Origin of the sequence: Stenotrophomonas rhizophila (genome assembly GCF_007667275.1) — a bacterium.
In the GTDB taxonomy this organism is placed as follows: domain Bacteria; phylum Pseudomonadota; class Gammaproteobacteria; order Xanthomonadales; family Xanthomonadaceae; genus Stenotrophomonas; species Stenotrophomonas maltophilia_AE.
Window position 1 is genome coordinate 571,434 of record NZ_VDQT01000001.1, and the last position, 450,389, is coordinate 1,021,822.

403 protein-coding genes, 16 tRNA genes, 1 other RNA gene and 1 pseudogene (1 of these 421 only partly in view) are annotated in these 450,389 nt (G+C 67.7%); 167 read left to right on the plus strand and 254 right to left on the minus strand.

Annotated elements, in window-relative coordinates; all coding sequences use genetic code 11:
* The 11 genes from FSZ13_RS02325 to hisS form a co-directional block, all read right to left on the minus strand.
* Positions 1-1,593 carry the 5' portion of a calcineurin-like phosphoesterase C-terminal domain-containing protein gene (locus FSZ13_RS02325; protein WP_145477816.1) on the minus strand. Its footprint begins 6 nt before the window's first position, so only the first 1,593 of its 1,599 coding nucleotides appear in the window; its start codon is at positions 1,591-1,593; its stop codon lies beyond the left edge, outside the window.
* Positions 1,594-1,682: 89 nt separating this feature from the next.
* A complete protein-coding gene (gene hisIE / locus FSZ13_RS02330; protein WP_145477817.1) occupies positions 1,683-2,306 on the minus strand; it encodes a bifunctional phosphoribosyl-AMP cyclohydrolase/phosphoribosyl-ATP diphosphatase HisIE in 624 nt (207 codons plus the stop codon).
* On the minus strand, positions 2,296-3,072 hold the full coding sequence (hisF, locus tag FSZ13_RS02335; RefSeq protein ID WP_145477818.1) for an imidazole glycerol phosphate synthase subunit HisF: 777 nt from the start codon (positions 3,070-3,072) through the stop codon (positions 2,296-2,298). Before hisF ends, hisIE begins: the two co-directional genes overlap by 11 nt.
* Positions 3,066-3,800 carry a 1-(5-phosphoribosyl)-5-[(5-phosphoribosylamino)methylideneamino]imidazole-4-carboxamide isomerase gene (hisA, locus tag FSZ13_RS02340; RefSeq protein ID WP_145477819.1) on the minus strand — a complete coding sequence of 245 codons (735 nt, stop codon included), beginning with the start codon at positions 3,798-3,800 and terminating at the stop codon, positions 3,066-3,068. Before hisA ends, hisF begins: the two co-directional genes overlap by 7 nt.
* Complete coding sequence (hisH, locus tag FSZ13_RS02345; RefSeq protein WP_145477820.1) at positions 3,797-4,399, minus strand: imidazole glycerol phosphate synthase subunit HisH; 603 nt, start codon at positions 4,397-4,399, stop codon at positions 3,797-3,799. Before hisH ends, hisA begins: the two co-directional genes overlap by 4 nt.
* Complete coding sequence (gene hisB, locus FSZ13_RS02350) at positions 4,396-5,469, minus strand: bifunctional histidinol-phosphatase/imidazoleglycerol-phosphate dehydratase HisB (RefSeq protein ID WP_145477821.1); 1,074 nt, start codon at positions 5,467-5,469, stop codon at positions 4,396-4,398. Before hisB ends, hisH begins: the two co-directional genes overlap by 4 nt.
* Positions 5,466-6,554 carry a histidinol-phosphate transaminase gene (gene hisC, locus FSZ13_RS02355; RefSeq protein WP_145477822.1) on the minus strand — a complete coding sequence of 363 codons (1,089 nt, stop codon included), beginning with the start codon at positions 6,552-6,554 and terminating at the stop codon, positions 5,466-5,468. The genes hisB and hisC overlap by 4 nt, the downstream gene beginning before the upstream one ends.
* The gene (hisD, locus tag FSZ13_RS02360; RefSeq protein WP_145477823.1) at positions 6,551-7,846 is read right to left on the minus strand and encodes a histidinol dehydrogenase; all 1,296 of its coding nucleotides are present in this window, start codon (positions 7,844-7,846) and stop codon (positions 6,551-6,553) included. The genes hisC and hisD overlap by 4 nt, the downstream gene beginning before the upstream one ends.
* Entirely contained in the window at positions 7,843-8,754 is a 912-nt protein-coding gene (gene hisG / locus FSZ13_RS02365; protein ID WP_145477824.1) for an ATP phosphoribosyltransferase, read from the minus strand. The genes hisD and hisG overlap by 4 nt, the downstream gene beginning before the upstream one ends.
* 11 nt (positions 8,755-8,765) lie before the next feature.
* Positions 8,766-9,092 (minus strand): YerC/YecD family TrpR-related protein, encoded by a 327-nt coding sequence (locus tag FSZ13_RS02370; RefSeq protein ID WP_145477825.1) that lies wholly within the window; start codon positions 9,090-9,092, stop codon positions 8,766-8,768.
* Positions 9,093-9,607: 515 nt separating this feature from the next.
* Positions 9,608-11,005 carry a histidine--tRNA ligase gene (gene hisS / locus FSZ13_RS02375; protein ID WP_145477826.1) on the minus strand — a complete coding sequence of 466 codons (1,398 nt, stop codon included), beginning with the start codon at positions 11,003-11,005 and terminating at the stop codon, positions 9,608-9,610.
* A 112-nt stretch (positions 11,006-11,117) separates the two neighbouring features.
* Here hisS and FSZ13_RS02380 point away from each other — a divergent pair, with 112 nt between their 5' ends.
* The gene (locus FSZ13_RS02380; RefSeq protein WP_145477827.1) at positions 11,118-11,867 is read left to right on the plus strand and encodes a Crp/Fnr family transcriptional regulator; all 750 of its coding nucleotides are present in this window, start codon (positions 11,118-11,120) and stop codon (positions 11,865-11,867) included.
* A 66-nt stretch (positions 11,868-11,933) separates the two neighbouring features.
* Here the strand turns inward: FSZ13_RS02380 and thrC are convergent, their stop codons facing one another.
* The 5 genes from thrC to FSZ13_RS02405 form a co-directional block, all read right to left on the minus strand.
* On the minus strand, positions 11,934-13,223 hold the full coding sequence (gene thrC, locus FSZ13_RS02385) for a threonine synthase (RefSeq protein ID WP_145477828.1): 1,290 nt from the start codon (positions 13,221-13,223) through the stop codon (positions 11,934-11,936).
* Between the two features lie 36 nt (positions 13,224-13,259).
* Positions 13,260-14,174, minus strand: coding sequence for a homoserine kinase (locus FSZ13_RS02390; protein ID WP_145478519.1), 915 nt, complete (start codon positions 14,172-14,174; stop codon positions 13,260-13,262).
* A gap of 17 nt (positions 14,175-14,191) precedes the next feature.
* Positions 14,192-16,729: a bifunctional aspartate kinase/homoserine dehydrogenase I gene (thrA, locus tag FSZ13_RS02395; RefSeq protein WP_145477829.1), complete on the minus strand. Its 2,538-nt coding sequence runs from the start codon at positions 16,727-16,729 to the stop codon at positions 14,192-14,194.
* 351 nt (positions 16,730-17,080) lie between these two features.
* Complete coding sequence (locus FSZ13_RS02400) at positions 17,081-18,028, minus strand: DMT family transporter (RefSeq protein ID WP_145477830.1); 948 nt, start codon at positions 18,026-18,028, stop codon at positions 17,081-17,083.
* Between the two features lie 72 nt (positions 18,029-18,100).
* Positions 18,101-18,829 carry a helix-turn-helix transcriptional regulator gene (locus FSZ13_RS02405; RefSeq protein ID WP_145477831.1) on the minus strand — a complete coding sequence of 243 codons (729 nt, stop codon included), beginning with the start codon at positions 18,827-18,829 and terminating at the stop codon, positions 18,101-18,103.
* 121 nt (positions 18,830-18,950) lie between these two features.
* On the opposite strand from FSZ13_RS02405, the gene FSZ13_RS02410 reads away from it, so the two are divergent.
* Positions 18,951-19,427, plus strand: coding sequence for a GNAT family N-acetyltransferase (locus FSZ13_RS02410; RefSeq protein WP_145477832.1), 477 nt, complete (start codon positions 18,951-18,953; stop codon positions 19,425-19,427).
* A 29-nt stretch (positions 19,428-19,456) separates the two neighbouring features.
* On the opposite strand, the gene FSZ13_RS02415 is transcribed toward FSZ13_RS02410, so the two are convergent.
* From FSZ13_RS02415 to kdsA, 8 genes are all read right to left on the minus strand, one after another.
* On the minus strand, positions 19,457-19,744 hold the full coding sequence (locus FSZ13_RS02415; protein WP_145477833.1) for a hypothetical protein: 288 nt from the start codon (positions 19,742-19,744) through the stop codon (positions 19,457-19,459).
* Between the two features lie 151 nt (positions 19,745-19,895).
* The gene (locus FSZ13_RS02420; RefSeq protein WP_145477834.1) at positions 19,896-20,345 is read right to left on the minus strand and encodes a PA2169 family four-helix-bundle protein; all 450 of its coding nucleotides are present in this window, start codon (positions 20,343-20,345) and stop codon (positions 19,896-19,898) included.
* 821 nt (positions 20,346-21,166) lie between these two features.
* Positions 21,167-21,634 carry a hypothetical protein gene (locus FSZ13_RS02425; RefSeq protein WP_145477835.1) on the minus strand — a complete coding sequence of 156 codons (468 nt, stop codon included), beginning with the start codon at positions 21,632-21,634 and terminating at the stop codon, positions 21,167-21,169.
* Positions 21,635-22,028: 394 nt separating this feature from the next.
* Entirely contained in the window at positions 22,029-23,261 is a 1,233-nt protein-coding gene (locus tag FSZ13_RS02430; RefSeq protein ID WP_145477836.1) for a hypothetical protein, read from the minus strand.
* Positions 23,254-23,532: a hypothetical protein gene (locus tag FSZ13_RS02435; RefSeq protein ID WP_145477837.1), complete on the minus strand. Its 279-nt coding sequence runs from the start codon at positions 23,530-23,532 to the stop codon at positions 23,254-23,256. The genes FSZ13_RS02430 and FSZ13_RS02435 overlap by 8 nt, the downstream gene beginning before the upstream one ends.
* Positions 23,533-23,605: 73 nt before the next feature.
* Positions 23,606-24,880, minus strand: coding sequence for a RelA/SpoT domain-containing protein (locus tag FSZ13_RS02440; RefSeq protein WP_145477838.1), 1,275 nt, complete (start codon positions 24,878-24,880; stop codon positions 23,606-23,608).
* 301 nt (positions 24,881-25,181) lie between these two features.
* A tRNA-Arg gene (locus tag FSZ13_RS02445) sits at positions 25,182-25,258 on the minus strand.
* Positions 25,259-25,381: 123 nt separating this feature from the next.
* Positions 25,382-26,227, minus strand: coding sequence for a 3-deoxy-8-phosphooctulonate synthase (gene kdsA / locus FSZ13_RS02450; RefSeq protein WP_145477839.1), 846 nt, complete (start codon positions 26,225-26,227; stop codon positions 25,382-25,384).
* A gap of 226 nt (positions 26,228-26,453) precedes the next feature.
* Between kdsA and amaB the strand changes: the two genes are divergently transcribed.
* From amaB to FSZ13_RS02485, 7 genes are read left to right on the plus strand one after another with little or no spacing between them, the layout of a single operon-like run.
* Entirely contained in the window at positions 26,454-27,986 is a 1,533-nt protein-coding gene (amaB, locus tag FSZ13_RS02455; protein ID WP_145477840.1) for an L-piperidine-6-carboxylate dehydrogenase, read from the plus strand.
* Between the two features lie 17 nt (positions 27,987-28,003).
* The gene (locus FSZ13_RS02460) at positions 28,004-28,804 is read left to right on the plus strand and encodes an SDR family NAD(P)-dependent oxidoreductase (RefSeq protein ID WP_260844100.1); all 801 of its coding nucleotides are present in this window, start codon (positions 28,004-28,006) and stop codon (positions 28,802-28,804) included.
* A 52-nt stretch (positions 28,805-28,856) separates the two neighbouring features.
* Complete coding sequence (locus FSZ13_RS02465; RefSeq protein WP_145477842.1) at positions 28,857-29,141, plus strand: DUF4190 domain-containing protein; 285 nt, start codon at positions 28,857-28,859, stop codon at positions 29,139-29,141.
* A 7-nt stretch (positions 29,142-29,148) separates the two neighbouring features.
* Positions 29,149-29,919 (plus strand): class I SAM-dependent methyltransferase, encoded by a 771-nt coding sequence (locus tag FSZ13_RS02470; protein ID WP_145477843.1) that lies wholly within the window; start codon positions 29,149-29,151, stop codon positions 29,917-29,919.
* A 9-nt stretch (positions 29,920-29,928) separates the two neighbouring features.
* Positions 29,929-30,984: a quinone-dependent dihydroorotate dehydrogenase gene (locus tag FSZ13_RS02475; protein WP_145477844.1), complete on the plus strand. Its 1,056-nt coding sequence runs from the start codon at positions 29,929-29,931 to the stop codon at positions 30,982-30,984.
* A complete protein-coding gene (gene murB, locus FSZ13_RS02480; RefSeq protein WP_145477845.1) occupies positions 30,981-32,030 on the plus strand; it encodes a UDP-N-acetylmuramate dehydrogenase in 1,050 nt (349 codons plus the stop codon). The genes FSZ13_RS02475 and murB overlap by 4 nt, the downstream gene beginning before the upstream one ends.
* Before the next feature lie 32 nt (positions 32,031-32,062).
* Positions 32,063-32,950 carry a DMT family transporter gene (locus FSZ13_RS02485; protein ID WP_145478520.1) on the plus strand — a complete coding sequence of 296 codons (888 nt, stop codon included), beginning with the start codon at positions 32,063-32,065 and terminating at the stop codon, positions 32,948-32,950.
* A 15-nt stretch (positions 32,951-32,965) separates the two neighbouring features.
* On the opposite strand, the gene FSZ13_RS02490 is transcribed toward FSZ13_RS02485, so the two are convergent.
* The 4 genes from FSZ13_RS02490 to FSZ13_RS18350 form a co-directional block, all read right to left on the minus strand.
* Positions 32,966-34,003 (minus strand): phosphotransferase enzyme family protein, encoded by a 1,038-nt coding sequence (locus FSZ13_RS02490; RefSeq protein ID WP_145477846.1) that lies wholly within the window; start codon positions 34,001-34,003, stop codon positions 32,966-32,968.
* Between the two features lie 69 nt (positions 34,004-34,072).
* Positions 34,073-36,277, minus strand: coding sequence for an ATP-binding protein (locus tag FSZ13_RS02495; protein ID WP_145477847.1), 2,205 nt, complete (start codon positions 36,275-36,277; stop codon positions 34,073-34,075).
* Positions 36,274-37,503 carry a helix-turn-helix domain-containing protein gene (locus tag FSZ13_RS02500; RefSeq protein WP_145477848.1) on the minus strand — a complete coding sequence of 410 codons (1,230 nt, stop codon included), beginning with the start codon at positions 37,501-37,503 and terminating at the stop codon, positions 36,274-36,276. Before FSZ13_RS02500 ends, FSZ13_RS02495 begins: the two co-directional genes overlap by 4 nt.
* A gap of 92 nt (positions 37,504-37,595) precedes the next feature.
* Positions 37,596-38,120, minus strand: coding sequence for a DUF3592 domain-containing protein (locus FSZ13_RS18350; protein WP_186308825.1), 525 nt, complete (start codon positions 38,118-38,120; stop codon positions 37,596-37,598).
* Between the two features lie 285 nt (positions 38,121-38,405).
* Between FSZ13_RS18350 and FSZ13_RS02510 the strand changes: the two genes are divergently transcribed.
* Positions 38,406-41,516 carry a discoidin domain-containing protein gene (locus FSZ13_RS02510; protein ID WP_145477850.1) on the plus strand — a complete coding sequence of 1,037 codons (3,111 nt, stop codon included), beginning with the start codon at positions 38,406-38,408 and terminating at the stop codon, positions 41,514-41,516.
* 108 nt (positions 41,517-41,624) lie between these two features.
* Here FSZ13_RS02510 and guaA read toward each other — a convergent pair whose 3' ends face one another.
* The 12 genes from guaA to ndk form a co-directional block, all read right to left on the minus strand.
* A complete protein-coding gene (gene guaA, locus FSZ13_RS02515; RefSeq protein WP_145477851.1) occupies positions 41,625-43,190 on the minus strand; it encodes a glutamine-hydrolyzing GMP synthase in 1,566 nt (521 codons plus the stop codon).
* Between the two features lie 113 nt (positions 43,191-43,303).
* Positions 43,304-44,758, minus strand: coding sequence for an IMP dehydrogenase (guaB, locus tag FSZ13_RS02520; RefSeq protein WP_145477852.1), 1,455 nt, complete (start codon positions 44,756-44,758; stop codon positions 43,304-43,306).
* A 215-nt stretch (positions 44,759-44,973) separates the two neighbouring features.
* On the minus strand, positions 44,974-45,849 hold the full coding sequence (gene folD / locus FSZ13_RS02525) for a bifunctional methylenetetrahydrofolate dehydrogenase/methenyltetrahydrofolate cyclohydrolase FolD (RefSeq protein ID WP_145477853.1): 876 nt from the start codon (positions 45,847-45,849) through the stop codon (positions 44,974-44,976).
* 38 nt (positions 45,850-45,887) lie between these two features.
* Complete coding sequence (locus FSZ13_RS02530; protein ID WP_145477854.1) at positions 45,888-47,717, minus strand: monovalent cation:proton antiporter-2 (CPA2) family protein; 1,830 nt, start codon at positions 47,715-47,717, stop codon at positions 45,888-45,890.
* A gap of 142 nt (positions 47,718-47,859) precedes the next feature.
* Positions 47,860-48,999, minus strand: a complete 1,140-nt coding sequence (moeB, locus tag FSZ13_RS02535; RefSeq protein WP_145477855.1) for a molybdopterin-synthase adenylyltransferase MoeB — start codon at positions 48,997-48,999, stop codon at positions 47,860-47,862.
* Between the two features lie 92 nt (positions 49,000-49,091).
* The gene (der, locus tag FSZ13_RS02540) at positions 49,092-50,489 is read right to left on the minus strand and encodes a ribosome biogenesis GTPase Der (RefSeq protein WP_145477856.1); all 1,398 of its coding nucleotides are present in this window, start codon (positions 50,487-50,489) and stop codon (positions 49,092-49,094) included.
* A 12-nt stretch (positions 50,490-50,501) separates the two neighbouring features.
* Entirely contained in the window at positions 50,502-51,710 is a 1,209-nt protein-coding gene (gene bamB, locus FSZ13_RS02545) for an outer membrane protein assembly factor BamB (protein WP_145477857.1), read from the minus strand.
* Entirely contained in the window at positions 51,710-52,348 is a 639-nt protein-coding gene (locus FSZ13_RS02550; RefSeq protein WP_145477858.1) for a YfgM family protein, read from the minus strand. The genes bamB and FSZ13_RS02550 overlap by 1 nt, the downstream gene beginning before the upstream one ends.
* A 69-nt stretch (positions 52,349-52,417) precedes the next feature.
* The gene (locus FSZ13_RS02555; protein ID WP_145477859.1) at positions 52,418-53,284 is read right to left on the minus strand and encodes a helix-turn-helix domain-containing protein; all 867 of its coding nucleotides are present in this window, start codon (positions 53,282-53,284) and stop codon (positions 52,418-52,420) included.
* A 6-nt stretch (positions 53,285-53,290) separates the two neighbouring features.
* Complete coding sequence (gene pilW, locus FSZ13_RS02560; protein ID WP_145477860.1) at positions 53,291-54,088, minus strand: type IV pilus biogenesis/stability protein PilW; 798 nt, start codon at positions 54,086-54,088, stop codon at positions 53,291-53,293.
* Positions 54,075-55,280, minus strand: coding sequence for a 23S rRNA (adenine(2503)-C(2))-methyltransferase RlmN (gene rlmN / locus FSZ13_RS02565; protein WP_145477861.1), 1,206 nt, complete (start codon positions 55,278-55,280; stop codon positions 54,075-54,077). Before rlmN ends, pilW begins: the two co-directional genes overlap by 14 nt.
* 10 nt (positions 55,281-55,290) lie before the next feature.
* Positions 55,291-55,716, minus strand: a complete 426-nt coding sequence (ndk, locus tag FSZ13_RS02570; RefSeq protein WP_145477862.1) for a nucleoside-diphosphate kinase — start codon at positions 55,714-55,716, stop codon at positions 55,291-55,293.
* Positions 55,717-56,015: 299 nt separating this feature from the next.
* Between ndk and FSZ13_RS02575 the strand changes: the two genes are divergently transcribed.
* The 3 genes from FSZ13_RS02575 to FSZ13_RS02585 all read left to right on the plus strand — a co-directional run bounded on the left by FSZ13_RS02575 (position 56,016) and on the right by FSZ13_RS02585 (position 60,405).
* On the plus strand, positions 56,016-56,693 hold the full coding sequence (locus FSZ13_RS02575) for a TetR/AcrR family transcriptional regulator (protein WP_145477863.1): 678 nt from the start codon (positions 56,016-56,018) through the stop codon (positions 56,691-56,693).
* Between the two features lie 49 nt (positions 56,694-56,742).
* Positions 56,743-59,130 (plus strand): 3-hydroxyacyl-CoA dehydrogenase/enoyl-CoA hydratase family protein, encoded by a 2,388-nt coding sequence (locus tag FSZ13_RS02580; protein ID WP_145477864.1) that lies wholly within the window; start codon positions 56,743-56,745, stop codon positions 59,128-59,130.
* Between the two features lie 66 nt (positions 59,131-59,196).
* Positions 59,197-60,405 (plus strand): acetyl-CoA C-acyltransferase, encoded by a 1,209-nt coding sequence (locus tag FSZ13_RS02585; RefSeq protein ID WP_145477865.1) that lies wholly within the window; start codon positions 59,197-59,199, stop codon positions 60,403-60,405.
* Positions 60,406-60,618: 213 nt separating this feature from the next.
* Here the strand turns inward: FSZ13_RS02585 and galU are convergent, their stop codons facing one another.
* The 7 genes from galU to cmk form a co-directional block, all read right to left on the minus strand.
* A complete protein-coding gene (gene galU, locus FSZ13_RS02590; protein ID WP_145477866.1) occupies positions 60,619-61,503 on the minus strand; it encodes a UTP--glucose-1-phosphate uridylyltransferase GalU in 885 nt (294 codons plus the stop codon).
* Positions 61,500-63,407 (minus strand): polysaccharide biosynthesis protein, encoded by a 1,908-nt coding sequence (locus FSZ13_RS02595; RefSeq protein WP_186308826.1) that lies wholly within the window; start codon positions 63,405-63,407, stop codon positions 61,500-61,502. Before FSZ13_RS02595 ends, galU begins: the two co-directional genes overlap by 4 nt.
* A 16-nt stretch (positions 63,408-63,423) precedes the next feature.
* A complete protein-coding gene (locus FSZ13_RS02600; protein WP_145477867.1) occupies positions 63,424-64,398 on the minus strand; it encodes an MraY family glycosyltransferase in 975 nt (324 codons plus the stop codon).
* A gap of 3 nt (positions 64,399-64,401) precedes the next feature.
* Positions 64,402-65,580: a lipopolysaccharide assembly protein LapB gene (lapB, locus tag FSZ13_RS02605; RefSeq protein ID WP_145477868.1), complete on the minus strand. Its 1,179-nt coding sequence runs from the start codon at positions 65,578-65,580 to the stop codon at positions 64,402-64,404.
* 101 nt (positions 65,581-65,681) lie between these two features.
* Positions 65,682-65,987: an integration host factor subunit beta gene (locus FSZ13_RS02610; RefSeq protein WP_017355596.1), complete on the minus strand. Its 306-nt coding sequence runs from the start codon at positions 65,985-65,987 to the stop codon at positions 65,682-65,684.
* An 89-nt stretch (positions 65,988-66,076) separates the two neighbouring features.
* Positions 66,077-67,762, minus strand: coding sequence for a 30S ribosomal protein S1 (gene rpsA, locus FSZ13_RS02615; protein WP_070209366.1), 1,686 nt, complete (start codon positions 67,760-67,762; stop codon positions 66,077-66,079).
* Between the two features lie 194 nt (positions 67,763-67,956).
* Complete coding sequence (gene cmk / locus FSZ13_RS02620; protein WP_145477869.1) at positions 67,957-68,637, minus strand: (d)CMP kinase; 681 nt, start codon at positions 68,635-68,637, stop codon at positions 67,957-67,959.
* Positions 68,638-68,830: 193 nt separating this feature from the next.
* On the opposite strand from cmk, the gene ykgO reads away from it, so the two are divergent.
* From ykgO to FSZ13_RS02650, 6 genes are all read left to right on the plus strand, one after another.
* Positions 68,831-68,956 (plus strand): type B 50S ribosomal protein L36, encoded by a 126-nt coding sequence (ykgO, locus tag FSZ13_RS02625; RefSeq protein WP_017355593.1) that lies wholly within the window; start codon positions 68,831-68,833, stop codon positions 68,954-68,956.
* 224 nt (positions 68,957-69,180) lie between these two features.
* Entirely contained in the window at positions 69,181-69,507 is a 327-nt protein-coding gene (locus FSZ13_RS02630) for a hypothetical protein (protein ID WP_145477870.1), read from the plus strand.
* Between the two features lie 44 nt (positions 69,508-69,551).
* Positions 69,552-70,589, plus strand: a complete 1,038-nt coding sequence (locus FSZ13_RS02635; RefSeq protein WP_145477871.1) for an agmatine deiminase family protein — start codon at positions 69,552-69,554, stop codon at positions 70,587-70,589.
* 640 nt (positions 70,590-71,229) lie between these two features.
* On the plus strand, positions 71,230-72,117 hold the full coding sequence (locus tag FSZ13_RS02640) for a carbon-nitrogen hydrolase (RefSeq protein WP_145477872.1): 888 nt from the start codon (positions 71,230-71,232) through the stop codon (positions 72,115-72,117).
* Positions 72,118-72,139: 22 nt separating this feature from the next.
* Positions 72,140-72,670 (plus strand): GNAT family N-acetyltransferase, encoded by a 531-nt coding sequence (locus tag FSZ13_RS02645; RefSeq protein WP_145477873.1) that lies wholly within the window; start codon positions 72,140-72,142, stop codon positions 72,668-72,670.
* On the plus strand, positions 72,663-73,898 hold the full coding sequence (locus FSZ13_RS02650) for a TraB/GumN family protein (protein ID WP_145477874.1): 1,236 nt from the start codon (positions 72,663-72,665) through the stop codon (positions 73,896-73,898). Before FSZ13_RS02645 ends, FSZ13_RS02650 begins: the two co-directional genes overlap by 8 nt.
* A gap of 135 nt (positions 73,899-74,033) precedes the next feature.
* Here the strand turns inward: FSZ13_RS02650 and FSZ13_RS02655 are convergent, their stop codons facing one another.
* From FSZ13_RS02655 to FSZ13_RS02665, 3 genes are read right to left on the minus strand one after another with little or no spacing between them, the layout of a single operon-like run.
* Entirely contained in the window at positions 74,034-77,126 is a 3,093-nt protein-coding gene (locus FSZ13_RS02655) for an efflux RND transporter permease subunit (RefSeq protein WP_145477875.1), read from the minus strand.
* Positions 77,123-80,638 (minus strand): efflux RND transporter permease subunit, encoded by a 3,516-nt coding sequence (locus FSZ13_RS02660; protein ID WP_145477876.1) that lies wholly within the window; start codon positions 80,636-80,638, stop codon positions 77,123-77,125. The genes FSZ13_RS02655 and FSZ13_RS02660 overlap by 4 nt, the downstream gene beginning before the upstream one ends.
* Positions 80,635-81,783: an efflux RND transporter periplasmic adaptor subunit gene (locus FSZ13_RS02665; RefSeq protein ID WP_145477877.1), complete on the minus strand. Its 1,149-nt coding sequence runs from the start codon at positions 81,781-81,783 to the stop codon at positions 80,635-80,637. The genes FSZ13_RS02660 and FSZ13_RS02665 overlap by 4 nt, the downstream gene beginning before the upstream one ends.
* A gap of 206 nt (positions 81,784-81,989) precedes the next feature.
* Here FSZ13_RS02665 and FSZ13_RS02670 point away from each other — a divergent pair, with 206 nt between their 5' ends.
* A complete protein-coding gene (locus FSZ13_RS02670) occupies positions 81,990-82,385 on the plus strand; it encodes a c-type cytochrome (RefSeq protein WP_145477878.1) in 396 nt (131 codons plus the stop codon).
* Positions 82,386-82,393: 8 nt separating this feature from the next.
* Positions 82,394-82,855, plus strand: a complete 462-nt coding sequence (locus tag FSZ13_RS02675) for a c-type cytochrome (RefSeq protein ID WP_145477879.1) — start codon at positions 82,394-82,396, stop codon at positions 82,853-82,855.
* 206 nt (positions 82,856-83,061) lie between these two features.
* Here the strand turns inward: FSZ13_RS02675 and FSZ13_RS02680 are convergent, their stop codons facing one another.
* Positions 83,062-84,945, minus strand: coding sequence for an ATP-binding cassette domain-containing protein (locus FSZ13_RS02680; protein WP_145477880.1), 1,884 nt, complete (start codon positions 84,943-84,945; stop codon positions 83,062-83,064).
* A 66-nt stretch (positions 84,946-85,011) separates the two neighbouring features.
* On the opposite strand from FSZ13_RS02680, the gene dbpA reads away from it, so the two are divergent.
* Entirely contained in the window at positions 85,012-86,388 is a 1,377-nt protein-coding gene (dbpA, locus tag FSZ13_RS02685; protein ID WP_145477881.1) for an ATP-dependent RNA helicase DbpA, read from the plus strand.
* 50 nt (positions 86,389-86,438) lie between these two features.
* Here the strand turns inward: dbpA and FSZ13_RS02690 are convergent, their stop codons facing one another.
* From FSZ13_RS02690 to FSZ13_RS02710, 5 genes are all read right to left on the minus strand, one after another.
* Positions 86,439-86,978 (minus strand): adenine phosphoribosyltransferase, encoded by a 540-nt coding sequence (locus FSZ13_RS02690; RefSeq protein ID WP_145477882.1) that lies wholly within the window; start codon positions 86,976-86,978, stop codon positions 86,439-86,441.
* 94 nt (positions 86,979-87,072) lie between these two features.
* Positions 87,073-88,641 carry a protein adenylyltransferase SelO gene (locus FSZ13_RS02695; RefSeq protein ID WP_145477883.1) on the minus strand — a complete coding sequence of 523 codons (1,569 nt, stop codon included), beginning with the start codon at positions 88,639-88,641 and terminating at the stop codon, positions 87,073-87,075.
* A 37-nt stretch (positions 88,642-88,678) separates the two neighbouring features.
* The gene (locus FSZ13_RS02700) at positions 88,679-89,371 is read right to left on the minus strand and encodes a glutathione S-transferase family protein (RefSeq protein ID WP_145477884.1); all 693 of its coding nucleotides are present in this window, start codon (positions 89,369-89,371) and stop codon (positions 88,679-88,681) included.
* A gap of 119 nt (positions 89,372-89,490) precedes the next feature.
* A complete protein-coding gene (locus FSZ13_RS02705) occupies positions 89,491-89,700 on the minus strand; it encodes a cold-shock protein (RefSeq protein ID WP_145477885.1) in 210 nt (69 codons plus the stop codon).
* Between the two features lie 421 nt (positions 89,701-90,121).
* Positions 90,122-91,018, minus strand: coding sequence for a pseudouridine synthase (locus tag FSZ13_RS02710; protein WP_145477886.1), 897 nt, complete (start codon positions 91,016-91,018; stop codon positions 90,122-90,124).
* A 42-nt stretch (positions 91,019-91,060) separates the two neighbouring features.
* On the opposite strand from FSZ13_RS02710, the gene FSZ13_RS02715 reads away from it, so the two are divergent.
* The 3 genes from FSZ13_RS02715 to FSZ13_RS02725 all read left to right on the plus strand — a co-directional run bounded on the left by FSZ13_RS02715 (position 91,061) and on the right by FSZ13_RS02725 (position 94,969).
* The gene (locus FSZ13_RS02715; protein ID WP_145477887.1) at positions 91,061-91,615 is read left to right on the plus strand and encodes a YaeQ family protein; all 555 of its coding nucleotides are present in this window, start codon (positions 91,061-91,063) and stop codon (positions 91,613-91,615) included.
* A gap of 9 nt (positions 91,616-91,624) precedes the next feature.
* A complete protein-coding gene (locus FSZ13_RS02720) occupies positions 91,625-92,809 on the plus strand; it encodes an NAD(P)/FAD-dependent oxidoreductase (RefSeq protein WP_145477888.1) in 1,185 nt (394 codons plus the stop codon).
* A gap of 90 nt (positions 92,810-92,899) precedes the next feature.
* Positions 92,900-94,969, plus strand: a complete 2,070-nt coding sequence (locus FSZ13_RS02725; protein ID WP_145477889.1) for a GGDEF/EAL domain-containing response regulator — start codon at positions 92,900-92,902, stop codon at positions 94,967-94,969.
* A 438-nt stretch (positions 94,970-95,407) separates the two neighbouring features.
* Here FSZ13_RS02725 and fabV read toward each other — a convergent pair whose 3' ends face one another.
* From fabV to queA, 6 genes are all read right to left on the minus strand, one after another.
* Positions 95,408-96,664: an enoyl-ACP reductase FabV gene (gene fabV / locus FSZ13_RS02730; RefSeq protein WP_145477890.1), complete on the minus strand. Its 1,257-nt coding sequence runs from the start codon at positions 96,662-96,664 to the stop codon at positions 95,408-95,410.
* A 167-nt stretch (positions 96,665-96,831) separates the two neighbouring features.
* Entirely contained in the window at positions 96,832-97,812 is a 981-nt protein-coding gene (gene secF / locus FSZ13_RS02735) for a protein translocase subunit SecF (protein WP_145477891.1), read from the minus strand.
* 16 nt (positions 97,813-97,828) lie between these two features.
* Positions 97,829-99,685: a protein translocase subunit SecD gene (gene secD / locus FSZ13_RS02740; RefSeq protein WP_145477892.1), complete on the minus strand. Its 1,857-nt coding sequence runs from the start codon at positions 99,683-99,685 to the stop codon at positions 97,829-97,831.
* Positions 99,686-99,746: 61 nt separating this feature from the next.
* Positions 99,747-100,091: a preprotein translocase subunit YajC gene (gene yajC, locus FSZ13_RS02745; RefSeq protein ID WP_070206534.1), complete on the minus strand. Its 345-nt coding sequence runs from the start codon at positions 100,089-100,091 to the stop codon at positions 99,747-99,749.
* Between the two features lie 154 nt (positions 100,092-100,245).
* Complete coding sequence (gene tgt, locus FSZ13_RS02750; protein WP_145477893.1) at positions 100,246-101,376, minus strand: tRNA guanosine(34) transglycosylase Tgt; 1,131 nt, start codon at positions 101,374-101,376, stop codon at positions 100,246-100,248.
* A gap of 88 nt (positions 101,377-101,464) precedes the next feature.
* Positions 101,465-102,493 carry a tRNA preQ1(34) S-adenosylmethionine ribosyltransferase-isomerase QueA gene (gene queA / locus FSZ13_RS02755; RefSeq protein WP_145478522.1) on the minus strand — a complete coding sequence of 343 codons (1,029 nt, stop codon included), beginning with the start codon at positions 102,491-102,493 and terminating at the stop codon, positions 101,465-101,467.
* A gap of 248 nt (positions 102,494-102,741) precedes the next feature.
* On the opposite strand from queA, the gene FSZ13_RS02760 reads away from it, so the two are divergent.
* Both FSZ13_RS02760 and FSZ13_RS02765 read left to right on the plus strand, forming a co-directional pair.
* Positions 102,742-104,238: an aminotransferase class III-fold pyridoxal phosphate-dependent enzyme gene (locus FSZ13_RS02760; protein WP_145477894.1), complete on the plus strand. Its 1,497-nt coding sequence runs from the start codon at positions 102,742-102,744 to the stop codon at positions 104,236-104,238.
* 82 nt (positions 104,239-104,320) lie between these two features.
* On the plus strand, positions 104,321-104,914 hold the full coding sequence (locus FSZ13_RS02765; RefSeq protein ID WP_145477895.1) for a TIGR00730 family Rossman fold protein: 594 nt from the start codon (positions 104,321-104,323) through the stop codon (positions 104,912-104,914).
* A 68-nt stretch (positions 104,915-104,982) separates the two neighbouring features.
* On the opposite strand, the gene FSZ13_RS02770 is transcribed toward FSZ13_RS02765, so the two are convergent.
* Positions 104,983-107,871: a bifunctional diguanylate cyclase/phosphodiesterase gene (locus tag FSZ13_RS02770; protein ID WP_145477896.1), complete on the minus strand. Its 2,889-nt coding sequence runs from the start codon at positions 107,869-107,871 to the stop codon at positions 104,983-104,985.
* 205 nt (positions 107,872-108,076) lie between these two features.
* Between FSZ13_RS02770 and FSZ13_RS02775 the strand changes: the two genes are divergently transcribed.
* From FSZ13_RS02775 to FSZ13_RS02795, 5 genes are all read left to right on the plus strand, one after another.
* Positions 108,077-108,631, plus strand: a complete 555-nt coding sequence (locus FSZ13_RS02775; protein WP_260844101.1) for an RNA polymerase sigma factor — start codon at positions 108,077-108,079, stop codon at positions 108,629-108,631.
* Positions 108,628-109,575, plus strand: coding sequence for a hypothetical protein (locus tag FSZ13_RS02780; RefSeq protein WP_145477898.1), 948 nt, complete (start codon positions 108,628-108,630; stop codon positions 109,573-109,575). The genes FSZ13_RS02775 and FSZ13_RS02780 overlap by 4 nt, the downstream gene beginning before the upstream one ends.
* A gap of 48 nt (positions 109,576-109,623) precedes the next feature.
* A complete protein-coding gene (locus FSZ13_RS02785) occupies positions 109,624-110,232 on the plus strand; it encodes an IMPACT family protein (protein WP_145478523.1) in 609 nt (202 codons plus the stop codon).
* Positions 110,225-112,003 (plus strand): ABC transporter transmembrane domain-containing protein, encoded by a 1,779-nt coding sequence (locus FSZ13_RS02790; protein ID WP_145477899.1) that lies wholly within the window; start codon positions 110,225-110,227, stop codon positions 112,001-112,003. The genes FSZ13_RS02785 and FSZ13_RS02790 overlap by 8 nt, the downstream gene beginning before the upstream one ends.
* A 65-nt stretch (positions 112,004-112,068) precedes the next feature.
* A complete protein-coding gene (locus FSZ13_RS02795; protein ID WP_145477900.1) occupies positions 112,069-112,266 on the plus strand; it encodes a hypothetical protein in 198 nt (65 codons plus the stop codon).
* A gap of 265 nt (positions 112,267-112,531) precedes the next feature.
* On the opposite strand, the gene FSZ13_RS02800 is transcribed toward FSZ13_RS02795, so the two are convergent.
* The 6 genes from FSZ13_RS02800 to hrcA form a co-directional block, all read right to left on the minus strand.
* Complete coding sequence (locus tag FSZ13_RS02800; RefSeq protein ID WP_145477901.1) at positions 112,532-113,644, minus strand: prephenate dehydrogenase; 1,113 nt, start codon at positions 113,642-113,644, stop codon at positions 112,532-112,534.
* Positions 113,641-114,549, minus strand: a complete 909-nt coding sequence (gene pdxY / locus FSZ13_RS02805; RefSeq protein ID WP_145477902.1) for a pyridoxal kinase — start codon at positions 114,547-114,549, stop codon at positions 113,641-113,643. Before pdxY ends, FSZ13_RS02800 begins: the two co-directional genes overlap by 4 nt.
* Positions 114,550-114,703: 154 nt before the next feature.
* Positions 114,704-115,831 (minus strand): molecular chaperone DnaJ, encoded by a 1,128-nt coding sequence (gene dnaJ / locus FSZ13_RS02810; RefSeq protein ID WP_145477903.1) that lies wholly within the window; start codon positions 115,829-115,831, stop codon positions 114,704-114,706.
* 84 nt (positions 115,832-115,915) lie between these two features.
* Positions 115,916-117,850: a molecular chaperone DnaK gene (gene dnaK / locus FSZ13_RS02815; protein WP_145477904.1), complete on the minus strand. Its 1,935-nt coding sequence runs from the start codon at positions 117,848-117,850 to the stop codon at positions 115,916-115,918.
* A 129-nt stretch (positions 117,851-117,979) separates the two neighbouring features.
* A complete protein-coding gene (gene grpE, locus FSZ13_RS02820; RefSeq protein ID WP_145477905.1) occupies positions 117,980-118,495 on the minus strand; it encodes a nucleotide exchange factor GrpE in 516 nt (171 codons plus the stop codon).
* Between the two features lie 82 nt (positions 118,496-118,577).
* Positions 118,578-119,645, minus strand: coding sequence for a heat-inducible transcriptional repressor HrcA (gene hrcA / locus FSZ13_RS02825; protein WP_145477906.1), 1,068 nt, complete (start codon positions 119,643-119,645; stop codon positions 118,578-118,580).
* Between the two features lie 124 nt (positions 119,646-119,769).
* Between hrcA and recN the strand changes: the two genes are divergently transcribed.
* Complete coding sequence (gene recN, locus FSZ13_RS02830; RefSeq protein ID WP_145477907.1) at positions 119,770-121,434, plus strand: DNA repair protein RecN; 1,665 nt, start codon at positions 119,770-119,772, stop codon at positions 121,432-121,434.
* A gap of 53 nt (positions 121,435-121,487) precedes the next feature.
* On the opposite strand, the gene FSZ13_RS02835 is transcribed toward recN, so the two are convergent.
* A complete protein-coding gene (locus FSZ13_RS02835) occupies positions 121,488-122,405 on the minus strand; it encodes a LysR family transcriptional regulator (RefSeq protein WP_145477908.1) in 918 nt (305 codons plus the stop codon).
* Positions 122,406-122,502: 97 nt separating this feature from the next.
* Here FSZ13_RS02835 and FSZ13_RS02840 point away from each other — a divergent pair, with 97 nt between their 5' ends.
* A complete protein-coding gene (locus FSZ13_RS02840; RefSeq protein WP_145477909.1) occupies positions 122,503-123,771 on the plus strand; it encodes an SGNH/GDSL hydrolase family protein in 1,269 nt (422 codons plus the stop codon).
* An 83-nt stretch (positions 123,772-123,854) separates the two neighbouring features.
* Here the strand turns inward: FSZ13_RS02840 and fur are convergent, their stop codons facing one another.
* Positions 123,855-124,271, minus strand: a complete 417-nt coding sequence (gene fur, locus FSZ13_RS02845; RefSeq protein WP_145477910.1) for a ferric iron uptake transcriptional regulator — start codon at positions 124,269-124,271, stop codon at positions 123,855-123,857.
* 103 nt (positions 124,272-124,374) lie between these two features.
* On the opposite strand from fur, the gene FSZ13_RS02850 reads away from it, so the two are divergent.
* On the plus strand, positions 124,375-124,767 hold the full coding sequence (locus tag FSZ13_RS02850) for an outer membrane protein assembly factor BamE (protein WP_145477911.1): 393 nt from the start codon (positions 124,375-124,377) through the stop codon (positions 124,765-124,767).
* A gap of 49 nt (positions 124,768-124,816) precedes the next feature.
* Here FSZ13_RS02850 and FSZ13_RS02855 read toward each other — a convergent pair whose 3' ends face one another.
* Positions 124,817-125,074 (minus strand): RnfH family protein, encoded by a 258-nt coding sequence (locus FSZ13_RS02855; protein ID WP_145477912.1) that lies wholly within the window; start codon positions 125,072-125,074, stop codon positions 124,817-124,819.
* A 3-nt stretch (positions 125,075-125,077) separates the two neighbouring features.
* The gene (locus tag FSZ13_RS02860) at positions 125,078-125,506 is read right to left on the minus strand and encodes a type II toxin-antitoxin system RatA family toxin (RefSeq protein ID WP_145477913.1); all 429 of its coding nucleotides are present in this window, start codon (positions 125,504-125,506) and stop codon (positions 125,078-125,080) included.
* A 57-nt stretch (positions 125,507-125,563) separates the two neighbouring features.
* On the opposite strand from FSZ13_RS02860, the gene smpB reads away from it, so the two are divergent.
* The 5 genes from smpB (at position 125,564) to FSZ13_RS02890 (ending at position 128,730) form a co-directional block, all read left to right on the plus strand.
* The gene (gene smpB / locus FSZ13_RS02865; RefSeq protein ID WP_145477914.1) at positions 125,564-126,067 is read left to right on the plus strand and encodes an SsrA-binding protein SmpB; all 504 of its coding nucleotides are present in this window, start codon (positions 125,564-125,566) and stop codon (positions 126,065-126,067) included.
* A 68-nt stretch (positions 126,068-126,135) separates the two neighbouring features.
* On the plus strand, positions 126,136-126,492 hold the full coding sequence (locus tag FSZ13_RS02870; RefSeq protein WP_145477915.1) for a hypothetical protein: 357 nt from the start codon (positions 126,136-126,138) through the stop codon (positions 126,490-126,492).
* 111 nt (positions 126,493-126,603) lie between these two features.
* Positions 126,604-126,996: a transfer-messenger RNA gene (ssrA, locus tag FSZ13_RS02875) on the plus strand.
* A gap of 782 nt (positions 126,997-127,778) precedes the next feature.
* Positions 127,779-128,075 carry a hypothetical protein gene (locus FSZ13_RS02885; protein WP_145477917.1) on the plus strand — a complete coding sequence of 99 codons (297 nt, stop codon included), beginning with the start codon at positions 127,779-127,781 and terminating at the stop codon, positions 128,073-128,075.
* A 433-nt stretch (positions 128,076-128,508) separates the two neighbouring features.
* Complete coding sequence (locus FSZ13_RS02890; protein ID WP_145477918.1) at positions 128,509-128,730, plus strand: hypothetical protein; 222 nt, start codon at positions 128,509-128,511, stop codon at positions 128,728-128,730.
* Between the two features lie 55 nt (positions 128,731-128,785).
* On the opposite strand, the gene FSZ13_RS02895 is transcribed toward FSZ13_RS02890, so the two are convergent.
* From FSZ13_RS02895 to FSZ13_RS02905, 3 genes are all read right to left on the minus strand, one after another.
* A complete protein-coding gene (locus tag FSZ13_RS02895; protein WP_145477919.1) occupies positions 128,786-129,523 on the minus strand; it encodes a hypothetical protein in 738 nt (245 codons plus the stop codon).
* A gap of 69 nt (positions 129,524-129,592) precedes the next feature.
* Entirely contained in the window at positions 129,593-131,263 is a 1,671-nt protein-coding gene (locus FSZ13_RS02900; RefSeq protein WP_145477920.1) for an ABC transporter ATP-binding protein/permease, read from the minus strand.
* Positions 131,264-131,282: 19 nt separating this feature from the next.
* Entirely contained in the window at positions 131,283-133,475 is a 2,193-nt protein-coding gene (locus FSZ13_RS02905) for a TonB-dependent siderophore receptor (RefSeq protein ID WP_145477921.1), read from the minus strand.
* Between the two features lie 225 nt (positions 133,476-133,700).
* Here FSZ13_RS02905 and FSZ13_RS02910 point away from each other — a divergent pair, with 225 nt between their 5' ends.
* Together FSZ13_RS02910 and FSZ13_RS02915 are read left to right on the plus strand one after the other, a co-directional pair.
* The gene (locus FSZ13_RS02910; protein ID WP_145477922.1) at positions 133,701-134,045 is read left to right on the plus strand and encodes an SMR family transporter; all 345 of its coding nucleotides are present in this window, start codon (positions 133,701-133,703) and stop codon (positions 134,043-134,045) included.
* Positions 134,042-134,602, plus strand: a complete 561-nt coding sequence (locus tag FSZ13_RS02915; RefSeq protein WP_186308827.1) for a TetR/AcrR family transcriptional regulator — start codon at positions 134,042-134,044, stop codon at positions 134,600-134,602. Before FSZ13_RS02910 ends, FSZ13_RS02915 begins: the two co-directional genes overlap by 4 nt.
* A gap of 15 nt (positions 134,603-134,617) precedes the next feature.
* Here the strand turns inward: FSZ13_RS02915 and FSZ13_RS02920 are convergent, their stop codons facing one another.
* Positions 134,618-134,929, minus strand: a complete 312-nt coding sequence (locus FSZ13_RS02920; protein WP_145477923.1) for a hypothetical protein — start codon at positions 134,927-134,929, stop codon at positions 134,618-134,620.
* A gap of 382 nt (positions 134,930-135,311) precedes the next feature.
* Between FSZ13_RS02920 and FSZ13_RS02925 the strand changes: the two genes are divergently transcribed.
* The 3 genes from FSZ13_RS02925 (at position 135,312) to FSZ13_RS02935 (ending at position 144,621) form a co-directional block, all read left to right on the plus strand.
* Complete coding sequence (locus FSZ13_RS02925) at positions 135,312-142,895, plus strand: deaminase domain-containing protein (protein ID WP_145477924.1); 7,584 nt, start codon at positions 135,312-135,314, stop codon at positions 142,893-142,895.
* Between the two features lie 95 nt (positions 142,896-142,990).
* Positions 142,991-143,659 carry a hypothetical protein gene (locus tag FSZ13_RS02930; RefSeq protein ID WP_145477925.1) on the plus strand — a complete coding sequence of 223 codons (669 nt, stop codon included), beginning with the start codon at positions 142,991-142,993 and terminating at the stop codon, positions 143,657-143,659.
* Positions 143,660-143,754: 95 nt separating this feature from the next.
* Positions 143,755-144,621: an endonuclease/exonuclease/phosphatase family protein gene (locus tag FSZ13_RS02935; RefSeq protein WP_145477926.1), complete on the plus strand. Its 867-nt coding sequence runs from the start codon at positions 143,755-143,757 to the stop codon at positions 144,619-144,621.
* 33 nt (positions 144,622-144,654) lie between these two features.
* Here FSZ13_RS02935 and FSZ13_RS02940 read toward each other — a convergent pair whose 3' ends face one another.
* The 7 genes from FSZ13_RS02940 to FSZ13_RS02970 all read right to left on the minus strand — a co-directional run bounded on the left by FSZ13_RS02940 (position 144,655) and on the right by FSZ13_RS02970 (position 152,853).
* Positions 144,655-144,927: a hypothetical protein gene (locus tag FSZ13_RS02940; protein WP_145477927.1), complete on the minus strand. Its 273-nt coding sequence runs from the start codon at positions 144,925-144,927 to the stop codon at positions 144,655-144,657.
* A gap of 149 nt (positions 144,928-145,076) precedes the next feature.
* A complete protein-coding gene (locus FSZ13_RS02945) occupies positions 145,077-146,507 on the minus strand; it encodes an efflux transporter outer membrane subunit (RefSeq protein WP_145477928.1) in 1,431 nt (476 codons plus the stop codon).
* Positions 146,501-147,238, minus strand: coding sequence for an SDR family oxidoreductase (locus FSZ13_RS02950; RefSeq protein ID WP_145477929.1), 738 nt, complete (start codon positions 147,236-147,238; stop codon positions 146,501-146,503). The genes FSZ13_RS02945 and FSZ13_RS02950 overlap by 7 nt, the downstream gene beginning before the upstream one ends.
* Positions 147,239-147,263: 25 nt before the next feature.
* On the minus strand, positions 147,264-150,434 hold the full coding sequence (locus FSZ13_RS02955) for an efflux RND transporter permease subunit (RefSeq protein WP_145477930.1): 3,171 nt from the start codon (positions 150,432-150,434) through the stop codon (positions 147,264-147,266).
* A 124-nt stretch (positions 150,435-150,558) separates the two neighbouring features.
* Positions 150,559-151,764 carry an efflux RND transporter periplasmic adaptor subunit gene (locus FSZ13_RS02960; protein ID WP_145477931.1) on the minus strand — a complete coding sequence of 402 codons (1,206 nt, stop codon included), beginning with the start codon at positions 151,762-151,764 and terminating at the stop codon, positions 150,559-150,561.
* Positions 151,765-151,855: 91 nt separating this feature from the next.
* Positions 151,856-152,629 carry an SDR family NAD(P)-dependent oxidoreductase gene (locus FSZ13_RS02965; RefSeq protein WP_145477932.1) on the minus strand — a complete coding sequence of 258 codons (774 nt, stop codon included), beginning with the start codon at positions 152,627-152,629 and terminating at the stop codon, positions 151,856-151,858.
* On the minus strand, positions 152,626-152,853 hold the full coding sequence (locus FSZ13_RS02970) for a hypothetical protein (protein ID WP_145477933.1): 228 nt from the start codon (positions 152,851-152,853) through the stop codon (positions 152,626-152,628). Before FSZ13_RS02970 ends, FSZ13_RS02965 begins: the two co-directional genes overlap by 4 nt.
* A 140-nt stretch (positions 152,854-152,993) precedes the next feature.
* Here FSZ13_RS02970 and FSZ13_RS02975 point away from each other — a divergent pair, with 140 nt between their 5' ends.
* Positions 152,994-154,013: a LysR family transcriptional regulator gene (locus FSZ13_RS02975; protein ID WP_145477934.1), complete on the plus strand. Its 1,020-nt coding sequence runs from the start codon at positions 152,994-152,996 to the stop codon at positions 154,011-154,013.
* A gap of 193 nt (positions 154,014-154,206) precedes the next feature.
* On the opposite strand, the gene FSZ13_RS02980 is transcribed toward FSZ13_RS02975, so the two are convergent.
* Together FSZ13_RS02980 and FSZ13_RS02985 are read right to left on the minus strand one after the other, a co-directional pair.
* On the minus strand, positions 154,207-154,902 hold the full coding sequence (locus FSZ13_RS02980; protein WP_145477935.1) for an OmpA family protein: 696 nt from the start codon (positions 154,900-154,902) through the stop codon (positions 154,207-154,209).
* Positions 154,903-155,022: 120 nt separating this feature from the next.
* Complete coding sequence (locus FSZ13_RS02985; RefSeq protein WP_145477936.1) at positions 155,023-156,432, minus strand: cryptochrome/photolyase family protein; 1,410 nt, start codon at positions 156,430-156,432, stop codon at positions 155,023-155,025.
* A gap of 201 nt (positions 156,433-156,633) precedes the next feature.
* On the opposite strand from FSZ13_RS02985, the gene FSZ13_RS02990 reads away from it, so the two are divergent.
* The gene (locus FSZ13_RS02990) at positions 156,634-157,722 is read left to right on the plus strand and encodes a catalase family protein (protein ID WP_145477937.1); all 1,089 of its coding nucleotides are present in this window, start codon (positions 156,634-156,636) and stop codon (positions 157,720-157,722) included.
* 44 nt (positions 157,723-157,766) lie between these two features.
* Here FSZ13_RS02990 and FSZ13_RS02995 read toward each other — a convergent pair whose 3' ends face one another.
* The 3 genes from FSZ13_RS02995 to FSZ13_RS03005 form a co-directional block, all read right to left on the minus strand.
* Complete coding sequence (locus FSZ13_RS02995; RefSeq protein WP_145477938.1) at positions 157,767-158,774, minus strand: NAD-dependent epimerase/dehydratase family protein; 1,008 nt, start codon at positions 158,772-158,774, stop codon at positions 157,767-157,769.
* Positions 158,775-158,864: 90 nt separating this feature from the next.
* Complete coding sequence (locus FSZ13_RS03000; protein ID WP_145477939.1) at positions 158,865-159,422, minus strand: TetR/AcrR family transcriptional regulator; 558 nt, start codon at positions 159,420-159,422, stop codon at positions 158,865-158,867.
* A 54-nt stretch (positions 159,423-159,476) separates the two neighbouring features.
* Positions 159,477-160,301 (minus strand): AraC family transcriptional regulator, encoded by an 825-nt coding sequence (locus FSZ13_RS03005; protein WP_145477940.1) that lies wholly within the window; start codon positions 160,299-160,301, stop codon positions 159,477-159,479.
* Between the two features lie 179 nt (positions 160,302-160,480).
* Here FSZ13_RS03005 and FSZ13_RS03010 point away from each other — a divergent pair, with 179 nt between their 5' ends.
* Positions 160,481-161,260, plus strand: a complete 780-nt coding sequence (locus FSZ13_RS03010) for an SDR family NAD(P)-dependent oxidoreductase (protein WP_145477941.1) — start codon at positions 160,481-160,483, stop codon at positions 161,258-161,260.
* Positions 161,261-161,302: 42 nt separating this feature from the next.
* Here FSZ13_RS03010 and FSZ13_RS03015 read toward each other — a convergent pair whose 3' ends face one another.
* The 4 genes from FSZ13_RS03015 to FSZ13_RS03030 are packed head-to-tail and all read right to left on the minus strand — an operon-like array spanning position 161,303 to position 166,989.
* Positions 161,303-161,932 (minus strand): inorganic diphosphatase, encoded by a 630-nt coding sequence (locus tag FSZ13_RS03015; protein ID WP_145477942.1) that lies wholly within the window; start codon positions 161,930-161,932, stop codon positions 161,303-161,305.
* A 10-nt stretch (positions 161,933-161,942) separates the two neighbouring features.
* Positions 161,943-163,313, minus strand: a complete 1,371-nt coding sequence (locus tag FSZ13_RS03020) for a metallophosphoesterase (protein ID WP_428999973.1) — start codon at positions 163,311-163,313, stop codon at positions 161,943-161,945.
* Between the two features lie 5 nt (positions 163,314-163,318).
* A complete protein-coding gene (locus tag FSZ13_RS03025; protein ID WP_145477943.1) occupies positions 163,319-164,440 on the minus strand; it encodes a phytase in 1,122 nt (373 codons plus the stop codon).
* Positions 164,440-166,989, minus strand: a complete 2,550-nt coding sequence (locus FSZ13_RS03030; RefSeq protein ID WP_145477944.1) for a TonB-dependent receptor — start codon at positions 166,987-166,989, stop codon at positions 164,440-164,442. Before FSZ13_RS03030 ends, FSZ13_RS03025 begins: the two co-directional genes overlap by 1 nt.
* 157 nt (positions 166,990-167,146) lie before the next feature.
* Here FSZ13_RS03030 and upp point away from each other — a divergent pair, with 157 nt between their 5' ends.
* Positions 167,147-167,782: a uracil phosphoribosyltransferase gene (upp, locus tag FSZ13_RS03035; RefSeq protein ID WP_145477945.1), complete on the plus strand. Its 636-nt coding sequence runs from the start codon at positions 167,147-167,149 to the stop codon at positions 167,780-167,782.
* A 96-nt stretch (positions 167,783-167,878) separates the two neighbouring features.
* Here upp and FSZ13_RS03040 read toward each other — a convergent pair whose 3' ends face one another.
* The 6 genes from FSZ13_RS03040 to rsmD all read right to left on the minus strand — a co-directional run bounded on the left by FSZ13_RS03040 (position 167,879) and on the right by rsmD (position 172,832).
* On the minus strand, positions 167,879-168,766 hold the full coding sequence (locus tag FSZ13_RS03040; RefSeq protein WP_145477946.1) for an MBL fold metallo-hydrolase: 888 nt from the start codon (positions 168,764-168,766) through the stop codon (positions 167,879-167,881).
* A 270-nt stretch (positions 168,767-169,036) separates the two neighbouring features.
* Entirely contained in the window at positions 169,037-170,767 is a 1,731-nt protein-coding gene (gene ggt, locus FSZ13_RS03045) for a gamma-glutamyltransferase (RefSeq protein ID WP_145477947.1), read from the minus strand.
* On the minus strand, positions 170,764-171,045 hold the full coding sequence (locus tag FSZ13_RS03050) for a YfhL family 4Fe-4S dicluster ferredoxin (RefSeq protein WP_145477948.1): 282 nt from the start codon (positions 171,043-171,045) through the stop codon (positions 170,764-170,766). The genes ggt and FSZ13_RS03050 overlap by 4 nt, the downstream gene beginning before the upstream one ends.
* 127 nt (positions 171,046-171,172) lie before the next feature.
* Positions 171,173-171,664 (minus strand): hypothetical protein, encoded by a 492-nt coding sequence (locus FSZ13_RS03055; protein WP_145477949.1) that lies wholly within the window; start codon positions 171,662-171,664, stop codon positions 171,173-171,175.
* A 45-nt stretch (positions 171,665-171,709) separates the two neighbouring features.
* Complete coding sequence (gene coaD, locus FSZ13_RS03060; protein ID WP_070209086.1) at positions 171,710-172,219, minus strand: pantetheine-phosphate adenylyltransferase; 510 nt, start codon at positions 172,217-172,219, stop codon at positions 171,710-171,712.
* Between the two features lie 7 nt (positions 172,220-172,226).
* A complete protein-coding gene (gene rsmD / locus FSZ13_RS03065) occupies positions 172,227-172,832 on the minus strand; it encodes a 16S rRNA (guanine(966)-N(2))-methyltransferase RsmD (protein WP_145477950.1) in 606 nt (201 codons plus the stop codon).
* A 164-nt stretch (positions 172,833-172,996) separates the two neighbouring features.
* Between rsmD and htpG the strand changes: the two genes are divergently transcribed.
* From htpG to FSZ13_RS03085, 4 genes are all read left to right on the plus strand, one after another.
* Positions 172,997-174,895 (plus strand): molecular chaperone HtpG, encoded by a 1,899-nt coding sequence (htpG, locus tag FSZ13_RS03070; protein WP_145477951.1) that lies wholly within the window; start codon positions 172,997-172,999, stop codon positions 174,893-174,895.
* A 241-nt stretch (positions 174,896-175,136) separates the two neighbouring features.
* Positions 175,137-176,453 carry a signal recognition particle-docking protein FtsY gene (gene ftsY / locus FSZ13_RS03075; RefSeq protein ID WP_145477952.1) on the plus strand — a complete coding sequence of 439 codons (1,317 nt, stop codon included), beginning with the start codon at positions 175,137-175,139 and terminating at the stop codon, positions 176,451-176,453.
* A complete protein-coding gene (gene mutY / locus FSZ13_RS03080; protein WP_145477953.1) occupies positions 176,453-177,571 on the plus strand; it encodes an A/G-specific adenine glycosylase in 1,119 nt (372 codons plus the stop codon). Before ftsY ends, mutY begins: the two co-directional genes overlap by 1 nt.
* A gap of 3 nt (positions 177,572-177,574) precedes the next feature.
* Positions 177,575-177,844, plus strand: a complete 270-nt coding sequence (locus tag FSZ13_RS03085) for an oxidative damage protection protein (protein ID WP_145477954.1) — start codon at positions 177,575-177,577, stop codon at positions 177,842-177,844.
* Positions 177,845-177,967: 123 nt separating this feature from the next.
* On the opposite strand, the gene FSZ13_RS03090 is transcribed toward FSZ13_RS03085, so the two are convergent.
* The 10 genes from FSZ13_RS03090 to FSZ13_RS03135 form a co-directional block, all read right to left on the minus strand.
* Positions 177,968-178,414 carry a DUF6491 family protein gene (locus FSZ13_RS03090; RefSeq protein ID WP_145477955.1) on the minus strand — a complete coding sequence of 149 codons (447 nt, stop codon included), beginning with the start codon at positions 178,412-178,414 and terminating at the stop codon, positions 177,968-177,970.
* A gap of 82 nt (positions 178,415-178,496) precedes the next feature.
* Positions 178,497-179,210, minus strand: coding sequence for a lipoprotein-releasing ABC transporter ATP-binding protein LolD (lolD, locus tag FSZ13_RS03095; protein ID WP_145477956.1), 714 nt, complete (start codon positions 179,208-179,210; stop codon positions 178,497-178,499).
* Complete coding sequence (locus FSZ13_RS03100) at positions 179,203-180,444, minus strand: lipoprotein-releasing ABC transporter permease subunit (RefSeq protein ID WP_145477957.1); 1,242 nt, start codon at positions 180,442-180,444, stop codon at positions 179,203-179,205. Before FSZ13_RS03100 ends, lolD begins: the two co-directional genes overlap by 8 nt.
* 34 nt (positions 180,445-180,478) lie before the next feature.
* A complete protein-coding gene (locus FSZ13_RS03105; protein WP_145477958.1) occupies positions 180,479-180,916 on the minus strand; it encodes a hypothetical protein in 438 nt (145 codons plus the stop codon).
* Positions 180,867-181,115, minus strand: a complete 249-nt coding sequence (locus tag FSZ13_RS03110) for a succinate dehydrogenase assembly factor 2 (RefSeq protein ID WP_145477959.1) — start codon at positions 181,113-181,115, stop codon at positions 180,867-180,869. The genes FSZ13_RS03105 and FSZ13_RS03110 overlap by 50 nt, the downstream gene beginning before the upstream one ends.
* 137 nt (positions 181,116-181,252) lie before the next feature.
* The gene (locus FSZ13_RS03115; RefSeq protein ID WP_145477960.1) at positions 181,253-182,038 is read right to left on the minus strand and encodes a succinate dehydrogenase iron-sulfur subunit; all 786 of its coding nucleotides are present in this window, start codon (positions 182,036-182,038) and stop codon (positions 181,253-181,255) included.
* A gap of 69 nt (positions 182,039-182,107) precedes the next feature.
* Positions 182,108-183,898 carry a succinate dehydrogenase flavoprotein subunit gene (gene sdhA, locus FSZ13_RS03120; RefSeq protein WP_145477961.1) on the minus strand — a complete coding sequence of 597 codons (1,791 nt, stop codon included), beginning with the start codon at positions 183,896-183,898 and terminating at the stop codon, positions 182,108-182,110.
* A gap of 31 nt (positions 183,899-183,929) precedes the next feature.
* Positions 183,930-184,316 carry a succinate dehydrogenase, hydrophobic membrane anchor protein gene (sdhD, locus tag FSZ13_RS03125; RefSeq protein ID WP_145477962.1) on the minus strand — a complete coding sequence of 129 codons (387 nt, stop codon included), beginning with the start codon at positions 184,314-184,316 and terminating at the stop codon, positions 183,930-183,932.
* Positions 184,313-184,705, minus strand: coding sequence for a succinate dehydrogenase, cytochrome b556 subunit (gene sdhC, locus FSZ13_RS03130; protein WP_145477963.1), 393 nt, complete (start codon positions 184,703-184,705; stop codon positions 184,313-184,315). Before sdhC ends, sdhD begins: the two co-directional genes overlap by 4 nt.
* 56 nt (positions 184,706-184,761) lie before the next feature.
* Positions 184,762-184,935 carry a DUF1674 domain-containing protein gene (locus tag FSZ13_RS03135; protein WP_145477964.1) on the minus strand — a complete coding sequence of 58 codons (174 nt, stop codon included), beginning with the start codon at positions 184,933-184,935 and terminating at the stop codon, positions 184,762-184,764.
* Positions 184,936-184,974: 39 nt separating this feature from the next.
* Here FSZ13_RS03135 and FSZ13_RS03140 point away from each other — a divergent pair, with 39 nt between their 5' ends.
* Entirely contained in the window at positions 184,975-185,838 is an 864-nt protein-coding gene (locus FSZ13_RS03140; RefSeq protein WP_145477965.1) for a YgfZ/GcvT domain-containing protein, read from the plus strand.
* 192 nt (positions 185,839-186,030) lie between these two features.
* On the opposite strand, the gene FSZ13_RS03145 is transcribed toward FSZ13_RS03140, so the two are convergent.
* Positions 186,031-187,125 carry an ABC transporter ATP-binding protein gene (locus FSZ13_RS03145; protein WP_145477966.1) on the minus strand — a complete coding sequence of 365 codons (1,095 nt, stop codon included), beginning with the start codon at positions 187,123-187,125 and terminating at the stop codon, positions 186,031-186,033.
* A gap of 352 nt (positions 187,126-187,477) precedes the next feature.
* On the opposite strand from FSZ13_RS03145, the gene zwf reads away from it, so the two are divergent.
* The 5 genes from zwf to FSZ13_RS03170 all read left to right on the plus strand — a co-directional run bounded on the left by zwf (position 187,478) and on the right by FSZ13_RS03170 (position 193,555).
* Positions 187,478-188,917: a glucose-6-phosphate dehydrogenase gene (gene zwf, locus FSZ13_RS03150; RefSeq protein WP_145477967.1), complete on the plus strand. Its 1,440-nt coding sequence runs from the start codon at positions 187,478-187,480 to the stop codon at positions 188,915-188,917.
* On the plus strand, positions 188,914-189,921 hold the full coding sequence (gene glk / locus FSZ13_RS03155; RefSeq protein ID WP_145477968.1) for a glucokinase: 1,008 nt from the start codon (positions 188,914-188,916) through the stop codon (positions 189,919-189,921). The genes zwf and glk overlap by 4 nt, the downstream gene beginning before the upstream one ends.
* A complete protein-coding gene (gene pgl, locus FSZ13_RS03160; protein ID WP_145477969.1) occupies positions 189,918-190,640 on the plus strand; it encodes a 6-phosphogluconolactonase in 723 nt (240 codons plus the stop codon). The genes glk and pgl overlap by 4 nt, the downstream gene beginning before the upstream one ends.
* 45 nt (positions 190,641-190,685) lie before the next feature.
* On the plus strand, positions 190,686-192,602 hold the full coding sequence (edd, locus tag FSZ13_RS03165; protein ID WP_145477970.1) for a phosphogluconate dehydratase: 1,917 nt from the start codon (positions 190,686-190,688) through the stop codon (positions 192,600-192,602).
* 293 nt (positions 192,603-192,895) lie between these two features.
* The gene (locus tag FSZ13_RS03170) at positions 192,896-193,555 is read left to right on the plus strand and encodes a bifunctional 4-hydroxy-2-oxoglutarate aldolase/2-dehydro-3-deoxy-phosphogluconate aldolase (RefSeq protein WP_145477971.1); all 660 of its coding nucleotides are present in this window, start codon (positions 192,896-192,898) and stop codon (positions 193,553-193,555) included.
* 50 nt (positions 193,556-193,605) lie between these two features.
* Here the strand turns inward: FSZ13_RS03170 and FSZ13_RS03175 are convergent, their stop codons facing one another.
* The 3 genes from FSZ13_RS03175 to ispG form a co-directional block, all read right to left on the minus strand.
* Complete coding sequence (locus FSZ13_RS03175; RefSeq protein ID WP_145477972.1) at positions 193,606-194,253, minus strand: response regulator; 648 nt, start codon at positions 194,251-194,253, stop codon at positions 193,606-193,608.
* Positions 194,254-194,421: 168 nt separating this feature from the next.
* On the minus strand, positions 194,422-195,177 hold the full coding sequence (locus tag FSZ13_RS03180; protein ID WP_145477973.1) for a phosphatase PAP2 family protein: 756 nt from the start codon (positions 195,175-195,177) through the stop codon (positions 194,422-194,424).
* Positions 195,158-196,423 carry a flavodoxin-dependent (E)-4-hydroxy-3-methylbut-2-enyl-diphosphate synthase gene (gene ispG, locus FSZ13_RS03185; protein ID WP_145477974.1) on the minus strand — a complete coding sequence of 422 codons (1,266 nt, stop codon included), beginning with the start codon at positions 196,421-196,423 and terminating at the stop codon, positions 195,158-195,160. Before ispG ends, FSZ13_RS03180 begins: the two co-directional genes overlap by 20 nt.
* A gap of 84 nt (positions 196,424-196,507) precedes the next feature.
* Between ispG and FSZ13_RS03190 the strand changes: the two genes are divergently transcribed.
* Positions 196,508-197,734 carry an ATP-binding protein gene (locus FSZ13_RS03190; protein ID WP_145477975.1) on the plus strand — a complete coding sequence of 409 codons (1,227 nt, stop codon included), beginning with the start codon at positions 196,508-196,510 and terminating at the stop codon, positions 197,732-197,734.
* Positions 197,731-198,309 (plus strand): response regulator transcription factor, encoded by a 579-nt coding sequence (locus tag FSZ13_RS03195; RefSeq protein ID WP_145477976.1) that lies wholly within the window; start codon positions 197,731-197,733, stop codon positions 198,307-198,309. Before FSZ13_RS03190 ends, FSZ13_RS03195 begins: the two co-directional genes overlap by 4 nt.
* Positions 198,310-198,437: 128 nt before the next feature.
* Here FSZ13_RS03195 and pgi read toward each other — a convergent pair whose 3' ends face one another.
* The 6 genes from pgi to pcnB all read right to left on the minus strand — a co-directional run bounded on the left by pgi (position 198,438) and on the right by pcnB (position 204,661).
* Positions 198,438-199,949, minus strand: a complete 1,512-nt coding sequence (gene pgi, locus FSZ13_RS03200; protein WP_145477977.1) for a glucose-6-phosphate isomerase — start codon at positions 199,947-199,949, stop codon at positions 198,438-198,440.
* Positions 199,946-200,326, minus strand: a complete 381-nt coding sequence (panD, locus tag FSZ13_RS03205) for an aspartate 1-decarboxylase (RefSeq protein WP_068850963.1) — start codon at positions 200,324-200,326, stop codon at positions 199,946-199,948. Before panD ends, pgi begins: the two co-directional genes overlap by 4 nt.
* Before the next feature lie 786 nt (positions 200,327-201,112).
* Entirely contained in the window at positions 201,113-201,955 is an 843-nt protein-coding gene (gene panC, locus FSZ13_RS03210) for a pantoate--beta-alanine ligase (RefSeq protein WP_145477978.1), read from the minus strand.
* A complete protein-coding gene (gene panB, locus FSZ13_RS03215) occupies positions 201,952-202,767 on the minus strand; it encodes a 3-methyl-2-oxobutanoate hydroxymethyltransferase (RefSeq protein ID WP_145477979.1) in 816 nt (271 codons plus the stop codon). Before panB ends, panC begins: the two co-directional genes overlap by 4 nt.
* Before the next feature lie 31 nt (positions 202,768-202,798).
* Entirely contained in the window at positions 202,799-203,287 is a 489-nt protein-coding gene (gene folK, locus FSZ13_RS03220; RefSeq protein ID WP_145477980.1) for a 2-amino-4-hydroxy-6-hydroxymethyldihydropteridine diphosphokinase, read from the minus strand.
* Between the two features lie 3 nt (positions 203,288-203,290).
* Positions 203,291-204,661: a polynucleotide adenylyltransferase PcnB gene (pcnB, locus tag FSZ13_RS03225; protein ID WP_145478526.1), complete on the minus strand. Its 1,371-nt coding sequence runs from the start codon at positions 204,659-204,661 to the stop codon at positions 203,291-203,293.
* Positions 204,662-204,711: 50 nt separating this feature from the next.
* Here pcnB and FSZ13_RS03230 point away from each other — a divergent pair.
* Positions 204,712-204,786, plus strand: a tRNA-Glu gene (locus FSZ13_RS03230).
* A 60-nt stretch (positions 204,787-204,846) separates the two neighbouring features.
* Here the strand turns inward: FSZ13_RS03230 and FSZ13_RS03235 are convergent.
* A complete protein-coding gene (locus tag FSZ13_RS03235) occupies positions 204,847-206,268 on the minus strand; it encodes a sugar porter family MFS transporter (protein WP_145477981.1) in 1,422 nt (473 codons plus the stop codon).
* Between the two features lie 248 nt (positions 206,269-206,516).
* On the opposite strand from FSZ13_RS03235, the gene fdxA reads away from it, so the two are divergent.
* Positions 206,517-206,840 carry a ferredoxin FdxA gene (fdxA, locus tag FSZ13_RS03240; protein ID WP_145477982.1) on the plus strand — a complete coding sequence of 108 codons (324 nt, stop codon included), beginning with the start codon at positions 206,517-206,519 and terminating at the stop codon, positions 206,838-206,840.
* A gap of 677 nt (positions 206,841-207,517) precedes the next feature.
* Here the strand turns inward: fdxA and FSZ13_RS03245 are convergent.
* Entirely contained in the window at positions 207,518-208,042 is a 525-nt protein-coding gene (locus FSZ13_RS03245) for a hypothetical protein (protein WP_145477983.1), read from the minus strand.
* Positions 208,043-208,070: 28 nt separating this feature from the next.
* A complete protein-coding gene (gene dapA, locus FSZ13_RS03250) occupies positions 208,071-208,964 on the minus strand; it encodes a 4-hydroxy-tetrahydrodipicolinate synthase (protein WP_145477984.1) in 894 nt (297 codons plus the stop codon).
* Between the two features lie 163 nt (positions 208,965-209,127).
* Between dapA and FSZ13_RS03255 the strand changes: the two genes are divergently transcribed.
* The 9 genes from FSZ13_RS03255 to FSZ13_RS03295 all read left to right on the plus strand — a co-directional run bounded on the left by FSZ13_RS03255 (position 209,128) and on the right by FSZ13_RS03295 (position 214,340).
* Positions 209,128-209,688 carry a glycine cleavage system protein R gene (locus FSZ13_RS03255; RefSeq protein ID WP_070208878.1) on the plus strand — a complete coding sequence of 187 codons (561 nt, stop codon included), beginning with the start codon at positions 209,128-209,130 and terminating at the stop codon, positions 209,686-209,688.
* A gap of 81 nt (positions 209,689-209,769) precedes the next feature.
* Positions 209,770-210,249, plus strand: a complete 480-nt coding sequence (locus FSZ13_RS03260; RefSeq protein ID WP_145477985.1) for a peroxiredoxin — start codon at positions 209,770-209,772, stop codon at positions 210,247-210,249.
* Positions 210,250-210,330: 81 nt separating this feature from the next.
* The gene (locus tag FSZ13_RS03265; RefSeq protein WP_145477986.1) at positions 210,331-211,731 is read left to right on the plus strand and encodes a PhoH family protein; all 1,401 of its coding nucleotides are present in this window, start codon (positions 210,331-210,333) and stop codon (positions 211,729-211,731) included.
* Entirely contained in the window at positions 211,728-212,231 is a 504-nt protein-coding gene (locus FSZ13_RS03270; RefSeq protein ID WP_145477987.1) for a hypothetical protein, read from the plus strand. Before FSZ13_RS03265 ends, FSZ13_RS03270 begins: the two co-directional genes overlap by 4 nt.
* A gap of 90 nt (positions 212,232-212,321) precedes the next feature.
* Positions 212,322-213,131 carry a bifunctional hydroxymethylpyrimidine kinase/phosphomethylpyrimidine kinase gene (thiD, locus tag FSZ13_RS03275; RefSeq protein WP_145477988.1) on the plus strand — a complete coding sequence of 270 codons (810 nt, stop codon included), beginning with the start codon at positions 212,322-212,324 and terminating at the stop codon, positions 213,129-213,131.
* A complete protein-coding gene (locus tag FSZ13_RS03280) occupies positions 213,128-213,967 on the plus strand; it encodes an alpha/beta hydrolase family protein (protein ID WP_186308828.1) in 840 nt (279 codons plus the stop codon). The genes thiD and FSZ13_RS03280 overlap by 4 nt, the downstream gene beginning before the upstream one ends.
* Before the next feature lie 61 nt (positions 213,968-214,028).
* Positions 214,029-214,105: transfer RNA gene (locus tag FSZ13_RS03285), tRNA-Arg, on the plus strand.
* Positions 214,106-214,162: 57 nt separating this feature from the next.
* Positions 214,163-214,239: transfer RNA gene (locus FSZ13_RS03290), tRNA-Arg, on the plus strand.
* A 24-nt stretch (positions 214,240-214,263) separates the two neighbouring features.
* A tRNA-Arg gene (locus FSZ13_RS03295) sits at positions 214,264-214,340 on the plus strand.
* Between the two features lie 78 nt (positions 214,341-214,418).
* Here FSZ13_RS03295 and FSZ13_RS03300 read toward each other — a convergent pair.
* Both FSZ13_RS03300 and FSZ13_RS03305 read right to left on the minus strand, forming a co-directional pair.
* Positions 214,419-215,561, minus strand: coding sequence for an alpha/beta hydrolase family protein (locus tag FSZ13_RS03300; RefSeq protein WP_145477989.1), 1,143 nt, complete (start codon positions 215,559-215,561; stop codon positions 214,419-214,421).
* 136 nt (positions 215,562-215,697) lie between these two features.
* Positions 215,698-216,621 (minus strand): LysR family transcriptional regulator, encoded by a 924-nt coding sequence (locus FSZ13_RS03305; protein WP_145477990.1) that lies wholly within the window; start codon positions 216,619-216,621, stop codon positions 215,698-215,700.
* Positions 216,622-216,762: 141 nt separating this feature from the next.
* Here FSZ13_RS03305 and FSZ13_RS03310 point away from each other — a divergent pair, with 141 nt between their 5' ends.
* Entirely contained in the window at positions 216,763-217,464 is a 702-nt protein-coding gene (locus tag FSZ13_RS03310) for a pirin family protein (RefSeq protein ID WP_145477991.1), read from the plus strand.
* A gap of 46 nt (positions 217,465-217,510) precedes the next feature.
* Here the strand turns inward: FSZ13_RS03310 and FSZ13_RS03315 are convergent, their stop codons facing one another.
* From FSZ13_RS03315 to rlmE, 17 genes are all read right to left on the minus strand, one after another.
* Positions 217,511-218,659 carry an aldo/keto reductase gene (locus tag FSZ13_RS03315; RefSeq protein WP_186308829.1) on the minus strand — a complete coding sequence of 383 codons (1,149 nt, stop codon included), beginning with the start codon at positions 218,657-218,659 and terminating at the stop codon, positions 217,511-217,513.
* A gap of 147 nt (positions 218,660-218,806) precedes the next feature.
* Positions 218,807-218,899 (minus strand) — tRNA-Ser (locus FSZ13_RS03320).
* A gap of 80 nt (positions 218,900-218,979) precedes the next feature.
* Positions 218,980-219,210: a carbon storage regulator CsrA gene (csrA, locus tag FSZ13_RS03325; protein WP_145477992.1), complete on the minus strand. Its 231-nt coding sequence runs from the start codon at positions 219,208-219,210 to the stop codon at positions 218,980-218,982.
* 141 nt (positions 219,211-219,351) lie between these two features.
* The gene (gene alaS / locus FSZ13_RS03330) at positions 219,352-222,000 is read right to left on the minus strand and encodes an alanine--tRNA ligase (RefSeq protein WP_145477993.1); all 2,649 of its coding nucleotides are present in this window, start codon (positions 221,998-222,000) and stop codon (positions 219,352-219,354) included.
* A gap of 134 nt (positions 222,001-222,134) precedes the next feature.
* Positions 222,135-222,626, minus strand: a complete 492-nt coding sequence (gene recX / locus FSZ13_RS03335) for a recombination regulator RecX (RefSeq protein WP_145477994.1) — start codon at positions 222,624-222,626, stop codon at positions 222,135-222,137.
* 109 nt (positions 222,627-222,735) lie between these two features.
* Positions 222,736-223,779: a recombinase RecA gene (gene recA, locus FSZ13_RS03340; RefSeq protein WP_145478528.1), complete on the minus strand. Its 1,044-nt coding sequence runs from the start codon at positions 223,777-223,779 to the stop codon at positions 222,736-222,738.
* 202 nt (positions 223,780-223,981) lie between these two features.
* Positions 223,982-224,632: a transcriptional repressor LexA gene (lexA, locus tag FSZ13_RS03345; protein ID WP_145477995.1), complete on the minus strand. Its 651-nt coding sequence runs from the start codon at positions 224,630-224,632 to the stop codon at positions 223,982-223,984.
* A gap of 288 nt (positions 224,633-224,920) precedes the next feature.
* The gene (ubiB, locus tag FSZ13_RS03350; RefSeq protein WP_145477996.1) at positions 224,921-226,594 is read right to left on the minus strand and encodes a 2-polyprenylphenol 6-hydroxylase; all 1,674 of its coding nucleotides are present in this window, start codon (positions 226,592-226,594) and stop codon (positions 224,921-224,923) included.
* 35 nt (positions 226,595-226,629) lie between these two features.
* On the minus strand, positions 226,630-227,130 hold the full coding sequence (locus FSZ13_RS03355) for a CinA family protein (RefSeq protein ID WP_145477997.1): 501 nt from the start codon (positions 227,128-227,130) through the stop codon (positions 226,630-226,632).
* On the minus strand, positions 227,124-228,434 hold the full coding sequence (gene hflX, locus FSZ13_RS03360; protein WP_145477998.1) for a ribosome rescue GTPase HflX: 1,311 nt from the start codon (positions 228,432-228,434) through the stop codon (positions 227,124-227,126). The genes FSZ13_RS03355 and hflX overlap by 7 nt, the downstream gene beginning before the upstream one ends.
* A gap of 23 nt (positions 228,435-228,457) precedes the next feature.
* On the minus strand, positions 228,458-228,742 hold the full coding sequence (gene hfq, locus FSZ13_RS03365; RefSeq protein WP_145477999.1) for an RNA chaperone Hfq: 285 nt from the start codon (positions 228,740-228,742) through the stop codon (positions 228,458-228,460).
* Positions 228,743-228,844: 102 nt separating this feature from the next.
* Entirely contained in the window at positions 228,845-229,798 is a 954-nt protein-coding gene (miaA, locus tag FSZ13_RS03370; protein WP_145478000.1) for a tRNA (adenosine(37)-N6)-dimethylallyltransferase MiaA, read from the minus strand.
* Complete coding sequence (gene folP, locus FSZ13_RS03375; protein WP_145478001.1) at positions 229,798-230,697, minus strand: dihydropteroate synthase; 900 nt, start codon at positions 230,695-230,697, stop codon at positions 229,798-229,800. The genes miaA and folP overlap by 1 nt, the downstream gene beginning before the upstream one ends.
* 56 nt (positions 230,698-230,753) lie before the next feature.
* Positions 230,754-231,254: a hypothetical protein gene (locus FSZ13_RS03380; RefSeq protein ID WP_145478002.1), complete on the minus strand. Its 501-nt coding sequence runs from the start codon at positions 231,252-231,254 to the stop codon at positions 230,754-230,756.
* Positions 231,255-231,340: 86 nt separating this feature from the next.
* A complete protein-coding gene (locus FSZ13_RS03385; RefSeq protein ID WP_260844069.1) occupies positions 231,341-231,517 on the minus strand; it encodes a hypothetical protein in 177 nt (58 codons plus the stop codon).
* A gap of 2 nt (positions 231,518-231,519) precedes the next feature.
* Positions 231,520-233,463 carry an ATP-dependent zinc metalloprotease FtsH gene (gene ftsH / locus FSZ13_RS03390; RefSeq protein WP_186308830.1) on the minus strand — a complete coding sequence of 648 codons (1,944 nt, stop codon included), beginning with the start codon at positions 233,461-233,463 and terminating at the stop codon, positions 231,520-231,522.
* 53 nt (positions 233,464-233,516) lie between these two features.
* Positions 233,517-234,149 (minus strand): 23S rRNA (uridine(2552)-2'-O)-methyltransferase RlmE, encoded by a 633-nt coding sequence (gene rlmE, locus FSZ13_RS03395; protein ID WP_145478004.1) that lies wholly within the window; start codon positions 234,147-234,149, stop codon positions 233,517-233,519.
* Between the two features lie 65 nt (positions 234,150-234,214).
* Here rlmE and yhbY point away from each other — a divergent pair, with 65 nt between their 5' ends.
* Together yhbY and FSZ13_RS03405 are read left to right on the plus strand one after the other, a co-directional pair.
* The gene (yhbY, locus tag FSZ13_RS03400; RefSeq protein ID WP_145478005.1) at positions 234,215-234,520 is read left to right on the plus strand and encodes a ribosome assembly RNA-binding protein YhbY; all 306 of its coding nucleotides are present in this window, start codon (positions 234,215-234,217) and stop codon (positions 234,518-234,520) included.
* Positions 234,521-234,527: 7 nt separating this feature from the next.
* Positions 234,528-234,923, plus strand: coding sequence for an Mth938-like domain-containing protein (locus FSZ13_RS03405; RefSeq protein ID WP_145478006.1), 396 nt, complete (start codon positions 234,528-234,530; stop codon positions 234,921-234,923).
* 157 nt (positions 234,924-235,080) lie between these two features.
* Here FSZ13_RS03405 and FSZ13_RS03410 read toward each other — a convergent pair whose 3' ends face one another.
* From FSZ13_RS03410 to surE, 4 genes are read right to left on the minus strand one after another with little or no spacing between them, the layout of a single operon-like run.
* On the minus strand, positions 235,081-235,854 hold the full coding sequence (locus FSZ13_RS03410; protein ID WP_145478007.1) for a peptidoglycan DD-metalloendopeptidase family protein: 774 nt from the start codon (positions 235,852-235,854) through the stop codon (positions 235,081-235,083).
* On the minus strand, positions 235,851-236,465 hold the full coding sequence (locus FSZ13_RS03415) for a YqaA family protein (RefSeq protein WP_145478008.1): 615 nt from the start codon (positions 236,463-236,465) through the stop codon (positions 235,851-235,853). Before FSZ13_RS03415 ends, FSZ13_RS03410 begins: the two co-directional genes overlap by 4 nt.
* A 19-nt stretch (positions 236,466-236,484) precedes the next feature.
* The gene (locus FSZ13_RS03420) at positions 236,485-237,162 is read right to left on the minus strand and encodes a protein-L-isoaspartate(D-aspartate) O-methyltransferase (protein WP_145478009.1); all 678 of its coding nucleotides are present in this window, start codon (positions 237,160-237,162) and stop codon (positions 236,485-236,487) included.
* Positions 237,159-237,938, minus strand: a complete 780-nt coding sequence (gene surE, locus FSZ13_RS03425) for a 5'/3'-nucleotidase SurE (protein WP_145478010.1) — start codon at positions 237,936-237,938, stop codon at positions 237,159-237,161. The genes FSZ13_RS03420 and surE overlap by 4 nt, the downstream gene beginning before the upstream one ends.
* Positions 237,939-238,125: 187 nt before the next feature.
* Between surE and FSZ13_RS03430 the strand changes: the two genes are divergently transcribed.
* Complete coding sequence (locus FSZ13_RS03430) at positions 238,126-238,665, plus strand: Smr/MutS family protein (RefSeq protein ID WP_145478011.1); 540 nt, start codon at positions 238,126-238,128, stop codon at positions 238,663-238,665.
* A 162-nt stretch (positions 238,666-238,827) separates the two neighbouring features.
* On the opposite strand, the gene truD is transcribed toward FSZ13_RS03430, so the two are convergent.
* The 7 genes from truD to FSZ13_RS03465 form a co-directional block, all read right to left on the minus strand.
* Entirely contained in the window at positions 238,828-239,871 is a 1,044-nt protein-coding gene (gene truD, locus FSZ13_RS03435) for a tRNA pseudouridine(13) synthase TruD (RefSeq protein ID WP_145478012.1), read from the minus strand.
* Positions 239,868-240,365, minus strand: a complete 498-nt coding sequence (gene ispF / locus FSZ13_RS03440) for a 2-C-methyl-D-erythritol 2,4-cyclodiphosphate synthase (RefSeq protein WP_145478013.1) — start codon at positions 240,363-240,365, stop codon at positions 239,868-239,870. The genes truD and ispF overlap by 4 nt, the downstream gene beginning before the upstream one ends.
* A 64-nt stretch (positions 240,366-240,429) precedes the next feature.
* Positions 240,430-241,125: a 2-C-methyl-D-erythritol 4-phosphate cytidylyltransferase gene (ispD, locus tag FSZ13_RS03445; protein ID WP_428999963.1), complete on the minus strand. Its 696-nt coding sequence runs from the start codon at positions 241,123-241,125 to the stop codon at positions 240,430-240,432.
* Entirely contained in the window at positions 241,125-241,475 is a 351-nt protein-coding gene (gene ftsB / locus FSZ13_RS03450) for a cell division protein FtsB (protein WP_145478014.1), read from the minus strand. The genes ispD and ftsB overlap by 1 nt, the downstream gene beginning before the upstream one ends.
* A gap of 5 nt (positions 241,476-241,480) precedes the next feature.
* Entirely contained in the window at positions 241,481-242,767 is a 1,287-nt protein-coding gene (gene eno / locus FSZ13_RS03455) for a phosphopyruvate hydratase (RefSeq protein ID WP_145478015.1), read from the minus strand.
* A 69-nt stretch (positions 242,768-242,836) separates the two neighbouring features.
* Positions 242,837-244,486: a CTP synthase gene (locus FSZ13_RS03460; protein ID WP_145478016.1), complete on the minus strand. Its 1,650-nt coding sequence runs from the start codon at positions 244,484-244,486 to the stop codon at positions 242,837-242,839.
* A gap of 335 nt (positions 244,487-244,821) precedes the next feature.
* On the minus strand, positions 244,822-245,064 hold the full coding sequence (locus FSZ13_RS03465; RefSeq protein ID WP_145478017.1) for a hypothetical protein: 243 nt from the start codon (positions 245,062-245,064) through the stop codon (positions 244,822-244,824).
* A gap of 163 nt (positions 245,065-245,227) precedes the next feature.
* Here FSZ13_RS03465 and parE point away from each other — a divergent pair, with 163 nt between their 5' ends.
* Together parE and FSZ13_RS03475 are read left to right on the plus strand one after the other, a co-directional pair.
* Positions 245,228-247,117, plus strand: a complete 1,890-nt coding sequence (gene parE, locus FSZ13_RS03470; RefSeq protein WP_145478018.1) for a DNA topoisomerase IV subunit B — start codon at positions 245,228-245,230, stop codon at positions 247,115-247,117.
* 136 nt (positions 247,118-247,253) lie between these two features.
* Positions 247,254-247,805: a GNAT family N-acetyltransferase gene (locus FSZ13_RS03475; protein WP_145478019.1), complete on the plus strand. Its 552-nt coding sequence runs from the start codon at positions 247,254-247,256 to the stop codon at positions 247,803-247,805.
* A 61-nt stretch (positions 247,806-247,866) separates the two neighbouring features.
* On the opposite strand, the gene FSZ13_RS03480 is transcribed toward FSZ13_RS03475, so the two are convergent.
* Positions 247,867-248,988, minus strand: coding sequence for an inorganic phosphate transporter (locus tag FSZ13_RS03480; RefSeq protein WP_145478020.1), 1,122 nt, complete (start codon positions 248,986-248,988; stop codon positions 247,867-247,869).
* A 13-nt stretch (positions 248,989-249,001) separates the two neighbouring features.
* Positions 249,002-249,628, minus strand: a complete 627-nt coding sequence (locus tag FSZ13_RS03485; RefSeq protein ID WP_070207259.1) for a DUF47 domain-containing protein — start codon at positions 249,626-249,628, stop codon at positions 249,002-249,004.
* 272 nt (positions 249,629-249,900) lie between these two features.
* Between FSZ13_RS03485 and FSZ13_RS03490 the strand changes: the two genes are divergently transcribed.
* Positions 249,901-251,223: a hemolysin family protein gene (locus FSZ13_RS03490; protein WP_145478021.1), complete on the plus strand. Its 1,323-nt coding sequence runs from the start codon at positions 249,901-249,903 to the stop codon at positions 251,221-251,223.
* The gene (locus FSZ13_RS03495) at positions 251,207-251,866 is read left to right on the plus strand and encodes an exopolysaccharide biosynthesis protein (RefSeq protein ID WP_145478022.1); all 660 of its coding nucleotides are present in this window, start codon (positions 251,207-251,209) and stop codon (positions 251,864-251,866) included. The genes FSZ13_RS03490 and FSZ13_RS03495 overlap by 17 nt, the downstream gene beginning before the upstream one ends.
* Before the next feature lie 172 nt (positions 251,867-252,038).
* Here the strand turns inward: FSZ13_RS03495 and FSZ13_RS03500 are convergent, their stop codons facing one another.
* From FSZ13_RS03500 to FSZ13_RS03515, 4 genes are all read right to left on the minus strand, one after another.
* Positions 252,039-252,539, minus strand: coding sequence for a pyridoxamine 5'-phosphate oxidase family protein (locus tag FSZ13_RS03500; RefSeq protein ID WP_145478023.1), 501 nt, complete (start codon positions 252,537-252,539; stop codon positions 252,039-252,041).
* 127 nt (positions 252,540-252,666) lie between these two features.
* The gene (locus FSZ13_RS03505) at positions 252,667-253,656 is read right to left on the minus strand and encodes an LLM class flavin-dependent oxidoreductase (protein ID WP_145478024.1); all 990 of its coding nucleotides are present in this window, start codon (positions 253,654-253,656) and stop codon (positions 252,667-252,669) included.
* Positions 253,657-253,772: 116 nt separating this feature from the next.
* Positions 253,773-254,519, minus strand: coding sequence for a sulfurtransferase (locus tag FSZ13_RS03510; RefSeq protein ID WP_145478025.1), 747 nt, complete (start codon positions 254,517-254,519; stop codon positions 253,773-253,775).
* 45 nt (positions 254,520-254,564) lie between these two features.
* Positions 254,565-254,930: a DUF6164 family protein gene (locus tag FSZ13_RS03515; protein WP_145478026.1), complete on the minus strand. Its 366-nt coding sequence runs from the start codon at positions 254,928-254,930 to the stop codon at positions 254,565-254,567.
* 63 nt (positions 254,931-254,993) lie between these two features.
* Between FSZ13_RS03515 and FSZ13_RS03520 the strand changes: the two genes are divergently transcribed.
* The gene (locus FSZ13_RS03520; RefSeq protein ID WP_145478027.1) at positions 254,994-255,434 is read left to right on the plus strand and encodes an FKBP-type peptidyl-prolyl cis-trans isomerase; all 441 of its coding nucleotides are present in this window, start codon (positions 254,994-254,996) and stop codon (positions 255,432-255,434) included.
* A 5-nt stretch (positions 255,435-255,439) separates the two neighbouring features.
* A complete protein-coding gene (locus tag FSZ13_RS03525) occupies positions 255,440-256,684 on the plus strand; it encodes a TIGR03862 family flavoprotein (RefSeq protein ID WP_145478028.1) in 1,245 nt (414 codons plus the stop codon).
* A 102-nt stretch (positions 256,685-256,786) separates the two neighbouring features.
* Here FSZ13_RS03525 and FSZ13_RS03530 read toward each other — a convergent pair whose 3' ends face one another.
* The 5 genes from FSZ13_RS03530 to FSZ13_RS03550 form a co-directional block, all read right to left on the minus strand.
* On the minus strand, positions 256,787-258,409 hold the full coding sequence (locus FSZ13_RS03530; RefSeq protein ID WP_145478029.1) for an FMN-binding glutamate synthase family protein: 1,623 nt from the start codon (positions 258,407-258,409) through the stop codon (positions 256,787-256,789).
* Between the two features lie 47 nt (positions 258,410-258,456).
* Positions 258,457-259,764 (minus strand): nucleotide sugar dehydrogenase, encoded by a 1,308-nt coding sequence (locus FSZ13_RS03535; protein WP_145478030.1) that lies wholly within the window; start codon positions 259,762-259,764, stop codon positions 258,457-258,459.
* Between the two features lie 227 nt (positions 259,765-259,991).
* Entirely contained in the window at positions 259,992-260,447 is a 456-nt protein-coding gene (locus tag FSZ13_RS03540; protein ID WP_145478031.1) for a BLUF domain-containing protein, read from the minus strand.
* A gap of 83 nt (positions 260,448-260,530) precedes the next feature.
* Positions 260,531-261,535, minus strand: coding sequence for a TraB/GumN family protein (locus FSZ13_RS03545; RefSeq protein ID WP_145478032.1), 1,005 nt, complete (start codon positions 261,533-261,535; stop codon positions 260,531-260,533).
* A 94-nt stretch (positions 261,536-261,629) separates the two neighbouring features.
* Complete coding sequence (locus FSZ13_RS03550; protein WP_222116588.1) at positions 261,630-262,355, minus strand: glutathione S-transferase family protein; 726 nt, start codon at positions 262,353-262,355, stop codon at positions 261,630-261,632.
* A gap of 51 nt (positions 262,356-262,406) precedes the next feature.
* On the opposite strand from FSZ13_RS03550, the gene FSZ13_RS03555 reads away from it, so the two are divergent.
* Positions 262,407-262,493 (plus strand) — tRNA-Leu (locus tag FSZ13_RS03555).
* A 28-nt stretch (positions 262,494-262,521) separates the two neighbouring features.
* Here FSZ13_RS03555 and FSZ13_RS03560 read toward each other — a convergent pair.
* The 5 genes from FSZ13_RS03560 to FSZ13_RS03575 form a co-directional block, all read right to left on the minus strand.
* Positions 262,522-262,812, minus strand: a complete 291-nt coding sequence (locus tag FSZ13_RS03560; protein ID WP_260844070.1) for a DNA-binding protein — start codon at positions 262,810-262,812, stop codon at positions 262,522-262,524.
* A gap of 23 nt (positions 262,813-262,835) precedes the next feature.
* Positions 262,836-262,988: a type II toxin-antitoxin system RelE/ParE family toxin gene (locus FSZ13_RS18695; RefSeq protein WP_260844071.1), complete on the minus strand. Its 153-nt coding sequence runs from the start codon at positions 262,986-262,988 to the stop codon at positions 262,836-262,838.
* 9 nt (positions 262,989-262,997) lie between these two features.
* Positions 262,998-263,165 (minus strand): hypothetical protein, encoded by a 168-nt coding sequence (locus FSZ13_RS18700; RefSeq protein WP_260844072.1) that lies wholly within the window; start codon positions 263,163-263,165, stop codon positions 262,998-263,000.
* A 191-nt stretch (positions 263,166-263,356) separates the two neighbouring features.
* Positions 263,357-264,766, minus strand: a complete 1,410-nt coding sequence (gene hemN, locus FSZ13_RS03570) for an oxygen-independent coproporphyrinogen III oxidase (protein WP_145478034.1) — start codon at positions 264,764-264,766, stop codon at positions 263,357-263,359.
* A 44-nt stretch (positions 264,767-264,810) separates the two neighbouring features.
* A complete protein-coding gene (locus tag FSZ13_RS03575) occupies positions 264,811-265,248 on the minus strand; it encodes a group III truncated hemoglobin (protein ID WP_145478035.1) in 438 nt (145 codons plus the stop codon).
* Between the two features lie 104 nt (positions 265,249-265,352).
* Here FSZ13_RS03575 and FSZ13_RS03580 point away from each other — a divergent pair, with 104 nt between their 5' ends.
* Together FSZ13_RS03580 and FSZ13_RS03585 are read left to right on the plus strand one after the other, a co-directional pair.
* Positions 265,353-265,646: a hypothetical protein gene (locus tag FSZ13_RS03580; protein ID WP_145478036.1), complete on the plus strand. Its 294-nt coding sequence runs from the start codon at positions 265,353-265,355 to the stop codon at positions 265,644-265,646.
* Positions 265,643-266,695 carry a 4Fe-4S dicluster domain-containing protein gene (locus FSZ13_RS03585; protein WP_145478037.1) on the plus strand — a complete coding sequence of 351 codons (1,053 nt, stop codon included), beginning with the start codon at positions 265,643-265,645 and terminating at the stop codon, positions 266,693-266,695. The genes FSZ13_RS03580 and FSZ13_RS03585 overlap by 4 nt, the downstream gene beginning before the upstream one ends.
* A gap of 55 nt (positions 266,696-266,750) precedes the next feature.
* Here the strand turns inward: FSZ13_RS03585 and FSZ13_RS03590 are convergent, their stop codons facing one another.
* From FSZ13_RS03590 to uvrB, 17 genes are all read right to left on the minus strand, one after another.
* Positions 266,751-266,987 (minus strand): hypothetical protein, encoded by a 237-nt coding sequence (locus tag FSZ13_RS03590; RefSeq protein ID WP_145478038.1) that lies wholly within the window; start codon positions 266,985-266,987, stop codon positions 266,751-266,753.
* A 245-nt stretch (positions 266,988-267,232) separates the two neighbouring features.
* Entirely contained in the window at positions 267,233-267,442 is a 210-nt protein-coding gene (locus FSZ13_RS03595; protein ID WP_145478039.1) for a hypothetical protein, read from the minus strand.
* Between the two features lie 130 nt (positions 267,443-267,572).
* A tRNA-Cys gene (locus FSZ13_RS03600) sits at positions 267,573-267,646 on the minus strand.
* A 47-nt stretch (positions 267,647-267,693) separates the two neighbouring features.
* Positions 267,694-267,769: transfer RNA gene (locus tag FSZ13_RS03605), tRNA-Gly, on the minus strand.
* Between the two features lie 60 nt (positions 267,770-267,829).
* Positions 267,830-267,905, minus strand: a tRNA-Gly gene (locus tag FSZ13_RS03610).
* A 144-nt stretch (positions 267,906-268,049) separates the two neighbouring features.
* Positions 268,050-268,125: transfer RNA gene (locus FSZ13_RS03615), tRNA-Gly, on the minus strand.
* Between the two features lie 46 nt (positions 268,126-268,171).
* On the minus strand, positions 268,172-268,795 hold the full coding sequence (gene pgsA / locus FSZ13_RS03620) for a CDP-diacylglycerol--glycerol-3-phosphate 3-phosphatidyltransferase (RefSeq protein WP_145478040.1): 624 nt from the start codon (positions 268,793-268,795) through the stop codon (positions 268,172-268,174).
* A 9-nt stretch (positions 268,796-268,804) separates the two neighbouring features.
* Positions 268,805-270,652 carry an excinuclease ABC subunit UvrC gene (gene uvrC / locus FSZ13_RS03625; protein WP_145478041.1) on the minus strand — a complete coding sequence of 616 codons (1,848 nt, stop codon included), beginning with the start codon at positions 270,650-270,652 and terminating at the stop codon, positions 268,805-268,807.
* Positions 270,649-272,064, minus strand: coding sequence for a hypothetical protein (locus tag FSZ13_RS03630; protein WP_145478042.1), 1,416 nt, complete (start codon positions 272,062-272,064; stop codon positions 270,649-270,651). Before FSZ13_RS03630 ends, uvrC begins: the two co-directional genes overlap by 4 nt.
* 24 nt (positions 272,065-272,088) lie before the next feature.
* On the minus strand, positions 272,089-272,886 hold the full coding sequence (gene kdsB, locus FSZ13_RS03635; protein WP_145478043.1) for a 3-deoxy-manno-octulosonate cytidylyltransferase: 798 nt from the start codon (positions 272,884-272,886) through the stop codon (positions 272,089-272,091).
* Between the two features lie 41 nt (positions 272,887-272,927).
* The gene (lpxK, locus tag FSZ13_RS03640) at positions 272,928-273,950 is read right to left on the minus strand and encodes a tetraacyldisaccharide 4'-kinase (RefSeq protein ID WP_145478044.1); all 1,023 of its coding nucleotides are present in this window, start codon (positions 273,948-273,950) and stop codon (positions 272,928-272,930) included.
* On the minus strand, positions 273,950-275,698 hold the full coding sequence (msbA, locus tag FSZ13_RS03645) for a lipid A export permease/ATP-binding protein MsbA (protein WP_145478045.1): 1,749 nt from the start codon (positions 275,696-275,698) through the stop codon (positions 273,950-273,952). Before msbA ends, lpxK begins: the two co-directional genes overlap by 1 nt.
* On the minus strand, positions 275,695-276,117 hold the full coding sequence (locus FSZ13_RS03650; protein ID WP_145478046.1) for an ExbD/TolR family protein: 423 nt from the start codon (positions 276,115-276,117) through the stop codon (positions 275,695-275,697). Before FSZ13_RS03650 ends, msbA begins: the two co-directional genes overlap by 4 nt.
* 3 nt (positions 276,118-276,120) lie before the next feature.
* On the minus strand, positions 276,121-276,795 hold the full coding sequence (locus FSZ13_RS03655; RefSeq protein WP_145478047.1) for a MotA/TolQ/ExbB proton channel family protein: 675 nt from the start codon (positions 276,793-276,795) through the stop codon (positions 276,121-276,123).
* A gap of 3 nt (positions 276,796-276,798) precedes the next feature.
* Complete coding sequence (locus FSZ13_RS03660) at positions 276,799-279,105, minus strand: DNA internalization-related competence protein ComEC/Rec2 (RefSeq protein WP_186308852.1); 2,307 nt, start codon at positions 279,103-279,105, stop codon at positions 276,799-276,801.
* A gap of 229 nt (positions 279,106-279,334) precedes the next feature.
* Positions 279,335-279,409: transfer RNA gene (locus FSZ13_RS03665), tRNA-Val, on the minus strand.
* Between the two features lie 107 nt (positions 279,410-279,516).
* Positions 279,517-281,541, minus strand: a complete 2,025-nt coding sequence (gene uvrB, locus FSZ13_RS03670; protein WP_145478049.1) for an excinuclease ABC subunit UvrB — start codon at positions 281,539-281,541, stop codon at positions 279,517-279,519.
* Between the two features lie 148 nt (positions 281,542-281,689).
* Between uvrB and FSZ13_RS03675 the strand changes: the two genes are divergently transcribed.
* Positions 281,690-282,229 (plus strand): GspH/FimT family pseudopilin, encoded by a 540-nt coding sequence (locus tag FSZ13_RS03675; protein WP_145478532.1) that lies wholly within the window; start codon positions 281,690-281,692, stop codon positions 282,227-282,229.
* Positions 282,230-282,276: 47 nt separating this feature from the next.
* Here FSZ13_RS03675 and FSZ13_RS03680 read toward each other — a convergent pair.
* The 11 genes from FSZ13_RS03680 to grxD form a co-directional block, all read right to left on the minus strand.
* Positions 282,277-282,353 (minus strand) — tRNA-Asn (locus FSZ13_RS03680).
* Positions 282,354-282,405: 52 nt separating this feature from the next.
* Positions 282,406-282,834: a type IV pilin protein gene (locus FSZ13_RS03685; RefSeq protein ID WP_313955400.1), complete on the minus strand. Its 429-nt coding sequence runs from the start codon at positions 282,832-282,834 to the stop codon at positions 282,406-282,408.
* A complete protein-coding gene (locus FSZ13_RS03690) occupies positions 282,834-286,565 on the minus strand; it encodes a pilus assembly protein (RefSeq protein WP_145478050.1) in 3,732 nt (1,243 codons plus the stop codon). The genes FSZ13_RS03685 and FSZ13_RS03690 overlap by 1 nt, the downstream gene beginning before the upstream one ends.
* A gap of 11 nt (positions 286,566-286,576) precedes the next feature.
* Positions 286,577-287,062 carry a pilus assembly PilX family protein gene (locus FSZ13_RS03695; RefSeq protein ID WP_260844073.1) on the minus strand — a complete coding sequence of 162 codons (486 nt, stop codon included), beginning with the start codon at positions 287,060-287,062 and terminating at the stop codon, positions 286,577-286,579.
* Between the two features lie 37 nt (positions 287,063-287,099).
* A complete protein-coding gene (locus tag FSZ13_RS03700; protein WP_260844074.1) occupies positions 287,100-288,266 on the minus strand; it encodes a PilW family protein in 1,167 nt (388 codons plus the stop codon).
* Positions 288,263-288,739, minus strand: a complete 477-nt coding sequence (gene pilV / locus FSZ13_RS03705) for a type IV pilus modification protein PilV (protein WP_145478052.1) — start codon at positions 288,737-288,739, stop codon at positions 288,263-288,265. The genes FSZ13_RS03700 and pilV overlap by 4 nt, the downstream gene beginning before the upstream one ends.
* Positions 288,730-289,242, minus strand: a complete 513-nt coding sequence (locus tag FSZ13_RS03710) for a GspH/FimT family pseudopilin (protein ID WP_145478053.1) — start codon at positions 289,240-289,242, stop codon at positions 288,730-288,732. The genes pilV and FSZ13_RS03710 overlap by 10 nt, the downstream gene beginning before the upstream one ends.
* Before the next feature lie 160 nt (positions 289,243-289,402).
* On the minus strand, positions 289,403-290,791 hold the full coding sequence (ppnN, locus tag FSZ13_RS03715; RefSeq protein ID WP_145478054.1) for a nucleotide 5'-monophosphate nucleosidase PpnN: 1,389 nt from the start codon (positions 290,789-290,791) through the stop codon (positions 289,403-289,405).
* A gap of 269 nt (positions 290,792-291,060) precedes the next feature.
* Entirely contained in the window at positions 291,061-294,249 is a 3,189-nt protein-coding gene (locus FSZ13_RS03720) for a TonB-dependent receptor (protein ID WP_145478055.1), read from the minus strand.
* A 347-nt stretch (positions 294,250-294,596) separates the two neighbouring features.
* Positions 294,597-295,340, minus strand: coding sequence for an SDR family NAD(P)-dependent oxidoreductase (locus tag FSZ13_RS03725; protein ID WP_145478056.1), 744 nt, complete (start codon positions 295,338-295,340; stop codon positions 294,597-294,599).
* Positions 295,337-295,657, minus strand: coding sequence for a Grx4 family monothiol glutaredoxin (gene grxD, locus FSZ13_RS03730; RefSeq protein ID WP_070206960.1), 321 nt, complete (start codon positions 295,655-295,657; stop codon positions 295,337-295,339). Before grxD ends, FSZ13_RS03725 begins: the two co-directional genes overlap by 4 nt.
* Before the next feature lie 92 nt (positions 295,658-295,749).
* Here grxD and FSZ13_RS03735 point away from each other — a divergent pair, with 92 nt between their 5' ends.
* A complete protein-coding gene (locus FSZ13_RS03735) occupies positions 295,750-296,328 on the plus strand; it encodes a superoxide dismutase (protein ID WP_145478057.1) in 579 nt (192 codons plus the stop codon).
* Between the two features lie 146 nt (positions 296,329-296,474).
* On the opposite strand, the gene FSZ13_RS03740 is transcribed toward FSZ13_RS03735, so the two are convergent.
* A complete protein-coding gene (locus tag FSZ13_RS03740; protein ID WP_145478058.1) occupies positions 296,475-297,626 on the minus strand; it encodes a 5-(carboxyamino)imidazole ribonucleotide synthase in 1,152 nt (383 codons plus the stop codon).
* Entirely contained in the window at positions 297,623-298,126 is a 504-nt protein-coding gene (purE, locus tag FSZ13_RS03745; RefSeq protein ID WP_145478059.1) for a 5-(carboxyamino)imidazole ribonucleotide mutase, read from the minus strand. Before purE ends, FSZ13_RS03740 begins: the two co-directional genes overlap by 4 nt.
* Before the next feature lie 60 nt (positions 298,127-298,186).
* Here purE and FSZ13_RS03750 point away from each other — a divergent pair, with 60 nt between their 5' ends.
* The 4 genes from FSZ13_RS03750 to FSZ13_RS03765 all read left to right on the plus strand — a co-directional run bounded on the left by FSZ13_RS03750 (position 298,187) and on the right by FSZ13_RS03765 (position 301,017).
* Complete coding sequence (locus FSZ13_RS03750; protein ID WP_145478060.1) at positions 298,187-298,456, plus strand: Trm112 family protein; 270 nt, start codon at positions 298,187-298,189, stop codon at positions 298,454-298,456.
* The gene (gene nadC / locus FSZ13_RS03755; protein ID WP_145478061.1) at positions 298,453-299,307 is read left to right on the plus strand and encodes a carboxylating nicotinate-nucleotide diphosphorylase; all 855 of its coding nucleotides are present in this window, start codon (positions 298,453-298,455) and stop codon (positions 299,305-299,307) included. The genes FSZ13_RS03750 and nadC overlap by 4 nt, the downstream gene beginning before the upstream one ends.
* A 194-nt stretch (positions 299,308-299,501) precedes the next feature.
* Positions 299,502-300,599 (plus strand): DUF2272 domain-containing protein, encoded by a 1,098-nt coding sequence (locus tag FSZ13_RS03760; protein ID WP_145478062.1) that lies wholly within the window; start codon positions 299,502-299,504, stop codon positions 300,597-300,599.
* Positions 300,600-300,660: 61 nt separating this feature from the next.
* Complete coding sequence (locus FSZ13_RS03765) at positions 300,661-301,017, plus strand: DUF3301 domain-containing protein (RefSeq protein WP_145478063.1); 357 nt, start codon at positions 300,661-300,663, stop codon at positions 301,015-301,017.
* 44 nt (positions 301,018-301,061) lie between these two features.
* Here FSZ13_RS03765 and FSZ13_RS03770 read toward each other — a convergent pair whose 3' ends face one another.
* From FSZ13_RS03770 to FSZ13_RS03795, 6 genes are all read right to left on the minus strand, one after another.
* Entirely contained in the window at positions 301,062-301,502 is a 441-nt protein-coding gene (locus FSZ13_RS03770; protein ID WP_145478064.1) for a ClpXP protease specificity-enhancing factor, read from the minus strand.
* A 124-nt stretch (positions 301,503-301,626) separates the two neighbouring features.
* A complete protein-coding gene (locus tag FSZ13_RS03775) occupies positions 301,627-302,262 on the minus strand; it encodes a glutathione S-transferase N-terminal domain-containing protein (protein WP_145478065.1) in 636 nt (211 codons plus the stop codon).
* A gap of 156 nt (positions 302,263-302,418) precedes the next feature.
* A complete protein-coding gene (locus FSZ13_RS03780) occupies positions 302,419-303,165 on the minus strand; it encodes a cytochrome c1 (protein ID WP_145478066.1) in 747 nt (248 codons plus the stop codon).
* Complete coding sequence (locus tag FSZ13_RS03785; protein ID WP_145478067.1) at positions 303,158-304,417, minus strand: cytochrome b; 1,260 nt, start codon at positions 304,415-304,417, stop codon at positions 303,158-303,160. The genes FSZ13_RS03780 and FSZ13_RS03785 overlap by 8 nt, the downstream gene beginning before the upstream one ends.
* A 2-nt stretch (positions 304,418-304,419) precedes the next feature.
* The gene (gene petA / locus FSZ13_RS03790; RefSeq protein ID WP_145478068.1) at positions 304,420-305,040 is read right to left on the minus strand and encodes a ubiquinol-cytochrome c reductase iron-sulfur subunit; all 621 of its coding nucleotides are present in this window, start codon (positions 305,038-305,040) and stop codon (positions 304,420-304,422) included.
* A 253-nt stretch (positions 305,041-305,293) separates the two neighbouring features.
* The gene (locus tag FSZ13_RS03795) at positions 305,294-306,241 is read right to left on the minus strand and encodes a lytic transglycosylase domain-containing protein (protein WP_145478069.1); all 948 of its coding nucleotides are present in this window, start codon (positions 306,239-306,241) and stop codon (positions 305,294-305,296) included.
* 215 nt (positions 306,242-306,456) lie between these two features.
* Here FSZ13_RS03795 and miaB point away from each other — a divergent pair, with 215 nt between their 5' ends.
* The 7 genes from miaB to FSZ13_RS03830 all read left to right on the plus strand — a co-directional run bounded on the left by miaB (position 306,457) and on the right by FSZ13_RS03830 (position 313,741).
* Entirely contained in the window at positions 306,457-307,914 is a 1,458-nt protein-coding gene (gene miaB / locus FSZ13_RS03800) for a tRNA (N6-isopentenyl adenosine(37)-C2)-methylthiotransferase MiaB (protein ID WP_145478070.1), read from the plus strand.
* 389 nt (positions 307,915-308,303) lie between these two features.
* Positions 308,304-309,284: a PhoH family protein gene (locus tag FSZ13_RS03805; RefSeq protein WP_145478071.1), complete on the plus strand. Its 981-nt coding sequence runs from the start codon at positions 308,304-308,306 to the stop codon at positions 309,282-309,284.
* A 93-nt stretch (positions 309,285-309,377) separates the two neighbouring features.
* Complete coding sequence (gene ybeY / locus FSZ13_RS03810) at positions 309,378-309,863, plus strand: rRNA maturation RNase YbeY (RefSeq protein WP_145478072.1); 486 nt, start codon at positions 309,378-309,380, stop codon at positions 309,861-309,863.
* Between the two features lie 29 nt (positions 309,864-309,892).
* On the plus strand, positions 309,893-310,525 hold the full coding sequence (locus FSZ13_RS03815; RefSeq protein ID WP_260844075.1) for a hypothetical protein: 633 nt from the start codon (positions 309,893-309,895) through the stop codon (positions 310,523-310,525).
* 64 nt (positions 310,526-310,589) lie between these two features.
* Positions 310,590-311,471: an HlyC/CorC family transporter gene (locus FSZ13_RS03820; protein ID WP_145478073.1), complete on the plus strand. Its 882-nt coding sequence runs from the start codon at positions 310,590-310,592 to the stop codon at positions 311,469-311,471.
* Between the two features lie 8 nt (positions 311,472-311,479).
* On the plus strand, positions 311,480-312,730 hold the full coding sequence (locus tag FSZ13_RS03825) for a DUF4105 domain-containing protein (RefSeq protein WP_145478074.1): 1,251 nt from the start codon (positions 311,480-311,482) through the stop codon (positions 312,728-312,730).
* A 15-nt stretch (positions 312,731-312,745) separates the two neighbouring features.
* On the plus strand, positions 312,746-313,741 hold the full coding sequence (locus FSZ13_RS03830) for a magnesium and cobalt transport protein CorA (protein ID WP_145478075.1): 996 nt from the start codon (positions 312,746-312,748) through the stop codon (positions 313,739-313,741).
* Positions 313,742-313,810: 69 nt separating this feature from the next.
* Here the strand turns inward: FSZ13_RS03830 and FSZ13_RS03835 are convergent, their stop codons facing one another.
* The 6 genes from FSZ13_RS03835 to FSZ13_RS03860 form a co-directional block, all read right to left on the minus strand.
* Positions 313,811-315,175 (minus strand): NAD-dependent succinate-semialdehyde dehydrogenase, encoded by a 1,365-nt coding sequence (locus FSZ13_RS03835; protein ID WP_145478076.1) that lies wholly within the window; start codon positions 315,173-315,175, stop codon positions 313,811-313,813.
* Between the two features lie 151 nt (positions 315,176-315,326).
* Positions 315,327-316,172: an ABC transporter permease subunit gene (locus FSZ13_RS03840; protein ID WP_145478077.1), complete on the minus strand. Its 846-nt coding sequence runs from the start codon at positions 316,170-316,172 to the stop codon at positions 315,327-315,329.
* A complete protein-coding gene (locus FSZ13_RS03845) occupies positions 316,169-317,080 on the minus strand; it encodes an ABC transporter permease subunit (RefSeq protein ID WP_145478078.1) in 912 nt (303 codons plus the stop codon). The genes FSZ13_RS03840 and FSZ13_RS03845 overlap by 4 nt, the downstream gene beginning before the upstream one ends.
* Entirely contained in the window at positions 317,077-318,210 is a 1,134-nt protein-coding gene (locus tag FSZ13_RS03850) for an ABC transporter ATP-binding protein (RefSeq protein WP_145478079.1), read from the minus strand. The genes FSZ13_RS03845 and FSZ13_RS03850 overlap by 4 nt, the downstream gene beginning before the upstream one ends.
* Before the next feature lie 22 nt (positions 318,211-318,232).
* Positions 318,233-319,336, minus strand: coding sequence for a polyamine ABC transporter substrate-binding protein (locus tag FSZ13_RS03855; protein WP_145478080.1), 1,104 nt, complete (start codon positions 319,334-319,336; stop codon positions 318,233-318,235).
* Positions 319,337-319,470: 134 nt separating this feature from the next.
* Complete coding sequence (locus tag FSZ13_RS03860) at positions 319,471-320,919, minus strand: glutamine synthetase family protein (RefSeq protein WP_260844076.1); 1,449 nt, start codon at positions 320,917-320,919, stop codon at positions 319,471-319,473.
* 95 nt (positions 320,920-321,014) lie between these two features.
* Here FSZ13_RS03860 and FSZ13_RS03865 point away from each other — a divergent pair, with 95 nt between their 5' ends.
* A complete protein-coding gene (locus FSZ13_RS03865) occupies positions 321,015-322,316 on the plus strand; it encodes an NAD(P)/FAD-dependent oxidoreductase (RefSeq protein ID WP_145478081.1) in 1,302 nt (433 codons plus the stop codon).
* A 148-nt stretch (positions 322,317-322,464) separates the two neighbouring features.
* Here the strand turns inward: FSZ13_RS03865 and FSZ13_RS03870 are convergent, their stop codons facing one another.
* Positions 322,465-323,082, minus strand: a complete 618-nt coding sequence (locus FSZ13_RS03870; RefSeq protein WP_145478082.1) for a DUF6338 family protein — start codon at positions 323,080-323,082, stop codon at positions 322,465-322,467.
* Between the two features lie 249 nt (positions 323,083-323,331).
* On the opposite strand from FSZ13_RS03870, the gene FSZ13_RS03875 reads away from it, so the two are divergent.
* Entirely contained in the window at positions 323,332-324,672 is a 1,341-nt protein-coding gene (locus FSZ13_RS03875; RefSeq protein WP_145478083.1) for a GGDEF domain-containing response regulator, read from the plus strand.
* A 69-nt stretch (positions 324,673-324,741) separates the two neighbouring features.
* A complete protein-coding gene (locus tag FSZ13_RS03880; protein ID WP_145478084.1) occupies positions 324,742-325,203 on the plus strand; it encodes a bacteriohemerythrin in 462 nt (153 codons plus the stop codon).
* On the opposite strand, the gene FSZ13_RS03885 is transcribed toward FSZ13_RS03880, so the two are convergent.
* A complete protein-coding gene (locus tag FSZ13_RS03885) occupies positions 325,184-326,479 on the minus strand; it encodes an MFS transporter (RefSeq protein WP_145478085.1) in 1,296 nt (431 codons plus the stop codon). The two genes, FSZ13_RS03880 and FSZ13_RS03885, sit on opposite strands and share 20 nt — an antisense overlap.
* Positions 326,480-326,614: 135 nt before the next feature.
* Between FSZ13_RS03885 and FSZ13_RS03890 the strand changes: the two genes are divergently transcribed.
* The 3 genes from FSZ13_RS03890 to FSZ13_RS03900 all read left to right on the plus strand — a co-directional run bounded on the left by FSZ13_RS03890 (position 326,615) and on the right by FSZ13_RS03900 (position 329,522).
* Positions 326,615-327,493 carry a plasmid replication/partition related protein gene (locus FSZ13_RS03890; RefSeq protein ID WP_145478086.1) on the plus strand — a complete coding sequence of 293 codons (879 nt, stop codon included), beginning with the start codon at positions 326,615-326,617 and terminating at the stop codon, positions 327,491-327,493.
* 182 nt (positions 327,494-327,675) lie between these two features.
* A complete protein-coding gene (locus FSZ13_RS03895; RefSeq protein WP_145478087.1) occupies positions 327,676-328,968 on the plus strand; it encodes a DUF445 domain-containing protein in 1,293 nt (430 codons plus the stop codon).
* 155 nt (positions 328,969-329,123) lie between these two features.
* Positions 329,124-329,522 carry a hypothetical protein gene (locus tag FSZ13_RS03900; protein WP_145478088.1) on the plus strand — a complete coding sequence of 133 codons (399 nt, stop codon included), beginning with the start codon at positions 329,124-329,126 and terminating at the stop codon, positions 329,520-329,522.
* Positions 329,523-329,529: 7 nt separating this feature from the next.
* On the opposite strand, the gene FSZ13_RS03905 is transcribed toward FSZ13_RS03900, so the two are convergent.
* A complete protein-coding gene (locus FSZ13_RS03905; protein ID WP_145478089.1) occupies positions 329,530-330,765 on the minus strand; it encodes an aminotransferase class V-fold PLP-dependent enzyme in 1,236 nt (411 codons plus the stop codon).
* A 271-nt stretch (positions 330,766-331,036) separates the two neighbouring features.
* On the opposite strand from FSZ13_RS03905, the gene FSZ13_RS03910 reads away from it, so the two are divergent.
* The 3 genes from FSZ13_RS03910 to FSZ13_RS03920 are packed head-to-tail and all read left to right on the plus strand — an operon-like array spanning position 331,037 to position 333,317.
* The gene (locus FSZ13_RS03910) at positions 331,037-331,360 is read left to right on the plus strand and encodes a DUF3649 domain-containing protein (protein ID WP_428999964.1); all 324 of its coding nucleotides are present in this window, start codon (positions 331,037-331,039) and stop codon (positions 331,358-331,360) included.
* The gene (locus tag FSZ13_RS03915; protein ID WP_145478090.1) at positions 331,357-332,991 is read left to right on the plus strand and encodes a PepSY-associated TM helix domain-containing protein; all 1,635 of its coding nucleotides are present in this window, start codon (positions 331,357-331,359) and stop codon (positions 332,989-332,991) included. Before FSZ13_RS03910 ends, FSZ13_RS03915 begins: the two co-directional genes overlap by 4 nt.
* Positions 332,988-333,317, plus strand: a complete 330-nt coding sequence (locus FSZ13_RS03920; RefSeq protein WP_145478091.1) for a DUF3325 domain-containing protein — start codon at positions 332,988-332,990, stop codon at positions 333,315-333,317. Before FSZ13_RS03915 ends, FSZ13_RS03920 begins: the two co-directional genes overlap by 4 nt.
* Positions 333,318-333,466: 149 nt before the next feature.
* Here the strand turns inward: FSZ13_RS03920 and rlmKL are convergent, their stop codons facing one another.
* Both rlmKL and FSZ13_RS03930 read right to left on the minus strand, forming a co-directional pair.
* Complete coding sequence (gene rlmKL / locus FSZ13_RS03925; RefSeq protein WP_145478092.1) at positions 333,467-335,611, minus strand: bifunctional 23S rRNA (guanine(2069)-N(7))-methyltransferase RlmK/23S rRNA (guanine(2445)-N(2))-methyltransferase RlmL; 2,145 nt, start codon at positions 335,609-335,611, stop codon at positions 333,467-333,469.
* Positions 335,612-335,817: 206 nt separating this feature from the next.
* Complete coding sequence (locus tag FSZ13_RS03930; RefSeq protein WP_145478093.1) at positions 335,818-336,348, minus strand: hypothetical protein; 531 nt, start codon at positions 336,346-336,348, stop codon at positions 335,818-335,820.
* Between the two features lie 57 nt (positions 336,349-336,405).
* On the opposite strand from FSZ13_RS03930, the gene FSZ13_RS03935 reads away from it, so the two are divergent.
* Entirely contained in the window at positions 336,406-336,975 is a 570-nt protein-coding gene (locus FSZ13_RS03935) for an N-acetylmuramoyl-L-alanine amidase (RefSeq protein ID WP_145478094.1), read from the plus strand.
* A 113-nt stretch (positions 336,976-337,088) separates the two neighbouring features.
* Here FSZ13_RS03935 and FSZ13_RS03940 read toward each other — a convergent pair whose 3' ends face one another.
* From FSZ13_RS03940 to FSZ13_RS03950, 3 genes are all read right to left on the minus strand, one after another.
* Positions 337,089-337,997 carry a sulfurtransferase gene (locus tag FSZ13_RS03940; RefSeq protein WP_145478095.1) on the minus strand — a complete coding sequence of 303 codons (909 nt, stop codon included), beginning with the start codon at positions 337,995-337,997 and terminating at the stop codon, positions 337,089-337,091.
* Entirely contained in the window at positions 337,994-338,776 is a 783-nt protein-coding gene (locus tag FSZ13_RS03945) for a CoA pyrophosphatase (RefSeq protein ID WP_145478096.1), read from the minus strand. Before FSZ13_RS03945 ends, FSZ13_RS03940 begins: the two co-directional genes overlap by 4 nt.
* Before the next feature lie 159 nt (positions 338,777-338,935).
* Positions 338,936-339,637 (minus strand): FKBP-type peptidyl-prolyl cis-trans isomerase N-terminal domain-containing protein, encoded by a 702-nt coding sequence (locus FSZ13_RS03950; protein WP_145478097.1) that lies wholly within the window; start codon positions 339,635-339,637, stop codon positions 338,936-338,938.
* Positions 339,638-339,873: 236 nt separating this feature from the next.
* Between FSZ13_RS03950 and FSZ13_RS03955 the strand changes: the two genes are divergently transcribed.
* The 16 genes from FSZ13_RS03955 (at position 339,874) to rnt (ending at position 353,738) form a co-directional block, all read left to right on the plus strand.
* On the plus strand, positions 339,874-340,245 hold the full coding sequence (locus FSZ13_RS03955) for a hypothetical protein (protein ID WP_145478537.1): 372 nt from the start codon (positions 339,874-339,876) through the stop codon (positions 340,243-340,245).
* Positions 340,245-340,919, plus strand: a complete 675-nt coding sequence (gene nth, locus FSZ13_RS03960; protein ID WP_145478098.1) for an endonuclease III — start codon at positions 340,245-340,247, stop codon at positions 340,917-340,919. Before FSZ13_RS03955 ends, nth begins: the two co-directional genes overlap by 1 nt.
* A gap of 181 nt (positions 340,920-341,100) precedes the next feature.
* Complete coding sequence (locus FSZ13_RS03965) at positions 341,101-342,312, plus strand: OprO/OprP family phosphate-selective porin (protein WP_186308831.1); 1,212 nt, start codon at positions 341,101-341,103, stop codon at positions 342,310-342,312.
* Between the two features lie 397 nt (positions 342,313-342,709).
* Positions 342,710-343,729 (plus strand): phosphate ABC transporter substrate-binding protein PstS, encoded by a 1,020-nt coding sequence (gene pstS / locus FSZ13_RS03970; RefSeq protein ID WP_145478099.1) that lies wholly within the window; start codon positions 342,710-342,712, stop codon positions 343,727-343,729.
* A 694-nt stretch (positions 343,730-344,423) separates the two neighbouring features.
* Positions 344,424-345,515 (plus strand): phosphate ABC transporter substrate-binding protein PstS, encoded by a 1,092-nt coding sequence (gene pstS / locus FSZ13_RS03975; RefSeq protein ID WP_145478100.1) that lies wholly within the window; start codon positions 344,424-344,426, stop codon positions 345,513-345,515.
* Between the two features lie 68 nt (positions 345,516-345,583).
* Complete coding sequence (gene pstC / locus FSZ13_RS03980) at positions 345,584-346,552, plus strand: phosphate ABC transporter permease subunit PstC (protein WP_145478101.1); 969 nt, start codon at positions 345,584-345,586, stop codon at positions 346,550-346,552.
* Positions 346,552-347,427: a phosphate ABC transporter permease PstA gene (gene pstA / locus FSZ13_RS03985; RefSeq protein WP_145478102.1), complete on the plus strand. Its 876-nt coding sequence runs from the start codon at positions 346,552-346,554 to the stop codon at positions 347,425-347,427. Before pstC ends, pstA begins: the two co-directional genes overlap by 1 nt.
* 19 nt (positions 347,428-347,446) lie before the next feature.
* Positions 347,447-348,277, plus strand: a complete 831-nt coding sequence (pstB, locus tag FSZ13_RS03990) for a phosphate ABC transporter ATP-binding protein PstB (protein ID WP_145478539.1) — start codon at positions 347,447-347,449, stop codon at positions 348,275-348,277.
* 96 nt (positions 348,278-348,373) lie between these two features.
* Positions 348,374-349,078: a phosphate signaling complex protein PhoU gene (gene phoU, locus FSZ13_RS03995; RefSeq protein WP_145478103.1), complete on the plus strand. Its 705-nt coding sequence runs from the start codon at positions 348,374-348,376 to the stop codon at positions 349,076-349,078.
* A 130-nt stretch (positions 349,079-349,208) separates the two neighbouring features.
* On the plus strand, positions 349,209-349,550 hold the full coding sequence (locus FSZ13_RS04000; protein WP_145478104.1) for an RcnB family protein: 342 nt from the start codon (positions 349,209-349,211) through the stop codon (positions 349,548-349,550).
* 223 nt (positions 349,551-349,773) lie between these two features.
* Positions 349,774-350,283 carry an RNA polymerase sigma factor gene (locus FSZ13_RS04005; protein ID WP_145478105.1) on the plus strand — a complete coding sequence of 170 codons (510 nt, stop codon included), beginning with the start codon at positions 349,774-349,776 and terminating at the stop codon, positions 350,281-350,283.
* Positions 350,284-350,361: 78 nt separating this feature from the next.
* Entirely contained in the window at positions 350,362-350,706 is a 345-nt protein-coding gene (locus FSZ13_RS18705) for an HvfA family oxazolone/thioamide-modified RiPP metallophore (protein WP_260844077.1), read from the plus strand.
* Entirely contained in the window at positions 350,693-351,574 is an 882-nt protein-coding gene (locus FSZ13_RS04010; protein WP_260844078.1) for an HvfB family MNIO-type RiPP peptide maturase, read from the plus strand. Before FSZ13_RS18705 ends, FSZ13_RS04010 begins: the two co-directional genes overlap by 14 nt.
* The gene (locus tag FSZ13_RS04015; protein ID WP_145478107.1) at positions 351,571-352,326 is read left to right on the plus strand and encodes an HvfC family RiPP maturation protein; all 756 of its coding nucleotides are present in this window, start codon (positions 351,571-351,573) and stop codon (positions 352,324-352,326) included. The genes FSZ13_RS04010 and FSZ13_RS04015 overlap by 4 nt, the downstream gene beginning before the upstream one ends.
* 77 nt (positions 352,327-352,403) lie before the next feature.
* The gene (locus FSZ13_RS04020; RefSeq protein ID WP_145478108.1) at positions 352,404-353,069 is read left to right on the plus strand and encodes an HvfX family Cu-binding RiPP maturation protein; all 666 of its coding nucleotides are present in this window, start codon (positions 352,404-352,406) and stop codon (positions 353,067-353,069) included.
* An 81-nt stretch (positions 353,070-353,150) separates the two neighbouring features.
* A complete protein-coding gene (rnt, locus tag FSZ13_RS04025; protein ID WP_145478109.1) occupies positions 353,151-353,738 on the plus strand; it encodes a ribonuclease T in 588 nt (195 codons plus the stop codon).
* On the opposite strand, the gene FSZ13_RS04030 is transcribed toward rnt, so the two are convergent.
* The 3 genes from FSZ13_RS04030 to FSZ13_RS04040 form a co-directional block, all read right to left on the minus strand.
* Positions 353,739-356,765 carry a ligand-binding sensor domain-containing diguanylate cyclase gene (locus FSZ13_RS04030; protein WP_145478110.1) on the minus strand — a complete coding sequence of 1,009 codons (3,027 nt, stop codon included), beginning with the start codon at positions 356,763-356,765 and terminating at the stop codon, positions 353,739-353,741.
* Between the two features lie 119 nt (positions 356,766-356,884).
* A complete protein-coding gene (locus FSZ13_RS04035; protein WP_145478111.1) occupies positions 356,885-358,297 on the minus strand; it encodes an ATP-binding protein in 1,413 nt (470 codons plus the stop codon).
* Positions 358,294-359,019 carry a response regulator gene (locus FSZ13_RS04040; RefSeq protein WP_145478112.1) on the minus strand — a complete coding sequence of 242 codons (726 nt, stop codon included), beginning with the start codon at positions 359,017-359,019 and terminating at the stop codon, positions 358,294-358,296. The genes FSZ13_RS04035 and FSZ13_RS04040 overlap by 4 nt, the downstream gene beginning before the upstream one ends.
* Positions 359,020-359,219: 200 nt before the next feature.
* On the opposite strand from FSZ13_RS04040, the gene FSZ13_RS04045 reads away from it, so the two are divergent.
* The 3 genes from FSZ13_RS04045 to FSZ13_RS04055 are packed head-to-tail and all read left to right on the plus strand — an operon-like array spanning position 359,220 to position 363,828.
* Entirely contained in the window at positions 359,220-360,458 is a 1,239-nt protein-coding gene (locus tag FSZ13_RS04045; RefSeq protein WP_260844079.1) for an efflux RND transporter periplasmic adaptor subunit, read from the plus strand.
* The gene (locus tag FSZ13_RS04050; RefSeq protein WP_145478114.1) at positions 360,455-362,425 is read left to right on the plus strand and encodes a MacB family efflux pump subunit; all 1,971 of its coding nucleotides are present in this window, start codon (positions 360,455-360,457) and stop codon (positions 362,423-362,425) included. The genes FSZ13_RS04045 and FSZ13_RS04050 overlap by 4 nt, the downstream gene beginning before the upstream one ends.
* Positions 362,422-363,828 carry a TolC family protein gene (locus tag FSZ13_RS04055; RefSeq protein WP_145478115.1) on the plus strand — a complete coding sequence of 469 codons (1,407 nt, stop codon included), beginning with the start codon at positions 362,422-362,424 and terminating at the stop codon, positions 363,826-363,828. The genes FSZ13_RS04050 and FSZ13_RS04055 overlap by 4 nt, the downstream gene beginning before the upstream one ends.
* A gap of 93 nt (positions 363,829-363,921) precedes the next feature.
* Here FSZ13_RS04055 and rlmB read toward each other — a convergent pair whose 3' ends face one another.
* The 3 genes from rlmB to rnr form a co-directional block, all read right to left on the minus strand.
* Positions 363,922-364,665: a 23S rRNA (guanosine(2251)-2'-O)-methyltransferase RlmB gene (rlmB, locus tag FSZ13_RS04060; protein ID WP_145478116.1), complete on the minus strand. Its 744-nt coding sequence runs from the start codon at positions 364,663-364,665 to the stop codon at positions 363,922-363,924.
* A gap of 97 nt (positions 364,666-364,762) precedes the next feature.
* A complete protein-coding gene (locus FSZ13_RS04065; RefSeq protein WP_145478117.1) occupies positions 364,763-365,233 on the minus strand; it encodes a GFA family protein in 471 nt (156 codons plus the stop codon).
* 128 nt (positions 365,234-365,361) lie between these two features.
* Positions 365,362-367,833: a ribonuclease R gene (rnr, locus tag FSZ13_RS04070; protein ID WP_145478118.1), complete on the minus strand. Its 2,472-nt coding sequence runs from the start codon at positions 367,831-367,833 to the stop codon at positions 365,362-365,364.
* Positions 367,834-367,961: 128 nt separating this feature from the next.
* Here rnr and FSZ13_RS04075 point away from each other — a divergent pair.
* A tRNA-Leu gene (locus FSZ13_RS04075) sits at positions 367,962-368,048 on the plus strand.
* Between the two features lie 44 nt (positions 368,049-368,092).
* Here the strand turns inward: FSZ13_RS04075 and FSZ13_RS04080 are convergent.
* Positions 368,093-368,779 (minus strand): glutathione S-transferase family protein, encoded by a 687-nt coding sequence (locus FSZ13_RS04080; protein ID WP_145478119.1) that lies wholly within the window; start codon positions 368,777-368,779, stop codon positions 368,093-368,095.
* A 100-nt stretch (positions 368,780-368,879) separates the two neighbouring features.
* Between FSZ13_RS04080 and FSZ13_RS04085 the strand changes: the two genes are divergently transcribed.
* Together FSZ13_RS04085 and FSZ13_RS04090 are read left to right on the plus strand one after the other, a co-directional pair.
* A tRNA-Leu gene (locus FSZ13_RS04085) sits at positions 368,880-368,966 on the plus strand.
* 152 nt (positions 368,967-369,118) lie between these two features.
* Positions 369,119-369,205: transfer RNA gene (locus FSZ13_RS04090), tRNA-Leu, on the plus strand.
* A gap of 750 nt (positions 369,206-369,955) precedes the next feature.
* Here the strand turns inward: FSZ13_RS04090 and FSZ13_RS04095 are convergent.
* The 4 genes from FSZ13_RS04095 to FSZ13_RS04110 are packed head-to-tail and all read right to left on the minus strand — an operon-like array spanning position 369,956 to position 374,678.
* Positions 369,956-371,542, minus strand: coding sequence for a DHA2 family efflux MFS transporter permease subunit (locus FSZ13_RS04095; RefSeq protein WP_145478120.1), 1,587 nt, complete (start codon positions 371,540-371,542; stop codon positions 369,956-369,958).
* A 7-nt stretch (positions 371,543-371,549) separates the two neighbouring features.
* A complete protein-coding gene (gene emrA / locus FSZ13_RS04100; RefSeq protein ID WP_145478121.1) occupies positions 371,550-372,731 on the minus strand; it encodes a multidrug efflux MFS transporter periplasmic adaptor subunit EmrA in 1,182 nt (393 codons plus the stop codon).
* A gap of 10 nt (positions 372,732-372,741) precedes the next feature.
* Complete coding sequence (locus tag FSZ13_RS04105) at positions 372,742-374,208, minus strand: efflux transporter outer membrane subunit (protein WP_428999974.1); 1,467 nt, start codon at positions 374,206-374,208, stop codon at positions 372,742-372,744.
* Positions 374,209-374,231: 23 nt separating this feature from the next.
* Entirely contained in the window at positions 374,232-374,678 is a 447-nt protein-coding gene (locus FSZ13_RS04110) for a MarR family winged helix-turn-helix transcriptional regulator (RefSeq protein ID WP_145478123.1), read from the minus strand.
* A 202-nt stretch (positions 374,679-374,880) separates the two neighbouring features.
* Between FSZ13_RS04110 and parC the strand changes: the two genes are divergently transcribed.
* Positions 374,881-377,124, plus strand: coding sequence for a DNA topoisomerase IV subunit A (parC, locus tag FSZ13_RS04115; RefSeq protein ID WP_145478124.1), 2,244 nt, complete (start codon positions 374,881-374,883; stop codon positions 377,122-377,124).
* Between the two features lie 172 nt (positions 377,125-377,296).
* Here the strand turns inward: parC and bfr are convergent, their stop codons facing one another.
* Entirely contained in the window at positions 377,297-377,785 is a 489-nt protein-coding gene (bfr, locus tag FSZ13_RS04120; protein WP_145478125.1) for a bacterioferritin, read from the minus strand.
* A 167-nt stretch (positions 377,786-377,952) separates the two neighbouring features.
* Here bfr and FSZ13_RS04125 point away from each other — a divergent pair, with 167 nt between their 5' ends.
* Entirely contained in the window at positions 377,953-380,286 is a 2,334-nt protein-coding gene (locus tag FSZ13_RS04125) for a penicillin acylase family protein (RefSeq protein WP_145478126.1), read from the plus strand.
* 49 nt (positions 380,287-380,335) lie between these two features.
* Here the strand turns inward: FSZ13_RS04125 and FSZ13_RS04130 are convergent, their stop codons facing one another.
* Both FSZ13_RS04130 and asnB read right to left on the minus strand, forming a co-directional pair.
* The gene (locus FSZ13_RS04130) at positions 380,336-381,730 is read right to left on the minus strand and encodes a cation:proton antiporter (protein ID WP_145478127.1); all 1,395 of its coding nucleotides are present in this window, start codon (positions 381,728-381,730) and stop codon (positions 380,336-380,338) included.
* A 99-nt stretch (positions 381,731-381,829) separates the two neighbouring features.
* Complete coding sequence (gene asnB / locus FSZ13_RS04135; protein ID WP_145478128.1) at positions 381,830-383,524, minus strand: asparagine synthase B; 1,695 nt, start codon at positions 383,522-383,524, stop codon at positions 381,830-381,832.
* 355 nt (positions 383,525-383,879) lie between these two features.
* On the opposite strand from asnB, the gene FSZ13_RS04140 reads away from it, so the two are divergent.
* Complete coding sequence (locus FSZ13_RS04140) at positions 383,880-384,752, plus strand: tetratricopeptide repeat protein (RefSeq protein WP_145478129.1); 873 nt, start codon at positions 383,880-383,882, stop codon at positions 384,750-384,752.
* A 72-nt stretch (positions 384,753-384,824) separates the two neighbouring features.
* Positions 384,825-385,508, plus strand: coding sequence for a pentapeptide repeat-containing protein (locus FSZ13_RS04145; RefSeq protein WP_145478130.1), 684 nt, complete (start codon positions 384,825-384,827; stop codon positions 385,506-385,508).
* Between the two features lie 87 nt (positions 385,509-385,595).
* On the opposite strand, the gene dapE is transcribed toward FSZ13_RS04145, so the two are convergent.
* From dapE to map, 6 genes are all read right to left on the minus strand, one after another.
* Complete coding sequence (gene dapE / locus FSZ13_RS04150) at positions 385,596-386,723, minus strand: succinyl-diaminopimelate desuccinylase (RefSeq protein ID WP_145478131.1); 1,128 nt, start codon at positions 386,721-386,723, stop codon at positions 385,596-385,598.
* Positions 386,720-387,082, minus strand: a complete 363-nt coding sequence (locus FSZ13_RS04155; protein ID WP_145478132.1) for an arsenate reductase — start codon at positions 387,080-387,082, stop codon at positions 386,720-386,722. Before FSZ13_RS04155 ends, dapE begins: the two co-directional genes overlap by 4 nt.
* A 66-nt stretch (positions 387,083-387,148) precedes the next feature.
* Positions 387,149-388,786, minus strand: coding sequence for a hypothetical protein (locus tag FSZ13_RS04160; RefSeq protein WP_145478133.1), 1,638 nt, complete (start codon positions 388,784-388,786; stop codon positions 387,149-387,151).
* A gap of 158 nt (positions 388,787-388,944) precedes the next feature.
* On the minus strand, positions 388,945-389,997 hold the full coding sequence (dapD, locus tag FSZ13_RS04165) for a 2,3,4,5-tetrahydropyridine-2,6-dicarboxylate N-succinyltransferase (RefSeq protein ID WP_145478134.1): 1,053 nt from the start codon (positions 389,995-389,997) through the stop codon (positions 388,945-388,947).
* Positions 389,997-392,636: a [protein-PII] uridylyltransferase gene (locus FSZ13_RS04170; protein ID WP_145478135.1), complete on the minus strand. Its 2,640-nt coding sequence runs from the start codon at positions 392,634-392,636 to the stop codon at positions 389,997-389,999. Before FSZ13_RS04170 ends, dapD begins: the two co-directional genes overlap by 1 nt.
* A 2-nt stretch (positions 392,637-392,638) precedes the next feature.
* Positions 392,639-393,412, minus strand: coding sequence for a type I methionyl aminopeptidase (gene map / locus FSZ13_RS04175; protein ID WP_222116589.1), 774 nt, complete (start codon positions 393,410-393,412; stop codon positions 392,639-392,641).
* A gap of 263 nt (positions 393,413-393,675) precedes the next feature.
* Here map and FSZ13_RS04180 point away from each other — a divergent pair, with 263 nt between their 5' ends.
* The 8 genes from FSZ13_RS04180 to tsf all read left to right on the plus strand — a co-directional run bounded on the left by FSZ13_RS04180 (position 393,676) and on the right by tsf (position 401,471).
* Positions 393,676-394,209 carry a Csu type fimbrial protein gene (locus tag FSZ13_RS04180; protein ID WP_145478137.1) on the plus strand — a complete coding sequence of 178 codons (534 nt, stop codon included), beginning with the start codon at positions 393,676-393,678 and terminating at the stop codon, positions 394,207-394,209.
* A 7-nt stretch (positions 394,210-394,216) separates the two neighbouring features.
* Positions 394,217-394,972, plus strand: coding sequence for a fimbrial biogenesis chaperone (locus FSZ13_RS04185; RefSeq protein WP_260844080.1), 756 nt, complete (start codon positions 394,217-394,219; stop codon positions 394,970-394,972).
* 7 nt (positions 394,973-394,979) lie between these two features.
* On the plus strand, positions 394,980-397,361 hold the full coding sequence (locus tag FSZ13_RS04190) for a fimbria/pilus outer membrane usher protein (protein WP_428999965.1): 2,382 nt from the start codon (positions 394,980-394,982) through the stop codon (positions 397,359-397,361).
* On the plus strand, positions 397,358-398,398 hold the full coding sequence (locus tag FSZ13_RS04195) for a Csu type fimbrial protein (protein WP_145478138.1): 1,041 nt from the start codon (positions 397,358-397,360) through the stop codon (positions 398,396-398,398). The genes FSZ13_RS04190 and FSZ13_RS04195 overlap by 4 nt, the downstream gene beginning before the upstream one ends.
* Positions 398,399-398,437: 39 nt before the next feature.
* A complete protein-coding gene (locus FSZ13_RS04200; protein WP_145478139.1) occupies positions 398,438-398,734 on the plus strand; it encodes a hypothetical protein in 297 nt (98 codons plus the stop codon).
* Entirely contained in the window at positions 398,713-399,444 is a 732-nt protein-coding gene (locus tag FSZ13_RS04205) for a fimbrial biogenesis chaperone (protein WP_145478140.1), read from the plus strand. Before FSZ13_RS04200 ends, FSZ13_RS04205 begins: the two co-directional genes overlap by 22 nt.
* A gap of 212 nt (positions 399,445-399,656) precedes the next feature.
* On the plus strand, positions 399,657-400,463 hold the full coding sequence (gene rpsB, locus FSZ13_RS04210; RefSeq protein WP_145478141.1) for a 30S ribosomal protein S2: 807 nt from the start codon (positions 399,657-399,659) through the stop codon (positions 400,461-400,463).
* Between the two features lie 126 nt (positions 400,464-400,589).
* Complete coding sequence (gene tsf / locus FSZ13_RS04215) at positions 400,590-401,471, plus strand: translation elongation factor Ts (RefSeq protein ID WP_145478142.1); 882 nt, start codon at positions 400,590-400,592, stop codon at positions 401,469-401,471.
* 70 nt (positions 401,472-401,541) lie between these two features.
* On the opposite strand, the gene FSZ13_RS04220 is transcribed toward tsf, so the two are convergent.
* A complete protein-coding gene (locus tag FSZ13_RS04220; RefSeq protein ID WP_145478143.1) occupies positions 401,542-402,237 on the minus strand; it encodes an AIM24 family protein in 696 nt (231 codons plus the stop codon).
* A gap of 209 nt (positions 402,238-402,446) precedes the next feature.
* On the opposite strand from FSZ13_RS04220, the gene FSZ13_RS04225 reads away from it, so the two are divergent.
* From FSZ13_RS04225 to FSZ13_RS04295, 15 genes and pseudogenes are all read left to right on the plus strand, one after another.
* Positions 402,447-403,946, plus strand: coding sequence for a GGDEF domain-containing protein (locus tag FSZ13_RS04225; RefSeq protein WP_145478144.1), 1,500 nt, complete (start codon positions 402,447-402,449; stop codon positions 403,944-403,946).
* Between the two features lie 124 nt (positions 403,947-404,070).
* A complete protein-coding gene (gene pyrH, locus FSZ13_RS04230) occupies positions 404,071-404,799 on the plus strand; it encodes a UMP kinase (RefSeq protein WP_145478145.1) in 729 nt (242 codons plus the stop codon).
* Between the two features lie 92 nt (positions 404,800-404,891).
* Positions 404,892-405,446, plus strand: coding sequence for a ribosome recycling factor (gene frr / locus FSZ13_RS04235; protein WP_145478146.1), 555 nt, complete (start codon positions 404,892-404,894; stop codon positions 405,444-405,446).
* 5 nt (positions 405,447-405,451) lie between these two features.
* A complete protein-coding gene (gene uppS, locus FSZ13_RS04240) occupies positions 405,452-406,222 on the plus strand; it encodes a polyprenyl diphosphate synthase (RefSeq protein WP_145478147.1) in 771 nt (256 codons plus the stop codon).
* Complete coding sequence (locus tag FSZ13_RS04245) at positions 406,219-407,043, plus strand: phosphatidate cytidylyltransferase (protein ID WP_145478148.1); 825 nt, start codon at positions 406,219-406,221, stop codon at positions 407,041-407,043. The genes uppS and FSZ13_RS04245 overlap by 4 nt, the downstream gene beginning before the upstream one ends.
* A gap of 2 nt (positions 407,044-407,045) precedes the next feature.
* Positions 407,046-408,236 (plus strand): 1-deoxy-D-xylulose-5-phosphate reductoisomerase, encoded by a 1,191-nt coding sequence (gene dxr / locus FSZ13_RS04250; protein WP_145478149.1) that lies wholly within the window; start codon positions 407,046-407,048, stop codon positions 408,234-408,236.
* Between the two features lie 34 nt (positions 408,237-408,270).
* Entirely contained in the window at positions 408,271-409,629 is a 1,359-nt protein-coding gene (gene rseP, locus FSZ13_RS04255) for an RIP metalloprotease RseP (protein ID WP_145478150.1), read from the plus strand.
* 73 nt (positions 409,630-409,702) lie between these two features.
* A complete protein-coding gene (gene bamA, locus FSZ13_RS04260; protein WP_145478151.1) occupies positions 409,703-412,069 on the plus strand; it encodes an outer membrane protein assembly factor BamA in 2,367 nt (788 codons plus the stop codon).
* Positions 412,070-412,583: 514 nt separating this feature from the next.
* On the plus strand, positions 412,584-413,606 hold the full coding sequence (lpxD, locus tag FSZ13_RS04265) for a UDP-3-O-(3-hydroxymyristoyl)glucosamine N-acyltransferase (RefSeq protein WP_145478152.1): 1,023 nt from the start codon (positions 412,584-412,586) through the stop codon (positions 413,604-413,606).
* A complete protein-coding gene (gene fabZ / locus FSZ13_RS04270) occupies positions 413,603-414,058 on the plus strand; it encodes a 3-hydroxyacyl-ACP dehydratase FabZ (protein WP_145478153.1) in 456 nt (151 codons plus the stop codon). Before lpxD ends, fabZ begins: the two co-directional genes overlap by 4 nt.
* Complete coding sequence (lpxA, locus tag FSZ13_RS04275) at positions 414,055-414,840, plus strand: acyl-ACP--UDP-N-acetylglucosamine O-acyltransferase (RefSeq protein ID WP_145478154.1); 786 nt, start codon at positions 414,055-414,057, stop codon at positions 414,838-414,840. The genes fabZ and lpxA overlap by 4 nt, the downstream gene beginning before the upstream one ends.
* Positions 414,841-414,842: 2 nt before the next feature.
* Positions 414,843-416,009, plus strand: a pseudogene (lpxB, locus tag FSZ13_RS04280) (lipid-A-disaccharide synthase); the annotation flags it as partial.
* Positions 416,006-416,668 carry a ribonuclease HII gene (locus tag FSZ13_RS04285; RefSeq protein WP_145478156.1) on the plus strand — a complete coding sequence of 221 codons (663 nt, stop codon included), beginning with the start codon at positions 416,006-416,008 and terminating at the stop codon, positions 416,666-416,668. The pseudogene lpxB and the gene FSZ13_RS04285, both read left to right, overlap by 4 nt.
* Before the next feature lie 631 nt (positions 416,669-417,299).
* Complete coding sequence (gene dnaE / locus FSZ13_RS04290) at positions 417,300-420,881, plus strand: DNA polymerase III subunit alpha (protein WP_145478157.1); 3,582 nt, start codon at positions 417,300-417,302, stop codon at positions 420,879-420,881.
* A gap of 112 nt (positions 420,882-420,993) precedes the next feature.
* Positions 420,994-421,953, plus strand: a complete 960-nt coding sequence (locus FSZ13_RS04295; protein ID WP_145478158.1) for an acetyl-CoA carboxylase carboxyltransferase subunit alpha — start codon at positions 420,994-420,996, stop codon at positions 421,951-421,953.
* A gap of 153 nt (positions 421,954-422,106) precedes the next feature.
* Here FSZ13_RS04295 and FSZ13_RS04300 read toward each other — a convergent pair whose 3' ends face one another.
* A complete protein-coding gene (locus tag FSZ13_RS04300) occupies positions 422,107-422,562 on the minus strand; it encodes a CopD family protein (protein WP_145478159.1) in 456 nt (151 codons plus the stop codon).
* Between the two features lie 127 nt (positions 422,563-422,689).
* On the opposite strand from FSZ13_RS04300, the gene FSZ13_RS04305 reads away from it, so the two are divergent.
* Positions 422,690-423,283 carry a class I SAM-dependent DNA methyltransferase gene (locus tag FSZ13_RS04305; RefSeq protein WP_145478160.1) on the plus strand — a complete coding sequence of 198 codons (594 nt, stop codon included), beginning with the start codon at positions 422,690-422,692 and terminating at the stop codon, positions 423,281-423,283.
* 160 nt (positions 423,284-423,443) lie between these two features.
* Positions 423,444-424,757, plus strand: a complete 1,314-nt coding sequence (locus tag FSZ13_RS04310) for a polyhydroxyalkanoate depolymerase (RefSeq protein WP_145478161.1) — start codon at positions 423,444-423,446, stop codon at positions 424,755-424,757.
* Between the two features lie 67 nt (positions 424,758-424,824).
* Here FSZ13_RS04310 and FSZ13_RS04315 read toward each other — a convergent pair whose 3' ends face one another.
* Together FSZ13_RS04315 and FSZ13_RS04320 are read right to left on the minus strand one after the other, a co-directional pair.
* Positions 424,825-425,838, minus strand: coding sequence for a sensor domain-containing protein (locus FSZ13_RS04315; protein WP_145478162.1), 1,014 nt, complete (start codon positions 425,836-425,838; stop codon positions 424,825-424,827).
* Entirely contained in the window at positions 425,835-426,200 is a 366-nt protein-coding gene (locus FSZ13_RS04320; RefSeq protein WP_145478163.1) for a PadR family transcriptional regulator, read from the minus strand. Before FSZ13_RS04320 ends, FSZ13_RS04315 begins: the two co-directional genes overlap by 4 nt.
* A 145-nt stretch (positions 426,201-426,345) precedes the next feature.
* Here FSZ13_RS04320 and FSZ13_RS04325 point away from each other — a divergent pair, with 145 nt between their 5' ends.
* Positions 426,346-427,245, plus strand: a complete 900-nt coding sequence (locus FSZ13_RS04325) for a peptidylprolyl isomerase (RefSeq protein WP_145478164.1) — start codon at positions 426,346-426,348, stop codon at positions 427,243-427,245.
* A 16-nt stretch (positions 427,246-427,261) separates the two neighbouring features.
* Here FSZ13_RS04325 and FSZ13_RS04330 read toward each other — a convergent pair whose 3' ends face one another.
* Positions 427,262-428,140 (minus strand): DMT family transporter, encoded by an 879-nt coding sequence (locus tag FSZ13_RS04330; RefSeq protein ID WP_186308833.1) that lies wholly within the window; start codon positions 428,138-428,140, stop codon positions 427,262-427,264.
* Positions 428,141-428,300: 160 nt separating this feature from the next.
* On the opposite strand from FSZ13_RS04330, the gene FSZ13_RS04335 reads away from it, so the two are divergent.
* A complete protein-coding gene (locus FSZ13_RS04335; RefSeq protein ID WP_145478165.1) occupies positions 428,301-429,236 on the plus strand; it encodes a LysR substrate-binding domain-containing protein in 936 nt (311 codons plus the stop codon).
* A gap of 129 nt (positions 429,237-429,365) precedes the next feature.
* Entirely contained in the window at positions 429,366-429,659 is a 294-nt protein-coding gene (locus FSZ13_RS04340; protein ID WP_145478166.1) for a hypothetical protein, read from the plus strand.
* Positions 429,660-429,744: 85 nt separating this feature from the next.
* Here FSZ13_RS04340 and FSZ13_RS04345 read toward each other — a convergent pair whose 3' ends face one another.
* The gene (locus FSZ13_RS04345; RefSeq protein ID WP_145478167.1) at positions 429,745-430,548 is read right to left on the minus strand and encodes a DUF4349 domain-containing protein; all 804 of its coding nucleotides are present in this window, start codon (positions 430,546-430,548) and stop codon (positions 429,745-429,747) included.
* Positions 430,548-430,904 carry a GFA family protein gene (locus FSZ13_RS04350; protein WP_145478168.1) on the minus strand — a complete coding sequence of 119 codons (357 nt, stop codon included), beginning with the start codon at positions 430,902-430,904 and terminating at the stop codon, positions 430,548-430,550. Before FSZ13_RS04350 ends, FSZ13_RS04345 begins: the two co-directional genes overlap by 1 nt.
* 105 nt (positions 430,905-431,009) lie before the next feature.
* Between FSZ13_RS04350 and FSZ13_RS04355 the strand changes: the two genes are divergently transcribed.
* A complete protein-coding gene (locus tag FSZ13_RS04355) occupies positions 431,010-432,818 on the plus strand; it encodes a DUF885 domain-containing protein (RefSeq protein WP_145478169.1) in 1,809 nt (602 codons plus the stop codon).
* A 398-nt stretch (positions 432,819-433,216) separates the two neighbouring features.
* Here FSZ13_RS04355 and smrA read toward each other — a convergent pair whose 3' ends face one another.
* Both smrA and FSZ13_RS04365 read right to left on the minus strand, forming a co-directional pair.
* On the minus strand, positions 433,217-435,052 hold the full coding sequence (gene smrA, locus FSZ13_RS04360) for a multidrug efflux ABC transporter SmrA (RefSeq protein ID WP_145478170.1): 1,836 nt from the start codon (positions 435,050-435,052) through the stop codon (positions 433,217-433,219).
* Between the two features lie 87 nt (positions 435,053-435,139).
* A complete protein-coding gene (locus FSZ13_RS04365) occupies positions 435,140-436,690 on the minus strand; it encodes a serine hydrolase (protein ID WP_186308834.1) in 1,551 nt (516 codons plus the stop codon).
* 157 nt (positions 436,691-436,847) lie between these two features.
* Between FSZ13_RS04365 and FSZ13_RS04370 the strand changes: the two genes are divergently transcribed.
* The 3 genes from FSZ13_RS04370 (at position 436,848) to FSZ13_RS04380 (ending at position 439,120) form a co-directional block, all read left to right on the plus strand.
* Positions 436,848-437,282: a VOC family protein gene (locus FSZ13_RS04370; RefSeq protein WP_145478172.1), complete on the plus strand. Its 435-nt coding sequence runs from the start codon at positions 436,848-436,850 to the stop codon at positions 437,280-437,282.
* Entirely contained in the window at positions 437,279-438,100 is an 822-nt protein-coding gene (locus tag FSZ13_RS04375; RefSeq protein WP_145478173.1) for a DUF72 domain-containing protein, read from the plus strand. Before FSZ13_RS04370 ends, FSZ13_RS04375 begins: the two co-directional genes overlap by 4 nt.
* A 72-nt stretch (positions 438,101-438,172) precedes the next feature.
* Positions 438,173-439,120, plus strand: coding sequence for a DMT family transporter (locus tag FSZ13_RS04380; RefSeq protein WP_145478174.1), 948 nt, complete (start codon positions 438,173-438,175; stop codon positions 439,118-439,120).
* Between the two features lie 34 nt (positions 439,121-439,154).
* Here FSZ13_RS04380 and FSZ13_RS04385 read toward each other — a convergent pair whose 3' ends face one another.
* The 6 genes from FSZ13_RS04385 to FSZ13_RS04410 form a co-directional block, all read right to left on the minus strand.
* A complete protein-coding gene (locus tag FSZ13_RS04385) occupies positions 439,155-440,315 on the minus strand; it encodes an AAA family ATPase (RefSeq protein ID WP_145478175.1) in 1,161 nt (386 codons plus the stop codon).
* Between the two features lie 79 nt (positions 440,316-440,394).
* On the minus strand, positions 440,395-441,465 hold the full coding sequence (locus FSZ13_RS04390; protein WP_145478176.1) for a sensor domain-containing diguanylate cyclase: 1,071 nt from the start codon (positions 441,463-441,465) through the stop codon (positions 440,395-440,397).
* A gap of 72 nt (positions 441,466-441,537) precedes the next feature.
* Positions 441,538-442,260, minus strand: a complete 723-nt coding sequence (locus FSZ13_RS04395; RefSeq protein WP_145478177.1) for a pseudouridine synthase — start codon at positions 442,258-442,260, stop codon at positions 441,538-441,540.
* A gap of 37 nt (positions 442,261-442,297) precedes the next feature.
* A complete protein-coding gene (locus tag FSZ13_RS04400; protein WP_428999966.1) occupies positions 442,298-443,980 on the minus strand; it encodes a diguanylate cyclase in 1,683 nt (560 codons plus the stop codon).
* Between the two features lie 90 nt (positions 443,981-444,070).
* Positions 444,071-446,488 (minus strand): putative bifunctional diguanylate cyclase/phosphodiesterase, encoded by a 2,418-nt coding sequence (locus tag FSZ13_RS04405; RefSeq protein WP_145478179.1) that lies wholly within the window; start codon positions 446,486-446,488, stop codon positions 444,071-444,073.
* 160 nt (positions 446,489-446,648) lie between these two features.
* Positions 446,649-448,604 (minus strand): DEAD/DEAH box helicase, encoded by a 1,956-nt coding sequence (locus FSZ13_RS04410; protein ID WP_145478180.1) that lies wholly within the window; start codon positions 448,602-448,604, stop codon positions 446,649-446,651.
* 264 nt (positions 448,605-448,868) lie between these two features.
* On the opposite strand from FSZ13_RS04410, the gene FSZ13_RS04415 reads away from it, so the two are divergent.
* Positions 448,869-449,099: an RNA-binding S4 domain-containing protein gene (locus FSZ13_RS04415; RefSeq protein WP_145478181.1), complete on the plus strand. Its 231-nt coding sequence runs from the start codon at positions 448,869-448,871 to the stop codon at positions 449,097-449,099.
* A 13-nt stretch (positions 449,100-449,112) separates the two neighbouring features.
* On the opposite strand, the gene ubiM is transcribed toward FSZ13_RS04415, so the two are convergent.
* On the minus strand, positions 449,113-450,330 hold the full coding sequence (gene ubiM, locus FSZ13_RS04420; RefSeq protein ID WP_145478182.1) for a 5-demethoxyubiquinol-8 5-hydroxylase UbiM: 1,218 nt from the start codon (positions 450,328-450,330) through the stop codon (positions 449,113-449,115).
* Positions 450,331-450,389 lie beyond the last annotated feature (59 nt).

The following is a 450,389-nucleotide window of genomic DNA, read 5'->3' on the forward strand; positions in this document are numbered from 1 at the left end:
TTTTGCGGTCTGCAGGCGGTAGGTGGTGCTGGCGGTTGCGGTGGGGCCGTCTGCGTGTGCGGCACGCACCTCCACCTTGTGCGCACCGGCCGCCAGGTCGGTCGGCAGTGCGCCGCGCCACAGGTGCGGTGACGGGGTGGCCTCGGGCGAGCGGTCAAAACCGCGCAGGCGCTCGGCGCTGTCGTCGGCGACGTTTTCGGCCAGCAGTCGCGGGTCGGGCTGCTCCACCCGCTTCATCTCCTGCCAGGCGCCGTCGTCGACCCGGTACTCCACGCGCGTGTCTTCCTGTCCCATGAACACGTTGGCATACACCCCCCATGCCGGGTAGGCCCCCTTGCGCAGTACCTTGGGCGCGTGCAGGGCGATCTGGTAGTCGTCGGGCGCGCGCGCCACGTAGTAGCGCAGCCCGTACTCACCGCCCGGCTTCACCGACAGCACCGCATAGCCGTTCGGGGTGCCGTCGCTCATGGTCGCATCGGGAATCCCGCTTTCGTCCTTCACGCCAGACCAGAACGCACCGCACGCGGCACCTACGTTGTACTCATGCAGCGGACTGCGGCCCTGCCAGCCTTCCGCAGCGCCATGGTAGTAGTGCTGCTGGGTGTGGCTGTGCCCGCTCAGCACCAGCACGTTCGGGAAATCCTTGAGAAGCGCGAACAGGCGCGCGCGGTCGGCGTGGCGGAAGGTCTCGCGGCCCGGCGCGGCGTCGAACAGCGGAATGTGCATGCCCAGCACCAGCAGGCGGTCGCGCGGGACGCTCTTCAGGTAATTGGCCAGGAAGGTGAACTGGTCCGGGCGCAGGCCGCCGACGTACTTCGGCTTCGCGGCAGGGTCGTAGACCACGTCGTCGAGGAACACGAAGCTCGCCCCGCCCTCTTCCACCGCATAGGTGTCCGGGCCATAGACAGCGCGCCAGCTGTCCAGCGAATGCCGGTCATCGCCGGCATCCATGTCCAGGTCGTGGTTGCCGGGCACGTGGAACCAGGGCACCTGCAGCTGCGCGGTGGCCTTGTTGATCTGCGGGTACAGCGACAGGTCGTCATTGACGATGTCGCCCAGCGTGGTCCCCAGCCGCGCCGGATGCTTGCCGATGATCGGTTCGACGATGGCGCGCTGGTAGTAGCCCACGTCCTGGCGGCTGGCGGTCTGCGAATCGGTGAAGACCAGCATCTCGAACCCGTCGCGGGCCGCATCGGCATCCTTCGACGGCTCCAGCGCGAAGTCCCAGTTGCGCAGGTTGCCGCCGGTGGCGGCGATGCCGTTGTACTTCAGCCGCGGCGAGCCCTGCGGCGCGTAGTGGCGCCAGTAGCCGGGCATGCCGTTGGCCGCAACCGGGAACTGGAATTCGTCGGGCTTGATCACGAACACGGTCTGGCCGTCGCGCACCGGCAGGCTGTAGCTGCCGTCGGCCGCGGTGCGCACGATCACCTCGCCGTTGGAGACCTGCACGCCCGCGAGTGCCGGGTCGGTGGGGCCGCGGCCGGGCCTGCCGTCGCGCTCCTGGTAGACCTTGCCGGTCACGGTGGCCTCGCTGGCCCAGGCAGGTGCGGACATCAACAGCAGGCAGGCCAGCCAGGCAGAAGTGCGGGTCATCGAGGCGTTCCGTAGGAGGTGGGCGATTGTAAAGCCGCACATCATCGCGGGTAGCCCGTTTCAGCAACGTTAAACGGCAGCGGCCACGCTCACTTCGCGTGGCGGGCCACCAGCACGTCGACCGCATCCTGCAGCGACAGGCCGCGCGCGCGCAGCAGCACGGTCAGGTGGAACAGCAAATCGGCCGATTCCCCCAACAGCGCGTCATCGTCCTGTACAACGCCGGCCAGCGCGGTCTCCACCCCTTCCTCCCCCACCTTCTGGGCGATGCGGCGCAGGCCCTGCTCGAACAGCGACGTGGTGTAGCTGTTGGGCGGGCGCTGTGCTTCGCGTTCGCGCACCAGTGCGTCCAGGCGACCGAGGAAGTTGCCGGGTGCCTGCGCGAAACAGCTCTCGCTGCCGGTGTGGCAGGTCGGCCCGGCCGGGCGGGCGCTGACCAGCAGGGTGTCACGGTCGCAATCCACGCGCACCGCGACCACCGCCAGCACGTTGCCGGACGACTCGCCCTTGGTCCACAGCCGCTTCTTGCTACGGCTGTAGAAGGTCATGTGGCCCGTCTCCACGGTCAACGCCAGCGACTCGGCGTTGGCATACCCCAGCATCAGCACCGCCAGGCTGTCGGCATCCTGCACCACGACCGGCAACAGGCCGTCGCCCTTGGCCCAGTCCAACGTCTGCAGGGCCTCGCGGGAGGGCAACACCTCAATAGACATCTCGAACCTCGATCTGTTGCGTGCGCAGGAACTGCTTCAGCGCGGGAATGGCAATGGCGCCACTGTGGAAGACACTCGCCGCCAGCGCGCCGTCGACGTCGGCCTGGTCGAACACATCGGCGAAATGCTGCATGTCGCCGGCACCGCCGGAGGCGATCAGCGGGACCTGGCAGGCGGCCCGCGCCTGGCGCAGCTGGGCCACGTCGTAACCCCGGCGGACCCCGTCGCTGTCCATGCAGTTGAGCACGATCTCGCCGGCGCCCCGGCGCTGCGCCTCGACCAGCCAGTCGAGGGTGCGCACGGGCACGGCCTGGGTCTTGTCCGGATCGCCGCTGAAGCGGCGCACGCGCCACTCGCCGTCGGGCTCGCGCACCGAATCGATGCCGACCACCACGCACTGCACGCCGAACTCGTCGGCCAGCTCGGTGATCAGTTCCGGGCGCCCCAGCGCGGGCGAGTTGATCGAGATCTTGTCGGCCCCGGCGAACAGCACCCGGCGCGCGGTCTCGACGCTGTCGATGCCACCGGCCACGCAGAACGGGATGTCGATCAGGCGCGCGATGCGCTCTATCCAGGCCACGTCCACCGAGCGCGCCTCCGGGCTGGCGCCGATGTCATAGAACACCAGCTCGTCCGCCCCCTGGTCGCGATAGCGCTGGGACAGCTCGGCGATGTCGCCCATGTCGACGTGGTCGCGGAAGCGCACACCCTTGACCACGCGGCCATCGCGCACGTCCAGGCACGGAATGATGCGTCGGCTCAACATGCCAGTGCCTCGGCCAGGTCCATGCGCTGCTCCAGCAGCGCCTTGCCCAGCACCGCGCCGGCGCAGCCCGCGGCACGCGCGGCGGCCACGTCGGCGACGTCGCGCACGCCGCCGGAGGCCTGCACCGCCACGCCCGGCAGGCGCGCGGTGAGATGTCGGTACAGCGCAAGGTTGGGGCCGGCCAGCATGCCGTCCCGGGCGATATCGGTGCACAGCAGGTGGCGCAGGCCAGCCTGCGCGTAGCGCTCGGCCAACGCGTCCAGGGTGACCCCGGCATTCTCGGTCCAGCCATGCACCGGCAACTGCCATTGGCCCTCGGCATCCTGGCGCGCATCCAGTGCGATGGTGATGCGTTCGGCGCCGAATTCCTCCAGCCAGCCGATCACCTGCGTCGGTTCACGCACCGCCAGCGAGCCGACCACCACGCGGCTTGCGCCGGCATCGAGGATGCGCGCCACGTCGTCGCGCCCGCGCACCCCGCCGCCGGTCTGCACCTGCAGCCCGGTGCCGGCGCGGATCGCCGACAGCAGCGGTGCCAGGGTGTAGCCGCCGGCGCGCGCCGCGTCCAGGTCGACCAGGTGCATCCAGCTCGCGCCCTGCGCTTCGAAGGCCTGCGCGCGCGGCAGCGGGTCGTCGCCGTAATGGGTTTCCTGCGCATAGTCGCCCTGGCGCAGCCGCACCACGCGGCCACCACGGATATCCAGCGCGGGGTAGACGATGAAACTCATACAGCGGTGTCCTCGAGGAAGTTGCGCAGCATCAGCGCGCCGGTGTCGCCGGAACGCTCGGGGTGGAACTGGGCGCCGAAGTAGCGGCCCTGCTCCACCATCGCGGTGAACAGCCCGCCATGGTCACAGGCCGCCACGGTGTGGGCATTGAGCGGAGCGGCGTAGCTGTGCACGAAGTAGGCGCTGGCGCGCTCGGGAATATCCCGCAGGAGCACCGACGGCTTCAGCGGCAGCAGCCGGTTCCAGCCCATGTGGGGGACGCGGATGCCGGTGGCCGGCACCAGCTTGCGTACCGTACCGGGGATCAGCCCCAACGTTTCCACATCCGCCTCTTCGGAATGGTCGAACAGCAGCTGCATGCCGAGGCAGATGCCCATCAGCGGCACCTGCAGGCGCCGCAGCGGTTCCACCAGGCCCTGCGCATGCAGGCGCTGCATCGCGGGCCGGGCCGCGCCGACCCCGGGCAGGATCACCCGACGCACCCCCTGCAGGCCGTCCGCGTCGCGCACCAGCTGCACGCGCGCCCCCAGGCGTTCCAGTGCGTACCGCACCGAGCCCAGGTTGGCACCGCCGGCATCGATCAGCGCAACGTCGGTCACAGCGCCCCCTTGGTGCTGGGCAGCGCCGTACCCTGGCGTGGCAGGGCCTGGCGCAGCGCGCGGGCCAGCGCCTTGAAGCAGGCCTCGACCTTGTGGTGGTCATTGTCGCCGCGCACGCTCAGGTGCAGGTTCAGCCCGGCGGCATCGCACAGCGAGCGGAAGAAGTGTGGCACCAGCTCGGTGGGCATGTCGCCCACGCGTTCGCGCTTGAAGTCGCCTTCGAACACGAAGTAGGGACGGCCGCTGAAATCGAGTGCGGCACTGGCCAGGGTTTCGTCCATCGGCAGGGTGAAGCCATAGCGGCCGATCCCACGCTTGTCGCCGAGCGCCTCGCGCAGGGCCTGGCCCAGGGCCAGCCCGGTATCTTCGATGGTGTGGTGTTCGTCGATGTGCAGGTCGCCTTCGGCCTGCACGCTCAGCGCGAAGCCACCGTGCTTGCCGATCTGCTCCAGCATGTGGTCGAAGAACGGCAGGCCGGTGTGGGTCTGCGGCTCGGCCGTGCGGTCCAGGTCGACCTCGACGCGGATGCGGGTTTCCTTCGTATTGCGCTGCACGCTGGCGCGGCGCGGCGCATCGGCCAGCTCATGGGCGATACCGGTCCAGTCCCACTCACCGCCGAACTGCTCGGTGCGCAGCTGGAACCCCCGGATGTTCATGTTCTGCGCGAACTGGATGTCGGTCGGGCGGTCGCCGACCATCGCCGAACGTGCCCAGTCGATGCCGCGGTCCTGCAGGTAGGGCAGCATCATGCCGATGCCCGGTTTGCGGGTCGGCGCGTTGTCGTGCGGCCAGGTGCCGTCGATCAGCACGTCACGGAACACGATGCCCTGGCTGGCGAAGATCTGCAGCATCAGGTCGTTGGGGCCGTCGAAGGCGGCCTGCGGGTAGCCTTCGCTGCCCAGCCCGTCCTGGTTGCTGACGATCACGAACTGGTAGCCCGCGTCACGCAGCTTGAGCATCGCCGGGATCACGTCGCGGACGAAGCGGATCTTCTCGTAGGCGTCGATCTGGAAATCGGCAGGCTCTTCGATAAGGGTGCCGTCGCGGTCGACGAACAGGATGGGGGTCATGCGGCGGCCCTCCGGGCGGCAAGTACCTGGAGCACGCGGTCGTTCTCTTCCGGGCTGCCGATGGTGATGCGCAGTGCATCGTGAAGTTGCGGTGCGGCGCGCTGGTCGCGCACCACGATGCCGGCCGCCAGCAGCGCGTCGAACGCGGCCTGGGCGTCGTTGAAGCGTGCCAGCAGGTAGTTGCCCTGCGACGGATACACGCGCAGCACGCCGGGCGCCTGCTGCAGCGCCTGGAACAGGCGCTCGCGCTCCGCCTTCACCTGGGCCACACGCGCTTCGGTCACCGCCAGCGCATCGACCTCCAGCGCCGCCAGGGCCAAGGCCGCGCACGGCGCCGGCACCGGGTACGGGGCCTGGCATCGGCGCAGCACCTGGATCAACGCCGGCGCGGCGATCAGGCTGCCGATCCGTGCTGCCGCCAGCGCATGCGCCTTGGACAAGGTGCGCAGCACCGCCACGTTCTCGTAGCGCGGCAGCAGGATCGCCGCCGAGGCCTGTTCGGCGTACTCACCGTAAGCTTCGTCGACCACCACCAGCGCCCTGCCCTGCAGCGCCTGGGCGACCCGTTCGATCGCGCCCAGCGCAATGCTGCTGCCGGCAGGGTTGGACGGACTGCACAGGAACACCAGCTTGGCGTTGCCGGCCAGCGCGGCGGCGATGATCGCGTCGATGTCGGCGTCCAGCGCATCGCCGGCGTCGCGCAACGGCACTTCCAGCAGCGGCGCGTTCTGCAGCCGCGCGCACACGGCGTACATGCCGAACACCGGCGGGGTGACCAGCACCGCGTCGCGGCCCGGTTCGCACAGGGCACGCACCAGCAGGTCGATGGCCTCGTCGCTGCCACGGCCGATCAGCAGCTGCGCAGGCTCGCAGCCGTACAACGCGGCCAGCCGGGCACGCAGCGCATCCGGCTGGGGTTCGGGATAGCGGCGCGCCTGGCCCAGCGGGTCGGCTGGATTCGCCCAGGCCGACTCATTGGCGTTGAGCCACACGTCGCCCACCAGCGCACTGCTGCGCGCCGAGGAATAGCCACTGAACGCGCGCAGGTCGCTGCGCACCAGGTCGAGCACACCGGCGGCGCTCATGCAGCGGCCCCCATGCGCAGCGCGACCGCATTTTCGTGCGCGTCCAGCCCTTCGGCACGGGCCAGTACGCGCGCGCAGTTGCCGATCCCGGCAATGCCCTGCGCGGTGGCGGCCTGCACGCTGATCATGTTCTGGAAGCTGGCCACGCTCACGCCGCTGTAGGCGCGTGCCGCACCGGCGGTGGGCAGCACGTGGTTGGTGCCACTGCAGTAGTCGCCCAATGCTTCGGGGGTGTAGTCGCCCAGGAACACCGAGCCGGCGGCCTCGACCTGGGCCAGCCAGTCGCGCGGCTCGCGCAGGGCCAGGATCAGGTGCTCGGGCGCATAGCGGTTGCTGATCTGGAAGGCCTGCACCAGCGAGTCGACCAGCACCAGCCGCGACGACTGCAATGCCTGGGCGGCGATGTCGGCGCGCGACAGCTGCTTCAGCTGCGCCTGCACCTGCGCTTCCACCCGCTCCAGCATGTCGGCATCGTCGGTGAGCAGCAGTACCTGCGAATCCGGGCCGTGTTCGGCCTGGGACAGCAGGTCGGCGGCAACGAAGGCGGGATTGGCGCCGGCGTCGGCGATCACCAGCACCTCGGAAGGACCGGCCGGCATGTCGATGGCGGCCGCGCCGTCCTGGGCCACCTGCTGCTTGGCTTCGGTGACATAGCTGTTGCCGGGCCCGAACAGTTTGTCGCACGCCGGCACGCTGTCGGTGCCATACGCCATCGCGGCGATGGCCTGGGCGCCGCCGAGCTTGAACACGCGGTGCACGCCGGTGAGCCGAGCAGCCACCAGCACCGCCGGATCGGCGCTGCCATCGCGACGCGGCGGGGTGCACAACACGATTTCGCGGCAACCGGCGAGCTGCGCCGGAACGCCAAGCATCAGCGCGGTAGAAGGCAGCGGCGCACTGCCGGCGGGAACATACAAGCCCACCCGGCCGATCGGCCGCACCATGCGTTCGCAGCGCACGCCGGGGGCGGTTTCCACCGCATAGCCCTGGCTCATGCCGGCCTTGTGGAACTGCCGGATGCGCGCGGCGGCGTCGATCATCGCCTGGCGCAGTTCAGCGGGTACGGCGCGTTCGGCCGCGGCGAATTCGCTGTCGTCCACTTCGAACGACGCCGGTGCCACGCCATCGAAGCGCAGGCTGATTTCGCGCAGCGCGGCGTCGCCGTCTTCGCGGACCGCCGCGATCAATGCCGCGACCGATTCACGGGTACGCGCGGCGACCGCCTGTACCGGCCGCTGCAGGGCCTGGGCCTGGGCGGCGGCGTCGAGTTGGGACCATTGCAGACGGTTCATGCCAGCGACCGCTCCACGCTCAGGACCATCAATCCCTGGGCGCCCGCGCGCTCCAGTTCCTCCAGCCGCTGCCAGGTCAGTGCGCCATGGCACATGGTCTGCAGGCGGAGCTGGCCGCCGTCGTCGGGCAGCTGCACCAGCGGGTCGGCGTCCGGCAACAGGCGGGCCAGGTCGGACACGCGGTCCAGTTCGGCACGGAACATCAGCAGCTTGCTGTCCTGCACCTTCACCACCCCGTCGAGGCGGCGCAGCAGCATGGCCATCAGGCCGGCGCGGGCGTCGTCGGGGGTTTTCACCGGTCCGGCCAGCACGGCTTCGCTTTCAAGCAGGGTTTCCACCGGCTTGAGCTGGTTGGCAGCAAGCGTCGCGCCACTGGAGACCAGGTCGCAGATCAGGTCGGCGGTGCCCAGGCGCGGCGCGATCTCCACCGAGCCGGACAGTTCCACCACCTGGGCATCCACCCCGCGCTCGGCCAGCCAGTCGGCCAGGATCGCCGGGTAGCTGGTAGCGATGCGCTTGCCGGCCAATTGCTCTACACCCTGCCAATCCCACTCCTCGGGCACGGCAAGCATCAGCCGGCACTGCCCGAAGTTCAGCCCGCGCAGGGCCTGGTACGCGTCCGGAAGTCCGATGCGGCGGCGTGCCGCACCCTGCTCGTCCAGCTCGTTGCGACCGACGATGCCGAAGTCGCAGACCCCGTCGGCGATCAGGCCGGGAATGTCGTCATCGCGGACCAGCAGCAGGTCCACCGGCAGCGATTCCCCATAGCAGAACAGCTTGTCGCGGCTCTGCCGCCAGCTCAGCCCACAGGCCGTGAGCAGGCTGCGCGCGGGCTCGGCCAGCCGCCCGCTTTTCTGGATGGCGATACGCAGCCGGTCGCGTGCCGGGGCGGTCTGGGTTGCACTCATGGGGCAGGTCTCTACTCGGATTCGGGGGGCGCGGGTGTGGCGGTCGCGGCAATGGCAGCGGCATAACCGCCGTGGCCATGGTCCAGCGAGCGCGCCACGCGCCCGGTGGTGGTCACGCTGACACCGGTCAATTCATGGATTTCGCGATACGGCACGCCCTGCTTCAGCAGCGGCACCACCTTCCACCGGTCGGACAGCGCTTCCAGCTCGGCCGGCGTACACAGGTCGCGCAGGAATGCAGTCACCTGCTCGGCGCTGGTCAGGCCGGCAAAGGCACGCGCCAGGCAGGCCAGGTCGGCCTGGGGGTCTTTCTCAAGGGGGGAAGGACGGAGTTTCATCGTATCAACGTAATAGCGTGCTATTACATTAGCGCAAAGAAGAGAAAATGCCAAATCCAGCAGTCCCTCCATTCATCTGCCAATTAGCCCCCGTAGAGCCGGGCTCTGCCCGGCTGCTCTCCCCGCCGCACACGACACCGTCTGGGGGCGGACGGCGGGCAGCCCCCGTAGGGACTGTCAAAAACATGGATGTTTTTGACAAGCCCCCATGGACGGGTTCATGGCGTGTCCCGGAGGGGGCTGCCCGCCGGCCGCCCCTGCACGTAGCAATGAGACGCCGGCTGTACGCCGTAGACGTTGACGTTGACGTGGCCGTTGGCGCGGAACGTCCACGAACGCCCACGGGTTCCCAGGGCCGACCAACGGTCGGCGCTACCGGGAACGCGGAACCGAATGTTTGCGGGTTCGAGAACGGACTATCACGTTCCCCAAGGCCGGCCAGCGGCCAGCCCGACCGTAGAAACAACAATGGCACCCGAAGGTGCCATTGTTGGAAGCATGAACCCGAGGGCTCGTCACGCCATGGCGCGGGTCTGCTCCAGTTCCACCTGCAGCGCGCTGGCCAGCTCGTCGCGGGCGACCTCGAACTGCTGCTCGCGCAGCAGGTCCTTCACCGCCACCACGCCGCGCGCCAGCTCGTCCTCACCCGCCAGCACCACGAAACGGATGCCTGCCTTCGCCGCATACTGGAACTGCTTGCCGATCTTCTTCGGCTCCATCTGCACCTCCGCATTGATGCCACCGACGCGCAGGCGGCGCGCAATGTCCAGCGAATCGGCCAGACCGTTGTCGTCCATCAACGCCACCAGCGCATGCACACTGCTGTCCTCGATGCCCGCGATCAGCCCGGCCTCGCGCAGCTGCCAGAACAGCCGGGTCAGCCCGATCGAAATGCCCACGCCCGGCAGCTTCGACTTGCTGTAGTGGCTGGCAAGATCCTCATAACGGCCGCCCGAACAGATCGAACCAATCTGCGGATGGTCGGTCAGCGTCGTCTCGTACACCGTGCCCGTGTAGTAATCCAGCCCGCGCGCAATCGAGAAATTCAGGCAGTACGCCGACTCCGGCACCCCCAGCGCCTTCACCAGCTGCAGCACCTCGCGCAGCTCCGCCACCCCCAGCTTCAGCGTCTCGCTGGCAGCACCGTCCGCCACCAGCGCATCCAACTGCGCCAGCGCATCGGCATGGCTGCTCGAGCGCACCGCCACGAACGCCAGGATCTGGTCGACCTGCTCGGCCGGGATCGCAAAGCCCTCGCCGGTCAGCGTCTCGCGCACGTAATCCGGACCGCGCTTGTCCAGCTTGTCGACCTCACGCAGCACCGCCATCTGGCGCTCGCCGTCCGCAACGCCCAAGTTCTCGAAGAACCCGCGCATCAGCTTGCGGTTGTTCAACTGCACCGAGAAATCACCGATGCGCAGCTCCGCGAACACCGCGTGGATCACCGCCAGCACCTCCGCGTCATACCGCGTGCTCAGGCTGTCCTTGCCGATCACATCGATGTCGCACTGGTAGAACTCGCGGAAACGACCGCGCTGCGCGCGCTCGCCACGGTACACCCGCTGCATCTGGTAACGGCGGAACGGGAACGTCAGGTCATGCTCGTGCTCGGCCACGTAACGTGCCAGCGGCACCGTCAGGTCGAAACGCAGCGCCAGCTCCGGCAGGCTCTTGTCACCCGCTTCGGCCGCATTGGCCAGCGCGCCCGTCGACTGCACGAAATACACCTGGCGCTCGGTCTCGCCACCGGACTTGGTCAACAGCACATCCGACAGCTCGAACACCGGCGTTTCCACCGGCAGGAACCCGAACCGCTCGTAATTGCGGCGGATGACGTCCAGCATGCGCTGGAACGCGATCTGCTCGCGCGGCAGCAATTCCATGATGCCGGGCGGCGTACGGGGCTTGATCACTTGCGGGACTCCTGCGGGGGAACTTGGGGGAAGAGCGAGCTGCATATTCTAGCCGCAGCCGGGCCAACCGCCGCATGACGTATCATGGGCAGGCCCCGCTTCCTGGTTCGACATGACCCGGCCCCACCCCGGAACCGCCGTTGCCGCCGCAGACGAACCCGCCCCGGGCTGCTCCACCCTGCGCGACTGCCTGCATTGCTCCGTGCGCCACCTGGCCGTCTGCTCGGCCCTGTCGCCCGATGAAGTGCAGGCGCTGGAGCGGGTGACCGTCTCCCAGCCGCTGCCGCTGGGCGCCACCCTGGCCCGTGCCGGCGAACCCCGCCAACATGTCTATACCTTGACCGCCGGCGCCCTGCGCCTGGTCCGTACCCTCGCCGACGGACGCCGCCAGATCAGCTGTTTCGTCCTGCCCGGCGACTACCTGGGCCTGACCGGCAGCGACCACCACCGACATGACATCGAAGCCATTGCCGACAGCCGGGTCTGCCGCGTCGCCCTGCCGCAGATGAAAGACCTGCGCGCGCGGTACCCGCACCTGGAGCGCAAGCTGCTGCAGCGCGCCTGCCAGGCCCTGGACGACGCCGCCGACGCCGCCCTCGCGCTGGGCCGGCTGCAACCCGCCGAAAAGCTCGCCGACTTCCTGTTGCGCCTGGCCGCACGTGAAGCCCGGCTCGGCGACCCCAGCATGCGCGTGACCCTGCCGATGGGCCGCAGCGACATCGCCGACCACCTCGGCCTGACCATGGAAACGGTCAGCCGCACCTTCACCAAGCTGCGCCAGCAGGGCCTGATCGCCCTGCCCCACCTGAACACCGTCGAGATCCTCGACGAATCCGCGCTGCGGGAGCTTTGCGGGGTTTGAGGAGTGGCGTGGTTGCCGGGCAGAGCCCGGCATTACGCTTGCCGGTCAGAGCCCGGCACTACGGTTCTATGCCAGCAGGAATTCGCGCAGCGCGGCGTAATGCGGCGGGCACGGTTCGGCGTGCGCGGGACGTTGCAGCAGCGCCGCCAGCGCCGGGGGCACCTCGATCGCGCGGCCGATCAGCGGCTCCACCACCGATTCGAACTTCGCCGGGTGCGCCGTCGCCGCCACCGCCCAGTCGCCCTGCACGCCCTCGCCGCGCAGCTGTTCGAGCAGCTTCACCGCCGTCGCCGTGTGCGGGCAGAACAGCTCGCCTGCGGCCGCATGGCGGCGCGTGATCAGTTCGCGGATCGCCGCATCGTCGACCGCCGCCGTGCGGAAACCGGCGCGCAGCGCATCATCGTCGTCCGCATGCAACCAGCGCAGCCGTTCGAAGTTGCTGGGCGCCCCCACGTCCATGGCATTGGCCAGCGTCGGCACGCTGTGTCGGGGCCGGTACGCCTCGCCCTGGAAGAAACGCGGCAGCACGTCGTTGGCATTGGTCGCCAGCGCGATCTGCCCGATCGGCAGGCCCATCGCCCGCGCCAGCACGGCCGCCATCGCATTGCCCAGGTTGCCGGTCGGGATCACCAGGTTCAAGTGCCGCCCATGGGCAGCGTGGTGGGTCAGCGCCGCATGCGCGTAGTAACTCATCTGCGGCAGCCACCTGCCCAGGCTGATGCTGTTGGCCGAACTCAGCGGCACCCGTGCCTGCAGCTCACGGTCGCCGAGCGCCTGCTTGACCATCGCCTGGCAGTCGTCGAACGACCCGGCCACCCGCAGCGCGGTGATGTTGTCGCCGAAGCAGCCCAGCTGGTGCGCCTGGCGCGGCGACACCCGGCCATCCGGGTACAGCACCACCACCCGGATGCCGGGCTGCCGATGGAAGGCCGCCGCGACCGCCGCACCGGTGTCGCCCGAAGTGGCCACCACGATGGTCAACGGGCGATCGCGTCCGCCCTGCAACCGGGCCAGGCTCGCCGCCAGGAAGCGCGCACCGAAGTCCTTGAACGCCGCGGTGGGTCCATGGAAGAGCTCCAGCACATGGTCGCCCGGAGTGGACAACGCCCGCAGCGGCGCAGGGAAGTCGAACGCCTGTTCGCACAGGGCCGGTAGGTGCGACGCGAGCGCATCCCCGGCAAAGAACGGTGCCAGCACTGCCGCGGCGTCGCCGAAGAGGCTGCCCTGCTCCTGCCACTGCCGTGCCTGCGGGCGATGCTCGGGAACGTACAGCCCGCCGTCGGGCGCGAGCCCCGCGGCTATCGCAGCGCTGAGCGTGGCGGGCGGTGCCGCGTGTCGGGTCGAAACGAAATGCATGTCGGGTCCTGAAGGGAAAAGGGAGGGCATCGGCGCTTACAGCAGCTGCGCGCCGGGTGCATTCAAGGGCGATACCCAGGCCTGGCTGTCGAAGCCCGCTTCGGCGAAGGCGTGCTGCACCGCCGGCTGCGCGGCCCGCGCGGCCGCTTCACTGTCGAACCAGGCAAACACGCTCGGCCCGGCACCGGAGATGCTGGCACCGAGTGCGCCCGCCTGCAGGGCCGCCTCGCGCACCGCGGAAAAGCCCACGATCAGCCCGGCCCGGCGGGGTTCGACCAGTACATCGCGCAGGCCGTCGCGGACCAGTCCCGCATCGCCCCGGAAGCAGCCACTGAGCACCAGCGCCAGGTTCGCGCTCTGTTGGACGAACTCCGACAACGCGTAGCTGCCCTGCAGCGCGGCACGCGCGCGGCGCGTTTCCAGCACCGCGTCGGGATGCACCAGCAGGCTGTGCCAGTGCGCCGGCACCGGAATCGACACCAGCTGCTCCGCCGTGCTCAGCACCAGCCCACCCAGCAGCATCGGCCCCAGGTTGTCGCCATGCCGGCCGCCGCTGGCCACCGCCTCGCCCGCCAGCGCAAACGGATACAGCGCTTCGCGCGGCAGCGGCGTATCCAGCAGCGCATTCGCCGCCACCAGCGCGGCCACGCACGACGCCGCCGAACCGCCCATGCCCGAGCCGAGCGCGATGCCCTTGTCGATCTCCAGTTCGAATCCGAACGGCAGCGCCAATGCGTCTGACATCGCCAGCAGCGCCGCGCCTGCGGTGTTGTCCGACGCTGCCCGTGGCAGGTCCACCGTGGTGCCGCGGATGGCCAGGATACGGACCCCTGGCGCCGCAGTGCGCCGCACCGTGACCGTATCGCCGACCCCGGCGATGACGTGACCAAGAATGTCGAACCCCACCGCGACATTGCCCACCGACGCCGGTGAAAACGCACGTGCCTGCATCGGTGATGCTGCCTCGCTCACAGGCGCGCTCCTTCGCCGGCGGCCACCCGCAACACATCGGCGAACACACCCGCCGCGGTGACTTCCGGGCCCGCGCCGGGGCCCTGCACCACCAGCGGGTTGTCGCAGTAACGGCGCGTGGTGAACTGCACCACGTTGTCGGTCAGCCGCAGGTTGGCGAAGGCGTGGTCGGCCGGCAGTTCGACCAGGCCGACCTGGGCCGCATCGGCCGACAGACGCGCCACGTAGCGCAGCACGGCACCGCGCGCACGCGCCTGCGCCAGGCGCTCGGCGAACGCCGCGTCCACCGTATCCAGCCCGGCCATGAACCCCTCCACGCTGCTGTCGCGCAGCGCTTCGGGCACCAGGCTTTCCACCATGACCTGGTCCAGGCTCAGCTCGCGTCCGGCTTCGCGGGCCAGGATGACCAGCTTGCGGGCCACGTCCACCCCGGACAGGTCGTCACGCGGGTCCGGCTCGGTGTAGCCCATGCCGCGGGCCTGTGCGACAAGTTCGGAGAACGGCACCTGGCCGTCGTATTTGTTGAACAGCCAGGCCAGCGTGCCGGAGAAGATGCCGTCGATGGCCAGGATTTCGTCGCCGGTGTCGACCAGGTCGCGCAGCGTGGTGATCACCGGCAGGCCGGCGCCCACCGTGGCCTCGTAGCGGAAGCGCGCACCGCTGCCTGCAGCGGCCTCGCGGATGGCGTGGTAGCGCGGCAACGGGCCGGCCCCTGCCTGCTTGTTCGGCGTGACCACGTGGATCCCGGCCTGCAGCCACGCGGCATAGCGGTCGGCGACCTCGGCGCTGCCGCTGCAGTCGATGATCAGCGCGTGCGGCAGGTGTGCCGACAGCAGGTGGTCGGTGAACGCATCCAGGTCGGTTACCTGCGCGCCGCCGGCCAGCGCAGCGCGCCAGTCGCCCGCCACCCCGCGCGCGTCCAGGTGCATGCGGCTGCGCGACGCCACCGCGCGCAGCCGCAGGTCGACATTGGCGCGGGTCAGCAAGGTCGGCTGCGCGGCCAGCAACTGGTCCAGCAGCGCGGCGCCGACGTTGCCCGGGCCGATCACGCCGACCGAGAAGGTCTGCGGCGACAGCCAGAAGCCTGCATGCGCGGCACGCAGCGCCTTGGTCGCATGGCGGCTGTCCACCGCCACCGAGATGTTGCGCTCGGACGAGCCCTGTGCGATCGCCAGGATGTTCACCTGCGCGCGCCCCAGCGATTCGAACAGGCGCGCGGCCACCCCGGGCTGCCCGGCCATGCCGTCGCCCACTGCGGCCAGCACGCTGACGTTGTCGGTGAGCTGGACCCGCTGCACCTGGCCCAGCCCGAGTTCGTGCGCGAAGGCCTGCAGCAGGGCATCGCGCGCACGCCCGGCTTCGGCCTGGCGCACCACGCAGCAGATCGAGTGTTCGGACGAGCCCTGCGAAATCATCACCACCGACACATGTGCGTTGCGCAGCGCCGCGAACACGCGCTCGGCCGTGCCCGGCACGCCGATCAGGCCGGTGCCTTCCAGATTGAGCAGGGCCAGTTCGGCGCTGAGCGTAAGCCCCTTGATCGGACCCGACGCGGTGCGCTCGGCGGTGATGCGGGTGCCGGGATGATCGGGATGGAAAGTATTGCGGATGATGATCGGCAGGCCACGTTCGATGGCCGGCGACATCGTCTGCGGATGCACCACCTTGGCGCCGAAATAGGCCAGTTCGCAGGCCTCGTCATAGCTCAGTGCCTCCAGCTGCACCGCTTCGGGCACCACCCGCGGATCGGCCGAAAGCACCCCGTCCACATCGGTCCAGATGTGCAGTTCGTCGGCGTCGAACAGCGCGGCGAAGATCGCCCCGGAGTAGTCGCTGCCGTTGCGCCCGAGCGTGGTCACGCGACCGCGCCGGTCGCGCGCGACGAATCCGGTTGCAACCACCCGCGCGGCGGCATTCGCCTCGCGCCAGCTGGCGAGGCGCTGCGCGCTCTGCACCCAGTCCACGTCCACCCCGAGTTCGCCGCGATCGACCACCAGCACATCGCGCGCATCCAGCACCGCGCACGCTTCGCCCCGGCTGCGCAGGTAGTGGCCGAGCAGGTGCGCCGAATACACTTCGCCCAAACCCTGCACGCGGTCCAGCACTTCGGCCGGCAGTTCGCCGATCACCGCCAGCGCCGCCAGCACTTCGGCCAGCTGGTCGAAACGTGCGTCCAGCCATTCCACCGTGTCGCCGGCATGCTCGCCAAGCAACGACACCGCCGCACCGCGATGGCGCGCACGCAGTGCATGCCAGTCCTCGCGCCACTGCGGCGCGTTGTCCGCGGCCGCGCCGGCCAGGGCGATCAACGCATCGGTCACCCCCTTCATCGCCGACACCACGGTGACCTGCACCGCCTCGTCGCGGGCCAGCAGCAGCTGCGCTACATGGCGGTAGCGGTCGGCATCGGCGACCGAGGTACCCCCGAACTTGTGCACCACGGTCGCCGTAGCGGCACGCAGGGCGGAGGACGCGCCTGCCGCTGAGGCGGCGTCGGAGGGAGCGGCGTCGGGTGAAGCGGCAACGTGGGACATGCTGACCTCGATTCGAGGCCCCGCGACATCCAGGCTGAAGGAGATTCCCCGCAACCTGGTCTGGTGCGGGGCCGTTGTTTTCGGAAATTACGCGAAGACGACGGGCCGCACCAAGCGAGTGGTGGCGGTGGTAATGGTGGTGGTACCGAGGGCCAGGCGCGCACGGGCACTGCCGCCGTTGACGGCGGTGGTGCGAAGCGGGACGGTGGCGTCGGCAAGGACCATGGGCCAAGAAAACTACGCCAGCCATACGCTTGTCAAGTGCTGCACCGCAAAACGGCATTCACCGCGAACGGCCCGCATCGTCGGCAAAAAAGGTTGCGGATGTGACCAACGTGCCGGAGCCGACAGTCAGCCGACGTGCTGGGCCACCGCGCGCGGAGGACGGTGGGCGTGGGCGCACAGCAGCACCCCCGACACCAGGCAGACGATGGCCACGATTTCCATATGGGTGGGCCAGCGCTGCTGCCAGGCGAAGCCGTACAACAGCGCGAACAGGGTTTCGAACACGATCATCTGCCCGGTCATGGTCAACGGCAGGCTGCGGCTGGCGCGGTTCCAGCAGGCGTTGCCGACCACCGACGCCACTACCGCCACGCCGGCGCTGACGACCCAGAACCACATCCACGCCCCGGCGGCGTGCACCGTGCTGGACAGCACGAACGCACTGGGCACCAGCAGCAGTGCCAGTGCACCGGTGGTGACCCCGGTCAACAGCGACCAGTCGTGCCCGGACAGGTCCGGCCGTCGCGCCAGCCAGCGGCTGTTGCCGATCGAGTACAGCGCCCAGGAGAACAGCGCGCCGACTGCGCACAGCAGGCCCAGCAGGCGTTGCTGGGTCGACCCCTGCGCATGCTCGGACTGCAGCGCCTCATAGCCGACCAGCGCCACCCCGAGCAGGCACAGGCCCAGCGCGGGCGCCAGCTGGCGCAACGGCACCGCGCCCTGTTCGCGCGCGCCGACCACGGTCACCACCACTGGGATCAGCCCCACGATCAGCGAGGCGGCCGCCCCACCGGCCCACTGCACGGCCTTGGCCAGCAGCACGAAATACACCAGGTTGCCGGCCAGGCTCAGCCACAGCAGTCCGCGCCATTCCGGCGCGCCGATGCGCTGGTGCAGTTCGCGCCAGCGCGGCGCCAGCAACACCACGGCAATCAGGCCATAGACCAGGTAGCGCCCGGCCGACAGCTGCACCGGGCTGAACTGGCTCAACACGGCCGGCGCCAGGAACACCACGCCCCACAGCGCGCCGGCGGCAATGCCGTTGGCGATGCCCACGCCCATCGAACGATTCATCTACGCCCTGCACCCGGCAAAGGAAAGTCCGCGCCAGTGTAGGTGGGAAGCCACCGTCGATCTTGACCCAGGCTACTGCGCGGACCGGTGGCGGCGTCGGTAGTCGGCCGGTGTCATGCCCCATTCGCGTCGCAGCGCACGGGTCAGCGCGCTCTGTTCGGAGGAGCCGGCGTGCTGGGCGATGGACGCGATGGGCGCGTCGCTATCGACCAATCGCCCCCGCGCCCAGCGCAGACGGCTGCCGCTCAGCCAGCCCTGCGGACTGAGCCCGAAGGCCCGCTGGAACAACGCATGCACGCGACTGGTACTGACCCCTACCTCGTTGGCAATGCGCTCAACCGGCCACGCCTGCCCGGGGGCCGCCTCGATGCGCGCACACACTGCCTGCAGGCGGGTGGCGCTGCCGGCCAGAGAAAACGCCTCCAGCAGCGCAGGCAGCTCCAGCGCCACCACGTCGGCCTCGACACATTCGTCCGGTACCGTGCCCACCCGCTGCGCCATCCGCCGCACCTGGGCTGGAAGCGCCAATACGGGCTGCCGTTGAAGGCGCTCAAGGGTGTCGTCATCGAACATGTCGGCCGGACAGTCGACGATCAGGAAACGGTCGTTATCGTCGGCGGCCTGGGCGTGCCCCGCCAGTGGCGCGACGAAGGCCCCCTGCAGCAGATCCAGCCGCGCGCCCCGCCCTTCCAGCTCGAATGCCAGTTCGCCGCGCACCGGCAGCACCCACTGCGCGAACGCGTGGCGATCGACGCTGGAATCGCGCCCATACCGGCGAACGTTGAAAGCAGGTGAAGACATGCGCGCAAGTCTGCGCGCGGTTGCAGAAACCTGCAACGCGTCACGGCAAGGGGCCGAGGGGTGGGTGGTATAAGAAGGGTGTCGCGCCGGACGTACCGACGTTCTGTACAGGGAGTACTCGATGCCATACCTCACGCTGAGCCAGGCTCCGCACCTGCTGCCGACCGTTGCCCGCTGGTATTTCGATACCTGGGGTGCGCGTGTTCCCGGGCACACCTACGATGACGAGCAGCAGCGCCTCGAGGTGTTCCTGCACGACAACGAGCTGCCAATGCTGCTGATGGCCATGCAGAACGACGTCCCCATCGCCGCCGCGCAGCTGAAATTCCACGAGCGGACCGAGCATCCGGAACGGCTGCATTGGCTGGGCGGTGTGTTCGTCACCCCGCAACACCGGGGCCGCGACCTGGCCAGCGCGATGATCGAAACCCTCATGCAGAAAGCGCGCGGCTATGGCGTGCGCGAAGTGTTCCTGCAGACCGAGCACGACGATGGGGGGCTGTATGCACGGCTGGGGTGGGAGCCACTGGAGCGGCAGACCCATCGCACCGGCGTGCCGGTACGCATCATGCGGCGCGTGTTGCCGATTGCCCGGTAAACGCTGTGCCTACGCGTGGTCGATCCAGCTCAGCGGAAACGAACCGGCTGAGGTGCCGGGCGGTCGGCCAGGGAGCCCATGGTGAAGGTATAGCCGGCTTCTTCCAGCAGCTTGCGCATGCGCAGCTCTGCCCGCTTGGGATACGCCAATGAGGTAGGTGCATGCAGCGCATAGGCGGTGGAACGCCCACCCTGCATGTCACGGGTGACCGAGGACTGGTTCGTCTCGCATGCGTTCGACCACAGGTTCAACAACACCTGGGGTCCAATGGACTGGTTGTTGCCAAGGCGAAGCGTGAGCCAACGCATGTGTTCCATGAGCAATCCCAGCGGTACGTGTGTTCGAGTATGCACCATATCCGGGGTGGCCGTACGGCGGGGTCTGGACCCACCTATCCCGCAAATGCAGACGCCCCGGCTGAACCGGGGCGCCTGCAGTATGGCAGGGCGGCTGGCGCCGCCGGAGCCATTACGACTTCATGGCGAGCTTGCGGTTGCGCATCACGTTATGGGTCTCTTCCACCTGCGGCAGCAGGCGGGTGACTTCAGCGCGGGCGGCCGGCGGCGTATCGTTGTCGGTCAGGGCGTCGCGGAATGCCTTCAGCAGGCGATCCTCGGATTCCTCCAGCTCGGCAACATAGCCGTACTGCGTGTCGCCCAAGGTGGCGCGGACCTTGCCGTAGAACTGCTGCATCGAGCCGACCATGGTGCCGTGCTCGGCCGGCTTCGCACCGGTAGCGGCCACAGTGCTGCTCAGCGCGGAAACGATATCGGCCTTGACGGCGGCAATGCGGGTGAACAACTGCGACAGCTCGGCATCCTTCACCTTAGTGGCAGCTTCGGTGTAGAAGTCCTTGCCATCACGGGCGATCTCGATGAGGTCGTTGAGGGTGTGCGCGGTCTTGGATTCGGTGCTCACTGATTTCTACTCCTGGGAAAAATTCTGTGGTGACCCGTGTCGGGGTGAATCCACTTTTCCGCAGTTGCAATGAAGTCGGCGTGACCTTCCAACGACAGCGTTAAGCGATGTGTTGACCGTGGAAACACGATGTTTTCGCGACGTGTTTTAGGCGCAGACAACGTCGTCACATCTCGCGAGGCGAAGGGAACGAACAAAGAAAAGCCGCACTGTGTGCGGCATTGCTTCAGTCATGTCAGCGCGGGCTCGGTGGCACCGGTGCCTCAATCGGCGGACGCTCCGGCTGCGGATCACGCTCCGGCGGAACCTCACCGGGCGGCTCCGTCACCGGCGGCTCGGACGGTGGTGGTGCCTCTACCGGCGGCTCCGGCGCGGCAGGCTCAGGCTCCGGTGCTGGCACCTGCGCCGTGGGCTGCCACGGGAATTCAAGGGAGGTGGCGACAAGTGCCATGGAGTGGTTCCTGCAACGGTGGTGTTGCAGCAAAGGTGGCAGCTTGGCCGTCAAACTGTGGCGAGGAAGGTGTGCACGGCGTGTTTCCGATGCCGGGCCCATCGACGCCGACCCCGCCCCGATTCGAACGGGCGATCTTCGGCTTGGGAGGGCGACAAACCGCCTATACAGCGCAGGGGTTTCGCCTCACGACGCTTGGCCTCGCGTGTGACGGACGCCGTCGCAAATCAGGCGTCCGAAGAACTTTGAGGCAACAACCAAGAGTAGAGCAGTGGCCAACCACGGTTTGGCCGATTCGATCGCCGCTATCGAAAATTGCCCAGTCAGTCGCTCAAGATTTCGCGCCAACAACCTCGCGATCAAGGACCCTTCACCAGCGATCGACATCGTCGTTGAATGCGACCTCGAGCTTCCTTCCAGACATTGCGTGCATGCCATGCACAGCAACCTCCGCCAGGAAGTATCCCCAATGATCCAAGATGGTAGAGAGTTGCGCGCGGGAAAACTGCGCAGGTTCTCCGCCTACATCGAGATCGGGGTAGATTTCATTAGTAAAGCAAGCAAACCCTGGCTTGGCTACTGGCGGATCGAGCCAGATCGCGACGACGTTGTGGCCCCAGTTCGCCTGCCCGGTGTCCGACGCCTGGCGCCCCTGATCATCCATCGTGCCGAGCAACCGGGCCACTTCCTCCAACAGTTCTTGGTCAAGTTCTGAAATGAGCAGGAGAACCGTCAGGTTCATTGCACGACAGTAATTTTCATCCGGCCCCGCACAAGAGTAGTAGCTCCGGAAAAGCCCCGGTGCAGGCTCAAAAACTGAAGCGGTCAAGGTAAACATCGATTGCACCCGCGATAGCCACGCAATTCAACAACGCGGCTGCCATTCGGCTGGAAGCACCGAAAGCTCACGCCGCCACCTCACCATTGTGCGCCATCCCATGTGCGCACCGAGCACGACCTTTTGCCTCACTACCGTGCTAGCGGCTGGTTGCACGTACTCGCCATCGTGATTAGCGATCGACAAGCCGCAGCCGAACACGCAGCTGCCGCGTTATTGACAATCCGGCGGAACAACGCAAGGCGTTCCTCTCCGCCGCGTTCAATTGCTCGCTGGTCACGCGGATTACGCGACAACGGAAAAGTACTATGCTCATTTGACGCCTCAAGGTGCTTGGGACGCAGTGGCGAAGTTGAGGTTCTAGCAACAAGGCCTAGCATCGACGATACCCATCTCAGACCGACCAGATCGCCCGTTTTTTGCCAATTCCCACCATTGTGTCCTGGGAAATAGTCGCATCCTTCCAGCCTAGCAACAGATCGATATCCTCGACAGCCAGAATTTTGTACTTGAAGTCCGCTAGCAGAACCTCGGACAGATGGTCCGCGAGTCCTCGTGAGGCCATCAGCTCTACGCGTAGATCGAATCGGTCCCGTGCATGTCTCATCGCCTCGATGCACTTCTCGCCATCATGCCCTAGACTCATACTGATGGATGCAAGTGAGCTGAAAATGAAGTGCTCGCGCAGCTGTGCCTCGCCGAGGCCCGAGAATCCACCCCAGAAAGCGGAGAGAATTTTCCCAGACAGTTCGCCGGGAGAGATATTTTTAGGAATATCTATGTCCAGCAGAAAGCTTGATAATCCCTCAAGGTGCCCTAACAGCCGCAGATACTTAAAGGCAAGCAGCACGCCGACACATGCGTCCTCTGCTGGCACCGCCATGATTTTGGTTGCAAATGATATCGAGAGCAAGGCGGCAACCTCGTCGCTGCCGGCTTCCTCCACAAGGTGGCTGCTTAGTCCCTCCAAAACTTGTTCCCAGTGCTGAACCATGGCGTCGTGATCTTCGGCGACGGAAGATGCCACGGCATCACCGTATCGCTCTGCGACGCCCTTATGGCATCGAGGCGATTCGATCTTTGCTCGGAGATGATCACGAAGTGCATCTTCGACCGCCTTACAACGCCCCTCATCTGACTGCATCGCCACATGCCCGAGCTCATGGGCGATTACCGTAATCTCTTGGCACAGGGTGTAGGCAAGTCTAGCGCGCTCTTCGGTTAGGTCCGAAGTGTAGGGATCTCCAGAGGACTTTACATCAGTGTTGATTCTGGCGTACACCATCGCCATCAAGGTCGCCAACTTCAGGCTTCCCTTCGTCACTGACAGGTGCGCGAGCCGCTTGTAAGCAAAAGCAAGAACAAGAGGGCCTTGGTTGGACGTCGCAAAGTAAATTCTATTCAGCTGATTAAAAACCTGACCTAAGTGCTGGTCGTAGACGACGTACTGGGATCCTCCTACGCGCACCAGCTCCGCGGCGCATGCAGTTGAGTAAACCGTAACGAACTGGGGCTTCCTTTCACCGAAACCCGCGGCCAGCGAAGCGAACAAATTCTGGTACACCAGGCTGAGCTCAGCACCCGCAGACTTCCGCCTGCGTGTAGCATCCAGATACGCTTCAATCATCAGCTAACTCTCTCAGGATCTTCACTGCCTCATCGGCGCTCACTCCACGAATCTCCCGGCCCTTATGTCTTATCACAACATGCTTCTTCGCCCTAATTGCGGTCACCACCACAGTGGTGATCCAGGGAAGACTCGCGACGCTGATGGTGGCCAAAACCTGCAAAACCTCACCGCCATCGAATGACTTTTTGTCTACAACGTGGGCATCTATTGCATCGGCGGGAAGCAACCCTGACAGTGCGGAGTCAAGCTCCAAAACAATCGCACTCACGCGCATCTCCTCGATTAAAAATGTGTCAGTAAAAATCTCATTAGGCTTTAGTCGCCCCTAGATAGAAAAAAGACTAGAGGCTCGCCTCAATCTCCGCCTTCTTTCTCACGTTTAGTGAGAGCCCACCATTTAGCGTCGACTTCATGACATAATTTCGATCAAGCAGCCCCTGAAGCGAAGAATCAAAGGCGAGGACATTCTTACAAAGGTGATTTGCCAGAGTCTCTACTGTCACCGTGCTTCGACCCCAGAACTTACGACGCCGGAGAACCGCTAGAATTTGTCGGGCTCCGACATCGATTTCGATCTTCCTCGTAAAACCGACGACCGCTACGTCCAACCCCTCCAAGATTGAGGCATAGGAATCAATCCCGAAGTAGTGACTATGGGTCTGACGCACAGTCGCAACCTCCGAAGAGCCGACAAGCACCACCTCATAGCCTTCAGCTGCGGGAAAATTGCGTTCGTACTCAATGTATGAGCGAACCGCCGCATGAGGGCTTCTGCTCACTATATCCCAGCTAACAAAAGCACCGGCATTCCAGTCAAACACCAAAATCCAGTTATTGAGACCGCTCCCGCTTTTCCGCTCCTTCTCAGTAAGAGTCCGGATGATATCTTCATTGACGAAGCTATCGAATACTTTATGCCGGTCTGACTTTTTGATGAGCTCTTCGCAGATAGACCTCAGCTCGTCAATTCGAATCCTTAAATCTAGAGGCGGCTCACGTCCAGCCTCATGCTCGTAAAATGCGTCTGACAAACAGCGAAAGTATTCAAGAACCTGCGGACTACCATCCCCTTCCTTGAGGTAATGACCGTAGATGACAGATGTTCGCTCGATGCTCTCAGCCCAATAATGTTGAACACGGCTACGGATCTGAAGCTCGAGGTTCGAACCTTTTCGTTCAAGAAGCACGTGGAGAGCGCGATAGCCTGTGACGTCCCGCCCCTTCTCGCGGTAGTCAGTGAACTTCTTTATCGCGAAAACGCTTTGATTACTGACCTGCTCTTCAAGAAAGCGCTTGAGTGCGTCAACATCAGCATTTGTCTGAACGATTATGCGGCAACCGCCAATGTCCTGGAGCTGAGATAGCCTCACGGTAAGACGTCGCAGCTTCCTAGCAATCTGCGGCTTTCTCTTAAGTCGCTGAGCAATGTAGTAACTGGCACCATAGTTTGACAGCATGTGCTGAAGCTCAGACGTCGTCTCGGATAACGGCTGAAGGTGCGCGCCACGGTACGCATCGAAGACATCTTCCATTTGAACAAGTTCAGCCTCGTCGGCATACGAATCCGCCGCCAGCGCCCGACCAGCCTTATCTATTTGCGCCTTTGAAAGTTCCATTTAACTATCAACATCCCGGTTTAGCTGAACAGACGTTAGCATGCGCCGCCTGGGGTGCCCAGTACTCTTCAAGGTCGGTGGTTCGGGCGCAGGATTAGCGATACCAGACCCAGCCAACTTGGACTTATCAAGCGTCAACAATCCGACGCCCCCCCGTTCAGGGCACCTTTGTCAAGACGTCAGCCGCGCTCTTCACCAACAGGGTCTCCTTTCCTGCTGTGCCATGTGTGCCATTTCGCATCGGAAATGGAGCGGAATACAGCGCCATCGCCCCGACGACCCCGACGTAACCTGTTGATTTTGGTGACCCCGGCCCGATTCGAACGGGCGACCTTCCCCTTAGGAGGGGGACGCTCTATCCAGCTGAGCTACGGGGCCGATGTGCGGTGCATGCATGCTGCCTTTGCCGCTGGCCGCCCGCACATTGCATGCGGGCAGCTGTGAAGGATACCCACATTCAGCGACGGGACCAAGGCCGATCCCGCCGCAAGGTGGGCAGACTCAGCGGATATCCAGCTCCGCAAAGCCCTTGACCAGCTCGTCCACGGCCTTGATCTGGGCCAGGAACGGTTCCAGCGCGCTCAGCGGCAAGGCGCTCGGGCCATCGCAGCGGGCGTGGTCGGGGTCGCGGTGCGCTTCCAGGAACAGGCCGGCCAGGCCCAGCGCCATGCCTGAGCGGGCCAGTTCGGCCACCTGGCGGCGGCGGCCGCCGGAGGCTTCGCTGCCGGCGTCGCGGCGCTGCAGGCTGTGGGTGACGTCGAAGATCGCCGGCAGGCCGCCGGTGGATTCAATCATCTCGCGGAAGCCCAGCATGTCCACGACCAGGTTGTCGTAGCCGAACTGCGAACCGCGCTCGCACAGGATGATGTTCTCGTTGCCGGCTTCGCGGATCTTCGACACGATGTGCTTGATCTGCGTGGGGCTCAGGAACTGCGGCTTCTTGATGTTGACCGCACGGCCGGTTTCGGCGATGGCCACCACCAGGTCGGTCTGGCGGGCCAGGAACGCCGGAATCTGCAGCACGTCGACCACTTCAGCGACCGGTGCGGCCTGGGCGACTTCATGCACGTCGGTGATGACCGGGATGCCGAAGCGGCGCTTGACCTCTTCGAAGATGCGCAGCCCTTCGTCCAGGCCGACGCCACGGAATGATTTGATCGAGGAGCGGTTGGCCTTGTCGAACGAGGCCTTGAACACGTACGGAATGCCCAGCTTGCGGGTCACCGTGGTGAAGTGCTCGGCCGCATGCAGGGTCGAATCGAGGTCTTCGAGCACATTCAGGCCGCCGAACAGCACGAACGGGAGACGGTTCCCAACGACGACGCCTTCTGCAACGGTAACGTTCATTCAGATTCCTGGGGGCGAACAATGGCGGCCATTCTACCGGGTTGGGCCGCCCGACCAACGGTCGGGCGCTACCGGGAAGGCCATCCGGCAGATGAGGCGCAACCGCGACGGGTGCCGGGCGTGGGTCGGTACCGGCGGACGGCGACGGGTTAGAATCGTCGTTCTGCATGCCGCCCCCCGCCCTGCCAGCGGCTGCGCCCTTTTTTGATTCGCAACAGGAGTTTGCATGTCCTCTGACCTGCTCAAGGCGCTTGGCCTCGACGCGACCAACGCTGGCACCTATCTCGGCAACGGGGAGTGGTCCAAGGCCACCGACGCCGGCGTGATCACCCCGGTCAACCCGACCACCGGTGAAGCCATCGCCCAGGTGTACGCCACCACCGACGCCGACTACGAGACCATCGTCGCCCGCGCCCAGGAAGCCTTCAAGGTGTGGCGCACCACCCCGGCCCCGCGCCGCGGCGAAGCCGTGCGCCTGTGCGGCGAAGCACTGCGCGCGCACAAGGATGCGCTGGGTTCGCTGGTCGCGCTGGAAATGGGCAAGAGCAAGCCGGAAGGCGACGGCGAAGTGCAGGAAATGATCGACATCGCCGACTTCGCCGTGGGCCAGAGCCGCATGCTGTACGGCTACACCATGCATTCGGAACGCCCCGGCCACCGCATGTACGAGCAGTACCAGCCGCTGGGCCTGGTCGGCATCATCAGTGCGTTCAACTTCCCCGTCGCGGTGTGGGCATGGAATTCGTTCCTGGCCGCGATCTGCGGTGACGTGTGCCTGTGGAAGCCGTCCAACAAGACGCCGCTGACCGCGATCGCCTCGATGAAGATCTGCAACGAGGCGCTGCGCGGCGCCGGCTTCCCGGACATCTTCTTCCTGATCAACGATGCCGGCACCGCGCTGTCGGAAAAGATGGTGGCCGACAAGCGTGTGCCGCTGATCAGCTTCACCGGTTCGACCCAGGTCGGCCGCACGGTCGCGGAAAAGGTGGCACACCGCCTCGGCCGCTGCCTGCTGGAACTGGGCGGCAACAACGCGATCATCCTCGACGAGACCGCCGACCTGAAGCTGGCCATCCCCGGCATCGTGTTCGGTGCGGTCGGTACCGCCGGCCAGCGCTGCACCACCACGCGCCGCCTGATCGTGCACGAATCGATCCATGACGACGTGCTGGCCACGCTGATCAAGGCCTACAAGCAGGTCGAAGGCAAGATCGGCGACCCGACCGACCCGGCCAACCTGATGGGCCCGCTCAACAGCGACGGCGCCGTGCAGCAGTTCCTGGCCTCCATCGAAAAGGCCAAGGCCAGCGGCGGCACCGTCGAAACCGGCGGCACGCGCATCGAGCGCGCCGGCAACTTCGTGCTGCCGGCGATCGTGACCGGGTTGAAGAACAGCGATGAGGTGGTGCAGCACGAAACCTTCGCGCCGATCCTGTACGTGATGAAGTACAGCACCCTGGACGAAGCCATCGACATGCAGAACGGCGTGCCGCAGGGCCTGTCCTCGTCGATCTTCACCCAGAACCTGAAGGCGGCCGAGCGCTTCCTGTCGGCGGCCGGTTCGGACTGCGGCATCGCCAATGTCAATATCGGCACCTCCGGCGCGGAGATCGGTGGCGCGTTCGGCGGTGAGAAGGATACCGGCGGCGGCCGCGAGTCCGGTTCGGATGCATGGAAGGTCTACATGCGCCGCCAGACCAACACCATCAACTACTCCGACTCGCTGCCGCTGGCCCAGGGCATCAAGTTCGACCTGTGACGGGCGCGAGCCAGAGCGTGCCGACCAACGGTCGGCACCTACCGGAGACGGCCGATGGCCGCCGCGTCCTGGACTTTTCGGGTCGCCGGGTGCTGGTCGCCGGCGGCAGCAAGGGCATCGGCCGCGCCATGGCGCTGGCCTTTGCCGGCGCTGGCGCTGCGGTCTCGGTGTGCGCCCGCGGCGAAACCGGGCTGACGGCATTGCGTGATGACGCTGCCGCGCTCGGACTCTCCGTGCATACCGAGGTCGCCGACCTCGCGCGGGTGGACGACATCGGCCGCTGGCTGGCCGGTGCCGCCGAGGCGCTGGGCGGCATCGACGTCCTGGTCAACAATGCCACCGGCTATGGCATGTCCGACGACGAGGCCGGCTGGGAGGCCAGCCTCGGCGTGGACCTGATGGCGGCGGTGCGGGCCTCGCGGCTGGCCCTGCCCTGGCTGCAGCAGTCCGCCGATGCCTGCATCCTCAACCTGGCCTCCATCGCCGCGCAGCAGCCGCGCCCGGGCGCGGCCCCCTACGGTGCGGCCAAGGCCGCGCTGATGCACTACACCACCTCGCAGGCGCTGGCCTTGGCCCCGCACCGGATCCGGGTCAACGCCATTGCCCCGGGCTCGATCGAATTCGAGGACGGCCTGTGGGCACGCCGCCGCAGCGACGATCCCGCGCTCTACCACGGCACCCTGGCCAAGATCCCGTTCGGGCGCTTCGGGCAGCCGCAGGAGGTCGCCGACGCGGCCCTGTTCCTGTGCTCGCCGCTGGCACGCTGGATCACCGGCCACACCTTGAATGTCGACGGCGGCCAGGTCTTGATGGGATAAACCCGGCACTGGCCCTATCATTCACCTGTCCTCCCCCGTCCCCAGGAGCCACATGAGCCTTCCGCCCCGTCAAACCAGCCCGATGGCGCTGATCAGCCTGATCGCCGGGATCCTGGGCTGGACCGCCCTGCCGTTCCTGGGCAGCGTCGTGGCCATCATTACCGGGCACATGGCCCGCGCCGAGATCCGCCGTCGCCCGCTGGAACTGGAAGGCGATGGACTGGCACTGGCCGGCCTGATCATGGGCTGGGTGGTGGTGATCGGCAGCCTGCTGGCGCTGCTGGCCATCGTGATGTTCTTCGGTGGCCTGGCCTGGTTCGTTTCCCTGCAGTCGTGAGGTGCCCATGAGCGGTTCGGACCCCACCGGACGTTTCAGCAACCGCGTAGCCGATTACGTCCGCTACCGGCCCGATTACCCCCCGGCGCTGCTGGACTGGCTGCATCGCGAGATCGGCGTGTCCACCGGAACGCTGGTGGCCGACATCGGCGCCGGCACCGGTATTTCCACCCGGCTGTTCCTGGCCAGTGGGCACCCGGTGATCGCGGTGGAACCCAATGCGCCGATGCGTGAGGCCGCCGAAGCGCTGCTGGGCCAGGAGTACCTGCGCCTGAAGCTGGTGGACGGCACCGCCGAGGCGACCACGCTGGCCGACGACAGCGTCGGCCTGGTCAGTGCGGCGCAGGCCTTCCACTGGTTCGACACCACCGCAGTGCGCCGCGAATGGGCGCGGATCCTGCAGCCGGGCGGCCTGGCGCTGGTGTTCTGGAACTCGCGCCTGCTCGATGCCTCGCCGTTCCTGGTCGGCTACGAGCAGTTGCTGCTGGAGTTCGGTACCGACTACACCGAGGTCGCCGAGCGCTACCAGGACGATGACACCATGCGCGCGTGGTTCGGCAGCGGGCTGCGCGGTGTCGCGCAGTTCCCCAACACGCAGTACATGGACGCCGAGGGCCTGCGCGGCCGCCTGCTGTCGTCGTCGTATGCGCCGCCACCGGGCCATCCCCGCCATGCGCCGATGCTGGAGGCGCTGCAGCAGCTGTTCGACGCGCATGCGGTGGACGGCAGGATCGCTTTCGAATATCACACCCGTGCCTTCGTCGGCACGCTGGACTGACTGGACGCCATGTACTCGCTTGCCCGACCCTTCCTGTTTTCCCTGGACGCCGAACGCGCCCACGGCCTGGGCCTGAGTGCGCTGGAACTCGCCTACCGTTCCGGCACCACGCCGCTGCTGGCGCGCCGCCCTGCCCCGTTGCCGACCACCGCCCTGGGGCTGCGTTTCCCGAACCCGGTCGGCCTGGCCGCCGGCCTGGACAAGAACGGCGAGCACATCGATGCGCTGTTCGCGCTGGGCTTCGGTTTCGTGGAAATCGGCACCATCACCCCGCGCGCGCAGGAAGGCAATCCGAAGCCGCGCCTGTTCCGCCTGCCGGCCCACCAGGCCATCATCAACCGCATGGGCTTCAACAACCTGGGCGTGGATGCGCTGGTGCGCAATGTCGAGCGCGCGCAGCGCCGCAATGGCCTGCTCGGCATCAACATCGGCAAGAACAAGGACACCCCCAACGAGCAGGCGTTCGACGATTACCAGCATTGCCTGCAGAAGGTATATCCGCTGGCCGATTACATCACCGTCAACATCTCCTCGCCCAATACCGCTGGCCTGCGCGAGCTGCAGGAAGAAACCGCGTTGCGCCAGCTAGTCTCGCAGCTCCGCGACAGCCAGGAAGCGTTGGCGGCGCAGCATGGAAAGCGCGTGCCGATGCTGGTCAAGGTCGCGCCGGACCTGAGCGACCGCGACATCGACGCCGCCGCGCGCGTGCTGGGCGAACTGCAGGTCGACGGCGTGATCGCCACCAACACCACCATCGACCGCAGCGCGGTCGCGGGCGACCCACGGGCCAGCGAAGCCGGCGGCCTGTCCGGTGCGCCGCTGCTCGGCCAATCCACCCTGGTACTGCGCCGCCTGCGCGCGCGCCTGCCCGAATCCATGCCGCTGATCGGCGTTGGTGGCATCCAGTCCGGTGCCGATGCGGTGGCCAAGATGGCCGCCGGCGCCGCCTTGGTGCAGTGCTACAGCGGCCTGATCTTCCAGGGCCCGGCGCTGGTGCATGACTGCGTCGAGGCCATCCGCCGTCGTCGCGAAGCCCCCAGCCGCGGCGCCGTGGCCCCCCTATGAGTACTGCAATGCCTGCCTGGTCGCTGACCGAAAACGCCTCGCTGAAGGCGCTCAATACTTTCCACGTCGACGCCAGCGCCGAACAGCTGCTGGAACTGCACGAGCCCTCCCTGCTGCCCGAGGTGCTCGCCCTGCCCCAGGTCGCCGGCACACCGCTGCTGGTCCTGGGCAGTGGCAGCAACGTGCTACTGGCCGACAACGTGCCCGGCACGGTGCTGGTGTTCGCCAACCGCACCATCGAGGAACTGGAACATCGCGCAGACCACACGGTGGTGCGCGCCGGCGCCGGTGTGAACTGGCATGGGCTGGTGATGTGGTCGTTGCAGAACGGTCTGTCGGGGCTGGAAAACCTGGCGCTCATTCCCGGCACCGTCGGGGCCTCGCCGATCCAGAACATCGGTGCCTATGGCGTGCAGGTCGATGAGTTCATCCAGGCCGTGGATGCGTGGGACCGTGCCACCAACCAGTGGGTCCGCCTGGACAACGAAGCCTGCGCGTTCGGTTACCGCGACAGCGTGTTCAAGCGCGAGCCGGATCGCTACCTGATCACCTCGGTCGAACTGCGCCTGCCATTGCTGCATGACCTGCGCCTGGGCTACGCCGGCATCGCCGAGGAAATGCAGGCCATGGGCGTGGAACTGCCGGTGGCCGCCGACGTTGCCAATGCAGTCATCGCGATCCGCCGGCGCAAGCTGCCGGATCCGGATGTGCTGGGCAATGCCGGCAGCTTCTTCAAGAATCCGGTGCTGCCGCTGGAACAGGTGGAGGTACTGCTGCAGCAGTTCCCCGATCTGCCGGTGTATCCGGCCGACCGCGACGACCGGCGCAAGCTGTCGGCCGGGTGGATGATCGAGGCCTGCGGTTGGAAGGGGTTCCGTGAAGGCGATGCGGGCGTCTCCGCGCAGCATGCGCTGGTGCTGGTCAACCACGGTTCGGCCAGTGGCGCCGAGCTGCTGGCGCTGGCGCGGCGCATCTCCGCGTCGGTGCTGGAAAAGTTCGGCGTGCCGATCGAGCCGGAGCCGCGCCTGATCGGCGCGCAGTGGTGACCCCACCGCTCGCCCTGCCCGCGCCGACGCCGATGCGTGCGGCGCTGCTGATGCTTGGCAGCACGATGGCCTTCGGGCTGATGGCGATCGCGATCCGCTACGCGTCCGGCCACGTGCCCACCCAGGAAGTAGCGTTCTTCCGCAACGCGTTCGGCCTGCTCGCACTGCTGCCGTTCCTGCTGCGCCCGGGCAGCTCTCCCTTCCGCACCAGGCAGCTGCCGCGCTACTTCGTGCGCAGCCTGATCGGGCTGGCCTCGATGCTGTGCGCGTTCTGGGCCATCGGCCACCTGCCGATCTCGCAGGCGATCTCGCTGTCGTACTCCACGCCGCTGTTCGTCACCATCGCCGCCGTGCTGTTCCTGGGCGAAACCGTGCGCATGCGCCGCTGGGCCGCGGTGATCTTCGGCTTCATCGGCGTCCTGATCATCGTGCGCCCGGGCGCCGCGTCGTTCAGTCCCGGCCTGCTGGTGGCGGTGCTGGCGGCGGTCCTGAGTTCGCTGGTCGCGATCCAGATCAAGCAGCTCACGCGCGTGGACGGCGCCGACACCGTGGTGTTCTACACGTATGTGTTCTGGGTGCCGATGTCACTGGTACCGGCGCTGTTCGGCTGGGTCTGGCCGAGCGCCACGGGATGGGCCTGGCTGGCCGCGACCGGCCTGCTGGGCACCCTGGGCCAGCTGCTGTGGACGCGTGCGCTGCGGCTGGGTGAAGTGTCCGCGCTGACCCCGATCAGCTTCATGCAGCTGCCGCTGGTCAGCCTGCTGGGCTGGCTGCTGTTCAATGAGACCCTGGACCGCTGGACGGTGATCGGGGCCGGCATCATCCTGGCCGCCAATGCCTACATCGCGCACCGTGAAGCGGTACTGGTGCGACGCGCGGCCTCCGAGGCTGCCACCGCTGCGGCCAAGCCGGGCGAGTAGCCGAGCGCCGGCGGCTCAGGACGCAACCGCTGCCGCCGCCGACCAGCTGCGTGCGGCGGCATCGACCACATTGCCGGGCGCGAACTGATCGTCCATGTAACGCAGCGCCTGCCGGCGCTGGCTGGGCGGCCGCGTCGCGGCGCCCGGTTCCAGCATCAGGTCGTGGAATTCCTGCAGGTCGTGCAGCACGCGCCAGTGGCGGTAGTACGCCAACCGCACCGGGTCCAGCGCCACGGCGCCGTATCCCTGCTGGAAACCCGGTGGATCGTCGCGGCCCCAGCGCCCGCCGACCCCGGCCCCGACGAACATCAGGTCGCGCTCGCGCGGCGCCAGCACCATGTCGTCCCAATCGATCAGCGCCAGCGCGCCATCGCTGCGCAGCAACAGGTTGCCCGCGTGCAGGTCGCCATGGCAGAGCACGCGCGACCTGCATTGGCCGGCCAGCCGCTCGCGCAGCGCGACGCAGCGGCGCCAGACCCCATCTATCTGCTCGCGGTGCTGCCGCCACGCACGCCGGTAGTCCTCGGCCAGCGCATCGGGCATCGGCCACAGCGCGTCGCCGCGCTGCAGCCATGCGCCGACCCGCTCCACCGCCGTATCGTCATCGAACCCAGGCTGTGCCAGCCCGGCGGCCAGCGCGGCCGGCAAGCGGGTGTCGTGCACGCGACGCAGCGCCTGCCCCAGCCGCTGCCACTGCGCCTGCGACAGCGCTTCTTCGAATCCGGACTGGCCGTCGACATACGCGAACAGGGTCCACTGCAGGCCCTCGGCCAGCACCGCGGGCGCACCGTCAAGCGCCGGTTGCGGGGCGATCACCTCGTCGAGCCCGCGCGCGGCGCGCAGATGCCGCAGCACGTTCCAGACCCCATCGGCCACCGCATAGCGGCGGCACTTCAACCACCAGCGCGCACCGTCCACAGCGGTCAGCTGGTACACCGTCGCGCCGGCGTCGGCGCCGGCGGGCCGTTGCATGACATGGCTCACCTGCACGCCATACGCCTGTGCAAGCACGGCGCCGATCTGCGACGAAGACAACTCCTGGGGATGCAGCATCACTCTGCCATGGCACGAAAATGTCGCATCACTATTGCAGAACAGTGCGCGCACTCCCAGCGAAGCGCGTCACACAGACGCATCGTCGGCGCACATCGCCTGCAGTTCACGCTGCAACAAGGCCACCACTTCCTCGCGCTGGAACTGGGTGGCGAACACCGGCACCGCGAACACGAACGGCAGCCCGTCGGCCTCGCGCCGGATCACATAGGCCAGCTGCAGTCGCGCCAGTGACTGCCGCACCTGTTCCGGATCGACGCGCGCGCCAGCGGCGTCGAAGGTCGCCAGAAGGTCGACCAGGGCGATGCCGCGTTCGCCGCTGCCGGTGAGCTGCGCTGCAGCCACCTGGTAGACCACGATGCGGTCGATCCGGCACGCGACCGGGTCGGGGCTGAGCCGCGCCCAGCCCGCCAGCGCGTCGATCACCGGTTCGCTGACCAGCGCGGCATGCACCTGCGCGGCGTCGAGCACGCGCTGGCCACGATCCAGCTGGTTGAGCAGCTGCTGGCAGGTGATGGCGACCAGGTTGGCGCGGCGCCCGCACGCGGCCACCAGCCGCTGCGGCAGGTCGGGGCTGGCGAAATGCACGCCCAGCCGCGCCATCGGTTCCGTGGCCAGCGCCCGGCACGCATCCTCTTCCAGGCTGCCGACGTGGATGACCTCGCCGAAATTGCGCAGTGGCGAAGCGAAGTCCAGGGTGACCGCTTCGTACAGGTCCCAGAACCCGGCCAGCATGAAATGGCAGCGCCCTTCTTCGCTCAACGCACGCAGTGCGCCCATTTGCGGATAGCCCTGGTCAGCCTCGGCGCGCAGGAACAGGTCGGTTTCGTCGATCAGCAGCAGGAGCCCGCGTCCGGCCGCGCGCGCCGACAGCGCGGCCACCAGCGCGTCGATGCCGGTGTCTTCGGCCATGCCCAGCTCCATCGCCAGGCGCATGGTCAGGCGGTGATCGCGCAGCGACAGGTACACGCAGTGCACGCGGGGATGGCCGGCAAAACGGCGCTCGATCGCCTTCATCAGGCTGGTCTTGCCGAGCTGGCGGCCGCCCACCAGCAGGTAGTTGCCCGGCTCGCGGTTGAGCACCCGCGCCAGCAGCGACTCGCGCCCGAAGAACGCCCCCGGGCGAGTGATGCCACCGTGGGTCTGGTACGGCGAAATGCGGGTGACCCGCAGCTGCCGCGCGAGCAGGTCGACCAGTGCGTCCTGCGCACCCGGCTGCAGCAGCCAGCGGGTCTGCGCGGCCTGCTCCAGGCACACGCAGAGGTTGCCCGGGTCGTTTGCATACGCAATCAGTTCGGCTTCCACCGCCAGCGACGGGCTGACCGCAAGCACCACGTCCTGGCCGTTGGGCATGCCACGCAGCGCCTGCACGATCGCGTCCGCGCCCAGGGCGGGGTCCGGCTGGTACAGCCACAGCCGCTCCAGCGCGAGCGGAAGCGTGTCCGGCAACGTCCACTCACGCACCAGCCCCGCCAGCGCCCAACCGGGGGCCGGCGCATCGCCCGCGCCGATCCGCGTCGCCAGCTGCTGCGCGCGCGTTGCGGGACCCGCCTGCACCTGGCGCAGCGCGTCCCGCCAGCGCACGCTCGCAATACCGGCGCCCGCCAGCACGCGCCCGCGCAGGCGCAGCCATCCCAGCTGCCGGTCGATGGCGGGCAGCGCCTGCAACGGCTGCGAGAACAGCAGGCCCGGCTCGGCCACGATCCCGGCCACCGCCGGCCGCACCCAATACCAGAGCAGGCCCAATGCGGCGACGCCGAACACCGCCCCGCCGAGCAGCAGCGACAACCACTGCACCAGCGTCCAGGGCGCCTCCTCGCGGCAGTTCGGCGGTATCCAGCGCGCGGGAGGTGCCGGCGCACCCGGGCGGCATCGCCAATGCCGGGTATCCGGTTCCAGGGTCTGTTCGATCACCGTGCCGCGCAGTCCGCTGCTGGCCGGGAAGCGGTCGGTAAAGCGCAGCCGCAGCACCCACGGCTGCGGAAGCTCGGCTTCGACCAGGGTCTCGGCCGGATCGTGCACCCCGGGAACATCGACCTGCTGCGGCCACGTTTCATGCTGCAGCCAGTACGACAGCGCTTCCTCGCGCAGGAACATCATGTCGATGTTGGCGCTCTGCATGAGCATCATGCTTTCGCCGTCGCGCTGCATGCGCCACAGCTGCAGCGGATTCAGCCATGGGACGAACAGGTAGCTGCCCACGAACCAGGTCAGCCCGACCACCAGCAGCAGCGGCAGGCCAAGCCCAAGCCGACCCCGTGGCAGCGCGATCATGCCGGCTGCGCCTGCAGGCTTTCGATCACCTGCCTCACGGCACGCCGGATCGCGTCGCAGCGCCATTCCAGGCACGCGCCCTGCGGTTGCGGCCGGGCCGCCAGCAGGTTGGCCCAGTACAGCTGGCGCAGCAGCGGGTCGGCCAGGTACGGACGCGCCGGACCCAGTGTCGGGCGCAGCAGCCAGGCTTCCACTGCCGTGCGGGCCGCCACATCGCGCAGCACCGGCACCAGCGCCTCCCACAGCCGCGGATGCGTGGAAAGTGTTTCGGTCACTGCTTCGTCATCCAGGCTGGCGTCGGCCAGCAGCACCAGCGCGGCCTGCGCCAGCAGCGGATGACCACCGGAAAGGTGCAGCGCACGCGCCAGCGTGGCATCCGGCAGCGCACCGGCGCCGGCACCGGCACCGCGTCGCAGGTCATCCACGTCCAGCTCCGGCCAGCTCTCGGTGGCAGCGATGTTGAGCAGCGACAGGTCGCCGCCCTGGTACTTCAGGTCCGCCAGCGCCGCGCCGCCGCAGATCAGCAGGTGCAGCTTGCCGCTGTACATTTCGCTGAGGCTGCGCAGGATCCCGGCCAGCACGCCGCGAGGTTCCGGCGCGCCCTGTTCGAAGCGGCTGACCAGGCAGAACAACGGGCCCGGCTGCTGCAGCAGGCGCGCCAGCGCCATTTCGAAACCCGCGTCCGACGACACCCCTTCCAGCCCGCATTGCGCCGCCAGCAGCGCGAAATAATCCTGATCGCCCGCGCCGGCACGGAACGGAGGCTGCAGGTGCAGCACGCGGCCACTGCCATAACGCGCATCGGCCTCGGCGAGGATCGCTGCGCGCTCCGGCGGCTGGCCCCAGTGCGCCTGGGTCAGCAGCAGGCTGACAGGATAAGGGCGCGACGCCTGCAGGCGGTCGAACAGGCGGGTGACCGTGGGCGGCACGAGGGTCGGGGGCGCCGCCTGCCCGGCAAGCGTGTTACCCGCTGGCGCCTCGACGGGAAACTCCGGCTCGAACCCGGCCGACTGCAGCAACGCGTTGCATTCGACCTCGGTCAAGCGCAGGTAATTGGCGCAGGCCAGGACGCGGTCGCGGTGGCGACGGCTGGGGCGAGACGTGCCGGCGCGCCAGTTGTTGACCGCCTCGCGGCTGATGCCGATCTCCGCGGCCACTCCCCCTGCGCTGGCCCGTATCCGCCGCATGTGCCGGGACAGCAGGTCCGCGAAGTCCAGCGCAGGCATGGGGAACGACCAGAAAGGGAGGGAGCCGCACACCCTACCGTGACCGCTTGGACTGTCAACCAGGTACGCATCGGTCACGGCGGGCACCCGGCTCAGCCCGCGGGAACCGCAGGCGTCTGCCGCACGAACAGCTTGCGGGTCAGCAACAGGTGCACCACGAAGGCAAGGATGGCCAGCATGCCCAGCGCCACCAGCACCCGGCCGAGCACGGCCCCCAGGCTCTTCTGGCCTTCCAACCGCTCCAGCCGCTCAAACCGGGCGGGATCGGCCCGCGAATAGGCCACCGTCACCTGCGGTTCTTCTTCCAGGTAGGGCGCGGCATTGTCCTCGGAGGTGGAGAAGTGCCCGGTGTGGGTAACGCCGTTGGCCTCGAAGTCGTAACGGAAGTGGTACTGGTAGGACACCCGCCCCTTGCGGCGCTTTTCCTCGATGTGGTCGACCTGCACCGGCGCCTGCACCGTCACCGCGTCATTGAGGATCGCTTCGGCTTCACGGTGCCCGCTCAGCGCGGACCACGCGAAGAACACGGCAAGCACGGCGTAGCCGATGCTGCACAACCAGCGCGAGGCGCGGGACAGTCGGTCATGCGACGAATCTGATACAGGAATGCTGATCATCTGGTTTCCCCGGTAATGGTTCGAAGGTGTCGCCGGCCAGGTGGCCGCGACGTCGGGAACCAGTGTGGGGAAAGGACTGCGGCGCTTGAACGGGCATCCTGTCAACCCGGGCCAGGCATTGCTTGACGATTCGTCAAGCCGAGCCGGACCACGCGACAGCAATGTTGCGGACTGGCCGTCGGTCACTGGGAGCTGAGTACTGCGATGCGTCATGTAAACGATTTCAGTCCCTGCTAGCGTTGGATTTGCCTCGCTTGGGAGGTTGCTGACCGTGAGACTGCGCTGATGCGTTTGAATGCTGACCGCCCATTGCACCCGCGCCCCCTGACCCTCGCGAAGTTCGTTCTTCTCGTTGGGATGGTTTCGTCTGCTACCGGGTCCTTCGCCCAGAGCCTGCCGCCCCGCAGTGAATGGAAGGCCAGCAGCTCATCGCAGCAGGTTCCCGCGATGGCCGTTGCCCACCTGATCGATGGCGATCCGAAGACCGTCACCGGTGGGGCCTTCAGCCCCGGGCATTGGTTCCAGGTCGATCTGGGCAAACCGTCCACGTTGTCCGGAGCACGTATCACCTGGGACGTTTCCAATCCCGAGGGCTACAGCCTGCAGACCTCGCTGGACGGGAAACGGTGGGACAGCGCCTACACCATGCGCGATTCTTTGGGCGGCATCGAAACGGTGCCCTTCGCCCCGCGCCAGGCGCGCTATCTGCGTTTGGCAAGCCCGGACCGCACCTCGGACTGGGGCGTATCGATCTTCGAGCTGGAACCACTGGATGCCCGCACAAGTGCGCGCATTCCCGGGTTGAATCCGACACAGGCCGCAGCGCTGTGGCAAGGCGGTAGTGGGGTCGCGGTTCCGGCCGACAAGGCGGGGCGTCATACCCTCGACATCGCGCTGCCAGGCGGCGCCTCCACCACGGGCTTGTCGGTTGAATGGGCCGGGGCACACGGGGCCGCCCGCCTGCAGGTGCAGGACGCACAGGGCCGCTGGAGCGATCTGGCCAACGACCCGCAAGCGGGCAGTCGCCAGCAGAGCTGGCTGGCCGGCACTCAGGCGGTGAACGCGCGTGCGTTGCGCCTGCAGGTGGACGGCGACGCGCCGCAGATCGCGCGGCTGCGCCTGTTGGGGCCGGCCGCGGTGATAACGCCGATGAAGCGCTACCAGATCGCCGCCAGCGGGGCGCATAGCGCGCTGTTCCCCGCCTCGCTGCACCTGCAGCAGACCTACTGGACTGCGGTGGGCGTGCACGGCGGCCTGCAGAAATCGATCTTCGACGAGCACGGCAACATCGAGGCCTTCAAGGGCGCGCCGCTGGTCCAGCCGATCTGGCGCGGTGCCGACGGCGCGGCTTCGGGTGCGGCAGACCAGCGCGTGCAGCATGCACTGCGCGATGGCTGGAAGCCGATGCCGTCCGCCACGTGGCAGCCGCAACCCGGGCTGGAACTGAAAAGCGAAGCGTTCGCGGTGGAGATGGACGGGCAACCGGTGACCTTCGTGCGCCATCGCCTGCGCAATACCAGCAATGCTCCGATAGCCGGCAGCCTCGCGCTGTTGGTGCGTCCCATGCAGATGAATCCGCCCTGGCAGAACGGTGGCCTTTCGCCGATCCGCAGCATCGCGGTGGACGCCGGCACGGTGCGCGTCAACGGCCGCACGCTGATGCAATCGCTTACGCCGGTCGGCGGCGCGGGCGCGGCCCCGTTCGGTCCCGATGGCAGCACTGAAATCACTGCGGCCGTCGCACAGGGCGCGTTGCCACCCGTGCAGCACGCGGAGGATCCGGACGGATTGGCTGCCGCTGCGCTGGACTACCCGATCCAGCTCGCACCGGGCGCCACGCAGTCGGTCGTGGTGGCCTTCCCGCTGGGCAATGCCGCCGCCGACACGCACGGCGTCCTGCCCGAGCCGCCCGCGCTTGAGCTCGCAGGCCGCGACGCCGACGCCACCTTCGAGCGCCTGGCCACGGTCGCCGCGAACGACTGGCAGGCCCGCCTCGGCCAGGTCGGTCTGCGCCTGCCCGATCCCTCATTGGTGGACATGTTGCGCGCGCAGGCCGCCTATATGCTGATCAACCAGACCGGCCCGGCGATGCAGCCCGGCCCGCGCAACTACAACCGCTCCTTCATCCGCGATGGCATGGCCACCTCCGCCGTGCTGCTGCGCATGGGCGAAGCGAAGATCGCGCGCGACTACCTGGCCTGGTACACCGAACACGGCGTGCACGCCAACGGGCTGGTCTCGCCGATCCTCAACAACGACGGCAGCGTCAACACCGGCTTCGGTTCGGACATCGAGTACGACAGCCAGGGCCAGTACGTCGCCCTGGTAGCCGATGTCGCACGGTTGGACGGCGGCCCGGAATCGGTGCGCGCCTACCTGCCCAAGGTGAAGGATGCACTTCGCTTCCTGCAGGAACTGCGCGAACGCACCCTGGTGCCCGGCTACATGGCCAGCCAGCCGGCGCCGGAGCGCTTCGCGGGCATCCTGGCGCCGTCGATCAGCCATGAGGGCTACCCCTCACCCACGCACAGCTACTGGGACGACTATTGGGGCCTGAAAGGCTGGCATGACGGTGCGTGGCTCGCTGAGTCGCTGGGCGATCACGAAACTGCGGCGTGGGCGCGGGAACAGTACCGCGCCCTGCATGACGCACTGGCGGCCTCGATCCGCGCCACCATGGCATGGAAGGGTATCGACTTCATCCCCTCATCAGCCGACCTCGGCGATGGCGACCCGACCGGCGTGTCGATCGCGCTGGACCCCACTGGCGCGCAGGACGTGCTACCCGAACTGGCCCTGCGCACCACCTTCGCGCGCTACCTGGAAGACGTGCGCAAGCGCAGCCAGCCCGGCGCGCTGTATGCCTACACGCCGTACGAAATCCGCAACGTACTCAGCTACGTGCACCTGGACCAACCCGAAGCGGCCGACGAACTGCTGCAGGGCCTGCTGCGCGACCGACGACCGCTCGAGTGGCAGGTATTGGCAGAAGTCGTGCACTCACGGCTGCGCTTCCCGCGCTACCTCGGCGACATGCCGCACACCTGGATTGGGGCCGAGTACGGGCGCACGTTGTTCGGCATGTTGATGCGCGAGGACGATGATGCGTTGTCGCTGCTGCCGGGTACGCCGACGGCATGGCTGGCCGGCGATGGACTGGCCGTGGAGCGGCTGCCGACCGCGTTCGGGACCCTGCAGATGCAGGCAGTGCAGCGCGGGACCACGCTGCAGCTGACGCTGGGCAAGGGGCTGCGCAGGGATACTGCCCTACGCGTCTGGTGGCCGTCGCGTACCCGGCCGACCCGGGTGATAGTGGATGGACATCCCGTGCAGGACTTCGATGCACGGGGCGTAAGGCTGGCCAAGCCATTCAGAACGCTGGAAGCCACCTGGTAGAGCCACGCCCTGCGTGGCTGCGCGGACCGGATCCGGATACGACAAAGGCGCCTTGCGGCGCCTTTGTAAATCAACGGCAGCGGGGCAGAGCCCCGCTCTACCGAAGGGTCATTCCCACTCGATCGTCGCCGGCGGCTTGCCGGAGATGTCGTAGACCACGCGTGAGACGCCACGCAGCTCATTGATGATGCGGTTGCTCACCGTGCCGAGGAAGTCGTACGGCAGGTGCGCCCAGTGCGCGGTCATGAAGTCGATGGTTTCCACCGCGCGCAGCGCGATCACCCACTCATAGGCCCGGGCGTCGCCGACCACGCCGACCGACTTCACCGGCAGGAACACCGCGAAGGCCTGGCTGGTCTTGTCGTACAGGTCGGCCTTGCGCAGTTCGTCGATGAAGATCGCATCGGCCTTGGCCAGCAGTTCGGCGTATTCGCGCTTCACTTCGCCGAGGATGCGCACGCCCAGGCCCGGGCCCGGGAACGGATGGCGGTAAACCATGCTGCGCGGCAGGCCGAGTTCGACGCCGAGGCGGCGCACTTCGTCCTTGAACAGCTCGCGCAGCGGCTCGACCAGGCCCAGCTTCATGTGCTCGGGCAGGCCGCCGACGTTGTGGTGGCTCTTGATCACGTGGGCCTTGCCGGTCTTGCTGCCGGCCGACTCGATCACGTCGGGATAGATGGTGCCCTGCGCCAGCCACTTGGCGTTGCTGAGCTTGTTGGACTCTTCGTCGAAGATGTCCACGAACAGGTTGCCGATGATCTTGCGCTTGGCTTCCGGGTCGCTCACGCCTTCGAGCTTGGCGAAGTAGCGGTCGGCCGCGTTGACGCGGATCACCTTGACGCCCATGTGCTCGGCGAACATCGCCATCACCTGGTCGCCTTCCTGCCAGCGCAGCAGGCCGGTGTCGACGAACACGCAGGTCAGCTTGTCGCCGATCGCCTTGTGCAGCAGCGCGGCCACCACCGACGAATCGACGCCGCCGGACAGGCCCAGGATCACTTCGTCATCGCCGACCTGTTCGCGCACGCGGGCGATCTGGTCGTCGATGATGTTGGCCGCGGTCCACAGGGTCTGGCAGCCGCACACGTCCACCACGAAGCGGCGCAGCAGCGCCTGGCCCTGCAGGGTGTGGGTCACTTCCGGGTGGAACTGCACGCCGTACCAGCGCTTTTCCTCGTTGGCCATCGCGGCCACCGGAATGCGATCGGTGGTGGCGGTGATGGTGAAGCCCGGAGGCGCCACCGAGACGTGGTCGCCGTGGCTCATCCACACGTTCAACTTCGGCTCGCCGCCGTGGTCGCTCAGGCCCTTGAATAGCGCGTCCGGGTGCACGACGTTGACTTCGGCATGGCCGAACTCGCGCTGGTCGGCTGCTTCGGTGGCGCCACCGAGCTGGGCGGCCAGGGTCTGCATGCCGTAGCAGATGCCGAAGATCGGCAGCCCGCTGTCGAACACTTCCTGCGGCGCGGCGGGCGCACCCGGCAGCGTGGTCGATTCCGGGCCACCGGACAGGATGATGCCCTTGGCACCGAACGCGGCGATCTCGGCCGGGTTGTGGTCCCACGCCCAGATTTCACAGTACACGCCGAGCTCGCGGATGCGGCGCGCGATCAGCTGGGTGTACTGCGCGCCGAAATCGAGGATGAGGATCTTGTCGTTATGGATATTGGTCATGGCGCCCGGCAATGCTGGATGGAAAACGGAGGAACGAAAATCAGGTAACCAACGGCAGATAGAGAAAGAGGAACGGGAATCAGCTTCCTCGTTCCTCTTTCGCTCATGCCGCGTCAGGCGCGGTAGTTCGGCGGCTCTTTGGTGATCTGCACGTCGTGGACGTGGCTCTCACGCTGGCCGGCGCCGCTGATCTTGACGAACTTCGGCTTGCTGCGCATGTCTTCGATGTTGCCGCAGCCCACGTAGCCCATGGTGGCGCGCAGGCCGCCCATCAGCTGGTGGATGATGCCGCCGACCGGGCCGCGATACGGCACGCGGCCTTCGATGCCTTCGGGCACCAGCTTGTCGGCGCTGGAGGCGTCCTGGAAGTAGCGGTCCTTGGACCCCTTCTCCATCGCCGCCAGCGAACCCATGCCGCGGTAGCTCTTGTACGAACGGCCCTGGAACAGCTCGGTTTCACCGGGCGATTCCTCGGTGCCGGCGAGCAGGCCACCGATCATGATGGTGGAGGCACCCGCAGCCAGCGCCTTGCCGATGTCGCCCGAGTAACGGATGCCACCGTCGGCGATCAGCGGGATGCGGTCCTGCAGCGCTTCGGCGACCAGGTCGATCGCGGTGATCTGCGGCACGCCGACACCGGCGACCACGCGGGTGGTGCAGATCGAGCCCGGGCCGATGCCGACCTTGACCGCGTCCGCACCGCTGTCCAGCAGCGCCAGCGCGGCTTCGCCGGTGCAGATGTTGCCCCCCACGACCTGCACCTGCGGGAAGCGCTTCTTGACCCAGCTGACGCGGTCCAGCACGCCCTGCGAATGGCCGTGCGCGGTGTCCACCACCAGCACGTCCACGCCGGCGGCGACCAGCGCTTCGACGCGGCGATCGGTATCGCCACCCACGCCCACGGCGGCACCGACCAGCAGGCGGGTCGCGACGTCCTTGGCGGCGTTGGGGTAATCGGTGTTCTTCTGGATGTCCTTGACGGTGATCAGGCCACGCAGGGCGAAATCATCGTTGACCACCAGGATCTTTTCGATGCGGTTGCGGTGCAGCAGCTGCAGCACTTCCTCGGACGCGGCGCCTTCCTTGACCGTGATCAGGCGATCCTTCTTGGTCATGATGTGGCGGACCGGATCGTCCAGCTCGGTCTCGAAGCGCATGTCGCGATGGGTCACGATGCCGACCAGCTGGCCGCCATCCACCACCGGCACGCCGGAGATGTTGCGCGCCTGGGTCAACGCCAGCACGTCGCGGATGGTGGTTTCCGGACCAACCGTGATCGGGTCGCGGATGACGCCGGCCTCGAACTTCTTGACCGTGGCCACTTCCGCGGCCTGCTGCTCCACGCTCAGGTTCTTGTGGATGATACCCATGCCGCCGAGCTGGGCCATGGCGATCGCCAGGCGGGCTTCGGTGACCGTATCCATGGCTGCCGAGAGGATCGGCAACTTCAACCGCAGGTCACGCGTAAGGCGCGTTTCCAGGGTCACATCCTTGGGCAGGATGATGGAATGGGCGGGGACGAGCGAGACGTCGTCGTAAGTCAGTGCTTCAGCCTGGATGCGCAGCATCGGCATACCCGAGATGTGGGGAAGCGCGACATTTTACCCTGATTTCGCCCCGATGGGCAGGGGCCGGATGCGACGCTGTGTCGCGCCGCGGTCGGCCGTTCATGCGGCGATCGACCGTGCCGGGCCGCACGACCAACGGTCGTGCGCTACCGGGACGGACGATGGGCGGAGCGCCCCGGTAGGTGACGACCGTTGGTCGTCACGGCCTCCCGGCGTCAGGACGCCTCTGCGGCCTCGATCGTGTTCTGCATCAACGTCGCCACCGTCATCGGCCCTACCCCGCCCGGCACCGGGGTGATCCAGCTGGCGCGCCCGGCGGCGGCCTCGAAGCCCACGTCGCCGACCAGGCGGCCGTCGTCCAGCCGGTTGATGCCCACGTCGATCACCACCGCACCCGGCTTGACCCACTCGCCCGGCACGATGCCCGGGCGGCCCACCGCGACCACCAGGATGTCGGCGTTGCGCACCGACTGCTCGAGCACGTCCTTGGGGGTGAACTTGTGGCAGCTGGTGACGGTGCAGCCGGCGATCAGCAGCTCCAGGCCCATCGGCCGGCCGACGTGGTTGCTGACGCCGACGATGGTGGCGTTGCGGCCCCGCACCGGCTGGTCGGTATGGCCCAGCAGCGTGGTGATGCCCCGCGGCGTGCACGGGCGCAGGCCGAATTCACGCAGGGCCAGGTGGCCGACGTTTTCCGGGTGGAAGCCGTCGACGTCCTTGCGCGGGTCGATCCGATGGATCAGGCGGCTGGCATCGGGAATGCCCGGCAGCGGCAGCTGGACCAGGATGCCGTGGATCTTCGGATCGGCATTGAGCTGGTCGATCAGGGTCAGCAGCTGGGCCTCGCTGGTACCGGCCGGCAGGTCGTAATCGAAGGCTTCGATGCCGACCTTCTCCGCGGCGCGGCGCTTGTTGCGCACATACACGGTCGAGGCCGGGTCGCCCCCCACCAGCACCACGGCCAGCCCCGGGCGGCTGCCACCTGCGGCCAGGCGGGCGTCGACACGCACCTTCAGGCTGTCCAGCAGGTCTTCGGCGATGCGGCGACCGTCCAGGATGCGGGCGGTATGACGGGGGGCTGGATCGTTCATCGAATGCGGGCGTGGGGCGGTGGGGAACGTATTGTCCCCTATTCCTCTTCTTCCGGCACTTCGTCGGCGTTGAGGGTGCGCGCCTTGCGCTTGGGTGCGGTGAACGGGGTCGGGGTGGGTACGCCGGGCAGCGCGCTGCCGAACACCATGTGCGCGCCGGCGCGCAGGTCGCCGCCGGCCATCTCCAGTTCGAAGCGCTCAGCGTCGCGCTCGCGGATCTGCTCGGCGATATCGCGGGCGTCGTCCTCGTCCGCGCCCAGCTCGACCAGCGCGGCCTGACCGAACATCAGTGCGGACTCGAAGGTTTCGCGGATCTGGAAATCCACCCCGGCATGGATCAGGCGCAGCGAATGCTCGCGGTCGAACGAGCGCACCAGCAGCTTGGCCTGCGGGAATTCATGCGCGACCAGTTCGACGATGCGGTCGGCGTCCTGCGCGTTGTTCACGCACACCGCGATCGCACGCGCGGTGGCTGCGCCGGAGGCATGCAACACATCCAGGCGGGTGCCGTCGCCGTAGTAGATCTTGAAGCCGAAGCGCTCGGCGTTGTGGATCATGTCCACGTCGTTGTCGATGATGGTCACATCCACGTCGCGCGCCAGCAGCGACTGGCTGGCCACCTGGCCGAAACGACCGAAGCCGATCATCAGCACGCTGCCGGACATGCCCTCGGCGGTATCCACCCCTTCCAGCGAGACTTCGCGCGCCGGCATCAGCTTGTCGTGCAGCAGCACGAACAGCGGGGTCAACGCCATCGACAGCACCACGATCGCGGTCAGGTTGGCGTTGACTTCCACGCCGATCACGCCGGCGGCAGCCGCAGCGGAGAACAGCACGAAGGCGAACTCGCCGCCCTGCGCCATCACCACGCCACGATCCAGCGCCTGCCGGTGATCGCTGCCCAGGATGCGGGCGACGGTGTAGATGCACACCGCCTTGGCCAGCATCAGCGCCAGCACGCCGGACACGATCAGCGGCCAGTTGTTGGCGACCACGGTCAGGTCCAGCGCCATGCCCACGCTGAGGAAGAACAGGCCCAACAGGATGCCGCGGAACGGCTCGATATCGGCTTCGATCTGGTGGCGGAAGGTGGATTCGCTGAGCAGCACGCCGGCCAGGAACGCGCCCATCGCCATCGACAGCCCGCCCAGCTGCATCAGCAGCGCCGCCCCCAGCACCACCAGCAGTGCGGCCGCGGTCATCACCTCGCGCGCCTTGGCGGCGGCCAGGATGCGGAACAACGGGTTGAGCAGGAAGCGACCGACCAGCACCAGGCCGATGATCGCGCCGGCGGCGATTGCCACGCTGATCCAGCGCGAGCTCGCCCCGGCATCGGCCTGCACCGGCGCCATGAACGCCACCACCGCCAGCAGCGGCACGATCAGCAGGTCTTCGAACAGCAGGATGGAGACGATCTTCTGCCCCGACGGCAGCGCGATGTCGCCGCGCTCTGCCAGCAGCTGCATGACCACGGCGGTGGAGGTCAGCACGAAACCCGCGGCGCCGATGAAGGCCACCGGCAGCGGGAATCCGAACAGCATGCACACGCCGGTGAGCACCGCGCCGCAGACCACGATCTGCAGCGTGCCCAGCCCGAAGATTTCCCTGCGCAGGCTCCACAGGTGCGACGGGCGCATTTCCAGCCCGATCACGAACAGGAACATCACCACGCCCAACTCGGCAGTGTGCAGGATGGCCTGCGGATCCGAGAACCAGCCGAAGCCGAACGGTCCAATCGCCAGCCCGGCGGCGAAGTAGCCCAGCACCGAGCCCAGCCCCAGGCGCCGGAACAACGGCACCATCACCACCGCGGCACCCAGCAGGGCGACGACTTTCACCAGTTCACTGGCACCTGCTTCCACCGCCATGCGGTTGTTTCCTTGCAACACCGATCAGCCGTCACGATAGGACAAATTGATGCAGGTACCTAGCACGCAGGTGCGCATGATCGTGCCATCAATGGAACGATTGGCGATAAATTGCGCAGATCGTCTCGCTATCGCAGCGTACTCAGCCAGAGCGGCAGAACGCCGCGTAATCGATGTAGCCCGGGAACGCACGATCCGGCGCGCACAGGGGACACCCGGGGTCCGGTGCCAGGCGGATCTCGCGGAAGCGCATCGCGAGCGCATCGAAGGTCAGCAGGCGCCCCACCAGCGGCTCGCCGATCTGCAGCAGCAGTTTCAGCACTTCGGTGGCCTGCAGCAGGCCGACCATGCCCGGCAGCACGCCCAGTACGCCGGCCTCGGCGCAGTTCGGTGCGAACTCCGGCGGCGGCGGTTCCGGGAACAGGCAGCGGTAGCACGGTGCCTGGCCGCGCCGGCGACCCGCATCGAACACCGACACCTGCCCGGTGAAGCGTTCCACCGCGCCATACACCAGCGGAATGCGGTGCTGGATGCACGCATCGTTGAGCAGGTAGCGCAGCGGGAAGTTGTCCGAACCGTCCAGCACCACGTCCACGCCGTCGAGCAGGGCGTCGACGTTGTCCGAGGTGACCCGCGCCTGCACCGCGTCGACGTCCAGGCGCGGATTCAGCGCCAGCAGGCGTTCGCGTGCCGACTGCACCTTGGGCTGGCCGACGCTGGCGTCGGTGTGCAGGATCTGCCGGTGCAGGTTGCTGCGGTCCACGAGGTCATCGTCGGCGATGCGTAGGTGCCCTACCCCGGCCGCGGCCAGGTAGAACGCGGCGGGCGAGCCGAGGCCGCCGGCACCGAGCAGCAGCACGCGGGCGCCAAGCAGCGCCTGCTGGCCGGCCACGCCGACCTGCGGCAACAGCAGGTGCCGGGAGTAGCGTTCGTTGAAATCGCGCTCGTCGTCGCTCTGGATCGGCTGCACGAGCGGCAGGCCGGCGGCGCGCCAGGCGGTGGTACCGCCGTGGACGGAACTGACGTGGGGGTAGCCGAGACCGAGCAGGGCCTGGGCGGCGTCCAGGGAGCGCCTGCCGCTCTGGCAGATCAGGATGAGCTCGCGGTCCGCGGACGGAAGGTGGGCGGAGGCATTCGCCTCGAGCTCCCCTTTCGCGATGCCGAGCGCGCCTTCGGCCATGCCGGCGGCACGCTCGTGCGGTTCACGCACGTCGATCAGCAGCGCGCCGTGGAGGGTGCGTTGGTGGGCGTGCTCGGGGCTGAGTTCGGGTACGGCGGTCATGGCCCATTATGGGCGGGTTGGGACCGCCTGGGACACGCGTGGCGTGTCGCTACCGTGGGATGGCGTCCCGGTGTCCCGGGACGCCACGGGCCTCATCGGCCCTTTACGTGCCGGATCAGGCGCTTCTTCTTCGCGATCTGGCGATCGGTCAGCTGGTTCTTCTTGCCTTCATAGGGGTTGGCGCCCTCGCGGAAGATGAACTGCACCGGGGTGCCGATCAGCTTGAAGCGCTTGCGGAAGAAGTTTTCCAGGTAGCGCTTGTAGGACTCGGGCAGTTCCTTGAGGCGCGTACCGTGCACGATGAAGGTCGGCGGATTGGAACCACCCGGATGCACGTAGCGCAGCTTGGAGACGTGGCCGCGGATCGCCGGCGGCGGGTTGGTCTCGTAGGCGATTTCCAGCGCCTTGTTGACTTCGCTGGTGCTGAACTCGTGCGTGGCCGAGGCGTGCGCCTGGTGGATCGCACGGAACAGCTCGCGCAGCCCCGAACCATGCTTGGCCGAGATGCGCACGGTTTCCGCCCACGGCACGAAGCCCAGCTTGCGCGACACCAGCGCTTCGGCCTGCTCGCGCTGGTAGTCGGTCAAGCCGTCCCACTTGTTGATCGCCACCACCAGGGCACGCCCGGCGTCGAGCACCGCACCCAGCACGGTCGCGTCCTGGTCGGTCACGCCTTCGCTGGCGTCCAGCATCAGCACCGCCACCTGGCACTGCTCGATCGCCTGCAGGGTCTTGATGACGCTGAACTTCTCGACCACTTCTTCGACCCGGCCCCGGCGACGCAGGCCGGCGGTGTCGATCAGGCGGTATTCGCGGCCATCGCGCTCCAGGTCCACCGCGATCGAATCGCGGGTGGTGCCCGGCACTTCCGAAGCGATCATCCGCTCCTCGCCGAGGATGCGGTTGACCAGCGTCGACTTGCCCACGTTGGGGCGGCCGACGAAGGCAATGCGCATCCGGTTCGGATCGTTGTCCATCTCCTCGCCGCTGCCCTCTTCGGGCAGGCGCTGGACCACTTCTTCAAGCAGGTCGTCCAGTCCCTGGCGATGCGCCGCCGACACGGTCAGCATCTCACTGAACCCGTAGCGGGCGAACTCCGCGCGGACGGTGTCTTCGTTGGTGCCGTCGATCTTGTTGATCAGCAGCAGGGTCGGCCGCGACAGCTTGCGCAGCCAGGACAGGATCTCGTCATCCAGCGCGGAGGTGCCATCACGGGCATCCACCACGAACAGGATCAGATCGGCTTCACCCGCGGCAGCGCGGGCCTGGTCGGCGGTAGCGCCGGCCAGACCTTCGTCATCCTCCGAGATACCGCCCGTGTCGACGACGAGGAAATGGTTGTCCTCGTCCAGACGGCAGACACCATAGTTGCGGTCCCGGGTGACGCCGGGCTGGTCATGGACCAGGGCGTCACGGGTACGGGTCAGCGCATTGAAAATGGTGGACTTGCCGACGTTCGGCCGTCCAACCAGGGCGACCAAGGGCAGCATCGCGGTAACTCCTTATTGTGCCAACCGGAATGCGGTCAGCTTTCCATCAACGTTCTGCACCAGCAGAATCCCATCGGCGACCACTGGCTGCGCCAGCAGGGCATCGCCGCCACTCTTGGCGCGCCCGGCGAACTCGCCGTTGTCCGTGCGCAGCCAGTGCAGGTAGCCCTTGTAGTCACCGACTACAACGTAATCGCCCTGCACCACCGGCCCGGTCAGCGAGCGGCGGGCCAGCCCGGTCTGCGACCACATGGCAGTGCCACTGGCCTTGTCCAGCCCGAACACGCCACCCTTGTTGTCGGTGACGAACACATTGCCCGAGGTCAGGGCGACGCCACCGGCGCCACCGTGATCGCGCGCCCACAGCGGACGGCCGGTCGGGCCTTCGATCGCCATGGTCTGGTTCTTGAAGCTGCTCACGAACAGGGTGTTGCCTTCCAGCACCGGGGCGCCGTCCACGTCGGACATGCGCTCCAGCTCGGTGCGGCCTTCGCCGTTGGCGACCATCTGGTCCCACACGGTGCGGCCGTCCTGCATCCCCAGCGCCGAGACGCTGCCATCGTCATTGCCGATGAACAGCACGCCGGGGCCCGCCACCACCGGCGCGTTGCCGCGCACGGTCAGCGCGGGCAGCTCACGCGGGTTGAACCACTTCTGCGTGCCGTTGCCGGCATCGAAGGCGGTCACCCGGCCGTCGTTGCTGCGCACGAACACGATGCCCTGGCCCACGGCCGGGGCGGAAATCACTTCGCCGGGGACCTTGGCGCGCCACTTTTCGGTGCCATCGTTGGCATCCAGTGCGATCACCTGGCCGTCCAGCGTGCCGATCACCACCAGCCCGTCGCCCACGCCCGGTCCACCGGACAGACGCAGCTTCGGCTGCTTCTTGACCTTGGCCGGTTCATAGGTCCACACGGTCTTGCCGGTCTGCAGGTCCAGCGCATGCACGCCACCGGTGATTGCCGCCGCGTATACGCGGCCGTCGGCCACGACCGGACCCTGGCGCACGCCGATGCGCTTCTCGCCCTTGCCCAGGTTGGTGCTCCAGACCCGGTCGACCTTGACGGTCGGCTCGAACTTGACCAGCTCCGCCGGTTCCAGTGCCTTCTTGGCCTCTGCGTCCTTGCCCGCGAACCAGCCCTTGACGGTGCTGCAGCCGGACAGCGCCACGCCCATCAGGACCAGGGTGGCAACGCGCTTGATCATGACCATCTGTTTCATTACACCGACTCCGCGGGGTCGGCGACGGTGCCACCGGCATCCATCACCTTGGTTTCCAGGACACGCCGCTGCGGCGCTGCCACGTCCAGCGTCTTGAGCGCCTTCTCATACAGCCCACGGGCCTCGTCACGCTTGCCCGATGCGATCAGCGCGTCGCCATGGATCTCCAGGCTGGCGCTGTCGGTCGCATCGCCGAGCAGCTTGATGGCTTCATCGTGCTTGCCGGTGGCGATCAGCAGGCGCGCGATGCGCTGGTTGATCGCAGGCTTGAACGCGGGGTCGGCGTCGATCGCGCGCAGGGTCGCCAGCGCCTCTTCATCCTTGCCGGCCTCGACCTGCGCCTTGGCCAGCTGCAGTGCCGCCAGGTCGGCGTAGATCTTGGCCTTGGTGCCATCCAGATCCTTCACGCCCTTGGCCGCTTCATCCAGCTTGTTGTCCTCGAGCTGCTTGAGCACCGCCTGGTACTGCGCGTTGGCGCCGGTCAGGTGACTGCCCTGCTCCTTCTGCCACCACTGCCAGCCGGCAATGCCGCCGATGGCGATGGCCACGCCGGCAATGATGCTCACACCGTTGTTCCGCAGCCAGCTGCGGACGCGTTCACTTTGTTCGTGCTCGTCGAGCAGGTCGTCGATCGCCATGCGTACTCTCGCCCCTGCCGGTCAGGAGGGACTGTTTGAATTGGACTGTCGAAACAGTAGAAACGCGGCTCAGTGTGAAACCGGAGCCACGGAGCCGTCAGAGGATACCGTAAAGCGTGCCACGTTGGCTCGCTGGTACGGTGAAAGGTCGACGATAGTGCCGGCCTGCTGAACCTCGACCGCCGACGCGTTGCCCAGCACCATGCGGGCCACCTGGCCGGGGCTGAACGTGCGGGTTTCGCCCGATTTGACCAGGGCCTTTTCCACGGTACTGCCATCCGGCGCGGCAATGTCCACCCAGCTGTCGCCCTTGAACTGCAGGCTCAGCGCACCCGCCGGCGCCGGCGCGGGGGCATTCGGCCGCGGCACCGGGGTCAGCGAGGCCAGGTACGGGGCCGACGGGGTGGCCGGCGCAGCGGCGGGCGCTGCGGTATTCGCTGGCTGCGTGGCCGGCGCATCCGAACCCGCAACCGGAACCGCCGCCGGAATCACGTCCAGCGACGCGGTGTTGGGCGTCGGCGCGGTACCGTCGAAATGGCCGCGGGTGGCGAACCAGACCGGCACCGCCAGTACTGCGGTGATACCCACGTACAGGGCGCGACGCCCCAGGCTTTCGGCAATACGCCGTGCCCGCGGGGTGTGCGTGTGGCTGACAAGTTGCGGCGGCACCACCGGTCCGATCCGGGACTGGTCCAGCACTTCACCCAGGTCGACCTTGAGCAGGCGCGCATAGCTCTTCAGCTGGCCGCGGACAAACACCGGCGCGCCAAGGCGGTCCCACTGCTCGGCCTCCAGCGACTTCACCACCTGCACCGGCATGCGCAGGGTCTGCCCTACTTCCTCGAGCGTCAGCCCTGCCGCTTCACGCGCCTGGCGGAGGCGGGCCCCACAGCCGGCCGCGGTATCAAGTGCGCTCACAGTCTGGTCATCAATCACAATGCTTCAACCCCGGGATTTAGGAGCCGCATCCTGCGGAAATTCTTCGCGAATTCGCTGCAGATAGCGACCGGATGCCACTGTGTCACCAAGCTGCGCCTCGATCTGAGAGGCAAGTTGTAACACGGAACGCGTGGCCGGTGCAGCCGACAGACGCCGTTGCACGAAGGCCCGGGCCTCGAAATAGCGGGCCTGGGCGTACTCGCTGCGGGCCATCGATTCGAGCGCATATGGGTTGGCCGGATCCAGCGCCAGCGCCCGGCGCAGGTCGCGCGCCGCGCGCTCCGGCTGCCCGGCATCCAGTGCACAGCCACCCGCGTTGGCGAGCGCGGCGCCCGGGGTGCGATAGCCCGGCGCGGCCACGGCGCGATCGAAGAAGGTCAACGCCTCTGCGTAGCGGGCCTGGCCGCACAGCCAGGCACCATAGTTGTTGAGCACATTGCCGTCGTTCGGGGCCAGCTCGGCCGCCTTCTGGAACAGCGGGCCGGCCTCGGCGGTCGCGCCGCGCTGGGTCGCCAGCGCCGCCAGCAGCACGTAGGCATCCGGCCGTCCCGGCTCCAGCTTGAGCGCGTTCTTCGCGCGCTTCTCGGCCATCTCGGACTGCCCGCTGCGCAGCGCTTCCGCCGCCAGCGTGAGCTGGTCCTGGTAGTTGACCCGGCGCCGGGTGTCGGCGCTGTCGCGGGCCACGTACTCCGGTGCGACCCCGAGGGGTGCGCTCATGGGTTTGACACCCTTGCTGCCACAGCCGGCAATTGCCAGCGCGACGAAAACAACGGCTGGCAATCGAAGGTCAGGCAGCGGCATCCCGGTTTTTCCCGTCCTGGAGCGTCTTGTTGAACTCGGCCTGGCGACGCGTGCGGTCCATGACCTGGCCCTTGAGCTGGCCACAGGCGGCGTCGATGTCGTCGCCGCGGGTACGCCGCACCATGGTCAGGACCTGCGAATCGAGCAGGATCTTCTGGAACGCGCGGATCTCGGCATCCCCGGAACGCTCGTAGCGCGTGCCCGGGAACGGATTGAACGGAATCAGGTTGACCTTGCCCGAGTGCGCGGCCTGCACCGCGTTGTCGAACTGCCGCATCAGCCGGGCCAGCTGGCGGGCGTGCTCGGGCTGGTCGTTGATGCCCTTCATCAGGGTGTATTCGAACGTCACCGATTCGCGGCGCTTGTTGGCACGCAGGTAGCGCGCGCACGACGCCATCAGTTCGACGATGGGGTACTTCTTGTTGAGCGGCACCAGGGTCTCGCGCAGCGCATCGTTCGGCGCATGCAGCGACACCGCCAGCGACACATCGCTTTCGGCCGACAGGCGGTCGATCTGCGGCACCAGGCCGGAGGTCGACAGGGTCACGCGCTTGTTGGCCAGGCCGTAGCCCAGGTCGTCGCGCATCACGTTCATGGCGCGCACGACGTTGTCGAAATTCATCAACGGCTCGCCCATGCCCATCATCACCACGTTGGTGAGGCGACGCTGCTTGTGCGGGATGTTGCCCAGGTGGCGCGCAGCCACCCACACCTGGCCGATGATCTCGGCGGTGGACAGGTTGCGGTTGAAGCCCTGGGTGGCCGTCGAACAGAAGGTGCAGTTCAGCGCACAGCCGACCTGCGAGGACACGCACAGCGTGCCGCGGTTCTTGTCCGGGATGTACACCGCTTCGATCGCGTTCTTGCCGTCGGTACCCATGGCCAGCAGCCACTTGTGGGTGCCGTCGGCCGAGGGCTTGTCGAACACGATGTTCGGAACGCGGACCTCGGCATGCTGCTTCAGCTTGCTGCGCAGCGCCTTGCCCAGGTCGGTCATTTCATCGAAGTCGGTGACGTAGTGGTGGTGGATCCACTTCATTACCTGGTGGGCACGGTAGCGCGCTTCGCCGAGGGTCTCGGCGAAGAAGCGCTCCAGGCCCTCGCGATCGAGGTCGAGCAGGTTCTGCTTGGCCACCGGCGCGCCTTCGGCGAGCACGATGGGGATGGCGGTGGGCTGTACGACCTCGTTCACGGCATTACTCTCAGCGCGAGACCACTTCGGTCGCGGCGAAGAAGTACGCGATTTCAATCGCGGCATTCTCGACCGAGTCCGAGCCGTGGGCGGCATTGGCATCGATGGAATCGGCGAAGTCGGCGCGGATGGTACCCGGCGCAGCGTCCTTCGGATTGGTGGCGCCCAGCAGGTCGCGGTGGGCCAGCACGGCGTTCTCGCCTTCCAGCGCCTGGATCATCACCGGGCCGGAGATCATGAACTCGACCAGCGCGTTGAAGAACGGACGCTCGCGATGCACGGCGTAGAAGCCTTCGGCTTCGCGGCGCGACAGCTGCTTGTACTTGGCGGCCACGACCTTCAGGCCAGCCTTTTCGAAGCGGGCGTAGATTTCGCCGATGACGTTCTTGGCGACGGCGTCCGGCTTGATGATGGAAAGGGTGCGCTCCAGCGCCATGGGAAGTTCTCCGTTGGGCGGGCCACTGATCGGCCCGAGAGTAACATGAAAAAAACCCGCGTCAAAACGCGGGCTTAGCCTATATACGTGGTGGGGATTCTACAGGGTCGCGGGGCGTGATGCCATGGTGTCCGTGGGCGCGGGTGGCCGGCGGGGTGTGCGCTGCGTTCAGGATCCGGACCGCCACGCAGGGCGTGGCGCTACGTGAACGGTTGCCTTCGCGTGCTGCGGCGCAGCATGCCTCTGCCGGCGACCGGGTCTAATATCAAACAATCGTTTGATTGAACCCTGCCCCGCCCATGGCCAAGCCCGCCCACTTTTCCACCAAGGACCGCATTCTCGGCGCCGCCGAGGAGCTGTTCGCCCTGCACGGGTTCGCCGGGACCTCGCTGCGTCAGGTGACGAGCCAGGCGGACGTGAACATCGCCGCGGTCAACTACCACTTCGGGTCCAAGGAAAACCTGGTCAACGAGGTATTCCGTCGCCGCATGGACGAGATGACCGCCGCCCGGCTGTCCCAGCTGGAGCTCGCCCGGCGTGGGCATCCTGGTGAACTGCGGCCGGTCCTGGCCGCCTTCGTCGAACCGGCCCTGGCCATGGCCCAGGACCGCCAGACCGGCGGTGCGTTCGTGCGGGTCATCGCCCGCGCCTACGCGGAAAAGAACGACAACCTGCGCAAGTTCCTGTCCGACCACTACGGCCACGTGCTGCGTGAGTTCGGCAAGGCGATCGCGGCCTGCGTGCCCGGCCTGAGCAAGGAAGAGCTGTACTGGCGACTGGATTTCCTTGCCGGCGCGCTCACCTATGCAATGGCCGACTTCGGCCTGATCAAGCGTCCCGCCGGTGTCACCGAAGCGGCGCATCGTGCGCATGCGGCCCAGGAGCTGATCCATTTCGCCGAGGCCGGGTTCCGCGCCAGCGCGGCCACCGGCCCTGCACCGTCCTTCCCAGCTGTTGAATCTCCTTCCACCCCGTAGAGCCCGGCCCTGCCTGGCTGCTTGCAACGACCAACAAAGGCTTATCGACATGTCCAATTCCCTGCCAGTCCGCCGTGCCGCCGTGCTGGGTGCCGGCGTCATGGGTGCCCAGATTGCCGCCCACCTGACCAATGCCGGCGTCGACACCGTGCTGTTCGACCTGCCCGCCAAGGAAGGTCCTGCCGACGGCATCGTCCTCAAGGCCATCGCCAACCTCGGCAAGCTCAGCCCTGCCCCGCTGGCCAGCAAGTCGTACGCCGAAGCGATCACCGCGGCCAACTATGGCACGCCGGATGACAGCAGCGGCCTGGAACAGCTGCGCGACTGCGACCTGATCATCGAAGCCATCGCAGAGCGGATGGACTGGAAGCAGGACCTGTACAAGAAGATCGCGCCGTTCGTGGCCGACCATGCCGTACTGGCCTCGAATACCTCCGGCCTGGGCATCAACAAGCTCGCCGACGTGCTGCCCGAACAGCTGCGCCACCGCTTCTGCGGCGTGCACTTCTTCAACCCGCCGCGCTACATGCACCTGGCCGAGCTGATCCCGGCCACCACCACCGACGCCGCCGTGCTGGAAGGCCTGGAAAGCTTCCTGGTCACCACCCTCGGCAAGGGCGTGGTGTACGCCAAGGACACCCCGAACTTCATCGGCAACCGCATCGGCGTGTTCTCGATCCTGTCCACCATCTTCCACACCCAGCAGTTCGGCCTGGGCTTCGATGAAGTCGATGGCCTGACCGGCCCGCTGGTCGGCCGCCCGAAATCGGCGACTTACCGCACCTCGGACGTGGTCGGCCTGGACACCATGGCCCACGTCATCAAGACCATGGGCGACACCCTGCCCAACGACCCGTGGCACCGGTACTTCGCCTCGCCGAAGTGGCTGGACGCGCTGATCGCCAAGGGCGCACTGGGCCAGAAGACCGGCGCCGGCATCTTCCGCAAGGTCGGCAAGGACATCGTGGTGCTGGACCTGGAAAAGCAGGACTACCGCCCTGCCGACCGCACCGCGGCCCCGGAAGTGGTCGAGATCCTGAAGATCAAAAACCCGGCCGAAAAGTTCGCCAAGCTGCGCGAAAGCCAGCACCCGCAGGCGCAGTTCCTGTGGGCGACCTTCCGCGACCTGTTCCACTACAGCGCCTACCACCTGGCCGACATCGCCGAAACCGCGCGCGACGTCGACCTGGCCATCCGCTGGGGCTACGGCTGGTCGCTGGGCCCGTTCGAAACCTGGCAGGCTGCCGGCTGGAAGCAGGTCGCGCAGTGGATCGCCGATGACATCGTCGCCGGCAAGAGCATGAGCAACGCCCCGCTGCCGGACTGGGTGTTCGACGGCCGCGACGGCGTGCACGCCGCCGAAGGCAGCTACAGCCCGACCCGCAACGCCAAGCTGCCGCGTTCGGCGCTGCCGGTGTACCAGCGCCAGCGCTTCCCGGATCCGCTGCTGGGCGAGACCTTCAGCCCGGGCGAAACCGTGTTCGAGAACGACGGCGTGCGCATGTGGCACGACGGCGACGGCATTGCCGTGGTCAGCTTCAAGACCAAGATGAACACCGTGTCCGACCACGTGCTCAACGGCCTGCAGGAAGCGATCAAGCGCGCTGAGCAGGGCTTCAAGGGCCTCGTGATCTGGCAGCAGAAGGAACCCTTCTCCGCCGGTGCCGACCTGGCCGGCGCGCTCGGCTTGCTGCAGGCCGGCAAGGTCGACCAGTTCGAAGAAATGGTGCACAACTTCCAGCGCACCAGCCAGGCCATCAAGTACGCGCTGGTGCCGGTGGTGACCGCGGTGCGCGGCCTGGCCCTCGGTGGCGGCTGCGAATTCCAGATGCACAGCGCCAAGAGCGTCGCCGCACTGGAAAGCTACATCGGCCTGGTCGAAGCCGGCGTCGGCCTGCTGCCGGCCGGTGGTGGCCTGAAGGAACTGGCAGTGCGCGCCTCGCAGGCGGCCGGCCCGGGCGGTGATGTGTTCGCCGAACTGAAGAAGACCTTCGAAACCGTGGCCATGGCCAAGGTCTCCAACTCGGCGGTCAACGCCAAGGAACTGGGCCTGATGCGCGCCACCGACAAGGTGGTGTTCAACAGCTTCGAAGCGCTGCACATCGCCAAGGCCGAAGTGCAGGCGCTGGCCGAAGGCGGCTACCGTCCGCCGATGCCGGCCCGCCGCATCCAGGTGGCCGGTGACGTGGGCATCGCCACCTTCAAGATGATGCTGGTCAACATGCTGGAAGGCCGCTTCATCAGCCCGTACGACTACGAGATCGCCGTGCGCATCGCCACCGTGCTGTGCGGTGGCGAAGTGGATCGCGGCACCCTGGTCGACGAAGAGTGGCTGCTGACCCTGGAGCGCAAGCACTTCGTCGAACTGGCCCAGCAGGAAAAGACCCAGGCCCGCATCGCGCACATGCTCAAGACCGGCAAGCCGCTGCGCAATTGATTGCGCGCCCGGTAGGTGCCGACGGTTGGTCGGCACGCCTGTCCCCTAATTGAAGAGATCATTGCAATGACCAAGCAAATCCAGGACGCCTACATCGTCGCCGCCACCCGCACCCCGGTTGGCAAGGCGCCCAAGGGCGTGTTCCGCAATACCCGTCCCGACGACATGCTGGCCCACGTGCTCAGGTCCGTGGTCGCGCAGGCACCGGGGATCGACGTCAACCGCATCGACGACGCCATCATCGGCTGCGCCATGCCCGAAGCCGAGCAGGGCATGAACGTGGCGCGCATCGGCGTGCTGCTGGCCGGCCTGCCCGATACCATCGCCGCGCAGACGGTGAACCGTTTCTGCTCCTCCGGCCTGCAGGCCGTGGCGATGGCGGCCGACCAGATCCGCCTGGGCAATGCCGACCTGATGCTGGCCGGCGGCACCGAGTCGATGTCGATGGTGCCGATGATGGGCAACAAGATCGCCATGGCCCCGAGCGTGTTCGACAACGACCACGTGGCCATCGCCTACGGCATGGGCATCACCGCCGAGAAGGTCGCCGAGGAATGGAAGGTCTCGCGCGAAGAACAGGACGCCTTCGCGCTGGCGTCGCACCAGAAGGCCATCGCCGCGATCCAGAACGGCGAGTTCAAGGATGAGATCAGTCCCTACGACGTGCGCACCCGCCAGCCCGACCTGGCCGACGGCCGCCGCATCATCACCCGCGACCGCATCGTCGACACCGACGAAGGCCCGCGTCCGGATTCGTCGGCCGAAGGCCTGGCCAAGCTGCGCCCGGTGTTCCGCAACGGCCAGTTCGGCGGCACCGTGACCGCCGGCAACTCCTCGCAGATGAGCGACGGCGCCGGCGCGGTGCTGCTGGCGTCGGAGCAGGCGGTGAAGGACTACGGCCTGAAGCCGCTGGCCCGCTTCGTCAGTTTCTCGGTTGCCGGCGTGCGCCCGGAAGTGATGGGCATCGGCCCGATCGCCGCGATTCCCAAGGCGCTGAAGCAGGCCGGCCTGAGCCAGGACCAGCTGGACTGGATCGAGCTCAACGAAGCCTTCGCCGCGCAGTCGCTGGCGGTGATCCGCGATTGCGGCCTGGACCCGTCCAAGGTCAACCCGCTGGGCGGCGCCATCGCCCTGGGCCACCCGCTGGGCGCGACCGGCGCGATCCGCACCGCCACCCTGCTGCACGGCCTGCGCCGTCGCCAGCAGAAGTACGGCATGGTCACCATGTGCATCGGCACCGGCATGGGCGCAGCGGGCATCTTCGAATCGCTGTGATGCGGCGCCGGTTGCGGCGTCTATCGGCGTGCCGACCAACGGTCGGCACCTACCACCGGTAGCCACCGACCGTTGGTCGGTGGACGTGTCCGCAACCGGTAGCGCCGACCGTTGGTCGGCCCAGGCGGTAATGAGGGCCGGCCAACGGCCGGCGCTACGAAAAAGGGCGGCCATCAGGCCGCCCTTTTTTTCACCGATTGACCGCCTTCGCGATCAATCCTCGGCCAGCATCTGCGTCAGCTTCTCGCGGGCGGGTTTGGCCAGCTTCTTGTTCTCGAGCGCGAAGCGGATCGTCGCCTCGACCAGTCCCAGGTGGGTACCGCAGTCGAAACGGGTACCTTCGAAGCGGTACGCATTGACTTCGTCGGACTTCAGCAGCTCGGCAATCGCGTCGGTCAGCTGGATCTCACCGCCAGCGCCGCGGCCGGTGGCTTCAAGCAGGCCGAAGATCTTCGGGTCGAGCACGTAACGGCCCACCACGGCCAGGTCGCTCGGCGCGTCCTCCGGCTTCGGCTTCTCCACGATCTGCGAGATGCGGCCCTTGCGGCCGTCGAACGCTTCGGTCGCCACGATGCCGTAGCTTGCGGTGTTCTCATGCGGCACGTCTTCGACCGCGATCACGCTGGCACCGGTGGCGGCATTGAGATCGGCCATCTGCTTGAGCGCGCCGTCGCCGCGGTTCCAGATCAGGTCGTCCGGGAGCAGCACCGCGAACGGCTCGTCACCGACGACCGATTTCGCGCACAGCACCGCGTGGCCCAGGCCCAGCGCTTCGGTCTGGGTGACGAAGACCGCGCGCACGCCTTCCGGCAGCACGTTGCGTACCAGCTCCAGCAGCTCGGTCTTGCCTGCCCGCTCCAGCTTCTGCTCGAGTTCGTAGGCCTTGTCGAAGTAGTCCGCCACCGCATGCTTGTAGCGGTTGGTGACGAAGATCAGGGTGTCGCACCCCGCTTCGATCGCTTCATCGACGGCGTACTGGATCAGCGGCCGATCGATGATCGGCAGCATTTCCTTGGGAACCGTCTTGGTCGCGGGAAGGAACCGGGTGCCCAGTCCCGCTACCGGGAATACCGCCTTGCGAATGCGCTTGTTCGTCACAGCCTGTTGGCCTCTCGTGCCGGAAAGGGCACCACGTTAGCCGACTCGACGTGAGATTCCTGTTGCAATGGCGCAAATTCCGGCATGGTCGCGAACAGGATGCTGTTGATGGCGTCGGTATCGTAATTGGCGATCGCTTCGCGCAGTCGCGGTACGTTGCCCAGCACCTGGTCGCGCGCAAAGGTGCGCACGCCGGCTTCCAGGATCTTTGGATGCGCGGTCGGGCGATAGTCCTCGTCCGAATAGAACAGGGTTTCGTGCAGTTTCTCGCCGGGGCGGAGGCCGGTGTAGACGATGGCGATGTCCTTGTACGGCTGTTTGCCGGCCAGGCGGATCATCTGTTCGGCCAGCACCCGGATCGGCACCGGCTCGCCCATGTCCAGGGTATAGATCGCACCGTGCGATGCCGATGCCGCGGCCTGCAGGATCAACTGGCAGGCCTCGGGAATGGTCATGAAGTACCGGGTCACCTCCGGGTCGGTGACCGTGACCGGACCGCCCTTGAGGATCTGCTCGCGGAACACCGGGACCACGCTGCCGGCCGAGGCCAGCACGTTGCCGAAGCGCACGGTCACGAAACGGGTATGGCTGGTCTTCTGGTCCAGGCTCTGGCAGATCATCTCCGCATAGCGCTTGCTGGCGCCGAGCGCGTTGACCGGGTCGACGGCCTTGTCGGTGGAGATGAACACGAAGTGCTCGATACGCGCTTCCACGCAGGCGCGCGCCACCGTCTCGGTGGACAGGATGTTGTTGCGCACCGCTTCGCGCAGCTGGCGCTCCAGCACCGGCACCTGCTTGTAGGCGGCGGCGTGGAAGACCGCGTCGACGCTGGACAGCGACAGCGCATGGCGGATCACGGCGGGGTCGCCGCAGTCGCCCAGCACCGCTTCCACCATCAGGTCCGGGAAGCTGCGCTTGAGTTCGGCTTCGATGGTCAGCAGCAGCAGCTCGCTCATTTCAAGCAGCACCACCCGCCCTGCCCCGTGCCGCGCGCACTGGCGGCACAGCTCGGACCCGATCGAACCACCGGCGCCGGTCACCAGAACAGTGCGCCCGCCCAGCCAGCCACGGATCAGGGACCAGTCCGGCAGGATCGGTTTGCGCCCGAGCAGGTCCTCGATGGCCACTTCCTTCAGCTCGCCAGGCAGCGAATGCCCCAGCAGCACGTCATTGAGCTTGGGCACCATCCGGAACGGCACGCCGGTGCTTTCGCACAGCGCCACCACGCGCTGCATGCCGGCTGCGTCGAGCGAGGGAATGGCGATGACCAGCAGCTTGGCCGCGGTCTCGCGGGCCACGGCGGCCGCGTCGTCGAGCGTGCCGAGGATGGGCAGGCCCTGCAGCTTGGCGCCCTGAAGGTGCTGGGCGTCGTCCAGCAGGCCTACCGGCTCGAAATCGCCCGAACGGCGCAGGTCGCGGACCAGGGCTTCAGCCGCCTGGCCGGCGCCCAGGATCAGCACCCGGCGCGCGGTGGCGTCGGACTGCAGCGCCTGGTAGTCCTTCCATGCCCGGTACAGCAGGCGCGGCGCGCCCAGCAGCGCCGACAGCGCGAACGGATAGATGACCAGAACCGACATCGGGACGCCGGCGAAGCGCTTGTACGCCAGCACCACGACGATGGCCAGCAGGCCGATGAAACTCGATTTGAAGATGTGCAGCAGGTCGGCCACGCTGGCGAACCGCCACAGGCCGCGGTACAGGCCCACGCGCCAGAACACCACCGCCTGGATGGCCAGCACCAGCGTGGTATCGATGTTCCACAGGGGCAGCGAGGGGGCGTCCGCCAACATCGAATAGCGGCCCGCATGCAGCAGCTGCCAGCAGGCCCAGACCATGAACAGATCGTGGGCCACGATGGCGGCACGCGGAAGCAGGCTCGTAAAGCGGTCCAGCCAAGACGTCATAAACCAGGCAATCCTTCTAGTGGCGCATTCCCTTGCGCAGGAGCAGCCAAAGACCAGTCGCGCAGAACATCCACGCTATGGCAACGGCAGCCTCCCACCTCGGCTGCAAGTACGTGCAAGCATTAAACACTGTAATACTGAACAGACCAAAAACAAAGTACGTCCCTGTAACCGAAGTGTGCGTGGCACCACTTTTAACGGCCCGCTGGTAAAGATGCTGGGTGTGGGGCTCCATCCATCTCTGACCCGAGAGCATGCGCGAGAGCAGTGTGAAGCCTGCGTCCACGAGGAACGCGGTCAGCGGCACCAGCAGCAGCAACCAGGACAGCGAAGTGGCCACGCTGGCCAGGCAGACCAGCGCCGCGACCGCGTAGCCCAGTGCCCCGCTGCCGACATCGCCCATGAAAATCCGCGCGCGCGGGAAGTTGAACGGCAGAAAACCCAGGCAGGCCAGGGCCAGCACGATACCCACCAGGGCCAGGGGGCCGGGCAGCACCAGGGCGAAGGCCAAACCGGCCAGAATGGCCTGGCTGGTCGCGATCCCGTTGATCCCATCCATGAAGTTCCAGATGTTGATCAGCGATGTCGTGAACAGCAGGGCCAGCGCGGCCTGCCAGACGTTGCCGGTGGCATTCCAGACCAGGCCCGCGATCAGGGCGGCGGCGATCAGATGCACCAGCAGCCGACGCACTGCCGGCAGCGGGCGATGGTCATCCCACCAGCCGATACCGGCCACCAGCACCAGGCCCAGCGCGGACACCAGCAGCGGCATGCGTGCCGTGGGCCAGGCGATGGCGGCCACCAGTGCCGCCAGCAGCAGGGTCACGACGATGGCGATGCCGCCGCCGCGCGGAGTGGCCACGCCGTGGCTGCGGCGTTCGCCGGGCTGGTCCATCAGGTTGCGCCGCAGCGCATAGTGGCGGGCACACGCGGTAAGCGCCGCCGCGACGGCCAGCACGGCCGCCGCTCCGATCCACCACGCAGGGGCCATGGGTCAGAGCACCGCGTAGTTCAGCAGCGGCTTGACCGTTCCCCACTCCTTGCAGCTCGGGCATTGCCAGTGGTGGGTGCGCGCGCCGAAGCCGCAGCGGGTGCAACGGTACGCCGGGTTGCGGACCAGCAGCTGGTCGGTGATGTGCTTGAGGTCGTGCAAGGTCGCGGTGGAGTCGGCGCCTTCGGCCAGGGTCAGGTCGATCAGGGCCGACTCGCCGCGAACCGACGGACGATCCTTCAGCTGGCGCCCCAGGTAGGCGCGCGCCGGGGCGACACCTTCCTGTTCTTCCATCAGCTGGGTCAGGGCCAGCACCGGCGCGATACCGCGGTAGTGCTCGGTCATTTCCGACAGGAATGCGCGGGCGCCGCCGAGGTCGCCGACCTTGCGGTAGTTCTGCATCAACGGCTGCAGCACCTCGGGCAGGTATTCGGGGTCGTTGCGGGCGGCACGTTCGAACGCGCGCACGGCCGCTTCGGCGTTGCCCGAGTCGGTCTCCAGCCGCCCTTCGATGATGCCGGCACGTACCGACATGGCGTCGGCCTGGTAGGCCCGCGCGATCGCCGCACGCGCCTCCTCGATCTTGCCGGCACCGCGGAAGCGTTCAGCCAGTTCGCATTCGAACTGACCGACCAGCTTGCCCATGGGCTCGCCGGTGACCTCTTCGTAACGGGTGGCGTTGTCGATCGCCTTTTCCCAGTCGCGCTCGGCCTGGTAGATGCCGATCAGGTGCTTGAGCGCCTGCGGGGCGCGCTGGTCGATCTGGGCCAGCTCGGTAAAGACGGTCTCGGCGCGATCCAGCAGGCCGGACTTCATGTAGTCCTCGCCCAGGGCCAGCAGCGCCTGGACGCGCTGGGCGTCGCTCAGGTCGGTGCGGTTGACCAGCCCCTGGTGCAGCCGGATGGCACGATCGACCTCGCCACGGCGGCGGAACAGGTGCCCCAGCGCGACCTGGGTCTCGAAGGTTTCCTTGTCCAGCTCGGCGATGTGCAGGAACAGTTCGATGGCCTTGTCAGGCTGCTCGTTGAGCAGGTAGTTCAGGCCACGGAAATAAGTGCTGGACAGACGGCTGACCTGGTTGTCGCCATGGCGCTGGCCACCACGCCGGCCGATCACCCAGCCGGACACCGCTGCCAGCGGCAGGAACAGGAAAAACCAGAACCACTCGGAGACAAATTCCATCGGCGCTCAACGTCCGTAGAAAGTAGAAGAAGGCATGCGTTGGGGTTCAAGAGTAGCCGAACCCATGCAAGGGGTGCATCCGCATTGGCGGATGACGTGGCTCAGGCAGGATCGCTTTCCAGCGGTACCACGGCGCTGACGCGCTCACGCAGTTCCTTGCCCGGCTTGAAATGCGGGACATGCTTGCCCGGCAATGCGACCGATTCCCCGGTCTTGGGGTTGCGCCCCAGCCTCGGCGGCCGGTAGTGCAACGAAAAACTGCCGAACCCGCGGATCTCGATGCGATCCCCGCCGGCCAGCGCCCCGCCCATCATTTCCAGCAACGACTTCACCGCCAGATCGACATCGTCCGACTTCAGATGCGCCTGCCGGCGCGCCAGGATTTCGATCAACTCGGATTTGGTCATTGCGGACTCGCGTCGAGGGTCTCAAACCCTGAAACGGCCCGGACAAGTGTCCGGGCCGCCCAGGAAACTACAGCTACGGCGGGGCCCGATTACTCGGACTTGTTGCCGTTCAGCTGGGCGCGCAGCAGCGCGCCGAGCTGGGTGGTGCCGCTGGAAGCGGAAGAGGACTGGTATTCCTCCAGCACTTCGCGCATTTCCGCGTCGTCCTTGGCCTTGATCGACAGCTGCAGGGTACGACCCTTGCGATCCATGCCCACGAACTTCGCTTCAACCTTGTCGCCGACCTTCAGGAACTGGGTCGCGTCGTCGACGCGCTCGTTGGCAACGTCACGAGCCGAGACGTAACCTTCGATGCCGTCAGCCAGTTCGATGGTAGCGCCCTTGGCGTCCACTTCCTTGACCACGCCTTCGACCTTCGAACCCTTCGGGTTGGCAGCCATGTACTGACCGAACGGATCCTGCTCCAGCTGCTTGACGCCCAGGCTGATGCGCTCGCGCTCCGGATCGACGGCCAGGACGACGGCGTCCAGGTTGTCGCCCTTCTTGAAGTTGCGGACCACGTCTTCGCCGGTGGTGTTCCAGCTGATGTCGGACAGGTGCACCAGGCCGTCGATACCGCCGTCCAGGCCGATGAAGATGCCGAAGTCGGTGATCGACTTGATCTGGCCCGACACCTTGTCGCCCTTCTTGTGGATGGCAGCGAAGGTTTCCCACGGATTGGCGGCAACCTGCTTCATGCCCAGCGAGATGCGGCGACGCTCCTCGTCGACGTCCAGGACCATGACTTCGACTTCGTCACCGACCTGCACGACCTTGGACGGGTTGACGTTCTTGTTGGTCCAATCCATCTCGGAAACGTGCACCAGGCCTTCGACGCCCGGCTCGATCTCGACGAACGCGCCGTAATCGGTGACGTTGGAGACCTTGCCGAACACGCGGCTGTTGGCCGGGTAACGGCGGGCGATGTTGTCCCACGGATCCTCGCCCAGCTGCTTCAGGCCGAGCGAAACGCGGTTGCGCTCGCGGTCGAACTTCAGCACGCGGACGTCCAGCTCGTCGCCGACGTTGACGACTTCGGACGGATGGCGCACGCGCTTCCAGGCCATGTCGGTGATGTGCAGCAGGCCGTCGATGCCACCCAGGTCCACGAACGCGCCGTAATCGGTCAGGTTCTTGACGACACCCTTCAGGATCGCGCCTTCCTGCAGCTTGTCCATCAGCTGCTCGCGCTCTTCCGAGTGTTCGCTTTCGACGACAGCGCGGCGCGAGACCACGACGTTGTTACGCTTGCGGTCCAGCTTGATGAGCTTGAATTCCAGCTCCTTGCCTTCCAGGTAGGCCGGGTCGCGCACCGGGCGCACATCCACCAGCGAACCGGGCAGGAACGCGCGGACATCCTTGATGTCCACGGTGAAACCACCCTTGACCTTGCCGCTGATGCGGCCGGTGATGGTTTCGTTCTTTTCCAGGGCTTCTTCCAGCTCGTCCCACACCATGGCGCGCTTGGCTTTCTCGCGCGACAGGACGGTTTCACCGAAGCCGTTCTCGATCGAGTCGAGGGCGACCTTGACGACATCGCCTTCGGCGACGTCGATTTCGCCGGCGTCGTTACGGAACTGTTCGATCGGCACGATGCCTTCGGACTTCAGGCCGGCGTTGATCACCACGACGTCGCCGCGGACTTCAACGACAACACCGCTGACGATGGCGCCCGGCTTCAGCTTGGCCAGATTGGCCTGGCTGGCTTCAAACAGTTCGGCAAATGATTCGGTCATTAGATTTACTCTGTTGGACACATGGGCATGGGTTCCGGAACGGTTCCCTTTTACTGCCCGCCTGTTGGTCGACCCCGGTAACGCGAGTCGTGTGTTAAGTAGGAAAACCGCCACGCATCATTGCGGGACGGAGCTTGTGTTGCCTTGCATTGGTGCGACTGCCGCCGATGGATTGACGGCCTCCTTGCCACGGATCAGGCACCCGAAACCGGAAGCAGATCCAGTACCTTGGCAACGACGGTGTCGATGCCGATACCACTGGTGTCGATGACGACGGCATCATCTGCCGGCTTCAGGGGCGCCACTGTGCGCTGTGCATCACGGGCGTCGCGGGCCATGATCTCGCGCAGGAGGTCATCAAAGTTAACAGAAACCCCCTTGTCTTTCAACTGGTTATGCCGGCGCCCGGCCCGCTCCTCGGCACTGGCGGTCAGGAAGACCTTGAATGGGGCATCCGGGAAGATCACGGTGCCCATGTCGCGGCCGTCTGCAACCAGGCCCGGCAGAACCCTGAATGCGCGCTGGCGCTCTTTCAGCGCAGCGCGGACCTCGGGGATGGCGGCAATGGCCGAGGCCAGGGCGCCGGTGGTTTCCAGGCGCAACTCGTCGGTGGCGTCGGTCTCATTGACGATGACACGCAGCCCCCCGTCGGCCGCCTCGACGAAGCGCACATGGGTGTCGAAGGTGCACCGGACCAGCGCGGAGGCGTCCGAGGTGTCGATATCGGCCCAGCTCGCGGCCACCCCCACGGCCCGGTACAGGGCGCCCGAATCCAGGTAGTGCCAGCCCAGCCGGGATGCGACAATGCGGCTTACGGTCCCCTTGCCGGCCCCGGACGGGCCGTCGATGGTGAGCACGGGAGGTAGCTGATTCATGGGTTTCCCTGTGGATTTGACCCCCCATTCTAGCCCCTGCCCTACCGCTGCCGAGACCTTTTTGGTGCAACCACTTGAAAGGATGGAAAAAAGCCCGGTAGAATGGCGGGCTTGAACGAGCGTCACCTGCCGATTGTCGTCTGCATATCGCGGCCGCGCTCCAACCGAATCCACGTTTACGCCGAGGTATGCAATGAAAGTCCTGTCTTCCCTGAAGTCGGCCAAGTCCCGTCACCGCGACTGCAAGGTCGTCCGTCGTCGCGGCAAGATCTTCGTGATCTGCAAGTCGAACCCGCGCTTCAAGGCTCGCCAGCGCTGAGCCGAGGGCGTCACGGCCATCGGTCGCGACCTGCCTGAATAAAAAGCCGCCTCCGGGCGGTTTTTTATTGCCGATTTTGTTGTAATCGCCGGGTGTGCCACGACCACCGGTCATGGCTGCCTTGCCGGATCCGCCGGTAGATCATGACCGGTTGGTCCTGATGCCGTTGTTGGCCACGACCGCCGGTCGTGGCTCCTTTCTTGATGACTGGGGAGTAGATCGAGATGAAGCGTTACCTGACCACCCTGCCGCTGCTGGCCCTGCTGGCCTGTGCCGGCGCCCACGCCGATACCCTGCTGATCGACCGCACCAAGGAGCAGGCCGCGCCGGTGGTACCGGTGCGCGGCCAGACCGCCAGCCAGGTGCTGAGCGCGTTTGGTGAACCCACCGAGAAGCTGGAGCCGCGTGGCGGCCAGAAGCGCCAGTGGCCGACCATCAACCGCTGGGTCTACCCGATGTTCACCGTGTACTTCGAGAAGTCAAAGGTGATCGACGTGGTGGCCAACAAGGCCGACGCCAACGAAGTCGGCCCGAAGCCGCCGATCCGCTGATCCACAACCACGCCCGCCGCCCGGCGGGCCATCGCATCGAGACCATGAACGACACGCTCCGCTTTCCGGCCGAATGGGAATCCCAGTCCGCCATCCTGATCGCCTGGCCCCACGCCGACACCGACTGGGCCGACCGCCTGGGTGACGTCGAGGACACCTACATCGCGCTGGTCGCGGCCATCACCCGCTTCCAGCCGGTGGTGATCATCGTGGCCGACGACGACCTGGAGGCGTACGCCGATGCGCGCCTGCGCTCGAACCGGATCGATACCGGGCGGGTGCGGTTCGTTACTGCGCAGTACGACGACACCTGGCTGCGCGATTCGGGCCCGATCACGCTGCGCCGCGCCGACGGCGGCTTCCGCCTGCTGGACTTCCGCTTCACCGGTTGGGGCGGCAAGTTCGAGGCAAGCCTGGACGACCAGCTGGTGGGCGTGCTGCACCTGGCGGGGCTGTTCGCCGACGCGGAGCTGCAGAGCATCCCGTTCGCGCTGGAAGGCGGGGCGATCGAAACCGATGGTGCCGGTACCCTGCTGACCACCTGGCAGTGCCTGCACGAGCGCCATCCGGACCGCGACCGTGCCTCGCTCAGCGCGGACATGGCCAGCTGGCTGGCGCAGGACCGCGTGTTGTGGCTCGACCACGGCTACCTGGAAGGCGACGACACGGACGCGCACATCGACACCCTGGCGCGCTTCGCGTCGGTGGACAGCATCGTCTACCAGGCCTGCGACGACAGCACGGACTCGCATTTCGCCGAGTTGCAGGCGATGGGCGACGAACTGGCGGCGCTGCGCACGGCCGACGGCCAGCCGTACCGGCTGTTCCCGCTGCCATGGGCACGCCCGGTGATGGACGAGGGCCGCCGCCTGGCGGCGTCCTACGCGAATTACCTGATCCTCAACGGCGCGGTGCTGATGCCGGCCTACGGCGACGTGGCCGACGACGCGGCGCGCGACGTCCTGGCCCAGGCCTATCCGAACCACGAGATCGTGCAGGTTCCCTGCCGCTCGCTGATCTGGCAGAACGGCAGCCTGCACTGCATCACCATGCAGCTTCCGGCGGGAGTTCTGAACGCCTGACACGCTTGAAACGGCGCTCCGCGCGCGTTCCGTGGTTGCATGTATCTGCTTGGAGCCGGGCTTGCCCGGCTTCATGCATTCGGGCGAACAACGTGCAGCTGATGCATGCCCCGACCCACCTCTCGACAGTGTGTCGTTGCCACGGGAAAAGCGGGAGACGGCCGTTGGCCGTCAGACGATCTCGATCAAATTCATGCGCAACCGAACGCCGACACGTTCACGGCGGTTGTTTGGGAACCAACCCTACCAACGTCGCGCGCCGCGCCTCTGTATGTGGCTGCCACATCAGGCGCCGACCATACGTCGGCGCACCCGCGTTTCCCTTGGCCACCGGCCAACTGTCGGAGAGTCGGCGGGGGTGGGTATGCGGGGGTGTGAGCGGCATGGATGCCGCGACCAAGCCCCCATGGATGGGTTTACGGCGCCCCCCGCATACCCACCCCCGCCGGCCCAGCTCAGACCGTGCCTCCGCCTGCGGCTGTTCGCTCAAATGTCTGAAGCCGCGCAGCGCCCGGCCCCGGGCGATCGCATGCAACCAAGCACTCCGCACCACCAGCCGTTGCCCTGCGTTTAGCGCCCGGCACGCGGTGCACACGCTTCCGCGATAAACTGGGTTTTTCCCCCAGCAGGACCGCCCCGGATGAGCTCTCGCCACACCCTTTCCGTCGCCCTGATCCAGGAGCGCAACCACGGTGACGCGGCCGCCAACCTGGCCGTGATCGAAACGCGCGTGGCTGAAGCGGCTGCCCGAGGTGCCAAGCTCATCCTGCTGCAGGAACTGCACAACGGCGCGTACTTCTGCCAGCACGAGTCGGTGGATGAGTTCGACCTGGCCGAACCGATTCCCGGCCCGAGCACCGAACGCCTCGGCGCGCTCGCCAAAAAGCACGGCGTGGTCATCGTCGGCTCGCTGTTCGAGCGCCGCGCCGCCGGCCTGTACCACAACACCGCCGTGGTGTTCGAAAAGGACGGCACCCTGCTGGGCAAGTACCGCAAGATGCACATCCCGGACGACCCCGGCTTCTACGAGAAGTTCTACTTCACCCCCGGCGACATCGGCTTCAAGCCGATCGATACCTCGGTGGGTCGCCTTGGCGTGCTCGTCTGCTGGGACCAGTGGTATCCGGAAGCCGCCCGACTGATGGCGCTGGCCGGTGCCGAACTGCTGCTCTACCCCACCGCCATCGGCTGGGACCCGGACGACCAGAAGGACGAACAGGGCCGCCAGCGCGATGCCTGGGTGCTCAGCCACCGCGGCCATGCCGTGGCCAACGGCGTGCCCGTGCTGAGCTGCAACCGCGTCGGCCATGAGCCATCGCCGCTGGGCGCCTCCGGCATCCAGTTCTGGGGCAACAGCCACGTGCTGGGCCCGCAGGGCGAGTTCATTGCCGAAGCCGGTGCCGAGCCGACCGTGCTGGTCTGCGACGTCGACCTGCAGCGCAGCGAACACGTCCGCCGGATCTGGCCGTTCCTGCGCGACCGCCGCATCGACGCCTACGGCGACCTGCTCAAGCGCTACATCGACTGATCCCCCACAGGAACCCCGCCCCGTGACCGTGCTGCTGCGCGACGCCACCGATGCCGATATTCCGGCCATCACCGCCATCTATGCCGTGGAAGTAACCGACTTCGTCAATACCTACGAGTACGACGTTCCGGATGCGGCCGAGATGCAGCGGCGCATGCACGACATTGTCGCGCGCGGGTTCCCCTACCTCGTGGCCGAGGTCGATGGCCAGGTCGCCGGCTACGCCTATGCCAACACCTACCGTGGCCGCATCGCCTACCAGTGGACGGTGGAAAACTCCGTCTATGTCGACGCCGCCTTCCAGGGCAAGGGCGTCGGCACCGCGCTGATGCAGGGCCTGATCGATACCTGCGTCGCGCGCGGCTACCGCCAGATGGTCGCCGTGATCGGCGAACCGTCCAACACCGCCTCGATCAAGCTGCACGAACGCTTCGGCTTCCACCTGGTCGGCATCTTCCGTGGCCTGGGCCGCAAGCATGGGCGCTGGCTGGACACGGTGCAGATGCAGCGCGCGCTCGGCGATGGTGTCGACAGCGCCCCTTCGAATGAATGATGAAATGACCGACAACCTGATGGACGACAACGGCGACACCCTGTTCGCCGGCCAACCCGTGCGCGTGGTCGAGCGCGATGGCGTGCGCTATACCCTGCTGGGCACCGCTCACGTTTCGCAGGCCAGCGTGGAGGTGGTGGAACGCGCCATCAACAGCGGCCGCTTCGATGCCGTCGCGGTGGAGCTGGATCCGCAGCGCCTGCAGGCGCTGACCAATCCCGATGCGCTGGCCAAGCTCGACCTGGTCGAGGTGATCCGCAAGGGCCGCGTGGCGCTGTTCGCCGCCAACCTCGCCCTGGCCGCCTACCAGCGCCGCCTGGCCGAACAACTGGGCATCGAGCCCGGTGCCGAGCTCAAGCGCGCCGTCGGCCTGGCCAACGAACGCAACCTGCCCGTGCACCTGATCGACCGCGAAGTAGGGCTGACCTTCAAGCGCGCCTCGCAGCGGCTGGGCTTCTTCGGCAAGATCAAGCTGGTCATGGGCCTGGGCACCGGCCTGTTCGCCTCCGAAGAGGTCGGCGAAGACGAGATCGAGAAGCTCAAGCAGGGTGACATGCTGGAAGCGAGCTTCGGCGAGTTCGCCAGCGAGAGCCCGGCGCTGTATGAAACCATCATCGGCGAGCGCGACCGCTACATGGCCACCCGCCTGCGCGAAGTGCACGACCCGGCCCAGCGCGAGGTCTTCACAGTGGTCGGCGCCGGCCACCTCGCCGGGCTGGCCCGGTACCTGGAAACCGATACCGAGGCACCGGGCCCGCTGCGCGAATCGCTTGAAGCGGTGCCGAAGAAACGCAACATCCCCTGGATCACCCTGGCCATCCTGACAATCGTGCTGGCCGGGATCGCGGTGGGCTTCTACCGCGGTGGACTGGGCGTGGGCACCGAACTGCTGGCGGTGTGGGCGATGTACACCGGCGGCCTGGCCGGCCTGGGTTGCCTGCTCGCCGGCAGCCACCCCCTCAGCATCCTCACCGCCATCGTAGTCGCCCCGTTCAAGCCGTTCCGGCTGAGCATCCCCACCGGCGCGTTCGCCGCGCTGGTCGAGGCCCGCCTGCGCAAACCGGCCTACGAGGACTTCCTCAAACTGCGCGACGACGCGCAGAGCGTGCGCGGCTGGTACCGCAACCGGGTCACCCGCGTGGTCCTGACCTTCATGCTGACCAACCTGGGCAGCATGCTCGGCCTGTGGCTGACCGGGTTCCAGGTCTGGCACAAGGTCGGTGGCTGACGGCGCCGTACCGACCAACGGTCGGTACCTACCCACGGGGACCGGGACCATGGATTCCCCGCGTGGATCGGAAAGGTAGGTATCGACCGTTGGTCGATACGAAAAGGGCCACGCATGTTGCGTGGCCCTTTTCATTCACGCCGGCTCGATCACCGCGTCGCTGCCCTTAGGCGGCAGGCCCCTTGCCCGCCGCACGATGCGGCCGGTGGCGATCGCCATGTCGTCCAGCATGGCGTAGATGGTCGGCAGGAACAGCAGGCTGACCACGGTCGAGAACGCCAGGCCGCCGGCGATGGCACGCGCCATCGGGTAGTACGGCGGGCCGTCGCCCAGCAGCTGGGTGTCGGTCAACGAAATCGGGATCATCGCCAGGATCGCCGTGCCCATGGTCATCATGATCGGGCGCAGGCGCTCGCGCGAGCCTTCCACCAGCGCCTGGGTGCGGGCCATGCCGCGGCGGCGCAGGTTGTTGATGTGCTCGATCATCACGATGCCGTTGTTCACCACCACGCCCATCAATACCAGGATGCCGATGAAGGACATGATCCCGAACGACGTCCCGGTCAGCCAGAACAGCCAGAACACGCCGAAGATCGAGAACAGCACCCCGCTCATGATGGCAGCCGGGAACAGCAGCGATTCGAACACCGCCGCCATCACCACGTAGATCATCACCAGCGCGATCACCAGGTTGAACATCATCTGCTGCATGGCTTCGTTGTCGTCGCCGAAATCCCCGCCGTCGAAGGTGAAGGTGTAGCCGGCCGGGAAGCTCATCGGCTTCAGCGTGTCCTCCATCGCCTTGCGGCCCTCCGGCGCGGTCACCTTCTCGGCCAGGTTGGCCTTGATGGTCAGCGTGGTCTGGCGATTGGTACGCCCCACCCGCGTCGCCGACGGCTTGATGCTGACGTCGACCAGGCTCAGCAGCGGCACCGAACGCCCGTCGCCGGTGCGCACGGTGAAACTGGCCAGGTCTTCCGGGCTGCTCTGTTCGGCCCCGGCGAAACGCACCCACACCGGCACCTCGCTGTCGCCACGGCGGAACTCGCGCATCGGCGCACCGCGCAGGGCCAGGCCGACGAAACTGGCGACCTGTTCGGCATTGAACCCGAACGCGGCGGCGCGTTCGCGGTCGACATGGATCGACAGCTCGCTGCCCTTCTCGCCATTGTCGATGCGTACGTCGCGCAGCTCCTTGCGCTGGGCCAGCAGCGGCACCACGTCCTCGCCGATCTGCTGCAGCATCTGGGTCGAATCACCCACCAGCTGCACCTCCACGCCCTTGCTGCCACCGCCGCCACCGTCGCCGCCCTGGTTGCCAACGATGTAGTCGGCACGTGCCGAGCGCGGCAGACCCTTGCGCAGCGACTCCTGCACCGCCGCCATGTTGCCGGCGTGCTTCTCGTCCAGGGTTACGATGGTGCTGCTGCCTTCCTGCTCGCTGTACCAGGAATAGACCTGGGTGATGTGCAGCTTCTCGCGGTTCTGGTCCAGGTACTTTTCCACCCGCGCGACCTCGTCGGACATCTGCTCGCGGGTGAACGCGCCCTTCCAGTTGTAGCCGATGAACACATCGGTGCCGCCTTCACCGCCGAACATGTCGACCTTGGTCAGCTTCATCGGTACCAGGCTGACCAGCACGACCAGCAGGATACCGAGTACGCTCCAGCCGCGGTGCTCCAGCGTCCACTGCAGCATCGTCGCATAGCGGCGCTGCAGCCGCGCGATCACGCCGCGCTGCGAATGCACCAGCTTGGGCGTCTGCATGCGCGCCGAGAGCATGGGGATCAGGCTCACTGCCACCAGCCACGACGCCATCAGCGAGACCGAAATGGTGATCGCGATCTGCGCCATGAAGATGCTGATGTTGTTGGTCTCGCCGAACAGGTTCGGCACGAACACGATGCAGTGGCACAGGGTGCCGGCGCTCAGCGCGATGGCCACGTTGCGGGTGCCGATGATCGACGCCTGCACCGGCTGGTCGGGCATGCGCTCGCGTTCCTGGTAGATGCTCTCCACCACCACCACCGCGTTGTCGACCAGCATGCCCACCGCCAGCAGCAGGCCCATCATGGTCAGGATGTTGAGCGTGACCCCGACGAAGTACATGAAGCCGAGGGTGATCACGAAACAGATCGGGATCGCCAGCGTCACCATCAGCGTGGACGGCCAGTGGCGCAGGAAGAAGAACAGGACCGTCACCGACAGCAGCAGGCCTACCGCACCGGCCTCGGCCAGTTCCAGCAGCGACGAGGTCACCGTCTTGCCCTGGTTGTCGATCACCCGGATGTTGACGTCGCGCATCGACGGCTGCTTGCGGATCGATTCGACTTCGGCCAGCGCCGCGCGCGACACCTCCACCAGGTTGGCGCTGCGCTCCTTGTAGATGTCCAGGCCCACCGCCGGATTGCCGTCCAGGCGACGGCCGTAGGCCATCCGCGTGGGCTTGAGCCGGATCTCGGCGATGTCGCCCAGGCGCAGGCCCTTGGTGTCGATCACCAGCTCACGCAGCTCCTGCAGGTCGGTGATTTCGCCGACCGGCTGGATCCGCACGCGCTGGCCGTTGTCGTCGATCTGCCCGGCCGAGATCGAGAAGTTCAGCGTGCGCAGGCGCTCGCTCAGTTCGTTGATGCTCAGGTTGTGCGCGGTCAGCCGATCGGGACTGATCGCGATTTCAACCTCGTTCGGCGGCGCGCCCGAGATCTCCACCCGCGCCACCCCGGGAATGCGTTCGATGCGCCGCTTGAACTCGCGGTCCAGCATGTCGTACGCGCCAGTGAGATCGGTGGCACTGGCCAGGCGCACCTTCAGCACCGGCTCGTCGCTGCTGGACCACTTGAACACGTTGTAGCGCTGCAGGTCGTCGGGCAGGTCGGAGCGGATCGCATCGATGCGCTCGCGCGCGTCGGAGGCGGCGATGGCGATGTCGCGATCCCAGTCGCTGAATTCGATGAAGATGCTGGCACCTTCGGAGGTGGCCTGGGAGCGCATGCGCTTGATCCCGGTCATTGTCGCCAGCGCTTCTTCGGTCGGTCGGATGATGGTGCGCTCGACTTCTTCCGGGGTAGAACCCGTGTAAGGCACCTGCACGAACAGGAACGGCGCCGAGATGTCCGGCAGCGCCTCCAGTGGCAGCCGGAACGCGGCGATCAGCCCCACCACCACCAGCGAGACGAAGCACATGATGGTGGTGATGGGACGGCGGATGGAAAACTCGGCGATGCTCATGCCGGCTCCTGTGCCGCGTCGCCGGCCGGTCCGACCGCCGCGCCCCGGTGCGCATGCTGGCGGCCCCGCTCGCGGTAGTAGGCATCGCCGCGGCGATCCAGCAGGTCGTACACCACCGGGATCACCAGCAGGGTCAACAGGGTGGACACCAGCAGGCCACCGATGACGGTGATCGCCATCGGCGCGCGCACTTCCGCGCCCTCGCCCATCGCCACCGCCAGCGGCAGGAACCCGAACAGCGTGCACAGCGTGGTCATGATGATCGGCCGCAGGCGCGAGCGCGCGCCTTCCACCAGCGCTTCGTGCTTGGCCACCCCGGCCTCGCGCAGCTGGTTGACCTTGTCGATCAGGATGATCGCGTTCTTGGTCACCAGGCCGACCAGCAGGATCAGGCCGATGAACACCACCACCGAGATCGGCTTGCCGGTGAGCATCAGCGCCAGGATCGCGCCGACCAGCGCCAGCGGGATGGTGAACAGGATCACGAACGGATGCAGCAGCGATTCGAACTGCGAGGCCATCACCAGGTACACCAGGAAGATCGCCAGGCCGAAGGCGAAGATCAGCGAGCGCGCCGATTCGGCCAGCTCCTCGCCCTGCCCGCCGATATGCATGCCAACGCCGGCACCCAGCGGATCCTTGGCCACCATGTCCTGCACTTCGCGCACGGCGCCGCCCAGGTCGATGTCGCGCAGGTTGGCCGAGACCACCGCGACGCGGGTCTGGTCGGCGCGATGGATCTCGCTCGGACCGTTGGTGGCGACCACTTCGGCCACCGCGTCCAGCGTCACCGGGCGCGTGCTGCCCGGGTTGACGATCAGGCGGCGGATGCTTTCCACGCTGGCACGGTCGCCTTCCTGCGCACGGACCAGGACGTCGATCTTGCGGTCGCGGAAGCTGTAACGGGTGGCCACGTCACCGCGCACCTTCTTGACCACCACATCGGCGATCTGCCGCGTGGTCAGGCCGAGTGCGCCGGCACGTTCCTGGTCGAAGCGGATCTGGATTTCGGGGAAGCCCTCTTCCACGGTCGACTTCACGTCGGCGTAGTGCGGATTGCTGCGCAGGCGCGCAGCCAAGGCCTGACCGGCGCGTTCCAGCGTGGCCATGTCCTGGCCGCGCAGTTCCACTTCCAGCGGCGTGGAGAAGCTGAACAACGCCGGCCGCGCGAAGTCGACCTGCACGCCCGGGTGGCCGCGCATCGAGTCGCGAAGGCGCTCGGTGATCGCCGCCTCGGTGCGCGCACTGCCGCCGTCGGCCATGACCACGGTCAGCTTGCCGATGTTTTCGCCGCTCTCGGTCGGGCTGGCATCCAGCCGCGTACCGCTGCCGCTGACGCCATACAACGAGGTGATGCTGTCGTCCTTGGCATGCGCCAGCTGCAGCTCGCGCACCAGCGCATCGGTCTGCTTCAGCGGCGTGCCGGCCGGCAGCTTGGCGGTCATCTCGAACCGATCCTGGGCCAGCTGCGGGATCAGGTCCGCGCCCAGCATCGGCACCACGGCCAGGGTGGCGACGAAGGCCAGCCCGGCCAGACCCAGCACCTTGCCGGGATGGGCCAGCGCGCTCGGCAACAGCCGCAGGTAGCCACGTTCGGCGCCCGAGTACGGCTTCATCGCCAGGTCGCTGGCCTTGCGCATCACCGGACCGATCACCGCGGTGAGTCCGCGCCACAGCTTCACCACCATCCAGGCGATGCCGAACACGGTCCAGCGCAGCAGTGCGCCCAGCCCGCGGCGGCTTCCGGCCACCGGCTTCAGCCAGCGCTGTTGCGGCTGCCAGGCGGCCTGCGCCTGCTCTTCCGGGAACGCCAGCGGCGGCCGACCCTTCAGCGAGCTCAGCATCGGGATCAGGGTCATCGCCACCAGCAGCGAGATCGCGATGGCGATGGCCACGGTCAAGGCCTGGTCGCGGAACAGCTGCCCGGCGATGCCATCGACGAACACCAGCGGCAGGAACACCGCAATGGTGGTCAGGGTCGAGGCGACCACGGCCATGCTGACCTCGCGGGTGCCGACGATGGCGGCCTGCAGCACCCCGAGGCCACGCTCGCGCGCCTTGGCGATGCTTTCCAGCACCACGATCGAATCGTCCACCACCAGGCCGGTGGCCAGTGCCAGCCCGCCCAGCGACATCACGTTCAGGCTCAGCCCCAGCTGGCCCATGAAGAAGAACGTGGTGATGATCGAGACCGGCAGCGACAGGCTGATCACGAAGGTGCTCCAGCCATCGCGCAGGAACAGGAAGATGATCAGGATCGCCAGCAGGCCGCCGATCACCGCATCCTTCTTGACGTCGCTGATCGCGTGTTCGATGAAGCGCGACTGGTCTTCGATGGTGGTCAGCTCGGCGTCGCCGGGGATCTGCGCCTTGATCTGCTCGAGTTTCGCGCGCAGCGCTTCGGCGGTGGCGACGGTGTTGGCATCGCCCTCCTTGTAGATCGCCAGCTCCACCGCTTCGCGGCCGCCCAGACGGATGATCGCTTCGCGTTCCTTGTAGCCCTGGCGCACCGTGGCCACGTCCTTCAGGCGCACCGGCACGCCGTTGGCGATGTTGGTCGAGCTGCTGCTGGATGCACTCTGCGCTGCCGAGGCGGCAGCGACGGCGGCATCCGAACCGGTCGACGCGGCAATGGCGAACATCTGCTGCATGGCCGCGTCCGCAGCGCTGCCGGTGCTGCTCTGGGTGGTCACCAGCAGGTTGCGGATGTCTTCCAGGTCGGCGAACTGGTTGACGGTGCGCACCAGGAAGCGCTGCGAGCCTTCCTCCAGGCGCCCGCCGGAAATGTTGATGTTCTCTTCCTTCAGCCGCTTGATGACGTTGTCGATCGGCAGGTTGAGCTGGGCCAGCTTCTGCTGGTCGATGTCGACCTGGATCTCGTCTTCAAGGCCGCCGCCCACCTTCACCGCGGCCACGCCGGCCACCGGTTCGAGTTTCTTCTTCAGGTCCTCGTCGGCATAGCGGCGCAGCGCGGTGAGCTGGCGCACGGCGTCGGCATCGCTGGCAGGATCGCCCTTGGCCGCGATCACCAGCCGCATGATCGGCGCGGTGGACGGATTGAAGCGCAGCAGCACCGGGGCCTTGGCCTCCAGTGGCAGGTTCAGCGCTTCCATCTTGTCGCGCACCTCCAGGCTGGCCTGGTCCATGTTGGTGCCCCAGGCGAACTCCAGCACCACGTCGCTCTGCCCGGTGCGCGAAATCGACTTGAGCTTGCGCAGGTTCTTGACCACGCCCACCGCTTCCTCAACCGGCTCGGTGATCAGGGTTTCGATTTCGCTGGGCGCCGCACCGGTGTATTCGGTGCGCACGGTCAGGGTCGGATAGCTCAGGTCGGGCAGCAGGTTGACCTTGAGGTTGCCGAGTGCGATCAGCCCGAACAGCACGAGCGTGATCATGAACATGAAAATGGTGACGCGGCGGCGGGTGGCGAACTCCACCAGTCCGCCGCCGGTTGCGCCCGGGTGGTCGCCCGGGTGCGGTTCGCTGCCGTGATCGTGGCCGGCGGAACTCATTGACGGGTCTCCGCCTTGGCCGGTGCGGCCTTGCTGGCCACGGCCGGTGCCGGCTTGTCGCCGATCACCTGCACCGCCGTGCCGTCGCGCAGGGCGACCTTGCCGGCGGTGACCACCCTGTCGCCGACCGCCAGCCCGTCGCGGATTTCCACCCACGGGCCTTCGGCGTAGCCGAGCTTGATCGGCACCCGCGCCACCTTGCCGTCGCGCACGCGGAACACCGCCGGATCGCCATCATCGAGCAGGGCCAGGCGCGGGACCACCAGGGCATCGGCGCGCTGGTCGTAGTCGATGCGGATGCGCCCGAACATGCCTGGCTGCAGGCCGGCGGCGTCTTCGCCGAAGCCGCTGACCACGCGGAAGGTGCCGCTGCCGGCGTCGACCACGGGGGAAATGCGATCGACCGTGCCCGGGAAGGACTTGCCGGGCAGCGCGTCGGCCACCAGCGTCACCGGCTGGCCGGGCCGCAGCGTGGCCAGCTCGCGCTCGGGCACGTTGAGGGTGGCTTCCAGCCGCGAGTTGTCGACGATGCGGAAGATCGGCGTGTTGATCTGCACGAAGTTGCCGGTCTTGATCGACCGCGAAGCGATCACGCCGGAGATCGGCGCCACCACCGTGGTGTAGGACAGCTCCAGCGTCGCCAGGCGGTACTGCGCGCGCGCATTTTCCAGGTCGTAGCGCAGCTGGTCGACGTCGGCGGCGCTGACCATCTGCTGGTCGACCAGCCGGTTGGCGCGCTGATAGCTGTTTTCCAGCTTGCGCATCTGCGCTTCGCTCTGCGCCACCGCCAGGCGTGCGCGGTCCGGGTCCAGCCGCACCAGCGGCTGGCCGGCGCGGACCTGTTGTCCTTCCTCGACCAGCACCGCGAGCGCCACGCCGGAGGTCTTGGCCACCACCTGCGATTCGGCGCGCGCTTCCAGCGCGGCGGTGCCGGTGTAGCTGGCCGCGACCGCGCGGCGGCTCGCCGCCACCGCTTCGACCGGCACCGCTTCGGGCGCTTTTTCGGCCTTGGCGTCCTTTTCAGCCGCGGACGCCTCGCCGGCCGGGCCGCCGGCCCCGCAGCCGCCGAGCAGCAGCGTCGTGGTGATGAGCAGCGCGGCGGCGCAGGTTCCGGTGCGGCCGGGCAGAAGAGAGATTCGCAACATCGTCGTGTCCCTGAAGGATGCGTGGGCAGGTGTGGTAGCAAAGTAATGCACCACGTCACGACAACACCATATCCCAAAGGTCATGGTGACCTGCAGCCGCTTGTCGGCAATGCCCGGTTTCAGCTAGATGAAAACGCAGGCTATACTCGGGTCAGTTCCGTACCCCACGCCGGAACGACCAGAACCCGTATACCGGAAACGACATCATGCGCCCGCAGCCGCTCGCCGCTTGTCTTGCTCTGGCCGTCCTCCTGCCCTTCGGGGTTGCCGTCCAGGCCGCACCTGCCGTACCCGCAGTTCCCGCCCCACCCGCCGCTGCCCCGGCAGCCGCGCCCGCCGCCCCGGCCCTCACCGGGCAGTTCGACAACGGCCGGGTGCTGGCCTACACCTGCCAGGGGTGCCACGGCATCACCGGCTACAAGAACGCCTACCCCAGTTACCGGGTACCGAAGATCGGTGGGCAGACCCAGCAGTACCTCAGCCAGGCGCTGAGCGAGTACCGCCAGGGCAAGCGCCGGCATCCGACGATGCAGGCGCAGTCGATGAGTTTCAGCGAACAGGAGATCGCCGATCTCGCTGTTTACCTGTCCACCGTCAAATAAGCGCGCTCATGACGAAAGCCACGCCGTTCAAGCGTTACGCCATCGCCCTGTCCGTTACTCTGCTGCTGGCTGCGTGCTCGCAGTCGCAGGTGGAAAACAGCGCAGATTCCGCCGCCGACCCGGGCCACGCCAGTGGCGAGCATGGGTCGGGCTCATCCGCCGGCCTGCCCACCGGCCGCATTGCCCAGGGCCAGGGCCGCGCCCAGGTCCGCAGCAAGGCCACCAACCAGAGCTGCATCGACTGCCACGGCGTCGACGGCAACAACCCGATCGACCCGACCTACCCCAAACTGGGCGGGCAGTACGGCGACTATCTGGCGCATGCCCTGCAGGCCTACCGTTCGGGGGATCGCCAGCATGCGCTGATGACCCCGCAGGCGGCGGACCTGAGCGACCAGGACATTGCCGACCTGGCCGCGTATTTTGGATCGCGACCGAGCCAGCTGCGGGACCTGCACGGGGTCAAATGATCTGCGCGCCATGCGTGTGATCCCACGGATTCCGTGGGACACGCATGGCGTGTCGCTACGATCCAACGCCATCGGCCTGTGCGCGTAGCGGTTCGTAGGGACGCGCCATGCGTGTCCACCGCGCGCAGCGCGGCCAGGGCATCCGAAGGCATTCCAACGCCGCTCCCGACACCGGGACCGACGTGTGGACCCGCCGAAGCCGCAGATCAGGAATCCAGCTCTTCCCACCGCTTGTACGCCGCATCCAGTTCAGCCTGCACCGCCCCCAGCTTCTGGGTATGCGCCGCCATGTCCGGCGCGCTGCGCTGGTAGAACGCGGGATCGTTCATCGCGGCGGTCAGGCCTTCGACATCCTTTTCCAGCGTTTCGATCTTCAACGGCAGCTGCTCCAGCTCACGCTGGTCCTTGAAGCTGAGCTTGCGCCTGGGTGTCGCCGGTGCCACCGAGGCTGCCGGCGCGGCAGCCGGCCTGGCCGCAGGCACCGGCGCCGCGGCCGTTGCCGCTTCCACCCGCGCCACGTGCCGCTGCCAGTCGCTGTAGCCACCGACGTACTCGCCGACCACGCCATCGCCTTCCATCACCATGGTGGAGGTGACCACGTTGTCCAGGAAGTCACGGTCATGGCTGACCAGCAGCAAGGTGCCGGTGTAGTCGCCGAGCAGCTCTTCAAGCAGCTCCAGCGTTTCCACGTCGAGGTCGTTGGTCGGTTCGTCCATCACCAGCAGGTTGGACGGCTGCGCGAACAGCTTGGCCAGCAGCAGGCGGTTGCGCTCGCCACCGGACAGGCGGGTGATTGGCGCACGCGCGCGCTCGGGGGTGAACAGGAAATCCTGCAGGTAGGCGTGCACGTGCTTGCGCTTGCCGTTGACCTCGAGGAAGTCGCGGCCTTCGGCCACGTTCTCGATCGCGGTCCAGTCCTCGCGAAGCACCGAACGGTACTGGTCGAAGTAGGCGATCTGCAGGTTGGTGCCGGCGCGCACTTCGCCGCTGTCCGGCGCCAGGTCGCCCAGCAGCAGCTTGAGCAGCGTGGTCTTGCCGCTGCCGTTGGGTCCGATCAGGCCGATGCGGTCGCCGCGCAGGATGGTGGTGCTGAAGTCCTTGACCATCACCCGCTCACCGAACGCGAACGAGATGTCCTTGACGTCGATGACCTTCTTGCCGGAGTTCTCCGCCTGCGACGCTTCCATGCGCACGTTGCCGCCAAGCTCGCGGCGCTGCGAGCGCTCGTTGCGCATCGCCTTGAGGCGGCGCACGCGTCCTTCGTCACGGGTACGCCGGGCCTTGATGCCCTGGCGGATCCAGACTTCCTCCTGCGCCAGCAGCTTGTCGAAGCGCGCGTTTTCCTGCGCCTGCGCGTTCAGTCGCTCCTCGCGGCGGCGCTCGTAGTTGGCCCAGTCGCCCGGCCAGCTGGTGACCTGGCCGCGGTCGATCTCGACGATGCGGGTCGCCAATGCGCGCAGGAAGCGACGGTCATGGGTGACGAACACGACGCTGCCGTTCCAGTTCTTCAGGAACATTTCCAGCCAGTCGATCGCTTCGATGTCCAGGTGGTTGGTCGGTTCGTCCAGCAGCAGCAGGTCCGGCGCCGAAACCAGGGCGCGGCCCAGCAGCACCCGGCGCTTCATGCCGCCGGACAGGCGGGCGAACTCGGCATCGCCGTCCAGGTCGAGCTTGGTCAGGGTTTCGCTGACCCGCTGGTCCAGGCCCCAGCCGTTGGCGGCATCGATCTTGGCCTGCACCGCCGACAGCGCATCACCGTCGAACTCGTCGGCCACGCTGAGGTGGTGGAACTCGGCCAGCCACTGGCCGAGCTCGCCGAGGCCGTCGGCGACCACGTCGAACACGCTGCCGGCGGCGCCGTGCGGCACTTCCTGTTCCAGGCGGGTGATGCGCACCCCCTGCTGCACGCGCACTTCTCCATCGTCGGGCTTGTGGTCGCCGGAGAGCAGCTTGAGCAGGGTCGATTTGCCAGCGCCGTTGCGGCCGATCAGGGCGATGCGCTCGCCCGGTTCGATCGACAGTTCGGCTTTTTCCAGCAACAGCGGGCCGCCGACGCTGAAGTCGACGTTTTGCAGAGTAATCAGAGGCATCCCGCCATTGTACGGGCTGGCGGTGCGCGGCGTCGCCCGCGGCAGCCCGAACGGGTAGAATGTGGCATGAACGAATTCTCCGAACTGCCCCTGTCGGCCTCGCTGGCGGCGGGCATCGACGCGCTGGGCTATACCCAGATGACCCCCGTGCAGGCGCAGGCGCTGCCGGCGATCCTGGCGCGCCGCGACCTGATCGCCCAGGCCCCGACCGGCAGCGGCAAGACCGCCGCCTTCGGCCTGGGGCTGCTGCAGGCGCTGGACCCGGCGGTCATCCGCGCCCAGGCGCTGGTGCTGTGCCCGACCCGCGAACTGGCCGACCAGGTCGGCAAGCAGATCCGCAAGCTCGCCACCGGCATCCCCAACCTGAAGCTGGTGGTGCTGACCGGCGGCATGCCGCTGGGCCCGCAGCTGGCCTCGCTGGAAGCGCATGACCCGCATGTCGTGGTCGGAACCCCCGGCCGCATCCAGGAACTGGGCCGCAAGCGCGCGCTGAAACTGGGCGGGGTGACCACGCTGGTGCTGGACGAAGCCGACCGCATGCTCGACATGGGCTTCGAAGAGCCCATCCGCGAGATCGCTGGACGCACCAGCAAGGACCGGCAGACCCTGCTGTTCTCTGCCACCTACCCCGATGAAATCCGCGAGATCGCGCGGGTGCTGCTGCGCGATCCGGTGGAAGTGACCGTGGAAGGCGCCGACCATGCGCCCGCGATCCGCCACCTGTTCTGCGAGGTGGACCTGGCCAGCAAGCAGAAGGCGCTGGCCGGGCTGCTGCTGAAGTACAACCCCGAATCGACCGTGGTGTTCTGCAACACCCGCCGCGATGTCGACGACGTAGCGGTGTCGCTGCAGGAGTTCGGTTTCTCCGCGCTGCCGCTGCACGGCGAGATGGAACAGCGCGACCGCGACGAAGTGCTGGTGCGCTTCGCCAACCGCAGCTGCAACGTGCTGGTGGCCAGCGACGTGGCCGCGCGCGGGCTGGACGTGCAGGACCTGGCGGCGGTGATCAACTACGAGCTGCCCACTGATATCGAAACCTACGAGCACCGGGTGGGCCGGACCGGCCGTGCCGGCGCGACCGGGCTGGCCATCAGCCTGGTGACCGGCCGCGAACGCAACCGCGCCGACGCGCTGGAAGCGGCGCAGGGCAAGCCGCTGGACTGGCAGAAAACCCCGCTGGCCACCGCCCGCCCGGCGGTGCTGCCGCAGGCGGCGATGGAAACGCTGCGCATCGATGGCGGCAAGACCGACAAACTGCGCCCGGGCGACATCCTCGGCGCGCTCACCGGCGAGGCCGGGTTGTCGGCGAAGGCGATCGGCAAGATCGACATCTATGCCACGCGTTCGTACGTGGCGATTGCCCGCGAGCATGCCGGCAAGGCGATCGCGCGCCTGGAAGCCGGCAAGATCAAGGGCCGGCGGTTCCGCGTACGCAAGATGTAAGCGAACGCGCCAAGCACGCGTAGGGACACGCCATGCGTGTCCTCGGGATATCAATACACCAGGTTGGCCAGCAGCGGCACGTCGCGGGTCCAGCGCTCACGGCCGCCCAGGCCGGCCAGCTCGACCAGCACGGCGGCGCCGACCACGTCGACCTGCAGCTGCCGCGCCAGCGACAGCGCCGCCAGCAGCGTGCCGCCGGTGGCCAGCACGTCGTCCACCACCAGCACGCGTGCACCGGCCGGCAACGCGTCGGCATGCACTTCGATGCTGTCGGTGCGGTATTCCAGCGTGTACTCCTGCTTCAAGGTGCGCCCCGGCAGCTTGCCCGGCTTGCGCACCGGCACGAACCCCACGCCCAGCACCCGTGCCATCGCCGCGCCGAGGATGAAGCCGCGCGACTCGATGCCCATCACCGCATCCAGGCGCGCATCGCGCCACGGCGCCACCATCGCGTCGATCGCCGCCGCGAAATCCGCGCCGTCGGCCAGCAGCGGCATGATGTCCTTGAACAGGATGCCGGGCTTGGGGAAATCGGAGACGTCGCGCAGGCGGCCGGCCCAGGTCGGGACGGGAGTCGAAGAATCGGTCATGGTCATGCAGCAACAAAGGGTGGCATAGGGTAACCCGACCGGCCCGGATCACCGTGCAGGCGGCTTTGCCGGGTCGGGCCGAAGCCCTCCGGACTCAGGAACTGCAGGACAGCATCGAGCAGCCGGCCTTGTCGCGCGCCCACTCCGGCCGCTTGCCGGCGTAGTGATCGCGCCCGGGCTGGACCTCGTAGGGACGGCGCAATACGTCCTGCAACGCATGCACGCCGCTGAGGTCGCCCTGCTCGGCCAGCTCGATCGCCTCCTGCGCCAACCAGTTGCGCAGCACGTACACCGGATTGGCCGCGCCCATGCGCTGCCGGCGCTGCGCGGGATCCAGGCGGTCGGACTGCAGGCGCTGCGCATACCCCTGCAGCCAGCCCTGCAGCGCCGGCAACACGCCGGCGCGGCGGTCGGCGCTGTAGAACGCCTCCTCCAGCACCGCCACGTCCGGCGCCTGCGGATCGAAATCGATCAGGCCGCGGAACGCCAGGGTCATGTCCATCTCGCCGTCGTGCAGGATCTGCAGCCAGTCGGCCATCAAGGCCAGGTCGTCGGCGTCGCGGCACGCGTCCAGGCCCAGCTTGGCCGCGGTATCGTCGCGCTCGCATCGCGCATGCACGGCCTGGAACCGTGCCAGCCCGGCATGCAGCGGCGCCACGTCATCGAACAGCGGCGACAGCGCCTGGGCCAGCCGGGTCAGGTTCCAGTACGCCACCTGGGGCTGCGTGCCGAACCGGTAACGCCGGCCCTGCGCATCAGTGGTGTTCGGAGTCCAGTCCGGATCGTAGTCATCCACCCAGCCATACGGGCCGTAGTCGATGGTGAGCCCGAGGATGGACAGGTTGTCGGTGTTCATCACGCCATGCACGAAACCCACCCGCATCCAGTGCGCGACCAGCACGGCGGTGCGCTCGCAGACCTGCGCGAACCATTGCGCATGGCGTTCGGCACCGGCGTCGGCCAGTTCGGGGAAATCGCGCGCGATGCAGAAGTCGACCAGCTGTCGAAGCAGCGCGCTGTCGCCGCGCGATGCGGGCAGTTCGAAGCTGCCAAAGCGCAGGAACGAGGGCGCCACCCGGCACACCACGGCGCCCGGTTCCGCAGCAGGATGACCGTCGTAGAACATGTCGCGCACGACGCTCTCGCCGGTCCCCACCAGGGAAAGCGCGCGCGTGGTCGGCACGCCCAGGTGATGCATGGCTTCGCTGCAGAGGAATTCACGGATCGACGAGCGCAGCACGGCGCGGCCGTCTGCCCCGCGCGAGTACGGCGTCCGCCCTGCCCCCTTCAGCTGCAGCTCCCAGCGCAGGCCATCCGGCGCCAGCAGTTCGCCGAGCGAAATGGCGCGGCCGTCGCCGAGCTGCCCCGCCCAGTGGCCGAACTGGTGGCCACCGTAGTTGGCGGCCCAGGGCTGCATGCCTTCATAGAGGGCGTTGCCCCCGAACACACGCGCAAAATCCGCACTCTCCAGCAGGTCCGGCCCCCATCCCAGCTGCGCCGCCAGCTCGGGCGAATACGCCAGCAGCGTAGGCGCGGCGACCGGCGTGGGCACCACCGCCGACCAGACAGCCCCGCGCACGTCACGCACGCGGGGGCCGGTCTCCTCGTCGCCGGGAAGATCCTGGATGAAACGGTTGTCGAAGCGCAGCGGTTCGGTGTTCATCCCCCAAAGGTGGGGGCAGCGGGCCGCGCCCGCAAGCTCACGCCGCGCCTGCCCCCAGGTCCAGCGGGCCGCCGCGTTCGACCGCGCGCTGGTAGGCCGGGCGCTGCTCGATGCGGGCCAGGAACGCCTGCAGCTTCGGGTAGCGTTCCATGCTGCCGGCACGGGATGCGGCGGCCTGGATCGGGAAGCTCATCTGGATGTCGGCGGCGGTGAAGCGCTCGCCCGCGAACCACGGGGCCGCGCCCAGTTCGCGCTCCATCCAGTCAAGGTGCAGCTTCAACTGCGGGCCAACGAAGGTCTTCATCACCTTGTCGGCAATACCGCGGGCGATCGGTTTGGCGAAAAACGGCATCGGCGCCTTGCGCACCCGCGCGAACACCAGGCTCATCAGCAGCGGCGGCATCGCCGAGCCTTCGGCGTAGTGCATCCAGTAACGGTAGCGCACGCGCTCGGCGGCCTGGGCAGGCATGGGTTCGGGGGACAGCACGCGCCCGCTGTCGTAGCGGTCGGCCAGGTATTCCAGGATCGCGCCGGACTCGGCCAGGACCAGGGCATCGTCCTGCAGCACAGGCGACTTGCCCAGCGGATGGATGTCGCGCAGCGCCTGTGGGGCCAGCCAGGTGGTGGCGTCGCGCTGGTAGTTGACCAGCTGGTACGGCAGGTTGAGCTCTTCAAGCATCCACAGCACGCGTTGCGAACGCGAGTGGTCCAGATGGTGCACCTTGATCATCGAACGGTCCGCTCAGGCAAAGCGCCATGCTACCCGGCGTGGCGTATGCAGCGCGCAATAAAAAACGCCGGAAGCTTTCGCTTCCGGCGTTTTCGGCAACCTTACGGTTGCAGGGGCAATTAAGCCGCCTGCACCTGGTCAGCCTGCATGCCCTTCTGGCCCTGCACGGCGACGAAGGTGACCTTCTGGCCTTCCTGCAGCGACTTGAAGCCGGTGCCCTGGATGGCGCGGAAGTGCACGAACAGGTCCGGGCCGCTTTCCGGGGTGATGAAGCCGAAGCCCTTGGCGTCGTTGAACCACTTGACAGTGCCGGTCTGACGATCAGACATATACAAACTCCTGGAACATAAGTTGAAAATAATCGCGGCCGCCGGAGATCGGGGCCGAGACTGAGTTGCAGGCGTTGGTAAAGCGGATCGATGAGCGGATCGTGAGATCAACTGCACCAGGCCACGATTCACGGTGACCCTAGCAAACACAGTGTGGGGGACGATACTCGCCTTTTACCGAAAAAGCGATAGCCACGTGATTCAGCCATCTCCCCCGTCCCGCCTGACAGGACAAGGGATTGGGGAATCGTACACGAATTGGATGCCCCTATTCATGTATTTCCAGACTTAATTTCAGCAAAACGGGGAGCGAGAGGACCCTAAAGAATGCTGGACGCGGGCGTGTTCCGGCCGTAGAGCCACGCCTTGCGTGGCTGCCCTTGGGGCCAGGTTCCCCCGCGCAGCCACGCAGGGCGTGGCTCTACGCTGCCTGGTCGAGGGTCTGTTGGCTGGTGAATCGCCGGGGGTGGCCGGTCAGGGGGTCTTTGAACGCCAGCGCCTGCGCCAGCAGCTGCAGGGGCTGTTCCGGCGCTCCTGCCGCCGGCGGCCGCAACTGCGGGTACAGGTCATCGCCGCGGATCGGGGCGCCCAGCGCGGCCATGTGCAACCGCAGCTGGTGTTTGCGGCCGGTTTCCGGGTGCAACCGGTAACGCCACTCCGGCCCGTTGGCGTCGATCACCTCGATCCGGGTCCGGGCGTTGGGGGCGCCCGGTGCCTCCGCCATCCGGAAGAACGGCTCCCCGGGCACCAGCTGGCTGTGCCGCTCCAGCGGAAAGGCCAACCCGGGCAAGGCCGGGGCCAGCGCTTCATAGGTCTTGTCGATGCGCCGCTCACGAAACAGCCGCTGGTAGGCGTCGCGTGTCTCCGCACGCGTCGAGAACAGCACCAGGCCTGCCGTCAGGCGGTCCAGCCGGTGCAGCGGCACCAGTGCCGGGTTGCCGGTGCGGGCCACCAGGCGCGCCAACAGGGTCTGCCTTACGTATCCCCCGGCCGGCGTCACCGGCAGGAAATGCGGCTTGTCGGCCACCAGCAGGTGGTCGTCGAGGTGCAGGATCGCCTCGCGGGCGGGAATATCCGCTTCGTCGGCCACCTCACGGAAGTACTGGATCTCGCTGCCCACCCGCCACGGCGCGTCGGCCGCCAGCGCCCTGCCCTGCCCGTCCAGCACACGCCCGCGCGCGAAGCGGTCCTGCCACTGGGCGCGGTCGACCTGCGGAAACCGCGCGCACAGCCCGTCCAGCAGGCACGTCCACGGACCGGGAGCGAGCTGCAGGCGACTGGCGGCAACGTGGCCGTGGATTGGATCGGACGGGTGCATGGCCCACGCATTATCATGGCGCTCTTTGTTTACGGTACCCCCATGGCCCTCACCGCCACCATCCGCAAGGCCGAGCTGCAGATCAGCGACATGGACCGCGGTTACTACGCCAGCCACAGCCTGACCCTGGCCCAGCACCCTTCCGAGACCGACGAACGCCTGATGGTGCGGCTGCTGGCGTTCGCGCTGAACGCGGACGACCGGCTCGAATTCGGCCGGGGCCTGAGCGTGGATGACGAGCCGGACCTCTGGCGCCGGGACTACACCGGCGACATCGAGCTGTGGATCGAGCTGGGCCAACCCGATGAGTCGCGCCTGCGCAAGGCCAGCGGGCGCGCCCGCGCGGTGCAGCTGGTGATGTATGGCAGCAGCCACCTCACCGACACCTGGTGGAAGCGCAATGGTGCCGCTTTGAACAAGCTGTCGCTGCTCGAGGTCATGGACCTGCCGGGCGAGTTCGTCACCGAATGGGGCTCGAAGATCGAGCGCACGATGAACTGGAGCGTGCTTATCCAGGATGGCGAGGTCCAGCTGATGTCCGACACGGCGCACCTGACCGTCACTCCGACCTGGCGCAAGCGCAAGCCGCAGGCCTGAGCCCGGGCGATGACGACGATCCGCTGCGATGTCCTGGTGATCGGCGCCGGCGCTGCCGGACTGATGTGCGCGCTGACCGCGGGCCGGCGCGGGCGCATGGTGCAGGTCATCGACCACGCCAACAAGGTCGGCAAGAAGATCCTGATGTCCGGCGGTGGCCGCTGCAACTTCACCAACACCGGCACCACGCCCGCCAACTTCCTGTCGGCCAATCCGCATTTCTGCAAGTCGGCGCTGGCCCGCTACACGCCTTGGAACTTCATCGAGATGGTGGAGCGGCATGGCATCGCCTACCACGAGAAGGAACTGGGCCAGCTGTTCTGCGACATCTCCTCCAAGCAGATCGTGCGCATGCTGGTGGACGAGTGCACCGCCGCCGGTGCCCAGATCCGTACCGACTGCAGCGTGGAGAAGGTGGAGCGCGGCGCCGATGGCTTCCATGTCCACACCACGCAGGGGCATTTCCACGCCGCCTCGCTGGTCGTGGCCACCGGCGGCCTGTCGATTCCCAGCCTGGGCGCAACCGGCTTCGGCTACGAGCTGGCCCGCCAGTTCGGCCATGAGGTGCTGCCGACCCGTGCCGGGCTGGTTCCGCTGACCCTGAGCGGCAGGCACCAGGAGCGCTTCCACGACCTGAGCGGGGTCGCCCTGCCGGTGGCGGCGCGCTGCAACGACGTGGAATTCCGCAACTCGATGCTGATCACCCATCGCGGCATCAGCGGCCCGGCGATCCTGCAGATTTCCTCGTTCTGGCAGCCTGGCGACGACCTGCGCCTGGACCTGCTGCCGGGCCAGGATGCCGAAGAGTGGCTGCGCACGATGAAACGCGAGCGCGGCGCGGCCGAGCTGCGCACGGTATTGTCCGAGGTCCTGCCGCGACGGCTGGCGCTGCGCCTGTGCGAGCACTGGCTGCCGGACCGGCCGGTGCGGCAGATCGACGAGCGCGAGCTGCGCCAGGCTGCGGCCCTGCTGCAGGACTTCCCGCTGGTGGCCAGCGGCACCGAAGGCTACCGTACCGCCGAGGTCACGCTGGGGGGCGTGGACACCCGCAGGGTATCGTCGAGCACGTTCGAGTCGCAGCTGGTGGCGGGCCTGCATTTCGTCGGCGAGGTCCTGGACGTGACCGGCTGGCTCGGCGGCTACAACTTCCAGTGGGCCTGGGCCAGCGGCCACGCGGCCGGCCAGGTGGTCTAGCCGTCCTTACATTCCGTGACCGGCGGCCGCCGCCGGCATGGACGAAGTCACACGCATCGTGTATCAAGTTCGCAGTACGGGGAGTAGTGAATGCAGAACGCGAATGACATCACCGTCCGCCTGCTGATCGTGGATGACAGCGGCGAGAACGCCGAAACCATCGTCAGCATGCTGCGCAACAGCGGCATCGCGGTGCGCCCGGCGCGCCCGAACAACGCCGGGGAGCTGGCCCAGATCATCGGCAGCCAGCCGATCGACCTGGTCCTGGCCGCCCCCGCGCAGAGTATTCCGCTGCTGCAGGTGACCCAGCAGATCGCGGCCAGCGGCAAGGACATCCCGATGATCCTGCTGGCCGAGTCGATCAACGAATCGGAATGGGTGGAAGCCAGCGCCAACGGCGTCCGCGCGGTGGCCCTGCGCAATCGCCCCGAGCACCTGCTGGCGGTGGTCCGCAACGAGTGGACCGACCTGCACGCGCGCCGCGGCCTGCGCCGCATCGAAGCGCAGATGCGCGAAACCGAGCGCCGCTGCGACGCGCTGATCGCCTCGTCGCGCGACCCGATCGCCTACGTCCATGAAGGCATGCACATCCGCGCCAACGAGGCCTACCTGGAGATGTTCGGGTACGAGGCGTTCGACGACGTGGAAGGCATTTCGCTGCTGGACATGGTGGCGCCGCAGCACGTGGACGGTTTCAAGCAGCTGCTCAAGTCGCTCAGCAAGGGCGAAGCGCCGCCGCCGCAGTACCAGGTGGACGCGCGCAACCAGGACGGGGCGGTGTTTGCCGCCACCATGGAGTTCACGCCGGCGACCTACGAGGGTGAAAGCTGCCTGCAGGTGGTGTTCCGCCGCCGCATGGAGCTCGACCCGGAGCTGGCCCGCGAGGTCGAGGACCTGCGCCAGCGCGACCAGGTCACCGGGCTGCTCAATCGCCAGACCTTCATGCTGCACGTGGAAAACGCGGTGGCCCAGGCCGGTCGCAGCGAAGGCCGCTTCGGCCTGCTGCTGGTGGAGCCGGACCACTACGCACGCCTGCTGCCCGACATCGGGCTGGATTCGGCCGATGCGCTGATCGCGGCGCTGGCCAAGGTCCTGGCCGACACGGTCGGCGACCGCGCCCAGGTGGCCCGGTACGGCGAGCACAGCCTGGCGGTATTGACCGAAGGCGCGTACGCGGACACCGAAGCACTGGCCGACCAGATCCGCGAAGCCTTCGCCTCGCAGGTGTTCAGCATCGGCGAGCGTTCCGCCACGGTGACGGTCAGCATCGGCGGCGTGCAGGTGGGCGAGAAGATCGCCAGCGTCGGCCAGGTGCTGGCGCGTGCCACCGAATGCCAGCAGGCGGCATCGGAACTGGGCAACACCAGCCGGATCTTCGACCCTGCGGCGGTGGACCGGGTGGAAGAAGAACGCATCCAGCGCTGGGTGGCGCGGATCAACGAGGCGTTGGCCGGCGACGGCTTCCAGCTGCACTACCAGCCGGTGCTGAACCTGGGTGGTGAACCGCTGGAGCTGTACGAGGCCTACCTGCGCCTGGACAACAACGGCGAACTGCTGAGCCCGACCGCCTTCCTGGGGATTGCCGAGGAGCACGGCCTGCTGGGCGACATCAACCGCTGGGTGGTGGCGCACGCGATCGGCGTTCTCGGCCAGCGCGCGCGTGCCGGCCATGCCACGCACATGATGGTGAAGATCACTCCGGAGTCGTTCAACGACCCGCAGATGGTGGCGACGATCCGCCGCGAGCTGGAAGCCCAGGGCGTTCCCGGCGAGCGGCTGTGGCTGCACGCACCCGAAGCCAAGGTGTTCACTCACCTGCGCAATGCCCAGCAGTTCCTGGCGGACGTGGCGCCGCTGGGCTGCCGTCTGGGCCTGGAGCAGTTCGGTTCGGGCCTGGACTCGTTCCAGCTGCTGGCACATTTCCAGCCGCAGTTCCTCAAGCTGGACCGCGACTTCACCAGCGATTTCGCCCGCACCCGCGAGAACGCGGACAAGATCAGCGAGATCACCACGCGCGCGCAGGAGGCCAACATCCGCACCATCGCCGAGTTCGTCGCCGACGCCAACTCGATGAGCCTGCTGTTCAGTGCCGGGGTCGATTACGTACAGGGCGAGTTCGTGGGGCCTGCCGCGCCTGCGATGAACTTTGATTTTGGTTGATTGCTGACAGCAAAAGCAGGGGCCTGCGGTTTCACTGTTTTGGGCCGGCGGGTGTGGGTTTGCGGGACACGCCGTTAACCCATCCATGGGGGCTTGTAGAAAACATCCATGTTTTCTACAGTCCCGCAAACCCACCCCCGCCGACCCTTTGACGGTTGGTTGGTGGCCTTGGGGGAGCAGTATCCAAAGCGAAGCCTTCTGCGTTTTGGGTCATGCGTTACCGTGCGGATCAGCCTGATCGGCAGTCGTTCGGGAACCGACCCTACCCCGTAGAGCGACGCCCTGCGTCGCTGCTGTTGATCTTGATCTTCCATCCGCGGGGTCGGTTGGCGGGCAGCCTCGTAGGGATGGAGGCGCTGCCCTACTCGCCAACCCCGAAACGAAAATGCCGCCCAGACCGGGCGGCATTTTGCTTTTCAGCCTTTCAGCAGACCAGACTCAGGTCATATCGACCAGGTCCGGAATGGCCACATCGGTAGTGACGTCCGCTTCGTAATCCACGCCTTCCACGCCGAAGCCGAACAGGCGCAGGAAGTCGGCCTTGTAGCCGGCCAGGTCGCTGATCTCGTACAGGTTCTCATTGGTCACCTGCGGCCACAGCGCGACCACTTCGCTCTGCACGTCCGGCGCCATTTCCTTGTAGTCCGCACGCAGGCGGCCGGCTTCGTCCACCAGCTCCACCGTGCGGCCATCGGCCAGCAGCTGGTGGCGCAGGCGATCGGCCGCCGCGCCGCTTTCCTTGCCGCCGTAGAGGATGTCGTACAGCGTATCAAGCTGCTCGATGCAGCCCTCGTGCGTACCACGTTCCTTCATCACCTTGAACAGCAGCGACAGGTACAACGGCATGGTCGGGATGGCCGAACTGGCCTGGGTGACCACCGCCTTCAGCACCGACACGCGCGCGTCGCCGCCAATCGGGGCGAGCTTGGCACGGATGCCCTTCACCTTCTCGTCCAGGTCCTTCTTCGCCGCCCCGATCGAACCGTTCCAGTAGATTGCCTGGGTGATCTCCTCACCCACGTACGTGAACGCCGTGGTGGTGGCGCCTTCTGCCAGCACCCCGGCCGCCAGCAGCGCGTCGATCCACATCTGCCAGTCTTCGCCGCCCATCACCGCCACCGTGCCGGCGATTTCTTCCGGCGTGGCCGGCTCGATCGTCGTCTCGGTGATCACTTCCTTGTCCGTATCCAGCCCGCGCAGCGTGATCGGCGCACCGATCGGCTTCAGCGTCGAGCTGATCACCTCACCGGTCTTCGGATGCTTGCGGCGCGGCGCGGCCAGGCTGTACACCACCTGGTCGACCTGGCCCAGGTCCTGCCGGATCAGCTCGATGACCTTGTCCTTGACCTCATCGGAGAACGCATCGCCGTTCACGCTCTTGGCGTACAGCCCGGCCTGGCCAGCGTACTTGTGGAACGCCGCCGAGTTGTACCAGCCTGCCGTGCCCGGCTTGGTTTCCGTACCCGGGCGTTCGAAGAACACTCCGAGCGTGGCCGCCCCGCTGCCGAACGCCGCCGTGATGCGCGCGGCCAGGCCATAGCCGGTGGACGCGCCCAGCACCAGCACGCGCTTGGGACCATTCTGGATCTTCGGCTGCGCCTGGATGTACTCGATCTGCTGCTTGACGGCCGCGTCGCAGCCGACCGGATGGGTAGTGACGCAGATGAAGCCGCGCACACGCGGTTTGATGACCATGAAGACCTCGATAGGAACGGCGCGGCCACGGGAACGGCCGCACGCAACCCGGAAATCGTAGTGCGCGCGGGCAGGCAGCACAACCGACGCCCCGGTACGGAAACGAAAACGCCGGGCAATGCCCGGCGTTTCGTCATCCTGGGTGCCGGACTCGGCCCGGCAACACCTTACGGACGGCGCTCCAGCGCCTCGATGTCCTTCGCCTTCGGCAGCAGGTCCTGCTTGCTCACGCGCAGGAAGCCGATGGTCAGCATCGGTACGGCCACCAGGATCGAGGACAGCACCACGATCACCGCGCCCACCATGTGGGTTTCGGCCAGGCCTTCCAGCGAGGCGCCGCCGTACATGTACAGGGCGAGTGCCGACAGGAAGAACATCACCGCGGTGATCACCGTACGCGACAGCGTCTGGTTGATCGAGCGGTTCAGCACTTCCAGCGGCTCGGCACGCAGGCTGCGGAAGTTTTCGCGGACGCGGTCGAACACCACGATGATGTCGTTGATGGCAAAGCCCATCACCGACAGCAGGCCGGCCAGCAGGTTCAGGTCGAACTCGCGGCCCATCAGCGACATGTAGGCCAGCGTCACCAGCAGGTCGAACAGCGCCACGATGCTCGCGGTGACCGCGAACTTCCATTCGAAGCGGAAGCCGATGTAGATCAGGAAGCCGGCCAGCATGAAGATCGTGGCGTACAGGCCGTTCAACGCCAGGTCCTTGCCGATCTGCGGGCCCACGAACTCGTTGCGCAGGATCGTGGCCGGGTTCTCGCTGGTGGTGATCGCCTTGAGTACCGCGTCGCCGGTGGCCTTGTCCTCGGCGCTGGCCGCACCGGTACCCGGTGCATGTTCGCCGTGCGGGGCCAGGCGGATCAGCACGTCGGTGTTGCCACCGAAGCTCTGCACCTGGGTGCCCTCGAAGCCATTGGCTTCCAGCCGCGAGCGGACCTCTTCGACGTCCATCTGCCGATCGAAGCGCGCTTCGATCAGGGTGCCGCCGGTGAAGTCCAGTGCGAAGGTGAAGCCCTTGATGCCGATGATGGCAACCGAGGCCAGGAACACCGCGATCGTGACCGCCATGGCGACATGGCGCCAGCGCATGAAATCGATCTTGGTGTCGTTCGGGAGGATGTGCAGCGGAAACAGTTTCATTGTGCGAGTCGTCCCGTCAGATGGCCACGTTCTGGAGCTTCTTGCGACGACCGTAGATCAGCGTCGCCAGGGCGCGCGACACGGTGATCGCAGTGAACATCGAGGCGAAAATACCGATGATCATGGTCAGCGCGAAGCCCTTCAGCGGGCCCGTACCGAACGCGAACAGGGCCACGCCCACGATCAGGCCGGTCAGGTTGGCGTCCAGGATGGTGCCGCTGGCGCGCTCATAACCGGTCACGATCGCGGTCTTGCCCGGTACGCCCGCACGCAGTTCCTCGCGGATGCGTTCGTTGATCAGCACGTTGGCGTCGACCGACAGGCCCACCGACAACGCCAGGCCGGCGAAGCCCGGCAGGGTCATGGTGGCACCGAACAGCGACATCACCGCGACCACGATCAGCAGGTTGAACAGCATCGCGGCCGAAGTGATCAGGCCGAACATGCGGTAGTACACGGTGAAGAACACCAGGGTGAACAGGAAGGCGTAGATCACCGCGGTAATGCCGCGCTCCACGTTCTCCGCACCCAGGCTCGGACCGACCACGCGTTCTTCCACGAAGTCCATCGGCGCGGCCAGCGAGCCGGACTTCAGCAGCTTGGCCAGGTCTTCGGCTTCCTTCTTCTCCAGGCCGGTGGTCTGGAAGTTCTTGCCGAACACGCCGTTGATGTTGGCGACCGAGATCACTTCCTCGTTGACCCGGAAGCTGCGCACTTCCTGGCCATCGACCAGGGTCACGGTCGGCACGCGCTCGGTGTACACCACCGCCATCGGCTTGCCGACATTGGCACTGGTGAAATCGAACATGCGCTGGCCGCCGACGCTGTTCAGCGTCACGCTGACCGACGGCGTGCCGGTGGTGGCATCGTTGACCGCCTGCGCGGCCACCATCTGGTCGCCGGTGACGATCACGCGCTTGTTCAGCAGGATCGGGCCACCGCTGTCACGGCGCTGGTAGACCTTGGCCTCCGGCGGGATACGACCGGAATCGATCGCGTCCTGCGCGTTGCCATCGACCACCGCACGGTATTCCAGGGTGGCAGTGGCACCGATCATGCGCTTGGCTTCGGCGGTGTCCTGCACGCCGGGCAGCTGCACGACCACGCGGTCGGCGCCCTGGCGCTGGATGATCGGCTCGGCCACGCCCAGCTGGTTGACGCGGTTGCGCAGCGTGTTGATGTTCTGCTCGATGGCACCGTTGGTGATCTGGCTGAGCTCGGTCTCCGGAATGGTCACGGTGATGCGCTTGCCGGACACGTCGTAGCCCAGGGTCGGCTGCGCCTTGGCCAGGGCCAGGCGGGCACGCTCCACGGCGGCGTCGTCGGTGGACGGGCTCAGCGTGGCCACGATGGCATTGTCGGGACGACGCTCGACCGACTGGAACGGTACCCGCGACTCGCGCAGCGTGCCGCGCACGTCTTCGGCGTAGGCGTCCATGCGCTTGTCGACGGCCGCCTTCTGGTCCACCTGCAGCACGAAGTGCACGCCACCCTGCAGGTCCAGGCCGAGCACCATCGGGCGACCGCCCAGGCGCTGCAGCCAGTCCGGCACGGTCGAGGCCAGGTTCAGGGCCACCGTGTAGTTCTCGCCCACGCTGTCGCGCAGCTTGGCGCTCGCCGCAGCCTGCGTCTGCAGGTCCGGCAGGCGCACGATCAGGCTCTCGCCTTCCCTGTCCACACCGATCGGGGCGATGCCGGCGACCTTCAGGTCGGCCAGGACGCGCTCGCGAAGGGCGTCATCGACCTGCCCGCCACGGTTGGCGGTGATCTGGACGGCGGGGTCCTTCTGGTAGATGTTGGGCAGAGCGTACAGCGCGCTGAGCGCGAGTACGATCAGGATGACGACGTATTTCCAGCGTGGAAATTCAAGCATTGCCAGGTTCCTGCGCGGCGCCATTCCCGGCGCCGCGGTTGTGCTTCGGAAAGGGAGTGGCTCAGTTGGCCGACTTCAGGGTGCCGGTCGGCAGCACGTTGCCCACGGCGCCCTTCTGCACGCGGATGTTCACGTTGTCGGCCACTTCGATGGTGACGAAGTTGTCGCCAATGCCCTTGACGGTGCCGGCGATGCCGCCGTTGGTGAGCACTTCATCGCCGATCTTGATCTTTTCCAGCATCGCCTTGTGTTCCTTCTGGCGCTTCATCTGCGGGCGGATCATCAGGAAGTACATGATCGCGATCAGGATGATCGGGAACAGCAGCGTGGTCAGGCCCATGCCCTGCGGCTGGCCACCGGCGGCTTGGGCGTGGGCGGCGGGAATCAGGAAGGCGATCAGGTTCATGGTGTGTCCTTAGGGTTGGGAGGCGCCCTTCCCCACATGGGGTCGGGTGTCGCCGCGAAAAAGGGGTCAGCCGCGAAGTATGCCACGCCCCCGGGACTTCGTCCTTGGGCCGTTTGGCAGGGTCCGCGCGCCGGATCCGGGCCTGGCCGGCCGCTTACAGCGACGGCGTGGCCATGCCCCGGGCCGCATAGAAGGACTCGCGGAAGGCCTCGAAGGTTCCCGCCGCGATGGCCGCGCGCATGTCGGCCATCAGCTTCTCGTAGTAGTACAGGTTGTGGATGGTGCCGAGCATGGGCGCCAGCATTTCGTTGCAGCGGTCCAGGTGGCGCAGGTACGAACGGGTGTAGCCACTGGTGCAGGCGTGGCAGCCGCAGCCCGGTTCGATGGTGTCCATGTCGCGCTCATAGCGGGCGTTGCGGATGCGCACCGTGCCGAACGAGGTGAAATAGTGGCCGTTGCGGGCATTGCGGGTCGGCATCACGCAGTCGAACATGTCCACGCCGCGGGCGACGCCTTCGACCAGGTCTTCCGGGCGGCCCACGCCCATCAGGTAGCGCGGGCGGTCGGCCGGCAGGATCGGGTGCATGTGGTCGAGCATCGCGTTGCGCTCGTGCTCGGGCTCGCCCACCGCCAGGCCGCCGATCGCATAGCCGTCGAAGCCGATCTGCTGCAGTCCCTCGGCCGAGCGGCTGCGCAGGTCGTGGTGGACCCCGCCCTGCACGATGCCGAACAGCGCCGCATCATTGCCCAGTTCGTCGTGCGCGTTGCGGCTGCGCTGGGCCCAGCGCAGGCTCAGCTCCATCGAGGTCCGCGCGACCGGCTCGGTGGCCGGGTACGGGGTGCATTCGTCGAAGATCATCACGATGTCCGAGTCGAGCACCTTCTGGATCTTCATGCTCTCCTCCGGGCCCAGGAACACCCGGGCGCCGTCGGTCGGCGAGGCGAAGGTGACGCCCTGCTCGGTGATCTTGCGACGGTGGGCCAGCGAGAACACCTGGAAGCCGCCGGAATCGGTCAGGATCGGCCCATTCCAGCGCGCGAAGCCGTGCAGGCCGCCGTGGTCGGCGATCACGTCCAGGCCCGGGCGCAGGTACAGGTGGAAGGTGTTGCCCAGGATGATCTCGGCGCCCAGCGCGCGGATCTGCTCCGGCAGGATGCCCTTGACCGACCCATAGGTGCCGACCGGCATGAACGCCGGGGTTTCCACCGTCCCGCGCGGGAAGGTCAGGCGGCCGCGGCGGGCGCGCCCGTCGGTGGTCTGGAGCTGGAACTGGAGTCGGGACATCGGGGCGGAATCGGGGGCAAATAATCCTCGATTATCGCCTAAAACCGACCCGGGCGCGGCTGGACGTGCCGGGGCAGCCCATCCGGCGTCATGCCTGCGGGAACAGCAACATGGCATCGCCATAGCTGAAGAACCGGTACTTCTCCTCGATCGCCGCCCGGTAGGCCTCGAACACCCTCGCCTGCCCGGCAAACGCCGAGATCATCATCAGCAGCGTGCTTTCCGGCAGGTGGAAGTTGGTCACCATCGCGTCCACGCTGCGGATCCGGTAGCCCGGGGTGATGAAGATCTGGGTTTCGCCGGCATAGGGCAGCAGTTCGCCCTCGCGCATCGCGCTTTCCAGGGCGCGCACCACCGTGGTGCCCACCCCGATCACGCGCCCGCCGGCGGCGCGGGTGCGACGCACCTGCTGGACCAGCTCGGCGCCCACGTTCAGCCATTCGCGGTGCATGACGTGGTCCTTCAGGTCATCGGCGCGCACCGGCTGGAAGGTGCCGGCGCCCACGTGCAGGGTGACGTGGCCGAAACCAACGCCCTTGTCCTGCAGTGCCGCCAGCAGCGCTTCGTCGAAGTGCAGGCCGGCGGTCGGCGCGGCCACGGCCCCCACTTCGCGGGCAAACACGGTCTGGTAGCGTTCGCGGTCGTCCAGGCCGGGCTCGCGCTGGATGTACGGCGGCAATGGCAGGCGCCCGGCGTGCAGCAGCCACTGCTCCAGCGGCTCGGGCACGTGGAACTGCAGCACATAGAATTCGCCGTCGCGCCCCAGCACCTCGACCTCGCCACCGGCATCCAGCGCGATGCGGCTGCCGGGCTTGGGCGACTTGCTCGCCCCCACCTGCGCCCGCGCCTGCTGCCCGCCGAGCAGGCGCTCGATCAGGATCTCCACCCGCCCGCCGCTGGCCTTCTGCCCGAACAGGCGGGCCGGAATCACCCGGGTATCGTTGAACACCAGCAGGTCGCCGGGGTTGAGCAGGGACGGCAGGTCGCGCACCTGGCGGTGTTCGAAGGCGCCGGGGGCCTGCGGCACCACCATCAGGCGGCTGGCGGAGCGCTCGGCGAGTGGGGCCTGGGCGATCAGTTCAGCGGGGAGGTCGTAATGGAAGTCGGACTTCTTCAAGGGAGCGCACGGCAACGTGTAGGCAATGTCGCGCATTGTACGACTGGCTCCCGGTGGCAACGCGAGAAGCATTGAACGTCGCGCAAAATGTTGCTTTGCAACAGTTTTTTGCGGGGTTATCGCGCGAAAAACCGCGTGATAGCATCGAACCGGAAGTCTGATGCACGAGCCGCATTGCCCCAGGCGCGCGCCCCCGGTCGCGCGTTTTGCATTTGCGCCGTGCCGCCAATCGTTTCAGGAGATCTGCAATGCGCTTCATCGAACGCCTCGCCCCCCTTCGCGCCCAGCCCGGCACCCGCCTCACCGCCGGCCTGGATGACGCCACCCTGGAACGCCTGGCCGCAGGCCACCCGCAGCTGCTGGCCGCCGTGGAGGCGGGCGCCGCCGAATTCGAGCGCGTCCGCGCCGATCTCGCCGACGTACTGCCGCTGGACGAGCGCGCGCAGGTCGACGCGATGCAGGACGGCTTCGTCAATTTCTATGCCGATGACGCGGTCACCCCGTATGTCGCCCTCGCGGCCCGCGGCCCGTGGGTGGTGACGCTCAAAGGCGCGGTGCTGTATGACGCCGGCGGCTACGGCATGCTCGGCTTCGGCCACACCCCGGAGGCGGTGCTGGAGGCGATGGCCGCCCCGCAGGTGATGGCCAACGTGATGACGCCGAACCTGTCCCAGCACCGTTTCATCCAGGCCCTGCGCCGCGAGATCGGCCACCGCCGTGGCGGCTGCCCGTATGCCAGGTTCATGTGCCTGAACTCGGGGTCCGAAGCGGTCGGCCTGGCCGCGCGCATCGCCGACGTCAATGCCAAGCTGCAGACCGACCCGGGCGCCCGCCATGCCGGTTCGAAGATCAAGCGGGTGGTGGTCAAGGGCAGCTTCCACGGCCGTACCGACCGCCCGGGCCTGTACTCCGATTCCAGCCGCAAGGCTTACATGCAGCACCTGGCCAGCTACCGCGGCGAGGACACCGTGATCGCCATCGCCCCCTACGACGAGGATGCGTTGAAGCGGGTGTTCGCCGACGCCCAGCAGAACCACTGGTTCATCGAAGCGGTGTTCCTGGAGCCGGTGATGGGCGAAGGCGACCCCGGTCGCGCCGTACCGCCGTCGTTCTACGCACTGGCGCGCGAGCCGACCCGCCAGCACGGCAGCCTGCTGCTGCTGGATTCGATCCAGGCCGGCCTGCGCGCGCACGGCGTGCTGTCGATCGTGGATTACCCCGGCTTCGAAGGGCTGGACGCGCCTGACATGGAGACCTATTCCAAGGCCTTGAATGCCGCGCAGTACCCGCTGTCGGTGCTGGCGGTGACCGAACATGCCGCGCAGCTGTACCGCAAGGGCATCTACGGCAACACCATGACCAGCAACCCGCGCGCGCTCGATGTCGCCTGCGCGACGCTGTCGCTGCTCACCCCGGAAGTGCGCGCGAACATCCGCGCGCGGGGCGAGGAAGCCGTGCGCAAGCTGGAACAGCTCAAGGCCGAGCTGGGCGGGCTGATCACCAAGGTGCAGGGCACCGGGCTGCTGTTCTCGTGCGAGCTGGCCCCGCAGTTCAAGTGCTACGGCACGGGCTCCACCGAGGAATGGCTGCGCCACCACGGCATCAACGTGATCCATGGCGGCGAGAACTCGCTGCGCTTCACCCCGCACTTCGGCATCGACAGCGAAGAGCTGGACCTGCTGGTCGGCCTGGTAGGCCGCGCGCTGAAGGAAGGCCCGCACCGCGAGCAGACCCAGGCGGCCTGACGGGACCGGGCCGTCCAACCTCCGCGCGCAACGCGCGCGGGGGGCCATGCGATAATGGGTGGTTTCCAGCAGGGACCCCCACATGAAATCCATCTGCGTCTACTGCGGCTCCAACGCCGGCAGCAAGCCCATCTACACCGAACGTGCCATCGCGCTGGGCGACCGCATTGCCCGCGACGGCCTGCGCCTGGTCTATGGCGGCGGCAACGTCGGCCTGATGGGCACCGTGGCCAATGCCGTGCTGGCCGGCGGTGGCGAAGTCACCGGGGTCATCCCGCAGCAGCTGGCGGACTGGGAAGTGGCCCATCGCGGCTTGACCGAACTGGAGATCGTCGGCTCGATGCACGAGCGCAAGTCGCGCATGTTCGACCTCTCCGATGCGTTCGTCGCCCTGCCCGGCGGCTTCGGCACCATGGAAGAGATCTTCGAGATGCTCACCTGGCGCCAGCTCGGGATCGGCAACAAGCCGTGTGCGTTCCTGGACGTGGACGGTTTCTACGCGCCCCTGATCGGGATGATCGACCGCATGGTCGAAGAGCGTTTCCTGCATCCGGAACAGCGCGCGGACCTGTGGTACGGCTCGGACATCGACGCGATGCTGGACTGGATGCGCGCCTATGAGCCGGCGCAGGCGTCCAAGTGGATCGATGAGAAGCGCCGCACGGCGTTGCGCTGAAACGCAGCCGGGCAGAGCCCGGCTCTACGGTAGGCCAGCCGGGCAGAGCCCGGCTCTACGGGGGCCACTCACCCGGTAATGAATGTGTCCATCGGCGCCGGGCGGCCGAGCAGGTAGCCCTGGCCGTAATCGCAGCCCAGCTGCAGCAGCGTTTCGCGCTGGGCCATGTTCTCGATGCCCTCGCCCACCGTTTCGATGCCCAGCGTGCGCGCCAGCGACAGCACGCCCTGCACCAGCGCGTACGTGCTCTGCAGGTCCTGGCCATGCAGGCCGGCGATGAAACTCTGATCGATCTTGAGCGTGGAGATCGGGAAGCGGTGCAGGTAGGACAGCGCCGAAAAGCCGGTGCCGAAATCATCCAGCTGCACCAGCACGCCGCGTTCGCGCAGCGCCTGCAGGATCCGCAGCGTGCGCGGACCGTCGTCGAGCAGCGCCACTTCGGTGATCTCCAGCCGCAGCCGGCGCGGGTCGGCACCGGCCGCTTCGATCAGGCCGAACAACCGCGGACTGAAATCGGCCGAACGGAAATGCCGCGGCGACACGTTGACCGAAAGATAGCCCTCGCCGCCGCGCGCCAGCTGCCCGATCACCTCTTCATACAGCAGCCAGTCGACCTGCTCGATCAGGCCGCTCTCCTCGCCGAGGTCCAGAAACGCGCTGGGCAGCAACAGCCCGCGCCGCTCGTGACGCCAGCGCAGCAGCGCTTCGTACCCCACCACCTGGCCGTCGGCGAGGCGCACGATCGGCTGGTAGTACGGCAGGAAGTCGCGGTTGTTGATCGCGCGGCGCAGGTCCGCTTCCAGGTCCAGGCTGCGCAGCGCCTCTTCGCGCATCGCTTCGTCGAACACCGCCCAGCGATCCTTGCCCTGCGCCTTGGCGCGGTACATGGCGGCGTCGGCATCGCGCACCATCTCCTCGCCATTGCGGTAGCGCGGGCTCCACATCGCGATGCCCAGGCTGCCCGACGGGAAAAGCTCGCGGCCCTGCACCCACATCGATTCCTCCAGCGCCACCAGCATGCGCTGCGAGAACTCGCGCGCGGTCTCCAGCCCGTGCTCGCATTCGAGCAGCAGCGCGAACTCGTCACCGCCCAGGCGGGCCACCACGTCATCGACCCCCACCATCGACACGATGCGCTTGGCCACTTCGACCAGCATCTGGTCGCCCGCAGCGTGGCCGATGCTGTCATTGACCAGCTTGAACCGGTCCAGGTCCAGGAACAGCACCGCGAAACGCAGCCCGTCGCGCGAGCGTGCGCGGGCGATCGCGTCTTCCAGGCGGTCGAGCAGGTGCGCGCGGTTGGGCAGTCCGGTCAGCGCGTCGTGCAGGGCCTGGTGGGTCAGGCGCTGCTCGGCGCGCAGGCGTTCGCCGATCTGGCCGAGCAGCTTGTCGTTCACTTCGGCCAGCTCGCGGGTGCGCTCGTCGACGCGTTTCTCCAGCTCTGCATGCGCGTTGCGCAGCCGCTCCTGGTCGCGTTGCCTGGCCAGGCCGTTGCCGATGTTCTGTGCCACGAAGGTCAGCAGGCGCTGGTCATGCGCGGTGAAACTGATCTCCGGCGAATAGCTCTGCACCACGATCACGCCGACCACGTCGTCATCGCTCAGCAGCGGCACGCCCAGCCAGCAGTGCGAGCGCGCGCCGAATTCGTTCACGCTGCCGGACGCACGCAGCGCGTCGATGTGCTCGCGGGAGGCCAGCAGCGGCTGGCGGTTGCGCACGATGTACTCGGTCAGGCCCATGCTGAAGCGTCGAGGCGCGCGGGACGGGTTGTATTCGTCCACCGAGTAGACGAACTCCAGCCCGGTGCCGGATTCGTCGACCAGCGCGATGTAGAAATTGCGCGCATCCAGCAGCGTGCCGACCACGCCGTGGACCTGCACGTAGAACTGGGCGAGGCTTCCGGCGCTCATCGCCATCTCGGCGATGTTGAACAATGCCAGCTGCAGCTTTTCGGCGCGCCGACGTTCGACCACCTCGTCCTGCAGGCTGTGGTTGGCGCGCTGCAGCTCCAGCGTCCGCCGCTCCACCTGCCGCTCCAGCTGCACCTGCGCCTGGCGCCGGTCCATCGCGGTGAGGATGTGCTGGGCCACGTAGCCCAGCAACGTGCGGTCCGCTTCGTTGTAGCGCACCCGTCGTTCGTAGCTCTGCACCACGATGGCGCCGCAGACCCGGCCGTCGCGCAGCATCGGCACGCCAAGCCAGTCCAGGCTCTCGGGGCCGCGGCTGGGGTCGTATTCGTCGTTCATCGCCGCCAGCAGCTCGCTGGACGGTCCGCTCAGCGGCTGGCCATGGCGCAGCAGCGCGAAGGTCAGGCTGCGTGGCATTTCGTGTTCTTCGTAGCTGCGGTCGGGGTCGGCCACGAAGTCATCGCACTGGTCGGCGAAGTACAGGAAGCGGATCCGCCGGCGCACGTCGTCGTACTCGACGATGTAGCAGTTCTGCGCGTACATCAGCGAATTGAGCACGCGGTGGAAATGCCGCAGCATTTCGGTCATTTCAAGGTCGGCGCCGGCCAGGTCGGCGATTTCGTACAACGCCTGCTGCAGGCGCTTGGAGTTTTCCAGCGAACGGATCTGCTCGCGTTGCCGGGCCAGCGCCAGCGCATCCTGCAGGCCGCCGCGGGCCACGCCCCACCAGGCGTCGGGCGGGCTTGCGCCGCCCTCCAGCAGCACATGGATGACCAGCTCCCCGCCCTGGTGCTGCCATCGGTACATCGCGCCGCCCTCGGGATCCGACGGCGGCGAGCGCAGCAGCGCCTCCAGCAGATCCCGTTCCGGGCCGGCGCCGGGCGGATGGCGCACGCAGCCGTCGCCCAGCGCGGCGTCGATCCAGCCCAGGGTGAGCCGGGCGCCGGCGGGCAGCAACGCGCACAGCGTCCGCGCGAGCGTCGCCGATACCGCTGCGCCACGATCCTTCTGGCCTGAGGTCGTCACTGCCTGGCTGGACAACATGTTCATCTCTTCTGGCGCCGGATGCCCGTCGCCTCCCCTGTGCGCCGAGCATACCGCGCAACCCGGGGGGGAATGAAAGGCCTCGACCCCGTTGCCGGCCTTCGGACGTTCATTGCTGCATGTCCCGCGCCTGGTCGTTACCGTGATGATCGCTGCTGCTCCCACCCTGCCCGGCTATGCGCAGGCGCATCCAGCGCTTACTCTGTCCGCCGTGGATGCCGCCGCCCTGCCAACCGACGAGTCGCTGATGCTGGCCTGGGCCGCCGGCGACCTGCGTGCCTTCGAGAGCCTGTATGCGCGGCACCGCAACCGGCTGTACAGCTTCCTGCTGCGCCAGCTGCGCGACGCGGCGCTGGCCGACGAGATGTTCCAGGACGTCTGGCAGCGGGTGATCGCCGCCCGCGCCGGCTGGCAGCCCGAAGCGGCCTTCACCACCTGGCTGTTCCGGATCGCCCACAATCGACTCAACGACCACTGGCGGTCGCTGCGCCATCGCCCCGCGACGCCAGGCGACGCCGACGAGCGCGTGGCCCGCATGAGCGATCCGCGCACGCCCGAGACCCAGCTGTCCGAGTTCGAACAACGCCGTCGCCTGCAATTGGCGATGGAGCAGCTGCCCGACGACCAGCGCACCGTGCTGCAGCTGCGACTGGAGCAGGAACTGAGCCTGGAAGAGATCGCGCAGATCACCGGGGTGGGTCGCGAAACCGTGAAATCGCGGCTGCGCTATGCGATGGATAAACTGCGCGCGGAGTTGAGCCCATGAACCGCCACGACCCGCTGAGCCCGGAAGAACGCGAGCTGGCGCGCCTGCTCGGCCGGCCTGCATCCAGCGCACCGCCGCCGGCGGTGGACGAGGCGGTACTGGCCGCCGCGCGTGCAGCCGTGCAGACGGTGGCCGCGGCGCCGGACGCCCAGGCAGCCGCTGTGGCAGCCGCTGCAACCGCCCCTGGGGATACCCGCCACGTGCCACGCCGGCGATCGCGCCTCCCTGCGGCCTTTGGCCTGGCCGCCTCGCTGGTGTTTGCCGTGGGCATCGCCTGGCAGCTCAAGCCGGAGGCGCCGCCGCCGGCCGCGCCGGCTCCCATGGCCAGCGAGGCTGCGCCTGCTTCGGCGGCGCCGGAAGATGCCGCCGTCGCCGAGGACACCGCCCCGGCACCGCGGGCCGCCGACGCGGCAGCCGCTGCCGCGCCCGAGCGCATACCCGCCACGCCGAAGCCGATACCGGCGCCGCCCCCGGCACCCCCGCCGCCGCGTCCCGCCGCAACGCCGGCCGCCGCGCCAGCGCCTCCCGCACCGATGGTTGCGCCCGCCGCGCCCGCCCCGCAGCCCGAAAGGGCCGAGGCCGCACCGGCCCCGGCGCTGGACCGCATGGAGGTCGCCGAAAGCCGGGCCAGCGATGCACGCGAGCGCGCCAAGCTCGCCGCACCTGCCGCACCCAGCGCGCAGGGCGCCCCAGGCGTCATGCGCCGCGCTGCGCCGCCTGCGCCTGCAGCCGCTGCAACGCAGGGCGCGATGGCGTCGCCGGACGCGCTCACCCAGGCGGTCGATGCCGACGCAACGTTGCCGCGTCGGCAGTGGATCAAGCGCATCCGCGAGCGTCGCGATGCCGGTGACCTGGAGACCGCGCGCGCCAGCCTGGAACGCTATCTGCAGCATTACCCGGAAGCACGCATACCGGGCGACCTGCGCGCCCTGCTCGATCCCTGAGCCGGGCCGTACCCGGCGCAGAGGGTGGCCGGCGCTACAATGACGCCGATGCCCGATACGCTCGCCACCACCGTCAGCCACAGCCTGGACATCAAACACAGTCGCTTCATCGCGCACGCGTCACCGATCGACGCGCCCGGCGACGCGCTGGCGTTCCTGCAGCAGGTGGCGGTGGCCGACGCCACGCACAACTGCTGGGCCTACCGGCATGGCAACGAGTACCGTTCCAGCGACGATGGCGAACCGGCGGGCACCGCTGGTCGCCCGATCCTGGCGGCGATCGATGGCCAGGGCTTCGACCGGGTGATGGTGGTGGTGATCCGCTGGTACGGCGGCATCAAGCTGGGCGCTGGGGGGTTGGTGCGGGCCTATGGCGGGACCGCCGCCGAATGCCTGCGCACCGCGCCCCGGCTGCCGCTGGTGGCACTGGCCGAGCTGACCCTGCAGGCCGGCTTCGAGGACCTGGGCGCGCTGCATGCGGCGCTGGCGCTGCACCTGGCCGACAAGCTGGATGAAACCTTCACCGCGTCCGGGGTGGAACTGCAGGTGCGGCTGCCGGCCGACCAGGTCGACCCGTTGAAAATCCGCCTTCGTGACGCCACCCGTGATCGTATCCGGGTGCATGCACGCACCGAACCAGGCTTTGCCCATGACTGATCCACAGACCCCGCCCGTGCCTTCGCCGGCCCCCGCCCTGCGCCGCCTCGGCAGCCTGGGCACGCTGTGGCCGTTCGTGCGCCGCCACGGCGGGTTGTTCGCCGCCTGGCTGGTGGCGCTGGCAGTGTCTTCGGCAGCCACGCTGAGCCTGCCGCCGGCGGTCAAGCAGATGATCGACCATGGCTTCAACAGCGACGGGCAGATCAACCGTGCCTTCGCGCTGCTGTTCCTGGTCGCGGTAGTGCTGGCGCTGGCCACCGCCGCGCGCTTCTTCTTCGTGTCGCTGCTCGGCGAAAAGGTGGTGGCCGACCTGCGCAGCCGCCTGTACGCGCACCTGATCGCACTGGGCGCCGGATTCCATGACCGCAGCCGCAGCGGCGAGCTGGTGTCGCGCCTGACCGCCGACAGCGAACTGCTGCGCAGCGTGATCGGCTCCACCATGTCCGTGGCCCTGCGCAGCAGCGTCACGGTGGTGGGCAGCCTGGTGATGCTGTTCGTGACCAGTCCGCGCCTCGCCGCCTGGTCGCTGGTGGGCATTCCACTGGCCGTGCTGCCGATCATCATCGGCGCGCGCCGCCTGCGCGGCATTTCGCGCGCGAGCCAGGACCGCATCGCCGACGCCAACAGCCTCGCTGCGGAAACCCTGGGCGCGGTGCGCACGGTGCAGGCGCATGCGCGCGAGCCGTACGAGCGCGGCCGCTTCAACGCCGCACTGGGCGAATCGATCCGCGCCGCGCGGCGCCGCATCGCCGCGCAGTCGCTGGTCACCGCCACCGCGATCGTGCTGGTGTTCGGCGCGATCGTGGGCGTGCTGTGGCTGGGCGCGCATGATGTGATCGACGGCCGCATGAGCGCCGGCACGCTGGGCCAGTTCGTGCTGTACGCGCTGATCGGCGGCGGCTCGGTCGGGGCGCTGGCCGAAGTCTGGAACGAACTGCAGCGCGCCTCCGGTGGCATGGGCCGGATCGCCGAGCTGCTGCAGGAAGAGGTCGAAATCACCCGTCCCGCCGACCCGCTGCCGCTGCCGCAGCCGCTGCGCGGCGAGATCCGCTTCCAGGACGTGGTCTTCCACTACCCGCAGCGCCCGGATACCGCCGCGCTGGAACATTTCGACCTGCATGTCCGTCCCGGCGAAACCGTGGCGCTGGTGGGGCCTTCAGGCGCCGGCAAGAGCACCGTGCTGTCGATGCTGCTGCGGTTCCACGATCCGGCGGCCGGCAGCGTGCAGGTGGACGGCGTGGACGTGCGCCGGGTCGATCCGGCGGAGCTGCGCGCGCAGATGGCGCTGGTACCGCAGCAGCCCACCCTTTTCGCCAGCAGCGCGCTGGACAACATCCGTTACGGCCGGCTGGAAGCCAGCAACGACGAGGTGCAGCGCGCGGCAGCCGCGGCCGAGGCCGACGACTTCCTGCAGGCGCTGCCGGAGGGTTACCTGAGCGAACTGGGCGAACGCGGAGCGCGCCTGTCCGGTGGCCAGCAGCAACGCATCGCGATCGCACGCGCCCTGCTGAAGGACGCACCCATCCTGCTGCTGGACGAAGCCACCAGTGCGCTGGACGCGCAGAGTGAACGCGCGGTGCAGCAGGCGCTGGAACGGCTGATGGCCGGTCGCACCACGCTGGTGATCGCGCACCGCCTGGCCACCGTGCTCAAGGCCGACCGGATCGTGGTGATGGACCACGGCCGCATCGTGGCGCAGGGCACGCACGCGGAACTGCTGGCCGAAGGCGGGCTGTACGCTGAACTGGCGAAGCTGCAGTTCATCGATTGATGACACACCGCTAACGCGGGGGGTCGCATCGTGGCCACGGTCCATGGTTCCGCAGGAGGTGTTGCATGTCGTTTCGACAGTTCCCCGCCATCGACGCCGATGGCAAGGATTACGTGATCATCGAATTCAAGAGCGAGCCGTCGAGTGCACAGGCTGACGCGGCCGAACCGCAGGTGCGCTATGAGCTGGACGATGGGCAGCGCCTGGTGCGTGATGGACGCGTGTTCCGTCTCGAAGGTGGCGGGTTGACGCTGACGATTTGAGGCGTACCGACCAACGGTCGGTACCTACCGGGCGGGTTTTGAGGCGTACCGACCAACGGTCGGTACCTACCGGGCGGGGATGGCGGCGGGCGCGTGGTGCAGGCACGATGCCGTGCCGCCGGTAGCGCACGACCGTTGGTCGTGCGGCGCTGGTCAATTAATCGCCAGCCATCTTGACAGCCTTGTGCCACCGGCCCTGCGCACGGTTATCCACACGCTTGTCCGCATGTCATCCACACCCCCTGTGGATGAATGCGGCACTGCGTCAGCGTGGCAGCACCCGCCCGATGCCGGTGGCGTCGATCTCCACCGCGGCGCGCTGCAGGGCCTGCAGGCTGCTGCCGGCCACGAATCCCATCCGGAAGTGCACTTCGCCGCCGGGGGTGCGCGATGAATGGATCGAGGCCAGGCTGACGCCGTGCCGTTCGAATACATGCAGCAGCTCTCGCAGGGAGCCCGGACGGTCTTCCGGCAGGTGCACGCTGATCGCATTGCGCTCGGTCAGGTCCGCCAGCAGGTAGCCGACCCGTTCAAAGGTGTAGTTGCCGTCGGCCAGCAGTGCGTCACCCTGATGCGCGCGGTTGTCCGCGAGCAGCTGCTGGCGGAACGCGGCGCGCGCCGCATCATCGCCCTGTGCGACCTGGTCGCGAAGGCGCTGCAGCTGCTCCAGCAGGCGGTCCAGCATCGGCGCCACGTGCGGGTTGCCGAACTGGATGTCCTCGTAGATCGCCGGGTTCATCGACAGGATCCGCGCGATGATCGCGGTATCCAGTTCGAACGAGGCCGACCGGTACGGCATCAGGTCCTGCAGCGGGCCCAGATGCGCGGCGTAGCCGCGCAACACTCCGGCCTGCGCAAGGTGCGTGGCGTGCACCATCGCCTGCACCAGTGCCATCACCTGGTCGTGGTGCTCGGGGCTGGCCTGCACGCATTCGGCCTCCAGCGCTGCACACAGCCCGGTCACCCACGGCTGCCACCGCGACAGGCGCGCTTCGCATACCACCATCACCCTGCCCTTCAGGGTGGGCGCCTTCGGCGGTGCGGTCATCGGATGCAGGCCCACCACCTCGGCCTGCGAGCGCAGCATGGCCGCCACCGGTTCGCTCTTGACCGAGGTCACGTCCAGCCACAGCCGACCGGCTTCGCGACCGGCCGAACGGGCAACGTACTCTGCGATCAGCGCCGGCGTGTGCCGGATGGGAGCTGAGAACACCAGCACCTCGGCGCGCGCCAGCAGGGTTTCCGGATCATGCGACTGCGGATCGGCCGGGTCATGCCCGATCACTTCCAGCCCCATCCGTTGCTCCAGGAAGGTACGCAGCCACCGCCCGTAGGCGCCTGCACTGCCGACGATGCCGACGACCGGGCGCAGGCTCACGCCAGCCGCTCGGCGCGGAACCGATGCGGTTGCGCCAGCGCTGCCGGCGCAGCGGCAAGCACGTCGAACTCTTCATGCTCGTTGGCCAGGGTGGCTTCCAGCGCGGCATGCACGCCGGAGATGGAACGCGACAGCGCCTGCTCGAAGCGCTCACCGCGCAGCAGGAACGCCACCAGCAGCGACATGAGCACATCGCCGGTACCGGCCACGTCCACCGGCAGGTGCGGCGAGGTCCAGCGCCAGATCGCGTCGCGACTGACCGCCAGCGTCACCAGCTCACCCGGGTCACCTCCGACGCTGTGGGCAAGCACCCATTCGGGACCCCGGGCAAGCAGCGCCTTCGACGCGGCGATGGCATCGGCTTCGGCCAGGCTCGGCATGCCGGTCAGGCGACCCAGCTCGAACGCGTTCGGCGTTACCAGCCAGGCGTGCGGCAGCAGGCGCTCGGCGAAGATGCTTTCCAACCCCGGCTCCACGTAGGGACCGGTGTGGGTGTCGCCGATCACCGGGTCCAGGCAATACCGCAGCTGCGGCGATGCCGGCAGCACGCGCTCGAGCCAGTCGGCGAAGGCGGCGCCGTTGCCAACGCTGCCGAAGTAGCCGGACACCAGCAGCTTCGCGCGCGCCGGCAGGCCCCGTTCTTCAGCGCCGAGCAGCAGGTCGGCGAACCAGTCGGCGGGCAGCACCCGCCCGCGCGTGGTCGGGTAGAAGGGCGCATTGCTCAGCAGCGTGGTCGGCACTTCGGCCACGCGCACGCCGAGCGCGCGCAGCGGGGGCACCGCCGCGCTGTTGCCGGCATGGCCGTAGACCAGCTGCGACTGCACCGAGATGACGTCGACCGGCGACGGACCGTCCGGGCGCTGGCGGCGCCCATGGACCAGATGGCTTTCCAGGGAATCGTTCATGGCCCATTTTAGAGCGTACCGACCAACGGTCGGTACCTACCGCGTGAATCAGGCCACACCGTTCCGCCGCCACACCGTTCCACCGGTTGCGTCGCGCACAAAAAAACGCCGGGACGTGCCCGGCGTTTTTCGTTACCGATGGAACCATCCCCGCTTACGAGGTCATGCGGTCCCAGAAACCCTTCACGCCATCGATGAACGTGGCCGACTTCGGCGAATGCTTGCGCGCCTCCTCGCCGGTGAAGGTGGTTTCGAACTGCTCCAGCAGCTTGCGCTGTTCGCTGGTCAGGTTGACCGGGGTTTCCACCACCACGCGGCAATACAGGTCGCCTTCGCTGCGGCTGCGTACCGACCGCACGCCCTTGCCGCGCAGGCGGAACAGCTTGCCGGTCTGGGTTTCGGCCGGAATGCGGATTTCCGCATAGCCGCCGAGGGTGGCCACGCGCACGGTGTCGCCCAGCGCGGCCTGCGAGATCCGGATCGGCACTTCGCAATGCAGGTCGTCGCCATCGCGCTGGAAGATCGCGTGCTCGCGCACCCGCACTTCCACGTACAGGTCGCCCGGCGGCGTGCCGGCCGGACCGGCCTCGCCTTCGCCAGCCAGGCGGATGCGGTCGCCGGTATCGACGCCGGCAGGCACCTTCACCGACAACACCTTGTCTTCCTCCACGCGACCGTTGCCGTGGCAGGTCTTGCAGGGGGTCTGGATGATCTGGCCACGGCCGTTGCAGTTGTGGCAGGCCTGCTGCATGGCGAAGATGCCACGCTGGATGCGCACCTGGCCCTGGCCACGGCAGACGCTGCAGGTTTCGACCTTGCCGTCTTCCGAGCCACTGCCGTTGCAGTCGTCGCACTCGGCCAGGGTCGGGATTTCGATACGGCGCTCGATGCCGCGCACCGCTTCTTCCAGGTCCAGTTCCATCACGTAGCCGACATCGGCACCGCGACGGGCCTGGCGCGGACCACCACCGGCGCCACCGAAGATGTTGCCGAAGATGTCGCCGAAGATGTCGCCCATGTCCGGGCCGCCCGGGCCGCCGCCACCGCCCATGCCGTGCTCGAAAGCGGCATGGCCGTGCGCGTCGTACATACGGCGCTTGTTGGCATCGGACAGGGTTTCGTAGGCTTCCTTGCACTCCTTGAAGGAGGCTTCGGCGGCACTGTCGCCCGGGTTGCGGTCCGGGTGGTACTTCATCGCACAGCGGCGATAGGACTTCTTCAGTTCTTCTTCGGTCGCGGTGCGGGAAACGCCCAGCACCTCGTAGTAATCGCGCTTGCTCATGGCTTGGATCGGGTTCCGGCAGTCAGGCGTTCAGGGATGCGACAACGGGACGTTGCCTGCGCAACGTCCCGTCGGCTGTCCGGATCAGGACTTCTTGTCGTCCTTGACTTCGGTGAACTCGGCGTCGACCACGTCGTCGTGCGCGCCACCGTTGCCTGCGGCACCGGCGTCGGCACCCGGAGCGCCACCACCCTGCTCGCCCGCGGCAGCGGCCGCGAACAGCGCCTGGCCGGCTTCTTCCAGCGTCTTCGACTTGGCTTCGATCTGTGCCTTGTCGTCGCCCTTCATCGCGGTTTCCAGGTCGGCCAGGGCCGCCTCGACCTTGCCGATGACGTCGCCACCGACCTTGCTGCCGTGTTCGGTGATCGCGGTACGGGTACCGTGGATCAGCGCGTCGGCCTGGTTGCGGGCCTGGACCAGCTCATGGAACTTCTTGTCTTCTTCGCGGTTGGCTTCGGCGTCGGCGACCATGCGCGCGATCTCGTCCTCGGACAGGCCCGAACCGGCCTTGATCTCGACCTTCTGTTCCTTGTTGGTCTTCTTGTCCTTGGCCGACACGTGCAGGATGCCGTTGGCGTCGATGTCGAAGGACACTTCCACCTGCGGCAGGCCGCGCGGGGCCGGCTCGATGCCGGACAGGTCGAACTTGGCCAGCGACTTGTTGTAGCGGGCCTGTTCGCGCTCACCCTGCAGCACGTGCACGGTCACCGCCGACTGGTTGTCCTCGGCGGTGGAGAACACCTGCGAGGCCTTGGTCGGGATGGTGGTGTTCTTTTCGATGATCTTGGTGAACACGCCACCCATGGTTTCGATGCCCAGCGACAGCGGGGTCACGTCCAGCAGCAGCACGTCCTTGACGTCGCCGCCGAGCACGCCACCCTGGATCGCCGCACCCAGCGCCACGGCTTCGTCCGGGTTGACGTCCTTGCGCGGTTCCTTGCCGAAGAACTCGGTCACGGCCTGCTGCACCTTCGGCATGCGGGTCTGGCCGCCGACCAGGATCACTTCGCTGATGTCGCTCGAGCGCAGGCCGGCATCGTTCAGCGCGATGCGGCACGGTTCGATCGACTTCTTGATCAGGTCTTCGACCAGCGCTTCCAGCTTGGCGCGGGTCAGCTTGATGTTCAGGTGCTTCGGACCGGAGGCATCGGCGGTGACGTACGGCAGGTTCACTTCGGTCTGCTGGCTGGTCGACAGCTCGATCTTGGCGCGCTCGGCGGCGTCCTTCAGGCGCTGCAGGGCCAGCGGATCCTTGCGCAGGTCGATGCCCTGGTCCTTGTTGAACTCGTCCACCAGATATTCGATGACGCGGTTGTCGAAGTCTTCGCCGCCCAGGAAGGTGTCGCCGTTGGTGGCCAGCACTTCGAACTGCTTCTCACCGTCGACGTTGGCGATTTCAATGATCGACACGTCGAAGGTGCCGCCGCCCAGGTCGTACACGACGATCTTGCGGTCCTTGCCGTCGCCCTTGTCCAGGCCATAGGCCAGGGCCGCGGCGGTCGGCTCGTTGATGATGCGCTTGACTTCCAGGCCCGCGATGCGGCCGGCGTCCTTGGTCGCCTGGCGCTGGCTGTCGTTGAAGTAGGCCGGCACGGTGATCACGGCCTCGGTGACGGTCTCACCCAGGAACGCTTCGGCGGTCTTCTTCATCTTCTCCAGCACGCGGGCGGAGATTTCCTGCGGCGCCATCTTCTTGCCGTCGCTGGTCTGCACCCAGGCGTCGCCATTGTCGTGGGCCAGGATGCCGTAAGGCACGTGCGCGATGTCCTTCTGGACTTCAGCGTCGGTGAACTTGCGGCCGATCAGGCGCTTGACGGCGTAGAAGGTGTTCTTCGGGTTGGTCACGGCCTGGCGCTTGGCCGAGGCGCCGACCAGTACTTCGCCGTCCTTGGTGTAGGCGACGATGGAAGGCGTGGTGCGGTCGCCCTCCGCATTTTCGATGACGCGGGCCTTGCCGCCGTCCATGATCGCCACGCACGAGTTGGTGGTGCCGAGGTCGATACCAATGATCTTGCCCATGGGGGAGACTCCTGAAATGTGGGAAACATCCGGCTGCTGCCGGGTTATGAATGGGATGTGTGGGACGCTGCTGTCACTTTCAAGCCACCTGTCGAACACAGTGTCCGATCGTGGCGAAACGCGTTCAGGTCAGTCCCGCGCGACCACGACCAGGGCCGGGCGCAGCAGGCGGTCGTTGAGCAGGTAGCCCTTCTGGAACACCTGCACCACGCTGCCGGGGGCGGCGCCGGGGGCGTCGACCTGGCTGATCGCCTGGTGGTGCTCCGGGTTGAAGGTCTGGCCGGTCGGGTCGAGCAGGGTCAGGCCGTTGTCGGCCGCGACCTTGAGCAGCTGCTTGTAGGTCAGCTCCAGGCCTTCGCGCAGCGGGCTCGGCTCGGCGCCGGCGGCATTCAGGCCGGCGTCCAGGCTGTCGAACACCGGCAGCAGTTCGCCCAGCAGCTTTTCATTGGCGAAGCGGCGCGCCTGTTCGACGTCGCGGGCCACGCGCTTGCGCTGGTTGTCCAGGTCGGCGCGCTCACGCAGCGACTCGGACCGGAGCAGCGCCACTTCGTTGTGCAGGGCGTCGAGCTGCTGCTGCAGGGTGTCACCCGCGGCGGCGTCGCCGGCCGGGGTCTGGGATGCGATATCAGGCTGATCTTGGTTCATTTCCGGATCCTTGGCGGTGACTCTCCGCCTCCACCCACCCCTATGTGGGCGGCCGGACCCGATTCAAGAGCCAGGGCGCGCGTTATGTGCGATCCCGGGACAATCCGCCCCCGGCCGGCACATCCAGGGCCGCGCCCAGCACCTGCGCGGTAGCCTCCACCAGCGGGATCATGCGGTCATAGGCCATCCGCTTCGGCCCGATTACCCCCAGCACGCCCAGCACCTGGCCGCCGGCCGAGTACGGCGCGGTGACCAGCGAGATGTTCTCCAGCGGCATCACCCCGGTCTCCTCGCCGATGAAGATGCGCACGCCCGGGGCCTGGATGGTGCGCTCCAGCAGCTGCAGGATCTCGCGCTTGCTGGCGAACAGGTCGAACAGCTCGCGCAGCCGGTCCAGGTCGGACAGGTCCTGCACCCCCATCAGCCGGGTCTGCCCGGCCAGCACCATGTCGTCGGCGGGCGGGGCCATGGCCTGCTCGGCCAGTTCCACGCTGTGCGCCAGCAGCTGTTCCATTTCCGAACGCGCCTCGCGCAGCTCGACCAGCAGCCGCGAGCGGATCTCGGCCAGCGGGCGGCCGGCACAGTGCGCGTTGAGATAGTTGGCAACCTGCTCCAGCTCCGCCGGCTCCCAGCTGCGCCGCGGTTCGATCACCCGGTTCTGCACCTCGTTGTCGGCGAACACCAGGATGGCCAATACCCGGCGCGCATCCAGCGCCACGAAATCGATGTGCCGGAAGGCGAACTGTTCACGCCGCGGCGCGCCGACCACGCCGACGAAATGACTCATCGCCGACAGCAGTTCCGACGCGCTGCCGAGCAGGGCCTGGGTGCCCGCCCCGGTGGACAGCTCGCTGCGCAGGCGGGTCAGCTCGCCCTCGCCCGGGGGCTGCATCTTGACCAGGCTGTCCACGAACACCCGGTAGCCGTGCGCGGTGGGCACGCGCCCGGCCGAGACGTGCGCCGAGCTCAGCAGGCCCAGGTCTTCCAGGTCGCCGAGGATGTTGCGGATGGTGGCCGGGCTCACGTCCAGCCCGGCCAGCCGGGCCAGGGTCTGCGACCCCACCGGTTCGCCGTCCTGGATATGGCGCGCGATCAGCGTCCGCAGCAGGTGGCGGGCGCGCGGGGCGAGATGGGGCGCGGAGGGGTGCATGGAATCAACCTGTGAGACGCGACATTGGATAATGGCAGGCCACCGCCCGGCAAGGGATCGGGAATTGCCGATTGGAGCTGCCCCCCGCCCATGCTAGCGTTGCGCGGCTCGAGAACCCAACACCATGCTCAGACATCTATCGATCAAGGATTTTGCCGTGGTCCGCGCCACCGAACTGGAGTTCGGCGCGGGCATGACCGTGGTTTCCGGCGAGACCGGCGCAGGCAAGTCGCTGATGGTCGACGCGCTGGGCTTCCTGTCCGGGCTGCGCGCCGACAGCGGCGTGGTCCGCCACGGTGCGGCACGCGCCGAACTGTCGGCCGAGTTCGCGCCCGCCGACGACGCCCCGGCGCGGCGCTGGCTGCGCGAGAACGAACTGGACGATGACGAACAGTGCCAGCTGCGCCGGATCATCCGCGCCGACGGCGGTTCGCGGGCCTGGATCAACGGGCGCCCGGTCACCCTGTCGCAGCTGACCGAACTGGCCGGCATGCTGGTCGAGATCCACGGCCAGCACGAGCAGCAGGCGCTGCTGGCGCGGCCGTCGCAGCTGGCCCTGCTGGACGCCTTCGCGCGCAACGACGCCGAGCGCGCCCAGGTGCGCCAGGCCGCCACGCGCTGGCAGGCGCTGGTGGACGAAGCCGAGGCGCTGTCGCGCCAAGGCGATGTCAGCGACCGCATCGGCTTCCTGGAACACCAGCTGGGCGAGCTGCAGCGCGAAGACCTCGAGCCGGCCTCGATCATCGCGCTGGGCAGCAGCCACCGCCGCCAGGCCCACGCCGGCGCGCTGGTCAGTGCCTGCGACGTGGCCGCCGCCCGGCTCAATGGCGACGACGAGGTGTCGGTGCTGCAGCTGCTGCAGCAGACCCGCCACGACCTGTCGCGCGTGGCCGAGCACGACGCCCGCCTCGGCGAGGTGGACGCGCTGCTGGACAGCGCGGTCATCCAGCTGCACGAGGCCCTGGCCCTTCTTGACCGCGTGCACGACGACCTGGACGCCGACCCGGAGCAGTTCGAGGACATCGAACGCCGGCTGGGCCGCCTGCATGACCTGGCGCGCAAGCATCGGGTGCCGATGGAAGCGCTGGCCGAGCAGCGCGACGCGATGGAAGCCGAAGTGGAGCAGCTGCGAGGCGCCGACGTGCGCCTGCAGGCGCTGGCCGGCGAGATCGACCGCGCCGCCGCCCAGTGGCAGGCGGTGGCGGCAACGCTGAGCGCCAGCCGTACCCAGGCGGCCAAGGCCCTGTCCGACACCACCACCGCGCTGATCGGCGAGCTGGGCATGGGTGGCGGCCAGTTCCTGATCGAACTGGAACCGCACGCGGCCGGCCGGCCGGACCCGAACGGCGCCGAGCGGGTCGAATTCCTGGTCGCCGCCAATGCCGGGCAACCGCCGCGCGCCCTGCGCAAGGTCGCCTCCGGTGGCGAGCTGTCGCGCATTTCGCTGGCCATCGAGGTCGCGGCGCTGGGACTGGACGCGGTACCGACCATGGTGTTCGACGAAGTCGACTCCGGCATCGGCGGCGCGGTGGCCGACATCGTCGGCCAGAAGCTGCGTGCGCTTGGCGAAAAGCGCCAGGTGCTGTGCGTCACCCACCTGCCCCAGGTCGCTTCAAAGGGCCACGCGCATTACCGGGTCAGCAAGGCACCGGTGGACGGCATGACCCAGAGCGCGGTGGAAAAGCTGGACACGCGTGCCCGCGAGGAAGAACTGGCGCGCATGCTCGGCGGCGTGGAAGTCAGCAAGGAAGCCCGCGCAGCCGCACGCAAACTGCTGCAGGAAACGTAGAGCCACGCCCTGCGTGGCTGGGGGCGCAGGCACCTGCCGATGACATGTACCGGTCAGGCCAATGGCCTGCCCAGGTCCACGTTTTCCACCAGGAAATCCAGCAACGCCCGCACCCGCAGCGGCAGGTAACCGCCCTGCCCCACGAACACCGCGTGCACGTCCTCCAGGTCGCCCGGATTGGCGTGTTCCAGCACCGGCAGCAGCCGCCCGGCGGCGAGGTCGGCCTGCACCTGGAACGCGGCCAACCGCGCCAGCCCCAACCCGGCCACCGCCAGGCGCCGCACCGCTTCGCCATCGCTGGCGCGCGCATTGCCACCCGGCGGCACCACCTCGACCTGCCCCTCCCGCAGCACCGGCCAGCCCGACTGCGCACGGGCGTGCCCGATATCCAGCCGGTTGTGCCCCAGCAGCGTCGTGGCGTCGTCCGGCAGGCCGTGGCGTGCCGCATAGGCCGGCGCGGCCACGATCATCATCCGCGTCGCGCCCAGGCGCCGCGCCACCAGGCTGGAGCTTTTCAACGGCCCGGCGCGCACCGCTACGTCGGTGCGCTGCTCCAGCAGGTCGATCACTTCGTCGGTCAACACCAGGTCCACCGCCACCTGCGGGTGCCGGGCCAGGAAGGCGGGCAACAGCGGCAACAGGAAGTGGTGCCCGAACGGCACATTCGCATTCACCCGCAGCCGCCCGCGCGGCTCGGCATGGGCGCTGGCACAGCGTTCGGCTTCATCCAGGTCGGCCAGCACCCGCAGGCCGCGCTCGTAGAACGCACACCCCTCCGGGGTCAGCTGCAGTTGCCGGGTCGAACGCTGGAGCAGGCGCGTGCCCAGCCGCTGTTCGAGCCGCGCGACCAGCTTGCTGACGGCCGACGGGCTCATGTCGAGCGCGCGGGCGGCGGCCGAGAAACTGCCGGCCTCGATCACCCGCACGAAGATTTCCAGCTGTCCTGATCGATTGATGTCGGGCGCGGCCATGGGGTGAATCCAATTCACAGATGATTTTCCAGCGGCAGTCTAGTTCACAGATGGAGGCCCGCGCACCATGGCCGTCACCTTCCCTGGATGCGCTGCGATGAACCCCCTGACCCGCTTCGCCACCGGCGCCCTGCTCGCACTGGGCGCCACCTCCGCCACAGCTGGAACCGCCCCGCCACCGCCTTCCGCAGCCACGCAGTGGGTGGCCAGCTGGCAAGCGAGCCCGCAACCGGTATGGGACGCTGCCTTCCTGTTTCCGACCGGCATCCCCACCGCCCTGGACCAGCAGACGTTCCGGCAGACCGCGCGGATCAGTCTGGGCGGCGCGCGCCTGCGTGTGCGGCTCAGCAACGCCTACGGCAGCACCCCGCTGAGGATCGGCGCCGTGAGCGTCGGCACGGTTCCCGGTGCCACGCCGGTCGCACTGTCCTTCGCCGGGCAGGCCGGCACCGTGATCGCGCCCGGGAAGGACGTCCTGAGCGATCCGCTCGCCGTGCCCACCACTGACGGGCAATCGGTCCAGATAAGTGTCTACGTACCCGGGCATACCCCACTTCAGACCTTCCATTGGGACGGGCGCCAGACCAGCACGCTGGCGCCCGGCAACCAGACCGCCCGCGCCACCCTGCACGATGGCAGCAGCACCACCGCACGCCTGTTCCTGACCGGCATCGAGGTCGACGCGCCGACGCCGGCGCGGAGCGTGGTGGTGATCGGCGACTCGATCACCGACGGCGCCAGCGCCAGCCTGGACCGCGACCAGCGCTGGACCGACCACCTCGCCATGCGGCTGGCAGTGCAGCGCGTGGCGGTGGTCAATGCGGGCATTTCCGGCGGTCGGCTGCTGCGCGACGGCATGGGCCAATCGGCGCTGGCGCGCCTGCAGCGCGACGTGTTCGACCAAGCGGGGGTGGCCAGCGTGATAGTGCTGATCGGCATCAACGACATCAGCTGGCCGGGCACCGCGTTTGCCCGCGACCAGCCCCCGCCGACCCTGGCCGAGCTGCAGGAGGGCTACCGCCGCCTGGCGCAGCGCGCGCATGCACGGGGACTCCGGGTGCTGGGAGCGACCCTGACGCCGTTTGCCGGCGCCCTGCCCGGCACCCCGCTGGACGACTATTACCAGCCGCCCAAGGACGCGCTGCGCGCCAAGCTCAACGCCTGGCTGCGCAGCGATGCCAGCCCGTTCGACCAAGTGATCGACCTGGACGCAGCGCTGCGCGATCCGGCCGACCCTTCACGGCTGGCCGCTGCTTACGACTCCGGCGACCATCTGCACCCCGGCGATGCCGGCAACCGCGCCATGGCCGAGGCGGTGGACCTTGCGGCCCTGCTGCCGCCGATGCAGGCGGATGCGGTTCGGTGAAATGAAAAACCCCGGGGGTGACCCGGGGTTTTTTGAAGGTCTACCGACCAACGGTCGGTAGCTACCGGGCGGGTAACCTTCGGTTACCGGCGCTTTTTGCGCACGTAGAGCACCAGCGAGTGCTCTTCCAGCTCGTAGCCGTGGTCGGCGGCGATCTTGCGCTGGAGTTCCTCGATCTCGTGGCTTTCGAATTCGATGATCTTGCCCGAGTCGACATCGACCATATGGTCGTGGTGGCCACCGCGGTCCAGTTCGTAAACGGCCTGGCCGCCCTCGAAGTTGTGCTTCAGTACCAGGCCGGCGGCCTCGAACTGGGTCAGCACCCGGTACACCGTGGCCAGGCCGATCTCGTCGCCGTGCTCCAGGAGCTGGCGGTAGATGTCTTCGGCGGTCATGTGGTGCTGGTGCTTCTGGGCGTCGCGCTGCTCGAGCAGGGCAAGGATCCGCATACGCGGATGGGTCACCTTCAGGCCAACTTTGCGCAGGTCGTGGGTTTCCATAGGTCTCCGTTCATTGGCGATTTAGCGCCAGCTGCCTCGGATCGGGTCGCGGCGACACGTTCGGAGTGTATCATCGACTCGATTTCCCCAACCGCCATTCCCGATGCGCAATCTCCTGCTGGTCGCCGCCGTTGCCCTGTCCACCACGGGCTGCGGCATCATCTACAAGCAACCCATCTACCAGGGCAACCTGATCCGGGAGCAGTCCGTCGGTCAGCTGCAGGTCGGTCAGAGCAAGCAGCAGGTCAACGCCCTGCTGGGCACCCCGTCCATCGACGATCCGTTCCATGCCCAGCGCTGGGATTACACCGCCAGCCAGCGGGTAGATCGCCTGGGCCGTACCGAAGTGAAGAACTTCACCGTGTTCTTCGAGAACGACCAGGTCACCCGCTGGGAAGGCGACTTCTTCCCGAACGATGACGCCCAGCTGGCCCGGGACCAGGTGCGCCAGTTCGGCCGCAACCTGGCCAAGGACAAGAAGAAGCGCGGCCGCTGATCCCGCGCGCGGGTGGCCGCCGGGCAGCGCCGTGCGCTGCGCAGCGGCGCTACCTCGCCTTTGCGCGCCGCCGCCGGTTGTCCTTCGGGTCGGCCAGCAGCGGGCGCAGCAGCTCCACCCGGTCCCCGTCGTGCAGGCGCTGGTCGCCCCTGGCGACCACCCCATGCAGGGCCACCGCCGGACAGGCGTCACTGCCCTCGATCGCCGCCGCCGCGATCGCATCGGCCACAGTGGCGCCCTCGGCCAGCTCCAGCAGGCGTGACGCCGCCCGCTCCGGCCAGGCCAGCACCACTTCGACCCGGATCATGGCTCAGTCCTGCTCGTCGGCGACGCGCACGAAATCGTTGACCATGCGGTCGGCCAGCCCCTGGAAGCCCAGTGCCAGTGCCGGCCCGAGCAGGCGCGAGTTGGGTTCGAACTCCAGGGTCAGGGTCACCTTGCAGGCGTCTTCGGCCAGCGCATGGAATTCCCAGCGGCCGTGCAGGCGCTTGAACGGGCCATCGCGCAGCTGCATATCGATGTGATGGGGGCGCTGCAGGGTGTTTTCGGTCATGAACCAGGTCGAAAACGACCCCAGGCCCAGGTCGAGCCGCGCCACCACCCGGTCGGGACCAGTTTCCAGGATCTGCGCAGCCGAGCACCAGCGGAAGCGGTGCGGGTAGGCATCAATATCATTGACCAGGTCGAACATGCGGGCAGCCGAATGTTCCACCAGGGCACTACGTCGAATAGTTGGCATGCGAAGGCTTGGCTGGCGAATCGACCACGGGGGGCCCGAATCGGAGACAATAGGTGAATGAGCAAGAACAGCGCCAAGGATAAAGCAAAGAACGCGACGGCCAACAAAACCATCGCGCTCAACAAGCGTGCCCGCCACGAGTACAGCCTGGAAGACCGTTTCGAGGCCGGCCTGGCCCTGCAGGGTTGGGAGGTGAAGTCGATCCGCGCCGGCCGCGGCAACATCGTCGACGCCTACGCCTACATCAAGGACGGCGAGATCTTCCTGATCGGGGCCCAGATCACCCCCCTGATCCAGGCCTCCACCCACGTGGTCGCCAACGACCGCCGCGAGCGCAAGCTGCTGCTCCACCGCAGCGAGATCGACAAGCTGGTCGGCAAGGTCGAACGCGACGGCTACACCATCGTGCCCACCGCGATGTACTGGAGCAAGAACAAGATCAAGCTGGAAGTGGCGCTGGCCAAGGGCAAGCAGACCCACGACAAGCGCGACGCCGAAAAGGACCGCGACTGGGCCCGCGAAAAGCAGCGCACCATGCGCCGCCACAACCGCGACGCCTGACCGCCCTGTATTCACGCAGCGCCGGGCCCTGCCCGGCCGCGTTTCACCCCACACCCCCGGAGCCCTCCGTGACCGAAGAAGAATCCCAGGAAACCGCCCCCAGCGCGGATCCTGCTGCCCTGCTCCAGGCGGACATCGCCGCCTACGAAACCATCTTCGCCGAGCTCACCCGGGCCATGGACCCGGCCGCCCTGCTCAAGGTGCTGACCTACCTGCAGCGCAACGCCAAGCGCGACGCCTCCGAGACCCAGACCTACGATTCGCTGGAGCACCGCCGCCTGGTGGCCCGGATCGAGGCCCTGATGGCCCGCGCCGAACCCGAAGCCCGCAAGCAGGCCATGACCCAGCGCAACGCGCAAAACCACGAGCGCAAGGTGCGGGCCAAGCACCAGGCCGACAGCAAGCGCCAGCGTGAAGGAAGGTAAGACCGACAGGGCCGTGACGTTTTCAGGTGACTGTTCAGCTGAATCGGAGTAGGATCGGCCCTATCAAGTAACGTCTGGGTCGCCAGACGCCTTGCAGTTCTTGAAGAAACCGGGGGTGCATTGGTTTCGACGGGGGTTGTGAAGTCACTTGGTGCATGCCGAGGGGGCAGCTTTCCTCGTAAATCCAGCCGCAAAACTCTAGTTGCCAACGACGACAACTACGCTCCGGTCGCTCTCGCAGCCTAAAAGCTGTTTGAGTTACCTTCTGCCGACTTAGGCGGAGCCCCGAACCCACTTGTGTCCATGCTCGTCGGTGTAGGGTCATTATCATGGAATCGGTCGTGATGGCTGCCTGTCAGTCGCGACCTAACCTAAAGCAGGCTGATCCTGGGGTGCGTTTCGCACACCGTACTGCCACAGGACGACACCAAACGGTGAGCTAAGCATGTAGAACTGGGGATGGAGTGCCTTCGGACGGCGGTTCAATTCCGCCCACCTCCACCAACGAAGGGTCTGAGAAGACCCAGAGAAGCCGAGAGATCCTTATGAAACGGGGCTCTCGGCTTTCTTTTTGTCCCACGTAGTCTGGGGCATCCGTTGCAGCCCATGCGACTGTGGGGATATATCTTGGGTCCTGACGTGACCCTGGCCATGGCCCGTGCTGCCCGCGACGATGCTCGTCGGCTGCTGGCCAGCGGGGTGGATCGAGGGGTGCAGCGATACCTTGGCCTCGTTGGATACAAGTCAGGCCACGGCATAGACCCACGCGGGGAGACCCAGCCCAAGTGCGGCCAGGGCGACTGCTCCGAGCCACAGCATCCATGACCGCTGCCGGTGAGATGCGCGCCCCCAAAGGCGATTTGCCAAGTATCCCGCGATGCAGGCTGGCAGAAGGCTCAAGGCGCCCCCGGTCCACCAGAAGAATCCGTGGCCCACCAACATGTAGATAACGTAGCCGCCGAATGCGAAGGTGAGCCATAGCCCAATAACGGCACCCAGCAGCACATAGACCGCGACGCAGAGTTTTCTCATGGTTTCGCTCAGGCCGGCGTGGGCCGACTACCTCGGGGCATTGGTAGCCCAGCGTAAGCGAAGGCTGCTGCTCTGGAAGTAGGAATATCCCTAGCTGGCCTAGATTAGGCGCGGGCGGTGCGTCCCTACTTGGCCGAGCCATGATTGATCGCTTCCTATACCACCCGGTAGCGGTCTACGGCTTCGTCTCGCTTCGACTGGGCGAGCTCGACGGCTCCTAGAACTCTTGCCGCACTTGCCCGGCGTAGTCGGTCTTGTTCCGCAGCTTCTGCGGAAGTGGCGGCACCGTCGGCCAGTCGCTGCGTTTCGCAGCCTGCCCAGAGGTGGAGCAGCCGGCCAAGGTCAGAATCCCGGCCAGCAACAGCAGCCGACCGGCGATTTTCGCAATCTGCATTGATCTGTTTTTCTCTGGCGTCGGCGGTGTCACCGGCACCCTGTGCTGCCACGATCTGCTGGCGGTCAACCTGCCGCAGCTCATGGGCTTGGGCGGCTTGGACGTTTGCGACGGCTACCTGGCTGTTGGCATCCGCCAGCTCGGCACGGTCGCCTAGCCAGCTTCGAGCCGCACCCTACCGCGCCGCCCCTTGCTGCGTAAGGACGGCAGCGGGATATGCAGTAGAGCCCACCTGGCCCGTCGCCTTATCCCTTCTGCCCGTTTATAGGTATCGCGCCGCGAGACGTCGGAAGCCCGTCGACCCAGCAACTTCAATAAGTTGCGTAGTTCAGGTGGGGAAGGTGGAGGTCCCCCGCCTCCACCATAAGAAGGGTCTGAGAGGACCCAGAGAAGCCGAGAGATCCTTATGAAATGGGACTCTCGGCTTTCTTTTTGTCCCCCGTCCCCTTACCGGCATCGCTCCCGAATACTTCAGGAGTATTCCTACGATCGCCTCGGACTTTTCTTATTGCCAAAATCGCTGTCGCCTGACAGTTTTTGAATGCTCAGCGTCGCTGAGCATCCATTTGCCATTACCAATAGGAGTGATCATGAAGATCCACAGTATCCTGTTTGGTTGTATCGCTGCCGCTGCAGGCCTTGGCGCGACGATGGGCGTAGTTCCCCAGGCGCAGGCTGCGTCATACAGCACGAGCTGCTACCCGACTGGTGGTGGCTGGTACACCTGCACGCAGAAGTTCTGCCATGAGGGCCAATGTGTGGTCACCGATTCCTGGAGCGAGTTCAGGAAAGACGCAGTCGTCTTCGAATGAGTTTCTGGCGCAGGGGCTCAGGTCCCTGCGCCTCCTGCACAGTCCTACGCGAAGATCAGTTGCTTGCGGTTTGCGCAATACAGCCATCCGACGTGCAGTTGATCATGCGGATCACCGCGTGCGCTGAACCCGCCATCTTCACGGCCTTTCCCAGTCGACGCAGCTGATCAGCCATGCGATCCAGGTCGTCGCCGCCGTAGTCCGTCCACACGCCCACGGCCTGTTGAACGTCAGCGGGTATCAGTTGACCGGCCACCGTACGGGCGCTGCCACTCTCATACCGGCCATTGGCATGATCCCTATCGACACGGATGACCACGCTTGATCCGTCCTTGAACACGACCTTGAACGGCGGACGCGCCTGCTCCTGGAGCCCAAGATGACCCGTGCCGACTGACGTTGGGTCTGCCATCTCCGACACGACATCGGTGCCCGTGGCAGACGAAATCACGTTCGTGGAACCCGCAGCTGATTCCACCATCGCCCGCATGTTGTAGTCGAGAACGAAGTCGTATGCCGTCTTGTCGACAACGCTGGGGTTCAGTCCCAGCTGGGCAACGGGCACGACGATGAGCGGTGGCTCCACGCCGGAAACGACAGGCACGTACCACTGCTGAAGAACGTTGTCGTGGAGGTTGTAGACCAGGTGTGTACCTGCGCCGGCGAGTTCTGCTTCCCGTCTGAAATCGACGTCGGCCGTACAGACATCGCAACGAACCACCTTGGCGGCTGCTGGATCAGCGACTACCAGACCACCCGCAACAAAACAAAGCCAGATCAATCCTTTTGACATGTTTTCATCCTGATAAGCCGAGACCCGCACACCAAGGGTACACCTACGGCATTGGGTCCGGGGCCGACATCAACCTCCAGCGTCCCCCCAGCGCAAGCTGCGCCCATGCCATTGAGCCAGGCTCTCCCGGTGGCCCACGCTGACGACGATGCACTGCGGAAGGCGTTGCATCACCAATGCGTAGACCAGTGCCTCCGCATCGGCATCCAGCGCCGACGTGGACTCGTCCAGGAACACGACGGCCGGATGCTGTAACAGCACACGCGCGAATGCCAGCCGCTGTTGCTCCCCGGGAGACAGCCGTCGCATCCAGTCCTGCTCCACGTCCAGTTCCGTTACCAGCCGGTGCAGGCCAACATCGACAAGCGCGGCACGAAGCGCGGCCTCGTCCAGTTCATGAGCCCGAGAGGGATACGCCACGCACGCACGCAGGGAACCTTGGGGAAGGTAGTTGCGCTGCGGGACGAACAGCACCTTCCCCGCCGGCACCGTCACCCCGCCCTCGGCCACGGCCCACAGTCCGGCCAGGGCGGTCAGCAGCAGCGATTTGCCAGCACCCGATGCGCCCTGGATCAAGAGGCGCTCTCCCGGCTCGAGCCGCAGATGGTCAATCCCGCCGAGCGCGCGGCCATCCGGACGTGCGATACGCACCCCACTGAGCACAAGGTCACTGCCCTGCCGATTGAAGCGGATGCCATTCCCAGCGGGGCGCTGCAGTGCTGCTTCAAACTCGTGCAGGCGATGGAACACCGAGCGCAGCAGGGCGAGATCCTTGTAGCGGTAAACGAACCACGACAGCGCTCCACGCACCCTGTTGAACAGGCTGTTGAGCTGCATCACCGTGCCTACGGTGATGGCGCCGGAGAAGTAACGCGGACCGGTAAACAGGAACGGCAACAGCATCGAACCCTGGACATACAGTGCATTCATTGCCGTGATCCGCTTGGTGTAACGCATGACCTCGCGCCAGTTGTCACGAATCGCGTCGAACGCACCGGCCAGACCGACCCGCTCGGCCGTTTCCCCGCGCCATAGCGCGATCCCCGTGGCGTTTTCTCGCAGGCGCACCAGCAGGAAGCGGAAATCGGCTTCGCGCCGTTGCTGCTGGTAGTCGACCGCGACCAATCCCCGCCCTATCCATTCGATCAGCAACGAGCCTGCCAGCGCATACGCGACCGCCGCCCACAGCATGTACCCCGGCACCTCCCGCGTTGCCCCGCCGAACACAAAGGAAACCGCACCGGAAAGCCCCCAAAGCATGGTGGCGAAGGTGAAGAAATCGACCAGGTAGTTCAACGCGCCGACCGACAGCCGGAGCGTATCGGTCGCCATCAAGCGCAGGTCGTCTGCAATCCGCTGGTCGGGGTTGTCCACCGTGCCGGACTCGGCAACGCGCCAATAGGCACCGTCGCGCAGCCATCGGTCGAGATGGCGTCCGGTCAGCCAGGTGCGCCAGCGCATGGCGAGCGCCTGCTCGAACCACACCCTCGCCGTGCCGGCCACCACGATACCGGTGATGATCAAGCCCAGTTCCCACATCTGTCGCCAGAATGCGGCGAGGTCCCGCTCCACCAGCGCATCGAAGAAATGCTTCTGCCAATGGGTCTGGCGCACGCCGACGTAGGTGAGGAAAACGTCCAGCGCGACGATGGTCGCAAGGAGGCCGAAGGCGCGCCACCGGTCTTCAGATACCCAGTACGGCCGGACCAGGTGCCATGCATCCTTGGCGGAAAGTTTCATGGCACCGGATCGGGCAGGGTCAGAACTGCGAACGAACGGTGAGCATCACATTGCGCGGTTCGCCCGGCGTGTTGTAACTGTTGAGGCCGCCGACGCGCTCGTAGTAGTGGCGATCGAACAGGTTGTTGACCGCCACGCTCATCCGCAGCCCCTCTGTAAAGCGGTAGCCAAGATGTGCGCTGGCGACGGCGTAGCCGGCCTGCTCGCGGATGCCGGCCACGCCCGTGCCAAGCAGTCCGCTCGAAACATGCAACCCACCACCGAGGGAGAACCCGCGCAACACGCCGCTTTCCAGCCGGTAGGTGGCGAACAGCTTCACGGTGTGATCGGGCTCGAACAGGGTGAACGGCGACCCGGTCGGCAGCGTCTGGTGGCTGACATAGCGGGTCAGCAGCCGGGTGTATCCGGCGGTCAGGTCGAGGTTGGGCAGCGGACTGCCAGTTGCCTCCAGCTCCCAGCCTTTGACCTCCACTTCGCCGGCCTGCAGGAAGAATCCCGGGTTGTCCAGGTCGGGGTAGGAACGATTGACGTCGCGCGTGCGGAACGCCGACGCTGCGAGGTTGAGTGCCCCGCCGCGCAGGCTGGCCTTTGCACCGACTTCCAGCTGCCTGCCCACGCGTGGGTCGATGGTCTCACCCGACACCATGCGCTGCGTCTGCGGAATGAAGGTATCGGCGTAACTGGCATACGCGGTCATCTCGTCGGTGATGTGGACCACCATGCCGGCATAGGGGGTGAACTCCCCGTTCGCCTGGGCACCGTCCTTCCACGCGCTGAGCGGCTGCGGCGATACGGTGCGGGACTGCACGTCGAACCGGCTCCAGCGACCGCCGGCGACACCGGTCAGGCGGTCGGTCAGCGCCAGCCGCAGCTGACCGTACAGGCCGCTCTGTCGGGTCACCGCGTGGTAGCCCGAGGTGTAGGCGATGGGCACATCCGGCACGACGCCAGGTTCCATGACCGGCACGCCCGGGACGACGGGACCTTGGCCGAAGCGGGTGAGGCTCTCGTATTCCTCGATGTTGGCACCGATGGTGGCGTGATGCTGCCGCCCCCACAGCGCGAACGCGCCCGCGGCAAACACATCGACGCCTTCGCGGATCTCGTCGCTGTCGCTGCGGCGACGCGCGTAGCTGGCCACCGTCCCGGTCGCCCGGTTCACGCCACCGGTGGGATAACTGTCTTTGTAGTACCAGTCCAGCCGCTGACGGCTGGCCCTCGCCTTCACGAGCCAGCCGTTGTCCAGGGCATGCTCCAGATCCAGCGTCACTGCTTCCTTGTCCCAACGCTGGATCACCCAGTCCGGATACGGATACAGGGATCGCGGTGCGTCGAGGAAGCGCTGGTCCGTATACGCAGGCTGGCCCGGGTACGGCATGACGTCGTCCGACTGCCGCGTGGCCAACAGCGAAAGGGTCGTCGACGGCGCCACATCCCAGTCCAGCACGCCGTGAACCAGACGGTGGCTGGAATCGGCCACGTCATAGAAGAATTCACGGTCCTGCGCGGTGGCCACTACGCGGCTTCGCAGCGTGGCGGCGGCATTGAGCGGGCCGCCCATATCGAGCTCCGCGCGGTGGTTCGACCATGACCCTGCCGACAGCGCCACCGCGCCCCCGAATACGTCCCTGCCGCGTTTGCGGACGAAATTGGCGACGCCGCCAGGTTGGCTCGAGCCCTGGAAGATGCCACCGGGTCCACGCAGTACTTCGACGCGGTCATAGATGGCCAGGTCGAACTGCTGGAAAGCCGACAGCGCCCCATAGGCGGGAATGCCATCGTAGGAAGACTCGAGGGTGTAACCGCGCGAACGGATCTGGCTGGTCGCCCCGTCCCACGGCGAAACCGTGACGCCGGTGACTTCCTTCAGCGCGCTTTCGACGGTCACCAGGTTCTGATCCTCGATGCGCTGGCGGGTGATCACGCTGACCGAGCTCGGAACCTCCAGCAGCCTTACCGGGGCCTTGCCGCCCCAGGTCACGACCGGCGAGGTGTACGACCCGGTGCCTTCCGTGGTCCCGAGTCGTTGCGCCTGGACCCGGATGGTGTCGAGCTCGGCGACGGTCTGCGCCGTCGACGCAGGACTGCGTTCCGCAGCCGAGGCGTGGGTCGCGACCAGCAGCGCACTGGCGAGCAGGGTGCGGGCGGGCAGCGAGTGGAAACGACAGGCACGCGGCAGGGCCCGGGCCGTCATAAGGGTCGGTTTGATCATGGTGCGGTCACTTGGCAGAGCGTGCAGCGTGCTGTCGGCGGGCGCTGCACGTGCCCTCCCCCGTAAGCCGGAACCGTCGGGATTAAGTGTAACGTTATTTCATAACATTACAATTGCGGTCGGTGTGCTGTCGCTACGGCATGGTGCAATGATGAATTTCAGCGCCTGTTCACCGCGGAGGCCTGTAACATACCGTCCGGTCGGTATCTAACTTGAACTTGATCCATGTCCCCATTGTTGACTGCCTATCTGTTCCTTGCCGGTGCCATCGTCTCCGAAGTAACCGCCACGATGCTGCTGCAGAAGACCGAGCAGTTCACCCGACTCGCCCCCACCGTCAGCATGGCGCTGCTGTACGGACTCTCGTTCTATCTGCTCAGCCACGCGCTGAAAACACTGCCGCTGGGCATTGCCTACGCGATCTGGGGCGGCCTGGGCATCGTGCTGACGCTCGTCATCAGCGTTACGGTGTTCAAGCAGTCCCTGGACTGGCAGGCGGTCACGGGCGTGGCGATGATCGTCGGCGGCGTGGTCATGATCAACGCGTTCTCCAAGGCGGCCGCGCATTGAACGCCGACCCCAAGCGACGCCGGCAGCCGGCCGTGGTGCGCGTCGCCTTGCTGGACGCGGTGGTCCAGGAAGCACTCGCCGGTGGCCTGGCCGGCGTGACCGTGCTGGGCGTGGCGGCACGCGCCGGGGTAAGCAAGGGCGCACTGTTCCATCATTTCCCCACGCGGCAGGCGCTGCTGGAAGCGGCCTACGCGGAATGCCTGCTGCATTTCGACCGCGATCTGGACGCCTGCATCGCGCGCGACGATGTCGAAGCAGGACGATTCACGCGCGCCTATGTCACCGCCACCTTCAAGTCGATGAAGGCAGACGAGCGCCAGTGGGCAAAGTTTTCGCTGACCGCGCTTGTCGAGCCGGCATTCGCTCATCTCTGGCGCACCTGGCTCGCGCAGCGGCTGCAGCAGGTACCTTCAGAACGCGACGACCCCAGGCTTCGGGCCGCCCGACTTGCCGCGGATGGCTTCTGGCTGCAGATGCTCACAGATCCCGAGGCGCAGCGCGCGCCGCAGCAGACCGATGCGCTGATGGCCTGCATCCTGGGATTGACCGCTGCGTAGAAGGCGCGCGCCGGTTCAGGGCAACGTGAACTTGCGCGCCATCCGCGTCGGCCATAGCGAGGTGAACTGCGCCCCGCCGACCAGCCGATAGGCGGCCGATACGCTGTGCAGCACGCCCAGCCGTTCCAGCACGTCCTTGGCCTTGCGGAACGTGGGGCGCGGGTCGGCGGTGTCCATGAACAGGTTGATCTCCTTGGCACTGACGTCATAGCCGTCCAGCCGGGCAGCGGTGCCCAGCGCCGCGGCGAGCTCGGCCTCCAGCGTCGGCAGGAAAGCCTCGTCGTCGAGCGACTTCCGCCAGAATTTGATGACAAGCTGGTAATCCATGAGGGGCCTGCGCTGCGCGTGGAATCGACCAGAGTACCCGGTTCGCGGCCTGCCAGCCCGGCCTCACGGGGTTGGCGCGGGAATACAACACTTCCGATACCGACAGCCCGCGGTGCGCGGCGACGCCTGGCGATGGCCTGTCCGAAGCGCCCATGCCGCAACGACTTTGATGTGCAAAGTCACTGTTTCAGTCAGGTTCCATTGGCGTAGTCGATTGCAGCAGCGGAGCCCATCCGTAGGATCGGCGCCCTTCCGCGCCCCCTGCGCCTGCTGTGATGCCTTGCCTGTGCCGATGATGTTCCGCTGCCACGCCCTGCCCACCGCCACGACCTCCCCGCTGCCTGTGCCCGGCGCCGCCCCGTTGACCGCACCCGCGGGATCGATGCCAGACCAGGTCCACAACCGCGCGCAGGCGCTCCCAACGCTGCACGTGCCGCTGATCGGCGTGCCGCGCGCACGGCTGAGGGAACTGGCCGATGCCCTTATGAACGGGCCGATCGACACCGCGCTGATGCAGGCGCTGCTGGACGGCGGGTGGACCGGAACGGGATTGAGCGACGCACTGTCGGAGTGGCTTGCCGCGCAGTGTGCCCTGCCCGCCTGCAGCGACGACGAGGCCACGGCGTGGCGGAGCGTGCTGCACTACGCGTTGCGACTGCCGCAGGCACAGTGGGAAGTGGAGTGCCTTGCCGAACGCCCACGCCTGCGCGCGGCGACCGCCGAACGCGATCCGCTGCTGCGCGGCCTGCGCGAGGCGCTTTACCGTCCGGTCGATGTCCCTCCTGCTGCGTGGAAGCAGCGCCTGGAGATGGAGCGCGCGCAGCGGGTCGGGGTGGATGCGCGGCAACTGGCGCGCCGGCATCAGGACGCGCGCGTCGCCGGCCAGGACATGCAGGCGCGCCATGCGTCGGTCGCCTCGCAGCTGGCGCAGTTGGCGCCCGGTGCGTCCGCGCAGACCCTGCAACGCGCGCAGCGATGCATCCGCCAGCACGAGCAACGCGATGCCGGCCTGCTGGATGTGCGCGCCGGGCTGCCGGTCGTGTTTTCCGGGGCGCAGGATGCGGGCTCGATACGCGCTGCCTACCAGCAGCTCGCCGCACGGCAGCGTGGCGTGGCCGAGCCGCAGCTCGACGTATCGGCATGCGCGCCTCACCGCATCACAGCACCTTCCCCGCTGGCCACCGCGCTGCTGGAGGTGGCCCACCAGGCCAGCGTGGACACCTCGACGACGGTGCAGCCATTGGGCCGTTACGACAGCGCCGCGCGCGTCCTGGTGACGCTGCTCAGCGTTCCGTGGCAGGTGCCGCAGTTGGTGAAGGCCGGTTTTGATATCGGATTCGCCGCTGCAAACGGCGCCGCGCTGCTGGGCAGCAAGGCCCTGCCGCGCCCCGAAGCGGTGGCCAATGCCGCGCATCCCCATGCCATGGGCGATGCGTGGATGGGTGCTATCGTGGCACTTGCCTGTACGCCGGTCGTCGGCGAGCCCCCGCTGGAGGCAAGCAACGATGTCCTGCTTGGCCGCCAGCGTCCGGGCAACGCGGTGGCCGTGCCGGGTCAGTGCTGGGAGGAGCGGCGCGTGGTGCCCGGCATGCTGCGCGAACGTGCGGCGGCGATGGGCACATTCCTGGCGAGCCAGGTTCCCGGGCCGGACGGCGCCACCACGGATAATGCCCTGCGCACGTTCATGCCCGACAACACCCCGCCGCTGCCCGCAGGCGCAACGTGGACGCACCCTCCGGCGCTGCCACGCGCGGACGCCGGCGCGCTTACCGACTTCGGCATGCGCGACCGCAGTGACTCCACCCCGCCTGCGCTGTTCACCGGTGCCGCCGCGCAGGACATGATCCCAGGGCAGGGTCGGCTGCCATTGGCAGTACTGGCACCGCTTGTGGATCGCCTGGCACCCGGCGATTGGTGGGACACGCTGGACTGGCAGGTGCCGCGCACCCTCACCGGTCTGTACTCGGCGATCACCGACGCCTTCGCGCAGGCTGGACTCGACCTGCAACACCGCGCGCCGGATCCCGACGCGTTGGCGGCCTTCTTCGAGTCCGCACCGCTGCAGGCGTGGTACGCCACGCTGCAGCGCCTGCCGATGTTGCCCGAAGGTGCGCGGCGCAGCCTGGCCGACGGTGGCGATACGGCACGCGCTTATGCGTTCGCGCGCATGCTGGAGTTGTTGACCCATGTCCCGCATGCCACGGGCGAGCGCCGCGCGATGCATGGCCTGGCCCGCATCGGCCGCGCGGCAACGGCGTATGTGCAGGCGCAGGACGCCACCACCGCTGCCGCGGCGCATGCGCATTTCGATGCGTTGGCGTGGGACACCGATACGGTCAGCGGCCGCTTGGCAACGCCAATGACCCACGCGCAGCTGGATGCCCACCGTGCGCGCATGCATCGGACCTACGGCAGGCCGCTGCCGCATGGCGCCAGCGTCGGCGAGATGCGCGCCTGGCTGGTGGAAGCGCAACCCGCGCTGCTGGATGCCAGTGGATTCGACCGGCTCGACAGCGCCGACACGCTGCTGGCCGACCTGTTGGTTTCGCTGCGCCGGGACCTGGATCCGCTGCGTTTCGGCGCAGGTTGGGACTGGCGCGGGAAGGCACCGACCGCAACCGACTGGCGCGATCACCTGGAACGAAAGGCCGCCGTGGCAGGCACGCACTGGGTCACGGAACTGGGCGCGCTGTTCCATCGCATCGCCGCATCGTTGGCCCGCTATGAAGACCTGGAGCCACCGCCACAGTCGCTGATCGATCCCCGCCGCAACGACCTGCGCGTACTGACCGGCGCACTGATCGCACCGGTGCTGCATCTGTATGCGGGCGTTGACGTGCCGATGGCACAGGCCGATCCGTGGTATCGACGGGCCTACCCGGCGTTCTCCGGGTTCTTCGCCTGGACCGGTGGCGCCCGCGCGTCCAGCGCCCTCGCGCGCCTGGAGGCGCTGGACCTGGCGCACACACCCGAACGACTCCGCCCCCTGCTGCTACCGATGACCGTGACCCTGCCCTTGCCGGCTGCCGTGCTGCAGCACCTGCTCGGTCGCGACCGGATCGCGGACGACCCGCAGCAGCAGGCGCGCGACCTGCTGCGCCTGCAACGCGGGCGCGAGAGCCTTCAGCTGGTGGCGCAGGCCGTGGAGATCGCGGTGGACAATGTCACCCCCGAGCTGGTCCACGGCTTCTTCCGGCAGCTGGCAGCGGCGCCAGGGGCGGACGCGCTGGGCGCCTGGCGCGACCGCTTCCAGCGCGGATCGATCTGGCAGCTGACGCCGGACGAATGGCTCACCCTGCTGCCGGACAGCGCGCTGGCGGCGCTGTGGCGCGCGCCGGGCATGCGCAGCAATCGCGAGGGCGTGGTCCACGCGGTAAAGCATGCCATCGACATCACCGCGGACGCGCGGCCCTCCGTGCCGATGCCCACGCTGTGGACCCGGATCATGGACGCGCCACAGGCGCTGGACCTGTGGTGCGCCAGTGACGATGCGCAGCAGCTCGTCTGGCAGCGCCTGCTCGGCTCGGTGGCCGGGCGCAGCGCGGGATCACGCTTGGACCGCGAGGCGCCATTGTCGCCCAGCACCTGCGCCGCCCTGCTCGACGCGTCGGCCGAAGCGCAGCTGGCGGTTCCCGGCGCAGGCTGGGACGTGCCGAGCGATCCGGCGGTCGACGGTGCACCCGCGTTGTCGCTGGCGATCGAGCTGCGCGCGCGCCATCCCGCGCTGACCGTCGATGAAGCCCTGGCGTTCGGTGCAGCGTTGCTGCCGCCTGCGTTACGCGCCGCGCCGGCGTGGCGTGCACCGCTTACGTTCCCCGTGCTGCCCCAGCGCATCGCATCAGATGCAGGGGCGCACAACCCTGAGGATGCGGCTCTGCCCGAAGTCGCGCTGCGAGCGGTTCCGGATCGCCCGCAGGCCGCCGGGTCGCATGCCGTAGAACTGCCGCCACTGGATGACCTGCTCGAGCAGTTTGGTCTCTCCCTGCTGCACCCCGATGAGCACGAAGGCAGCGATGCCGGGCCGCTGGCTGCCCCCGATGCCTGGGCGCTGATGTCACGCACGCGCCAGTTCGCGGAGGTGTGCCGGCCGCTTCTGGCCGAGGCGGGCTGGCTGGGCGGCGCCGGTGAACCGGAGGTCTCGATGCGCGGCGCGCAAGCGCTGCTCGCGCAGCGGATGCTGGAGCGCTACGTCGGCATTGAGCGGATCGACGCACTGCGCGAACGCTTCGCCGCGCCCGGGGTGGTGGACGTGCCGATCATCCAACTGGCGCACGAACTGCGCGCCAGCATCCTCGACACCACTGGCGACGCTTCGCCTGCGGCACTCGAGGTGATGTACTGGCTGCTGACCAGCGAGCTGGACCAGCCGGCATTGCAGGTGGAGGGCGTGCCCGACTGGCTCACGTATGGCCGCTCATTGCAGAGCGTCGCGCTGCGACACGGCGCGATCCTGCTGGACGCCATGCAGCCCGGTGCCTGCAGCCGCGTGGGATTCGATGCGGTCTGTGCGCTGCCCGCGCAGTTGGCGCAGCCCGCACCCACGCCCGGCGGCAACGACGACCTGCATGCGGCGTGGGCGCGTGCGCTGGTGCCGGCAGCGCTGGCGTATGCCACCGCGCAGGGTGGCGTGGGCAACCTGACCCGGTTCGATGCGGCGAGCGGACAGCAGCTGGCCGATGCGCTGGACCTGCTGAAGGCCGACCAGGATGCGCACGCGCAGCACGTGCGGCAACTGGCCAGCCCGTCGCCGCGGCGCATGGACATCGCCGGTCAGACCCTGCGCGAGGCCGGCGTGGACGTGGCGCTGTGGTCGCAGCGACCGGCCGACATCGGCGAGCCCTGTCTGGCGCGCCACGGCATCGTGCCTTCGCGCCTGATCGCCTTCGAGCAGCACCTGTATGCCCTGGCCAAACCAGATGCGGTCGGCGCTGGCGAGGCCGACGACCCGCGCCAGCGCGCCTTGATCACCAACGACGATACCCTGCAGGCGCTGGTGGTAGCCGACGCCTGGGTGTCGACCCGTGGGCCCACCACCGCGCGTCGTTTCGACAGCGCCTACGAGGTCTGGAAGCAGACGGTGGAAGACGGACTGGCGGGTCTGATCGGCACGGCACTCGATGGCCTGCCGGCTGTCGACCGGCGGCTGATCGAAACCGCCGGCTGCACCTCCCTGCGCGTGCGGTGCGATGACCGCTCCGCCGTTCAGGGCTTCCTGCTGCGCTGCACGCCAACAGCCGCCGGCGCCCAGGACGTGTACTTCGAGATCGTTCCGCAGGCCGGGGTGGCGCGGCGGGTGTGGAAGGACCGCGCCCTGGGCGATCTTGTCGACTTCGAAGGCCTGGTCAGCGGTGCGGTACAGCGACACCGCGATGGCAATCAGCTCGCGCCACTGTCCGGGCTCATCGTGACGCCGTGCAGCGGGACGGTGTCCGGTCATGGCGACCAGACGGTCGTGCGGCTTGCCAAGGCTGCGGCGGCGGATCTATGGCAGGCACGCTTCGAGCAGGCGCGTGCTGACGAGCTGGCCCACCTGACCGGGCTGGAAGAGCTGCACCAGCGCGAACTGCATCAGCTCAATACCGTCGCCGAATTCCTGGTCCCCCTGTACGAATGCATCGAGGACCTTGAGGCGGGTGAACGGTCGGTGGGCACCTTCCTCCGCTGCGGGATGGATGCCGCGTCCATCGGCGCGCCATCCATCGGCTTCCTGGCCAGCACCGTGGATGTCGTAACCACTGCCGGCGAACGCAGCATCCAGTCGATTGCCGCCGAAGCCGGGAGCGCGTTGCAGGCACTCGGCACATCGCTGGTGATGGCCGGCGGTGCGGGCACCCTGCGCGACATGGCCAAGGGCGGTCTGTGGGCCGGCAGCCATGCCTGGAACACCGCGCTGCAGGGCGCAGGGTGGTTGAAACAGGTGCTGCGCAGCCGTCCGGCGGTGGAACGCTCGGCGTTGGCGCTGGAGCACGCGATGGCCAGCGGCGGTGTGCCGGCGACGGCCTTGCAGGAACGACGCGTGCTGACGCCCTCGTTGGCCGAGGCACGGCTGTCCGATGGAAGCACGGTGCTGGCGATGGCCCGTGGCAGCGCGTGGCACCGCTACGACGTTTACAGCGGACAGCCCTACGGGCCCGCGCTGGAGGCGTTCACGCTGGAACGCGACCTGCCGCCAACGCTTCCCGTCACCCGCAGGGACGACGGGCTGCAGATCGCCATCGGCGATACCCCCGCGCAGTTCCTCGACCACGGCCACGATGACTGGGAAGTGGTGATCCGCGACCAGCACTACCGGCTCAACCACGCCGGCGATGCATTCGAACAGGTGGCCACGGCGAAAGGCCGCGGGCCCGCCGGACAATGGCGCGAGGTGCCGGCGCGCTGCCGGCCACGCCGATCGCTGGAGGCGGTGCCCTGCGTGCTGCAGTCGCGGCTGCGGTTCACGCCGGACGCGGCGAAGGAACTGGCTGTCGACACCCTGCCGGACCCACGCGCCGACGCCATTGCAGCAGCCACCCGTGAATTCACCCTGGATCTGGCGCGGATTGATCCGGGCAGCGGTAATCCGCTTCGCCTCGCGGTGCACCAGGGCCGGATCTGTTCATGGACACCGGGCGCCATCGGCGCGCCGCCCAAGCTCGTTCCGGTGGACGCGGCGCAGTTGGAGGCGCTGCGCCTGCCAGCCCGGGTGACGTATCCGGATACGCTCACCGCAACGGTGGCGAACGAGCCCCGCTTCGGCCTGAGCGGGTTGCCAACCGACGAACACATGACGCGGCTTCAACACATGCTGCCGGTGGTTGACGTGGGCGCGCTGCTTCCAGAGGTGGCCGACGCCCGCCGCCTGCGCGCGATCCGGGTGGAATCGCCGTTCCTGCGTGGGCTGTGCATCGAACCCGATGACGGGGTGATCTACCGGGCTGCGCTTCCCGAAGACGATGGCCGCGATGCCGCGCTGCAGTTCACCCGCATTCATCCCGAGCGCGATGCTGCGGCCCTCAATGCCTACCTGCGTGTGGCCGAAGGCTATCGCATGAATCTGCTGCGCCCGTACCTGGAGCAGGACCGCGAGAACATCGCGCGCCTGGCCTACAGTTACCTGCGGCCGGGCCTGGACGCAGAGCAGCTGGCGCGCTTCCCCAGCTACGAGGCCTATGTGGCGTACTTTGCCGCACGCGGCCGCCCGGACGTGCTCAAGCGATACGCGGACAGCGTGCTCACCGGTGCACGCGAACAGCGCGGTTTCGTGCAGCTCGCACGCCGTCGCATTCCCGACTGGCAGGCGCTTGCCAGCAGCTCCGACGCAGAACGAACCGAAAGCGCCACCATCCTCAATGCCCTGCTCCCGGCGACCGGCGGCAAGGGCAGCTGGAAGGACCTGGATGCCGCGATGCTGGCCCGTCCCGATGCCGGCAATCAGATCCTGGAGCACCTCAAGGGCGGCAACTTTGCGTATGTCGAGATCGTGGACCGCGACGGCACGCGCACGATCTACCACGCGATCTCCGGCGGAAAACGCACCCGGGGTGTAAAAGCGAGAGCGAACGCCATGCTTCCCGACGGCACCCGCATCGTCGACGCGCGCGAGGCGATGCAGGGAGTCGAGCCGCTGCCGACCATCACCAGCCTGCCCGTGCTGCGCCACGCGGGCGACCTGCGCGAACTGCAGTTCAACCGCGCACTGGATTCGGAGCGGTTGATCCTGAGCCGACTGGGTTCGCACCCGGATGCCGTCCTGTTCCGGCTGGTATCCGTGCTCGACATGTGCGCCTCGTGCGGCGGGGTCGTCCTGCAGATGGCGCGCAACCAGTTCCCCGGGGCCACCTTCTCGGTGCGGTACCTGCTGGACTACGGCACGACGGCCGCGTCCATGGCGATGGCGGAACCCGCTGCCGTGGCAGCGCTGGTGCCAGATCCCGACCTGGTGACCTACTTCCAGCAATGGCGGCGCGAGCGCGGCATGCCCTGAACACGCCCTGCGGTTGTACGCGACGCCGCTGCTGGGCCATGCTGGGCCCGGTAGCGGCATCCGCCGCGCCATCACGTCCCGCGCCCGAGGTCTGAATGGATTTCCTCAAGCTGCTGCGTTCGCTCGAAGAGTTCCTCTACGAGCTCTGCACCTGGTTCCTGTTCTTCCCGCGCACGCTGTACCGGGTGATCGTCCACCCCCGGCGCATGGCGCAGTACGTGAACACGGAGCTGACCCAGAAGCTGGAGCGCCAGTTCGACGATGCGATCAGCCCGCCCATGTTCCTGATGCTGGCGGTGCTGGTGGCGCATGGGGTGGAGCTGCTGATGCACCAGACCGTGGTCGGCACCAACGAGCTGTCGCGCACGGTCATGGGCAACGAGGAGAGCCTGCTGCTGTACCGCTCGATCACCTTCGCGATCTGGCCGCTGGTGGCCACGGTGCACCTGCTGCGCCGCAAGCGGGTGCCGATGACCCGCGAATCGCTGCGGCGCCCGTTCTTCATGCAGTGCTACCTCACCGCCCCGTTCGCGGTGGCGCTGTCCACCAGCATGGTGTTCGTGCGCCTGCCCGGCGAGCTTTCCACCACGCTGGGGATCGCGACCGGCCTGCTGTCGGCCGCGTGGTACCTGGTGGTGCAGACCGGCTGGCTGAAGGTCGCGCTGCAGCGCTCCTGGCTGAACTCGGCGCTGTCGGCGCTGTGGGTGTTCGCGCTCGGGACCGCGATCAACCTGACGGTCGGGATCGTGCTGCTGGGCAGCTGAGCCGCCCGGCGCCACTGCCGCCAACCTCCGCATAGTCGGGCCCGGGCATTCCATGGCACCCTCTGCAAACGTTTTCATGGAATGGAGGGATTCCCATGCTGTCTGCTTTCCGTCGTCCGGCCCTGCTGGCCCTGCTAGCGCTGGCGCTGCCGCTCGGCCCGGCCCTGGCCAAGGCGCCCGAGCCGTTGCGGGTGATGTCGTTCAACGTCCGCACCCCGGTGGACACCGAACCCAACAAGCGCTGGGAGGACCGTCGCGATGCGATGGTGGCGCTGCTGCGTGAGCAGCACCCGGTGGTGTTCGGCACCCAGGAACTCAAGACCAACCAGGCCGACTATCTGGTGGAGCACCTGCCAGGCTACCGCTGGTTCGGTGAGCCGCGTGGCCCCGGCGACAATGAGGAGCACATGGGCGTGTTCTACGACAGCGCCGCGTTGAAGGTGGTCGAATCCGGAAACTTCTGGCTGTCCGACACCCCCGAGGTCGCCGGCAGCATTACCTGGGGCAACCTGATGCCGCGCATGGTCACCTGGGCGCTGTTCCAGCGCCAGGCCGATGGCAGGCAGTTCTACCTGTACAACACCCACCTGCCCTACCGCGACGAAGACGAGCCGCGCCGCGTCCTCGGCGCCAAGCTGATCGCCAAGCGGCTGGCCGCGCTGCCCAGGGACATCCCGGTGGTGGTCACCGGTGATTTCAACAGCGAACCGGGCAGCGGCACCTATGCCGCCTTCACCCAGGCGCTGGGCGATGCACGCAAGCTGGCGAAGAAGGTCGACGGCCCGCGCCTGACCTTCCAGAACTTCAGCGATACGCCCACCGCCGAGATCGACTGGATCCTGGTGCGCGGCTTCGGCGTGAACCGGTTCCAGACCCTGGACCAGAAGCCCGGCGGCGTGGTGCCGTCGGACCACTACCCGGTACAGGCTGAACTGACCTTCCCGGAACGCTCGGCCCGGTAACGGGCCTCGCCTGCCTGCGCAGGCCCGCCGCATTCAACCGCGCGGCGACCGGCGCAGGCCATCCAGCGCCTGGCACTGGGCCTGGTGCTGTTCGCGCGCCTGGCAGATCCGGGCGCTGATGGCCAGGAACACGCCCACCGCGACCACACCGATGCCGAGCAACCCGTCGGGCAGCCGGGCGAAGCCCAGGCTGACCGTCAACGCGGCCACCACCAGCAACACGATCACGCTGGCCGACAGGCCCGCGTTCGTCGCGACACGCTCTTCCCTGGCCGCACGCGGCGGCTTCCAGCACTTCCGTTGCATTGCTCATCTCCCGGACAGGCGGTGTTTTTAGCACCGCCCCGGTCCGACCCGGCAGAGGCAAAGCCGTCAGCGCGGGGTTTCCCGGCACGCCATCACGGCCTACCGCTACAAAGCGTGCAGGGGGCGACCCGTGCCGCCCCCTGCCGGGGTTACCGCATCGTGCCGGCCAGGGCCGGCGGCGTCGCGTCCTGCTGCTGCCCCCACCCGCCCAGCGCCTTGTACACACCGACCACGCTGACGTTGACCGTGGACTCGGCCGCGGCCAATGCATCGTCGGCCGCCAGCTGGGTGCGCTGCGCATCGAGCAGGGTCAGGAAGTCTTCCGACCCCTCCCGATAGCGGATCTGCGCCAGCTGCTCGGCGCGCCGCGCGGCCTGCGCCTGCTCGGCGACGATGGCCAGCCGCGCCTGCTGCTTGGCGTAGCGGGTCAACGCGTTCTCGGTGTCTTCCAGCGCCAGCAGCACCGCCTTTTCATACTCGGCGGCGGCGCCATCGGCCTGCGCCTTGCTGGCACGCAGCCTTGCCTTGACCGTACCGAAGTCGAACGCGGCCCAGCTGATCGACGGTGTCACCGACCACGCCTTGTTGTTGCCGTTGACCAACCCGCTGGCATCGCCGGACAGGAACCCGACGAAACCGCTCAGGCTGATGCGTGGGAACAGGTCGGCCGTGGCCACGCCCACCCGCGCCGTGGCGGCAGCCAGGCGACGCTCGGCCACGCGCACGTCGGCACGCTGGCGCAGCAGGTCGGTGGTGTCGCCCAACGGCAACGCCTTGGCGTACGGCGGCACCTCGCGCGGTGCCAGCAGCGCGTCCAGCGCATCCGGGCGCTGCCCCAGCAGCACCGCCAGGCGATGCCGCGACTGCACTTCGGCCACTTCCAGCAGCGGAATGTCCGCTTCGATCGCCTTCAGCCGTGCGCGGCTGCTCTGCACGTCCAGCTCGCTGCCCGCGCCCAGGTTCCAGCGCGCTTCGGTGAGCTTCTGGGTGTCGCGCAGGTTGACCAGGGTGCGCTCGGCCACGACGATCCGCTTCTGCGTACCGCGCAGCTCGAAGTAGTTGCGCGCCACTTCGGCGGCCACCGTGACCTGCGCATCGGCGAGGTTGTCCTGCTCGGCACCGAGGTCGGCACGCGCCGCTTCGGCGGCGCGGCGCTGGCGTCCGAACAGGTCCAGTTCCCAGCCCGCATCGAAGCCGAGCTGGTAGGTTTCGCTGAAGACGCGCTCGCCGCCGGCGGTCAGGTCCGGCTGCTTGCTGCGGTCGTAGGCGCCCCCGGCGGTGACGTGCGGCAGCTGGTCCAGGCGCTGTTCGACGAACACCGCGCGGGCCTCGCGTACCCGCGCCATGGCGATGCGCAGGTCCAGGTTCTCGCCCAGCGCGTCGTGCACCAGTTGTTCCAGCACCGGATCATCGAACTGCGCCCACCAGCTGGCCACCGGCGAGGTGGTGCTGAACACCGGCGCGGCCGCGCCCTGCAGGACCACCGGCTGCGCCGGCGGTGCCTGGTAGTTGGGGCCGACGCTGACGCAGCCGGCCAGCAGCGCGCTGGCAACGGCGGCGGTCAACACACGGATCACCATGGCAGCACCTCGCCCAGGTAGGTGAAGCTGCCGTTGGGGCCATCGGCCCCGATCAGCGCCATGCCGACGCTGGAGCGGGCGCCATCGGCGATTTCGATCTCGCCTTCGCCACGGTTCATGTCGGTCTTCACGTAGCCCGGGTGCACGGTGTTGACCTTGGTGGTGCTGTCGCGCAGCTCGTAAGCCAGCTGCACGGTCCAGGCATTCACCGCGCTCTTGGACGCGTTGTAAGCCGGCACCGCGAAGCCGTAGATCGGCGAACCCGGCTGGCTGTGCAGGGTCAGCGAGCCGAGGATGCTGGACACGTTGACGATGCGCCCGGCCGGCGATGCCTTGATCAGCGGCAGGAAGGCCTGGGTCACTGCGATCACCGCGAACACGTTGGTATCGAAGGTGTCGCGCCAGGTCTGCAGGGTCTGTGCCGACGGCAGCAGCGCGGGGTCGTCGAGCAGGATGCCGGCGTTGTTGACCAGGATGTCGAGCCGGCCATGGCGGTCGGTGATTTCCTGCACGGCGGCGGCGATGCTGGCGGCATCACCGACGTCCAGCTGGATCGCCTCCACCGGCAGGCCTTCGGCCTGCAGCTTGAGCGCTTCGGCCACGGCAACGTCGCGCTTGCGCCCGGCCAGCAGCGTGTGCACGCCGGCCTGGGCCAGCTGGCGGACGGTTTCCAGGCCGATGCCACGGGTGGCACCGGTGACCAGGGCGATCTTGGAAGTAGCGGTATTCATGGGTGATTCCTCGTAGGGGTCGGGATCAGTGATGCAGGGTGGATTCGCCGTGGGCGACCAGCTTGCCGCCGCCGTTGCGGCTGACGAACGTGCGCAGCGCCACGTAGAACACCGGGGTCAGGAACAGGCCGAACAGGGTCACGCCGAGCATGCCGGCAAACACGGTGATGCCGGTTACCGAGCGCACTTCCGCACCCGCGCCGTGCGACAGCACCAGCGGGATGGTGCCGGCGATGAACGCGATGGAGGTCATCACGATCGGACGCAGGCGCAGGCGGCAGGCTTCCAGCGCGGCCTCCACGATCCCCTTGCCGCCCATTTCCAGCTCGCGGGCGAACTCGACGATCAGGATCGCGTTCTTGCACGCCAGGCCCATCAGCACCACCAGGCCGACCTGCACGAACACGTTGTTGTCACCGCCGGTCAACCATACGCCGAACAGGGCCGACAGCAGCGTCATCGGCACGATCAGGATCACCGCCAGCGGCAGCGACCAGCTCTCGTACAGCGCGGCCAGCACCAGGAACGCCAGCAGGATCGCCACCGGGAACACGATGAAGGCGGCCTTGCCCTGGGTGGCCTGCTGGTAGCTCAGGTCGGTCCATTCGGTGGTCATGCCCACCGGCAGCACCTTGGCGGCGATCTGGGTCAGGTTGTCCATGGCCTGCGCCGAGGACAGCATGCGCGGGTCGGCTTCACCAGCCAGGTCGGCGGCCGGGTAACCGTTGAAGCGCAGCACCGGGTCCGGGCCGTAGGTTTCCTTCACCGTCACCATCGAACCGATCGGCACCATCTCGCCACGGTCGTTGCGGGTCCGCAGCTTGCCGATGTCCTCGACGCTGTTGCGGAACTGGCCGTCGGCCTGGGCGATCACCTGCCAGGTACGCCCGAACTCGTTGAAGTCGTTGACGTAGGAGGAACCCAGGTAGGTCTGCAGGGTGTCGAACAGCTCGGTCAGCTGCACGCCCTGGGCCTTGGCCTTGACCCGGTCCACTTCGGCGTCCAGCTGCGGCACGTTGGCCTGGTAGCTGGTGATCGGGAAGGCCATGCCCGGGGTCTGCGCCACCGCGCCCTGCATCTGGCTGACCGCCGTCTGCAATGCGCCATAGCCCAGGTTGCCACGGTCTTCGATGAACATCTGGTAGCCGTTGCCGTTGCCCAGGCCCAGGATCGGTGGCGGCATCAATGCGAAGGCGAAGCCTTCCTGCAGCCCGGCGATCTTCTGGTTGATCTCGGCGTTGATCTCCGCGGCGGTGCGGCCATTGCGCTCGTTGAACGGCTTGAGCGGAATGAAGGCCACGCCGGTATTGGGCGTATTGGTGAACTGCAGCGCGTTCAGGCCCGGGAACGAAATGGTGTGCGCCACGCCGTCGGTTTCCTGGGCGATCTTCGCCACCTTGCGCAGCATTTCATCGGTCCGTGCGATCGACGAGCCTTCCGGCAGCTTCACGCCCGCGATCAGGTACAGCTTGTCCTGGGTCGGGATGAAGCCCGGCGGCACCAGCTTGAAGATGAAGCCGGTACCCACCAGCAGCACCGCATACACGACGAACACCGCGCCGCGGCGACCGAGGATCTTCGACACGCCACGCTCGTACTTCTCCGAGCTGGACTTGAAGAAGCGGTTGAACGGACGGAAGATCCAGCCGAACAGGCGGTCGATGATCCGGGTCGGCGCGTCCTTGGCCGCGTCATGCGGCTTCAGCAGGCGCGCGGCCAGGGCCGGCGACAGGGTCAGCGAATTGATCGCCGAGATCACCGTCGAGATCGCGATGGTGACCGCGAACTGCTTGTAGAACTGGCCGGTCACGCCGGACAGGAAGGCCATCGGCACGAACACCGCGCACAGCACCAGCGCGATCGCGACGATCGGGCCGGACACTTCCTTCATGGCCTGGTGCGCCGCCGCGGTTGGCGACAGCCCTTCTTCGATGTTGCGCTCGACGTTCTCCACCACCACGATCGCGTCGTCGACCACGATGCCGATCGCCAGCACCAGCCCGAACAGGCTCAGCGTGTTGATCGAGAAGCCCAGCACGTACAGTGCGGCGAAGGTACCGACGATGGAGACCGGCACGGCGATCAGCGGAATGATCGAGGCGCGCCAGGTCTGCAGGAACAGGATCACCACCAGCACCACCAGCGCGATCGCTTCGAGCAGGGTGGACACCACGGCCTTGATCGAGTCGCGCACGAAGATGGTGGTGTCGTACACCGCTTCGTACTTGACGTCGGCCGGGAAGCCCTTCTGCATCTCGTCCATGGTGCCGATCACCGCATCACGGATCTCCAGCGCGTTGGCGCCGGGGGCCTGGAAGATGCCGATGCCCACTGCGTTCTTGCCGTCCAGCTGCGAACGCAGGGTGTAGTCGCCCGCACCCAGTTCAACCCGGGCCACGTCGGACAGCCGCACCACTTCGCCGTCGGTACCGGCCTTGAGCACGATGTCGCCGAATTCCTGCTCGCTGCGCAGGCGGCCCTGGGCATTGATCAGGGTCAGGAACTGGCTGTCGGGCATGGGTTCGGCGCCGAGCTGGCCAGCCGAGACCTGCACGTTCTGTTCGCGCATGGCGCGGACCACGTCGCTGGCGGTCAGGCCGCGCGCGGCGACCTTGTCCGGGTCCAGCCAGGCACGCATGGCGTAGTCGCCACCGCCGAAGATCTGCGCGTCGCCCACGCCGGGAATGCGGGCCAGCGCGTCCTTGACGTGCAGGCGGGCGTAGTTGCGCAGGTACAGGGTGTCGTACTTGCCGTTGGGCGAGGTCAGGTGCACAACCATCAGGAAGGTGGGCGACTGCTTCTGCGTGGTCACGCCCTGGCGGCGTACGTCTTCGGGCAGGCGCGCCTGCGCCTGGGCCACGCGGTTCTGCACCTTCACCGCCGCGTCGTCCGGGTCGGTGCCCGGGCGGAAGGTGACGGTCATCTGCAGCACGCCGTCCGAGCCGGCCACCGACTTGAGGTACATCATGCCCTCGACGCCGTTGATCGCCTCTTCCAGCGGGGTGGCCACGGTTTCAGCGATCACCTTCGGGTTCGCACCCGGATACACGGTGCGCACCACCACCGACGGCGGCACCACTTCGGGGTACTCGCCGATCGGCAGGATGGGGATGGAGATCAGGCCGGCGGCGAAGATCACGATCGACAGCACCGCCGCGAAAATCGGCCTGTCGATGAAGAAACGGGAAAAGTCCATGGGTGGATTCCTGGTGTTTTCAGCAACGCCGGCGTGCAGCACCCCGGCCGCTGTCGGAGCCGACAGCGGATGGGATGCGCACGAGGCATTTCCATGTAGAGCCGACCGTCGGTCGGCTGCTTTTTTACTTCAATGCAACCTGGGAAGCCGCCGCGGCAGGCTGCATCGCCACCGCCTTGGCCTGCACCGGCATGCCGGGCATGAAGACCTTCTGCACACCGTCGATGATCACGCGGTCGCCGGCGTTCAGGCCCTTCTGCACGATACGCAGGCCTTCGGCGGTACGCCCCAGCGTGATGTCACGGCGCTGTGCCTTGCCGTCCTTGTCGACCACGTACACGTACTTGCGGTCCTGGTCGGTGAGCACGGCCTTGTCGTCGATCAGCAGGGCCTGGAACTGGCCGCTGCCGAGCAGCTGCACGCGCGCGAACAGGCCCGGGGTGAAGGCGCGGTCGGCATTGTCCAGCAGCGCGCGCACGCGGATGGTGCCGGTGCTGCGGGTCACCTGGTTGTCCAGGAAATCGACCTTGCCTTGGTGCGGGAAGCCCTCTTCGCCCGACAGCCCGACCTTGACCGGCAGGTCGCTGTCGCGCTCGCTCGGGCGTTCGCCCTTGCGTGCCATCTGCGCGTAACGCAGGAAGGTGCCCTCGTCGGCGTCGAAGTAAACGAACACGGTGTCCAGCGATACCAGCGTGGTCAGCACGCTGGCGCTGTCGCCGGCGGTGACCAGGTTGCCGGCGGTGACCAGCGCGCGACCGGCACGGCCGCTGATCGGTGCGCGCACCTTGGTGAACTCCAGGTTCAGTGCCGCCGCATCAAGCGCGGCCTGCGCCGCCTGCACGTTTGCACCGGCCTGGTCGGCGGCAGCACGCCGCTGTTCCCAGGTCTCGGTGGAGATGGCCTGCTGGTCGGACAGCTTCTTCGCGCGCTCGGACTCGCTGCGTGCCAGCGTCGCCTGGGTGCGTGCACGTGCCAGTTCGGCACGGGCGCGGTCGTACTCTGCCTGGTAGCTGCGGGCGTCGATGGTGAACAGCACGTCGCCCTTGCTCACTTCCTCGCCTTCGACGTAGTTGACCTTGTCGATGTAGCCGGAGACGCGCGGGCGCAGTTCGACGTTCTGCACCGCTTCGACGCGGCCGCTGAAGTCATCCCACTGGCTGACCGGCTTGACCAGCACCGGCGCGGCACTGACCTGCGGCGGCGGCGGTGCCCCGGCTTCTTCGGCGTGGCCGCCACTGCAGGCGGCCAGCACGGCAGCGGCGAGGAGGGACACGCCGGCCATGGCCAGCCGTCGGGTGATGCGGGTGGAGGGAGAGGTGTGGGTGGTCATGGCATGCATCCGTACAGAAGGGGGGGAAGACGAAATCGGGGGCAGCGGGTCGAAGCGGTGGCGTAGCGTGGGACCTCAACCTTGGTAGAGGTCAAGCGGTGCCGGCCGTGTTCCGCGAAAACGGCGGCGGCCATTCCTGGTTCAACAGGCCGCGCGGCAGTTCGGCATCGCGGGTGTCGCAGCGGACGATGGCGCGGTTGTCGGTGCAGGTGTCGAGCAGCGAGACCAGGCGGCGGCCGACCAGCAGCGCACTCGGCCATTCGATGCAGGCATTGGCGGCATTGCTGGGGGTGCACACCGGGTTGCTGACTTCGAGCATCTGGGCGCGCACGCCCAGCGCCTGTGCTTCCTGGTGCAGGACCTGCGCATACATGCGCGTGGCCGACATGGTGATGGACGTTTCACCGTGCCCGGCCCACGCCTTGAAGCCGGCCGGCCCGCCGACCACGACATAGCGGCGCGCCTGGGCGCCACCGCGCAGCAGCGGCAGCAGGTGGCGTCCGGCATGCACGTGCGGCATCACGTCGGCCTGCAGTGCCTGCAGCAGGGCGTCGCCGCTGCGGTCGAGGACACGGCCGCGGTTGTAGGGGCCGCCCATCGCATCGACCACCGCCCGCAGCGGGCGGCGACGGCGTGCGACGCGTTCGGCCACGGTGCGCGCGGAACCGTCGTCGGCCAACGAGCCGAGCAGCGTTTCCAGCCCCGGCTCATCGGCGAACTGCTCCTGCAGCGCGGAGAGCCGGCCCGGGTCGCGGCCGACCACCAGGACCGGGCTGCCGGCCTCCAGCAGCGCGGCGACGATGCCCTGCCCGACGTTGCCGGTGCCACCGAGCACCAGAACCTCGGGGGCCAGCATCCCACTCATGGGACTTTAACTCCCGTCGCCGGGATAATCCCAATTCGACCCAGTCGCCCGCCGTTGCGGGGTGCCAGACGCAGGCTGCCGCCGCGCTGCAGGTTGGCGGGCGGGGTGAACTCGCGGAATGCCTTGCCGGAGAAGGCCGAGGGGCGCTTCTCTACGGTCAGGGCCAGGTCCAGCGAGGGTGTGCGGCCGGTCAGTACGCGGCCTAGAATGTTCTGCAACCACATGGTTGGCGTCCTCCAAATCGGGAATGGCGCCAGATTAGTCCTCGAACTCCCCCTTGATTAGTCCGGATTAAGGGGAATAATCGTCCCGTACCCGGCACAATCTTTCGGGCACCCTACCCTCCCCGATTCGGATCCCCCTCATGGCCCACGATCTCAACGACACGCTGATCTTCGTCAAGGTGGTCGAGCAAGGCAGCTTCATTGCAGCCGCCAACGCGCTCGGCCTGCCCAAGACCACCGTCAGCCGCAAGGTGCAGGACCTGGAAACCCGCCTGGGTGCGCGGCTGTTGCACCGGACCACGCGCAGGCTGGGCCTGACCGAAGCCGGTTCGGTCTACCACGAGCACTGCCAGCGCATCGCACGCGAACTGGAAGAGGCCGAAGGCGCAGTGAACCAGCTGCAGTCAGGCCCGCGCGGCTGGCTGCGCTTCACCGTGCCCTATTCCATCGGCATCACCTGGATCGCGCCGCTGCTTGGCCAGTTCCACGCCCAGTACCCGGAAATCCAGCTGGACATGCACCTGGGCAATGAAAAGCTGGACCTGATCGCCGGTGAAGCGGACCTGGCGCTGCGGGTGGGGGCGTTGCCGGACTCCAACCTGGTGGCGCGCAAGCTTGGCAGCCTGCGCACGCAGGTATTCGCCAGCCCGGCCTACATCGAACGCTATGGCGAGCCGCTGCATCCGGACGAGCTGCAGTTCCACCGCATCCTGGCCATGCGCAAGGCGCGCAACCTCAACAACAACCGCTTCTTCTGGCAGTTGGGCGAGAACGGCGGCGACCTGCGCGATTTCCCGGTCAATCCTCTGCTGGTGGCCAATGACCCGTCGGCCCTCAACGGCGCGCTGGTGTGTGGCGAAGGACTGCTGCTCACCGGCGACGTGATGGCCAAGCCGTTCATCGAGTCGGGCATGGTGCGCCGCGTGCTGGCCGGCTGGACCGGGCCGGAGGTCGACTTCAACGCGGTGTTCGCCGGCGGCCGGCTGGTATCGCCGAAGGTGCGCGCGTTCGTGGACTTCCTGGTGGAGAAGCTCAACTTCGACGCCAATTACATGCTGGCGCAGTGTCCGGCCGCGAAGCTGGCCAAGCAGCAGCAGAAGGAAGCGGAGGCGGAGCTGGAGGAAACCGGGAAGCGGATCCTGGAGACGGTGACCGCGTGATCGTCGCGGTGGTGCGGCGGGCGGAGATGACAGGTAGAACCGGCAGGTAGAGCCGACTGTTAGTCGGCTGCTCTCTGCCGGAAAGGCAGCCGACTAACAGTCGGCGCTACAGAAAATGCCGCCCATTGGGCGGCATTTTCGCGTTGCATCGGCGTGGCCGACGCAACGCAGCAATAACAGGCGCTTGCGCCTGTTATTGCTGCAACGGAATCACGCGGATTTCCACGCGGCGGTTCTTGGCACGGCCGGCGTCGGTGCTGTTGTCGGCAATCGGGTAGGCCTTGCCGGCACCCAGCGTCTCGATGCGCACGCTCTGCACACCTTGGCCGATCAGGTACTGCGCCACGGAATCGGCGCGCTCCTTCGACAGCTTGTTGTTGACCGCATCGCTGCCGATGCTGTCGGTGTGGCCGACCACTTCGATCATGGTCTGGTTGTACTCGCCGAGGGTCTTGGCCACGCCGTTCAGGGCACCGTAGAACTGCGGCTTCAATGCGGACTTGCCGAAGTCGAAGGTCACGCCGTCCGGCAGGTTCAGCACGATGTTGTCGCCCTGGCGCTGCACGTCGATACCGGTATTGGCGGTGCGCTCGCGCAGTTCACGCTCCTGCTTGTTCTGGTACGCACCCACGCCGGCACCGGCGAGCGCGCCGATACCTGCACCGACCATCGCATGCTGGCGGCGTTCGGTGGCGCTGTCGCCGGTCAGCAGGCCGGCAGCGACACCGATGGCGGTGCCGATCAGCGCATTGCGGCCGGTGCGGCTCTGCTGCTCGGTCGGGTTGCCGTACTGGTCGCTCTGCACGTACGTACCACCGGTGGCGCAGGCCGACAGGGCGGCAGCGGTCATCAGCGCCAGGGCCACGTTGCGGGGTGCGGATCGGATCATGTGTTTTCTCCTGAAGTGCCGGCGGTCGGCGTGCGAACGGCCAGAAGCATAAACACGCCGACGCGATGCCGGCATGATGAACACGCCCGTATTCGGCATTTCATTCAGGTTTGCGGGGGTTCAACTGGTGTGGCGGTACGCTGCCAATGCAGCTTCCCGGCCTGCGGCCAGGTCCACCAGCGGCACCGCCGGATAACCCGGCGCCAGCTCGGCCAGCAGCGCGGGCGACTGCCACGGCGCGAAGCGTGCCTTGACCGGCAACGGCGCAAGTTCGGGCACCCAGCGGGTGATGTAGCGCGCATGCGGATCGAACTTCTGCGACTGCGTGACCGGATTGAAGATGCGGAAATACGGTGCCGCATCCGCCCCGGTCCCAGCCACCCACTGCCAGCCCATCGTATTGTTGGCCAGGTCTGCATCCACCAGCGTGTCCCAGAACCAGCGCGCGCCGTGCAGCCAGTGTTGGCGCATGTGCTTGCACAGGAAGCTGGCCACGATCATGCGCACGCGATTGTGCATGTAACCGGTGGCCCACAGCTCGCGCAGGCCGGCGTCGACGATGGGCACGCCCGTGCGGCCCTGCTGCCACGCCTGCAGCTGGGCCTCGTTGGGCTTGGCCCAGCTGAAACGTTCGAAGCGCGGGTTGAGGTTGTGCTCCGGCGTCTGCGGGAAATGGTGCAGCAGGTGATACGAGAATTCGCGCCAGCCCAGCTCCCGGATGTAGCCGTCGATGTCGGCATCGCGACCGGCGCTGCGTTCCTGCTCCAGCCGTCGCACGATCTGCCACGGCGAGAGCTCGCCGAAATGCAGGTGCGGCGACAGCAGCGAGGTGCCCACGCGGTCCGGCAGGTCGCGCTGCTGCCGGTACCCGTTCAAGGCACCCTCAACGAACACGGACAGCGCTTCGTGTGCGCCCGCCTCGCCGGGCTGCCAGTGCTCCCAGAACTGCCTGTCCCAGTCCAGCCGCGGTGCCAGCTGCAGCGCGTCCAGCGCGACGCCCTGCACGCCGTGGGCGGGCAGCACGTCGGGCAACCTGGTGGACGCCGGAATGTTCATGCGGGTCAGCGCGTTGCGCCAGAACGGAGTAAACACCTTGTAGGGTCCGCCCTGCAGGGTGGCGATATCCCACGGCTCGAACATCAGGCTGCCGTTGCAGCTGCTGGCGTCGATACCCTGCTCGCGCAGTTCGCGTTTGATCCGTGCATCGCGCGGCTGCGTGGCCGGCTCGTACTTGCGGTTCCAGTACACCGCTTCGGCACCGGTGTCGGCGATCAGTGCCTGCAGTTCGGCCAGGCTGTCGCCGCTGCGCAGTACCAGCGCCGAGCCACGCGCGCGCAGGTCCGCATCCAGTGCGGCCAGCGACCGGTGCAGCCAGGCGTTGGAGGCCGCACCCGGTGCCCACGCGCCTTCTTCATGCGGCGCATGGATGTAGACCGGCACAGGGACATGCCCGGCCTCGAGGGCGGCCTGCAATGCCGGGTTGTCCTGAAGCCGCAGATCGCGGCGAAACCAGACCAGAGCTGCCGACACGCATACCGCCTTCGCTTGAAAGAGGCCACATGATAGCCAGCGCAGGTGAAGGCAGTGCACGCAGCCTTCGCGTGGCCGCCATGCTTCCTGCACCGCTCCTGCACGGCGCACCCGACAAGGTGGGCGCATGCCCAGCCGGACCCCGCCAAGGCAGCACCCCACGTGGCCGCCGGCACCCTCCCCCATTCCGGAACCACCGCCATGACGCCGATCCTGCCTGCTGTCGCCTATTCCGCCGACGTGGAACACCGCGCCCCCGACGAAGAGGCCACCATCGCCGAGCTGGTGGAGGTGTTCACCCGCATGGCCGGCGTCGTCGCCGAGCATGAAGGCCATGCGCACCGCGCGGTACACGCCAAGGGGCATGCGCTGCTGCGCGGCCGCTTCCAGGTGCTCGATGGACTGGCGCCGGAACTACGCCAGGGTCTGTTCGCCACCCCTGCCGAATTCAATGCGCTCGTGCGCCTGTCCTCACCGCCGGCCGAACAGCTGCCCGACACGGTGTCCACGCCGCGCGCGATGGCGGTGAAGATCCTGGATGTACCCGGCGCGCGCGTGGACGGCGGCGACGAGCAGCACAGCCAGGACTTCCTGATGGTCAACGGACCGGCCTTCAATACGCCGGGCATCAGCGGCTTCCTGCGTTCGGCCAAGCTGCTGGCGGCCACCACCGAGCGCATGCCGCGGACCAAGCAGGTGCTTTCTGCCACGCTGCGCGGTACCGAGGCGGCGCTGGAAGCAATGGGCGGCCAGAGCGCGTCGCTGAAGGCGCTCGGTGGCGAACCGCAGCACCACCCGCTCGGCGAAACCTTCTTCACCCAGGTCCCGTTCCGCTACGGGCCCTACATGGCCAAGTTCTCGTGGGTGCCGGTGTCGCCGGCACTGGTCGCGTTGACCGGGCAGAAGCTGCCCCCGGAAGCCGATACACAGCGTGAGGCGGTGGCCGCGTTCTTCGCCCAGCCCGATGCCGTGGCCGAGTGGGAACTGCGCGTGCAGCTCTGCCGCGATCTCGAGCAGATGCCGATCGAGGATGCCTCCGTGGTGTGGCCGGAAGAACTCAGCCCGTTCCAGCCGGTAGGCCGGCTGGTGGTGGGGGCGCAGTCATCGTGGAGCGACGACGCCGAGGCCAGCGAAGACCGGCTTGCCTTCGCGCCCTGGCACGCGCTGGCCGCCCATCAACCGCTGGGCAACATCAACCGTGCGCGCCGGATCGTGATGGCGGCCTCGCGCGATTTCCGTTCCCGCTTCAACCGCTGCCCCATCCACGAACCCTCCGCCAACAACGCGTAGTGCCACGCCCTGCGTGGCAGCCCCAGGCTCCCGACCGCACGGCGCTATGTGGCCCGCACAGCGCCATGCGTACGCGCGGCCACCCGAAGCTCATCCAGCCCCTGCTCCCGCGTGATCGCATCCAGGAAGTGAAGCTCTCGCCGCGCCTTGCGCGTATCCAACGTCACTTCCACCGCCGAGGCAGCGAACTGCTGTCGGGTCAGCGGACCGCGCAACCGCCCGCCACTCACTGCCGCCAGTGCATCGCCCACCGACGCCAGCGCCCACAGCAGCGCGCGCGGCACCGACCTGGCCGGTGCGGCGACGCCCTGGGTCTCCAGCAGCGCGGTGATGAAGGCACGGAATTCGACAGGCTGCTGGTCGGCGACGAAATACACCTCGCCCGCTCGCGCGTAGCGCAGCGCTGCCGAGACCGCCGCGCACAAGGTGGCGATATGGGTGGTGGAGGTCAGGTAGTTGCCACCGGAGATCCAGGCCAACTGTCCGTTGCGCGCCGCCTCGCACAGCTGCGGCAAGGCGGTGGTGTCATCGCGGCCCCAGACGAACCGTGGGCGTAGTACGCTGACCGCAAGATTTTCGGTATTGGCCGCCAACGCGATCCGCTCCGCCTCGGCCTTGCTGCGTGAGTAGCCGCCGATGGCGCGGCGCGGCAGCGGCGCGCGCTCGTCCACGCCCACCAGCGCGCGCCCGCTGGCCAGCACCGACTCGGTGCTGAGCAGGAGCACACGGGCGACACCGGCCCGGCCGGCGGCGTCGATCACCCGGCGCGTGCCATCGACGTTGACACGATGCTGGCACGCACCACCGCCCACATGGTCGGTATCAGCGGCGGCATGCACGACGGCGTCGCATCCGTGCATGCCCGCGGCCAGGTCACCGCTGAGCAGGTCGGCGCGGTATGCGCGTGCACCGCGCTGCTCGACTGCGCGCGCCGCGGCGTCGCTGCGTGCCAGTGCCACCACGGCGTGGCCCTGGTCGATGAAAGAAGTGATGAGGTTGCGGCCGACATAGCCGCTGCCGCCGGTAAGGAAGATCTGCTGGGAAGAAGACATGGGGGGTCCTGCAGCCACTGACGGGCCGCATGTGATCGGGGAAAGATGAAAAAGGAAAAATGGTGGGCGCGTCATGCACCCGACCGGGGATCAGTCCGGCGGTACCTGCTCTACCAGCCACGCGATGTCGCGCAGCAGCTGGTCTCGCTGCTCCCCGGGCCAGCGGTGGTAATCGAGCGCCTCGAGCAGCTTCAGGCCCTCCAGCGCCAGATACGCGAGCATCGCGCCACGTGGCTGCTGCGAGGTGGTCGCAACCGCCTCGATCACCTCGCGCTGGTGTTCCTGGAAAGGCCCGCGCAGGCTCGAATCACCGGCCATGGCGGCGACCAGGCTCAGCGCGACCGGTCGGAACGCATCCGGCAACGGTTGCGCTGCGGCCGCCAGCCGCCCCTTGATGACGGGGCTGTCGTGCGCAGGCACGGCCCGGATGGCGGCCTGGTTATGGGCAGTGTCCCGCTGCAGCGCGCGCGCCAGGACGGCCTGCACCAGTGCACGCTTGCTGCCATGGTCGTACAGCACGCTGGCCTTGCTGATGCCGGCCTCGGCGGCAACGGCCTCCAGGGTCAGGCCGGGAACACCATGGCTGGCGACCACGCGTTCGGCGGCGTCCAGCAGATGGTTCGGGTCGATGGAACGCGGTCGGGCCATGCTCTCGCCATTAATATCCGTCCGGATGGATATTAATTGCCGGCGGACCGCGGGTCAATCCGGTGCAGACGCCGAGCCCTGCAGGCTGTGCCGCGCGCTGTGGCCGAAACTGCGCTGGTACTCGCGGCTGAACTGCGACAGGCTCTCATAGCCGACCGCAAGCGCTGCCGCGGTCACGTTGACGGACCGGGTTTCGAGCAGCCGCCGGGCTTCGAGCAGGCGCAGCTGCTTCTGGAACTGCAGCGGCGACATCCCGGTCGCCGCGCGGAAGCGCCGGTAGAACAGCGAGACCGACATGTGGCTGGCCGCCGCCAGCGCATCCACCTGCAGCGGCTGGCGGAAATGCCGACGCAGATGCACCACCGCGTCGGCGATGCGCTGCAACGTGCCTTCCGGGCGGGCCATGGCCGCCACATCCGGGCCGGTCGGCCCGGTAAGCAGCCCGTAACCGAGTTCGCGCAGCAGCGTGGGCACCAGCACGCCTCCGGTGGCGTCGATCTGCGCCGCTTCGACAATGCGTGCCACGCAGTCGAGCAACGGCGGAGGAAGGGTATGAACGCTGAGCCCGGCGGCCGCGACGAGGGGTGACGGCGCCGGGTCAAGCCCGGCCAGGACCTGCTGCAGCAGGCTCGTATCCAGCTCGATGGAAACCCCCATGAACGGCCGCGCCCTGCTTGCGGTGAGCACGCGCCCGCTGGCCGGCATCGCGAGCCCGGTCACCAGTCCCTGGCCAGCACGGTAGTCGAGGATGCGTCGCCCGGCCAGGACCTGCTTTGCCCCCTGCACCACGACCCCCAATGCCGGCCGGTACAGCGCATGGCTGGGCATGCGGGCGCGGGTGGTGGTCGATACGATCAGACCCGGCAGCGGCGAAAGCACCCGATCGCCCTCTCCTGCGGAACGGCTGAGGAGGTTGTCCACCGCACTGTGCAGACGCGTCAGCACGCCGGGCCCGCGCGCAACGGTGCAGGATCAGGCAAATGCCTGCCCGTAACCGGCAAGAGTGCGGCGCGGCACCCCGCGATCATGCCTGCTCGTTCCCCACGTCTGGTTGTCGCATGCACACTGACTCTCCACTTCTCCCCGCCCGCGTGGCCCTGGTCACCGGCGGCAACAAGGGCATTGGCCGCAGCATCGCGCTGCAGTTGGCCATGCGCGGTTGGGATGTGATCTTAACGTACCGCAGCGACCCGGCCGCCGCACGCGACGCAGCCGCGGACATCGCGCGCCACGGCCGAGAGGTGATGACCCTGGGCCTGGACATCACCGACAGCGCGAGCTTCGCGGGCGCGTTGGACGAGGCGCGCGCCTGGCTGCGTTCGCGCGGACAGGGCCAGCAGCTCGACGCGCTCATCCATAATGCGGGCGCGCACGCGCCGGCCCCGTTCGGGGCGATCACCGCCGATGACATCGACCTTCTGCATGCACTGCATTTCAAGGGCCCGCTGCTGCTCACCCAGGCGCTGTCACCGCTGCTGGCCGACGGAGCCCGCATCGTCACCCTGTCGAGCAGCCTGACCCGCCACACCGCCGCCGGCAGCCTCGTCTATGCCGCCATGAAGGGCGCGCTGGAGGTCATGACCCGCTATCTGGCACTGGAACTCGGCCCGCGCGGGATCACCGTCAATGCGGTCGCGCCGGGCCCCACGCAGACCGATTTCTTCGGCGGCGCGGTGCGCGACAACCCCGACGTGCAGCGTTATGTAAGCGACCACACGGCACTGGGGCGCCCGGGCCGTGCGGACGACATCGGGGCGATGGTGGCCGCGCTGGTGGGGCCCGACAACCACTGGGTGACCGCGCAGCGGATCGAGGTGGGCGGCGGGATCCTGCTGTAGAACCGCGCCGCTGGCAGCGCTGTGTCGAAACGCTGGCAAGGATCAATCGCCCTTCGCACGGCGCTGCTGCGTGTCGAAGCGCTGCATGGACTCCCGGATCACCGCCTTGGCCTCGGCGGCATTGCCCCAGCCGCTGAGCTCCACCGGATTGCGGCCTTCCGGCAGGTCCTTGTAGACACGGAAGAACGCTTCGATGCGCTGGCGCTCGATCAGTGGCAGGTCCTGCAGGTCGCGGATGTTGGCGTAAGTCGGGTCGATCTTGTCGGTGGGCACGCCGATCACCTTCTCGTCGTGCTCGCCCTTGTCGACCATCTTCAGGTAACCGATCGGGCGGAAGCGCACGATCACGCCCGGGTGCAGCGGTTCGCGGGTCAACACCAGCGCGTCGAGCGGGTCGTTGTCGCCGGCCAGGGTGCGCGGCATGGAGCCATAGTTGGCCGGGTATGCCACCGGCATCGACTGGAAGCGGTCGACGTGGACCAGGCCGTCGTCCTTGATCTCGTATTTGGTGAAGCTGCCGGCCGGGATCTCCACCGCGAGGTTGGCTTCCTCGGGCGCTTCCTTCGGTTGCGCGGCGAGGAAGGGATGCAGGACGGCGTTGCTGGCCACGCTGGCACCGGCGAGCAGGAGCAGCGACGTGGCCATGGCGAGCAGCGGAAGCACAGGTTTCATGGCGGATTCCTCATTCCCAGCAACGGTCGGCGCGGCCTTTCAGGGTCTGGCTGCGCGTGCAGTCGCGGGGCGCGATGCGGCCTTCGGTGAGTTCGGTCTTCTGCTTGCGGCCGTCGGCACTGCGGGTGAGTTCGAAGCCGTCGTACAGGCGACCGGTTACGGTCCTTGCTTCGTAGCGCAGGTGGCGTGGATCGATCGTGAGGACCTGGAACAGCTGGGTGTCCTCACCGACCGGTGCCATGGTGGCGCGCGCTTCATCCGACAGGCGGTACTGCTTGGGGCCGGCCACGGTCACGATGTACTGCGGGGTGGCAGCCTGCCCCTCCCCACGGCGCCCGTAGGTGTGGTCGTGCCCCTGCAGCACCAGGTCGACCTGGTGCCGGCGCACCACCGGCAGCAGCACATCGCGCAGCTCGGCGTTCTCGCGTCCTGCGCGCGGCGAATAGAACGGCTGGTGCAGCAGCACGATGCTCCACGGGTGCGGGTTGTCGGCCAGCACCTTGTCCAGCCAGGCCGCCTGGGCCTGCGCGGTGCCCAGGTCGAGTGCGGAGGTGCCGTCGAGGACCGCGATCCGCACGCTCTGGTAGTCGAACCAGTAGGTGCTGGAATCGGCGGCATCGACGCCGTTGCGCGGCAGCGCGAAGGTCACCGGCCAGTGCCGGCCGAGCACACGGCGTTCCTGCGGGGTGTCCTCGAACTCCTCGAAGTACTCGTGGTTGCCGATCGCCGGGGCCACCGCGGTTTCCTGCGGCAGCCAGCCCGCGGCCGCAAACCATTCGCCCCACTCGCTGTCGTCCTGGCCATCGCCGCCGCTGACCAGGTCGCCGGCGAACAGGCTCAGCCGCGCGCCCGGCGCCGCCTTGATGCCCGCGCGCAGCACGCGCGAAACGTGGCTGAGGTTCTTGTTCTGGGTGTCGCCGAAGTACAGCAGGGTCAACGGCTGGTCCGCGCGACCGGCAGTACGCAGCTGGTTCCATGCGCCCCAGGTGTCCTTGCCCTGCACGCGCCACAGGTACAGGGTGTCCGGCACCAGCCCGGTCACATCGGCACGGTGGTAGTGCGCGCTGCCGAGCTCGGTCTGCAGTGGCGTGGTGACCGCGGTAACGCGGTGCGGCGTGCCGACGTCGGGCGAGTCGCCGGCCACGACCCACTCCAGCACGGGCGCATTGACCGTGCCGTCGGTGCGCCAGGCCACCGCGAAACCGTGCGCGGCATCCTGCGCCGGCGAAGCCACGATGCGGTCGGGGAAGCCGGTGGCGGCGTAGTGCGTGCTGCCGGCCGGCACCTGGGTATTCGGCTCGGCCTTGGCCTGGGGCCTGGCGGCAGCCGCACCCGTGCCCAGCAGCAGGGCAAGGGCCAGGGCCGGGATACGGAAGTGCACCCGGGTCACGGTGCGCACTCCAGCGGCAACGACAGCTGCCTGGCCACGCTGGCCCAGTCGAAGGCGACCACGCCCTGGTCGTCATGCACGGCATACAGCGCCCCGTGCGGGAAGCGCGGCGAGGCCGCCTGGGTCAGCCAGATGCCGTCGGTGTTGGCCACCGTGTTGCCCTGGAACGCGCCGACGTGCTTGAACGTATGCCGGTCGAACAGGTGGAACACGCTGCGCTGCTTGCCCTGTTCGGTGGTGATCCACCAGCCGTCCTTGCCGCAGGTGCGCAGCATCACGCCTTCGGCCTGCGCCTTGAACGCATCGCGGCCGAAGGTGGTGCCGCTGAACTTCCCTTCCAGCGAGTACACCTTGATTTCGCTGGCATACGTTTCGTCTTCTTCGGCGATCAGCAGGTGGTCGTTGGCCGGGTCGCCCCAGATCGACTCGACCACGCGCAGGGCGCCCTTCTCGCTGGTATCGCCGATGCTGCCGACCAGGCGGGCCTGCGCCTTGCCATCCAGCACCTGCAGTGCGTAACGACGCACGCGCTTGTCCATTTCCGCCAGCGGCGGCAGCACGTCGTTGCCCTGGGCATCTTCGCCGGCGTCGTAGGAGTCGGTCACGTACACGTCGTAGCCGCTCGCCTGCTTGTCGACCCACAGTCCGTACGGCTTGCGCAGGTCTTCGGCAGCGAACGTCCCCAGCGGGGCAAACGACGGCAGCTGCAGCACCTGCACGCGGTGGTTGTCGCGCTCCACGACCAGCGCCAGGTCGTCGATCACGGCGATGCCGTTGGGCCGGTCGAACTGGCCCGGTGCGGTGCCGGTTCTGCCGACATCCCGCAGGTGGGCACCGGTCTGGCCGTCATACACGACCAGCTTGTCGGTGGCTTTAGCGGTGGCGATCAGCCACACCTGCCCCTCCGGCGAGGTCCAGCTGGCCGGCGAGTCGATGTTGTCGGCCGGGGTCATCGGGGTCAGGAACGCTTCGGCCACGGTGGCCACCGAACGCCCGGTGGTCGCGGCCGCCGGGTCCAATGCCGGTGCGTTCGATGCCGCCGGTGGCGGAGTGACGGCCGGCCTGCAACCGGCCAGCGCCGCCAGCGCGAGCAGGGCCAGTACGGGACGTGCGCGCATCACAGGGCCACCTTCAGGCCGAGCGCGTAGGTGCGGCCGTATTCTTCGTTCTGCAGGGTGCGCGAACGCACGCCCTGGTACAGCTCCAGCGGTTTGTCGAGCAGGTTCTGCGCTTCCAGGTACACGCTCACGTTGTCGGTGATCTTGTAGTCCAGGCTGAAATCGAGCTGCGTGTTCGGCGCCACGAAGATGTCGTAGGCAGCGCTGTCGCCCAGCGTATCCAGGTATTCGCTGCGGTACACGGCGGCCAGGCGGGTGCTGAAGCCGGCTTTTTCATAACCCACGTGCGCGCTGTACACATGCTTCGATGCACGCGGCAGGGTGAAGTCGTCATCGGCGCGACCGTCCAGGCCCGGGTCGAAGTCGGTGTCCAGCCAGGTGCCGCTGGCCCCGACCAGCAGGCCGTCCCAACCGGCCGGCAGGAAGCTGAGCTGCTGCTGCCAGTTGAATTCGGCGCCGTACACCCTGGCCTTGTCGCCATTGATCACGCGGGTGACCTCGAAGCCGGGGTATTCGGGATCGCTGTCGCTCACGGTGTTGACGATGTAGCCGTCGATGGTCTTGTGGAACAGTCCGAGCGAGAGGATGCCGGTGCTGCCGATGTAGCGTTCGAAGGACAGGTCCACGTTCTTCGATTCGTACGGATCCAGCTCGGGGTTGCCCAGCCGCACTTCTTCGTCGCCGCGGTTGTAGCCGATGCGCGGAGCGATGTCCCCGAACGAGGGACGCGAGACGGTCTTGTTGGCGGCCGCGCGCAGCACCCAGTCGCTGCCCGCGTCGTAACGCAGGTGCAGGCCCGGCAGCACGTTGGTGTAGCTGCGGTCGGCGCTGAGCGGGGTAACGGTATAGCTGCGGCCGTTGGCGGCCACGTCCACCTGGTTGCCGGTGGCCTGGAACTGGGTGTTTTCAACGCGCACGCCGCCGATGACGCGCAGGTTGCCGAGGTCCCAGGTGCCCATGGCGTAGCTGGCGAAAATGTCTTCGCTGGCGGTGTAGTCCTCTTCAAGCGAGGTCATCGCATTGGCGCCCACGTCCTGCGGGCGGGCGCTGTACTGGCTGCCGAACTGCGCCCAGTAACGGCGCATCGCGTCCGAACTCATGCCCTGCCCCAGGCTGCCGCCACGGTGCTCGGGTGTGCTCGCGGTCCAGTCGGACAAGGCCACGTCCGGGCCGGCCCGCAGTTCGCGCTCGTCGGTATCCACGTCGCGGTCGCGCCAGCGGCCGAGCAGGCCGAACTTGTAGCTGCTGTTGTCGCCGTCGAAGCGGATGTTGACCTGCGCGCTGTGTTCCTTGTCGTCCACGCGCTTGGGCGAGACCACGAAACGATCGAAATCGTAGTTGCCGTTGTCCATCCAGCCGGCATCGCTGAGGGTGTAACGCGGGATGCCGCTGTTCTGGTCCACGGTCGCGGCCAGGTCGTCGCCGTTGTATTCGAAGCGCGCTTCCATCTCGTCGTTGACGCGCTCTTCGGTACGGGTGTAGCCGACCTTGTAATCGAGCACGGCATTGGTCAGGCGGTTTTCGCCGCCCAGGCTGGCGGCGAAGGTGTTTTCCTTCTTGGTGCGGTAGCGCATGCGCTTCTGGATCGCGTCGGCCGGCAGGTCGTCGACACGGAACTGGTTGTTGCCCAGCGCGGTGACCTCGCCGTCGCCGAAGTTGAAGATCGTGCGCTGGCGGGTTTCGGCATCGTCGAACTGGCTGTACAGGGTGCGCAGGTAGTACTGGCTGTCTTCGCTGGGGCGCCAGTCGAAGTTGAGGTTGGCCCCGATGCGCTTGCGTTCGATTTCGTACTTGCGGTGCTGCAGGCTGGTGGCGAACAGGTCGTCTTCGCTGCCGCCGTCGAATTCGCCGTATTCCACTTCGCTGTTGTCGGACTCGAACCTGCGGTTCTGGTAGTTCACGCCGAGCGCCACGCCGAAGGTTTCGGCGAACACGTCGCTGTAGTTGAAGGCGGCCTTCGGGCTGGTGTGGCCGGACAGGTCCTGGTGGCTGGCTTCGATCTTGCCACGCAGGCTGCGGCCGTCGCGGTCGAAGGCCGAGGCGGACTCGACCAGGATGGCGCCGCCGATCGCATCGCCGGGCATGTCCGGGGTAGGCGACTTGACCACGCGCAGGCGCTCGGTCGAGTCGGAGGGAATCACGTCCAGCGGTGCGGCGCGGCTGGCGTCTTCCGGGGTGCCCACGGCGATGCCGTCGATGCTGACGCTGTTGAGGTTGGCATCCAGGCCGCGCACCACCACGAAACGGCCCTCGCCCTGGTCACGGGTGACGCTGACGCCGGGCAGGCGCTGCAGCGATTCGGCCACGTTCTTGTCCGGGTAGACGCCCATGGCATCGGACGATACCGCGTCCTGGATGGCATCGCTGCTGCGCTTGAGGTCGACCGCGCGGGTCTGCGATTCCAGCTGCGGGCGCACTTCCACCCGGTCCAGCTCGGTGGCTGCGGCAGCGCCGGCGAGCTCCCCGCTCGCGGCGGCCACGGCAGGCGCGGTGGACAGGACCAGCAACGACAGGCTGATGGCCAGCCCCAACGGCGATTTGTTCTGCACGGCATCCCCAACGGTGTAAAGATTGGGTCAGCACGGTATGTCGGGGAGATTGCATGAACGTGACACCGGTGGCGATGGCGACCTCCCGGCGCTGCCTATGGCCGGGTCGGGCGCGGGTGCGGCAAAATGACGTTCTCCCCGTTTTGTTGGCATTCCCATGAAAATCGTCGAAGTTCGCCACCCGCTGGTGCAGCACAAGATCGGCCTGATGCGCGATGCATCCCTGAGCACGAAGGACTTCCGCGAGCTGGCCAATGAGCTGGGCGGGTTGCTGGCCTACGAGGCCACGGCCGACATGGAAACCGAGGCGCACACGCTGCCCGGCTGGGCCGGTCCGGTGACGGTGCAGCGCATTGCCGGTGCCAAGATCACCGTGGTGCCGATCCTGCGTGCGGGGCTGGGCATGCTCAGCGGGGTGCTGTCGCTGATCCCGGCGGCGCGGGTCAGCGTGGTCGGGCTGCAGCGCGATGAGGAAACGCTGCAACCGGTGCCTTATTTCGAGCGCCTGACCGGCCGCCTGGAAGAGCGCGATGCGTTGATCCTGGATCCGATGCTGGCCACGGGCGGCACGCTGATCGCGACCATCGACATGCTCAAGCGCGCGGGTGCGCGGCGGATCAAGGGCATTTTCCTGGTGGCGGTGCCGGAGGGCATTGCGGCTGTGCAGGCTGCGCATCCGGATGTGGAAATCTTCACCGCGGCGATCGACGCGCGGCTCAACGACAAGGGTTACATCCTGCCGGGGCTGGGGGATGCGGGGGATCGGATTTTCGGGACGCGTGTAGCGGGCTGATCCGCCGCGTCCCTGTCGGGGGATAGCGTGGACACGCTTGGCGTGTCCCTACGCCTCCCCCATCGTAGCGACACGCCATGCGTGTCCCACGGAACATCAGGCCAACGCGCGCGCCTTAAGCTCCCCTTGTTCGTGGGCGGTACCGAATCGCCCCTTGTCGTCGCGGGTCACCTGGGCCAGGGCGCACTCGGGGTCGTGGGTAAAGAACAGGTGCACGTTGCGGGCGAGTTTGTCTTCGAGGAAGCTGCGCTTTTCGTCGATCAGCAGTTCGGCGTTGCGGTCGTAGCCCATGGTGATCGGGACGTGCACCCAGGAGCGGCCGGGAATGAGGTCGGCGCAGAATACGACGCCGCCGCGCGGCTGTCCGTTGGCCTGCTCGGGGCCGACGATTTCGGCGAGCATCAGGCCGGGGGTGTGGCCGTCGCTGAAACTGAAACGCACGCTCTGGCCGAGGGTGCGCGAGTACGGGCCTTCGACGATTTCCAGCCGGCCGCTGTCCTGCAGCAGCTGCGGCAGTTCGGGGATGAAGCTGGCGCGGTCGCGCGGATGCGGGTTCAGTGCGCGCTGCCAGTGTTCGGCGCCTACCAGGAAGGTGGCGTTGGGGAACAGCAGCTCCGGTCCGCGGCCTTCGCTCCAGGGTGCGAGCAGGCCACCGGCATGGTCGAAATGCAGGTGGCTGAGCACGACCACGTCGATGTCTTCGTGTTCGAAGCCGGCTTCGCGCAGGGATTCGATCAGTACGTGGCGGGATTCCTGCACGCCGTAACGATCGCGGAGCCTGGGTTCGAAGAAGGCGCCGATGCCGGTTTCGAACAGCACGGTCTTGCCGGCCAGCGGGCTGGCCAGGAGGGCGCGACACGCGAGTTCGATGCGGTTGAGATCGTCGGGCGACGCCCATTTCTCCCACACGGCGCGAGGCGCGTTGCCGAACATCGCACCGCCATCGAGTTTCTGTGAGTTACCGCGGATGGACCATAGTTTCATCCGTAAATTATCCGGCGGCTGGCGTTAATAAATCGCTATGTCGATTTTTTCAAAGGCAAGGGCTGAGCCAGAGCCAGAGCAACTTCAGCGCCTCATTGCTGCGTGGAGGGACGGACGGCGGGCAGCCCCCTACGGGACACGCCGTAAATCCATCCATGGAGGCTTGTCAAAAACATCCATGTTTTTGACAGTCCCTACGGGGGCTACCCGCCGTCCGCCCCCGACAGATGATCGTGTGCGGTGGGAAGAGCGGCCGGGTAGAGCCCGGCTCTACGGGGAGATCGCGCCGCTGCCTACTGGGTTGCGGGGGTCGCTGCCTACGCTTAGCTGGTTGCTGCGGCGGTTCCATTCGACCGTCTGCAGGTTGCCCCAGACGTGGCTGGAGCCGCGGCCGCCGGCTGCGGTGTTGCCCGGCAGGTCGATCTTGTGGCCCATGGCCTGCAGCTGCTTGATCGTGGCCTCGTCGAAGCTGTTGCTTTCGGCCTCGATCACGTCCGGCAGCCACTGGTGGTGGAAGCGCGGCAGTGCCGCCACCTGCTGTGCGTCCAGGCCGTCGTCGTAGCCCAGCACGCCCAGCAGCACCATGGTGATGATGCGGCTGCCGCCCGGGGTGCCGAGCACCACCACCTTGTCCGCCGATTCCATGAAGGTCGGGGTCATCGAGCTGAGCATGCGCTTGCCCGGCTTCGGTGCGTTGGCCGCGTAGCCCATCACCCCGAACGCATTCGGCGTGCCCGGCTTCAGGGCGAAGTCGTCCATTTCGTTGTTGAGCAGCACACCGGTGCCGGCGGGGATCAGGCCGGAGCCATACAGCAGGTTCACCGTCTGGGTGGCGCCGACGCGGTTGCCGTCCTGGTCGATGATCGAGAAGTGGGTGGTTTCATCGTCTTCCAGCGGGGTCGGATTGCCCGACAGCAGATCGCTCGGGGTGGCCTTGTCCGGGTGGATGGTGGCGCGCAGGCCCTGCGCGTAATCGCGGCTGGTCAGCACTTTCTGCGGAATCTGCACGAAGTCCGGGTCGCCCAGGAAGAAGGTGCGGTCGCGGAACGCGCGGCGCATGGCCTCGACCACCAGGTGGGTGCGGTGGGCCGGATCCATCGCCTTCAGGTCCCAGCCTTCGAGGATCTGCAGCATCGAGGCCAGCGCGATGCCACCGGACGATGGCGGCGAGGCGGTGGTCACTTTCCAGTCGCGGTAGTTGAAGGTGATCGGTTCGCGCTGCTTCACCCGGTAGCCGGCCAGCTCCTCCGCGGTCCACTTGCCGCCTGCCTGCTTTACCCCGGCCAACAGCAGCGAGCCGGTCTGGCCCTTGTAGAAACCGTCGAAACCGTCTGCGGCCAGGCGCTCCAGGGTCTGCGCCAGTTCCGGCTGCTTGAACACATCGCCCTCGGCAATCGGGCGGCCGTTGCGCAGGTACACCTCGCGCGTGCCCGGGAAACGCTCCATCACCTCGCGGCGCGAGGCGTAGCCCTTGGCCATGCGTGCATATACCGGGAAGCCCTCGCGCGCGATCCGGATGGCCGGGGCCAGCGATGCCTGCAGCGGCAGCTTGCCGTGCTTGGCCGACAGCTCCACCAGCGCCGCCGGCAGGCCGGGAATGCCGGCCGACCACGGGCCGTTCACCGACCGGTCGCGGTCCAGCTCGCCCTTCTTGTCCAGGAATGCTTCGGGGGTCGCGGCGGCCGGCGCGGTTTCGCGCGCGTCCAGCATCACGTCCTTGCCGGTGCGCGCGTCATGCAGCAGGAAGAAGCCACCGCCGCCCAATCCCGAGCTGATCGGCTCGACCACCGCCAGCGTCGACGACACCGCTACCGCTGCATCGAACGCGTTGCCGCCCTTGGCCAGGATTTCCATGCCCGCCTCGGTGGCCAGGTGATGGCCACTGGCGATCGCCGCGCCCTTGGGGTGGGTGGCCAGCGGTGCCTGGCCGGGCGCGGCGGCCCAGAGCACAGGCGTCCACAGCAGGACGAGCAACAACCAGCGAGGCGACGGCGTTTTCATTCGGGGGCAGACTCCGCATACAGTTCGGGATGATCGCGCTGCAGCCCATGCAACTTGGCCAGCAACGCTTCCTGGGTTTCCGGAATGTCCGGATCGGGATCGATGCATTCCACCGGGCAGACGACCACGCACTGGGGTTCGTCGAAATGCCCCACGCATTCGGTGCAGCGTGCAGGGTCGATCACGTAGATGGTTTCACCCATCGAGATGGCCTGGTTGGGACAGGCGGGCTCGCATACGTCGCAGTTGACGCAGAGCTCATTGATTTTCAGCGACATGGCGTTACTCCACGCCAGTGCCGGCAGAGGGAAACCGGCCTGCGCTGGCGCGCGGGCCGGTCAACGGCGGCGCCCACGCAGGGACGCCGCCCGGGCCGCGCGCAGGGCGCGGCCGCCATGGCACGGCTTACTTGGCTTCGACGAAGATGTACTCGGCGCCGGTCGGCTGGACGATCGACTGCACGCGGGCGTTGTCGGCGGCCTGGCCGATGAACACCACGCGCACACCCTTCATCGAGTCGGCGGACACGTCCTTGAACACGGCCTGGATCATGTCGGCCATCTTGCCCGAGGCCGACGAACCGAAGGCCAGCATGTTGCCCGGCTGCACGCCACGGGCGACGGCGGCGGTGGCGCTTTCGACCTGGCGGTCGTACTTGGCCTGGAACTCCGGATCCGATTCCGGCGCCAGGTAGTACAGGAACGGGCTGTTGGTGATGTTGCCCATGTTCTGCACGGCCTGCGCCTGCAGGTACTTCTTCCAGCCCGCATCGTCGTCCTTGGCCGGGGCAACCAGCGCCTGCTGGGCTTCGGCGACCGGAGCGGCCTCTTCCTTCTTGCAGGCGGTGAAGGCCAGCGCGAACGACGCGATCAACATGGCACGCATGGTGTTGTTCATGGAGTCTCCCTCTTGGTGATTCTAGGTATTGTGTGGATCTTGGGGTTACGACGGGCCCGACTTCGCTTCGCGGACCTTGCGCAGCGCCTCGAGGACCGAGGCCGGCACGAAACCGGACACGTCACCGCCAAGACGGGCGATCTCGCGGACCAGCGAGGACGAAATGAAGCTGTGCTGCTCGGCCGGGGTCAGGAACAGGGTCTCGACCTCCGGGATCAGGTGGCGGTTCATGCTCGCCATCTGGAATTCGTATTCGAAATCTGACACCGCGCGCAGGCCGCGCAGCAGTACCCCGCCCTGCTCGGAGCGCACGAAATGCGCCAGCAGGGTATCGAAACCGCGCACTTCCACGTTGCGGTGGTGGGCCAGCGCATCACGGGCCAGTGAGACGCGCAGCTCCAGCGGCAGCGAAGGCCCCTTGGACGGGCTCTGCGCCACGCCGACCACCAGCTTCTCGAACAACGGCGCGGCCCGGTTCACCAGGTCGATGTGACCATTGGTGATCGGATCGAAGGTGCCCGGGTATACGGCGATGCGGCGGTTGGCTACGGTCATGCGGAAGCTACGCGTTCTGATCTGGTGAAAGTGTAGCAGCGGCGCGGCGGTACAGGGCAAAGCCGACCTCCCGGGTGCCCCCCTCGCGGTGCAGCAGCCAGCCCGGGGGCAGGCGCAGGGTCTGGCCGGCGGGCGATTCCAGGTACAGCCAGGCATCGGCCGCCAGGTGCGGGCCGAGCCCGGCCAGGGCCGCGTCCCACAGGCCATCGCCGAACGGCGGGTCGATGAAGACGATGTCGGCCAGCCCCGATGGGCGCTGCGCCAGCCAGTGCAGCGCGTCGGCCTGGACCACCTCGACCTGGCCCTGGGCGCCCAGCTTCGCCACCGATTCGCGCAGCTGCCGGGCCAGCGCGGCGTCGCGCTCGACCAGGGTGGCCTGGGCGGCGCCGCGCGATATCGCCTCCAGGCCCAACGCGCCGCTGCCGGCGAACAGGTCCAGCACCCGGGCCCCGCCCAGCCATGGCATCAGCCAGTTGAACAGGGTCTCGCGGACCCGGTCGCTGCTGGGCCGCAGGCCTGGTGCCAGCGGCACCGGCAATTTCGTATTGCGCCATTTGCCGCCGATGATGCGGACCTGGCCGATGGCGGCCGCAGGAGAGGTACGAGGTTTCATCCCTGCATTGTAGAGCCACGCCCTGCGTGGCTGCTTTCGGACAGCGTTCCAGCCACGCAGGGCGTGGCTCTACATGGGGGAACCTTGAAAACCGGGTCCTGCACCCCTACCCCTTGAGCCAGCCGCCGCGCCGGGCGCGGCACCGTCCAAGGAGCACTCCACCGATGACCGAGCAGACCCGAAAAGAAACCCTGGGCTTCCAGACCGAAGTGAAGCAGCTGCTGCAGCTGATGATCCACTCGCTGTACTCCAACAAGGAAATCTTCCTTCGCGAGCTGATCTCCAACGCCGCCGACGCTTCGGACAAGCTGCGCTTCGAAGCGCTGACCCAGCCGGGATTGCTGGAGAACGGCGGTGAACTGCGCATCCAGGTCAGCGTCGACCCGCAGGCGCGCACGGTGACCATCGACGACAACGGCATCGGCATGAGCCGCGACGAGGCCATCGCCCACCTGGGCACCATCGCCAAGTCCGGCACCGGCGATTTCCTGCGCCAGCTTTCCGGCGACCAGAAGAAGGATTCGCAGCTGATCGGCCAGTTCGGCGTCGGCTTCTACAGCGCGTTCATCGTCGCCGACCAGGTCGATGTGTACTCGCGCCGTGCCGGCCTGCCGGCCAGCGAGGGCGTGCACTGGTCCTCGCGCGGCGAAGGCGAGTTCGAGGTGGACACCATCGACAAGCCCGAACGGGGCACCCGCATCGTGCTGCACCTGAAGGACGACCAGCAGGACTTCGCCGATGCCTGGCGCCTGCGCGGCATCATCAAGAAGTACTCCGACCACATCGGCCTGCCGATCCAGATGGCCAAGGAACACCACGGCGACGACGCCCCGGCCGAGGTCGAATGGGAAACGGTGAACCGTGCCAGCGCGCTGTGGACGCGGCCACGCAGCGAGATCAGCGACGCCGAATACCAGGAGTTCTACAAGCACGCCGCGCACGACCACCAGGATCCGCTGGCCTGGAGCCACAACAAGGTCGAGGGCAAGCTGGAATACACCTCGCTGCTGTACGTGCCGGCCCATGCGCCGTTCGACCTGTACCACCGCGACGCACCGAAGGGCCTGAAGCTGTACGTGCAGCGCGTGTTCGTGATGGACCAGGCCGAGCAGTTCCTGCCGCTGTACCTTCGCTTCATCAAGGGCGTGGTCGATTCCAACGACCTGTCGCTGAACGTGTCCCGCGAGATCCTGCAGTCCGGTCCGGTGATCGACTCGATGAAGTCGGCGCTGACCAGGCGCTGTCTGGACATGCTGGAGAAGCTGGCCAGCGACAAGCCCGAGGTCTACGCCGGGTTCTGGAAGCAGTTCGGCCAGGTACTCAAGGAAGGCCCCGCCGAAGACTTCAACAACCGCGAGAAGATCGCCGGCCTGCTGCGCTTCGCCTCGACCCATGACGCCAGCGGCGATCAGAGCGTGTCGCTGGCCGATTACCTCGGCCGCATGGTCGAAGGCCAGGACAAGATCTACTTCCTGACCGGCGACAGCCACACCCAGGTCAAGGACAGCCCGCACCTGGAAGTGTTCCGCAAGAAGGGCATCGAAGTGCTGCTGCTCACCGACCGCATCGACGAGTGGCTCATGGGCTACTTGACCGAGTTCGAGGGCAAGTCGTTCGTCGATGTCGCCCGCGGCGACCTCGACCTGGGCGCGCTGGAAAGCGCCGAGGACAAGCAGGCGCAGGAAGCGGCGGCCAAGGACAAGCAGGGCCTGGTCGACCGGCTCAAGACCGCGCTGGGCGATGACGTGGCCGACGTCCGCGTGTCGCACCGGCTGACCGATTCGCCGGCGATCCTGGCCATCGGCGAGCAGGACCTGGGCCTGCAGATGCGCCAGATCCTGGAAGCCAGCGGCCAGAAGGTGCCGGACAGCAAGCCGGTGTTCGAGTTCAATCCCGGCCACCCTCTGATCGGCAAGCTGGACCAGGAAGCTGATACCGGCCGGTTCGCCGACCTCAGCCGGGTCCTGTTCGACCAGGCCGCGCTGGCGGCCGGCGACACGCTGAAGGATCCGGCGGGGTATGTGCGCCGGTTGAACAAGTTGTTGCTGGAATTGTCGGCCTGAGCGGCGTACCGACCAACGGTCGGTACCTACCGGTGATCTGCGGCGTACCGACCAACGGTCGGTACCTACCGGTCAGCCGCGGCGTGCCTGACCCTGGGTCGGTACCCGCCCTTTCGTCCGGGGTAGCGCACGACCGTTGGTCGTGCGCAGGCGCCGGCAACACCGCGCCCCGCCCGCCGCTCCACGCGGGCCATACAGGCCCGGGTGGTAGCATATCCCCCTGATTTCAGCGCCGAATCCCATGCTCAGTTTCTTCCGCCGCAAAAAGCCCCAGGACGCCCCGCAGGACGCGCCCAAGACCCAGCACTACACCGCTGAGGAACTGGCCGCCGCGTTCCCGTCCGCCGCCGCCGAGGCCGCACCGGTCGTACCACCCGCCGCGCCCGCCGTCGAGCCCGCGCCCGTAGAAGCACCGGTAGCTCCGGTGGCGGCTCCGGTGGCAACGCCCGCCTTCGACGCCACCGCCCCCGTGAGCCTGCCGCCGACCCCGGCCGATGCGCCCCGCATCGAGGCCGTCCAGGCCGCGCCCGCCCCGCTCTATCCGCCGGCCCCGGTCGTGGTCGCCACCGACATCGTGCAGGAAGCCGTGCAGCCGCTGGCCTCCCCGGCCGCCTTCGACGAGGCGGCGCCCGCCGCGCCCGGCAAGACCGGTTGGCGCGACCGCCTGCGCAACAGCGTCATCGCGCGCAGCTTCGGCGGCTTGTTCTCGCGCAATCCCAAGCTCGACGACGACCTGCTGGATGAGCTGGAAACCGCACTGATCACCGCCGATGTCGGCGTCGGCGCCACCACCGCGCTGGTGGAAGGCCTGCGCAGGCGCATGAAGGCACGCGAATTCGCCGACGCCCCGGCGCTGCTGAAAGCACTGCGTGCCGAGCTGATCGCGATCCTGCAGCCGGTCGCCAAACCGCTGCACATCGACCGCACGGCGAAGCCCTTCGTGATCCTCACCGTCGGCGTCAACGGGGTCGGCAAGACCACCACCATCGGCAAGCTGGCCAAGCGCTTCAAGGACGACGGCCACAGCCTGATGCTGGCCGCTGGCGACACCTTCCGCGCCGCTGCCGTGGCCCAGCTGCAGGCCTGGGGCGAGCGCAACGGCGTCGCCGTGGTCGCGCAGGGCCAGAATGCCGACGCCGCCTCGGTGGCGTTCGACGCCCTGCAGGCCGGCAAGGCCCGCGGTACCGACGTCCTCATCGCCGACACCGCCGGTCGCCTGCACACCCAGGGCGGCCTGATGAACGAGCTCGGCAAGATCCGCCGCGTGCTCGGCAAGATCGATGAAAGCGCACCGCACGAAGTGTTGATGGTCATCGACGGCACCACCGGCCAGAACGCGCTGTCCCAGCTGCGCCAGTTCCATGCCGCGGTGAATGTCACCGGCCTGGTGGTGACCAAGCTGGACGGCACCGCCAAGGGCGGCGTGGTGTTCGCGCTGGCCCGGGAATTCGGCATCCCGATCCGTTTTGCCGGTATCGGCGAGCGCCCGGAAGACCTGCGCGTCTTTGATCCGGAAGCGTTCGTGGATGCGTTGCTGCCGGAAGCGCTGGGCGGTTGATGTCGCCCGCCATCGCCGACGCGTTCGTCGGCCGGCTGCTGCCGTGGTTCGACGGCCATGGCCGGCATGACCTGCCCTGGCAGCATCCGCGCACGCCGTACCGGGTGTGGTTGTCGGAAATCATGCTGCAGCAGACCCAGGTCGCCACGGTCGTTCCGTACTTCCTGAAGTTCCTGGCGGTGTTTCCGACCCTGTCCGACCTGGCCGCGGCCAGCAATGACCAGGTGATGGCGCAGTGGGCCGGGCTCGGCTACTACGCCCGTGCCCGCAACCTGCATGCCGCCGCGCAGCGCTGCGTGGACCAGCACGGCGGCGAGCTGCCACGCGATTTCGATGCACTGCATGCGCTGCCGGGGATCGGTCGCAGCACCGCCGGGGCGATCCTCAGCCAGGCGTGGAACGACCGTTTCGCGATCCTGGACGGCAACGTCAAGCGCGTGCTCACCCGCTACCACGGCATCGAAGGCTTTCCGGGCCTGCCTGCGGTGGAAAAAGTGCTGTGGGCGCTGGCGCAGCTGCACGTGGAGCATGTGCCGGACCAGCGCTTGGCCGATTACACGCAGGCGCAGATGGACCTCGGCGCCACGGTGTGCACCCGCGCCAGGCCGGCCTGCGTGATCTGCCCGCTGCAGGACGACTGCGTGGCGCGCCGCGAAGGCCGCAGCGACCAGCTGCCCACGCCGAAGCCCAGCAAGGTCCTGCCCGAACGCGAGGCGGTGGCGCTGCTGCTGCGCGATGCGCAGGGTCGGGTACTGCTGCAGAAGCGGCCTGACACCGGCATCTGGGCGCAGCTGTGGACGCTGCCGCAGGCCGACAGCGGCACCGCGCTGCAGGACTGGTTCGATGCGCATGTGCTCGGTTCGCTGGAAGATGCCGAGGAGCTGCCGGTGCTGCAGCACACCTTCAGCCACTATCGCCTGCACCTGCAGATCCTGTCGCGGCGGGTCGATGGCCTGCGGGGTGACGCTCCCGCGCTGCGATGGGTCGCCGCCGCGGACCTGCCTGCACTTGGCCTGCCCGCCCCGATCCGCAAGCTGCTGGATACCGGCAGCGCCCCGCCCGTCCCCGTCGCGCGCCGTAAACTACGCGCTGCAACGCCCCCGAAAACCATCGAGTAGCCCATGCCCCGCACCGTTTTCTGCCAGTACGAACAACGCGACACCGAAGGGCTCGACTTCGTGCCCTATCCCGGCGAGCTGGGCCAGCGCATCTTCAACGGCATCGGCAAGAGCGCCTGGTCCAAGTGGCTGGCCCACCAGACCATGCTGATCAACGAAAACCGGCTGTCGCCGCGCGACCCCAAGCATCGCGCGTTCCTCGAAGAAGAGCTGGAGAAGTACCTGTTCGGCGGTGGCGCCGAAGCCCCGGCGGGATTCACCCCGGAGGCGTAACCCGGTAGCGCCGGCCGTTGGCCGGCCCATGCACACCCGTCACCGCGCGATTGCCGGCCAGAGGCCGGCACTACGAACCGTTACGGGCCGATCGTGACCCGGATCAACCGGAGCAGGACCCGTTCAACCGTCGGTCCCTTCCCGCTCCTGCACCTGTGCCTGGCGCAACTCTTTTTCCGAGGCGCGCAGTGCCTTGACGTCCAGCGGGCGGATGCTGCCGATGAAGCACGGTACGGTGGGGCCCTGGTTGGGGTCTCGGATCAGCACCTTGTCGAAGCGCGCCGAGACCTGGCCAATCCGGCTGGTCAGCCCGATCGCGGTCGCATAGCTCAACCCGTAGCAAGGGCCCCGCAGCTCCAGCAGATACGCCTCGCTGGGACGCGTCCATACCGCCAACGCGCTGTCGCCGAGCTCGGCCCAGCCATTGAGCGAGCCGAAGTAGCGCATCGCATTCTGCGGCGGGCCGGCGTGGGCGCGATACAGCTCCAGGCGTTCTTCGCTGGTCAGGCGGCCGGTGGCACAGCCGGCCAGCAGCACCCCCACGGCAATCAAGGCGATCAGGCGTTTCATGGCACCTCCAGGTCGACACGCCGATCATGCACCGGCCGGGGCGCGGCCGCAGCCCCGCCCCGCCACCCGTTCAGCCGCCAGCTCAGACCTGGTCGTGGGACAGCGCGTGCAGGCGGCCTTCGCGCAGTTCGAGCACGCGGTCCAGCTTGCGCGCCAGGCTGCGGTCGTGGGTGACCAGCACCAGGCTCGTATGGTGCGCACGGTTGAGCTCCAGCATCAGCTCGAACACGGTCGCGGCGGTCTTGTCGTCGAGGTTGCCGGTCGGCTCGTCGCCGAGCACGCAGGCCGGACGGTTGACCAGCGCGCGCGCCACGGCAGCACGTTGCCGCTCGCCACCGGACAGTTCGCCCGGCTTGTGTTCCAGCCGGTGGCCCAGGCCCACCGATTCCAGCAGCGCCTGCGCGCGGCCGCGGGCGTCTGCAACCGCGTCACCGCCCAGCAGCACCGGCATCATCACGTTTTCCAGCGCGGTGAACTCGGGCAACAGGTGGTGGAACTGGTACACGAAGCCCAACGCACGGTTGCGCAGGCGGCCCCGCTGCCCATCGGACAGCGCCGACATCTGGTTGCCGGCCACGAACACTTCGCCGGCGGTGGGCGTATCCAGCCCGCCCAGCAGGTGCAGCAGCGTGCTCTTGCCGGCGCCGGACGCGCCGATGATGGCCACGGTCTCGCCGGCAGCCACGCTCAGGTCCAGCCCGTTGAACACCGGGGTCTGCATGCGCCCTTCGGCATAGGTCTTGGCCAGCCCCTGGGCACGGATCACTTCGTCGCCGCGGTTGATCGGCTCATTCATAACGCAGGGCCTCGGCCGGCTGGGTGCGGGCAGCGCGCCACGCGGGGTACAGGGTGGCGAGGAAGCTCATGACCAGCGCGACCACGGTGATGATGACGATGTCCGGGGTCTGCATGTCGGTGGGCAGGCCGGTGATGTAATAGACGTCTTCGGGCAGCAGCTTGACGTTGAACACGGTCTCGATCGCGCCGAGGATGCGCTCCAGGTTCAAGGTCAGGGTGATGCCGCCGACCACGCCGAGCACGGTGCCGAAGATGCCGATCAGCGAGCCCTGCACCATGAACACCTGCATGACCCCGCCGGGGGTCAGGCCAAGCGTGCGCAGGATCGCGATGTCGGCCTGCTTGTCGGTGACCAGCATGACCTGCGAGGACACCAGGTTGAACGCACCCATGGCGATGATCAGCGAGAGCAGGATGCCCATCACCACCTTCTCCATGCGCAGCGAGTGGTACAGGTTGGCGTTCTGGCGGGTCCAGTCGCTGACCCGGTACGCGCCGCCCAGCGAGTGCGCCAGGTCGTAGCCGACGTCGAACGCCTTGTCCATGTCGTGCAGCTTCAGGCGCACGCCGGTCACCCCGTCCATGCGCAGCACGCGTTCCAGGTCGGCCATGTTGGCGTAGGCCACGCCACGGTCGATCTCGTTGTAGCCGGCCTCGAAGATGCCGCTGACGGTGAAGCGCTTCAGCCGCGGCATCGCGCCGACCGGCGTGCCCTGCACTTCGGCCAGGGTCACCAGCACGGTGTCACCGACATCCACGCCCAGCCACAGCGCCAGTTCCTGGCCCACCAGCAGGTTGTAGCTGCCTTCGGTGAGGCTGTCGAAACTGCCCTTCTTCACCTTGGTGTTGATCACCGACACCGCCGGCTCCAGCGCCGGGTCGATGCCCTGCACGATCGCGCCCTGCACGCGCGGGCCGCTGAGCATCGCCTGGATCTCGATGTACGGCGCGGCGCCGGCCACGCGCGGGTCCTTGTGGGCCACGTCGATGGTGCGCTGCCAGTCGGACATCGGCGCGCCATCGGTGGTGACCGTGGTGTGCGCGGTCATCTGCAGCAGGCGGTCGCGGATTTCCTTCTGGAAGCCGCTCATCACCGCCAGCGTGGTGATCAGCACAGTCACCCCCAGCGCGATGCCGAGGATCGAAGCCATGGAAATGAAGGAGATGAAGCCGTTGCGACGCTTGGCCCGGAGGTAACGCAGGCCGATGGAAACGGGTATGGGTTTGAACATGCAGGTACGCCGGACAATTCAGGCTATGGTGCCATCACGGACGTGAACGGGAAATGGGACGGGCCCGGATCGCCAACCGGAGCGCGCGTCGCTGCGGTGCCGGCAGCGCATCGGGCCAGAACAGGCAGGCCTGGCGGCGCCCGCCGACGCGCCAGCACAGCTGCAGCAGCGGGCCGCGGTCGTGCAGGGTCAGCGCGTCCACCGGCTGCCCGTCGACGCAGGCGGGGCTGTCCATGGCGGGGATGATGATGGCCAGGGGCCGGCGGCGGGCGTACTGCCAGCCCTGCCCTGCCGCAGTCGCGGCAGCCAGCAGGCCCAGCGGCCAACGGGCCGGCGCGGGCAGCGCGCTGGCAAACGCCACCCACGGCATCAGCGCGGCGAACAGCAGGTGCGCGGCAAGCTGCCAGCGCGAGGGGCGCCACTCAAGCCGGCAGGGCGCGGATCCGGGCGATGAGATCGCGGAGCTGGGCATCGGGGCATTCCTCGTAACCCATGAACCAGCGCCACAACTTATCGTCTTCGCAGTCGAGCAGGCGCAGGAAAATCTCGCGCTCGTCGGTAGGCGCAGTGGGCCATTGGCGGTCGAGATAACGCTCGAACAACTGGTCCAGCTCGCGCATGCCGCGGCGGCAGCGCCAGCGGAGCTTCTTGAGGAGGGTGGCTTCGTCCATTTCGGGTTCCCACATATGGCAAAGCCACGCAGGGCGTGGCTCTACGGTTCCAACGATTTCCGCCTGGGACACGCATGGCATGTCCCTACGCGGGTCAATCCACCGTAGTGACACGCCATGCGTGTCACTGGCCTTCATCAGGCGCGGCGCGCCATCATCAGCTTCTTGATCTCGGCGATCGCAAGCGCCGGGTTCAGGCCCTTCGGGCAGGTGCGGGCGCAGTTCATGATGGTGTGGCAGCGGTACAGCTTGAACGGGTCTTCCAGGTCATCCAGGCGCGCACCGGTGTCTTCATCGCGCGAGTCGATGATCCAGCGGTAGGCCTGCAGCAGGATCGCCGGGCCCAGGTAACGCTCGCCATTCCACCAGTAGCTCGGGCAGCTGGTCGAGCAGCACGCGCACAGGATGCACTCGTACAGCCCGTCGAGCTTCTTGCGGTCGTCCGGCGACTGCAGGCGCTCGCGGTCCGGCGGTGCCGGGGTCTGGGTGCGGATCCACGGCTTGATCGACGCGTACTGGGCGTAGAAATGGGTCAGGTCCGGCACCAGGTCCTTGATCACGCTCATGTGCGGCAGCGGATAGATCGGCACTTCGGCCTTGCCGCAGTCGGCAATGGCGCGGGTGCAGGCCAGCGTGTTGGTGCCGTCGATGTTCATCGCGCACGAACCGCAGATGCCTTCGCGGCACGAGCGGCGGAAGGTCAACGTCGGGTCGATCTCGTTCTTGATCTTGATCAGCGCGTCCAGGACCATCGGGCCGCAGGCGTCCAGGTCGATCTCGTACGTATCGGTGCGCGGATTGCTGTCGTCGTCGGGACTCCAGCGGTAGACCTTGAAGGTGCGCAGGTTCTTGCCACCGCTCTTGGCGGGGAAGTGCTTGCCCTTCGTGATCTTGGAATTCTTTGGCAGGGAAAACTCGGCCATGGCTGCTCTCGTTGGCTCAGGCGGCCCGCGCCCTCAAGGCGCGGATTGCATGGTAGGCGGGGGTCGCGATCAGTACACGCGCGGCTTCGGCGGCACCACGGCAACCTCGTCGGTCAGCGTGTACATGTGCACCGGACGGTAATCGAAGCTGCACTTGCCCTTGTCGTCGACGCTGACCAGGGTGTGCTTGTGCCAGTTGACGTCGTCGCGATCCGGATAATCCTCGTGCGCGTGCGCACCACGGCTTTCCTTGCGCTGTTCGGCCGAGTTGATGGTCGCCACCGCGTTCAGCAGCAGGTTGTTCAGCTCGTAGGTTTCGATCAGGTCCGAGTTCCACACCAGCGAACGGTCGCTGACCTTCACGTCCTGGAACGAATCGAACACCTGCGCCATCTTCGCGCAGCCTTCCTTCAGCGTTTCGCTGGTACGGAACACCGCGGCGTCGGCCTGCATGGTGCGCTGCATGTTGTCGCGGATGACCGAGGTCGGGGTATCGCCGTCGGCGTAACGCAGCTTGTCCAGCAGGCCCAGGGCCTTGTCGCAGGCGTCGGCGGCCAGCGGCTTGTGCGATGCACCCGGCTTGATCGTCTCGGCGCAACGGTTGGCCACCGCACGGCCGAACACCACCAGGTCGAGCAGCGAGTTGGAGCCCAGGCGGTTGGCACCGTGCACCGACACGCAGGCGGCTTCGCCGATCGCGTACAGGCCCGGGACCACGGCATCGTTGTTGTCGCCGACCTTGCGCACCACTTCACCGTGGAAGTTGGTCGGGATGCCGCCCATGTTGTAGTGCACGGTCGGGATGACCGGGATCGGCTGCTTGTGCACGTCGACGCCGGCGAAGATGCGGGCGCTTTCGGCGATGCCCGGCAGCTTCTCGTCGATCACGCCCGGGCCGAGGTGGGTCAGGTCGAGCAGGATGTGGTCCTTGTGCTCGCCGACGCCGCGGCCTTCGCGGATCTCGATGGTCATCGAACGGGCCACCACGTCGCGCGAGGCCAGGTCCTTGTAATGCGGTGCGTAGCGCTCCATGAAGCGCTCGCCGTTGCTGTTGCGCAGGATGCCGCCTTCACCGCGGACACCCTCGGTGATCAGGCAGCCGGCGCCATAGATGCCGGTCGGGTGGAACTGCACGAACTCCATGTCCTGCATGGCGATGCCGGCGCGCATGGCCAGGCCGCCACCGTCGCCGGTGCAGGTGTGCGCCGAGGTGGCGCTGAAGTAGGCACGGCCGTAGCCGCCGGTGGCCAGCACCACGCCCTGGGCGCGGAACAGGTGCAGCGAGCCGTCGGACATGTCCAGCGCGAGCACGCCGCGGCAGGCACCTTCATCATCGAAGATCAGGTCCAGCGCGAAGTACTCGATCATGAAGCGCGCATCGTGCTTCAGCGACTGCTGGTACAGGGTGTGCAGCATGGCGTGGCCGGTACGGTCGGCCGCCGCGCAGGTACGCTGTGCCGCCGGGCCTTCGCCATACTTGGTGGTCATGCCACCGAACGGGCGCTGGTAGATCTTGCCCTCTTCGGTGCGGCTGAACGGCACGCCGTAGTGTTCCAGCTCGATGATGGCCGGAATGGCTTCGCGGCACATGTACTCGATGGCATCCTGGTCGCCCAGCCAGTCCGAGCCCTTGATGGTGTCGTAGAAGTGGTAGCGCCAGTCGTCTTCGCCCATGTTGCCGAGCGCGGCGGAGATGCCGCCCTGCGCGGCGACGGTGTGCGAACGGGTCGGGAAGACCTTGGTCAGGCAGACCGTCTGCAGGCCCTTGGCGGCAAGGCCGAAGGTGGCGCGCAGACCAGCACCGCCGGCGCCCACCACGACCATGTCGTACTTGTGTTCGGTAATCTTGTAAGCGGACATCTACTCTGGATTCCTGTCTTGGTGCCTGGACTCAGGCAACGCCGAGCGCAATGCGGGCGACCGCAAAAACACTGACGATCGCGCCGAGCACGGCGATGAACTTCACCGTGGTCTGCAGCGCCAGGGCCAGCAGCGAGTTGTGGATATAGTCTTCCAGCACGACCTGCAGGCCGATCTGGGCGTGCCAGAACATGGCCACCAGGAAGCCGACCAGCAGGATGGCGTTCCAAGGCTTGGAGACGGCATCGGCGGCGGTCAGGTAATCGGCGTTGAGCAGGCTCAAAACGAAGACCAGGAACCAGATCGTCAGCGGCACCAGCGCGGTGGCGGTCAGGCGCTGCAGCACGAAGTGTTCGGTGCCGGTCTTGGCGGCGCCCAGGCCGCGCACGTTCTTCAGCGGGGTACGGAACTTGTTCATGCGGCGGCTCCGAGGAAGACGTAGGCCCAGACCAGCGCGGTGATCACCAGGCTGGCGATGACCGACATCCAGCTGCTGCGCACGAACGCCGGGATGCTGAAGCCGATCGCGAAGTCCTGCACGATGTGGCGGATGCCGTTGCACAGGTGGTAGGCGAACGACCACGTCCATGCGAACAGGAAGAGCTTGCCGTACCAGCTGCCGGCGTGGCCGGTGAAGCAGTTCCAGGATTCAGGACCCATCATCAGGGCGAGCAGGCCGCCAGCAATGATCAGGGCTCCAACAGACAGAAAGATGCCGGTGGCTCGATGCAGGATCGAGGTGGCCATCTGGATCTGCCAGCGATACACCTGGAGGTGCGGGGAAAGGGGACGTTCTCTGGCGGCCATTCGCTGGGCTCGTTGTCTCGGCTGGGCGGCACAATGCCGCGTTGGCTCAATGCTGATCAGAAATCGATGCAGCGTCCGTTTTTCTCCCAGTCTCCATACCGCACCGGATCAAGTCCGCCGCGGCCGCCGATTTCCACGGGCACCTCCGGCGTCGGGACGAGCGTCTGCTCCTCCGGCACCAGCGGGGCTTCAGGTTCGGAATCTGGAGTGGGGGTTGTTTGGCCTATCATGGGTGGTCTCGCAACGCACAAATTTTAGACCCCGTTCACGTGCCTGACAACCTGCCCATGGATTTCATCGGTTTTCCGCGCCTTTCCGGTCACGCGCTGCTCAGTCTGCGTGGCACCGAAGCGGTGCTGTTCGCCCACGCCCAGTTCTCCAGCGATGTCACCGCCCTGCCCCTGCGGCACTGGCAGTGGAGCGCCTGGTTGAGCGCCAAGGGCCGCACCCTGTCTGTGTTTCAGCTGTTGAAGGTGGACGCCGAGCACGTAATGCTGGTGCTTGCGGATGGCGACGCCGATGCGATTGCGTCGCAGTTGCAGCGCTTTGTGTTCCGTCGCAAGGTGAAGATCGAGGTGCGCAACGACCTTGTCGCCGCCGGCAGCTTCACCGCACCGGAAGCGGCCAGCCAGGCGGCGATTGCGCAGCACGGCGAGGTGATGGAGCTGGACCTGGGCAGCGATGCCCTGCCCCGCACCCTGAAGATCGGCCCGATGCCGGCCGATGCGGGCATGCCTGATCCCGCCTTCGAACTGGCCTGGCGCCAGTCCGACCTGCGCTATGGACTGCCGCGCCTGGACCCGGACCAGCGCGAGCAGTGGACCCCACAGCAGCTGGGGTTGGACCGGTTGAACGGGTACAGCGTGAAGAAGGGCTGCTACCCCGGCCAGGAAATCGTGGCGCGCACGCATTTCCTGGGTAAGGCCAAGCGGGCGCTGCAGCTGTTGCGGTCGGCCGAAGGTGTTGCAGGCGGGGCCAAGGTGCAGCTGGACGGTACCGACACCGGCACGGTCGCCAGCGTGGCCGGCGACCTGGCGTTGGCGGTGCTGCCGCTGGAAATGCCTGAAGGCGCGTTGACCATCAACGGCGTTGAAGCCCACCCGGTCCCGTTGCTGGACGGCCTGGCCCGGTGAGAGAGCGGGTCACGACCAACGGTCGTGACCTACCTCTGGTGTCTCGGCGGGTCACGACCAACGGTCGTGACCTACCTGTGGTGTCCCGGCGGGTCACGACCAACGGTCGTGACCTACCTGTGGTGTCCCGGCGCGTTCCACCCTTTTCGGGCGGTTTGCCGGTAGGTCACGACCGTTGGTCGTGACCGGGCCTCACGCGTCCCGGTTCAACCGTTCGCCGCTGTCCGCATCGAAGAAATGCAGCCCCTGCGGTTGGATCGCGACGCGCATCGTGTCGCCCACCGCCGGCAACGCCTGCGGCGCCACGCGCATGACCAACGCCTGGCCTCCATGGGTCATGTTGACGAAAATCTCGTTGCCCACCGGCTCGATCCCATCGATCACCGCCTCGAACGCGGTCGCATCGCCAGCCGCCGCCGGCTGCAGGTGTTCCGGGCGCACGCCCACCGCCAGGGTCCGCCCGATCCAGGCCGGGTCGACCGTCGCCGCGCCCAGCGGCGCATGCAGCGCGCCGTCCTGCACGGCCACGCCCGCCGCGCCCTGCTGCAGGGTGCCGCGCAGCACGTTCATCGCCGGACTGCCGAGGAACCCGGCCACGAACAGGTTGGCCGGGCGGTCGTAGAGCGCCATCGGGGTGTCGATCTGCTGGATCACCCCGTCCTTGAGCACCACGATCCGCTGGCCCAGGGTCATCGCCTCGACCTGGTCGTGGGTCACGTAGATCATCGTGGTGCCAAGCTTGCGGTGCAGCTGTGCGATCTCGGTGCGCACACTATGGCGGAGCTTGGCATCAAGGTTGGAGAGCGGCTCGTCGAGCAGGAACACCGCCGGTTCGCGCACCAGCGCCCGGCCCAGTGCCACGCGCTGGCGCTGGCCACCGGACATCGCCTTGGGCAGCTTGTCCAGCATGTCGGTCAGGCCCAGGGTCTGCGCCGCTTCGTTGACACGCTTGGCGATGGTCGCCTTGTCGTGCCCTCGCAGCTTCAGCCCGAAGGCCAGGTTCTCGGCCACGGTCATGTGCGGGTAGAGCGCGTAGCTCTGGAACACCATGGCGATGTCGCGGTCCTTGGGTGCCACGTCATTGACCACGCGGTCGCCGATGCTCAGCGTGCCGCCACTGATTTCCTCCAGCCCGGCCACCATGCGCAGCAGCGTCGACTTGCCGCACCCCGACGGCCCCACCAGCACCATCAATTCCCCATCGGCCACTTCGAAGGTCGCGCCCTGGACGGCCACCTGGCCGTTGTCGTAGACCTTGCGTACGCCCTGCAACTGCACTTTTGCCATGTCACCCATTCCAGTCCGCCCGCTGCCGGGCTGTTGTGCGGAACTGCCTTCGGCCCTCCCGATGGCAGCTCGATGGCGTGGTGCCGCATGACGGCGACCACTGCAATCGAATACAGTCTGCTCATTCTGCCATGTAAACGTTTTCACGTGGCAGTATCCAATGGTCGGTCATGACCACGTCGTATCGCGGGCGCCACATTCTCCCGATTCGTCGCTGACATGCCCCATGATGAGCGGGTACGCGCCTGTTCATGTTGCGAAGCAGCAACTGGACAACGCGACCCGCTGGACCCCCGAGAACATAGACGAGAAGCGATTGACAACGATGTCACCCGGATCTGAAACTCGAGCGATGCACGACACCCTCTTCCTGTTCGGCGCCACCGGCGACCTCGCCCAGCGCTACCTGTTCCCCTCGTTGTTGCGCCTGCTGGGCGACGGCCTCCTGCCGGAAAACTTCAAGATCCGTGCGCTGGCGCTTTCCGCGCATGACACCGCCGCGTTCCGCGACATCCTGCGCCCGCGCCTTCAGCAGGCCATGCCGAGTGCCAGCCTGGAGGACATCCAGTCGCTGCTGGAGCGCATCGACTACCGGTCGGTGGACCTGCGCGACGCGCAGTCGGTGGCCGACTCGGTACGCGACCTGGTGCACGGCAACTGCGTGAGCTACCTGGCCATTCCGCCGGGCCTGTACATCTCCACCTGCGAAGGGCTGGCCCTGGGCGGGGCGCTGGCAGCGCCGCACCGGCTGATGCTGGAGAAGCCGATCGGCAGCGACAGCGAGAGCGCAGACCACATCCTGGCCACCATCGGCCAGTGGATCGACGAAGACCGCGTGTTCCGCCTGGACCATTACCTGGGCAAGGCGGCGGTGCAGAACCTGATCGCGCTGCGCTTCGGCAACACGCTGCTGGAGGCGGTGTGGAACCGCAACTACATCGAGTCGGTGCACATCCTGGTCGCCGAGAGCGAAGGCGTGGACGGGCGCGATGCGTACTACGCACGTTCCGGCGCGCTGCGCGACATGGTCCAGAGCCACATCCTGCAGCTGTTGTGCCTGGTGGCGATGGAACCGCCGGCGTCGCTGGAAGCCGACCGCGTGCGCGATGAAAAGGTCAAGGTGCTGCGCGCGCTGCGACCGCTGGACGCGAGGCACGCCGCACGCGACAGCGTGCGCGGCCGTTACACCGCCGGCACCATCAACGGCCAGCCGGCCCAGGCCTACCAGCCGCCGGAAGGCAGCGACGTGGAAACCTTCGTCGGGGTCACCGCGCACATCGACAACTGGCGCTGGTCCGGAGTGCCGTTCCACCTGGTCACCGGCAAGCGCCTGGCCGAGCGCACCAGCCGCGTGGTGGTCACGCTCAAGCCGGTCACGCACTGGCTGTTCGAGCGCCCCGACCGCAGCAATGCCACTCCGAACCGCATCACCTTCCAGCTGCAGCCGCAGGAAAACATCGAGCTGGGCCTGATGAGCAGCCTGGCCGGTCCGGAATGGGGCGCGCTGGAACTGCATCCGCTGGAACTGGAACTTTCCGTGCCGACCGGCCTGCACCGCCGCATCGCCTACGAACGCCTGTTCCTGGATGCCTTCAACGGCAACCACGCGCTGTTCGTGCGCGACGATGAAGTGCGCGCTGCCTGGGCCTGGATCGACAGCGTCAGCGAGGCATGGAAGGACGCGCAGCTGCCGCTGCAGCCCTACCCGGCCGGCGAATGGGGCCCGGAACAGGCGTTCGGCTTCCTGCCCGCCGACGTGGATGCGCAGGCCAGCCGCAGGGATCCGGCATGACGGTGTCGACCCAACCGGCGCTGGTCGCCGACATCGGCGGTACCAACGCCCGCTTCGCGCTCGCCGACACCAGCCTGGCCGCGCCGCTGTTGAAGGACAGCATCCGTGAATTCGTGGTCGCCGATTTCCCATCACTGGGCGATGCGGCGCGCCATTACCTGGAACAGATCGGTGCCGAAGCGCTCCGCGGCGTGTTCGCCGTGGCCGGCCGCGTCGATGGCGATGAAGCGCGCATCACCAACCATCCGTGGGTGATCTCGCGGATGCGCACCGCGCACATGCTCGGCTTCGATGAGCTGCACCTGATCAATGACTTCGCTGCGCAGGCGATGGCGATCTCGCTGCTGCAGCCGCAGGACGTGGTCCAGGTCGGTGGCGCGGCATGGGTGCCGGGCCAACCCGGGCAGCCGCGCAACTATGCGGTGATCGGGCCGGGTACCGGACTCGGCGTGGGCGGGCTGATCCTGCGCCACGGCCGCTGCTACCCGCTGGAAACCGAAGGCGGCCATGTCAGCTTCCCGCCGGGCACGCCGGAGGAAATCCGCATCCTGGAAATCCTGTCCGAGCAGTTCGGCCGGGTCTCCAACGAACGCCTGATCTGCGGCCCGGGCCTGGTCAACATCCATCGCGCGGTGTGCGAGATGGCCGGTGTCGATCCGGGCCAGCTGCAGCCGGTGGACGTGACCGCGCGGGCGCTGCACGGCGACCCGCAGGCGATGCGCACGGTGGACGTGTTCTGCGCGGTGTTCGGTGCGATCGCCGGCGACCTGGTGCTGGTCCAAGGGGCCTGGGACGGCGTGTTCCTGACCGGCGGACTGGTGCCGAAGATGCTCGATTCGCTGCAGCACTCCGGCTTCCGCCAGCGCTTCGAGCACAAGGGGCGCTTCTCTTCGATCATGGCGCGGGTCCCGTCGCTGGCCGTGATGCACCCGCACGCCGGGCTGCTGGGCGCGGCAGCCTATGCCGCCGATCTCGAACGCGACCTGCCAGGAGGCACCGCATGAATGCTCTGGAAAACGCCGACCGCTTCACCCTGATCCGGCATGGCGATGCCGATGCATGGATCGAGACTGTCGCTGCCGAGATGGCGCGGAACCTCAACGACGATATTGCGACCGACGGCCGCGCACGCCTGCTGCTGTCCGGGGGCAATACGCCTGCGGAGGTGTACCGGGCGCTGGCGGAGCTGGACGTGCAGTGGGACCGGGTCGAGGTAAGCCTGGTCGACGAGCGCTGGTTGTCGCCGAAGGACAGCGACAGCAACGCGTGGCTGGTGCGCCAGCACCTGCTCAAGCGTGCCGAAGGCGCGCATTTCGAACCGATTTTGTGGGTCGGCAAGCCGCTGCCCGAATGCGTGCACGACGCCAACCTTCAGGCCAGGCAGGCCCGCGCGCCCAGTCTCGCAGTGCTGGGCATGGGCAACGACGGCCACACCGCGTCGCTGTTCCCGGGCTCGCGCGACCTGGCACGGGCGCTGGAAAGCACCCTTCCCTACGCCGCGCTGGACGCCACCGGCTGCCCGGGCGCCAACCAGTGGCCGCTGCGCATCACCCTGACCCCGCACGGCCTGCGCCGCTGCCAACGGCGCCTGTTGCTGCTGCGTGGCAAGCAGAAGCTGGAAGTGCTCAAGCAGGCACTGGAAAGCAACAACGCACAGCTGTATCCCATCCTCAACGCGATCGACCTGGCCGGCCCCAAACTGCGCATCCACTGGTGCGACTGAGTACATGCCCGACCTTTTCCTTCGCCTTCTCATAGCCGGTAGCCAATGAGCCTGCACCCCACACTCCATGCCATCACCGAACGCATCGTCCGACGCAGCGCTGCTTCGCGCGCCGCGTACCTGGCCGGTATCGATGCCGCGCTGCGCGATGGTCCGTTCCGTTCGCGGCTGAGCTGCGGCAACCTGGCGCACGGGTTCGCTGCGTGCGGTCCCACCGACAAGAGCCGCCTGCGCGGCGGGGTGACGCCGAACCTGGGCATCATCACGGCTTACAACGACATGCTGTCGGCGCACCAGCCGTTCGAGCACTACCCGGAGATCCTGCGCGAAACGGCACGATCGCTGGGTGCGACGGCGCAGGTGGCCGGCGGCGTGCCGGCGATGTGTGACGGGGTCACGCAGGGGCGTGGCGGGATGGAGCTGTCGCTGTTCTCGCGCGATGTGATCGCGCAGTCGACGGCGATCGGGCTCAGCCATGACATGTTCGACAGCACGGTCTACCTGGGCGTGTGCGACAAGATCGTGCCGGGGCTGTTGATCGGTGCGCTGGCCTTCGGCCACCTGCCGGCGATCTTCCTGCCGGCCGGTCCGATGACGCCGGGCATTCCGAACAAGCAGAAGGCCGAGGTACGTGAGCGTTACGCGGCCGGCCAGGCGACGCGCGAGGAGCTGCTGGAGGCGGAATCGGCGTCGTACCACGGGGCGGGCACGTGCACGTTCTACGGGACGGCGAACTCCAACCAGACGCTGCTGGAGGCGATGGGGGTGCAGCTGCCGGGCGCGTCGTTCGTGAATCCGGATACACCCCTGCGCGATGCGCTGACCCGGCATGCGGCGGCGCGCGCGCTGGAGATCTGTGCACTGGGCGACGATTTCCGTCCGCTGGGGCGGTTGATCGACGAGCGTGCGATCGTCAATGCGGTGGTCACGTTGATGGCCACGGGCGGTTCGACCAACCATACGATCCACTGGATCGCGGTGGCGCGGGCGGCGGGCATCGTGCTGACCTGGGACGACATGGACCAGCTGTCGCAGCTAGTGCCGCTGCTGGCGCGGGTGTACCCGAACGGCGAGGCGGACGTGAACCGTTTCGCGGCGGCGGGTGGCACGGCGTTCGTGTTCCGCGAGCTGATGGATGCGGGGCTGATGCACGCGGACCTGGTGACGGTGGCCGAGGGCGGCATGCGCCAGTACACGCAGGACCCGACGCTGCGCGAGGGCGGGCTGAGCTGGGTCGAGGGCATCACGGAAAGCGCGGACCGCGAGGTGGTACGCGGGGTGGCGGAGCCGTTCGAGTCGCAGGGCGGGTTGCGGCTGCTGCGCGGCAACCTGGGTCGTTCGTTGATCAAGCTGTCGGCGGTGAAGCCGCAGTACCGGACGATCGAGGCGCCGGCGGTGGTTGTGGATGCGCCGCAGGTGCTGAACAAGCTGCATGCGGCGGGCCTGCTGCCGCAGGATTTCGTGGCGGTGGTGCGTTACCAGGGACCGCGTGCGAACGGGATGCCGGAGCTGCATTCGCTGGCGCCGCTGCTGGGGCTGTTGCAGAACCAGGGCCGGCGGGTGGCGCTGGTGACCGACGGTCGGCTGTCGGGCGCGTCGGGTAAGTTCCCGGCGGCGATCCACATGACGCCGGAGGCGTCGCGCGGTGGTCCGCTGGCGCGGGTACGCGAAGGCGACATCATCCGCCTGGACGGCGAGGCGGGCACGCTGGAGGTGCTGGTGGATGCGGCCGAGTGGGCGGCGCGCGAGCTGGCGCCGAACACGGCACCGGCGGCGCACGACCTGGGCCGCAACCTGTTCGCGATGAACCGCCGCCTGGTCGGTCCGGCCGACCAGGGCGCGATCTCGATCTCGTGCGGCCCGGCGGCTGACGACGGCGACATGTGGAATTACGACGCCGAGTACGAACTGGGCCACGACGCGGCCGCCGCGCTGGCGCCGCACGAGGCCAAGGACGCCTGAAGCGAACAGCAAAGGCAGCGGTGGGTATCGCCTGATGTGAGGCCGCGATGGGGGTCCGCTACGGGACACGCCGTGAATACGTCCTTGTAGGCTCGTAGAAAACATCCATGTTTTCTACGGTCCCTACGCGGACCCCCACCGCGTCCTCACCACACAGTGCGGCGCCTCACTCAAATGCATGCCACTGGTAGCGCCGACCGTTGGTCGGCCCTCGGGATCTCTGGTGGCACCACAACCTCCGGCAGGCATCAAACACTGCCATCACTTGTTTCGAACCACGCAAGGGCTTCCATATGACCATCGCCGAACATCAAAAACGCGCTGAATCCCTCCTCCATGCCGCCGGCATCCTGCCGGTCGTCACCGTGCACACCCTGGACCAGGCGCGCGCGGTCAGCGCGGCGCTGCTGGAAGGCGGGCTGCCGGCGATCGAGCTGACCCTGCGCACGCCGGTGGCGATGGAAGCACTGGCGATGCTCAAGCGCGAGCTGCCGGACGTGGTGGTGGGTGCAGGCACGGTGCTGACGGTCGAGCAGATGCAGCAGGCGATCGATGCGGGCGCGGACTTCCTGGTGACGCCGGGCACGCCGGCCTTCATGGCCGATGCACTGGCGGCTGCGCCGTTGCCGGTGGTGCCGGGTGCGGCGTCACCGACCGAGCTGCTGGCGCTGTATGCGAGGGGCTTCCGGGTCTGCAAGCTGTTCCCGGCGTCGGCAGTGGGCGGGCTGGCGATGATCAAGGGCCTGGCCGGTCCGATCCCGGACCTGAAGTTGTGCCCGACCGGCGGGATCACGGAAACGACGGCGGCCGAGTACCTGGAGCAGAAGAACGTGGTCTGCATCGGCGGTTCGTGGATGGTGCCGGGCAACTGGATCGAAAACGGCGAGTGGGACAAGGTGCGCGAAAGCGCGGCCGGTGCGGCGAAGATCGTGGCACGGGTGCGCTCGCACTGAAGGAAAAATGCCCGGCGATGCCGGGCATTTTTTCTGCGGCGAGGCGGCGCTCACATCGGCCGGGCGGGATCCACCAGGCCGTACTGGCTCGCCATCCGGGCCAAAGCGATGTTGTCATGGATGCCCATCTTCTCGAACAGGCGCGCCTTGTGCGTGTTGACGGTCTTCGCGCTCAGGCTCAGGCGCTTGGCGATGTCTTCCTGGCGCAGGCCCTGGGTGAGCAGGAGGGCCACTTCGAGCTCGCGCGGGGACAGGCTGTCGAACGGCGACTGGGTGCCTTCCACGTTGGACAGGGCCATGTTCTGGGCGATGCTGCTTCCCAGGTAACGCCGGCCGAGCGCGGCGTCGCGTACTGCACGCAGCAGCTCCTGGGCATCGCAGGCCTTGCCGATGTAGCCGGACGCGCCGGCTTCTAGCAGGCGCTTGGGCATGGGACCGTCTTCCAGCACCGAGACGATCACCACGCGGGTCCCGTGGTCGCCACGCACCACGCGCTCGGTCACTTCCATTCCGCTCACGCCGGGCAGGTGCAGGTCGCACAGCACCACGTCGGGCCGCAGCAGGCGGATCGCGGGCAATGCGTCTTCCCCGGATTCGGCCTCGCCCACCACCTCGATGTCCGTCTCGTTGGACAGGATCATCTTCATACCGGTCCGCACCAGCGCGTGGTCGTCCACCAGATACACTCGAATCGTCATCCCACCCACCCTGTTCAAACGCTGCAAACCGGGGCAAAGCCTAGCCCCGGGGTCCTGCGATAACAAGGAAGATCGATCCCCATCAGCGCGTTCTGATGCCCGCATCACAAACGTGATGGGCTACCCCTGCCTCATGCCTTTCACACCGGCAATTTCGGTTTACGGGACCTATTGAAGTCCGCTGAACCCGCTGCCGTTTCCAACCCGCTCCGACCGCTCCCCGGGACGCCGCCAGGGATGGCGGCGGCGGAACATCACCAGGAAGCACCCTACCACCCAAACCAGCGCGGCACACCATCCGGCCAGGATGTCGGAGGGATAATGCACGCCGAGGTATATCCGCGACAGGCTGACCGAGCCGGCGAACAGCACGCCGAACACCACTGCCGGCCAGCGCCAGCGGGTATTCCAGGCCAGCAGGATCAGGACGGCGGCCAGGGTCATCGAGCCCATGGCGTGGCCGCTGGGAAAGCTGTAGGTACTTTCCGGGGCGATCGACTCCCACAGGGTCGGCCGATCGCGCTGGAAGAACTGTTTGCTGCCGATGTTGAGCAGGGCCGAGCCGGCGAAGCTGAGCGCGGCGAAGCTGGCTTCGCGCCAGCGCCGGCGCAGCAGCAGGACCAGCACGATCAGGATGTCGGCCGGGATCACGCCCCACTGATAGCCGATGCGGGAAATGAACACGAACGCGGCATCGAGGCTCGGGCGGGCCACGTCGTGCATCTTCCAGAGCAGCGGTGCGTCGAAGTAGAACGCTTCCAGTTCGTGCACTTCGTCGGCCAGGGCCACGAAGCCGGCCAGCGGCAGCAGCACGCCGGCAAACAGCAGCACGAAGCGCCAGGCATTGCCGGCCATCCAGTGGCGGAAGCCGGCGGCCGGTTCGGGCGCGGCCAGCACCGTGGGCTTATCCGACGCTTCGGACATACTTGCGTTCGACGTACTCGTCGATCAGGGCCACGAATTCCTGGGCGATGTTGTCGCCGCGCAGGGTCACGGTTTTTTCGCCATCGACGAACACCGGCGCGGCCGGGGTTTCACCGGTGCCGGGCAGCGAGATGCCGATGTTGGCGTGGCGCGATTCGCCCGGCCCGTTGACGATGCAGCCCATCACCGCGAGCGTCATGTTCTCGGCGCCGGGATGGCTCACCTTCCATTCCGGCATCTTTCCACGCACGTGGTTCTGCACCACCTTGGCCAGCTCCTGGAAGAACTCCGAGGTGGTCCGGCCGCAGCCCGGGCACGCGGTGACCAGCGGGGTGAAGGCGCGCTGGCCGGTGGTCTGCAGCAGTTCCTGGGCGACGATCACTTCCTGGGTCCGCGACTGGCCCGGCTCGGGCGTCAGCGAAATGCGGATGGTGTCGCCGATGCCTTCCTGCAGCAGCACCGCCAGCGCCGCCGACGAGGCGACGATGCCCTTGCTGCCGATGCCGGCTTCGGTCAGGCCCAGGTGCAGCGCGAAGTCCGAGCGCTGGGCCAGGTCGCGATACACCGCGATCAGTTCCTGCACGCCGCTGACCTTGGCCGAGAGCACGATGCGGTCGCGCGGCAGGCCCAGTTCCACGGCGGTATGGGCCGAATCCAGGGCCGAGCGGATCAGGGCTTCGCGCAGCACCCGACCGGCATCCCAGGGCTGGGCGCGCTGGCTGTTTTCGTCCATCAGGCGCGCGGCCAGCGACTGGTCCAGCGAGCCCCAGTTGGCGCCGATGCGCACCGGCTTGTCGTAGCGGATCGCGAATTCGATCAGCTGCGCGAACTGGGTGTCCTTCTTCTTGCCGAAGCCCACGTTGCCCGGGTTGATCCGGTACTTGGCCAGCGCTTCGGCGCAGGCCGGCTCCTGGGTCAGCAGCTGGTGGCCGTTGTAGTGAAAATCGCCGATCAGCGGGACGTCGATGCCCATCATCTGCAGCTTTTCCACGATGCGTGGAATGGCGGCGGCCGATTCGGGGTTGTTCACGGTCAGCCGCACCATTTCCGAGCCGGCCCGCCACAGTTCGGCCACCTGCTTGACGCTGGATGCGACGTCGGCGGTGTCGGTGTTGGTCATCGACTGCACCACCACGGGCTTGCCCCCGCCCACGACCACGCCGCCGATACGGACGGCCTGGGTCTGGCGGCGGGCCCACACGGTGGTGTCGGAGGGTTGGGTCGGTTGGCTGACGGCGTCGTGCATTCCCCATTTTAACGCACCCGCGCGCCCCCGATGCGGCCGATTGTCGCAGGCAGGCAGCCGCGCAAGCGCATACGATGGCAGCCGATGACCGGTACCGACGCCCCCTTCCTCCGCACCCTGTGCAGCCTGCGCTGGCTGGCCGTGGCCGGCCAGGCCGCGACCATCCTGGTGGCCAGCCAGGTGCTGGGCCTGGAACTGCCGCAGCTGCCGCTGTGGTCGGGCGTGCTGGTGCTGATCCTGTTCAACCTGTACGCGCAGCTGCGGGTACTGGATGACGACACCGCGCCGCTGACCGCGTTCTGCCACATCCTGGTCGATGTGGCGGTGCTGACCTGGATGGTCGGCTGGAGCGGTGGCGTGGCCAATCCGTTCGGTTCGCTGTTCCTGATCCTGATCGCGCTGGCGGCCCTGGCCCTGCCGGTACGCTGGACACTGGCGGTGGCGGCGGCCTGCCTGCTCGGTTACGCGGTCAGCGGCATCTTCGGTCAGCCGCTGCCGCATGGCTACTTCAGTCCGATGGACCTGCACCAGTGGGGCGTGGTCGCCAACTTCCTGCTCTCGGCGGCCGTGGTGCTGGCCTTCGCCACGCGGCTGGCGATGGCGCTGCGCCGGCGCGAACACGAGGTGGCGTTGCTGCGCGAGCGCTTCGCCCGCAACGAAGGCATCGTCGCCCTGGCCACCCATGCCGCCTCGGTGGCGCATGAACTGAACACCCCACTGGCGACGATGACCCTGCTGGCCGACGACATCGCCGACCAGACCGACAACCGCGAAGTGCGCGAGGACGTAGATACCCTGCGCGAGCTGCTGGTGCAGTGCCGCGAGCGCGTGCTGGCGCTGGCCCGCCCGGCCGCCGGACAGTCCAGCGCGCGCGACCCGGTGACGCTGCCGCAGGTGCTGGAACAGTGGCGCCTGGTGCGCCCGACCATCACCCTGAACCGCAATGAGGATGCGCCGCTGCGGCTGCCGCTGGACCCGGGCATCGGGCACCTGTTGATGGTGCTGCTCAATAATGCCGCCGACGCCGGTGAACAGGCTGGACGCGCGCAGGTGGACCTGACCCTGCGCATCGACGGCAACGACCTGATCGGTGAAGTGCGCGATTACGGCCGTGGCTTCGACGCGCGTGACGCGGTGCTGCCCGGCACCCTGTTCAACAGCGGCAAGACCCAGGGCATGGGGGTGGGCCTGGCCCTGTCCCATGCCACCATCGAGCGCCTGGACGGCGAGTTGTGGATGCGTCCGGCGCAGGGCGCCGGCACCCGCGTCGGCTTCCGCCTGCCCCTGGCTGCACCGGAGATCCCAGAATGAACAGCCCCACCCTTCCCGGCGCCAGCCATGGCCTGCTGGTCGATGATGACGAACTGTATCTGCGCACGCTGCAGCGCAGCCTGGCCCGCAAGGGGCTTGAGACCGTGACGGCGAGTGACATTGCGTCGGCGCTGGTGCTGGCCCGGCAGCAGCCGCCAGCCTACGCGCTGATCGACCTGAAACTGGGCTCGGAATCCGGGCTGGCGCTGATCCAACCGCTGCGGGCGTTGCGCGAGGACATGCGGATCCTGCTGGTCACCGGTTACGCGAGCATCGCCACGGCGGTGGAAGCGATCAAGCTGGGCGCCGACGACTACCTGCCGAAGCCGGCCACGGTGCCGATGATCCTGCGTGCGCTGGGCGAGGAAGACGACGGCCCGGCCGACGATGGCGAGATGGAGCCACCGGACGCGATGACGCCGATCAGCCGGCTGCAGTGGGAGCACATCCAGCAGGCCATGCACGAGACCGGTGGCAATGTGTCGGCGGCGGCGCGGCTGCTGGGCATGCACCGGCGGTCGTTGCAGCGCAAATTGGCCAAGCGGCCCAGCCCGGAGCGCGATCCGACGCGGTAATGGCGGGATCGCGATGCGACGACCAACGGTCGTCGCCTACCGTGCATCCCGGTCGGCGCACGGGCAGGTATCGGCCCTTGGTCGATATGCCCTCCCGGTAGGTATCGACCGTTGGTCGATACTCCTTGTCAGCGCAGGCGCCCCAGCAGCTCCAGCGTCACCGGATCGGTGATGCCATGCGCTTCGCCCTGCAGCGCCGGCAACAGCTGGCTGGCCAGCTGCTTGCCGAGTTCGACGCCGAACTGGTCGAAGGCGTTGATGTTCCAGACCAGCGACTGCACGTACACAGCGTGCTCGTACATCGCGATCAGCGCGCCCAGCGACTGCGGGGTCAGCGCATCGAGCAGGATCAGGGTGCTCGGGCGCCCGCCCGGATAATCAAGGTGCGGGTCGTCGCTGCCCTGGCCATTGGCCAGCGCTTCGGTCTGCGCCAGCAGGTTGGCCATCAGCGCCTGGTGGTTGATTTCATACGGGTCGTCGTTGTGCACGCAGCCGATGAAATCGGCCGGGATCACGCTGGTGCCCTGGTGCAGCGCCTGGAAGAAGCTGTGCTGCACGTCGGTGCCTGCCCCACCCCACCACACCGATACGGTGTCGCTGCCCACCGGGCTGCCGTCGAGCTGCACGCGCTTGCCCAGGCTTTCCATCACCAGCTGCTGCAGGTAGGCCGGCAGCAGCGCGAGGCGCTGGTCGTAGGTCATGACCGCGTGCGTGGCATGGCCGAGCAGGTTGCGGTTCCAGATGTCGGTCAGTGCATGCAGCACCGGCAGGTTCTGCGCCAGCGGGGCATTCAGTGCGTGCGCGTCCATCTCTGCGGCGCCGGCCAGCAGCTGTTCGAAACGCTCGAAGCCGATCGCCAGTGCGATCGGGAACCCGACCGCGGACCACAGCGAGTAACGCCCGCCCACCCAGTCCCACATCGGCAGCACGCGGCCGGCGGCGATCGAGAAGGCCTTGGCGGCGCGCTCCGGGTTGGCGCTGACGGCGTACAGCCGCTCGCTGCCGCCCAGCCAGTCGTGCAGGATCTGGCCGTTGAGCAGGGTTTCCTGGGTGCCGAAGGTCTTGGAAATCAGGATGCCGGCGGTGGTGGCCGGGTCGAGGGCGGCCAGGGTGCGCTGCATGGCGGCCCCGTCGACGTTGGACACGAAGTGCACGCGGAAGCGCGCGCCGCTCACCGGGCGCAGGGCGTCGGCGACCAGGCGCGGACCGAGGTCGGAGCCGCCGATGCCGACGCTGACGATGTCGGTGACGTTGGTCTTTTCCAGTGCGGCGATCAGCTCGCCCATCTGGGCGCGAACCCTGGCGGCGGTGGCGAAGGCTTCAGCGGCAACCGGGGCACCGCTGACATCGCCACGCAGGGCGGTATGCAGGGCGGCGCGGCCTTCGGTGACGTTGACGGTCTCACCGCGGAACAGGCGCTGGAAGCCGCCAGCGACATCGCGCTCGGCGGCCAGCTGCAGCAGCGCATCCAGCGCCGCGCGGTCGTACTTCTGCCGCGCGAAGTTGGCATACAACGGACCGACCCGCAGCCCCAGCGATTGTGCGCGGCCGGGTTCGGCGGCGATCAGTGCGGGGATGCTTGCGCCACGCAGGCGCTGGGCATGGGAATGAAGCGGGTCGAGTCCGTTGTTCTGTGTCATGCGGCCTGGGTCGGAATGCTGTCGTTGGTGTGGGAGATCTGGTTGTTGCCGTCCACATATACCAACTTCGGGCGGAAGCTGTCAGCTTCTTCTTCGCTCATGCTGGCGAAGGCGGCGATGATGATGATGTCGCCGACCTGCACATGGCGCGCGGCGCCACCGTTGAGCGACACCACGCCGCTGCCTGCCTCGGCACGGATGGCATAGGTCGAGAAGCGCGCACCGTTGGTGACGTCCCAGATGTGCACCTGTTCGAACTCGCGGATGCCGGTAGCCAGCAGCAGGTTGTCGTCGATGGCGATGGACCCTTCGTAGTTCAGCTCCGAATGGGTCACGGTGGCGCGGTGGATCTTGGTCTTGAGCAGGGAGAGGTGCATGGCACGGGACAACGGTAAAGGAAAGCGAAATTCTAGCACCCGCCGCTCCTGCGGCAGTGGCTGGACGTGGCCTGCTGCCGGCGGTTCAGGCAGGTGACGGGGGGCGTGGGGCTGCACCCGTCTGCGATTGCCTGCGGCCGGGCTGCGATTGCCTGCGGTGGGGCTGTCTTATTGCGCACGCTCCGTAGAGCCGGGCTCTGCCCGGCTGCTTCATGCATCCAGGCGAACAGCTGTTGGCTGATGGGATCTCTGGCTTAGGCGGGTCGGGGCGGGTTTGTGGGGGCCGCCGTAAATACGTCCGTGTAGGCTTGGTCGCCGCATCCATGCGGCTCACACCCCCACAAACCCGCCCCGACCCACCTTTTGACAGTGTGTCGTTGCCATGGGAAAAGCGGAGGACGGCCGTTGGCCGTCAACTGGCCTCGATTTGGGTCATGCGCAACCGAACGTTGATCCGTTCACGGCGGTTGTTTGGGAACCAACCCTACCGGCGCGATGCCCGACCGACGGTCGGCATTCCGCGTTTCCCTTGGCCACCAGCCAACTGTCGGAGGGTCGGTGGGGGTGGGTTTGCGGGACCGTAGAAAACATGGATGTTTTCTACGAGCCCCCATGGATGGGTTCACGGCGTGTCCCGCAAACCCACCCCCGCCGGCCCAAACCAGTGACACGCGCAGCGTAGGGCTGTTCGCCTAAATGCATGAAGCCGGGCAGAGCCCGGCGCAAAGCGAACGCGTGCAATCAAGCGCAGCCGGGCAGAGCCCGGCTTTACCCCATGCAGGCGGGTCAGAACTCGAGGTTGTCGATGAGGCGGGTGGTGCCGATGCGGGCGGCGATCAGGGCTACGCGGTTGCCGTCTTCGCTGTCGGCCGGCTCGGACAGGTCCGGCTTGCGTACGACGGCGTAATCGACCTGGAAGCCGGTCGCCTGCAGGGCGGCGGCGGCTTCGGCTTCGATCTGGCTGCGCGGCTTGCCGGCGATGAAGCCTTCGCGCATCCCCAGCAGCACCTGGTGGATGGTGGTCGAGACCGGGCGCTGTTCGGCGTTGAGGTACTGGTTGCGCGAGCTCATCGCCAAACCGTCGGTTTCACGGACGATGTCGCCGCCGACGATCTGGATCGGGAAGGCCAGGTCTTCCACCATCTGGCGGATCACCGCGAGCTGCTGGTAGTCCTTCTTGCCGAACGCGGCCACGTCCGGCTGGACCTGGTTGAACAGGCGCGAGACCACCGTGCAGACGCCATCGAAATGTCCCGGACGGTGGGCACCCTCAAGCAGGCTGGAAATGCCCGGCACGTTGACGCTCGCCGCCAGTTCCACCCCGAACGGGTACATCGACTCGACCGTCGGCAGCCACAGCACATCGCAGCCGGCCTGCTCCAGCCCGGTGGTGTCGGCCTCCGGGGTGCGCGGGTAACGGGTGAAGTCTTCGTTCGGGCCGAACTGGGTCGGGTTGACGAATACGCTGGAGACCACGCGGTCCGCGTACTGCCGGGCCAGGGTGACCAGTGAGTAGTGACCGGCGTGCAGGTTGCCCATGGTGGGGACCAGCGCGACGCGCAGGCCTTCGCGCTTCCAGCCGTTGACGACGGCGCGCAGGCGGGACAGTTCGGTGACGGTGTCGATCATGAGGTGTAGGCGTGTTCTGCATCGGGGAAGGAGCCGTCGCGCACGGCGTCGGCGTAGGCACGGACCGCGCCGGCGACCGACCCGCCTTCGGCAAGGAAATCCTTGACGAACTTGGGACGGCGGTGGCCACTGTCCAGGCCGAGGAAATCATGCAGCACCAGGACCTGGCCATCGCACTGCGGACCGGCACCGATGCCGATGGTGGGCACCGCGACCGCCGCGGTGACCTCGGCCGCCACCGGCGTCGGCACGCATTCCAGCACCATCATGCTGGCACCGGCCTCGACTACCGCCTTGGCATCTTCAACCAGCTGGCGGGCCGCGTCGCCACGCCCCTGCACGCGGTAACCGCCCAGGCGCAACACCGACTGCGGGGTCAGGCCCAGGTGCGAACACACCGGAATCTCGCGCTCGACCAGATACCGGATGACGTCCAGCTTGAAGCCGGCGCCTTCGATCTTGACCATCTCCGCACCCGCCTGCAGCAGGCGCAGCGAGGCGTCCAACGCGCGCTCGGGCGTGGCGTCGGCACCGAATGGCAGGTCGGCGATCAACAGCGCGCGGGTCAGCACCCGGGCCACGCAGGCGGTGTGGTAGACCATGTCGTCGGTGGTCACCGGCAGGGTCGAATCGTGCCCCTGCACCACCATGCCCAGCGAATCGCCGATCAGGATCAGGTCGACGCCGTTGGCATCGAAGGTGCGCGCGAAGCCTGCATCGTAGGCGGTCAGCATGACCAGCTTCTGGCCGTTGCGCTTGGCCTCGGCCAAGGCGGGCACGGTCCAGGGCTTGCTGTCTGCGTGGGTACTCATGAGCTGATAACCGGTGGCGATAAGCCCCGCATTATCCTCCTATTGGCGCGATCCCGCAGGCCTCGATACGCATCGCAGCGTCCCGCACGCGGCCCCGACCCGGAATCACCGCCTCCGGCGCGATCTCGGCCAGCGGCAGCAGCGCGAACGCGCGCTCGTGCAGGTAGGGGTGCGGCACCTTCAGCTGTGGCAGGTCGATCACCGCCTCGCCGTACAGCAGCAGGTCCAGGTCGAGGGTGCGCGGCCCCCAGTGCACGGCCGCGTCGCGGACCCGGCCGAAGTCGCGCTCGATGCCCAGCAGCGCCTGCAGCAGCGCCGTCGCCTCCAGCCCTGTGTCGAGCACGGCGGCGGCGTTGACGAACGCCGGCTGGTCTTCATTGCCCCAGGCCGGCGTGCTGTACAGCTGCGAACGCGCCTGCAGGGTCGTCAACGGCAGCCCGGCCATGGCCGTGAACGCGCCGCGCAGGGTCTGCGCGGCATCGCCGATGTTGGCGCCCAGTCCGATACAGGCCAGGGTCACGGCTTACTCGCCAGCCGGACCACCGGGACGACGACGGCGGCGACGGCGCTTGCGCGGTGCCCCGTTCTCGTCCAGCTCGCCGTCGACCTGCGCGGCGTCCAGCGTGGAATCCAACTCGGGGCCGGACTGCAGCTGGGCTTCGCGCCAGAATTCCACATCGGCAGCGTGCTCGCTGGAGGCCACCTGGCGCAGGGCCAGGAAATCGAAGGCGGCGCGGAAGCGCGGATGGGTCAGGGTGCGGATCACGCGCTTGCGCTGGCGCGAGCTGAAGCGACCCTGCAGCAGCCAGATTTCCTGCATCGGCAGCGAGAACCGGCGCGGCAGCGCGATCGTGGTCAACTGGTGCAGGGTGACCCGGTCGGCGGCGCGACGTTGCGCCTCTTCCAGGGCCACGCCCTGCTTCTGCAGCGTGGCCAGTGCGCGGCAGAACGCCGGCCACAGCAGCAGCGCGAACAGGAACGAGGGCGACACCGGCTCGTCGTTGGCCACGCGCTGGTCGGTGTTGCCCAGGCCTTCGATCACCATGCGGCGCAGCGCGCCACTGCGGTTGCTGCGCAGCGCGGCGGCGCTTTCGGGGAACATCACGTCGAGCAGGCCGTAACGCTCCAGGCCTTCGAAGCTGGCCACGCCATGCCCGGACAGGAACAGCTTGAGCACTTCCTCGAACAGGCGAGCGGGCGCGGCTTCACCGAGCAGGCTGGCCAGGCGCGGCAGCGGTTCGGCGGTGGCGTCGTCGATCTGGAAGCCGAGCTTGGCCGCCAGGCGCACCGCGCGCAGCATGCGCACCGGGTCTTCCTGGTAGCGCTTTTCCGGGTCGCCGATGAGTTTCATCAGGCGTGCCTGCACGTCTTCGAAGCCGCCGGTGTAGTCGCGCACCGAGAAGTCCTCGATGGCGTAGTACAGGGCGTTGCAGGTGAAGTCGCGGCGCACGGCATCGTCTTCGATGCTGCCGTACACGTTGTCGCGCACCAGCATGCCGTTTTCCATCTCGCGGTCGCCGCTGCCGTCATCGATGTTGGCGCGGAAGGTGGCCACTTCGATGATCTCGCGGCCGAACACCACGTGCGCCAGCCGGAAGCGGCGCCCGATCAGGCGGCAGTTGCGGAACAGCGCTTTGACCTGCTCCGGCGTGGCGTCGGTGGCCACGTCGAAATCCTTGGGGTTGCCGCCGACCAGCAGGTCACGCACGGCGCCGCCGACCAGGTAGGCGCCAAAGCCCGACTCGCGCAGGCGGTACAGGACGCGCAGGGCGTTGGGACTGATGTCCTTGCGGGAGATGTTGTGCTGGTCGCGGGGGATCACGCGCAGACTGAACGGTGATGTAGCGGAGGAATTGATGTTGGCGCTTCCGGTTGAAGTTTCGGGATTGCCCAATGGCATCGAGGCCCATATACTAGCGCGCTGCGCAGTTCGCGACAAAGCCTGCTCCCTTCGTCTAGAGGTTAGGACGTGGCCCTCTCAAGGCTAAAACAGGGGTTCGAGTCCCCTAGGGAGCACCACCGCCGCCCCGCAGCAACGAAAAACCCCGCCTCGGCGGGGTTTTTGCGTTGTGGGGCGCCCTACCCCTCCATCTGCTCCAGCTCCCGGCCCTTGGTCTCGCGCACGTAGCGCAGGACGAAGAAGATCGAGGCCACGGCCGCGACGGTGTAGATGCCGTAGGCGCCAGCCAGGCCGATGCCGGCCAGCAGGATCGGGAAGCTGACGGTGATGGCGAAGTTGGCGCTCCACTGCGCCGCGCCCGCCACGGCCAGGCCGGAGCCGCGGATCTGGTTGGGGAACATTTCGCCCAGCATGACCCACATCACCGGACCCCACGACATGTTGAAGAACACGACGTAGACGTTGGCGGCCACCAGCGCCAGGCGACCCATGCCATCGGACAGCTGCAGGTGCCCGTCGGCCAGGGTGCCGCTGGAGAAGGCCACGACCATCAGTGCCAGCGCGACGGACATGCCGACCGAGCCCACCCACAGCAGCGGCTTGCGGCCGATGCGGTCGATCAGCACGACGGTCAGCAGGCAGGCGCCGATGCTGAGGGCGCCGGAAAGCACGTTGATCAGCAGCGCGTCGTTTTCGGAGAAGCCGACCGCCTGCCAGAGGACGGCGCCGTAATAGAACACGACGTTGATGCCGACCAGCTGCTGGAACACGGCCAGGCCGATGCCGACCCAGACGATGCCGCGCAGCTTGCCGCTGGCCTTGTCGACCAGGTCGGACAGGCGCGGGCGGTGCTGGTCCTGGGCGAGCGAGCCTTCGATCTCGGCGATCTTGGCCTGGGCCTCGGCGGCGCCATACAGGCGGGTCATGACCGCCAGCGCTTCGGCACGACGGCCCTTCACCACCAGGTAGCGCGGGCTTTCGGGGATGGCCAGCAGCAGCACCAGGAACAGGGCGGAGGGAATGGCCTGCATCCAGAACATCCAGCGCCAGGCGGCCTGGCCCAGCCACAGGGCTTCGGTGGAGGCACCGGCGGCGCGGGCCAGCAGGTAGTTGCTCAGGAAGGCGCAGAACAGGCCGCTGATGATGGCGATCTGCTGCACGGTGGCCAGCCGCCCGCGATACCGGGCGGACGCGACTTCGGCAATGTAGGCGGGCGACATCACGCTGGCGGCGCCGACGGCGACGCCGCCGAGCACGCGGGCGATGACGAAGGCGAGCGAGCTGTGCGCGGCACCGGCGCCAAGCGCGGACAGGAGGAACATGACGGCGGCGATGATCAGAACGCCGCGCCGTCCGATGCGGTCGCCAAGGCGGCCGGCGAAGAACGCGCCGAAGGCGCAGCCGAGCAGCATGGAGGCGACTTCGAAGCCGATGCCGGCCTCGCTGGACTGGAAGGTCTGCTTGAGGCCGTCGACGGTGCCGTTGATCACGCCGCTGTCGAAGCCGAACAGGAACCCGCCGATCGTGGCGACGCAGCTGATCAGCACGATGAAGGAGGTGTTTTCGCCGCGTGCGGCGTTGGCTGCAAGTGTGGTGGACATACGGGTCCTGGCGGGAGTGGAATGGCGACGGGTCAGTGCGGCGGGGTGGCGTTCAGCAGGTTCTCACACGTTCATCCCCGGACACAAAAGGGCGCGCGGGGGCTGTGAGAGCGGTATCCCGGCGCCCCGCTGTCTACCGGTAGGCATCGGCATCTAACCCCACGGACCGCCCCGGGCGCATCGTGCACTGCGGCAAAGGCGCAACTGTTCTAGAATTGTCCGGCTTACTGTCGGATCCAGATCCTGCCATGCCCTTTGTCGTCACCGAAAACTGCATCAAGTGCAAACACACCGATTGCGTGGAAGTCTGCCCCGTGGACTGTTTCCACGAAGGCCCGAACTTCCTGGTGATCGACCCGGACGAGTGCATTGACTGCACCCTCTGCGAGCCGGAGTGCCCGGTCAACGCGATCTTCCCCGAAGACGACGTGCCCGCCGGGCAGGAAAAGTTCGTGGAACTCAACGCCGAGCTGGCCAAGGCCTGGCCGGTGCTGACCGTGCGCAAGGACCCGCCTGCTGATGCCGGGGACTGGGACGGGATACCGGACAAACTCCAGTTCCTGGAGCGGTGAAACTGAAAAGGCGCCTTTGGCGCCTTTTTTGTTGGGTCGCGGTTGTTCGCCTGGTGCCGGGTGTTGCCCGGCTTCATGCATTGTGGCGAACAGCTGGGGTCTGCAGCCGTTCCCTGGCTTGGGCCGGCGGGGGCGGGTATGCGGGGGACGCCGTAAATACGTCCATGTAGGCTTGGTCGCGGCATCCATGCCGCTCACACCCCCGCACACCCACCCCCGCCGGCCCTTCGACAATTGGCCGGTGGCCATGGGAACCGCGGGTGTGCCGCCCTTTGGGCGGCACAGCAGGGCAGCACGCCGACATGCCGAGCGGTAGGGTTGGTTCCCAAACAACCGCCGTGAACGGATCAACGTCCGGTTACGCATGACCCAAATCGAGGCCAGTTGACGGCCAACGGCCGTCCTCCGCGTTTCCCGTGGCAACGACACACTGTCAAAAGGTGGGTCGGGGCGGGTTTGTGGGGGTGTGAGCGGCATGGATGCCGCGACCAAGCCCCCATGGATGGGTTCACGGCGTCCCCCACGAACCCGCCCCGACCCGCCTTAGCCAGGGATCGGATCAGCCAAGGGCTGTCCGCCAAAACGCATGAAGCCGGGCAACGCCCGGCTCCAGGGGATCGCTTGCAATCCGGGGCAGCCAGGCAGGGCCTGGCTCTACGGCGCCCCGGGTTGTGGCGTTACTGCGCCAGCTTGGCCTTCAGCTCGCCCAGCAGCTTGGTCGGGGCCGCGCCGGTGGCCGGGAGACCGCGCGGGTCGACGGTGGAAATGTAGGCGCCGGCTTCGACGGCAACCACGCGGACCAGGAAATCGCTGCCTTCGTAGTTCACGTCGAACGAGCCCAGCAGCTGGGCCTTGCTGGCAATCTTCACGCCGTCCACCGACTCCAGCGCGGTGCCGACCTTGCCGAACACCTCTTCCTTGCTGCCCGGAATGGTGAAGCCGGCGTTGTTGGCGGCCGCTGCCGGCGCCTGGGCCGGGGCCGGGGCCGGCTTGGCGGCCTGCGATGCCAGCACCGGCACCTGCGCGCCCGGGTTGTTGCCCGGCGCGTTCAGGTCCGGCGGGACTTCCAGCGGACGCACTTCCGGCGCCATGGCGTAGTCGCCGCGGGCACCCCGCTTGAAGCAGCCGGTGGTGCCGATCAGCGTGGCAGTGGCCACGATCGCAAACGACAGGACGCGGAGGACGGAAAGGGATTGACGCATGTGGATCTCCTGGGTCAGGCCACTGATATCAGTGGCTGGAAAGGGCTTCGAGCGCACCGATGTCGGTGGCCAGGTGTTGGGCGGCGGCGTGGTGCGCGGCCGAGAGCGAGAGCAGCGGCAGGCGCAGGCCGTGGCCGATGCCGATCCGGCGCAACAGGTCCTTCACCGGGATGGGGTTGGGCTCAACCCCGCAGAATTCATGGAACGGCTCCAGGCGAGCATCCCAGGCCTCGGTGGCCTCGCGCTCGCCAGCGGCCGCCAGGTCGCACATGCGCCGGTAGGCACCGGGCAGCGCATTGGAACCGACCGAGATCAGCCCGTCCACGCCCGACAGGATCGAACGGGCGGCGGTGCCGTCGTCGCCGCTGAGGATGGCGAAGGTCGGCGAACGCAGTGCCAGCAGGGCATGGACCCGGCCGACATCGCCTACCGCTTCCTTGATGCCGACGATGTTCGGGTGCGCTGCCAGCTCGGCCACGGTTTCCGGCAGCATGTCGCAGCCGGTCCGGCCCGGCACGTTGTACAGGACCACCGGCAGGCCGCCCTGCTCGGCCACCGCGCGGTAGTGCGCGATCAGGCCGGCCTGGGTCGGGCGCACGTACGGCGGGGTCACCACCAGCGCATGGGTCGCGCCCTGCTCGGCCGCCCGCCGGGTCTGCTCGATCGTCTTGGCCGTTCCCGACAGGCCGGTACCGGCCAGCACCGGGACGCGCCCGGCCACGGTTTTGACCGCGCTGCGCAGCAGCTGGTCGTATTCGTCATCGGACAGGGTCGCGGCTTCGCCGGTCGAACCGGCGACCACCACCCCGTGAACGCCACCGTCGAGTTGCAGCTGCAGCAGGCGCTGCCAACCGTCGGGATCCAATGCGCCATTGGCCTGGAACGGCGTGGCCAGCGCGGTGATGAGACCGGAAAGGGACAAGGAAACGATGCTCGGAAGTGAGGGGGGCGAAGGCCGCTGAAACCACGGCCGGACGTACATTGCATGTTACTTGCGGGTCGAAAGCGCGGGCAAGTATGCTGGACTCCGGCGAACGCGCCACCGTCGGCGCCGTTCAGACTCATCCCGCATTACCGGAACCACCTTGACCGACACTACGCCGCGGCCTGCGCCGACCGAAAACCACCTCCTGATCAACGCCTACACGACGCATCCGGAGTCCCCCCTGCTGCCCGTCACCCGGCGCATCGCCGACAGCGGCTGCAACCTGGTCGATGCCCGCCTGTCCACCGTCGGCCGCGATGTCTCGGTCACCGCGCTGGCTACCGGCTCCTGGGACGCGGTCGCCAAGCTGGAAGCCATGCTGACCCGGCTCGAGCGCGAAGAAGGCCTCAAGCTGGTGTGGTACCGCACCGGCGCCAAGCAGGCGCAGTCCAACCTGCTGCCCTACATCGTCGAAGTGATCGCCGCCGACAAGCCCGGCATCCTGTTCCAGCTGGCCGACTTCTTCGACCGCCAGGGCATCACCATCGAGAACCTGCAGAGCACCCGCTACCGCGCCATGCAGACCGGCGCGGAGATGTTCTCCGCACAGGTCACCATCGGCGTGCCCGCCAACATGCACATCGCCGCGCTGCGCGACGATTTCCTCGAATTCTGCGACCACCTGAACCTGGACGCGATCATGGACCCCATGAAGTTCTGACGGCTTCGCGCGCCCGTCACCCGGGCGCGGTGTTTCATGCAGTTGTAAGACGCGTCACTCAGGCTCCGCAGCAAGGACCTCATGAACAACGGCGATACCCTGGACAGCTCCACCCTTTCGCTTCCGCTGGCCCTGTCCGGCGGCGAACACACCACCCTCGGCGACCTCGCCGGCCAGTGGCTGGTGCTGTACTTCTACCCCAAGGACAGCACCCCGGGCTGCACCACCGAGGGCATCGACTTCAACGCCCTGCTGCCCAGCTTCAAACACGCCGGCGCACAGGTCTTCGGCGTCTCGCGCGATTCGGTCAAGTCCCACGACAACTTCTGCGCCAAGCAGGGTTTCGCCTTTCCGCTGGTCAGCGACAACGACGAAGCCCTGTGCACCGCCTTCGACGTGATCAAGCTGAAGAACATGTACGGCAAGCAGGTGCGTGGCATCGAACGCAGCACCTTCCTCATTTCTCCCGACAGTCGTATCGTGCAGTCGTGGCGCAAAGTGAAAGTCGCCGGCCACGCCGAAGCCGTCCTTGAAGCCCTGAAGGCCGCGAAAACCCAGTGACCCACCGGTACCCCACATTGGCCATCACCCTGCCCCGCAGGTCGTGATGGCTTGTCCCTGTTCTGCCACCAGGAAATGACGATGACCCGAGGCAAGCGCATCTACGTTCTGGATACCAACGTGCTGATGCACGATCCAACCGCGCTGTTCAAGTTCGAGGAGCATGATGTCTACCTGCCGATGCAGGTGATCGAAGAGCTGGACAACGGCAAGAAGGGCACCTCCGAAGCGAGCCGCAACGCCCGCCAGGTGAGCCGCTTCCTCAACGAGCTGGTGCAGGCCTCGGGCCTGGACAACCTGGCCGACGGCATTCCGCTGCAGCGCCCCAACGGCCTGCAGCTGCGCGGCAAGCAGAGCGTGGGCCTGCTGCGCTTCCAGACCAGCCATTTCGATGCCGGCAAGAGCTTTGGCGCGGTCATCCCGGACAACGCCATCCTGGGCGCGATCCTGGCGTTGAAGGAACACACCCCGGACATTCCGGTGGTATTCGTGTCCAAGGACATCAACCTGCGGATCAAGGCGGCCATCGCCGGGATCGTGTCGGAGGATTACGAAAACGACCGCGCGCTGGACGACTTCAGCCTGCTCTACACCGGCGCCACCGAGCTGCCGGAAGATTTCTGGAAGAAGCACACCGAAGACCTGCGCAGCTGGAGCGACAAGGGCCGTACCAGCTACGAGATCCTGGCGGCCGAAGACGAAGACTGGCACCCCAACCAGTACGCCTACCTGCCCGGCGAGGATGAAGTCGAACTGCGCGTGGCCAAGGTCGATGCCAGCGGCAAGGTCATCCTCTCGCTGGTCAACGACTACCGCCACGGCAGCCATGCGGTGTGGGGTATCAGCGCGCGCAACCGCGAACAGAACTTCGCGCTCAACGCGCTGATGGACCCGGAGATCGATTTCGTCACCCTGCTCGGCACCGCCGGCACCGGCAAGACCCTGCTGGCGCTGGCCGCCGGCCTGGCCCAGACCATGGACCAGCAGCGCTACCGCGAAATCATCATGACCCGCGCCACGGTCAGCGTCGGCGAAGACATCGGCTTCCTGCCCGGCACCGAAGAAGAAAAGATGACGCCGTGGATGGGCGCGCTGACCGACAACCTGGAAGTGCTCACCCACACCCAGGAAGGCGGCGCGTGGGGACGTGCGGCCACCAACGACCTGATCGCCAGCCGGATCAAGATCCGCTCGCTGAACTTCATGCGCGGCCGTACCTTCCTGTCGCGGTACCTGATCCTGGACGAGGCGCAGAACCTCACCCCCAAGCAGATGAAGACCCTGATCACCCGTGCCGGCCCCGGTACCAAGATCGTCTGCCTGGGCAACGTCGAGCAGATCGACACGCCTTACCTGACCGAAACCACCTCGGGCCTGACCTACGCGGTGGACCGCTTCAAGAACTGGCCGCACAGCGCGCACATCACGCTGCGCCGGGGCGAGCGTTCGCGCCTGGCCGACTACGCTTCGGAGGTGTTGTGAACCGTTCCTTCTCCCGCGCCCTGTTGCCGCTGGCGCTGGCCGCGCTGGCGGCGGCCTGCACCCCTGCCAACACGCGCCCCGGTGCGAGCGTGCCCACCGCGATCAAGACCGGCCAGTCCTGGGTGGTGACCCGCCCGTTGATCGTCGCCCAGGTGCTGGACACCTGTTCGCGCCCCAGCCCCGGGCAGACCCCGGGGCGGGTCACCGGGTACTGGGCGCCCAGCCGCCAGCAGGTCGAACAGCTGGAGGCGGCGTTGCCGCTGCTGGAACCCCAGGTCCCGCAGGTCACCGACTTCAACCGCCAGTACGTCGGCATCGAACTGGAAGGGCGCAAGGTGATCTACCTCAATGCGTTCAAGCTGCCCGACCACAGCGACGTGGATCCCTCGCGCGAAGCTATCCGGGTCTGCGACGGTGGACGCATGTTCTGGGGCGCGGTGTTCGATCCGGCCACGGGCCAGTTCTCCGAGCTCCAGTTCAACGGCGGCTTCGGCGCGTAAAGCCACGCCCTGCGTGGCTGCTGCTGCGTCCGGTACCGCAGCCACGCAAGGCGTGGCTCTACGTCCGGGGCGGCATGGCACAATCGCAGGATGAGCCCGTCCACGCCCTTCTCCGCCCTCACCATCGCCGGCTCCGATTCCGGCGGTGGCGCCGGCATCCAGGCCGACCTGAAGGCATTCGCCGCGCACCGCGTGCATGGCCTCTCGGCCATCGCCGCGCTTACCGCGCAGAACACCCGCGGCGTCACCGCGGTGCATGTACCGCCGCTGGAGTTCCTGCAGGCACAGATTGATGCGTGCTTCGCCGATTTCGACATCCAGGCGGTTAAGCTGGGCATGCTCGCCAACGCCGAGGTCATCCACCTGGTCGCCGATGCCCTAGCGCGCCATCGTCCCACCCACGTGATCGTGGATCCGGTGATGGTTGCCACCAGTGGTGCCAGGCTGCTCGAAGAGAGCGCGCTGCAGGCGCTGCGCACGCGGCTGCTGCCGCTGGCCACGCTGCTGACCCCGAACATTCCCGAAGCCGAGCTGCTGCTGGGCCACCCGATCGAGACCGCGGCCGAAGCCGAGGACGCGGCTGCCGCGCTGGTCGATCTCGGTGCCGGTGCGGTGCTGCTCAAGGGCGGCCACCTGGCCGAGGGCGCTCGGGTCGTCGACCGCTACTTCGACGGCGTCACCCGTGACGAATTCATCCATGCGCGCCTGCCGGTGGACGCGCACGGCACCGGTTGCACGCTGGCCTCGGCGATCGCCGCGCAGCTGTGCTGCGGGCTGTCGTTGCCCAACGCCTGCGAAGCCGGCATCGACTACGTCGCACGCGGGCTGCAGGGTGGATACACGCCCGGCCGCAGCGCGGTACTGGTGCTGGACCACTTCGGCGCGGGCCGCTCGGCATGACCCGCTCGGTGCGGGTACCGGTGCACAGCCAGGATCGGCACCGGTTCGAACTGATCGCCCGGGTGCCTGCACAGCCACGCGCGCAGCTGCTGTGGCTGCCGGCGCTGGGTGTGTCGGCCCGCAATTACGAAGCGTTCGCCGACGCGCTGGCCGCGCAGGGTGTCAGCGTGTTCCTGCACGAATGGCGCGGCAACGGCAGCAGCAGCCTTCGCCCGTCGCGCGACCAGGACTGGGGCTACCGCGAAATCCTCGAACAGGACCTGCCCGCCAGCCTGGCCGCCCTTCGCCTGCACGGCAACGCCCCGCTGATCATCGGCGGGCACAGCCTGGGCGGACAGCTGGCCTGCGTGTTCGCCGGGCAGCACCCGTCGCTGTTCGCGCGCTTCTGGCTGTTCGCCACCGGCACCCCGTACTGGCGTACCTTCCCGGCCCCGCGCGGGTGGCTGCTGCCGCTGGTGTACCGCTTCCTGCCGTGGCTGGCACAGCGCCAGGGCGTACTGCACGGACGCCGACTGGGCTTTGGCGGCACCGAAGCGCGCGGGTTGATCGCCGACTGGGCCCGGGTCGGGCTGGGCAACCACTACGCCGGCGCCGGCATCAGCGCCGACCTGGAGGCCGGCATGCGCCAGCTGCACGGCCAGGCCAGTGCGGTGGTGCTGACCGACGACTGGTTCGCACCGACCGGCTCCATGCAGGGCCTGCTCGCCAAGCTGCCGCAGGTCGCCGCGACGCTGACGGTGATGCCGGCCGTTGCGCTTGGGGCACGGGCCGATCACTTCGCATGGATGAAGTCGCCGGAGGCCGTGGTGAAGGCGCTTTTTCATTCATTTGAATGAAGTCCTTCACAAAAACGTTGACGGACGCGGCGTCGATCCGCATAATTCCGCTCCTGTTGACGCGCCCGTAGCTCAGTTGGATAGAGTACCTGGCTACGAACCAGGCGGTCGGGAGTTCGAATCTCTCCGGGCGCACCATCAACAGGCTGGCGGTTTCGCCGCTGCCGGCAGCTTCAAGAAAAACGTGATGTAAATGCGCCCGTAGCTCAGTTGGATAGAGTACCTGGCTACGAACCAGGCGGTCGGGAGTTCGAATCTCTCCGGGCGCACCATTACATCGCGGCGACATTGCAAATGCGCCCGTAGCTCAGTTGGATAGAGTACCTGGCTACGAACCAGGCGGTCGGGAGTTCGAATCTCTCCGGGCGCACCATTGCAGGGTTGGAAAAAAGGCAGCCGATGGCTGCTTTTTTTGTGCGCGCCCGTCGACGCGGCCACGCAGGGCGTGGCGCTACGCCAGGCCGGATCGTAGCGCCACGCCCTGCGTGGCTGCCACCGCCTCGGCCGGCAGCACCGGGGCCGGACAGGCGCCGCCCGCATGATCGTCATGCGCCAACCAGTCATCCACCACCCCACCGAGCAGGTCCAGCCGCAACGGCAGGCTGATGTGGTCTTCGCCGCGCAGTTCGATGTAATGCACGCGGTCGCTGGCGGCCGCGATCCGGCGGCCCTGCCCCACCGGGACGTGCGCGTCCTGCTGGCCATGCAGGAGCAGCACGCAGGCGCGGGTGTCGGCCACCGCGCGGGTCACGTCCACGCCATCCAAGTCCAGGTCCAGGCGCTGGCTGGCGGCTGCGATCACCTTGTCGATGTCCTGCGCGCCGTAGCGCCAGCGCCCATATGCTGCCATCGCCTGTGCCTTCCACGCCGTGGGCTGCAGCGACATCAGGTGCGGGATCATGCTGCGGATCGCATCGCCGGCGTTGGCGAACGACTCCATCGCCACCACGCCGGTGACCTGGTCGCCCAGCTTGTCCGCGGTGAACAACGCGGTGGCGGCGCCGTAGGACACCCCGAACAGATACAACGGCCCGGTCACTTCACCCCGCGCACGAAGCGCCGCGATCACATCCACCACGTCGTCGGATTCGAAGGTTCCATACCCCGATGGGCCGGCGCCGGAATGGCCGTGGTTGCGCAGGTCGATGGTGATGACGCGGTAGCCGGACTCGGCCAGCTGCAGCGACCACGGCAGCATGGAATCACCGTTCATCATCCAGCCGTGCAGCAGCACCACGGTGCCGCGCGGCGCCTGCGCCTTGAACGGATGCGGCACCGACAGCTGCAGCCCGGTGTCGAGCGGCTCGCCGTTTTCGTGGTGCTGCGGCAGGTACCGGTAGCGCAGGCCATAGCGACCGGGATCGAATGCACGCCAGAACAGCGGCACGCCGGCACGCCCGGTCACGAAACCATGACGGTTCGGTACCGCAGCGACCGCCTCGGCGATGCGCGCGGCATCCAGCAGCGTGGACACGCCACCGGGCGCGACCAGCCGGTCGCTGAGCGAGGTCGAGGCAGCGGAAGAAGTGAGCGAGGAGCACGCGGCCAGCCACAGGCCGGCCCCGGCCAGCACGAGCAGCAGCAGGCGTTTCATGGGCAGAGGGGTTCACGATGAGCCGCGCAGGGTATCGGGCGTGCGCCGGGCGCTCTACCGCAACTGGATGACCGAATGGTGACAGTGCGGGGATTGTTCAGGGTTTCACTGGGCCTCAGCCACGCAGGGCGTGGCTCTACAGCCAGTCCTGCATTCTCCCCCACCAGCCCTCCATCAGCCCCGGCGCGCGCATGCGCTCCCGCCACCAGCGCAGTGCCGCGCCTTCCTCGCCCGTGCGCCAGGCCAGCCAGAACGTCTCCTCGGGCTTGGGCTCCTCCACCTGCCGCACCACCAGCCTGCCCTGCGCCACCGCGGCCTGCACGTAGGGCTCGGGCAGGAAACCGAAGCCCAGCCCTGCGCACTGCATGCGGAACTTGCTCAGCATGTCCGGCACGGTCACCGTTTCCTGCCCCATCAGCAGCCCGACCGTGCGCGGCAGCAGGCGGCGCGCGGAGTCCGCCACGGCAATCGCGCAATGCGCCGCCAGCTGCTCACGAGTCAGCGCCGCGGTGCCGGCCGCCAGCGGGTGGCCGGGGGCCACGGCGAACACGAACCGCACCACCCCCAATGGCTCCACCACGTAGCCGCCACCACTGGGGCCCTCGCCCGCCGCGCCAACCAGCAGGTCCGCGCGCCGGTCCAGCAGCGCTTCCCAGGTGCCGGACAGGGCTTCGCTGATCAGCCGGATACGGGTCTGTTCGGCCACCTGGCTGAAGGCCCGCACGTCTTCGGCGAGCAACGCCGGCTGGAACATCGAATCCAGTGCCACGGTCAGTTCCGCTTCCCAGCCCGAGGCGACCCGACGGACCCGCATCTCCAGCTCACGGGCGGCACGCAGCAGGTGGCGCCCTTCCTCGAGCAGGGCCACGCCGGCCTCGGTCAGCTCCGCGCGCGGGCCGATCCGGTCGAACAGCTGCACCCCCAGGTCCTGCTCCAGCTTGGAGACGGTGTAGGAGATGGTCGAGGGCACCTTGTGCAGCTCCTTGCCGGCCGCGGCAAACGAGCCGCGGCGGTCGATGGCATCCAGGATCTGCAGGGCGTCGAGGCTGAGCTTGAGCATTCGACAATTTCGATGATGACTGCCAAAACTATCCGTTTTTCAAACCACGGACGCAAGCGGATACTGGCCCCCAACAGGAAAGGGGCGGCAGACACCGACCCAGACCGCCATCGAAACCATCGAACACCAAGGAGAATCCCCATGCTGCAGATCCGCAAGAGCGCCACCCGTGGCCAGGCCAACCATGGCTGGCTGAACTCCCAGCACACCTTCTCCTTCGCCGGCTACTACGACGAACGCTACACCAGCTTCGGCCCGCTGCGGGTGATCAACGAAGACAAGGTGATCGGCGGCCAGGGTTTCGGCACCCACAGCCACAGCAACATGGAGATCGTCTCCTACGTGCTGGGCGGCGCGCTGGAACACAAGGACTCGATGGGCACCGGCTCGGTGCTGCGCTACGGTGACGTGCAGCGCATGAGCGCAGGCAGCGGGGTCAGCCACAGCGAGTTCAACCACTCGGCCGACGAAACCGTGCACTTCCTGCAGATCTGGCTGTTCCCGGACACCAAGGACATCACCCCGAGCTACCAGGAGACCCATTTCGCCCCGGAAGCCAAGCGCGGCCAGCTGCGCCTGATCGCCTCGAAGGATGGCCGCGACGGTTCGCTGTTGATCCACCAGGACGCGAACATCTACGCCACGATCCTGGATGGCGACGAGCGCGTCCACCTGGCCCTGGCCCCGCGCCGCGGCGCCTACGTGCAGGTCGCGCGTGGCCAGCTGCAGGTCAACGGCATCACCCTGGACACCGGCGATGCGCTGCAGGTCACCGACGAGGCGCAGCTGACCCTGGAAAACGCCAACGATGCCGAAGTGCTGGTGTTCGACCTGCCCCTGTAACGACACCGCCGCCGAACGCCCCGGACCACCGGGGCGTTCGCGCGGGTCAGGCGCCCGGCACCGGTGCGTCCTGCGCGATCAGGCCGGCCTGCTTCAACTCGGCCCAGAACTCCGCCGGGATCGCGACCGACATCGAGGCCACGTTGGCCTGTACCTGTTCGGCGGTGCGCGCGCCCGGAATCACCGCCGACACCACCTCGGGTGCATCGGCGAACTGCAGCGCCGCGGTGCGCAGGTCGACACCGTGGCGATCGCAGATCGCCTGGACCGCGGCGCGCTTTTTCGGCGCCCACGCCGGTACCGTGCCGTCGTAGAGATAGCGATCGCGACCGGCAAGATAGCCGGCCAGTAGGGGCGCGCCCACCATTACCGAGGCGCCGTGCCGCGCGATCGCGGGGAAGGTGTCGCGCAGCGCCGCTTCATGGTCCAGCAGCGAGTACTGGCAGGCCAGCAGGAAGATGTCCGGGTCGGCCTCCTCGATCGCGCGCAGGGCCGGTTCGGGACGGTTGACGCCAAAACCCCACGCCTTGATCAGGCCTTCCTCGCGCATCCGGGTCAGCGCCGGCATGGCGCCCTTGGCCGCTTCGGCAAAACGCTGCTCCCACGGCATCCCCAGATCCTTCTCGTTGTCCGGCGACAGGTCGTGGATGTACACCACGTCCAGCTGCGCCACGCCCAGCCGGTTGAGGCTGTCCTCCACCGAGCGGCGCACGCCGTCGGCCGAGTAGTCATAGCGATAGAGGAACGGCGACGGCTCCTTCCACATGGTCGGCTGCAGCGCGCCGGCGGTCGCGGTCAGCAGCCGCCCCACCTTGGTCGACAGGGTGTACTCGCGCGCCGGATGGTTGTGCAGGTGGTGGCCGAAACGCCGCTCGCTCAGGCCCAGCCCATACCAGGGCGAGGTGTCGAAACACCGCACGCCCGCAGCATAGGCGGCGGCCAGCGTCTGTTCGCTCTGCGCGTCGGTCGCTGGCGCAAACCCGTTGCCCACCGCGACACCGCCCAGTCCCAGCCGGGTGTGCGGACGGAACCGACCTTTCCCGGTGGACGGGTTGGTGGCAAGCGGCCGGGCACTGGCGCGGCCGCGCGTGGGCAGCACGCTGCCGGGACCGGCGGACTGCGCCATGAGCGTGGAGCTGGCCAGCGCGGCGGTGCCGGCGGCGGCAACGGAAAGGAAATGGCGACGTGCGTTCACGGCGGCTCCTGCTGCAGGGGGAAGCTCCTACCCTCGCAGGTGGCCGGTGGACAGCGTGCGGCGACAGCGTCAACGCAGTGGCAACAGGCGCACGCGGCAGGCAAAGAAAAAGGCCTTCGTACTTGCGTACGAAGGCCTTTTCTTTACTGGCGGAGCGGGAGGGATTCGAACCCTCGATACAGTTTTTGGCCGTATACTCCCTTAGCAGGGGAGCCCCTTCAGCCACTCGGGCACCGCTCCAGATTCCGTGTTTCGCCGCTGCGTGTTTCTTCTCAGCGGGGGCGCGAAGAATAACGTTTTTCACACCCCAACGTAAAGCCTTAATCGGAAGAATTTTCACTTCCGGATGCGTTCGGCTCGTCGCCGCGCTGGATGCGCTGGTAAATCTCTTCGCGGTGCACGGCCACGTCCTTCGCTGCGGTGATACCGATACGCACCTGATTGCCCTTGACGCCGAGCACGGTCACGGTGACCAGGGAATTCAGGCCACCCGCTGCGTTCGAGCCATCGATCATCAGGGTTTCGCCTACGCGGCGAGTCAGGATCAACATTTTTGCAAATCTCCAGGGAACCGGTGGATTTTCCCCACCGGCTCGGCGCCCCCTGGGGGAACGCCACACGACAAAGGGAAAGGATTAGCCATAGTACCGTCAGCCCTCCCGAGCCATCAAGGAGCAGGAGGCGTCAGGCGTTCAGATACGGGGGGTGACCCAGTCCACGACGGCGGCCAGTGCAGAAGCAAGGGCGGGCCCGTCCTCACCACCACCCTGGGCGAGGTCCGGGCGGCCGCCGCCCTTGCCCCCGATCTGACTGGCGATATGGGACAACAGTTCCCCGGCCTTTACCTTGCCCGTTGCACTGCCGTTCACGCCGGCCACGAGCGCGGCCTTGCCGTCCTGGGCACCGGCCAGCACGATCACCGCGTCGCCCAGCTGCTGCTTCAGGCGGTCGATCGCTTCACGCAGCGCCTTGGCGTCGAAACCTTCCAGACGCGCGGCAAGAATCTTGACGCCTTTGACCTCGACTGCGCTGGAGCCCAGATCCGACGTCGCACCGGCAGCCTGTTTGGCCTTGAGCGACTCCAGTTCGCGTTCCAGCTTCTTCTGGCGCTCGCCGAGCTGGCGGACCTTGTCGACCACGTCGCCGGCATTGCCGCCGAGCAGTGCGGCGGCTTCGGCCAGCTGTGCTTCTTCGTGCGCGACGTAGTCCAGCGCGCCCTGCCCGGTCACCGCCTCGATGCGGCGCACGCCCGAGGACACGCCGCCTTCGGAAGTGATCTTGAACAGGCCGATATCACCGGTGCGCGTCACGTGGGTGCCGCCGCACAGTTCGGTGGAGTAGTCGCCCATCTTCAGCACGCGCACGTTCTCGCCGTACTTTTCGCCGAACAGGGCCATCGCGCCAAAGTCCAGCGCTTCCTGCATGGCCATGGTGTGCACTTCGGCGGCGTTGTTGGCCCGCACCTGCTCGTTGACCTTGCGCTCGATCACCGCCAGTTCGTCGGCACTGATCGGCTGGAAGTGGGAGAAGTCGAAACGCAGGCGGTCCGGCGCGACCAGCGAGCCCTTCTGCTGCACGTGCGTGCCCAGCACTTCGCGCAGGGCGGCGTGCAGCAGGTGGGTAGCGGAGTGGTTGAGGATGGTGGCGCCACGGCGCTGGCCGTCGATCTGGCCACTGAGCACGTCGCCGACCTTCAGGCTGCCCTGGGTCAGCGTGGCGACGTGGCCATGGAACTGGCCGGCGAACTTCTGCGTATCGCTGACCTGCAGCTGCACGCCGTTGCCGAGCAGCTGGCCGGTGTCACCGACCTGGCCGCCGGACTCGGCGTAGAACGGCGTTTTGTCAGTGAGCACGATGAGCTCGTCACCGGCCTGCGCGCTGTCGACCGGGCGCCCGTCCTTGAGCAGGGCCACCACGGTCAGGCCGTCGGCCTGCAGGCTGTCATAGCCGAGGAAAGCGGTGGGCGTCAGGGTGGCGACCAGTTCGGCCGACAGGGTCACGCCGCCGCCGAACTTGCCGCCCTTGCGGCCGTCGTCGCGCTGCTTTTCCATCGCCGCGTTGAAGCCGTCGATGTCCACCGTCAGGTCGCGCTCGCGCGCGATGTCCTGGGTGAGGTCGAGCGGGAAGCCGTAGGTGTCGTACAGGCGGAAGGCATCGACGCCCGGAATGACGCCGTTGCTCACCTGCGCGGCGACGTCGTCGAAGATCTTCATGCCCGAGTCGAGGGTCTGCGCGAAGCGCTCTTCTTCGGCCTGCAGCGCACGCACCACGGTGTCGGCCTGGGCCGGCAGTTCGGCGTAGGCCTCGCCCATCTGTTCGACCAGGGTCGGAACCAGCTTGCTGAAGAACGGCTGGCGCACGCCCAGCATCCAGCCATGGCGCAGGGCGCGGCGGATGATACGGCGCAGCACATAGCCGCGACCTTCGTTGGACGGCAGCACGCCATCGACGATCAGGAACGAGCAGGCGCGGATGTGATCGGCGATCACGCGCAGCGATTTGTTCTCCAGGTCGGCCATGCCGGTCAATTCGCTGGCCTTGCGGATCAGCGCCTGGAACAGGTCGATTTCATAGTTGGTGTGCACGTGCTGCAGGATCGCGGCAAGGCGCTCCAGGCCCATGCCGGTGTCCACGCACGGCGCCGGCAGCGGCACCAGGGTGCCGTCCGGCTGGCGGTCGAACTGCATGAACACCAGGTTCCAGATTTCGATGTAGCGATCGCCGTCTTCGTCCGGCGAGCCGGGCGGGCCCCCGGCGATATGGTCGCCATGGTCGTAAAAGATCTCGGTGCAAGGGCCGCAGGGGCCGGTGTCGGCCATCTGCCAGAAGTTGTCCGAGGCAAACGGTGCGCCCTTGTTGTCGCCGATGCGCACGATGCGCGCTTCCGGAATGCCGACCATGTCGCGCCACAGCGCGTAGGCCTCGTCATCGGTCTGGTACACCGTGACCAGCAGGCGGTCGGCGGGCAGCTTCCAGACCTGGGTCAGCAGCTCCCAGGCCCAGGCGATGGCGTCCTTCTTGAAGTAGTCGCCGAACGACCAGTTGCCCAGCATTTCAAAGAAGGTGTGGTGGCGCGCGGTGTAGCCGACCTGGTCCAGGTCGTTGTGCTTGCCGCCGGCGCGCAGGCAGCGCTGCACGTCGGCCGCGCGCACATAGCTGCGCTTCTCGGCGCCAAGGAACACGTCCTTGAACTGCACCATGCCGGAATTGGTGAACAGCAGGGTCGGGTCGTTACCCGGCACCAGCGGCGCCGACGGCACGATGGTGTGGCCCTTGCCCTTGAAGAATTCAAGGAAGTCGCTGCGGATCTGGGAGGTGGTGAACTTGGCGGATTCGGTCATGGGGGGCTGGCTGTCTGCGGGCCGGTCGGCCCCTGGCACGCGGCCCCTATGGCCGGGTGTCACCTACGGGACCGCCGAAACCACAAAGGGTAACAGGCCCGGGGCGTGGGGACACGTCGTGCGCGTCTGGGCGGTCATTCATCCAGGTCGAAGCGCGTGGCGCGGCGGATGCTGTCGCCGTCGAAACCCCGGCGGGCCAGCAGATCGACCGCCTTGCGGCGCTGGGGCAGCTCCTGCGGCCCGGCCTCGCCAAACCGGCGCCGGACCAGGTCCCGGGCATTCTCGACCCAGTCACCCTCGAAGGTTTCCATGGCGGCCGCGATCTGCTCGCTGTCCAGGCCATGGGTACCCAGTTCGGCGCGGATATGGATGGGCCCGTAACCGGTGTTGGCGCGGACCCGGACCATGTTCTCGGCAAAGCGGGTGTCGTCCTGCCAGCCGGCTTCAGTGAGCTTGTCCACGGCAGCGGCGGCGTCGTCGGTGTCGATCCCGCGTGCGGTGAGTTTGCGGGTCAGTTCCTTGCGCGAATGCTCGCGGCGTACCAGCAGGCCAAGCGCGCGTTGGACCGGGGTCTGTTCACGGGCGCGGCGCTTGCGGCCGGGTGCCGGGGCGTCTGGGTCGTGCATGGGCACCTCGATGAATTGCGCCGTCCGTGGCGCTCCCCCCGTCGGGGGAATGTTGAACCCCGGGACAGGGCGAGCGTCACTGACGGCGCTGCCCTGCCCCGCAGGAAACTTACTCGGCGTCGTCTTCGCCGTCGTCCTCGCCACCCTCACGGACGGCTTCGGCCGGCTGGAACTTCTCGCGCAGCTCGGCTTCCAGGCGCTGGGCCACCTGCGGGTTGTCACGCAGGTAACCGCGGGCGTTGTCCTTGCCCTGGCCGATGCGCTCTTCGCCGTAGCTGTACCAGGCGCCGGCCTTCTCGACCAGCTTGGCTTCCACGCCCATGTCGATCAGTTCGCCTTCGCGGCTGATGCCCTCGCCGTACAGGATCTCGGTGATGACCTGCTTGAACGGCGGCGCCAGCTTGTTCTTGACGACCTTGATCTTGGTCTGGTTGCCGATGATCTCGTCGCCCTTCTTGATCGCGCCGATGCGGCGGATGTCCAGGCGGACCGAGGCGTAGAACTTCAGCGCGTTGCCGCCGGTGGTCACTTCCGGGCTCTGGCCCGGCATCATCACGCCGATCTTCATGCGCAGCTGGTTGATGAACACCACCAGGGTATTGGAGCGCTTGATGTTGCCGGTCAGCTTGCGCAGCGCCTGGCTCATCAGGCGGGCCTGCAGGCCCGGCAGCTGGTCGCCCATTTCGCCTTCGATTTCGGCCTTCGGGGTCAGCGCGGCGACCGAGTCGACCACCACGATGTCCACCGAGCCCGAACGCACCAGCATGTCGGCGATTTCCAGCGCCTGCTCACCGGTGTCCGGCTGCGACAGCAGCAGGTCGTCCACGTTCACGCCCAGCTTGGCGGCGTAAATCGGGTCGAGCGCGTGCTCGGCGTCGATGAAGGCGGCCGTGCCGCCCTTCTTCTGGCACTCGGCAATCGCCTGCAGGGTCAGGGTGGTCTTGCCCGAGGATTCCGGACCATAGATTTCCACCACCCGGCCCTTCGGCAGGCCACCGATGCCCAGCGCGATGTCGAGCATCAGCGAGCCGGTCGGGATGACCTCGACGGCCTCGATGACGCGGTCGCCCATGCGCATGACCGACCCCTTGCCGAACTGCTTTTCGATCTGGCTCAGGGCGGCGGTGAGGGCGCGCTTCTTGTTCTCGTCCATCGGATTGGTCCTTGCAGAGGTCATGTCGTTGGAGGTGATGTCTTTGGAGGTCTTCTTGGCCACGGGGTCACTTTAAAGTTGGCGTATCGCACAGGCTGAGATTCTGCCCGGCATTCGGAAAAAAATTATCGGACATCCGTACCAACCTCAGCAGAACCAGAGAATCGCCACAAAAGACCGTGCATTTCAGGCATGGAAGGGATCAGCGGTTGGGCCGCAGCAGTCCGCAGTACAGCCCCTCGATGGCGAAGTCCTGGTCGGGCAGGACTTCGATGGGCTGGTAATCCGGGTTGCGCGGCAGCAGCCGGATCCGGTCCTTGCCCATTTTCAGCAGCTTGACGGTGATCTCGTCATCGATCCGGGCCACCACGATCTGTCCCGAACGGGCATCGCGGGTGCGATGGACGCCGATCAGGTCGCCATCGAAGATGCCTTCGTCGATCATGGAATCGCCCTGGACCTTGAGCAGGTAGTCCGGCGCCGGCGAGAAGAACACCCGGTCCAGCACCACGAAATCGTCCGAGCCGATGTCGGCGCCGATCGGCAGGCCGGCGGCGACCCGCCCGAGCACCGGCAGGCGCAGCACGTGGTCGGGCAGCGCCGGCACCGCCAGCGAGGCCGGCAGGCCCTCCTGCAGCGGCGGCGCCTGGACCAGCCGGATGCCGCGCGCCTGGCCGGGGATGCGACGGATCGCCCCGGCCTGTTCCAGCGCTTCCAGGTGGTACTGCGCGGCCCGCACGCCCTTGAAGCCGAACGCGCGGGCGATTTCCGTCTGCGACGGCGGCGCGCCGTCGGTCTCGATGCGCTCGGCGATCAACTGCAGGATCGCCTGCTGGGTATCGGTAAGGTCCATGGTTAGTAGTAATACTACTAACACCTGATCGGCACAAGTGCCCCGATCAAAAAAGCGGAGAGCAGCCACGCAGGGCGTGGCTCTACGTCGGTCGGGCCATCGCAATGCGCGACGACCTCGTAGCACCAGGTGTAGATCCACGCCCTGCGTGGAGACCGCGCGCAGCGCGGCAATGTGTCCGAAGCCGCACCCGCCCTCTTCCGGCCATCCGTCCAACGTTTAGAGGTGCCGAAGCCGCCGGTCAGGTGTCATGACGCCGTACGAAGGGCAGCCGACCAACGGTCGGCTCTACCGCCCCGACCGCCAGATGGAAAACAGGATCCACACCCCGCACAACCCCGCCCCCACGAAGCCGGCCACGCCCAGCGCCAGCAACCAGCGGCTGGAAAGCCCGCCCACGCTGTGCATCACGATCGACGAGCCGATGATCAACGCGGCGGTGATCACCCCCACCACCAGGCGGTTGGCAGCACGATTGACCTGCTCGCCGAAGCCCTGCAGCGCCGTCGTTTCCACTTTGAGCTGCAGGCGCCCGCGGCGCGCCATCTGCACCAGCCGGCGCACGTCGCGCGGCAGGTCGCCGGCCAGCTCGAGCAGGCCGACCACGCTGCGCTTGCCCCGCTTGAGCAGGGCCGAGGGCGCGAAGCGCTGCCACATGACCCGCTCCAGGAACGGGCGCGCGGCAGTGGCCATGTCGAACTGCGGGTCGAGCTGGCGGCCCATGCCTTCCAGGGTCAGGAAGGTCTTGATCATCAGCGCCAGATCGGCGGGCAGGGTCAGCCCGTACTGGCGCAGGATCTGGGTGATGTTGCCCAGCATCAGGCCCATGTGCAGGTCCTTGAGCGGCACCCCGCGGTACTGGTCGACGAAGCTGCTGATGTCCTGCTGCAGCCGCGATTCGTCCACCTCGATGCCACCGGACCAGTCCAGCAGCACGTCGGTCACCGCTTCGGGCTCCTGCGCCACCAGGCCATGCAGCAGCTGCGCGACCTGGAACCGGCGCTGCTCGGAGATCGCCCCGACCATGCCGAAGTCGATCACACCGATCCGGCCATCGCGCAGGTAGATGATGTTGCCCGGGTGCGGGTCTGCGTGGAAACAGCCATCTTCCAGCACCATCTTCAGCACGATGCGGGCACCGGTGCGGGCCAGCCGCACCCGGTCCAGGCCGGCGGCATCCACGCCGGCCAGGTCGCGGCCGGGAATGCCGTCGACGAAATCCTGCACGTTCAGGCTTTCGCAGGTCCACTGCCAGTGCACGCTGGGAATCAGGATGTCGGTGCGCCCTGCGAAATTGCGCGCGATGCGTTCGGCGTTGCGGCACTCGGCGGCGAAATCCAGTTCGCGCCGCAGCGACACCTGGAACTGCTGCACCACCTCGGCCGGACGGTAGCGCTGCAGGTCCGGCAGTCGCGCCTCGACGATCTCGGCCAGTCGCGCCAGCAGGCGCAGGTCGGCTTCGATCACGTCGCGGATGCCGGGGCGGCGGATCTTCAACACCACCGCGCGGCCATCGTGCAGGGTGGCGCGATGCGCCTGCGCCAGCGAGGCGGCCGCCATCGGCGTTTCATCCAGCCAGGCGAACACCTCGCTGGCCGGCGCGCCGAGGTCGGCCTCGAGCTGTTCGCGCACGGCCGCATAGGGCAGCGCAGGCACCGCGTTCTGCAGTTCGGAGAACTCGGCGATCCACTCCGGCGGAAACAGGTCGACGCGGGTAGCCAGTACCTGGCCGAGCTTGACGAAGGTCGGGCCGAGCTCCTCCATCGCACGCCGCACCCGCACCGGCGCGGTCATGCGCAGGATCTGCCCGGTATCGTTCCAGTGCAGCAGGCGGCCGGCACGTTCAAGCACATCGGCCAGGCCGATGCGGCGCACCAGGTCGCCGAAGCCGTAACGGATCAGGACCGAGGCGATTTCCTGCAGGCGCCCCAGGTCACGGACGGTTCCCAGCGTTTCCCACATTGGCGCACCCTCGTTCGACCACCCGTCTCAGGATGTCACACCGCCGGGAAAATTCCCGTCAGCGCCTGCAGTACGGTCTGGCGGCGGATCGCATCGCGGTCGCCGTCGAACTGGAACAGCTGCGCGCGGGCATAGCCGCCACGCTGTTTCCAGCCGATCCAGACACTGCCCACCGGCTTGTCGGCGCTGCCGCCGCCCGGGCCGGCGATGCCGGTTACCGCCACCGCCATGCCGGCGCCGGAATTGACCAGCGCGCCGGAGACCATCTCCAGCACGGTCTCGCGGCTCACCGCGCCGAACTGCTCCAGGGTCTGCGCGCGCACGCCAAGCAGGCGCTGCTTGGCTTCGTAGCTGTAGACCACCATCCCGCAGTCGAAGAAGGCCGACGAACCGGCAATGTCGGTCATCGCCTTGGCGATCCAGCCGCCACTGCAGCTTTCGGCCGTGACCAGCTGCAGCGATGCCTGCTGCAGGCGCTGTCCGACCTCGCGGGCGAGATCGGACAGGTCGGCGTCGGTGGGAACGGACGTCACCATTCCGGAACCTTCTCGGGCAGCAGCGCGCGGATCGGCGCGCCGTCGTCCGCCGCGGCCAGCTTCTCGGCTTCGGCGATCGGGATTTCCACCTGCAGCAGCCAGCCGTCCTCGTCGCTCTGTTCGCCGCGCACCACTTCGAGCTGGTGCAGGCGCGACCGCAGGCGACCGGCGGTCGGTGGCAGGCGCAGGTCGCCGCTGACGTGCTGCAGGCCCAGGCGCTTGCCCAGCACCGACTGCAGCAGGTCCAGGCCCAGCCCATCGCGCGCCGACATCCAGACCCGTTCGCGGCGGGCGCTGTCGGGGATGCCGTCCTGGCCGTCGTGACGGACCTCGCTGCCCTCGATGCGGTCGATCTTGTTGAACACCAGCAGCTGCGGCAGCTCGCCGGCGCCGACTTCGTTGAGCACCTCGTCGACCTGGGCGATGCGCTCTTCGCGATGCGGATCGGCCGCGTCGACGACGTGCAGCAGGAAATCGGCTTCGCGCGCTTCGCTCAGGGTGGCGCGGAAGGCCGCGACCAGTTCGTGCGGCAGGTCGCGGACGAAGCCCACCGTGTCGGCCAGCACCACGTTGCCGCCCGGCACCGCGATGCGCCGCACGGTCGGGTCGAGGGTGGCGAACAGCTTGTCGGCCGCGTAGGCCTCGGCCCCGGTCAAGGCATTGAACAGGGTCGACTTGCCAGCATTGGTGTAGCCGACCAGCGCCACGCGCGGCAGCTCGCTGCGAACGCGCGCGCGGCGCATCTGGGTACGCTGCACTTCGACCTTCTCCAGCCGCTTCTGCAGCTGCTCGACCCGCTTCTGCAGCAGGCGACGGTCGGTTTCCAGCTGGGTTTCGCCCGGACCGCGCAGGCCTATCGAACCGCCGCGCTGGCGCTCCAGATGGGTCCAGCCACGGATCAGCCGCGTCGACATGTGGCGCAGCTGGGCCAGTTCGACCTGCAGCTTGCCTTCATGGCTGTGCGCACGCTGGGCGAAGATGTCCAGGATCAGGCCGGTTCGGTCGATCACGCGGCGCTCGAGGAACCGCTCCAGGTTGCGCTCCTGCGACGGCGACAGCGCGTGGTTGACCAGCACCAGGTCGGCACCGGTGGCCTCGGCGGCTGCCTTGATTTCGTCGAGCTTGCCCGAGCCGATCAGCACCGACGGATTGGGCCGGTCGATGCGCGCGGTAAGGGTGGCCGCGATGCTGGCCCCGGCCGAGCGGGCCAGGTCGGTGAACTCTTCCAGCACGTCTTCTTCCAGCCGGCCAGCGTGCGGCTGGATCAGCAGCGCGTGTTCGCCTCGCTTTGAACGGTCAAACACGCGCGCCTCCGTTGTTGCTTACTTCATTCAACGTCGTCTTCTTCCTGGGCGCCGTCGGCGCCACCGTCACTGGACTGCACATAGCCACCACCGGGGCCCACCTTGACATTGCGTGCCGGCACCACGGTCGAAATGGCGTGCTTGTACACCATCTGGCTGACCGTATTGCGCAGCAGGACAACGAACTGGTCGAACGATTCGATCGTTCCCTGCAGCTTGATGCCGTTCACCAGATACACCGACACCGGCACGCGCTCGCGCCGAAGTGCATTCAGAAACGGATCCTGCAGCGATTGCCCCTTGGACATTGCACACTCCTCATTATTGTTTTTATGGTCTTCCGGCAGTCGCCACGGCCCCCGCCACCGGAACCCCCGATGGTACACGGGCCGGCGGCAACACGCTGTGGCTCAGCGGGCCACAAAGGCGGCGACCGCATCCGCCAGGGAAGCATGGTCGATATGGGGGTCGAACCAGCGCGCATCAAGCTCGCCGCGCAGCCAGGTGAGCTGGCGCTTGGCCAGCTGCCGGGTGGCGTAGATGCCCCGGTCGCGGAACGTGGCGGCCGTCCCCTGCCCGTCCAGGAACTCCCAGGCCTGCCGGTAACCGACCGCGCGCACTGCCGGCAGGTCCAGCGGCGCGGCGGCGGCGGCCATCTGCGGCAGCGCCCGCAGCGCCCGCACCTCGTCCAGGAAGCCCTGCGCGAGCATGCGGTCGAAGCGGGTCTCGATGCGCTGGTGCAGGACGCTGCGCTCGCGCGGGGCCAGCACCAGCTTCAGGCAACGCACCGGCAACCGATCCACCCCCGGCTGCTTCTGCCATTCGCTGATCGGCCGCCCGGTCAGCTGGTAGACCTCCAGCGCGCGCTGGATGCGCTGTGGATCGGTGGCATGGATGCGCGCAGCGGCCACCGGGTCGACCGCCGCCAGCTGGGCGTGCAGTGCCGGCCAGCCCTGCACCGCGGCTTCGGCGCTGATCCGGGCGCGCAGCCCTGTGTCGGCCGGCGGCATCGGCGACAGCCCCTGCAGCAGGGCGCGGAAATAGAGACCGGTGCCACCGGCGAGGATGGGCATGCGTCCCCTCGCGACGATGTCGGCCACGGCGCGCGCGGCGTCGGCGCCGAACTCGGCCGCTGAATAGGTCTGCCACGGGTCGCGCAGGTCCAGCAGGTGGTGCGGCGCCTGTGCGCGCTCGTCGGCATCGGGCTTGGCCGAGCCGATGTCCAGGCCGCGATACACCAGTGCCGAATCGACGCTGACGATCTCGCCGCCCAGCTGCCGGGCCAGGGCGATGGCGGTCGCGGTCTTGCCCGACGCGGTCGGGCCCATCACCGCGATCGCGAGCGGGCGCCGATCGACCGCCATCAGTCCTCGTCCGGCCAGCGCGGCATGGCCGGTGCGGCGTCCACGCGCGGCATCGGCACCGCGTCCACCGCCGCCCACACCTTCAGCGCATCCACGGTGGCCGCCACGTCATGCACGCGCAGGATCATGGCGCCACGCTGCGCGGCGAGCAGGTGTGCGGCCACCGAGCCGGCGACACGCTCACGCGGCACCTGGCGTCCGGTCAGCTCGCCGATGCTGCGCTTGCGCGACAGCCCGGCCAGCATCGGCACGCCCAGCTCCAGGAAGCGGGCCGAGCGCGCCAGCAGGATCATGTTGTGGTCGGTGGTCTTGCCGAAGCCGAAGCCCAGGTCGATGATCAGGTTCTTCTTCGCGATGCCGGCCATTTCCGCCGAGAACATCCGGTCGGCCAGGAAACGGTGGACCTCGGCGACGACGTCGTCGTACTGCGGGGTGTCCTGCATGCTGCCGGGCTCGCCCTGCATGTGCATCAGCACCACCGGGACGCCGAGCTCGGCGGCAGCGGCGAGCGCACCCTCCTGGCGCAGCGCGTGGATGTCATTGATCATCCCGGCGCCGGCGGCGACCGCCGCACGCATCACCTCGGGCTTGAAGGTATCGATGCTGATCGGCACGGCGGTCTGCCGGGCCAGCTGCTCGATCACCGGGATCACCCGGCGCAGCTCTTCGTCCAATGGCACCGGGGCGCTGCCCGGCCGGGTCGACTCGCCGCCGATATCGAGCAGGTCGGCGCCTTCGGCCACCAGTTGCAGCCCATGTGCGACTGCTGCGTCCACCGTGTCGTGCGCGCCGCCGTCGGAGAACGAATCCGGGGTGACATTGACGATGCCCATCACGCGCGGGCGGTCCAGCCGCAGCACGCGGCCGCCACAGTCAAGCTGGGGAGAAGTGTCGAACATGGGCCATCCACGAAGTACGCCAGCGCCTAGTTTACGCTGGCGCATGGCAGCACCCGTCAGCGGGTGTCGCCCAAGCGTACGTTGTCGACCGGGTCGGCCAGCCACTGCGCGAGGTCGCCGCCGATGACGGTGACGATCCGCTCCAGCGCTTCGCACGAGCCCTTGTTGCCGCCGCTGGAGACCAGTCCGGAAGACCGGCGTGCGGTCACGCCCGCCAGCCGCCGGCCATCTTCATACAGCTCGCCCCGCACCGTGGCCGACTTGCCGAAGCCCAGGAACATGTTGCCCTTGCCGTTCGCTTCGATGAACTCGAGCTTCAGCACGCGCCCCTGCCCGCCCGGTTCCGCCTGCAGCTGCACCGTGTTGCCATATTCACCGGCACGTTCGGCGAGCGCGCTTGCCAGCTGCTGGCCCATCTGGCATTCGGACATGATGTAGCGTGGAATGTAGGCCTCTTCCGAAAACGGCACCGGGTCCTGTACCTGGACGGTAGCGGCCATGACGGGCGTGGCACAGCACAGCAGCGCGGCGAGCGCCGCGCGCATGGAATGACGCATCGAGTTCCCCCTGGAATGTGGTGCGCGGACGCGACATGCGCCCCCGCATGCGCATCCTGCCCAGTGCGGGCAGCCGCTGCAATACCTCAGCGCCTGCGCCGCCTGCGGTCCAGGTAGACGGTCTTGCCCACGCTCAGGACGATGCCGAGCACGATCCCGACGATGCCACCCAGCAGGTAGTTCTCGCTGAGCAGGCCCACCGCAGCGCCCACCACCGTGGCGATCACCATTTCGGTGGTATGCGAAACCGGGGGCGGTGGCATCGTCAGATCTGCTCGGCAGGCCCCGCAATCGGCGGCACCGGACGGGCGTCCCCACCCTTGTCGTTGTTGTTGTTGCCGCCGTCCTTGTTGGACTTGCCCCACCCCATCGGCGGCGGCGGATCGCGACCTTCCATGATCGCGTCGATCTGCGGCGCGTCGATGGTTTCGTACTGCAGCAGCAGCTGCGACATGGTGTGCAGCTTGTCCATGTTGGCCTTCATCAGCTCCGTGGTGCGGGCATACGCCTTGTCCAGGATGCTGCGGACCACTTCGTCGATGCGGCGCGCGGTATCGTCGGAAACGCTCTTGTGCTGGGTCACCGAACGGCCCAGGAACACTTCGTCGTCCTCCTCGCCATAGGCAATCGGGCCGAGCTCGTCGGACAGGCCCCACTTGGTGACCATGTTGCGGGCCATCTTTGTCGCGCGCTCGATGTCGTTGGAGGCACCGGTGGTGACCTTGTCGGCGCCGAAGATCAGCTCTTCGGCGACGCGGCCGCCGTACAGCGAGCACAGCTGCGATTCGATCGCCACGCGGTTCATCGAGTACTTGTCGCCTTCCGGCAGGTACATGGTCACGCCCAGCGCACGGCCGCGCGGGATGATGGTGACCTTGTAGACCGGGTCGTGCTCGGGCACCAGGCGGCCGACGATGGCATGGCCGGCCTCGTGGTAGGCGGTGAGCGTCTTTTCTTCCTCGCTCATGGCCATCGAGCGGCGCTCGGCACCCATCAGGATCTTGTCGCGGGCGCGGTCGAAGTGCTCCATGCGCACTTCCTTCTCGTTGCTGCGGGCGGCGAACAGCGCCGCTTCGTTGCAGAGATTGGCCAGGTCGGCACCGGAGAAGCCCGGGGTACCGCGCGCGATCACCATCGGCTCGACATCGTCGGCCAGCGGCAGCTTGCGCATGTGCACCTTGAGGATCTGCTCGCGGCCCTTGACGTCGGCCAGGCCGACCACGACCTGGCGGTCGAAGCGGCCCGGGCGCAGCAGCGCCGGGTCGAGCACGTCGGGACGGTTGGTGGCGGCGATCACGATCACGCCCTCGCCCCCTTCGAAGCCGTCCATTTCCACCAGCAGCTGGTTCAGGGTCTGCTCGCGCTCGTCATGCCCGCCACCCAGGCCGGCACCGCGATGGCGGCCGACGGCGTCGATTTCGTCGATGAAGATGATACACGGAGCCTGCTTCTTGGCCTGCTCGAACATGTCGCGGACGCGGCTGGCGCCGACACCGACGAACATTTCAACGAAGTCCGAACCGGAGATCGAGAAGAACGGCACCTTGGCCTCGCCGGCGATGGCGCGGGCCAGCAGGGTCTTGCCGGTACCCGGCGGACCGACCATCAGCACGCCGCGCGGGATCTTGCCGCCCAGCTTGGTGAACTTGGTCGGGTCGCGCAGGAAGTCGACCAGTTCGCCGACTTCTTCCTTGGCTTCGTCGCAGCCGGCAACGTCGGCGAAGGTGACCTTGATCTGGTCTTCGCCCTGCAGCTTGGCGCGCGACTTGCCGAAGGACATCGCGCCCTTGGCCCCACCGCCGCCGCCCTGCATCTGGCGCATGATGAACAGCCAGAAGCCGATGATCAGGATCACCGGGAGGAAGTTCATCAGGATCGCGCCCAGCGAGATGCCGCTGGACGGCTCTTCCTGGACGATTTCCACGTTCTTGCCGCGCAGCACGTTGATCAGGTCGCGATCCATCGGGGCATTGATCGTGGCCGACTGGCCGCCGCGCGTGGTGTAGGTCAGCTGGTTGGTGCCGCTGCGCAGGTCGCCGCTGAAGGTGACCTTCTGCACGTTGCCGCTGTCCACCTGGTCCAGGAACTGCGAATAGGTCGCACCCTGGGCACCGGCGCCACTGGTCTTCGGCGAGAAGCTCTGGAAGACCACCATGAGCACCACGGCGACGACCACCCATAGCAGGAGGTTCTTGGTCAAGTCGTTCATCCTCATTGGCTCCGGTCTTCCTCTAATGCCTGACGCTATTGGTATGGTTGAGCTTACTTGATCTGGGCGCGTTTGCCCTGCCCCAGGGCATACACCTCGGGCGAGCGCTTCCGCGACGCTTCAGGCTTGCGGATCACGACCTTGTCGAACCGGCGGCGCATCTCGCGCACGTAGTCGTCGAAGCCCACGCCCTGGAACAGCTTGATCAGGAACGCGCCACCCGGCTTGAGATGGTTGTCGGAGAAGTCCATCGCCAGCTCGGCCAGGTGCATCATCCGCGGCTGGTCGACCGCGTCCACTCCACTCTTATTGGGGGCCATATCCGAGAGCACAAGGTCTACCGGCTGGTCGCCCAGCATGGCTTCGAATGCTGATAGGACGGCCTGCTCCCTGAAGTCGCCGTGAAGGAACTCCACGCCGGCCAGCGGCGGCATCTCCAGGATGTCCAGGGCCAGCACCCGACCGGTGTCGCCGATCTGGCGCCGGACCTGCTGCGACCAGCCGCCCGGGGCGGCGCCGAGGTCGACCACGACCATGTGCGGCTTCAGCAGCCGGTCGCGCTCGAGCAGCTCCTCCAGCTTGTAGGCCGCGCGCGAGCGCATGCCTTCGGCCTGGGCCTTCTTCACGAAGGGGTCGGCGAAGTGTTCTTTCAACCAGCGTTGACTGCTCTTGCTGCGGGAAGCCATTGGAAATAGGGCCGGACGGGGTGGTCATGATACCCTGATCGCCCCAGTTAACCGCTTGTTCCTGAATGTCTATCGTCCTGACCTCCGCCCAGACCCGCTTCCTCCGCGGCCATGCCCATGATCTGAAAGCCCTGCTGCAGATCGGCGGCAAGGGGGTCACGCCGGCCTTCCTGGCCGAGCTGAACGAGGTGCTGGAGCGCCATGAACTGGTCAAGATCAAGGTCGGCGCCGAGGACCGCGAGGCCCGCGACGCGATGATCGCCGAGCTGGCCCAGGCCACCGAGAGCGCGCTGGTGCAGCGCATCGGCCATGTCGCGGTGCTGTACCGGCCGAGCCGGGAACAGCGCCAGATCGTGCTTCCGCGCGGCTGAGCCAGCGATGCAGCTGAACCACGAAATTCCGGATTTCGCCTATGCGTTCCGCGCCGTGGGTGACAGTTCGGTGCTTCTGGAGGACCGCGAACACGGCGAGCCGCGGACGCTGGTCCAGAGCTTCGCGCTGACCCCGCACTCGCTGCTGGATACCTGGGCGGCCCCGGCTGTGGTCCGCGACATGACCGCCGAGCACCTGGCACCGGTGCTGGCGCTGAAGCCGGAGCTGGTGATCCTAGGCACCGGCAGGACCCAGCAGTTCCCGCCCACGGCCGTCATGGCCGCCTGCCTGACCCTTGGCATCGGCATCGAAGTGATGGACAACCCGGCGGCCGCACGGACCTTCAACCTGCTGGCCGGCGAAGGCCGCAACGTGGCTGCGGCGATCCTCCTGCCGGGCTGAAATTGGTTGATTCCGTTCAGGAAAGGCTGCCGTGGGCAGCCTTTTTTGTGTCGATTGAGTGGACGCTGCAGCCACGCAGGGCGTAGCTCTACGTTACCCGCACTGCAATACGAGGCGTCGACGCACGGGTAGAGCCACGCCCTGCGTGGCTGCGCGATCATCTGGGAGGCAGATACAACAACGGGTCGACCGGCTTGCCGTTGTAGCGGATCTCGAAGTGCAGCATGTCGCGGGTGGTGCCGGTGCGGCCCATTTCGGCGATCTGCTCGCCGGCCTTGACGCTCTGGCCTTCGTTGACCAGCCGCTTGCGGTTGTGGCCATAGGCCGACAGCCACTGCTCGTTGTGCTTGATGATGATCAGTTCGCCGAAACCGACCAGGCCGGCGCCGGAATAGACCACGACACCCGCCGCCGTGGCCCGTACCGGCTGGCCGCTGCTGCCGGCGATGTCCACGCCCTGCTTGGTGACGTCGGCGCCGACGAAACGCCCCACCAGGGCGCCGTCGGCCGGCCAGCGCCAGCTGATGCTGCTTTTGATGGCGGTGGTCGGCGACGGCGTCGGCGCGGGCGCCGGGGTCGAGGTGCCCGGGCGCGGCGCGGTGACCACGGTGGTCGGCGCACGCCCCGGGCTGCCGCCCGGATACAGGCGCAGGGACTGCCCGGGATAGATGGTGTACGGCTCGCTCAGCCCGTTCCATGCGGCCAGGTCGCGCGGGGTGATGTTGTGGATGCGTGCCAGCGCGTAGAGGGTGTCGCCACGGCGCACGACCGCGGTCTGGCCAGGCTTGGCCACCGAGGTCTGCGGCGTGGTGTGCGCGGTGCGCCCGCCGGACGGTTTGACCACCGTGGCGGTGCCGCAGGCACTCAGGGTGGACACCACCAGCAGCAACGCGGCCAGCCGCGCGGCCCCGCTCATACGATCAGCACTCATGCGAACTTCGACCTCCATACGAGCCAGGCCACCAGACCCACCACCAGTACGGTGGCGACCCAGCCCAGCGGTTCAATCCAACGCCGCAGGGCGGCTTCGGCGCGTGCGCCGCCAATGCGGATCACCGCAGCCAGGACGTACACGCGCTTGCCGCGACCGATCAGCATGCTCAGGAAGTACTGCGGCAGCGGCACCCCGACGATACCCGAAGCCCATGTGAAGACCTTCATCGGGATCGGCATGAAGCCGCCCAGTACCAGGAAGGTGAACACCGCCCACGGGGACTCGGCCATCTTGGCCTGCACGATGGCGATGCCGCCTTCGATGCTTGTCAACATGCCCATCGCGGCGAACAGTGGCTTGATTGCTTCGAAGGCGTAATGGCCCAGGGCGTAGCCGACCAGCGCACCGGCCATCGAACCGGCCAGGCTGAGCGTGGCGAACCACCAGCCGCGTTTGGGCTGGGCCACGCACATCGGCGCCAGCATCACCTCCGGCATCACCGGGAAGATGATCGCCTCGATGAAGCTCAGCACGGTGAGATAGGTTGGCGCGCGCTCGTGCGCGGCCCACTTCATTGCCCGCTCGTACAGCGGACCGAAAATCTTCATGACGCGATGCTCCTTGGGATCAGTCCAGCATGCCAGACAGCAGCGGTACGAACGTGACCGGCGCCAGTACCTGCTGCTCGACGCTGCCGTCTCCGCGACGGGTAAGCTGGATCAACGACTGCGCGCCGGCCGCACCCACTGGCGCCACCAGGCGCCCGCCCACGGCCAGCTGCTCGACCAGCGCATCCACCAGCGCCGGTGCGGCGGCGGTGACCACGATGGCATCGAACGGACCGTGTTCGGCCCAGCCGACACGGCCGTCGTCGTGCTTGCTGCGGATGTTCATGCCCAGCGCGCGGAAGCGCTTGCGCGCCTGCCGCAGCAGGTCGCCGATGCGTTCGACGGTGTACACCTCCAGCCCCAGCGCGCCGAGCACGGCGGCCTGGTAGCCCGAACCGGTGCCGACCTCCAGCACCTTCTTCGGTGCCGACTGCAGCACCGCTTCGGTCATCCGCGCCACCACCCACGGCTGCGAAATGGTCTGGCCATGGCCGATCGGCAGCGCGGTGTCTTCATAGGCGCGCGAGGCCAGCGCTTCGTCGATGAACAGATGGCGCGGGACCACCCGGATCGCGTTCAGCGTGTCCTCGTCGACGATGCCGCTTTCGCGCAGGCGTTCGACCAGGCGGTCGCGCACGCGCTGCGAGGTCATGCCGATGCCGACCGCTTCGGGTTGCAGGCGCAGGCGCTGGCTCATGCCGGGCGATCCAGCGCTGCGGTCAGTCCACCGACCCAGCTGGCAACCTTTTCCAGCGCCTGGTAACGCGTCAGGTCGACCTGGATCGGAGTGATCGAAATGTAGCCGCTGCGTACCGCATGGAAATCCGTGCCGGGGCCGGAATCCTGTTCGCGCCCGGCCGGCCCGATCCAGAACACTTCATTGCCACGCGGGTCGCGCTGGGCGATGCAGCCTTCGGCCCGGTGGCGGTTACCCAGCCGGGTGACCTCGAAGCCACGCACCTGGTCCCAGGGCAGGTCCGGCACGTTGACATTGAGGATGGTGTCGGCGGGCAGCGGGTCGGCCTTGAGCCGGGTGACGATTTCAACCGCGGCACGCGCGGCGGTTTCGAAGTTGCGCGGATCGTGGTTGTGGGTGACCAGCGACATCGCCACCGCCGGCAATCCGAGGAAACGCCCTTCCATCGCCGCAGACACGGTGCCGGAGTAGATGACGTCATCGCCCAGGTTGGCGGCGTTGTTGATGCCGGAGACCACGATGTCCGGGTCGTATTCCAGCATGCCAGTCAGCGCCAGGTGCACGCAGTCGGTCGGGGTGCCGGCCACCGAGCAGGTGGCGGCGTCGATGCGCTTGACCCGGACCGGGAGGTCGAGGGTCAGCGAGTTGCTGGCCCCGGAACGGTCGCGGTCGGGGGCGACCACCATCACGTCATGGCCGGCCTCGCGCAGTACCGAGGCGAGCATCCTGATGCCCGGGGCATCGACGCCATCGTCGTTGCTGACCAGGATCCGCATGGGAGTTTTAACCGCTTGATTGTTCAAGACTTCATTTCCATCACTTTCCAGCGTTGGCGGGGCCGGCCCTCTCCCGAGCCGGGATCGGCGACCGCGCAAGTGCGTCAGCTATTGTGCCGCAAGCGGGCAGATCGGCCTACCCCGCCGGGAGGTAGGCAGGGCCGATCCGGGGCATTAGGCTGTACCCATGTCACATCCTGAAGACGAAGATCCGGCCGCGCTGTTCCGGGCTGCCATCGGCGAGGTCACGCCGCTGCGCAAACCGGTGGCTGCCCCGCCGGCCACGCCACGGCCGAAGCCGCGCGCACGGATGGCCGAACAGGACGACGACGCCGCGCGCGGGGAGTTCGCCCGGCTGCTGCGCGACAGCAGTCCGCTGGAAGCCGGCGACACCGCCAGCTACCGGCGCGACACCTTGCCGGCGCGGATGTTCCAGCGGCTCAAGCGTGGCCAGTATTCGGTGCAGGACGAACTGGACCTGCACGGCGCCACCGCGGCGCAGGCGGAAACGCTGCTGCGCCAGTTCCTGCTGGAAGCGCATGCGCACGAGCATGGCTGCGTGCGCATCATCCATGGCAAAGGCCTGCAGTCCGATGGCGGCGCGCCGGTGTTGAAGAACCTGGTGGACCGGCTGCTGCGCCAGCGCAACGATGTGCTGGCGTTCCATTCGGCGCCGGCCGGGCAAGGCGGGACCGGCGCGGTGCTGGTGTTGTTGGCGCGGCGGTGATCACCCGCACCGCGCAGCCACGCAGGGCGGTTCGCGGGCGTGCCGGGGATGGCGTTGACACGCATGGCGTGTCACTACGATCCTGGGTCGGGCGACCTGGTGGTGGGACGACCTTTTTTGGTCGAGGGGCCGCGTAGGGACACGCCATGCGTGTCTGCGGGGTCAGTCGGGAACCGTGGCGCTTCCGAGGTCATTGACCTGGCCCAGCTCATGCAGCACGGCGGTGGCATAACACCCCGGCGGCAGCGCGAAGGTCAGCTCCAGCACGTCGGCTTCCAGCCAGCGGTGCTGCAGGTTGGCCGGGCGCAGGCGCAGCGCGCGGCGCTCCTGCTTCAGGCGGGCGCCTTCCAGGCCGGCACGCAGGCGCAGGGATTGGTCGTCGCTGATCGCGCCCAGCTCCAGTGCCGCCGCCGCCCCCGTGCTGCGCAGCTCGCCTTCACCCCACAACGGCCCGCTGGGATGGATGTCGAAGCGTCCCAGGCGGTCGGCCAGCAGGTCGGTCCACGGCTCGGGGCCGAACACGCTGCGGCTGCCATCCAGCATCCAGACCTCGCCCTCCAGCGGGCTGTCCCAGTTGCCCTGCGCGACGCGCTCGGCCAGCACCTGGTTGAACAGCGCCGACCGCGCCGCCGACAGCAGCAGCGAACGCTGGTCCGGGCGCATCCGGCGCCCTTCGAACATGGCCAGCGCGGCCGGCACGTTGCCGCCGTCGCGGCCGAAGCGCTGCTCGCCGAACCAGTTCGGCAGGCCGCGCGCGGCAATCAGCGAAAGACGCTCGTCGATCGCCCTGGCATCGCCCTGCACGTTGCGCAGCACCAGCCTGAACCGGTTGCCGGCGAGCGCGCCGCGCTGCAGTTTGCGGTTGTGCCAGGTCGATTCAAGCACCTCCACTTCGTCGGAGGCCAGGCTGGCAACATCCGGCGCGATGCGCTTGGGCAGGTGCACGCTGAAACGCTGGGTGGTGACGGCGTGGCGATCCTTCATGCCGGCATAGCTGACCGCCATGTCCGGCAACCCGGCCCACCTGGCCAGCAGCTTGGCCACGTGCACGGTATTGGCGCCGCGCTTGCGGATCGTCAACAGCAGGTGCTCGCCCTCCCCGCTCGGCTCGAACGCCGGCAGTTCGTCGACCTGGAAGTCCTCCGGCGTGGTACGGATGTCAGCGTGCAGCAGCGGCGCGCCGAACGCCAGCGGCAGCGGGATCACAGCGCCACCAGCAGCACGACCGCCTGGGCCGCGATGCCTTCGCCGCGCCCGGTGAAACCGAGCTTTTCCGAGGTGGTCGCCTTGACGCTCACCGCATCCAGCGCGATGCCCAGCAGGCCGGCAATGCGTTCGCGCATCGCCAGCGCATGCGGGCCGACCTTGGGGCGTTCACAGATCACGGTGATGTCGGTGTTGCCGACCTGCCAGCCGCGCTCGCGCAGCAGGCCGTTGCAGTGTTCCAGGAAGCGGCTGCTGTCGGCGTCTTTCCAGCGCATGTCCGACGGCGGGAAGTGCTGGCCGATGTCGCCGAGCGACAGCGCCCCGAGCATGGCATCGCACAGCGCATGCAGGATCACGTCGCCGTCGCTGTGCGCCAGCACGCCACAGCTGTGCTCGACCCGGATGCCACCGAGCATGATGTGGTCGCCCTCGCCGAAGGCGTGGACGTCGTAACCCTGGCCGATGCGGACGGGCGGAAAAACAGGCGTGCTCATGGTTGGAACCCAACGGTAACGCCGGGCACGGCCCGGCCGGGTGACAGGGGCGCAGCGCGGGAACTCAGGTCCCGCGGCGCGACAGTTCGAATTCGAACCGGGACAGATCGGCCCGGGTGGTGACCTTGAAGTTGTCTTCGCTGCCCTCGACCAGCAGCGGGCGCAGCCCCTGCCGTTCCATCGCCATGGCCTCGTCGGTCACTTCCACGCCGGCCGCGGCCGCGTCCTGCAGCGCACGCGCCAACTGGTGGCGGCGGAACAACTGCGGCGTGAGCGCACGCCACAACCGCGCGCGCGGCTCGGTAGCGTCGATGCCGCCGTCGTCGCCGGCGCGCTTGAGGGTGTCGCGTACGGGCGCGGCCAGGATCGCGCCGACCGGGTCGTTGCGCCCCACTTCGAGCAGGCGGCCGAGGTCGGCTGCGGCCAGGTTCGGCCGTGCCGCGTCGTGCACCAGCACGAAATCATCCGCGCGCACGCTCTCGGGCAGTGCCTGCAGGCCGGCCAGCACCGAGTCGGCACGGGTTGCCCCGCCGGTGCAGGTCAGGATCGGCTTGTCGGCCAGCGACTGCCAGCCGGGCCAGTCGGCATCGTGTTCGGCGATCACCACCATCACCCCGGCCACCACCGGGTGCGAAAGCAGTGCTTCCAGGGTATGCGCGAGCAGCACCCGGTCGCCTGCGGGCAGGTACTGCTTGGGCACCTGGCCCCCGAAACGGGTTCCCCGTCCGGCGGCCGGGACCACGGCCCAGACGCTGCCCATCAGGGCACTTCCTGGTGCGGCGCGTCCGGGTCGGCCAGCAGCGCGGGCGCGCGCGGCGGAGCCACCGGCGCGTTCTCGACCACGCGGTAGAACGTCTCGCCAGGCTTGATCATGCCCAGCTCGCTGCGCGCGCGTTCCTCGATCGCGGCCTCGCCTTCCTTGAGGTCCTTGACCTCGGCCGCCAGCGCATCGTTGCGCTGCTGCAGGCCGGCGTTGTCGCGCTTCTGGGCTTCGACCTGGGCTTCGAGCGTCATCACCTCTCCCGAGTTGCCCGGGCCGAACCAGAAGCGGTACTGCAGCCATGCCAGCAGTACCGCAAGCACCAGCAGCAGCCAGCGCCAGTTGCGCATGCGGATCAGCGCTTCAGCGAAACGAACGCGTCACGCCCGGCGTAACGCGCGCCGGCACCGAGGGCTTCCTCGATGCGCAGCAGCTGGTTGTACTTGGCCACGCGATCACTGCGGCACAGCGAGCCGGTCTTGATCTGGGTGGCGGTGGTGGCCACGGCGATGTCGGCGATGGTGGTGTCTTCGGTTTCGCCCGAACGGTGCGAGACCACGGCGGCGTAGTTGGCGCGGTCGGCCATCGCGATCGCTTCCAGGGTTTCGGTCAGGGTGCCGATCTGGTTGACCTTGATCAGGATCGCGTTGGCGGTGCCGGACTCGATGCCTTCCTTGAAGATCTTCGGGTTGGTCACGAACAGGTCGTCGCCGACCAGCTGCACCTGCTTGCCGATGCGGTCGGTGAGCAGCTTCCAGCCCGCCCAGTCGTTCTCGGCCAGGCCGTCTTCGATGGTGATGATCGGGTACTGCGCGGCCCAGTCGGCCAGGAAGTCGACGAACTGCTCGGAGGTCAGGCGCTTGTTCTCGCCGACCAGGTTGTACTTGCCGTTCTCGTAGAACTCGCTGGAGGCCACGTCCAGGCCCAGCAGCACGTCTTCACCGGCGGTGTAGCCGGCCTTGCCGATCGCTTCGAGGATGGTGTCCAGGGCCTCGACGTTGCTGCGGAAGTCCGGCGCGAAGCCGCCTTCGTCGCCCACCGCCGTGCTCAGGCCATGGCCCTTGAGCACCGACTTGAGCGAATGGAAGATTTCGGTGCCGGCGCGCAGCGCTTCGGAGAACGAGGTGAAGCCGACCGGCAGCACCATGAACTCCTGGAAGTCGACATTGTTGTCGGCATGCGCGCCGCCGTTGATGATGTTCATCATCGGCACCGGCAGGGTCACGTCACGGCCCTGGGCCAGGTACTGCCACAGCGCCTGCTTCTTCGACGCGGCCACGGCATGGGCGTTGGCCATCGAAACCCCGAGCAGCGCGTTGGCGCCCAGGCGGCCCTTGTTCTCGGTGCCGTCCAGGTCGATCAGGCGACGGTCCAGGCCTTCCTGGTCGGCGGCATCGAAGCCCTTCAGCGCCGAGGCGATGGTGGTGTTGACGTTGGCCACGGCGTTGCGCACGCCCTTGCCCAGGTAACGGGTCTTGTCGCCATCACGCAGCTCGACCGCTTCCTTGGTACCGGTGGAGGCACCCGACGGCACGGCGGCACGGCCGAACGAGCCGTCCTCCAGGGTGACTTCGGCTTCCAGCGTGGGGTTGCCACGGCTGTCGAGGATTTCACGGGCGTGGATGCTGCGGATCGCGGTCATGGCGGGCCAATTTCCAGTCGGTAAGGGGAAAGCGCCGCCCTCTGGCGGCGCGTGAAACATGCGTCGTGATTATGCAGCAGAACGTGCGGCTTTTCGCTCGCGGGCGGCGCTGATGAAACCGATGAACAGCGGATGGCCATCGCGCGGGGTGGACAGGAATTCCGGGTGCGCCTGGCAGGCCAGGAACCACGGGTGCTGGTCGCGCGGCAGTTCGACCACTTCGACCAGGGTGTCGTCCATGGACTTGCCGGCGATCACCAGGCCGGCGTCTTCGAGCTGGGTGCGGTAGCGGTTGTTGAACTCGTAGCGGTGGCGGTGGCGTTCGGAAACCACGTCCCTGCCGTACAGTTCGCGGGCCAGGGTGCCCGGCTTCAGGCGCTGCTCCTGCAGGCCCAGGCGCATGGTGCCGCCGAGGTCGCTCTTGTCGTCGCGTTTTTCGACGTCGCCGGTGGCGGTGCGCCACTCGGTGATCAGGCCGATCACCGGGTTCGGCGACTGGCGGTCGTTCTCGGTGCTGTTGGCGCCTTCCAGGCCGACCACGTTGCGGGCGAAGTCGACCACCGCGGCCTGCATGCCGTAGCAGATGCCGAAGTACGGCATCTGCTGCTCACGGGCGAACTGCGAGGTCAGCACCTTGCCTTCGAAGCCACGGTCGCCGAACCCGCCCGGCACCAGGATGCCGTCGACGTCCTGCAGCGCGGCCATGTCGGTGCCTTCCAGGTCCTGCGCTTCCAGCCACTTCAGGTTGACCTTGGTGCGCTGGCGCAGGCCGCCGTGCTTGAGCGCTTCGCCGACCGACTTGTAGGCGTCCTGGTGGTCGACGTACTTGCCGACCACGGCGATGGTGACTTCATCCACCGGGTGCAGGGTGGCGTCCAGCGCGGCTTCCCATTCGTGCAGGTCGGCCGGACCGGCCTTGTCGCCGAGCTTGAGCTGGTTGATGACGATCTCGTCCAGGCCCTGCGCGTGCAGGCCCATCGGAATGCGGTAGAGCACGTCGACGTCGGGCACGCTGATCACGGCACGTTCGGAGACGTTGGTGAACTGGGCGATCTTGCGGCGCTCGGAATCGGGTACCGGCTGCTCGGAGCGGCACAGCAGCACGTCCGGCTGGATGCCGATCGAGCGCAGTTCCTTGACCGAATGCTGGGTCGGCTTGGTCTTGAGCTCGCCGGCGGCGGCGATGTACGGCACCAGGGTGAGGTGCATGAACAGCGCCTTTTCCGGACCGCGCTCGGTGCGCACCTGGCGGATGGCTTCCAGGAACGGCAGCGACTCGATGTCGCCCACGGTGCCGCCGATTTCCACCAGCGCCACGTCGAAGCCTTCGGTGGCTTCGTCCATGCAGCGGCGGATCTCGTCGGTGATGTGCGGGATGACCTGCACGGTGGCGCCCAGGTAGTCGCCGCGACGTTCCTTGCGGATCACGTTTTCGTAGATGCGGCCGGTGGTGACCGAGTTCTTGCGGCTCAGGCGGGTGCGCACGAAGCGCTCGTAATGGCCCAGGTCGAGGTCGGTCTCGGCACCGTCGTCGGTGACATAGACCTCGCCATGCTGGAACGGGCTCATGGTGCCCGGGTCGACGTTGATGTACGGGTCGAGCTTCATCATCGTGACCTTCAGGCCACGGGCTTCGAGGATGGACGCCAGCGAGGCGGCGGCGATGCCTTTGCCAAGCGAGGAAACCACGCCGCCGGTTACGAAGATCAAGGGTGTCATGGCTGGGGGTGTCCTGTCAGGAAGGGGGAAACGACGCCGGCGCGGGGGGCGTCGGACGACGTGAAAGGGATATCGGGGTGGGAGCGGTCGGCGGCGGAGTGGTCACGCGCCGGGGCATCCTGCGAGGTCGGGGGGGCCGTGCCGGTCGCCGATGGGACCGTCACCTCCTGCCTACCCTGCTGGCGGTCGCGCACGACCAGACCAGTCCATTCGCTGATGGATGACACGCACTGCTCCCGGAAAGCCATAGTTTACAGATTGGAGCGCCCAAGCCCAAGGGGCATGAACGAAGACGCCCCGGCAAGCCGGGGCGTCGGGGAGGCCAAAACGCAGGGTCAGCGCTTCTTTTTGGCCTCTTCTTCCTCTTCCTGCTGCGGCACCTGCTGGCCCTTGGCCTTCATTTCGGCGGTGGCGGCAGCGCGGCGCTTGGCCTTGGCGTCGGCTTCGGACTGGGCCTTGGCCTCGGCCTGGTCGCCCTGCTGCGCGGTGGACTGGCCCTGTCCGCCGTTCTGGGCCATGGCCAGCGGCACGGCCACGACGGCGGCGGCAATGGCAACGATGGTCAGCAACTTCTTCATGGGGGGTCTCCTCGCTATGGCTGGGGATGGCGTGGCCGGGGGCCGGCTTTCACCACCGGAACCATTCTATCGCGCGCTGGTCGGCCGCCCCCTGAACGTGCGGCGTGCAAAAAAGCCGTCCAGACCGCAAACTTCGCCGTCGCTTTGCGCTTTTTGAAGACCGATGAACACCCGCTATAACGCCGCCGATATTGAAGTCCTGTCTGGCCTGGACCCGGTCAAGCGCCGCCCCGGCATGTACACCGACACCGCCCGCCCGAACCACCTGGCCCAGGAGGTGATCGACAACGCCGTGGACGAAGCCCTGGCCGGGCATGCCCGCACGGTCGAGGTCACCCTGTACAAGGACGGCAGCTGCGAGGTCAGCGATGACGGCCGCGGCATGCCGGTGGACATCCACCCGGAGGAGAAGATCCCCGGCGTGGAGTTGATCCTGACCCGCCTGCACGCGGGCGGTAAATTCAGCAACAAGAACTACACCTTCTCCGGCGGCCTGCACGGCGTGGGCGTGAGCGTGGTCAACGCGCTGTCGACGCTGGTGGAAGTGCACATCAAGCGCGAAGGCAGCGAGCACCGCATCACCTTCCGCAACGGCGACCGCGCCACGCCGCTGGAAGTAGTGGGAAGCGTCGGGAAAAAGAACACCGGTACCCGCGTGCGGTTCTGGGCAGACCCGAAGTACTTCGACACGCCCAAGTACAACCTGCGGGCGCTGCGCCACCTGCTGCGCGCCAAGGCGGTGCTGTGCCCTGGCCTGACCGTGAAGCTGCGCGACGAGGCCACCGACGAGCAGGACACCTGGTACTTCGAGGACGGCCTGAGCGACTACCTGAAGGCCGAGCTGGGCGAGCGCGAGATGCTGCCGGCGAACCTGTTCGTGGGGTCGTTGAAGAAGGACACCGAGGTGGTGGACTGGGCGGTGGCGTGGCTGCCGGAAGGCGAGCTGGTCCAGGAAAGCTATGTCAACCTGATTCCGACGGCGCAGCACGGCACCCATGCCAACGGCCTGCGCACCGGTCTGACCGAGGCGCTGCGCGAGTTCTGCGACTTCCGCAACCTGCTGCCGCGTGGCGTGAAACTGGCGCCGGAAGACGTCTGGGACCGGGTCTCGTTCGTGCTGTCGCTGAAGATGACCGACCCGCAGTTCAGCGGGCAGACCAAGGAGCGGCTGTCGTCGCGGCAGGCGGCGGGTTTCGTGGAAGGCGCCGCGCACGACGCGTTCAGCCTGCTGCTGAACCAGAACGTCACCCTGGGCGAGGCGATCGCGCAGCTGGCGATCGAGCGCGCGAGTGCGCGCCTGAAGACCGAGAAGCTGGTGGTGCGCAAGAAGGTCACGCAGGGCCCTGCCCTGCCCGGCAAGCTGGCGGACTGCATCAGCCAGGACCTGTCCCGCACGGAGCTGTTCCTGGTGGAAGGCGACTCGGCCGGCGGCAGCGCCAAGCAGGCACGCGACAAGGACTTCCAGGCGATCATGCCGCTGCGCGGCAAGATCCTGAACACCTGGGAGGTGTCGTCGGGCAGCGTGCTGGCCTCTGAAGAAGTGCACAACCTGGCGATCGCGATCGGCTGCGATCCGGGCAAGGAGGACATCAGCGGGCTGCGTTACGGCAAGGTGGTGATCCTGGCCGACGCGGACTCGGACGGCCTGCACATCGCGACGCTGTTGACGGCGTTGTTCCTCAAGCACTTCCCGGCGCTGGTGGATGCCGGCCACGTGTTCGTGGCGATGCCGCCACTGTTCCGCGTTGACGTGGGCAAGCAGGTGTTCTACGCGCTGGACGAGGAAGAAAAGCGTTCGCTGCTGGACAAGATCGAGCGCGAGAAGATCAAGGGCCAGGTCAGCGTGACCCGCTTCAAGGGCCTGGGCGAAATGAACCCGCAGCAGCTGCGCGAGTCGACCATCCACCCGGACACGCGCCGCCTGGTGCAGCTGACGGTGGACGACGGCGAGCAGACCAGCGCGCTGATGGACATGCTGCTGGCCAAGAAGCGCGCGGGCGACCGCAAGCAGTGGCTGGAAAACAAGGGCGACCTGGCTTCGCTGGAAGTCTGATCCGACAGCACGCCCCCCTGAAACAGCCCGCCGTCCGGCGGGCTGTTTCGTTGTGGGGCCGGCACGGACATCGCCCCTTCATCCTGCGCGCCAATGGATCGGGTAGCGTGGCGGTCCCTCGTCTGGTGGAGCCCGCATGCATTTCGATTCGACCTTGCGCTTGGACAGCGCCCGACTCGTGTTGAGCCCGATCCGCGCGGACGACGCCCCCGCCCTGTTCGCGATCCAGGCCGATCCCGACGTGATGCGCTACTGGAACCACGCGCCGTGGACGGACCTCGCGCAGGCGCAGGCGCAGATTGCCGACGACCTCGCCGCGATGGCGGCCGGCACGCAGCTCAAACTGGCCATCCGCGACAGCAAGAACGGGCCGCTGCTGGGCATCTGCGTGGTGTTCGCGATCGACGCCGCATCCGGCCGCGCCGAGATCGGCTACAACCTGGCTCCGCAGGTCCAGGGTAACGGGTACATGCGCGAGGCGCTGACGCGGCTGGCGACCTACCTGTTCGACGAACGCGGCCTGCGCCGGCTTGAAGCGGAGATCGACCCACGCAACGCCGCATCGGCGATGGTGCTGGAGCGGATCGGGTTCCAGCGCGAAGGCCTGCTGCGCGAACGCTGGTGCATCGCAGGCGAGCTGTCCGATTCGGCGCTGTACGGCCTGCTGGCACGCGACCGCGCAGCCTGACGCGCACGAAAAAGCCCGCCGGTTGGCGGGCTTTCCGTTCCAGCCAGGCAGGGCCCGGCGCTTACGCCCAGCCGAACAGCTCGAACAGCTTCAGGATCAGGTAGGCGCAGCCGCCTGCCGCCGGAATGGTCAGGATCCAGGCCCAGACGATGCGCTCGATCACGCCGAAGCGCAGCGAACGCGGGTTCTTGGCGTAGCCCACGCCCATGATCGCGGTGGAGATGCTGTGCGTGGTCGAGACCGGCATGCCGAAGTGCGCGGCCAGGGTCAGGATCGTCGCCGAGCTGGTTTCCGCCGCGAAACCGTGGATCGGGTGCAGCTTGACCATCTTGTGGCCCAGCGTCTTGATGATCTTCCAGCCGCCCGAGGCGGTACCCGCGGCCATCACCACCGCGCAGGTCAGCACGATCCACATCGCGATGCCGTCACCGGCATGCGCGTCCGGGTGCATGAAGGCCAGCCACGACGGCAGGTCGTTCAGCGCGCCGGTCGCCTCCGCACCGATCAGGGTCATCGCGATGATGCCCATGGTCTTCTGTGCGTCGTTGTGACCGTGCGCGAAGCCCATGTAGGCCGCCGACACGATCTGCGCCTTGCCGAAGAACGCGTTGACGATGCGCGGACGCGCCAGCCGGCCCAGCCAGCCGCCCACCTTGGCCATGCCCGCGATGATCGCCCACAGCAGCAGCATCACCAGGATGCCCAGCAGGAAACCGGCGATCGGCGAGGTGATCATCGGCAGGAACACCTTCCACAGCAGGCCCTTGTTCTGGGCCCAGGTGCCGATGCGCTCGGACCAGATCAGCGCATCCCAGTTGTTGTGCGCCGCGGCCAGGCCGGCACCGCACAGACCGCCGATCAGCGCGTGCGAGGATGACGACGGCAGGCCCTTCCACCACGTGATCAGGTTCCAGATGATCCCGCCGAGCAACGCGCACAGGATCACCTGCGGGGTCACGTCGACCACGTTGGTGTTGAGCAGGCCGGAGGCGATGGTCAGCGCGACGGCGGTGCCGGTGAGCGCGCCGATCAGGTTCATGAAGGCCGCAAGCATCACCGCCCAGCCGGGCGAGAGCACCTTGGTCGCCACCACCGTGGCGATGGAGTTGGCGGTGTCGTGGAAGCCGTTGATGAACTCGAAGACGAGCGCGGCCAGGATCACCACCAGAACGAGGGTCAGCATGCTGTGGCGTCCGTCAGCTGTTCTTCAGCACGATCTGGTACGCCACCACGCCGGCTTCGCGGCAACGGTCGATGGCTTTTTCCAGGATCTCGAAGAACTCCTTGAGCAGGAACATCTGCAGGTTGTCCAGGCGACCGGAGTAGATGTCGCGGTACAGCTCCAGCATCAGCCGGTCGGCCTCGTTCTCCAGCGCGCGCAGCTTCTCGTTGAGCGCGGTCATCCGGTCCAGGTTCATGTGGCGCAGGTCGCTGACCATCTCCACCACCACGCTGGCCGCCTGTTCCAGCATCGCCGCGCGGGGCGCGAAGTCGATGTGCTCCAGGTGCTTGGTGGCCAGCGAATAGCGGTCGGCGAACTTCTCGACCTGCTTGGGAATCTTGTACAGCGCCGAACCCAGCGCTTCGATGTCCTCGCGCTCGATCGGGGTCATGAAGCTGTCCACCAGCGCCTGGCTGATCTTGTCCGAGGCGGCGCGTTCGCGCAGGCGGGCCAGCTTGAACGCGTCCAGCGCCGGCTGGCGGTCGGCCTCGCGCAGCATCGAATGCAGCGCCTTGGCGCTGTCGTGGGCGGCCTGGGCAGCCTCGTCCAGCAGGGTGTAGAACTGTTTGCCGGAGCCGAAAATGGTCTGCAGAGAGAACATGGAGAAACCTATTCGCCGTCGAGGAAGGACGGCACCGGGCGGAATTATGACGGTTTGATGTCCAAACTGGGTACTCCCGGCGTCTTCACGCCGCTCCCGGTCCACCTGAACCACTCTGTTTGCACCCCTCCCCCCGGCTTTTGTTAAGATGCGGCGGCACCTTCGGGTGCACTCTATGGACGACGACCCTTACCCCCCGCCGCGCCCCCCAGGCTTGTCCTGGCCCGGTAGCCGCCCCCGCTTGAACACGCCCTCCCTGCCACCAACCGGGGATGACGCCCGTGTTTGAACTGATCCTGCTCGTTTTCGCCCTGATCCTGCTCAACGGGTTCTTCGCCATGTCCGAGATGTCGGTCATGACCTCGCGCAAGAGCCGCCTGAAGCAGATGGCCGCCTCCTCCAAGCGCGCCGCCCGGGCCCTGGAGCTGTCCGAGAAGCCGGAAAGCTTCCTGTCCACCGTGCAGATCGGCATCACCGTGATCGGCGTGCTGACCGGCCTGCTCGGCGGCGACGCCATCGGCGAGGCCATCGCGGGCTGGATCAAGGGCCTGATGCCCGGCTTCGGCCACGCCGAGCTGGTCGGCAAGGGCCTGGCGGTGACCCTGATCACCTTCGTGACGCTGATCTTCGGCGAACTGGTGCCCAAGCGGCTCGCCCTGACCCGTTCGGAAGACATCGCCGGGCTGGTGGCCCTGCCGATGAGCTGGCTGGCCAAGCTGGCCTTCCCGTTCGTCTGGCTGCTGTCCAAGACCACCCGCCTGGTCCTGCGCCTGCTGGGCCTGGGCAACGACGAGGCGGCCACGGTCACTGAAGAAGAAATCCGCATGCTGGTCGCCGAAAGCCACGAGGCCGGCGTGATCGACGCGCACGAGCGCGACATGATGAACCGGGTGATGCGCCTGGGCGACCGTACCGCTGACAGCCTGATGACCCCGCGCAACCGGATCGCCTGGCTGGACACCCAGGCCGATCCCGAAAAGAACTTCGCGTCCATGCGCGAGCACGAGTTCTCGCGTTACCCGGTGTATCGCGGCAACGACCAGGACATCGTCGGCGTGCTCGAAGTGAAGAGCCTGGTCACCCGCCTGGTGCGCGATGATCATGCCCTGTTCCAGCAGCTGCGCGAGCCGTTGTACGTCTCGGACTCGACCCATGCGATGAAGCTGCTGGAGATCTTCCGCGAAGAGCAGCAGTCGATGGCGCTGGTGGTGGACGAGTACGGCGAGATCCAGGGCCTGGTGACCATCAGCGACCTGATGGGCGCGGTGGTCGGGCGCATGCAGTCGGTGGAGAACGTCGACGAGGACGCCCTGGTGGTGACCCGCGAGGACGGCTCGCTGCTGGTGGACGGCTCGCTGTCGATCGAAGACCTGCGCGAACTGATGGGCAATGCGGAACTGCCGGATGCCGAGGACGGCGACTACTACACGCTGGCCGGCATGTGCATCCACTACTTCGGCCGCATTCCGCACGCCGGCGAGTACTTCGACTGGGCCGGCTGGCGTATCGAGATCGTCGATCTGGACGGCGCGCGCGTGGACAAGCTGCTGATGCGCGCGCTGGCCGAAGAGGAGACCGATGAACTCACCGGCTGATCCGCCCGGCGCGCCGGACCAGGGCCGGCCGGAGTACCAGAACGAAGGCATCCGTACGCTGCTGGCGATGTTCGACCACGGCGATCCGGAGCAGCGCCTGCTGCTGGGCGAGATCCTGCAGGGCCTGCAGCAGAGCGCGTTCGGGGTGTTCCTGTTCGTGGCGATCCTGCCCTCCTTCATCCCGATCCCGGGGCTGGGCGGCGCGGTGAGTGGCCCGCTGGTGATCCTGATCGGCGTACAGATGCTGTGTGGGCTGCGGCGCCCGTGGCTGCCGGGGTTCATCGCCAACCGCGGCCCGCGTCGCGGCACCATGCATCGCTTCCTGGCCCGTATCGACCGGCCGTTGCGGCGCCTCGACCGCATGCTTAAGCCACGCCGGCCGGTGCTGCTGGTGCCGGTGGCGGCGCATGCGTTCACCGGGCTGCTGCTGGTGCTGATGGGGCTGCTGCTGTCGCTGCCGATCCCCTTCACCAACTATCTGTTCGGTTTCCAGCTGCTGCTGTTCTCGCTGGCGCTGCTGGAGCGCGATGGCACGCTGATGCTGATCAACTGGATCGGCGCGATTGCCGCGGTGGTGTTTTTCAGCTTCAGCTCGGGGCAGCTGGTGGAGTATCTGGTGGAGCTGTTCCAGCGCTGGTTCTGACCTCGCGTGCGTCCCGACCAACGGTCGGGACCTACCGGCAAAGGCTGCGTGCGTCCCGACCAACGGTCGGGACCTACCGGGGCGGGTCGCGTGCGTATCCACCACGGTAGCACCCGACCGTTGGTCGGGTGAACGATCACCGGTAGCACCCGACCGTTGGTCGGGTGAACGATCAGCGCAGGTCGACGACGCCGTTGTCCGACATCGCGGCCGGGTCGTCGGTCACCGCCGACAGCACGAAGCTCAGCGCCTTGCCCAGCAGCGTGCCCGGACCATCCCAGTACTCGGCCGATTCGGCGCTGACGTGGATCAGGCGCAGGTTGGGATCGTCCTTGCCGCCCGGGAAGAACAGCTTCATCGGCGGCGACCACAGTTCTTCGATCTTGGCGCGATCATCGACGATGCGCGCGATGCCCGCGACCGAGACGTAGGTATTCTTCGACTGCGAAGCATAGGCCACGTTGACGCGCGGATTGAGGGCGATCTCGGCCACCTTGGGGCTGTCGGCGGCGGTGGCGAACCACAGGTCGCCGTCGAACTCGACTTCCTGGGTACCCAACGGACGGCTGTACAGGCGTCCGTCGACGCCGGTGGTGGTGAACATGGCAATGTCCACGCCACGGATCAGTTCGGCCAATTGTTTGATGTGCTGCTGGCGATCGATATCGGCCATGGGATGACTCCTGCAAAAGGAACCCCATCACAGCAATGTGGCGGCCATGGCGACGTGAACCGGATGGTCACGCCGCCTTCGCAGCCCGGTGCGCGTCGCGCACCGGGCAGACACCCATGGGGTGTCTCTACGCGTTCAGGCCCTTCCACGCTTGCATCGCCAGGCCAAACGAACGCTTGCGCGCGGCGTGGTCGTAGATGTTGGCGGTGAGCAGGAGTTCGTCGGGCTTGTGACGTGCGGCGAACGCGGCCATGCCTTCGCTGACCTGGCGCAGGTCGCCGACCACCGCACAGGCCAGTGCATTCTGCACGCCCAGCTTTTCGTGGGGCTGCCAGAACGCCTCGATATCGTCGATCGGCGGCGGAATCAGGCCCGGCTTGCCGCGACGCAGGTTGACGAAGCTCTGCTGCTGGGTGGTGAACAGGCGCTTGGCTTCGGCTTCGGACTCGGCGGCGACCACGTTCAGGCCCAGCACCGCATACGGAGCGGTCAGGTACTGGGACGGGCGGAACTCACGGCGGTAGACCGCCAGCGCCTCATCCATCGCGTCCGGGGCGAAGTGCGAGGCGAATGCGAACGGCAGGCCCATCGCGGCCGCCAGTCGCGCACTGAACAGGCTGGAGCCAAGCAGCCACACCGGCACTGGAATGCCGGCGCCGGGCACCGCGCGCACCGCCTGCCCCGGCTGCGCCGGCTCGAAGTAGTGCAGCAGTTCGCGCACGTCCTGCGGGAACTGGTCGGCACTGTCGAAATAACGACGCAGCGCGCGTGCGGTGGGCTGGTCGGTACCGGGCGCACGGCCCAGGCCCAGGTCGATCCGGTCCGGATACAGCGAGGCCAGCGTGCCGAACTGCTCGGCCACCTGCAGCGGCGAATGGTTGGGCAGCATGATCCCGCCCGCACCGACCCGGATGCGCTCGGTGCCACCGGCCACGTGCCCGATCAGCACCGCAGTGGCGGCGCTGGCGATTCCGGGCATGTTGTGGTGCTCGGCCAGCCAGTAACGGTGGTAGCCCCAGCCTTCGGCGTGCTGGGCCAGGTCCAGCATGTTGGCGAAGGCGGCGGTGGTGTTGCTGCCTTCACAGACCGGGGCCAGATCAAGGATCGAAAGTTGCATGCGCACGTTCCATCAAAGGGTATGACCCTTGGATGGGGGCGCCCGCCGCCAGACACCATGGGCGCTGGCGGAATGGTGATTCCTGCGGGATCGCCAGGGCCGGCCAACGGCCGGAATCAGTCGGTGGCCAGGTCCACCAGCGGCTTCAGCTCCGGATCCAGCGCTACCCGTTCGTCGAACACGAAGCAGCGCCCGTCATAGCCTTCGCCGCCGACCTCCTCGAAATAGCCAAGGATGCCGCCTTCGAGCTGCAGCATGTTGTCCATGCCGTCGTTGCGCATCCACAGCGCGGCCTTCTCGCAGCGGATGCCGCCGGTGCAGAAACTCACCACGGTGCTGTCGCGCAGCGCCTCGCGGTGCGGCGCCAGGGCGTCGGGCAGGTCGGTGAACTTGCTGATCGGCAGCACCAGGGCATCCTGGAAGGTGCCGTATTCGATTTCCTGGGTATTGCGGGTGTCGAGCATCACCACCGGCTTGCCGGCGTCGTCATGGCCCTGGCGCAGCCAGCGCTGCACCGTGGCCGGGTCCACCGACGGCGCGCGCGGGTAGGCCAGCGGCTGGCCGTCGTCGATGCGGAAGCTGATGATCTCCGGCTTGACCTTGGCCTTGAGCCGGGCAAACGGCTGAATCCGGCTGTAGCTGGTCTTGACCCGCATCCCGGCAAAGCGCGGGTCGGCCTGCAGCGCCGCGTAGAAACCGTCGATACCCGATTCGCTGCCGGCCAGGAACAGATTGATGCCTTCCCCCGCGACCAGCACCGTGCCGCGCAGCCCGGCGGCCTCGGCGCGCGCCAGCAGCGTGGCGCACAGCGCGTCGGGGTCGTCGATCGGGGTGAAGTGATAGGCGGCGGTATTGGCGATCATCCGCACATTTTACCCGCCTGTGCCGCCCCCGCCCACGAGGGGCGTTCAGCCGCGCAGCAGCACGAACGGCAGCAGCACCAGCGCGGCCGCCGCCAGCATGCCGGCCAGCACCGCAACCACGAACAGCGGGCGTCGCCGCAGCAATGTGCCGAAGGTTTCGGCGGTGCCGTCGGCCAACGCCGCCTGGCGCTCGGCGCGGACCCGCTCGCCGCGCGCCTGCTGGTACCCCGCCATCAGCGCCTTGGCCCGGGGCTGGTCGGCGTCGTCACGGATCCAGATACCACCGAAGGAAATACCCCACGGACTGGGCTCGGTGCGGTAATGGCCGATGCCGGCCTGGTCCAGCAGGGCGGTCACGTCCTGGATTTCATCGTCTGCGACGTTGCGCAGGTTGAGCAGCAGTTTCGACATGCGCCCATGATAGCCCCCGGCGATGCGCTACCCTTGCGTCCCCCTGTCCAACCGGTGCCGCCGATGCGTCGTCTGCCGAAATTCCTGCTGGTTCCCGCGCTGCTGTCGCTGCTGGCCGCCTGTACCCCGCCTGGCCCGCCGCCGGGGGGCAGCATCGCCACGTTCGAGAAGATCGACACCCAGCCCGGCACCGGCGCCGAAGCGACCCCGGGCAGCACGGTGGTGGTCCACTACACCGGCTGGGTATACGACGAAAAGGCGGCGGACAAGCACGGCGAGAAGTTCGACAGTTCGGTCGATCGCGGCGAACCGTTCAGCTTCGGCCTCGGCGAAGGCCGGGTGATCCGCGGCTGGGACGAAGGCTTCAGCGGCATGAAAGTCGGTGGCAAGCGCACCCTGATGATTCCGGCCGAGTACGGGTACGGCGCGTCCGGCGCCGGCCCGATCCCGCCGAACGCCTCGCTGGTGTTCGACGTGGAACTGCTCGACGTCAAGCCGCGCTGACCGGCATGGAGCAGGCTGTTCCCGCGATGCGACGCGTGGCCATCATCGGTGGCGGACCGGCTGGCCTGATGGCAGCCGAAACCGTGCGCGCCGCCGGCCATGCGGTGGATATTTATGAAGCCAAGGGCTCGCCGGGGCGCAAGTTCCTGATCGCCGGCAAGGGCGGCCTGAACCTGACCCATTCCGACCCGTTCGAGGTGTTCGTGGCGCGCTACCGCGAGCGCAGCGCGGCGGTGGGCGCGTGGCTGGCCGATTTTGACGGCCCCGCGCTGCGCACGTGGGCGCTGGGCTTCGGCGTGGAAACCTATGTCGGCAGCTCCGGCCGGGTGTTTCCGCTCGACCGCAAGGCGGCGCCCCTGCTGCGCGGCTGGGTGCGGCGACTTAAGGAATCCGGCGTGCGCTTCCATGTGCAGCACCGCTGGACCGGTTGGAACGACGACGACGCGCTGCGCTTCGATACGCCCGACGGCGGAGTGGCGGTGCACGCCGATGCGGTGGTGCTGGCGATGGGTGGCGGCAGCTGGCCCGAGCTCGGTTCGGACGCGGCATGGGTGGCGCCGTTGACCGCCCGCGGCGTCGATGTCGCGCCGCTCAAGCCGGCCAACTGTGGCTTCGACATCGGCTGGACGCCCTACTTCCGCGACCGCCAGGCCGGCGCCCCGCTGAAGCCGGTGGTGGCGTACTGGACCGCGCTGGATGGCCAGGCACGTTCGCAGCAGGGCGAGTGCGTGATCAGCGCCGATGGCATCGAAGGCAGCCTGGTGTACGCGATGGCGGCCGACCTGCGCGACACGCTGGCGCGCGATGGCGAGGTGGTCCTGCACCTGGACCTGCTGCCGGGCCAGACCGAAGCACAGGTGGCGGAAAAGCTGCAGCGGCCGCGCCAGGGTCGCAGTTTCGGCGAACACCTGCGCCGCCAGCTGGGGCTGGGCGGAGTCAAATCCGCGCTGCTGTTCGAGGTACTGGGCAAGGATGCCGGCCAGCTTCCGGCCGAGGCGATCGCTGCGGCCCTGAAGCGCCTGCCGTTGTCGCCGCTGCGCGCGCGGCCGATCGCCGAGGTGATCAGCAGCGCCGGTGGCGTACGCCTGGAAGCGCTGGATGACGCGTTGATGCTGCGCGACCTGCCTGGCACGTTCTGCGCCGGGGAGATGCTGGATTGGGAAGCGCCGACCGGCGGGTATCTGTTGACCGCGTGTTTCGCGAGCGGGCTGCGTGCCGGGCGTGGCGTTGTGGAATATTTCGCGCGGTGACGCCGTGTACCGACCAACGGTCGGTACCTACCGGGTTGTTGAACCCGAGGACCCACGTGCGGTAGCGCCCGACCGTTGGTCGGGCGGCGATCCAGCAGATCGCTAGCGCGATTTGCTGTTGCGCAGGGCCTGGATGCGCGCGGGCGGTTGGAACGAGTCGCTGCGCGCATCCCCCCAGAAATCATGGAAGACCGCGTGGTCCGGCACCCGGCGCAGCAGTTCGCCGGGGCCGAGATAACGGTACAGCGAGGCCAGCGAGCGGATCTCCACCGGCGACACGCGGCGCACGATGTGCTCCGGTCCAAGCTCGGCCGGATGCTGCAGGCCGGCCGCGCACAGCAGGTCGCGCAGCGCGCGCAACGTGTTCTCGTGGTAGTGGTGCACGCGCGTGGCCTTGTCGGCGGCATCCAGGTGCCGCCAGCGGCTCGGGTTCTGCGTCGCGATCCCGGTCGGGCAGCGGTCGCTGTGGCAGCTCAGCGACTGGATGCAACCCAGCGCGAACATGAAGCCGCGCCCGGCGTTGCACCAGTCCGCGCCCAGCGCGATGGTGCGCGCGATCTCGAAGGCGCTGCTGATCTTGCCCGCCGCACCGAGCCGGATCCGATCGCGCAGGTCCAGCCCGACCAGGGTGTTGTGCACAAGCAGCAGCGCCTCGTGCATCGGCACGCCGACATGGTCGATGAATTCGGCTGGGGCGGCGCCGGTGCCGCCTTCGGCACCATCCACCACGATGAAGTCCGGCAGCAGCCCGGTTTCCTGCATGGCCTTGGCAATGCCGAACCACTCCCACGGATGCCCGATCGCCAGCTTGAAACCGACCGGCTTGCCGCCGGACAGGTCGCGCAGGCGGGCGACGAACTGCAGCAGCTCCACCGGCGTGTTGAACGCCGAGTGCTTCGACGGCGACACGCAGTCCACGCCCATCGGCACGCCGCGCGTGGCCGAGATCTCCGCACTCACCTTGGCGGCCGGCAACACCCCGCCATGGCCCGGCTTGGCGCCCTGCGACAGCTTGATCTCGATCATCTTCACCTGATCGCTGGTGGCGTTGGCGACGAAGCGCTCCTCGCTGAAACCGCCATGCTCGTCGCGGCAGCCAAAGTAGCCCGAACCGATCTCCCAGACCAGGTCGCCGCCCATCTCGCGGTGGTACGGCGAGATCGAGCCTTCACCGGTGTCGTGGTAGAAGCCGCCGCGCCGCGCGCCTTCGTTGAGCGCGCGGATCGCGTTGGCCGAGAGCGAACCAAAGCTCATCGCCGAGATGTTGAACACGCTGGCCGAATACGGCTTGGCGCAGTTCGGCCCGATCAGCACGCGGAAATCGTGATCGACCACCTCGGTGGGCGCCAGCGAATGGTTGATCCACTCGTAGTCCACCGCGTAGGTACTGCGCAGGGTGCCGAACGGGACCACGTCCATTTCGTTCTTGGAGCGCTGGTAGATCAGCGCACGCTGCTGGCGCGAGAACGGCACGTCTTCCAGGTCGCTCTGCACGAAGTACTGGCGGATCTCCGGCCCGATCGATTCCAGCCCATATCGGAAGTGTGCCAGCACCGGGTAGTTGCGCCGCAGCGTGCTGCGCTTCTGCACCAGGTCCCAGGTGCCCACCGCCACCATGGCGGCGGTGATGCCCACGCCCCAGTACCACGCCGACCAGATCGTGGCCAGCCACAGGCAGAGCGGAAGCAGAAGGATGGCGAGCAGGTAGACAAGATACCGGTGCATGGCGTTCCTCGATCAACACATGCGCCGCAGTCTACAACCCCTGCGGTCTACAGCCGGTCGTCGACCAGGTCGCGCGGCCAGACCGACTTCACGTCGTACACCACGCCCTGCGGGCGCAACAACGCCTGGATCGCCGCACGCTCCATGTGGCGGAAACTGTCGTGCGCCACCGCCAGCACCACTGCGTCGTAGCCCTGCGGATCCGGCGCGTCCACCCATTGCAGCGCACTGCCCTGCAGCGTGGCCGGCCCCACCCAGGGGTCCTGCACCTGCACCCGGGCACCGGCGGCCTGCAGCGCCTGGGCCAGCTCCAGCGCGCGGCTGTTGCGCAGGTCAGGGCAGTTTTCCTTGAAGGTCACGCCGAGGACCAGGATGCGCGCCTGCGCCACGGCATGGCCACGCGACTGCAGCAGTTCCAGCACCCGCTGCGCCACGTGCGCGCCGACCCGGTTGTTGACCTGCCGCGCGGTGTGGATGAGGTCGGGGTGGTAGCCCACGCTTTCGGACTTGTGCAGCAGGTAGTACGGGTCCACGCCGATGCAGTGCCCGCCGACCAGGCCGGGCCGGAACGGCAGGAAGTTCCACTTGCTGCCGGCGGCATCCAGCACGTCCTGGGTATCGATGCCGAGCCGGTCGAAGATCAGCGCCAGCTCATTGACCAGCGCGATGTTGACGTCGCGCTGGATGTTCTCGATCACCTTGGCCGCTTCGGCCACGCGGATCGACGGGGCCGGCCAGGTACCGGCGGTGATGATGCGTGCGTACAGTGCGTCGACCACCGCGGCAACCTCCTCCGTGGAGCCGGAGGTGATCTTGCGGATGTCGGCCAGGCGTCGCTGGCGGTCGCCCGGGTTGATCCGCTCGGGGCTGTAACCGCAGTGGAAATCCTGGTTGAAGCGCAGGCCGGAGCCGGCTTCCAGCAGCGGCACGCACACCTCTTCGGTGGTGCCCGGGTAGACGGTGGATTCGTAGATGACCAGATCGCCCGGTTTCAGCGCGCGGGCGATCAGGGTGCTGGCGTCGCGCAGCGGACCGAGGTCCGGCTGCTCGTGCGCATCGATCGGCGTGGGCACGGTGACGATGTAGACGTTGCACCCGTCCAGGTCGGACGGATCGTCGCTGTAGCGCGCGTGCACGGCGGCGGCCAGCTCGTGCGCTTCCAGCTCCAGGGTGTGGTCCACCCCCTGCTGCAGCTCGGCCACCCGTGCTGCGTCGATGTCGTAGCCCAGGGTCGGCTGCAACGTGCCGAAGGCGACTGTCAGCGGCAGTCCCACGTAGCCCAGGCCGATCACGCAGATGCGCGCCTGCGCGGCGGCGGCGGGCGCGTGCGGGAACAACAGGTTGGATGGGGTCATGCGTGGCCCGGTGGCAGGAAGCTGAGGCAACAAGCCTAACGTGTCGCGTGCGGCGCCACAAAGAACAAAGCCGCCGCCCGCGGAGAGTACGGACGACGGCTACAAAATGGTCCAGCTGCGGTTACTACCCTTTCAGACAACCCCGGGGGCATACCCCGGACCGGTCACAGCTGGTAGGCACATGGTAGGCGCTGCACTGTGATCTTTCTGTTACGAATCACCCGCCATCACGAGCCCAACGTGACCGCCGCCGGTTCCAGCTCGCCGGACACGCCGGTCCACAGTTCCAGCAGGCGTGCGAAACCGACCCGGCGCTGGCCGTCGACAGGCGCGGCGGCGGTGAAACCAGGCCAGTCCGCGTCGACGATCGCACTCATCACGCCGCGCTCGATCCGCGACGAGGCCATGGTCCAGCGCGGGAAGTGCCGGGTGGCGACTTCGCCACGCGCCAATTCGCGTATGCGCACATGGCTGCGGGCATTGAGTACGCGCTGTTCGACCGAGGCCACGCCATCGTCGGGCCCTTCCAGGTACTGCAGGAAGCGCTGGCCATCGAACATCAGGACCCCGGTGACACCGGTGACCTTGTTGAAGCTCGACGCTGCGGCGAGTACTCGGTCGATGTCCGACCCGTCGATTCCTTCGACAGCTTCGCTGACGTAAGCGAACGCGTGCAGCGCCATGGGCACCCCCCGGTGTGGTCGTCATGACTATGCCACGAAGCGCGCGCAGGGGAAAAGACGCCGAACGGTGCCGGTCTCCTGCGCTACGGATCCTGCACGCTGTAGCCGGCCTGGCGCAGCCGGTCGAGGTAACCGCCGGGCTCGACCAGCGAATGCACCGGCACCGTGGCGAAGGTCACCGCGTGCCGCGCCAGTGCGTCGCGGGCGGCGCCGAGCCACTTCTCGGTGGAGCGCGCGTCGAGCTGGGTCATGCCACGCCGCTGCCCCATCGCGCTGCTGGCAATGGCGCCGATGCAGGCGTCGTACTGACTCTTCAGCGCCAGATGCTGCAGCGCTGCGGTGTCGCCTACGGCCCAGGCGTTGGCGCGTTCGACCAGCAGCGGCAACTGGTGCTCCACCACATCCAGCGTGCGCTGGAGGCAGGTCACATCCTCCAGGGTGCTGGCGCGCACTTCCTTCAGCGCCGCGCGCGGGTCGTCCACCTTGATCTCCAGTTTCGTCACCACCGGGGTCAGCCCGCGCCGCTTGTAAGCCTTCTTCAGCTGCTCGCCGACGCCGGAACGCGGACTCAGGCCCACCTCCTCCAGCGCTGCGGCATACAGCCGGGTGGCCGCCACCAGCGGGCGATCTTTCTCCACCCCGCCACCGCGCCCCAGGTAACGCTGCTTCAAGGGCTGCCAGCGCGCATACAGGTCCGCGGGGAGAATCTCCTGCAGGCGTCGTCCCTGCGGATCGTGGGCGGCCTTCATTGCCGACGGCATCAGGGTCAACCGGCCAAAGAAGCCCACATCGGCGTCCAGCGTCCAGCCCGGCGCACCGAGCACCGCATCGGCACTGGCGATCACCGCCTCGACCTCGTCGGCCCGCCACTCCAGCCTGGCCGGCAACGGCGACACCGTGCCGAGGATCCACAGCGCATGGCCATCGGTGCCGGTGACCCGCCACATTCCCGGACCCGGCTGCACGCCGGACACTACGACCGGGGCGAGGTCGACCACCTCGGGCGGACGGGTCTGGGCGCTTCCCGAGGGAATGCCCACCCATGCCAGCGCCATGCCCAGCACCACACCTGCTGCCGCCTTCGCCATGCCCGCCCCGATCCCTGTGTGAGTGCTCAGCGCAGACTACGGCGCCAGCGCGGGCGGCGTAAAGACAGCGTCGGCTGCCCTCGTTCAGCGCCGTTCAGGGCGCATCCGGGGCCTGCCGGTATGGCTCCTCGAACGGACGGAAGTCATGTTCGGCCAGCGCTGCGGCCACCCAGGCCTGCACGCCCTCCAGCGCCTGCACCTGTTGCATGTAGCGGGCCACGCGCGGCGACACCGGCACCGCGTAGGTCTGCAGGCGCATCACCACCGGCGCGAAAAAGGCATCGGCGATGCTGAAGCGCTCGAACAGCAGCGGACCGTCATGCCGGGCCAGCAGGCGCTCCCACAATGCCTGCAGCCGCTGCAGGTCGGCGACGACCTCGGGCTGGCTGCGCAGCACACGCGCGCCGATGTCGGGGAGGCGCGCCTCGATGTTCATCGGAAAATGCGAACGCAGCGCGCCAAAGCCGCTGTGCATGGCCGCCGTCGCGCTGCGCGCCAGCGCGCGCTCGCCGCGATCCAGCGGCCATAGCGCATGCTCGGGAAAGCCTTCGGCCAGGTACTCGGCGATGGCCAGGGTGTCCCACACCACGCGCTCGCCATCGACCAGCACCGGCACCGTGCCCGAGGGCGACAGCGCCTCGGCACTGCGCTTGAACTGCGAGCCGGGATCGAAGCTGTCGAAGCGCAGCACCACCTCCTGGAACGGGATGCCGACCTGGGTCATCAGCACCCACGACCGCATCGACCACGAGGAGTAGTTCTTGTTGCCGATATGCAGCGTGAGCATGGCCAGCGGTTCCGGACGGGAGGGATACGCCATGCTAGCGCAGCGCTGGACCGGCTTTCCGCTACACTTGCCCCCGCCAAGCGCGCCCGGATGGCGAAACTGGTAGACGCATCGGACTTAAAATCCGCCGGGGGCAACCCCATGCCGGTTCGATTCCGGCTCCGGGCACCACGTTTGGACTACTACAGGCCGCGGGCCGTCACGCAGCGTGAAGCGGGGGCATTGCGGCCAGCGGTTGCACTGCCAGGCGCAGTCCCATCGCCTTGAGAATGGCAGTGAGGCTGCTCAATGCGGGATTGCCCCTCGGCGACAAGGTCCGGTAAAGCTGCGTGGGATTGAGATGTGCCTGCTCGGCAACCGACTGGACTCCGCCCACGGCCTGCGCCAATTGGCGCAGCACCGTCATCAACTCCGCCTGTGTACCATCGGCCAGGATGCTGTTGATGACATCCAGCGCGAGCGCAGGATCGCTGCGGTACAGTTCGGCCATTGCTTCGTCGTTCGCTCGGCTTCTCATCGTTCGATTCTCCGATTCCAATCCTGCCAATACTGCACGGCACGCTTGATGTCCGTGTCCTGCGTGCGCTTGTCGCCGCCACACAGCAGCAGCACGACGCTCTGGCCCGACATGCCGTAGTACACGCGGTACCCCTGGCCAACGTCCACGCGCAGCTCCTACACCCCGTCGCGGCAGAACCTGTGATCACCGAAGTTCCCGTGTTCGATGCGCGCGATCCGTCGAATGACCGCGATCCGGGCCTGGGCATCCCGCATTCGCCGCAGCCACTCCATGTATGGATCTCGCTGCTCGTCCGCCGTCAGGTAATGCTCGATCGTGTTCATGGCCATTTTCGTTTAAAAACGAATAGATGTCAATGGCACGGATTCTCCACGCGTGTTTCGCCGACGCCTGATCCGCGACTTCGCGACTCTATTCGCGCCGTTCCCCCGGCTCCAGACGATTCTTTCAATGAAATTACCGCTTTGAATTCACCACACCAGATGCATGTCCGAGCGAGGACGAAGCGCGAGGTTCAGATCGCCTTCGAGTAGCGGACCGGGTGGTCCGCTTGGGCCAGGTAGCGATCGAAGCACATTGCCAGCAGGCGCAGCAGCGGGCGGCCGCGTTCAGTGGCGCGTACCACGCCGTCGCGGTAGTCGGCCAGGCCGTCGGCCTGCAGCGCTGATAGCGAGGCCAGGGCCTCGGCGAAGTACTGGTCGAAATCGACGCCATGGCGTGCCGCGAGCGCACGCCCGTCCACTTCGCCCTGGCACATCAGCTGGTTGATCAACGCCGCGCGCAGTTCGTCGTCCGCATCCAGGGTGAGCCCGCGCCAGACCGGCAGGCGGCCGGCGTCCACCGCCGCCTCCCAGCGCGGCAGCTCGCGCGGATTCTGGCTGTAGCTGCTGCCGATGCGACTGATCGCGCTGGCGCCCAGACCTACCAGGTCAGTCTGCGCGTGGGTGGTGTAGCCCATGAAATTGCGGTGCAGCTGGCCCGCGCGCTGGGCGCGCGCGAGGTTCTCGCCCGGCAGCGCGAAGTGGTCCATGCCGATGTACTGGTAGCCGGCCAGCGACAGCCGGCGCACCGCCAGGCCCAGCAGGGCCAGTTTCTGGTCCGGCCCGGGCAGCGCCGCATCGGGAATCTGCCGCTGTGCCTTGAACAGGTTCGGCAGGTGCGCGTACCCGTAGATCGCCAGCCGGTCCGGCCGTTCGCGCAGCACCGTTTCCAGGGTCCGCGCAAAGCCGTCCAGGGTCTGGTGCGGGAGTCCGTAGATCAGGTCGACGTTCACCGACGCCAGCCCATGTTCGCGGCAGGCGCGCAGTACCTCCAGTGTCGCTTCCACGCCCTGCTCGCGATTGATCGCCCGCTGCACCACCGGGTCGAAGTCCTGGATGCCGAGGCTGGCCCGGTTGAAGCCGAGCGCGCCGAGTGCGGCAATGTCCTCGCGGCTGACGAACCGCGGGTCCAGTTCGATCGAGAAATCGCGGTCGGCGGCCGTGCTGAAGGTGAAGCGGCTGCGCAATCCATCGATCAGTTCGCGCATCTGCGCCCGCGCCAGGAAGTTGGGGGTGCCACCGCCGAGGTGCAGCTGGACAACCTCGCGCGTGGCATCGAACAGCGGCGCGACAAGGTCGGCTTCGCCGAGCACGCGGGCCACGTAGGCTGCGCCCCTGCCGTGGTCGCGGGTAATGACCCGGTTGCAGCCACAGTAGAAGCACGGGCTGCTGCAGAACGGGACGTGCACGTACAACGACAACGGCCACGCCTGCCGGTTGCTGGCCGCGATCGCCGCGCGCAGGGCGTGTTCGCCGAAGCCGTCATGGAAATGCGGCGCGGTCGGGTACGAGGTGTAACGCGGCCCGGGACGGTCGTGACGGCGCAGCAGCTCGGGATCGAAGTGCCAGGCAAGACCGGCGGCGGCAGGCGAAAGGGTATCCATGCCGCCAGCATGCGCGCCGGCACGCCGACGCGCATTGAGCAAGATCAATCCGGACGCAGCGTGCGCACGACCGGCAGCTCCGGCCAGCGCTGCATCTGGATGCGACGCCAGAAGGTGTCGGCGATGCGCGCCGCCACGTCGTCGGCCAGGCGCTGCATCGGCGCATTGTCCGATTCGGCGGTGGTACGGCCGAACAGCAGCAGCCAGCGGTCGAACAGCGCACGTTCCAGCTCGGGCATGGCCATGTGCTTTGACATCGGGTTGCCGTTGAAGCGACGCGTGCCGCGCAGCATGGCCGACCAGAAATCGACCAGCTGGGCCAGGTGCGCGTCCCAGTCGTGGACGCGCGCGTCGAACACCGGGCCCAGCTGCGGGTCCCGGCGCACGCGTGCGCAGAAGTCGTGCACCAGCCGCGTCACCTCCGCTTCGCTGCAGAGCTGCGGCGATGCCACGGGCAGTGCCGGAACAGCGGGGGATGACATGGAATTCCTCGGCGGCGGGCCGGACAGGGCGCTGTGGCCATGATGCTACGCCGCTTTGATCAGGATCAATGTGGCGTACTGTCGCAGCGCCTAACGTGTGGCTCATGCGCCCATCCAACGACCCGCCCGGCACGCGCCGCCGCACGCTCATCCAGTACTGGGGGGCGGTGCTGTGGCCCAGTTTCATCGCTGCCGGACTGGCCTGCGGGGTGTTCTTCGCCTTCGTCGATCCGCTGCGCCTGCGTGATATCAGCTTCCCCGGGCAGGCGCTCAGCCGCGAGCTGGGCTACACGCTGGGCTTCTTCATGTTCTGGGCGGTCACTGCGCTGGCGAGCGCGGTCACCGGCTACCTGTTGCGGCCCCTGCCCCGCGACGATGACGAGCTGCCGCTGGGATGAGGGCGCCCTGCGCCCCGGTTGCGCGCCCGGCGCTGCGCTGGCGCGCGCTGCTGTCGGTGGCCCTGCTGGGTGGCTTCCATGCCCTGCCCTGGCTGCGCTGGGACGGCCGCCAGGCACTGCTGTTCGATCTGCCGGCGCGCCGCTTCGACCTGTTCGGCTGGACGCTGTGGCCCGGTGACGTGGGCGTGCTGTTCGGGCTGGTCGCGGTCATGGCGTGCTCGCTTGCGCTGCTGACCTCCTTGGGAGGGCGCGTCTGGTGCGGGCATGCCTGCCCGCAGACCCTGTGGGGCACGCTGTTCCGCTGGGTCGAACACGGGTGCGCGCGCTGGCTGCACCGACCGGCCCTGGCAGCGACGATCAAGCATGTGGGGTGGGCCGCAATCGCGTTGTGGACCGGGATCACCTTCGTCGGGCTGTTCACGCCCATCGACGCACTGGTCGCCGGGTTCTGGCCGGGGCGCTGGAGCGCCTGGGAACGGTTCTGGGTGCTGTTTTACGCCACCGCCACCTGGGCCAATGCCGGCTTCCTGCGCGAGCAGGTCTGTCTTGACCTGTGCCCCTACGCGCGTCTGGCACCGTCGCTGTTCGACGCGGACACCCCGCAGGTCTGCTACGACGCGCGTCGTGGCGAACCGCGCGGGCGCCGCGCGCGCGGCTGCGGCAGCGTGCAACAGCGCGGGCGCGGCCTGCTCGACCCGACCAGCGCCAGCGACTACGCGTTCCGCGCCGCGCACCCGGCCCTGGCCGGGCCGCTGCCACGCTTCGCCGACGACCGGCTGGGCGACTGCCTGGACTGCGCCGCGTGTGTGCACGCGTGCCCGATGCAGCTCGACGTTCGCAGCGGCCCGCTGCCGGACTGCATCGCCTGCGGCAACTGCGTCGACGCCTGCGATGCGCAGATGCGCGCATGGCGCTTTCCCGTCGGCCTGATCCGCGTCGCCAGCGCAAACGCCATGCAGGGCCGGCCGAGGCGCTGGCTGCGCCCGCGCGTCCTGGCCGCACTGGGCGGCCTGGTCATGTTGCTGGCAATGGGCGTGCGGCAGCTGTAGCCGATGCCCCTGCGGCGTGCCATCGTCGCCGATGGCGCCGGTTCCCCAACCGGTTTCAGCGCAGCCGCGTGCTCGGCGGCGGCACCATCTGCGCGCGCCGGACGATGCCGAGCTGTTCGATGATCAGGGCCAGTTCGTTGGTCACCTGTGTACGGCTGCGCCCCTGCGGCACCAGGCGCTCCAGCACCTGCTGATAGGTGGTCCAGAATTCCGGCCCGCACCCGTGCTTGCTGTAACTGGCCTCCAGCTCGGTGCGCACACCATTGGCCAGGTCATTCGCGCCGTATTGCATACGACCTCCCTTGGACCCGCTCTGTCGAAAAGAGCAATTCCCCCTGCCAGGCTTGCGCCTGCCGCCCCGCCGCCGGGCGGCGACGGAACTTCACCCGCGTTTCACCCCACCCTTTCACGCTCTTCGCGCGAAGTCAACCAGTGACGCATCGGGCGTCACTGGTGAACTTAATCGTTCAGGCAGGGACGGCGGCTGGCCGGCTGGTCGCGGCCACTACCGTCGCAGTGCGTGGTGACAGCCTGATGTCAGCTGCCCATCCGCAGGATGCCGTAGGCGGTAATGGCCACGCCTGCCCCCAGGACCATCCAGGCTACGCCGTTGAAACGCTTGAACACCTTGGCCAGGCCGAACGAGAGGGCGATGGCCGCCACCCCGAAGCCCAGCATGACCGCGCCACTGACGTTGCTGGGCGAATCCCAGAACGAACCGGGCACCCCGGCGGCAGCAATCCACATGGCCAGATCCATCGAACACCTCGGTAAGGAACGATCCTGCACAGTAGGCAGCCGCTCGTACGGGCCGGGTGAAGGACCTGCGGGGCGACGGAAACGAAAAACCCCGCCGAAGCGGGGTTTTTCGAACTACTGGAGGCCTGGGTCGGAATCGAACCGGCGTACACGGATTTGCAATCCGTTGCATGACCACTCTGCCACCAGGCCGGTGACCTTACAGAACAAGACCCCGCATGCGGGGCCTGATTCGAATCTGGAGCGGGAAACGAGACTCGAACTCGCGACCTCAACCTTGGCAAGGTTGCGCTCTACCAACTGAGCTATTCCCGCAAAATCAGGCGCGTATATTACCGGAACCGCAGGTAATACGCCAGCGCTGCGACACATGATTGGAGCGGGAAACGAGACTCGAACTCGCGACCTCAACCTTGGCAAGGTTGCGCTCTACCAACTGAGCTATTCCCGCTCATGTGCTGCTTTTCCCGTCGACCTGCGTCGAGGGAGCGCTATTGTGTCGGTATTCCTTCACGTCGTCAACAGGTTCATGCAGCGGAATCCGAACAGGGCCGGAAACGAAAAAAGCGACCCGGAGGTCGCTTTTTCCTGTATCTGGAGCGGGAAACGAGACTCGAACTCGCGACCTCAACCTTGGCAAGGTTGCGCTCTACCAACTGAGCTATTCCCGCTTGGGAGGCGAAATTCTACAGCCAAACGCGGTGCTGTCAACAGCCCTCAGCCCTTCTTTTTCGCGCGCGCGGTTTCACGCGCGGCACGCTCGTCCTCACGCAGGCTCGGCCACGCCGCGTGCAGGTACTGCAGGCCCGAAAACAGGGTCAGTACCGCGGCGATCGCCAGGGTCCAGTCGCCGATGTGGAACACTGGTTCGCCCATCCAGATGGCGGACACCGGCGTATTTGGCGCTACCGAGTACAGCAGGCACAGCAGCGCGACCATCTGCGCGGTGGTCTTGATCTTGCCGATCAGCGCCACGCGCACCTTCGCGCGCTGGCCAATCTCGGCCATCCATTCGCGCAGCGCCGACACCGCGATTTCGCGACCGACGATCACCGCCGCCCAGAACGCCATCCACGGGGTCGGGTGACCCTGCACGATCAGGAACAGTGCCACCGCCACCATCAGCTTGTCGGCCACCGGATCAAGGAACGCGCCGAACGCCGAGGCCAGGTCATAGCGGCGCGCGATCCAGCCATCCAGCCAGTCGGTCAGCGCGGCCAGGCCGAAAATCGCCGCGGACGCGAAGTTCGTCCAGGTGTAGGGGAGATAGAACACCAGCACCAGTACCGGGATCATCACGATCCGCAGCAGCGTCAGCCAGGTGGGGAGGGTCAACTTCATTGCGTCTCTCTACTCGCCGGCCGCAGGGGGCGTGGGCAGTCCATGAAGGTTAGCGTAGATGCGTGCGGCGAGGGCGTCATTGATGCCTTCAACCTTCGCGATTTCCGCCTCGCCGGCCGCTTTCAGTCCGACCAGGCCGCCGAAATGCTTGAGCAGGCTGGCGCGGCGGCGCGGCCCGATCCCTGGAATGTCTTCGAGCTTGCTGGTCATGCGCGCCTTCTGGCGGCGCCCGCGATGGCCGGTGATGGCGAACCGGTGCGCTTCGTCGCGGACCTGCTGGATGAACTGCAGCGCCGGCGACGCCGCGCCCGGACGCAGCTCGCGGCCGTCGGGCAACACCAGCGCCTCATGGCCGGCGCGGCGTTCCACGCCCTTGGCCACGCCCACCAGCATCACCCCTTCCACGCCAAGGTCGGCCAGCGCCGCCTGGGCCTGGGCCAGCTGGCCGGCGCCGCCGTCGATCAGCAGCAGGTCCGGCAGCACGCCCTCTTCCTCCACCGCGCGCCGGAAACGGCGATCGATCGCCTGGCGCATGGCGGCGTAGTCATCGCCCGGTTCGATGCCGCTGATGTTGTAGCGGCGGTACTGGCTGCGCACCGGGCCGCTGGCGTCGAACACCACGCAGGAGGCCACCGTGGCTTCGCCCATGGTGTGGCTGATGTCGAAACATTCCACCCGCTTGACCTGTTCGGCCAGCCCCAGCATCTGCCGCAGGTCTTCGCTGCGTGCGTGCTGCGCGCTGCGGCTGGTGAGCTCGCTGACCAGGGTGATCTGCGCATTGCGGCTGGCCAGTTCGACGTAGCCGGCGCGCTCGCCGCGCACGTTCCACTTCAGCTGCACCTTGTACTCGGCCGAGGCGCTCAGCGCCGATTCGATCAGGCTGGCATCCGGGATCTCGCGGTCGAGCAGGATCTCGCGCGGCGGGGCATGTTCGACGTAGTACTGGGAGACGAAGGCGCCCAGCACTTCCTCGGCGCTTTCCTCGCCATTGGTGCGCGGATAGAACGGGCGCGTGCCCATGTTGCGGCCGTCACGGAACGACAGCAGCATCACGCACGCACTGGCGCCCCGGGTGGCGCAGGCCAGCACGTCCAGGTCGGCGGCGCGGCCGTCGACGTACTGTCGGGTCTGCATGCTGCGCAGGGCGGTGACCAGGTCGCGCAGGCGCGCGGCCTGTTCGAATTCAAGCGCTTCGCTGGCCGCCTGCATCTGCGTGCCGAGTTCGCGCGCCAGCTGGTCGCTCTTGCCCTCCAGGAACATCGCGGCGCGGCGCACCGATTCGGCGTAATCGTCGGCTTCCACCAACGCCACGCACGGCGCGCTGCAGCGCCCGATCTGGTACTGCAGGCAGGGCCGCGAACGGTTGCGGAACACGCTGTCCTCGCAGCTGCGGAGCTTGAACAGCTTGTGCATCAGGTTGAGCGTTTCACGTACCGCGGTCACTCCCGGGTACGGCCCGAAATAACGCCCGGGCACCGCGCGCGGGCCGCGGTGCAGGGCGATGCGCGGCCATTCCTCGCGGGTCAGCAATACCTGCGGGTAGGTCTTGTCGTCGCGCAGCGAGACGTTGTAGCGCGGCGACAGCGATTTGATCAGCTGGTTTTCCAGCAGCAGCGCTTCGGCTTCGGAGCGGGTAACGGTGACGTCCATGCGCGCGACCTGCGACAGCATGGACATGATCCGCGCGTTCTTTGGCGCGCCGTTGAAATAGCTGCCCACCCGGTTGCGCAGGGCGCGCGCCTTGCCGACGTACAGCAGGCTGTCGTCGGCCGCGTACATGCGGTACACGCCGGGCGCGGTGCTCAGGTGGGCCGCGAATGCCTTTCCGTCGAAGGCCGGTGCGGTGGACAGGGTCATTCGCTGATCGGCACGTCGCTCAGTACGCCGCTGACCGGGTCGAACCGCAGCACGGCGTGCGCATCGGTTTCGGCGATCCACACCGCGCCCGCGCCGAGCGCCAGCCCCGACGGGCCGTGCAGTCGCCGCGGCAGTTCCACCGTACCCAGCTCGCCGCCGCCCAGGCGCAGGGTCCGCAGGCGTCCATTGCCGGCATCGGCGATCCACAGCACCGGTGCGTCCGGGCTCATCGCGATGGCCTGCGGGTATTGCAGCCGCGCGGTGGTGCGTGGGCCGTCCTGCTCGCCGAACGTCCACGGCCCCTGCCCGACCAGGGTCTGGACCAGGTCGCCGCGCAGCTGCATCGAGCGGATCGACGAACCGAGCGCATCGCAGACGTACAGGACCTGCTGCACGGCGGCCAGCGCCGCCGGCTGCGCGAAGGCGGCCAGGTGGCCGCTGCCGTCGCGCTCGTCCATCGCCCCGGACCCGGCCCGCCAGGACAGCGTGCGCTGGCCCAGGTGGTAGCTCCAGACGCGGTTGTCGCCGGCCATCGCGATGTGCACCTGGTTGTCGGCCACGGCGATGCCCTGCGGATGGTTCAACGGCGCCTGCCGCGGATCGGGGATCGCGCCCTCGCGCGGATCGCCGGGGCGGCCATTACCGCACAGGGTATCGACCTGGCCGGTCAACAGGTGGATGCGGCGCAGCGCGTGGTTGCCGGTGTCGGCCACGTACAGCCACTCGCGTTCCAGCGCCAGGCCCTGCGGGCGGTTGAACGCCGCCTCGGCGGGGCCGCCGTCCATCATGTCGGCGGTGCCCAGCCCGAACTGGCGCAGCACGCGGCCGGCGTGGCTGCATTCGAGGATGCGGTGGTGGCCACTGTCGGCGATATACAGCCGCTCTGTGCTTACCGCCAGCGCAGACGGGAACAGCAACGGCAGGCGCGGTTCCGGATCCAGCTCACGCGGTTGCGGCGCATCGCCGTCGCGCGGCCCTGCCACCCCCTGGCACAGGCTGTTGAGGGCACGGTCCAGGTCGTCGGCGAATCCCACCAGCCGGTCGACTTCCCTGCCCTGCGCATCCAGCAGCACCAAGGTCGGCCATGCGGTGATGTTGAAACGGCGCCAGCCATCCCAGTCCGCGTCGAGCAGCGCGGGCGCGGCCAGTCCCTGGCGGCGCAGCAGCTTCAACGCCTGCGCCGGTTCGCGTTCGAAATCGAAGCGCGGCACCTGCAGGATCAGCGGCTGCAGCCTGCCCGGATTGCGCGACTGCCATTGGCCCAGCTCGGCCAGCCGCTGCGCGCACCAGACCGAGGCGGCATTGACGACGGCCAGCACCACGGGGCGGCCGCGCAGCTCGGTCAGCGTGGTCGGCGCGGCATTGAGCCACGTGGCGAATTCGGGAAGGTCCTGGACGAGCTGTACGTTCATGCCGTGATTATGCCGGACTCGGCGTCACGCGACCGTCGCGCCACCGTCAATATGACGGCGGGCCAGCCAGGCCTCGGCCCGCTCAAGGTCGGCCGGGGTGTCGATCCCCGGCGGGAAGGCGGCCGGCGACAGCGCAACGCTGAGCCGGTGCCCGGCCTCGAGCACCCGCAGCTGTTCCAGCGATTCCAGCTGCTCCAGGCGGCCGGGAGGCAGCGCGGCGAAGGCCTGCAGGAACCCGGCACGATAGGCATAGATGCCGATGTGGCGCAGCCAATGCGGACCCGACAGGTGCTCACGGCTCTGAGCAAACGCGTCGCGGTGCCAGGGAATCGGCGCGCGGCTGAAGTACAGCGCGTCCAGGTTCTGCTGGCGCACCACCTTGACTACGTTCGGGTCGAACAGGGTTTCGGCGTCTTCGACCGGGGTGGCCAGGGTGGCCATGTCGGCACCGCTGTAGACCAGGGCCTCGGCCACGGCGCGGATGCCGTCGGCCGGCGCGAACGGTTCGTCGCCCTGCAGGTTCACCACGAGGGTGTCGTCGGACCAGCCGGCCTGGCGTGCGCACTCGGCTAGGCGGTCGGTTCCTGAGGCGTGGCTGGCGGCAGTCATCGCCACCCGCACCGTGGGCAGGCCCTGCAATGCGTCGGCGATGCGGGTGTCGTCGGTGGCGACCCAGACCTCGCGCGCGCCGGCCTGCAGGGCGCGTTCGGCCACGTGCAGCACCAGCGGGGTGCCTCCCAGCAGGCGCAGCGGCTTGCCGGGCAGGCGCGAGGCGGCGTAGCGCGCCGGAATGGCGACGACGAAATCAACGGGCTGGCTCATGCGGGAAACCTCTCGGGACAACGCAGGATGGGAGCGCGCGCTCAGCGCTTGCCGAGTTTATCGACGCGATCGAGCAGGGCCACCCAGAAGGCGGCCGGCAGGTCGGCCGACAGCGGCACGGCGAAATGCCATTCATTGGCGAATGCCTTGCACTTCACCGCGTCCTTTTCGGTCATCAGCACCGGCAGTTCGCTGCCGAAGCGCAGGTCCGCCGCCTGGTAGGCGTGGTGGTCGGCAAAGGCGTGCGGGACCACACCGATGCCCTGCGCGCGCAGCATGTCGAAGAAGCGCTGCGGGTGCGCGATACCGGCCACCGCATGCACGCGCTGGCCACGGAAATGCGACAGCGCGCGGGCGCGGCCACCGCTGAGCGGTTGCGCGCGGTCGATGTGCAGCTGCATCGCCCATTCGCCGAAACCGCAGGCGGCCATCGCGGCCGGATCGGCACTGGCCTGGCCCAGGTTCACCACGCGGAAATCGCAGTCGCGCGCACGGCTGGCCGGCTCGCGCAGGGGGCCGGCCGGGATCAGCCGCCCGTTGCCATAGCGACGCTGCGCGTCGACCACTTCGATCTCGATGTCACGCGACAGCCGATAGTGCTGGAGGCCGTCATCGCAGACGATGATGTCGCAGCCGGCTTCGATCAGTGCCTTGCCGGCGGCAACGCGGTCGGCGTCGACCCGGACCGGCACGCCGGTCTTCCAGGCGATCAGGACCGGTTCGTCGCCGCCCAGCGCGGTGTCGGTGTCCGCGTCCACCCAGCGCGCCAGCTTGGCCTCCTGGCGACCGTAGCCGCGGCTGGCCACGCCGGGCTTCCAGCCGGCGGCGCGCAGCTGGTCGACCAGCGCGATGGTCAGCGGGGTCTTGCCGGTGCCGCCGGCGGTCACGTTGCCGACCACGATCACCGGCACCGGCAGGGCGTGGCGCTTGAACCAGCCACGCCGGTACAGCGCACGGCGCAGCGCCACCACCGCGCCGTACACCGGCGCCAGCAGGCGCGCAGCGAACGGCACCGCGCTGCCGTCATACCAGTACGACGGCGTCTGGGACCCGTTCGACGCCATCAGGGCTGCCTTTCGCGGAACTGCATCTTGTGCAGGTGCTCGTACAGGCCGCCCAGCGCGAGCAGTTCGTCGTGGGTACCGCGCTCGACGATGCGGCCGTGATCCATCACCAGCACCTGGTCGGCATGTTCGATGGTGGACAGGCGGTGCGCGATGACCAGCGTGGTGCGCTCGGGCATCAGGCGCTGCAGTGCGTCCTGCACCAGTCGCTCGGATTCGTTGTCCAGCGCGGCGGTGGCTTCATCCAGGATCAGCACCGGCGCGTCACGCAGGATCGCGCGGGCGATCGCCAGGCGCTGGCGCTGGCCGCCGGACAGCAGCGCACCGTTTTCCCCCACCGGGGTCTGCAGCTGCTGTGGCATGCGCTCGATGAACTCCCAGGCATTGGCCGCTTCGGCCGCTTTGCGGATCTCTTCTTCGCTGGCGTCCATGCCGTAGGCGATGTTGGCCGCCACGGTATCGTCGAACAGCATCACCTTCTGTCCCACCATCGCCACCTGGCGGCGCAGGTCGGCCAGCGGGTACTCGTCCAGCGGCACGCCATCGAGCCGGATGCAGCCGCCGCTCGGTTCGTAGAAACGCGGCACCAGGCGGATCAGGCTGGTCTTGCCGCTGCCGGAGCGGCCGACGATGGCGGTGACGGTGCCGGGCCGTGCTTCGAAGGTGATGTCATCCAGCGCGATCCCGGTGTCTTCGCGGTAGCGCAGCATCACGTGCTCGAACGACAGTTCGCCCCGAACGCGCTGGGCGCGGGTGCTGCCCTGGTCGCGCTCGACCGGCAGGTCGAGGATGCCGAACAGGCGCTCCGCCGCCGCCACGCCGCGCGAAATCGAGGTCTGCACGCTGGTCAAGCGGCGCAGCGAGGGAATGATGGCCATCATCGAGGTCATCAGGCCCATGAACTGGCCGGCGTTCAGGCGCCCGGCCAGCGCTTCGCGGGTGGACACCCACACGATCACCGCAAGCGCCAGCGCGGCCAGGAACTGCACCGTGCTCGAGGCCAGCGCACGCGTGGTTTCGACCTTCATGTTGAGGCCGAGCATGCGGTTGGCCAGGCGCGAATAGCGTTCGATTTCGTGCGCCTGGGTGCCATGCACCTTCACTTCCTGCTGCGCGGCCAGCGACTGTTCGGCGGTCTGCGCCATGCTGCCCATGCCGTCCTGGATGCCGCGGCTGATGCGCCGGTAGCGCTTGCCCACGAACGAGACGATCACGCCGATGAGCGGCACCACCACCAGCATCGCCACGGTGACCTTGACGCTCATCTGCAGCATCACCACCAGCATGGCGATGATGGTCAGGGTATCGGCCACCAGGGTCTTGAGCGCATCGGCGCTGGCCTGGGTGACCTGCTCGGTGTCGTAGTTCAGGCGGCTGACCATCACCGGCGTGGCTTCGCTGTCGAAGTGCGACGACGGCAGGTGCAGGTACTTGGACAGCACCTGCTCGCGCAGGTCGCGCACCACGCTGCGCCCGGTGCGCGCCAGGGCGTAGTCGCTGACCAGGGTGGCCAGGCTGCGCATCATGAACAGCCCGAGGATGGTCAGCGGCAGGATCACCGCCATGCGCGGCTCGGGATTGACGAAACCACGGTTGACCAGCGGCTCCATCAGCTTGGTGAAGTGGTAGCCGGCCAGCGCTTCGACCACCATCGCGATGACCGCGGCGACCATGAACACCCAGTAGGCGCGGGTGTAGCCGAGCAGGCGTTTGTAGATCGGCCAGACCGGCGCGTGTTGTTTACTCATGGACGCACCTCCGGCGCGGTAGCGATGGCGATGCGGCGGAAGCCGAGCTGGCCCAGGGCGTCCTGGGCGGTGACCACGGCCTGGTACGGGGTGCGGGCGTCAGCGCGCAGCAGCACGGTCTGCTCGCGGTCGCTGCCGGCGACCGCGGCGATGGTCTGCTTGACCGACTCCACGTCGGTGCGCAGCACTTCCTGGTCGTTGATGAAGTAGCGCCCCTCGGCATTCACCAGCACGCTCAGCGAGCGCGGCGGCTCGGTGGTGTTCTGCTGGCTGGCGGTCGGCAGCTGCAGCTGCAGCGTCGAACGCGCGTCGAAGGTGGTGGTGACCACGAAGAAGATGATCAGCACCAGGATGACGTCGATCAGGGGCACCAGGTCGATATGCACCTCGTCCTGGACCCGGTCGTTGCGGATGCGCATCCGTCAGCCCTTGGCCGTGGCAGGCGAGGCGGCGACCGGCGCGGTGCCGGCACGCGGCTGCGCGGTCATGACGCCGGGACGGCCGTCCAGCGCATCGAGCAGGGCCGAGGCCTCCATCTCCATCTCGATCACGTAGCCGCCGATGCGGCCCTTGAAGTAGCGATGGAACATGAGCGCGGGAATGGCCACGATCATGCCGGTAGCGGTGCACACCAGTGCCTTGCCGATGCCGCCGGCGAGCTGGTTCACGTCGCCCACGCCGTGGTCGAGGATGCCCATGAACATCTGGATCATGCCGACCACGGTGCCGAGCAGGCCCAGCAGCGGACCGGCCGAGGCGATCGTGCCCAGCGCGTTCAGGTAGCGCTCCATGCGGTGCACCAGGTGCCGTCCGGCATCTTCGATGCGTTCGCGGATCTGGTCGCGCGGCCGGTTGCGCGCTTCTAGCGCGACCGCCAGCAGCGCACCCAGCGGCGAGTTGGCCCGCAGCGACTGGATGTGGGTGGGATCGAGCTTGCCGCGCGCGGCCCAGTTGCGGACCTCCTGGCCCAGCCCGGGGGGCAGGACCTCATTGCGCCGCAAGGTCCAGAAACGCTCCAGGACGATTGCCAAAGCCAGTACGCCCAACAGCAGCAGCGGCAGCATCGGCCAGCCACCGGCCTTGACCAGTTCCCACACGTTTCAACCCTCCGGCCCATCGGCCGCCTGTATGACCGCCGATAGGATAGCAGCCGACCGCGCCCGCTCCGCGGCATCCCACCAACGGCGTTCGAAAAGACGCTGTTCGCGCACCTGCAATCCGTCGCGGCCCAGCCAGATCCGCAGCGCTCCGCTGTCGGCGGTGTCCAGCACTTCGGCCCGGGCGCCCTGCCAGCGCCGCACCACCTCGGCACGCGGGTGGCCGAAGCGGTTGCCGTGCCCGGAGGAGACAACCGCCAGCCGCGGCGACACCGCCTGCACCCAGCGCGCACTGGACGATCCCGCGCTGCCGTGGTGGGCCACCAGCGTCATCTCGGCACGCAATGCGCCCGGAACGCTGGCCAGCAGGCGCGACTCCTCGGCGTGGCCGATATCGCCGGTCAACAGCAGCGCGCCGTGCGCGCTCTGGATGCGCAGCACGCAGCTGCTGGCGTTGCCCGCGTAGGCCATGCCCCGGGGCGGGTGCAGGACCGTGAAACCCACCCCATCCCAGTGCCAGGCCATGCCCTCATGGCACGCAGTCGCGTCTTCCCGGACCGCCCCGTCGGGCGCCAGCAGGGGCGGCGTGGCAAAGGCGCGGCGCACCGCCGGCATGCCGCCGGCGTGGTCGCGGTCGCCATGGCTGAGCAGGATGCGGTCCAGCGCGGTTTCGCCCAGGGCATGCAGGGTGGGAACAACGATGCGCTCGCCCGCGTCGAATCCGACCTCGGCGGCGGGTCCGGCGTCGTACAGCAGCCGGTGCCGGTGGGTGCGGACCCAGGCGGCCAGGCCCTGCCCCACGTCCATCACCAGCAGCTCGACCTCCCCCGGCGCCGGTCGCCCCCGCGCCGGCCACAGCAGCGGCAGGCACAGCAGCAGGGCCGGCAGCCGGGCGCCGGCCGCGCGCGGCAACAGCAGCCAGAACACCCCGCCCACGGCCGCGGCCAGTGCTGCCGTGCCGGCCAGTGGCGCCCACCACAGCGCCCACGGCTGCCGCGCCACGCTGCCGAACAGCCACCAGCTGGCCTCGAAACAGGCGCTGGCGGCTCGCCATGGCCAGCGCCCCGCACCTGCGTACACCGCCTCCAGGCCGGTCCCGAGCAGCGCCAGCGGCACCACCACCAGGCTCCACCACGGTATCGCCAGCAGGTTGACCAGCGGCCCGGCACGCGAGGCCTGGCCGAACAGCGCCACGGTCAGCGGCAGCAACGCCAGGGTGGCCACCCCCTGCGCGGCGAGGAAGCTGCGCAGCCAGTGCACGTCGCGGCCCGGCAGGCACCAGACCAGCCACAGCACGCCGGCGAAGCTGAGCCAGAAGCCCGGCGCAAGTACCGACAGCGGATCGACCAGCAGCACCGCGAGCGCAGCCAGGGCCAATGCCTGGCCCACGCTGCCCGGCCGGCGCGTGCAGCGCGCCAGCGCCACCACCGCGATCATCAGCACGGTGCGCACGGTGGGCAGGGCGAAGCCGGCGACCGCCGCATACAGCCCGGCCCCGACCACCGCTGCCGCGGCGGCGGCCAGCGGGCGCGGCCAGCACCTGCCCAGCACCGGGATCGCTCGCCACGCCAGGGTGGCCAATGCCGCCGCGAAGCCCGCGACCAGCCCGACATGGAAGCCGGAGATCGCGATCAGGTGGGTCAAACCCAACGTGCGCAGGTCGTCCCAGTCGCGCTGTGCCACGCCGCGGGTGTCGCCCAGTGCCAGCGCCTGCACGAAACGCGCACCCGGCCCGGGCACCTCGGTGGCGATCGCCGCCGCCATGCGTTCGCGCCAGGCCGGCAGCCCGCCGGGCGGGCCCAGCGCCCTGGCCGGTGCGCGCACCTGCCCGGTACCCGCCAGCCGCTGCCACAGCGCATGCCGCTCCGCGTCGAAGCCGCCCGGGTTGCGCAGGCCACGCGGTGGTCGCAGCCGGGCCTGCAGTTGCCAGCGCGCCCCGGCCTGCACCGCATGCCGGGACGTGGGCGTGCGCGCCGCGCTGCCGTCATGCCAGGAAAGCACCAGCTCGCGACCACGCAGCCGGGCCGGCATGGCCAGCTCATCGTCCACCCGGAAACGGAACCGGGTACTGCGCGGACCATGCTGCGGCAGGTCCACCACCCTGCCCCGCAGCATGTGCAGCGTCGCCGGCGCACCGGCAGGCAGCTGCACGTCGAGCGCGGCATGCGCCTGCACTGCGGCCCAGCCGATGCCCACCAGCACCGCGCCACACCAGCGCCCCCGCGCCCAGCCACACCAGAGCGGCACGCCCAGCAGAAGCGCGCACCCGGCCAGCGCGGCCGGAAGCAGCCGCGGCGCGAACACCACCATGCAGATGCCGCCCAACAGCGCTGCCGCCGTGGCCTTGCCGAACAGGGGAAGTGTCACGCGCGCCACCACGCCGGGAAAACAGCATGCTCGATGCTGTTCCCTGCCGGGAACATCAGGCAGCTGGCGTGCGTGTTGTGGGAATGCGCCGCGATCGCGACCGATGGAAAGCAAAAAAGCCGACCTGGTGGCCGGCTTTCCTGTTGTGCCACTGCAGCCGCTGGGACTGGAGTGGTGGGCGGTACAGGGTTCGAACCTGTGACCCCTACCATGTCAAGGTAGTGCTCTACCGCTGAGCTAACCGCCCGTTTTTCACTACTGCGCCGTTGCGTTTGCGTCGGTGCAGGCCGCGTATATTACGGACGTCCTGCGTGAAGAGCAACACTTTTGTGAAGGTATTTCGCAGCGTGCCGTTCAGCCGAGGCTGAGCTCCTTCAACTGGCGGATCTGGTCGCGCACACGCGCCGCATCCTCGAACGCCAGGTCGCGTGCGTGCTGGTACATCTGCTGCTCCAGCGCCTGCAGCCGCTTGGCGATCTGCGCCGGTTCCAGGCTGCGGTAATCCACCGCCTCTTCGGCGACCTTGCCACCCCGGCCCTTGCCCTTGCCGCGTGCTTCCTTTTCCGCCGCTTCCGAACGCGCGCCTTCCAGCACGTCCACGATCGGGCGCAGTACCGACTTGGGCACGATGCCGTGCGCCTCGTTGTATTCCACCTGCTTGGCGCGACGCCGGTCGGTTTCCTCGATGGCCGCCTGCATCGAGCGGGTGATCTTGTCCGCGTACAGGATCGCCTTGCCGCGCAGGTTGCGCGCGGCGCGGCCGATGGTCTGGATCAGCGAGCCGGTGGAACGCAGGAAGCCTTCCTTGTCCGCATCGAGGATGGCCACGAGCGACACTTCCGGCATGTCCAGGCCTTCGCGCAGCAGGTTGATGCCGACCAGCACGTCGAACTTGCCCAGGCGCAGGTCGCGGATGATCTCCACGCGTTCGACGGTATCGATGTCCGAATGCAGGTAGCGCACGCGGATGCCGTGTTCGGTGAGGTATTCGGTGAGGTTCTCGGCCATGCGCTTGGTCAGCGTGGTGACCAGCACGCGGTCGCCCAGCTTGATGCGCTCGTTGACCTCGCTCATCAGGTCGTCGACCTGGGTGCCCACCGGGCGGATCTCCACCACCGGGTCGATCAGGCCGGTCGGGCGCACCACCAGCTCGGTGATCTCGTCGCCGGCCTCGCGCAGTTCATACGGTCCCGGCGTGGCCGAGACATAGATGCTGCGCGGGCAGCGCGCTTCCCACTCTTCGAATCGCAGCGGACGGTTGTCCAGTGCAGATGGCAGGCGGAACCCGAACTCGACCAGGGTTTCCTTGCGCGAGCGGTCGCCCTTGTACATCGCACCGATCTGCGGAATGGTCACGTGCGACTCATCGATCACCAGCAGCGCGTCCGGCGGCAGGTAGTCGAACAGGGTCGGCGGCGGCTCGCCGGCGGCCTTGCCGGTGAGATGGCGCGAATAGTTTTCGATGCCGTTGCAGAAGCCGACCTCGGCCATCATCTCCAGGTCGAACTGGGTGCGCTGGGCCAGGCGCTGCGCTTCCACCAGCTTGTTCTGCTCGTACAGCTGCTCCAGCCGCACCTTGAGCTCGGCCTTGATCGTGTCCACCGCCGACAGCACGCGTTCGCGCGTGGTGGCGTAATGGGTCTTGGGGTACACCGTATAGCGCTGCAGCCGGCGCAGGCTTTCGCCGGTGAGCGGGTCGAACATGCTGATCTGTTCCACTTCGCCATCGAACAGCTCGATGCGCACCGCTTCGCTGTCCGACTCGGCCGGGAAGATGTCGATCACCTCGCCGCGCACGCGGAAGGTGCCGCGATGCAGCTCGTATTCGTTGCGGGTGTACTGCAGCTGGGTGAGGTGGTTGATCAGGTCGCGCTGGTCGATGCGCTCGCCGGTGGACAAGATCAGGCGCAGCGACAGGTAGTCCTCGGGCGCGCCCAGGCCGTAGATTGCCGACACCGTGGCCACCACGATCGCGTCAGGGCGCGACAGCAGGGTCTTGGTCGCCGCCAGCCGCATCTGCTCGATGTGCTCGTTGATCGAACTGTCCTTCTCGATGAAGGTATCCGACGACGGCACGTAGGCTTCCGGCTGGTAGTAGTCGTAATAGCTGACGAAGTACTCCACCGCGTTGTGCGGGAAGAACGCCTTGAATTCACCGTACAGCTGCGCGGCCAGGGTCTTGTTCGGCGCCATCACCAGGGTCGGCTTCTGCACCTGCTGGATCACGTTGGCGATGGTGTAGGTCTTGCCCGAGCCGGTGACGCCGAGCAGCGTCTGCTTGGCGATGCCGGCCTCGAAGTTGGCCGTCAGCTTCTCGATCGCCGCCGGCTGGTCGCCCGCCGGGGAGTACGGAGATACAAGTTCGAAGCGATCGCTCATGGTGCCGCCATAGACCGGGCCTTCCATTATACCGAGGGCTTGGGTGACGGCCGGCTGAGGGGCAGCCCCACACCCCAGGACGGTGATCGCCGATGGGCGTCAGTGGCGGCAGGGAACAGGGTAGACGCTCCCGCAACCGGAGCCCGCCATGCTGCCCCCGCGACGCCACTCACGCCGCCTGCGCGGCATGACCCTGCTGGAGCTGAGCGTGACCCTGGCCATCGCCGCCCTGCTCTGCCTGCTCGCCCTGCCCTCGTTCAGCGACGCGCTGGGCCGGTGGCGCGCCGACATGCTGCGCATGCAGCTGGTATCGGTGTTCAACAGCGCACGCAGCACCGCCATCACCCGCCATGCGCCGGTGGCGGTGTGCCCCAGCGACGACGGCACGCGCTGCGGCAGCGACTGGAGCCGCGGCTGGCTGATACTCCTCGACCCGGCCACGGGCGCGGACCTGGCCACGCCGGAACGCGTCCTGCAGTTCCGCGCCGGCTACGACGATCATGGCCTGCGCGCGACCAGCAGCCGGGCACGGCAACGCCTGCGCTTCCAGGGCGATGGGCGCAGCAGCGGCAGCCCGTTGACGGTGGACATCTGCGCGGGTGGACGGCTGCACGGCCAGGTGGTGGTGAACAACGTGGGGCGCACGCGCTCGACGCGGGTGCGCGTGCCCATCGACTGCCCGCGCTGAACCCCAAAACGACAAAAGCCGCGATTGCTCGCGGCTTCTGCTGGAACTGGCGCCCGAAGTTGGACTCGAACCAACGACCCCCTGATTAACAGTCAAGTGCTCTAACCGGCTGAGCTATTCGGGCGGGAGGCGCATTGTAAGGAGCGCACACCTGCCTTGCAAGCCCCGCCGCGTCCCTACCAGCACTCGGACAGCGCTGCGTCGGCCGTCTTGACGTTGGCCTGGTTCACCGACAGGTTCCCGCATTTGTCCTTGGCCTGGGCCGTGCCGGCCGTCGCGGTAAGCGTGAACGTCCGCGCGTCGGTGGCCATGCTCAGGGTGTAGGCCGCGGTTCCACCTTCGCGCGGCGACTGGATGGTCGCCCCGCCGTTCGGGAACGTAAAGCCCGCATAGGTGTTGTTGACCGTGTGGAAGCGTTCGGCCATTGCCGCGTACTCCACCAGATCCGCCTTGGCCTGCGCACGGCGTGACTTGCGCACGTACTCCGAATAGCTGGGCACGGCGATGGCGGCGATGATCGCCACCACCGCGACCACGATCATCAGTTCAATCAGGGTGAAACCGCGGGCGCGGCTCCGCGAAGCCTGCATCATCACGACCTTCATCACTTGATCTGCCTCCAGGACTGACGACCACAGGGGTACGGCAGGTACATCGGCGGGGCACCGGCCACGCTGACCTGCATCATGCACGCCGATCCCGGCGGCGTCGGCGGCGGGTTGCCGCCGCTCTTCTCCGGCGCACCCAGGCGCGGTACGACGGCCGTGGTGACGTCCCGCACCGGTGCGTTGCCGCCGGTGTTGAGCGGAAGTGCAGCGGTGCCCTTGGCGGGATTCTTGCCATCCGGCGTACCCAGGCGCACCTGCGACAGGGCCGCCGCGCCGGTACCGGTGCTCAGGCCGAACAGCCAGTTGGAACCATCCACGGTGCAGCCCCCGGACACACCGACCTTCGGCACGTAGGTCGGCATGAACACCACGCCGGACGTCACCGTTGGATTGGCCACGAAGCGCTCACCTGCAGGCAGGATGACCGTCCAGCCCGCGTTGCCAGCCGGCGCGTCGCCCATGGTGATGGTGCGTCCGTCCGTCCCGGTTTCCACCGTGATCGGCCGCAGGTTGGCAGACGTGAGTGTATCCCTGGCACTGGCAACGGACTTGCCGCTGACGTCGTTGACACCGTACAGCCCCTGGATGCTGGTATCCACGCCGTCTTCGACGTAGGAGAAGCTGCCGGTACCGAACAGCAGCATCACCCCGCCGGCCGGGCCAGCGGTAGCCGTCAGGCCGCCCATGATGGGCTGCCGGTAGGTCAGCCTGTCGGTTTCAACGTGGGTATTGGTAGTGAACACCGGGAACGCGGGCGCGGCGTCGCTGGTGAGATCGAACTTCCAGATCGCCCCCTTCTGGTCGGCACCGTAGACCGTGTCGGCAAAGCCATCACGACCGCGCACATCCTGGCCTGTGCCGCTCCAGCGGTCGACCACCACGATGTTGGTCAGGCCGTTGCGCCCGGCCGGCGCGTTCCGACCGGTCTCCTCCACCACATAGGTCTTTACTTTCGGTGCACTGCCGGCCACCAGGTCGACCACGAACAAGGCCGCTTTGCCGTCCTTGCTTTCCACGCCATTGCCGAAGATAGCCTTGAATGCAGGTGCTCCACCCGGGCCCCGCACCGGCACGATCACCGGCTTGCCCAATACGAAGCCGATATTGTCGCGCACCGCGGCATCGAGCGACGGGTCGAAATCATTCAGTTCCCACAGGCGGCTGTTGGCGCCGAAGGCCGTGGGATCGGTCACATCCAGTGCGAACACGCTGCGTCCGCCCGCGCCGGCCGTGCCGACCAGTGCAGTCTTCCAGCCACTGTCATGGATGTCGCCTACCACCACCGGACCGTCGACGAAGTAGCGGTGTTCGAAGCTCGAATCTTCCTGGGCGGATGCATCGTAGGGAACCAGCAGGTTGCCCATGTGACCCAGCGCGGTGGCCGGCACGTAGCCGAACACTTCCTTGCCGCCCTGCGCGTCCTGCCGACCGTCCGATCCCATGCCGCCGTCGAACGCATGGAGCATGCCGTCGTTGGCGCCGGCATACACCATGTAGCGTCGATCATCGCGCTTCGAGGCCAGGTACTCGACGTAGCTGTCGCCGACGTTGCCCAGCCGGCGATAGCCGTAGTCATCGGTGGGCGAGCTGAGCAACGGCGTGGAATTGATGATGTCGCCCAGCACCGTGGTGCGGTCGCGCAGCTTGCCCTGGAAGCGCATTTCCTGCGACGTGTCGCCCAGCAGGTAAGACACGGCCGTAGCCTTGTCGGCAAGCGTATCCAGGCCATTGCAGCGCAACATACCGCCGTAGAGGCCGGAGGGCTTGCTGCACAGGTCGGTCAGCTCCAGGTTGCTGGCGCTGAAGGCCTGCACCGCGCCATCCTTCGCCATCCAGACGTTGCGTGCGGTCGGCCTGGGCATTTGCGCCGACGCTTCCCACGCGGTCTCGGACACGATCGCCCGGGTGGTAGGATCCACGCTGAGCGAATACGCGGTAAGCGTGCTGTACCAGTCCGAGCCGGTGGCCGAATAGAACGGCTCCACCGAGATCGATCCCTTGCCGATGCGCGCGCCGACCAGCGCACGGGTGCCCGACGGCGTGGCGCCCTTGGACACATTGCTGATGATGCGGCGCATTGCCGAGGTGATGTCCGACGCCTTGGTTGCGTTGACCATCTCGCCATGCGTGTACAGCACCGCTTCCCACAGCTCGTCCACCGCGCCCGGCGCGTTGTCGACGGTGCTGGTACCGAACGTCGGCTTCTGCACGTACGGATCAGGCACCAGCACCCACGGGCGCTTCTCCTCCGGCACATAGGTGACGCCGAACTGCGTGCCCAGCGTGCCCAGGGTGACGCCGTAGAAATTCATGTGCAGGCTGGTCTTGCAGTCCAGTTTGCCGTCCGGGCACTCCTTGGGAACGGGGACCGCGTTCTTCTCAAGGCCGGGCACCAGCGAGTTGTCGTAATACTGCGCGATGCCGTCACGCATGCGCGTGGTGTTGCCGGTTTCGTTGATGAAGCCGTCGGTGAACAACATGCCGGCATTCTTCTGGCAGCTCAGCAGCACGGGCGGATTCGGATCGCCTGCGGACTTGGTCCGCTTGAACTGGTTGCCCAGGTGGGTGGCGGCCGACCGGTTGGGCGTGGTCGAGGTGGCACGCATCCGCGTCATGATGTCGGTGAGCAGCGCCTTCTTTTCCGTCTCCACCGTCATGTCGTACATCTTGGCGGTTTGGCGGTCGTTGATGCGGAACCAACCCACGCGGAGATTTTCGGTTTCGTGCAGGGCATTGGTCGCGGCACCGATCACCGAGTCGCGACGGGTGCGGTAGAAACTGAACCAGTTGGCGAAGTTCTTGATCGCGGCCTCATACGATGCGGTATCGCTGCCGTCAGCGCCGAAATTTGCCTGCCGGATCTCGTACTTGTACAGCGTGCCCGGGTAGCCGCCGGCGGGGTTGGTGATTTCAACCGGCGCAGCGGTGTAACCGTAGCTGGCCGGCAACTTGGTCTTCAGATAGAACGTCGCGGGGAAATACGCGACGTTGGTGGAGCACCGCTGCGTCACAGTGACCGCCGTGGTCACTTCGACAAAATCGGCGACGCTGCTCGTCTTGGCATTGCCGTTCCTGCCGGTGGAAACGTTGCATACGTTGTTCCGGATCAGCGTGCCGACCGGGATGACCATTTCAGGCTGGAACACGAATTGCCAGTTCGCCGCCGTACTGTAGTCCGTCTCGGTCAGGTTCTTGTCCAGCGTGATCTTGCTCACCGCATCACCTGGGCGCGGATCCACCGGCGCGCTCTTGGGATCGATGACCTTGTAGCTCGGCGCATCCTTGACCCCGGTCTTCCAATCCGGATAGATCTCGCGCGGATCGAAGTAGGCCGGATTGATGTCCGGCGAGCGTACGAAGCCGTACGCATCCAGCGGTGGAAGGGCGTCGTTGCCGCGACCATACGGGGGGGTCGTGTAGTAGTACATGGCACCGTTGTTGGCATAGCCATACGGGTTGCCATTGGTGTCGAAGAAGCCCCGCCCCGAACTGCTGGACACCCACCGGAACACGCCATCGCGGGTGTTGTTCTGTACTTCCCAGAACATCGAGCCGGAGTCGTCCAGCGCCATCAGGAACGCCGGCGGCACGCTCGCCTGGATGTTCAGGGGCGACTGCGACAGGGTGCCCTGCCCCTGCTTGGCCAGCAGGCCGTAGGTCAGCCAACCGCCAGCCGCAAGCACGCCGACCGAGGCCGCGACCATCCATTTTTTCTTCTGCGAAGCCATGGCCCGCGTCCTCAAAGTTTGAATACGGTATCGATCACCACGGCCGATGACACGGCAGCGGGATCGTCGGTCGAGAAACCGGTGATCTGGTAGATGGGGGTGGTTTCGTCCAGCGCCTCGCCCATGTCCAGGGCGGCCTCGCCCACGATGCACTTGTCGATCTGGCGGACGTTGACCTTCGTGGTCGTGCCGTCGGGGACGTCGTCCTCGGCCCACTGCACCGGGTCGTAGCCGTCGTCGCAGGTGCGATTGATGTCGCCCTCGGCGACCAGTGCGCCGCTTGCCGCATCGGTGCGATTGGCGATCGATTCCACCGAGCGCTCGGCGTTGCGCACCACGCCTTCCCCGTTCTGGAAGGCGCGGTTGGCGGCACGGTAGTTGGAGGCCATCTTTTCCTGCATGCCCGCCACCTGCATGCCGGCGATGCCCAGCAGTGCCAGCAGGATCAGCATGATCAGCGCCACGTACAGCACGGCACCGCGCTGCTGGCCGCGCATGACAGGGTTTCGGTTGGATCGTGATGAGTGAGCCATGTCAGTTCCCGAACAGTCGATTGCGCAGGGCGACGGAGACTTCGTAGCCCGCGCGGTAGCGCCCATCGTTGGTTGTCCCCTGGGCAAACTCCACGCCCAGCACCGCAGGCCGGGTGGTCGGAGCCACCGACGACGAACGCTCCGGGCTCACCGCCAGCAGGCCAACCTTGACCTGGCCCACGCGCAGCCACTGGCCGGCACCCGCCGCGTTGGTCTGGGTGGTTACCCCGGTGGCGACCGCCGACTCGGTCACGCTGCCTACCGGAGGTGCGGTGAGGGAGATCAACGGGGTCGAATCCAGGCCGAACATCAACTGCATGTTCTCGATGCCTTCCACGACCTCTTCGTTGTTGGTATAGCCACCGGTAGCGTCCGCGCGTGCCCGACGCAGCCCATTGACGCCAGTGGTGGCGTTGGCGCCGATGTAATACACCAGCGACTCGGCGCGGTACAGCATGGTCTGGCCGGTGGGCTGGGTGGTGTAGCGCGTCAGGTCGACGCCGGGCGCCCTGACCTGGTTGCCCGAGAGCGACCCCGCAAAGATGTTCGCGTGCCCGCAGTCGGCGATGCCGTACAGGGTCGGCGTGCTGACCCCGTCCTTGAGCATGCGCGCCATCCGGCCGGTCTCACCGGTGACCGTCGAGTTGCCGCTGTCCAGGCCGATCGCATTGACCGGCACCCCTTCGGCACCCAGGAAGCGCAGTACCAGGATGTCACTGCCACCGGCCGGTGCCGGGCTCAGCCCGGCGATGGCGGGCGGAAGGTTGGCGGGCAGCTCACCGCCGCCCCCGGCCGTGAGCACCGCGCCTGGCGCCGTGCCCGCGGCCTCGTAGCCCTGTACCGCGACATGGAAGTCCAGCGGCGAGCCGCTGCCGGCGCCCGCGTTCAAGTGATTGAAGGGATCGCCCTGGCCTTTGACGACGTGCGCCTGGTCGTTCACGCAGCCCATGTGGCCGGCCATGCGCAGGTCGCGCTCGAGGAACTCCAACGCGAAGCGCGCGTTTTCCTGCACGCGCGAAGCCCCTTCAGACAGCCGCGACGCGGTCTGCGAGGCCGAGAAAATCTGGATGACGCCGAGCATGACGATCATGCCGATCACCAGGGCGATCATCATTTCGACCAGTGACAGGCCGGCCATGTGGCGGGGACGGGAAACGGCGCGGGTCATAGTTCGGTCGCCAGGGCAAAGGTGGTGGCCTGATCAGGATTCTGCGGGTCCCAGCGCTGGTCGCCCCAGGTGATGGCGACCCGGACTACGCCACCATTGATGCTCACCTCCGCACCGGCGTCGCTGCCCAGGGCCTTGACCACCTGGCACTGCCACAGGGTGACCTTGTCCGCGAGCGCGACCGCACCGGAGCCCGGTGCGCAGACGTTCTCCACGGTCTTGCTGCCCGGGGTGAAACTGGCGCTGGAGTACCAGCTGGCCTGGAACCGGTTGGAACGCATCTGTTCGATCAGGTCGTAGGCCAGGTTGGTCGCCTGGGTACGGTAGTTGGCGCTCTGTACGAAACGCACGTTCATGGTCTGCATGAGCGCGAAGCCCAGCAGGCCGAAGCCCAGCACGAGCACTGCGATCAGCACTTCCAGCAGGCTCACGCCCCGCTGCCGCCGTGGGGAATGGAATGGTTTCACGAGCAGGTCTCCTTGGTGCTGCGCAACTGGCCGGACGCATTGACGACCAGGGCGCGCTGTTGCTGCACGTCATCAGTACAGGTCACCGGGCGGATCGTCAGGGACTGATCGGTGCTGTGACGCCGGCGGCCACGGCTGTCGAAGGCGATCACCTCTGCCGGACCCGTCACGGCCATCGAGTCCTTGAAGTCGGAGAAGCGCAGGACGGTGCCGTCGGTCGCATCGCCATCCCCGTCGGGGTCACTGACCGCGGCGATCCCCTGCGCCCAGCTGCCATCGCAGGAGGCGCCGGTGCTGCTGCCGCAGACCACGCCGCCCTGGCCGCTGCGGATGGCCTCGCTGCGGGCCAGGTTGACCATGGCGACGATCTCATTGTTCGACGTGGCCACGCGGTTGTTGCGGATGGTCGTCTGGAAGCTGGGAAAGGCGATCGTGGCCAGGATGGCGACGACAGCGATCGTGACCATCAGCTCGATCAGGGTGAAGCCCTTGGTGAAACGCATGTACATGGAACGCTCCCCAGCGTGATGACAGGACAATGGACGCCCGGCCGCCTGGCGGCAAGCGACAGCAGGACGAACGGTCGTCCGAAGGCGACGGGCGTCAAACCGTTGACACCCGCACGGTCAGCGGGCCGGTCGGACTCCCCGTCCGCCCGGCCCGTTCAGGTCAGGCCAGCACCCGGTAGCAGGGCTGGTATTCGCCGGAGATCTTCATCCGGCGCTGCTCGACGAAGGCGCGCAGCAGCTCGTCCAGGGCCAGCATCATGTCGGCGTCGCCGTGGATCTCGAACGGACCGAACTGCTCGATGCGGCGCATGCCGTCTTCCTTGACGTTGCCGGCGACGATGCCCGAGAACGCACGGCGCAGGTCGGCGGCGAGCGCATGCGGCGGCCGGCCGTGGTGCAGGTCCAGCGCAGCCATGGCCTCATGAGTCGGCACGAACGGCTGCTGGTACTCCCACGGGATCTCGATCGACCAGTTGAAGAAGAACGAATCCTTCTGCGCCAGGCGGTGCTCGCGCACGCGCTTGATGCCGGCCGACATCTGCCGGGCCACGGCCACCGGGTCGCCGATGATGATCTGGTAGCGCTCGGCGGCGGCATCGCCCAGGGTCAGGCGGATGAAGCGGTCGATCTGCTCGAAGTACGGCGCGGCCACGGTCGGACCGGTCAGGATCAGCGGGAACGGCAGGTCCTTGTTTTCCTCGCGCAGCAGGATGCCGAGCAGGTACAGGATTTCCTCGGCGGTGCCGACGCCGCCGGCGAACACGATGATGCCGTGGCCGATGCGCACGAACGCTTCGAGACGCTTCTCGATGTCCGGCATGATCACCAGGTGGTTCACGATCGGGTTCGGCGACTCGGCGGCGATGATGCCCGGCTCGGTCAGGCCGATGTAGCGCGTGGTGTGCTTGCGCTGCTTGGCATGGGCGATGGTGGCGCCCTTCATCGGGCCCTTCATCGCGCCCGGGCCGCAGCCGGTGCAGATGTCCAGCCCGCGCAGGCCCAGCTCGTAGCCGACCTGCTTGGTGTACAGGTATTCATCGCGGCCGATTGAATGGCCGCCCCAGCACACCACCAGGTTCGGGTCGCCAGGGTTGAGGATGCGCGCGTTGCGCAGCAGCCCGAATACGGCATTGGTGATGCCGTCGGAGGATTCCAGTTCGGCCGCGTAGGCCGGACCCATTTCGATGGCCATGTAGGCCAGGTCGCGCACCACGGCGAACAGCAGCTCGGCCACGCCGCGGATGATCTCGCCATCCACGAACGCCATCGCCGGTGCGTTGACCAGGTCGATGCGCACGCCGCGGTCCTGCTGGGCGACCTGGATGTCGAAATCCGGGTACAGGTCGCGCGCCGCGCGCGGATCGTCGGAGGCACTGCCACTGGTCAGCACGGCCAGCGCGCACCGGCGCAGCAGTTCGTGCATGCCGCCGCCGGAGGCGTCGCGCAGGCGAGCCACTTCAGCGCGCGACAGCACATCCAGCCCACCGCGCGGGTAGATCCGCGCGTCCTGCACCGGCAGCGTGCGCGCCGGTTTTTCAGTAATCGTCATTTCCATTCTTTTCGCTTCCTCAAGGTTGCCGACTGTACCGCTGCCCCCTTTAAAAGCAAAACGGCCGGGAAACCCGACCGTTGGATGTAATTCGAGCCCGGCGGCGCCTGGGGGGCTGCCGTAAGTGCGCGTTTTTCGCGCAACCGGACGAGCATACGCTGATCCAGTGATGCAGACAAGCGCCCTCGCCTGCCGCCGGTGTGCCGCACACAGCAGAACGGCCGGGTTTCCCCGGCCGTCCCTTGTTACCACTTCACTACGTCAGCTCATCAGAACTGGTAGCGGAAGCCCAGCTGCACCGACCACTGCGACACACCGACGTCGAAGCCGTCTGCGTCGTTGTTGGCCACTACCGGCTCATCCGCGCCGCGGAAGTTGTACACGTACTTGCCGTCCTTGATGCCCTGCAGGGTGGCCACACGCGCATCGGCGAAGAAGCCGTAGTCGTAGATGTTGCCCCAGTCCTTGTTGATCATGTTGCCGACGTTCTGGATATCCAGCCAGATCTCCGACTTGTGACCCTTCATGAAGCCCGGCAGTTCCTGGCTGATGCGCAGGTCGAAGGTGTTGATCCAGCCGGTACGGAACTGGTTGGCCGGGGCGTAGCTGCCCGCGTACTTGGCCAGCTGCGGGTTGTTGGCCAGCCACTCGTTGAACGATGCTTCCATCGCCGCATCCGGGGTGAAGGTGCTGCCTACAAGGTTGCCGAACAGCACGTCGCCCGGGCCCGCCGGCACGTAGAACAGGTCGTTCGCGATGCGGTTGTCGCCGTTGGCGTCGTTGACGTAGACGTAGCTGTACGGACGGCCGCTGCGGCCTTCGTAGACCAGGCCGACGCGGGTTTCGTAGTCACCGAAGAACTTGTGCTTCCAGTTCAGCGCACCCGACAGGCGGTCGCGGATCTGGTAGCGCGAGGTGTTCTCGATCTCGTCATTGGCGTTGAAGGCGTACTGGTAACCCCAGCCCGAGCTGGCGGTGGAGCTGGTCAGCGTGCCGACTTCGGTGGCATCGGTGTAGGTGTAACCGATGTTCCACGACCAGTCACTGGCGGCATCCCACGGCTTGGCCAGAGAGACCGTGAACTGCGAGGTGCGGCCCTTGTCGGTGTTCGCGATCTCGTAGACAGAGTCGTAGGCGCGGTTGCGACCGGCGCGGTTGTTCCCGGTAGTCCAGGCCGTACCGGTGCTGGCAGTGGAGTAGTACATGTCACGACCGTCCGGACCCTGGTACTGCACCGGACCGAGGTTCAGGTTCTTGTAGTACAGGGCATCCTTGACCTTGGTGACCAGCAGCTCGGCCGAGGCCACGATGCCGTACCACGGGGTCTCGTGATCGAAGGCCAGGTTGGCCTTGTACACCGACGGCATGTTGAAGTCGCTGCCGACGAAGTTGACGTTCTGCAGGTTCGAGCCCGGCGTGGTGGGAACCGGCTGGCCGTCCTTGTTCGGGTTGAACGGCAGCGCCGGGTTGTAGGAGGTATAGGCGTAAACCGAGTTGTTGAAACCGGTTGCCGAGTAGCTGTTGCTCAGCCACACCTGCGGGGCATCACCCTGGAACAGGCCCACGCCGCCGCGCAGCTGGGTCTGGCGATCGGTGTCGAAGGTGTAGTTGAAGCCTACGCGCGGCTGGATCAGGAACGTGTTGCTCAGCACTTCGCTGTTGTCGATGCCGAAGAACTGCGACGCTGCGGCGTTGTAAGCCGGGGCCGGACTGGTGTCGGCGCGGTCGGCACGCACGCCCATGGTCAGGGTCAGGTTGTTGTTGACGTACCAGGTGTCCTGCACGAACAGGGCCAGGTTGCTGAACTTGTAGTCCGCCGGAATCGAGCCCGGGGTGCGTTCCGGGTTGTAGTTGTAGGTGCTCCAGCGGCCGGCAGCGAAGTTGTCCAAGCCATAGAAGCCGTACGCGCCCCACGAGTTGGCGCCGAAGTAATTGTAGATGTCGTTGGTGTCGTAGGAGGCACCGAACTTGACGTCGTGGTCACCCAGGGTCCAGGTAGCGGCGGCGTAGTAGTTCCACGCCTTGGTCTCCAGGATGTTGTTCTGCGAGTTGACTTCGGTACCCAGGTACAGCGAGTCGCCGCCCGGCGCGGTCGGGGTGCCGCCGAAGTAGATGCGGATGCTCGGCGCGTCGGTCGGCACGTTGCGGATCGCCGAGTACTCGCGGTACGAGGCCTTCAGCTCGGTCGAGAAGTTCGGCGACCAGTCGCTGAACAGCTGGGCGACATAGCTTTCGTTGGTCTTGTCGTGCTGGTACCAGTACGAGCTCAGCGAGGCCGAGCTGGTGGTCATGCCGTTGATGCGCAGCTTGCTCTGGTCGATCTTGCTGTAACGGATGTTGGCACGGTGGTCGTCGCTGATGTTCCAGTCCAGCTTCAGCGCGTACTCTTCCATCTCGGTGTCGCCGTTGCTTTCCAGGCCACCGGCGGCGATGCCGTAGCTCTGCGCGATCTGCTGCGCACGGGTCACGTCGGCCAGGGTGATCTGCGCGTTGGCCTTGCCCAGCGCGGTGCCGCTCAGGTCGGCGCCCGGGGCGGCCTGCTTGAACTTTTCATAGTTGGCGAAGAAGAACAGCTTGTCCTTCAGGATCGGGCCGCCCACGGTCATGCCGTAGGTTTCTTCCTTGGTGAAGCCCTTGAACGGCTGGCCTTCCGGGTTGTCGCCGAACCAGTCGCCGTCACGGTAGGTGCCGTAGACCGAGCCATGGAATTCGTTGGTACCGGACTTGGTCACCGCGTTGACGGTGGCACCGGCGGCGGCAGCGATGCTGACGTCGTAGTTGGACAGGTTGATGTCCAGCGCTTCGATCGCTTCCATCGCGACCGGCTGGCGACGGGTCGGCATGTTGTTGCCTTCCAGGCCGAAGGTGTCGCTGGCGGAGACGCCGTCGATGTTGATCGAGTTGAAGCGCGGGTTCTGGCCACCGGCCGAGATCGAGCCCGAGGCGCGGTCGATGAAGGTCACGCGCGGGTCAAGACGCATCAGGTCCTGGATGTTGCCGCCGATCGACGGGGCCGTCTCGATCTGCTGCTGGCTGATGTTGGTGCCCGAGCCCATCTTGGTCGAACTGAACACTTCCGAGCCACCGGCCACGGCGACGACCTGGACAGCGTCCAGGTTGGTCGCGGCGACGTCGCCGGTCAGGGCGGCGTTGACGGTACCGGTCTGGTTCACGCCCAGGTACACGCCTTCTTCGGTCTTGGTACCTTCACCGGACTTGGTGATGGTGATCGTGTACGGACCACCCACGCGCAGGCCGCGTGCGTTGTAACGACCCGCAGCATCGGTCATGGCGCGGCTGACGGTGCCCGACTCGGTGTGCGTGATGGTGACTTCGGCGCCAGCAACAGGCTGGCCAGTGGCAGACATGACCTGGCCGCCAACACCGGCAGAGGTGCTCTGGGCGAAGGCGGGGGCGGCAGCAAGTACTGCCATGAGGCCAAGGGTGAGCTTGGACATCCGGAGACAGCGTGGGTCGATCATTGGGAGTAGCCTCGATGCGAGTTGGCGATGGCGGAAAAAAAACGCGCCCAAGCAGCCGTTCAGCGGCTGTATGGACTTTTATCTGGGTTCCCTTGCCGCAGGCTGGTTTCAGCCGCAACGGTTAACACTAGATTAACACAATAAGCCCGTTATATGACGATTTGGCGACAAAACACACGCCATCACAACGCGTTCGTGACACCGTCTTCACATTTGGCTGAATTGGGCCAACATGCAGGGGGGTTTCACCGTTCAGGTGATCGACAAGTTCCATGGCGCCCGGATGGGACCGCACAGAGTGCCGATCCACCATTGCCGCCGGGTTACGCCAGGTGCTGGACCTGGCCGCGGTGCGCGATCCCGGCCGCCGACAGCAGCTGGACGGCCGCCGCAGCGGCGAGCGTCGGCTCACGGGCACTGCCGTCCTCGTCCAGCGAAAACGCACGCGCCCGCAGCGCGGTGCGCATCGGGCCGGGCTGCAACCCGCTGACCCGCACCGTGCTGCGGGCCAGTTCGTCATGCAGGGAGGCGATCAGCCCACGCAGGCCATGCTGGGCCGCCCCATAGCCGCCCCAGAAGGCACGCCCTACCCGCTCGGGATCGTCCACGGTGAACACCAGTGCGGCATCCTCGCGCTGGCGCAGCAGCGGCAGGCAGGCCTGGGCCAGCCAGGCCGGCGCGGTCAGGTTGACATGCACCGCCCGCGCGAACGCGGCCGGGTCGGCATGTTCGAACGGGGTCAGGCCGGCAAAATCGGCCGCGCAGTACAGCACGCCGTCCAGCCGGCCGAGCTCGGACTGCAGCCGCTCGGCCAGGGTGGCGTAATCGTCCGGGGTAGCCCCTTCCAGGTCCAGCGGGTACAGCAGCGGCTCGGGACCTGCGGCCTCGACCGCGGCATACACGCGGTCGAGGCGGCGCGGTTTGCGCCCCAGCAGCACCACGGTGGCCCCTGCCTGGGCGCAGGCCACGGCAGCGGCGCTGCCGAAGCCGCCGCCGGCCCCGGCGATGAGAATGACGCGGTCGGCCAGCGACCCGGTCCCGACCCCGATGGACGGGACCGCGTTCATGGCTGCGAGGCCTCTTCGACGATGCGCTTGAGCTCGCCGGACTCGAACAGCTCCAGCACGATGTCGCAGCCGCCGATCAGCTCGCCGTTGATGAACAGCTGTGGGAAGGTGGGCAGGTTGGAGAAGCGCGGCAGGTTGGCGCGGATCTCCGGCTCTTCAAGCACGTTGACGGTGCGCAGCGCGACCGCGCCAGCGGCCATCAGCGCCTGCACGGCGCGGCTGGAAAAGCCGCACATGGGATACTGCGGGGTGCCCTTCATGAACAACACGAGGGGATAACGCTCCACTTCGGCCTGGATCTGTTGCATCACCGCCACCACACTCTCCCTGCGCAACGGGGCACCCCACCTCGGCGGTCGGATAGACTCCCTGTACGTTCATTGTAATCCTACTGGCCCCGCCGCGACCCATGCCCTTCGAACTGCCCCGCCTGCCCTACGACCGTACCGCCCTGCAGCCGCACCTGTCGGCCACCAGCCTGGACCTGCACCACGGCCACCACCGCGCCTGCATCGATACGGTGAACGCGCGCATCGAGGGCACCGAACTGGCCGAGCTGGCGCTGGAGGAGGTCGTGCGCCACAGCCAGGGCAGCCTGTTCGACGCCGCCGCCCAGGCCTGGAACCTCGCGTTCTACCGGCAATGCCTGGGCCCGCGCGCGGGCGGCGATCCGCAGGGGCGGCTGGGCGAACGGGTCAGCCGCCATTTCGGCGATGCCAGGCGCCTGCGTGAAGAGTTCGACCGGGCCGCGCTGGGGCTGTTCGGCTCGGGCTGGGTCTGGCTGGTGCAGCACCCGTCGGGGGCGCTGGCGATCCAGGTCACGCGCAACGCCGGCACACCCCTGACCGGCGACAGCACACCCCTGCTGGCCTGCGATGTGTGGGAGCACGCGCATTACACCGACTACCAGAACGACCGCGGGCGTTACCTCGAGGCGTTCTGGAAGCTGGTCAACTGGGACTTCGTCGCCAGCCAGCTGCGCGATTGAAGCGAGTAACGACCAACGGTCGTTACCTACCGGAATGTCGCAAGGCAGGTCACGACCGTTGGTCGTGATGCCCCGCACCCCGGTAGGTCACGACCGTTGGTCGTGACGTCAGGCAACCTGGTAGGTCACGACCGTTGGTCGTGACGTCAGGCGTCGCGCAGCGACGCTGCCGCGGGGGCAACCTGCGCAGCGCGATCCAGCTGCGCCCCCACTGCATCGAGCGCAGCGCCCAACGCAGCGGCATCGTCCTCGCGCAGGGTGGCGTGGCCTACCTTGCGACCCTCGCGCGATTCCTTGCCGTAGTCGTGCCAATGGCCGCCGGGCTGCGCCAGCACGGCCTCGGCATCGGGCATCTCGCCGATCCAGTTGAGCATGCAGGCATGCCCGAGCATGCGCGTATCGCCCAGCGGCAGGCCGAGCACCGCGCGCAGGTGGTTTTCGAACTGCGAGGTTTCGCTGCCTTCGATGGTCCAGTGCCCGGAGTTGTGCACGCGCGGCGCCATTTCGTTGGCCAGCAGTTCGTCGCCGCGGCAGAACAGTTCCAGCGCGAACACGCCCACGTAGTCCAGCCGCTCGGCCAGGGTCTGCGCGTAGCCGATGGCCGCCTCGTACTGCGCCGGCGCCAACCGGGCCGGCGCGACGCTGGCCGAGAGCACGCCATCGACGTGCCAGTTGCCGGTCACCGGCCAGGCGCGGAACTCACCGTCGATGCCGCGCACCGCGACCACGCTCACTTCGCGCTCGAACGCGACGAAGCCTTCCAGGATCAGGCCGGTGCGCTCGACCTGGGCGCCCAGCGCCAACCAGGCCGCGTCGATGTCGGCGGCCGTGCGCAGGCGGAACTGGCCCTTGCCGTCGTAGCCGAAACGGCGGGTCTTGAGGATGCACGGCAGGCCGAACGCGTCCACCTGGGCGGCGAGCTCGTCGCGGCTGCGGATATCGGCGAACGGCGGCAGCGGAATGCCCAGTTCGCGGAACAGGGTCTTCTCGCTCAGCCGATCCTGGGCCACCGACAGCGCATCCGGGTTGGGATACACCGGCACCCGCTCGGCCAGGAAGCGGGCGCTGCGCGCCGGCACGTTCTCGAAATCGAAGGTCACCACGTCGACCCGCTCGGCGAACGCAGCCAGCGCTGCCTCGTCCTCGAACGCGGCCACCTGCAGCGGCGCGAGCTGGCCCCCGCAGGCATCGGCGGCGGGGTCGAACAATTCAAAGCGCAGCCCCATCGGGGCACCGGCCAGGACCATCATGCGGGCGAGCTGGCCACCGCCCAGGATGCCAACGGTCTGCACGGTCATTGGCGCGGATCGTCGTGGGCCATGACGTCTTCGGTCTGGCGGGCGCGGAAGGCGTCCAGCGCCTGGCCGATGACCGCCTGTTCCGGGGCCAGCATGGCGGCGGCGAACAGCGCGGCGTTGGACGCGCCGGCGTTGCCGATGGCGAACGTGGCGACCGGGATGCCGGCCGGCATCTGCACGATCGACAACAGCGAATCCATGCCGTTCAGGGCCTTGGACTGCACCGGCACGCCCAGCACCGGCACGGCGGTCTTGGCCGCGATCATGCCCGGCAGGTGCGCGGCGCCGCCGGCGCCGGCGATGATGGCGCGCAGACCGCGCGGACCGGCCTGCTCGGCGTAGGTGAACAGCACGTCCGGGGTCCGGTGCGCCGATACCACTTTCACTTCGTAGGGAACACCGAGCGCGTCGAGCTTCTGCGCCGCGTGCTGCATGGTTTCCCAGTCGGAGCGGGAACCCATGACGATGCCGACGAGCGGCGCGGATTGGTTGGGGGTCATTGGCCGTCACCTGCCTTAAAGACGTATTCTAGCCGTCTTCCACGCACGACGAAGAGCCCCATGGACCGCAAAGTCATCGACCGGCTGTGCTCGCCGCACACCCGCCAGCCCCTGTCCCTTCTCGACGCCAAGGGCCTGGACGCGCTCAACAAGGCCATCGCCGCCGGCGGCGTGACCAAGGTCGGCGGCAGCCCGCAGTCGCAGCCGCTGCGCGAGGCGCTGCTGACCCGTGACCGCAAGGAGGTGTTCCGCGTGGACGACGGCATTGCGGTGCTGCTGCCGGAAGAAGCCATCGACACCGCCCAGATCGCCGATTTCCCGGAAAAATGAGCCCGGCCCCGCTGACGCCCCCGGCCCCGGACCAGGTCCAGGCCGACGTGGCCCGCGCCCTGGCCGAGGATATCGGCAGCGGCGATGTCACCGCCGCCCTGCTGCCGGACCGTCCGGACCGCGCGTACCTGTTGTGCAAGCAGGATGCGGTGATTGCCGGCCGACCCTGGTTCGACGCCACCCACCGCGCCCTGGATCCGCAGGTGCGGATCGAATGGCAGGTCGCCGAAGGCGATGCGGTGCGCGCCGGTACCGTGCTGGCCCTGCTGCACGGGCGCAACCGCAGCCTGGTCAGTGCTGAACGCACCTCGCTGAATTTCCTGCAGACACTGTCCGGCACCGCCACCACCACCGCCCGCTACGTGGCCGCCGTGGCGGGCACGGGCACGCGCATCCTGGACACCCGCAAGACCCTGCCCGGGCTGCGCGTGGCGCAGAAATACGCGGTGCGTTGCGGCGGCGGTGATAACCACCGCCTGGGTCTGTTCGACACGGTGATGCTGAAGGAAAACCACATCCGCGCCGCCGGTTCGCTGACCGCTGCGGTCAACGCCGCACGCGCGCAGTGGCCCCGGCTGCCGCTGGTGGTGGAAGTGGAGGACCTGGACCAGCTGCGCGAGGCGCTGGCGGTGGGCTGCGACCGCATCCTGATCGATGATTTCGATGCGGCCACGCGCCGCGAGGCGGTGCGCATCGCGGCCGGCCGCATTCCGCTGGAGGTATCCGGCAGCGTGGACCTGACCGGTCTTCGCGCGATTGCCGAAGACGGGGTGGACTGCATCTCGATCGGGGGCCTGACCAAGCATGTGCAGGCGATCGATCTTTCGCTGAAGCTGGGCGACCCGCCCTGATCGGGTACCGACCAACGGTCGGTACCTACCCTTCGTACCGACCAACGGTCGGTACCTACCATCGGTCCCGAACAACGGTCGGCGGCTGGCCCGGTAGCGCACGACCGTTGGTCGTGCGCCGGCGCACCGCTGCCTTCACGGGCTTCCCCTACCGGCTCTGCGACGCTTCCCCTGCCCTCACCCGGAGTGCGTGGATGCGCCCCCTGCCCCTGCTTGCCTGTCTCTCGCCCCTTGCCCTGATGCTCCCGGGCGCCGCCGCCGCCGCCGAAGTCTGTGACATCCCGCCGCGCTACGGCCTGAGCCCGCTCGCCATGAGCATCGTGCGCACTGCGTGCAACGAGCATCGGCTGTGGTACCGCCCCTTCATCGACGGCGACGGCCGCGCCGCCAACCTGGGCGTGAGCGAGGCCGAGCGCGAGTACCTGTCCGACGATGGCATGCCCGCGTGGCAACGCGTGGTGGCGTACTGGCGCGACAGCGGCACCCTGGGGCCGATGGGCAGCCAGCCGGGCGCAACCAGCTGCATGGAGCCGTTCGGCACGCGCTACACGGACAGCGACTGCCGGGCCTTCCTGATCGACAACCCGTGGTCGGCCGCTTTCATCTCCTGGGTTATGAGTCGTGCCGGGGTACCCGGCTTCACCCGTTCGCCGCGCCACATCGACTACATCCGCGCCGCTTACCAGAACACCGGCCCCTACCGGATGACCGATCCCGCGCAGGAAAAGCCCGCGCCCGGCGACCTGCTGTGCTATCTCCGCGGGCGGAGCGAATCGCTGAGTTACGCCGGGCTGGTGCAACAGCTCAGCGGCGGCACGGTGGCGAACTGGAAGTCGCACTGCGAGGTGGTGATCGCGGCCAACATGGGCGGCGACCACACCCTGTACCTGATCGGCGGCAACGTCATGAACACGGTGGCGATGCGCAAGCTGTCGCTGGACCGCAGCGGCCGCATCCAGTTGCCGCCGGCCCCGTCCAACGACCCCTACGACATCGGCTGCACCCCCGGACGCGAAGACGAGTGCAACTTCAACCGGCAGGACTGGGCCGCGCTGCTGAAGCTGGTGGCGACCACGTCGGTCGGACCGACGTCCAGCTACACGCCCGCCCCTCCGCCTACGCCGGCCACCGGCCTGCCACCGGCACCGGCACCGGCCCAGCCGGGTGTGCCGGCTGCCGCTCCGCAGCAGAAGCCCACGTTCCCGCGTGTTGTCCCGCCGCGCCCCGTGCAGCCGCAGCCGACTCCCCCACAACAACCGCCGGCGCAGAAACAGGACGGGTCGCCGGCTTGATCCGGCGCCGGTTCGTCGCCATCTTGGTGGTTCCTGATTCCAATTCCGCACCGAGCCGCCGATGCCCAGTCTTATCCTGTTGATGATTGCCGGCGCGTTCGCCTACGCCTTCTGGAATTCGTCGCGCGCGGCGGCCGAGCGCGCCATCGAGCTGGGCCGCAATGCCTGCCGCGCCGCCGATGTGCAGTGGCTGGACCAGGCCGTGCACGCCAGCAGCCTGCGCGTGTGCCGCAAGGAGAATGGCTGGCTGGGCTGGGAGCGCACTTACCGCTTCGAGTATTCGCACGATGGCATCGACCGCCACACCGGGCGCATGGTGCTGCGGGGCGACCAGCTGGTGGCGTTCGTGGGACCGTCCGCGGCGCGGATCAGTGAAATCCGGCGTGGGGTGGATACGCGCGGGGCCGAGGATGTGTGACCTCGAGTGCCGACCAACGGTCGGCACCTACCCGCTGATGTCTGTTACTTGACCACCCGCAGGTGCGGGCGTCCGCTGGGCTTGGGCGGGGTATCGTCCGGCGTCGGCGTGTCGTCCGGCGGCACGCCATCGTCCGCGCTCGGCTCGTGGCCGGGGATGTCATCGGGCAACGCCATGCCCTGCCCGGTCTCGCGGGCGTACACGGCCAGCACGGCCGAGATCGGCACCTGCACCGGGTAGCTGGTGCCGGAAAAACGGGCCGAGAAACTCACGGTGTCGTTGTCGATGTGTAGCCGCACCACCGCACGCTCGGCGATGTTGAGCACGACCCGGCCGTCCTTGATCGCGCTCGGCGGCACCTGAACGCCGGGCATGCCGGCATCCACCAGGATGTGCGGGGTCAGGTCGTTGTCGTTGATCCATTCCACCAATGCCCGCAACAGGTACGGGCGGTGGCTGGTCATGCGGAAAGTGTCTTCAGTCATTATGGGGCGCCGCGGAAAGGTGACGGCTCTGGATTCTGGTTGCCTGCCGCCAGTGTACGCGCCCACCCGTGCAGCGGTCAGCATGCACGGTGCGTGCGTATGGCGTGGGTGCAGCGACGCCGTGTCAGGCCGGCAGGTCGCGCAGCTTCTTTTCCTGGTCGGTCAGGCTGCGGATGAAGCCGGGGTGGCGGAAGATGCGGTTGCCGTAGTCCTCGATCGACTTGCCGTCCTTGGGCAGCGGCACGTCCAGCGACTGCAGGCGCCAGATGATCGGCGCCATGGCGCAATCGGCCAGGCTCATTTCCGGGTTGAGGAAGAATTTGCTGGCCTTGAACAGCGGTACGGCGCTGGTCAGCAGTTCCTTCAGGCGCTTGCGACCGGCTTCGGCCTGGGTCTTGTTGCCGAGCTGGATCGCCTGCACCTGCGGCACCCAGTCGTGCTCGATGCGCAGCATCGCCAGGCGGATGCGCGCGCGCGACAGCGGATCGACCGGCATCAGCGGCGGGTGCGGGTAACGCTCGTCGAGGTACTCGCTGACCACCGAGGCCGCATACAGCACCAGTTCCCGCTCCACCAGGGTCGGCACGGAGTGGTACGGATTGAGGTCGATCAGGTCCTCGGGCGGATTCTGCGGATCGACCGGGACGAAATCATAGGTAACGCCTTTGGCGGCAAGCACCAGGCGCACGCGATGGCACAGCACGTCGTCGTTCGAGGAAAACAGCGTCAGGGTATTCCGCATGCGTACGCTCGCCGCCATCAAAGGCTCTCCAGCAGTCGATATCCGTCGACTGCGTCGGCGCCGCCGGCCCATTGCCGACAGTCGTCACAGTACCCGAGTGTGCAACTGCCCATCACAAAAGCCAATAGGCCGATCGATGTAGGCACATCGATCGGCAATGCCAATCGCACGGACTCAGTGCACGTCCTTCCAGTACTCCTTTTTCAGCAGGTACGCCAGGAAGGTCAGCAGGGCCAGGAACAGAACCACCCACACGCCCAGCTGCTGCCGCTTCAACGCGGCCGGCTCGCCGGCGTATTCGAGGAAGTTGGTGATGTCGCGCACCGCCTGGTCGTACTGGCCCGGATCGAGGGTCCCGGGCTGGACCAGTTTCAGGCCGGTCACCGGTGCATCGGCGCCTGCCGCTTCGGGCTTGCCCAGCACCGCGTGCTGCAGGCCCTGCATTTCCCATAACGGGTTGGGCATGGACGCGTTCGGGAACAGCGCGTTGTTCCAGCCCAGCGGCCGGCTGGTGTCGAGGTAGAACGACTTCAGGTAGGTGTAGACCCAGTCGCTGCCCCGCACCCGCGAGATCAGGCTCAGGTCCGGCGGCATCTTGCCGAACCACTTCTCGGCCTGGTCGTGCGGCATCGTCACCGGGACCGGTTCGCCGATCGGCACGCCGGTGAAGTTGAGGTTGTTCATGACCTCTTCTTCGCTCAGCCCCAGGTCCTGCGCCATGCGCGAATAGCGCAGGTACTTCAGCGCATGGCAGCCGGAGCAGTAGTTCATGTAGAGCTGCGCACCCCGCTGCAGCGAGGCGCGGTCGCCCAGGTCGTTGCCGGCCTGCAGGGTCTTGCCGCCTTCGGCGGCACCGGCCACGGTGCTGGCCAGCAGCAGGGCGGCCGCGCAGGCCAGCCGGACAATCCAGTGGTCAGTCATGCGTGGTCACCCGGTCCGGTACCGGCTTGGTCCTGTCCAGCTTGGTCCATATCGGCATGGTGATGAAGAAGGCGAAGTAGAGGAAGGTCAGCACGCGCCCGACGTAGGTTTCATGCGCGTCGGTACCGGGGCCCGAACCAATCACCCCGAGCCAGATGAAGCACACCGCGAACATGCCCAGCAGACCCTTCGACAGCAGGCCGCGGTAGCGGTAGGACTTGACCCGTGCGCGGTCCAGCCAGGGCACCAGGAACAGGATCGCGATCGCCGAGAACATCACGATCACGCCGCCCAGTTTGTTGGGCACCACGCGCAACATCGCGTAGTACGGCGTGTAGTACCACACCGGCTTGATGTGCTCGGGCGTGACCAGGCGGTTGGCCTCGGTGAAGTTGTCGTGTTCCAGGAACAGCCCGCCGAAGCCCGGCGCGAAAAAGATGATGAACGCGGCCAGGACCAGCAGGAAACCGGCACCCACGCCGTCCTTGAGCGTGTAGTACGGATGGAACGGAATGCCATCGGTGGGCGCGGTGGCCGACCAGCGGTTGCCCTTCGGCCCCTTCTTGATCTCGACACCGTCCGGGTTGTTGGAACCCACTTCATGCAGCGCCCCCAGGTGCAGTACCACCAGCAGCAGCAGCACCAGCGGCAGCGCGATCACGTGCAGGGCGAAGAAGCGGTTGAGGGTGGCGTCGCTGGGCAGGTAGTCGCCCATGATCCATTCGGTGAGCCCGTTGCCGATCACCGGAATGGCGCCGAACAGCGAGATGATCACCTTCGCGCCCCAGAACGACATCTGTCCCCACGGCAGCACGTAGCCCATGAACGCTTCGGCCATCAGCACCAGGTAGATCAGCATGCCCAGGATCCAGACCAGCTCGCGCGGCTTCTGGTAGCTGCCGTACATCAGGCCGCGGAACATGTGCAGGTAGACCACGATGAAGAAAAGCGAGGCCCCGGTGGAGTGCATGTAGCGGATCAGCCAGCCCCACTCGACGTCGCGCATGATGTACTCGACCGAGGCGAACGCTTCGGCAGCGCTGGTCTTGTAATGCATGGTGAGGAAGATGCCGGTCACGATCTGGTTGACCAGGATCAGCAGGGCCAGCGAACCGAAGTAGTACCAGAGGTTGAAGTTCTTCGGCGCGTAGTACTCGCTCACGTGCTTGCGGTACACCGGCATCAACCCGGGCGCGCGGGCGTTGACCCAGTCGGCGACGCCGGTGGCGGTACGGGAAAGGATGTTGGCCATGATCAGGCTGCCCCCTGCGGATCGACGCCGATGATGATGGTGCTGTCATCCTGGTAATGGTGCGGCGGCACCAGCAGGTTGATCGGCGCCGGAACGCCATCGAAGACGCGCCCGGACATGTCGAACCGGGACTTGTGGCAGGGGCAGAAGTAGCCGCCCTTCCATTCCGGGTCGTAAGGCTCGGGGCGGATCTCGGCCACCATCTCGGGCGAGCAGCCCAGGTGCGTGCACAGCCCGACCAGGACCGAGACCTCGGCCTTGATCGAACGGAATTCGGGGTTCTGCTTGAGGACGTAGGCCGGCTGCTGGTCGGCGACCTTGGACTCGGGATCCCTCAGGCGCCCATCCAGACTGGGCAGTGCCTCGAGGATCGCCTTGGAGCGCCTGACGATCCAGATCGGCTGGCCACGCCACTCCATGACCAGTCGCTGGCCTTCCTGCAACGCGCTGATGTCGGCGGTCACGGGCGCACCGGCCAGCTTGGCGCGGGCACTGGGATTCCAGGACTTGATGAACGGAACTGCTGCGAAACCGACGCCGACCGCTCCCACCACTGCAGTGGTTGCTGAAAGAAATCGTCGACGTCCAGTGTTGACTGGATCGTTTACCCCATCGTTGGCCATCCGGCACTCCGATATTGATTTAGGTAGCTTGAGGCTGCCAGCAGACCGGTGGGGGCCAGTCCACAATGAATCCTGATCGACTATAGCGGAACCTGACTCGGCGACACAATGGTGGTGAGAGCACGAGGGCCGGCCAACGGCCGGCGCTACCAAGGCATCGCCGAAATTGATCGAACCGGCCCACGGCCAGCGTCGACGTCGGTAGCGCCGGCCGTTGGCCGGCCTTCGCAATGCGGCCGAACGCGTGTGGGTACTACTGCGTGGACGCGGTGGCGCCGCGATAGCGGTCGGCCAACAGGGCTACGCGCTTCACGTAGTACTGGGTCTCGCTGTAGGGCGGCACGCCCCCGTGGCGATCGACCGCGCCCTCGCCGGCGTTGTACCCGGCCGCAGCCAGGGTCAGATTGCCATTGAAGCGTTTGAGCAGCCACGACAGGTACTGCACGCCGCCGCGGATGTTCTGCGCGGCGTCGTAGGAGTCGGTGACACCGAAGCGGCGCGCGGTCGGCGGCATCAGCTGCATCAGGCCCTGCGCGCCGGCGCGGCTGAGCGCGGTCGGGTTGTAGGCCGATTCGGCATGGATGATCGCGCGCACGATCGCCTCTTCGACCCCGAACTCGCGCGCGGCGGCGGAGATTTCAGACTGGAAGGCGGTGGTGTTGAGCCGCACCGCGCCGAAGTTGACGCCCGGATTGGCGCCGCACGCGTAGCAGCGCTCGATGAAGCTGTAGTGGATGGTGCGGACCTGGCCCAGGCTGGCCACCTGCGCCGGGCGCCGGCTGGTGTAGTGGCGCACGCCATCCTGCATATAGGAGTAGACCTGCCCGGAGACGACTCGCCCGGCCTTGGCGCCGCGCGGCGCGGGCGCAGGCGCTGCGGTCAGCACGGTAGCGGGCTGGACCGGTGCCGGGGTCGGAGCCAGTGCCGTGGCCGAACCGGCACCGTCGGCGACGGGCGCTGCAGGAGCCGCTGCGGTCGCGGCCGGCATGGGGGCGGGCGTCGGCGGTGAGACGTAGCGGCGCGGGGTGCTGCGGTCGGGGCGGTAGTTGCTGACCACGCTGCAGCTCGCGCCGGAAACACGCTTGCTGACATAGCTGGGAATGCCGTCGGCGCCGACGCACTTGTACAGCGTGCCCGCACTGGCCGGCATAGCGGTCAGCGCAGCCAAGGCCAGCGCAGCGATCCCCAAGATCCCCTTCATGGGCGCGAGTGTCTCCGTTTCGCGCGCCGTTGCCAAGTCTTTGACGGGGTCTTTACGTTGGACCCTGCCCCGGGTCACAGATCGCAGCCACGCAGGACGTGGCTCTACCCCGTAGCGCCACGACCTGCGTGGCCGCCGCCCCCGGGGTACAATCGCCGGCTACTCCGGCAGCCCGCCCTGGCTGCCTGCCCGCCCACCCGACTGGAATAAGCGCCATGACCGGGACGCCAGCTTCGACCCTGCCGACCTCGGCCGGCACCCCCGTGCCTGCCCCCCGTGACACCCCATCGCCCCGCCCCGACCTGCTGCCCCTGCCCGGCGCGCGCCCGCAGGTGACCGGCCCGGTGCGCGGCAAGCTCTACATCAAGACCCACGGTTGCCAGATGAACGAGTATGACTCGGGCAAGATGGCCGACGTGCTCGCCGCCGAAGAGGGGCTGGAGCTGACCGACGACCCGGCCGAGGCCGACGTGCTGCTGATGAACACCTGCTCGATCCGCGAGAAAGCGCAGGAGAAGGTGTTCAGCCAGCTCGGGTACTGGAAGGCGCTGAAGAACAACGGCCGGGGCGTGATCATCGGCGTGGGCGGCTGCGTGGCCTCGCAGGAAGGCGAGGCGATCATCAAGCGCGCCCCGCACGTGGACCTGGTGTTCGGCCCGCAGACCCTGCACCGCCTGCCCGAACTGATCCGCCAGCGCCGCGAATCCGGGAAATCGCAGGTCGACATCAGCTTCCCGGAAATCGAGAAGTTCGACCGCCTGCCCGAGCCCCGCGCCGAAGGCGGTTCGGCGTTCGTGTCGATCATGGAAGGCTGCTCCAAGTACTGTTCGTTCTGCGTGGTGCCCTACACCCGCGGCACCGAAGTCAGCCGCCCGTTCGAGGACGTGGTGGTGGAGGTGGCGCAGCTGGCCGCGCAGGGCGTGCGCGAGATCAACCTGCTCGGCCAGAACGTGAATGCCTATCGCGGCCCGTATGGGGAGGGCGAGGTGGCCGACCTGGGCCTGCTGATCCGCACCATCGCCGAGATCGACGGGGTCGACCGGATCCGCTTCACTACCTCGCACCCGCTTGAATTCAGCGACTCGCTGGTGGATGCGTACCGCGACGTGCCGCAGCTGGCCAACTTCCTGCACCTGCCGGTGCAGGCCGGCAGCGACCGCGTGCTGTCGGCGATGAAGCGCGGCTACACCGCGCTGGAGTTCAAGGCCAAGATCCGCAAGCTGCGCGCGGTGCGCCCGGACATCTCGATCAGCTCGGACTTCATCGTCGGCTTCCCCGGCGAAACCGAAGCGGACTTCGAGAAGACCATGAAGCTGATCGAAGACGTAGGCTTCGACCACAGCTTCTCCTTCATCTATTCGCGCCGTCCCGGCACTCCGGCGGCTGATCTGGAAGACACCACTTCCGACGCGGAAAAGCATGCACGCCTGTCGCGCCTGCAGGCACGCATCAATGAGCAGGCTGCGGCCATCTCCCAGGCGATGATCGGCACCGTGCAGACCGTGCTGGTGGAGGGCCCGTCGCGGCGCGACCCCAACGAGCTGACCGGCAAGACCGAAAACATGCGCTCGGTGAATTTCCCGGGGCAGGCGCGCCTGGTCGGGCAGCTGGTGGATGTGGAGATCACCGAGGCGTACAGCAACTCATTGCGTGGGCGGCTGGTGGTTGCCTGATCGGGTACCGCGCAGCCACGCAGGGCGTGGCTCTACGGGATCCCCGCCACCAGCGTAGAGCCACGCCCTGCGTGGCTGCGTGGCTGCGTGGCTGCATGGCTGCGCGGCTGGTCAGCAAATGATCACCCCTGGCCGCCCCTTGCCGCCATTGGCCTAGCGACGGTTATCCACACGTTTCTCCCGCAGCCGCCCACAGCCGGTGTGGAAAACCCCCCGCACATGTCCATTTTTTGACCACGACTGTGACAGCGTTGCCGCAGTAAGGCTGCCGTCGGCTATCCACAGGTTGCTGCACCGCTGCTGCACAGCCGCTGTGGAGAACCGGGACCCTGTGGCGGGGCCTCCGGGCGCGCGCTACCCTGTCTTTCCACCTGCCGCCGCCGCACGCAATGACCGCACTGTCACATCGCGACTTCACCCTGGCTCCCGAAGACACCGAACGCCTGGCCAACCTGGCCGGCCCCTTCGACGAACACCTGCGCCAGATCGAACTCAAGCTCGGCGTGGAGATCGCCAACCGTGGGCACGTGTTCCGGGTGACCGGACCGAAGGCGGTGACCGAGGAAGCGCAGGCGCTGATCGAAGCGCTGTACCAGGAAGCGGCCGAGACCCGCTTCGACAGCCACGCCATCCACCTGCGCCTCAACCAGGCGAACGTGGAGCACGTGGTCGAGCGCAGCTACGAAGCGCAGGAGGTCGCGATCAAGGTCAAGCGCGGCACGGTGCGCGGGCGAGGCGCCAACCAGGCCCGCTACCTGCACCAGATCGCCACCCATGACATCAACTTCGGGATCGGCCCGGCCGGCACCGGCAAGACCTTCCTGGCGGTGGCCAGCGCGGTGGATGCGCTGAACGAAGCGCGCGTGCAGCGCCTGATCCTGGTGCGCCCGGCAGTGGAGGCCGGCGAGAAGCTGGGCTTCCTGCCCGGCGACCTGAGCCAGAAGGTCGACCCGTACCTGCGCCCGCTGTATGACGCCCTGTATGAAATGCTCGGCGTGGAAAAGGTGATCAAGCTGCTGGAGAAGAATGTCATCGAGATCGCGCCGCTGGCCTACATGCGCGGGCGCACCCTCAACGATGCCTATGTGATCCTGGACGAAGCGCAGAACACCACGGTGGAGCAGATGAAGATGTTCCTGACCCGGCTGGGCTTCGGCTCCACCGCCGTGGTGACCGGCGACCTGACCCAGACCGACCTGCCCAAGCACGTGAAGTCGGGCCTGCGCGATGCGGTCGAGGTGCTGCGCGACGTGGACGGGGTGAGCTTCACGTTCTTCGAAGCGCGCGACGTGGTGCGCCACCCGCTGGTGGCGCGGATCGTCGGCGCGTACGACCGGCGCGACCTGCAGCAGGTGAAGCCGGATGCTTGACGGGGCCATCCGGGCGGCACCGGGACACGCGTGGCGTGTCGCAGCGGGGCGCGCGATAATGCGTCCCTCCTGTAGCGAAACACCGGTATTGCCATGACCAAGGGCCCCGTCCGCCTCGATGTTGCCGTCAGCTATGCCCTGCCCCGGGCCGGGTTGCCGTCGGCAGTGAGTTTCCGCAAGTGGGTGGCCGCCGCCTTGAAGGGCCGCATCCGCGAGGCCGACCTGGCGATCCGGCTGGTCGACGCGAAGGAAGGCCAGTCGCTGAACCGCCATTACCGGGGCAAGGACTACGCCACCAACGTGCTGAGCTTCCCGGCCGAGCTGCCGGAAGGCCTGCCCAAGGGGGTGAAATTCCCGCTGCTGGGTGACCTGGTGATCTGCGCGCCGGTGGTGGCCAGCGAGGCGGAAGAACAGGGCAAGGCGCTCAATGCGCACTATGCGCACCTGACCGTGCACGGCGCGCTGCACCTGCTGGGCTGGGACCATGAGGACGACAAGGAAGCCGAAGCGATGGAACAGCTGGAGCGCGAGATCCTGGCCGACCTGGGCATCGCCGACCCGTATGCCGGCGAGCGCTGAGCCGCCCTTTTCCTGACGGACTCCTTCGCATGAACCTCCTGCGCACTGCCTGCCTGGGCCTGCTGGCCCTGGCGTCCGCCCCGGTCCACGCCGCCCCGGCCGCGCCGCCCACGGCGGGCGACACCGCCCCACGGCTGGACCTGGCGGCCCTGATCGAATGCCGCCAGCGCGTGGCCGACCATGACGCGGTGGCGCCGGTGGTGGCCGACCCGCTGAAGGCCGTGGCCAACGGCATGCAGCCACTGCCGCCGACCAACCCGTTCATGAGCGAGTTCCGCCTGGCTGCGCCGTTGACCGTGTTCGGCCAATCCACCGAGTACGTGGCGGTATCCGGGGCCAGCATCATGGCGATCCTGGACGTGGCCGACCCGCGGCCGATGGCCAAGGCGCTGGCACTGGAGGACGGGGTCGACACCCCGGAGAAGTTCATGGCCGGCCGTGAAGTGGTCAGCCGCGACGTGACCGACCCGCGCACTGGCGAACCGATGATCGAATCGATCATCCTGAGCCTGTCCACGGTCAAGACCCACCCCGGCAAGACCCTGGCCGGCTGCACCTACAGCCTGGACCTGCCCGCCGAGGACGAGCAGGCGCCGCCGCCCGGCGACGCCCCGGCCGGTACCCTGCCCCCGTCCGTGAACACCCTACCGGAGCACCGCTGACAGCGGCCCGCATCCTGATAGACTGGATCCAACGCCCGGCTCGCCGGGTGCCTTTTTTGCAGAGATGTCTGAAGACGACAGTAGTGGCTCCGTTGCGGAGCAAAATGAAAAGAAGCGCAGCTGGCTCGAACGCCTGACCTCTGCCTTCTCCGGCGAACCCCACACCCGCGACGAGCTGGTGGCGGTCCTGCACACCGCGCATGACGACGGCCTGATCGCCGCGGACACGCTGCGGATGATGGAAGGTGCGATTTCGGTCGCCGAGCTGACCGTTGGCGACGTGATGATTTCGCGTTCGCAGATGGTGTCGCTGCCGGTGGAGGCGCCGTTCCTGGAGCTGATGAAGCAGGTGGTCGAATCCGGCCATTCGCGCTTCCCGGTGCACGGCGACAACAAGGACGACATCCTCGGCGTGCTGCTGGCCAAGGACCTGCTGCGCGGCGTGGTCGCCGACAACGGTCCGGCCAACGTGCGTGAGCTGCTGCGCCCGGCGGTGCTGATTCCCGAGGCCAAGAAGCTCAACGTGCTGCTCAAGGAATTCCGCCTGTCGCGCAACCACATGGCGATCGTGGTCGACGAGTACGGCGGTGTCGCCGGGCTGGTCACCATCGAGGACGTGCTGGAACAGATCGTCGGCGAGATCGACGACGAGCATGACGAGGCCGAAGACCACACCGCGCAGATCGCGATCCAGGCCGACGGCCAGTACGTGGTCGATGCGTTGACGCCGATCGGGGATTTCAACGAGCGTTTCGGCGCCGCGTTCCCCGACGATGACTACGACACCATCGGTGGGCTGGTCACCGAGGCAATCGGCCACCTGCCCGAAACCGGCGACGAACTGACCCTGGACCGCTTCGTGTTCCGGGTCGCCCGTGCCGACGCGCGGCGCGTGCAGGCGTTCCACGTCACCGTGCTGCCGCCCGACACCTCCATCGAGGATTGACCCACGCCATGCGGCCCCTGCTGATGCGGTGGCCGTTGTGCCGCCTGTTGTTCCTGCTGGTCCTGGCCAGCCTGCCGGCGGCCGCCCTGGCCGCCCCCGAGCCCGCGCCCGCGCCGGTTGCGGCGCCGGCGGCGGAAACGCCGCCGCCGCGCATCGGCATCGTCACCATGCAACCCGGCGAGATCTTCTTCGAGCGCTTCGGGCATGACGCCATCGTGGTGGTCGATCCGGAAACCGGTGCGGCCACCTCGTACAACTTCGGCTACTTCGACCCGAGCGAACCCGACTTCATCAGCCGCTTCATCCGCGGCGACATGATGTACTACCTGGTCGCCCTGCCGCTGGAACAGGACCTTTCCTACTACCGCGACAGCGGCCGTGGCGCGCACCTGCAGTGGCTGGACCTCACGCCCGACCAGGCCCGCACGCTGGCCGCCTCGCTGGCCGAGCGCGCCCGGCCGGAAAACGCCCGCTACCGCTACGATTACTACACCGCCAACTGCGCCACGATGGTGCGCGACGCGATCGATGGTGCGTTGGGCGGCGGGCTGCATTCGCAGCTGTCCGGGCGCTCGCGCGGCAACACCTACCGCAGCGAATCGGTGCGTCTGGCCTCGCCTGCGCCCTGGATGTGGCTGGGCTTCGACATCGGCCTGGGCCCGTTCGCCGACCAGCCGCTGTCGCGCTGGCAGGAAGCCTTCGTGCCGATGCGCCTGGCCGCGGCACTGCGCGAGGTGCGCAACAGCGAGGGCCGACCGCTAGTGCAGGCCGAGCAGGAACTGCTTCCGCACCGGATCGCGCCGGAGCCGGCCGAGTCCGCGCGGCAGTGGTGGCCCTGGCTGCTGTGCGGGCTGTTGATGGCCGCCGGCGTATTCGCGCTGCGCCGCCGGCGTCGCCTGCTGGGCGGACTGGCGCTGCCGGTGTGGCTGTTCTGCGGGATCGCCGGCGCGCTGCTGACCTTCCTGTGGGGCTTCAGTGCGCACCACGCGGCCTGGGCCAACCGCAACCTGCTGCAGCTGTCGCCGTTGTGCCTGCTGTTGCTGCCGGGCGCGATCACCCTGCTGCGCGGGCGCACCCCGCGCACCTGGTTCCGGGTCCTGGCGTGGTCGGTGGCGGCGTTGTCCGGGCTGGGCCTGGTGCTGCACTGGCTGACCCTGCAGCCGCAGATCAACCTGCAGTGGATCGTGCTGATGCTGCCGTTGCACGTAGCGCTGGCCTGGGTACTGGGCCGTCGTGACCCGGCTGTCACGGGCCACTGACGCAGGATATCGCCCATGGAAAGCACGAGCACCGACAATCCCGCCTGCGTCATCAACTGCGTGCACTACGACGACCAGGGCAAGCGCCACGACATCGCGCTGGATGCGATCAGCGATGTGATCGCCAGCAACAATGGCTTCGTCTGGGTGGGCCTGTACGATCCCGCCGATGCGGTGCTGCTGAAGCTGCAGGAAGAGTTCAACCTGCACGACCTGGCGATCGACGATGCGCGCAACGCGCACCAGCGGCCCAAGGTCGAGGCCTACGGCAATACCCTGTTCGTGGTGGTGACCACCGCGCAGCGGGTGCAGGACCGCATCGAGTACGGCGAGACCCATGCCTTCCTCGGCCCACGCTTCCTGGTCACGGTGCGCCACGGCGCATCGCTCTCCTACGCGCCGGTACGCGCACGGGTCGAGCGCGAGCCGCAGCTGCTGACCATGGGCGCGTCGTATTGCCTGTATGGCGTGCTGGACTTCGTGGTCGACAACTACCTGCCGATCACCACCGATTTCCGCGACACCCTGGATTCGCTGGAAAAGGACATCTTCGCCGACAGCTACCAGCGCAGCACGGTGGTGCGGCTGTATGAGCTCAAGCGCGAACTGAACAAGATGCGCATGGCGGTAGCGCCGCTGCAGGACGTGCTGGCGCAGCTGCGCCGCTACCCCGGCGAGCTGATTCCCGACGAAGTGAAGCTGTACATCCGCGACGTGCATGACCATGCGGTGCGGATCAGCGATGTGATCGACACCCTGCGTGAAATGCTGGGGACGGCGCTGAACGTGAACCTGTCGCTGGTGACCCTGGCGCAGGGCGAAACCGTGAAGCGGCTCGGCGCCTGGGCGGCGCTGCTGGCCGCCCCCACCCTGATCACCAGCTGGTACGGCATGAACTTCGCGCACATGCCCGAGCTGGACAAACCGTGGGCCTACCCGGCGATGATCGTCGGGGTGGGCGCGATCTGCGTAGGGTTGTACGGGTTGTTCAAGCGCGCGCGTTGGTTGTAGACCGTATCGACCAACGGTCGATACCTACCGCGAGACCCGGTAGGTGACGACCGTTGTTCGTCACCCGCATCACGCCACGTAAACCGTCTTGATGTTCATGAACTCATGGATGCCGTGGTCAGCCAGCTCACGGCCGAATCCCGAACGCTTGCTGCCGCCGAATGGCAGCCGTACGTCGCTCTTGACGATGGCGTTGACGAAGGCGGCGCCGCATTCCAGGCGCTTGGCGATGCCTTCGGCGCGCACCGCATCGGCGCTCCACACGCTGCCACCCAGGCCGAAGGTGGTGTCGTTGGCAACGCGCAGCGCGTCCTCGTCGTCGCGCACACGCAGGATGGCGGCCACCGGCCCGAACAGCTCTTCCTCGTACGCGGGCATGCCCGGCACCACGTTGTCCAGGATCGTCGCCGGATAGCCGGCATGGGTGCCGGCTACCGGCTCGCCTCCCAGCAGCACCGTCGCACCCTTGGCCACGCTGGCCTGTACCTGCTTGTGCAGCTCGTCGCGCAGATCCGCCCGCGCCATCGGCGCCAGCGTGGTCTTCTCGTCCTGCGGGTCGCCATACACGCGGTCAGCGGCGGCGGCCACGAACTTCTCCACGAACGCATCGGCGATCGCATCGACCACGATGAAGCGCTTGGCCGCAATGCAGGTCTGCCCGCTGTTGTCGAAGCGCGACTTCACCGCAGCGGCGACGGTCTTCTCAAGATCGGCATCGTCCAGCACCACGAACGCATCGCTGCCGCCCAGCTCCATGACGCATTTCTTCAGCTGGTCGCCGGCGTTGGCCGCGATCGAGCGCCCTGCCCGCTCGCTGCCGGTCAGGGTCACGGCCTTGACCCGCCTGTCGCGCAGCACCTCGGCGGCCTGGTCGTTGTCGATGTGCAGCACGTCGAACACGCCTTCGGGCAGGCCACCGTCGCGGCACGCGGCCAGGATCAGGTCGGCGCACTGCGGCACGTTGCTGGCGTGCTTGAGCAGCGCCACGTTGCCGGCCATGAAGGCCGGGGCGAGGAAGCGGAACACCTGCCAGATCGGGAAATTCCACGGCATCACCGCGAACACGCAGCCGATCGGCTCGTAGCGCACATAGCTGCGCTGGGCTTCGGTATCGATCAACTGCGGCTTGAGGTAGTCGGCAGCGTGGTCGGCGTAGTACTCGCACGCCAGCGCGCACTTCTCCACCTCGGCCAGCGCCTCGCCCTTGAGCTTGCCCATCTCGCTGGTCATCGCGCGCTGGATCTCGTCCCTGCGCGCGCGCAGCTGAGCCGCGATGCCACGCAGGACCACGCCGCGAGCCTGCAGCGACTGCCCCGCCCATTTCGGGAACGCCCCGGCGGCCGCGGCAAGGCGCTGCTCGATGGCCTCGTTCGTGAGCAGTTCGTGACGGTAAGTGACCACGCCCGTGGCGGGGTTGACGATCTCGACGGTCATCGCGCATCTCCAGAAGACAGGCGACCATTCTGCGCCTGCCTTCGTGAGCCGGATGTTGCCGGGTCTGGCCGACAGGGCAGCACGGGTGCGACATTGCGTTTCGGCAGCGACCCGCCCCGGCGCCGTAGCGCCGGGCACTGCCCGGCAGCCGTCAGCCCTTTTCCTGCAATGCCATCTGCATGTCGCGCTGGCGCCGCTTCTCGCTTCGCGCGGTGATGAACCAGCCAATCACCGCCGCGATCGATACTGCCAGCACCATCAACGTGGCCAGCGCATTGATCTCCGGCTTGATCCCCATGCGCACCGACGCGAACACTTTCATCGGCAGGGTGGTCGAGTTCGGTCCGGCGACGAAGCTGGCGATCACCACATCGTCCAGCGACAGGGTGAAGGCCAGCAGCCAGCCGGCCACCAGCGCCGGGGCGATGATCGGCAGGGTGATCTGGAAGAACACCTTCAGCCGGCTCGCGCCCAGGTCCATCGCGGCTTCCTCCAGCGAACGGTCCAGTTCCTGCAGGCGCGAGGACACGATCACGGTCACGAAGGACAGGGTGAAGGTCACGTGCGCGATCCAGATGCTGCCCACGCCGCGGCTGGGGAAACCGGGAATGCCGCCCATCGCCACCAGCAGGGTCATCAGCGAGAAGCCCAGGATCACTTCCGGCATCACCAGCGGTGCGGTGATCAGTGCACCGAACACGGTCTTGCCGGGGAAGCGCTTGAAACGGGTCATCACCATGGCTGCCATGGTGCCCAGCACCGTGGCCGCGCTGGCGGTCCAGAACGCCACTTTCAGGCTGACCCACAGCGCGTCGAGGATCTGCCGGTTGTTGAACAGCTCGCCGTACCAGCGCGTGGAGAAACCCGACCACACCGTGGCCAGTTTGGATGCGTTGAACGAGTAGATCATCAACAGCAGGATCGGCAGGTACAGGAAAGCAAAGCCCAGCCCCAGCACCGACCAGCCCAGCCACCGGTTGCGGCGGACCATGCTCATGCCAGCTTCCCTTCCAGCGCACGCTGCTGCACCCGGTTGAACAGCAGGATCGGTACCAGCAGCAGGGCCAGCATGACGATCGCCACGGCCGAGGCGGTGGGCCAGTCGCGGTTGTTGAAGAACTCGCCCCACAGCACCCGACCGATCATCAGCGTGTCGGGTCCGCCCAGCATTTCCGGGATCACGAATTCGCCCACGGCCGGAATCATCACCAGCATGCAGCCGGCAATGATGCCGGTGCGCGACAGCGGCAGGGTGATCTTCAGGAACGCCTGCCAGGGTTTGGCACCGAGGTCGTAGGCGGCTTCCAGCAGGCGGTGGTCCAGTTTCACCAGGTTGGCGTACAGCGGCAGCACCATGAACGGCAGGTAGCAGTAGACGATGCCGATGTACGCGGCGGTCGGCGTGTACAGGATCTGCAGCGGCGCATCGATCAACCCGATCTTGAGCAGGACCTGGTTGAGCAGGCCGTTGCGGTCGAGGATGCCGATCCAGGCATACACGCGGATCAGGAACGAGGTCCAGGACGGCAGCACCACCAGCATCATCGCCACGTTGCGCGCCGCCGGCGACATCCGCGAGATCACGTACGCCATCGGATAGCCGATCAACAGGGTGAACAGCGTGGCGATCACCGCGATCTTGATCGAACTCAGGTAGGCCAGCACATACTGGCTGTCCCTGACCAGCGCCGCGTAGTTGCCCAGGCTCAGCTTGAGCGAAAACGCACCGTCCACGTATTCCAGCAGCCAGGTGTACGGCGGCGAGCCGACCTGGGTGCGCGCGAACGAGATCATCAGGATGATCACGAACGGCACCGCGAAGAACAGCAGCAGCCACAGGTACGGCGCGGCGATCACGCCGCTGCGCGTCCCGGGAAGCCAGCGCTTCCAGCCGGTGGCGCTCATGAGGTGAGCACCACGCCGTCGTTGTCGCGCCAGTGCACCCACACGCTGTCGCCCCAGGTCAGGCCGTCGCTGGCCCAGCGCTGCGAGTTGGCGAAGTTGCTGAGCACCTTGGCCCCGCCGGGCAGGCGCACGTGGTAGACCGAATGGCTGCCAAAATAGGCGATCTCCTCGATCACCCCCTGCGCCTTGTTGGTGTCGCCGGCCGGTTCTTCCTTGCCGATCATCACCTTCTCCGGGCGCAGCGCGAACGCCACTTCCTGTCCTTCGTAGCCGGTGATGCCGTGGGCGACGTAGATCGGCGCCGGGAACAGCGGCGTGCGCACGGTGACGTACTCGGGCAGGTCTTCGTCGATCACGCCTTCGAACAGGTTGACCGAACCGATGAACCCGGCCACGAACCGGTTGGCCGGCTGCTCGTAGATCTCGTCGGGCTTGCCGACCTGCTGGATCCAGCCGGCATCCATCACCGCGATGCGGGTGGCCATGGTCATAGCCTCTTCCTGGTCGTGGGTGACCATCACGCAGGTCACGCCGGACGTTTCGATGATGTTGACCAGTTCGATCTGCATCTGCGAGCGCAGTTTCTTGTCCAGCGCGCCCATCGGCTCGTCCAGCAACAGCAGCTTGGGCCCCTTGGCCAGCGACCGCGCCAGCGCCACGCGCTGCTGCTGGCCGCCGGACAGCTGGTGCGGCCTGCGCTTGGCCAGCGCCTGCAGCTGCACCAGTTCCAGCATCTCCCCCACCCGCCGACGGATGGCATCGCGGGTCAGCCCGTCCTGCTTCAGGCCGAAGGCGATGTTCTGCTCCACGCTCATGTGCGGGAACAGCGCATAGGACTGGAACATCATGTTGATCGGCCGCTGGTACGGCGGCAGCGCGTTGATGCGCTGGCCGTCCAGGTCGATGCTGCCGGCGGTGGGCGTCTCGAAACCACCCAGGCAGCGCAGCAGGGTCGACTTGCCGCTGCCCGACCCGCCCAGCAGGGCGAAGATCTCGCCCTTGCGCACGTCCAGGCTGACGTCATCCAGGGCGACGAAGCCGTCGAATTCCTTGCGCAGCGCGCGCACGGACAGATAGCCCGGCTCCAGGGCCGGGACGACCTCGCCTTCCGGCTTGGCTTCAAATGGCATGGGCAACGGCTCCGGGAGGGGCTCAGCGCCCGGTCTTGATCTCGGTCCACAGGCGGGTGTACAGCTTGTCCACCTCCGGCGGGTTGATCGAGTAGGTGAACATCTTCGCGGCCACCTCGGCCGGCGGGTAGATGGTCGGGTCGTTGCGGATCGCTTCGTCCACCAGCGGCGTGGCCGCGCTCACCGGGTTGGCGTAGTGGATGAAGTTGGTGTTGGCCGCCGCCACCTTCGGGTCGAGCAGGTAGTTGATGAAGGCATAGGCCGCTTCCGGGTGCTTGGCATCCTTGGGAATGGCCAGCATGTCGAACCACTGCGGCGCGCCTTCCTTCGGGATCGAATAGGCCACGGTCACGCCGTTGGCCGCTTCGGCGGCGCGGTCGCGGGCCTGGATGATGTCGCCCGACCAGCCCACCACCAGGCAGGTGCCGCCGTTGGCCAGCGAGCCGACATACTGCGAGGAGTGGAAGTTCTGCACATACGGGCGGATGCCCTTGAGCAGGTCGGCGGCCTTCTGGATCACCGCCGGATCATGGCTGTGCGGGTCTTCGCCCAGGTAGTGCAGCGCGATCGGGATCATGTCGGCCGGGGTATCCAGGATCGTGATCCCGCAATCCTTCATCTTCGCGATGTTTTCCGGCTTGAAGATGAGGTCCCAGCTGTTGGCGATCTCGCTACTGCCGCCGAAACGCTCCTTGAGCATCTCCACGTTGTAGCCGATGCCGGTGGTGCCGATCATGTACGGCACGCCGTACTTGTTGTCCGGATCCTGCTGCGCGATGCGCTTCATCATCTCCGGATCGAGGTTGGCCAGGTTCGGGATCCTGCTCTTGTCCAGCGGCAGGAACACGCCCGCCTGGATCTGGCGGCCGAAGAAATTCAGCGTCGGTACCACCACGTCATAACCACTGCCACCGGCCAGCAGCTTGGTTTCCACCATCTCGTCGCTGTCGAACACGTCGTAGGTCACCTTGGTGCCGGTGGCCTTCTCGAAATTCGGAATGGTGTCTTCGGCGATGTAATCGCTGTAGTTGTAGACGTTCAGCACCTTGCTGTCGTCCTGTTTTCCACCGCCGCAAGCGCTGAGCAGGGAGACGGCAACGCCGAGGGTGAGGATTCGCAGCTTCATTGGACGCTCCACGGGTCAGTGCGGGGTGGGGGAACCGGGCAGACCGGCCTGACGGGTGCCAGCCTACCGGGCAGCTGGCCATTTTCCCAGCACACCGCCCTCACGGCCATGCCTGATCGGGCGGCTGGCCGGGGTCAGACGTTCAGCAGCAGGAATTCCCGTTCCCAGGAGCTGATGACCCGGAAGAAGGTCTCGTATTCCTTGCGCTTGACCGACACATAGGCCCGGCAGAAACGCTCGCCGAGCATCTCGCGCAGCGCCGGGCACCCCTCCAGCCCGTCCAGCGCCTCGCCCAGCGAGCGTGGCAGGTCGTAACCGAGCTCCTTGGCGCTGCCGCTGACCGGCGCGGTCGGCGAGCCCTGCTCGCGGATGCCCAGCAGGCCGGCGGCCAGGGTGGCGGCAATGGCCAGGTAGGGGTTGGCGTCGGAGCCGGCGAAGCGGCTTTCCACCCGCATGTTCTCCGGGGTGTCCATCGGCACGCGCAGGCCACAGGTGCGGTTGTCGAAACCCCAGTGGACATTGCTCGGCGAGACCTCACCGAAGACCAGCCGCCGGTAAGAATTCACGTTCGGCGCGAAGAACGCCATCGCCGCCGGCACGTACTTCTGCAGGCCCGCCAGATAATGGCCGAACAGCGGACTGAACTCCTCGCCGCCACTGTCGCCACTGAACACGTTGTGGCCGTCGCTGATCCGCACCAGGCTCTGGTGGATATGCATGGCACTGCCCGGCTCGGTTTCCATCGGCTTGGCCAGGAAGGTGGCGTACACCCCGTGGCGCATGGCCGATTCGCGCATGGTGCGCTTGAACAGGAATACCTGGTCGGCCAGGTCCATCGCATTGGCGTGGGTGAAGTTGACTTCCAGCTGGGCCGCGCCGGATTCGTGGATCAGGGTGTCCACGTCCAGCTTCATGGCGTCGCAGTAGTCGTACATCAGGTCGAGGATCGGATCGAACTCGTTGACCGCGTCGATCGAGTACGACTGCCGCGCCGTTTCCGGGCGACCGGAGCGACCGGCCGGCGGCAGCAGCGGGAAATCCGGGTCGGTGTTCTTCTGCACCAGGAAGAACTCCAGCTCCGGTGCCACCACCGGGCGCAGGCCCAGTTCGGCGTACGCATCCAGTACCCGGCGCAGCACGTTGCGCGGGGCCAGGTCGTGCGGTTCGCCGTGCTTGGTGTAGCAGTCGTGGATGACCTGCGCGGTGGGGTCGGTCGCCCACGGCACCATGCGCACGGTATCCGGGTCCGGGCGCAGGATCATGTCCGAATCCGACGGCGAGGTCAGCTCGTAGTAGTCGTCGGGGAACTCGCCGGTAACGGTGGTGGCGAAGATGCCTTCCGGCAGGCGGGTGCCATAGTCGTGCGAGAACTTGTCGGCGGGGATGATCTTGCCGCGCGCATTGCCGGTGATGTCCGGCACCAGGCATTCCACCTCGGTGATGCGGCGCTCCTTGAGCCAGCGCAGCAGTGCGCTTTCCTCCGCGACCGGCGCGGCCGCCTTGCGTGACGGCGCCTTGCGCGACGGGGCGGCCGCCTTGCGCGACGGAGAAGCAGCTTTGCGCGGACGCGATCGGGTGGCCATGCGGGCACGTTACCCCTGCGCGCCGCACGGGCGCAACCGCCGTCCTCACCGCCCGGCCACCTGCCGTCCACGCCGGTTGCTGGCATGCTGTGCGCATGAGCGAGTCCGCGACGAGCACGGCCGGCCAGCCGCACGCACCCAGCTGGTATGCCGACAGCGTGCCGGCCCAGCCGTTGCGCCCTCCCCTGCGCGGCGAGCAGGCCACCGACGTGTGCGTGCTGGGGGCCGGTTACACCGGCCTGTCCACCGCGCTGTCGCTGGCCGAACGCGGTTACCGGGTCACGGTACTGGAGGCCCAGCGGGTCGGCTGGGGCGCGTCGGGCCGCAACGGTGGCCAGGCCATCGTCGGCTACGGCTGCGAGGTGGATACCCTGGAGCGGCTGGTGGGCAACGCCGACGCCCGCCTGCTGTTCGACTACTCGCGCGAAGGCATGGCGCTGCTGCGGCAGCGCCTGCAGCGGTACGCGATCGCCTGCGACTGGCGCGAGGGCCACGCCAGCGTGCCGATCAGCGCACGCCAGGAGCGTGGGCTGCGGCGCGGCCTGCTGACGCTGGCCGAGCGTTATGACTATCCCCTGCGGTGGTGGGACCGCAGCACCCTGCGCCAGCAGCTGGACAGCCCGCGCTACCGCGGTGCGATGTTCGACGCCGCCAGCGGCCATCTGCACCCCTTGGCCTATGCACAGGGGCTGGCGCGCGCCGCGGAAAGCCTGGGCGTGGTGATCCACGAAGCCAGTCCGGTGCTGGCGCTGGCGCGCGGCCCGCGCCCGCAGCTGCGCACCGCCAGCGGCACGGTCAGCGCCAATCAGGTGGTGATCGCCGGCAATGCCTGGCTGCAGGGCATCGCGCCGGAACTGGAACGCCGGATCATGCCGGTGGGCACCTATATCGGCGCCAGCGCGCCACTCGGCGCAGCGCGCGCCCGCGACCTGATCCGCAACGACATGGCGGTGGCCGATGTCAGCTGGGCGCTGGACTACTTCAAGCTCAGCGCCGACCACCGGCTGCTGTTCGGCGGCCGCGCCAGCTATTCGGCGCTGCCGCCGCCGAACCTGCGCGGGGTGATGACCCGGCGCATGCACCAGGTGTTCCCGCAGCTGGCCGACGTCGGCATGGAACAGGTCTGGGGCGGCTATGTGGACATCACCCGCAACCGGGCCCCGCACTGGGGCCGGCTGACGCCCACGGTGTATTTCGCCCAGGGTTTCTCCGGCCACGGCGTGGCAGCGACCGGCCTGGCAGGGGCGGTGATCGCCGAGGCCATTGCCGGGCAGAACGAACGTCTCGATGTGTTTGAGCGCATTCCGCACCGGCCGTTCCCCGGCGGACGGCTGCTGCGCACGCCGCTGCTGGTGGCGGCGATGTCCTGGTACAAGCTGCGCGATGTGCTGGGATGAATGGAAGTTGCCACGCAGGGCGTGGCACTACGGTCGCTTGGGGGCCGGTGGCGGATTGGGTGGAAGCTGAGGCCGTTTGATGCGCGGTGGCGCATCCGGATTGGCAGGGTCGGGGCGCCGGCCAGCCGGGAGGGGCGGATTTGACCCTTTACGAAGAAATGCCATCGTCCCCTCCTCTAGCGGGTAACAGTTCGACCCATCGAACATCGTCTGCACGAATGATTATGCCATCGAGGGCATCAAGGACGAGCGGTGGCCCATCCTCGAGGACCCACGCAGGGTCCTGAAGATAGAACTGCCCCAGGCATGGATCCACAGGCCATTCCTTGGGCCAGCCCGTGAGCCGCCTGCCGTCCTTCAGATGAAGAATGACGTCGGAAGAATGGGAGGCCAGAACGCAGAACCATTCGCTGGGATGCGCACTGCGTGACGTTAATCCCTTCTTTCGCAGCCAAGTGTGGAATACGTCCTTGTTGACTGCGGCCGCTACGACCGATCCCAACAGTATCGCAACGATCACCGACCATAGAAGGTGACTGGTAGTCGTCCACGCTGCGATCGCCAGTGGTCGTCCCACCGCCTCCAGCAGCATCCGGATCAACTCGGTGAGACCTTGCACGACGATCGTGAAGACCAACGCCTCAATGGTCCTCTCGAACTGGCCCGGTTTGGGATGGGAGGTCAGTCCGTAGAACATCCAGGCAGCAAGGAACCCCGGCAGCAGGAACTGCAGGAACGGCGTCACCTCGGAGAATGTGGTACCCATCGTCTGATCGTTCTGCCTTGACCCCTCGATCGTAGTCACTGGGCATCGAGCCGAGCGTGCGCCGGCTCCCATTCTGTCCTCCCTGTGATTGATTGTTCCTACTGGTCCTCAAGCAGGCCACGTGCCACATCAGTCGGTCTCCACCCCACCCAGCAGCACCCGCCTCACAGATCCGAAGATTGACCCTAAAGTCGCGCGTGAAGACGCCGATATGGTTTCCGACCCTCTCGGATATCGAGCGTACGCACCATGCCGGTACTGTTTCAGGGCGCTTTCGACAGCGACCCCGGTGATGACCTCCCCCAGCGGATCCTGCTGGTGGAGAACTCGCGCACGTTCACCACGATGCTCAAGGAAGCCATCGAGCAGCGGCTGGAGTTGCCGGTGTCGGTGGCGACCTCGCTGGCCGAGGCCGGGCGGCTGCTGGATGAGGAAAAGGGCTGGTTCCTGGTGCTGACCGGGCTGGTGCTGGCCGATGGCGACCGCGACAACGTGGTGGAGTACTTCCTGTCGCGCGGACTGCGCACGGTCGTGGTCAGCGGCGTGTACGACGAGGACCTGCGCAAGCGGGTGCTGCAGCAGCAGATCATCGATTACGTACTGAAGAACACCCCGGGCAGCATCGACTACCTGGTATGGCTGGTGCAGCGCCTGGAGCGAAACCGGCGTATCGCCGCGCTGGTGGTGGACGATTCGATGTCCGCACGCCTGTATGCCGCCTCGCTGCTGCGCATGTACGGCCATGAGGTGTACGAGGCCGCCGACGGCGCCGAAGGCCTGAAGGCGATCGAGGCGCATCCGGCGATCCGGCTGGCCGTGGTCGACCAGGAAATGCCGGGCATGGAAGGGGTGGAATTCACCCGCCGGCTGCGCACCCTGCGTTCGCGCGACAAGGTGGCGGTGATCGGGATCTCCGGCAACACCGACCCGTCGCTGATCCCGCGCTTCCTCAAGAACGGTGCCAACGACTTCCTGCGCAAGCCGTTTTCGCGCGAGGAGTTCTTCTGCCGGGTGTCGCAGAACGTTGACCAGCTCGAGCTGATCGGCACCCTGCAGGACCTGGCCACCCGCGATTTCCTGACCGGCCTGCCGAACCGCCGCTGCTTCCTCGAACAGAGCCAGCGCCAGCTGCCGCAGCTGCAGCTGAACGGCGAACAGGTCGCCGTGGCGATGATCGACATCGACCACTTCAAGCACATCAACGACACCCACGGCCATGAAGCCGGCGATGACGCCCTGCGCGCGGTAGCCGCCGCCGTGGCCGACCACGCGCGCGAACAGGACCTGATCGCCCGCTTCGGTGGCGAGGAGTTCTGCCTGCTGGTACCGGGGCTGGAAGAAGACGAGGCGGTTGGCTACTTCGAAATCCTGCGCCAGCGAGTGGCCGCGCTGCAGGTCGAACTGGGCCACACCACCCTGCGCATGACGGTCAGCATCGGCCTGTGCTGCCTGCGCGCGCAGGGCGATTCCCTGCACGGGCTGATCTCCGAGGCCGACCGCCAGCTGTACCTGGCCAAGGCTGCCGGGCGCAACCGGGTATGCAGCACGGGCGTGGCCACCGCCGCGCGCGAACCCGCGCTGGTGCCTTGATCGAGATCAACGCAGGGTCGCCCTGTCCTGCCTAGAGTCGTTCCCAGCGAACAGCACAGGGAACGCAGCATGGCACTTCTGCTCTGGCAGGACGACCTGAACATCGGCATCGAGGTGATCGACCACCAGCACATGCGGATCGTGGAGATGCTCAACCACCTGCACGTGGCGCAGACCAGCCTGCACAAGGTGGCCGTGGCCGAGGTGATCGACGAGCTGGTGGACTACACCATGTCACACTTCGCCTTCGAGGAAGAACTGATGGAGGAAGCCGGCTATCCGTTCTGCGCCGCGCACAAACGCGTGCACGAGATCTTCGGCAAGCGCGTGGCCGAGTACCGGCTGCGCTTCCAGGCCGGCGAGGACGTCACCGACGAGCTGCGCACGATGCTCTCGCGCTGGCTGTTCAACCACATCCGCGGCGACGACAAGGCCTATGCCGGGTCGGTCAAGCAGCACCTGAACCAGTTCGCCCGCGACCACCAGCAGGGCAGCTGGCTGGGGCGCACGCTCAAGCGGATCTTCCGCTGACCCGCTGCGGGCGGCCCATGGCCAGCAGCGCCAGGATGGTCACTACCGCGGTCAGGCACAGGTAGTAGCCGACCGCGACCAGACCGAAGCGCCCGGCGAGCCACGTCGCCACATAGGGTGCCGGCGCGGCGCCGAGGATGCCGGCCAGGTTGAACGACAGCGAGGCGCCGGTGTAGCGCACCTGCACCGGGTAGATCTCGGCCAGGAAGGTGCCGCAGGGACCGTAGGTCAGCCCCATCAGGAACAGCCCCAACGCCAGGAACCCGACCACCAGCCACGGGTGGCCGGCCTGGAACAACGGTGCGAACAGCACGCCGAAGCCGAGGATCAGGCCGCTGGCCACGATCATCGTGCGCCGGGTGCCCCAGCGGTCGCCGTAGCGGGCCGATAGCGGGATGCCGGCGGCGAAGAACAGGATGCCGACCATCTGCAGCAGCAGAAACTGTTCGCGGCTGTAGCCCAGCACGGTGGTGCCATGGCCCAGGGTGAACACCGTCATCAGGTAGAACAGCACGAAGGTGGCGAACGCGCCCAGCGTACCCAGCAGCAGCGTGCGCGGATGATGCCGCAGCACCGTCCACATCGGCAGGCGCACGCGCTCGTTGCGCTCCAGCGCGGCCTTGAACTGCGGGGTCTCATGGATGTTCAGGCGCACCCACAGGCCCACCGCCACCAGCAGCGAACTGGCCAGGAACGGCATGCGCCAGCCCCACTGCAGGAAGTCCGCATCGCTCATGGCGCGGCCGAGCAGCAGGAAGATACCGGCCGACAGCAGGAAGCCCAGCGGCGCGCCGAGCTGCGGGAACATGCCGTACCACGCGCGCTTGCCCGGCGGTGCGTTCTCGGTGGCCAGCAGCACCGCCCCACCCCATTCGCCGCCCAGCCCCAGGCCCTGGCCGAACCTGCACAACGCCAGCAGCGCCGGGGCCAGCAGGCCGATGCTGGCATGCGTGGGCAGCAGCCCGATCGCCACGGTGGAGATGCCCATGGTCAGCAGTGCCGCGACCAGGGTGGCCTTGCGCCCGATCCGGTCGCCATAGTGGCCGAACACCGCCGAGCCCACCGGCCGCGCGATGAAGGCCACGGCGAAGGTCGCCAGCGACTGCAGCAGCGCGGCGCCCTCGCTGCTGTCGGGAAAGAACAGGTGCGGAAACACCAGCACCGCCGCCGTGGCGTAGATGTAGAAGTCGAAGAACTCGATGGTGGTCCCGATCAGGCTGGCCAGCAGCACACGGCGGGGCGAATTGACGGCAGGGACAGCGGCGGGAGTCGACATCGTTCACGTGCGGGAAGAACAGCTGACCGATTCTGCCATGGGGGCGGCGCTGCCCGGCGGTATGGTTGCAGCAGCAACGGATGCGCGACCGGCGGGTACAATGGTCGGTCACGTCCCGCCTGCGTACCCGATTGCATGGAAATCGTCGTCAAAGAAGAACTCAAGGCCTACATCGACCCGCTGACCGCCGACGAGCACGAGGCGCTGGAGCGCAGCATCCTGGCCGAGGGCTGCCGCGATGCGCTGGTGTTGTGGAACGACGTGCTGGTGGACGGCCACAACCGCTATGGCATCTGCCAGAAGCACGGCCTGCCGTTCCAGACGGTGCAGAACACCCGCTTCCAGTCGATGGACGACGTGCACCTTTGGATGATCGAACAGCACCTGGGCCGGCGCAGCGTGTCCGACTTCCAGCGCGGTGTGCTGGCGCTGCGCAAGCGCGACATCCTGGCCGAGCGCCACCGCATCGAGCAGGCCCAGCTGCAGCGCGAAAGCGACGGCGAGATCGCCGACGCCACGCCCGAGGGGGATGAGGACAGCCCGCCGTGGGCGCCGGCACCGAAGGTCAGCCGTGCCGAGATGGCGCGTGAAGCGCGGCTCAGCAGCAACCAGGTGACGATGATCGAACGCATCCACAAGCGGGCCGCGCCGGAACTGGTGGAGGCGGTAAGGAGCGGGGTGATCTCGATCAGTGCGGCGGCGGCGGTGGCCGACCTGCCGGAAGAGGAACAACGCGCGGCTGCGGTGGCGGGCAAGGATGAGCTGAAGCAGGCCGCCAAGCGTGTGCGCGATGCCCGGCGCAAGCCGCGCAAACCGGCGCAGGAGGTGCTGCACGACGCCGATACCGGGCTGGAGGTCCACCCCAGCCGCGAAGCGGAGATCGCCGAGGCGCTCGACGCGCTGGGCGAAGGCCCGGCCGAACTGCGCCAGCGGGTGGTGGCGCTGACGCTGGAAAACGACGCACTGCGCGGCCAGTTGGCGGCACTTCGCCGGCAGGTCAGCGAATCGCCCTGATCCGCGTAGCCGGCCAACGGCCGGGGTGCGCGTCATCGCCTGCGCGCTGCCGCCCCACGATTTGCTTTGCAAACCGCGGGCTTCGCAATTTTGCACCCAAACCCCCGCCGCTTCGCGGCTGCCCCCTGACTCAGGGGGCCTCAAGCACCCAGTGTTCGCATCCAGACGGATAGACTGCCGGGATGAACAGCACGCCATCGGTTGACCCCCGCCGCGCCCAGCTGCGCCGCCTCAAAGCCATTGCCCTGGCCATGCTGCTGGCCATGCTGGTCGGCTTCGTGGTCAGCCACCTCAACGGCGAACGCGGCATCTGGGCCTGGGTGTCCGCGTTCTGCGAAGCCGCGGCGGTGGGTGCACTGGCTGACTGGTTCGCGGTGGTCGCGCTGTTCCGGCGCCCGCTGGGGCTGCCGATTCCGCATACCGCGATCATCCCGCACAGCAAGGAACGCATCGCCGACAGCCTGGCCGTGTTCGTGCGCGACCAGTTCCTGGAGCCGCAGGCGTTGCTTGCGCGGTTGCAGGTCTTCGATCCGGCCAGCCGGCTCGGCAGCTGGCTGGCCGACCCGGAACGCTCGAAGATGCTCGCCGACATGGCCCGCGGCTGGGCCCTGCAGGCGCTGGATTTCCTCGACGAGGCCGCCGTCCGGCGCAGCATCCAGGGTTTCGTGGTCGAACAGCTGCGGCAGTGGAATGCGGCCGCCACCGCCGGCGAGCTGCTGGGCCTGCTCACCGCCGACAACCGCCACCAGCGGGTGCTCGACGAAGGCCTGACCCGGATCAGCCAGTGGATGGATAACGAGGCCGTGCGACAGCGCGCGTCCGAGCTGATCGTGCGCTACATCCAGCGCGAATGGCCGAAGCTGGCCAGCACGGTGAACTGGGTCAAGCCGATCGACGAGATCGGCGACAGCCTGGCCGAGCGCATGGCGCATGCGGTGCTGGCCGAACTGCAGCAGATCCTGGCCGAACCGGAGCACCCGCTGCGCAGGGATTACGAGGTGTGGCTGGCCGACTACATCCAGCGCCTGCGCCATGATCCGGCGCTGGCCGAAAAGGTCGAGCAGCTCAAGCAGCACGTGATCGACCACCCGGCCGTGCAGGAGTATGTGCAGGGGCTGTGGGCGCGCATCCATGCCAGCCTGCGCGCCGACCTGTCCAGCGCCGACTCGGCACTGGGCGGCCACCTGCAGCGCAGCCTGGGCAAGGTCGGCCGCGCGCTGCAGGACGACCCCTCGTTGCGCGAGGCTTTGAACCAGCACCTGATGGACGGCGCCGAGCGCCTGACCAGCCGCCTGCGCGAGGGCGTGACCACCCACATCGCGCAGACTGTGAAGGGCTGGGACGAACGCCACCTGGTGGAGCAGCTGGAGCTGAGCGTCGGCCGCGACCTGCAGTTCATCCGTTTCAACGGGACCCTGGTGGGCGGTCTGATCGGGTTGCTGCTGCACGCGCTGACGGTGTGGATGCAGTGGTAGTTCGTCACGACCAACGGTCGTGACCTACCGGTATCGGCATCCCATCCGCCCGGTCACGACCGGGCGGATGGTTGACAGTTTGCCCGGGTGAAACTGCGATGTGGTTCGCGTATTCTGCCGCGCATTCAGGGCTGGAGTGGCCCGCGGGGGGAACCATGCGAAGGACGATCGTGACGTTGGCGCTGTGCGCGCTGGCCTGCAATGCCCATGCCGGGCGCGTGTACAAGTGCGCGGTGGGCGGCCAGACCGCCTACCAGACCGTGCCCTGCGCGCCCGAACACGACACCGGGGTGACCCGGCCGATCACCCGGGACCCGAACCTGAGCTGGGAAGAGCGCACCCGCGCCCAGCGCGAGCTTTACGATGCCCGCCGCCGCATGCAGGCCGACGCCGGCCGTGGCCAGCCGCCGGTGCGCGGCACAGTGATCGACGGCGCCGCCGATCCGGAACAGTGCCAGGAACTGCGCTCACGACGGGACTTCAGCGAGGCGTTCGGCCGCGCGCCCCCCGAGCACATCAACGACCAGATCGCCAAGGCCTGTTCTTCGCGCTGAACTCCATCTACCCCGCCACCGCCCGCACCGCTTCCACCAGCGCCTGCATCTGCGCCGGGGTGCTGAAGATGCCCGGGGTGGCGCGGATGCAGGCGCCGGAGGCCAGGCCGTCGCGGGCCAGCACGAACACGCGCGACTGCCGCAGCATGCGCTCGGCGGTGGCGGTGTTGGCCGCCATGCCGTGCTGGCCGCGCAGGCGGAATGCGGCGATGGCGCTGGACAGGCGCGGGTCGGATGAGGCCAGCAGCTGCACGCGTGGGTCGTCGCGCAGCGCATCCAGCCACTGGTTGCGCAGGCGCAACAGGCGCGCACGCTTGTTGGCCACGCCGATCCGCTCGTGCAATTCCAGCGCGAGCGGCAACGCCAGGAACGTCGCGAAATTGACCGTGCCGGTATGCACGCGCGAATCGATGACGTCGGTGTCGGCCTCGCCCATGTAGGGATCGATGTCGTGCAGCCGACCTTGGCGGATGTAGACCGCCCCGGCCCCCACCGGCGCGCCGATCCATTTGTGCAGGTTGATGCCGATGAAGTCCACGTCCAGTTCGCGCAACGGGGTATCGACCTGGCCGATGCCATGCGCGGCATCCAGCACCACATCCGCGCCGGCGGCACGGGCCAACGCGCTGATCTCGGCCACCGGTAACAGCAGGCCGTGACGATGGCTGACCTGGGTGAGCAGCAGCACGCGCGTGCGCGGGTAACGCGCCAGCGCCTGCCGGTAAGCGTCGACAATGGCGTCGTGATCGAAGGGCTCGGGCAGTGCGATGCTCCGGGCCTGCACCCCCCGCCGTTCCTGCAGCCAGTGCATCGCCGCGATGACGCTGTCATGGTCGGTGTCCGCATACAGCACCGTGTCGCCCGGCGACAGGCCGCGGTAGCCCCCGATCAGTATCTGCATCGCCTCGGTCGCGCCCCGCGTCAACGCGATCTCGTTGCTGTCCACGCCGAGCGCCTCGGCCAGTCGTGCCCGCGCCTGTTCAAACAGCGGAGGGAACGCGCGCCGGCCGAACCAGGCATTGTCGCGGTTCGCCAGCGCGGCGGCCTGCTGGAAGGCCTGCAACACCGGACGTGCCATCGAACCCCAGTAGCCATTGTCGAGCATGACCACCTCGTCGGTGAGGTCGTACTGCGCGGCGACCTGCGCCCACCAGTGCTCGTCGGCTGCCAGTTCGGCCGGGCTGCGCCCACCGGGATCGGGAAGCCTCACGTTGGCGAGGCCGGATGCATCGTGGTTGTCCATGCGCCGAGTATTGCAGCCACCGTGGCAAGACCCGGTAACGCTGCGCCTCCTGATCTTGCCGCAGCCAATGATAATGACTATCATTCCCGCATTGAATGTCCTCCTGGTGCGTTCGGAGCGCCTGATGGCAGCGCCGAAGCGCGCGCCGGGTTGGCCATGATCTCCAGGGATACCCCGCCCCGTGCGGCGGCTTGGCCAAGGATGGCCACCCTCTCCTGTCACCGGCTGCGGCCGGTGATGTCCGTTGTTCGATCCGACATTGCAGGTTTTCGTGGACAGCACGCCAATTGGCAGCGGCTCCGCCCGCTTCGGTGGATTCCTCTCCCGCCCCTGGCTGGGCGTCCTGTCGCGCTCGCTGGCCGCCATCGTCGGTGGCTACGCACTGGCCGCGACCTGCGCGATGTTCTTCGCCGTGGCGCTGCCGATCGCACGCGCGCAGGCCGTGCTGACCGGCATGCTGGTGGCGATCGTGCTGTGCGCGTGCGCCGCCCTGTGGGCGTTCGCCACCCGCTCTGCCCTGCGTGCATGGATCGGCATCGGCGTGCCCACCGCGCTGCTCTGGCTGGGCACGCTGGCCATGGGAGCACGCGCATGAAGAACGGATTCCGCCAGTCCATGGCCTGGTTGCATACCTGGACCGGACTGCTGGTTGGCTGGCTGCTGCTGCTGATCTTCATGGCCGGTACCGCCAGCTATTACCGCGAGGAAATCAGCCGCTGGATGCGCCCGGAGCTGCCGCGCAGCAGCGTCGACAACGAGGTTGCCGCCGCGCGCGCCATCGCGTTCCTGCAGCACAAGGCGCCGCAGGCCGAAAGCTGGAACGTGACCCTGCCCGATCCGCGCAACCCGGCCATGCGCATGTTCTGGCGCAATCCCGAGTCGATGGTGAAGCCGCCCGTGGAGGGCGAAAAGCGCCGGCGCGGCGGCGGCCGCTTCGGCGACGCCACGGTGGACCCCGCCAGTGGCGAGGAAGTGGCGGCGCGCGAAACCCGCGGCGGCGATTTCTTCTACCGCCTGCATTTCGACCTGCACTACATCCCGGTGCTGTGGGCGCGTTACCTGGTGGGGTTCTGCGCGATGTTCATGCTGGTGGCGATCATCACCGGGGTGATCACCCACAAGAAGATCTTCAAGGACTTCTTCACGTTCCGGCCCGAAAAGGGGCTGCGATCGTGGCTGGATTTCCACAACGTCAGCGCGGTGATGGCCCTGCCCTACCACGCCATGATCACCTACACCGGCATTGTCACGCTGATGTTCATGTACCTGCCGCAAGGGGTGAGCGTGGCCTATCCCAAGGACGAGGACGCGTTCTTCAGCGAGGCCTTCGCGCGCCTGGCCGATCCCGCCGACCCCGCCGAAGGGCGCGCTGCGGCGCTGCCGATCCAGCAGTTGCTGGACAGCGCGCGGGCCGAATGGAAGGGTGCAGGGGTCAGCGGCTTCACCGTGTTCCATCCCGGCGCGGGCAACGCCGTGATCGACATCTACCAGCGCGACGGCAATCGGTTGTCGATCGACACGCCGTCGCTGCGCTACAGCGCGGTGACCGGTGCGCTGGTGGACACCAGCCCCGTGCCGGGCGGCGCCACCCATACCCGCGGGGTGATGTATGGCCTGCACCTGGCGCGATTCGCCGACTGGGGCCTGCGCGCGCTGTTCTTCCTGTCCGGGCTGGTCGGCTGCCTGATGGTGGCCAGCGGCGTGGTGCTGTGGGCGGTCAAGGAGCGCCCCAAGCACGCCAAGGCCGGCAGGATCGGCTTCGGCCTGCGGCTGGTGGATGCGCTCAACATCGGCGCCGTGGCCGGCCTGCCGATCGCGTTTGCCGCGTACTTCTGGGGTAACCGGTTGCTGCCGCTGGAAATGGCGGAACGCGCCGACGCAGAAGCCAGCGTGTTCTTCTATGCCTGGGGCGCCGCCCTGCTGGCGGCCTTCCTCTGGCCCAAGCGGTTGATGTGGGCCTGGCAGCTTTACCTGGGTGCGGCCTTGTTCGCTCTGATCCCCGTGATCAATGTGCTCACCACCGATGCACATCTGGGCGTAACCCTGCGCACCGGCGACTGGGCGCTGGCCGGGTTCGACCTGGTGATGCTCGCCTTCGGCGCGATGCTGGCGTACTGCGGCCTGCGCATGCAGCGTTGGCAGCCTGCGCTGAGCGCGGCCGAGAAGAAGCGGCGCCAAGCCGCTGCCCTTGCCGCCACCGCGAATACCGCCGAGGCCAGCGCATGATGCTGCTGGCGCTCACATTGAACTTTTCTGCGTTCACCGCACTGTCGCTGGCGATGGAAAAGCACCAGCTCGACCTGCACGGCAAGGCGCACGCCGGCCCCGCGCGCATGCGGCTGTGGCGTTGGCTGGGTTGGACATTGCTGGCGACCGCGTTCGGCATCTGCGTGGCCGACCACGGCTGGGCCGCCGGCCCGGTGCTGTGGCTGGGCGCGATGACGATCAGCGGCCTGCTGATCGCCTTCGGACTGTACCCGTGGCGGCCGCGCTGGATCGCGCCGCTGGCCTGGGCGCTGCCGGTACTGGGGCTGGCCGCAGCCGCGCTCTAGCGCCCGACGCATGCCACGACCAACGGTCGTGGCCTACCGCGACGATCGGTGCCGACCGTTGGTCGGCACGGTGACAGATGGGTAGGTGCCGACCGTTGGTCGGCACGGTGACAGATGGTAGGTGCCGACCGTTGGTCGGCACGCTTCGATCAGGCGCCGTAGCGCCGGAGCTCCCAGGCGCGGTGGATGCGCGGGTTGCGTTCGAAATCCTCGCCGATGGTGTCGGCGGAAATTTCACGGCACTCGGCAAATTCCTTGATCGCTTCTTCGTCCAGCTTGAAGCGGCGGAAGTTGTTGGAGAAATACAGCACCCCTTCCGGGCTCAACCGCGCCACGGCGGCCCGCAGCAGCCGCACATGCTCGCGCTGCACGTCGAAATCCTCGGCGCGGGCGGAGTTGGAGAAGGTCGGCGGATCGCAGAAGATCACGTCGAAACGGTGCCGCTCGGCTTCCAGCCAGGCCAGCGCATCGGCCTGGATCAGCTGGTGCTGGCTGCCGCCCTTGCCGTTCAGTGCCAGGTTGTCGGCACACCACTGCAGGTAGGTGCCGGACAGGTCCACGCTGGTCGTGGACGCCGCACCCGCCACCGCCGCCTGCACGCTGGCCACGCCGGTGTAGCAGAACAGGTTGAGGAAGCGCTTGCCCTGCGCTTCCCTGGCCATGTGCCAGCGCAGCGGGCGGTGGTCCAGGAACAGGCCGGTGTCGAGGTAGTCGAACAGGTTCACCCGCAGCAGCGCGTCGTTCTCGCGCACCAGCACGAACTCGCCACGCTGCTCGAAGCGGCCGTACTTGCTGCCGCCCTTGCCGCGCTCGCGCGACTTCAGCGCCACCTGCTCGGCCGGCACCTGGAACACCTCGCGCGCAGCCGACAGCAGCTCATTGCGGCGACGGCGTACGTCGACGTCGGGGATGGTGGCCGGCGCGGCGTATTCCTGCACGTGCAGGAAGGTGCGGCCGGCGCCGCCATCTTCCTGGTAGACGTCGATGGCCGCGGCGTACTCGGGCAGGTCGGCGTCATACACGCGGTAGCAGGTGACCTGCTCGCGCGCCTTCCAGGTCTTGAACTTGCGGATGTTCTTGCGCAGCCGGTTGGCTACCATCTGCGCGCCCTCGCTGAGTTCGCGCGGCTGGCCTGCGTTCTCACGCTGCGGCACGGCAATGGGATCGCACACGATCAACGCGCACTCGATGGCGCCGTTGAACAGCTGGTACTTCTTGTTCGCGCGCAGGCCGGTGGCGAAGGCCAGTTCGGCGCTGCCGCACAGCAGGCTGGCGCGCCACTGCGGCACCGCGCGCTTGAGCGCATCGCCGAGGCGGCGGTACAGCACCGCGTCGGCTGCCAGGCGTTCGTCATAGGGAGGATTGCACACCACGCAGCCGGTTTCCTGCGGCGGCACCTGCACGTCGGCCACGTCGCGCACGCCGAACCAGATCGCCTCGGCGACACCGGCGGTTTCGGCGTTCTCCTTCGCCGCGCGGATCGCATGCGGGTCGATGTCGCTGCCGTGGATGACCTGCTTGAGCGCGGCGCGCCCGGCCTGCTCGCGGGTGCGCGCGTCGGCCATCAGGGCGTTCCAGGCATCACGATCAAAGCCCAGCCAGCGGCTCGGCGGAATGCTGCCATGGCGCTGCAGGCCCGGGGCCACATCGGCCGCCATCAACGCGCCCTCGATCAGCAGCGTGCCGCTGCCGCACATGGGGTCGAGCAGGCCACCGCCTTCAGCATGGATCTTGGGCCAGTTGGCCCTCATCAGCACCGCCGCGGCCAGGTTCTCCTTCAGCGGGGCTTCGTTCTGCGCCATGCGCCACCCGCGCCGGTGCATCGGACCGCCGCCGAGGTCGATCGAGATCGAGGCACGACCCTTGCGCAGCGACAGGTTGATGCGCACGTCCGGGAACTCGGTGTTCACCGACGGCCGCTCCAGGCCCTGCGCGCGCAGGCTGTCCACCACGCCGTCCTTGACCCGCTGCGCGGCGAAGCGCGCGTGGGTGATCTCGGTACCGGAGACATGCGCGTCCACCGACAGGGTCAGCTCCGGGCTGATGTGCTGGTGCCACGGCATCGACGACACGCCTTGGTACAGCGATCCCTCGTCGGGGCAGTCGAATTCGGCCAGCGGCCACAGCACCCGGCTGGCCAGGCGCGACCACAGCACCACCTTCAGCGCCTGCGGCAGCTCGCCCTCGGCATTGACGCCGGAAATGGTGGCGGTGGCCCGGGGCAGGCCCAGCGCCAGCAGTTCGTCGGCGAGCAGGTACTCCAGGCCCTTGGCGCAGGAAACAAAGAATTTCACGGGATCGGTATCGCAGGTCAGCAGGGAGGGGGTGCCCACGGGCGCCGCAGGCGGCCCGGGCGCAGGCGCCAGACCCCGCATTGTACGTGACCGGGCCGCGCGGCCGCGTAGAGCCGGGCTATGCCCGGCTGTGCCATCGGCCATGGCAATGCAGCGGGGCAGAGCCCCGCTCTACCGGGCAACACGCAGCGGGGCAGAGCCCCGCTCTACGGGAGGGTGGCCAGCAGGGCCTCGAAGGCCTGCGCCGAGGCGTCCACGTGGTTGTTCAGGCGATGGCCGTCATCCACCAGCAGCAGCCGCGCCGAGCGCGCCTGCGCCCACGCGATCACATCGGCGGCGGGAATCAGTTCGTCGTGCCAGGCGTGCACCACGCTGGTCGGCACGCGAGCGGCATCCAGCGCCGGCATCGGTCCCATCCGGGTCGGCGGCACCATCAGGAACAGGCCCCGGGTCGGCACCTGCAGCGAGGCGATGGCCGAGATGTAGGCGCCCAGCGACGAACCTGCCAGCACCACCGGGCCCTTCGCGGCGGCAACGCCGGCGCGCTCGACCAGCCGCTGCAGGCGGGCGCGTACATCGCCGACGCTGCTGACCTCGCGCAGGGCGTCCAGATCGGTGTAGTCGGGGCGTTCGTGGGTCCAGCCCAGGCGCTCGGCGACCTCGGCCAGGGCGGTGACCTTGGTGGCGTCGGGACCGCTTTCAAAGCCATGGGACAGGATGCAGTGGCCGCGGCTCATGCGGCCACCGACCGGAAATCGATGTAAGCGTTCATGCCTGAATGCTAGCATCGGCGCATGCCCGACCGCGCCCCGCCCCGCATCGATTCGCAGCCGCTGCCCTACGTGGCGCAGCTGGGCGAGCGCGCGCCGGCCGACGTCGATCTGGTGGTGATCCACTGCACCGAACTACCCGACCTGGCCATGGCGCGCAGCTACGGCGAACGCGTGCTGTACGACAGTGGCAGCGGCAACAGCGGGCACTATTACATCGACCGCGACGGCAGCATCGTGGAGTACGTGCCGGTGCACCGGATCGCCCACCATGTCAGCGGCTACAACCCGCGCTCGATCGGCATCGAGCTGGTCAACACCGGCCGCTACCCGCACTGGCTGGACTCGCGCCACCAGGCCATGGACGAGCCGTATCCCGACCCGCAGATCGACGCGTTGATCGACCTGCTGCAGCACCTGTGCGCCACCCTGCCCGGCCTGCGCCACATCGCCGGGCATGAAGCGCTGGACACCCGGGAAGAAGTGGCCAGCGACGATCCGGACCGGCGCGTAGCGCGCAAGCGCGACCCGGGCCCGCTGTTCCCGTGGCCCCGGGTGCTGGCGGCGGTGACGCTGAGTCCGCTGCGGGGGTAGAGCGGACTGTCAGTCCGCTGCCGTTGGCGTGCAGCCTGCGGTCGACGCGGAGAGCAGCGGACTGACAGTCCGCTCTACCTGCGCCATTCGTTGACGCCTTGGGTGGCGGCCGATCAGGCGCCGGTCGCGACCGGTCGGCTTGAATCGCTGACCCACCCGCTCCAGGAATCCGGGTAGATCCGCGCACCGTGCAGGCCGGCCACTTCCATGGCCAGCAGCAGGTGGCAGGCGGTCACGCCCGAGCCGCACATCAGCACCACCTGCCGGGGATCGTGCGGGCCGATCAGCGGGCGCAACGCGGCCTGCAGCTCGCCGGCGGAGCGCAACCGGCCGTCATGGACATTCAACGCAAAGGGCCGGTTCACCGCGCCGGGCACATGCCCGGCGACCGGATCGAGCGGCTCTACTTCGCCGCGGAAGCGCTCGCCAGCGCGCGCATCCAACAACCAGCCCGGTGCATGCTTAACGCGCGCAGCTACTTCATCGACCGAGGCGATCTGCTCGGGATCGAAGTGACCGGGGTACGCCGGCAGGGGCGCCACCTCCGGCACGTCGGTGGTCAACGGCAGCCCGGCGGCCTGCCAGGCCGCCACGCCGCCATCGAGGACCGCGACCCGAGTGTGGCCGATCAGCCGCAGCAGCCACCACGCACGCGCGGCGGCCATGCTGCCGTCGCCGCCGTCGTACACCACCACCTGGGTCTGCGGACCAATCCCCCACCGGCCCAGCGTGGCCGCGAACGCGTCACTGTCGGGCAGCGGGTGGCGGCCACGTCCGACCACGTGCATGTCGGCCAGGTCGCGGTTGAGGTCGGCCTGCAGCGCGCCCGGAAGATGGCCCTGCGCGTAAGCCTGCGCACCCGACTGCGGATCGGCCAGCGAAAAACGCGCATCCAGCAGGCGCGGTGCGGCACTGGCGGTGGCGCGCGCGTCCAGCAGGCGGGTGCTGTCGCCGCCCAGCGCGTGGGACAGCGTCGTAACGTCGACCAGGGTGGTCCACGGTTCCAGCTTCGCAGCAGTCATTGGGTTTGCTCCAGGCGACGGCGCAGGTTGTAGAGAATGGCCGCGGTCGCGCCCCAGATGCGCTGCCCGGGCCAGCCGTATTCGAGCACGTGGCGGATCCGCCCGCGGTGGTCGATCTCGACCTGGTGCAGGTTGGCCGGGTCCATCAGGTAATCGAACGGGACTTCGAACACTTCGGCCACTTCGTCCGGCTGCGGCACGGCCACGAAGGCCGGGTCGATCACCGCCACCACCGGCATTACCCGGTAACCGGTGATGGTCACGAACGGGTCCAGGTAGCCCAGCACCTGCACCTGGTCGTGCTGCAGGGCGATTTCTTCGTTGCTTTCGCGGATCGCCGCGGCCACCGCGTCGCGGTCGTCCGGCTCCTGGCGTCCGCCCGGGAAGCCGACCTGGCCGCCGTGCTGGCGCAGGGTATCGGTGCGCCGGGTCAGCAGCACCTGCGCGCCGCTGGCGCGCGGGATGATGCCGGCCAGCACCGCCGCTTCCACGGGCGGGCCTGGCGGCAGCAGGTCGGCCAGCTCGCTGCGGTTCCAGCCATCGCCGGCGGGCGGTGCATCCAGCGGATGCAGGGCGCGCAGCAGGCGTTCGTGGGTTGCCATTGCGCTGCCGAGCGACTGCCGCAATTGTTCGCGCAGCGGCAGCACCTGCCGCATTACATGATCTTGTTCGTGTCGGGTCATGGTCGACCAGCGGGTGATTTCATCCACGCTGCGCAGGCAGCCGCCACACAGGCCGGCGCGGTCGAGCGCGCAGGTTCCGATGCAGGGGCTGGGCATGGCATGGGAGGGGGTTTCCAGGGAATGCACGGGATAACAGTAACGCGAATAAGTGCTTTCCGGCGCCACGTGGGCCGACCAACGGTCGGCGCTACAGGGTCGCAAACAAAAAACGCGCCGATGTTGCCATCGGCGCGTTTTGTTGTTTCCGGTGTTTCTTTATTTGACGCTGACCAGCTTGATTTCGAACTGCACGGCCACGTTCGGCGGGAACGGGGTGCGCGGGTCGGCACCGTAGGCCTGTTCCGGCGGCAGGGTGACTTCCCACTTCGAACCGGCCGGCATCTGCAGCAGGACTTCGCGCATGGCCTTCATTTCGACTTCGCTGACCTTGATCGACGGAATCTGCTGGGCCGGGCGGGCTTCGGTCGGACGCTGGCCGAACGGGTACGGACCGGCCACTTCGAGCTGCACGGTGCTGGCCTGGGTCGGCTTGGCGCCCTTACCGGCTTCGATGATGCGGTACTGCACGCCGCTCGGCAGCGCCTGCACGCCGGCCTTGGCCTTGTTGGCGGTCAGGAACTGGGTGCTCTTGGTCTTGTTTTCGCCTGCAGCCTTTTCGTACTCGGCCTTGGCGGCAGCGGCACGACCCTGCTCACGCTTCTGGAAGGCTTCGACGGCCGGCTTCAGCTGTTCGGCGGTGATGGCGGGCTGCTTCTTGGCGTAGGCATCCTGCAGGCCCTTCACCACCGAGTTGATGTCCAGCTGTTCGCCGCGACCGGTGAGCTCAGCCAGGTTGTTGCCGTAGTCGTAACCGAAGTAATAGCTCAGCTTGCCCTTTTCGGACGAAGTGTCCTGGGCGAAGGCATTGCCCGTCAAGGCCAGGGCCGCGACGGCGACCGCGATAGAACGCAACTTCATCAAACGTTTCTCCAGGGGTGGTAACTCAGGACGCATTGGGCCGCCCTGAGGCGACGGGTTAGGATAGCCGCCGCAACGTTGAACCGCCACTAACGACGGAGGCTTTGACCTGCTTTCGTTTCCAGAGTTCAAAATCACTTTTTTTTAACGTTTTACCAGGAGTTTCCGCCGTGGCCGACGCGCCCCTGACCGTTGACGACGATGGTGCCATCCCGGCGCCCGGGGTCAACCTCCCCATGGTTCAGGGAGGTGACGTCGGCGGACCCACGCCGGCGCGCCTGCTGCGCCTGGTACTGGCGGATGATCTCGACGCCGCGCTGGCAGCCGGCCTGATGGACTACGTGCCCGGCCCGGGCGACGACGCCCTGCTGCCCGGCCACCCGGACCTGCCCGCCCGCCTGCTGCAGGCCCAGCAGCAGCTGCACCGCGCCTGGGCCGCGCGTGACCGTTACCGCCAGCGCGCGCAGCGGCTTGCGCGCCGCGCGGCCGAACGCGATGCGCGGCGCGCGCCGCCGGCCCCCACTCCCGATCTGAAGCCGGCCCTGCCGCCTGCGGCTGCGGCGATTCTTGCGCGCGCCAAAGCCAGGGCTGCTGGAAAGCCTTCCTGATGACCCCTGTTGCAAAGGCCGCTCCGCGCAGCGCGCGCATGCCCAAGGCCGACGTCGTTGAAATGTTCACGCGGTTGCGCGAACTCAATCCGCATCCGAAGACCGAACTGGAGTACAGCTCACCGTTCGAACTGCTGGTCGCCGTGGCGCTGTCCGCGCAGGCCACCGACGTGGGGGTCAACAAGGCCACGCGCAAACTGTTCCCGGTCGCCAATACGCCGCAGGCGATCCTGGCGCTCGGCGAAGAGGGCCTGAAGAAATACATCGCCACCATCGGCCTGTTCAACGCCAAGGCGAAGAATGTGATCGCTACGTGCCGGCTGCTGGTCGAGCAGCATGGCGGTGAGGTACCGCGCGACCGCGCAGCGCTGGAGGCGTTGCCCGGGGTCGGTCGCAAGACCGCGAACGTGGTGCTCAACACGGCCTTCGGAGAGCCGGTGATGGCGGTGGACACGCACATCTTCCGCGTCGCCAACCGCACCGGCCTGGCGCCCGGCAAGGACGTGCGCGCCGTCGAGGACCTGCTGGTCAAGGTAATTCCGGGCGAGTTCCTGCTCGACGCGCATCATTGGCTGATCCTGCACGGTCGCTATGTGTGCAAGGCGCGCAGGCCGGACTGCCCGCAGTGCGTGATCCGCGACCTGTGCCGCTTCAAACAGAAGACCGTCGCCTGAGCCACGTCGGCCACTGCCATCTGCGCGCAACCGGGCAGTCATCTGTTTCGGGCAGTTTTGGCAACCCCAGCAACAGCTTGCCCCGGGGCCGGGGCTGCTTTGCCTGAAACTGTCATATTTACGCAATCTTCACTTATTAGCCTGCGCAGCATCTTCCCACCTGCCTGCAAGGCTCCTTTCCATGAAACTGCATCGCCAACTCCTCACTGCGGCCGTGGCTGCTGCGCTGTTCGTGCCGGCCGCCCACGCTGAAGTGGCCATCGACGTGATCGGCGGCTCGGAGATCACCTTCGAAGGCCTGGTCCAGGCCGACGGCAACTGGTTCGACAACGATGTGACCGATCTCAATGGCGGCGATGCCGCCAACGGCAAGGACAGCGAATTCGAACTGCGCCGCGCCGAGCTGGTGCTGAAGGGCAAGGGCCCGGGCAACGTGGAATGGGTGGTCGGCTACGACGCCAAGGCCGACAAGTTCCTGGACACCAACGTCAAGTACAAGCTGGCCGGCAACGCCAACCACTTCGTGCAGCTGGGCCAGTTCAAGCAGCCCAACAGCCTGGAAGAGCTGTCCAGCACCAAGAACAACGACTTCATCTCCAAGGCCGCGGTCACCAACACCTACGCGGTCGCCCGCCGCCTGGGTGGCGCGTACAGCTTCGGCGACAACAACTGGTCGGTCACCGCCAGCGCGTTCGGTCGCGAACTGACCCGCAACCTGGCCCACGGCAGCGGCTATGGCGCGCGCGGCACCTGGGCGCCGATCAATGAGAAGGGCCAGGTCCTGCACTTCGGCCTGAGCTACGTCGACTACGACACCGACGCCGACACCCTGCGCGTGCGCGCCCGTCCGAACGCCGACCTGGCCACCGCGCGCCTGGTCGACAGCGGCAACATGACCGACACCGACCGGGTCAAGACCATCGGCGCCGAAGCGATGTACATCGGCGGTCCGTTCAAGGCCCAGGCCGAGTACTACACCAGCGAAGCCAAGCGCATGACGCGCGACAACTACACCAGCGACGGCTTCTACGTCAGCGGCCTGTGGAACATCACCGGTGAAAGCTGGGGCTACAAGAGCGGCGTGCCGACCACCGGCCTGCCGGACGAGCCGGGCCGCGGCATGTGGCAGCTGGGTGCGCGTTACGACTCGATGAACCTGGACGACGGTCATCTCAACGCCAACCCGGTTGCCGGTCGCCCGCCGATCGTGGACGGCGTGCTGGGTGGCAAGATGGACATCTGGACCGTGGGCGTGAACTACTACTGGCGCTCCAACACCAAGTTCGCGCTGAACTACGTGATGGTCGACAGCAAGAAGTACAGCTCGGCCAGCCGTACCTTCGTCAACGACGACCCGAACATCCTGGAAGCCCGCCTGCAGTTCTTCTGGTAAGTCTCGCGGCACCGGTTTGATCGAGAGAGGGCGCAGCTTGGGCTGCGCCCTTTTTTGGTTCCATTTCCATGCGTTACCGGGCGTTGAACATTTCACGGCGGTCGTCTGTCGACCGACCCTACCGGGCCCACCTGCGGACCGTAGAGCCACGCCCTGCGTGGCTGCACCCACCGACCAACCAGACCCCGCGCGTCCGTAGAGCCACGCCCTGCGTGGCTGGACCCACCGACCATCTAAGCTCCGCCCGCTCCCATAGAGCCACGCCCTGCGTGGCTGCAACCACCCGCCATCCATGTCATGCGGCCGTCATATGACAGACGTCGCGCTGTCATTGAACCGTTATGGAATAGGCACCGGGCGGGAAACCCCGCACCACCATCCATCCCAGGAGCCACCCGTGATCCACGCCTTCAAGTCGCGCGCCGCCGTTGCCGTCCTCGCCGCGTCGTCCGTGTTCGCCGCCAATGCCGCCGATGTGACCGGCGCGGGCGCATCGTTCATCTACCCGGTCATGTCCAAGTGGTCGGCCGATTACAACGCCGCCACCGGCAAGAAGGTCAATTACCAGTCGATCGGCTCGGGCGGCGGCATCGCCCAGATCAAGGCCAAGACGGTTGACTTCGGCTCCTCCGACGCCCCGCTGAAGCCGGAAGAGCTGGCCACGGCCGGCTTGGCGCAGTTCCCGTCGGTGATCGGCGGCGTGGTGCCGGTGGTCAACGTTCCGGGCATCACCCCGGGGCAGCTGAAGCTGGACGGCCCGACCCTGGCCAACATCTTCCTCGGCAAGACCAAGACCTGGAACGATCCGGCGATTGCCGCCCTGAACCCGGGCGTCGCCCTGCCGAACCAGAAGATCACCATCGTGCACCGCTCCGACGGCTCGGGCACCACCTTCAACTTCGTCAACTACCTGTCCAAGGTCAGCCCGGACTGGAAAAGCAAGGTCGGTGAAGGCACCTCGGTCCAGTGGCCGGCCGGCATCGGCGGCAAGGGCAACGAAGGCGTGGCCGCCTACGTGAAGCAGATCAAGGGCGGCATCGGCTACGTCGAACTGTCCTACGCGCTGCAGAACAAGCTGGCCTACACCGCGATGAAGAACGCGTCGGGCAAGGTCGTGCAGCCGAGCGACGCATCGTTCTCCGCCGCTGCCGCCAGCGCCGACTGGGCGAACGCCAAGGACTTCTACCTGGTCATGACCAATGCCCCGGGTGCCGAAGCATGGCCGATCACCGCCACCAACTTCATCCTGGTGCAGAAGCAGCCGAAGAACGCGGCCGGCGCCAAGTCCGCCCAGGAATTCTTCCGCTGGATCTACAAGAACGGTGACGCCCAGGCCAAGCAGCTGGACTACGTGCCGCTGCCGGACGCCCTGGTCAAGCAGATCGAGACCTACTGGTCGCAGAACCTGAAATATTGATCGTGGTGCGTCACGACCAACGGTCGTGACCTACCCCGGTATTGGTGCATCACGACCAATGGTCGTGACCTACCCCGGTATTGGTGCATCACGACCAATGGTCGTGACCTACCCGGTAGGTACCGACCGTTGGTCGGTACACAACGAAGCAACGGTGTCGCCAGGTCCTCTCTCCCCCTGGCGGCACCAGCGGCGCGGATCGAAAGGTCCGCGCTTTTTTTTTTAGAGGCGTGGGGCAATGGCTTCGATCGACTTCGCTGCGAGCGTGGGGAGCCCCGCCGCGGCCGGCAGGCCCCTGTGCAAATGTCCCCCGGCGTCGGCCTGCGGCCGCCCCCTCCTCCTTTACTTTGCCAGGAGCCTGCCGTCCGCGACGGGGCAGGTCTTCCGGCACGCGCAAGCTAAAGCCGAAGCACGTGGCAACGCCGGTGGATCGAGTGCCGGGGCGGCATACCCTTGGAGGCGAAGTAAAGGAGGAGGTGTCGGCCTACGGCCGACGCCGGGGGACATTCGCCGGAAAGGGTGTGCCGCCCCGGCACTCGATCCACCGGCAGCCGCTGTAGATCCCCCGCCAGCCCTTGCCCCACGGGCCTCCGGCGTGCCTCCGGTCACAGCGTCATCAAGCTGTAACAAAAACATCATTTCATAGCAGCGTCAGCCGGCGAGCCCGGCACCCCATCCCGCTACGGAGTGACGCATGAAACTGCATTCGGCCGGCTTCGCCGCCCTTTCCCTGGCCATCGCGCTGGGCCTGTCCGCCTGCAAGCCGGCCGCCGAAGGCCAGGCTACCGCCCCGGCAGAAGGCGCTCCCGCCGCAGCCCCGGCCGCCGGCGACAAGCTGACCGCCGAAATTTCCGGCGCCGGCGCCTCCTTCATCTTCCCGCTGGTGTCCAAGTGGTCGGCCGACTACAACGCCGCCACCGGCGCCAAGGTCAATTACCAGTCGATCGGCTCGGGCGGCGGTATCGCCCAGATCAAGGCCGGCACGGTCGATTTCGGTTCATCCGACAAGCCGCTGTCCAGCGAAGAGCTGGCCCAGGCCGGCCTGGGCCAGTTCCCGTCGGCAATCGGCGGCGTGGTCCCGGTGGTCAACATCGACGGCCTGGAAGCCGGCAAGCTGCGCCTGAGCGGCCCGCTGCTGGCCGACATCTTCCTGGGCAAGATCAAGACCTGGAACGACCCGGCCATCCTCGCCGCCAACCCGGGCGTGAAGCTGCCCGACGGCAAGATCACCCTGGTCCACCGTTCGGACGGCTCGGGCACCACCTTCAACTTCTCCAACTACCTGTCCAAGGTCAGCCCGGACTGGAAGAGCAAGGTCGGTGAAGGCACCTCGGTGCAGTGGCCGGACGGCGTGGGTGGCAAGGGCAACGAAGGCGTGGCCTCGTACGTGAAGCAGATCAAGGGCTCGATCGGCTACGTCGAACTGGCCTACGCGCTGCAGAACGGCATGCCGTACGCGTCCATGCAGAACGCCGCCGGCAACTGGGTGCTGCCGACCGCCGACACCTTCGCCGCCGCGGCCGCCAGCGCCGACTGGGCCAGCGCCAAGGACTTCAACCTGGTCATCACCAACGCCCCGGGCGACCAGGCGTGGCCGATCACCGCCACCAATTTCATGATGATGCACAAGCAGCCCAAGGATGCCCAGCGCAGCAAGGACACCCTCGCGTTCTTCAAGTGGGCCTTCGAAAGCGGCCAGGCCCAGGCCAACGAACTGCACTACGTGCCGCTGCCGGCCGAGCTGGTGAAGCAGATCGAAGGCTACTGGACCGCTGAATTCAAGTAACAGCTCCGGGCCCGCGTCCAACGCGGGCCCGGCACACCCCACATCCTCCTCGGGCCCCAGCCTTTCCCATGAATGCCATCGCCCAGCCTGTACCGGCACCCTCCACGCGCGACCTGCGTGATGCACGCAACGACAAACTGTTCCGATGGGTGCTGATCGCCACCGTTGTCCTGGTGCTGGTCGCCCTGGCCTGCGCTGCGCTCTCGATGCTGTGGGGCGGCCGCCATGCCCTGCAGGAGCAGGGCCTGAGCTTCTTCTATTCCTCCGACTGGAATCCGGTCGAAAACAAGTTCGGTGCACTGGCCCCGATCTACGGCACCCTGGTCACCGCGGTGATCGCAATGATCATCGCCGTGCCAGTGAGCTTCGGCATTGCCTTCTTCCTCACCGAAGTGGCGCCGCGCTGGATGCGTGGCCCGGTCGGTACCGCCATCGAACTGCTGGCCGGCATTCCCTCGATCATCTACGGCATGTGGGGCCTGTTCGTGCTGGTGCCGGTGATGACCGAGTACGTCACCCCCACCCTCAACGAAACCCTGGGCGAGTGGCCGATCATCGGCCCGCTGTTCCAGGGCCCGCCGCTCGGCATCGGCGTACTCACCGCTGGCTTCGTGCTGGCGATCATGGTCATTCCGTTCATCTCATCGGTGATGCGCGAAGTGTTCCTGACCGTCCCTACCCGCCTGAAGGAATCGGCCTACGCGCTGGGTTCGACCAAGTGGGAAGTGAGCTGGGACATCGTGCTGCCCTACACCCGCTCGGCGGTGATCGGCGGCATCTTCCTCGGCCTCGGCCGTGCGCTCGGTGAAACCATGGCGGTGGCGTTCGTGATCGGCAACAGCGTGCGCCTGTCGCCATCGCTGCTGGAGCCGGGCACGACCATTGCCGCACTGATCGCCAACGACTTCGGCGAAGCGACTGAAACCTATCGCTCGGCACTGCTGCTGCTTGGCTTCGTGCTGTTCATCGTGACCTTCGTGGTGCTGGCAATCGCCCGCCTGATGCTGATGCGCCTGTCCCGCAAGGAGGGCAACTGATGTCCACCGCCGTCGCTTCCAATCCGCAGCCGCTCTACCTGCGCCGCCGCATCGTCAACATCACCGCCCTGCTGCTGTCGTGCCTGACCGCGCTGTTCGGCCTGTTCTTCCTCGGCTGGATCCTGCTCACCCTGGCGTCCAAGGGCCTGGCCGGGATCAACCTGGACCTGTTCACCCGGATGACCCCGCCGCCCATGCAGGAAGGCGGCCTGGCCAATGCCTTCTTCGGCAGCGCGGTGATGTGTGCGATGGCGATCGCCATCGGCACCCCGCTGGGCGTGCTGGCCGGCACCTGGCTGGCCGAGTACGGCAACTTCCGCAAGGCAGGCACGGTGGTGCGCTTCGTCAACGACATCCTGCTCTCGGCCCCGTCGATCGTGCTCGGCCTGTTCGTCTACACCCTGTACGTGATGCAGACCGGCGGGCAGTTCTCGGCCTTTGCCGGTGCGCTGTCGCTGGCCTTCATCGTGCTGCCGGTGGTGGTGCGCACCACCGACGAAATGCTGCGCCTGGTGCCCTCGCAGATGCGTGAAGCAGCGCTGTCGCTCGGTATCCCGCAGTGGAAAGTGACCGTGCAGGTGCTGTACCGCAGCGCCGCCGCCGGCATCATCACCGGCATCCTGCTGGCCCTGGCCCGCATCTCCGGCGAAACCGCCCCGCTGCTATTCACCGCCTTCGGCAACCAGTACTGGAACAGCAACGTGTTCCAGCCGATGGCCAGCGTGCCGGTGGTGATGAACCAGTTCGCCGGCAGCCCGTACGAATCCTGGCAGACGCTGGCCTGGGCCGGCGCGCTGGTGCTGACCCTGTTCGTGCTGCTGGTCAGCCTCTCCGCGCGCGGCATCCTGCTGCGCAACCGCATCTCCCATGACTGATCTTTCCGCGGATATCGCCATGAACGACCTCACCAATGCCGTGCCGATGCAGCGCATCGCGGTGCCGACCTCGCACCAATCGCTGGGCAACCCGGCGCCGACCAAGCTTGCCGCCCGCGGACTGGACTTCTACTACGACAAGTTCCATGCGCTGAAGAACATCAACCTGGAGATTCCGGAAAAGCGCGTCACCGCGCTGATCGGGCCCTCCGGTTGCGGCAAGTCGACCCTGCTGCGCGTCTTCAACCGCATCTACGCGCTGTACCCCAAGCTGGAAGCCCGCGGCGAAGTGCTGCTGGACGGCGAGAACATCCTCGCGCCCAAGTACCCGATGAACCGCCTGCGCAGCAAGGTCGGCATGGTATTCCAGAAGCCGGTGCCGTTCCCGATGACCATCTTCGAGAACGTGGCCTACGGCATCCGCCACCACGAAAAGCTGTCCAAGGCGGACATGAACGACCGCGTCGAGCACGCCCTGCGCCAGGGCGCGCTGTGGGACGAGGTCAAGGACAAGCTCAACCAGAGCGCGTTGGGCCTGTCCGGCGGCCAGCAGCAGCGCCTGTGCATCGCCCGTGCCGTGGCGCTGCGCCCGGACGTGCTGCTGCTCGACGAGCCGACCTCGGCGCTGGACCCGATCTCCACCAGCCGCATCGAACAGCTGGTCGAAGAGCTCAAGCACGATTACACCATCGTGATCGTCACCCACAACATGCAGCAGGCCGCGCGCGTGTCCGACTACACCGCCTTCATGTACCTGGGCGACCTGATCGAACACGACCGCACCGAAGTGATCTTCTCGCAGCCGAACAAGCAGCAGACCGAGGATTACATCACCGGGCGGTTCGGGTAAGCCTTTACCGCCGTTTCGCCAGGCATTGCAGCCAGGCAGGGCCTGGCTCTACCGCAACCATCCAGCCGGGCAGTGTCCGGCTTTACGGGAACCGTCATGAACATTCCGAACGACCACATCGTCAAGAGCTACGACGAAGAACAGCAGCGGCTGGTGGCCGAGATCGTGCGCATGGGCGAAATGTCCGTGGCGCAGCTGGAAGCGGCGCTGGACGTGATCGAACGCCGCGACGACAGCGCCGCGCAGCGCATCATTGCCAACGACGAAGCGATCGACAGCCTTGAACAGCAGATCAGCCATGACGTCATGCGCCTGGCGCTGCGCGGGCCGATGGCGCGCGACCTGCGCGAGATCCTGGCCGGCCTGCGCATTCCGGCCGACATCGAGCGCATCGGCGACTACGCGGCCAACGTGGCCAAGCGCTCCATCGCGCTCAGCAAGGTGCCGCCGCTGCCGCAGATCCAGGGCCTGCGCGCCCTGGGTCGCCTGGCCGCGCAGCAGGTGCGCCGCGCCATCGAGGCTTACCGCGACAACGACGCCGATGCCGCGCTCGCCCTGCGCGACGACGATGCCCGCCTGGACGCGCAGTACACCGCGTTGTTCCGCGAGCTGCTGACCTACATGATGGAAGACCCGCGCAACATCACCCCGTGCACCCACCTGCTGTTCATGGCCAAGAACCTGGAGCGGGTCGGCGACCACGCCACCAACATCGCCGAGAACGTGTGGTTCCTGGTGCATGGCGAGCAGGCGCTGCCGCCGCGCGAGAAGCGCGACGAGACCAGCACCGAACAGCTGTAGCAAGCGGGCAGCGGGCGTTACACGCCGTTACAGGCCGATACCGCGTATCGGCCTTTTTTAATTCCCTATTCAGCAAAAAAATCCCACTCTGGACATGCGTTCCACCCCACCGCTCCAGAGGGTTCATACCATGAAACGTCTCATCGCCGCCACGCTGTCGTTGACCCTGCTCGCCGCCACCGGTTCGGCCTTCGCGGCCCCGCCCCGCCATGATGACCGCGACCACCGCGACCGCCATGACCAGCGCGATGACCGCAACCATGGCCCGTCGCGTGGGCATGATCGCCACGATCCGCCGCGTCGCGGCGGCCACCTCGCCAAGGACCACCGCGGCGCCTACGTGAGCGACTACAGACGCCACGGCCTGCATGCGCCCAAGCGCGGCCAGCAGTGGCGCAAGGTAGATGACCGCTATGTGTTGATCGCGGTGGCCAGCGGCCTGATCGCGGACGTGGTGCTCAACGCGCGTTAAGCCATCCGCGACACGCAATAACCTTCGACGCGCCGGGACCTCCCGGCGCGTCTGCGTTTCGGGGCAGCCCCGGGATCGTCGCCCGCTGTCGCGAACAACCCAAGCTGTCGCGGACGCACCGTTTGCACTGAATCGGCCCTGTCTCGAACCGGCCACTCGCGCATCCTTCCTGCCCTGGCCGCGCTCTTATCCTGTGCCACGTTGAACAGGATCGCCGCACCGCATGCAGAGCCTCTGCCAGACCGAACTTGCCGCCGCCCACGGCGGCGACCGCGCCGCGCTGGACCGCGTGCTGCGGCATTCGCGCCAGCACCTGCGCCGCTATGCCGAGTACCACTGCGTCATCAACGACGTTGAAGATGCGGTCCAGGAAAGCCTGATCACGGTGTCGCGGCGGCTGTGCGACCTGCGCCTGGTCGAGTGCTTCACCTCGTGGGCGTTCCGCATCGTCAAGCGCGAATGCAACCGGCTCAAGCGAGCGCGCTGCCAGTGGCGGCACGAGGAACTGCGTGAGGAAATCCTGCCGCCCGCCCGGCGCGACAACCTGGACCTGCGCCGCGACTGCGCCGCCGCGCTGGAATCGCTGCCCGCGCACTACCGCGAGGTGATCCTGCTGCGCGACCTGGAAGGGCTGTCCATCGCCGAAATGGCCGCGCAGCTGTCCACCACCCCCGAAACCATCAAGGCCCGGCTGCACCGCGCCCGCGTCATGGCGCGCGAATACCTGGCCTGATGTTCCCCGCGTGCCGGCAATCCGGCATGCTTCCCTGGCTGCACCCTGCCCCCCTCGGGCATTACTAGGAGCTTCTCCATGACCCTGTCCACCAAACACGCTTCCCTGCTGGCCTGCGCCGCGCTCGCCGGCGGCCTCGGCCTGGCCGGTACCGCATCGGCCCTGTCGATGACCGACCTGGCGCAAGGCTACGCACTGGCAGCGCAGGCCGCGCCCAAGGCCGATGCCAAGGCCGCGGAAGGCAAGTGTGGCGAAGGCAAATGTGGCGCCGATAAAGCCAAGCCGCACGCCACCGACAAGAAGGCCGCCGAAGGCAAGTGCGGTGAAGGCAAGTGCGGTGCCGACAAGGCCACGGCCAAGCCGGCGGCGAAGAAGCCTGCCGAGGGCAAGTGCGGCGAAGGCAAGTGCGGTGCCGGGCACTGACCTGCGCAGCGGCGTGAACCCGAATCCGCCGTCGCTGCCGGCGACGGCGGTGGGTCTTGGCCTGCGCCGCGGCCTGCTCGATGACCTCGAGCAGGCGCTGCCCGGCGATGTCGACTTCCTCGAGTGCGCGCCGGAGAACTGGATCGGGCTCGGCGGCGTGCTGGGCGAACGGCTGCGCGGGCTCAGCGCGCGCTATCCGCTGACCTGCCACGGCTTGTCGCTGTCGCTCGGCGGCAGTGCGCCGCTGGACCTGGCCTTCGTCGACCAGGTCCGGCGCTTCCTCGACACCCACCACGTCGCCCTGTACAGCGAACACCTCAGTTACTGCAGCGACGACGGGCACCTGTACGACCTGCTGCCGCTGCCGTTCACCGACGAAGCGGTGCGGCACGCGTCCAGTCGCATCCGCCAGGTGCAGGACCGGCTGGGGCGCCGCATCGCAGTCGAGAATGTGTCGACCTACCTCACCCCGCACGCGGCGATGAGCGAACTGGCCTTCACCCGTGCGGTACTGGACGAGGCCGACTGCGACCTGCTGCTGGACGTGAACAACGTCTACGTCAACGCCGGCAACCACGGTTACGATCCGGTCGCCTTCATCGATGGCCTGCCGGCCGCGCGCATCGTGTGCCTGCACGTGGCCGGCCACCACGACGAGGCCGACGGTCTCAGGATCGATACGCACGGCAGCGCGGTGATCGATCCGGTGTGGGCGCTGCTGGCGCATGCGCGGAACCGGTTCGGTCCGCGACCGGCACTGCTTGAACGCGATTTCAACCTGCCGCCGTTTGCCGAGCTGCGCGGGGAACTGCAGCAGATGCGGCGCATCCTGGCCGGCCAACCGTTGCTGCCGGGAGCGGCGGCATGAGCGCCACGCTGCGCGACCAGCAATGGGCGTTGACCGGCCACCTGCGCAACCCGGACAGCGCGCCGGCGCCGGCCGGCCTGGACGCGCGCCGGCTGCAGGTTTACCGCGACCTGCTGTTCAACAACCTGCAGTCCCTGCTTGGCGGCAGTTTCCCGGTCCTGCTGCAGGTGCTGGACGACGCCGAATGGCAGGCCCTGTGCCGGCGATACTTCATCGAGCACCGCTGCGTGTCACCGCTGTTCACCGAGGTCGCCGGCGAGTTCGTGCAGTGGCTGCGGGACCAGCCCGCGCTGCCACGGCCGTTCCTGGCCGAACTGGCGCACTACGAATGGGTGGAACTGGCGCTTCAGGCCAGCGATGGCCGACCGCTGCCACCGGCGGAGACGGCGTGCGATCCGTGGCAGGTGCCGCTGCAGCGCTCGGCGCTGGCCTGGCCGTTGCGCTATCGGTGGCCGGTGCAGCAGATCGGCGCCGCATACCAGCCCAGCGACCCTCCACCGGAGCCCACCTGCCTGATGGCGCGCCGGGTGCCCGACGGCAGCATCGTGTTTTCGCAGCTCAGCGCCCTGGCCTGGGCGTTGCTGGTGCAGGTGGGCGAGGCGCCGGCGCGTCGCGGTGCCGTGCATCTGCAGCAGCTGGCGCACGCGCATGGCCTGGACCCCGCCGCGCTTGAAGCGCCCGGGCACGCCCTGCTGGCGCAGTTGCTGGCCACGGCGGTGATAGGCCCGGCAGGGTTGCCCACTGCCCGCTGAACCGCGTGGCCGGCGTGCGCATCCGCGGCGGCGGGCAGGCCCTCCCTAGCGCATCGTCCCTGATTCCGGAGTTTCCGATGCGCCTGCCCTTCCCTGCCACTGCCCTGCGCGACCGCCTGGACGGTCTCGGCCGCTGGCTCGCCCCGCTTGGCCTGCGCCTGCTGCTGGCGTGGGAGTACATCGAATCCGGCCGCGAGAAGTGGCGCGGCGTGAACTGGTTCGACAGCGTGCAGGCCGACTTCCCGCTGCCGCTGCGCTGGCTGCCGTCGGCACTGAACTGGCACGCCGCGACCTGGCTGGAACTGCTGGGCGGGGCCTGCCTGCTGCTGGGCGTGGCCACCCGCGCCAGTGCCGCGCTGCTGATCGGGCTGACCGTGGTGGCCACGGCGGCCGTGCACTGGCCGGCGCAGTGGGACACGCTGGCCGCGCTGGCCGAGGGCTACGCGATCAGCGACCGCGGCCAGGGCAACTACAAACTGCCGCTGCTGTTCGTTGCGATGCTGCTGCCCCTGCTGCTGCAGGGTGGCGGCCGCCTGAGCGTGGATGCGTGGCTGGCCCGGCGCCATCCCGCCGCGCGCGCGCATTCCGATGCGCTGGCCTGGGGCGGATTCGCACTGGCAGCGGCGGTACCGCTGGGCTGGCTGCTGCCGGGGCCGGCGCTGGCACTGGCGGCGCTGGGTGCGGCTTTGCTGGCCGCGGCGGCATGGCAGCGCTGCCATGGGGCGGTCGGACCGCTCTGGTAGACTGCGGCGATGACTGACGACCTCCCCCAGGCTGCTGCCCCCGCGGCCCCAGCAGACGTGCCCTCTGCTGCACAGCGCATCATGGCGACCCGCTTCCGTGGCTTCCTGCCGGTGGTGGTGGACGTGGAAACCGGGGGCTTCGACTGCAACCGCAACGCGTTGCTGGAGATCGCCGCGGTACCGATCGAGATGGACGACAACGGCCTGCTCTTCCCCGGGCAGACCGCCAGCGCGCACGTGATCCCGGCCGAGGGCCTGGAGATCGATCCGAAGTCGCTGGAGATCACCGGCATCATCCTCGACCACCCGTTCCGCCTGGCCAAGAGCGAAAAGGACGCGCTGGACCACATCTTCGTACCGGTGCGCGCGGCGATGAAGAAGTACGGCTGCCAGCGCGCGATCCTGGTCGGGCACAACGCGCACTTCGACCTGGGCTTCGTCAATGCGGCGGTGAACCGGGTCGGACACAAGCGCAACCCGTTCCATCCGTTCAGCGTGTTCGACACGGTGACCATGGCCGGCATCGCCTACGGGCAGACCGTGCTGGCCCGCGCGGCCACGGCGGCGGGGTTGGGCTGGGATGCGGAAGAAGCGCACAGCGCGGTGTATGACACCGAACAGACCGCGAAGCTGTTCTGCACGATCGCCAACGCGTGGCCCCGCCCCTGATCAACCGATCGCGGTGCGGTCGCGGCCTTCGCTCTTGGCCCGGTACAGCGCGCGGTCGGCGCGCTGGTAGAGCAGCATCGGGGTACGGTCGGCCGCATCCAGTTCGACCAGGCCGGCGCTGAAGGTCACCTGCAGGCCGGGTACGCCGGCCCAGTCCGGATGGTCATGGAACAGCCCGCGCAGGCGCGCGCAGACCTGCGCCGCTTCGGCCAGGCGGGTGTCATTGAGCAGCAGGGTGAATTCCTCGCCGCCGGTACGCGCCGGCATGTCCGAATCGCGGCACGCCGAGGCGATTACCCGCGCCACTTCCACCAGCACCACGTCGCCCACGCTGTGGCTGTGGCGGTCGTTCACTTCCTTGAAGTGGTCGATGTCCAGCACCACCAGGCACAGCGGGTGGCCGCTGCGCTGGGAACGGGCGAAGTCGCGCGCCAGCGCCTCGTCGAACGCACGGCGGTTGGGCAGGCCGGTCAGCGCGTCTTCGCGTGCCTGGCGTTCGAACTGCTCGGCCTGCACCGCCAGGCGCTCGGCGAGCAGGGTCTTCTCTTCGTTCAGCGCCTGCAGGCTGGCGGTCTGCGCCTGCAGGTCGCGGGTGGCCGCATCGACGCGGCGTGCCAGGCGCACGTTGCTGGCCTTGTAGCGTTTGATCAGGTATCGGTACAGCGCCACCAGCCCGGCCAGCAGCAGCAGGCCACCGATGAACTGCACGCTGCGCCGCTGCCACAGGAACGGCTCGACCGTGAACGCCCAGGTGGCTTCGCTGCCACTCCAGGTGCCCCCGGGATGCGCAGCCGCAACATGCAGGGTGTAATCCCCCGGCGGCAGGCCGATGAATTCGACGTTGCGCTGCTGGCCACGCTCGATCCAGCTGGCGTCCAGCCCGTCCAGCCGGGTGCGGTAGCGGATCCGCTCGGACATGAGGTAGCTCAGCCCGACGTAGTTGATGGTGATGCGGCGGCCGCCGGGCAACCGGTTGTGGTTGCTGCCCTGCCAATGCAGCGGCACCCCGTCGACCAGCACGTTCTCTATGGCCGCAGGCGGCGCCAGGCGTTCGCGGAACCGCTGCAGGCGCAGTGGGTCGACGGTGCTCAGCCCGCCGGCGGTGACCACCCAGAAGGTGCCGTCATTGCGCAGGATCGCCGACGGGCCGGAGCTGCCGTTGGCCTGCGAGTTGGCCATGCCGTCGATCTCGTTGTACCGGTCGACCTCGACGCCCCGCCTGCGTCCGTCAGCAACATCGTTGAGCAACGCCATGTCGGTGCGCAGGATGCCGCGATTGGAACTGATCCATACATTGCCGATGCGGTCGGGCACCAGCTGGAACACGGTATCCACCGGCATGCCCTGCTCCAGGCCTACCCGCGCCAGTTGGCCGTCACGGTAGCGGTACAGGCCGCGGTCACTGCTGATCCACATCGCATCGCCGATGTGCTGGAAGCCGAACACGCTGCGCCCGCCGCCGAGCGGGGCCAGGTCGACCGCCTCCACGCGGTTGCCGCGCAACACACGGATGCCTTCGATGGTGCCTATCCAGAGGTCGCCGGCGTCGTCATGCGCCAGGGCGGTGATCAGCCCGGTCGGCAGGCCGGCAATGCCGGGCACGGTGACGCCGTTGGCGTCCAGCCGCGCCACGCCTTTCTGGGTGCCGGCCCACACCGCGCCGTCGCGGTCCACGCTCATCGCGCGGATGTTCCCGCCCGGCAGGCCGTCTTCCGCGCCGTACCGGCGCAGCATGCGGCCCTGCCCGTCCAGGCGCAGGATGCCATCGCCGAACGTGCCCACCCACAGCGCGTTGTCATGGTCCTGGGCCAGGCTCAGCACGGAGGGCGTCTTGCCGCCGCTGTTGCGCAGTGCGACCGGGTGGAACCGGCCCTGGCTGTCGCGGCGGTCCAGGCCGCTGGCACTGCCCACCCACAACTGGCGGCTGCGGTCTTCCAGTACGGTGCGTACGTAGGCGCCGCTGAGCCCATCGTGTTCGGTGAAGCTGCTGAACAACGTCTCGCGCAGCCGGTACAGCCCGCCATTGGCGCCCACCCAGATGCTGCCCTCGGCGTCCTCGCGCAGGCTGACCACGCGCCCGCCCGGCAACGACAGCCCGGTGGGCAGGCGTTCCAGGCCATGCCGGGAAAGCCGCAGCAGGCCCTGGCTCTCGGTGCCCAGCCACAGGTCGCCGTGGCGGTCCTGCAGCATCGAAGTGATGTGCATGCCGGTGGCCTGCCGGTGCTGCAGCTGCGGCACGCCATCCTGCATGCGGTAGATGCGCTCGCCGGCGACGATCCACAGCACGCCATCCGGGGCCCGGTATGGCCAGACCAGGCCGCGGCCCAGGCCCCAGCTTTCCGGTGCGCGGCGCAGCACGCCGTCGGTGCCGCGCACCACCAGGCCATCCAGGGTGCCGACCCAGACCCGGTCCTGCGCGTCCACCACCAGTTTGGTGAAGCTCATCGCCATCGGCACACCCGGCGGGGGTGGCTGGTACTCGAACTTCCCGTCGCGGGTCACGCTGCCGATGCCGTTGCCTTCGTACAGCAGCCAGAGCCGCCCATGGCTGTCCATCTGCATGGCCTGGATCAGCACCTGCGGCGCCGGCGGCTGGTGCGGGAACACCTGCCAGCGCCCGTCGGCGGTGCGGCGGGTGACGTTGCCGCGCGAATCGCTGATCCACAGGCCGCCGTCACGGTCCACGAAAAGCGCCCCCACGCCGTTGTCGCGCAGGCCGGGTCGGGTACTGCGGTCGAACACGGTGAAATCCAGCCCGTTGTAGCGCACCAGGCCTTCCCAGGTGGCGAACCACAGGTGCCCTTCCGGGGTCTGCGCGATGTCGCGCAGCGAGTTGTGCGGCAGCCCGTTGCGCGAGGTCCAGACATCGATGGCGTAATCGCGCAGCGGCGGCGGGCCATCCTGCGCGGCGAGCGTCGCCGGCAGCCCGGACAACAGGCACAGCAACAGCAGCGCCTGGCAAAGGCGCTGGAGGGTCACTGCTGCTTGTGCCGGCCGCCACCGGGTCCAGCCTCCCCCTTGCCTCATCCGCAAGGATCCGACAGGGAGCTGGAAAGGAAGCCGGCCAGATCGGACGCACTCATGCGGCAAACGCTGGCGGGGGATGCCCATAGTAGGCAAATCCGCGCCGCTTTGCCCGTGCCGGCTCAGCCGGCGCGATGGGCCGCGGGGCGTGGCGGTGCCGGCCAGTGCACGATCGCCTCGAGCCCGCCCTGCGCGAGGTTGCGCAGGTGCAGCGTGGCGCCGTCCTTCTCGGCCAGCGCGCGGGCGATGGTCAGGCCCAGCCCGGCCCCGCCGGTAGCCCGCGAACGTGAGGTCTCCAGCCGCACGAACGGGTCGAACACGGTTTCCAGTTCGTCCTCGGCCAGGCCGGGCCCCTGGTCGCGCACGCGCACCCGCACGCCGTCGCTGCCCTGCTCCACCCTGACCTCGGCGGTGCCGCCGTAACTGATCGCGTTGTCCACCAGGTTCGAGAACAGGCGGTGCATGGCCAGGGGCCGCAGCATCAACACCGCGCCGCTGCCTTGCGCGAAGCGGGCCTCGGCGCCGGCCTCGACCGCGTCTTCGACAATGCTTTCCAGCAGCGAATCCAGGTCCAGCGCCGCGCGCGGCTCGGCACTCTCCGCGCTGCGGGCCAGCTCCAGGCCCTCGCGGATCAGTGCCTGCATCGCGCCCAGGTCGCCGATCAGGCGCTCGCGCAGCGCTTCATCGCCCACGTTTTCCAGGCGCAGGCGCAACCGGGTCACCGGGGTCTGCAGGTCGTGGGTGATCGCGGCCAGCATCTGGGTGCGCTCGCCCAGCGTGCGCTGCAGGCGCTTCTGCATGGCGTTGAAGGCCTCAGCCGCACGCCGGACTTCCAGCGGCCCGGTCACCGGCAGCGGTTCACGCTGCAGGTCGTCGCCGAGCTCGGCCGCGGCCGACGCCAGCCGCTGCAGCGGCGCGCTGGCCATGCGCGCGACCAGGTAGGCCAGCCCACCGATGGCCAGCACCAGCAGGGTCAGGAACAGCGGGTCGACCGCCAGGATGCCGTTGTGGGCGATGGCGGGCGATTCCAGCGCCAGCGACAGCACGGTGCCGTCGCTGAGCGGCACCTGCACCGCCCGGCATTTGGGCGGAATGAAGGCCGGGTCGCGTTCGTGCGGCGGCCGGCGCCGCTCCTGCGGCGGCGGCGGCGGTGGCAGCAGTTCCTGGGCCTTGGCCAGGCAGGAACGGAACGAGGTGAAATGCACCGTGGCATGCGCCACCGGGCCCTGGCGGTCATCCAGCACCGCCATCATCGCGGCGTCCTCGCGGCCCAGGCGCGCCCCGTCCGGCAGGCTGCGCACCGCCGGCCCGCCCACCATCAGCAGCCGGTCGCGCAGCTCGGGGTTGCCGTCGAGCATGTTGACGAAGCCCTGCAGGCGGTCCGCGATGCGATTGAGGTTCTGCCGTTCGAATTCCTGCTGGCGCTTGGCGCTGGCCAGCATGGTCGCGCCGATGGCGGCCACGCTCATGCCCAGCAGCAGGATCAGGAACAGGCGCCCGACCATGGAGGCGAAGAAACCGCGCAGCCGCTTCATTCCAGGGTGACCGCCGTGGCCAAGACGTAGCCTTCGTTGCGCACGGTCTTGATCAGCCCGTCGCTGCCGCCATCGTCGGCCAGCTTGTTGCGCAGGCGGCTGACCTGCAGGTCGATCGCGCGGTCCTGCGACTCATAGTTGCGGCCGCTGCTGAGCGACACCAGCTGCTCGCGCGACAGCACCTTGTTGGCATGGCCGACGAACACCCGCAGCAGGCGGAACTCCGCGCCGGACAGCACCACCACGCGTCCGCCCGGGTCGACCAGGTGGCGATGTTCCAGGTCGAAGACCCACTGCGATAAACGCGCGCGGCGGATCGCCAGCGGTTCCAGGTTGGCCGGCAGCGCCTCGGTCCGGCGCAGCACGTTGCGGATCCGCGCCAGCAGCTCGCGCGGTTCGAACGGCTTGCCCAGGTAGTCGTCGGCGCCCATCTCCAGGCCCAGCACGCGGTCGATCGGCTCGCTGCGCGCGGTGAGCATGATCACCGGCGTGCTCGAGCGCGCGCGCAGGTCACGGCACAGGGTGAGCCCGTCCTCGCGCGGCAGGTTGAGGTCGAGCACGATCAGGTCCACATGCTCGCGGTCCAGTACCTGGCGCATGCCCTGGCCATCGCTGGCAGTGCTCACCTGGTAGCCGGCGCGGCCGAGCTGCTCGGCCAGCAGCTGGCGGATGTCATTGTCGTCGTCGACGATCAGCAGGCGTTGCATTGTTGTGGTCTCCATGCGGCGATGATCCCCTGTCGGGAGCTGAACCGCATCCTCTGGTTTGCGTACGCATGTTTCAGGCACCGCGCCCGATACATACCGACACGTGGAAAGGTGGCGTGGTTACGTGGTGTTACACGGCGAGCGTTGAGCGGCCCTGCCCCGCTCTTCACAATGCTGACAACGCCGGACACCGGCCTGTCGAGTTGACGATCATCGTGAAGCCCCGCCTGCCCACCACCCGCCGCGGCCGCGTGCTGCTGTTGATCGCCGCCCTCGTCGTGGTCGTCGCCATTGTCGCATGGACCCTGCGCAAGCCCAGCGCGCCGACCCTGGCTACCAGTCCGGTGACCCGCGGCGACCTGGAACAGACGGTGGAAGCCACCGGCGTGATCGATGCCTACAAGCTGGTCAGCGTCGGTGCGCAGGCGTCCGGCCAGATCAAGTCGCTGAAGGTGCAGCTGGGCGACACCGTCAGACAGGGCGACCTGATCGCCGAAATCGACGCCACCACCCAGCAGAACGCCGTGCTCAATGCGCAGGCGTCGCTGGACCAGGTCATCGCCCAGCGCGCGGTGCAGCAGGCCAGCCTGCGCCAGGCCGAACTGGAGTTCGCCCGCCAGCAGCAGATGCTGGCGGCCGAAGCGACCTCGCGGGCCGAATATGACACCGCCGAAGCCCAGCTGAAGACCGCCCGTGCCCAGGTCAAGTCGTACGAGGCGCAGATCAAGGGCCGCGAAACCGAGCTCGGCACCGCCAACGCCAACCTGGCCTATACCCGCATCACCGCGCCGATGGACGGCACCGTGGTCGCGGTGGTCGCCGAAGAAGGCCGCACCGTCAACGCCAACCAGACCGCACCGACCATCGTCATGCTGGCGCGGTTGGACCTGGTCACGGTCAATGCGGAAGTGTCCGAAGCGGACGTGGTCAAGATCAAGGCCGGCATGCCGGTGTACTTCACGACCCTGGGCGATCCGGACCGCAAGTACCACGCCACCCTGCGCCAGATCAATCCGGCGCCCTCGTCGATCGCCAGCGACAGTTCGAGCAGCTCCAGTTCGTCCAGTTCCAGCGCCAGCACCGCCGTGTACTACAACGCACTGTTCGACGTGGAAAACCCGGACGGTACGCTGCGCATCGACATGACCGCGCAGGTCTCGGTGCTGCTCAAGCAGGCCAGGGGCGTACTGACCATTCCGTCGGTGGCGCTGGGCCCGAAGGCGCGCGACGGCCAGTACGTGGTGCGCGTGGCCGATGCCGACGGCATGCCGCAGCCGCGCAAGGTCAGGATCGGCATCAACACCGGCTCCAGCGCCGAAGTGCTCTCGGGGTTGAAGGAAGGCGAGAAGGTGGTGGTCGGTGAAGGCAGCGCCACCCCGGCCGCCAACAGCGGTGGCAGCCGCGGCGGTGCGCAGATGCGCATGGGCGGCCCGGGCATGGGGCCGCGTCGATGAAGACCGCTGCGACCGGCGCGCCGCTGCTGCGGCTGCGCGACCTGCGCCGGGAGTTTCCCGCCGGCGACGAGACCATCGCCGTGCTGCGCGACGTCAACCTGGACATTGCCGCCGGCGAAATGGTGGCCATCGTCGGCCAGTCCGGCTCGGGGAAGTCGACGCTGATGAACATCCTCGGCTGCCTGGACCGCCCCACCCGCGGCAGCTACCAGGTCGCAGGCCGCGAGACCGGCAGCATGCTGCCCGACGAGCTGGCAGAACTGCGCCGCGAGCACTTCGGCTTCATCTTCCAGCGCTACCACCTGCTGGGTGACCTCGATGCCCGCGGCAACGTGGAAGTGCCGTCGGTGTACGCAGGCAGCCCGGCGGCGGTGCGCATCGCGCGCGCCGAACAGCTGCTGCAGCGGCTGGGCCTGGGCGACCGCATGCGGCACAAGCCCGGCCAGCTGTCCGGCGGCCAGCAGCAGCGCGTATCGATCGCGCGGGCGCTGATGAATGGCGGCGAGGTGATCCTGGCCGACGAACCCACCGGCGCGCTGGACACGAAATCCGGCGAGGAAGTGATGGGCATCCTGGGCGAGCTGCATGCCGAAGGCCACACCATCATCATCGTCACCCACGACATGTCGGTGGCCGAACACGCCCAGCGCATCATCGAGATCCGCGACGGCGAGATCATCGCCGACCGCATCAACCCCAACGCGCCCAGCTACCGCGCCCAGCGCACGCCGACCGTGGCCGCCGCCAGGGGGCACAGCTGGCGTGCCGCGCGGGACCGCTTCACCGAGGCGTTCCGCATGGCCCTGCTGGCGATGAACGCGCACCGCCTGCGCACCTTCCTGACCATGCTCGGCATCATCATCGGCATTGCCTCGGTGGTGTCGGTGGTCGCGATGGGCAACGGGTCGCAGCAGCAGATCCTGCAGAACATCAGCGCGCTGGGCACCAACACCATCGACGTCTACCCCGGCCGCGGCTTCGGCGACATGCGCTCGGCACGCGTGCAGACGCTGAAGGCCAGCGATGCCGATGCGCTGTCGCGGCAGAGCTACATCGACAGCGTCACCCCCAGCGTCTCCTCGTCGGCCACCGCGCGCTACCGCAACCAGTCGGCCACCGCACAGGTCAGCGGCGTGGGCGAACAGTTCTTCCGGGTCAAGGGCGTGACCCTGAGCGCGGGCAGTTTCTTCGATGCCGATGCGGTGAAAGGACTGGCGCAGGTGGCGGTGATCGATGAGAACACCCGCACCCAGTTCCTCCCCAACGGCGCCGACCCGGTCGGCCAGGTGATCCTGCTGGGCAACGTGCCGGTGCGCGTGATCGGCGTGGCACAGCGCCAGAGCATGGGCTTTGGCAGCAGCACCAGCCTGTCGATCTGGGTGCCCTACACCACCGTGATGTCGCGCATGCTGGGCCAGAGCCACGTGTCCAGCATCACCGTACGGGTGGACGATGCAACCCCGATGGATGCGGCGCAGGCGGCGATCTCCAGGCTGCTGGTCATGCGCCACGGTACCGAGGACTTCTTCCTGAGCAACAGCGCCGAGATCCGCGACACCATCGAGCAGACCACGCGCACGATGACGCTGCTGATCAGTGCCATCGCCGCGATCGCGCTGCTGGTGGGCGGGATCGGAGTGATGAACATCATGCTGGTGTCGGTCACTGAGCGCACCCGCGAAATCGGCGTGCGCATGGCGGTGGGCGCGCGGCAAAGCGATATCCGCCAGCAGTTCCTGATCGAAGCGGTACTGGTCTGCCTGCTCGGCGGCCTGCTCGGCGTGGGCCTGTCGCTGGTGGTGGGCTGGGTTTTCGACACCTTCGCCCCTGATTTCAGGATGCTGTTTTCGACCGCCTCGATCGTGGCCGCGTTCGCGTGTTCCAGCCTGATCGGCGTGGCGTTCGGCTTCCTTCCGGCACGCAATGCGGCCCAACTCGACCCCGTGGAGGCGCTGGCGCGCGAATGAAGATTCCATTCCTTTCCCCGTTCGTCCTGCTGCTGTCGGCGTGCGCGAGCACCGGGCAGTACCAGGTGGATCCGCCCAGCGTGCCGGCCGCGTATGGCCGTGGCGATGCGCAGCGCAATGCGCCGGTCGAACCGTCGGCCACGCCTGCCACCAGCCCGCGCAGCGACGTCCGCGACGACGCGTGGTGGAGCGGTTTTGGCGACCCGCGACTGGACCGGGTGATCGCCCGCGCCCTGCAGGCCAACACCGACCTTGCCTCGGCCGGGCTGGCGGTGCAGCGTGCCCGGCTGCAGGCCGGGCTGAGCGACAACGCCCTATGGCCGCAGCCGTCAGGCAGCGTCAGCAGCAGCGGCAACCGTGCCATCGACCAGGGCGCGGACTGGAACCGCGGCAGTTCGGCCGGCGTCTCGCTGCAATGGGAAATCGATCTGTGGGGACGCCTGCGCGCCCAGCGCGACATCGCGCAGTGGGAAGCGCAGGCCAGCGAAGAAGACCTGCAGAACACGGCGCTGCTGGTGATCGGCGATGTAGCGACCCAGTACTGGACCCTGGCGTACCTCAACCAGTCGATCAGCGCCGGCCAGGCCAACCTGGAGCGCCTGCAGCGCACCCTGGAACTGGTGCAGGCGCGCTTCGACGCCGGTGCGGTGTCGCGGCTGGAAGTGCGCCAGGCCACGCAGTCGCTGGAGGCGCAGCGGGCCGCGCAGAGCGCGCTGGAACAGCAACGGGTGGCCAGCCGCAATGCGCTGACCGTGCTGCTGGACGGCCAGCCGTGGCCGCAGGCCGACGAGCCGCAGGTGCTGGAGATCGCCGCCACCCCGGTGATTGCCGAAGGCCTGCCGGCCGGGCTGCTGGGTCGCCGACCCGACCTGCGCGCGGCCGAACTGCGCCTGCGCAACAGCCTGACGAACATAAAGGTGACCGCGACGAGTTATTACCCGGCGCTGAGCCTGACCGGCGGCGTGAGCAGCGGCGCGACCACGCTGGCGGACGTGTTGAAGAATCCGGTGGCGTCGCTGGGCGCGGGCCTGTCGCTGCCGTTCCTGAACATCCGCCAGGCGCAGCTGGACACGCAGATCGCCGGCACCGATTACCAGATCGCCGCCAATACGTTCCGGCGCACGCTGTATACGGCGCTGTCGGAAGTGGACAACGCCTTGTCGGCACGCACCCAGTTGGCCACCCAGGTGGCGGCATCGCAGGCGTCGTATGACGAAGCGGTGGAAATCGAGCGCATGTACGAAGTGCGCTACCGGGTCGGCGCGACCGACCTGCGCACCTGGCTGGAAGCGCAGCAGACCCGGCGCGATGCGGAGCTGTCGCTGGCGTCGGTGAAGCAGAGGCAGCTGGTGAACGATGTGACGCTGTTCAAGGCGTTGGGGGGCAGCGCCAACGCGCCATAGGCGCGTTGGCGCGGGTAGCGCCGGCCGTTGGCCGGCCGTCATGAACGATGGTCGGCACCGCGCAGGCCGGCCAACGGCCGGCGCTACCGCCGATCAGCCGCGCTGGCGGACCGCTTCGAACAGGGCGACGCCCGCGGCCACCGAGACGTTCAGGCTTTCGATGTCGCCCGGCATCGGAATCTTGACCAGGCCATCGCAGTTTTCGCGGGTCAAGCGGCGCATGCCGTCGGCTTCGCCGCCCAGCACCAGCGCCACGTTGCCCTTCAGGTCGATGGAATACAGCGACGCGGTCGCTTCGCCGGCCAGGCCGTAGATCCAGACGCCCTGCTTCTGCAGGTCCTTCAGGCAACGCGACAGGTTGGTCACCGCCACCACCGGAATACGGTCGGCGGCACCTGCCGAGGTTTTGCGCACGGTGGCATTGACCGTGGCCGACTTGTCCTTGGGAATGATCACCGCGGTGGCCCCGGCGGCGGCAGCGCTGCGCAGGCAGGCGCCGAGGTTGTGCGGGTCCTGCACCTCGTCGAGGATCAGCAGCAGGGCCTTGCCCTCGGCCGCTTCGACCAGGCCTTCGAGCTCGTTCTCGCCGTAGGTCCGGGCCGCCTGGTAGCGGGCGGCCACGCCCTGGTGGCGCACCGAACCGCCCACGCCGTCCAGCGCCTGGGTGTTCACCTTGCGCACGTCGATGCCCTTGCGCCGTGCGTTTTCCTCGATTTCGGTCAGCCGGGGATTCTTCGCGCTGGCCTCGATGAGCACTTCGCGGACGTTCTCGGCATCGTTCTCGATCGAGGAGGCGACGGCGTTGACGCCGACGATCCACTGGCTTTGCTTGCTCATTGCGGGGCGGGACCGGTACAGGGGGTGGTAATGGTAGAGCATTGCCGGGGGTCTGTCCGGCGGGCAGCCGGGCAGAGCCCGGCTCTACCCGGCTGCCTTACCGCGGCCAGCGATGGGTGTCGTGGTCGGGGTGCTGGTGTGAAACCAGCGTCCGCAGCCGCTCGGCGTCGGGGTCGTCTTCCTGCAGGATCACTGCCAGCCCGCCCAGCTGGTCCACGAACGGCAGCTTGGACTCGGTGCCGTACTGGACCGTGGGCGGCAGCCGTCCAGGCTGGTCGAAGGCACCGGCGGCCACGGCCATGCCGTCTTCGCCCTCGTAGGTCAGCGGGGTACCGCAGTCGGCGCAGAAGCCACGGCGGAAATGGTTGGATGACTGGAACCGGCGCGGTTCGCCGCGGGTCCACTGGAAGTCGGCACCACGCACCGAGACCAGCGGCGCGTAGTACGCGCCGAAGGCTTTCTGGCACATCCGGCAGTGGCAGATGGAGATGTCAGGCAGGGCGCCGCGGACGTGGAAGCGGATCGCGCCGCACTGGCAACCGCCGGAGAATTCTGGAACGGGGTTCATGGGTCGGTCCTCGCGTGGCGTACCGACCAACGGTCGGTACCTACCGGGTTCGTACCGACCAACGGTCGGTACCTACCGGTTGGAAGCCTGGGTAGATGCCGACCGTTGGTCGGCATCCCGGTGACGCCTCAATACTTCTGCTTCTGCCGCTTGGCCGGCTGGCCACGTGGCGGGAACGCCGGTTCTTCGTCTTCCTTCTCTTCCACCAGCCGGAAGTCGATCTTGCGCTCTTCCATGCTGGCCTTGAGCACCAGGATCCGCACGCGATCGCCCAGCCGGTAGCTCTTGCCGCGGCGCTCGCCGCTGAGCGTCTTGCGGGTGGCATCGAACTGGTAATAGTCGTGCGGCAACTGGGTGACGTGGACCAGGCCGTTGACCTTGGATTCGTCCAGCTCCACGAACAGCCCGAAGCTGGTCACGCCGCTGATCACGCCGTCGAACTGCCCACCGACGTGCTTTTCCATCCACGCCGCGCGGTAGCGTTCGTCCACTTCGCGCTCGGCCTCGTCGGCACGGCGCTCGCGTTCAGAACACTGCAGCGCCAGTGCGGCCATTTCGCGCTGGGTATAGGTGAACTTGTCCAGCGGCTTGCCGCTCAGCGCATGCTTGATCGCGCGGTGCACCAGCAGGTCGGGGTAGCGGCGGATCGGCGAGGTGAAATGCGCGTACGCATCCAGCGCCAGCCCGAAGTGGCCCTGGTTGTCCGGCGAATACACCGCCAGGCTCTGGCTGCGCAGCAGCACCGATTCCAGCAGCGCGGCGTCGGGACGCTCGCGCACCTTCTTGAGCAGCTTGGTGTAGTCGCCCGGCTGCACCTTCGACCACGGCGGCAGGCTCAGCTTGAATTCCTTCAGGAACTCCAGCAGGTCGTCGAACTTCGCCTCCGGCGGCTTGGCGTGGTCACGGAACGGCGCCGGCATGTGCTTATACAGCAGGTAGCGCGCGGCCTGCACGTTGGCCGCGATCATGCATTCCTCGATCAGCTTGTGCGCGTCGTTGCGCACCAGCATGCCGGCCTGGGTGACTTCGCCGGTGTTGTCCAGCACGAAGCGCACTTCGGACGATTCGAACTCGATCGCACCGCGCCGGGTGCGCGCCTTGGCCAGCACTTTGTACAACTGGTGCAGGCGCTCGACCTGGGGCAGCACCGCGGCGATCTGCGTGCGCACCGCCGGATCGTTTTCACCGACCGCCTGCCAGACCTGGTTGTAGGTCAGGCGGGCATGCGAGTTCATCACCGCTTCGTAGAAGCGCGAGTGCATCACTTCACCGTCGCGCCCGACCTGCATGTCGCAGACGAAGCACATGCGGTCGACCTTGGGCATCAGCGAGCAGATGCCGTTGGACAGGGTCTCGGGCAGCATCGGCACGACGAAGCCGGGGAAGTACACCGAGGTGGCGCGCTTCTGCGCCTCATCGTCCAGCGGCGTGCCGGGGCGGACATAGTTGGAGACGTCGGCGATGGCCACCACCAGGCGGAAGCCGTCGGCGTTGGGTTCGCAGTAGACCGCGTCGTCGAAGTCCTTGGCGTCTTCACCGTCGATGGTCACCAGCGGCGTGCTGCGCAGGTCGACGCGGTCGCCGATCATGCCCGGTTCGACCTGCATGGGAACGGCGGCGGCTTCGTCGAGCACGGCCTGCGGGAATTCGAATGGCAGCTCGTGGCCGTGGATGGCGGTCTCCACGATCAGCGAGGCGGTGAGCTTGTCACCGAGCACGGCGATGATGCGGCCGATCGGCGGACGCCGGGTGTCCGGGGCCTGGGTCAGTTCGCACACCACCAGCTGGCCATCGCGGGCGTCGCCGGTCTGGTCGGGCGGAATCTGCACGTTGCGCTGGATGCGCTTGTCGTCGGGCACCACGTAGTTGATGCCGAACTCAACGCTGAAACGGCCGATCAGGCGGGTCATCCCGCGCTCGAGCACGCGCGCGATGCTGCCTTCGCGGCGCCCGCGCCGGTCGATGCCGGTCACGTTGGCGAGCACGCGGTCGCCATGCATGACCTTGCGCATTTCATACGGCGGCAGGAACAGGTCGTCGCCACCTTCGACCGGGCGCAGGAAGCCGAACCCTTCGGGATTGGCGATCACCACGCCGGTGATCAGGTTGGTGGCCTGGACGGGGGCGAAGCCGCCGCGGCGGTTCTGCACCAGCTGGCCGTCGCGCACCATGGCGCCCAGGCGCTTGCCCAGGGCGTCGGCGCGGTCGGGTTCGGTCAGGCCCAGCTGGGCGCCGATCTCCTCGCCGGTCTGCGGGCCATCGCAGCGGTCGAGCAGCTGCAGGATGGCTTCGCGGCTGGCAATCGGCTGGGCGTAGCGTTCAGCTTCGCGGGCCGCATAGGGGTCTTCCACCGGGCCGCCTGCCGGCAGCGGGTGCGGATTGCGCCGGGTCGGAACGGAAGCGCCATGGTCCGGCTTGGGCCCGCTGCGCTTGCCGCCACGGGGCGGTGCCGGGGTGTTCATGGAGTCGGGCATCCAGGGCGGCAGCTTCTTGCCGGACTTGGCAGCAGCAGCGCGGGGCTTGCCCGACGGACCGGCAGCCTGCTTGGGCGCCGGAGACTTGGGGGCTTTCGCGCCCCGGGTCGGTTTCTTTGTTTTCATCGACCCCCATGGTACCGCGTGGCGGTGTGCAGAATGGGTCATTGCCGCCGCGCATGCAGGATTGTGAAGAATTTTCACGAAACCGTTGACAAGCCTCCCGGGCATGCCCACAATTCGCCCCCTGAGTCGCCCAGGTGGCGGAATTGGTAGACGCACTAGCTTCAGGTGCTAGCGGGGGCAACTTCGTGGAGGTTCGAGTCCTCTCCTGGGCACCACGACTCGGTAAATGATCAAACCCGCGCAAGCGGGTTTTTTCGTTTCAGGCCTCGGCGACGTAGAAGCGCGCGGCCAGCCCTGCCCGTCCGGGGAAGTACTTGAACCAGGGACGCGCGGCGTCGACGACGGCGGCGATATCCGGATGCACCATCAGGCGCTCGAAATAAGCGAGCAGGCGTGCGTGCGTTTCCGGCACCGGCACATATGCAACGGCGTAGAACAGGGCGGGCGCGGCGGCGCAGTCGGCCATGCTGAAGTCCTCCCCTGCCAGCCATGTCCGTCCGTCGAGCTGGCGGTTGAGTGCGGCGTAGCTGTGCAGCAGCAGTGATCGCGCAGCCTCGGCGGCCGGTTCGCTGCGTTCGCCCTCCGGCGTGAGCAGTTCGGCGGTAAGGGCCTGCATCGGGGTCATGAGGTAGAAATCGCAGAACCGGTCCCAGAAGCGCACGGCCAGGGCGGCGTCGGGGTCGGCCGGGATCAGGCGCGGGCCATCGCTGGACAGCCGTTGCTGCAGGTATTCGATGATGATGCTGGTCTCGGCCACCGCCCTGCCCTGGTCGACCAGCACCGGCATCTTTCGCGCCGGGGAGAGTGCGTCGAGCATGGCGCGCTGCGCGGCGTCGCCGAGGTTCAACAGGCGCTCGTCCAGGGCGACGCCGAGCACGCGGGCGGCAATGAGCACCTTCTGGCAGCAGGACGACAGCGGGTGGGCGTGCAGGATCGGCAGTGCCATGGAAGCTCCAGACCGTCGGGTGTCGGGCGAGTATGCCAAGCGCCGCCCGTGCATGCATTGACAGCCCGAAACGCCTTCCGCATAATTCGCCCCCTGAGTCGCCCAGGTGGCGGAATTGGTAGACGCACTAGCTTCAGGTGCTAGCGGGGGCAACTTCGTGGAGGTTCGAGTCCTCTCCTGGGCACCACGACTCGGTAAATGATCAAACCCGCGCAAGCGGGTTTTTTCGTTTCTGGCGGATCATTCGTGATGACGCTGCACGTTGCGCCGGAGCAGAGTTTTTCTTCGACATCCTGTTGACACATTCACGCTTCTCCCGCAGAATTCTCCTCCTGAGTCGCCCAGGTGGCGGAATTGGTAGACGCACTAGCTTCAGGTGCTAGCGGGGGCAACTTCGTGGAGGTTCGAGTCCTCTCCTGGGCACCACGACTCGGTAAATGATCAAACCCGCGCAAGCGGGTTTTTTCGTTTCCGGGGTTTGCGAATTGCGCCCTTGCCTGCCGGCACCTGCTCGCACAGAACACTTGGATTGCGGTGATCCAGTAGAGCCGGGCTCTGCCCGGCTGCTTCATGCGTTCTAGCGAACAGCCCATATGCAACGTCGCCCTAGCTTAGGCGGGTCGGGGCGGGCTTGTGGGGGACGCCGTGAATACGTCCGTGTAGGCTTGGTCGCCGCATCCATGCGGCTCACACCCCCACAAACCCGCCCCGACCCACCTTTTGACAGTGTGTCGTTGCCATGGCAAATGCGGGGACGGCCGTGGGCCGTCAGACGATGTCGATCAAATTCATGCGCAACCGAACGCTGAGACGTTCACGGCGGTTGTTTGGGAACCAACCCTACCGGCGCCATGCCGACCGACGGTCGGCATTCCGCGTTTCCCTTGGCCTGCAGCCAACTATCGGAGGGTCGGCGGGGGTGGGTTTGCGGGACTGTAGAAAACATGGATGTTTTCTACAAGCCTCCAAGGATGGATTCACGGCGTGTCCCGCAAACCCACACCCGCCGGCCCAAACCAGTGACACGCGCAGCGCAGGGCTGTTCGCCCAAATGTCGGAAGCCGGGCAGAGCCCGGCGCAAAGCGAACGCGTGCAATCAAGAGCGTGCGAGCGGAGTCCGGCACCAGCCAACGCAAAAAACCCGCCTTGCGACGGGTTCCTTGCAGCGCTCCAACATCAGTGGCCGCCCGCCGACGCCGCGCCGGCGCCTGCGCCGAACGGGGGCTTGGCCAGCCACAGGAAGGCGATGATCGCCAGGAAGATCCAGCCCAGCAGGAAGAAGATGTCGTTGAAGCCCATCTGCGATGCCTGGTGGTTGATGATGTTGTTCAACGCCGCCGCACCATGCTGCAGGTCGCCCTGCCCCATCGCCGCCACCTTCTCCTGCATGCCCGGCGTGTACACCGAGATGCTTTCGGTCAGGTGCGCGTGGTGCTCCTGCGTGCGGTGCGCCCACAGCCATGTGGTCAGCGACGCCGCGAAACTGCCGCCCAGCGTGCGTAGGAACGTGGCCAGGCCCGATCCTGCCGCGATCTCGCGACCGTCCAGGTCCGACAGCAGGATCTGCAGCACCGGCATGAAGAACAGCGCCACACCGATGCCCATGATCAGCTGCACCCCCGCCACGTGCGTGAAGTCCACCTGCAGGTTGAAGCCCGAGCGCAGGAAACTGGTGAAGGACAGGAACACGAACGCAAACGATGCGATCCAGCGCATGTCGAAGCGCGACGCATACTTGCCCACGAACGGCGTCATGATCACCGGCAGGATCCCGATCGGCGCCGTCGCCAGCCCCGCCCAGATCGCCGTATAGCCCATGTCACGCTGCAACCACTGCGGAATCAGCAACGACACGCTGAAGAATGCCGCGTACGCCACCACCATCGCCAGCGTACCCGCGCGGAAATTGCGGTGCCGGAACAGCCGCAGGTCCACGATCGGGTCCTTGTCGGTCAGCTCCCAGATCAGGAACACCGCCAGCGCCACCACCGAAATGCAGGCCAGCGCCACGATCATCGGCGAACTGAACCAGTCCTCGTCGTTGCCCAGGTCCAACACCAGCTGCAGCGCGCCCACCCCGATGACCAGCGTGATCAGGCCCACGTAGTCCATCTTCGGCTTTTCGATCTGCTCCGGCCGGCCCTTCAGCTGGCTACCCACCACCAGCGCCGCGAAGATGCCCAGCGGAACGTTGATCAGGAAGATCCATTCCCAGCTGTAGTTGTCGGTGATCCAGCCGCCCAGGATCGGGCCGCAGATCGGCGCCACCACCGTGATCATCGCCAGCAGTGCCAGCGCCTGCCCGCGTTTCTCGCGCGGGTAGATCGACACCAGCAGCGACTGCGTGATCGGGTACATCGGACCGGCCACGAAACCCTGCAGCGCGCGAGACACCACCAGCATGCCCATGCTCTGCGCCAGGCCACACAGCAGCGACGCGACCACGAACGACAGCGTCGCCCAGATGAACAGCTTGGTCTCGCCAAAACGACGGCTCAGCCAGCCCGTCAACGGCAGCGCGATCGCCGTGCTGACCGCGAACGAGGTGATGACCCAGGTCGCCTGCTGCGAACTGGCACCCAGGTTGCCGGCGATGGTCGGCAGCGACACATTGGCGATCGTGGTGTCGAGGACCTGCATGAACGAGGCCATCGCCAGGCCGGCCGTGCACAGCGCCACGTTGGCCGGCCGGAACGCGCCGGTCGCACCTGGCGCCGACGGCGCGCCCGGCAGGCCGGGCGCGGCGGGAGCTTGTGCGGACATGGGGGCCTCAGCTTGCCTTTGCCGTGCGCGGCAGGTTGCTCTGGATGATCTCGTGGATCACGTCGTCGGCCTTGTGCAGCTGCTTGGCATACACATCGGTGTCGAACACCTGGCCCTTGGCCGTGGTGGTCGGCAGTACCGTGCCCTTCTGGTCGCGCAGGCTCACTTCCGCCTTCATCGACAGGCCGATGCGCAGCGGATTGTCGGCCAGCTGCTTGGCATCGATGGCGATGCGCACCGGAACGCGCTGCACGATCTTGATCCAGTTGCCGCTGGCATTCTGCGCCGGCAGCAGCGAAAACGCCGAACCGGTGCCCAGGCCCAGGCTGTCGATGCGGCCCTTGTACTTCACTTCACCGCCGTACAGGTCCGAACGCAGCTCTACTTCCTGGCCCAGGCGCATGTGGCGCAGCTGGGTTTCCTTGAAGTTCGCTTCCACCCACATCTGCTCGGTCGGCACCACCGCCATCAGCGCGGTCCCCGGCTGCACGCGCTGGCCGACCTGCACCGAGCGACGCGCCACGTAACCGCTGACCGGCGCCACGATGCCCGCACGGGCATTGTTGAGGTAGGCCTGGCGCAGCTGCGCCGCGGCAGCCTGCACGTCCGGCTGGGTCGCGATCACGGTGTCGTCGACCAGCGCATTGCTGCGCTCGAAGGTCTCGCGCGAACCGGCCACCGCCGCTTCGGCCGCCGCCAGTTCGGTCCGCGCGTGGGCCAGTTCTTCATCCGAAATGGCACCGGTCGAGGCCAACCCCTTGCGGCGCGCGAAGTCCTCGCGCACGCGGTTGAGGGTGACTTGGCGTGCATTCAATTCCGCCTGCGCACCTTCGACGCTGCGGTACAGGCCGCGGGTCTGGCGCACCGTCTTGGCCAGGTTGGCCTGGGCCTGCTGCAGCGCCACCTCGGTGTCGGCCGGATCAAGCTGCACCAGCAGCTGGCCGCGCTCCACGCGCATGCCGTCATCGGCGTTGATCGCCACCACGGTACCGGTCACCAGCGGGGTGATCTGCACCTGGTTGCCCTGCACGTACGCGTCGTCGGTTTCTTCGAACCAGCGGCCGAACATGAAATACCACAGCGCCGCGGCAGCGATCAGCAGCACCACGATGGCCAGCAGGCCACGCAGCAGCTTGCCGCGGCGGGAAGGAGCTGCCGGTGCGGCAGCGGGAGCGGAAGTCTGGCTCATGGAAGGACTCTCAGGAATGCGAGGGTTCGGGGGCGGTGGCGAGCGTGGCGGTGTCGCCGGACGGGGTGAACCCACCGCCCAGCGCCTGGCTCAGTCGCACCGAAACAAGGATCTGCCGCGACTGCAGCGAGGCCAGTTGCTGCTGCGACTGCAGCAGCTGCGACTCCACGCTGAGCACGTCCAGGTAGCTGCCGATGCCGGCCTTGTAGCGCTGCTGCGCCAGGTCATGCGCGGCGCGGGCGGTGGCCACGGCCTGCGCCTGCGAGGCGGCCTGGTCGGCCAGCGAGCGCACCGCGTTGACCTGGTCGGCCACTTCGCGCAGCGCATCGACCACCGACTGGTTGTAGTCGGCCACGGCCAGGTCGTACTGCGCGTCGGTCCTGTCCAGGTTGGCGCGCAGGCGGCCACCGTCGAAGATCGGCAGGCTCAGCGCCGGGCCGATGAAGGCGAAGGTCGAGCCGCTCTTGAGCAGCTGGTCCACTTCACTGGCCACCACGCCGCCGAGCGCGGTGAGGTTGAGGCTGGGATAGAACTTCGCCTTGGCCGCGTCGATCTCGCGACCGGCCGCTTCGACGCGCCAGCGCGCGGCCACGATGTCCGGGCGGCGGCCCAGCAGTTCGCTGGGCAGCACGCCCGGCAGCTGCAGCGCCAGCGGGTTGAGCGGCTGCGGGCGGTTGATCTGCAGGCCACGGTCCGGGCCCTGCCCGACCAGCGCGGCCAGCGCGGTGCGGGCCTCGTCGATCTGCTGCTGGGCCGCCTGCAGCTGCTGCTGCGCCGCCGGAATGCGGGCCTCGGCCTGGCGCGTCTGCAGGTCGCTGTCGATGCCCGCCGCGCGACGCTGGCGGGTCAGGTCAAGGGTTTTCTGCGAGCGGTCCAGCTCTTCGCTGGCCACATCGTGCAGCTGCCAGGCATAGCCGAGCTGCGCGTAGGCTTCGGCAATGCCGGCCGACAGGTTCAGGCGCGCGGCCTGCGCGTCGACCTCTGCGGCATGGCTGCTGTCCACGGCCGCTTCCCAGGCGGCGCGCTTGCCGCCCCACAGGTCGATGCCGTAGCTCACGCTCAGGTACGCCTGGCCGCTGCCGGCATAACTGCCGCCGAGCTCATCGCCCACCATCGATTCGGGCAGGCGCACGCCGGTGTAGCCACCGGAGGCGTTCACGCTGGGCAAGCGATCGGCGTGCGCGGTGCCGATCTGGGCACGGGCCTGGCGCAGGCGCGCGTCCGCCGCCTCCAGGCCCGGGTTGCGCTGCAGCCCTTCGGCAATCAGCGCGTCCAGCTGCGGGTCGTTCAGCGCCCGCCACCAGTCGCTGGCCGGGAACTGCGACGGGCTCAGGGCGTGGCCGGCCAGGGTGCGCCGGGCCTGCAGGGCATCGGCGTCGAGCAGCTGGGCGTGCGGTTGCAGGCCACCGGTGCTGGCACAGGCGGCCAGCGCCAGCGCCAGCACGGACAGCAGCGCCGGCCGCAGCGGGCGCAGCAGTGAAGTGCGATCAGTTTGGGAAGTCATGGCGTCGTCAGGGAGTCGCGAACACGGGTCAACAGGGAAAGCAGCAGGTCACGCTCGTCGGCGGACAGGTCGCGCATGGCGTCGTCCATCACCGCGTCGCCGCGCTGCTTCAGGCGGGCCCACAGCTGGCGGCCCTCGTCGGTCAGTACGATCTGCAGCGCCCGCCGGTCCTGCGCGTGCGGCTCACGGCGCACGCACCCCAGCGCTTCCAGCTTGTCCAGCAGCCGGGTCACCGCGCTGGGCACCTGGTCCAGCGCCTGGGCCAGCTCGTTGGCGGTGCACGGCGCGCGGAACGACAGCACCTTCAGGCCCAGGTAGTGGGTGAAGCCGATATCGAGGTTTTCCTCGGCCATCGAGACATCCAGCTGGCGCATCAGGCCATCGCGGACCTGGCGCAGCAGCAGCCCGAGGCTGGGCGGGGTGGTGGGGTCGGGGCAGATCATGGGGACGCACTTTACTTCCGGAAAATATATTTCTCAATGGAAATATTCGATCTGGAAGCAAATGCAGTGTTTCCCCGTTCAGAACAGTGGCGTCGGAGGCGGATTCCTTCACGCGGCTTGGCATCCCGGGCCGCATCCGGATAATCAACCGCCTGCGAGGGCGACAGCCGTCGCCGTCCCTTGCCACAGGTAACAATCCCGCATGACCGATCTTGCCCGCCCCGCCTTCCACGGCTTTGAACAGCTGCCCCTGCGCGAGTACGCCGAACGGGCGTACCTGGACTATTCGATGTACGTGGTGCTCGACCGTGCGCTGCCGTTCATCGGCGACGGCCTCAAGCCGGTGCAGCGCCGCATCATCTATGCGATGAGCGAGCTGGGACTGAACGCCGCCTCCAAGCCGAAGAAGTCGGCGCGTACCGTCGGTGACGTCATCGGTAAGTACCACCCGCACGGCGACAGCGCCTGTTACGAAGCGCTGGTGCTGATGGCCCAGCCGTTCTCGTACCGCTACCCGCTGATCGAAGGCCAGGGCAACTTCGGTTCCACCGACGACCCGAAGTCGTTCGCGGCAATGCGCTACACCGAATCCAAGCTGACCCCGATCGCCGAAGTACTGCTGGGCGAAATCAACCAGGGCACCACCGACTGGACCCCCAACTTCGACGGCACCCTGGAAGAGCCGACCTGGATGCCGGCGCGCCTGCCGCACCTGCTGCTCAACGGCACCACCGGCATCGCCGTGGGCATGGCCACCGACGTGCCGCCGCACAACCTGAATGAAATCGTCAGCGCGCTGCTGCATCTGCTGGATGATCCCGATGCCAGCCTGGACGCGCTGCTCGAGCACGTGAAGGGGCCGGACTATCCGAGCGCGGCCGAAATCATCACCCCGGCCGCCGACCTGCGCACCCTGTACGACACCGGCAACGGCAGCGTCCGCGCGCGTTCGACCTTCCTCAAGGAAGGCACCAACATCGTGATCAACGCCCTGCCCTACCAGGTGTCGCCGTCGAAGGTGATCGAGCAGATCGCCGCGCAGATGCGCGCCAAGAAGCTGCCGTGGCTGGAGGACATCCGCGACGAGTCCGACCACGCCAACCCGGTGCGGGTGGTGCTGATCCCGCGTTCCAACCGCGTCGATGCCGAACAGTTGATGGGCCACCTGTTCGCCACCACCGACCTGGAGCGCAGCTACCGGGTCAACATGAACGTGATCGGGCTGGACGGGCGTCCGCAGGTGAAGAACCTGAAGGCGCTGCTCAGCGAGTGGCTGCAGTTCCGCCAGGCTACCGTCACCCGCCGCCTCAACCACCGCCTGGAAAAGGTCGAGCGTCGCCTGCACCTGTTGGAAGGCCTGCTGGTTGCCTTCCTCAACCTGGATGAAGTGATCCACATCATCCGCACCGAAGACGAACCCAAGGCCGCGCTGATCGCGCGCTTCGGGCTGAGCGATGACCAGGCCGAGTACATCCTGGACACCAGGCTCAAGCAGCTGGCGCGCCTGGAAGAAATGAAGATCCGCGGCGAGCAGGACGAGCTGGCCAAGGAGCGTGACAGGATCCAGTCGATCCTGGACAGCAAGGCCAAGCTGAAGAAGCTGATCCGCGACGAACTCACTGCCGATGCGAAGAAGTTCGGCGATGCACGCCGCTCGCCGTTGGTGCAGCGTGGCGCGGCGCAGGCGATCGACGAGTCGGAACTGGTGCCGAGCGAGCCGATGACCGTGGTGCTCTCGGAAAAGGGCTGGATCCGCGCGGCCAAGGGCCACGACATGGACCCGTCCACCCTGTCCTACCGCGACGGCGATGCGCTGCTCGGCGCAGTGCGCGCGCGCAGCACCCAGCAGGTGGCGTTCCTGGACAGCGAAGGCCGCGCCTATTCCACGCTGGTCCATACCCTGCCCTCGGCGCGTGGCAACGGCGAACCGCTCACCGGCCGCTTCTCGCCGGCGCCGGGCAGCGCCTTCATGACCCTGGCCAGCGGTGAGAACGACACCCGCTTCGTGCTGGCGTCGACGCACGGCTACGGCTTCGTGACCCGCTTCGAGAACCTGACCGGGCGCAACAAGGCCGGCAAGGCGATGCTTAACCTCACGTCGGGTTCCAAGGTGCTGCCCCCGGCCGTGGTCGCCAACCCCGAGGCCGACCGCATCGTGGCGGTGACCAGCTCGGGCAACCTGCTGGCCATTCCGGCCACCGAGCTGCCGGAACTGGACAAGGGCAAGGGCAACAAGATCATCGACATCCCCAAGGCCAAGCTCGCCACCGAGCGCGTGGTCGCGGTGGTGGCGGTGGGCCCGGGCAGCACCCTGCTGGTACGCAGTGGCCAGCGCACCATGAACCTGTCGTACAAGGACCTGGAAACCTACATCGGCTCGCGTGCCACGCGCGGACACCTGTTGCCGCGTGGCTGGCAGAAGGTGGACGGGTTGGCGGTGGAGTGATCGCCCAAGAAAAAACCGGGGATTTCCCCGGTTTTTTTGTATCCGTTGCTGGCTGGCTTTTGGCTGGCTGGCAGTTGATTCCGCCCGACCAACGGTCGGGCGCTACCGGTAGGCGCCGACCGTCGGTCGGGCGCTACCGGTGGGTGCCGACCGTGGGTCGGCACGCGGTGCATCAATGCGCCGGGGTGCCCTTGGATTCCATCTTGCTGGTCTGGTACAGCGCCAGCCCGATGCGCTTGATCAGGCCCAGCTGCTGTTCCAGCCACCAGGCGTGGTCCTCTTCGGTGTCCTTCAGCTGCACCAGCAGCATGTCGCGGCTCACGTAATCCTGGTGCTGTTCGCACAGCTTCATGCCGGCGGCCAGGTTGTCGCGCACGCTGTACTCGGTCTCCAGGTCCTTCTGCAGCATTTCTTCGACGGTCACGCCCGGCTCGAAAGCGTGCGGACGCATGTCCGGGTTGCCCCCCAGGAACAGGATCCGGCGCAGCAGCGCGTCGGCGTGCTGGGTTTCTTCTTCCATCTCGTGGTTTAGGCGTTCGTACAGCGCGAACAGACCCTGGTCCTCGTAGCGGCGCGAGTGGATGAAGTACTGGTCACGCGCAGCCAGCTCGCCGCGCAGCAGTTCCTTCAGGCATTCAATGACCTCGGGGTGGCCTTTCATGGGGGTCTCCAGTGAATCGATGACGCCATGGTGCCCTATCCCGGAGCACCGTGATCTAATCGGAATCAGTTGCATGCGCAGGCGCAGGCGTGCGGGATGGGGGCCGGGACGGTTCCGGCGGACAGGAAGGCATTGCCGGGCGGCGCCCGGTGCTACGGGAGCATGGGATGCGTCGTTGGCTGCTGCGGGTGCTGGTGCTGATCGTCGTTCTGGCGGTTGTCTTGATTGGCGTTGCATGGGCGTTGCTGCGTGGCAGCCTGCCCACGCTGGAGGGCAGCGAAACCGTTACCGGGCTGCAGGCGCCGGTCACGGTCAGCCGCGATGCCTTGGGCGTGGTCAGCATCGACGCCGCCAACGAGGCCGACGCCATGCGTGCACTGGGCCTGGTCCACGCCCAGGAGCGCTATTTCGAAATGGACCTGATGCGTCGTGCCGCAGCCGGCGAGCTGGCCGAACTGTTCGGACCGGCGGCGGTGGAGGTCGACCAGCGCATGCGCGTGCACCGCCTGCGTGCCCGCACCGACGCGCACCTGGCCGAGGCCATGGGCGACCATGCCGACGTGCTGCAGGCCTACGTGGACGGCGTCAACCAGGGCGTCGGCGCGCTGCGGGTGCGGCCGTGGCCCTACCTGCTGCTGCGGCAGCAGCCCGCCGCCTGGTCGCGCACCGATTCGATCCTGACCGGCCTGGCCATGTATGCCGACCTGCAGGATCCAGGCAACCAGAATGAACTGGCGATGCGCCGCATCCGCGATGCCGTGCCGCCGGCCCTTTACGCCCTGCTCAGCCATGACGGCAGCGAATGGGATGCGCCCCTGTTCGGTGCCGCGCGCGGCAATGCGGTGCTGCCTGGCCCGGATGCGCTGGACCTGCGCAGCGGCAAACCCGCGCAACCCGCCACGTCCCGGGCGGAGACCGAGGTGAAAGGCAGCAACAACTTCGCCGTGGCCGGCGCCCTCACTGCCGACGGCCGCGCCATCGTCGCCGACGACATGCACCTGGGACTGCGCGCGCCCAGCCTGTGGTTCCGGGTGCGGCTGCGCTATCCGGACCCGCAGGCCGCCGGTGGCAAGGTGGATGTCAGCGGCTTCTCGCTGCCCGGCCTGCCGGCGATCGTGGTGGGCAGCAACGGGCACGTGGCGTGGGGCTTCACCAACAGCTACATCGACACGGCCGACTTCCGGCCGGTCGCCGCCGGGGAAACCGGCGTGCGCGTCCATGAAGAACGCATCCGCGTCGCCCATGCCGCGGACATGCCCCTTCGCGTGCGCGAAACCGCGTGGGGACCGATCCTGCACGAGCGCCCCGACGGCAGCGGCGAAGCACTGCGCTGGACCGCGCAGCTGCCGGGCGCAGCGCGCCCAGACTTCGCCGACATGGCCCGCGCCGCCGACCTCGACGATGCACTGGAGATCGCCGACCGCGCCGGCATTCCGACCCAGAACCTGCTGCTGGCCGACGCCCACGGCCGCATTGCCTGGCGCCTGCTGGGCACGCGCCCGGACCGGGCCGCCGACTGCCCGCCGGCCGGCATTTCCAGCACCGCGCCGGCCACCTGCGCACCCTGGCCGATCCGCAGCGATGGCGCACCGACACTCGTCGATCCTCCTTCGCACCGCCTGTGGACCGCCAACGGCCGGGTACTCGATGGCGCCGAGCTTGCCGTGGCCGGCAACGCCGGCTACGACCTGGGCGCGCGCGGCCGGCAGATCCGCGACGACCTGGATGCCAAGGCGCGCTTCACCGAAAAAGACCTGCTGGCGATCCAGCTGGACGACCGCGCGTTGTTCCTGGAACGCTGGTACACCCTGCTGCGCCAAGTGGTCACTCACAGCGACGATCCGGCGCTGCAGCGGCTGGAACGCGTGACCCGGCAGTGGGAGGGGCGCGCGTCCGCCGATTCGGTGAGTTACCGCATCACCCGTGGCTTCCGCGGCCGCGTGCTGGAAACGGTGTCGGACGGGCTGCTGGCGCCGGCGAGGACCACGCTGGGCGATGACTACCTGGAGCCGCGCCTGGCGCAGCTGGAAGGCGTGCTGTGGCCGCTGGTAAGCGAACGCCCGGCCCACCTGCTGCCGCCGCCGCATGCAAGCTGGGACGCGCTGCTGGCCGACGCGGCAAGGGGACTGGAAGGCGAACTGGCCGAACTGGGTCCCGATCTGGCCAGGCGCAGCTGGGGCGAGCGCAACACGGCCGACATCTGCCATCCGATCAGCCGCGCCCTGCCCGCCTTCGCCCGCGCGTGGCTGTGCATGCCGGCCGACCCGCTGCCCGGCGACAGCAACCTGCCGCGCGTGCAGGGCCCAGGCTTCGGTGCCTCGCAGCGCATGGTGGTCTCGCCCGGGCACGAAGCCGACGGCATCATCCACATGCCCGGCGGCCAGAGCGGCCACCCGCTGTCGCCGTTCTGGGGCGCGGGCCACGACGATTGGGTGCACGGCAGGCCAACCCCGTTCCTGCCGGGCGCCACGCAGTACACGTTGCGGCTGGAGCCGCAATGAACGGGAAAAACGGCGCCGGACATCGCGCCGCGACCCCACGGCCCGTTGGTCAGCGGCGCGCGTTCCGCCTTTCCATCAGTGTCAGCAGCGGACCGGTCATGGCGGTGGTCACCAGCGCCATGATCACCAGCACCGCGAACAGGCGGTCGCCGAGGAAGCCCAGTTCATAGCCCAGGTTGAGCACGATCAGCTCCATCAGGCCACGGGTATTCATCAGCGCGCCCAGCCGCCAGGCTTCCTGGTTTTCCATGCCGGCGCTGCGCGCCGCGCTCCAGGTGCCGAACAGCTTGCCCATCGTGGCCACCGCGATCACCACCGCGCACAGCAGCAGGTCGCTGCCCTGCAGCGCATCGGCGCGCATGCGCAGGCCGGTCATGGCGAAGAACAGCGGCAGCAGCAAGGTCACTGCGAACGGCTCGACCTTGGCGACCAGCAGCGCACGCAGCTGCGCGTTGGACGACACCGCCACGCCGGCCGCGAACGCGCCGAACAGCGCGTGGATGCCCAGTACCTCGGTCACCAGCGCACTGCCCAGCGACAGCAGCAGCATGCCCAGCAGCCAGCGGCTTTCGCTGCCGGGGCGGATCACCTGGCGCGCGAACCACGGCTTGACCACGCCCAGCATCAGCGCGATGAACCCCACCACGCACAGCAGGCTGATGCTGGCCGGCACCCAGCCGGTAGCCTGCGCCGCCGCCACGATCAGCGCCAGCAGGCACCACGCGGTGGCATCGCCCAGCGCCGCGCAGGCGATGGCGGTCTGCCCCAGCGGGGTGTGCGTGATGCCGCGGTCGGCCAGGATCCGCAGCAGCACCGGGAACGCGGTGATGCTCAGCGAAATGCCGACGAACAGCGCGAAGGCGGTGAAGCCCACGCCCTGCGGGCCGTGTTCGGGGTAGAGCCAGATCGCCAGCAGCACGCCCAGCACGAACGGCACGGCGATGCCGGCGTGGCTGACGGTGAACGCGAAACGACGGCGGCCACGCAGGCCGCCGAGATCGAGCTCGGCACCGGCCACCAGCAGGAACATCAACACGCCCAGCTGGCTGAGCATGCCCAACGGACCCAGCGAACTGGCCGGGAACAAGGCGCCGTGCAGGCCCGGCAGCAGGCTGCCGAGCACCAGCGGGCCCATCATCAGGCCGGCGGCCATTTCACCGATCACGGCCGGCTGGCCGAGCCGCTTCAACAGCGCGCCCGCGCCCTTGGCCACCACCAGCAGCACCAGCAGCTGCAGCAGGAACAGGCCCAGCGGCGAGGCCAGGTGGTGGGCCCAGTCGCTGCCCACCACCGGTTCGGCTTTCGCCGCTACGGCGGGCAGGTCCGGCCCGGCATAGCGCGCCAGCGCCAGGCCGATCACCAGCGGAATCCCGGCCCAGGCCAGGTAATGCCAACCCCATTTCATCCGCGGCACGTCGCCTCCGGTCTGTACGTCCATGAACATTCCCCAATGCATGAAAGGGGAATGTTACCCGGTAGCGCCGGCCGTTGGCCGGCCCGCATGAACGCTGCGACCGTTGCCAGGGCCGGCCAACGGCCGGCGCTACCCGGCCAAGGCTTGCTCGTGCACGCCGGCGACGGCGCGGCCGGAGGGGTCGGCCATGCTGGCGAAACTGGCGTCCCAGGCGATCGCGGCCGGCGAGGAACAGGCGATCGACTTGCCGCCCGGGACGGTTTCCGCCGCCGCCTGGGTCGGGAAGTACTGCTCGAACACGTGGCGGTAGTAATAGGCTTCCTTGGTCTGCGGCGGGTTGTGCACGAAGCGCTTGTCGGCCGCGGCCATCACCCGGTCGCTGATCTGCGCCTCGGCATGCGCCTTGAGGCCGTCGATCCAGCCGTAGCCGACGCCGTCGCTGAACTGCTCTTTCTGACGCCACAGGATCGAATCGGGCAGGTAGCCTTCGAACGCTTCGCGCAGCACCGCCTTCTCGATCCGGCGCGTACCGTCGGCGCCCTGCCCGACCATCTTGTGGCGCGCGTCGATGCGCATGGCCACGTCCAGGAACTCGCGGTCCAGGAACGGCACGCGCGGCTCCACGCCCCACGCCATCATCGACTTGTTGGCGCGCAGGCAGTCGTAGTTGTTGAGCGCGTCGAGCTTGCGCACCAGCTCTTCATGGAACTCGCGCGCGTTGGGCGCCTTGTGGAAATACAGGTAGCCGCCAAAGATCTCGTCGCTGCCCTCGCCCGACAGCACCATCTTCACCCCCATCGCCTTGATCCGGCGGGCCAGCAGGAACATCGGGGTGGAGGCGCGGATGGTGGTGACGTCGTAGGTCTCCACGTGCCGGATCACGTCAGGCAGCGCGTCCAGGCCTTCTTCGAAGGTGTATTCGAAGCCGTGGTGCACCGTGCCCAGCGCTTCGGCGGCAATCGCGGCGGCGGCCAGGTCGGGCGACCCCTTCAGGCCGATGGCGAACGAGTGCAGGCGCGGCCACCAGGCTTCGCTCTGGTCGCCGTCTTCGATGCGATGGCGGGCATAGCGTGCGGCCACGGCGGCGACCAGCGACGAATCCAGGCCACCGGAAAGCAGCACCCCGTACGGCACGTCGGTCATCAACTGGCGGTGTACGGCGCGCTCGAAGGCGTCACGCAACGCCGCGCGGTCCGCCTCGACCCCTTCCACGGCGGCATAGTCGCGCCACGGGCGCTCGTAGTAGCGGGTCAGCGTGTCGGTGGCGCTGTCGTACCAATGCCCCGGCGGGAACTGGGCGGCGTCCGCACAGGTGTCCACCAGCGACTTCAGCTCAGAGGCCACCATCAGGCGCCCGTCCTTGTCATGCCCCCAGTACAGCGGCACCACACCGATCGGATCACGCGCGATCAACACGCGCTGGCCTGCCCGGTCCCACAGCGCGAACGCGAAGATGCCGTTGAGGCGGTTGAGGAACGAGGCAGGGGTGTCCTGCTGGTACAGCGCGTTGATCACCTCGCAGTCCGAGCCGGTCTGGAATGCATACGGCTGCGCCAGTTCGGCCTTGAGTTCGCGGTGGTTGTAGATCTCGCCGTTGACCGCCAGTGCCAGGCTGCCGTCCTCGGACAGCAGCGGCTGCGAGCCGCCGGCCGGGTCGACGATGGCGAGCCGCTCATGGACCAGGATGGCGCCGCCGTCGACGTACACCCCGCTCCAGTCCGGGCCACGATGGCGCTGGCGTTGCGACAGGTCCAGCGCGTGGCGGCGCAGGGCGGTAAGGTCATCGCCGGCCTGCAGGCCGAACATTCCAAAAATCGAACACATGGGAACAGCTCCTGATGATGGGGGAATACACGTAGCGCCTGCATTCGACCGGCCACCCATCCCGGGCCTGTGCTGCACCCGGAAAACAAAAAACCCGCATCGGCCGATGCGGGTTTTCTGGGGTCCGGGCGTTTGTTGCTTGTTCTAGCCCTGGTCGCAGTCCCGCATTGGCCGCGCACGATTATTCGCGCGCAGATTATTGCGGTTGTTGTTGTTGACGGCGGTGGCCAGGAGCGTGGACATGGACCGACCGTACCGCTGTTTCCGGCGCGGCGCAACTGTTGCGGGCGCAACCGATTCAGCCCCTGACGTGCCCCGTCCCCGATAATCCACGCCTGCCTCCTGGAACTCACGGATGAATCCCCTTCGTTTCCGCCTGTCGCTTTCCGCGCTGGCGCTGCTGGCCCTGGCCGCCTGCACCACCGCCCCCAACCGCCCGACCAGCGATACCGAAGTGAAGTGGCTCACTGCCGCAGAGCGCGGCGACATCGAGGGCATGCTGGAGGTGGCCGAACTTTACGAACGCTGGAACGACCGCCGGGCGCTGGACTGGTATGAGCGCGCTGCGGCCGCCACGCCTTGGAGTTTCCGCAATACCATTGCGGAAGAAGCGCTGGGGCGGATCTGGGCCAGCGGTGCGATGTACACCGGCCGCCGCCCTGAAGACACGCCGCCCCCGGTGCTGCGCGCGTCGCCGCGCAAGGCCGGGCGCTGGTACCTCGCCGCGGCCAACCACGGCAGTCCGGGCGCGATGCTGTCGCTTGCAAAATTCGAACGCGAACGTGGCCACGCGGCCGCAGCACTGCGCTGGGACCTGCGCGCCACGGTTTACCAGCGCTATTCGAGCAGCAGTTCGGGTCTGCCCGCCGCGATTGCCCCGCAAGCCGGTGCACTGCACCCGCTGGTGGTCGACATCCAGCGGCGTGCTGCGCGTGGCGATGCCCAGGCCCAGGTGGACCTGGGCGCGCTTTACGAAAGAGGCATGGGCCTGGGCATCGAACGCGACCCGGCGATGGCGCTGGAGTGGTACCGCAAGGCCGCCCTGCAGGGCAATGTGTTCGGCCAGTACTTCACGGGCCTGATCCTGGGACGTGCGCCGCCGGGGGTGCCGCGCGATGAGGCGGCGGCCGCCGGATGGTTTGCCAAGGCCGAGGCACAGAAGTTCTTCCTTGCCGGTGAATCGTATTGGCGCAAGGGCATCCAACCGGCGTTCTGGACGTTTGATTGAACCGGGCTGTACACACTCGCCGGCGACCTTCAAGTCTGCCGGCGGGCGCGCGCTTCGCCCAGAATGGGCGGCATGAGTACCGCCACGTTCCGTGATGAAACCCTCTCCCGCGCCCGCATGCAGGCCATCGTCGCCGCGCATCCGCGCGCGGCCGTGTTCGAGGACTGCAGCTTCGACAATGCCGACTTCTCGCGGCTGGACATGGAGGGTTTCCAGTTCACCCGCTGCTCGGTAGCGGGCACGTCCTGGCTGGCCGCCTCGCTGGAGGAAAGCCGCTGGGAAAAATGCCGGGGCGGCCAGTGCGATTTCAGCTCGGCGCTGCTCGGCGATGCGGTGTTTTCGCACTGCGATCTGAACAACAGCCACTGGCGCCGCGCCACGCTGTCATCGGTCCGGTTCGAGGATTGCAAGCTGACCGGCGCGCACCTGCAGGAAGTGACCGGCTGGGCGTTGGAGTTCCGCGACTGCCTGCTGGTCAGTGCGGACCTGCGTGGGCTGTCGTTCCGCAAGGCCACGCTGCAGGGAATGGATTTTTCCGATGCGGAGCTGTCCGGCTGCGATTTCCGCGATGCCGTGTTCGAGGGCGGCAGCCTGCGCAACGCGCAGACCCGCTTGACCCGCTTCGAAGGCGCCGACCTGCGCGGTGCTGACATCACAGGGCTCAACGTGATGGACAGCAGACACTTCAAGAAGGCGGTGATTTCACAGCGCCAGGCAGCAGCGGCGCTGGCCGCATTCGGGTTGATCGTGGCGTGAAGCAAAGGACCGACCAACGGTCGGCCGCTACCGTGGGCAAACCCGAAACGCGGTAGGAACCGACCGTTGGTCGGTTCTCGCGGTGCGTCAGGCCAACAACCGCTCGATCAGGCGCCGGTATAGTTCCGGCAGCTTCTGCAGGTCGGCTACCGACACGTTTTCGTCCACCTGGTGGATGCTGGCGTTGACCGGCCCCACTTCGATGCACTGGGCACCCAGCGGTGCGATGAAGCGCGCATCCGAGGTGCCGCCGCCGGTGCTTTCTTCGGGCGCGGTGCCGCCGAATTCGCCCAGCACCTCGCGCGCCACGCGCCGCAGCGTGCCTTCCGGGGTATAGAACGGCTCGCCGCTGCGATGCCACTTCAGCCGGTATTCCAGCCCATGGCGGTCCAGCAGCGCGGCGATCTCCTGCTCCAGCGCCGGCGCGTTCCAGTGCGGGTTGTAGCGCAGGTTGAACAGCACCTGCAGTTCGCCCGGAATCACGTTGTTGGCGCCGGTACCGGCGTGGATGTTGGACACCTGCAGGCTGGTCGGCGGGAAGCTCTCGTAGCCGTCGTCCCACTCGCGCGCGGTCAGCTCGGCGAGCGCGCCGGCCGCGAGATGGATCGGGTTGCGCGCCTTGTGCGGATACGCCACGTGCCCCTGCACGCCCTGCACGGTGAGCGTGGCCGACAGGCTGCCGCGCCGGCCCACGCGCAACAGGTCGCCCAGCACTGCCGTGGACGACGGCTCACCGGTGATGCACCAGTCGATCGCCTGGCCACGTTCGCGGAACAGGTCTGCGACGCGGCGCACGCCGTCGATCGCGTCGCCCTCTTCGTCGCTGGTCAGCAGCACCGCCAGCGTGCCCGGGTGGTCGGGATGCGCGGCCACGAACTGCTCGGCGGCCACCACGAACGCGGCCACACTGCCTTTCATGTCGGCCGCGCCGCGCCCGTACAGCACGCCGTCCCGGATCTGCGGGTCGAACGGTGCACTGGTCCAGGCCTCGACCGGGCCACTGGGGACCACGTCGGTGTGGCCCAGCAGCACCAGCACCGGCGCACCCTGCCCGTGCGTGGCCCACAGGTTGTCGACCTCGCCCAGGCGCAGGTGCTCGCAGCTGAAACCCGCCTGCTGCAGCCGCGTGGCCAGCAGCGCCTGGCAGCCGGCATCCTCCGGCGTCACCGACGGCCGGACGATCAGGTCGCAGGTCAGGGCAACGACGTCGTTCACGCGCCTACTCCGAACCGCTGCTTGAATCCGTTGTCGGAAAAGCCCTGGCTCATCGTCCCGTCCGCCGTTACCACCACCGGCCGCTTGATCAGCTGCGGGTACTCGCGCAGCAGCAGCTTCCACTCCGCATCGGAAGCCGCCGCCTTGCGGTTCTCGGGCAGCTGCCGCCAGGTGGTGGAGGATCGGTTGACCAGCGCCGGGAAACCCCCGGCCTGCGCGGCCCAGTCCAACAGGGTTTCCGGGCTGGGTTTGGCGTCGCGGTAGTCGACGAAGGTGTACGGCACCTGGAAGCGGTCCAGCCACTTGCTGGCCTTTTTGCAGGTATCGCAGTTCTTCAATCCGTAAACGGTGGTGGTCATTGCCGACGGGTACTCTGGCTTGGATTCAACGGACAGGCAGCACGCGCCAGTATAGTGCCGCACCGATCACGACGCGGCCGATTTTTCCGCGTGGTCGGTGAGCTCCAGCAGCAGCGTGCGCTGCCAGGAGAACAGTCCGGTGGCAGACGGCACGTCCCAGCCCAGCAGCGGCCTGCCCTTTGCGTCGACCAGCAGCGCCAGCTGCGTGGTCATGAAGCCGCGCATGCTCGACAGCTGCCACTGGTATTGCGGCGCGTCCCACGGATCGGCCGCGTACAGGCGCATGCACACCGCGTCCATGTCCAGCAGCATCTGCACGCGCGACGTGGCGCTCAACCGGGTGCGTCCTGACGCAATGGACGCGATCAACGCGTTGCAGGCCGCGATGGCAGCTTCACGATCGAAGCGGTCGCCTTCGTCGCCCAGCCGCACCAGCTCGCCGGCGGCCTGGCTGAAGCGGGCCAACGCACTCGGTGGTTCAAGGTGCGTGATCTCGGTGGTCAGGGGTCGGCGGACCGAGGTGGCGAGGAAGGGCGGTGGCGTCACCGCCGCCGCCTCGGACGCCTCCGCCAGCGCGCTGCCCCGCAGCACCACGTTGGCGAAACTGCGGCCATCTGTGGGACTGCCTGCCAGGGGGCCACGCGGGGCTTCCCGCAGCGCCAGCCGCGTCCGCACCCAGTCCTTCTGCTGCGCCAACCATCGGCAGTAGTAGTGCGTAGCGTAGGCAAGGTAGTCCCGGAGCTGCTTGTCCTGGCCCATGCCACGGTACTCCCCGTCGCGCTGGTCCCAGATACCCCGCGAAGGCAGCCGGGCCTCCTCGATGATCGGCTTGAGCGCGCGCGCAGCGTTGATCTGCAGTGCGTTGCTCTGGGCGAATCGCCCGCTGCCCCGGCTCAACTGTGCCAGCCGGCGCAGGTACTGTACGCCGTACTTGGCCACCAGGGCCAGTGTGCGACTCTCCCACCCCAGCAGCAGGTCCGGTTGCGCTTCCAGCAGCGCCGGCACGGTCAGCAGCAGGCTGTCGGCGGCCGGGCGCGCAAGCGGCGCGCCGATCCGCCGGACGAGTTGCTGTTCGGAGGCGCGAAGGGCGCTGACCAGGCCGAACGCCAGCGTCGCACCGCCAATCGCGTGGATCGGATGCTGCCGCAGCAGCGCCTCGAAGATTGGCGCCAGGTGTTCGCTGATCGTCGCCGCGCAGCGCGCCTGCAGCGGTGGATGATTGATCAGCTCCCCCAGGTGGAACATGATCACGCTTACATTCTCCAACGTGTATTCCTGGCGTGCCCTGACCACCTCCACGCAGCGCTGGGTCGTGCGCACCAGCCGTTCGCCCTCGCAGGGCAGCGCCGCGCTGCGCCGCACCAGCTGGCACAGGATGTTGAGCGCTTTTCCTAGCTGGATGTTGGGCGCGCGCCGGTCGTCTTCGGCATCACCGAAGCCGACGCTGGCGGCCATCACCTGCGACAGCGTGTCCAGGTCGGCGTCGATGCTGGACAGGTCGCCCTGTTTCACTATTCTTTCGTACAGCGCGGTGACGATGTCCGCCGCAGTGAGGTCGGCGGAATGGAGACCGGCGACCCCCGACGCATTCTGGATATGGGTCGGGACGACGGCCCCGGGCGGCGCTGCGTGGACCGCGCGGAGCGGCGGCACCGGACGAACCAGCGGGCGGATCACCGACACTGCGTTACTGACGTTTTCCATGCACGACCCTTCTGCCAGGAGAACGGCAGCATAGGCCTGCCCGGACGAGGTCCGGGCGACGGCGGCGCCAAGCTGTGACGGCGTTTGCGAAGCCGCGCCAAAGCGCGCGGTGAAAGCGTCACGGGGCACCGTGGCGATGCCCCGATTGCGTCAGGCGGTCAGTCGGCCAGGCCGCGCAACAGCTCGTTGACGCTGGTCTTGCTGCGGGTTTTGGCGTCGACCTGCTTGACGATCACCGCGCAGTACAGCGAGTGCGAACCGTCCTTCGACGGCAGCTGCCCGGACACCACTACGCTGTACGGCGGCACCGAGCCGTAGCTGATTTCGCCGGTGGCGCGGTTGTACACGCGGGTGCTCTGGCCCAGGAACACGCCCATGCCGATCACGCTGTGGTGGCCGACCACGAAGCCTTCCACCACTTCCGAACGCGCGCCGATGAAGCAGTGGTCTTCGATGATGGTCGGGCTGGCCTGCAGCGGTTCCAGCACGCCACCGATGCCGGCACCGCCGGACAGGTGGCAATGCTTGCCGATCTGCGCGCACGAACCGACCGTGGCCCAGGTGTCGACCATGGTGCCTTCGCCGACGTAGGCGCCGATGTTGGTGAAGCTCGGCATCAGCACCACGTCCTTGCCGAAGTAGCTGCCACGACGCGCGATCGCACCTGGCACCACGCGCACGCCGGCGCGGCGGAACTTCGCTTCATCGAAGCCGGCGAAACGCGATTCCACCTTGTCCCAGAACGGCGCCGGGCGCGCGTCGACCACCGCCATGTCATTCACGCGGAAGTACAGCAGCACCGCCTTCTTCAACCATTCGTTGACCTTCCAGCCGCCATGGCCGTCCGGCTCGGCAACGCGGAATTCGCCGGTTTCCAGGCCATCGATGACGCGGCCCACCAGCGGTTTGGTCGAGCCTTCGATCTCGTGCAGGGTCAGCGTGGCGCGGCGCTCGAAGGCGCTCTCGATGCCGAACTTGAGCTCTTCCACGCCCGGCGTGGCCGGCTTGCGCAGCGACTTGCGCGCGATGTTCTCGGCGCGCTTGGCAGCGGTTTCCGCAGCGCTGCTGGCCGCGCTCTTCTTGACCGGGGCCTTCTTCGCCGCCGGCGCTGTCTTCTTCGCGGCGGTCTTTTTCACCGCCGGAGCGGCGGCAGCAGTCTTCTTGGCCGCCGCGGTCTTGGCGGCGGTCTTCTTGGCAGGCTTGGTGGCCATCAGTGGGGGTCTCCGGCTTTTCGATCAGGGTCCAGGCAGGCCAGCATGGCGTCCTGCAGCTGCTGCCTGGCGGTTTCGGTCAGGGGGCGGTCGTGTTCATCGCTGATCACGAACATGTCTTCGGCGCGCTCGCCGAAGGTGGCGATGCGCGCGTCATGCACGCGCAGGCCCTGGTTGCGCAGTACGAAGGCGACGTCGGCCAGCAACCCCGGGCGGTCGGGGGCGACCAGGCTGAAACGGGTGCCGCCGGTGTCATTGTCGTTGGCGTCGCGGAATTCGATGCGCGGGGCAAAGCGGAAATGCCGCAGCTGGCGCGGCACCACCCGCCGCGACGGACGCAGTCGCCCAAGGTCGCCGGCCAGCGCCTCGCGCAGGGCCGCTTCCAGGCGGGGCGCATCGCCGTCGGCGAAGCTGTCGGCCGGGGTCACTTCGAAGGTATCGAAGATGGTGTCGACCGGGCCGTCGAGTACGCGCGCGCGATGGATGCCGTAGCCCTTGCGGTCCAGGGTCATCACGATGGCCGCGAACAGGCCGTCGCGGTCGGGCGAATGCACGAATACTTCCAGCGCATCGTCGTCGGCGGTGATCCGGCGCACCTTGACCAGGGTCTGGCCCTGCTTGATCGGCACCAGCGCCGCCGCCTGCCAGGCGAGCTGCTCCGGGCGCAGGCGGATGAAGCTCTCGTCCGGCATCACCGTGAACTGGCGGTCGATGGTGGCGTCGTCGTAGCCGCGTTCGCGCACCAACGCGCGCACGCTCTCACGCGCCTCCAGCACGCGCTCGGCGGCCGGCATCTGGTTTTCCAGGCCATCGCGCAGCGCCCGGCGCGCGGCGAAGTACAGGTCGGCCAGCAGCCGATCCTTCCACGCATTCCACAGCTTGGGGCTGGTGCCGGCGATGTCGGCGCAGGTCAGCAGGTACAGGTAGTCGAGGCGGTCGCGGCTGGCCACCAGGGTGGCGAAACGGTGGATCACGTCGGGGTCGGAGATGTCCTGCTTCTGCGCGGTGACCGACATGCGCAGGTGCTGCTCGACCAGCCAGGCCACCAGTTCGGTATCGGAACCGCTCAGCGCATGCGCCTGGCAGAAGTCGCGGGCATCCACCGCGCCGAGTTCGGAATGGTCGCCGCCACGGCCTTTGGCGATGTCGTGGAACAGCCCGGCCAGCAACAGCAGTTCCGGCTTGCGCAGCCGCGGCCAGACCTCGTGGGCGATGGAGAAGCGCTCGTCGGCGCGGCTGCTGGCGAACAGGCCGATGTTCCGCAGCACCATCAAGGTGTGCTGGTCGACGGTGTATACATGGAACAGGTCGAACTGCATGCGCCCGGACACCTGCGCGAAGGCGGGAATCCATTGCCCCAGTACGCCCAGGCGGGCCATGCGCGCCAGCGTATCCACCGCGCGCGGGCTGCGTAGCAGGGTCATGAACTGTTCGCGCGCAGCAGTGCTGGCCTCGGTGTACGCCGGCAGCTCCGCCAGCGCTTCGGCCAGCGCCCGCGCGGTGAGCGAATGCAGGCCGCGCACGTCGGGGTTGTAGGCCCAGCTGGCGAACAGCGCGAACACCTGCTCGATGTCGCCCTGCGGCCACTGCGGATCGTTGGCGGCCAGGTAGCCGCGGCGCAGCGAGAAGCCCACGCTGACCGGCTCGGGCACGGCCTCGCCGTCGAACTGCTCTTCGAAACGCTGCAGCAGGCGGTCGCTGATCCGCCGCACCACGGTCGCGCTGCGGTAGAAGCCCTGCATCATCTTCTCGACCGCCAGGCTTTCCACGTCGTCGTCGAAGCCGAGCCGGGTCGCCAGGGTCTTCTGGTAATCGAAACGCAGCCGCTCCTCTGGACGGTTGGCGACCAGGTGCAGGCCGAAGCGCAGCTGGGCCAGCGCGCAGCGCTCGCGGCGCAGCGCGACCGCCTCGTCGGGGCCGAGATGGCCCAGCCCGACCAGCGCTTCCAGTTCGCGCACGCCGAAGGCGCGCAGCGCCATCCAGCCCAGCGTATTGAGGTCGCGCAGGCCGCCGGGGCCGTCCTTGATGTCCGGCTCCAGGTTGTCGGCGGTGTCGCCAAAGCGCTGGTGCCGGGCCAGCAGCTCCTCGCGCTTGGCCAGGAAGAAGTCGCGGGGCGGCCACAGGCCGTCGCTGTTCACGGCCTGCTTCAACGCCTGCCGCGCGGCTTCGTCGGCCAGCAGCGGGCGGGATTCGATCAGGGCGGTCAACACGGTCTGGTCGGCGCTGGCCTGCACACAGGCCTGCGCCGAGCGCACCGCGTGGCTGACCGGCAGCCCGCAATCCCACAGCAGCGCGAACAGACGTGCCAGCGCCGCTTCATGGGTGCGCTGGGCAGCCTCCGGTCCGAACACCAGCAGGTCGATGTCCGAGCGCGGGAACAGCTCGCCCCGCCCGTAGCCGCCGACCGCGAACAGCGCCAGGCCATGGTCGGCCGGCATGCAGCGCTGCCAGGCCAGGCGGATCAGGTGGTCGGCCGCGCGTGCGCGCAAGGCCAGCAGGCGCTCGATGTTGTCGCCCTGGTCGAAGCGGCGGTACAGCCGCGCGTCGGCCTGCTGCAGGGTCTGGCGGGCTTCCGCCGCCCACTCGGGGTCGGCGACGGCGTCGGCCGGCGCGTCCAGGGTCGGGCTCGCCGGCAGCATGCTCAGACCTGCGATTCGCCGGGCGACAGGGTCAGCACGTCCACCCCGGTCTCGGTGACCGCGACCATGTGCTCCCACTGTGCCGACAGCTTGCGGTCCTTGGTGACCACGGTCCAGCCATCCGGAAGCACCTTGTTGTAGCGGGTGCCCTCGTTGATCATCGGTTCGATGGTGAAGGTCATGCCCGGCTGCAGCACCAGCCCCTGGCCCGGGCGCCCGTAATGCACCACCTGCGGCTCGTCGTGGTAGACCTTGCCGATGCCGTGGCCGCAGTACTCGCGCACCACGCTGAAGCGCTCGCCTTCGGCGTAGCTCTGGATCGCATGGCCGATATCGCCCAACGTGGCGCCCGGCTTGACCGCGCGGATGCCTCGCCACATGGCTTCGTAGGTCGCCTCGACCAGGCGCCGCGCCATCACCGACGGCGTGCCGACGAAATACATGCGGCTGGTGTCGCCGTGCCAGCCGTCCTTGATCACGGTGACATCGATGTTGACGATGTCGCCGTCCTTGAGGACCTTGGCTTCGCTCGGGATGCCGTGGCAGATGACGTTGTTGACCGACGTGCACACCGTCTTCGGGAAACCCCGGTAGCCGACATTGGCCGGAGTGGCCTTCTGCACGTTGATGATGTGGTCGTGGCAGATGCGGTCCAGCTCTTCAGTGGTCACGCCCGGCTTCACGTACGGGGTGACGATGTCGAGCACTTCGCTGGCCAGGCGGCCGGCGACGCGCATCAGTTCGATTTCCTCGGGGGTTTTCAGATTCACGCTCATGACGGCCATTATCGCCGATCCGGGCCCATTCTGAACCGAAGCCGGCAGAACGCTGACAGCGCAGGTTCGGGTCCACGGGGGTGGCGCGGGCCGTGCGCCCCTGGGGGCCTGCAACGTAAAAACTGTGATAACTGGCCAATTTCCGTCACATCTCACCAACAGGCCTGCTTTTATAAGGAACCCAGCGCCGCCCCTGGCGCCCTCCCCCTGCAGTACGCCGGCATCGATCCGTTCATCCAGGACCCCCGTCCAAGGAGAAGACCATGCGATTCCTTCGCGCCCCGCGTCCCCTGCTGATCGGCCTTGGCCTGGCCGCTCTGGCCTCCCCCGCCATGGCCGCCGACACGACCACCTTCAACGTCCGCCTGATCATCACCAAGGCCTGCACCATCACGGCCGCCGCGGCCACCGATGTGGACTTCGGCTCGGCCCTGTCCACGGCGACCACGCCGATCAACGCGCAGGGGTCGGTCACCGCCCAGTGTTCGGCGCTGACCCCCTACACCATCGCCCTCAACGCCGGCACCAATGCGGGCACGGCCAACGACGTCACCACGCGTCGCATGCGCAACACCGACACCACGGTGACCACCAATAATTTCGTGGGCTATCAGCTCTACTCCAACGCCACGCGCACCACGGTGTGGGGGGCGACGGCAGGCACCAACACCGTGGCCGGAATCGGCACCGGGCTGGCGCAGGCGTATCCGATCTACGGCCAGGTCGCCAATCCCAGCGTGAACAACGCCGCGACGGGTACCTACCAGGACACCGTCACCGCCACCATCACCTACTGAGGTCGCCATGTTCCAGCGCATGCACGGGCGCGCCATGCGCGCCACGGCGAAGCTGTGCGTCGGCGCCCTGGTCGGACTGACCCTGGCACTGCCGCCTGCCCGGGCGGCCAGCCTGCAGGTGGCGCCGACCTCGCTCCAGCTCGGCGCGCGGCAGAACGCCGAAGCGTTGTGGATCAGCAACAGCGGCACCGAACCGGTGGACGTGCAGGCGCGGGTGTTCCGCTGGACCCAGGTCGACGGACGCGACACCCTCGAGCCCACCACGGACCTGGTGGTGAGCCCGCCGATGCAGGCCCTTGCCGCCGGCCAGCAGCAGCTGATCCGGGTGGTCCGCGCGGTGCCGCAGCCGCCGGCGAGCCAGCTGTCCTACCGGGTCATCGTCGATGAGGTGCCCAAGCTGGACCCGGGCCGGCAGGGCATGCAGTTCGTCCTGCGCTATTCGCTGCCGGTGTTCGTGCAACCGGACGGCGAGGCGACACCGCCGGACCTGCAGGCCAGCGTGGTCACCCAGCCCGACGGCTCGTCGGCACTGGAGGTGCACAACCGGGGCGCGGGCTACGCCCAGCTGGCCGACCTGGCGGTAGGCACGCTGGAGCGGCCACAGATATTCCAGCCCGGACTGGTCGGTTACGTCCTCGGCGGCCAGACCATGCGCTGGCCGCTGGACCTCCCCGCAGGCCGACTCTCCGGCGCGACCCTTTCGGCAAAGATCAATGGCGCCTCGCAAGCCACGCCACTGTCTTCGACGCCACCGGCTCGCTGAGGCCTGCATGCGCGTCGCCCTGGCTGCCGGAGCGGTCTCGTCTGGAATGCCGGGCGGGGCGGCAAGCGCCGCGGACGCGCCACTGGACAGCGTGGCGGACATCGGCGTCTCCGCCGCCGACGACGTCATGTTGCCCGCGCCGACCCCGCTGACCGCACCGCAGACGCTGTATCTGGAGGTGACCCTCAACGGCAGCCCCCGCGGCCTGCTGCCGTTCACCGAGATAGGCGGACAGCTGCGCGCGGACCCCTCGGTGCTGCGTCAGCTGGGGTTCGGCGCACGCGGCGATGCACCGGTGCCGCTGGCGCAGATCAGCGGCGTGGTGGTCCGCTACGACGCCGGGCTGCAGACCCTGGCGCTGGAGGTTCCGCTCGAGCAGCTGTCGCTGCCCACCACCGAACTGGGACAGGCGCTTCCCACCGCCTCCAGTGCCAGCGCCTCGCCGGGCGCGCTGCTCAATTACGACCTCTACGCCAGCCAGAACGAGGACGCGGGCAACCTGGCCCTGACCACCGAATGGCGTGTATTCGGGCTTGGCCGCGGGATCCTGCGCAGCACCCAGCTGCTGCGCACCTACCAGGACGACGGGCGCGACTGGCGCGGCGAGAGCGTGCGCCTGGACAGCGCGTGGCAGCTGGACTTTCCCGACAGCGCGGTGACCTTGACCGTCGGCGACTTCTTCAGCGGTTTCGTCGACTGGAGCCGACCGGTGCGCATGGGCGGCATCCAGGTGGGACGCAACTACGGGCTGCAGCCGTACCGCGTGCTGACCCCGACCCCGAGCTTCCTCGGCGAAGCGGTGGTGCCGTCGACGGTGGAGCTCTACGTCGATGGCCTGCGCCAGTACAACGGCGAGGTGCCGGTGGGGCCGTTCCAGCTTGGCGCGCAACCGGGCATCAGCGGCACCGGCAATGCCCAGGTCGTGATCACCGACGCCTACGGCCGCATGCAGACCCTGGATTTCTCGTTCTACGGCACCCAGCAGCTGCTCGCCGAAGGGCTCTCGGACTGGTCGGCCGGCGTCGGCCGGATGCGCCGCGACTATGGCATCCGCTCGTTTTCCTATGACAGCGCGACCGTGGGCAGCGCGACCTGGCGGCGCGGGGTGAGCAATCGTTTCACCGCCGAGCTGCACGCCGAGGGCGGCGGCGGGGTCGCCAGCGCCGGGGCCGGCGGCTGGTGGCAGCTGGGCCTGGCCGGGGTACTCAACGCGTCGTATGCGCGCAGCCGACGCGACGGCCGCGACGGCGGCCAGTGGGCGCTGGGCTACAGCTGGAACAACCGGATGTTCAATGTCAATGCGTCCACCCTGCGCACGCACGGCCAGTTCCAGGACCTGGGCAGCCTGCAGGGCGCGCGCCCTCCGGACGTCACCGACCAGGTCACCACCGGCACCAGCCTGGGCCGCTTCGGCGCGTTGAGCGCCAGCTACCTGCGGCTGTCCTACCCCGACGGCGACGACCGCCGCTACGCCAGCGTGTTCTGGAACCGCACGTTTTCCGAGCGCTGGTCCGCGTATGCCTCGTTCAACCAGAACCTGGACGAGAGCGCCGACCGCAGCGTGTACCTGTCGATCACCGCCAGCCTGGGCCAGAACCGCCAGAGCAGCGTGGCCGCCCAGCGCAATGGCGAACGCATGCTGTACACCGTGGACGTGTCCAAACCCGTTCCCGGCGACGGCAGCGAGGGCGGCTTCGGCTGGCGCGCGCAGGCGCGGCACGGCGACGACGGCACCGGCGGTCTGGCCGAAGTGGGCTGGTTGAACCGGGTGGGCCGCTACTCGCTGGGCGCGGCGCGCCAGGGCGACGCCAGCTTCGCTTACGCCAATGCCAGTGGCAGCCTGGTCTGGATGGGCGGCCATGTGTTTGCCGCACGCGAGGTACCGGATGCGTTCGCGGTGGTGTCCACGGGCGGGTTCGGCGGGGTACCGGTACGGCTGGAAAACCGCCCGATCGGGGTGACCGACGAGAACGGCCTGCTGCTGGTGACGCCACTGCTGTCGTGGCAGCGCAACCGCATTTCGATCGACACCCTGGACCTGCCTGCCGACCTGCGCGCCGACCGCGTGGACGCCCAGGTCACGCCACGCCAGAGCGCCGGGCTGGGCGTGGACTTCGGCCTGCGCCGCACCCGCGCGATCACCCTGGTGCTGCACGACAGCGGCGACCAGCCGCTGCCCGCCGGCAGCCAGGTGTCCCTGCCCGACCAGCGACGTGCCACGGTGGGGTATGGCGGCGAGGTCTACCTGGAGGACCTGCCGGGCCGGGCGCTGCTGCGGGTGGACACCGACGCTGGCCGCTGCACGGTCAGCGTTCCGGTCGCCGAGGGTGACGCCGGCACCGCGCTGCGACTGGGACCGCTGCGCTGCCAGCCGGAGCCCGGGCCATGAGCGCCCGCCTGCTGCTGGCGGCGCTGCTGGCGATGGCCACGTTGCTGGCCGTGGGCAGCGCACGCGCCGACACCACCTGCACCACGACCACGCCGGTGACCGCCGCGTTCGGCAATGTCGCCAATGCGGCGGCAGCACCGGTGTTCACCACCACCACCTTCACCATCACCTGCAGCACCACGGCGCTGAGCCTGCTGGCCACCGCCTCGGTGCGCGCCTGTCTCGGCATCGGCGCGGGCACCACCGGCACCACGCTGTCGCCGTTGCGGCGGATGACCAACGCCAGTGGCGACCCGCTGAACTACCAGCTGTTCACCACGTCGGCGTACAGCACGATCTGGGGCCTGACTCCCGGCGCCACGCCGGCCCCGCGCGTGGTGGACCTGAACTACAACGTGCCGTTGCTGACCGGCGGCAGCGGCGCAGTGTCGGTGACCATCTACGGGCGCATCCCGGCCGGACAGACGCTGTCGGCCGGCGCGTACAGCAGCGCGTTCAGTGGCGGCGATGTCCGCCTCGAATACGCGTTCAACGAGGTACTGCTGGGCACCGCGACCGCGCCACCGGCCTGCACCAGCGTGGCCGGGGTGACCGGGCACAAGGTCGCGACCGGCGGCTTCCCGTTTACGGTCACCGCCAACGTGCTGCCGCAATGCAGCGCCTACGTCACCACCGACATGGATTTCGGCAGCAATGCCGGCGCGGTTACCGGCAACATCGACCGCACCTCGACCATCGGGCTGACCTGCATCAACCGCACCGCCTACACCATCGCGCTGGACAACGGTCTGCATGCCAACGGTGCGGTGCGCCGGATGCGGCACGAGACCGATCCCGCGTGGTTCATTCCCTACGAGCTCTACCGGGACGGCGCGCGCACCCAGCGCTGGGGCAGCACCGCCAACGTCGACCTGGCGTCGGGTACCGGTACCGGCGCGGCGCAGACCCTGACCGTGTATGGCCGCGCCCCGCCGACCAGCGGCGCGGTGGCCGCGGGCAGCTACAGCGACCAGATCAAGGTGACCATCACCTATTGAGGCATCAAGTGCCGCGGTGGCCGGCCGATAAGGCTGGGCATGACTCTCCGTCGCCGTGTCGCCGCCCTCGTCGGCCTGGCGCTGCTGGCCCCGCTGGCGGCTGCACAGGCTCAATCCGTACCCGTACCCCTGCCCAGCGCAGCGGCGACGGGACTGCGCATCCAGCTGCGGGTGGTCGACGCCTGCCGCGTGCAGGACGATGCCGGCACCGCCGGCTGCGCCACGGCGCACCAGCGCAGCGACGCGCCGGCAGCGCCACCGCCGCAGGTGCAGGCCCTGACCCCCGCGCCGGACGGCGAGCCGCAACCGCGCGCATGGCAGACCCTGACCTTCTGATGGCCGGCGCCGCGCGCCTGGGCGGATTGCTGGTCGCGCTGCTGCTGGGCGGCCCGGCGCGGGCGCTGGAGGTGTCGCCGCTGCGGGTGGACCTGGCGCCGGGGCAGGCGCATGCCGAGCTCTGGCTGTACAACGACAGCGCGCTGCCGTGGGGCGGCCAGGCCCGCCTGTACGCCTGGGAACAGGGACCGGACGAGGAGCGTCTGCAGCCGGCCACGCATCTGGTGGTGAGCCCGGCCGACCTGCAGCTGCCGCCGCATGGGCGGCAGCGGGTGCGGCTGGTGCGTCCCGGCCCCGCCCCTTCCACCGAACAGGGCTACCGGCTGATCCTGCGCGCGGGTGCCGACAACCCGCCGGTACAGCTGTCGCTGCCGGTGTTCGTGGCCGGCACCGCCCCCGCGCGGGGACCGGCGCTGGCGGTGCGGCTGCGCGAGGATGGCGATACGGCGGTACTGGAGCTGCATAATGCCGGCGGCCGGCACGCCCGCCTGGCCGACCTGGCGTGGATCGCCGACAGCGGCCAGGCGCGGACACTCCTGCCCGGCCTGGCCGGCTACGTGCTGGCAGGCCAGACCCGGCACTGGATCCTGCCCGGCCCGGCCGCGGCCTACCGCGACGGGCGTTTCAGCGCCCGCGTCGGCGACCAGGCGTCACGCCTGCTGGAGCCGCTGACCCCTTCAATTGCAACCGGGACGCCCACCGGGCTATAATCGACCGGATCCCTCGGCGCCCCGTGCGCCAGGAACCGTCAACACCGGACGTCACCGGTGAATACACACCTGCCGCCCTCATCCGTGCCGGGGTGCTCCGCAAGGAGTTCGGACACGGAAGCGACAGGGAAGCCAAACCCCGGAACCTCCCGCCTTGCGGCGGACCGCCCTCAATCATTCGTGGCGGCCGGTTCCCTATCAGGAGTATTGCAATGCCCCAGGTCACCATGCGTCAGATGCTGGAAGCCGGCGTCCACTTCGGCCACCAGACCCGTTACTGGAACCCGAAGATGGGCCAGTACATTTTCGGCGCCCGCGGCAAGATCCACATCATCAACCTGGAAAAGACCGTTCCGCTCTTCAATGACGCGATGAACTTCATTTCCAGCATCGCGCAGAAGCGCGGCACCATCCTGTTCCTGGGCACCAAGCGCAGCGCCCGCGAGTCGATCCGCGAAGAAGCCGAGCGTTGCGGCATGCCGTTCATGAACCAGCGTTGGCTGGGCGGCACCCTGACCAACTTCCGTACCGTGAAGCAGTCGGTTGCCCGCCTGAAGGAACTGGAAGCCGGCGAAACCGACGGCACCTTCGACAAGCTGGTCAAGCACGAAGTGCTGGGCCTGCGTCGTGAGCGCGACAAGCTGGAAGCCTCGCTGGGTGGCATCAAGGACATGAACCGCCTGCCGGACGCGATCTTCGTGATCGACATCGGCCACGAAGACATCGCCATCAAGGAAGCCAAGAAGCTTGGCATCCCGGTGATCGCGGTGGTCGACACCAACTACAACCCGGAACTGGTCGATTACGCCATCCCGGGCAACGACGACGCCATCCGTGCGGTGCAGCTGTATGCCCGCGCCGCTGCCGACGCCGTGCTGGAAGGCAAGGCTGCCGCCCCGCACGCTGCAACCGTCCGTGAAGAAGACTTCGCCGACGCCGCCGCTGCCGACGAAGCCAAGCCGGCCCGCCGCGCTCCGGCCAAGAAGGCTGCTGCCGACAAGGGCGAAGCCCAGGCCTGATCCAGGCCCGCGGTGGGCGCCCGGCGCCCACCGCTCCTGTCCGCTGCCGATGGCGCGATGACAGGACCGTGTCACATGGGCCGGCCAACATGCCGGCCCAACCCCTTTCTTTCGTGAGGAATTCCCGTGGAAATCACTGCTTCCCTGGTCAAGGAACTGCGCGAGCGCACCGGCGCCGGCATGATGGAGTGCAAGAAGGCACTCACCGAAGCCAATGGCAACATCGACGCCGCCGCAGAAGCGATGCGCAAGTCGGGTGCGGCCAAGGCTGACAAGAAGGCCGACCGCGTCGCCGCCGAAGGCCGCGTGGGCCTGGCCCAGAACGGCGGCAAGGCCGTGCTGGTCGAAGTCAACTCGGAAACCGACTTCGTCGCCAACGACACCAACTTCAAGTCGTTCGTCGACGCCGTCGCCGCTGCCGCGCTGGCATCGGACGCCGCTGACGTCGAGGTGCTGAAGACCGCCGCGCTGGCCGACGGCCAGACCGTGGAAGAAGCCCGCGCCCTGGCGGTGCAGAAGCTGGGTGAAAACATCCAGATCCGTCGCCTGGTCAAGGTCGACACCACCGGCAACATCGGCGCCTACGTGCACACCAACGGCAAGATCGGCGTGCTGGTCGACCTGATCGGCGGCGACACCGAACTGGCCCGCGGCCTGGCGATGCACGTTGCCGCGCTGAAGCCGCCGCACAACAAGGCGGGCGATGTGCCGGCCGACTTCGTGGCGAAGGAAAAGGAAATCGAACTGGCCAAGATGTCCGAAAAGGACAAGTCCAAGCCGGCCGACATCCTGGAAAAGATCATCAGCGGCAAGATCAACAAGATCGTCAGCGAAGTGACCCTGTACGGCCAGAGCTATGTGCTGGACGGCGACAAGACCGTCGAGCAGGTGGTCAAGGCTGCCAACGCCGACGTCGCTGGCTTCCAGCTGCTGATCGTGGGCGAAGGCATCGAGAAGGTGCATGAAGACTACGCCGCCGAAGTGATGAAGCAGGCCGGCCTGGCCTGATCCATCGCCCCAGGCGATGAAACGAAAAAGCCCGGCGCACGCCGGGCTTTTTTTGTGGGTGGCGCAGGCCTCAGCCCTTCGCCTGGAACGTCACTTCCTCGTACGGCTGCACCACCACCCAACCCTCGCCGGCGAACTTCAGCTGCAGGGTCTCACCCGAACCACGGCCGACCAGCGTGCCCAAGGTCATGTCGGTGACGATGTCCGGGGTGAGCGAACCGGACCAGGCCACCGTCGCGTTCGGGTCGGTGAACACCGGTCCGCCCTGCGCGGTCACCGGCAGGGTCAGCGGCTCGTAGTGCGAGGTGATCGCCACGATGCCGTGCCCGCTCAGGCGCATGTTGAACAGGCCGCCGGAGAGCATGCCGGCCACCCGGCGCATCATCGTGATCTTCGATTCGATCCCGTCCTCGAAGGCCAGCACATCGTTGCCGTTGACGAAGATCGACTCGCCGGCCAGCCGCAGCAGGGTCACCTGCTTGCCGGCGTCGGCCAGGTAGGCCCGGCCCTTTCCTTCGATCTTCATCAACTGCAGGCCCTCGCCGCTGACCATCTTCTTCAGCAGCGTGCCCAGGCCCTGCTCCAGCAGCCCCTGGCGGGTGAACTTCACCGCCCCCAGGCGAGCCACCATCGCGCCCGCCTTGGCCCAGACCCGGCCGTCCACGCGGACTTCCAGCAGGTGCGGGCTTTCCAGCTCGAACGCATCGGCAGCCAGGTCTTTTTCGCGCGTGCTGGAGAGGAACTCGCTGAGCGTTTTCACCGCCATGTGACTGCATCCTTTTCTGTGGGAAAGCGAATGGTACCCGCGCCACGCCAGGCTGCGCAGCAGGCGGCCCGGCAGGTGGCACTCGCCCATCCGGTGGCGGATGTGGTACCAAAGACGCCACTGCCCCGCGCCACCCGAACGCAAGAGCGGACACTCAAAACTGTGACGTACTCCATGTATTCTTGCCACATCACCTCAGTATTCCCATCATGCCTCCCGAGCTGACAGCCGTCCTGGCGCTCTGCCGCAACCTGCCCTCGCCGCCCGGTATTGCCCTGCGCATCATCGAACTGGCGCAGGACCCGGAAACCGACATCACCACCGCCGCCGACGTCATCGCCATCGACATGGCGCTGAGCGCGCGCATGCTGCGCATCGCCAATTCGCCGCTGTATGCCAGCCGCCGCCGGATCGAGAACCTGGGCCAGGCGCTGACCATGTTGGGGTTGAATGCCACCATCAGCCTGGCGCTGGGCTTCACCGTCACCCAGAACCTCAGCGCGCCGGGCCAGGACCAGGACGTGCGCGCGCGCGCCTGGCGGCGCAGCATCCTCAGCGCACTGGCGGCCAGCCTGCTGGGCCAGGCCCGCGGCCTGCGCAAGGCCGAGGAACTGATGCTGGCAGGCCTGCTGCAGGATATCGGCGTGCTGGTGCTGGCCCAGAGCGAGCCGGAGCGCTACCTGCCGCTGCTGCGCCAGGCCGGCGACAACGACCAGCTGCTGGCGCTGGAGCGCGAACAGCTGGACTGCACCCATGCCGAGGTCGGCGCCTGGATGGCCGAGCAGTGGGACCTGCCGCGCTACCTGGTCGAGGCCATCGCGCACAGCGAAGCCCCGGCCACCCCGGAGGACACGTTCCAGGCCTGCGTGGCGCTGTCCGGTGCCGTGGCCGATATCTGGCTCAGCGCCGATGCGGATGCGGCTCGAGAGCACGCCCTGCAGCGGGTCCACGAGACCCTCAACCTGGACAGCGCGCAGTTCGACCAGGTGCTGGCGCGGATCGGCGAGGCGCTGCCCGAGATCAGCGCGCTGTTCGAGACCACGCTGATTTCGCCGTCGCGGGTGCAGCAGCTGATCGACCATGCCCAGGAGCTGGCCACCCTGCGCAACCTGCGTGAAATGCAGGACGCCGCCCTGGCCCGGCAGCGCGCCGACGAGTTCGAGGCCCGCGCCAACCGCCTGGCCGAGCAGGCCCACCGCGATGCGCTCACCGGGGTGCTCAACCGCCGCCAGCTCGAGGCGGTGCTGGAACAGGAGTTCCTGCGCGCGACCCGGCATGGCTGGCCGTTGTCGGTGGCCTTCATCGACCTGGACGATTTCAAGAAAATCAACGACGCCCACGGCCACCTGCTCGGCGACCAGGTGCTGCGCGCGTTCGCCGGCAAGCTGCAGGAGCACCTGCGCAACAGCGACACGGTGGCCCGCTTCGGCGGCGAGGAGTTCATCGCCCTGCTGCCCAACACCACCGAGCCGGTGGCGCTGGAAGTGGTGCGCCGGGTGCTGGCCAGCATCGTCAACACGCCCATGGCCGAGGTGGACAGCGGGCCGCTGTTCGTCACCTTCTCCGCCGGCGTGGCTACCCAGGGCGGGTATGAGCGTTTTGCCGATGTTCAGGACCTGTTGAAGGCGGCCGACGATGTGCTCTACCGTTCCAAGAACCTGGGGCGCAACCGGGTGATCGCGCGTTCGCCGAGCACGGCCCCGGCCTGAATGGAGTCAGGAACCGACGCGGGGGCGCCGTGGCGGGCCTTCGCCGCAGCGCAGCAGAAATTCCGCGCCGAGTGCCCCCGGTTCCAGTAGAATTTCCGCGTTTTCCACGCATCCAGAGGCCACCATGTCCAATCTCACCTATCGCCGCATCCTGCTGAAAGTTTCCGGGGAGGCGCTGATGGGAGACGAGGACTATGGCATCGACCCCAAGGTCATCAACCGGCTGGCGCGTGAAGTGATCGAGGCCCAGCAGGCCGGCGCGGAAGTGGCGCTGGTGATCGGCGGCGGCAACATCTTCCGCGGCGCCGGCCTGGCCGCGGGCGGCATGGACCGGGTCACCGGCGACCAGATGGGCATGCTGGCCACGGTGATCAACGCCCTGGCCATGCAGGACGCGCTGGAGAAGCTGGGCGCCAAGGCCCGCGTGATGAGCGCGATCAAGATCAACGACGTGTGCGAGGACTACATCCGCCGCCGCGCCATCCGCCACCTGGAAAAGGGCCGCCTGGTGATCTTCGCCGCCGGCGTCGGCAGCCCGTTCTTCACCACCGACTCCGGTGCGGCGCTGCGCGCCATCGAAATCGGCGCCGACCTGCTGCTCAAGGCCACCAAGGTCGACGGCGTGTACGACAAGGACCCGAACAAGTACAGCGACGCGGTCCGTTTCGACAGCCTGAGCTACGACGAGGTGATCCGCCGCGGCCTGGAAGTGATGGATACCGCCGCGTTCGCGCTGGCCCGCGACAGCGACCTGCCACTGCGCGTGTTCGACATGGGCCAGCCGGGCGAACTGCTGAAGATCCTGCATGGCGAGAACATCGGCACCCTGGTCCGGGGCCGCGACGCCGGCTGAGGCACTTCCCGCCCCGCCGGTCGCGACCGGGCGGGGTTCACCGGATTTCGCCTATAATCGCCCGATTCCCAGTGACATCCAGGATTCGGGCGATGCTCAACGATATCAAGCAGGACGCGCAGACGCGCATGGCCAAGAGCATCGACGCTCTGAAGCACACCCTCACTTCCATCCGCACCGGACGTGCCTCGCCGGCGCTGCTGGACCGGGTCACCGTGAACGCCTACGGCAATCCGAACACCCCGCTGAACCAGGTGGCGAACGTTTCCAATCCGGACGCCCACTCGCTGGCGATCACGCCGTTCGACAAGAGCATGATCAAGGAGATCGAAAAAGGTCTCTACAACGCCGAGCTGACGCCCAACACCATGGGCACCACGATCCGCGTCAACCTCCCGCCGCCGACCGAAGAGCGTCGCAGGGAGCTCGCCAAGCAGGTGCAGCAGGAAGGCGAAGGCGCCAAGGTCGCCATCCGCAAGATCCGCGAAAGCGCCAACAAGTCGGTCGCTACCCTGTTCAAGGACAAGGCGATCACTGAAGACGACAAGAAGCGTGGCGAAGACGACATCCAGAAGCTGACCGACAAGTCGAGCAAGGACATCGACGCTGTCGTTGCCGACAAGGTAAAGGAACTGATGTCGGTCTGAGCCACATGACACAGGCCCCGACCAGCAGCTCCAGCGCCGCCGTGCCCCGCCACGTTGCCATCATCATGGATGGCAACGGGCGCTGGGCACAGAAGCGCCGCCGTCCGCGCGTGATCGGCCATCGCGCCGGCGCGCGCGCGGTGAACCGCACCATCGATTTCTGCCTGGAGCGCGGCATCGCCGCGCTCACGCTGTTCGCCTTCTCCAGTGAAAACTGGGGCCGGCCCAGCGACGAAGTCGACGCGCTGATGAAGCTGTTCCTCAATGCCCTCGACCGCGAGGTGGACGAGCTCCACCGGCGCGGCGTGCGCGTGCGCTTCATCGGCGAACGCGAGCGTTTCGGTGCCGGACTGGTCAGCCGCATGCAGCTGGCCGAACAACGCACCGCCGGCAACACCCGCATGACCCTGAGCATCGCCGCAAGCTACGGTGGCCGCCAGGACATCGCCCGCGCTGCACGCGAACTGGCCGCCGAGGTCGCGGCCGGTCGCCTGCTGCCCGAGCAGATCGACGAAGCGCTGCTCGGCAGCCGCGTCGCCCTGGCCGACCTGCCGGCGCCGGACCTGTTCATCCGTACCGGCGGCGACACCCGCGTCAGCAACTTCCTGCTGTGGCAGCTGGCCTATACCGAACTGTGGTTCACCGAGGTGCTGTGGCCCGAGTTCGACGCCGCCATCCTGCAGCAGGCGCTGGACGCCTACGCTGCACGTGAACGCCGCTTCGGCCTGACCAGCGCCCAGATCGCCGCCCTGGCCACCGAGACCTCCACCCCATGACCAAGACCCGAGTCATCGCCGCGCTGATCATGGCGCCGCTCGCCATCGCGGCCATCCTGCTGCTGCCGACCCAGTGGCTGGCCGCCGCCGCTGCCGCCGTGTTCCTGATCGGGCTGTGGGAATGGCTGAAGCTGGCCGACGTGGAAGACACCCTGGCGCGCACCGTGCTGCTGGTGCTGAACCTGGTGCTGATGGTGCTCATCGTGTGGGCCGACGCCGGCTCGCGGGTGCTGTACCAGATCGCCGCGCTGGTCGGCATCGGCTGGTGGCTGCTGGCGCTGGTGTGGCTGCGCTTCTTCTCCTTCGGCGCCGAACCGGGCAGCCCGGCGCGTTCGCTCAAGCTGCTGGCCGGCAGCCTGGCGATCGTCCCCGCGTGGGCGTCGCTGGTGCTGATCCATGCCAGCGGCGATAACGGTCACCTGTGGCTGCTGACCGCGCTGGCCCTGGTCTGGGCCGCCGACTCCGGCGCGTACTTCGCCGGGCGCAGCCTGGGCCGCACCAAGCTGGCGCCGCGGATCAGCCCGAACAAGACGTGGGAAGGCCTGGCCGGGGGCATGCTGGCCGGCGTGCTGGTCGCGCTGCTGTTCGGCTGGATTGCCGGGGTGGGCAGCGGGCACGTGGTTGGGCTGGTCATCACCGCCGTTGCCAGCGTCTTCGCCTCGGTACTGGGCGACCTGTACGAGAGCCTGCTCAAGCGCCATGCCGGCGCCAAGGACTCGGGCCACATCATCCCGGGCCACGGCGGCGTGCTGGACCGCATCGACGGCGTGCTGGCCGCGCTGCCGGTGTTCGCGCTGGGCAAGGAAATCTTCGGGTTCTGAGCATGCACAGCACCCCTTCCCTCCGCCGGGTTGCCGTCTTCGGTGCCACCGGCTCGATCGGCGCGTCCGCACTGGACGTCATCGCCCGCCACCCGGACCGTTACCGCGCCACCGTGCTGGCCGCCGGCAGCCAGGTGCAGGCCCTGCTGGCCCTGTGCGTGGCGCATCGCCCGCTGCACGCGGTGATCGCGGATGAACGGCACTACGCCGCGCTGCGCGACGGCCTGCGTGCGGCCGGCCTGGACACGCAGCCGCATGCCGGCGCTGCCGCGCTGGACCAGCTGGCCGCCAGCGATGCCTGCGACACCCTGGTGGCCGCCATCGTCGGTGCCGCCGGGCTGTCGTCCACCCTCGCCGCGGCCGACGCCGGCAAGCGCATCCTGCTGGCCAACAAGGAGTCGCTGGTGCTCGCCGGCGCGCTGTTGACCCGCCGCGCCAACGCCGCCGGTGCCGAGATCATTCCGATCGACAGCGAGCACAGCGCCATTTTCCAGTGCCTGCGCTCGCGCGATGCCAGCCTGGACCAGGCCGGCGTGCGCCGGATCCTGCTCACCGCCTCCGGCGGCCCGTTCCGCGGGCGTCGCCGCGCCGAGCTGGCCGAGGTGACCCCGGCCCAGGCCGTTGCCCACCCGAAGTGGTCGATGGGCCCGAAGATCTCGGTGGATTCGGCGACGTTGATGAACAAGGGGCTGGAAGTCATCGAGGCCCACCACCTGTTCAACATTCCCGGCGAACGCATCGAAGTGCTGGTGCACCCGCAGAGCCTGGTGCATTCCCTGGTCGAGTTCGTGGACGGGTCCACCCTCGCCCAGCTGGGCCTGCCGGACATGCGCACGACCCTGGCGGTCGGCCTGGGCTGGCCCCAGCGCATCGAATCGGGGGTCGGCGGCCTCGACCTGCTGACCCAGGGCCGCCTGGATTTCGAGGCGCCCGATACCGAGGCATTCCCGTGCCTCGCCCTGGCCTGGCAGGCGATGGCGGCGGGCGGCACCGCCCCGGCCATCCTCAATGCGGCCAACGAAGTCGCTGTTTCAGCGTTTCTTCAGGGGCAGATCGCTTTCCTAGCGATTCCTAGCCTGGTGGCTAACGCACTTTCAACACTGCCGGCAGCGTCCGCCGATACACTGGAGGGCCTGCTGGACGCCGACCAGCGCGCCCGCCAGATCACCCAAGCCGCCATCGACCACGCCTGAATGCCCTTCCCGCTCCCTACCAGCGACCTCCACCATGGGTGAATTCATCGGCTCCGTCTGGTGGATGATCGTCAGCCTTGGCCTGCTGGTGACCTTCCACGAGTTCGGTCACTACTGGGTGGCGCGGCGCTGCGGGGTGAAGGTGCTGCGTTTCTCGGTCGGGTTCGGGCGGCCGCTGTTCATGCGCCGCAACCGTGCCGGTACCGAATTCGCCATTGCCGCCATTCCGCTGGGCGGCTACGTGAAGATGCTGGACGAGCGCGAGGTCGAGGTGCATCCGGCCGAGCGCGGGCTGGCCTTCAACCACAAGTCGGTGTGGCAACGCATCGCCATCGTCGCGGCCGGCCCGCTGGCCAACCTGGTCCTGTGCGTGGCCCTGCTCTGGGCCATGTTCGTGCTGGGCAAGCAGGACTATTCGGCGACCATCGGCCGCACCACCGGCATGGCCCAGGTGGCCGGGTTGCAGGCCGGCGACCGGGTGCTGAGCGTGGACGCACGCAGCGTGGTCACCGCCAGCCAGGCGGCCATGGCCCTGACCACGGCCGCGATGGACCGCCACGACGCCACGCTGGAAGTGCTGGACGCGCAGGACCAAGTGCAGACCCGCACCCTGCCGCTGTCGCAGCTGCCGGCCGGTTTCGATGAACGCTGGGTGGCTTCGCTGGCCGGGCTGACCTGGCAGTTCCACCTGCAGCCGGCGCTGGTCGAACAGGTGGTAGCCGATTCGGCCGCCCAGGGCGTGCTGCTGCCCGGCGACCTGATCCTGGCCGTGGACGGCGAGCGGATCGACGCGGCCGACCAGGTCTCGCCGGCGATCCAGGCGCTGGGCAGGCGCGGTGGCCCGGGCATGGTGGAAGTCCTGCGCGGCGGCGAGCGGCTGGCGCTGGAACTCACCCCGCGCCAGGGCAAGGACGGCCGCGGCCAGCCCACCTGGCAGGTGGGCGTGGGCTTCCCGCAGACCAGCGCGCCGGCCTACGACACCACGCTGCAGTACGGTCCGCTGGCGGCCATCCCCGCCGCGTTGCGCGAAACCGGGCGCGCGGCCAGCGATTCGCTGGGCATGATGCGCCGCATCGTCACCGGCAATGCCTCGCTGCAGAACGTTTCCGGGCCGGTCACCATCGCCCGCGTGGCCAACCAGACCGCCCAGCGCGGGCTGGATTGGTTCCTCTGGTTCCTGGCGGTGCTGTCGCTGAGCCTGTGCATCATCAACCTGCTGCCCATCCCCATCTTGGACGGCGGGCACCTGCTGTATTACCTTATCGAGTTGGTCAAGGGCAGCCCGCTGAGCGAGCGTGCCATGGCGACCGGCCAGTTCATCGGCCTTGCCATGCTGGCCGGACTGATGGGACTGGCGTTCTACAACGACATCCTCGGTCTGTTCCCGCGATGAACTTTTACCCTTTTGTCGTCGTCTTATGCGCCGGCATCCTGAAACAACGTATTCGACTCCAACCGGACGTGACATGACGCGACTCCCCAATCGCCGCCTGCTTGCCCTCGCACTCGCCGCCGGTTTCGGCGCGCCCGCCCTGGCCCAGGCAGCCGAGCCCTTCACCGTCAGCGACATCCGTGTCGATGGTCTGCAGCGCATCACCTCCGGTACCGTGTTCACCTACCTGCCGGTGGAACGCGGCGAGACCCTGACCGACAACAAGGTCGGCGAGTCCATCCGCGCCCTGTACAAGACCGGCTTCTTCGAGGACGTGCAGCTGGAGCGCCAGGGCGACATCCTGGTGGTCACGGTCAAGGAACGCCCGGCGATCAACAAGCTGACCGTCACCGGCAACAAGGACATCAAGAGCGACCAGCTGCTCAAGGGCCTGAACGACATCGGCCTGAGCGAGGGTGGCACCTTCGATCGCCTGAGCCTGGACCGCGTGACCCAGGAACTTCGCCGCCAGTACAACGACCGCGGCAAGTACAACGTGGAGATCACCCCGACGGTGAGCCCGCTGGACCGCAACCGCGTGGACATCACCATCGCGATCAAGGAAGGCAAGGCCGCCAAGATCCAGCACGTGAACCTGGTCGGGACCGAGAAGTTCGAGTCCGAGGACATCCTAAAGACCTGGGAATCGAAGGAACACAACTGGGCGTCGTGGTACCGCCGCGATGACCAGTATTCGAAGGAAAAGCTGTCCGGCGACCTGGAAAAACTCAATTCCTGGTACCTGGACCGCGGCTACGTGGACTTCAGCATCGACTCCACCCAGGTCTCGATCAGTCCCGACAAGCGCGACATGTTCATCACCGCCGGCGTGACCGAGGGTGAGCAGTACAAGATTTCCGAGATCAAGGTCACCGGCGACACGATCCTGCCGCAGGAAGACGTGGAGCGCATGCTGATCCAGAAGTCGGGCGATACCTTCTCGCGCGCGCTGCTGGAGTTCAGCTCGGACGCCATCACCAATTCGCTGTCCAACATCGGTTATGCGTTCGCGAAGGTGAACCCCATCCCGACCAGCAACCGCGCCGAGCGTACCGTGGCGATCAACATGCAGGTCGTCCCGGGTCCGCGCGTGGGCGTGCGCCGCATCGTGTTCAAGGGCAACACGCGTACCTCCGACGAGGTGCTGCGTCGTGAAATGCGCCAGTTCGAGAACAGCTGGTACTCGCAGGCGGCGATCGACCGTTCCAAGATCCGCCTGCAGCGTCTGGGCTACTTCGAGTCGGTCGATGTCGAGACGCCGCCGGTGACCGGCAGCAACGACCAGGTGGACGTGGTCTACAACGTGAAGGAAACCACGTCGGGCAGCTTCGTGTTCGGCCTGGGCTACTCGCAGTCGTACGGCATGACCACGTCGGTGCAGCTGTCGCAGAACAACTTCCTCGGCGGCGGCAACCGCGTGTCGGTGGAAGCGTCGCGCAGCAGCTACCTGCAGCGTTACGGCTTCTCCTACACCAACCCGTACTTCACCGACGACGGCGTGTCGCTGGGCTACAACCTGTCCTGGCGCGAACTGGATTACTCGGACTTCAACACCGCGCAGTACAACAGCACCAACGGTGCGGCGCAGGTGGTGTTCGGGGTGCCGATCACCGAGAACGACACCGTGTCGCTGATGGTGGGTATCGACAGCAACCAGATCACGACCTACCAGGGCTCGACCCCGCAGTCGATCATCGACTACATCGACGCCATCGGCCAACGCACCTTCCACTCCTGGCGCACCGAGCTGGGCTGGGCGCGCGACACCCGCAACGACTACTTCATGCCGACCCGCGGCATGTACCAGCGCGTGGGCCTGGAAACCACCCTGCCGGGTTCGACGGTCGAGTACTACAAGCTGAACTACCAGGTCTCCAAGTACTGGCCGATCATCCCGTCGCTGGTCATCAACACCCGCGCCGAGGTCGGCTACGGCGACTCGTACGGCAACGACGTGTCGCGCGTGATTACCAATCAGGACGGAACCACCCGCGTGGTCACCGCGTCGGGCCTGCCTTTCTTCGAGAACTTCTACGCCGGCGGCACCAACTCGGTGCGCGGTTTCGAAGACAACACCCTGGGTCCGCGCTCGGAAGCGACCGACTACTACAGCCGCGGCCAGCCGCTGGGTGGTTCGCTGAAGACGGTGGGTTCGGTGGAAGCCTACTTCCCGCGCCTGTTCGACAGCCCCTCGGCGCGCGTATCGGCGTTCTTCGACGTCGGTAACGTGTACAACGGCGTCGACAACTTCAAGGCCAACGAACTGCGCGCCTCGGCCGGTGTCGCCCTGCTCTGGCGCGCCCCGGTCGGCCCGATCTCGATCAGCTATGCCTTCCCGCTCAAGAAGGAAGACGGCGACGAAATCGAGCGTCTCCAGTTCACCTTCGGCGGCCAGTTCTAACCGCTCGAAGCATCAGCAGAAACGCCGGGCATTGCCCGGCGTTTTTTTTGCCCGTTGAAGCGCAGCGTCATTGCAACGGCCCGTTGCAGAGGGGCGCACGGTCTTCGATCGGGTTCATCGCGGGCGTTGAGGGCCCCGCCGCGGCCGGCAGGCCCCTATGCAAATGTCCCCCGGCGCCGGCCTGCGGCCGCCACCTCCTCCTTTACTTTGCCAGGGACCTACCGGCCGCGACGGGGCTCGGCTTGCGGTTGGCGATGGAAAGCGGATGTCAGGGTGCCGACGCCGGTGGGGCGAGTGCGGGGCCGCCGTGCCCTTGTGGGCGAATTAAAAGGAGGAAGGGGGCGGCCGCAGGCCGACGCCGGGGGACATTCGCCCACAAGGGCACGGCGGCCCCGCGCTCGCCCCACCGGCAGCCGCGTCTGCTGCAGCGCGCGCCCCGGCAACCCGGCGCCGGGCGGCGACAGCCCAAGATCGCATGCATGACCGAACTGGCGGCACACGGTAAACTCGCGGCGTGAACACTCCTACCTATACCGCCCAGCAACTCGCCGAGCAGTTTGGCCTGCAGGTCCATGGTGATGGCAGCACCGCCATCCGTGGCGTGGCCACGCTTGCCCATGCCGGCTCCGGCCAGCTGACCTTCCTGGCCAATCCGCGCTACCGGGCCCAGCTGGCCGACAGCCAGGCCGGCATCGTGGTGCTGCGCGCCGACGACGCCGACGCCGCGCCCGGTACCGCGCTGATCGCCAAGGACCCGTACACCACCTTCGCCAAGATCGCCGCGCTGTTCGACATCGCCCCGACCCGGCCGCCGGGTATCCACCCCAGCGCCGTCATCGATCCCGACGCCCAGGTCGCCGCCAGCGCCCACATCGGCCCGTTCGTCACCATCGGCGCGCGCAGCGTGGTCGGTGATAACTGCATCGTCGGCCCGGGCAGCGTCATCGGCGAAGACTGCAGCCTCGACACCGGCTGCGAACTCATCGCCCGCGTCACCCTGGTCACCCGCGTCCGCATCGGCAAGCGCGTGCGCATCCATCCCGGCGCCGTGCTTGGCGCCGATGGCTTCGGCCTGGCCATGGATGCCGGCAGCTGGATCAAAGTGCCCCAGCTCGGCGGCGTGCGGATCGGCGACGACTGCGAGATCGGCGCCAACACCTGCGTAGACCGCGGTGCCCTCGAAGATACCGTGCTCGACAACGACGTGCGCCTGGACAACCTCGTCCAGATCGCCCACAACGTCCAGATCGGCGCCCACTCCGCCATCGCCGGCTGCACCGGCATCGCCGGCAGCGCCAAGATCGGCCGCTACTGCCTGCTCGGCGGCGCCGTCGGCGTCGTCGGCCACCTCGAGATCTGCGACAAGGTGGTCATCACCGGCAAGTCCGTGGTGCGCAACTCCATCACCGAACCGGGCGAGTACTCGTCCGGGACCCCATTGACCGACAATCGCACGTGGCGCAAGAACGCCGCGCGCTTCAAGCAGCTCGATGCCCTGGCCCGTCGCATCCTGTCTGTAAGCAAGGAGAAGGAATGAGCCACGAACAGAAGCTGCCGGACATCACCGAAATCCAGGCGCTGATCCCGCACCGCTACCCCTTCCTGCTGGTCGACAAGGTCGTCGCGATCGATTACGAAAAGCGCACCATCGTCGCCACCAAGAACGTCAGCATCAACGAACCGTTCTTCCAGGGCCACTTCCCCGGCCAGCCGATCATGCCCGGCGTGCTGATCATCGAAGCCATGGCCCAGGCCGGCGGCGTGCTGACCCAGCTCACCCTGGGCCGTGACGCCCAGTCCAAGCTGTTCTACATGGTCAAGGTCGACAAGGCCCGCTTCAGCAAGCAGGTCGTGCCCGGTGACGTGCTGGAAATGCACGTGGAGATCAAGCGCGTGATCCGCAACATGGCGGTGTACGACTGCGTGGCCAAGGTCGACGGCGAAGTCGTCGCCTGCGCCGAAGTGCTCTGCGCCGGCACCCGCGAATGAACGCGCCGCTCATCCACCCCACCGCGGTCATCGACCCGTCGGCAAAACTGGCGGCGGATGTGCGTGTCGGTGCGTTCTGCCTGATCGGTGCCGACGTCGAGATCGGTGCCGGCACCGAAGTCGGCCCGCACTGCTCGATCCACGGCCCGACCCGGATCGGCCGCAACAACCGCTTCATCGGCCACGTCGCCGTCGGCGGCGAACCGCAGGACAAGAAATACGCCGGCGAGCGCACCGAACTGGTGATCGGCGACGACAACGTGTTCCGCGAGTTCGTCACCCTCAACCGCGGTACCGGCGGCGGCGGTGGCGTCACCACCATCGGCAACGGCAACTGGATGCTGGCCTACACCCACGTGGCGCACGACTGCCATGTCGGCAACCACTGCGTGTTCTCCAACAACACCACCCTCGCCGGCCACGTGACCGTGGGCGACTACGTGATCATCAGCGGCTTCGCCGGTGCCCACCAGTTCTGCCGCATCGGTGCCCACGCCTTCCTCGGCATGGGCGCACTGACCAATGGCGACGTACCGCCGTTCACCATGGTCGGCAGCGACTCGCTGGGTCGCCCGCGTGGCATCAACAGCGAAGGCCTGAAGCGCCGTGGCTTCGATGCCGAGCGCATCGCCAGCATCAAGCGTGCTTACCGCACCCTGTACGTGGCCGGCCTGCCGCTGGCCGAAGCCAAGGTGCAGCTGGCCGAACAGGCCACGCACAGCGCCGACGTCAAGGACATGCTGGACTTCATCGAGCACGCCGAGAGGCCGCTGCTGCGATGACCGCTCGGCCGCTGCGGATCGCCCTGGTCGCCGGTGAAGCTTCCGGCGACCTGTTGGGCGCCGGTCTGGTCCGCGAACTGCAACGCCGCTTCCCCGATGCCGAGTTTGCCGGCATCGGCGGCGACGCCATGCGCAACGCCGGCTGCCAGACCTGGTTCGACGCCAGCGAACTGGCGGTGATGGGGCTGACCGAAGTGCTGCGCCACCTGCCGCGCCTGCTCGCCCTGCGCAAGGCATTCCGCACCCGCGTGCTGGAGTGGCAGCCGGACGTGTTCATCGGCATCGATGCGCCGGACTTCAACCTGGGCGTGGAGCGCTGGCTGAAGGAACGCGGCGTGCGCACGGTGCACTATGTCAGTCCGTCGGTGTGGGCCTGGCGCGAGAAGCGCGCGGAGAAGATCGGCGCCAGCGCCGACCTGGTGCTGTGCCTGTTCCCGATGGAGCCGCCGATCTATGCGCGGCACGGCATCGATGCACGCTTCGTCGGCCACCCGATGGCCGACGACATCCCGCTGCACAGCGACCGCGAGGCGGCTCGCGTGGCGCTGGGCCTGCCGGTCAATGCGAAGGTGCTGGCCGTACTGCCGGGCAGCCGGCTGGGCGAGATCAGCAAGCTGGGCGAAGCCTTCTTCGAGGCGGCCTGGCAGGTTTCGGAGCGTATTCCGGGCCTGCACGTGGTGGTCCCGGCGGCCAACCCGGCCTGCCGCCAGCTGATCAACGAGCAGCTGTCGCGGTCGGCGTTGCCGGTGGCGCATTCGCACGTGCTGGACGGCGAGGCGCGTACGGCGATGATCGCGGCCGACGTGGTGGTGCTGGCCTCGGGCACGGCCACGCTGGAAACCATGCTGGTGAAGCGGCCGATGGTGGTGGGCTACCGGGTGGCGGAGCTGACCTACCGGATCGTCAAGGCACTGGGCCTGATCAAGGTGGACCGTTTCGCGCTGCCCAACATCCTGGCCGGCAAGGACCTGGCGCCGGAGCTGATCCAGCACGACTGCGTGCCGGACAAGCTGGCCGATGCGATCCTGCAATGGTTTGAACATCCGCAGCGCGGGATCGACATCCAGCCGACCTACGAGCAGCTGCACCTGCAGCTGCGCCAGGACGCCTCGGCGCGCGCGGCCGATGCGGTGGCCGAGCTGCTGTCACGCGGCGGTGCAGCGGCATGAGCCGGCGCCATGCAGCGGCGGCCTCGCTGGCGCTGTTCGACGGCGCGGCGCTGGCCACCGTCGCGCCCCGCTACGTGGCAGGCGTGGACGAGGCGGGCCGCGGTCCGCTGGCCGGCCCGGTCGCGGTGGCGGCGGTGGTGTTCTGCCCCGACCGGCCGCGCCTGAACGGCCTGGACGACTCCAAGCAGCTCACCGCGCTGCGCCGCGACCAGCTGTTCGACAGGATCCAGCAGCGAGCGCTGGCGTTCCACGTGGTCATGGTGGACGTAGGCGAGATCGATGCGCTCAACATCTACCAGGCCACCATGCTCGGCATGCGCCGGGCGGTGGAAGCGGTGGCGCACGTGGCCCAGTTCGCGCGCATCGACGGCAACGTTGTGCCCAAGGGCCTGCCCTGCCCGGCCCAGGCACTGGTCGGCGGCGACGCGCTCGACCGCGCGATCATGGCCGCGTCGATCCTGGCCAAGGTCAGCCGCGACCGCTACATGCTGCAGCTCCACGAGCAGCACCCCGAATACGGTTTCGACCAGCACAAGGGCTACGGCACCCCGGCCCACCTGGCCGCCCTGCGCACCCACGGCCCCTGCCCGCACCACCGCCAGAGCTTCGCCCCGGTGCGCGACTGTGTGGCTGCGCCCGCCAGCGCCATGACGGCCTGACGCACAGCCGATGCTGCCAACCCGGCGTAGAGCCGGGCTCTGCCCGGCTGCTTCACGCATTTGGGCGAACAGCCCATATGCAACGTTGCCCTTGCCAAGGCGGGTCGGGGCGGGTCCGTGGGGGACGCCGTAAATACGTCCTTGTAGGCTTGGTCGCCGCATCCATGCGGCTCACACCCCCAAAAACCCGCCCCGACCCACCTCTCGACAGTGTGTCGCTGCCACGGGAAAAGCAGTTGCCGGGCGGAGCCCGGCAACACCCGCGTCTGCCGTGGCCGCCGATCGTCCGTAAGGGGCGGCGGCGGGGGTAGGGGTACGGGACCTTTCCTTGCAACATGGATGTTGCAAGAGAGCCCCCAAGGGTGAAGGCGCACTGCCTGCGAGGCACTGCCTCGCGTGCGACTGAACGCCCAACCGCTGGCGGTTGGGCCGGGGCCCGGAGGGCGGTTTACGGCGCGTCCCGTACCCCTGCCCCCGCCGCCGCCCCAGCACGTAGATCCCCGACGAGGCGCTTTGGCTTCGGCTCTGGCTTCGTCGCTAGTCCGGACGCCCGCCTTAACCCACCGAACTGTCAAGGCTTGTCCGGCTTGCCCCCCGCCGCTACCCTGACCGGGCATTACATTGGCCCGGCATGACCACTTCCCGTTTCGTACATCTGCACGTCCACACCGAATTTTCGCTGGCGGATTCGACCATCCGTGTCCCGGCGAAACCGGATCAGGCTGACCCGAAAAAGGCCAAGCAGGCCAACCTGCTCAGCCGCGCCGTCGAACTGAACCTGCCCGCACTGGCAGTGACCGACCTGAACAACCTGTTCGCCCTGGTCAAGTTCTACAAGGCCGCTGAAACCGTCGGCATCAAACCGATCGCCGGCGCCGACATCATGATCGCCGAAGAGGGCATGACCCCCTGGCGCATGACCCTGCTGTGCCGCGACCGCGAAGGCTACCTCAGCCTGTCGCGCCTGCTCACCCGCGCCTGGATGGAAGGCCACCGCCCTGAAGGCGGCGTCGCCGTGCATCCCGACTGGCTCAAGGCCGGCTGCCACAACCTGTTCGCCCTTGCCGGCCGCGACAGCCTCGCCGGGCGCCTGGCCGGCGACGGCCGCCATGACCTTGCCGAACAGCAGCTTGCCGACTGGCAGCGCGTATTCGGCGATGGCCTGCACCTGGAACTGACCCGCACCGGCCGCGACGGCGAAGAAGCCTTCAACCAGTTCGCCCTGGTCGCCGCCGGCCAGCGTGGCTTGCCGGTCATCGCCAGCAACGACGTCCGCTTCCTGCGCCCCGACGACTTCAGCGCCCATGAAGCGCGCGTCTGCATTTCCTCCGGCCGCGTCCTCGACGACCCCAAGCGCCCGCGCGACTACAGCGACCAGCAGTACCTGAAATCGCCCGAGGAAATGTGCGCCCTGTTCGCCGACATTCCCGACGCGATCGACAACACCCTCGCGCTGGCCGAACGCTGCAACATGGAAATGCGGCTGGGCACCTACTTCCTGCCCGACTACCCGGTGCCCGACAACGAGACGCTGGACAGCTGGATCTGCAGCGAATCGCGCAAGGGCCTGGAAGCGCGCCTGGAGAAGAACCCGCTCGCCGACGGCAAGACCCGCGAAGATTACTTCGAACGCCTCGAATTCGAACTGGCCACCATCATCAAGATGGGTTTCCCCGGCTACTTCCTGATCGTGGCCGACTTCATCCAGTGGGGGAAGGGCCAGGGCATCCCGATCGGGCCCGGCCGTGGTTCCGGTGCCGGCTCGCTCGTCGCCTGGGCCCTGCAGATCACCGACCTCGACCCGATTCCGTACAACCTGCTGTTCGAACGGTTCCTCAACCCCGAACGCGTGTCGATGCCCGACTTCGACATCGACTTCTGCATGGATCGCCGCGACGAAGTCATCGACTACGTCGCGCGCAAGTACGGCCGCGAACGCGTCAGCCAGATCATCACCTACGGCACCATGGCCGCCAAGGCCGTGGTGCGCGACTCCGGGCGCGTACTCGGCTTCCCGTACGGCCTGGTCGACGGCGTGTCCAAGCTCATCCCCAACATCCTGGGCATCTCGCTCAAGGATGCCATGGGCGAAGGCAAGGACTCGGAAATGGCATCGCCGGAGCTGATCCAGCGCTACCAGAACGAAGACGACGTGCGCGACCTGATCGACCTGGCGCGCCAGCTCGAAGACCTCACCCGCAACGCCGGCAAGCACGCCGGCGGCGTGGTGATCGCGCCCGAACCGCTGGCCGAATTCTGCCCCCTGTTCGCCGAACACGACGAAAGCGGGCGCGGCCGCAACCCGGTCACCCAGTTCGACAAGAACGACGTCGAAGAAATCGGCCTGGTGAAGTTCGACTTCCTGGGCCTGCGCACGCTGACCATCATCGACTGGGCGGTCAAGGCGATCAACAAGCGCCATGCGCGCGCCGGCATCCCGCCGGTGGACATCACCGCCATTCCGCTCGACGACGCCCCCACCTACAAAGACATCTTCGCCAACGGCAACACCGGCGCCGTGTTCCAGTTCGAATCCTCTGGCATGCGCCGCCTGCTGAAGGACGCGCGCCCCGACCGTTTCGAAGACCTGATCGCCCTGGTATCGCTGTACCGTCCCGGCCCGATGGACCTGATTCCTTCCTTCAACGCGCGTAAGCACGGCCAGGAAGAAATCATCTATCCCGATCCGCGTACCGAAGCGATCCTGAAAGACACCTACGGCATCATGGTGTACCAGGAGCAGGTCATGCAGATGGCGCAGATCGTGGGCGGCTACTCGCTCGGCGGCGCCGACCTGCTGCGCCGCGCGATGGGCAAGAAAGTGCCGGCCGAAATGGCCAAGCACCGCGAGATCTTCCGCGAAGGTGCCGCCAAGGGCGGCGTCGACGGCCCCAAGGCCGACGAAATCTTCGACCTGATGGAGAAGTTCGCCGGCTACGGCTTCAACAAGTCGCACGCCGCCGCCTACGCCCTCGTCAGCTACCAGACCGCCTGGCTGAAGAAGCACTACCCGGCCGAATTCATGGCCGCGACCCTGTCCTCGGACATGGACAACACCGACAAGGTGGTCGGCTTCCTGGCCGAAGTGCGCAACCTCGGCCTGACCGTACTGCCGCCGCGCGTCAACGAATCGGCCTACATGTTCGAAGCGTCCAGCGCCGACACCATCCAGTACGGACTCGGCGCGATCAAGGGTGTCGGCCAGGGCGCGTGCGAAGCGGTGGTCGACGAGCGCCTCGCCAAGGGCCGCTACCAGTCGCTGCTCGACTTCTGCATGCGCATCGAGTCCGGCAAGCTCAATCGGCGCACGCTGGAAGCGATGATCAACTGCGGCGCGCTCGATGGCCTCGGCAAGAATCGCGCATCGCTGATGCTGCAGCTGCCCGAAGTGCTCAAGGCCACCGACCAGATGTCGCGCGAGAAGGCCTCCGGGCAGAACTCGCTGTTCGGCGCACCTGATCCGGTCAGCACCGCCCTGCAGCTGGACCTGCCCGAGGCCAAGGAATGGCCGCTGGGCCAGCTGCTCGACGGCGAGCGCGAAACCCTGGGCTTCTACCTCAGCGGCCATCCGTTCGACCCGCATGCCGACGACGTCAAGGAACTGGTCGGCACCGACCTGGGCATGCTGGAGAAGCTCATCCCGCCTGCCCGTCCCAGCAAGGACGGCGAGAAGCGCGCCTGGCGCCAGGAAACCCCGGTGATCCTGGCCGGGCTGGTGGTCGGCGTGCGCCGCAAAGGCGAAAGCCAGATCTTCATGCAGCTCGAAGACGGCAAGGGTCGGGTCGAGTGCAGCGCCTTCACCGATGGCCTGGCCGAGTTCGGCCACCTGATGACCAAGGACCGCATCCTGGTGGTCAAGGGCGGCCTGCGCGAAGACGAATTCAACGGCGGTTATGCCCTGCGCATCCGTCAGTGCTGGGACTTCGAGGAAATCTGCGCCAATTACGCCACCCGCCTCTCGCTCCGCCTCGACCTGCGCCAGGGCGAGCCGGTGTGGGGCCGGGTCAACGCCCTGCTCGACCGCCACCGTCCCGGCCGCACCCCCCTGCGCCTGGACCTGCTGCTGGGCTCCGAGCAGGGCCCGGTGGCCGGCATGCTGGACGTGGCCGGCGACGTCGCCGTGCGCGTGGACAGCCAGCTGGTGGACGCGCTGCGGGCCGACCCGGCCGTGCGCACGCTCAAAGTCCGGTACAGCCCGCCATGGGCGAATTGATCCAGGTAGCGCCGGGACCCGCCCCGGCTGGGGTGTTCCACCAGACGACCCCGTACGGGGCATTTAGACGCATTCGGCTACACTTTCCCTCTTTTCTTCACGACGGCTTCCGATGAATCCGAACTACCTCGACTTCGAGCAACCCATCGCTGATCTGGAGGCAAAGATCCAGGAGCTGCGCAGCGCAAGCGCCGGCCCGGCGGTCAATGTCGAAGCCGAAGTACGCACCCTGCAGGACAAGCTGCGGCTGCGTACCGCCCAGATCTTCCGCAACCTGACCTCGTGGCAGGTGCTGCAGCTGGCCCGGCATCCCTCGCGCCCCTACACCGCCGACTACATCCGGATCATCTGCGATGAGTTCCAGGAGCTTGCCGGCGACCGTGCCTTCGCCGACGACAAGGCGATCATCGGCGGTCTGGCCCGCATCGGCGGTCGCCCGGTCATGCTGATCGGCCACCAGAAGGGCCGCGACACCAAGGAAAAGATCAAGCGCAACTTCGGCATGCCCAAGCCGGAGGGCTACCGCAAGGCGCTGCGCCTGATGAAGATGGCCGAGCGCTTCGGCCTGCCGGTGCTGACCCTGATCGACACTGCCGGCGCCTGGCCGGGTATCGACGCCGAATCGCGCGGCCAGTCCGAAGCGATCGCGCGCAACCTGATGGAAATGGCCGAACTGAAGGTGCCGGTGATCTGCACCGTGATCGGCGAAGGCGGCTCCGGCGGCGCGCTGGCGCTGGGCGTGGGCGACCGCACCCTGATGCTGGAGTACAGCGTGTATTCGACCATCAGCCCGGAAGGCTGCGCCTCGATCCTGTGGAAGGACGCAGGCAAGGCCAAGGACGCCGCCGAACAGCTGGGCCTGACCGCCCCGCGCCTGAAGAGCCTGGGCCTGGTCGACAAGGTGGTGCGCGAGCCGACCGGCGGCGCCCACCGCAACCCGAACCAGATGGCCAAGCGCTTGAAAGCGGTGCTGCTCAACGAGCTGGATACGCTGGAAAAGCTGTCCACCGAGGACCTGCTGCAGAAGCGCTACGAGCGCCTGCGCGGGTATGGGGCGTACGAAACGGCCTGATCTGACGCTGCGATTGAGGCGACAAAAAACCGGGCCTTGCGCCCGGTTTTTTTGTCTTCGTCCGGATGGCTCAGCCACGCAGGGCGTGGCTCTACGGCATTCTGGTGCCCGGCGTAGAGCCACGCCCTGCGTGGCTGCGCAATGCCGGGTCGCTCAGAACGGCTTGGCCAACACCAGCCACACCACCCCGATGAACAACACCAGCGGCAGCTCATTGAACCAGCGCAGCGCGCGCGACGACGGCAGCACCCTGCCCTTCACCGCGCCCTTGAGCAGGCGCCCGGTCCAGCTGAAATACACCAGCAGCAGCACCACCAGCCCCAGCTTGGCATGCAGCCAGCCCGCCGCCCCCGGCGCGACCATCGTGGGGAAGTCCGGAATCACCTTGTAGCCCAGCCACAGCACCAGCCCCAGCACCAGCGCGATGCCAAACATCATGTGCCCGAACCGGTACAGGCGCAGGCCCATCAGCTGCAGCCGCTCGATCACCGGCAGCTGGCCGGCGGTCTCGCTCAGGTTGACCAGGATCCGCGGCAGATAGAACACCGCCGCCATCCACGCCACCACGAACACCAGGTGGAAGGTCTTGACCCAGTAGTAGGACTGCATGCGCTTGCTCCGGCGGCTGGCTTGGGATGTCGTGCATTCTGGCCGATTCGCACCGTCGCCGCATGCGCGACGCTTTGACGCAGCGCGGTACCATGGCGGCCGCTTCCACTCTGCCCGCCTTCCCGCCATGTCCAAGACCTACGACCAGGCCTACTTCCAGCGCTGGTACCAGCCCGACCAGACCGGTGGCGCCGCGCGCCTGGCGCGCAAGGTCGCGCTCGCCGTGGCCAGTGCCGAGTACTACCTGGAGCGGCCGATCCGCAGCGTGCTGGATATCGGCGCCGGCGAAGGCGCGTGGCGCGCGCCGCTGCTGAAGCTACGCCCGCGCGTGCAGTACATGGGCTTCGACAGCAGCGACTATGCCGTGCAGCGCTATGGCCGCAGCCGCAACCTGCACCCGGCGAAAGTAGGCGATTTCGCCTGGCTGCGGCCCTGCCCGCCGGTCGACCTGCTGGTCTGCGCCGACGTGATGCACTACGTGCCCAGCCGCGAACTGCGTCCCGCCCTGGCCGGCTTCGCCGAGCTGACCGCCGGCGTCGCCTTCCTGGAAGCGTTCACCGCCGAGGACGAGTTCGACGGCGACCACGAAGGCTTCCAGGCCCGCCCCGCCGCCTGGTACCGCCGCCAGCTCAAGGCCGAGGGCTTCACCGCACTCGGGTCCCACTGCTGGCTGTCGCCCGCGTTGGCAGGCCACGCCGCCGCCCTCGAGCGCGGCGCGTAGAGCCACGCCCTGCGTGGCTGCTTCACGATCTGGCACCGCGCAGCCACGCAGGGCGTGGCTCTACGGTCTCATCCTGCCGTGATATTTTCCCCATTAACCCATGGGACGAAGCGCTGCTGTATGCTGCGCGGCAACATAAGACCATACATATTCGGACGTCATGCTTTACCAACTGCATGAATTGACCCGCAACATGCTCGCCCCGTGGGTGCACCAGGCCCAGGCCAACGCGAAGTTCTTCGCCAACCAGGGCCACTGGTGGTCGCAGATGCCCGGCGCCGACCGCCTGGCGGCGGTGAACGAGCTGTTCCACCGCATCGGCAAGGATTACGAGAAGCCCGAGTGGGGCATCAACGAAATCGAGGTCGACGGCGAGCGCGTGCCGATCGTGGTCCACGAAGAGGTCAGCAAGCCGTTCTGCAAGCTGCTGCGCTTCAAGCGCCACAGCAACGAAGCCGACCAGCTCAACACCATGCTCAACCAGCCGTTCGTGCTGGTGGTGGCGCCGCTGTCGGGGCACCACGCCACGCTGCTGCGCGACACCGTCCGCACCCTGCTACGCGACCACCGCGTGTACGTCACCGACTGGGTGGACGCACGCATGGTGCCGGGCAGCGAAGGCGACTTCAGCCTGGACGACTACATTGCTTACGTGCAGGAATTCATCCGCCACCTCGGCGCGGAGAAGCTGCACGTGGTCAGCGTCTGCCAGCCGACCGTGCCGGTGCTGGCCGCCGTTTCGCTGATGGCCAGCCGTGGCGAACCCACGCCGCGTTCGCTGGTGATGATGGGCGGCCCGATCGATGCGCGCTGCAGCCCCACCGCAGTGAACAACCTGGCCACGCAGAACCCGCTGTCGTGGTTCGAGAACAATGTCATCCACACCGTGCCGCCGGGCTACCCCGGTGCAGGCCGCCGCGTGTACCCGGGCTTCCTGCAGCACGCCGGCTTCCTGTCGATGAACCCCAGCCGGCATTTCAGTTCGCACTGGGATTTCTATGCCGACCTGGTGAAGGGCGACATGGAGGATGCCGACGCGCACCGCCGCTTCTACGACGAGTACAACGCGGTGCTGGACATGCCGGCACGCTACTACCTCGATACGATCCGCGTGGTGTTCCAGGAATTCCTGCTGCCGCGCGGCGAGTGGTACGTGCAGGGCGAGCGGGTCGACCCGGGCGCGATCACCGGTACCGCACTGCTGAGCATCGAAGGCGAGCTGGACGACATTGCCGGCCTGGGCCAGACCGAAGCCGCGCAGGCGTTGTGCACCGGCATTCCGGCCGAACGCCGTGAGCATTTCATCGTCGAAGGCGCCGGCCATTACGGCATCTTCAGCGGCCGCCGCTGGCGCGAAACGGTGTACCCGAAGGTGCGCGATTTCTTCGCCGCCAATGCCCAGGCCGCCGCAAAGCCGAAGAAGCCGGCGAAGGCGGCGAGCAACGTCACCCCGATCCGCAAGAAGGCGGGTTGACCGGGGTATCGACCAACGGTCGATACCTACCCGGCGGGTCACGACCGTTGGTCGTGACCGCGATGAATCACAACCGTACCAGCAGGTGCTTTGCCATCTGCCCGTGCAGGTGGCCGATGCCGCGCGCCAGGTGCAGGGTGAGGAACAGCAGCAGCACGCCCACCGCCGCCAGCACCGGCGTCGCCCACATCGGGACCGACTGCTCGCCATCGAGGTAGATGCCGTAGCTCGGCGCGAACATCGCCGCCACCGGCGCCCAGACGAAGGCCAGCGAGATCGAGAGCAGGGTGACCGCCAGGGTGAAGTACAGGATGCCCAGCGGCAGCATCAGCATGAAATACAGCAGCGTCAGCCAGGTGCGTCCGTCGGTGAACATGTCGCCGATGCGCTGCAGCCAACCGCGGCTGCGGTCGGAATAGCGCGGTCGGCGCGGCATGCGTTCGCCCAGCAGCACTTCGATCAGCCGTCCTTCCAGCAGGGCCAGGCCGCGCACCGAGCCGAAGAACAGCACGGTGAGCGGAATACCGATGATCAGCACCAGCAGCCCCATCGACAGCGACAGCCCGGTGACCACCCAGGTGAAGAAGAACGTGCCGGTGGCCAGCGACAGCAGCATGTAGAACAGCGCGCCGTAGGTGCGCGGTTCCAGTGCCACGCCGAAGAAGCGGGCCAGCGCCGAACGCGGCGGTGGCGGCGCGCGCTCCGCCGGCGGCACCGCAGCCCCTGCTGCGGCAGCGGCAACCGCCGCCGCGCCCGCGCCCACCTGCGCCGGCACCACCCGTGCGATCGGCCGCAGGCTGGCACTGGGCGTGCGCAGCGCGCGATTCACGGTGATCTCGGTTTCGCGGTAGATCTCGGCCACTTCCTCCGGCGCACCGTAGCTGCCGGCCACGTCGGCGATCACTTCGGCCTCGCTGCGACCCGGCTGCGCCGCCAGTTCCGAACGCAGGTATTCCTCGGCGTCGTACAGCGCGTCCTGCACCATCGCCGGATCGGCGTCGTGCAGCGCGGCGCGCAGTTGCGCCAGGTACTCCCCGATGGTGGTGGGCAGGCCCCGGCCCGTCATGCTCTGTTCGTTCATTGCAGTACCCCTTCCAGCACGGAATCAACGGAATCTCGGGTGGCACGCCAGGCCTGGCTCCATTGCTCCAGGACCTCGCGGCCGCGTTCATTGATGCGGTAGTAGCGTCGCGGTGGCCCGGCCACCGACGGTTCAATCTGGCTCTCCAGCAGGCCGGCCGCCTCCAGGTTGCGCAGCACCGGGTACAGCGCGCTCTGCTTGCCGCTCAACACGCCCTGCCCGACCCGTTCCAGCTCCTTGGCGATCAGGTAGCCGTACAGGGGTTCCCCGGTCCGGGCCAGCACCGCCAGCAGTGCCAGCGACACGGTGCCGGCACTGAGCTCCTTCTGGAACTTCTTCAGGTGGACCTCGTGGTCGCTCATGACGATCTCCAGCTAGCGTGGAGTCAACACTAGTGCGAAGTTGGGTATAGCGAACGTGCCGTTAGTCACCCTGCCATCCAGGTGACGCGTGGTCGCGGGGACGTTTCTGCGCCAGAATCGGGCCAACTTCCTGCAAGGGTCCACCATGTCGCCACGCCGTCCCGCTTTGCTTGCGCTTGCCCTCTCCTGCCTGCTGCCGGGCCTGGCCACTGCGGCCACGCCCTATCGCAGCGCGCAGCAGATCCTGGAGGCCTCGTCGGACGCCGACTGGCGCACGCCGGATCCGGCCAACCTGCTGCTGATGAACCTGGATGCCGGGCAGGTGGTGATCGAGCTGGCCCCAGCGTTCGCGCCGCAGCACGTGGCCAACATCCAGACCCTCGCCCATGAGCACTTCTGGGACGGGGAAAGCATCTACCGCGCGCAGGACAATTTCGTGGTGCAGTTCGGCGATGCCGATGCCGACGATGCGGCCAAGGCCAAGCCGCTGGGCTCGGCCAAGCGCAAGCTGCCGGCCGAGTTCCAGCGCGACAGCAAAGGATTGAAGGTGAGCGTGCTGCCCGATCGCGACGGCTGGGCCGACCAGACCGGTTTCGTCGACGGCTTCGCGGTGGGCCAGGACCGGCAGGACGGCACGACCTGGCTGGCGCACTGCTACGGCGCGTTGGGTGCGGGCCGCAACAACGAGGAAGACAGCAGCATCGGCGCCGAGCTGTACGTGGTCACCGGGCAGTCGCCGCGCCAGCTGGACCGCAACATCACGGTGGTGGGCCGTGTGCTGAAGGGCATGGAACTGCTCAGCGCACTGCCGCGGGGTCCCGCCCCGATGGGTTTCTACGCCGACGCTTCGCAGCGCACCGCGATCCGCTCCATCCAGCGCGTGAGCGACCTTCCTGAAGCGCAGCGACCGACACTGCAGGTGCTGCGCACCGATTCGAAGACCTTCGCCGATACGGTCGAAGCGCGCCGCAACCGCGTCGACGACTTCTACAAGCGCCCCGCCGGGCATATCGACCTGTGCAACATCCCCGTGCCGGTGCGGTGAGGGTCGCCGCGTCGCCTCAGCGCTTCTGGCTGGCGGCGACGCTGCCGAGGATCAACGCGCCGGCGACCAGCATCGCCAGGGTGACCGGTTCGCCCAGGAACAGCCAGGCGAACAGGGCGCCGAACATCGGCACCAGGTAGGTCACCGTGGACGCCCGGGCCGGGCCGATGCGCGCGATCAGGCGGTAGAACATCAGGAACGCCAGACCGGTGCAGACCACGCCCAGCGCGATCGCACACGCCCAGGACGACACCGGAATCGGGGCCTCCGGCCAGTGCGTCACTGCCATCGGCAACATCACCAGCGCCGCACTGCCCAGCGTGGCGCCGGCGGATGCCGCCGGTGGCAGCCCGGCCATGTGGCGCTTCACCAGGTTCACCCCCAGCCCGTACAGCAGCGCCGCCAGCGACCCCGCGATCACCGCGGTGCCGATGCTCAAACCCGACACCTTGGCGGTGGCCAGCACTACCACGCCGGTGAAGCCCACCAACAGCGCGATCGCCCGGCGCAGGCCGATTTTCTCGCCGAAGAACAGGAACGCGATCAGCGCCGCGAACAGCACCGTCATTGCATTGCAGATCGCCCCGATCGCCGCCGGCGCACGCTGCGCCGCCCACGCGAACAACACGAACGGAATGGCCGAATTGATCAGGCCGATCGGCACCAGCCAGCGCCAGCGCCGGGCCGGGAACTGCGCACGCGCCGTCCACAGGAACGGCAACAGCACCAGCGCCCCCAGCAGCAGCCGCACCTCCACCAGCGCATAGGGGCCGAACGACGGCACCGCCACCCGCATGAACAGGAACGAGCAGCCCCAGATCGCGCCCAGCAGGGTCAGTTCCAACGGCGTGCGCCAGTCGCGGCTGCGCGCGGACGCGGCCAGGTCCGCGCTCACGTCCGGCCCCCGGGCGCGGCCACGGGGCGATCCGACGGCATCAGGACGGGCAGCAACATGGCGAGGGCTCCAGGGGAAGAGCTACAGGATCCGCCCGCGCCCCAGGCCCCGCAAGCGCGTAGTATCGGTGCCAGCCACAAATCAGATTTGGGTCTTGCTGATGATCCTGCGCCCTGCCCTGCTGCCTGCGCTGGGCGTGTTCGCGGTGGCCGCCCGCCACCAGAACTTCGCCCATGCCGCCGAAGAGCTGCACCTGACCGCCAGTGCGGTCAGCCACCACGTGCGCCGGCTCGAATCGCTGCTCGGCACCGTGCTGTTCCAGCGCCAGGCACGCGGCGTGCGGCTCACTGCCGAAGGCCGGCAATTGGCCGACGCCGCCGCCGCCGCGCTGAGCGACCTCAACGCCGTCGCCGGCAACCTGCACCCGCAGGCCGACATCGTGCCGCTGCGGGTCACCACGCTGCGCTCGCTGTCGTATTGCTGGCTGGTGCCGCGGTTGCCGCGCTTCACCCGGCAGCACCCACGCATGCGCATCGAACTGCAGACCAGCAGCGAACTGCTGCGCTTCGACGAGAACGGACCGGAACTTGGCATCCGCTACGGCCTCGGCCAGTGGCCCGGGCTCACCGCGCACCACCTCATGGACGACGAACTGTGCCCGGTGGCTTCGCCAGCCCTGCCCGGCGTTTCCGCGCTGCGCGAGCCGGTGCAGATTGCCGGCCTGCCCCTGGTCAGCGACATGTCGCCACAGGGCTGGCGCGACTGGTTCCGTGCCGCCGGCGTGCGTGGGCTGGACCTGACCGCGCAGCACACCTTCAGCGACAGCACCGATGCGATGCGCGCGGCGGTATACGGTATCGGCGCGGTGCTGGCACGCAAGCACATCGCCCAGCCCTACCTGCAGCGCTACGAGCTGGTGCGCCTGCCTGGTCCGGCCTTGAAGGCGCGCTACGCGTACTACATCGTGCACGCCGAACACCGGCCGCTCAGCCCGACGGCGGTGGCGTTCATGGACTGGCTGAAGCGCGAGGCACAGGATGAACGCACGCCCGTGCCCGCATTGCCGGATGAACTGATGGGGATTGCGCGGGATTGAGGGCGCACGACCAACGGTCGTGCGCTACCGGTGCGGTGCGCGAACCGGGGTTGCTGGTTGACCGGCGTCGTCACCTCGTCTTGTCCGCGGTCTGGCTAGGCTGGAATTCCCTTCTCCAGAGACGTCCCCATGGCCACGTTGCGAATCAGGATCACCGGCAGCGAAGACGATGCGCGCGCCATCAGCAACCTGCTGCAGAGCGTGGAGGGCATCGAGCATGTCGAAGAAACCGACGATCTGATGCCGCACATGGACGACGACGATTCCAGCTCGGCCGGGCTGTCCGACGATATCGGTCCCGGCACGCATGAACTGGAAGTCGAAGTGGGCAATGAAGCCACCGCGCAGAAGGTGCGTGACGCGGTGCAGGAACTTGCATTGGAACTGGACGTGTTCGTCGAGTACGAGCACGACGAGGGTTGACGGTACACGGCGCACCACCAACGGTGGCGCGCTACCGGCTGGCTGACCCTCTTACCGGTAGGTATGCACCGTTGGTGCATACGCTTTAGGCGCCAGGCGACGCCCGGCGTCGCCGCCACAGCTTCAGCCCGATCCAGCCTGCCAGCCACGCCACCAGCGCCACCGGCAGCAGCGCCGCCACCGCGCGGATAACGAACGCAACGCTGGTGGTCAACGTCGCGCCGAAATCGCGCAGCGCTTCACCGATCTCACTGCGGCTGCGCTGGCCGGCGGGCGCCTGGAAGCGCAGGGTCAGCAGCTGCGTGTCGATCCGGCGACGCTGGTTGGCGGCGTCCTTGTTGGCCTGCTCCAGGCCCGCTTCGATCTCCGACAGGCGCTGGGTCACCACCAGCAGATCGGCGATCTTGATGGTCTTGTCTTCCTGGTACGCCAGCAGGCGCTCGTGTTCCTTCTGCAGCCGCGCCTTGGTCAACGCGGTGTCGGCGACCTGCTGGGCCAGGTCTTCGGCCTGGGTGTTGCGCGAGGCCACATCGCCGCCTTCACCGGCCAGCCCGATCAAGGGTTCGACGCCCTTCGGCGCGATCCGCACGCGGATCGACCCCGACGGATACTCGCCGCCCTGCTGGCCGACCTGCAGCACCGCGCAGTCGCCAAAGCGGCTGGCCTGGCAGGCGTCGGCGACACGCTTCACCCGCGCGCCGATCTGCGACGCTTCCAACTGGATCTCCACGTCGTGCTCGTAAGCCAGTGATGCCCCTTCCGGGGACGCCACCGCGCCCGCCGTGCCGGCGCTGGCCGCCGCATGTTCCCTGTTGCTGCACCCGGCCAGCGCCAGTACCAGCAGCATCCCTGCCCCGGCAGCGCTGCGCTGCCAGCTCGTCCCTGTCATCACATTTTTGCTCCATCAAAGTGGGTGATCGTCAGCGTCTCCAGCTCCAGATCCGGCAGGCAACGCACGTTCACCGCGGCCATCGCCTGGTTGCTGCGCGGGTCCACACCCTCGCTGAACGGGGCGATGCCACAGTTCGCGCAGTAATGATGGGACAGGTGGTGCCGGGCGAACTGGTAGGTGGACAGCTGCGCGGGGTCCGTGTTCAGCTGCAGCGCCGCACGCGGCGCGAACCACAGCAGGCCACCGCGCCGGCGGCACAACGAGCAGTTGCAGTCCATCACCTCGGTGATCGGCGCGTCGGCCTCCAGCGTGAATGCGATGTTTCCACAGTGACAGCTTCCCTGGTACTGCATGGCACCACCCCGCCGGCCTGGAAAGCGCCATGGTAATCCAATGGCACGGGTGCAGGCGCTGCCCGGCGCCTATGCTGGGGGATTGACCACAGCACAGGATCGCCGATGCGCCAGCATCTTCTTGCCCTCGCCCTGATCGCCGCCCTCGGCGGTTGCCAGCAGGCCGACGCCCCCACCGCCCCGGCGGGCACCGCCGCGACCGCGCCGGCCGCCGACGCGGCGGTGGATGCCGCCTTCGCCGACCTGTCCAAGCGTGCCCTGGACACGTGGATGCAGCTGTCCCCGATCAGCGCCACCCAGATCGGCGACCATCGCTACGACAGCGAGATCGACGACCTGAGCGCGGCCGGCCAGCAGAAGATGCTCAGCGCCTACAAGGGCCTGCTTGCGGAACTCGACAAGATCGAGGTCGCCAAGCTCGGTCGCGAGAACCAGGTGGACGCGGCAATCCTGCGCAACCAGCTGCAGTCGGAGATCTGGAACGCGGAAGTGCTGCAGGCGTCGAAGTGGGATCCGCAGATCTACAACGGCAGCGCCGGCAGCGCGCTGTATGGCCTGATGGCGCGTGAGTTCGCGCCGCTGCCGGAGCGCCTGAAGTCGGCCACCGCGCGCATGGAAAAGCTGCCGCAGATCTTCGCGCAGGCCCGAGAGAACCTGGACCCGGCCCGCGTGCCGAAGATCCATGCCGAGACGGTGGCCAAGCAGAACAAGGGCATCCTCAGCATCGTCGATACCTTCATCACCCCGCATATCGGCGAACTGCCGGCCGAAGACGGCAAGCGCCTGCAGGCGGCGATCGACGGGCTGAAGAAGGCGGTGGACGAGCAGCAGGCCTGGCTGGACACGACCCTGGTGCCGAACGCCAAGGGCGATTTCCGCATCGGTGCGGAGCTGTACGACCAGAAGCTGAAGTTCGCGCTGAATTCTTCGCTGTCGCGCGCGGAGATCGGCGAACGCGCGCGCGCGGAACTGAAGCGCGTGCGACAGGACATGTATGGCATCGCGCAGACGGTGCTGAAGGACAAGCCGGGCGCGCCGGCGCTGCCGGCCAACCCGAGCGACGAGCAGCAGCAGGCGGCGATCGAAGCGGCGCTGGAGCTGGCGTACGCTGACAAGCCGGCCCGCGACAAGGTGGTGGACGATGCCAAGGCGGCGCTGGCGCAGTCCACCGAGTTCGTGCGCAAGCACGACCTGATGACCCTGCCCGATGCGCCGGTGGACATCATCCTGATGCCTGAATTCCAGCGCGGCGTGGCCGTGGCCTACTGCGATTCGCCGGGCCCGCTGGACAAGAACCTGAAGACCTTCTATGCGGTGTCGCCGATTCCGGATGACTGGAACGACAAGCAGGTCGACTCGTTCCTGCGCGAGTACAACAGCCGCATGATCCACCTGCTGAGCATCCACGAAGGCACGCCGGGCCATTACCTGGAAGGCTGGCATTCGGGCAAGTTCCCGTCGACGCTGCGCGCGGTGCTGCGTTCGGGCCTGTTTGCCGAAGGCTGGGCGGTGTACACCGAGCGGATGATGCAGGAGCAGGGCTACCTGGACAACGATCCGCTGTTCCACCTGGTGCAGCTGAAGTTCTACCTGCGCACCATTTCCAACGCGATCCTGGACCAGGGCGTGCACGTGGACAACTGGACCCGCGAGCAGGCAATGCAGCTGATGACCCACGACGCCTTCCAGCAGGAAAGCGAAGCGTCGGGCAAGTGGATTCGCGCGCAGCTGACCTCGGCGCAGCTGCCGACCTACTTCGTCGGTGCGCAGGAACACTTCGACACCCGCAAGGCGGTGCAGGAGAAGCAGGGCGAGAAGTTCAACCTGAAGGCGTACCACGACCAGATGCTGGCCTACGGCGCCCCGCCGGTGCGCTTCGCTCGCCAGCTGATGCTGGACCAACCGATCGAATGACCCGGTAGGTGGCGACCGTTGGTCGTCACGCATCACCAAACGGCCTGGTGAAAACCGGGCCGTTTTTTTTGTTTCGGTCTTCGACCATGGCTGTCGCGAGCGTGGAGGCCCCGCCGCGGCCGGCAGGCCCCTATGCAAATGTCCCCCGGCGGCGGCCTGCGGCCGCCACCTCCTCCTTTACTTTGCCAGGGACCTACCGGCCGCGACGGGGCTCGGCTTGCGGTTCGCAGGGAAAAGCGGACGTCACGGTGCCACGCCGGTGGGGTGAGTGTGGGGCCGCCGTACCCTTGTGGGCGAATTAAAAGGAGGAAGGGGGCGGCCGCAGGCCGACGCCGGGGGAAATTCGCCCACAAGGGTACGGCGGCCCCGCACTCGCCCCACCGGCAGCCGCGTCTCCTTTAAACCACGTCCGCCGCCACGAACCCACCGGTCTGTCGCGCCCACAGGCGTGCGTACAGGCCGCCGGCAGAGACCAGTTCGGCGTGGGTGCCGGTTTCCACGATACGGCCCTGGTCCATCACCACCAGCCGGTCCATGCGCGCGATGGTGCTCAAGCGGTGCGCGATCGCGATCACCGTCTTGCCCGCCATCAGCTCGTCCAGGTTGTCCTGGATCGCCGCCTCCACTTCCGAATCCAGCGCCGAGGTCGCCTCGTCCAGCACCAGGATCGGCGCATCCTTGAGCAGCACGCGCGCGATCGCGATGCGCTGGCGCTGGCCACCGGAGAGCTTCACCCCGCGCTCGCCCACGTGCGCGTCATAGCCCTGCCGGCCCTCGCCATCGCGCAGCGTCTCGATGAACGTGGCCGCGCGCGCCTTCGCCACCGCCGCATGCAGCTGTTCCTCGGTCGCATCCGGGCGCCCGTACAGCAGGTTGTCGCGGATCGACCGGTGCAGCAGCGACGTGTCCTGCGTCACCACGCCGATCTGTCTGCGCAGGCTTTCCTGGGTGACCTCGGCGATGTCCTGGCCATCGATGCGGATATGCCCGCTTTCGAGGTCGTACAGCCGCAGCAGCACGTTCACCAGCGTCGACTTGCCCGCGCCCGACGGCCCGACCAGGCCGATTTTCTCGCCCGGCTTCACCACCAGGTCCAGCCCCGCGATCACCCCGCCCTGCTTGCCATAGTGGAAGTGGATATCGTCGAAGTGCACGCCGCCGTCGCGCACCACCAGCGGCACCGCGTCCGCGCGGTCCTGCACGCTCAGCGGCTGCGAGATCGTGGTGATGCCGTCCTGCACCGTGCCGATGTCCTCGAAGATCCCGTTGATGGTCCACATGATCCAGCCGGACATGTTGTGGATGCGGATCACCAGCCCGGTCGCCAGCGTGATCGCGCCTACCGTGATGTTGCCGTGGCTCCACAGCCACAGCGCCAGCCCGCAGGTACCCGCGATCAGGAAACCGTTGACGATCGCAATGGTCAGGTCCATGCCCGTGGTGATCCGCGTCTGCCGGCGGTGCTTGACCGCCAGCTCCTCGATCGCCTCGGCCACGTAGGCCTGCTCGCGTCCGCCGTGGGCGAACAGCTTCAGCGTAGGGATGTTGGTGTAGCCGTCGACGATGCGGCCCATCGCCTTGGAGCGCGCTTCCGAGGCGATCCACGCCCGCTCCTTCGCGCGGGGCACGAAATACACCATGATCACTACGTACGCCGCCAGCCACAGCACCAGCGGGATCATCAGCCGCCAGTCGGCCTGCGCGAACAGGTACAGCGCGGTACCGGTGTAGACCACGATGTACCACAGCGAATCGACCATCTGCACCGCCGACTCGCGCAGCGACGTGCCGGTCTGCATGACCCGGTTGGCCATGCTGCCGGCGAAATCGTTCTGGAAGAACGACAGGCTCTGCCGCACCACGTAATTGTGCATGAGCCAGCGCGAGCGGTTGCTCAGGCCGGGCACGATCGCCTGGTTGACCAGCAGGTTATGCAACCCCACCAGCACCGGCCGGGCCACCAGCGTGATTGCCGCCATCCACAGCAACGTGTCCGCGTGCCGCGCGAAGAAGCCCGCATCCGGCTGCTCGCTCACCATGTCGACGATGCGGCCGAGGAAATCGAACATCGCCACTTCCACCAGCGCCAGCAGCAGCCCGGCGATCAGCGTGGCCAGCAGCACCGGCCAGACCGGGCGCAGGTAGTGGATGTAGAACGGCAGCACGCGGCGCGGTGGCATGCGTGCATCGATCGGTGGGAACACCGGAATCAGCGATTCAAACCAGCGGAACATTCCAACCCCGGAAAAACCAACAGGCCGCGATTATCCCACCGCGGCCTGCCGTTTGTTTTCACCCGCGCCACACACCGGGCGGGCGGTTCATTTCGACGCGTCGGCCACCACCGGCGTCAATACCAGGTCCTGGAAGTCGAAGCTGAAGTCGGTCAGCGACGACACCGGCTGCATGCGCACCTCGCGTACCTTGCCGTCCGGGTCCAGGCTGAAGTTCACGAATGCGTCCGCATTGAGCGAGCGGTCGTCCCAGCGCACGATGAAGGTGTCGTGCTGCCAGTGCTCCATCGTCCCGACCAGCTGCGCGGTGCGGCCGAACCGCAGGCGCAGCTTGCCGCCCTGCTTCTCCACCACCACGTTGCCGTACCACGGGTCGCGGTAGGTCGCGGCGTAGCCGGCCAACGGCAGCGACGGCGTCGACCTGGGATCGCGCGCCGCCTGGTGCGCCGCCCAGCCTTCGTCGGCCTTGTCCTGCGCCTTGGCCACCGCCGCCGCATATGCCGCCACCCAGTCGGTGGGCGGTGCGCCGAGATAGGCGTCGAGTACGGCCATGCTGATGGCGTTGAACGCCGCACCGACTTCCTGGTTGGTCAGCACTACCACGCCCAGCTTCTGCTCCGGTACCAGCGTCACCCGCGAGACCATGCCCGGCCATCCACCGGTATGCCAGACCAGCTTCCGGCCGCGGTAGTCGCTCAGGCTCCAGCCCTCGCCATAGCCGGCGAAGTTGGGGCGCGCGGTCGCGAGCTGCGGCACGCTCGGCTCGGGCACCACCTGCGGGGTGATCATCTGCCACATCGCCTGCTGCGTCTTGGGGCTGAACAGCGCAGTTCCGTTTTCCAGCTTGCCCTGGGCAAGCTGCACGTTCATCCAGCGCGCCATGTCGTGCACGCTGGAATAGATGCCCCCGGCCCCAGCATTGTTCGACCAGGTCAGCGGCGCCACCGTGCGCAGCTCGGTGAAGTCGTACTTGGCATGTCCCACCGCCGCCTTGTCGCCCGGCTGCAGGTGGTCGGCGTTGAAGCGGGTGCCGGCCATGCCCACCGGGGTGAAGATGTGCTGCTGCAGGAAGTCGGCGTAGGACTGCCCCGAGACCTTCTCGATCACCTGCTGGGCGACCGCGTACAGGATGTTGTCGTACGCGTAGCGGTCGCGGAAACCGGCCTTCAGCGGCACCTTGCCGAGGCGCTGCACCACCTCGGCATTGCTGTAGGACGTGGTCGGCCAGAACAGCAGGTCGCCGGCACCGAGGCTGAGGCCGCTGCGGTGCGACAGCAGGTCGCGGATGCGCATCTCGCCGGTGACGTAGGGATCGGACATGCGGAACGACGGCAGGTGGTCGATCACCCGGTCGTCCATCTTCAGCTTGCCCTGCTCCGCCAGCAGGTTCAGCGAGGTCGCGGTGAACGCCTTGGTATTGGAGGCGATCGCGAACAGTGTGTCGGCCTCGACCGGCGCCGGCTTGCCCAGCTCGCGCACGCCGTAGCCGCGCGCCAGCACCACCTGCCCGTCCTTGACCACCGCCACCGCGATGCCGGGCACGTCGAACTGGGTGCGCACGCGCTCAACGGTGGCCTCCAGCTGCTGCAGTTCGGCCGGCACCGCCGCCGACGCCAGGGGTGCGCATGCCAGCAGCACGAGGCCTCCGATCCAGGATGTGTTCAATCAGTGTCTCCGGTTGCGTGTTGCAGGGGCGTCGAGGCCATTCAGGCGGATCGCGCCAGGTTTCGCGCGATGGTAACGCGGGCGGTCGCAGGCTCGCGTGTGCCAGAAGCCGCCCACCCGGAGTGCCCGCATGATCACCCCCACCGACGCCGGTTCCACCGTCATTCCCTGCCTGCGCTACCGCGACGCGCGGGCCGCCATCGCGTGGCTGGAGCGCGCGTTCGGTTTCCAGGCGCAGGCCGTGTATGCCGAGGGCGACATCGTGTACCACGCCCAGCTGGTATACGGCCGCGGCATGATCATGCTCGGCTCGGTCGGCAACGGCGGTGAGTGGGGCGCGCTGGTGGCGCAGCCCGACGAGATCGGCGGCCGCGAAACCCAGAGCGCCTGCGTGGTGGTCACCGACCCCGACGCCCATTACGCACGGGCGGTGGCCGCCGGTGCCACCGTGGTCATCGATATCGCCGATCAGGATTACGGCGGTCGCGGTTACGCCTGCCGCGACCTGGAGGGTCGCCTGTGGTGGTTCGGCAGCTACGACCCGTGGCGGGAGAACGGGCTTTGAGCAAGGCGGCCCCCGGTCCGATCCGTACCGGCATCGGTGGCTGGGTGTTCCCGGCCTGGCGCGGCGGCACCTTTTACCCGGCCGGGCTGCCGCAGCGCGAGGAACTGGCGCATGCCAGCCGGCAGCTGGGCTGCATCGAGATCAACAGCACTTTCTACCGCGCGCAGAAGCCGGCGGTGTACGCGCAATGGCGCGAGCAGACGCCGCCCGGCTTCCGGTTTTCGGCCAAGGCACCGCGCACGATCACCCAGCGCCATGACCTGGCCGAGGCCGGCGCGCGCGCGGAAGGCTTCATCGACGGCATCTGCGCGTTGGGCGACCGCCTGGGCCCGCTGGTCTGGCAGTTCGCCGACCGGCATCCCGGCGCCGCCGCGGACTTCGAACGCTTCCTCGACGCGCTGCCGAAGCAGGCCCATGGCCGCCCGCTGCAGCATGCGCTGGAGGTGCGCAATCCGGCGGCGTGGACGCCGGAGCTGGTGGCGGTGGCGCGCGCGCATGGCGCCGCCCTGGTCTACAGCGGCTCCAGCGACTACCCCAGCTTCGCCGACCCCACCGCCGACTTCATCTATGCGCGGCTGATGCAGTCGCGCGCCAACCTGCGCGCCGGCTATCCCGAACGCACGCTGGAACAATGGTGCCTGCGCGCGATGCGCTGGGCGCGCGGCGAAGACAACCCGGACCTGCCGCACGTCGCCGCCGACGCGAAACCCGGTGCGCCGCGCGAGGTGTATGTGCTGTTCATCGGCGCGGCCAAGCACCGCAACCCGGGCGCAGCGGTGGCGCTGCGGAAGCAATTGGAGGGTGTTGGCGGGAAGTGACGGGAGCCGACTGGCGGCCGAGGGTGCGGGACACGCATGGCGTGTCGCTACGGGAATCGCCACAATACCCGGATGCCGATGACCGATACCCGCAAAGCGCTTCTCCAGATCCATTTCTGCGTGCTGCTGTGGGGCATCACCGCCATCCTGGGCAAGCTGATCACCCTGCCCGCGCTGCCGCTGGTGTGGTGGCGCATGCTGCTGGTGGTGGCGATGCTGGCCCTGCTGCCGCGGGTGTGGCGGGGACTGCGCCAGCTGTCGCCGGCCCTGTTTGCCGGCTATTGCGGCGTGGGCGCGCTGGTGGCGCTGCACTGGCTCACCTTCTACGGCGCGGTGAAACTGGCCAATGCCTCGGTGGCGGCTACCTGCATCGCGCTGGCGCCGGTGTTCACCGCGGTGATCGAGCCGTGGGTGGCGAAACGTCCGTTCCAGCTGCGCGAGCTGGCCTTCGGTATTGCGGTGCTGCCCGGCGTCGCCATGGTGGTGGGCGGCGTGCCCGACGGCATGCGCCTGGGCGTGGCGGTGGGCGCGGCCTCGGCACTGCTGGTGGCGATCTTCGGTTCGCTCAACAAGCGCCTGGTCAGCCATGCCGACCCGCTCACCGTGACCGCGCTGGAGCTGGGCGCCGGCACTCTCACCCTGACCCTGCTGGCGCCGCTGCTGCCGTTCCTGCTGCCGGCGCTGGCCAGCCCGCTGTGGGTGCTGCCGGACCTGCACGACGGCGTGTTGCTGCTGGTCCTGGCCGGGGTCTGCACGCTGCTGCCGTTCGCGCTGGCACTGGTCGCGCTGCGCCACCTGAGCGCCTACACCGTGCAGCTGGTGACCAACCTGGAGCCGGTGTACGCGATCCTGCTGGCGATGGTGCTGCTGAGCGAACAGCGCGAGCTGACCCCGCTGTTCTATGCCGGCGTGGCAATCATCGTCGGCGCGGTGTTCCTGCACCCGTTGCTGAATCGACGCAGGAAAGTGCAGCATCCGGAAATCCTGGGGACGGCCGAAGCACGCAACATCGCCGAGTGACAAGACCGGGTCCCGGGCCGCGGTACCTCCGATCTCATCGTTCCGGCCAATACCACGCCGGCGCGTCCAGCAGTCCCTGCCCGACCAGGGTGGTGCGGCTGAGCTGCTTTTCCAGCGCGATCGCATTGCACAGCGGCGATTCGCGCAGCGTGGCCACTAGCCGGGTGGCATGCGAGACCACCCACAGTTGGCTGCGTGCGGTCGCGGCCAGGATCAGCCTCCCCAGCGCCGGCAGCAGGTCCGGGTGCAGGCTGGTTTCCGGCTCGTTGAGCACCATCAGCGGCGGCGGTCGCGGGGTGTGCAGCGCGGCGATCAGCAACAGATAGCGCAGCGTGCCGTCGGACAGTTCGGCGGCGGTCAGCGGGCGCAGCAGCCCGGGCTGCTGGAATTTCAGGTGCAGGCGGCCTTCGCTGCCATCGATCAGGACCTGCGCGCCGGGGAAGGCATCGTCCACCGCGGCGGCCAGTCCCTGCGCATCGCCGATCTCGACAATGGTCTGCCACGCCGCCGCCAGGTCGCGGCCGTCATGGCCCAGCACCGGGGTGCGCGTGGCCAGGGGCGACTGCCGTGCCGGCGCGTCCGCATCGGTGCGGAAATGGTCGTAGAAGCGCCATGCACGGATCGTCTCGCGCAGGCGCAGCACTTCCGGCATGCGCTGCGGATCGGCGAGCTGCGAAAACACGCTCTCGAACACGGAGAGATGGTCGTCCACGCCTTCCCAGTGCCGCCCCTGGCGTCGCCGCACCATCGCCCCACGGCGTTCGACCAGCACGTTGCTGCTGCGCAGGAACGGCCCGGCCCAGATGCTTTCACACTTGATCTGCGGGTCCAGGGCGAACGCCGACACGCTGGGCACCGGGAAGCCCAAGTCGATCGCATAGCCGAAATCGTCGGCGGCGAAACCCAGCCGCAGCGCCACCGGCTCGCTGCGCGCGGTGCCCTGCACCGGCACCTCGCCCTGGCGCATCGCGCGGCTGGCCTGCGCCGGGCCGGCCCACAGCGCCGACCCCAGGCCGCCCTCGCGGGCCAACGCGGCCGCCACCCCGCCCTGCGCGGTTTCCGCCAGCAGGCGCAGCGCGCGGTACAGGCTGGACTTGCCGCTGCCGTTGTCGCCGGTCACCAGGTTCAATCGGCCCATCGGCACGACCAGGTCGTGCAGCGAGCGGTAACGCGAAATGGCCAGGGTCTGCAGCATGCGCGGGCCTGCACGGGGAACGAGCCCTCAGCATGCCAAACATCGGTCGCACCCGATGCGAATGCGGCGCCGCCCGGCGTTACGGGGCGGTTTCAACCCGGTTGCGGCCGTTGCCCTTGGCCCGGTACAGCGCCGCATCGGCCCGCGCCAGGGTCTGCTCGACGGTGTCGCCGGGGGCGTGCGCGGCCACGCCGATGCTGACCGTCACCGGGAACCCCAGCGGCAGGTCGGCCACCGCCATGCGCAGGAATTCGCATTGCAGTTCGGCGGTGCGCAGGTCGGTGTCGGGCATCAGCACCACGAATTCCTCGCCCCCATACCGGGCCGCCAGCCCACGCCCGGCGAACTGGGCGCGCAGCAGCACGCCCAGTTCGGCCAGCACCCGGTCGCCGGTGGCATGACCGTTGAAATCGTTGATGTGCTTGAAGTGGTCGATGTCGACCAGGGCCAGCGCGGTCGGCCGTGGCTGCCCCTGGGCATCCAGCAGCGAGGCGTCCAGCGCCACCGACATCGCGCGCCGGTTCGGCAGCCCGGTCAGCACGTCGGTGCGGCTCTGTTCGGCCAGGTCGGCGTTCTGCGCCAGCAGCACATCGTGGTATTCGTTGAGCAGCTTCTCGTAATCGTCGCGCTCCACCATGTGGTTCTGGATGTCCAGCGCGAACCGGCGCAGCTCCATCACCAGCATCACCTGCCGCGACAGCGCCGCCAGCGCCTCGGTCTGCTGCGCATCCAGGCAGTGCGGCTGCGGATCGAACACGCACAGCGTGCCCAGCGGCAGCCCGTCGGTGCTGACCAGCGGCGCACCCGCATAGAAACGTACCTTCGGGTCCCCGGTCACGATCGGGTTGTCGTGGAAGCGCGCATCACCGCGCGCATCCTCGACCACCATCACCTCGTCCGGGTGCAGGATCGCGTGCCCGCACATCGACTCCGAACGCGGCAGCTCCTGCGCCTGCGTGCCCTGGATCGACTTGAACCACTGCCGCTCCGCATCGATCAGCGTCACCGCCGCCATCGACGCACCGCACACCGCCTTGGCGATGGTGACCAGATCCTCGAAGGACTTCTCCTTCTCCGAATCCAGGATCCGGTAGCGGTACAGCGCCGCCAGGCGCACGGCTTCATTGGCGGGCTTCTCGGGCTTGATCATCGAGCGGTCGAATCCGGGAGGTAGTCGCAGTCTAGCCCGATCAATCGGCCAAGGGTTACCCGCCCATGGAGGTCACCAGTCCAGCTGTTTCGGCAGCAGGCCCTTCAGTTCGGCGTCGGTCAGGTTGCGCCACTGGCCCGGCTTGAGGGCGCCCAGCTTGATGTTGTCGATGCGGACCCGGCGCAGCTGGGTGACGCGGTATTCGAACGCGGCGGCCATCAGGCGGATCTGCCGGTTGAGACCCTGCTGCAGCACGATCCGGAATCCGAACTTGGCGATGCGCGAAGTCCGGCACGGCAGCGTGGTTTCGTTGTGGATGCGCACGCCCCGGGCCATGCCGCGCAGGAATTCGTCGGTGACCGGCTTGTTCACCGCCACCATGTATTCCTTCTGGTGGTTGTTCTCGGCGCGCAGGATCTGGTTGACGATGTCGCCGTTGCTGGTCATCAGGATCAGGCCTTCGGAATCCTTGTCCAGGCGGCCGATCGGGAAGATGCGCTGCTCATGGCCGACGAAATCGACGATGTTGCCCTTGACCGCGCTTTCGGTGGTGCAGGTGATCCCGACCGGCTTGTTCAGCGCGATGTAGACGTGGCGGCGCCCGCCGGGCTTGCGTGCTTCGCGCGCGCGCAGCGGCTGGCCGTCGACCAGCACCACGTCGCCCTCGCCTACCGCCGCACCGGTGCCGGCGACCTGGCCGTTGACGGTGACGCGGCGTTCGCCGAGCAGGCGGTCGGCTTCGCGCCGGGAACAGAAGCCGGTTTCGGCGATGAATTTGTTGAGTCGGGTTGTCATCGCGCCATTATCCGGCAAAACCCGGGGCGCGGCGGCGTCAGGCGATCAACGGGTCGTCGGGTCGCAGCGGTTGTTCACCGTCGCAGACCTGGTTGCGGCCGGCGCGCTTGGCCCCGTACATGGCATGGTCGGCGCGCCGCAGCAGCCCGGCCAGGTCATCACGCCCCGGGCGCAGCACGGCCAGGCCGATGCTCACGGTCACGGCCAGCCCGGCAATCCCGAGCGGGGCGGCGACCCCGGCCATCTGCAGGCGCACGTTTTCCAGCCGCGCCAGCGCCGCGCCATGCGAGGCGCCCGGCAACAGCACCAGGAACTCCTCGCCGCCCATCCGGATCACGTCGTCCTGCACCCGCACCGCGCCGCGCAGGCCACGCGCCACCGCCACCAGCACCTGGTCGCCGACGTCATGTCCGAAGCGGTCGTTGATGTCCTTGAACAGATCGATGTCCAGGAAGCCGATCGCCAGCGCCTGCTGCTCGGCATTGGCCCGCGCCAGGTGCCGGGTCAGCAGGTGCAGGCCGTGGCGACGGTTGGGCAGCCCGGTCAGGGCATCGGTATCGGCCAGCTGGCGCATTTCATCGCGCTGCTGGCGCAGCCGGCCCAGGCGCAGATTGAGCGCGTAGGCCGCCATCATCAGCAGCCAGGTTGCCGCCAGCTGCAGCGCCTCGATCCGGTAGGAGATCAGCCAGTGCGCCTGCATCGCGTCGGCGATGATCAGGACCCACCAGGGCGCCAGCGCCAGCAGCCCGGACAGCGCGTACCCGTCCCCCTTCAGCAACGCCCACACGCCTACCCCGAGGCAGACCGCGCAGCCCAGCACGAAGACCAGCTCCAGCCCTGCCGCCATCCAGAGCAGGCCGGTCACGCCCATCCACGGCACGCACGCCCCGACCAGCACCAGGCCCCACAGCACCGCCCGCTGGCCGTTGCGCGAGCCCGGCCACAGCCGCGCACCGCCGTTGAGCCGCCACAGGATGGGCAGCAGCAATGCCAGGGCGACGGTGGTCAATGCGACCAGCCACCAGGTGGCGCGGCCGTGCACCGGCAGCCAGGGCTCGGGATACCCGCTCAGCCCGCCCAGCACCGCCTGCCACAGCACGAACACCGCGCAGATGGCGACGTAGTACAGGAAGGTGCGGTCGCGGGCGCTGGCAAAGCCCATCAAGGCCGACAGCGCCAGCGCGATCGCCACCGCGATGCAGGCCGCGCGCACCAGCAGGCGCGCGGTATCGTTCTGCTGTACCGGGCTGGGCGCGCCCAGCCGGACCGTGGGAATCCAGCGCGATTTCAACGGCGACGCCCACGACACCACGATCGGCTCGCGTTCGCCGGGCGGCGGCACCACCACCATGCCCACGCCGGCGCGGAAGCGCGAATCGCGGGTACGCGCGTCGTGCATGTTGCCGCAGATCTGGCGGTCGCCATGGCTGATGCGGACCTCGCCGGTGAGCACACCGAACACATCCACCGCCTGCGGCGCACCCGACCAGCCTCCGGCGGGTGCCGGGATCGACAGGATGTCCTGGTGCTGGGCCAGCACATCCGGCGGGCACGGCCGTTGCGGGGTCTGGTCGGCGGTGGCGGCGCCCAGCAGCAGCACGTCGCGCCCGACCTGGGCGGTACCGGCCAGCGCGGCGGCCGACAGCAACAGGCACAGCAGGCCCAGCAGCCAGCCGATGCCCGTTCGAATCTCCCCCGACCTGCGGTCGCTAAGCCTCACCCCACCACCCTGTTGCCCTGCTTCGCCACGCACCCTGCGCCGCGTCCCCGGGGGCATTATCGCAAGAAGCCCGGCCGCGCGCGTGGCCGCTCAGGACGACCGACCCGATGCAGTCGGCGCTTCCCGCCACAGCGAGGGCTGGGTCAGCTTTTCCAGCGGCATCGGGCGTTCGATCGCATAGCCCTGCAGGCCTTCCACGCCCAGCGCCTGCAGCTGCCGCGCGACCTCTTCCGATTCCACCCATTCGGCGACCACGCTCATGTGCAGCTCGCGGCCGATCTCGGTGATCGCGCGCACCGTGGCGCGGCTGACCGGGTCGACGTCCATGTCGCGCACGAAGATGCCGTCGATCTTGAGCATGTCGGCGGGCAGCTGGCGCAGGTAGCCGAACGAAGACAGCCCGGATCCGAAGTCGTCCAGCGCCACCCGGCAGCCGCGCGCCTTCACCGCTTCGACGAAGCTGCGGGCCTGGTCCAGGTTGCTGATCGCGGCGGTTTCGGTGATTTCGAAGCACAGCTTGCGTGCCAGCCCGCGGTTGCGCTCCAGCAGGTCGCAGACGAAAGCCAGGAAGCTCGGCTCGGCGATCGACTGCGCCGACACGTTGACGTTGCACAGGCCCAGCCGCTGCACGTGCGCCGGGCACAGCTGCAGGTGCCGGAACAGCAGCCCGAGCACGTGCCGGTCCAGCGCCATGCCCATGCCGTAGCGTTCCACCGCCGGCATGAAATCGCCCGGCCCGTGCAGCTGGCCGTCGGCGCCGCGCATGCGCACCAGTACCTCGTAATGCAGGAAACCGGGGTCGCCCACCTGCTCGATACGCTGCGCGTACAGCAACATGCGGTTCTCGGCGATGGCGTTGGACACGTCGGCCAGCCGTTCGGCCTCGAGCAGGCGCTCCTCCAGCGCCATGCGGTTCTCGTTGAAGCAGTGCACGCGGTTGCGCCCGGCCTGCTTGGCGGCATAGCAGGCGCTGTCGGCAGCGCTCATCAGCCAGTTCACATCGGCCACCTCGGCGTCGATCTCGACCACGCCGATGCTGCAGCTGACCTTGGGCGTACCGTCGTCGCGCTGGAAACCGGCCTGGCCCAGGTTGCGCGCGATCCGCTGCAGCACCTGCTTGGCCTCCTCCTGACGGGCGCCGTGCAGGAACAGCGCGAATTCGTCCCCGCCCATCCGCCCGACCCAGTCGCCCTCGCGCACCGCCCCTTCCAGGTAGTCGGCGAAGCCGCGCAGCAGCTGGTCGCCGGCAGCGTGCCCGAGGCCATCGTTGACCAGCTTGAAGTAATCCAGGTCCAGGTAGCACAGGCTGTGCGTGCCGCCCTTGCCCCGCACGTCGAGCAGGGCCTGGTCCAGCCGGCGTTCGATCTCGCGCCGGTTGATCAGGCCGGTGAGCGGATCGTGGCTGGCATGGTGTTCCACCTCGCGGGCCAGTGCGTGGTTCTGCGAGACGTCCTCGATGATCGCGAACACGGTCAGCTCGCGGCCGGGGCTGCGTACCAGGGTGCCACTCCAGCGGCCCCACAGCAGCGTGCCGTCGGCGCGCAGGAAACGCAGCTCGCCCGGGCGCAGCTGGCGCGGCCAGTCGATGTCGCCGGCCTCGTCCAGCACCAGCTCGCCGTCCACCAGCAGGTCCGGCAGCTCCATGCCCAGCAGTACATCGCGGCGGTAGCCGAGGATGTCGGCCACTGCCTGGTTGGCTTCGACGATGCCGCCTGCGTGGTCCAGCTTCAACATGCCCACCGTGGCCTGGTAGAACGCGGCGCGGAAGCGGCTCTCCTGCTCGATCAGGTCATGCCGCACCCGGCGTGCCAGCAGCACCGCCACCAGCGTGATCAGCAGCACCGACAACCCCGCCACCACCAGCGTGGCGATGCGCACGATTGCCGCAGTGTTGAGCAGCGCCAGCGAAAAGGCGCGGGCCTGGGCCTGCAGGCTGCGGTCCAGCGCCTGCAGCTGCACCAGCAGGGCAGCGCGCAGCGTCGGGTCCGGGCTGCCGTCGGCTTTGTTCGCTTCGGCGGTGCGCGCGATCTCCTGCAGCTGCGCCAGGCCGCGATCGGTCTGCCGCCAGACCTGCATGGCATCCTTGAAATAGCCCAGGTGGCCCAGGTACCGGAACGACAGGATCAGCCGGTTGATGTCGCCCGGCGCGTTGCCGCCCTGCAGGAACCCGCGGCGGGCCCGGGCCAGGTCGACCGGGCTCTGCTCCAGCGCCTGGCGTGCATCGAGGTCGCCCAGCGGCACCTGCAGTGCAGCGCGCGCTTCGGCCAGCGCCGCCGGATTGCCCGAGGTGATGTAACGCTCCAGCGCGAACGAGGCGTGCTGCTGGCTGCGCGACCAGTGACTCTGGCCCACGATCCACGCGGTGGACGCGGCCTGCAGCTCCTGCACCAGCGCCGACAACCCGACCAGGCCGATCGCCGTGCCGGTGAGAAGCACGAAGCGCAGGGTCAATCCCCGCGTCACATGCGGTACGGGGTTGCTGACCTTGTCCCTGCTGCCTGCCGGCATTCGATCCCTCCAGCGCCCTGTCCACAGCATAGCGCCCCGCACCCTCAGGCTAGAGGGCAGGATGTTGATGCGGCGCGAAGTTCCCGTGTTAGCGGGTCAGGTTGCTGAAACGACAACGCCAGCCCGAAGGCTGGCGTTGGAGGTGCGGACGCGCGGGCGATCAACCGTTGCGCGGACCGCGCGGCTTGAAGCCGTCGCGGCGCGGCGGGCGATCGTTGCCGCCCGGGCCGCCCGGCCCGCCACGGTGGCCACCCGGACCGCCGCGGTGACCGCCCGGGCCACCCGGCTTGCCGCCGAACTTCGGCTTGAACGCCGGGCGCGGCGACGGGGTCAGGTCTTCACCCGGCTGCACCTTGCGCATCTGGAGCTGCTGGCCCGACACCCAGACCTTCTTCAGGTGGCTGAGCAGGTCGTCCGGCATCTCCGCCGGCAGGTCCAGCACGGAGAAGTCGTCATGGATGTCGATGCGACCGATGAAGCGGCTTTCCAGCCCGGCCTCGTTGGCGATCGCGCCGACGATGTTGCCCGGCTTCACCCCGTGCACGTGGCCCACTTCGATGCGGAAGGTTTCCATGCCCTGCTCGGCGGGACCGCGCGGCGCGATGTCGCGGCGCGGAGCGCGTTCGAAGCCACCGTCGCTGTTGCCGAAATCGCGTTCCGGGCGCGGACCGCGGTCATCCTCGCGGCGCGGGCCACGCTCGAAGCGCGGCTCGAAACGGGCCGGACGCTCGCCACGATCATTGCGATCATTGCTGCGCGGGGCACGTTCTTCACGCGCGCCGCGCACCGGCGGGGTCAGCAGGAAGGGCGAGTCGCCCTGCAGCAGCTTGGCCAGCGCGGCGGCGATGTCGATCGCCGGCACGTTCTTTTCGCCTTCCAGGCGCTGCAGCAGGTCGCGGTAGAACTCGGTGCCACCGGCATCGAGCGCATCGCTGACCCGGCTCATGAACTTGGTGATGCGGGTGTCGTTGACCGCGTCCACCGACGGCAACTGCATTTCCTCGATCGGCTGCCGGGTGGCGCGCTCGATCGCGCGCAGCATGCCCTTCTCGCGCGGGGTGGCGAACAGGATCGCGTCGCCGGTGCGGCCGGCACGACCGGTACGGCCGATGCGGTGCACGTAGCTTTCGGTGTCGTACGGGATGTCGTAGTTCAGCACGTGGCTGATGCGCTCCACGTCCAGGCCACGCGCGGCCACGTCGGTGGCGACCAGGATGTCCAGCTTGCCTTCCTTCAGCATGCCGATGGTGCGCTCACGCTGCGCCTGCTGCATGTCGCCGTTGATCGCGGCGGCCGCCAGGCCACGCGCCTGCAGCTTCTCGGCCAGCTCTTCGGTCGCCGCCTTGGTGCGCGAGAAGATGATCATCGCGTCGAACGGTTCCACTTCCAGGATGCGGGTCAGCGCATCCAGCTTGTGCATGCCGCTCACCCACCAGTAGCGCTGGCGGATGTTGGCCGAGGTGGTGGTCTTGGCCGCGATGGTCACTTCGGCCGGGTTCTTCAGGTAGGTCTGTGCGATGCGACGGATCTGCGGCGGCATGGTGGCCGAGAACAGTGCGACCTGGCGGGTTTCCGGCAGCTTCTTGAGCACGGCTTCGACGTCGTCGATGAAGCCCATGCGCAGCATTTCATCGGCTTCGTCCAGCACCAGCGTCTTCAGTTCGGACAGGTCCAGGGTGCCGCGGTCCAGGTGGTCGATCACGCGGCCGGGGGTACCCACCACCACGTGCACGCCACGGCGCAGGGCCGACAGCTGCTGACCATAGGGCTGGCCGCCGTACACCGGCAGCACGCGGAAGCCGGGGATCTTGGACGAATAGGTCTGGAAGGCCTCGGCGACCTGGATGGCCAGTTCGCGGGTCGGCGCCAGCACCAGCACCTGCGGCTTGGCCTGGTTGAAGTCCAGGTTGGACAGCACCGGCAGGGCGAACGCAGCGGTCTTGCCGGTACCGGTCTGGGCCTGGCCGAGCACGTCGCGGCCTTCCAGCATCGCCGGAATGGTGGCGGCCTGGATCGGCGACGGGGTTTCATAGCCGACGGCGGCTACGGCCTGCATCACAGCGTCGGACAGGCCGAGGTCTGCGAACAGCAGCGGCGCGGAAGATTCTTGGGACATGGGGAACTCCGAAGCACTACCCCTATGCGTGGCAGTGCGATAAAAAAAGGGGATGGTCCGCGCTTTGGGCGCCCTTTCTTATCGCGTGCCCTGGCGCTGCTCGGTCGGAGGAGAATTCACTCGCTCAGGGCGCGATGATACCGCATGGATCCTGAACAACGTGTACAGATTCGGGCGTGGATGCCGTTCTGCGGCAGGCTGGCGCACAATACGCGGCCACTTCCGGCCCGGTCCCGTCCGCGCCCCTTCAAGGATACCCGCTCCATGCAGACCCTCGAATTCGAACTCGACCGCGACTACGTCGAGCTCAAGCAGCTGCTCAAGCTGGCCGACCTGGTCACCAGCGGCGGCGAGGCCAAGACCGTGATCGGCGATGGCCAGGTGCTGGTCGACGGCGAGGTCGAGCTGCGCAAGGCCTGCAAGATCCGCGCGGGCCAGCAGGTCCAGTTCGGCGACACGGTCATCCACATCATCGCCGATTCCGACGCTCCCTGAGCCCCGCTGCGCCTCACCGCTGGGTCAGATGCGCGGCGATGAGCTGCCGGAACGGCGTAACCCTCTGCGCCACGCGCAGTCCGGCCCGGCGCAGCAGGCGCGCGGGCAGGCGGTCGTCCGTGTACAACGTGGCGATCGCATTGGTTGCCTCATACAGCGGCCGCGACGCCAGCCGGTGGCCCCGCTCATAACCTGCCAGGCCGGCCGGCGTGGCGATGTCGGCGCCCCGCTGCGCCGCCCGCCGCACCACGGCAGCCAGGCGCTGCTGGCTCTGCAGGCCAAGGTTGAAGCCATGCGCGGTGACCGGGTGCATGCCCACCGCCGCGTCACCAATCAGCGCGCAGCGCTCGCCGATGAAGGCGTTGGCGTACACCCCCACCAGCGGGTAGGCGATGGCGCGCGCCACCGGGGTCATTGCCCCCAGCCGATGCTCGAAGAACGCGCTGACGCGCTCGCCGAAGCGCACCGGATCCTGCGCCAGCAGCGCCTCCACCTGGCGCGGCGGCAGGGTGATCACCGCCGAGGCCTGGTTGCCGTTGAGCGGCAGCAGGGCCAGGGTGCGCCCATGGCCGAACCACTCCCATGCGGTGTGCTGGTGCGGCACCTCGACCTGCATGCGGCACACCAGCATCGATTTGCCGAAATCGTGCATGCGCGCGCCGATCCCGAGCATGCGCCGGGTCGAGGAAAAGCGGCTGTCCGCCGCCACCACCAGCCGTGCCTGCAGCCGACGACCGTCAGCCAGGGTCACCTCGCTGTGCAGCGGGCCCGGCACGATGGCGCGCACGCTGCACTGGTCCAGGATCTGAAGGCCCGCCTGGCACTGCACGCTGTCCCATGCCGCGCGCCGGATCAGGTGGTTGGGTACCAGCCAGCCAAGGTCGCCGCCCGCCTCCTGTCCCGCGGCAAAGGTCAGCGCGAACGGCGAGCTGCCGTCCAGCACCTTCGCATCGCGCAACGGCGAGATCTCCCGCGCATCCAGCCGCGCCCACAGCCCCAGCCGCTCCAGGATCTTCCGCGAGGCATGGGTGAGCGCGATTTCGCGTCCGTCGAAGGCCGCTTCGGCCAGTTCCGCGCGCGGCTGCTGCTCGACCACCGCCACGCGCAGGCCGCTACCGGCCAGCGCGCGCACGAAACACAGCCCGGCCGGCCCGGCCCCGACCACCACCACATCCACCGACGTGGCGGCGGTCTGTGTCGCGCCTGCTTCGATCCCGTGCGTGTGCGGCATGTTCCGTTCCCGATGTTGGTCCACGCTCGAGCCTAACGGCGCGCGGCGCGGACCACCTT

What these genes read in the sequence shown, in the direction of transcription:
- recN (WP_145477907.1), top strand. Translation starts at nt 119,770, where the DNA reads ATGCTCAGACATCTATCGATCAAGGATTTTGCCGTGGTCCGCGCCACC.
- panB (WP_145477979.1), bottom strand. Translation starts at nt 202,767, where the DNA reads ATGAGTACCCACGCAGACAGCAAGCCCTGGACCGTGCCCGCCTTGGCC.
- dnaJ (WP_145477903.1), bottom strand. Translation starts at nt 115,831, where the DNA reads ATGAGCAAGCGCGATTACTACGAGGTGCTGGGCGTTTCCCGCACCGCG.
- FSZ13_RS02785 (WP_145478523.1), top strand. Translation starts at nt 109,624, where the DNA reads ATGCCCGATACGCTCGCCACCACCGTCAGCCACAGCCTGGACATCAAA.
- FSZ13_RS02655 (WP_145477875.1), bottom strand. Translation starts at nt 77,126, where the DNA reads ATGAGCATCGCCGAGTTTTCCATCCGCCGTCCCATCACCACCATCATG.
- hisA (WP_145477819.1), bottom strand. Translation starts at nt 3,800, where the DNA reads ATGAGTTTCATCGTCTACCCCGCGCTGGATATCCGTGGTGGCCGCGTG.
- FSZ13_RS02850 (WP_145477911.1), top strand. Translation starts at nt 124,375, where the DNA reads ATGCGCAATCTCCTGCTGGTCGCCGCCGTTGCCCTGTCCACCACGGGC.
- FSZ13_RS02635 (WP_145477871.1), top strand. Translation starts at nt 69,552, where the DNA reads ATGAACGACACGCTCCGCTTTCCGGCCGAATGGGAATCCCAGTCCGCC.
- FSZ13_RS02550 (WP_145477858.1), bottom strand. Translation starts at nt 52,348, where the DNA reads ATGGCGATCGACGACCTGCTCGACGAGCACGAACAAAGTGAACGCGTC.
- thrC (WP_145477828.1), bottom strand. Translation starts at nt 13,223, where the DNA reads ATGCATTTCGTTTCGACCCGACACGCGGCACCGCCCGCCACGCTCAGC.
- FSZ13_RS04295 (WP_145478158.1), top strand. Translation starts at nt 420,994, where the DNA reads ATGAATCCGAACTACCTCGACTTCGAGCAACCCATCGCTGATCTGGAG.
- FSZ13_RS02900 (WP_145477920.1), bottom strand. Translation starts at nt 131,263, where the DNA reads ATGAAACTTTCCGCCAAGGATGCATGGCACCTGGTCCGGCCGTACTGG.
- FSZ13_RS03520 (WP_145478027.1), top strand. Translation starts at nt 254,994, where the DNA reads ATGCGTCGTCTGCCGAAATTCCTGCTGGTTCCCGCGCTGCTGTCGCTG.
- FSZ13_RS02370 (WP_145477825.1), bottom strand. Translation starts at nt 9,092, where the DNA reads ATGAAACTCCGTCCTTCCCCCCTTGAGAAAGACCCCCAGGCCGACCTG.
- FSZ13_RS18350 (WP_186308825.1), bottom strand. Translation starts at nt 38,120, where the DNA reads ATGATCAGCATTCCTGTATCAGATTCGTCGCATGACCGACTGTCCCGC.
- FSZ13_RS04345 (WP_145478167.1), bottom strand. Translation starts at nt 430,548, where the DNA reads ATGACAGGGACGAGCTGGCAGCGCAGCGCTGCCGGGGCAGGGATGCTG.
- hisF (WP_145477818.1), bottom strand. Translation starts at nt 3,072, where the DNA reads ATGTTGAGCCGACGCATCATTCCGTGCCTGGACGTGCGCGATGGCCGC.
- FSZ13_RS03410 (WP_145478007.1), bottom strand. Translation starts at nt 235,854, where the DNA reads ATGAGTGCTGATCGTATGAGCGGGGCCGCGCGGCTGGCCGCGTTGCTG.
- FSZ13_RS03920 (WP_145478091.1), top strand. Translation starts at nt 332,988, where the DNA reads ATGATGCTGCTGGCGCTCACATTGAACTTTTCTGCGTTCACCGCACTG.
- FSZ13_RS03235 (WP_145477981.1), bottom strand. Translation starts at nt 206,268, where the DNA reads ATGTCCACCACACTTGCAGCCAACGCCGCACGCGGCGAAAACACCTCC.
- FSZ13_RS03725 (WP_145478056.1), bottom strand. Translation starts at nt 295,340, where the DNA reads ATGAACGCGGTCCCGTCCATCGGGGTCGGGACCGGGTCGCTGGCCGAC.
- alaS (WP_145477993.1), bottom strand. Translation starts at nt 222,000, where the DNA reads ATGACCGAATCCGCCAAGTTCACCACCTCCCAGATCCGCAGCGACTTC.
- FSZ13_RS04385 (WP_145478175.1), bottom strand. Translation starts at nt 440,315, where the DNA reads ATGCTGCAGACCCTGGCCATTTCGCGTTACCGCTCGCTGCACGACCTG.
- lapB (WP_145477868.1), bottom strand. Translation starts at nt 65,580, where the DNA reads ATGGAATTTGTCTCCGAGTGGTTCTGGTTTTTCCTGTTCCTGCCGCTG.
- FSZ13_RS03505 (WP_145478024.1), bottom strand. Translation starts at nt 253,656, where the DNA reads ATGCAACTTTCGATCCTTGATCTGGCCCCGGTCTGTGAAGGCAGCAAC.
- FSZ13_RS03535 (WP_145478030.1), bottom strand. Translation starts at nt 259,764, where the DNA reads ATGACCCCATCCAACCTGTTGTTCCCGCACGCGCCCGCCGCCGCCGCG.
- FSZ13_RS03735 (WP_145478057.1), top strand. Translation starts at nt 295,750, where the DNA reads ATGCCCTTCGAACTGCCCCGCCTGCCCTACGACCGTACCGCCCTGCAG.
- hisB (WP_145477821.1), bottom strand. Translation starts at nt 5,469, where the DNA reads ATGACCCCCATCCTGTTCGTCGACCGCGACGGCACCCTTATCGAAGAG.
- hrcA (WP_145477906.1), bottom strand. Translation starts at nt 119,645, where the DNA reads ATGCACCCCTCCGCGCCCCATCTCGCCCCGCGCGCCCGCCACCTGCTG.
- glk (WP_145477968.1), top strand. Translation starts at nt 188,914, where the DNA reads ATGACGGTGTCGACCCAACCGGCGCTGGTCGCCGACATCGGCGGTACC.
- FSZ13_RS02390 (WP_145478519.1), bottom strand. Translation starts at nt 14,174, where the DNA reads ATGCAGGCACGTGCGTTTTCACCGGCGTCGGTGGGCAATGTCGCGGTG.
- FSZ13_RS04305 (WP_145478160.1), top strand. Translation starts at nt 422,690, where the DNA reads ATGTCCAAGACCTACGACCAGGCCTACTTCCAGCGCTGGTACCAGCCC.
- csrA (WP_145477992.1), bottom strand. Translation starts at nt 219,210, where the DNA reads ATGTTGATCCTGACTCGCCGCGTAGGCGAAACCCTGATGATCGATGGC.
- FSZ13_RS04055 (WP_145478115.1), top strand. Translation starts at nt 362,422, where the DNA reads ATGAAGATTCCATTCCTTTCCCCGTTCGTCCTGCTGCTGTCGGCGTGC.
- ftsB (WP_145478014.1), bottom strand. Translation starts at nt 241,475, where the DNA reads ATGCGCAACTGGCGCTGGCTGCTGCTGGTGCTTGCGGTACTGCTGGCA.
- folP (WP_145478001.1), bottom strand. Translation starts at nt 230,697, where the DNA reads ATGTTCGACACTTCTCCCCAGCTTGACTGTGGCGGCCGCGTGCTGCGG.
- panC (WP_145477978.1), bottom strand. Translation starts at nt 201,955, where the DNA reads ATGATCGACACCGTCACCGAACTGTCCCGCCTGCGCGCCGTCGTCAAC.
- sdhC (WP_145477963.1), bottom strand. Translation starts at nt 184,705, where the DNA reads ATGGCCGCCAGAGAACGTCCCCTTTCCCCGCACCTCCAGGTGTATCGC.
- ppnN (WP_145478054.1), bottom strand. Translation starts at nt 290,791, where the DNA reads ATGACGATTACTGAAAAACCGGCGCGCACGCTGCCGGTGCAGGACGCG.
- FSZ13_RS03085 (WP_145477954.1), top strand. Translation starts at nt 177,575, where the DNA reads ATGCCCCGCACCGTTTTCTGCCAGTACGAACAACGCGACACCGAAGGG.
- asnB (WP_145478128.1), bottom strand. Translation starts at nt 383,524, where the DNA reads ATGTGTTCGATTTTTGGAATGTTCGGCCTGCAGGCCGGCGATGACCTT.
- FSZ13_RS02690 (WP_145477882.1), bottom strand. Translation starts at nt 86,978, where the DNA reads ATGACCGATTCTTCGACTCCCGTCCCGACCTGGGCCGGCCGCCTGCGC.
- grpE (WP_145477905.1), bottom strand. Translation starts at nt 118,495, where the DNA reads ATGAACCAAGATCAGCCTGATATCGCATCCCAGACCCCGGCCGGCGAC.
- FSZ13_RS04415 (WP_145478181.1), top strand. Translation starts at nt 448,869, where the DNA reads ATGCAGACCCTCGAATTCGAACTCGACCGCGACTACGTCGAGCTCAAG.
- hisIE (WP_145477817.1), bottom strand. Translation starts at nt 2,306, where the DNA reads ATGTCTATTGAGGTGTTGCCCTCCCGCGAGGCCCTGCAGACGTTGGAC.
- bamB (WP_145477857.1), bottom strand. Translation starts at nt 51,710, where the DNA reads ATGAAACAGATGGTCATGATCAAGCGCGTTGCCACCCTGGTCCTGATG.
- FSZ13_RS18705 (WP_260844077.1), top strand. Translation starts at nt 350,362, where the DNA reads ATGACCCTGTCCACCAAACACGCTTCCCTGCTGGCCTGCGCCGCGCTC.
- FSZ13_RS03115 (WP_145477960.1), bottom strand. Translation starts at nt 182,038, where the DNA reads ATGGCCGAGTTTTCCCTGCCAAAGAATTCCAAGATCACGAAGGGCAAG.
- parE (WP_145478018.1), top strand. Translation starts at nt 245,228, where the DNA reads ATGAACACCCGCTATAACGCCGCCGATATTGAAGTCCTGTCTGGCCTG.
- coaD (WP_070209086.1), bottom strand. Translation starts at nt 172,219, where the DNA reads ATGACCGTAGCCAACCGCCGCATCGCCGTATACCCGGGCACCTTCGAT.
- rlmE (WP_145478004.1), bottom strand. Translation starts at nt 234,149, where the DNA reads ATGGCTTCCCGCAGCAAGAGCAGTCAACGCTGGTTGAAAGAACACTTC.
- FSZ13_RS02475 (WP_145477844.1), top strand. Translation starts at nt 29,929, where the DNA reads ATGTACTCGCTTGCCCGACCCTTCCTGTTTTCCCTGGACGCCGAACGC.
- miaA (WP_145478000.1), bottom strand. Translation starts at nt 229,798, where the DNA reads ATGGCGGTCGATCGGCGCCCGCTCGCGATCGCGGTGATGGGCCCGACC.
- FSZ13_RS02410 (WP_145477832.1), top strand. Translation starts at nt 18,951, where the DNA reads ATGCCATACCTCACGCTGAGCCAGGCTCCGCACCTGCTGCCGACCGTT.
- lpxA (WP_145478154.1), top strand. Translation starts at nt 414,055, where the DNA reads ATGAACGCGCCGCTCATCCACCCCACCGCGGTCATCGACCCGTCGGCA.
- FSZ13_RS02790 (WP_145477899.1), top strand. Translation starts at nt 110,225, where the DNA reads ATGACTGATCCACAGACCCCGCCCGTGCCTTCGCCGGCCCCCGCCCTG.
- FSZ13_RS02950 (WP_145477929.1), bottom strand. Translation starts at nt 147,238, where the DNA reads ATGAATACCGCTACTTCCAAGATCGCCCTGGTCACCGGTGCCACCCGT.
- fur (WP_145477910.1), bottom strand. Translation starts at nt 124,271, where the DNA reads ATGGAAACCCACGACCTGCGCAAAGTTGGCCTGAAGGTGACCCATCCG.
- FSZ13_RS03930 (WP_145478093.1), bottom strand. Translation starts at nt 336,348, where the DNA reads ATGAGCCGCGGCCACTGCATCCTGTCCCATGGCTTTGAAAGCGGTCCC.
- pgi (WP_145477977.1), bottom strand. Translation starts at nt 199,949, where the DNA reads ATGACACAGAACAACGGACTCGACCCGCTTCATTCCCATGCCCAGCGC.
- FSZ13_RS02780 (WP_145477898.1), top strand. Translation starts at nt 108,628, where the DNA reads ATGAACCGCCACGACCCGCTGAGCCCGGAAGAACGCGAGCTGGCGCGC.
- FSZ13_RS03805 (WP_145478071.1), top strand. Translation starts at nt 308,304, where the DNA reads ATGACCGCACTGTCACATCGCGACTTCACCCTGGCTCCCGAAGACACC.
- ggt (WP_145477947.1), bottom strand. Translation starts at nt 170,767, where the DNA reads ATGAAAACGCCGTCGCCTCGCTGGTTGTTGCTCGTCCTGCTGTGGACG.
- FSZ13_RS02600 (WP_145477867.1), bottom strand. Translation starts at nt 64,398, where the DNA reads ATGGCCCCTGCGTGGTGGATCGGAGCGGCGGCCGTGCTGGCCGTCGCG.
- FSZ13_RS03955 (WP_145478537.1), top strand. Translation starts at nt 339,874, where the DNA reads ATGGTTCAGGGAGGTGACGTCGGCGGACCCACGCCGGCGCGCCTGCTG.
- FSZ13_RS03540 (WP_145478031.1), bottom strand. Translation starts at nt 260,447, where the DNA reads ATGGCGCTGCACGCGTTCGCTTACGTCAGCGAAGCTGTCGAAGGAATC.
- dxr (WP_145478149.1), top strand. Translation starts at nt 407,046, where the DNA reads ATGCACAGCACCCCTTCCCTCCGCCGGGTTGCCGTCTTCGGTGCCACC.
- FSZ13_RS02430 (WP_145477836.1), bottom strand. Translation starts at nt 23,261, where the DNA reads ATGATTGAAGCGTATCTGGATGCTACACGCAGGCGGAAGTCTGCGGGT.
- hfq (WP_145477999.1), bottom strand. Translation starts at nt 228,742, where the DNA reads ATGTCCAAGGGGCAATCGCTGCAGGATCCGTTTCTGAATGCACTTCGG.
- secF (WP_145477891.1), bottom strand. Translation starts at nt 97,812, where the DNA reads ATGAAACTGTTTCCGCTGCACATCCTCCCGAACGACACCAAGATCGAT.
- FSZ13_RS03580 (WP_145478036.1), top strand. Translation starts at nt 265,353, where the DNA reads ATGCGCCCATCCAACGACCCGCCCGGCACGCGCCGCCGCACGCTCATC.
- FSZ13_RS03595 (WP_145478039.1), bottom strand. Translation starts at nt 267,442, where the DNA reads ATGTGGATTGCTGCCGCCGGGGTGCCCGGTTCGTTCTGGGATTCGCCC.
- rnt (WP_145478109.1), top strand. Translation starts at nt 353,151, where the DNA reads ATGGCGACCCGCTTCCGTGGCTTCCTGCCGGTGGTGGTGGACGTGGAA.
- pgl (WP_145477969.1), top strand. Translation starts at nt 189,918, where the DNA reads ATGAATGCTCTGGAAAACGCCGACCGCTTCACCCTGATCCGGCATGGC.
- FSZ13_RS04110 (WP_145478123.1), bottom strand. Translation starts at nt 374,678, where the DNA reads ATGATCTGCCCCGACCCCACCACCCCGCCCAGCCTCGGGCTGCTGCTG.
- FSZ13_RS04190 (WP_428999965.1), top strand. Translation starts at nt 394,980, where the DNA reads ATGCGCGTCGCCCTGGCTGCCGGAGCGGTCTCGTCTGGAATGCCGGGC.
- FSZ13_RS03835 (WP_145478076.1), bottom strand. Translation starts at nt 315,175, where the DNA reads ATGACCGTCGAGATCGTCAACCCCGCCACGGGCGTGGTCACTTACCGT.
- FSZ13_RS02835 (WP_145477908.1), bottom strand. Translation starts at nt 122,405, where the DNA reads ATGGCCGCGCCCGACATCAATCGATCAGGACAGCTGGAAATCTTCGTG.
- FSZ13_RS03525 (WP_145478028.1), top strand. Translation starts at nt 255,440, where the DNA reads ATGGAGCAGGCTGTTCCCGCGATGCGACGCGTGGCCATCATCGGTGGC.
- FSZ13_RS03105 (WP_145477958.1), bottom strand. Translation starts at nt 180,916, where the DNA reads ATGCCCAGCTCCGCGATCTCATCGCCCGGATCCGCGCCCTGCCGGCTT.
- FSZ13_RS04325 (WP_145478164.1), top strand. Translation starts at nt 426,346, where the DNA reads ATGTCGCCACGCCGTCCCGCTTTGCTTGCGCTTGCCCTCTCCTGCCTG.
- map (WP_222116589.1), bottom strand. Translation starts at nt 393,412, where the DNA reads ATGAGCGTGAATCTGAAAACCCCCGAGGAAATCGAACTGATGCGCGTC.
- purE (WP_145478059.1), bottom strand. Translation starts at nt 298,126, where the DNA reads ATGACCCCCAACCAATCCGCGCCGCTCGTCGGCATCGTCATGGGTTCC.
- FSZ13_RS03310 (WP_145477991.1), top strand. Translation starts at nt 216,763, where the DNA reads ATGCTGCAGATCCGCAAGAGCGCCACCCGTGGCCAGGCCAACCATGGC.
- dnaK (WP_145477904.1), bottom strand. Translation starts at nt 117,850, where the DNA reads ATGGGCAAGATCATTGGTATCGACCTCGGCACCACCAACTCGTGCGTG.
- FSZ13_RS02380 (WP_145477827.1), top strand. Translation starts at nt 11,118, where the DNA reads ATGACCCGGCCCCACCCCGGAACCGCCGTTGCCGCCGCAGACGAACCC.
- FSZ13_RS03405 (WP_145478006.1), top strand. Translation starts at nt 234,528, where the DNA reads ATGCAGCTGAACCACGAAATTCCGGATTTCGCCTATGCGTTCCGCGCC.
- FSZ13_RS03170 (WP_145477971.1), top strand. Translation starts at nt 192,896, where the DNA reads ATGACCATCGCCGAACATCAAAAACGCGCTGAATCCCTCCTCCATGCC.
- FSZ13_RS03845 (WP_145478078.1), bottom strand. Translation starts at nt 317,080, where the DNA reads ATGAGCGCCACCGGCTGGAAGCGCTGGCTTCCCGGGACGCGCAGCGGC.
- FSZ13_RS04160 (WP_145478133.1), bottom strand. Translation starts at nt 388,786, where the DNA reads ATGGAAAACGTCAGTAACGCAGTGTCGGTGATCCGCCCGCTGGTTCGT.
- FSZ13_RS03510 (WP_145478025.1), bottom strand. Translation starts at nt 254,519, where the DNA reads ATGATCGCCAATACCGCCGCCTATCACTTCACCCCGATCGACGACCCC.
- FSZ13_RS04015 (WP_145478107.1), top strand. Translation starts at nt 351,571, where the DNA reads ATGAGCGCCACGCTGCGCGACCAGCAATGGGCGTTGACCGGCCACCTG.
- ubiB (WP_145477996.1), bottom strand. Translation starts at nt 226,594, where the DNA reads ATGTGGGAAACGCTGGGAACCGTCCGTGACCTGGGGCGCCTGCAGGAA.
- FSZ13_RS03650 (WP_145478046.1), bottom strand. Translation starts at nt 276,117, where the DNA reads ATGCGCATCCGCAACGACCGGGTCCAGGACGAGGTGCATATCGACCTG.
- FSZ13_RS03895 (WP_145478087.1), top strand. Translation starts at nt 327,676, where the DNA reads ATGAACAGCACGCCATCGGTTGACCCCCGCCGCGCCCAGCTGCGCCGC.
- FSZ13_RS03195 (WP_145477976.1), top strand. Translation starts at nt 197,731, where the DNA reads ATGAACAGCCCCACCCTTCCCGGCGCCAGCCATGGCCTGCTGGTCGAT.
- FSZ13_RS04300 (WP_145478159.1), bottom strand. Translation starts at nt 422,562, where the DNA reads ATGCAGTCCTACTACTGGGTCAAGACCTTCCACCTGGTGTTCGTGGTG.
- kdsB (WP_145478043.1), bottom strand. Translation starts at nt 272,886, where the DNA reads ATGAGCCAGCCCGTTGATTTCGTCGTCGCCATTCCGGCGCGCTACGCC.
- moeB (WP_145477855.1), bottom strand. Translation starts at nt 48,999, where the DNA reads ATGACCGCCGTACCCGAACTCAGCCCCGAGCACGCCCACCAACGCACC.
- FSZ13_RS02490 (WP_145477846.1), bottom strand. Translation starts at nt 34,003, where the DNA reads ATGCTGCATCCCCAGGAGTTGTCTTCGTCGCAGATCGGCGCCGTGCTT.
- FSZ13_RS04005 (WP_145478105.1), top strand. Translation starts at nt 349,774, where the DNA reads ATGCAGAGCCTCTGCCAGACCGAACTTGCCGCCGCCCACGGCGGCGAC.
- frr (WP_145478146.1), top strand. Translation starts at nt 404,892, where the DNA reads ATGCTCAACGATATCAAGCAGGACGCGCAGACGCGCATGGCCAAGAGC.
- FSZ13_RS04310 (WP_145478161.1), top strand. Translation starts at nt 423,444, where the DNA reads ATGCTTTACCAACTGCATGAATTGACCCGCAACATGCTCGCCCCGTGG.
- bfr (WP_145478125.1), bottom strand. Translation starts at nt 377,785, where the DNA reads ATGAAAGGCCACCCCGAGGTCATTGAATGCCTGAAGGAACTGCTGCGC.
- FSZ13_RS02960 (WP_145477931.1), bottom strand. Translation starts at nt 151,764, where the DNA reads ATGACCACCCACACCTCTCCCTCCACCCGCATCACCCGACGGCTGGCC.
- uvrC (WP_145478041.1), bottom strand. Translation starts at nt 270,652, where the DNA reads ATGACCCTGTCCACCGCACCGGCCTTCGACGGAAAGGCATTCGCGGCC.
- sdhA (WP_145477961.1), bottom strand. Translation starts at nt 183,898, where the DNA reads ATGTCCGCTTACAAGATTACCGAACACAAGTACGACATGGTCGTGGTG.
- zwf (WP_145477967.1), top strand. Translation starts at nt 187,478, where the DNA reads ATGCACGACACCCTCTTCCTGTTCGGCGCCACCGGCGACCTCGCCCAG.
- FSZ13_RS03550 (WP_222116588.1), bottom strand. Translation starts at nt 262,355, where the DNA reads ATGGCGTATCCCTCCCGTCCGGAACCGCTGGCCATGCTCACGCTGCAT.
- pstB (WP_145478539.1), top strand. Translation starts at nt 347,447, where the DNA reads ATGAACGACCTCACCAATGCCGTGCCGATGCAGCGCATCGCGGTGCCG.
- FSZ13_RS03190 (WP_145477975.1), top strand. Translation starts at nt 196,508, where the DNA reads ATGACCGGTACCGACGCCCCCTTCCTCCGCACCCTGTGCAGCCTGCGC.
- pilW (WP_145477860.1), bottom strand. Translation starts at nt 54,088, where the DNA reads ATGCCGCTGCCTGACCTTCGATTGCCAGCCGTTGTTTTCGTCGCGCTG.
- FSZ13_RS02695 (WP_145477883.1), bottom strand. Translation starts at nt 88,641, where the DNA reads ATGAACACCGAACCGCTGCGCTTCGACAACCGTTTCATCCAGGATCTT.
- FSZ13_RS04205 (WP_145478140.1), top strand. Translation starts at nt 398,713, where the DNA reads ATGGCAGACCCTGACCTTCTGATGGCCGGCGCCGCGCGCCTGGGCGGA.
- FSZ13_RS02470 (WP_145477843.1), top strand. Translation starts at nt 29,149, where the DNA reads ATGAGCGGTTCGGACCCCACCGGACGTTTCAGCAACCGCGTAGCCGAT.
- ftsH (WP_186308830.1), bottom strand. Translation starts at nt 233,463, where the DNA reads ATGAACGACTTGACCAAGAACCTCCTGCTATGGGTGGTCGTCGCCGTG.
- FSZ13_RS02765 (WP_145477895.1), top strand. Translation starts at nt 104,321, where the DNA reads ATGAAATCCATCTGCGTCTACTGCGGCTCCAACGCCGGCAGCAAGCCC.
- phoU (WP_145478103.1), top strand. Translation starts at nt 348,374, where the DNA reads ATGAACATTCCGAACGACCACATCGTCAAGAGCTACGACGAAGAACAG.
- FSZ13_RS03935 (WP_145478094.1), top strand. Translation starts at nt 336,406, where the DNA reads ATGCCCGACCGCGCCCCGCCCCGCATCGATTCGCAGCCGCTGCCCTAC.
- FSZ13_RS02400 (WP_145477830.1), bottom strand. Translation starts at nt 18,028, where the DNA reads ATGAATCGTTCGATGGGCGTGGGCATCGCCAACGGCATTGCCGCCGGC.
- dbpA (WP_145477881.1), top strand. Translation starts at nt 85,012, where the DNA reads ATGAACGAATTCTCCGAACTGCCCCTGTCGGCCTCGCTGGCGGCGGGC.
- FSZ13_RS02715 (WP_145477887.1), top strand. Translation starts at nt 91,061, where the DNA reads ATGGCCCTCACCGCCACCATCCGCAAGGCCGAGCTGCAGATCAGCGAC.
- FSZ13_RS02895 (WP_145477919.1), bottom strand. Translation starts at nt 129,523, where the DNA reads ATGTCAAAAGGATTGATCTGGCTTTGTTTTGTTGCGGGTGGTCTGGTA.
- FSZ13_RS04220 (WP_145478143.1), bottom strand. Translation starts at nt 402,237, where the DNA reads ATGGCGGTGAAAACGCTCAGCGAGTTCCTCTCCAGCACGCGCGAAAAA.
- FSZ13_RS03690 (WP_145478050.1), bottom strand. Translation starts at nt 286,565, where the DNA reads ATGGCTTCGCAGAAGAAAAAATGGATGGTCGCGGCCTCGGTCGGCGTG.
- FSZ13_RS02665 (WP_145477877.1), bottom strand. Translation starts at nt 81,783, where the DNA reads ATGTTGCGAATCTCTCTTCTGCCCGGCCGCACCGGAACCTGCGCCGCC.
- FSZ13_RS02440 (WP_145477838.1), bottom strand. Translation starts at nt 24,880, where the DNA reads ATGGAACTTTCAAAGGCGCAAATAGATAAGGCTGGTCGGGCGCTGGCG.
- FSZ13_RS03885 (WP_145478085.1), bottom strand. Translation starts at nt 326,479, where the DNA reads ATGTCGACTCCCGCCGCTGTCCCTGCCGTCAATTCGCCCCGCCGTGTG.
- ybeY (WP_145478072.1), top strand. Translation starts at nt 309,378, where the DNA reads ATGACCAAGGGCCCCGTCCGCCTCGATGTTGCCGTCAGCTATGCCCTG.
- FSZ13_RS02925 (WP_145477924.1), top strand. Translation starts at nt 135,312, where the DNA reads ATGCCAGACCAGGTCCACAACCGCGCGCAGGCGCTCCCAACGCTGCAC.
- FSZ13_RS02910 (WP_145477922.1), top strand. Translation starts at nt 133,701, where the DNA reads ATGTCCCCATTGTTGACTGCCTATCTGTTCCTTGCCGGTGCCATCGTC.
- edd (WP_145477970.1), top strand. Translation starts at nt 190,686, where the DNA reads ATGAGCCTGCACCCCACACTCCATGCCATCACCGAACGCATCGTCCGA.
- FSZ13_RS03825 (WP_145478074.1), top strand. Translation starts at nt 311,480, where the DNA reads ATGCGGCCCCTGCTGATGCGGTGGCCGTTGTGCCGCCTGTTGTTCCTG.
- FSZ13_RS03710 (WP_145478053.1), bottom strand. Translation starts at nt 289,242, where the DNA reads ATGTACATGCGTTTCACCAAGGGCTTCACCCTGATCGAGCTGATGGTC.
- lolD (WP_145477956.1), bottom strand. Translation starts at nt 179,210, where the DNA reads ATGAATGAGCCGATCAACCGCGGCGACGAAGTGATCCGTGCCCAGGGG.
- rlmB (WP_145478116.1), bottom strand. Translation starts at nt 364,665, where the DNA reads ATGAGCAAGCAAAGCCAGTGGATCGTCGGCGTCAACGCCGTCGCCTCC.
- FSZ13_RS04355 (WP_145478169.1), top strand. Translation starts at nt 431,010, where the DNA reads ATGCGCCAGCATCTTCTTGCCCTCGCCCTGATCGCCGCCCTCGGCGGT.
- dapD (WP_145478134.1), bottom strand. Translation starts at nt 389,997, where the DNA reads ATGGCCACCAAGCCTGCCAAGAAGACCGCCGCCAAGACCGCGGCGGCC.
- FSZ13_RS04125 (WP_145478126.1), top strand. Translation starts at nt 377,953, where the DNA reads ATGCGTCGTTGGCTGCTGCGGGTGCTGGTGCTGATCGTCGTTCTGGCG.
- htpG (WP_145477951.1), top strand. Translation starts at nt 172,997, where the DNA reads ATGACCGAGCAGACCCGAAAAGAAACCCTGGGCTTCCAGACCGAAGTG.
- FSZ13_RS03145 (WP_145477966.1), bottom strand. Translation starts at nt 187,125, where the DNA reads ATGGCAAAAGTGCAGTTGCAGGGCGTACGCAAGGTCTACGACAACGGC.
- FSZ13_RS03880 (WP_145478084.1), top strand. Translation starts at nt 324,742, where the DNA reads ATGGCACTTCTGCTCTGGCAGGACGACCTGAACATCGGCATCGAGGTG.
- FSZ13_RS04320 (WP_145478163.1), bottom strand. Translation starts at nt 426,200, where the DNA reads ATGAGCGACCACGAGGTCCACCTGAAGAAGTTCCAGAAGGAGCTCAGT.
- FSZ13_RS03135 (WP_145477964.1), bottom strand. Translation starts at nt 184,935, where the DNA reads ATGATAGGCCAAACAACCCCCACTCCAGATTCCGAACCTGAAGCCCCG.
- FSZ13_RS03355 (WP_145477997.1), bottom strand. Translation starts at nt 227,130, where the DNA reads ATGGTGACGTCCGTTCCCACCGACGCCGACCTGTCCGATCTCGCCCGC.
- FSZ13_RS02580 (WP_145477864.1), top strand. Translation starts at nt 56,743, where the DNA reads ATGTCCAATTCCCTGCCAGTCCGCCGTGCCGCCGTGCTGGGTGCCGGC.
- FSZ13_RS02855 (WP_145477912.1), bottom strand. Translation starts at nt 125,074, where the DNA reads ATGATCCGGGTCGAAGTGGTGCTGGCCTGGCCGGAGCGGGCGGCGTCA.
- hisD (WP_145477823.1), bottom strand. Translation starts at nt 7,846, where the DNA reads ATGAACCGTCTGCAATGGTCCCAACTCGACGCCGCCGCCCAGGCCCAG.
- FSZ13_RS02770 (WP_145477896.1), bottom strand. Translation starts at nt 107,871, where the DNA reads ATGAACATGTTGTCCAGCCAGGCAGTGACGACCTCAGGCCAGAAGGAT.
- FSZ13_RS03850 (WP_145478079.1), bottom strand. Translation starts at nt 318,210, where the DNA reads ATGCCATTTGAAGCCAAGCCGGAAGGCGAGGTCGTCCCGGCCCTGGAG.
- FSZ13_RS03055 (WP_145477949.1), bottom strand. Translation starts at nt 171,664, where the DNA reads ATGAACAACACCATGCGTGCCATGTTGATCGCGTCGTTCGCGCTGGCC.
- bamA (WP_145478151.1), top strand. Translation starts at nt 409,703, where the DNA reads ATGACGCGACTCCCCAATCGCCGCCTGCTTGCCCTCGCACTCGCCGCC.
- recA (WP_145478528.1), bottom strand. Translation starts at nt 223,779, where the DNA reads ATGGACGAGAACAAGAAGCGCGCCCTCACCGCCGCCCTGAGCCAGATC.
- FSZ13_RS04000 (WP_145478104.1), top strand. Translation starts at nt 349,209, where the DNA reads ATGAAACGTCTCATCGCCGCCACGCTGTCGTTGACCCTGCTCGCCGCC.
- FSZ13_RS03420 (WP_145478009.1), bottom strand. Translation starts at nt 237,162, where the DNA reads ATGAGCCAGCGCCTGCGCCTGCAACCCGAAGCGGTCGGCATCGGCATG.
- FSZ13_RS03950 (WP_145478097.1), bottom strand. Translation starts at nt 339,637, where the DNA reads ATGAAGTTGCGTTCTATCGCGGTCGCCGTCGCGGCCCTGGCCTTGACG.
- FSZ13_RS02860 (WP_145477913.1), bottom strand. Translation starts at nt 125,506, where the DNA reads ATGCCAACTATTCGACGTAGTGCCCTGGTGGAACATTCGGCTGCCCGC.
- FSZ13_RS03865 (WP_145478081.1), top strand. Translation starts at nt 321,015, where the DNA reads ATGAGCGAGTCCGCGACGAGCACGGCCGGCCAGCCGCACGCACCCAGC.
- FSZ13_RS04180 (WP_145478137.1), top strand. Translation starts at nt 393,676, where the DNA reads ATGCGATTCCTTCGCGCCCCGCGTCCCCTGCTGATCGGCCTTGGCCTG.
- FSZ13_RS03430 (WP_145478011.1), top strand. Translation starts at nt 238,126, where the DNA reads ATGTCACATCCTGAAGACGAAGATCCGGCCGCGCTGTTCCGGGCTGCC.
- FSZ13_RS03265 (WP_145477986.1), top strand. Translation starts at nt 210,331, where the DNA reads ATGACCCGAGGCAAGCGCATCTACGTTCTGGATACCAACGTGCTGATG.
- FSZ13_RS03820 (WP_145478073.1), top strand. Translation starts at nt 310,590, where the DNA reads ATGTCTGAAGACGACAGTAGTGGCTCCGTTGCGGAGCAAAATGAAAAG.
- FSZ13_RS03385 (WP_260844069.1), bottom strand. Translation starts at nt 231,517, where the DNA reads ATGCCACCGCCCCCGGTTTCGCATACCACCGAAATGGTGATCGCCACG.
- FSZ13_RS02670 (WP_145477878.1), top strand. Translation starts at nt 81,990, where the DNA reads ATGCGCCCGCAGCCGCTCGCCGCTTGTCTTGCTCTGGCCGTCCTCCTG.
- ispG (WP_145477974.1), bottom strand. Translation starts at nt 196,423, where the DNA reads ATGCACGACGCCGTCAGCCAACCGACCCAACCCTCCGACACCACCGTG.
- FSZ13_RS02975 (WP_145477934.1), top strand. Translation starts at nt 152,994, where the DNA reads ATGGCCCACGATCTCAACGACACGCTGATCTTCGTCAAGGTGGTCGAG.
- FSZ13_RS03695 (WP_260844073.1), bottom strand. Translation starts at nt 287,062, where the DNA reads ATGCGCGGCCAGCAGCGCGGTGCCGTGCTGTACGTGGCGCTGATCATG.
- pyrH (WP_145478145.1), top strand. Translation starts at nt 404,071, where the DNA reads ATGTCCAATCTCACCTATCGCCGCATCCTGCTGAAAGTTTCCGGGGAG.
- FSZ13_RS03490 (WP_145478021.1), top strand. Translation starts at nt 249,901, where the DNA reads ATGACGCCCGTGTTTGAACTGATCCTGCTCGTTTTCGCCCTGATCCTG.
- guaB (WP_145477852.1), bottom strand. Translation starts at nt 44,758, where the DNA reads ATGCTGCGCATCCAGGCTGAAGCACTGACTTACGACGACGTCTCGCTC.
- FSZ13_RS03300 (WP_145477989.1), bottom strand. Translation starts at nt 215,561, where the DNA reads ATGAAACGCCTGCTGCTGCTCGTGCTGGCCGGGGCCGGCCTGTGGCTG.
- FSZ13_RS02840 (WP_145477909.1), top strand. Translation starts at nt 122,503, where the DNA reads ATGAACCCCCTGACCCGCTTCGCCACCGGCGCCCTGCTCGCACTGGGC.
- ispF (WP_145478013.1), bottom strand. Translation starts at nt 240,365, where the DNA reads ATGAGCACGCCTGTTTTTCCGCCCGTCCGCATCGGCCAGGGTTACGAC.
- FSZ13_RS02940 (WP_145477927.1), bottom strand. Translation starts at nt 144,927, where the DNA reads ATGCAACGGAAGTGCTGGAAGCCGCCGCGTGCGGCCAGGGAAGAGCGT.
- pgsA (WP_145478040.1), bottom strand. Translation starts at nt 268,795, where the DNA reads ATGAAGTTGACCCTCCCCACCTGGCTGACGCTGCTGCGGATCGTGATG.
- FSZ13_RS03545 (WP_145478032.1), bottom strand. Translation starts at nt 261,535, where the DNA reads ATGGCGAAGGCGGCAGCAGGTGTGGTGCTGGGCATGGCGCTGGCATGG.
- FSZ13_RS03720 (WP_145478055.1), bottom strand. Translation starts at nt 294,249, where the DNA reads ATGTCCAAGCTCACCCTTGGCCTCATGGCAGTACTTGCTGCCGCCCCC.
- ykgO (WP_017355593.1), top strand. Translation starts at nt 68,831, where the DNA reads ATGAAAGTCCTGTCTTCCCTGAAGTCGGCCAAGTCCCGTCACCGCGAC.
- recX (WP_145477994.1), bottom strand. Translation starts at nt 222,626, where the DNA reads ATGCACGACCCAGACGCCCCGGCACCCGGCCGCAAGCGCCGCGCCCGT.
- FSZ13_RS03305 (WP_145477990.1), bottom strand. Translation starts at nt 216,621, where the DNA reads ATGCTCAAGCTCAGCCTCGACGCCCTGCAGATCCTGGATGCCATCGAC.
- FSZ13_RS04410 (WP_145478180.1), bottom strand. Translation starts at nt 448,604, where the DNA reads ATGTCCCAAGAATCTTCCGCGCCGCTGCTGTTCGCAGACCTCGGCCTG.
- kdsA (WP_145477839.1), bottom strand. Translation starts at nt 26,227, where the DNA reads ATGAACGTTACCGTTGCAGAAGGCGTCGTCGTTGGGAACCGTCTCCCG.
- FSZ13_RS03530 (WP_145478029.1), bottom strand. Translation starts at nt 258,409, where the DNA reads ATGCACCGGTATCTTGTCTACCTGCTCGCCATCCTTCTGCTTCCGCTC.
- FSZ13_RS04245 (WP_145478148.1), top strand. Translation starts at nt 406,219, where the DNA reads ATGACCAAGACCCGAGTCATCGCCGCGCTGATCATGGCGCCGCTCGCC.
- FSZ13_RS03700 (WP_260844074.1), bottom strand. Translation starts at nt 288,266, where the DNA reads ATGACCCGCGCCGTTTCCCGTCCCCGCCACATGGCCGGCCTGTCACTG.
- FSZ13_RS03495 (WP_145478022.1), top strand. Translation starts at nt 251,207, where the DNA reads ATGAACTCACCGGCTGATCCGCCCGGCGCGCCGGACCAGGGCCGGCCG.
- FSZ13_RS03890 (WP_145478086.1), top strand. Translation starts at nt 326,615, where the DNA reads ATGGAAATCGTCGTCAAAGAAGAACTCAAGGCCTACATCGACCCGCTG.
- FSZ13_RS02920 (WP_145477923.1), bottom strand. Translation starts at nt 134,929, where the DNA reads ATGGATTACCAGCTTGTCATCAAATTCTGGCGGAAGTCGCTCGACGAC.
- ispD (WP_428999963.1), bottom strand. Translation starts at nt 241,125, where the DNA reads ATGGGCAGCGTCTGGGCCGTGGTCCCGGCCGCCGGACGGGGAACCCGT.
- yajC (WP_070206534.1), bottom strand. Translation starts at nt 100,091, where the DNA reads ATGAACCTGATCGCCTTCCTGATTCCCGCCGCCCACGCCCAAGCCGCC.
- FSZ13_RS04395 (WP_145478177.1), bottom strand. Translation starts at nt 442,260, where the DNA reads ATGACAACCCGACTCAACAAATTCATCGCCGAAACCGGCTTCTGTTCC.
- FSZ13_RS03770 (WP_145478064.1), bottom strand. Translation starts at nt 301,502, where the DNA reads ATGACTGAAGACACTTTCCGCATGACCAGCCACCGCCCGTACCTGTTG.
- FSZ13_RS02585 (WP_145477865.1), top strand. Translation starts at nt 59,197, where the DNA reads ATGACCAAGCAAATCCAGGACGCCTACATCGTCGCCGCCACCCGCACC.
- FSZ13_RS04080 (WP_145478119.1), bottom strand. Translation starts at nt 368,779, where the DNA reads ATGGCACTGCCGATCCTGCACGCCCACCCGCTGTCGTCCTGCTGCCAG.
- FSZ13_RS02610 (WP_017355596.1), bottom strand. Translation starts at nt 65,987, where the DNA reads ATGACCAAATCCGAGTTGATCGAAATCCTGGCGCGCCGGCAGGCGCAT.
- FSZ13_RS03100 (WP_145477957.1), bottom strand. Translation starts at nt 180,444, where the DNA reads ATGTTCAAACCCATACCCGTTTCCATCGGCCTGCGTTACCTCCGGGCC.
- FSZ13_RS03515 (WP_145478026.1), bottom strand. Translation starts at nt 254,930, where the DNA reads ATGTCGAAACTGCTGCTCAACCTGCGCAACGTCGCAGACGATGAAATC.
- FSZ13_RS04390 (WP_145478176.1), bottom strand. Translation starts at nt 441,465, where the DNA reads ATGATCAAGCCCGAGAAGCCCGCCAATGAAGCCGTGCGCCTGGCGGCG.
- FSZ13_RS02575 (WP_145477863.1), top strand. Translation starts at nt 56,016, where the DNA reads ATGGCCAAGCCCGCCCACTTTTCCACCAAGGACCGCATTCTCGGCGCC.
- FSZ13_RS02890 (WP_145477918.1), top strand. Translation starts at nt 128,509, where the DNA reads ATGAAGATCCACAGTATCCTGTTTGGTTGTATCGCTGCCGCTGCAGGC.
- FSZ13_RS18700 (WP_260844072.1), bottom strand. Translation starts at nt 263,165, where the DNA reads ATGAACACGATCGAGCATTACCTGACGGCGGACGAGCAGCGAGATCCA.
- FSZ13_RS04050 (WP_145478114.1), top strand. Translation starts at nt 360,455, where the DNA reads ATGAAGACCGCTGCGACCGGCGCGCCGCTGCTGCGGCTGCGCGACCTG.
- FSZ13_RS03500 (WP_145478023.1), bottom strand. Translation starts at nt 252,539, where the DNA reads ATGGCCGATATCGATCGCCAGCAGCACATCAAACAATTGGCCGAACTG.
- FSZ13_RS04315 (WP_145478162.1), bottom strand. Translation starts at nt 425,838, where the DNA reads ATGAACGAACAGAGCATGACGGGCCGGGGCCTGCCCACCACCATCGGG.
- FSZ13_RS02965 (WP_145477932.1), bottom strand. Translation starts at nt 152,629, where the DNA reads ATGAGTGGGATGCTGGCCCCCGAGGTTCTGGTGCTCGGTGGCACCGGC.
- FSZ13_RS02595 (WP_186308826.1), bottom strand. Translation starts at nt 63,407, where the DNA reads ATGACGTCTTGGCTGGACCGCTTTACGAGCCTGCTTCCGCGTGCCGCC.
- FSZ13_RS04225 (WP_145478144.1), top strand. Translation starts at nt 402,447, where the DNA reads ATGCCTCCCGAGCTGACAGCCGTCCTGGCGCTCTGCCGCAACCTGCCC.
- FSZ13_RS02905 (WP_145477921.1), bottom strand. Translation starts at nt 133,475, where the DNA reads ATGATCAAACCGACCCTTATGACGGCCCGGGCCCTGCCGCGTGCCTGT.
- FSZ13_RS03660 (WP_186308852.1), bottom strand. Translation starts at nt 279,105, where the DNA reads ATGGTGGTGTTCGCGCCGCGGCTGCTTCCGGCCGCGCTGGCCGGGTGC.
- nth (WP_145478098.1), top strand. Translation starts at nt 340,245, where the DNA reads ATGACCCCTGTTGCAAAGGCCGCTCCGCGCAGCGCGCGCATGCCCAAG.
- FSZ13_RS03380 (WP_145478002.1), bottom strand. Translation starts at nt 231,254, where the DNA reads ATGCGTCATTCCATGCGCGCGGCGCTCGCCGCGCTGCTGTGCTGTGCC.
- thrA (WP_145477829.1), bottom strand. Translation starts at nt 16,729, where the DNA reads ATGTCCCACGTTGCCGCTTCACCCGACGCCGCTCCCTCCGACGCCGCC.
- FSZ13_RS04095 (WP_145478120.1), bottom strand. Translation starts at nt 371,542, where the DNA reads ATGTCCGCACAAGCTCCCGCCGCGCCCGGCCTGCCGGGCGCGCCGTCG.
- FSZ13_RS02710 (WP_145477886.1), bottom strand. Translation starts at nt 91,018, where the DNA reads ATGCACCCGTCCGATCCAATCCACGGCCACGTTGCCGCCAGTCGCCTG.
- secD (WP_145477892.1), bottom strand. Translation starts at nt 99,685, where the DNA reads ATGCTTGAATTTCCACGCTGGAAATACGTCGTCATCCTGATCGTACTC.
- FSZ13_RS03785 (WP_145478067.1), bottom strand. Translation starts at nt 304,417, where the DNA reads ATGGCCAACATCCTTTCCCGTACCGCCACCGGCGTCGCCGACTGGGTC.
- emrA (WP_145478121.1), bottom strand. Translation starts at nt 372,731, where the DNA reads ATGAGCCAGACTTCCGCTCCCGCTGCCGCACCGGCAGCTCCTTCCCGC.
- FSZ13_RS02680 (WP_145477880.1), bottom strand. Translation starts at nt 84,945, where the DNA reads ATGCCTCTGATTACTCTGCAAAACGTCGACTTCAGCGTCGGCGGCCCG.
- FSZ13_RS03590 (WP_145478038.1), bottom strand. Translation starts at nt 266,987, where the DNA reads ATGCAATACGGCGCGAATGACCTGGCCAATGGTGTGCGCACCGAGCTG.
- FSZ13_RS03855 (WP_145478080.1), bottom strand. Translation starts at nt 319,336, where the DNA reads ATGAAGCTGCGAATCCTCACCCTCGGCGTTGCCGTCTCCCTGCTCAGC.
- FSZ13_RS03795 (WP_145478069.1), bottom strand. Translation starts at nt 306,241, where the DNA reads ATGAAGGGGATCTTGGGGATCGCTGCGCTGGCCTTGGCTGCGCTGACC.
- msbA (WP_145478045.1), bottom strand. Translation starts at nt 275,698, where the DNA reads ATGAGTAAACAACACGCGCCGGTCTGGCCGATCTACAAACGCCTGCTC.
- FSZ13_RS02500 (WP_145477848.1), bottom strand. Translation starts at nt 37,503, where the DNA reads ATGCCTGCGCTGGACTTCGCGGACCTGCTGTCCCGGCACATGCGGCGG.
- FSZ13_RS04185 (WP_260844080.1), top strand. Translation starts at nt 394,217, where the DNA reads ATGTTCCAGCGCATGCACGGGCGCGCCATGCGCGCCACGGCGAAGCTG.
- FSZ13_RS04370 (WP_145478172.1), top strand. Translation starts at nt 436,848, where the DNA reads ATGATCACCCCCACCGACGCCGGTTCCACCGTCATTCCCTGCCTGCGC.
- petA (WP_145478068.1), bottom strand. Translation starts at nt 305,040, where the DNA reads ATGGCCAACGATGGGGTAAACGATCCAGTCAACACTGGACGTCGACGA.
- FSZ13_RS04405 (WP_145478179.1), bottom strand. Translation starts at nt 446,488, where the DNA reads ATGCCGGCAGGCAGCAGGGACAAGGTCAGCAACCCCGTACCGCATGTG.
- FSZ13_RS03765 (WP_145478063.1), top strand. Translation starts at nt 300,661, where the DNA reads ATGCCCAGTCTTATCCTGTTGATGATTGCCGGCGCGTTCGCCTACGCC.
- fabZ (WP_145478153.1), top strand. Translation starts at nt 413,603, where the DNA reads ATGAGCCACGAACAGAAGCTGCCGGACATCACCGAAATCCAGGCGCTG.
- FSZ13_RS03260 (WP_145477985.1), top strand. Translation starts at nt 209,770, where the DNA reads ATGAACAACGGCGATACCCTGGACAGCTCCACCCTTTCGCTTCCGCTG.
- dnaE (WP_145478157.1), top strand. Translation starts at nt 417,300, where the DNA reads ATGACCACTTCCCGTTTCGTACATCTGCACGTCCACACCGAATTTTCG.
- FSZ13_RS03750 (WP_145478060.1), top strand. Translation starts at nt 298,187, where the DNA reads ATGGACCGCAAAGTCATCGACCGGCTGTGCTCGCCGCACACCCGCCAG.
- FSZ13_RS04155 (WP_145478132.1), bottom strand. Translation starts at nt 387,082, where the DNA reads ATGACCACCACCGTTTACGGATTGAAGAACTGCGATACCTGCAAAAAG.
- FSZ13_RS02465 (WP_145477842.1), top strand. Translation starts at nt 28,857, where the DNA reads ATGAGCCTTCCGCCCCGTCAAACCAGCCCGATGGCGCTGATCAGCCTG.
- tgt (WP_145477893.1), bottom strand. Translation starts at nt 101,376, where the DNA reads ATGTCCCGACTCCAGTTCCAGCTCCAGACCACCGACGGGCGCGCCCGC.
- rpsB (WP_145478141.1), top strand. Translation starts at nt 399,657, where the DNA reads ATGCCCCAGGTCACCATGCGTCAGATGCTGGAAGCCGGCGTCCACTTC.
- FSZ13_RS02530 (WP_145477854.1), bottom strand. Translation starts at nt 47,717, where the DNA reads ATGGCGGTGGAAGCAGGTGCCAGTGAACTGGTGAAAGTCGTCGCCCTG.
- rsmD (WP_145477950.1), bottom strand. Translation starts at nt 172,832, where the DNA reads ATGAAACCTCGTACCTCTCCTGCGGCCGCCATCGGCCAGGTCCGCATC.
- FSZ13_RS02990 (WP_145477937.1), top strand. Translation starts at nt 156,634, where the DNA reads ATGACGCCGATCCTGCCTGCTGTCGCCTATTCCGCCGACGTGGAACAC.
- uvrB (WP_145478049.1), bottom strand. Translation starts at nt 281,541, where the DNA reads ATGAGCGATCGCTTCGAACTTGTATCTCCGTACTCCCCGGCGGGCGAC.
- FSZ13_RS03875 (WP_145478083.1), top strand. Translation starts at nt 323,332, where the DNA reads ATGCCGGTACTGTTTCAGGGCGCTTTCGACAGCGACCCCGGTGATGAC.
- nadC (WP_145478061.1), top strand. Translation starts at nt 298,453, where the DNA reads ATGAGCCCGGCCCCGCTGACGCCCCCGGCCCCGGACCAGGTCCAGGCC.
- FSZ13_RS02720 (WP_145477888.1), top strand. Translation starts at nt 91,625, where the DNA reads ATGACGACGATCCGCTGCGATGTCCTGGTGATCGGCGCCGGCGCTGCC.
- FSZ13_RS02970 (WP_145477933.1), bottom strand. Translation starts at nt 152,853, where the DNA reads ATGTGGTTGCAGAACATTCTAGGCCGCGTACTGACCGGCCGCACACCC.
- FSZ13_RS03840 (WP_145478077.1), bottom strand. Translation starts at nt 316,172, where the DNA reads ATGAGCATGGTCCGCCGCAACCGGTGGCTGGGCTGGTCGGTGCTGGGG.
- pstS (WP_145478100.1), top strand. Translation starts at nt 344,424, where the DNA reads ATGAAACTGCATTCGGCCGGCTTCGCCGCCCTTTCCCTGGCCATCGCG.
- parC (WP_145478124.1), top strand. Translation starts at nt 374,881, where the DNA reads ATGACCGATCTTGCCCGCCCCGCCTTCCACGGCTTTGAACAGCTGCCC.
- hisC (WP_145477822.1), bottom strand. Translation starts at nt 6,554, where the DNA reads ATGAGCGCCGCCGGTGTGCTCGACCTGGTGCGCAGCGACCTGCGCGCG.
- FSZ13_RS02650 (WP_145477874.1), top strand. Translation starts at nt 72,663, where the DNA reads ATGAATGATGAAATGACCGACAACCTGATGGACGACAACGGCGACACC.
- smpB (WP_145477914.1), top strand. Translation starts at nt 125,564, where the DNA reads ATGAGCAAGAACAGCGCCAAGGATAAAGCAAAGAACGCGACGGCCAAC.
- FSZ13_RS04065 (WP_145478117.1), bottom strand. Translation starts at nt 365,233, where the DNA reads ATGAACCCCGTTCCAGAATTCTCCGGCGGTTGCCAGTGCGGCGCGATC.
- murB (WP_145477845.1), top strand. Translation starts at nt 30,981, where the DNA reads ATGAGTACTGCAATGCCTGCCTGGTCGCTGACCGAAAACGCCTCGCTG.
- eno (WP_145478015.1), bottom strand. Translation starts at nt 242,767, where the DNA reads ATGACCGCGATCCGCAGCATCCACGCCCGTGAAATCCTCGACAGCCGT.
- surE (WP_145478010.1), bottom strand. Translation starts at nt 237,938, where the DNA reads ATGCGGATCCTGGTCAGCAACGACGATGGCGTCGATGCCCCGGGCATC.
- pstA (WP_145478102.1), top strand. Translation starts at nt 346,552, where the DNA reads ATGTCCACCGCCGTCGCTTCCAATCCGCAGCCGCTCTACCTGCGCCGC.
- FSZ13_RS02945 (WP_145477928.1), bottom strand. Translation starts at nt 146,507, where the DNA reads ATGGTGATCCGTGTGTTGACCGCCGCCGTTGCCAGCGCGCTGCTGGCC.
- FSZ13_RS04335 (WP_145478165.1), top strand. Translation starts at nt 428,301, where the DNA reads ATGATCCTGCGCCCTGCCCTGCTGCCTGCGCTGGGCGTGTTCGCGGTG.
- FSZ13_RS04350 (WP_145478168.1), bottom strand. Translation starts at nt 430,904, where the DNA reads ATGCAGTACCAGGGAAGCTGTCACTGTGGAAACATCGCATTCACGCTG.
- FSZ13_RS03560 (WP_260844070.1), bottom strand. Translation starts at nt 262,812, where the DNA reads ATGGCCGAACTGTACCGCAGCGATCCTGCGCTCGCGCTGGATGTCATC.
- FSZ13_RS02795 (WP_145477900.1), top strand. Translation starts at nt 112,069, where the DNA reads ATGTCGTTTCGACAGTTCCCCGCCATCGACGCCGATGGCAAGGATTAC.
- FSZ13_RS03915 (WP_145478090.1), top strand. Translation starts at nt 331,357, where the DNA reads ATGAAGAACGGATTCCGCCAGTCCATGGCCTGGTTGCATACCTGGACC.
- FSZ13_RS02405 (WP_145477831.1), bottom strand. Translation starts at nt 18,829, where the DNA reads ATGTCTTCACCTGCTTTCAACGTTCGCCGGTATGGGCGCGATTCCAGC.
- FSZ13_RS04285 (WP_145478156.1), top strand. Translation starts at nt 416,006, where the DNA reads ATGAGCCGGCGCCATGCAGCGGCGGCCTCGCTGGCGCTGTTCGACGGC.
- FSZ13_RS03110 (WP_145477959.1), bottom strand. Translation starts at nt 181,115, where the DNA reads ATGGACGAAGCCACCCTCCTCAAGAAGCTCCGCTGGCGCTGCCGCCGC.
- FSZ13_RS03685 (WP_313955400.1), bottom strand. Translation starts at nt 282,834, where the DNA reads ATGAAGGTCGTGATGATGCAGGCTTCGCGGAGCCGCGCCCGCGGTTTC.
- FSZ13_RS03775 (WP_145478065.1), bottom strand. Translation starts at nt 302,262, where the DNA reads ATGGCGGCGAGCGTACGCATGCGGAATACCCTGACGCTGTTTTCCTCG.
- FSZ13_RS02705 (WP_145477885.1), bottom strand. Translation starts at nt 89,700, where the DNA reads ATGTCTGATCGTCAGACCGGCACTGTCAAGTGGTTCAACGACGCCAAG.
- FSZ13_RS03830 (WP_145478075.1), top strand. Translation starts at nt 312,746, where the DNA reads ATGGAAAGCACGAGCACCGACAATCCCGCCTGCGTCATCAACTGCGTG.
- guaA (WP_145477851.1), bottom strand. Translation starts at nt 43,190, where the DNA reads ATGACCAATATCCATAACGACAAGATCCTCATCCTCGATTTCGGCGCG.
- FSZ13_RS03900 (WP_145478088.1), top strand. Translation starts at nt 329,124, where the DNA reads ATGCGAAGGACGATCGTGACGTTGGCGCTGTGCGCGCTGGCCTGCAAT.
- ubiM (WP_145478182.1), bottom strand. Translation starts at nt 450,330, where the DNA reads ATGCCGCACACGCACGGGATCGAAGCAGGCGCGACACAGACCGCCGCC.
- FSZ13_RS03815 (WP_260844075.1), top strand. Translation starts at nt 309,893, where the DNA reads ATGAACCTCCTGCGCACTGCCTGCCTGGGCCTGCTGGCCCTGGCGTCC.
- FSZ13_RS03415 (WP_145478008.1), bottom strand. Translation starts at nt 236,465, where the DNA reads ATGAAGATTTTCGGTCCGCTGTACGAGCGGGCAATGAAGTGGGCCGCG.
- FSZ13_RS02700 (WP_145477884.1), bottom strand. Translation starts at nt 89,371, where the DNA reads ATGATCAAGGTGCACCATCTGGACCACTCGCGTTCGCAACGCGTGCTG.
- pstC (WP_145478101.1), top strand. Translation starts at nt 345,584, where the DNA reads ATGAATGCCATCGCCCAGCCTGTACCGGCACCCTCCACGCGCGACCTG.
- FSZ13_RS04195 (WP_145478138.1), top strand. Translation starts at nt 397,358, where the DNA reads ATGAGCGCCCGCCTGCTGCTGGCGGCGCTGCTGGCGATGGCCACGTTG.
- FSZ13_RS03740 (WP_145478058.1), bottom strand. Translation starts at nt 297,626, where the DNA reads ATGACCGTGCAGACCGTTGGCATCCTGGGCGGTGGCCAGCTCGCCCGC.
- FSZ13_RS03585 (WP_145478037.1), top strand. Translation starts at nt 265,643, where the DNA reads ATGAGGGCGCCCTGCGCCCCGGTTGCGCGCCCGGCGCTGCGCTGGCGC.
- fabV (WP_145477890.1), bottom strand. Translation starts at nt 96,664, where the DNA reads ATGGTCATCAAACCGCGTGTGCGCGGCTTCATCTGCGTCACTACCCAT.
- FSZ13_RS02415 (WP_145477833.1), bottom strand. Translation starts at nt 19,744, where the DNA reads ATGGAACACATGCGTTGGCTCACGCTTCGCCTTGGCAACAACCAGTCC.
- miaB (WP_145478070.1), top strand. Translation starts at nt 306,457, where the DNA reads ATGACCGGGACGCCAGCTTCGACCCTGCCGACCTCGGCCGGCACCCCC.
- FSZ13_RS02485 (WP_145478520.1), top strand. Translation starts at nt 32,063, where the DNA reads ATGCGTGCGGCGCTGCTGATGCTTGGCAGCACGATGGCCTTCGGGCTG.
- FSZ13_RS04030 (WP_145478110.1), bottom strand. Translation starts at nt 356,765, where the DNA reads ATGAGGCAAGGGGGAGGCTGGACCCGGTGGCGGCCGGCACAAGCAGCA.
- FSZ13_RS03945 (WP_145478096.1), bottom strand. Translation starts at nt 338,776, where the DNA reads ATGCCCAGCCCCTGCATCGGAACCTGCGCGCTCGACCGCGCCGGCCTG.
- ndk (WP_145477862.1), bottom strand. Translation starts at nt 55,716, where the DNA reads ATGGCGCTGGAGCGCACCCTTTCCATCATCAAGCCGGACGCCGTCGCC.
- yhbY (WP_145478005.1), top strand. Translation starts at nt 234,215, where the DNA reads ATGTCTATCGTCCTGACCTCCGCCCAGACCCGCTTCCTCCGCGGCCAT.
- FSZ13_RS03485 (WP_070207259.1), bottom strand. Translation starts at nt 249,628, where the DNA reads ATGTTCTCTCTGCAGACCATTTTCGGCTCCGGCAAACAGTTCTACACC.
- FSZ13_RS03630 (WP_145478042.1), bottom strand. Translation starts at nt 272,064, where the DNA reads ATGAACGTACAGCTCGTCCAGGACCTTCCCGAATTCGCCACGTGGCTC.
- FSZ13_RS03000 (WP_145477939.1), bottom strand. Translation starts at nt 159,422, where the DNA reads ATGGCCCGACCGCGTTCCATCGACCCGAACCATCTGCTGGACGCCGCC.
- FSZ13_RS04140 (WP_145478129.1), top strand. Translation starts at nt 383,880, where the DNA reads ATGAATCCCCTTCGTTTCCGCCTGTCGCTTTCCGCGCTGGCGCTGCTG.
- FSZ13_RS03475 (WP_145478019.1), top strand. Translation starts at nt 247,254, where the DNA reads ATGCATTTCGATTCGACCTTGCGCTTGGACAGCGCCCGACTCGTGTTG.
- FSZ13_RS03760 (WP_145478062.1), top strand. Translation starts at nt 299,502, where the DNA reads ATGCGCCCCCTGCCCCTGCTTGCCTGTCTCTCGCCCCTTGCCCTGATG.
- FSZ13_RS03940 (WP_145478095.1), bottom strand. Translation starts at nt 337,997, where the DNA reads ATGACTGCTGCGAAGCTGGAACCGTGGACCACCCTGGTCGACGTTACG.
- FSZ13_RS03180 (WP_145477973.1), bottom strand. Translation starts at nt 195,177, where the DNA reads ATGTCCGAAGCGTCGGATAAGCCCACGGTGCTGGCCGCGCCCGAACCG.
- ftsY (WP_145477952.1), top strand. Translation starts at nt 175,137, where the DNA reads ATGCTCAGTTTCTTCCGCCGCAAAAAGCCCCAGGACGCCCCGCAGGAC.
- FSZ13_RS03025 (WP_145477943.1), bottom strand. Translation starts at nt 164,440, where the DNA reads ATGCGCGCACGTCCCGTACTGGCCCTGCTCGCGCTGGCGGCGCTGGCC.
- FSZ13_RS03905 (WP_145478089.1), bottom strand. Translation starts at nt 330,765, where the DNA reads ATGGACAACCACGATGCATCCGGCCTCGCCAACGTGAGGCTTCCCGAT.
- mutY (WP_145477953.1), top strand. Translation starts at nt 176,453, where the DNA reads ATGTCGCCCGCCATCGCCGACGCGTTCGTCGGCCGGCTGCTGCCGTGG.
- FSZ13_RS02630 (WP_145477870.1), top strand. Translation starts at nt 69,181, where the DNA reads ATGAAGCGTTACCTGACCACCCTGCCGCTGCTGGCCCTGCTGGCCTGT.
- FSZ13_RS02425 (WP_145477835.1), bottom strand. Translation starts at nt 21,634, where the DNA reads ATGTTTACCTTGACCGCTTCAGTTTTTGAGCCTGCACCGGGGCTTTTC.
- fdxA (WP_145477982.1), top strand. Translation starts at nt 206,517, where the DNA reads ATGCCCTTTGTCGTCACCGAAAACTGCATCAAGTGCAAACACACCGAT.
- amaB (WP_145477840.1), top strand. Translation starts at nt 26,454, where the DNA reads ATGTCCTCTGACCTGCTCAAGGCGCTTGGCCTCGACGCGACCAACGCT.
- FSZ13_RS03780 (WP_145478066.1), bottom strand. Translation starts at nt 303,165, where the DNA reads ATGACTGACCACTGGATTGTCCGGCTGGCCTGCGCGGCCGCCCTGCTG.
- smrA (WP_145478170.1), bottom strand. Translation starts at nt 435,052, where the DNA reads ATGTTCCGCTGGTTTGAATCGCTGATTCCGGTGTTCCCACCGATCGAT.
- FSZ13_RS04145 (WP_145478130.1), top strand. Translation starts at nt 384,825, where the DNA reads ATGAGTACCGCCACGTTCCGTGATGAAACCCTCTCCCGCGCCCGCATG.
- sdhD (WP_145477962.1), bottom strand. Translation starts at nt 184,316, where the DNA reads ATGAACAAGTTCCGTACCCCGCTGAAGAACGTGCGCGGCCTGGGCGCC.
- FSZ13_RS02955 (WP_145477930.1), bottom strand. Translation starts at nt 150,434, where the DNA reads ATGGACTTTTCCCGTTTCTTCATCGACAGGCCGATTTTCGCGGCGGTG.
- FSZ13_RS02495 (WP_145477847.1), bottom strand. Translation starts at nt 36,277, where the DNA reads ATGATCGCGCTGCCACGGGGTCGGCTTGGGCTTGGCCTGCCGCTGCTG.
- FSZ13_RS03245 (WP_145477983.1), bottom strand. Translation starts at nt 208,042, where the DNA reads ATGCGTCAATCCCTTTCCGTCCTCCGCGTCCTGTCGTTTGCGATCGTG.
- FSZ13_RS04170 (WP_145478135.1), bottom strand. Translation starts at nt 392,636, where the DNA reads ATGCTGCCGGCGAGCCCGACCCTGGACGCGCCGGCCGACGCCGTCGCC.
- FSZ13_RS02935 (WP_145477926.1), top strand. Translation starts at nt 143,755, where the DNA reads ATGCTGTCTGCTTTCCGTCGTCCGGCCCTGCTGGCCCTGCTAGCGCTG.
- FSZ13_RS02725 (WP_145477889.1), top strand. Translation starts at nt 92,900, where the DNA reads ATGCAGAACGCGAATGACATCACCGTCCGCCTGCTGATCGTGGATGAC.
- FSZ13_RS03175 (WP_145477972.1), bottom strand. Translation starts at nt 194,253, where the DNA reads ATGACGATTCGAGTGTATCTGGTGGACGACCACGCGCTGGTGCGGACC.
- hisG (WP_145477824.1), bottom strand. Translation starts at nt 8,754, where the DNA reads ATGAGTGCAACCCAGACCGCCCCGGCACGCGACCGGCTGCGTATCGCC.
- FSZ13_RS02510 (WP_145477850.1), top strand. Translation starts at nt 38,406, where the DNA reads ATGCGTTTGAATGCTGACCGCCCATTGCACCCGCGCCCCCTGACCCTC.
- rnr (WP_145478118.1), bottom strand. Translation starts at nt 367,833, where the DNA reads ATGAAAACAAAGAAACCGACCCGGGGCGCGAAAGCCCCCAAGTCTCCG.
- lpxK (WP_145478044.1), bottom strand. Translation starts at nt 273,950, where the DNA reads ATGGCGTCGAACGGGTCCCAGACGCCGTCGTACTGGTATGACGGCAGC.
- FSZ13_RS03460 (WP_145478016.1), bottom strand. Translation starts at nt 244,486, where the DNA reads ATGACACCCTTGATCTTCGTAACCGGCGGCGTGGTTTCCTCGCTTGGC.
- FSZ13_RS04200 (WP_145478139.1), top strand. Translation starts at nt 398,438, where the DNA reads ATGACTCTCCGTCGCCGTGTCGCCGCCCTCGTCGGCCTGGCGCTGCTG.
- FSZ13_RS03010 (WP_145477941.1), top strand. Translation starts at nt 160,481, where the DNA reads ATGCACACTGACTCTCCACTTCTCCCCGCCCGCGTGGCCCTGGTCACC.
- FSZ13_RS03575 (WP_145478035.1), bottom strand. Translation starts at nt 265,248, where the DNA reads ATGTCATCCCCCGCTGTTCCGGCACTGCCCGTGGCATCGCCGCAGCTC.
- FSZ13_RS02930 (WP_145477925.1), top strand. Translation starts at nt 142,991, where the DNA reads ATGGATTTCCTCAAGCTGCTGCGTTCGCTCGAAGAGTTCCTCTACGAG.
- thiD (WP_145477988.1), top strand. Translation starts at nt 212,322, where the DNA reads ATGAGCCCGTCCACGCCCTTCTCCGCCCTCACCATCGCCGGCTCCGAT.
- FSZ13_RS03050 (WP_145477948.1), bottom strand. Translation starts at nt 171,045, where the DNA reads ATGTCGCTGAAAATCAATGAGCTCTGCGTCAACTGCGACGTATGCGAG.
- FSZ13_RS04340 (WP_145478166.1), top strand. Translation starts at nt 429,366, where the DNA reads ATGGCCACGTTGCGAATCAGGATCACCGGCAGCGAAGACGATGCGCGC.
- FSZ13_RS03480 (WP_145478020.1), bottom strand. Translation starts at nt 248,988, where the DNA reads ATGCTGACCCTCGTTCTGGTGGTGATCCTGGCCGCGCTCGTCTTCGAG.
- FSZ13_RS02995 (WP_145477938.1), bottom strand. Translation starts at nt 158,774, where the DNA reads ATGTCTTCTTCCCAGCAGATCTTCCTTACCGGCGGCAGCGGCTATGTC.
- FSZ13_RS03090 (WP_145477955.1), bottom strand. Translation starts at nt 178,414, where the DNA reads ATGAAACGCCTGATCGCCTTGATTGCCGTGGGGGTGCTGCTGGCCGGC.
- FSZ13_RS03860 (WP_260844076.1), bottom strand. Translation starts at nt 320,919, where the DNA reads ATGGCCACCCGATCGCGTCCGCGCAAAGCTGCTTCTCCGTCGCGCAAG.
- uppS (WP_145478147.1), top strand. Translation starts at nt 405,452, where the DNA reads ATGACACAGGCCCCGACCAGCAGCTCCAGCGCCGCCGTGCCCCGCCAC.
- der (WP_145477856.1), bottom strand. Translation starts at nt 50,489, where the DNA reads ATGCTGCCCTTGGTCGCCCTGGTTGGACGGCCGAACGTCGGCAAGTCC.
- FSZ13_RS02675 (WP_145477879.1), top strand. Translation starts at nt 82,394, where the DNA reads ATGACGAAAGCCACGCCGTTCAAGCGTTACGCCATCGCCCTGTCCGTT.
- rpsA (WP_070209366.1), bottom strand. Translation starts at nt 67,762, where the DNA reads ATGACCGAATCATTTGCCGAACTGTTTGAAGCCAGCCAGGCCAATCTG.
- folD (WP_145477853.1), bottom strand. Translation starts at nt 45,849, where the DNA reads ATGAACGATCCAGCCCCCCGTCATACCGCCCGCATCCTGGACGGTCGC.
- FSZ13_RS03870 (WP_145478082.1), bottom strand. Translation starts at nt 323,082, where the DNA reads ATGGGTACCACATTCTCCGAGGTGACGCCGTTCCTGCAGTTCCTGCTG.
- FSZ13_RS03040 (WP_145477946.1), bottom strand. Translation starts at nt 168,766, where the DNA reads ATGAAACTATGGTCCATCCGCGGTAACTCACAGAAACTCGATGGCGGT.
- rseP (WP_145478150.1), top strand. Translation starts at nt 408,271, where the DNA reads ATGGGTGAATTCATCGGCTCCGTCTGGTGGATGATCGTCAGCCTTGGC.
- cmk (WP_145477869.1), bottom strand. Translation starts at nt 68,637, where the DNA reads ATGAATCAGCTACCTCCCGTGCTCACCATCGACGGCCCGTCCGGGGCC.
- FSZ13_RS04380 (WP_145478174.1), top strand. Translation starts at nt 438,173, where the DNA reads ATGCCGATGACCGATACCCGCAAAGCGCTTCTCCAGATCCATTTCTGC.
- FSZ13_RS04035 (WP_145478111.1), bottom strand. Translation starts at nt 358,297, where the DNA reads ATGAAGCGGCTGCGCGGTTTCTTCGCCTCCATGGTCGGGCGCCTGTTC.
- FSZ13_RS02760 (WP_145477894.1), top strand. Translation starts at nt 102,742, where the DNA reads ATGCGCTTCATCGAACGCCTCGCCCCCCTTCGCGCCCAGCCCGGCACC.
- upp (WP_145477945.1), top strand. Translation starts at nt 167,147, where the DNA reads ATGAAAATCGTCGAAGTTCGCCACCCGCTGGTGCAGCACAAGATCGGC.
- FSZ13_RS03015 (WP_145477942.1), bottom strand. Translation starts at nt 161,932, where the DNA reads ATGAAACCTGTGCTTCCGCTGCTCGCCATGGCCACGTCGCTGCTCCTG.
- FSZ13_RS02980 (WP_145477935.1), bottom strand. Translation starts at nt 154,902, where the DNA reads ATGATCCGATCCGCACCCCGCAACGTGGCCCTGGCGCTGATGACCGCT.
- FSZ13_RS03965 (WP_186308831.1), top strand. Translation starts at nt 341,101, where the DNA reads ATGAAACTGCATCGCCAACTCCTCACTGCGGCCGTGGCTGCTGCGCTG.
- pdxY (WP_145477902.1), bottom strand. Translation starts at nt 114,549, where the DNA reads ATGAACGATTCCCTGGAAAGCCATCTGGTCCATGGGCGCCGCCAGCGC.
- FSZ13_RS04040 (WP_145478112.1), bottom strand. Translation starts at nt 359,019, where the DNA reads ATGGAGACCACAACAATGCAACGCCTGCTGATCGTCGACGACGACAAT.
- FSZ13_RS04130 (WP_145478127.1), bottom strand. Translation starts at nt 381,730, where the DNA reads ATGTTCATGGACGTACAGACCGGAGGCGACGTGCCGCGGATGAAATGG.
- FSZ13_RS03465 (WP_145478017.1), bottom strand. Translation starts at nt 245,064, where the DNA reads ATGAAGAAGTTGCTGACCATCGTTGCCATTGCCGCCGCCGTCGTGGCC.
- hemN (WP_145478034.1), bottom strand. Translation starts at nt 264,766, where the DNA reads ATGGATACCCTTTCGCCTGCCGCCGCCGGTCTTGCCTGGCACTTCGAT.
- FSZ13_RS02640 (WP_145477872.1), top strand. Translation starts at nt 71,230, where the DNA reads ATGAGCTCTCGCCACACCCTTTCCGTCGCCCTGATCCAGGAGCGCAAC.
- FSZ13_RS02660 (WP_145477876.1), bottom strand. Translation starts at nt 80,638, where the DNA reads ATGAGTTCCGCCGGCCACGATCACGGCAGCGAACCGCACCCGGGCGAC.
- FSZ13_RS03280 (WP_186308828.1), top strand. Translation starts at nt 213,128, where the DNA reads ATGACCCGCTCGGTGCGGGTACCGGTGCACAGCCAGGATCGGCACCGG.
- FSZ13_RS03675 (WP_145478532.1), top strand. Translation starts at nt 281,690, where the DNA reads ATGCTGCCCCCGCGACGCCACTCACGCCGCCTGCGCGGCATGACCCTG.
- panD (WP_068850963.1), bottom strand. Translation starts at nt 200,326, where the DNA reads ATGCACCTCTCCCTGCTCAAGACCAAGATCCACCGCGCCACCGTGACC.
- FSZ13_RS04020 (WP_145478108.1), top strand. Translation starts at nt 352,404, where the DNA reads ATGCGCCTGCCCTTCCCTGCCACTGCCCTGCGCGACCGCCTGGACGGT.
- lexA (WP_145477995.1), bottom strand. Translation starts at nt 224,632, where the DNA reads ATGGACCTTACCGATACCCAGCAGGCGATCCTGCAGTTGATCGCCGAG.